We start from the raw sequence: 461,373 nt of genomic DNA on the forward strand, positions 1-461,373 counted from the left end.
CCGCTGTCCGTCTCAGCGAGTACGCGAGCCGGGCATCCTTACGAGCTCGAGAACAACCGCGTCCACTTCCTCCGGCTTGAAGGCGAACACGGTCAGCCGGCCCATGACGGCCTCTCACGAAAGCCGGGCGGCAGCCATCCGAATCTCTCCTTCTGCCTCGGCCAGGAAGCGCCTCACTGCAGCAACCCAGTCGGCGGCCCAGTGTTCCAAGGGCGATTCGGCGATCTGCGCAGGGCCCGTAGCGCCGGGCCCCTCCGCAACCACCGCACCGTCGTCGGTGCAAATATCCGACGACGCTGACCACCCGTCTCCCGTCGCTTGAACATCAACGACGACTGCCAACTCGTCGCCAGTCGGCGACCGCCGTACAGCCAAATATGCACGAACTGGAAACGCGTCGTTTGACGTGCACGCGACCTCGCATGCCAGGGTGGAATCGAACTTTTCAATCTCGGCCGCGACGGCGGCCAAGATGACGTGCAGATCGCGCCACAGCCTGTCGGCGCCGACAGTCAGTTTCACGTCGCCCTCACTTCATGACCGTACCCGCCAACGCATCGGATAACAATTCCGAGGCCCGTTGTCATGCCTGTTTCCCTTGTTGGCCTGTTGACCTTGAGCGGTGAGACGCTCTTCACCTACCAAATCTGCGTCACGTGGCGTCAGTGGCGATCTTCTGTAAGGTGAGGCCGCGTTTGCGGCCAGGCGTACTACGAAGCCCCGGTGGTCACCACGGCCGTGCGGTTGCCCGCTGCGTCGTAGGTGTAGGTGATCAAGGCACCGGTGCTGTACTGAACCGTCTTGACGCGCCCAAGCGCGTCATAGGTGTAGGTGACCGAGCCCGCGACGGAAGGCGCTGCGCTGAAGACGGCGGCGCATGCCAGGACCCATGCAGGTGCTGCAGCCGTGAGGAAACGCCGAGGCCGGCGCTCTCCCTCATACCTTGCGTCACGCAAGGTTCGCGTTGTTCTCATTGTTCTCTCCCCTGTTTGAATGGGCCGCTGTTGCAGGCCCACATATCGCCGGGAAGTTCGCATAGACTGCTCGGCGCGAACCGTCAGGCAATGTGAGTGATTGTCCTGATCACTCATCTCAGCTGTCAACAAGATTTCGGCCGCGCAACACATGCGACTCTTTTGTGACGGCACCCGCCATCGACCATGCGCTTGAGTTCCCTTGCCTCATCAGAACAGCCGCACCGCACCGACCGGGCATCGGCTGACCTGTCGGCGCTGGTCGACGAGGATCCCCAGGCCGCACTCGCGCAAGCGTTGTTGGAGCAGGGGCTGCTGACGGCCGAAGGCATCGAGCGCACCTTGCATGCGTCGCGCGCCAGCGGCACACCGTTGTCTTCCGTGGCCACCCGTTTGGGCCTGGTCACCGAGCGGGAGATGGCGCGCGCGTTCTCCGCACTGCTCGAGATCCCGCTCGTCACGCGTGCGGAGTTCCCAGCCACGTTGCCCCATCTGGGCGGCCTCAACCCGCATTACCTGCGCACCAAACGCATCCTGCCGGTCAACCTGCGCGAGGGCCGCCTGGACCTCGCGATGGCGAACCCGATGGACACCGCCGCGGTGGCCGGGGTCGCCTATGCCGCCGGGTGCCCGGTGCGGCCCCTGGCGGCGCTCGAGTCGGACATCGAGGACTACTTCGAGCGCCAAGACGAGCGCCATGCCGTGCGCCACGATGCATCGGAAGCGGGTTCTGCAACCGCCCGCACCAGCGACGACATCGACCGGCTGTCCGACCTCGCCTCGGACGCGCCGGTGATCCGGCTGGTGCAGCGTCTGTTGGGCGCCGCCATCGACGCCGGCGCCTCCGACGTGCACCTGGAACCCGGCCCCGACGCACTCTCGGTGCGATACCGCATCGACGGCCTGCTGCACGAAACCGAGGTGCTGTCCGGTCGCTTGGCCGAGCCCGTGGTGTCGCGCGTGAAGCTGATGGCGAGGCTCGACATCGCGGACAAGCGCGTGCCCCAGGACGGCCGCATCCGCTTTGCCTCTCGCGGGCGCAGTCTCGACATGCGGGTGGCCACCTTCCCCACCCTGCACGGCGAAGCGGTCGTGCTGCGGCTGCTGGGCCAGCAGACCGTCGCGTTGCAGCTCGAAGCCCTGGGACTGTCTCGGAGCGGGCTGCAAACGCTGCGCGAAGCGCTGCGGCGGCCGCACGGCATCGTGCTGATCACCGGCCCCACGGGCAGCGGCAAGACCACCACCTTGTATGCCGCACTCAACGAGATCCGCCGTCCCGAGTTGAAGATCGTCACGGTCGAAGATCCGATCGAGTACACCTTGCCGGGGGTTTCGCAGCTCCAGGTCAAGGCGGAGATCGGTCTGACCTATGCCTCGGCGTTGCGCTCGGTGCTGCGCAACGATCCCGACGTCATCATGATCGGCGAGATCCGCGATCGCGAAACCGCCGACATCGCGGTGCGCGCAGCGCTGACCGGGCATCTCGTGTTGGCGACCCTGCACACCAACACCGCGGCCGGCGCGGTGACCCGTCTGCTGGACCTGGGCGTCGAAGACTATCTGCTCGCGTCGACGCTGGTGCTGTCGGCGGCCCAGCGCCTGGTGCGCCGTCTGTGCGCCCACTGCAAACTGTGGACCGATGCCGATGACTCGGCGGCGCGGATGCTGGCCTGCGTGGCCCAGGGCGCGGACGCGCCCAGGCTGGCCCAGGCCCGGGGCTGTCCGCACTGCCTCGGCCGCGGCTACTCAGGCCGGCTGCCCCTGTTCGAGGCCTTGCCGCTGGGCGCAGCAGAACGCGACCTGATCCGCACCAGCCGCTCGGAGGAAGCCCTGCGGGCCAGCGCGGCGCGCCACGGTTCGGACAGTTTGTGGCGCCACGGCTTGCAACAGGTCCAGGCCGGCGAGACGACCCTCGACGAGGTCCTGTCGGTCGTAGAGGAGCGCGGGAGATGACACGCTACGCCGTGAAGGCCGTGAGTGCGAGCGGCGAGGCGCGCCACCTCTACAAGGAGGCCGCCTGCGAAAACGAGGCCGCGCTGGCGACGCTGCACGACGGTCTCACGCCCGTCTCGATCTCCCCTGCCGGCCAGGGCTGGATGCAGCGGCTCGGACAACCGGTGGTGCTGCGCGGACGCATGCGGCTGCCGGACATCGCGTTGTTCTGCGAGCAGATGGGCGTGATGGCCGCGTCCGGACTGACGGTCGAGGAGTCGCTCACGGTGTTGTCGCGCCAGAGTCAGGACCGCCCGGCTGCCGGGCTCGCCCGCCGACTGCTGCCGCGCATCCAGGCCGGCATGCCGCTGTCGGATGCCTTGCAACCCGAACCACACCTGCCCGCCTATCTGCCATCCATGGTGCGCGCAGCAGAAACCGGCGGACGTGTGGGCGACGGCTTTGCCGAAGCCGGGAAGTATCTGGCGCGCCAGTCCGCCACGCGCAGCACGCTGGTCAACGCCCTGACCTATCCCGCCGTCGTCATGGGCACCGTGCTGGTCGCCATGGTCTTGGTCCTGACGGTGGTCGTGCCCGGCTTCGAGCCGATCTTCGCCGGCGAAGAGCACCGCCTTCCGGCATTGACGCGGGCCGTCCTGTGGCTGTCGGCCGTCGTGACACAGCATGGCGTCGGTGTCAGCCTGCTGCTGCTGGCCTGGGTCCTGGTCCCGGCCCTGCTGCTGCGCCGCAGTTCCCGATGGCGCAAGCGTATCGTCGGTACTGCCGCCCGCCTTCGCCCAGTGCGCCTGGCCCGACAACTCGACGTCGCGCGCGTGCTGGGCGTCCTCGGACTGCTGCTGCGCGGCGGGGTCGAAGTGTCTGAGGCGGTTGCGTTGTCGGCCCCGGCCGCGGCGTCGGGCGCCCTACGCGACAGTCTCGCCGCCTGCTCACGCCGGCTGCGCGAAGGCGCGTCGATCTCCGCAGCCCTGCGCGCCGTCGTCGCGATTCCGGAGGAGACGCGCGCGCTGATCGAAGTCGGCGAGCACACGGGCGAGCTTGGCGCCACCACCATGCGAGCAGCCCAGTTGCTCGAGGCCGACACCTCACAACAGATCGAGCGGCTGGTGGCACTCGCCAACCCGCTCGCGATCGCCCTGCTCGGGCTGGTCGTCGGCCTGCTGGTCGGCGGCGTCATGCTCGGCATCCTCAGCATCAACCAGCTGGCACTCCGCCCTTGAACACCTCACCCTTTCCGATGCGCCGCCGTCTTGCCCCGAGCCGTGGCTTCACCCTGCTGGAGCTCCTCATCGTCCTCGTGATCATGGGCCTCATCATGGCGGTCGTCACGCCACAGGTAATGAACATGTTTTCGGGTGCGAAGACCGATGCGGCGGCGCTGCAGGTCGAAACGCTGACCACTGCGATCAATTACTATCACATGGACACGCGCAGCTACCCGGACACCGAACAGGGTCTGGCGGCCCTGCTGAAGGCGCCCAGCGGCGTGCAACGCTGGAATGGCCCGTACGTGCGCAAGCGCCAGCATCTGGTCGACCCGTGGGGCAGGCCTTATCGCTACCGATATCCGGGACAACACGGAACGGTCGACGTCTACACCCTCGGTGCGGACGATCGTGAAGGGGGGGAGGGAGAAAATGCCGACGTCGGCAATTGGGATGCGCCGTGAAGCCGGCTTCACGCTGCTCGAGATGTTGGTCGTGGTCGCGGTGATCGCGATCCTCACCTCGATCGGCGCACAAACCTTGTTTCGCTCGGGGAGCGAGCTGGATCGGCAAGTGGCACGTGTCGAACGGCGGCTGCAGGCCGCGCGCCTGCAAGCGCGCACGACCGGCAGCACCGTACTCCTGCCCTGTCAGGCGCTCGCCACGGCGAGCAACTCTCGACTGAGCTGCCGGCGCGACGGCGCGCCCTTGCCCGCGCTCGCGTTCTACCCCGACGGTTCGACGAGCGGCGGCGCGCTCGACATCGACACGGACAGCGACGGCGCCCGGCTCTCGCTGGACTGGCTCTCAGGAGGGGTCGTGCGTGACCACCGCTAGCGCATCCCGCGGCGCCCGCGGCTTCAGTCTCCTGGAAGTGCTGGTGGCACTGGCGATCTGTGCGCTGATGCTCGCCGCCTTGCTGCCGGCTTCGGTGGCAGCCGTCGAGCGGCTGGAGCATGCTTCCGAGCAGGGCCGGTCGCTGCGCCTGGCGCGCTCGATACTCGAGCGGCATGCGGCGGCCGCTCGCATCGCGGAAGGTGCGTCGCAAGGACGTCAGGGCGGCCTGAACTGGAAGGTGCAGGTGGAACGGCTGCAGCCCCAGTCCGAGCAAGCCAACTTGCTGGTGCTCCGGCGCATACGCGTGGACGTCACACCCGAGGGCTCGGCGTCGACGGTGTCGCTGACCGCGTACCGGGTCGGAGAGCCGTCATGAGCCCCCGCACGGCCGCCCGAAGGGGCTCGCACCGCAGTGCGCAGCACGAAGGTTTTCCCATCACCCCCCGCACGGCCGCCCGAAGGGGCTCGCACCGCAGTGCGCAGCACGAAGGTTTTCCCATCACCCCCCGCACGGCCGCCCGAAGGGGCTCGCACCGCAGCGCGCAGCACGCAAGTTATCCAATGAGGGTCGCCGGGCTCGGCCGACGTGCGGCAGGCTTCACCCTCATCGAGATGCTCGCCGCGGTGGCGGTGGGCTCGCTATTGGTGTACCTGCTGTCCCAGACCCTGACACTGACCCAGCAAGGCCTGAGCCGTGCGACCCGGCTGGGCGACCAAAGAATGCAGGAGGAGACTGCCGACCGCGTCTTGCGAGGCCTGCTCGGGCAACTGCTGCCTGCGTCTCCCGGTCGCGCCACCACCGCGTTGCACGGCTCCGCCTCGTTTGTCGAGTTCTCGACCCTGCCACCTCAGTCACGCTGGTCCGACGGGGTGCTCCAGGCCCGCCTCGCGGTCGAGCCCGACGGCCCCTCCCGCCACGCCCTGGTGTTGACGCTGACATCCCCGGCAGCCGCGCCGATGCCGCCAGCGCGTGTCGAGCGGCGCGTCCTGCTCAGCGGCCTCGCCACGGCCCGTCTCACCTACTACTACACCGACTCCGGGCGGGACCGGCTCGCCGCAACGCCCATCGACCCGCACCGCTTGCCCGAGCTGGTGGTCGCCGACTGGACCTACTCGGACGGGGGGGCCCGGCAAGGCGGCGAAATCGCTGTACGTCCACGGGTGCAGGCGCCGGGCGACTGTGATCTCGACATGACCACCGCGACATGCAGACCCTCGTGATGCTCCTGCGCGAGCGCAGCCGTTTCCCCGTGTCGCTCCTCGCCACCGGTCTACGGTGGTGGCGCGACGAGTTGATCGGGCTCGTCGAGCCGGTGCTGGAACGCTTCGGTTGGCGCTCGGTACCCCCTCGTCTGCTCATGACAGCCGACGGCGAACTTCACCTCGCGGCAGCTCCCGAGGCGAAGCTGTCGCACGGGCAGGCGGCCAGCACCGGCAGCAGCGACTGGCAAACTGTCTGCAGGGGGCGGCAGACCTTCGTCTGCCTGGACCCGTCCGCCGTGTTGACGCTGTCGCTGCGCCTGCCGCGCGCCGCCGCCGCTCGCTTGCGTGAGGCGGCGGGGTACCGCCTGATCACCGAGTCGCCGCTGCCGCCGGAGCAGATCTGCTTCGATGTGCGGCCCGCCCCCTCTTTGGCACACAGCTCGCCACGCCGTCACGAGCTCGATGTGGAGGTCGCGCTGTGCACCCGGGAGCGACTGCGAGCGCTCGGCGAGCGGCTGGACGCGGCCGGGGTCCAGGACCACGTCATCGGCTACGGGACGCAACCGGACGGGCGGCCGGCGTTCGTGTTCCAGACCTCCGGCGCCGCCCAACAGGGGTCCGGCAGCGCAAGGCGGCATCGCCTGCTGGTGGCGTCCGCCCTGCTGGTCTCCCTCGCCGCCTTGCCCTTGACCTACCTGGGCGCGCACTGGCTGGCGCAGCGTGCCGAGCAAGACATCCGCGCGCTGCGTGCGGCGCAGGACGGCGTGATGAAGCTCTACGAGCAGGAAGCGGTGGTGCGTGCGGCACGCGACGAACTGCACCGGCAGACGGGCGGCGCCCAGCTGGCGGCGGTGCTCGACGACGTTGCGCGGCACCTGCCGGCATCCGCGTGGTTGCACACCGTGCGTCTGGAACAAGGCAGCCTGAAGCTGGCCGGTTCCAGCAGCGAACCGGCTGCCGTCGCACGGGCCCTCGAAGCGTCACGGCGGGTGCGTCAGGTCAAGCTCGAAGCGGTGACGGCCACCACCACCTCGCCGGACGAGAAGGCGGTGCAATTCGAGCTCTCGGCCCTGCTGGCCGACCCGGAGCAGCCATGACACCGCCGCGCCCCGAGATCCGCCGCCTGGCCGCCGTCGGCCTGTTGCTCCTGCTGATGCTGTCGCTCTGGAACCTCGCGCTCGCGCCGCTACATCGCGCCACCGCCGAGAAGGTCGATCAACTGCACGACCGCCGTTTCGAACTCGAGCGCCTCACTGCGCTGGCGCGCCGCGGCGCCGCGACGACACCCGAGGCACTGCAAGCCGAGCGGGACGAACTGCTGACCCAGCTGTACAGCGGCACCACCGACGCCGACGTCGAGTCCCGATTCATCGCCGGCATCAATGCGCTCTTGCAGACCTCGGAGGTGCGGCTGGTCCACCTGAAGGCCGGCAGCGTGGGACGCACCGGCCCCTTGCTGCGCCTGTCGGTCGACATGCAGTTGGCTGGCACCGAAGCCCAACTGGTTGGGTTGCTGTCCGCCCTGCATCACCATCGCCCGCGTTTGATCGTCGATCGAGCCGCACTGGTCTCGCCGAGCGCAGGGGCCGGGGTCGACACGCCCGCACCCGAGCTGGCGGTCGAACTGCGCGTGGCCGGCTTCGGCCTCGTCGAGGCCAAACCCACGAGGGCGACACCATGAAACGCTGGCCCAAGCTGACCCTGGCGTTGTGCTGCGTGAACCTGGCCGCGGCGCTCGGTGCCGGCGGCTTCGTCTTGTCCTCGCTCTCGACGGTGCCGACCGCGGCCGGCCGCGAGACTCCCCCTGCTGCCGACGCCGCGCCCACACCGCGGCTTGCGGCCCAGCCGCTGTCGACCGATGCTTGGTCCGCCAGTCCCTTGTTCACCGCCAGCCGAAAACCACCGGCACCGGTGGCAGCGCCGACCGAGCCGGTCAGCCTGCCGCCCTCGCCTCGCCTGGTCGGCATCGTCACCGACGGTGCGCGCGGGCGCCGCGCACTGCTGGAAAGCCCCGATGCCACGACCCGCCAGTTGCTCGCCGTCGGACAGGAGAGCGGCGGCTGGCGCGTCATCGCGATCGACCGCCGCTCCATCAGACTCACACCTTCGGATGCCGGCAGCGCCGAGACCGGAGCTGAGACGACCCTTCGTTTGCCGTCCCTGGATACACCGGCGACCGTTCCTCATGACTGATCACACCAACGCCCCCCGGTGGGCTTTTTGTCTGCTGCTGTCCTGCCTGTTGGGCGCCTGCAGCACTCCGCCTCCGCCCGCAAAACGGCCGCCCCCTGCCTGGAAGGCGATTCCTCCGCCGACCACGCCGCCCGTCGGCGCAGCCCAACACGAGGTCGCCATCGACCCGACGGCGCCGCAGCGCCGCACCGACTACCTCGACGCCCTACCTGCCTTGCCTGAAGGCGGCCCCACCGCCGCTGCGCCGGCGTCACGCCGGGGCGAGACCTATGAACTGAACTTCCAGGACGCCGACCTGCGAGGCGTGATCGACGCGGTGCTCGGAGAGATGCTCAAGGTCGATTACGTCATCGCCCCGACGGTGCAGGGGCGCATCACCTTGAAGACGGCCCGCCCGGTCGGGCGAGCCTCGCTGCTGCCGGCGCTGGAAGCGGCCTTGGCGTCGGTGTCGGTGGCCATCGTCAAGACCGATCAGGCGTACCAGGTGCTGCCGCTGGAAGAAGCACCGCGCCGTGTGCGAGGGGCACAACGCATGACGAGCGGCACACCCAGCACGCCGGGTTTCGCGGTCGAGATCGTTCCGCTGCGCTACGTCAATGCCAACGAGATGAAGGGCCTGCTCGAGACCTTCGTTCCCAAGGGCAGCGTCTTGCAGGCCGACGCCAACCTCGGCCATGTCGTGATCGCCGGCAGCAGCCAGGACCGTGCGGCCATCGCACGCACGGTGGAGACCTTCGATGTCGACTGGATGCGGGGGATGACCTTTGCCGTCTACCGGCTCGAACAGGCGCGCCCGGAGACGCTGGTGGCGGAGTTGCGGACCATCTTCCAGGGCCCGCAAGACCTGTTCACCCACCGCATCCGTCTGGTGCCGCTGGAGCGGACACGCTCGGTGCTGGGCATGGCGCGCAACAAGGCCGACCTGGAACTGCTGGAGCAATGGATCGCCCGCCTGGACGTCTCGAACGGCGGCGACCGCAAGATATTTGTCTACAACGTGCAGAACGGCAACGCCAAGGAACTGGTGGCCTCGCTGCGCCAGGTGCTGACGGGTGAGCAAGGCGCGCCGGAGACGACAGGCGCGAGCGCCAAGAGCGGCACCGTCACGACAGCGAGCGGCGCCAACAGCCTCTCCGCACCGCCGGGCTCGCCATTGTCGGCGCAGGCCGGTGGTGGCGATCTCGCCCGCCTGGTCGCGATCGAGGAGAACAACTCCTTGTTGTTCCATGGCACCGACCAGGAGTACCGTGTGATCCGCGAGGCGCTGCGCCAGATCGACGTGCTGCCCCGGCAGGTGATGATCGAAGCCATTCTCGCGGAGGTGACGCTGAACGACAGCCTGCGCTATGGCGTGCAGTGGTTCTTCGATTCCGGCGAGAACACGGTCACGCTCAGCGCCGCGGGCGGCGGCGCCGTGGCCTCGCAGTTTCCCGGCTTCTCTTATGTGTACTCGGGCCGCGCCGATGCGCGGGTGGTGCTCAACGCATTGCAGGCCAAAACCGAGGTGCGCATTCTGTCGGCACCGAAGATCTCGGTGCTCAACAACCAGAAGGCCAGCCTGCAGGTCGGTGACCAGGTGCCGATCATCACGCAAACCTCGCAGAGCACCGGCGCCCCCGGTGCTCCAGTGGTGAGTTCCGTCGAGATGCGCGACACCGGCGTCATCCTCGAGGTGACACCGCGTGTCAACGACAACGGCAACGTCATCCTCGACGTGATGCAAGAGGTCAGCGAGGTGGCGCAAACCACGTCATCCGGCATCGATTCGCCGACCATCCAGCGTCGCAAGATCCACAGCGTCGTGGCCACGCGGGACGGCTTCACCGTCGCGCTCGGCGGCCTCATCCGCGAAAACGGCGCCCGCGGCACCGGTGGGGTGCCAGTGTTGAAGGATCTGCCGGTCCTCGGGCATGCCTTCAAGAACACCACCGTCGATTCACGCCGCACCGAGCTGGTCGTGCTGCTGGTGCCACACGTGATGCGCAACCAGGCCGAAACGCAGGCCGTCGTCGACGCACTGATCGACGGTTTCGATGCCGCAGGACGTCTCGCCGACCATGCCGCACCCTTGCTCCCGCAGCCACCCAAGTAGCGGCTTCGTGCTGCTGCACGCCTTGTGGCTCCTGCTGGCCGCTTGCGCGGCCCTGACCACCATGCTGACCCTTGCGTCACGCGCGGCATTGGAGACCGGTGCCGCCGAGCAGCAAGTGCAGACCGAGTTGGCGCAGGAGTCCGCGGTCGAGCAAGTCATCTACGAGTTGGTGACACAGGGCCAGGTCAGCCCCTGGCTGCAGGGGCCACAGACTGGTCGGCGTCTTGAGATCGGCGCCCAGGCGGTGGACGTCACCGTGCAACACGTCGCCGGTCTGCTCGATGCCGGCATGGCCGACGCCAAGGTCGCCGCCACCCTCCTGGCCGCCCGCCTCGGGCGCGATGCGTCGCCGGTGCTGCAGCGGCTGCTCGACGCCCGGGCTCGTCGCGGCGCGCGCCCGTTCGGCTCGTATGCCGAATTGCAGGCCGTCTTGCAACTCGCGGACGAACAGTTTGCGTGCCTCTATCCGGACCTCACGCTGTTCTCCGGCCGGTCCGAACCCGACCCTGAGCACGCCGCACCGCGCCTGAGACAGCTGCTGCGCCTGGCACCCCGCCAGGCGTCCGGGCCTTCCGCAATGGAGGCGCAGGCGACGCCGGCTGGTTCGACCTTCCGTTTGCTGGCGACCCCGGTAGGGACTGGGGGTCAGGCGCTGGTGGCCGAAGTCGCGATCACCGGCCTTGTCCGGCCCAGCCACCTGGTCCGCAGCTGGACCTTCCGGCCGCAACGCGCTGCAACCGACCCTTGCGGCTGAAGACGGGCGCAGGCGGACAGGACGGGATCGCCCGGGTCAGTCCAGCACGGCCCCCGGGTACAACCGCCACAACAGCGTCCGACTCACCTCCACCAGCCACGCTTGCAAGCGCGCCACCAGTTCGCCCGCATCCTGCGGCCCGGCGCCCGCCTGCCGCAGCGACTGCAGTTCGACCCACATCGCCTGCAAGGCCTCATGGCGCTCCGCCACCACGGCCTGCACGCTGTCCTGCCAGAAGGCCGGTCCTTCCTCTTCGGCCCATGGGCCGCGGCCCCGCCCGTAGTGCGCCACCGCCAAATAGCCCAGCAAGGCCGAGCGCACCTGCTCGTCCAGCACCTCGGGCGCCCAGCCTAACGTCGGCGTCTCGACCCCGCGCAGCAGGTTGAAGCCGCGCGCCAGGCCCGCCGCGCCCAAGGCCCCGAGCAACCCGCCCGCGAGCAAGCCGCCACCCAGCGTCATGCCGCCGCTCAGCACATCCGCCTTCAGCCCCGCGAGCGCACCCGCCACCGCACCGCCCCAGACGGCCGCCCGGCCCTCGTTCACCGGTTCCTGCACCGCGTAGTGCTCGGCCAGACGGGTGAGCACCACGTCGGTCGCATGTCCTTCCAGGCGGTGCAGATCGATCAAACGGTCGGTGCACTGGCGGATGTCCTCGGCGAGCCGGGCCGCCAGCCTTTGCATCGCCAGTTCACGCGGGGTCGATGCCCCCTCGCGGCGCAGCCCGAGCAAAGCGCCGACGTCCCGCAAGCGCCCGCCCAGGCCGCCGTCCTCGATGGCTTCGCGATCCAGCGCAGCCCGCACCAGGCGCTGCGCCAACACCGCCATCGACGCGTGCCAGGTGGCGCTGCTGCGCTGGCGCCAGGCGGCGCGCAGGCGGTCGAAGGCCGCATGGCGGTCGGCCGGCAGCACGCCGGCCACGGCGCCCAGCAGCGCATCTTCCTGTACCCAGCAGCGTGCAAACGCATCCAGCGCCAGCACCTGCCGCACGCAGCGGGCCTCGGCGGTGCGGCGGCGCCAGCGTTCCAACTCCTGCGTTTCGGCCGCCGGCGTCTGCGGGCGGCCCAGCTGGTTGAGCAGCACCACCACCGGCTTCGCCGCCAGGTCGAGCACCTCCAACTCGGCGTCCAGATAGCCCACGTCTTCGGGGGTTTCGGCGGCATTGACGAGGTAGAGCACCACGTCCGCCTGCTCCAGCACGTTGCGCACGGCACGCTGGCCGGACCAGAAGGCACGGTCGCGAAAGCGGTCCCAGACCTCGGTCATGAACCAGCCCAGCGGATTGCCGGCTTGCGCCAGCCGACGCGCCAGCCGCACGCTGTCGCCGAAGCCGGGCGTGTCCCACAGTTGCAAGCGATCGCCGGCTGGTGATTCGATCATCGTGTACGGCTCGGCCTCGCGGGTCACGTGGGCCTCGTCGCGCACCTCGCCGATGTCGGCGCGCAGCAGCGTGCGCGCCAAGGTGGTCTTGCCCACGTTGGTGTGCGAGATGAGGCTGAGCCCCAAGGTCTGGGGATCGAGGTCGTCGCTCACGGCGTGGGCTCCTCCAGGGGTTGCGCCGCCAGGTCGACGAACAAGCCCTCGTGGCCGGTTTCGGCCAACACGCTTTGCCACGCGGCGCGGCGCTGCTCCAGCCGCTTGGTGTCGGTGGGGAAACGTTGCCGGAAGCCCGATTCGTCGACCACCACCACCACTTGCCGGGACCCGCCCCCGCGGCCTGCCAATGCCTGCACAAAGGCCCCGTGGTTCTCGCGCTCGGGCGTCGCCGTCAGCGGGAACAGGGCGATGGTCACGCCGTCGCCCGCCGTGCCCGCTTGCCAGCGCGCGGGCTCGTCTTCGCCCCCCAAGGGCACGCTGGGTGCGAGCGTCAGCACCACCTCGCCGCCAAGCGCCTCCCGCAAGTGCTGCTGCAGCGGCCCCAGCAGCGCCGGGCCCACCTGATAGCTGTAGGGAAACACACGCGCGGCCACGGTCTCCCCACGGCCCACCACGCCGACCAGGCGGCTGAAATACCGATCGTCGAGCGACAACGGAAAGCGCCTTGCGAGCCCGCGCGCGCGCAAGGCGGCCCACCCGGCCAGCAGCAATCGCGGCACCGCCACTGCGCAGGCCAGCGTGATGGCGTACAGATGGATCCAGCGGGCCGCGTTCTCGCCACCGCCGCTCGACGCACGCAGTTCGGCGAGTTCGGCCGCCGCGGGCAGTTCGATGTCACCCAGGCGGGCCGCCGGTGTCAGCACCAGCCGCAGCAGGCCCTCGACGGCCTCGGGTGCCAGAAAGGTGCTGTCCCACGCGGCGCGGTACTCGAAGGCCAGGCCGCGCAAGTACAACCCTGACACCGCCCCGATCGCCACCATCGCCGCCGCCGCATGCAGCACCGCCGCCAGCCGCGCAGCCTGCAAAGGCCGGCTGGCGTGCCACCAGGCCTCGGCGTAACGGCGCAGCGGCGGTGGGACGCCGGCACGATGCAGCCATCGCGCCATCGGCCCCACCCACCCTGCCAACGATGCCACCGCAAGACGCAGCGGCCCGCCCTGCTTTGCGCCCCGGCGCAGCGTGGCCCAGACCAGGCCGACATACACGAGCAGGTTCCACACCAACAGGGCCAGCAGCGGTGGCGCGAGGATGTTGATGCGCTGCGACGGCCCGATCGCGTTGCCGGCCAGCCCGACCAGCAGGGCCAGCCCCAACGCGGCGGCGGTCCACAGCGGCGACGGGCGCACGGCGTGCAGGGCTGCCGGCACTTGCGCGCTGCGCTCGCCCAGCCGCTCGACCGCGAGCGCGCCGCGGCGCACCAGCACACGCTCCGGTGGCGCCGCCTCGCCTTCGAGCCGGCGCGCCTCGCGGCTGGCCCAGAGGGCATCGGCCTCGCTCCAGGGTGGTGTGAGCGGGTCTTCGTGGGCGCGGATCAACAGCAGCTGCGAGGCGTCGGATTCGGTCATGCGGCGCAAGGAGGAACGATCGGCATTGTGCAGGCGAACGGCCCTGTCAGCGGCACGGCCCCGATGGGGCGCCGGCCCACCGCAAGACGCGGTCCCTGGACGCCGCAAGCAAACCAGGAACCCGGCGAGTGCGGCCTCTCAATCGAGCGTCTGGCGATAGCGGGCCATCGCGACGACGGCCACCACCAGCAAAAATGCGGCAATCGCGCCCGCATCGGCGGCGACATCGGCCCACCCAGCGCCCTTGAGCATGACCGCCCTGACGATCCGCACGAAGTGGGTCAGCGGCAGCAACTCGCCCAGCGCCTGAGCCCACCCCGGCATGCCGCGAAACGGAAACATGAACCCGGACAGCAGGATGTTGGGCAGGAAATAGAACAGCGTCAGCTGCATCGACTGCATCTGCGACCGGGCCACGGTCGAGAACGCGAAGCCGACCGCCAGCGTGGCGACGATGAACAGCAGCACCATGGCCGACAGCAGCGCGAAGCTGCCCAGCATGGGCACGTCGAACAACAGCCGGGCCGCCGAGAACACGATGAGCACCTGCAGGTAGCCGATCAGCACATACGGCAGGATCTTGCCCAGCATCATCTCGACCGGGCGCACCGGCGTGGCCAACAGGTTCTCGAGCGTGCCGCGATCGCGTTCGCGTGTCATCGCCATCGCGGTCATCATCACGAGGGTCATCGTCAAGATCACGCCCACCAGGCCGGGCACCACGTTGTACGCCGTCAACCCTTCAGGGTTGTAGCGCCGGTGCACGCGCAGCTCGAAGGGCTCGGGCCCGGGCCGCAGTGTCGCCAGAGGGCCGTGCAGGTCGTGCGCCAGCGCCACCCGCGGCAATGCCTGCAAGGCCGACAACGCCGGCCCGGCCGCAGCCGGGTCGGTGGCATCGGCATAGACGGCCACCGCCGGTCGCTCGCCGCGCAGCAAACGGGTGGAGAAGTCCGACGGGACGACCAGCACGAACTGCACTTGTCCGGCGCGCAGCAGGCGCTCCGCCTCGCCGTCGGACACCGCCCCCAGCACGCGGAAATAGCCGGTGGTCTCGACCGAGCGCACCAGTGAGCGCACCAGCGGCCCACGGTCGCTGCTGACCACGACTGTCGGCAAGTGTCGAGGGTCGGCATTGATCGCGTAGCCGAACAGCACCAGCTGCAGGATGGGCACGCCGATCATCATCGCGAAGGTCAGCCGGTCGCGGCGCAGCTGCACGAACTCCTTGCGCAGCACGGCCAGCACGCGGCCCCATGAAAAAGGCCCGTCGCGACCGGCGCCGTTATTTGAAGTTGTCTTCGGCATGGCGGGTCAGCGCGATGAACACGTCTTCCAGGCCGGTCTCGATCGACCGCACCTCCCAGGCCCCGGGCTGCGGCTGGCGCGCCAGCCACTCGGGCAAATCGCCGTCCCCCGCAGCGCTCACATGCAAGGTGCTGCCGAACGGCGCCACCAGCCAGCGTGCGTCGTGCTGCAGCAAGCCCGTCGCGTGGGCCAGGTCGCTGCCGCGCAGCTCCCAGGTGCGCAGCCCGGCCTGCGCGATCACCTCGTCGGCGCTGCCGGCCGCCATCAATCGGCCATAGGAGATGTAGGCGAGCCGGTGGCAGCGCTCGGCTTCGTCCATGTAGTGTGTGCTGACCAGTACCGTCAGGCCGTCGGCTGCCAGTTGGTGGATCTCGCGCCAGAAGTCGCGTCGCGCTTTGGGATCGACCCCGGCCGTGGGCTCGTCGAGCAGCAACAGGTCGGGCGCGTGCAGCATGCAGGCCGCCAGCGCAAGGCGCTGCTTCCAGCCGCCCGACAATGAGCCGGCCAGCTGCGCCCGGCGTCCCTCCAGGCCCAGGCGCTCGAGGGCGTGGCGCACCACGGCACGCCGGTCGGCCATACCGTAGGCACGCGCGACGAAATCGAGGTTCTCTTCGATCGACAGGTCTTCGTAGAGCCCGAAGCGCTGCGTCATATAGCCCACGCGCCGCTTGATGCGCGCCGCGTCGCGCCGGATGTCGAGCCCCAGGCAGCGGCCCTCGCCCGCGTCCGGCTTGAGCAGGCCGCACAGCATCCGGATGGTGGTGGTCTTGCCGCTGCCGTTCGGACCGAGAAAGCCACAGATCTCGCCGCGCGGCACCCGGATCGCGACATCGTCGACCACCTTGCGGCCACCGAACTGCTTGGTCAGGCCGCGTACGTCGATGGCTGGTTCTGCCGTCATCGCTGGGCCTCGCCAAACCGCACGTCGACCGGCTGACCGGGGTGCAGCGCCGCCGACGCGTCCGGTTGGGCCTCGACCAGGTAGACCAGCTTGCTGCGGCTCTGGTTGCTATAGATCACCGGCGGGGTGAACTCGGCCTGCGGCGAGACCCAACGGATGCGAGCCGTCAAGCCGGCGGCACAGCCGTCGCAAGAGAAGCGCACCTGGCTGCCGACGCGGGCCTGCGGCAAGGCGCGCTGCGGCACGAAAAAGCGCAGCTTGAGCGCGTCGGCCGGCAACAGCGCCACGACCGGTGCCCCGGGCGCCACCCATTCCCCGGGGCGGTACATCACGTCGAAGACCCGGCCCGACACCGGCGCCATGCGCTGCTTCTCGCCTTCGTGCCATCCGGCCAGCGCCGCGTCGGCCCCGGCCGCGCGGGCCTCGGCCGAGGCCGCTGCCACTTCGAGGCGGCGCGCGCCCAAGGTCGCCAGCTCACGCTGCGCTTGCAACTCGCGCAGCCGCGCCGCGTCGCGCTCGCGTGCCGCGGCCAATTCCTCCAGGCGGATCGGCGCGATGTAGCCCTGCTCGACCAGCTGCTGTTGGCGTCGCCATGCCGAGGTGGAGAGCTGCAGGGCCGACCGCGCCTGGGCCAGCTGCTGATCGATCGCGCGCAGCTCGACCGGGCGGCGCCCCTCGCGCAGGTCGTGCGCTTGTGCCTCTGCGCGCTCGCGGCGCGCCTGGGCCGCGTCGCGCTCGAGACGCTCCGGGTCGGCATCGAGCGCGTAAAGCTGCTGCCCGGGCACGACGGCATCCCCCCGCTGCACCGCCATCGTGCGCAAGGTGCCGCCGGACGACGGGGCCAGATACACCAGATCGGCTTCGAGATAGCCGCTCATCGGCGCCTCCTCCCGCTGGGCGCCGCACCCGGCCAGCCCTAGCGTCCACAGCATCACCATGCACCGTCTCATCGCTTCGACTCCCTGTTGTGCCCGGCGGCAAGACCCGTCAAGGCCCAGCCAAGGCGTGTCTCGATCTGCGCCGGGTCGATCGTCAACGGCGTGAGCGCGGCGGCCAGCGTGGGCGGACCGATGCCATGCCGGCCGATCAAGTGGAACAACAGGACCGGTGCCGCACAGCTGCTCATCAAGAACAGCATCTGGTGCACCGGATCGCCGGCTTGCAAGCGTCCGGCCTGCTGCGCCTGCGTGATCAAGCGCAGCAGCAACACCGGATGGCGCCGGTCGAGCGACTCCAGGAAGCTCCGGGCGCCCGCCTCACCGGCGCCGGCGTCGAGCACGAGCTGCGCCAGGAAGGCCCGGTGCTCGACGATCCAGCGCAGCAGCTGCAACAAGGTGAGGCGCAGTGATTCGAGCGGGTCGGCGGCCTCTTCGGCGGTCAGCTGCAGCTGCTCGAACAGCGGTGCATACCAGCGCTCGATCAGCTCCTCGATGAAGGCCTCGCGGGTGCCGAAGTGGTAGACGAAGGTGCCCAGGTTCGCCCCGGCCTGCGCCGCCACCGCGCGCACCGTCGTGCCCTTGAGTCCCCGCTCGCGTGCCACCGCCCAGCCGGCCTGCAGCAGGTGCTCGCGGGTGTCGCTCGGAGGTGCAGGACGCTGGGTGGACATGTCGAGACAGTTTATACACCCGTATAACAAGACGCAAAAAAATTCGCGCGCCAGCGCCCGGGCCACGGCGCCGAGCTGCGGCGTCGGCGCCAGCGGCGGGACGGCCGGGGCGGCTCAGACGCTCGCGCGGGCCATCTTGGGCGACACGCCATAGCGCCGCTTGAACGCGGTGGCGAAGTTGGCGGCGCTGGTGTAGCCCGCCAGACGTGCCGCTTCGGTGACACTGACGCCGTCGCGCTCGAGGGCCTCGCGTGCACGCTGCAGCCGGCGCTCGCGCAGGTAATCGAAGATGGTGGTGCCGAACGCGGCACGGAAATGACGTTGCAGCGTGTTGGCGTTGACGCCGGCGCGGCGCGCCAGTTCGTCCAGGCTCGACACCCAGCTGTCCTCGCTGTCGAGCAGCTCGCGCACGCGCTGCACGCGCAGGTGTTCCTGTGGCCGCAACGGCGCCAGCGGCGTCGGCTCGCAGCGCAGTGAGCCGAGCGCCTCGGCCAACAGTTCGAGCGCCCGGCTCTCCAGGTAAAGGTTTTGCAGCAACGGCTCGAGCGGCGGCGGCCGCAGCATCTGCTCGGCGACCACCACGGCGCGCGGCGACGGGCACCAGCGCTCCACAGCGAGGTGGCGGCCAAGCAAGGCGCGCACGGGCGAGTCGGCCGGCAGCGGGCTGTTGTCGAACCATTCCGGCTCGGCCCCGATGCTCACCTTGCGCTCGTGCGCGCCGCGGCGCCAGTGCCGCACGAACAGTTCAGGCTCGGTCAGGCAGATCAGCGCAGCGTCGGCGCGCTGCACGGGTGCGGCGCCGCCACGCGCCTTCAAGCGGACCAGCCGGGGGCCGAACGACACCTCGGCCTCGCCGTCGAGCAACAGCACGGCGCGCAGGCCGGGCTGCAACAACACCTGGGTCTGCATGCTGTGCAGATCGCTGACGTCGGTGCAATGCACCGTCAGCCCGGGGCGCAAGCGCGTCAAACGGAACTGGCCCGACAGCACCGGCTCGCCGCGCGACAACGCGGTCGACACGAAACGGTAGTCGGACCCGACCGGCTCGACCAGTTGCGCCAGTTCGTTGCCGCTGACGTGGCTCGGCGCCTTCACCGCCCGCTGGGCCGGGGTCGCGGCGGGCGCGATGGCGCCGGGGTGGCGGGGCCGCACGGCATTCCCTCCGACAGATGCCTCAAACGTTTTTGTTGATACCGCAAACACATCGATGCCGCGGACATGGGATGCTAGCGCCGCCCTTGCGCAAATGCAACTCATTCTCAATTGCTGATCGTGTCATGCCCCAGTCCTCTCGACCCGTTGCCCGCCGCGTCGCGCCGGCACTCGCCACGGCCTTGCTGACGCTGCAGGCCGGCGCCTCTGCACAATCCGTCCGCGCCGACGAAGCTGCCACCGCCTCGCTGCCTGCCGTGCGGGTGGGTGGCAAGCGCAGCGACGAAAGCTCCGAGCACACCGACCGCTATGGCAGCACGGCCACCACCGCAGGCAGCAAGACGCCGGTCAAGCCGCGCGAGCTGCCGCAATCGGTCACGGTGATCACGCGCCAGCGCATCGAGGACCAGAACCTGGTGTCGCTCGAAGACGCCATGCGCAAGACGCCCGGCGCCCTGGTGTTGAACAACGACCCGGGCCGCGGCAGCGTGTTCGTGCGCGGCTTCGAGCTCGACACCTATCTGGTCGATGGCCTGCCCGCGCCGCTGTCGAGCATCTACGGTACCCAGCCCGACCTGGCGCTGTTCGATCGCGTCGAAGTGCTGCGCGGCCCGTCCGGCCTCTACGCCGGCACCGGCGAACCCGGCGGGACCGTCAACCTGGCCCGCAAGCGGGCGCTGGCGCGCTTTGGCGGCTCCGCTTCGCTGTCGTATGGCTCCTGGCACAACCGCAGGGTGGAGGCCGACGTGACGGGCGCGCTGGATGCGGCCGGCCGCGTGCGTGGCCGGGTGGTGGTCGCCGAGCAGGCCCGCGACAGCTGGACCGACGTGACCGACAGCCAGCAGCGGGTGGCCTACGGCACGCTCGAGTTCGACCTCGCACCGGCCACCACCTTGTCGCTGGCGCTGACGCGGCAGGAACGCGAGACCACACCGTTCAACGGCCTGCCCACCGAGGCCAACGGCCGGCTGGCCGACGTGCGGCGCTCGACCTTCATCGGCGCCGACTGGAATCGCTTCGACAGCGACGCGACCGAGGCCTATGCGGAACTGGAACATCGCTTCGACGACGGCGGCCACGCCCGTGTGTCGATGCGCCACGCCGACCGCAACGTCGACTTCACGTACGCCTATGCCGGCTCGCCGATCGGCCCGTCGGGCAGCGTGGCGCAGCTCGCGGTGATCGGCCGCCGACTGTGGGAACGGTCGCTCGCAGTCGACGCCCACGTGGCCCGGCCCTTCGACCTGTTCGGTCGTCGTCACGAATGGGTGGCCGGGGTAGATCACCGCCGTTACGACCAGAAGACGCATGCCAACGGCAACACGAACATCGCAGGGCCGTTCCCGTTGGTGGGCTTCGACCCCGACATCGTCGAGCCGGTCGTGCCGCTGACACAACGCACCCGCGTCGAGCCCGAGCAGACCGGCCTCTACGGTCAGCTGCGACTCAAGCCCCGTGCCGACCTGAGCGTGATCATGGGCAGCCGGGTGAGCCGCTACAAGAGCGAGACGACCCAGCTCGCCACCGGTGTCGTGTCGGCCCGCACGCAGGTCGACAGCGAGTGGACGCCCTATGCCGGGTTGGTCTATGACCTCACGCCGCATTGGTCGTTCTACGCCAGCGCCACCGACGTGTTCCAGCCGCAAACGGCGACCGGTCCCAACGGCGAGGTGCTGGACCCGCGCGAAGGCCGCCAGTTCGAGACCGGCCTCAAGGGCGAGTGGTTCGACGGCCGCCTCAACGTGTCGGCAGCGCTGTTCCGTTTGCGCGACGACAAGCGTGCCGTGGCGGTGCAAGGCACCTCGTTTTCGACCGCCTCGGGCGAGGTGCAGGTGCAGGGACTGGAACTGGAAGCCAGCGGCACCGTGCGGCCAGGCTGGGAGGTGGCTGGCGGTTATGCCTATACCGAGACCGAACATCTCGACGGCAGCCCGACCCAGGTGGGCCAGGTCTTCAGCACCTGGACACCTCGCCACACGCTGACGCTCTGGACCCGCTACCGCCCGACCGACGCGCGCCTGCAAGGTCTGCAGGTGGGAGGCGGGGTGCGCGCGGTGAGCGACTACCATTCCCAGTCGGGCGCACTGCGCATCGAGCAAGGCGGCCATGCGGTGTTCGACGCGCAGGTGGGTTACCGCTGGCCCACCGGGCTGGAACTGGCGCTGACCGTGCAGAACCTGTTCGACCGCCGCTACTACGCGCGCGTCGGCGGCACCTCGGTCTTCAACTACTACGGCGAGCCGCGCAGCGCGCTGCTGAAAGCGACCTACCGCTTCTAACCTGGCGTGCTCCCCGATGACCACCGAGACCGCCGCGCGGCCCGCCACACGTCAACACCCAGACCCCCACGAATGTGATGGAGACGTCACGATGAACAGACTGCTACGCCGCCTGGCGGCCACCCTGCTGGGCTGCGCCGCGATCTCCGCTGCTGCGCAGCCCGCCGACCGCATCGAGCTGGTCGACCTGGCCGGCCGCCGTGTCGAACTGCCGGCCAAGGTCGACCGATTGCTGCTCGGCGAAGGCCGCTTCCTGCCGACGCTGGCCATCCTCGAGCGCGACGCGCCGCTGCGGCGTGTGGTTGGCACGATGGGCGAGTTCGAGCGCGTCGACCCGGACGGCTATGCCGTCTGGGCACGCCACCATCCCGACCTCGACCGGCTGCCACGCATCGGTCGCACGGCGGTCGGCAGCTTCAGCGTGGAGCAGGCCATCGCGCTCAGACCTCAGGTGGCGATCTTCGGGCTGGAAGGCCACGGACCCGCCCCCAAGGACCGCGAGACCATCGCCCGGCTGCAGGCCGCGGGCACCGCCATCGTCTTCATCGACCTGCGCCAGGACCCGCTGGTCAACACGCCCCGCAGCGTGACCCTGCTGGGCCGCATCCTCGGCCGCGAACAAGAGGCTGCTGCCTTCACGCGCTACTACGAGTCGCAGGTGCGGCTGGTGACGCAGCGGCTGCGGGCGCGCCGACCGCCGTCGCCGTCGGTGTTCCTCGAAAGCCGGGTCGGGCTGGTCGACGGCTGCTGCGAGACGATGGTGGGCATGCTGGGCAAGCTGCTCGACGCCGCCGGCGGCCTCAACATCGCCCACGGGCTGATCCCTGGCGAGCATGGCAACCTCAACCCGGAATACCTGATCGCGCGCCAGCCCGACGTCTACATCGGCACCGCCATCGGTGCCAACGCGCCGAGCCACAAGTCGTTGCGCATCGTGCTCGGCGCAGCCGCCAGCCGCGAGACCGCACGCGCGTCGCTGCAGCGCGCCGCCAGCCGCCGTGGCATGGCGCAGTTGCACGCGGTGCAGCGCCAGCAGGCCTATGCCGTGTGGCACCACTTCTACAACTCGCCGCTCAACGTGGTGGCGCTGCAGGTGATGGCGAAGTGGCTGCACCCGGACCTGTTCCACGACCTCGACCCCCAGGCCACGCTGGGCGAGATGTACCGCCGCTTCCAGCCCATCCCGCTGACCGGCGAGTATTGGATCGGCTTGCAATGAGCGCGGCTGCCGAGACTCAGACCGTCCCGCCGGCGCTGGCCACCCGTTACCGCCAGGTGGTGCGCAGCCGCGTGATCGCACTCGCGCTGATGGCCGCCGTGCTGCTCGCGTCGCTGGCGGTGGACGTGGCGAGCGGGCCGTCGAGCTTCCCGCTGTCGCAGCTCGCCACCGGCCTGTGGCGGCCCGACACCCTCGACGCCGCACAGCGCGTGATCTTGTGGGACGTGCGCCTGCCCTACGCGGTGATGGCGGTGCTGGTGGGCGCCTCGCTCGGCCTCGCCGGCGCCGAGATGCAGACCGCGCTCGACAACCCGCTGGCCAGCCCGTTCACGCTGGGCATCGCGGCGGCGGCATCGGTGGGCGCCTCGCTCGTCATCGTCAGCGGTTTCGACGCCTACGGGCTCGGCGAGCCGATCGCCGTGCCGGCCGGCGCCTTCCTGTGCGCGGCCGGTGCGACGCTGTTGATCCAGACGCTCACGCGCGTCTGGGGCGCCGGCGTCGACACGGTGGTGCTGTTCGGCATCGCCTTGATGTTCACGTTCGAGGCGCTGCTGTGGCTGCTGCAGTTCATCGCCAGCCCCGATTCACTGCAGCAGATCGTGTTCTGGGTCATGGGCAGCCTGTCGCGCGCCACCTGGGACAAGATCGCCGTGGTAGCCACGACCTTGCTGGTGTGCATGGTGTGGGCGCAGCGCCAGGCCTGGACGATGACGGCGCTGCGGGGCGGCGAGGACCAGGCGCGCAGCCTCGGCATCGCGGTCGAACGGCTGCGGCTGGTCACCTTGCTGCGCGTCAGCCTGCTGTCGGCGGCGGCGCTCGCGTTTGTCGGCACGATCGGCTTCGTCGGCCTGGTCGGCCCGCACATCGCCCGGCTGCTGCTTGGCGAAGACCATCGGTTCCTGCTGCCCGGCAGCGCCCTGGCCGGCGCCGTGATGTTGTCGGTCGCCTCGGTGTTGAGCAAGACGCTGGTCCCGGGCGTGGTGCTGCCGGTCGGCATCATCACGGCACTGGTGGGCGTGCCCGTCTTCATGGGCCTGATCCTCAAACACCGGTCGCGCAGATGACGGCCGGACTGATCGTCGAGCACCTCAGCGTCGGCTACCGTGGCCGAACCGTGCTGCAGTCGGTGGACCTGCCTGCCGTGCCCTCGGGGTCGCTGGTGGCGGTGGTGGGCCCGAACGGCGCCGGCAAGTCGACACTGCTGCGTGCGCTCGCCGGGCTGGTGGCGGCCCAGGGCCAGGTCTGGCTGGATGGCACCGACCTGCAGCAGCTGCGTTTGCCCGAACGGCTGCAACGGGTCGGCTATCTGCCGCAGGCTTTGCCGCAGCCGACGTCGCTGCTCGCCTACGAGGCGCTGCTGTGCGCCGCGCGCGCGGCCTTGCCCGGCAGCGGGCGCCGGCAGATCGAGACGCGCATCGAGACGCGCATCGAGACGCTGGTCGAGCGCCTGGGCCTGGGCGCGCTGGCGCTGCGCCGCATCGACGAACTGTCGGGCGGCCAACGCCAGCTGCTGGGCCTGGCCCAGGTGCTGGTGCGCGAGCCGGCGCTGCTGCTGCTCGACGAGCCGACCAGCGCGCTCGACCTGCGCTGGCAGCTGCGCGTGTTGCAAGGGGTGCGCGACCTGCTCAGCTCGCGCGGCGGCATCTGCCTGGTCGCGCTGCACGACCTCAACCTCGCCCTGCGCCTGTGCGACCGCATGCTGGTGCTGGGCCACGGAGGCGTGCTCGCGCAAGGCCCGCCCGCCGACATCTTCACGCCCGCCCTGCTGCGTCGCGCCTATGGCGTGCAAGGCCGCGTGGAGCGCTGTTCACAAGGCCAGCAGATGGTGGTGGTGGACCACACCCTCGACGACTTCGATGTCGCCGACCTGCGCTGACCGCTGCTCACCCCTGACCCATTCCTCTGTTTGTTGGTAGTCCCCGCATGAAACAACGCAAGGGCCGCGTGGCCACACCCGACGCCAGTCGCTGGCTGACCCGGTTGTGCCTGCACTTCAGCCGCAAGATCGACGTGACACACGACGCGCACCAGGGCCTCGCCCACTTCCCCTGGGGCCGCTGCCGACTGCACGTCGACGGCGCATGCCTGTGCTTCGACTGTGACGCCGATGACGAAGAGGGCCTGACGCAGGTTGTGTATGTGATCGACGCGCACGTCAAGCTGTTCTCGCGCAAACAGCCGCTGCAAGTCGAGTGGGACACAGTGCAGTCGGCCTGAGGCGCCGCTCCTGGCACACCGCGCCGGCACGCACGAATGAAAAAAGCGGGCGTCGCGTCGAGCGACCCCGCCTTGCTTACGGCCCACATCGCCGCCTCGTCGGCGGCGACGCTCCTCAGCTCTCGTCCTTCTGCTTCAGGCGCGGCAAGGCGCTGCCACCGCTGGCGGCGAGCAGGCCGACCTCGGCATAGGTCTGCAGCTTCTGGCGCGTGTCCTCGATGTCGAGGTTGCGCATCGTCAGCTGGCCGATCCGGTCTTGCGGCGAGAACGCCGACTCGCCCTTCTCCATCGTCAGGCGCTCCGGCTTGTAGGTCAGGTTGGGCGACACGGTGTTGAGCAGCGAATAGTCGTTGCCGCGGCGCAGTTCCAGCGTCACCTCGCCGGTGACGGCACGGGCCACCCAGCGCTGCGCCGTCTCGCGCAGCATGATGGCTTGCGGATCGAACCAGCGGCCCTGGTAGAGCAAGCGGCCGAGGCGCCGGCCGTTGTCGCGGTACTGCTCGATGGTGTCTTCGTTGTGGATGCCAGTGAGCAAACGCTCGTAGGCGATGAACAGCAGCGCCAGCCCCGGGGCCTCGTAGATGCCGCGGCTCTTGGCCTCGATGATGCGGTTCTCGATCTGGTCGCTCATGCCCAGCCCGTGGCGGCCGCCGATGCGGTTGGCTTCGAGGATCAGGTCGACGGGGTTGGCGAACTCCGCGCCGTTGAGTGCCACCGGGTGGCCTTCTTCGAAGCGCACCGTGACCTCTTCACGCTTCACCTCGACATCGTCGCGCCAGAAGGCCACGCCCATGATGGGCTGGACGATCTTCATGCCGCTGTTCAGGTGCTCGAGGTCCTTCGCCTCATGGGTGGCGCCCAGCATGTTGGAGTCGGTCGAATAGGCCTTCTCGGCCGACATGCGGTATTCGAAGCCCGATTGCCGCATGAACTCCGACATCTCGGCGCGCCCGCCCAGCTCGTCGATGAAGGTCTGATCGAGCCACGGCTTGTAGATCTTCAGCTGCGGGTTGACCAACAGCCCATAGCGGTAGAAGCGCTCGATGTCGTTGCCCTTGAAGGTGCTGCCGTCACCCCAGATGCTGACGCCGTCTTCCTTCATCGCCGCGACCAGCATGGTGCCGGTGACGGCCCGCCCGAGCGGCGTGGTGTTGAAGTAGGTGATGCCGGCGGTGGAGATGTGGAAGGCACCGCACTGCAACGCGGCGATACCTTCGGCCGCGAGCTGGCTGCGGCAATCGACCAAACGTGCGTTCTCGGCGCCGTATTGCAGTGCGCGGCGCGGGATGTCGTCGTAATCGGGTTCGTCCGGCTGCCCGAGGTTGGCCGTATAGGCGTAAGGGACCGCGCCCTTCTTGCGCATCCAGTGGAGCGCCGCACTCGTGTCGAGGCCGCCGGAAAACGCGATGCCGACCTTCTGGCCGACGGGAAGGTTCTGCAGGATGGTCGTCATTGTCTACTTACTCAAAACCGTTAACAGTAGGATGAACCGAAAGAGCACCGGCCGCTATTGTCAACGCAATTGGGGCTGCCGCCGCGGTGGCGCGCGACCTGGCAACGTGACGGGCCTTGCGGCACCGAGCGCTGCCGATCCGCACCCGACCCGCACCCGGCGTGCCGTGAACCGCCGACCAGCTCTCGCCCTGGTTTAATTTCTCTCTTGACAGAAATTACAGAAGCCGCAACCATCGCGACATGGAACTGAGTGAAACCGGCCGGCGCTTCGTGACCCACTGGGGGGAGATGGGCTCCGCCTGGGGTGTCAACCGTACCGTCGCGCAAATCCACGCGCTGCTGTTTTTCCACGGCAAACCGCTGAACGCGGAGCAGTTGTCGGAAACGCTGGGCGTGGCCCGCTCCAATGTCAGCACCAGCCTGAAAGAGCTGCTGAACTGGAACCTGGTGCGGGTGGCCCATGTGCTGGGCGATCGGCGCGACTACTTCGAAACCTCGCACGACGTCTGGGAGCTGTTCCGCACCATCGTGCGTGAGCGCAAGGAACGCGAGTTCGATCCCACCACCCGGGTCTTGCGTGGGTTGGTCGACGCCAGCGAGTTCAACGCCGAGCCCCCCGACGTGCAAGACCGGCTGCGCGAGACGCTGCACTTCATGGAAGCGCTCGGCGCCTGGTCGGACGAGATGTTGCGGCTGACGCCGGCGACGCTCGAGAAGGTGCTGCGCCTGGGCGCGGCGGTGCAAAAGTTCGTGCGCCCAGGTGACGCCGCCGCGCGCAAAGGGTCGGCGTGATGACGGCCCGCACGCCCCGCATCAACCGTCGACTTGCAGCCTGCGGCGCCCGGCGTCGCAGCGCGACGCACACCTCTGGAGGTGAGCCGATCACCTCCATTTTTTTGCCCACCTATTTCTCTCTCTACAGAAACTTCTGACCAAAAAAGAGGACAACTTGGACGGCACCGTTTACCCCCTGACGCTCTACTACGACGCGGCCTGCCCGCTGTGCAACGCGGAGATGGGCAACCTGATGCTGCGCAACACCGAGGGCCGTTTGCGTTTCGTCGACGTCAGCTCCCCCACGTTCGGGGAGCCGCCGCCCGGCACCACCCGGGACGAGCTGATGTCGGTGATGCATGCGAGCACCGCCGACGGACGGTTGGTGCGCGGGGTGGCGGTGTTCCGCCTGGCCTATCGTGCCGTGGGCCTGGGCTGGGTGGTCGCGCCGACGGCCTGGCCGCTGCTGCGCCCGTTGGCGGACCGGCTCTACCCCTGGATTGCCCGCCACCGCCACCGCCTGCCGCGCCGCCTGGTCGGCTGGCTGTTCGAAACCGGCGCCCGGCGCGCCGCCGAGCATGCAGCCGGCCGCCGTTGCGACCCCGACGGCAGCTGCCGTCTCTGACATCTCTGACATCTCTGACATCTTCACAGGAGCTCTTCATGTCGACCTATTTGTTCGTGTTGTCCCTCGCCGTCGGCGTCGTCGCGCCCATCCTCGCCGTCAGCTATTTGCGGCCCATCCTGCTCAAGGTGCTGCGCTCGCTGTGCGATGCCGACGGCGGCGCCGAGTTCTGGCTGCGCAGCGCCTACCTGCTGGCGGTCTGCGGCACGCTGCTGTTGATCCTGAGCTTCGGCGCCTTCGAGCCCGGGGTGCCAATGGTCGACTCGTTGCGGCGCACGCTGTGGCTGGTCTTCGCAGGCCTGTTCTTCACCGCGACCTTCATCGCCCGCAATGTCTGGCAGCGGGTGAGCGTGGCCGTGGCCGAAGGGCAAGTCGACCGCTCCCCGCGCGAGCCCGGCACTCCCGCCACCCCGTCCGCCTGAGCTGTTACATCCGCGAAGGAGCCTGGTCGTGAACACTTATCTCGTCGTCAAATGGGTCCACGTCGTCTCGAGCGTGTTGATGGTCGGCACCGGGTTCGGCTCGGCCTTCTTCATGTTCGTCGTCAACCGCAGCGGGAGCCTCGCCGCGCAGGCGGTGGTCAGCCGCTGGGTGGTACGCGCCGACTGGTGGTTCACCACGCCGACGGCGCTGATCCAGCCGCTCACCGGCTTCTGGCTGGCACACATGGCCGGCTGGCCTCTCGACACGCCATGGCTCGCCCTGTCGATCACGCTGTTCGTGCTGTCTGGCGCCTGCTGGCTCCCAGTGGTGTGGTTGCAGTTGCGCATGGCCGCCTTGGCACAGACGGCAGGCACCCGGTCGGCGCCGCTGCCCTCGCTGTACTGGCGCTATGCACGCGCCTGGGAGTGGCTCGGCTACCCGGCCTTTATCGCGATGCTCGGGGTGTATTTCCTGATGGTGACCAAGCCGGCCTTGTGGGGCGGCTGAGGTGCGGCCGGAGGGCCCGGCTCACACGAGCCGGGCCACGGCGATGTTGATCAGGAAGAACAGCACCATAGCCCCTCCGAAGTAGGGCTTCAGCGACACCGCTTCCTGGCGCGACACGATGAAACCTTGCAGTCCGACGGCCGCCGGCAACAAGGCGAACCACGGCAGTGGCGACGCGGCGCCCGCACCCGCACTCAAATGGGCCCAGGTGGCCAGTGCGCAAGCCGCTCCGCCGAACAGCATGCAGGCGGCGCTGGCCCCCGGCACACCGAGCGCGAGCGCATAGCCGTTCTCGCCGGCCGCCGCCAGGTGTGGCCACTTCAACTTGCGCCCGAACTCGAGATGCAGAAACACCGCGACGTGGGCCAACAGCACCGGCACTGCCTGCTGCAGAGGGGGCGCCAGGCCGCGCGAGGCCAGAAACAGATAGGCGTAGACGTTGAGCGCCGCGCTCACCGGCAAGGTCACGCACAGGTTGAGCAGGATCCGGCGGCGAAAAGTGGCCGAATGCCGTTCGAGCAGCAGCAGCCCGATGCCATAGGCCATCTGCAGCGCGGCGAACACCGCGAGCCGCGGCGACAGCCAGGCACTGAGCGCCAGCACCACCACCGCGACCGCCGCCGCCAGCCCCCACACCTCCCCCAGGCTGACGGCGCCCCTCACCAGGGGCCGCATCGGGTTGTGCCGCCGGTCGTAATCGAGGTCCTTCACCTCGTCCACCGCGCGCAGGAACAGCAGGATCAGGAAAAAAGCCAACGCGACCGCCGCGCCCTCGATGCCGAGGGCCGCACCGGCCCGCGGCGGCAACAGCATCGACAGCAGCGAGTACGCCCAGCCAGCGCACACGACGGCATAGATCGGCGGCGGATGGGCTTCGCAGACGAAGCCGAACAAGCGGCGCAGGCGCGAGCCCGGGACCCTGGCGACACGACCAGCGGCGGCCTCGCCGAACGGCGGCACGGGCGGCCCCTTCATGCGGCGTCGAGGAACCGAACCACACCCCGCCCCCCATCGATCTCGATCGGGGCGCCGTCGGCGATCCGTCGGCAGGCGTCGTCGACGCCCACCACCGTCGGGATGCCGAACTTGCGGCCGGTGATCGCGGTGTGCGAGAGCATGCTGCCGCGCTCGACCACGATGCCGGTCGACGCGAGCATCAGGAACAGCCAGCCGGGGTCGGTCTCGCGGGTCACGAGGATGGTGTCGGGCGGCAGGTCTTCGACCTGGTGCGGGTCGAGCACCACACGGGCACGGCCTTGCGCCACGCCCATGCTGGAACCCAACCCCTGCAACGCTTGCCCGGCCACGCCCGGTGCGGCCTCTGCCCGCGCCAACGGATTGCTGCGCAAGGCGCCCTGGGTCGCCAGCGTCTCCGGCACCTCTTGCTGCGCATAGGCCTGCAGCTGCCGGCGGCGCCGCTCGACCGTCTCGCGGAATGCCTCGTCGACCCCGGTGCCGTCGGTGTAGCCGGTGATCTCGTCGACGGTGAGGTAGTAGATGTCGTCGGCCCGTTCGATCGCCCCCTGCGCCACCAGATGGGCGGCTTGCGCACGGAAGAGGTCGCGGCAGATGCCGAACAGCTCGCTGCGGCAGTAGCGCGAGTTCTCGCGATGCGCGATCACCTCGCGCAGCAGCTTCAACATCCACCGCAGCAGGCCTTTGCGCAACGACCGGCGGCCGAAGCGCTGGTCGAGTGCCGCCTCGGCCTCGGCGCGCTGCTTCAGTTCGGCCGCGCGCGAGGCATCGGGGTCGAGCCCGGCCTTGACGAAGCGGCGCACGCCGCGTAGCAGCACCGTCGGGTCGTCACGCAAGCTCGGGTTTTCCATTTTCAGCTCCTGCATCGAGCGGTCGCCGTAGGCGGCGATGTGGTCGTCGAGCAGGGTCAGCAGCGTCGCGTGGAGGCGGCGAGCCCGAAAGCGTTGCACCAGCGTGGCGTCGTCGCTGGCAAGGAAGTCGGCACACAGCGTCGGCTGGCTGCGCACCCAGGCCGCGATGCGCAGCACCGACAGAAACACCTCGACGCTCTCGATCTGGTCGTCGCCGCACAGCAGATTGCTCAGCAGCGCCGGGTCTTCATCGAGCCGCCAGCGTTTGAACAGTGCCTGGACGATGGCGTGCAGCGTGAAGATGTAGGCGTCGTTGATCAGCGTCACGCCCCAGTGCCGGCCGACGTCGCGCCACAAGCGGTGGAACTCCTCGGTCAGCGCCAAGGCATCGCGCTCGTCCTGCAGCACCCGGCGTGACTGCAGCGCACGCTCGCGCCACCATTGCTTGTAGGCCCGCATGCGGCGCGGCAGCATCAGGAACTCGCGCGCGAAAATGCTCCAGCCCCGCAGCTGCTGCCACCCGCGGCGCCAGGCCGGCAGCACCGGTGCTGCCTCGCCGGCATCGATGAAATAGGAGGTCTTGAGGCCCACCATGTTCTCCCAGGCCTTGCACAGCCACGGGAAGATCGGCACCAGGCCGTGCAGCAGGTAGAAGGCGTTGAGCGAGTAGTAGATGCGGCCATTGACGTAGCCGATCATCCGGTCGAGACGGTGGTGGTGCTCGGTGAGCTGCCGGTCGGGTGCGCCGGCGCGACGGTAGATGTCGCGAAAGATCACGCGGTAGAACAGCCGTGCCAGGCTGTAGGTCAGCGGGCTCGAAACGCCCGGGTAACTCTCGGCGATGTTGAGCCCGGTCCACAGGCGCTTGCGCACGAAGTCGATCGACACCGGCCGCGCCTGCAGGATGTGCACCCGACCTTGCGCATCCAGCGTGCCTTCGATGTCTTGCGGCCAGCCGAACACCTGTTCGATCTTGCGACCCAAGGCTTGCAGCGTCCGGATCTCGTCGTCGTCGAGGCAGGCCGCCTCGCGCCGCTCGGGCGCGACTTCGAATTCGCGCAGGCCCTGGCCACGCTCCGCGTCGAAGCCGAGCCCGACATGCTTGACCGCGAGCCGGCGCTCGATCGCGCCGCTTTTCGCGTTGACGAAATAGTGGTCGACCGGCACCGCTTCCTGCACCACACCTTCGCCGATACCGTGCCCGGCGATCAGCAAGGTGTCGCGTGCGGTCGTGTTCGGGTCGCAGGTGAACATCACGAACGAACGTTCGCCGAACACCATGCGCTGCACGCCGATGGCGACGCTGACGCCCAGTGCATCCTGCCCCTGCGTCAGGCGGTAGAGCAGCGCCTGTTCGCTGTAGGCGCTGGCCCAACCGTCACGCACCCTCGCGATCACATCTTCGCGCCGCACATAGAGCGCCGTCGCGCTGATCCCGGCATGCGGGTCGTGCACCGAGTCCTCGCTCCACTCGGGCCGGGCGCCGAGCATGCAGGCACGCACCGAGACGTATTCGGCATTGCCGAGGTGACGGTCGAGGGCGTCGTGCACCGCGCGGCAGGTGGCCGCGTCGATGTCCAGCGTGTGCACCAGCGCCTGCAGCCGTCGAGCGGCGTCCGTCACGCTGGCCCGGTCTCGCGGGTCGACGGTCGCCAGCAACGCGGCCGCCTCTGCACGCGCCGGTTGCCACCAACGGTCGTGCAGCCGCCTCGAGAGACAGAAGAAGTCGGGTACCGGGATGCCACGGCCTCGCAGCAGCGCCTGCACGTGGAACTTGCCGCCGACCTCGGCACGCGCCATACGTCGGTAGTCCGAAATGATCTCGTTCATGCTCTCGCCCTCCCCTCGACGTGCAGCCCTTGCAAGGCACGGCGCACCGCCTCGCGCGGGTCGGTCTGCAGCCAGTCGTTGCCGAGTGCCGCACGCAGCTTGGCGACGTCCCCATAGTGGTCGTGGCCGACCAAACGCAATCGCTGCACCATCTGGCGCAATCGTGCCGCCGGCAGTCGGCCGATCAGGCGCAGCAACGGCTCGTACACCGGCAGTCGCCAGCGCGGTGGTGGCAGCGGCTGCCGCTCGTCCAACAGCGCGCGGATCTCGCCGAGCGAGATGGGCCGTTCGTAGCCCACGTTGTAGGCCTCGAAGCGTGCCCGCGGCGCCGTCCCGTTCAAGTGCCGCTCGGCAAACGCGAGCAGGATGCGCGCGAAGTCGTCGACGTCGATCACCGAGTAGCGCTGATCGCCATTGCCGACCGACAGTCCCGCGGCCAGCAAGCGGGCAAGCCCCGGCAGCACATGGCGGTCACCAGGCCCCAGCACGAAACGCGTGCGGAACACCGACACCGCGCAGGCCCCTCGCGCCGCCAACGCGGCGAGCGCCGTCTCACACTGGGCGCGCGACAAGGCCAGCGGCGAGGCCGGCTGCAACGGCGCGTCTTCGCGCACACCGCGCTGCGGCCCCTCGCCGTACACCGAGTGAGAACTGACGAACAAGATGGCCCGCGTCTCGCGGTTGACCGCCCGCGCAAGGTGCTCGACACCCGTCACATTGACGCCAAAGCCGCTGCCGTCGTGGTCGATCTGTTTGCTGGCGCAATGGATCACGACGTGCGGGAAGGCCGGCAACAGGCCGTCGGGCAAGGCGGCGACGGAGCCGGCATGCACGCTGGCACCGTCGGGTAGCAAGGGCAAGCGGCGCCGGTGAACCAGCAATCGGACGTCGCCGAAGCGGCGCCCGCACGACACTTGCGTCGCCAGCTGGCGCACCACCGCCGAGCCGACGAACCCGGTGGCACCGAGCAGCACCACACCCCGGTCGCTGGCCGGCACTGCGGCCCGGCTCACCACACCCCCGGTGCCAGACGCGCCCGCCCGGCGGCGAAGGCCCGATAGGCGGGCATTTGCAGCAGATGCGCTTCCTCGACCCGGATGCGGCACACCAGCGCCGGCACGAACACACCGCACAGCGCGGCCAGCAACCACCCGTTGAAGCACAGCACCAGAACCCCCACGTGGGCCAGCAACATGCCCGCATACGCCGGATGACGCAGCACCCGATACGGTCCGGTGTCGACGATGGCCTCGCCGTCGGGGGTGCGCACCCGATGCGAGTACGCCTGACCCAGCGTTCGGATCGCCCAGGCCCGCAGCCCGATGCCCGCGGCAAAGAGCGACAGCCCGATGGGCAGCCAGGCGCCCGTCGACGACCAGATCGACTCGAAGCCGAAGGCGCAGGCCATCGTGATGAAGCGCGCGGTCGCATAGGCCTCGCAGGTGGCGCCGTCGGTGCGGGTGTCCTGGCTCTTTGCGGAGGCGGTGATGCGGAACTCGGACAGGATCCACACCACATAGACGAAGGCCAGGCCCGCCAGCAGCGCGCGTGTGGGGCCGGTCGCGGTGAGGGCCCGCCAGCCTCCGAGCAGCAGCATCAGCAGGATGCCGATCACCGCGATCAGCAAGGCGGCATGGGACCGATGGGGCCGCGCAGACCCGTCAGGCCCGGGCGATGAGGATGTGGAAGGCATGGGGGGTATGTCTTTCGCGGTGCTGTCAGGCCATCAGGAACCGGCTGCTGGCGACCAGGCGCTCACCCTGGCGGGCTTCGACGTGGAGACGCTCGGGCGGGCCCATCACGTCGGGCTGCCCGGCAGGACGCGCGGTGAGGTAAACGGGGCAGTCCAGTTCCGCGAAGCTCGTGAAATCGACCTCCATCTCGCGCAGCAAGGCCTCGCCGTCGTATCGCCGATAGCGGCTGGCAACGTCGAGGGCCAGCCGTCGCATGCCTTCGAGCACCAACAGACCGGGTACATGGTCGTTCTGGTGGTCGAAGAAAAACCGGTTGTCTCGCTCGACCCGCAGCGTGCCAACGAAGCTGTGGTCGGTGCGGCTCACCCACAGGGTGTCCTCGATCACCGCCCGCGCGGCGCTCGCGTGCGCACGCACCCGGAAGCCACCGGCCAACGGCGGCTCGTCGCCTTGCGGCACGGGCGGCCGACGCACGTGCCGCAGCCGCGCCAGCTCGCGCAGCCGAAGGTAGCGATGCTGGGGCTGCACGGTCCACCCGCTGCTCTGCCGACACACACACTGCTCGCCGACGTAGAACGTGCCCTCGGCCCTGACCGAGACCAGCTCGTGCTCGGCGCCCAGCTTGCAGTCGCGCACGGTCATGTGCACCCACAGCCGCTCGGCGGTGCGCCAGTCGATGCTGTGCCAGGCGGGCATCGGCTCGAAGCGCATGTCGTCGAGGATGAAGGCATGCCCGTGGGGGACGCCGAGAAACTCGTGCGAGACGGCAATGCCGATCTGCCGACCGATCTCGACCAGCGAGAGCGTCACGTCCTGCGGGCCCAGTCGCATGTCGTTGATGTACTGGTTCGACTGCGGCACGAAAGCGCCGATCAGGAACTCGCTGTCCGACAGCTGGTGGAGCGACGTCACGTAGACGCTCTCCAGTTGCCGCTTGTGCGCCAGCTCACGCGCGATGGTGCGTTGGTGGGCCGAGTTCTGGATCCGGCCCCACTCATGATCGAAACTTCGCTCTGCCTGTGTGATGGCATTCATCGACATTTCCCTCTCTGAGTTATGCAAAGGCGCTCGCAGGAGCTAGCGTCCCTCGCCGACCGCGTCGCGTCGCGCCGCCCGGCGACGCCGCCAACGTCCGCGATGCCGGCCTCCACGGCCTCGGCCGTCCAGCGCTCGAAGGTGCGAATCAGCCAGAACGAGAGCGTTCTCGACAGCACCGCCGTGCCCGCGCCGAATGGCATATACCGCAGCGTTTGCTGCCTTTACTCGATAACACGCGGGGCGCCGAATCAAATCCGACACCGCATTTCAGCAGCACGCTCCTGTGGCTGCTCCTGAATAACAACCCCGGGATTTACCCGGGTCGTCACGATGTTAGGAATTCACTGACATTCCACTACCCTCGATCTCCGGGGTAGGCAAGTGATAGAAATTATGCTGAACCATTGTGCGTCGCAGCAAATGGAATGACAAGGGCTCATCTCGCAAAATTGGAGCGGCTCCGGTGCTGCATTGCAGGCCCTCGAACTGCACAGCAGTTAACCCTGCCCGCGGGCGACCTGTCGAATCTGTCCGGTGCAGAAACCCCTTACGAAGTTCGAAACTGCAATCCCACATGAAATATCGGGCCAAACCGCAAATTCCCGGACGCTGTTATTTGATCCGTGGGCCGAAATTAGCCATCTCGGTGCAGACCCAGAACATTTCCTTGCGCCCCAGCAGATACTCCACCGCTCGCCGCACTGAACGGGGTTGATTCACCCTTTCACATTTCTTGTTTCAGCGCCACCGCCTTTTCGGTGCGGCACGCCCGAGGGCGGTGCATATTGAGCTCGGCACGGCACCATTACCTTCACCGCGCCCGCGGCCTCACCCGGGATACGTTCCCGTCCTACATCCCATTGCCGCCGTCACTGACGCCGAAGAGCCATCCCCCCGCTACGATGGCCCCGTCTTCCTAATGGCATCGCGGCCGGTGATGGAGTTGTGCCGGGGCGTGCCGACCACCGAAAGGACACGATGGCCGAGCACTGGTACAAGAACGCGATCATCTACTGCCTGGATGTCAAGACGTTTGCAGACGGCAACGGCGACGGCATCGGCGACTTCGTCGGGCTGCGCGACAAGCTCGACTACCTGGCCGGGCTGAACGTCGATTGCGTCTGGCTGCAGCCCTTCTATCCCTCGCCGATGCGGGACAACGGCTACGACATCGTCGACTACTACAACGTCGACCCGCGCCTCGGCACGCTGGGGGACTTCGTCGAGTTCTCGCGCCGCGCCCGCGACCGCGGCATGCGCGTGATGATCGACCTGGTGGTCAACCACACGTCGATCGACCACCCGTGGTTCCAGTCGGCCCGGCGTGACGCCTCATCGCCGTACCGCGACTACTACGTCTGGTCCGAAGACAAGCCCGCCGACGCCGGCGAAGGTATGGTCTTCGCCGGCGAGCAGACCACCACCTGGACCTGGGACCGCGAGGCCAAGGCCTATTACTTCCACCGCTTCTACGACCACCAGGCCGAGCTCAACATCTCGAGCCCGCTGGTGCGCCGCGAGATCGAGAAGATCACCGGCTTCTGGCTGCAGCTCGGCGTGACCGGCTTTCGCATCGACGCCCTGCCGTTTCTGATCGAACTCAAGGGCCTGCCGTCCGAAGGTCAGCAAGACCCGCATGACTATTTGCGCGAGCTGCGCCAGCATGTGCAGACCTTGTGCGGCGACGCCTGCCTGATGGCCGAGGCCAACCTGCCGCCGGAGGAGGTGCCGAACTACTTCGGCGACGGCGACAAGATCCACATGTCGTTCAACTTCTGGCTCAACCAGCACCTGTTCCTCGCGCTGGCCCGCAAAGACGGCCGGCCCGTGCGGCAGGCCTGGGAGCAGTTGCCACCGTTGCCGCGCAACTGCCAGTGGAACAACTTCTTGCGCAGCCACGACGAGCTGGACCTGGGCCGGCTCACCGACGCCGAACGTCAGGAAGTGTTCGCCGCCTTCGGCCCGGAGCCCGACATGCAGCTCTACGGCCGTGGCATACGCCGTCGCCTGGCCCCCATGCTCGGCAACGACCGCCGTCGGCTCGAGCTGTGCCATAGCCTGATGCTGACCTTGCCCGGCACACCGGTGCTGCGCTACGGCGACGAGATCGGCATGGGCGACGACCTCGGCCTGCCCGACCGCGAATCGGTGCGCACGCCGATGCAATGGAGCGCCGACGACAACGGCGGCTTCTCGCAGGCTCCGCCCGAACGGCTGGCCTTGCCGCCGGTCGGCGAAGGCGAGTTCGGCTATGCCAGCGTGAATGTCGAAGCCCAGCGCCGCGACCCGCAATCGCTGCTGAACTGGCTCGAGCGCATGACACGGCGGCGCAAGGAGACGTCCGAGTTCGGGCTGGGCGAGTTCAGCTGGATCGAGACCGACAAGCCCGAGCTACTGGCCCACCGCTGCGATCTCGACACATCGACCGTGTTCGCGGTGCACAACTTCTCGCCGCGGCGGCAGAAGTTCTCGCTGCCCATCGGCCCCGGCGTGAACTGCGTCCACGACGTGCTGGCCGACCACCGCCACGAGGTGACCGAAGACGGCCACTACCGGTGCGAACTGGAACCCTACGGCTACCGCTGGCTGCGCGCGCGCCGCGCGGGTTGACGGAGCGTCCGCCATGCTCGAGTTCTTCAGCGCGTCGGAGATGTCGGTCCCCCGCGCCCTGCTGCTGTTGCTGATCGTCGCGGTGCTGCTGCTGGTGCTGTGCGTGTGGTCGATCAAGCGGCACCGCAACCCTTATCTGGTGGTCAAGAGCGACGAGCCGCTGGACGCGCTGCTGCCCTCGGTGTGCGGCCTGACGCACGGGACCCTTTGCGAAGGCAACCGGGTGGACGTGTTCGAGAACGGGGCCTTCTTCGAGATGATGTTCGACGAGATTGCCGCCGCGCGCCGCTCGGTGCACTTCGAGACCTTCTTGTGGAAAGAGGGGGCGTTGGGGCAGCGGCTGGTGGAGGCCCTGGTGGCACGCAGCCGCGCCGGCGTGCAGGTGCGGGTGTTGGTCGACGCCCGCGGCGGCCACAAGATGGGCAAGTCAGCGCGGCAGCAACTGGTCGACGGCGGCTGCTCCTTTCAGTACTACCACCCGATGAAGCTGGCCAACATCGGCGTGTTCAACGAACGCGACCACCGCAAGCTGGTGGTGATCGACGGGCGCGTCGCACTGGTGGGCGGCCACTGCATCGTCGACAGCTGGCTCGGCAACGCCGAGGACCGCAACCACTTCCGCGACATCGGGGCGCGTTTGCGCGGCCCGGTGGTGCATGCCATCCAGTCCACCTTCAGCGAAAACTGGGTCGAGGTGACGGGCGAACTGCTGGTGGGCGACGCCGTCTTTCCGCCGCTGCAACCCGAAGGTGAGGTCGGCGTGCACGTCGCGCGTGTCAAACCGGAAGGCTCGGCGCCAGCGGTGAAGATCCTGCACCACTTGATGCTGTGCCTGGCACGCGAGCGCATCTACATCCAGAACCCCTATTTCCTGCCCGAGGCCGAAGCCGTCAAGGCGCTCGGCCAGGCCGTGGCGCGCGGTGTCGATGTGCGCGTGATGGTGCCGTCGGTCGACGCATCGGACATGCCCTTCGTGCAACGCGCCGCACACCGCAATTTCGAAGCTTTGCTCGAGTCGGGCGTGCGCGTCTTCGAGTACACCCGCACCCTGCTGCACCAGAAGGTCATGACCGTCGACGGCGTGTGGTGCGCTATCGGTTCGAGCAACTTCGACGATCGCTCATTCGAGATCAACGACGAAGTCACCATCGGTCTGCGCGACGCCACGCTGGCCCGCCACTTCGAGGCCATTTTCGAACGTGACGCGCAAGACTGCGTCGAGCTGAAGCTCGACCGCTGGCGCCGGCGCCCCTGGCGTCACAAGGTGCTCGACCACGTGCTCTACAGCTTCAACGAATTGCTCTGAGCTGAAGCATCGGCCACCGATGGGCACGCTCTACACCGGCCGCATGGCAAGCCTGCAACAGACTGTTCGCACGCCACACCACGGTTGAGCTGCACCTCTCGCCAGCCGCATTGCGCCCGACCGGCGCAACCTCCGCAGCGGTTCAAGCGCTTCACAAGTGCAAGGACGCACTCACATCTTCAGGTCCACTTGCCGGCCCGTCGGCCGGCGCTGGAACAGCTTCCACCGGCCCCCCTCACCTCGGGGGAACACCGCGCCAAGCCGCTCCACGCCTGGGTTTCGCCGCCTACACTGCCCCCGCTCCAACGCAAGATTGCGTGGGGCGCTCAACAACATAGATGTTTCGGGGAAGTCAACATGAAGATGTCGCGTCTGGGTTCATGGGCTGCTTCTGCATCGGCCTGTGCCGTTGCACTGCTGGCTCCGATCGGCGCTGCGCATGCAGGGATCTACACCTCCACCGGCGAGACGTTCGAGGCGTCGGCGCAGTATCAGGCTGGCCAGCGTCTCGACTGGGTCACCGTGGCCCACCAATCCGAGCTGACCAACCAGGGCGGCGGCTTCGGCTATGCGGGCGCCTACAACGAGTCGCGCTTCGTGCAACACGCCGGTGACATCGACACCTTCGGCGGATACCAACAGAGCGTGTTCGACATGCTCGGCGGCAACGTCGACTCCCTGCAACTGAACGGCAACGCGCAGGCACAACTGCGCGGCGGCTCGATCTCCTCGCTGCTCCGCACCGACGAGGCCCGCATCACGATCTACGGCAGCAGCTTCCAGTTCGAGAACAACCTGTTGTCCGGCACCTGGGCCGACGGCACGGCGTTCAGCTTCTGGCTGTTCGACGGCACGCAAGGCAACACCTTCGCCGCCAACCTCGACTACGTGTCGTTCGTGCAACTGGCACCCGTGCCCGAGCCCACCACCTACGCCCTCACCGGCTTGGGCCTGGCCGCCCTCGGCGTGGCAGCGCGCCGCCGCCGTCGCAACGGCGACGCCGGCTGAGCCTCGCGGGGGCCGCGCGCAAGGCGCTACACGGCGCCTTCCCGTTTGCCTCCCTGCCGGCCCAACCCGCCGGCTGCTGCCGGTCCCACACGACCTGCAGCCCCCACGGCCCCGCTTCGGCGGGGTTTTGCTTTTGGGGCCTGACCGCCGATGGTCGTTTCGCCGCAACGCGTCGGCTTGGCCACACACCGCGTGCCTTCGGCACCGCCGGCCCACCGGGCGAGCAGTAGCGATGTGCCGGCGAGGCGTCTTTCGCATCGCCTCCTTCACGTGCCCGAGTGTCGTCCGACCCTCGCGGCGTCGGCACACCGGTACCGCCTCCCGATACCGCAAGAGCCCCTGACTCGTACCTCGCCGGCCGACGCGCCGTCCGCCCTCGATGCTCCCCAGAATCGCGCCTCGCGACCTGTCGCAAGGCCGCCCCGCACCAGGCCGGAGCCCCACACGCACTCGAGGAGAGACAGCATCTTGACCACCCCCACGCGACCCCAGCCCACGCCGCAGACTGCCCTCGTGGTGTCCCCCTCCGCCACCGTGTCGGTCGGCCCCGTCGTCCGTTCCTGGATGTTGGCCGTCGCCGCCTTCGGACTGTGTGGACTGCTACCACCGATCGCACAGCCGCAGGACTACCACGCCTTTGCCGCGGCGCATGCCTGGGGCGGGCTCGAGGACGCCGGGAACGTGCTGTCCAACCTCGCGTTCCTGGCAGTTGCGCTATGGGGGGCCTTGCGGTTGGCACGGCTGCAGCGGCTCACCCCGCCCTCCGGTAGCGCCGCCGTCCATGCCGCCGCGTGGACGCTGGTCGCGGGCCTCGTGCTGACCGCCGGCGGCAGCGCCTGGTATCACGCCACCCCCAGCGACCAGAGCCTGGTGTGGGACCGGCTCGCGATGGTGCTCAGCTTCGCTGCGGTGCTGGCGCTGTCGCTGCAGCGCGGAGGCCCGTCGCGAGGCACGCCCACCGTGTTGCTGCCGTTGACCGCCTTCGGTTGCGCTGCCGTGGCGCTTTGGGTCGCGACCGGCAACCTCACGCCCTACCTCGTGCTGCAAGTAGGCGGCACCCTCTTCATCGGCGCGCAGGCGCTGTGTGGCCAGCACCGACGCGGCGCCTTCCCGGCGGCCGCCGTGTTCGCCTGGTATGGCACGGCCAAGTTGCTCGAGCATTTCGACGCGCTGGTGGCAGAGGTGACGCACGGGCTCGTCGCCGGCCATCCACTCAAGCACCTCGCAGCCGCGATCGCGGCCGGCGTGATCCTCCACGCCTATCTCAGGGCCGCCCTGCCCGACCGCCCTTGAGGCTGCAACGTGAAGACCCTTCACGACCTTGCGTTCATCTCGACGCACTCATTCACGAGCCGAGACATGCGGTAAAGCGAAGTGCGCCGAATGTGACAAGTGCAGGGTCGAGTCCACGCTGTACGCACATTCAGCGTCAGCACAACCTAGCGAAATGTGAATGGGGTAAGAGATGTCACCCAGCCCGCGTCCATGCTGGACTCACCCCTCGTTCTGGCTTTCAATTCCGCCCATCACACCGGACGCCCAGCGCACGGTCCGACGGCTTCCTCGGCAGCTCGGCGGGCGCGTGCTTTGTGCGTCCACACCCGATTGACCACGTTCCTTTGAACCCTCCCGGGCCTACAACATGAAAGATCGCAAGATGCTTGTCGTCGCGGCCGTCGTGCTGACGCTAGGCGGCCTCGCTGCGTGGCGACTGTGGGGGCCGCCCGCTGCTTCGCCCGAAATCGGAACCGCTTCCATCGGCACCACCGTTTCCCCAGCCGTTGCAGGCGCCACGGCCCTGTCCGCCACCGAGGCGGGGCCCGGCGGTGCACGACCGGCCGGCCTCGCCAGCGCCGGCGCAATGCCGACCGCCACCCCTGTCGGCGGCCGGCGTGGCACCGGCGTCGAACCCGACAAGCTGTTCGTCGGCGACAACCCGGAGTACCCCACGCTGGCCACCCGCATGACCGAGATGACGGCACGCCGCGATGGCGAACCCGTCGACCCGGAGCAGGCCCTCGCCGCGATGCAGCAGGCTGCCGCCTGGACGGCCGATCCGAGCGTGGCCTCGCAGTTGAAGCTGTCGGCCAGCGAAATGACCGACGGCCGCAGCTTCGTGCGATTCAACCCGATGAAGCTCGAAACGCTGATGCCCGGCGACACCCTGGCGATTCCGGTCCAGCACACCAACGCGACCTACAAGATGCAGATCGAGAACGTCACCGCGCACGGTGACGGCAGCATCACCTGGTCGGGCCGGCTCAAGGACTTTTCGTCCGAGAACCAGGCCAGCATCACGCAAAGCAAAGGGGTGACGATCGGCGGCTTCTCGACGCCCGACGGTCCTCATGTGCTGGAGGTGCGTGGCGACAAAGGATGGATCGTGCCGAGCGGCACGCTCTTCAAGCCCACCGGCGACGACCACGACCGCACTGGCGTTCATCCGATGGGACCCGGCCACGACCCCCACACCGACCCGATCGTGCTGCGCTGACCTTGGCGGCCGCGCGCCGCCACCCCCCTCGCCGCCCGCGTCGGGCGGCATCCTCAACAACCATGGAGAGACGACATGAGACGCTCCTCAAAGGAAGGCGCGCGGCCCGCGCTCGTCAAGGCATTGCGCCAACCGCGCATCTGGGCCGCGGCCCTGCTGGCCGCCGGCAGCTGCGCCGCACAGGCGGTGACACTCGACCTGCTGGTGCTGTACGACACCCACACGCAGAACCACTTCGATGGGCAGCCGCAAACGGCGATCCGCAACTGGGTCGACCAGGTCAATGCGATCTATGCGAACAGCCAGGTGGACGTGCAGCTGCGGCTGGTGGGCACGCAGCTGCACAACGCCGACGGCAACGACATGGGCGACGTGCTGGGCCGTTTGCGCCAGAACTCGACCATTGCCCGGCGCCGCGATGAGCTGGGCGCCGACTTCGTCACCCAGCTGCACCGCCACGGCGCCTGCGGCGTGGCCTACATGGCCGTGAGCGCCAGCGCCGCCTACAGCGTGGTCGGCCCGCAATGCGGCCCGTACACGCTTGCCCACGAACTCGGCCACAACATGGGCTTGAGCCACTCGCGCCGGCAAGGCGACACCCGTGGTGCCCGCTACGAGTACGCGCTGGGGCATGGGGTCGAGCGCTTGTTCGGCACCATCATGGCTTATGCGCACGTGTTCAACGCGCCGCGCATCGGCAAGTTCTCGAACCCGCGCCAGACCTGCAGCGGCCAGCCCTGTGGCGTGCCCGAAGGGCAGTCGCAACAGGCCGACGCGGTCAAGGCCATCAACAACGTGAGGGCCGAGCTGGAGAACTTCCGGCCCACCCGCGTCGGCGGCCCGCCGCCCCCGCCGCCGCCGGGCGGCTCGGTGGCCAACGGCACCTACCTCGTCAAATCCAAGAACTCGGGCAAGTGCGTCGACGTGCAAGGCGCCGGCAAGGCCGACTGGGTCAACGTGCTGCAATGGTCCTGCCACAGCGGCAACAACCAACGCTGGACCTTCACCGCGGGCGCTGACGGCTATTACGAGGTGAAGGCGAAACACAGCGGCAAGTGCCTCGACGTGTACCGCAGCGGCACCACCAACGGCACCAACGTGCAGCAGTTCGCCTGCAACGGCAGCACGGCCCAGCAGTGGAAGCCGATCGCCAACGGCGACGGCAGCTACCGGCTGGTGGCGCGCGTGGGCGGCAAGGTGCTCGACGTGGCGGCCCCCACCGGCGGCAACGGCGCCAACATCCGCCAATGGGACTGGGGCAACCAGGCCCATCAGAGCTGGACCTTGCAGAAGCTCGAATAAGCCTCGGGCCGACCGCAGACGAAGGGCAGGCGCGCTCGGTGCGCCTGCCCTTCTTGCTTGGGGCGTCCCGCGGGCCCCCACCCGGCCGCCGTTGCAAGGCTGACCACCGCATGGGCGGCGATAGCGCCGGCAGAAGTGGCTGGCCCGGCGTGCAGACGATCGCCGGCCGCGGGGCCCCCGGGCGGCGGCTAGGCCACGGCTTTCACGTCGCGGACCTGGGGCCGCACGTCCGCCTCGCTGGCGGGCGGCGCCGCAAGCGCCGGCCGGTGCGCCAGGTAGTGACGCAGGATGGCCTGCTCGACCTTGACGCGCTCATGCGGCCGGCACACATAGCGCAGCGCCAGTGTCGCCTGCTTCGAGTCGCCCAGTTCCACCACCACACGCGGCTCGGCCGACGGCAGGTCGACGTTGCGGATCTCCTCCAGCCGGCTCAGGTGCTCGCTCGCCTCGCTGCGCCACGGCTCGCAGATCTCGCGCGCCGCATCGAGCAGCAGGCCTTCGTGCAGCAGCAGATCCTCTTTCGGGTCGAGCCCGACATGCAGCAGGTGCACGACGAACTGGCCGGTGACACTGAGGTTGCGCACCGGTTGCGTCAACAGCATCGAATTGGGCACGGTGACGGTGCGACCGGTGGCCTGGTGCCCCTCCAGCGTCTCGACCAGCGTGGTGCTCATCGCGTCGACGTCGACCACCCGGCCGCTGGCCGAGCCGATGCTGATGTAGTCGCCGATGCGGTAGGGCCGGGACACGGTCATCATCGCGAAACCCAACAGGTTGGAGATCGCCTCCTTGCTGACGATCAGCATCGCACCCGCCACCGCCGCCAGCGAAAGCGCGAACCCCGCGATCTTCGACGCCCACACCGCCGTGACCGCGGTGATGCCGACCAGGATGATGACGTTGCGGCTGAACACGAAACGCTCGCGCTTTTCGGCCATCGAACCGTCGCGCCGCCGTAAATGCTTCTGCGCAAGCCGGAGCATGGCGGTGGTGCCGATGACGGCGGCGATGGTGAAGGCGATACGCCAGGTGTCGCCGAGCGCGTAACGATGCAAGAGATCGACCAGTTGCTGCATGAGATCTTGTGGTGTCATCTGGCCTGCATTGTCCCTCTGCCCGGGCCGGCCGGGCCGCCGCGCCGGTAACACGACTTGTCCCCACGCGACCGGGGGCCAACCTCACGCACCTCGCATGGGCCAACGGAGCATGTGACCATCGCGGGAACCTCCAGGAGGACGCATGAGACTTGAACACCGTGTTGCGCTGGTCAGCGGCGCCGCCCAAGGCATCGGCCAGGCCATCGCGCTGCGTTTCGCACAGGAAGGGGCCGACATCGCCCTCAACGTCCGCAAAGACGACGAGCGCGCCGCCGACACCCGCCGGCAGATCGAAGCCCTGGGGCGCCGTTGCGCCGTGCTGGTGGGCGATGTGTCACGCGTGGCGGACGTACGTGCGGTGGTGGCGGGGGCGGTCGAGCAACTGGGCCGTCTCGACGTGCTGGTCAACAACGCCGGCATCGAGAAGCGCGCCGACTTTCTCGACATCACCGAAGACGACTACGACCGGGTGCTCGACGTCAACCTCAAGGGCGCCTTCTTTCTCACCCAGGCCTTTGCCACCCACCTGCGCGACAGCGGTCGCGGCGGCAAGGTGATCAACATCAGCTCGGTGCACGAAGAGCTGCCCTTCCCGCATTTCACCGCCTATTGCCTCAGCAAGGGCGGCATGAAGATGATGATGCGCAACCTGGCGATCGAGCTGGCACCACTGGGCATCACGGTCAACAACATCGCACCCGGCGCGATCCGCACCCCGATCAACGCGAAGCTGCTCGACCAGCCTGACCTGCTGCAACCACTGCTCGCGCAGATTCCCTTGCGCCGACTCGGCCAGCCGGGCGACGTGGCAGGGGTTGCGGTGTTCCTCGCCAGCGCCGACGCCGACTACGTCACCGGCACCACCAGCGTCGTCGATGGCGGCCTGCTGTGGCACTACCAAGAGCAGTGACACCGCGCGCTTGCGCAGCCTTCGATGCCGGCGCCCGCCCACCAGGCGGAGGAACAACCACGCCTCAGCCCTGCCGGTCGCTGAAGTTGAGCTTCAGCCCCGGCCGCGGCCACCTCAGCTTGTAGAGCTTGCCCGTCCCCGAGGCGGTCACCCACACGTCTCGCAGGTCCGCGCCGCCGAAGCACAGGTTGGTGCACAGCGGGTCCGGCAGCGGCAGGTGTTCGGTGCTGCCATCGGGCGCGAAGGTCGTGATGCCGCCATTGGCGATGGTCGCCACGCAGACCCGGCCGTCCGCCTCGACCGCCAGGCTGTCGAGCAGCTGGAAGCCGGGCAGGTTGGCCACCACGCGCCCCGGCTGCATGCGCGACACCCGAGCCACCGTCCCGGGCCCGCTGATGTCGAAGGCCCACAGCCGGCCCAGCTGGGTGTCGGCCACGTAGACCACGTCTTCGTCGGGTGAGAGCCCCACTCCATTGGGCGACACCAGGGGGCCCGCAGCCTGTCGGATCGACGACCCGTCGGCGCGCGCGTAGTAGAGCCCGCCGTGCCGCCGGCCTTCGGCGTCGCTTGCGCCGTGATCGGTAAACCAGAAGCCGCCGCTGCGGTCGAACACGAGGTCGTTTGGCGCACCGAGCGGCCGGCCGTCGCAGTGGTCGTACAGCGTGTGCACCTCGCCGGTCGCGAGGTCGACCCGTTCGATGCGGCCGCCACGGTGCGGCACCGGGGGCGGGCCCGGGAGGTTGAGGCCGTCGCGCAGGTAGAAGCCGAACGAGCCGCCGTTGTTGGTGACATAGACCGCACCGTCCGGACCCAGGGCGGCTCCGTTCGGCCCACCGTCGAAGCGGGCCACGACGCTGTGGCGCCCGTCCGGGCCGATGCGGCTCAGCGTGCGGGCCTGGATTTCGACCAGCAAGACCGAGCCGTCGGCCAGCGCGATCGGCCCCTCGGGAAACTGCAGGCCTTCGGCGACCATCTCGATGTCCAACATCACTCCTCCGGGTGGGTGCAGCGACGCACTGTAGGCAGCACCGCTGCCGCGCCCTGTCGCGCAGGCGACGGGGCTGGAGGCCGGGCCGGTCCTGCCGCCGGGAAAAGCCCCGGCCCGCGATGTCGTCCACAGTCCCTGTGGACCGCCCTGTGGACAAGCTGTCGACCCGCCGGCCCGGGCGTACATCCCATGCGGCTTGTCATCACATTGCCACATGAACGGGCACCACGGTCATGCCGCCGAGAAGATGCACCCGGGACGTGCGACGGTGCGCAGCGCGCACGCGCGAAACATCAGGGCTCAATTTGGCCGCCGTCGCGGCGCCGCTGCGTGATAGCGTGCCGCGGCTCAAATATCAAGAAGGGTTTCCCCATGCTCCGTGCTGTCTCGCTATGCCTCTCCCTCCTCGGTCTGACCTTCGCCGCGCAGGCGGCGAACGGACCGCTGACCACCGTCGCCGAACGCTCCGGCTTTCAGCGCACCGGGCGCTATGACGAAGTGCTGACCTTGTGCAAGTCTTTCGAGCGCGCCTATCCGAGGTTCGTGCGCTGCACCGAGTTCGGCCGCACGCCTGAAGGGCGCCCGATGGTGGCGCTGGTGGCATCGCGCACCGGCGCCCTTGACGCCGACGCGGCGCGCAAGCGCGGCTGGCCGGTAGTGCTGATGCAAGGCGGCATCCATGCCGGCGAGATCGACGGCAAGGACGCCGGCTTCCTGGCGCTGCGCGAAGTGCTCGAGGGCCGCGCCGCACCGGGCGCGCTCGACCGGCAGGTGTGGGTCTTCGTGCCGGTCTTCAACGTCGACGGGCACGAGCGCTTCGGGCGCTGGATGCGGCCGAACCAGCGCGGCCCCGAGGAAATGGGCTGGCGCACGACGGCACAGAACTACAACCTCAACCGCGACTACGCCAAGGCGGACGCACCCGAGATGCAGGCCATGCTGGCACTGGTCAACCGCTGGGACCCGCTCGCCTATATCGACCTGCACGTGACCGACGGCGCGAAGTTCGAGCACGACATCGCGATCCAGGTGGAGCCGGTCTACGCGGGTGATGCCGAGCTGCGCAAGGCTGGCCTCGCGCTGCGCGACGCGGTGATCGCCGACCTCGCCGCCCAGGGCTCGTTGCCGCTGCCCTTCTACCCGTCGTTCGACGTCGAGGACGACCCGTCCTCGGGCGTCACCGACTCAGTGGTGCCGCCACGCTATTCGACCGGCTACTTCCACTTGCGCAACCGCTTCGCGATGCTGGTCGAAACCCATTCCTGGAAGGACTACCCGACCCGCGTGAAGATCACCTACAACACCATCGTCTCGGTGTTGTCGCAGGTGGCGTCGCATGGCCGCGACTGGGCCCGCATCGCGGCAGAAGCCGACCAGCGCTCGACACGGCTGGCCGGGCAAGGCGTGGCGCTGGACTACAAGGCCACCGACAAGACCCGCACCGTCGACTTCCGCGGTTATGCCTATACCCGCACGCCGTCCGACATCTCGGGTGCCTTGATGACACGCTACGACGAGACCCGGCCGCAGATCTGGAAGCTGCCGCTGCGCGACGACGTGCAGCCGTCGCTCACCGTCAACGCGCCCGGCGCCGGCTACCTGGTGCCGGCGGCGCACGCCCGCGCGATCGGCGAGAAACTGCGCCAGCACGGCGTCAGCTTCCGCGAGCTGTCGCGCCCCGCCGACGCGGTTGCGGTGCAGGCGTTCCGCGCCGACAAGCGCACCTTTGGCGCGGACTCCAGCGAAGGCCACCAGCGCCTGACGGTCGAGGGCCGCTGGGCACCCGAGCAACGCCCGCTCGGCGCCGGCGCGCTGTTCGTACCGATCGCCCAGCCCAAGGCGCGTTTGGTGATGGCCCTGCTCGAACCGCAGGCCCCCGACTCGTTGCTGGCCTGGGGCGAGTTCAACACCGCGTTCGAGATGAAGGAATACATGGAGCCCTACGTCGCCGAAGAAGTCGCCCGCCAACAGCTGGCGGCGGACCCGGCGCTCGCGGCCGAGTTCAAGCGCAAGCTTGAAACCGACGCCGAGTTCGCGAAGAACCCGGCGGCCCGTCTCGAGTTCTTCTACCGGCGCCACCCGTCCTGGGACGAGCGCTTCAACCTGTACCCGGTGCTGCGGATCGAGACGCTGCCGCGCTGAAGCTAGTGGCGCCGGAAGAGCCGCGGGCAACTCAGTTGCCAGTTCGCTCCGGCGTCGCTGCCCGGGCGTGTTCGGCACCGGCCTTCCCCACCGCCATCTGGCGCCACCAGTCCCAGCCCAACCGCGGTGCGTGCAGCGCGAGGCCTTCGCCCATTTGAGGCGTCGCCAGGGCAACACCCTGCGCTTGCGCCAATGCCGTGATGCGCTCGAGCGGGTCGTCCCAGGTGTGCAGCGCGAGGTCGAAGGTGCCGTTGTGCACCGGCAGCAGCACCTTGCCCCGCAGGTCGAGGTGGGCCTGCAGCGTCTGCTCGGGCTGCATGTGCACATCGGGCCATTGCACGTCGTAGGCGCCCGTCTCGAGAAAGGTGACGTCGAAGGGTCCGTAGCGCTCGCCGATGCGGCGGAAGTCGGCGTGGTAGCCGGTGTCGCCGCTGAAGAAGAGCCGCAGGCCGCCGCCGAGGATGACCCACGACGCCCACAAGGTGCGGTTGCGGTCGTTGAGCGCGCGCCCGGAGAAATGCTGTGCGGGTGTCGCGACGAGTTCGACGCCCCCGAGCGACGTCGACTGCCACCAGTCGAGCTGCTGTACCTTCGCCGCGTCCACACCCCAGTCGACCAGCCGGTCGCCGACGCCCAGGGGCGTGACGAAGCGGGCCACCTTGGGCGCCAGTTGCAAGATCGCCGCGTGGTCGAGGTGATCGTAATGGTCGTGCGAGAGGATCACCGCCTCGATCGGTGGCAGCTGGTCGATCTCGATGGGCGGCGCGTGAAAGCGTTTCGGCCCCACCCACTGGAGCGGTGAGGCGCGCTCCGAGAACACCGGGTCGGTCAGCCAGAAGCGGCCGTCGAGCTTCAACAGCAGCGTCGAATGGCCCAGGCGGTACAAGCTGCCGTCCGAGGCGGCCAGCAATTGCGCAGTGGTGAGCGAGCGGACCGGAACCGGCTGTGCCGGCACGGTGCCGGCCGGCTTGTCGAACGCAAAGCGCCACATGATCTCGAGGTTCTTTAGCAAGCCCGTCGGTTCATGGTTCACGACGTTGTGAAAGCGGCCGTCTCGCTGCTGCGGCGAGGCGGCATGGCGAGGCTCGACCGTGCTGCAAGAGCAAAGCGTCAGATAGGCCATGGTGCTGAGGACTCCGATGAGGGCCAGGCGGCGAAGGAAAGTAGGCATGAGGTTGTGCTCCGACCCGCGCACGGTACCGGCGCGTTTTTAGGATGAAATAAGTCGGCCGCGGTTGCGGTCGAGCCACGCCGCCCGTCCGGCCCTGCCCTCGCTCTCGCTTGACATGCCCGACTCGCCCACCCTAAAGTGATATCACTTTGACATCAGACGAGGAGCGATTCATGGACAAGCAAGCGGCTCAGGAGCGCGTGGCGCACACGGCCAGCGGTTTCCTATATCTCCTCATCGGCTTCGCCGCCCTCGTCCTGGCAGGACTGCTCGTCTGGGCGCGCCCGGGCGGAGCCACGTTGGGGCTCGCCTTGCTGTGTGTCGTCGGCACCATCTGGTGCGTCGCGGGTCTCTACGTGCTGCAGCCGAACCAGGCCGCGGTCATGACCTTTTTCGGCAGCTACCGCGGCACCGACCGCCATGACGGCTTGCGCTGGGCCAATCCCTTCTATGCCAAGTCGCGGCTGTCGGTGCGGGCGCGCAACTTCAACAGCGAGAAGCTGAAGGTCAACGACCTGCGCGGCAATCCGATCGAGATCGCTGCGGCGATCGTCTGGAACGTGCAGGACACCGCACGCGCCAGCTTCGATGTCGAGAACTATGAAGCCTACGTCCTCACCCAGGCGGAGGCGGCCGTCCGGCACCTGGCCTCGAGCTATGCCTACGACAACCTCGACGACCACGATCCGGCGGCCGAGCGCGAGATCACGTTGCGCTCCGGTACCGAGGAAGTCGGCGCGGCCCTGCGCCACGAGTTGCAGGCGCGGTTCGAGCAGGCCGGCATCGTCGTGGTGGACGCCAAGCTCACCCACCTCGCCTACGCGCCCGAGATCGCCGGCACGATGCTGCGCCGTCAGCAGGCGGAAGCCGTCGTGGCGGCGCGCAGCAAGATCGTGCAGGGGGCCGTCGGCATGGTCGAGCTCGCGCTGCGCGGCCTCACCGAGCGAGGTGTCATCGAACTCGACGACGAGCGCAAGGCCGCGATGGTGAGCAACTTGCTCGTCGTGCTGTGTTCCGACCACGATGCGACGCCGGTGGTCAACACCGGCACGCTCTACAACTGAGGACTCGGTCCGCACGATGGCCAGCCCCGGCAAGAAGTCATTCCTGTTGCGCATAGATCCCGCCCTGTGGGCCGAGATCGAGCGCCTGGCCGCGGCCGAGTTGCGCAGCGCGAACGCGCAGGTGGAGTACCTGTTGCGCGAGGCCCTGAAGGAGCGGTTGGGCCGCAACAAGCACCGGCCCACGCCGCCGGAGAAGAAGTAGCGACCTCGGCGTCGTAACGGCGTGCGGCCCCGCCGCCGGTGCGCACGCAAGACCTCGCCGGCCGACACTGCTGGCAATCCACCAGAGCCTGTCGACCGCATGCTGCCTCTTCAGCATCGGATGCCTCATCGGTTCGCGTTGAAGCTCGATGCTCGGACGCGCGTCCCGGCACGCCCTCTGCTTTTCGGGGTCGCCCTTCCACCACGAGCGAACCCGATGCCTCCACACCGCCCTTCAGCACCGCAAGCCATGGCTGATGGCCGGGCAGCCCGGACTGGCACTGGTCGGCCGGCGCCGCTGGCAGCGTGAGGCGGCGCCACCACGCAGCGGCCTCGATCAGCGCCTGCTGCGTCCACTCCCACCCAAGTAATTTCAGATGACACGCAATCCACTGACCCCGGATGCGCTCGACCCGGTGTTTGCGCCGCCGCATGACCTTCCCGGCACGCTGATCTCCATCGTGGGATTCGACGGCTCCGGCAAGACGACCCAGATCACCGCGCTGGCCGAGCGCTTCCGCGCCGAAGGCCGCACGGTGGTGGAAACGCGGCAGCCGACCGACTGGTATCGCAACGAGGCCGCCGTCCAGCACTTCCATGAAGAGGGAGGCTCCCGGGAGCGCGCCCGCATCCTGGCCTTGTTTGCCGCCGCCGACCGCCATCGCCATGTGCAGGAAGTCATCCTGCCCGCGCTGCGGCGCGGCGCCGTCGTGATTTGCGACCGCTATGTCTATGCCACCTTCGGCGTCTTCATCCACCGCGGTGTGGACCCGGCGTTTCTGGTCACCCTCAATCAAGGTGTCCCCCGGCCGGACTTCGCCTTCTTCCTCGACCTGCCGACCGCGAGCTTGATCGAGCGGCTGCGCAGCCGGGACGGCGACAAGCTCAAGTTCGAAGAACGGTCGCCGGAGCGCATCGAGGCCATTGTGTCGATCTACCGGGGCATGGCGGGGCAACTTATCCGGGTCGACGGAGCACAGTCGCGAGAGGCGGTGACCGCCGCCCTCTGGTCTCACTGCCACGCGCAGGTGACGGCGGGATGAGCGAGAGCCTGGCCCGCCAGCCCCGGCAGCGACCGGGAATCACCACTTCAGTGCTCTTTCGGAGCGGCTTTCGCACGCCTTGCACCAAAAACAGACGTCATGGCAGCGCTCCCCCGTCTGGCGCCGCAGTCCCGATTGGCACCCTTCTTGCGAACCGGTGCTTCAACGAGAGGAGCGAACGGATCGCTTCTTGAAATGAGCGCTAGGGTTCCGGTCGCGGCTGCCGATGTTTCGGTCGCCGCGGCGCCTGGTCCAAGAGCGGTCGGCCTTCGGCGGCGGTTTACCGTCTGAGGCTCCACGGCGGGACAAAAGCCCGGGAGGTTCACTTCGCGTGAAGAAGTGCCCTCTCGTGTTTTCGCAACCAGCCTGGAGCCCGTCATGTCCCGATCCGCCTTGTCATTGCCCCGCCGCGCCGCCTGCGCCGCGCTGCTCGCCCTCGCCACCGCGACCTCTGCACTGACTTCGCTGCCGGCGGCGGCCGAGGTGAAGGTTGGCGTGTCGGACTGGCCAGGCTGGGTGGCCTGGTACATCGCCGAGCAAAAAGGCTATTTCAAAAAGCACGGCGCCGACGTCAAGCTGGTCTGGTTCGCCAACTACAGCGACTCGATCGCCGCGCTCTCGTCGGGCCAGCTCGACGCCAACTCGCAAACCCTGTCCGACACGCTGGGCCCGCTGGCCAAAGGCCTGCCACTGAAGGCCGTGCTGGTGAACGACAACTCGGCCGGCAACGACGCGCTGATGGTCGGGCCCAAGATCAAGTCCTTCGCCGACCTGAAGGGCAAGCGCATCGCGCTCGAGCAATACAGCGTGTCGCACTTCGTGCTGGCCACCGCACTGTCGAAAAACGGCTTGAAGCCCGGCGACGTGAAGATCGTCAACCTGTCGGCGGGTGATGCGGCGGCCGCCTTCCTGACCGGCCGGGTCGATGCCGCGGTGCTGTGGAACCCCTGGATTCACCAGATCCAGCAAAGCGGCAAGGGCCGGCCGCTGTTCACCTCGAAAGACATGCCGGGCCTGGTGCCTGACCTGCTGGTGGCGCAGGAGAAGTCGATCCAGGGCAAGCGCCGTGAGCTGGTCGGCATGATCAAGGCGTGGTTCGAGACCGAGAAGTTCATCCGCGAGCAGCCCGACGAAGCGGTGAAGATCATGTCCAAGGTGGTGTCGATGCCGCCGGGCGACTACAAGGTGTTCCTGCCCGGCACCCGCTTTTTCGGCGCGGACGCCAACAAGAGCGCCTTCGACGCGAAACACCCGCAATCGCTGGTCGGGGTGGCGCCCAGCATCGCGGCCTTCCTCGGCGAGCACAAGCTGATCCAGGGCAAGCCCGACATGACACGCGGCATCGACGCCTCGTTGCTGGCGGACGCGCTGAAGTGATGTGGGCGATCCGTCATCCGATCCCGCGGCGCCGCTACTGGCTGCTGGCGCTGGCGGGTTTCGTCGTCCCGTTGGGGCTGTGGTGGGGGTTGGCGGCCAGCGGCGGTGTCGATCCGGTGTTCCTGCCCGGGCCACGACAGGTCCTGGCCCGTGTCGGACTGTGGGCCAGCGAAGACGGCCTGCTGGGCGACGTCGGCATCAGCGTCGGCCGCGTGGTGGCCGGCTGGGCCTTGTCCGCACTGGTGGCCTTGCCGCTCGGCCTGTTCATCGGCACCTGGCGCGCGGCGCAAGCCCTGCTCGAACCCTTGACCGACTTCGTCCGCTACATGCCGGCGGTGGCCTTCGTGCCGCTGGTGATGTTGTGGGTGGGCATCGACGAAGGCGCGAAGGTGGCGATCATCTTCATCGGCACCTTCTTCCAGATGGTGTTAATGGTCGCCGAGGACACCCGCCGGGTGCCGATGGCGCAGATCGAGGCGGCCCAGACCATGGGCGCGACGCGCCGCGAGATCGTCGAGAAGGTCATCGTGCCGTCGTCCAAGCCGGCGCTGCTCGACACCTTGCGCATCACGATGGGTTGGGCCTGGACCTATCTGGTGGTGGCCGAACTGGTCGCCGCCAACTCCGGGCTCGGGTTCGCCATCCTGAAGGCGCAACGTTTCCTGCAGACCGACAAGATCTTCGCCGGCATCTTGCTGATCGGCCTGATCGGCCTGGTCATCGACCAGCTGTTCCGGCTGGCCCACCGGCTGGCCTTCCCCTATCTGCACGCGAGGCACTGAACATCATGGCCCACCACAAGATCGAATGCCGCGGCCTCTTCAAGCACTTCGGCGAAGGCCCTCGGCGGGTCACCGCGCTGCAGGACGTCGACCTGGCGATCGCCGACAACGAGTTCGTCACCCTGGTCGGCGCCTCGGGTTGCGGCAAGTCCACGCTGCTGCGCACGCTGGCCGGGCTGGAACAACGCAGCCAGGGCGAGGTGCTAGTCGACGGCCGGCCGGTGTTCGCACCGGGCCCCGAACGCGCGATGGTGTTCCAGCACTACAGCCTCTACCCCTGGCTGAGCGTGATCGGCAACATCAAGTTCAGCCGGCAGCTCGCATGGCAGGCGCGCGACCGCAGCAGTTCGGACGTCGAGGCCGCCGCTGGCCGCGCCGACGCGCTGTTGCGGCTGATGGGCTTGAGCGCGTCGGCACAGGCCTACCCCAGCCAGCTGTCGGGCGGCATGCAGCAGCGCGTCGCGATTGCGCGGGCCCTGATGAGCCGCCCGCAAATCCTGCTGATGGACGAGCCCTTCGGCGCGCTCGACGCCCAGACGCGCGAGGTCATGCACGACCTGATCCTGCACGTGCACCGGCTCGAACGCACCACCGTGGTGTTCGTCACCCATGACGTCGAGGAAGCGCTCTACCTGGGGCACCGTGTGGTGCTGATGGCACCGCGCCCGGGCCGCGTCGACACGATCTACGAAGTGCCGCTGCCGGCGCGGCGCGAACAGCGCATGAAGCTGGCGCCGGAGTTTCTGGCGCTCAAGGGCCGGATTCTCGAGCGCATCCGAGAAACCTCGGGCATGAAGACCGACCTGGAACAACTCGAACGTTTGACGCGCGCCGCAGAGGGCGCCAAGGAGAGCACCACGTGACGACACTGAAGCCCATTGCCGCCGACCGACTGCTGTTGGAAGAACTGGTGCCCGGCGGCCACCACTGGTCGGGCCTGTTGCGCCGCGGCAGCGTGCTGCGCCTGACGGACCTGCAAGGCGGCGCGAACGTCTCGACGCTGTTCTATCACCACGATGAAAAGCTCGAACGCTACAACATGCCCGACACGCTGAAGGCGCAGCACACTGCTTACCTCACCGCCGGCCACACCTGCCATTCGGACATGGGGCGCGTGTTGTGCTCCATCGTCGCCGACAGCGTTGGCTGGCACGACACCTGGTGCGGTGCCGTCGATGCCGAACAGGTGCGCGCGAAATACGGCGACACCAGCTTCCAGCAGCAGCGCAACGACATGTACCGCAATGGCCGCGACGGCCTGTTGGTCGAGCTGGGCAAGTGGGGCCTGGGCAAGCGCGACCTGGTCGCCAACGTCAACTTCTTCAGCAAGGCGGTGTGCGACGAGACCGGTGGCTTGCGTTTTGTCGAAGGCCACAGCCGCGCCGGCGATGCAGTGGAGCTGCGCTTCGAGATGAACACGCTCGTCGTGCTGTCCACCGCGCCCCACCCGCTCGACCCCAAGCCCCGCTACGCCCCGGCCGGCGTGCGGTTGTCGGCCTGGCGCGGCGACCCGGTGACGGCCGACGATGCCTGCCGCACCCGTTGCCCGCAGAACGGCCGAGCCTTCGCCAACACCGAACGTTTTTATGCCGTCTGACGGACGGTGAGAGCGACATGACACCCCACCTCATCGAAAGCCCGCTCGACCCGCGGCAGGCCGTGCTCGACCAGGTCTGCCGTGCCGGCGACCCCTGGATGGCGACCGTCCGGGCCGGCCAGACCCTGCGCATCCTCGACCTCGAAGGCAACCAGGCCGTCGACACCTTGTTCTACAGCGCCGCCGACCCGGAGGAACGCTACAGCGCGGCCGATACCATCGCGCGCAACGCCCGCCTCTACCTGGGCGCCGGCAGCCGCCTGTATTCGAGCGAAGGCCGCGTGATGCTGACCATCACGGCGGACACCTGCGGCCGCCACGACACGCTGGGCGGCGCCTGCTCGGCCGAAAGCAACACCACCCGCTACGCGCTCGAGAAGCGCTCGATGCACAGCTGCCGCGACAGCTTTCTGCACGCGATGTGCCATTGCCACGAAGCCACCTCCCGGCGGCTGGGCAAGCGCGACCTGGCACCCAATATCAATTTCTTCATGAACGTGCCGGTGACACCGCAAGGTGACCTGCAGTTCGCGGACGGCATCTCGGCGCCGGGCAAATACGTCGAGTTGCGCGCCGAGATGGATGTCGTGGTGCTGATCTCCAACTGCCCGCAGCTGAACAACCCCTGCAACGCCTACAACCCGACGCCGATCCGTTTGCTGGTGTGGGACCGACCGGCCGCTGAGTGAACCGCGCGCACCTGCGCCGCCCGCGGGACGACCCGCGGCGCGTTTCGACCTCCGGCGGGACGGCCCGCCACCGAGGGACCCTCTCCTCATGTTCGACACCGTCCTGATCGCCAACCGCGGCGTCATCGCCTGCCGCATCATCCGCACGCTCAAGCAGATGGGGCTGCGCTCGGTGGCCGTGTATTCCGAAGCCGATGCCGATGCGGCCCATGTCGCGCTCGCCGATGTGGCGGTCTGCATCGGCCCGGCCCCGGCCGCCCAGAGCTACCTCGACGCCGACCGCATCATTGCGGCGGCCCGGGAAACCGGCGCCGGGGCGATCCACCCCGGCTATGGTTTTCTGTCCGAGAACGCCGACTTCGCGGAACGCTGCGAAGCTGCCGGCATCGCCTTCGTCGGGCCGACGCCAGGGCAGATGCGCGCCTTCGGCCTCAAGCACACTGCCCGCGAGCTGGCCCGGCGTCACGCCGTGCCGCTGCTGCCCGGCAGCGCCTTGCTGCGCGACGTCGACGAGGCGTGTGGCGAAGCTGCCCGCATCGGCTACCCCGTGATGTTGAAGAGCACCGCCGGCGGCGGCGGCATCGGCATGCGGCTGGTCCGCAGCGAAGCCGAACTGGCCGCCGCCTACGAGGCCGTCGAGCGGCTGGCACGGGCCAACTTCAAGGACGCAGGGCTGTATCTCGAGAAGTTCGTCGAACGCGCGCGTCACATCGAGGTGCAGCTGTTCGGCGACGGGCGCGGCGACGTGATCGCGCTCGGCGAGCGCGACTGCTCGGCGCAGCGTCGCCATCAGAAGGTGATCGAGGAGACCCCGGCGCCGGGTCTCGCCGACGAAACGCGTGCCGCGCTGCTCGACGCCGCGGTGCGGCTCGGCCGTGCGGTCGTGTACCGCTCGGCCGGCACGGTGGAGTTCGTGCTCGACGCCGACACGGGCGACTTCTACTTTCTCGAGGTCAACACCCGGCTGCAGGTCGAGCACGGCGTGACCGAACAAGTCACGGGGCTCGACCTGGTGGCGTGGATGGTGCGGCTGGCCCGCGGCGAGCGCTGGGCCTTGCAGGCGCCGGCGCCGCGTGGCGCGTCGATCCAGGTGCGCCTGTACGCGGAAGACCCGGCCCGCAACTTCCAGCCCTGCGCGGGTGTGTTGACCGAGGTGGTGTTTCCCGACCAGGTGCGCGTCGAAACGGCCGTGGCCACCGGCAGCGAAGTGCCGCCCCACTACGACCCGATGGTCGCCAAGCTGATCGTCACCGGCGAGACGCGCGACGACGCGGTGGCCCGGCTGCAAGCAGCCCTCGCGCAAACGCGCTTGGCCGGCATCGAGACCAATCTGCGCTACCTGCGCGCGGTCGCCGCCGATCCGGTGTTCACGCAAGGCCGTGTCGTCACCCGCACGCTGGCCGACGTGCGCTACGCGCCGAACGCGATCGAGGTGCTCGAGCCGGGTGTGCAGACCAGTGTGCAGGACCATCCCGGGCGCCAGGGCTATTGGGACGTGGGCGTGCCGCCATCGGGGCCGATGGACGATCTCGCCTTTCGCCTCGCCAACCGCGTGGTCGGCAATGCCGCGACGGCCGCCGCGCTCGAATGCACGCTGGCCGGCCCGACGCTGCGCTTTCACCACGACGCCGTGATCGCGCTGTGCGGCGCGGCGATCCCGGCCACGCTGGACGGCCGGCCGCTGGCGTTGTGGCGCTCGCATCCGGTGAAGGCCGGCAGCGTGCTGAAGCTGGGCGCGATCGACACGGCCGGCGCGCGGACCTATCTGGCCCTGCGCGGCGGACTCGACCTGCCCCGCTACCTCGGCAGCCGGTCCACCTTCACGCTGGGGCAGTTCGGCGGCCACGCCGGGCGCACCTTGCGCGCTGGCGACTTGCTGCACCTGGCCGATGAATACGAGGCCGAGCCGGTCGACGCCCTGCCCCCCGAAGCGACCCCGGTCCACGGGCACCATTGGGAGGTCGGGGTGCTCTACGGCCCGCATGGCGCGCCCGATTTCTTCACCGACCGGGACGTTGCCACCTTCTTCGCCACCGACTGGCAGGTGCATTACAACTCCAGCCGCACTGGGCTGCGCCTGATCGGGCCCAAACCCGAATGGGCGCGGCACGACGGCGGCGAGGCCGGGCTGCACCCGTCCAACATCCACGACAACGCCTACGCCATTGGCGCCATCGACTTCACCGGCGACATGCCGGTGATCCTCGGCCCGGACGGCCCCAGCCTGGGCGGCTTTGTCTGCCCGGCCGTGGTGATCGCGGCAGAACGTTGGAAGCTCGGGCAGCTGCGGCCCGGCGACACGGTGCGCTTTTGCTGCGTCGACCTGGCGCAGGCCGCGCAACGGCAACAGGCGCAGGAACGATGGATCGCCAGCCTGCAGGCGCCTGACCTCGCGCCGTTGACCCCCGCGGCGACGCTCGGCTCGCCCATCGTGGCCCGGCGCGCCGGGTCCGACGACCGGCCCGAGCTGGTGGTGCGCCAGGCAGGCGACCGCTACCTGCTGATCGAGATCGGCGAACTGCAGCTCGACATCGCACTGCGGCTGCGGGTGCATGGGCTGATGCAGGCCTTGCAGGCGACCGCCCTGCCCGGCATCGTCGACATGACGCCGGGCATCCGCTCGCTGCAGGTGCATTTCGACCCGGCCCGATTGCCGCAACCCCGGCTGGTCGAGGCTGTGCTCGCGGCCGACGAGGGCCTGGGGGATACCGGCGACCTGGTGGTGCCGTCGCGCACCGTGCACCTGCCGCTGTCGTGGGACGACAGCGCCACCCGGGTCGCGATCGAGAAGTACATGCAGTCGGTGCGTCCCGATGCGCCCTGGTGCCCGAGCAACATCGAGTTCATCCGCCGCATCAACGGGCTGGCGTCGATCGACGAGGTGCAGCGTGTCGTGTTCGACGCCAGCTATTTGGTGCTCGGCCTCGGCGACGTCTACCTCGGCGCGCCGGTGGCGACGCCGGTCGACCCGCGCCACCGGCTGGTGACGACCAAGTACAACCCGGCGCGCACCTGGACGCCCGAGAACGCGGTGGGCATCGGCGGCGCCTACCTGTGTGTCTACGGCATGGAAGGGCCCGGCGGCTACCAGTTCGTCGGCCGCACGCTGCAGATGTGGAACCGCTGGCGCGACGCGAGCAATGGGGCGCCCGCTTTCGAAGCCGGCAAGCCCTGGCTGCTGCGCTTTTTCGACCGCATCCGCTTCTATCCGGTCAGCGAGGCCGAACTGCTGCGCATCCGACAGGACTTTCCCGCCGGGCGCTACCCGTTGCGCATCGAACCGGGTCAGTTCAGCCTGCGCGAATACCAGGCCTTTCTGGCCGAGCATGCGCAGGCCATCGCCGACTTCAAGACACGTCAGCAAGCGGCCTTCGACGACGAGCGGGAACGCTGGCGCGAGGCCGGGCAGGCCGACTACGTGGGCGACGAGGCCGGTGCATCGGCCGTCGCACCGCAGGGTGAATTGCCGGCGGGCGCGCGGGCCGTTGCGACACAAGTGCCGGGCAGCATCTGGAAAGTGCTGGTGAGTGTCGGCGACGAAGTGCGCGAAGGCGACACCCTGGCGGTCGTGGAGTCGATGAAGATGGAGTTCGCCGTCGTCGCCCCTTGCGGTGGACAGGTGCTGCGGGTCGACTGTCGGGAAGGCGCCGGCGTTTCGGCCGGCCAGGACATCGTGGTGTTGCAAACAGCGGAGGGTTCGCGATGAACACATCGGCACTGTCGCCCGTCTCGCTCGACATCGAGACCCTGCAGCAGGCGTATCGCAGCGCCCGGCTGACGCCCAGCCAGGTGGTCGAGCGCGTCTGCGAGGCCATCGGGGACGATGCACACCACGCCTGGGTCCACCGCATCGCGCCCGACCAGCTGCGCCAGCGGGCCCGTGAGCTGGAGCAGCTCGACCCGGCCTCGCTGCCGTTGTGGGGCGTGCCGTTCGCGATCAAGGACAACATCGACCTCGCCGGTGTGCCCACCACCGCCGGCTGCCCCGCGTTTGCCTACACCCCCGAGCGCAGCGCCTTCGTCGTGCAACGTTTGCTCGACGCGGGTGCGATCGCCGTCGGCAAGACCAACCTCGACCAGTTCGCCACCGGCCTGAACGGCACGCGCTCGCCTTACGGCGCCTGCCTCAATGCCTTCGACCGCCGCCATGTCTCGGGCGGTTCCAGCTCGGGCTCGGCGGTCGCGGTGGCCCTCGGCCAGGTCAGCTTTTCACTCGGCACCGACACCGCCGGCTCTGGTCGGGTGCCGGCCGCCTTCAACCACCTGGTGGGCTTGAAGCCGACCTGCGGCCTGCTCTCGACGCGCGGTGTGGTGCCGGCCTGCCGCTCGCTCGACACGGTGTCGATCTTCGCGCTCACGGCCGCGGACGCACAACAGGTGTATGCGCAGGCGCTGGGCCAGGATGCCGAAGACGGCTATTCACGCCCGGCACAGCCGCATGGCTTCGACTTCGGCAGCGGCCGGCCGTGGACCGTGGGCATCCCACGGCCCGGCCAGCTCGAATTCTTCGGCGACACGGCCTATGCGACGCTGTTTGCCGATGCGGTCGAGCGGGCTCGCGCGCTGGGCGCCCACATCGTCGACGTCGACTTCGAGCCCTTCTTCAAGACCGCGCGGCTGCTGTACCAGGGCCCGTGGGTCGCGGAGCGCTACCAGGCCATCCGCGATTTCATCGACCGCCAGCCCGACGCCGTCTTCCCGGTCACCCGCGAGATCACACTGGGCGGTGCCAAGCTCCTGGCCGCGGACGCCTTTGCGGCGCAATACCGGCTGCGCGAACTGCAAGCGCGCTGCGAGCCGGTGTGGCGACAGGTGGACGTGCTGTTGACGCCGACGGCCGGCACGCTGCCAACGCTCGAACAGATGTGGGCCGAGCCGGTCGCCCGCAACAGCGACCTGGGCCTCTACACCAACTTCATGAACTTGCTCGACCTGGCCGCCATCGCGCTGCCTGCCGGATTCCGCCCCGACGGCCTGCCCTTCGGTGTCACCTTCGCGGCCCCCGCACACCAGGACCAGCCGCTGTTGAACCTGGGCCGTCGCTGGCAGGCCTCGGCGGAAGGCGCGCAGACGCGGCTGGGCGCGACTGCGCACAGGCTGCCGGCCAAGGTGCACACGACGCTGCCGGCGGTGCCGTCCGGCCAGGTGCAGGTGGCCGTGTGCGGCGCTCATCTGCAAGGCCAACCCCTGCACCACCAACTGACCACCCGTGGCGCGCGCCTCGTCGAGCGCACCACCACCGCCGCCTGCTACCGCTTCTACGCACTGGCCGGCGGGCCGCCGCAACGGCCCGGGCTGGTGCGGGTCGACCGCGGCGGCGCGGCGATCGAAGTGGAGGTGTGGGAGTTGCCGGCAAGCGCCTTCGGCTCCTTCGTCGCCGGCATCCCGGCACCGCTGGGCATCGGCCGCACGGTGCTGGCGGACGGGCGTAGCGTGGCGGGTTTCATCTGTGAGCCTGCCGGCGTCGTGGGGGCCACCGACATCACGGCATACGGGGGCTGGCGGGCGTGGTTGCAGTCACAGGCTGCATGAGCGGCGGCGCGCTGGCGGGTCGTGTCACCCGCCTGCCGGCAGCGCCGCCGGGATGGGAGCGCCGACCCCGAGATCCCGACCCCGAAGCCGGCCGCGCCGCCCGTAGCGCTCAGGTGCGCTTCTTGTAGCTGTCGCGCAGCGCCTTGACCTGGTCGTGGTTGCGCTGGGCGCCCTGCAGCTGGCGTTCGATCAATGCCCGCAGGTCGACCGGCAGGTCCTTCTGCAGCGCCTTGCGGTAGCTCGCCAGCGCGACGTCCTCGCCGCGTTCGCATTCCTCCAGCATCGCGGTGTCGTCGCGGCCGGTCAGCGCGTCACGCGTCGCGACCCAGCCGCGGTGCAGGGCGCCGGCGACGCTGCCGCCGGTGTCCGGCTTGCCGCCCAAGGCCGCCACCCGCGCCTGCAATTCGTCGGCACCGCGCCGGCAGTCTTGCGCCCGCGACGTGAAGATCGCCTTCAGCTCGGGTGACTTGCAATGTTCGGCGCAGCTGTTGAAGCCGTATTCGCCGTCCTTGCAGGTTTCGATCAGGTTGTTCAGGACATCGATCACATCGTCGTTGCTCATGCTGTGCTCCTTGCATTCGTTGGTCACACGTCAGGCTGGGCCGGGCCGCCGCCGCCGCAAGCGCCGGTCCCGGAGGGTCGAGTCAGACCAGGGTCTGGATAGGGTGAACCGGCCCTAGCCGCGAGCCCGCTGCTGGCGCCAGCGGGTGTAAGCAAAGGCGGCCAGCGGCAGTCCGACCAGGGCCATCGCGAGCAGGGGCATGCCGCCGTTGTTGGGGCCCTTGCGCCACCCCCCTCGCGTGCCCCAGCGGTCCTGCATCGGCTCGAACAGCGCGCCGCTGGTCACGGCACTCGGCTCTCGCGCCAGAAAGCCATAGTTGAAGGCACGCCCGGTGATGCGTGTCATCGGGCCGGGGATCAAGCCCTTGAACAGCGACGCGAGCTTGCCCGCGCCGCCGATGACCACCTCGGCCTGCGGCCGCCGCACCAACCCGACGACGGTCTCGGCCACCTTCTCAGGCGTGTAGACCGGCGGCGCAGCCCGCACCCGCAGGTGGCTGTAGTTGGCCGCATGATGGAAGAACGGTGTGTCGATCACCGAGGGCAAGATGGTGCAGACGTGGATGTTGCGCTGGTCGAGCACCTCCTGTCGCAAGGCTTCGGAGAAGCCGCGTACCGCGAACTTGCTGGTGGCGTAGGCGGTCGAGTCGGGCTTGGCGACACGCCCGACGATGGAGGCGTTCTGGATCAGCACCCCATGACCCTGCGTGCGGAATTGGCGCATGGCCGCCTTGGCGCCGTACATGTAGCCGAACACATTGGTCTCGATGACCCGGCGCCAGGCATCGCTGGGCACATCCTCGAAGCGACCGAACACGCCGACGCCGGCGTTGTTGAACCAGACGTCGATGCGACCGAAACGCGCGAGGGTTTCGGCCGCCACGCGTTCCACATCCTCTTCACGGGTCACGTCGGCCACCACGGTCAACACCGTGCCACCGAGGGCGCGGCATTCCTCGGCGGCCTCCTGCAGCAGGGCTTCACGACGTGCGGCGAGGACCACGTTGGCCCCCTCGCGCGCGAAGGCGTGGGCCGTGGCGCGGCCGATGCCGCTGGACGCGCCGGTGATGACGACGACCTTGCCGGTGAAGTTTTCTGCATGCATGACAAACTCCCTGTTGAGACGCAAGACCCGGGCGGGGCGTCGGGTACACAGCTGCACGAGGGCACAGCCTGGCCGACGCCGCCACGCTGAGGCGGTGACATGGCAAGCACCCAGCAACGCCTGCGCCTGCCCTGCCGATGGCCGGCATGCGTGCGCTCCCGCGGCGCCGGCGCATGCGGCGTGCCAGAGCGCGGGCCCGAGCCGGCGTTTCGACAGCAAGCCTTACCTGCCGGCGGCCCGCGAGCCCGTGTCCCCTGGTGTCGGCCCGGCCTGCGTTGCGCACGGCAGACGAGGACCGGCGCGGTTGATCAAGCGCACGTGTGCCACGGCGCGACCCGGCCCGACCGCCTGACCGCCTGACCGACGTATAGTGGCGTTCCTTGTTTCACTGCTCCGCCTGCCCATGACACATCCGAAGCCGCCTCGCGTGTCCGCACGTGCTGCAGGTCGCCGCGCCCTGCTCTGCTGGCCCTTGCTGGTGCTGCTGGCCGGCTGCAGCGCCACCCCGTCAGCCGCGCCGCCGGATCTGCGCTCGGCCCAGGCCTTGCGGCAAGAGATCGAAACAGCCGTGGGCGATGCCGCCTGCACCAGCGACGCACAATGCCGCACGCTGCCAATGGGCGCCAAGGCCTGCGGCGGCCCCGAGCGTTACCTGCCCTGGTCGACCGCCCGCAGCGACGGCGCGCGACTGACAGCGTTGTCGCGCGAACTCGAAACCGCCCGCCGGGCGCAACAGCGCGAGAGCGGCATGGTCTCGAACTGCTCGATGGTGACCGATCCCGGCGCGCGCTGCGCCGAAGGCCGCTGCGTGTTGCGCAGCGGATCGGGCGCAGCGTCGTCGGCCTACTGAGCTGCGGCCCTTGCGCCACGCACCGCCGTGACCCGGCGGGTCAGCCCGCCGGGCCCGGCGCTGCCGCCGCCCTCAGCGTTTTTTGGACAACGCGTTCGCCTTGCGGGCGCCGCCCGAGCGTGAGCGTGATGTTGTGCTGAGCGTGTCGACCGACAGCACGGTGGTGCCGAGGTCCGTACCACGGCCGTCACGGAACGACACCGCCCCCAGGTAACGCTGCCCGGTCCCGACCGACCAACCCAGGCCGACCGAGGCGTTGCCGCCGAGGTGGACATGGCGCGGACCCGACGCACGCAAGCTGCCGGTGCCGGACTGCGGGCCGACCACCCAACTCGACAATGTGAAGCTGGCACGGCCCCCTTGCGGTGCGTAGCCGACCACACAGGCGCTGTACTGCCCCGGCGCCGGGTCGCTCAAGCGCACTTCCTCGTCGGCGGTGGCACCGGCACTGATGCCGACCAGGGCTTCGTCCAGGTAGACCTCGAGGTCGAGATCGTCGGCGCCGCCACCCGAGCTGTCGCTGTCGAACAGCGCGAAGCGGGCATGCCGGGCGCCGGTGGCCACCGGCACGTCGAAGCAGGTCACTCCCCCGCTGCTCACCACACCGGACTGCCGCGTGGCCGGTACGAGGCCCAGCGGCACGGTTTCGAGCACGCCGCTGTAGCCGGTGGCGACGTTGAACACCTTGGTGCCGGTGGCCCTTGTATCGTCGAACGACGCCGGCGCGTCGAGCGTCAGGGCGCGTGCGACGATGGGGCTGAGCACCTGTTGCCCGGCCCCGTTGCGCCAGACCAAGCTGCCGAAGCGCCACTCGCCGGAGGGTGCCGAGGTGCGCAGCAGTTGCACCTTGAAGCGCGCGCGCTCACCCGGCGCGAGCTGCAGCTGTGCCGGTACGACCGCCACGGCAAAACCCGGCAGCTTGGCATCGGCGACGTAGGTGGCCGGCGAAGTGCCCAGGTGGCGCACCTCGCGCTGCACCTCGAGGCGGCCCACCACCGTGGCCCCGAGCGACGGCAGGTTCAGGTTGTGGGCCGCGATGGGGAGGCTTGTGCTGCACCTCGGGCCGTCGGATGGCAGCAGATCGAGCCCGCACAGAAAGCCGACGTAGTCGGCGAGGCCGGCCTCGTACACCAGCGATGTCGCGGCGGCGGCCCGCGGGTTGAGATGGCCGGCGCCATAACCCCAACGGTCGCCGTCCACGCCCCCCTCGGGTGTGCGCAACGGCCCGGCGGACGTCAGCAAGACGGACTTGATCGCCGCGGGCGACCAGGTCGGGTGGCGTTGCTTCAACAGCGCGGCGACACCGGCGACATGGGGCGAGGCCATCGAGGTGCCGGACAGGAAGTCGGCGGCCGGCGGCGGCGTGAGGGTACCGGCGACGACGGCAGCATGCTGCGCCTGCGTGGCCGGCTGCCAGGCGAAGGCCGCGAGCAGGTTGACGCCGGGTGCGCTCAGGTCGGGTTTGACGATGAGGGGCGTCGCGAGGTTGGGCCCGCGTGACGAGAACTCGGCGACCACCGGCGCGACCACACCTTCCGCCTGTGTCGCGACACCGAGAGCGGCGCTGGCATCGGCGCTGACCGCATAGCCACGGACCGTGGCCGCGTCGGTGTGCGGCAGGTGGACGGTGGGCACGAAATGCGGGTCGTCGAGGAGGTCGCTCGGCTCGACGTTCAGCAAGATCATGCCTGCGGCGCCGACCCGCGCCGCCTCCTCGCTTTTCTCGACGCGCGCATTGGTGCCGCGGTCACAGACGATGATCTTGCCAGCGGCCTTGGCGGGATCGAGGGCATCGAGGAAACACAACCGGGCGTCGAGGTTGCTCTCGTCGAACGGCGGGTACAGCGCCACGGCAGTCGACAACACCAGGGGCTTGCTCGGCACGCCGGAGGAGCGGGATGCCCCCTGCAAACGCGCCCCGTTGCCCAGTTGCACCGGCGCGACCAGCCGCCGGTCGTGCGTGGAGGCGGCGACGGTCGTCAGCCAGGGCGCAGGGTGCGAGACGGTATTGCCCGGCCCCTCGTTCCCCCCGGCCGTTGCGACGAACACGCCAGCCGCGGTGGCGTTGAGGAAGGCCTCTTCGACCGGATCGAGCAGGTCGTCGGTCGACCCGCCGATCGAGAAGTTGATCACGTCCACACCGTCGGCCACCGCCTGCTCGATGGCGGCCACGCTGTCGCCGATCCAGCAGTTGACGACGACCTCGTCGGTCGCAAGGTCGAGCCAGCTCCAGCACGCTTTGTAGATCGCCAGCCGGGCGCGGGGCGCCATGCCGGCAATGCGTCCGGTATCGGTGCCGTTGACGCGGGTGGCGACACCGGCGTTGCCTGCCGCGATCGACGCTGTGTGGCTGCCGTGCCCGTCCTGGTCGCGTGGCGACTCGTACTCGGCCCAGTGCAGCGGCAAGCCGCTGGCCTTGAACGACGCGTCGAAATAGCGCGCGCCGATCACCTTATGGTTGCAGCGCTCGGGGCCGAAGCCCGGGCCGCTCTGGCAGCGGCCGCTCCACCGGGCCGGCGGCGGGCCGTAGACCACCCGGCCAGGCTGGTGCGCGGAAACCGGATCTCCGTTCGCATCGACCTTGTCGGAGAACGAGGGGTCTTCGGGCCAGATGCCCGAGTCGATGACGCCGACCACGACATCCTCGCCTTTCAGGGGGCGTGACGCTGCATCGACCTGAGACCACAGTCCGCCGGGGGTGCTGAGGCCCAGAAAGATCGGCGTGCGGCTGGTGGCCAGGCTGCGCGGCAGGTCGCGGCGGACCGCGAGCACCCCGGGCGTGGCCTTCAGCTTTTGCACGTCGGCGTCGCTGAGCAACGCCGAAAAGCCGTTGAAGGCCACGCCGTAGCGGTGCAACACCTGGGCGCCGGCCACACCGGCCAGCACCTGGTTGCGGCGGGTGTCGAGATGCGACAGGTAGGCCCGCACGCCAGGGGCGCCGAGACGGAAAGTGCCGCCCGGCGCGGCACGCGTGGCGGCCAGGCCGGCCACGCCGCCGCTGTAGGTCGCTGCGGGCGGGCCGCTGAGTTGCACGATATAGGCCTTGCGGCCTGCTGGTTGTGCCGCGGCAGCAGCGCCGGCGAGCACGAGCACCAAGGCGAGGAGATGTCGGTACATGAGGGGCTCCTCGCGGTCAGTGGGCGGCAGGCGCCGGGGCACGGCGGCGGCGGCCGGCGATGAGCATGCTCGCGGCGCAGCCGAGCACCAGCAATGCGGCGCTGCCCGGCTCTGGCACCGCAGCGGCCACCTGCAGGTTGTCGAGGGCAAACTGCGCCAGGTTTTGCGCCGGGCGGAAGCAGCCGCCACCGGGGCCGTAGACGCAGGCAAACACATCGAAGGACGTGATGTTGCCGAAGGCCGCAAAGCGGTCGCCGGCGTGACGCGCAAACGAGAACGCGCCGTCGGCTCCGCTCTTGCCGGCGTCCCAGGCGCCGAACACCCTCCGGCCGTCGGCCGCCAGCGCCTCCACCACGATCTGGCCCACGTTGGAGCCGGGGCTGAACTCGAGCGGCGCCACGAAGGCGGCGTCGAAGCCCAACAGGCTGAAGGTGCCGCCGTCCACGCGCTGCACCGAAAGCGAACTGTCGTTGAGGCCGGCATAGAACTGGGTGTCGTTGCCGCTCGGACAGACGATGTCGGCACAGGCCGCCGCCGTGTCGAGCATCCCGAAGTCGCCCTCGACGCGGAAGCGGAACTCACCTTGTTCGAACCCGCTGCCATCGGCGTACAGGGCAGGCGGGCCGGCTTCGAAATCGAGCACGGCGCCCTGCGCGGGCACCAGCGACGCCACCGCGCACGTCGCCAGCATCGTGGCGCACCACCTGGAAACTGGAAGCTGCTTCGGCATGGATCACCTTTCAGGTTGAGCGTGCGCGCGGACGACGACACCCATTGACGTCGCAGGCGTCACGGCGGGGATGCGAAGGAGAAGAGGACCAAGGGACAAAGCGAGCAAAAGACCGGCGGCATCCGGCACTCGATTCGATCGCCGCATCACCCCGTCGACGTCGTGGAGGGGCAACGGCGGCGGCCATCACGCACCTCCGCCGAGGGAACGCCGCTTGCCGCTTTCTGCCTGCCTCAAGGAGATCGGCAGATGACTTCGCGCACACTCCGCCTTGCCCCCTACGCCCTGACGTCGATGCTCGCGCTGGCCCTGTCGGGCTGCGCAGTGCCGCTGCTGCACGGCATGGTCAACCTCGATCAGAAGCTGGCCGCCGCCGGCGGGCTGCCTGCAGGCTCGAACGGCTGCCGGGACGAACCCGGCTTCCCCATCACGATCTGCCGCCCCGGCAGCTACCGGCTGACCGAGAACCTCGTGGTGCCGGCCGACACCGACGCCGTCGAAATCCTGGCCGACGATGTGACGCTCGACCTCAGTGGTTTCTCGATTGCGGGCCCGAGCACCTGTGAAGGCAGCGGCGCCGACTTCAGCTGCAGCGGCCAATCCGGCACCGGCATCACCACCGGACTGGTGCGCGGATTGGCGGTACGCAACGGCGTGATCCACGGCATGGGTGGCGATGGCATCAACTGCAAAGGCTGTACGGTCGAGGGTGTGAGGGCCCGCCACAACCGGGCCGGTTTTGTCGTGACGAGCGGGCTGGTCAAGGACAGCCTGGCGAGCTCCAACCTCATCGGCGTCGGCCTCAACCGCTCGTCGCTGGTGCACTCCACGGTGCAGATGAACCATACCGGCGTCACCGCGGCCAACGGCGGCGCCGTGATCGGCAACGTCATCGCGACCAACACCGACGTCGGCCTGCGCATCGTCGGCGACGGCGGGTATGCCCAGAACTCGTTCCGGGCCAACCAGCAGGCAGACGTCGACGGCGGCGTGAACATGGGCGGCAATGTCTGCGGCGCCGCCTTGTGCGCGGCGCCCGAGGCCGAGTCGCGCGTGGAGCGTTGACTCGCCCGAACCAGCCTCGAGTGGCGCGGTGGGTGCCGGCGCGAGCGAGGCCCGACGGAAAAGCCGCGGAAGGGCCAGGCGAGCGTCGCCGGCACGCCACTCCCGGCTCGTCACCAGCACCGGCGCTGTGTGGCCAGCGGCCCCGGGGAGACACGCCGGTACCTGCCCGGCCCCGCCCTGCCGGCGGCGGTGCGTCACGCCGGCACGGCGCTGCGCCGCTCGAGAACCTGGGGCATCAGGTCCGACAGGGCCAGCGCCTCGGCCCCGGGGGCCAGCCAGGGTTGAGGGCCGGCGTCCAGCAGCGCGCCGCGCAACCACGGGTGGTCGGCATAGACGGTGTGGTCGCCGCCTCTCTGGCTGCGGCACACCAGCGCGGCGTCGATGGCGGCGCGCGGTCGCACGCCCGCAGGGCTCTGAAGATAGTGGCCCGACTCCCACTCGGCGCCGAACGGCGCCGGCACCCCCTGCAACACCCCGAGCCCGCTGAGGCCGGCCGACGCCACCGCGTCGGCCAGGGCCTCGACCACGCTCGCTGTCGTGAGCCCGGCTTCCTGGAGCCGCTGTCGGTGAAACACCAGCAAGCCGTTCTCGGCGGGGTGGAAAAACACCAGCGAGCGGCGCGCGTCGATGCGCCCTTCGCTGCTGCGTTGCAGCCAGCCACGGTCGCGGAAATACCGGTTGGGATGCAAGTCCCAGTGCACCGGCGCCACGCCGTGGTCCGAATGGATCACGAAGCGCCAGTCGTCGGGCAGGCTGCGCCGCAGCTTGGTGATCCATTCGTCGAGCCAGCCCATCACGCGCAGGAAGGCGGGCGCCAGCGGGCCCGAGAAACTGCCGTCGGGCCGCACCGCGTGGCAGAGGATCTGGTGCGACAGCTGGTTGATCAGCGGGTAGTAGCCGACCGTCAGGTCGGCGTCGTGCCCCTCCACCGCCCAGCGGATGTCGTTCGCGAAGCTGTCGTGCACATGCCGCATCAGCGCGACCAGCAAGGTCTCGGCGGCGCCGGTGCCGCCGTCCCGCAGACTCACGCCGAGGCGGCGCTCCTGGTAGAGCCGCCCCGGGTTGGCGGCCACATAGGGACGCGCGCGGCCATGCATGCGGCGCCGCTCGGCGTCGCGCCCGTGCACCTTGACAGCGTGGTAGCCGAGGAAGACCAGTTGCGGCTGGTCATCGATCACCACGGTTTGCAGGGCAAGCGCCCGGTGTGATTCGCCGGCCTTGGCCCAGGTCGCGTGCGGCAAGGGCAACACGGGGCCATGCAGCCGTGCCGCCCACACCACCCGCCCCTGCGGATCTTCGAGGCGCAAGCCGTCGGCGCCGCCGCGCACGCGCAGGTCGAGTTGCAGGGCGGGCAAAGACAGCCGCTGGCCCGGCGCCAGCAGCGCAGGCGCGGCAAGGGGCGTCGAGAACACTTCAGTGGCTGACAACAGCCGCGGGAACAAGCGCAAGGGTTCGACGAAGGGGACCGCGCAGGTCCGCACCGTCTGGCCCCGGGCGGCATACAGGTCCCAGACCATCGGCACGTCGCGCGGCCAGACGTCGAAGCCGTTGCGGAACGCGGTGGGGTCGCCACCCGCGACCACCGGCACCTCGGCGCCGGTCAGGCCGTGCCGCTCCGGCGGGCACCCGCTCCAGATCGTGAACAGCGACGGCGGCGTCTGGCAATTCGGTGCCAGCGGAAGCAGCGGACGCACGCGCTGTTCGCGCCACAACCGCCCCATCGTGCTGTCAGGTTGCGCGCTGGTATAGGCGCGCAGCAGTTCGAACGACAGGCCGTCGACCAGCAGCCAGAGTGTGCGTGGCAGCATGGCGGGCGTCAGGCGATGGGCCCGTGAAGGCCGGCACGCGCCGGGTGGCCGTGCGACGGCTGCATTCTGCCGCGGCAGGACACCGCGATGCAGCGGGAGCGAATGGGGACAGTGGGTCGCACACAGGGGACTTGGGCGGACGAGGGTTTCCTCGTTGTCTCCATCGGATGCCTCGCAACTTCCGCCGGCCAAATCGAGCGATTTGGCCGTCATGCTTTGGAACTCCGGTTGGTATTGGGCCGACCGGGCTTGGAATCAATGTAGGGAAACAGCCGCCGGATAACGACAACAGCAAATTGGGAAAATAGCGCAGACCCCAATAATGCTGATCGCGGCGGGGGATATTCCGGCGGCTGTTTCTTGGATGGCAATGTCCCACAAGGAAAGATGGCGAGTACCTGACAGCTTTTACGGCCACCCCCTGAACGAGGGATCAGCCGGGCCAGGACCCGCGCCGGCGCTTGAGGACGGCGGCCGACTCAGGGTATAGGCTGCGAACCTGGAATCGACTGTGCAATTCACCAGGTCGAATTCAGATTCAAAATATCTGGTGAGCCTGGTAAACGGCGGACGCGCAGGCGAAGAAGCCTGCGCTGCTTCGCCGCCGTACGGCTTGCACAGATGTAAAACAATTACTTCATGTCAGGCCGAGAAACAGCGTATTTGCAGTTTCCGACGCGTGTCATCGCATTGAATTGCTGAATCTTTTAGGTATCGGTGCTGGCACACGCCGCCGACCGGGCGCGGCAGGCAGCCCGCTCCTGTCGCACGGCGCGGCTACAGCCGCATCAAGCGTTGCGCGACGACGGCGCGCCGCGCGACGGCGCACCGCGCTGAGTGTGACCCTGCGACACGTGGTCGCCGTCGTCCGGGTCCTGGTCTTCACCCGTTTCGGCGGCCGCCTGGCCGCGCCCGGTGATCTGCTGCAACTCGTCGATGCGGCGTGACGCCTGCGCCTTGGTCAGGTGCTCGTCGAACGGTTGTTTGGCCTCCTCGGACAAGGTCTTCAGATAGGAACGTTGCGCCCCGGTCATCGGCTCGTCGCCGGTGACCCAGTCGTCCGGGTCCTTCTGCATGTTGCTCTGGTCCGCGCTGGCTTGCGTACGCTTGTCGGTCATGCTCACTCCTGTGCCCGCCTTGGCAGCGGGCTCTCGCGATGCGGGCCTGCCAGGCCCTGCAAGGTGTCGTCGATCACGCCCGTCGAGGGCACTCGTCTCGGTTCAGCACGCGCTATGCCTGCGCGCCCGACAGCTCAGCGCTGGAAGCCACGCAACGACGACCAGACATTGCTGAACATATAGGCGCTCGCGCCGACCGCGCCAGCCGCCATCACGATCGCCCCTTCTGGGAAAGACCGAAGCCCGCTGGCGCCGAGTTCGCCGACACGCGACCCGAGCAGTTGCAAGCGCCGGCGGGTCATCTCGCTGCCCAGCTCCTGCAGGCGGTCGGCCAGCAGACGTTCGGCAGCGGGAATCAAGGTCGTCTCTTCATCGGCCACGTGGTGCAGCACGTCGCGCATCAGCTCCAGGTAGGTCGCGTCATAGTCGGCGGCCGAAGGAGGCATGGAGCGCAGCCGTGCAATCAGACGCCGCACTTCGGCATGCTCGGGGAAGCTCTTCTCGACCACCACGGCATCCGACGCGAGCTCCTGCAAGGCGGGGTAGAAGATTTCTTCCTCGAGCTGCGTGTGGATCTCGAGCGCAAGGCAGGTGGTGTCGACGAGGGCGGCCTTGCGCTCGGACGGCGTGCCGGGCCTGAACTGATGAAAGGTTTCCAGCACATGGCTGTGATCCATGCGGATCAGGTCGGTGACGCTAGGGGAGAGCTTGTGGATCAGGGCAGCCATCGTGGGTCTCGGCGAAGATGATCCCCGGAGGCTTGCAAGCGCCATTCCCGCGGCGTTGTCTGCCGCGCACGCCCTGCGCGCGGCAGTGGTCACCCGGTGCGATCGGTGCGCACCGCCAGCACGATCGACGTGGTGGTCTTGCGTACCCCCTCGATCTCGCCGATTTCGTCGAGCAGTGCGTCGAGGCGGGCCATCGAATCGGCGCGCAGCTGCGCCATGTAGTCGAACTCGCCGCTCACCGAACAGAGCTGGCGCAGCTCCGGCAAGCGTGACAGCCGCCGTGTCACGTCGCGGCCCGACTTCGGCTCGGTGGTGATGCCCACATAGGCGTGAATCGCACGGTCGGCCACGTCCTGGCCCAGCCGCACGGTGTAGCCCACCACCACGCCGTCGCGCTCCAGCCGGGTCAGCCGCGCCAGCACGGTGGTGCGGGCCACGCCCAGCTTGCGGGCCAAATTGGCCGTGCTTTCGCGCGCGTTGGCCTGCAGCAGCGCCAGCAGGTCGCGGTCGAGTTGGTCTTTGACGGCGGGCAGCCGGACGGGCGGTGGGGGAGCGGTGCGGCGCATGGGTTCACCTGGCGGTGGTTCGACGTTCTGTATCGTACCTGACGACATATCGCCGAAGCTCACCCCGATTTCGACAAACTGCCGCTTTCATTCGTCATGCCGGCTTTCTAGACTGACCGCGGCCCATCGGCCTTCGAATCAAATACGGAGACTCAACATGCGCGTGGCACTACTCGGGGCAGGTCATATCGGGCAGACCATCGCCCGCCTCCTCAACGACAGCGGCGACTACCAGGTCACGGTGGTGGACAAGAGCGAAGCGGCATTGGCCAAGCTCGGCGCGGGCATCACCACGCTCTGCACCGACACCGGCGACCCACGCCAGCTGCTGGCAGCCCTGCGCGGCCACGACGCCGTCATCAACGCCCTGCCCTATCACCTCGCCATCCTCGCCGCCACACAGGCACGCGAAGTCGATTGCCACTATTTCGACTTGACCGAGGATGTCGCTGCGACCCGCGCCATCAAGCAGTTGGCGGACGGTGCCAGCAGCGCCTTCATGCCGCAGTGCGGGCTCGCGCCAGGCTTCGTCGGCATCGTCGCCCACCACCTGACCCAGCAGTTCGAGACACTGCACGACGTCAAGATGCGTGTCGGCGCGCTGCCCGCGTTCCCGACCAACGCGCTGAAGTACAACCTGACGTGGAGCGTGGACGGCCTCATCAACGAGTATTGCCACCCCTGTGAAGCGATACGCGATGGCCGCTGCCTGGAGATGCTGCCGCTCGAAGGGCTGGAGCACTTCTCGCTCGACGGTGTCGAATACGAAGCCTTCAACACCTCCGGCGGGCTCGGCACCTTGTGCGAGACGCTGCAGGGCCGGGTCCGGAGCCTGGACTACAAGTCGGTGCGCTACCCCGGCCACCGCGACTTGATGAAGATGCTGCTGGAGGAACTGCAACTCAAGGACGAACAGGACACGCTGAAGACCCTGTTGCGCAAGGCGGTGCCGTCGACCATGCAGGACGTGGTGCTGGTGTTCGTCACCGTGAGCGGCCTGCGCGGTGGCCATCTGGTGCAGGAGGTGTTCGCCCGCAAAATCTTTGCCGACCGTCGCGAGGATGCACCCTTGTCGGCGATCCAGATCACCACCGCCGCCGGCGTGTGCGCCGTGGTCGACCTGTTCCGCGAGGGTGCCCTGCCCCAGGCCGGCTTCATCCGCCAGGAACAGGTGGCCCTGCCCGATTTCCTGTCCAACCGTTTCGGCCGCGCCTATCAGCAATCGCGGCACGTCGAGTCGATCGCCTGACGCGGACCGCCCTCTCACCGGAGACCTTCACATGCACCACGCACATCAGCTCCTCGACACCCTTGGCGTCAGCGCCGCGCACCTACAGGGCGGCTCGCTCGGCGTACGCTCGCCGATCGACGGCGCCCGGCTGGCCAACCTCAGCCCGACCCCCGTCGCAGCAGTGGCCGACCGGGTCGGCGGCAGTCACGCCGCCTTTCTCGCATGGCGCCAGGTGCCGGCGCCGCGCCGCGGTGAACTGGTGCGCCTGCTCGGCGAGGAGCTGCGACGCCACAAGGCCGAACTGGGCCGGCTGGTGTCCATCGAAGCCGGCAAGATCGCCTCAGAAGGTGAAGGCGAAGTGCAGGAGATGATCGACATCTGCGACTTCGCGGTCGGCCTGTCGCGCCAGCTGCACGGGTTGACCATCGCATCCGAACGCCCCGGCCATCGCATGATGGAGCAGTGGCACCCGCTGGGGGTGGTGGGTGTCATCACCGCCTTCAACTTCCCGGTCGCGGTGTGGGCCTGGAATGCCGCTTTGGCCCTCGTCTGCGGTGACCCGGTGATCTGGAAACCTTCGGAGAAAACACCGCTGACGGCCTTGGCGACGCAAGCCCTGTTCGAACGCGCGCTGCAACGCTACGGTCCGGACGCGCCACCCGCATTGTCGCAAGTGCTGCTGGGGGGGGCCGAGCTGGGTCAGGCGCTGGCCGACGACCGGCGCGTCGCGCTGGTCTCGGCCACCGGCAGCACCGCGATGGGCCGCGCGCTCGGACCGCGCGTGGCCGCCCGTTTCGGGCGCTGCCTGCTGGAGCTGGGCGGCAACAACGCCATCATCGTCGCACCCTCTGCCGACCTCGAACTGGCGGTGCGCGGCATCGTCTTCGGCGCCTACGGCACCGCCGGCCAGCGCTGCACCACCACGCGCCGGCTGCTGGTGCACGACAGCATCTACCCGGAACTGGTGACGCGCCTGGACCGGGTGCGCGCCGGCCTGCAGGTGGGCAACCCGCTCGAATCCACCACCTTGGTCGGCCCCTTGATCGACCAGGCGGCCTTTGATCGTATGCAACAGGCCCTGGCCCGTGCGCGCGACGAAGGCGGCCACGTGACGGGTGGCGAGCGCGTGCTGGCCGAGCAGCATCCCGAGGCCTGGTATGTGCGCCCCGCGCTGGTCGAGATGCCGAGGCAGTCGCCCCTGGTGCGGGAGGAGACCTTCGCCCCCATCTTGTACGTCATGCGGTACCACCGCTTCGAGGAGGCCCTGGCCCTGCAGAACGACGTGCCGCACGGTCTGTCGTCGGCGATCTTCACCAACGACCTGCGCGAGGCCGAGCGCTTTTTGTCGGCCGCCGGTTCGGACTGCGGCATTGCCAATGTCAACATCGGCACCTCGGGCGCAGAGATCGGTGGCGCCTTCGGCGGCGACAAGGACAGCGGCGGCGGCCGCGAGTCGGGCTCCGACGCGTGGCGCGCCTACATGCGGCGCGTCACCAACACGGTCAACTACTCGGGTGCGCTGCCGCTCGCGCAAGGCGTGAAGTTCGACGTGTAGGCGGCGGGGACCGAGGCGCCCCCAACGGCGACCGCGTCCCTGTGGCGCGCGACGCCGCCGCGCGCCTGCGAGCTGGCGGTCGCGCAGATTCAAGGCCGCGACTGCCCCGAGCCCTGACGCGAGCCGGTCGAACCCGTGCAGTTCGGCCGGTGACGACCTGCAGAGGCAAATGCCGAGGCGGCGCCGGCCGGCGTAAGCCTTTTGCCTATCGGCGCGACGACACCCTAAAGCGCGCCCGCGTCTGGCCGAAAACGTGGCTCCTGCTCGCTCTGGCCGCGATGCCAGCGGGCGTTCGCTGCTTGTCAGGCCGGCCAGCGCGCGGCATGACGGCTCAGACCCCTCGCCTCGATGACACACGTTTTCGATTGCCCTCTGCCCGCGCGACAGTGGCTGCTGGGCGTGCTGCTGGTCAGCTCCAGCTTCGCCGCCGCCGCCGCGGCGGACCCCGCCGACCCTGCCGAACCGACGCGTTTGCGCTGGAGCGGCTTCGCCACCGCCGGAGCGGTCTGGACCGACGCCGACGAACCCTGGGGGTTCAGGCGCGACAACCTACAGCGCAGCTCCCACGCGCGCCCGGTGCAGATGGCGGCCGACAGCCGGCTGGGGCTGCAAGGCAATCTGAGACTGGGTGCCGACTGGGAGTTGGTGACCCAGGCCGTGGCGAAGCGACGGGTCGATAGCACGCCGTGGACGGAGAGCGTCGAATGGGCGTTTCTGTCGTACCGCCCTCGCCACGACACCGTGCTGCGCGCCGGACGCACCAGCCCCGACATGTTCCTGCTGGCCGACTACCGCAACGTCGGCTTTGCCTATCCTTGGGTACGCCCCAGCGTCAACGTCTACGGCTGGATGCCCTTGTATTCGATGGACGGCATCGACCTCACGCGCGACTTCGACACCGGCGCCTCGTCCTGGCGGTTCAAAGCCTATGCCGGCACCAGCCGCACCACGGTCCCCGGTGGCGCGGGCGAAGACATTACCCTGCGCGCCCGCGACATGATCGGGGGGACGCTCACGCATGAACGCGGCGGCCTGACGCTGAAGCTGAGCCTGAACCAGATCCGCCTGGAGATGAGCGGACACCAGCAGATCGAGGCGCTCGGCCATGCGCTCGACGGCATCGCGAAGCTGCCGGTGCCCCGGGTGGCGGCCGAAGCACACCAGCTTCGCTCCGCCGTTTTCTCGGGCACGTTCGAAACCCGCTACGCGGCCGCCGGCGCCTCCTATGACATCGGCCCCTGGTCCTTGCAGGGCGAACTCAGCCGTGTCTCGAGCGAACTGCCCAACATGCGAGGGCTGAACGGTTACGGCAGCATCGCCTACCGGCACGCCTCCGTCACGTGGTACGCGATGGTCGGTCGTTCACGCCCCAGCCGCGAGCCCTTGTCCCCCCCGACCGACTGGGCCGCGAGCCTGACACCACTGATCGGCGCCGGCAACGCCGCGACCGCGCAGTGGGCGGGCACGATGGCGGCCTACGTCAACAACCTCGGCCGGCTCGACCAGACCAGCTACTCGCTCGGATTGCGCTGGGACCTCCATGCCCGCAAGGCGCTGAAGTTGCAGGTCGACCAGTTCCGCGTCCGCGAACACGGCGGTGTCTTGTGGGCCGATGCGACGCCGGAAGCGCGACGCGTCAATGCGTTGTCGATCGCGCTGGATTCGGTGTTCTGAGATGAGGCCACGCACCCGGATCTTCGTCGCGTGCCAGCTGTTGTTGGCCGCCGCGGCCGCGCGAGCGGACCTGTATGTCGTGGTCCATGCCGACAACCCGGTACGCCAGATATCGGCGAAAGAAACGGTTGACTTGTTCATGGGCCGCAAGCGCAGCTTCCCCGACGGCGACCATGCGCTGCCCTTCGACCTGCCCCGCGACAGCGCGGCCCGCGCCGGCTTCTACCGCGCGCTGACCGGCATGGACCTGGCCCAGATCAACAGCTACTGGGCACGGCTGATGTTCAGCGGACAGACGATGCCGCCGCAGCCGATGCCGAGCGAAGCGGCGATGCTGGAGGTCGTGAAGCGCAATCCGGGCGCGATCGGCTACTTGAGCCAGGAACCCGCCGACAAGGGCGTGCGCGTCGTGCTCGTGCTGCCCGAGCCGCGCTGAGATCTGCCCACCACTGAGAACGCTGCGATGCGGTTTCGTCGACTCCAATTGCGTTTCCTGCTGGTGGTGCTCGCCAGCGCGGCCCTGTTCGCCGGCGTCGCTGGCACGGCCACCTACCAACTGGCCTACCAGGAATCGATCGAGGACGGCCGGCGCACGCTGGACGCCCTGGCCACCGCGGTGGAGCGCACCGCCGCGATCGGAGCCTACAGCGGCGACCGAGGTGTGATGCAGGAGGTGGTGGACGGCTTGGCCCGCAACCATCTCGTCGCGGCCGCCCATCTGCAGCCGCTCGGCGGTGCACTGGTGCACCAGGCGGGGGTGCGGCTCCAGCCAGCAGCCAGCGCGTCGGCGCGGTTGGTGCTGGAACGGGCCCTGTCGTCGCCCTTCGACGCCAAGGAGACGATCGGCCAGTTGCGCATCGAGGCCGACATGGCGGAGCTTCGCGCGACCGCCGCGTCCCAAGCGTCCACGCTCACCGCCCTGATGGTCTCGCAGGTCGCGCTGATCGCGCTGGTGCTCTACGTGGCCGCGTCGCGCCTGGTCTCCCGCCCCATCGTTCAGCTCGCGACTCGGTTGCGCGCGATGCAGGCCGGCACCGGCGACCGCCTCGCAACGCCCGCTCGGCATGTCGCGGACGAGATCGGCATGCTCATCCGCAGTGCGAACACGCTGCTCGAAACCAACGACGTGACACTGGAACGCGAGCGCCAGTTGCGCGCCGGCGTCGAGGCGCTGGAAGCGCAATACCGGCAGATCTTCGATTCGACCAGCGCGGCCATCTTCGTGCTCGACGGGCACCGCCGGCTGATCAGCGGCAACCCGACCTTGCTCAAGGTCATCGACCTGCCGCTCGCCCAGGCGCAAACGTTGAGTGGCGGCGACTTCCTGCGCCACGTGTTCGCCCATCCGGAGCGCGTCGAGACCATGATCGAGACCGCACTGCAACGCGGTGAGACGGCGTCGGCCGACCTCGCGTTGAGCAGTTCACACTCGACGGCACGCTGGGTGCATTGCCTGATCTCGGCGCGTCGGGCCGAGGGTGTTGCGTCGGCAGGCCCGGCCGGATGGATCGAAGGCGTGATGTACGACGTCACCGAACGCCGACGCGCCGAACATGCGGTGCGTCACCTGGCCGAGCACGATACCTTGACCGGGTTGAAGAACCGGGCGGCCAGCGAGGCCGCGATCGAATCGATGCTGAACGAGGCGATGCGCAACGACGGATGGTTCACGTTGCTGTACATCGACCTCGACGGCTTCAAACAGGTCAACGACAGCTTCGGGCACGCCGCCGGCGATCAAGTGCTGGTTCGCTGTGCGGAACATCTGCGACAGGCGGGGCGCCGCAGTGGCGACTTGGTGGGCCGCCTGGGCGGTGACGAGTTCGTCGTGGCGCTGTACGGCAGCCGCCCGGACGACCCGCATGTCGCGCAACTCGCTGGCGATCTGGTGCGGGCGCTGTGTCAGCCCCTCAGGCTGCCCGGCGGCGAGGCCCGCATCGGTGCGAGCATCGGCATCGCCTGCTACCCGCTGCACGGACGGACAGCGCGGGCCTTGAGCATCAGCGCGGACGACGCGCTGTATGCGGTGAAACGGTCCGGCAAGAACGGCTATGCGTTCGCCGTTCCGCAGGTGCACGCGAAAGCGGCAACGGCAGCGGCAGTGGGCTGACGTCAGCCCGTGGCGACACGGCTGTGGTTGCGATCGAAGGGAACAGCTGGAAGTGACGGCGCCAGGCCGTGACCTCAGGCTCGAAACAGCGCAAGCAGGTGACTGGCCAGGCTGGGAGAGCGATGCTGGGCGACGAAACGCTCGACGATCTGATAACCGACCACCGGATCGATCAGACCCGAATTGATACGGCCCACGAACCGGGCGATGCCGATGTCGTTGATGAGATGTTCGAGCTTGTCTTTGTCCACGGCCTGCGATTCTCCGGATACTTCAAGAGCTACCGACCCGGTTCTGTTGTGAACCATCGCTGTTGGCACGATCGTCTCTCCTATTGAATAAAGCCACCTCATGGGCTCTACCACGGAGTGTATGCGCTACGAACGCAATATAGGGGCTGGCTCGCTCGAATACGACGTTGCCGAAGCCGCCCATCCGTTGCCTGTGATCGCCCCAGCGCCAAAACCGGTAGGGCACCTCGCTGTGCACGCACACCACGCCGATGCACCGGTCGATCGCGGCAGCGGGGTCTGGGGTTTGCCCGCGTGTGGAAGTCCCGGGGTCGGACACCACGATCGGAATGAACAGGATGCTTTTGTAGGGCGCTGGGACACCGGGAACGGTCGCGCGCATCGGTTTGAACGGCGTGCCGCGCCCCCGGCCGAACTCATGCTCGATCATCCAGCGGCCGTCGGTGCCGACGTAATAAGCCTGCAGTTTGTAAGAGTCGACCGGGCGGCGTGTGGGCTGGCTCGTGTCGGTACGCACCAGTACTTCCATTTTCCGCCCCGCGGCATCGCAAAACACCAGCAAACTCGCCTCCGTGACCTTGCCTGAAACGTCCCCGATCAATTCGCACACCTCGTGGCGCAAGGCCTCGAGCACCTCGCGCAGCGATGCCTCCACGGTCATCAGGCCGCCATGCGGCGCACCGATCGGAAGGCGGCGCACCGCGCCGACGAAGTACTTGTAAGCCAGCCGGCGGTCCGATCGGCCGCCGGCCCGCCGCCAAGCGTCAAGCAGCTTGGGAGCGCCGACGACGAGCACCGCCACCGTGATGAAAAAATAGTCGAGCGTGACGAGATCGTGAAACATCTGAAAGATTGCGTCCCACCCGTGCGCCTTCAGCGCGCTCGCGGACGCCTCTTGCGTGTAAGTCTTGCGCATGAAGATGGGCAAGCTGGCCGCGCCGACCAGCAGCAAGGCTCGGAACAACACGATGGCCAGGCTCAGCAGGCTGCCGCTTTTGGCGCTGCCGAGCAGGTCGGGTAGCGTGCGGTGCCACAGGCCCGCCATGCCTTCGCGCCACCCCCCCGCCTGATCCAGCCGTGAACTGACGTAGGCCCGTGCGACCCGCCGGAACTGCTCAGCTGATGTCATGATCACTCCCTGAAGTGCGGCCTCAGCGGCCGGACCCGCGCCGCTGTCGGCCATCTGTGCACGGACGCATTGTGTTGTCGCCAACGTGCCAAACGGGGAACCGGGCATCCATTCCTGGCGACCTAGACAGGGGCCTCTGCCCCACCCCTGGCCTCACAACTACTGTATGGGCATACAGTATACGCACCAGGGTGGGTGGTGGGCGGGAGTCCCTTCGGCACAGTCCGATTGCTGGACACTCTCAGGCTGGGGGCGGCGACGGGGGGTGGCGCCGTGCCCAGCGACCCCTCTGCGGTCGCGCTGAGGACCGGCCGTCTGGGCCGCGGCGGTGGCGCTACAGCCTCTACAACGGTCTCTCCTTGCTTTGTGCCTGCCGCTGCCTCAGAGGTTCTGCAGCGCAGCACAGGGGTTCTCCTGTCAGCGCAAACATGGACTCGCGCGTCACTCAGGGATCGCGAGGCATCGCCGGCAATCGGCGGCGGCGACTCTTGTCTGCACCAGGCGAGTGCATAAAAAAACGGGCGCCCAGTGGGCGCCCGTTTGATGGATCAAGGAAAAGCGGGATCAGCGCACCACGGCGATCTGCTCGCGCTGGCCACCCTTGTAGGTGTAGAGGGTCAGGGCGCCGTTCTTGATGTCGCCCTTTTCGTCGAAGCTGATCGTGCCGGTCACGCCCTTGTAGCCGTCGGTCTTGGCAAGCACCGGCAGGTACTTGGCAGGGTCGGTCGAATTGGCTTTCACCATCGCCGCGACCATGACGTTGACCGAGTCGTAGACGTAGGGAGCGTAGATCTGGACGTCGGCGTTGAACTTCTTCTTGAAGGCCGCGCGGAAGTCGTCCATGGCCTTCTTCTGCTCGCCCTCGACACCGCCGGCTTCCGCACAGATCACCTGGCCGTCCGACACCGTGCCCGCCGCCAGCTTCGGCAGTTCGCCGGTGCAGATGCCGTCGCCGCCCATGAACTTGGCCTTGATGCCCAGCGACTTCATCTGGCGGATCATCGGGCCAGCCACCGCGTCCATGCCGCCGTAGAACACCACATCGGGCTTCTTGGCCTTGATGGAGGTCAAGATGGCCGTGAAGTCGGTTGCCTTGTCGTTGGTGAACTCGCGGGCCACCACGCTGCCGCCCGCGCCCTTCGCGCCCTTTTCAAACTCGTCGGCGACGCCCTGGCCATAGGCGGTGCGGTCGTCGATCACGGCAATCGTCTTGCCCTTCAGCTGGTTGACCGCATAACGGCCGAGCGTGCCGCCCAGGTGCACGTCATCCGCGACGGTGCGGAAGGTGGTCTTGAAACCCTGGCGCGTGTATTTGGGATTGGTGGCCGACGGGGAGATCTGTGGGATGCCCGCGTCGCTGTAGATCCGGGAGGCCGGAATCGTGGTGCCGGAGTTCAGGTGGCCCACCACCCCGTGCACCTTCGAGTCGACCAGTTTCTGAGCGGCGGCGGTGCCCTGCTTCGGATCGCCAGCGTCGTCTTCGGCGATCAATTCGAACTTGACCTTTTTGCCCCCGATGGTCACACCCTTGGCATTCAATTCGTCGATCGCCATGCGGGCGCCGAATTCGTTGTCCTTGCCGAGGTGGGCGATACCGCCACTGGTCGGTGCAACGTGCCCGATGCGGACCACTTCCTGGGCGAAGGCCGCTCCGGCCAGCGTCAGGGCAGCAGCACCGACGATCAGGTTCACTTTGAATTGCATGAAAAGCCTCCTAGCTAGGGAAAGTTGAGATTTAGATTGATTGACTCAACGGGCGAAACAATACTCGAAAAAAAACACTGTCCCCTGCGGGAATCCTCTAGGAAAACCCGCATCCGGGCAGTCAACCCCCCGATGCCACTCTCGTTTGGCCCCGGGACGCGTGGCGCCCAGGAAAGCAAGAGGTGGACCAAGCGCGGAGCCGACCCGCGGCCGGCGGCGCCGCACACGGCGGGACCGCAGACAGACCGGCAGCGGGCGGTCGTGTCATCGAGCCTTTTGCCGCGACAACTCGTGCGCCACCGCGCGTCCGATCACCTCGCGCAGCGTCGACGCCAGTTCGACCCGCGTGTCGCGGATCAACTGGTCCGCCATGCGCCCCAGTGCAGGTGTCAGCGTTTCGCGCAACCGGAATTCAAGCGTCAGCTCGACTTGCTGTTGCAGGTCGGCGAGCACCCGGTTGACCAACCGCTCCTCGTCGACCGCATCGAGCGCCGGAGACGGCACGGCCTCCGCCAACAACTCGACCGGCAAGGGCGCGGGCTCGGGCACCGGCCGCACCACTTCGGTGAGCGTGGGCACCAGTCGGGGCGGTGCCGTCTTGCCGGGCGTCATCGCGGCCTCCGAACAGCTGGACCGCGCCATGGCGCGCGCGCTTCACCGCCGGGCAGCGCCCGCGGAAAGAAACAAGTCATGCCCCCACCTCGTGCTTCTGGATCTCGTAGCCGCGGTCGCTGTAATGCTTCCAGCGCTGGCGGCCAGCCTGGCGGTCTGCGTCGTCGGGCGTCACGATCTCGATCAGACGCTCGAAGCGCTCGAAGCCCTCCGGCACCGAATCGCCCAGGTTGACGAGCACCGCCTGGTGGGGAATCTCGGCCGCCCGCGCCGCCAGCCACAGCCGCGTGTGCGCGGCCAGCGCGGTATGGGCCTGGCGGGCGCTGGCATGGGGCAAAAACTCGAGTGGCTCGAAACTCCACAAGGCCCGATCGAGTTCGCCGAGCAACGCGGCCGGCCCGACCACACCCACTTCGGCCTGGCTGCGGAAGGCCTTGCGCAACAGGCGGCAGGCGTAGCTCAGCTTGTCGGGCACATTGAAATGAAAGGCGATCTCGGTCACGTCCTGCGTTACGTCAACGGGCCTGGCTCAACACGAAGTGGGTCAGCAGCGGGACCGGGCGCCCGGTCGCTCCCTTGGCCGCCCCGCCCTTCCATGCAGTGCCCGCGATGTCGAGGTGGGCCCAGCGGTACTTGGCGGTGAACTTGCGCAGGAACATCGCCGCGGTGATCGCGCCCCCGGCCCGACCGCCGACGTTGCCCATGTCGGCGAAGTTGCTCTTCAAGGCCTCTTCATACTCCTCGTCGAGCGGCATGCGCCAGCACGGGTCCTGCGCCTTCTGCCCGCTGCGCAGCAGCAGGTCGGCCAGTTCGTCGTCGGCGGTGAACAGGCCGGATCGGTGGTGGCCCAACGCGACCACGCAGGCCCCGGTGAGCGTTGCGATGTCAACCACGGCGGCCGGCTTGAAACGCTCGGCATAGCTGAGCGCGTCGCACAGGATCAGCCGCCCTTCGGCATCGGTGTTGAGGATCTCGATGGTCTGACCCGACAGGCTGGTGACGACGTCGCCCGGCTTGACGGCGCGGCCGTCGGGCATGTTTTCGCAGGCGGGGATGAGGCCGACCAAGTTGATCTTGGGCTTCAGGTCGGCCACCGCGCGGAAGGTCCCCAGCACGCTGGCAGCGCCGCCCATGTCGAACTTCATCTCGTCCATCTCGGCCGAAGGCTTGATCGAGATGCCACCGGTGTCGAAGGTGATGCCTTTGCCGACCAGCACCAACGGCGCCTGGTTGCGGGCCGCACCTTCGTAACGCAGCACGATGAACCGCAGCGGCTCGTCGGACCCCTTGGCGACCGCCAGGAAGCTGCCCATGCCCAGCTTCTCGACGGCCTTGCGATCGAGCACCTCGACCTTGAGCCCGTGGTCGCGCGCCAACGCCTGCGCCTGCTCCGCGAGATACGTCGGTGTGCAATGGTTACCGGGGCGATTGGCGCACTCGCGGGCGAGCGTGACGCCCGCCGCAATGGCCTGGCCGCGTGCCAGGCCTTGCTGCACCACCTTGGTGTCGGCCTTTTCGCCCAGCAACGTCACCTTGCTGAGCGCGCCTGGCGGCAGTGCGCTCGGCTTGGTGTGGCGGTAGACATAGGTGGCGTCGGTGACTGCGGCCACCAGGGCTTCGGCATGATCGCCGGACATCTCCAGGCTGCCGGCCAGCGCAATGGCGACATGCTTGGCGCTGCTGTTCTTCAATGCCGTCAGCGCATGGCCCACGGCACTGCGGAACGCCTTCGAGCTGGCGTCGCTCGCCGCCGCGAACACCACGCGAGGCGCGCGCACGCCTTGCGGTTTGTGCAGATAGAAGGTGCGGCCGGCCTTGACCACGAAGTCGCGCTGCGACAGCACGTCCTTCAGATGCTGGGCCAGCGGCCCTTCCAGGCCTTGCTCGGCGCTCTCGCCCGCGACGATGACCACCAGGGCGTCGGCCGTGACGTCGGCCAGACCGGTACGGGATGCGGATAGGAATCTGAAGTCCATAATGTCGTCTTGACCTGAATTCATTGATGTTATTCGATTCCTCTGTTCGTCGAGAGTTGGCACGCAGTTTCGGGGCGACGTTGGTGGTGTTGCTCACCATCGTGCTGACGATGATGCTGATCCGCACGCTGGGCCAGGCCGCAAGTGGCGCTGTCGCGCCGCAGCACGTGGTGCTGCTGATGGGCTACACGGCGCTCGGCTACTTGCCCACGGTGCTCAGCCTGTCGCTGTTCATCGCGACCGTCAGCACCTTGTCGCGCATGTACCGCGAAAGCGAGATGACGATCTGGTTCGCCAGCGGCTTGCCGCTCGGTCGCTTTCTGCGCCCTGTCGCACGGCTGGCGGCGCCGGTGCTGGTCGTGGTCCTGCTGCTGGCACTGCTCGCCTGGCCATGGGCCAACCAGCGCAGTGCGGAGCTGCGGCAGTTGTACGAGCGCCGCTCCGACCTGTCTCGCGTCGCCCCCGGGCAGTTCCAGAGTTCGCGCGACGGCCGCCGGGTGTTCTTCGTCGAGCGCAACACCGACAACGGGCAGACCGGGCGCAACGTCTTCGTGCTGCTGCGCAGCGATCGCAGCGAGTCGGTCACCACCGCGAGCACCGGCCGCATCGAACTGCAGGACGACCAGCGCTTCCTGGTGCTCGAGAGAGGCCAGCGTGTCGACCAGAACCGCACCACCCGCGAGAAGAACGTCGCGCAGTTCGAAACCTATCGCATCCTGGCCGGAGAGAAGGCGGCCGGCCCGGGTGAGGCGCTGCCGCCAAAGGCCCGGAGCACGCTCGACCTGTGGCGCGACCCGACGCCGCGCCATCTCGGGGAGCTGATCTGGCGCCTCGGCCAACCCTTGACCGCAGCCAACCTCGTGTTGCTGGCCGTCGGCCTGTCGGCGTCGAACCCACGCCGGGCCGGCAGCTGGAATTTGCTGTTCGCGCTGATGACCTTCATCGTCTATCTGAACCTGTTGAACCTGAGCCAGGCCTGGGTGGCCGGCGGCAAGCTGCCGCCATGGGCGGCCATGGCACTCGTGCACGGCGGCGCTGCAGCGCTGGCGCTGGTGGTCTTGCGTTGGCGGCAGCAGGGTGTGGCCGGGCTGTGGCGGCGCCAGAGCGCGGCGGCCTGAGGGAGCGACGGCCCGCATGAGAACTGTCAGCCGCTTCATCTACCGCGATGTGCTGTCCGCCGTGGCCTTCGTCACGGTGGCCTTTCTGGCCCTGTTCTTCTTCATCGACTTCATCGATGAGTTGGAGAAGGTGGGCCGCAAGGGCTACCCGGTCGGCGTCGCGGTGCTGTACTGCCTGTTGCAACTGCCGGCCCGGCTGTACGAGCTGATTCCCATCGCCGTGTTGATCGGCACCATCTACTCGATGGCGCGCCTGGCGCAGTCGTCCGAGTTCACCATCTTGCGCACCAGCGGGCTGGGGCCGATTTCGGCGCTGGCGCTGTTGATGAAGCTCGCACTCGGGTTCGCCGTCGCCACCTTTTTGCTGGGTGACTACATTGCGCCGGTGGCCGACCAGCAGGCCGAAGTGGTGCGCGCGCAGGCCCGCGGCAACGAGGGTTACGGGCGCGCCGGCGCCTGGCTCAAGGACCGCCGCCACACGCCGGAGGGCGAGCGCAGCTATTCCATCCAGCTGACCGCCGCCTCGACGGAAGGGGCACTGCGCGACGTGCGCATCTATGAATTCGACGCCGACGGCCGCTTGATCTCGTGGCTCACCGCGCCCACCGGCCGCATCGAGCCCGGCCCGGTGTGGCGGCTCGAGCAGGTGCAGCGCAGCAGCTGGCGAGCGTCGCGGGCGCCCGGCCATGCCGAGGGCGAACTGGAGGTGGTCGAGCAGACCTTGCCTCAGTACGAGTGGGCCAGCTCGCTCACACCCTCCGTCGTGGCGGCGGCGGTGCAGTCGCCCACCACGATGTCGGCCGTCGACCTGTACCGCTATGCCAACCACCTGGAAGGCAACGAGCAGTCGGCGCAGCGCTACGAGATCCAGTTCTGGCGCAAGGCCCTCTACCCGCTGGCCTGTCTGGTCATGGTGGCGCTGGCGCTGCCCTTCGCCTACCTGCACAGCCGCTCGGGCGGGATCAGCTTCAAGGTGTTCGGCGGCATCATGCTCGGCATCAGCTTCGTGCTGCTGAACAACGTCGCGAACCACATCGGCCTGTTGCAGAACTGGACGCCCTGGGTGGCCGCTGCGGCGCCCAGCGCGGTCTATCTGGTGATCTCGCTGCTCGCCTTCAACTGGTTGGTCCGCAACCGATGACACGATGAGCCCCGACACCGACGGCATCCTGCTGTTCGCCCACGGCGCCCGCGACCCCAACTGGGCGCGCCCCTTCGACGAGGTGGCTGCGCGGCTGCGCGCCTTGGCGCCGCAAACGGCCGTCGAACTGGCCTTTCTCGAGTTCATGTCGCCCACCCTCGCAGAGGCCGGCGACCGCCTGGCGGCCTGCGGCTGTCAGCGCGTCAGCGTGGTGCCGCTGTTCCTGGGCGCCGGCGGGCACGTGCGACGAGACCTGCCCGAGCTGCTCGACACGCTCGCCGCCCGCCACCCCGGTGTGACGTGGCAACTGCGCGCTGCGGTCGGCGAAACAGAGGAAGTGGTGGCAGCGATGGCGTGCAGCGCCCTCAGACTCGCCTCGGGCTAGATACAAATGACATAATTTCAGCCACCCTCAGAACAGGCTGAAATAATGAACCTGCATCAGTTCCGCTTCGTTCAGGAAGCGGTACGCCGCAACCTCAACCTGACCGAGACCGCCAAGGCGCTCTACACCTCCCAGCCGGGCATCTCCAAGGCCATCCTCGAGTTGGAAGAGGAGCTGGGCGTCGACATCTTCGCGCGGCACGGCAAGCGGCTGAAACGCGTCACCGAGCCCGGGCAGCAGGTGTTGAAGTCGATCGAGATCATCATGCGGGAGGTGGGCAACCTCAAACGCATCGGCGAGGAGTTCTCCAAGCAGGACGCCGGCACACTGTCGATCGCGACCACCCACACGCAGGCGCGTTATGTCCTGCCCGCGCCGGTCGCGCAGTTGCGCAAGCGTTTCCCGAGGGTCAATGTCAGCCTGCACCAGGGCACGCCGGAGCAGGTGGCCCAGCTGTTGATGGAGGAGGCGGCCGAGATCGGCCTGGCGACCGAATCGCTGGCCAACTTCGAGGAACTCGTCACCCTCCCCTGCTATGAATGGCAACACGTCGCGGTGTTTCCCGCCCAGCACCCGCTGGCCCAGGTCGACCGCCCGACGCTCGAGCAACTGGCCAACGAGCCGCTCATCTCCTACCACCCGTCGTTCACCGGCCGCACCAAGATCGACCAGGCCTTCGCGCTGAAGCGGCTCAAGCCGAACGTGGTGCTCGAAGCGATCGACTCCGACGTCATCAAAACCTATGTGCGGCTCGGGCTGGGCGTGGGCATCGTGGCCGAGATGGCGGTGCGCGACGACCCCGCCTTCACGCCCGGCACCGGCGATCTGGTGTGGCGCCCGATGGGCCACCTGTTCGGCCAGAACGTGGCGCGCATCGCCTTCAAGCGCGGTGCCTATCTGCGCAACTTCGTCTACGCCTTCGCCGAATCGCTGTCCGATCGCCTCAGCCGCAACCTGATCATCCGCGCGATGGGCAGCGACGCTGCCTCGTACGACATGTGACCCGCCCGGAGCCCGACACCATGGCCGACATCCGCACGCCCGTCCTCGACAGCAAGCTGCCGCAAGTCGGCACCACGATCTTCAGCGTCATGTCGGCCCTGGCGCAGCAGCACGGGGCCGTGAACCTCGGCCAGGGTTTCCCCGACTTCGGCTGCGACATGCGGCTGGTCGAGTCGGTGACCGAGGCCATGCAGGCCGGCCACAACCAGTATCCGCCGATGCCGGGCGTGCCGGCCCTGCGGCAGGCCATTTCGGCCAAGATGGCGGCGCTCTACGGCCGACACTACGACCCGGAGCAGGAGATCACCGTCACCGCGGGCGCGACGCAGGGCATCATCACCGCCGTCCTGGCGCTGGTACGCCCGGGCGACGAGGTGATCGTGCTCGAGCCCTGTTACGACAGCTACGAGCCCAGCATCACGCTGGCCGGCGGCAAGGCGGTTTTCGTGCCGCTCGGCGAGACCGGGGTGGCCGGCAGCTTCCGCCCCGACATCGCGCGCATCGCCGCCGCCATCACGCCGCGCACGCGTGCGCTGCTGCTCAACACCCCCCACAACCCCAGCGCCACCGTGTGGAGCGAAGCCGACATGCGGGCGCTGGCCGAGTTGCTGGCCCCGACCGACATCGTCGTCATCAGCGACGAGGTGTACGAGCACATGGTCTACGACGGACGCCGCCACGAGAGCGTGGCGCGCCACCCGGCGCTGGCGGCGCGCAGCTTCATCGTGTCCAGCTTCGGCAAGACCTACCACGTCACCGGCTGGAAAGTGGGCTACGTCGCGGCCCCGGCACCGCTGATGACCGAGTTCCGCAAGGTGCATCAGTTCAACGTGTTCACGGTCAACACGCCGATGCAGCACGGGTTGGCGCGCTACATGGCCGACCCGACGCCGGCGCTGGCGTTGCCCGCCTTCTACCAGCGCAAACGCGACTTCTTCCGGGAGGGCCTCGCGACCACGCGCTTCCGGCTGTTGCCCAGCGAAGGCAGCTACTTCCAGTGTGTCGACTACAGCGCCATCAGCGATCTCGGCGAGGTCGATTTCTGTCGCTGGCTCACCGAAGAGATCGGCGTTGCGGCGATTCCGCTGTCGGTCTTCTATCGGGATGGACACGAGCAGCAGGTGGTGCGCTTCTGCTTCGCGAAGAAGGACGAAACGCTGCGCGACGCCCTCGGCCGCCTGCAGCGGCTCTGAGCGCGACGCCTGGCGCGCGGGTCACGCCGAGGAGCGCCCCTTGTGGCCGGCGCCCTGCGGCGCGGCGGGCGGCGGCAGGTCGAGCTGGATCGGCTCGAATTCGATCAAGTGGCTCGGCCGGCCCTCCGACGCCACCACGGCCTCGTGGTCGTCGTCGTCGATGTCGAGCGACAGGTCCACGTCGTTCGAGGGCATCGGCCCGGTGTACGGCCGCACCGGGGTGGTGGCCGTCAATGGTTCGAGCACGGTGTGCGAAAAACCGCTGTGGTCGTCCAGCGGCAGCAACAGGTCCACGCGGTCCGGCTCTGCCTGAGCCGGCCCGGTGGGGCCGGGTTCGACGCGGTCGCGCGCGACCGAGTACAGCATCAACAGCTCCCGGTAGGCGGGCAGCTCGAACGTCGTCGAGGCCGCGTCGCGGCGCAGCAACGAGGCCTGCAAGACCTCCAGGGCCCGGTTGGGCGTTTCCCAGAGGGCCTGCAAGCGTGAGATCACGGTCGGGTAGTCCTCCAGCGAACGGCCGTCAGACAGCGCTTCCTCCCAGGGCGGGGCGTAGGCATTGAAGCGGTGGTTGAACTGTTCGCGCACCTCCTCGTAGGCCTGGTGGTCGCCGCGCCGCTGGTAGATCTCCATCAGCTTCAGATAGGGCAAGGGACTGGCGTCGGGGCGCTCGGCCACATGCCCGATCAACAGGTCGATGGCCGCGTCCTCCTGGCCTAGCGCCACGAAAAACTCGGCTTGCTGTTCCAGGTCGATCAACTCTTCGACCGACACGGTGGTGCCGACCGCCAGTTCGTCACCGTAGCGTCCGGCCGGCGCGCCGCCCCCCTTCGCCGGAGCCGCAGCCGGCACCAACGTGCCGCTCGGCCGGTCTTCGGGTGGCAGCGCTGGCGCAGCGTCTTGCAGGCTCGGCGGCGCCGAAGGCAGGACCACCGGCGGCGTCGCCTGCGGTGGCGCGGGCGGGGGGCGATCGTCTTCGGCTGCCAGCGGCGCTGGCGCGCTGACGAGCGGCGCAGCCGGCGAGGGACGCGGCACCGTGGTCTGGCGCGCACCTGCATCGTCATCCGGGTCGACAGCCCGAGACCGCCGGCCCGCGTCGTCGGCCAGGCCGGACGGCGCCCACCAGACCCTTGGGCCGGCCCTGCGCCTGGCCCGCAGGGCGGCCACCAGCGCCAGCGCGAGCAACACGCACAGCCCCGCCAAGGCGTAGACCCACCAGGCCGGGCGGCGTGCCGCGGGCGCCTGGCCCAGCTGCGCCTGCAGCGCGGTGAGGCTGCGGCGCGTTTCGGCCGCTTCCTGGCGCAGCTGCGCCAATTCCTGTTCCAGCTGCTGCACCCGCTCGCTCGCGCGTGCCATCTGCTCGGGCGAGCTGTTCAGCGCCTGCCAGGTGGCGGCCGCGGCCTTGCGCTGGGCCTCGCTGCTGGGCGGCGTCGACGACAACTGCTGTGACGGACGCAGCGCCAGGGCGGTGCTGGGCTCGGGCTCCAACGGGTCGAGCTGCAATCGCGGTTGGGTGGCACTGGGGGCGCTGGCCGCCGCCGCGGTATCGGCCGCGCCAGGTGCTTGCGCCACGGCGGCGGCCCCGCTGCGACGGGGCGCACGCTTGCGCGCCGGACGCGCCTCGGCCACCGCACTCGGTTCGGCCGCCTCAATGCCGCCCTCCGCCACGGCGCGAGCGGCAGGGCGCTGCGCCGGCCGGGGCTTCGCAGCCCCCGGTTGGGCCGGGGCGGCCGTCTCGCTCCGCTGCGACGGCGCGCCCGCCATCACGGGCGCCGGCGGCGGCGCCACGGTCGGCGGATCGGCAAAGGCGACGAATTTGCGCGACACGCGCGAGATGCAGCCGGCCGTGACGTCGACGGTGACGATGGGCTCCTGCACCGCCTGGTGCGTGGTCAGGTGCAAGGTCCATTCGCCGGACACGGCTCCCGGGACGGTGCGCAACAGGAATGCCGACGACGGCAGCGGCACATCGCCCACCATCACCTCGGCGTTGACACACTCGGAAGAGAACCCGTCGCTCGCGTCGGAGCGGATCGTCACAGTCAGTTCGAGCGGACGGCCCAGCACCGCGGTGGTCCGGGCGTCGCCCAATCCCAAAGCCGTAGCGTTTGCACAGGCCGCCAGCCAGACAACAGCAGCAGTCAGCCGGGTGCAGACTTTATTCATGCGTGCGTTGGTGACATCTTGAAACCAACTCTAGCACGGCCGCCTGGGAATGCGCTGAAAGCGGTGGGAGGGGTGGTGCACCAGAGCGCACGGCGACGGCAGGGGCACCCGCGTCAGGCGGCGCCGGTACGGCAGGGTCATGCACAATCGTGCAGGCCAGGGCCCCGGGGACCGTCCCGCGCCGGGGCCATGTTGCTTGAATCACCAAATACTGCACGATGCCGAGCGAACTGCAAACTGAACGCCAGGATCGTACCCTGGTCCTCACACTTCACGATCCCGATACCCGCAACGCGTTGTCGGAGGAGATCATGGCGGCCGGCGTCGAGGCGCTGAATGTGGCTGAGTCGTCGGACGAGGTGCGCTGCGTCGTGCTCACCGGCGCCAACGGCACCTTCTGCTCGGGCGGCAATTTGCAGCAGCTGTCGCGCAACAGCCGGCTCGGGCCCGAGGTCCAGACCCAGCGCCTGGACCGGTTCCACCGCTGGATCGAGGCCATCCGCACCTTTCCGAAGCCCGTCATCGCGGCGGTCGAAGGCGCGGCGGCGGGCGGCGGTTTCTCGCTGGCGATGGCCTGCGACATGGTGGTCGCCTCGCGCGACGCGCGCTTTTCGCTCGCCTACCACCGCATCGGCCTGTCGCCCGACGGCGGAGCGACCTGGCAGCTGATGCAGTTGTTGCCCCGCCCGCTCGCCACCGAAATGCTGTGGCTGTCCGAGCCGGTCGAGGCCGAGCGGCTGCACGCCCACGGTGTTGTCAATCGAGTGACAGACAAAGGCCAGGCCCTGGCCGAAGCTGTGGCGATCGCCCAGCGGCTCGCGGGGCTGGCGCCGAACGCGCTGGCCAGCAGCAAAGAGCTGCTGAACCAATGGCCGACCCGCAGCCTGCCCCAACAACTGGACGCCGAGCGAGACTGTTTTGTCGACAACCTCCTGCACCCCAATGCCGCAGAAGGCATCGCCGCCTTCTTCGAGAAACGGCCGGCGCGCTACCGCTGAGTGCGGAGGCCCGCGTTGAACGGGCTGCGTCCGCCCCAGCGGCGCCGCATCTACCTGATGCGGCACGGCTCGGTGGACTACTTCCTCGCCGATGGCACCCCGGTCGCACCGGACACGGTGCCCCTCAACGACACCGGCCGGCGCCAGGCAGACGCCGCCGGCGAGCTGTTCGCCGCGGCGGGCGTGAGCTTCGACCGGGTGGTGGTGAGCGGCCTGCCCCGCACGGTGCAGACGGCGGAGCGCGTGCTGGCGGCTGCCTCCCAGACGGCCTCGATCCAACGCGCCCCCCAGCTCGAGGAGATCCGCGGGGGCCGGCTGGCCGACATTCCCCGTGAGGCGATACGCCAGGCCTTCCTCGGTGCCTTCCAGGGCATGGTGGACGAGTCGGCGCGCTTTTTAGGCGGCGAGTCCATCGGCGAAATGCTCGACCGGGTGTTGCCGGCCTTCCAGTCGCTGCTTGCCGACGACGGCTGGCAGCAGATGCTGCTGGTGCTGCACGGCGGCGTGAACCGGGCGCTGCTGTCGTATGCGCTGTCGGGCCAGCGCTGCTTCCTGGGCCGCATGGAACAGGCGCCGGCCTGCATCAACGTGCTGGACGTCGGCACCGATGACGACATGGTGGTGCGGGCCGTCAACCTGGCGCCGACACAGTGGCTGCACGAACGCGAGCGCCACACCACGATGGAGAAGCTGCTGGCGCAGTACCTGCGCCTGGACGGCAGCTCGCCTCGCAGCTGAAGCCGCTTCCAGGCCCGTGCGCCGTTGCGCGCCAGGCCGCGGGCGGGTCGCGCTTCAGGTGCGGTAGCTCTGGTCCACCCGATCCAGCCGGCGCAACAAGCCGGGCCAGATCAAATTCCCTGCGCCTTGCCCGCGTGTCACCTGCCGAGCCTGCTGCCCGGCCGTCTCGATGATGCGCGGATCGACATGCACCAGTTCGCCACCACCCGCCTGCGCGCGGACTTGGATGGTGCACACGGTCTCGAACAAATACATCGACTGGAAGGCGTCGGCCACCGACGACCCGACGGTCAGCAAGCCGTGGTTGCGCAGCATGAAGAACTTCTTGTCGCCCAGGTCGCGCACCAGGCGCGGCTTCTCGTCGTCGCGCAGCGCGACACCTTCGTAGTCGTGATAGGCCAGGCTCGACAGCACGAAGATCGATTGCTGCGACAAGGGCAAAACGCCCTGCTTCTGTGCCGACACCGCGATGCCGTTCAAGGTGTGCGTGTGCAGCACACATTGCGCGTCGTGGCGCACCGCATGGATGGCGCTGTGGATCGTAAAACCGGCCGGGTTGATCTCGAACGGCGTGTCGTCGATCTTGCGGCCCTGCATGTCGATCTTGACGAGACTGGACGCGGTGATCTCGTCGAACAGTAAACCGTAGGGGTTGATCAGGAACTGGTCATCGGTGCCCGGCACGCGGGCCGTGATGTGGGTAAACACCAGGTCGTCCCAGTGAAACAGGGCCACCAAACGATAGGCCGCCGCGAGATCGACACGTGTTTGCCATTCCGCTTCGCTGACGCTGTTTCGGCGTGACGGGATATGCAATGCAGTGGGGTCGGAAGTCATCAGCTGTCTCCTATGTGATAGTGGGTGGAAAATACGCCGCGCAGCGCCTTTATCCTTGTCACTTCAGCGACAAAACATGAATAGCCCCATTCTTACAATCGCCGAACGCAACACGATCGAATCCGGCCCGTGGTTTTCAAAGTTGTCGCCAGTTCTGCGCTCCGCCATTTTGTCGAGATCGACGGTGCGGCGCGTTCCCGACGGTGCCATGTTGTCTTCGAGGGGACAACCGGCCGACGAATGGATCGGTGTGGCACGCGGTGCCGTGCGGGTCAGCTCGGTGTCATTGTCGGGCAAGCAGATCACGCTGACCTATGTGGAGCCTGGCACGTGGTTCGGCGACATCGCCTTGTTCGACGGGCTGCCGCGCACACACGACGCGAATGCACATGGCGAGACGACCTTGCTGGTGGTGCGCAAGCCCGACTTCAAGGACTTGCTGCAGCAGCACAGCGAGCTGTACGAGGCCTTGTTGCGGCTCAATTGCCGACGATTGCGGCTGATGTTCAATGTGGTCGAGGACCTGAACACCTTGCCGCTGGCCGCACGCCTGGCCAAGCAGTTGCTGCTGCTGGCGCGCAGCTATGGCATCTCCCAGGGCGAGGAGATCCGCATCGGGCTGCAATTGGCACAGGAAGATCTGGCCCAGCTGCTCGGCGCGTCGCGCCAGCGGGTCAACCAGGAATTGAAATCCTTCGAACGCGAAGGTGCAGTACGCATCGAGCCCACCCGACTGGTGGTGCTCTCGAAAGAGAAACTGATGGCGATCGCGGAGGGCTGACCCAGGTCACGGCGTCCCCGCATCGCTTCTGTCACCACGGAAGCCAACACTGATGGACGCCTACACCGGAACCCGCCCCGTCGCCGAGCAACACGCCTTCGACATCGGGGCCCTCACCACCTACCTGCAACAACACCTGCCGGGCTTCGAAGGCCCGCTGACGGTGGAGCAGTTCAAAGGGGGGCAATCCAACCCCACCTACAAACTCGTGACGCCCGGGCGCAGCTACGTGATGCGCGCCAAGCCGGGCCCGGTGGCCAAGCTGCTGCCCTCGGCGCATGCGATCGAGCGCGAGTTCACCGTGATGAAAGCGCTGCACGGCACCGAGGTGCCGGTGGCGCAGATGCATTTGCTGTGTGAAGACGAAGCCATCATCGGCCGCGCCTTCTACGTGATGGAGTTTGTCGAAGGCCGCGTGCTGTGGGAGCAGTCGCTGCCCGGCATGACGCGCGAAGAGCGCGGCCAGATCTACGACGAGATGAACCGCGTGATCGCGGCGCTGCACAACGTCGACGTCGAAGCACGCGGCCTGGCCGGTTACGGCAAGCCAGGCAATTATTTCGAGCGCCAGATCGGCCGCTGGACCAAGCAGTACCTGGCCTCGGTGACCGAGCCGATCGACGCCATGGAGCGGCTGATCGAATGGCTGCCGGCGCACATCCCGGCGAGTGCCCGCGACGACAGCCAGGTGTCGGTGGTGCACGGCGACTACCGGCTCGACAACCTGATCTTCCACCCCGAAGAACCGCGCGTGCTCGCGGTGCTCGACTGGGAGCTGTCGACCATCGGCCATCCGCTGGCCGACTTCAGCTACCACAGCATGGCCTGGCACATCCCGCCCGGCGCCTTCCGCGGCATCGGCGGGCTCGACCATGAAGCGCTCGGCATCCCGAGCGAACGCGAGTACGTGCGCCGCTATTGCGAGCGGACCGGGCGCGCCAACCCCGATGCGGTGATGGCCGACTGGAACTTCTACCTCGCCTACAACCTGTTCCGCATCGCCGGCATCTTGCAAGGCATCGCCAAGCGCGTGGTCGACGGCACCGCCTCGAGCGCACAAGCCAAGCAGGCTGCGGCCGGTGCTCGCCCGATGGCCGAAATGGCCTGGACCTTCGCCCGCAACGCCTGAAGCCGAGGCCGGCCCAAGGCGCCGCTCCAGCCCAGCCGGCGCCAGTTTCGCCCCTTATCGTTTTCCCACCACGGAGATCCCATGGACTTCGACTACTCCCCCAAGACCAAGGCTCTGCAGGGCCGCCTCACGGCCTTCATGGAAGAGCACATCTATCCCAACGAAAGCCGCTACTGGGCCGAGATCGAGGCCAACACCAAGGCTGGCAAGCGGTGGACACCGCTGACGCTGATCGAAGAGTTGAAGCCCAAGGCACGCGACGCCGGCCTGTGGAATCTGTTCCTGCCGGAAAGCGGCCGTGGTGCCGGCCTGACCAACCAGGAGTACGCGCCGCTGGCCGAGATCATGGGCCGCACGCCCTGGGCCAGCGAGGTGTTCAACTGCTCCGCCCCCGACACCGGCAACATGGAGGTGCTCGAGCGCTACGGCACCGAGGAGCACAAGAAGCAGTGGCTTGAGCCCCTGCTCGAAGGCAAGATCCGCAGCGCCTTCGCGATGACTGAGCCGGAAGTGGCCTCGTCCGACGCCACCAACATCTGCGCCCGCATCGAGCGCCAGGGTGACGAGTACGTGATCAACGGCCGCAAGTGGTGGACCTCGGGCGCTGGCGACCCGCGCTGCAAGATCATGATCTTCATGGGCAAGACCGATCCGGACGCGCCCAGGCACCAGCAACAGTCGATGATTCTGGTGCCCACCGACACCCCGGGGGTCAAGGTGCTGCGCCCGCTGCCGGTCTTCGGTTACGACGATGCGCCCCACGGCCACATGGAAGTGCTGTTCGAGAACGTGCGCGTGCCGGCCTCGAACATGCTGCTGGGTGAAGGCCGCGGCTTCGAGATCGCCCAAGGCCGCTTGGGCCCGGGCCGTATCCACCACTGCATGCGTTTGATCGGCCTGGCCGAGCGGTCGCTCGAGCTGATGTGCAAGCGCGCCTCGTCGCGTGTCGCCTTCGGCAAGCCGGTGTCGGCGCAGACGGTGACGCAGGAGCGCATCGCGGAAGCGCGCTGCAAGATCGACCAGGCCCGTTTGCTGACCTTGAAAGCCGCCTGGATGATGGACGTGGCCGGCAACAAGGCGGCCAAGGCCGAGATCGCGATGATCAAGGTGGTGGCGCCCAACATGGCCGCCCAGGTGATCGACTGGGCCATCCAGGCCCACGGTGGTGGTGGTGTGTCAGAGGACTTCCCGCTGGCCTACTTCTACACCGCGGCACGGACGCTGCGCCTGGCCGACGGTCCGGACGAAGTGCACCGCAACGCCATCGCCAAGATGGAACTGGGCCGCCACGCGGCTTGAGGCAGCACCGGGCCGCCGTGGCGGCGGCCTCATAAGGCGCGCCGGGCAGCCACCGGCATGTGGGGCACGGGTCGTCCGGCCCTCCCCGTCATGCGGGCGGCGCACGGTCTGCCTGACATGGTTTGTTCACATCGGAAGCAACCGTGCTCGCGGCGGTCGCCGCTCAGCGACCACCCCCTTGCCTCGCCGGCCAGCGGCGCCTTCTCGGCGCTCCCCGGCCTGGTCAGGTTCACTTCGGCTTGTGCGGCGGCTGCTGCGCCTCGATCGGCAACTCGATGTGCGAGTCGGTATGCCACGCGATCGACGTCGTGCTGAGCCACGAGCCGTCGGTGTCTTCTTCCCACTGCGCCATCGCATCCTTGGCGCGGTCTGCCGCAAGGCGGAACAGCTCCACCACCTCTTCCATCAGCGACAGCGGCAGCGTCGGCAAGCGCATGCGCAGGTAGAGGCGCCCGCGCAGCGTCATCAGCACGAAGGGAATGCCCTCGAGCGACGTGACCGGCAGCACGGCGAGCCGCTCGCCGAAGGCACCCTGCACCCATGCCGATGCGGCATGCGGCGCGTTGGACACCATCCCGTAATGGAGCTTGAGCGCCGGCGTCGACGGCAGCGCGACCTTGGGATACATCGCCAGCCAGCGCATCTCCTCGGGCGACGCCGTGTCGATGTGCGTTTCGACGCGCTTGGTGAAGCGCTCGAACGCCGCGGCTTCGAGTTTGTCTTTCAGCAAACGCGTCACGAGCAGCACGTTGAGCGTGGGCGGCAAATGCAGCTCCATGCGCATGCGCAATTCCAGGCCGTCGATATAGCTGCGCTGCGGCGGCCCGTATTCGAGCCGCCAGCGCTGCCCGTCGAAATCGCCTTCGATCAGCAACTTCAAGGACTCGCGGTCGCGCCGCATTTGATAGCCCCGGTCCTGGGCCCAGGCCTCGGCGGCCGCGATATCCACGACCCGCCCCGGCCCCCCTAACCAGCGTTTCAGTGCATTGAGCATCGATTTTCGTACGATGGGAAGCCGGTATGAACCGCTCCCGACGGGCTTTTCAACACCCTGCTAGATTCCGGCCTTCCAACCATCAAGAATCCTCACGGAGAAGTGCCAGATGATCGAAGTGTATTCCTGGGCGACACCGAACGGGCACAAAGTGCACATCATGCTCGAGGAGTGCGGACTCGCCTACAAGGCGATCCCGGTCGACATCGGCGCGGGCCAACAGTTCGAGCCCGAGTTCCTGAAAATCAGCCCAAACAACAAGATCCCGGCCATCGTCGACCCCGTGGGCCCCGATGGGCAGCCGATCAGCTTGTTCGAGTCGGGGGCCATCCTGCTCTACCTGGCATCGAAGACCGGCCGCTTCCTGCCTGCCAGCGACCGCGGCAAGTTCGAGGTGCTGCAATGGCTGATGTTCCAGATGGGCGGGGTCGGTCCGATGCTCGGGCAAGCCCATCACTTCCGCATCTACGCGCCCGAAAAGCTGCCCTACGCGATCGACCGCTATACCAACGAAGCCAAGCGCCTGTACGGCGTGATGGACACACGTCTTTCACATAGTAAATATATCGCCGGCGACGAGTACAGCATCGCCGACATCGCGATCTTCCCGTGGCTGCGATCGTGGAAGAACCAGGGCATCGATTGGCAGGACTTCCCGCGCTTGAAGGCCTGGTTCAACGAGATTGCCGAACGGCCGGCGGTGCAGCGTGGCGTGGCCGTGCTGGCCAACCAGCGCCAGGCGCTCACCGACGACAAGGCGCGCGAGGTGCTGTTCGGCGCACAGCAGTATCAGCGGCGCTGAGAGCAACGCCATGACACCCCGTGCTACGCTTGCAAGGCAGCAAGCATGGAGTGCAGATGCAGACACACAAGCCGGCGCGCTTTCTGGTCTTGATCGAATCGGGGGGGCCCATGGTGGCGCGTCTCTTCGACGCGCAGAAGGTCCAACTCACGGAGATAGACGCGACCTCGGAAGAAGTCGCCGTGATGACGTCGGGCGTCATGCCGCGCCGCGCCAGTGACGACCCGGGGTGGGCCGCGGCCCTGCAAGGCCACAGCGCACAGGAACGTCAAGCGGCACTGGTCTTCGACCTGAACCCTTAGCGAACGCTGAACCACGCCAACATGCGGACGACCGAGCACTACGTGGAAGGCAAGACCGTTGCGAAGGTCACGCCGGCCCGGTAGTTAGACAACCCGCCGATTGTCAGACATCGGCATTTTGTGCAGTGGCCGCCAAGCCGCATAAACACTGGCCTGCCCGGAGGGACTCGAACCCCCGACCTACTGCTTAGAAGGCAGTTGCTCTATCCAGTTGAGCTACGGGCAGACTGATCCCGCCGCGCGGTCAGCACGACGAGCAGCGGCATTCTAAGCGCGGCCGATGGCGCCCCGCCACCGCACGTGGGCCCAGTTTCGCCACCCCCTGCGCGAGCGTAGCTGCGCATCCGACGCATTGCGGTGACTGTGCGCGAGGCAGGCACGGGCACACCCCTTGCCATGCAGGCGATGTGACACCCCAACCCGCATCGCCCCCCACCCCCACCTCGCCCCCCACCCCGGCCCGGGCCCGCAAACCCCTGTTCCGACGCCCCGCCGGCATCGCGCTGCTGGTGCTCCTGGCGCTGATGCTGGCGTTCGCGGTGTGCGAGTGGGCCGGCTGGCCGTTCCTCCGGGGGCCCTTGCAGCGCGCGTTGCAGGACAAGCTGCAGCGCGAGGTGGTGGTGGGCGAGGATTTCCGGCTGCGGCTGTTGGGCGGCTTGAAACTGCAGACCGACCAGTTTGCGATCGCGGCCCCCGCCTGGGCGGCCGAGAACCGGCGCGAAGAACTCATACGGGCCGAGGGTGTGCGGCTGGTGCTGCCCTACTCGACGGTGCTGAGCCCGCTGCGCCGCAAGCCGGACGAGCCGGCCGAGCCGCTGCGCATCCGCGCGCTGGAAGTGCGGCACCTGAAGGCGTCGTTCTGGCGTACCGAAGACGGGCGCGCCAATTGGCAGTTCACCCCGCCGGACCCGCAAAAGAAGAAGGCCGAGACCGAACTGCCCAGCTTCGACCGGCTGGTGGTCGGCGGTGGCGAGGTGCGCTACGACGACGAGGTGATCGGGCTGCAGATGCGGGCGTTGGCGCGCACCGAGGAAGGCAGCGCCAACGCGAACGGCGCCGGGCTGGTGATCGAGGGCGATGGCCACTACCGGGAAGGCGAGGCGCGCTTCAGTGGCGCCAAGTTCGGCTTCCGTATCGCCTCCGAGGGCCTGCTGCCACTGCTGACGCCGGAAGACGACAACGGCACGCCGGTGCCGTTCAGCCTGCACGCCAGCGCCGGGCGGGCCAAGTTCGAGTTCAAGGGCCAGGCAGTCGACGTGCTGCATTTGCGCGGCTTCTCCGGCGATTTCTCGATCTCCGGGCCTTCGCTGGCGGCGGTCGGCGCGCCGGCCGGCGTGACCCTGCCGAGCACCGGCCCCTTCGACATGAACGGCAAGCTCAGCAAGGACGGCGAGCTGTGGAAGGCGAGCGTCGGGCGCTTGGCCGTCGGCACCAGCCGTCTGGCCGGCGATTTCACCTATGACCGGCGCCACCCGGTGCCGCTACTGACCGGCGAACTGCGCGGCGACAGCCTGACGCTGCGCGACCTCGGCCCGGCCTTCGGCGCCCAGCCGCCCAACGGCAAAGCGCCGAAGGACGACGACCCGCCGGCCCCTGAAAAGAACAAAAAGCAGGACAAGGACGGCCAGGTGCTGCCGGCAAAGGAGTTCAACATCCCGTCGCTGAAAGCGATGAACGCCGATGTCCGCGTGAACCTGAAGAAGCTCGACCTGGGCACCCAGTTCCTCGGCGACCTGACGCCGCTGCAAGGCCGCATCTCGCTGCGCGACGGTGTGCTGAACATCCGCGAGTTGCTGGCCCGTGCCTCTGGTGGCGAGGTGCGCGGCAGCATCGGGCTCGACAGCCGCCCGAGCCAGCCCCGCTGGGCCATCGACCTGCGCTGGGCCGGCGTCGACCTGGACCGCTGGGTGAAGGCGCGCAACAACCGCGCCGAACAGGGTGCGGAAGACAGCTACATCACCGGCATCCTCGGCGGCCAGGCCAAGTTCGACGGCGTGGGCAAATCGACGGCGGCCATGCTCGGCTCGCTCGACGGCGATGCGGCCTTCTGGATCCGCGACGGCCAGATCTCGCACCTGATCGTCGAAGCCCTCGGGATCGACCTCGCGCAAGGCCTCGGCATCTTCCTGAAGGGCGACGCGCCGTTGCCGATGCACTGCGCCGTCGGGCGCTTCACGTCCAAGGGCGGCACGCTCGACACGCAGGTGGGGCTGATCGACACGCCCGATTCGCTGGTGCTGTTCGACGGCACGCTGTCGCTCGCCACCGAGCAACTGGCCCTGGTCCTGCGGGCGCAGCCCAAGGATTTCTCACCGGTGTCCTTGCGCTCGCCGGTGCATCTGAGCGGCACGTTCTCCGAGCCCAAGGTGCGCCTGGAGGGCAAGACGCTTGGATTGAAGCTGCTCGCCTCCGCGGCGCTGGCGGCCGTCAATCCTTTCGCGGCCTTGATCCCGCTCATCGACCCGGGCGAAGGCGAGAAAAACGGCTGCCGCGACGCCCTGCAGCGCTTGCGCGGCACCGGCGGCGGCAAAGTGTCCAACGCGCCGGCGACCGCTGCCGCGGCCGAGGGCGCCGTGCGCTCCGACAAGGCGGCCAGCCGCCCCTGACCCTTCTTCCACGTTCCACCCCCCAGAGAGAGGAAACCCGGCATGGGAACCGAGCTGATCGGCTGGCTCAGCAGCTTCATTCTTTTATCGACGATCTTCCACCAGGTCCGCAAGCAGTACCGCAGTCACGACAGCACCGGCGTGTCCTCGTGGCTGTTCATCGGCCAGTCGGCCGCCTCGCTAGGCTTTTCGATCTACAGCGCCTTGCTGCAAAACTGGGTGTTTCTGTTCGTCAACGTCGCGCTCCTGTGCAGCGCCATCGCCGGCCAGGCGATTTACTGGCGTAACACTCGGCACAAGCGCGCGCCTGTCAGAGCGAACAGTTAACAGGAACGGTGATTGCTGATATGGGATCATGGCTCGCGTAGTATGGAAAGGCGCTATCACCTTCGGCCTGGTGCACATCCCGGTGACACTGCGCGCCGCCGCTCGCAAGAACGACCTCAACTTCGACTGGCTGGACCGCCGTGACATGGCGCCGGTCGGCTACCGGCGCATCAACAAGCGCACCGGCGAGGCGATCGAGAGCGAGAACATCGTCAAGGGCTACGCCTACGAGCCGGGCGAATACGTGCTGATGTCCGACGAGGACTTCCGGCTCGCCAACCCCGAAGCCACGCAGACCGTCGACATCCTCGGCTTCGTCGACGCGAGCCGCATCTCGCCGGCCTATTTCGAAGTGCCCTACTACCTCGAGGTCGGCAAGCGCGGCGAAAAAGGCTACGCCCTGCTGCGCGAGGTGATGCGCAGCAGCGGCCGGGCGGGCCTCGCCAAGGTGGTGATGCACAGCAAGCAGCATCTGGCCGCGGTGCTCGTCGAGGGCGACGTGCTGCTGCTGAACACGATGCGCTTCGCCGACGAGGTGTTGAAGGCGGACGACGTGTACGTGCCCGACAGCGACCTGAAAAAGGTGGGCGTCGGCGAGCGCGAACTCGAAATGGCCCAGCGCCTGGTCGACGAGATGTCGGAGGACTGGCAGCCCGAGCAGTACCACGACAGCTACCGCGACGACTTGTTGAGTCGTATCGAGGCCAAGATCCAGGCCGGCCAGACGCACACGCTGACGCCGGTGGGTGACGAGCCGGCCGGCAAGGGCGAAGGCGCCCAGGTGATCGATTTGATGGCCGCCCTGCGCCAGAGTGTGCAGCGGGTGGAGCGCAAGCCAGCAGCGGGCGATGGGGGTGCCAAGGTCAAGCCGATGCATGTGGGTGGCAAGACCGGGGCAGATCCATCGCCCGCCTCCGCTGGCAAACAACGCGCGGCGGCCGACGGCGCGAGTGCGCGGCGGCCCACACCGGCCCGCAAGACGGCCGCCTCCAAGACCTCCGCGAGCAAAAGCGCCGCGACCAAATCGGCCGCCGCCAAGACGGCCGCCGCACGCAAGACGGCGACGGCCGAGCCGGCGCGGCGCAAACGGGCGTGACCCAGCATGGGCCGCGACCATCCCCTGTCGGCCTACCACGCCAAGCGGGACTTCGCGCACACGCCCGAACCCGCCGGTGAAAAGCGCGTCGCGAAACGGCGCGGCAAGGCCGTTCAGCCCGCCCTGCAGTTCGTCATCCAGCGCCACCATGCACGGCGACTGCACTACGACTTCCGGCTCGAATGGGGTGGCACCCTGAAGAGCTGGGCGGTGCCGCGCGGACCCAGCCTGGACCCCGACATCCAGCGCCTCGCGGTCGAGGTCGAGGACCATCCGCTCGACTACGCCGGCTTCGAGGGCACGATCCCGAAGGGCCACTACGGTGCCGGCGACGTCGCCATCTGGGACCGTGGCGAGTGGATACCCGAAGGCGACGCCGAGGAGGGTCTGCGCCGCGGCAAGCTGCACTTCGAACTGCGCGGCACCCGGTTGCACGGCGCCTGGGTGCTGTTCCGCCTGGCGGGCGAAGGCGATCAATGGATGCTGCGCAAGCGGCGCGACCAGCATGCGCGCATCGGCGACGGCGACGCGGTGTTGCACGACCCGCCCGAGGCCGAGGCCCCGCCTGCGCCGGCCCCTGCCCCGGTGGCCGCCAAATCACCGCGCAGCAGCGCAGCGTCGAGCCGTCGCCGCCGCGTCCCGGTGCCCGAGTTCGTCGAACCGCAACTGGCCACGCTGGTCGACCGGCCGCCGGTCAGCGACGCCTGGGTCTACGAGATCAAATACGACGGCTACCGCATGCTGGTGCGCTGCGACGGCCGCCAGGTGCGCCTGTTCAGCCGCAACGGCATCGAGTGGACCGAGCGGCTGCCGTCGCTGGTGCAGCGGCTGTCGGCCTTGCAAAGCCACAGCGGCTGGCTCGACGGCGAGATCGTCGTGATGGACGAGCACGGCCATACCGACTTCCATGCGCTGCAAGCCACGCTCGACAGTGGCGCGCCTCAAGTGGAGTACGTGGTCTTCGACGTGCCGTGGTGGGACGGCGAAGACCTGCGGGATCGGCCCCTGTCCCACCGTCTGCAGGCACTCGACGAAATCTTCGCGGCGCTGCCCGCCCAGCCAGGTCTGAGCCGCAGCAAACCCTTGGACCCGGGGTACGTCGGCCAGGCCGTGCTCCAAGCGGCCTGCCAGCTGGGCCTGGAGGGTTTGATCGGGAAGCGTCTGGACGCGCCCTACCGCAGCGGTCGTTCGCCCCATTGGATCAAGCTCAAATGCCGCTCCGAGCAGGAAGTCGTGATCGGCGGCTACACGGAGCCGCGCGGCAGCCGCGGGCACCTCGGGGCGCTGTTGGTCGGCGTGTGGGGCAAGGACGGCCAGCTCGACTATGCCGGGCGCGTCGGCAGCGGCTTCGATCAGGCCGGGCTGCAGGCGATGCGCGAGCGGCTGGCACCCGACGAGACAGCGCGCTGCCCCTTCCGCAGCAAGCCGTCACTGCCCGGCGCGCCGACGGTGCATTGGGTCGAGCCGGTCCATGTGGTACAGGTGCGTTACGCCAGCTGGACCCAGGAGGGCCTGCTGCGTCAGGCTTCGTTCGTCGGTGTGCGCGAAGACAAGCCGGTGCGCAAGGTGGTGCGCGAATTGCCGCAGACGGTGGCACAGGAGGACACCCCGATGCGCCCGAGCGCCACCCGCCTTGCCGGCCGCCCCGCCAGCCCTGCCGCCACCGCGGCACGCGCTTCGTTGCGCCGCAGCGGCGCCAGCAGCGATCCGAAGGCCAACAGCGTGGGCGGCGTGCGCGTCACCCACCCCGAGCGTCTGGTGTTCAGCGTGCCGCGCATCACCAAGCTCGAGGTGGTGCGCTACCACGAAGACATCGGCGAGTATCTGCTGCCCCATCTGGCGGCGCGCCCCTTGAGTCTGCTCAGGTGTCCGCAGGGCACCGGGGGCGAATGCTTCTTTCAGAAACACGTCGAGACCACCTTGCCGAGTGGCGTCGAAAGCGTGGAAGTCCCGGCCAGCGACGGCACCGACACGCTGGTGATGGTCAACAGCGTCGAAGGCATCGTCGCGCTGGCGCAGTACGGCAATGTCGAGTTCCATACCTGGGGCGCGCGAGCGCCCCGGCCCGACCGCCCCGACCGCATCACGATGGACCTCGACCCCGACCCGGACCTGCCGTGGGCGCAGGTGGTCGAAGCGGCCCAGCTGACCCGGGTGCTGCTCGAAGAACTGGGACTGGCGGCCTTCCTGAAGACCACCGGCGGCAAGGGCCTGCACATCGTCACGCCGATCAAGGCGACGCGCAGCTGGGACGAGGTCAAGGCCTTCACGAAAGGCCTGGCCTCGCGGCTCGCCAGCGTCGCGCCCCAGCGTTTCACCGCCCGGCTGTCGAAATCGAGTCGCGGCGGCCGCATCTTCATCGACTACCTGCGCAACGGGCGCGGCGCCACCGCGGTCGCGTCCTACTCCTTGCGCGCACGTGAAGGCGCCCCCGTCTCGGTGCCGCTGCACTGGGACGAGCTGTCGGCCAAGAAAGACGTGCGGGCCGAGCATTTCAACCTTCGCAACGCCGTGGCCCGGGCGCCCGAGTCGGAAACCGCGTGGCAGGACTACGCGGCACAGCGGCGCACGCTGACGGTCAAGATGTTCCGTGCGCTCGGCGTCGACCCTGGCAGCGCAGAGTCATAGAGCGGCTTGAATGCCTGGCAACGGGCGACATGCCGCTCACAGGCTGCCGACGCAATTTGGCGCACCGCAGCGGCACGTCAAGCGCCCTTCGTGGTGGGTTTCGCCGTAGTTCGCCGTCAGCTCCTCGCCCGGCACGATCGCGCGCAGGGCATAGAACTCGACCCGGCCTTGCCGGATGCGCAGCACGGTATTCGGCGCGCACGAATGGTTGGTGAACCGCATCGGGTCGCTCGAGCCGGACGCGTCGATGGCACGCTTGTCCGACACCTCGACGATCATGATGCGCTGCTGCCGCTTGGCGCGCCGCCGCGCCTCGGCGACGCTGATGGACTCCCCGCGCAACTCGCCGATCTTCTTGTACGGCGGGATCGCCTCGTCGGCGAAAACGCCGGTGCCGTCGATCAGGCTCGGCTGTACTTTGACCTTGAACTTCTGGGGATTGCTGGCAAGACTGACCATTTCGGGAAGATACCGCAATACGCTGGCGCGAACCGCCGCAGCAAGGTGCCGCCCGCGGCCCCATGCAGAGGGAGGCTATGGCAGCGCGGTGCTCAGCACGACGGTCTGGACAGCCGGCAGCTGCGCCACCGGCACCCAGACGGCGTCAGCGGGCCGGTCGCTCGCCCCGGCGGCCACGAACAGCATGAAGATGGCACCCGCGGCAGCCCAGCGCTGCCCGGCCGATGCTCTGCGGAACCAGCGATAAAGGGAAAACAGCAGCATACGACACCCGTACTGTCCGTAACCTCTGCTGCTGCGACGGCAACATGCATGCCGAGCTGCAGCCTGCCTGCCTGCCGCCGAGGCCCGCAACGGGTCCGCTGAAAAACCTGCAGGGCCGGCGGCAGCTTCGGCCCCACAGCCGGGCCCTCAGGCGCGCACTTGCATACGCTGGTGGATGCGGTCGGCCGCCGCCGCCTCGATCGCCGCATTGACGAGCTGGACCCGATTGCGCACCGAAAAACGGCGCCGCAACTGCCGCAGGTGGTAGTCCACGGTGTGCGACGACAGGCTCAGCCGGTGGGCGATTTGCTTGTCGCTCTGCCCTCCGATCAGGCACTCCAGGATGTCGCGCTGCAGCGCCGAGAGTTCGGCCCGCGGCCCCGACGCAAACACCGAGCGATGCACGTGGCGCGACAAGAATTCGTGCACGCTCAGCCCCAGCGTCAGCGCCTGACCCAGCACGCTGTCGACGATCCACCCACGCTGCGGCGCGCTCGACATCAGGCTGATCACGGTGCGCTCGTGCGGCATGTCAGGCGACGCCACGCTGAAGAACACACCACTGCGGATGCCGCTGTCACCAAAGTCGTTCAAGAACCTGCGCGCCCTCGAGCTGCCCGGTTGCGTCCGGGCGCTGGCGGCGATGTCGTCGAGGTCCCAGACCAGCGGCAGACTGGACGACGGGGCGTCGTAGTGGCGCGGATCCATTTCGTAATAGCGCTCCCGGAAGTAGTGCTCTGTCCACACCGGGTGGCCGTAGGTCGTCAAAAAGCTGCGGGGTATCGCGCGGCCGCGCTGGATGCCTGCCGTGCCATAGGCGAGCCACTCGAAACCCAGCCCGTGCAACAGCCGGCGCACCAGGCGCACCCGGTCGGCGCTGGAGGGCTGCGCGAGCAGCTCGTTGACCAGGCCGGGCAGCGAGCCGGTGCGTTGCGGCGCATCGTGCAACAACAAGTCCGACTCCGAATAGAGCAACACGCCCCCGGCATCGCCCGACGCGGGCTGCCGGCGGGCGAGATAAGGTTCAAGCGTGTCGCTGGCGCCGGACATCCCGCCATCGTGCAGCGGGCTGCGCAGTACCCCTGAGTCCCGGCGCCACGGTGGCGGGCCGTGAGGCTCCTCGCGTGCGGTCAATTCCATAACTCACCTCTCCTGCCATTCGATGTAGTCGGCGAAACGCTGACCCGCCGACCTTACAGCAGCTGGCCCGCGAAGCGAGCCCAATACAACTCTAGCGCGCAGAACTGCCGGCGAGGCCGCAAGCGCCTTCGTCGGCAACCCTGCTTTTTGCGGCGGGAGAACGGTACGTCAAGGCCACCGGCTTCAGGCGTAGCAAGGGCTTTGTTGGGTTACAGAATGTTGATCCGACGAACGGGCCCAGCCGTGGGTTTTCGTGCAGCCGCAGGCCCGTCCGAGCGCTTGGGCCTGTCCAGTCGAATGCAAAAGGGTACAACCTCGCTCGCGCTGCAGCACACCCTTGTCGCGTCTCTGTGCCAGCAGGGAAACAGGCGCATAGAAACTGAAACGCCGGCGGCGCCGGCGTTTCGGGAGCGGGCGCTGCCGTCAGCGGTGGGAAGCACAGCCAGCGTCCGAGTGGCAGGCCAGTTCTGCGTCTGGCACCGCCTCGTCGTCGCTCCCACGATGTGCGAAAACGTCGCGCTCACGCTGCGGTGTCGTGTCGGCCGCTGCGCCGTCTCGCACCAGGGTCAGCAGCTCACGCCGTCGTTGCGCCAGCTCATCCCATCTCTCCGCCAGCAGCGCCTCGGCGGCGGCGACACGGCGTTCGCTGTCGACCCCCGAGCCCCCGGGCGCCATAGGCCGCCACGCGCCGGCACGCCGCAGCTGCTCGATCCGGCAGGCGCCGACAGCCAGGGCCGCCGTGCCCGACAACCACACCGCCGACAAGCCTGGGCTTTGCCCAGACGCCGACCCACCCACCGCCTGCGACCAGCCCTCGACCGTGTCCGCTGAGCGCGCGGCTGAGAAGTCCTGCAACACCGGAATCGGGGGGTTCCCGTTCCATCCATTTGCCATGATCTGTATCCCTCGGAACATACCGATGCCGCTGAAGCAGTGCGCGGGGGCTGCGGCGGGCCAGCGCGCGATCGGAACGCCGATTCGAAACGTCCGTTCCTTGCGGCGCTCGGTCAGTGCGTCCAGGTGCAGCAGCGCCGGCGCGAATAACTCTGCAGCACGGGCAGCGCCGAAGGACTCGGGCAACGGCGCGACCATGCCTCTGGCCACGACCTGTCGATGGGCTCCGCGCAGCCCCGCGGACGCCAGCGGGTGCGGTACGAAACGCTACGGGTACCGGGACTGCGCTTGCTGAATTCTTTCTTCATGAGCTGTCCTCCTGCGTATCGGCCGTGCGTGGGGCGGTCCCTCCGCTCTTGCACGTTTTGCCTAGTTGATGCGCAGGACTCTACGGTTGTATACGCACGCGTCGCAACACCGAGTTCTCGTAGTTGGGCGTGGCGGCCCGCGCTAGGGCGGGCCGGCGGCACCAAAACTCGTCCGGCGGAAGCAAAGCCCGCCGTCCGTTGCCTGGGCCGAAAACGACTTCCGTCAACGGTCCAGATCGAGGAAAGCCGACACGCCAAACGCCACCGCGCCTGCCACCGGCAGGCTCACGAGCACCAGCAAGGCCTCGCCGGCCGCGTCCACACCCAGGGCGGTTCCCATCACGGTGAGCACGACGGCCACCAGCCCCAGCACCTTCGCACCCACTGCCCAGTTCGTCATGGCCGTACTCCTTCATGAAAGCCGGCATTAATGCTCCAACCGCCGCTTGGCAGGTCGCGCCACCGCCACCAATGCGGTCGCGGCGGCAAGCACCCACAAGATCACGGTCGCCAAAGAACTAAAAGCAAACGAAGTGCCTGCCCAGCTGAACAGCACGGCTAGCAAGGCAAATACCACCGACCACTTCCACATCGAAAGCTCCTGAAAGAAATTCTGTGTGATGTGTTGGGATGTTAGAAAAGCGGCCCGCAGAGGCGTGTCGGCAGGCGGCGGCGCGGATTGTCGGCCCGGTCCTACAGGCGTCGCCTCGCGCTTTCCCCACTCGTTCAGGGGGGCGGGCCCGTTCACAATCGAAACAGAACGAGATCGGGGCGGGCCGAAACTGCCACCGATTGCGGGTGTCGGCGGCGACGGCCGGCGCACCGCTCAAAACAACAGGGGCTGAAGCGCCCGGAACGCCGTGGAGACCTTGCAAACATCCCAACCGCGTCTGCTCGTGGTGGACGACGACCGCGACATGGTCGCCGTCCTGGAAGACCTGCTGACACGCGCCGGCTTCATCGTCGACGGTGTCCATTGCGGCGCCGCGATGTTCGCCGCGCTGGCGCAGCGGCCATACGACCTGCTGCTGCTCGACCTGCGCCTGCAGGCCGAAGACGGCCTGGCCTTGGCGCGCCGGCTACGGCAACAGTCGCGCGTGCCGCTGGTGATGATCAGCGGCAGCAGCGACGAAACCGACCGGGTGCTGCTGTTGGAGCTGGCTGCGGACGACTTTTTGGTCAAACCTTTCAGCGAACGCGAACTGGTGGCGCGCATCCGCGCTGTCTTGCGTCGCCACGGCAGCCCCGCCCTGCCCGTGGCGCTGCCCAGCGCCGATGCGACCCCCCCGCCCGCCGGCCGCGGTGAACGGCTGTGTTTCGGCCCCTGGGTGCTCGACCTGCGCGAGCGCGAATTGCGCAAGCGCAGCGGCGAACCCTGCGCGCTGACGCAAGGCGAGTTCCGTCTGCTGGAAGCATTCGTTCGCGCCCCTCGTCGCGTCTGGACCCGAGACCAACTGCTGGAGCAGACGCGCAGCCTCGAGACCGAGGTGTTCGACCGCACCATCGACGTCCTGATCCTGCGCCTGCGCCGCAAGATCGAGGCCAATCCCAAACATCCGCAGTACATCTGCACCGAACGCGGGCTGGGCTATCTGTTCGCGGCCGACGTGGTGCCGGCTTGAGCACCCGCTCGGCCGCCCGAAGGGGCTCGCACCGTAGTGCGCAGCACGAAGGTTTTCCAATCAGCACCCGCCCGGCCGTCCGAAGGGGCTCGTACCGCCGTGCGCAGCACGGACGCTACGCCGCGATCCGGCAGGAAGCCTGTCCGCGATGACCGCCCCCCGCCGCTGGGCACTCGACCGGGTGCGCACCCGCCTGCTGGCCGCCTTCGGCCTGCTGCTGCTCGCCGCCATCAGCCTCGCCGCAGTCGGCTGGCTCGGCATGCGCCACGCGCAGCGTGCGGTCGCCGGCTTCGAGGACGAGCTCATGCCCAACCTGGCCGACGCGCTGGAGCTGGCGGAGCGCACCACCCAGCTCGCCGCGATCGCACCGCGCATCACCGAGTGGCGCGACAGCGACGGTGTGGAGTCCGACCGGTTGCGTGCCGAGCAGTTGCTCGGACAGATCCGCCACCATGCGCTCGACCTGCAGGCCACCGGCGAGTTCGGCGCGCTGTTGGCCCGCCTCGAAGACGAGGTGCGGCGCGACCTGGCGCAACTGGTCGCGCTGACACGTCAGAAGGTGGAGCTGCAGCGTCGCCTGGATGCGCAGATGCGCCGGCTCGAGCAGCTGGGCGATGAGTTGCACCGCCCGCGCGCCGCTGCCGGCCGCGTCGACCCCTCGCTGGCGGCGGTCTGGTCGAGCCTGGTGCTGGCGGTGGCCACCGACAGCGCGGCTGCCTTGGGCAGCCTCGAAGCGGATGTCGAAGCCTCGCTGCTGTCCGTGCAGCGGCGCGACGTGTTGTCGGCCTACCCGCCCCGCACCGCGCAAACGGTCATGGCCCTGGCCAGCGGTGCGGATGCCGTGCTGGCCTTGCGCCGTTCGATGCTCGAACTGGAGCGCAGCAGTGCCTATCTGGTGGTGCTGATGCGCGCCAATGCCACCGAGCTGGGCGATGCGGTGTCGCGCTACGTCGGCGGGTTGCAGGCGACCGCGCGCGAGCGCAGCGAGGCGATCCGACGCTCGGTGCGCGTGGGCGAAACCGGCATGTTGCTGGTGGCACTCGCCTGCCTGGGCATCGCGGCCGGTGCCGCCGGCTACGTGCGCCGGCTGGTCGGACAGATCGAGAACATCACCGCGGTGATGTCGCGGCTGGCACAAGGCGACACGGCCCAGCCGACCCCGGCGACCCGGCGCCGCGACGAACTCGGCGCGCTGGCCCGCACTTTCGAGGTGTTCCGCGACGCCCTGCTCGCCAAACAGCGTCTGGTGCACGACCTGCACGCTCAAAACGAAATGATCGCGGCGGTGCACAGCAGCATGACCGACGCCCTCGCGGTGTTCGACCCCGACCACCGGCTGCTGCTGTGGAACCCGCAGCTGACCCAGCTGCTCGAGCCGCATGGTGTACGCCCGTCCCTCGGCCTGTCGGCGGCGCGCCTGCTGGCCGGCCTGCCGGCCGGCACCACCTGGGCGGCGCCCGGGCAGACCGCGCGGCGGCCGCTGTCGCGCCGCGAGCGGATTGCCTTCGCCGGCTATGACCATGTCGAGCTGCAGCTGCCGGGCGGCCAGGTGCTCGACACCCGCACCCGTCGCGTGCCGGGCACCGGCGCCGTGATGCTGGTCACCGACCTGAGCGCCCGCCGCGCGGTGGAATCGCAGCTGCAGCACGCGCAGAAGATGGAGGTGCTCGGCCAGCTGACCGGCGGTGTCGCGCACGACTTCAACAACTACCTGGGCACCATCCTCGGCACACTGCCGCTGCTCGAGGCCGAGCTGCCGAGCGGCTCGCCCGCGCAGGCGCGCCTTGCGCGCATCCGGCGGGCTGCCACCGGCGCCGCCGCCCAGACCCGCCGGCTGCTCGCCTTCGCGCGGCGGCAACCGTTGCAGGCCGAGGTGGTGCCCGTCGACGAGGCGATCGAGGAGATGCGCGACCTGATCGAGTACAGCGCCGGGCCGCAAGTGCAGGTCGACCTGGCGCTGGGGGCCGGCGATGCCTGCGTCGAGATCGACCGGGGCCAGCTCGAGAACGCCCTCCTCAACCTGGTCCTGAACAGCGGCGCGGCCATGCCCACCGGCGGCCGGCTGACGGTGCAAAGCGAAGCCGACCCGCAGCAGGTTCGCCTGCGCATCGAGGACAGCGGCTGTGGCATCCCCGAAGGTGTGCTCGGCAAGGTGTTCGAGCCGTTCTTCACCACCAAGGCCCCCGGAGAAGGCAGCGGCCTGGGCCTGTCGACCGTCTACGGATTCGTCAAACAGTCGGGCGGTGACATCCGCATCGAAAGCCAGGCGGACGCCGGCACGACGGTCTGGCTGACGTTTCGGCGGCTGCCGCGCCCCGCCGCCGTGCAGCCTGACCCGGTACCCGGCCAGCCCTTGCCCGGCCTGGCGGGGCTCACCGTGCTGGTGGTCGACGACGACGACAGCCTGCGCGAGACGGTGACCGAGATGCTGCAGGCGGCAGGTGCCCGCCCGCTAGCCGCGGCGAGCGGCGAGACGGCGTTGACGGCCTTGCAGCAGCACGAAGGGGTCGGCCTGGTCTTGTCGGACGTCTGCCTGGGCGCCGGCATGGATGGCTGGCGGTTGCGGCAAATCGTGCAAAGCCGCCATCCCGCGCTGCCCATCGGCCTGATGTCCGGCCTCGGCCCCGAGGGCTGGCAATCGCCGCCGCCGGAGCACGCGGCGGTGCCGGTGCTGCACAAGCCGTTTGACCTGCGCACCCTGCTGCACTGGCTGGGCGGCTTGCTGCCCGCCACAGGTCAACCCGCCGCTGTCGGCTATCGACCGGACTGATGCGAGACGTGCGACCGCGCCGGCCTTGCAGGCGTCTTGGCCATGACGGCACTCCTATCATCGATGGCTCGGGACGCCGGCCGCCTTGCCGTGTCCGGCGGTGTCCAACGTTCGCCCTCCTCGAGCCTCCCATGACGCTGTCGCCTTCGCTCTACCAAGTCGCCCTGGCTCCCTACATCCGGGGCCTGCAGACCCTCGCCCGCCTGCTGGACAAGGCCGCCGAACACGCCGGCCGACAAGGCCTGGACGAGGCCACGCTGGTCGCCCGCCGCCTGCACCCCGAGATGTTTCCGCTGTCGCGCCAGGTCGAGATCCTGACCTCGGCCGCCCGCGGCACCGCGGCACGCCTGGCGCGCCGCCTGGCCAGCCACGACACCTCACCCGATCATGCCGTGTTCAACCGGGGCCACGACGACGAGTTCGGCAAGCCGCCCCCCTCGTCCTTCCTCGAACTGCAGGCGCTGATCCAGGAAGCCCTGGCCTACCTCGCCACCGTGTCGGCCAGCGAGGTGGACGATGCGGCACCCGTGTCGGTCACGGTCGCGAAGGCCGGCCACGTGCGTCAGTTCGACACCCAGGACTTCGTGCTCGCCTACGTCCTGCCCAACCTCTATTTCCACCTGACGGTGGTGTACGCGCTGCTGCGCTCGGCCGGCGTGCCCCTCGGCAAAGCCGACTACCAGGGCACGCCACCCTATACGTTGCTAACCGGCATGCCGGCCGACACGCCCCCCGCCTGACCCCCGCCACGCTCACCGCACTGCCTGGAACAGTGCTTGCCCTGGTGCTTGCGCACCAAGGCGGCCGGCCGGTGGCAGTGAGCCGGTTGTTTCATTGCGGGGGCGCGGGGCGTCACAAACGAAATCGTCGATTCACGCTTCGCCTCTCCAATACGGGGCAGGCCTAGTGTTCTAGTGCCGACCGGAGGAGACAAGCGCGCCCGCATCCCGGCACCACGACCGGCGATCGACGCGCCTTCGGTGAAGACCCTAGCCTTCTTCTATCAAGAACGGGATCGCACCCAGGAGGACTCGCAATGAAACATGCCCACCGCCCCACCCTCGCCGCCCTGCTGCTGTTGGCCCTTGGGCTCCACGGCGCCGCCCACGCCGCCTCGATCAAGATTTCGTGCGGCGCCGTCGGCCAGGAACTCGAGATGTGCAAGCAGGCCGCGCAGGCCTGGGCCCAGAAGTCCGGCCACGAGGTGCAGGTGGTGGCCACGCCCAACGACGCGAGCGAACGGCTGGCGCTGTACCAGCAGGTGCTGAGCTCGCGTTCGGACAAGATCGACGTGTTCCAGGTCGACGTGGTGTGGCCCGGCATGCTGGCCAGCCACCTGGTCGACCTGAAGCGCTACACCCAGGGTGCCGAAAAGCAGCACTTCCCCAGCATTGTCGCCAACGCCACGGTGGGGCCGCAGCTGGTCGCGATGCCCTGGTTCACCGATGCCGGCCTGCTCTACTACCGCAAGGACCTGCTCGCCAAGCATGGTCAAAAACCGCCCACCACCTGGGACGAGCTGAGCGCAAGCGCGAAGAAGATCCAGGACGCCGAGCGCGCTGCCGGCAACGACAAGCTGTGGGGCTATGTCTGGCAGGGCCGTGCCTACGAGGGGCTGACCTGCAACGCCCTCGAGTGGGTGGCGAGCCATGGCGGCGGCACCATCGTCGATGCCAATGGCAAGGTCAACGTCAAGAACCCGCAGGCGATCAAGGCGGTACAGACCGCGGCGAGCTGGGTCGGCCGCATTTCGCCGACCGCCGTGCTGAACTACGGCGAGGAAGAAGCGCGCGGCGTGTTCCAGGCCGGCAACGCCGTCTACATGCGCAACTGGCCTTACGCCTGGTCGCTGTCGCAGGCCGAGGGCAGCGCGGTCAAGGGCAAGGTCGGCGTGACCATGCTGCCGACCGGCGGTGCGGGCGGGCGCCATGCCGCGACGCTGGGCGGGCAGCTGCTCTCCGTCTCGAAGTACTCCAAGCATCCCGACGTGGCGGCCGACCTGGTGATGTACATGACCAGCGCGGCCGTGCAGAAGGAGCGGGCCTTGAAAGGGTCGTTCAACCCGACCGTCAGCGGGCTGTACAAGGACGCCGACATCCTCAAGGTCAACCCCTTCATGGGCGAGCTGCACGAGACCTTCACCAACGCGGTGGGCCGGCCGGCCACCGTCACGCGCAGCAAGTACAACCAGCTGAGCAACCAGTTCTGGAACGCAGTGCACGAGGTGCTGTCGGGCAAGGCCAAGGCCGACGCGGCGCTGAGCCGGCTGGACGCCACCGCGAACCGCCTGGGCCGTGGCGGCAAGTGGGAATGAAACCCTGAGCTGCCTCCCGGCCGCGTCGTCTTGCGCTGCGGTGGTGTTGTCGCCCTGCCCGCACCGCGGGACGCCGGCCGGCTTTCCTGGTTCCCCTCTTGAGCGTTGCTGCTGCTGACATGAAGACCCAACCTTCCGCCCTCGACGTCCAGCGGGTGCGACGAGCCTGGCTGATGGTCACCCCGATGCTGGTGGTGCTGCTGCTGGTGGCCGGCTGGCCGCTCGGGCGCACGATCTGGTTCAGCCTCACCGATGCACAGTTGTCGCAGCTCGACAACTGGAGCTTCATCGGCCTGGAAAACTACCTCGGCGAATACGGATTGCTGCGCGACCCCGAATGGTGGGGATCGGTGCGCAACACCGTGGTGTTTGCCGCCTTGTCGGTCCTGATCGAGACGGCGCTGGGCCTCGGTGTCGCGCTGTTGCTCAACCATCCGTCACGGCTGCGCACGCTGTTGCGGGCCTCGATGCTGATCCCCTGGGCCATCCCGACCGTGGTGTCGGCCAAGATGTGGAGCTGGATGCTGCACGACCAGTTCGGCGTCCTCAACCACTACCTGGTGTCGCTCGGGCTGCTGTCGACGCCCATCGCCTGGACCGCCAACCCCGACCTCGCCCTGTTCACCGTCGTGCTGGTCGACGTCTGGAAAACCACCCCCTTCATGGCGCTGCTGATCCTGGCCGCTTTGCAGATGGTCCCGCAGGACTGCTACGAGGCCGCGCGTGTCGACGGTGTGCCGGCCTTCACCGTGTTCCGCCGCATCACGCTGCCGCTGATCCTGCCCGGCATCGCGGTGGCGATGATCTTCCGCATGCTCGACGCGCTGCGCGTGTTCGACCTCATCTACGTGATGACCTCCAACAGCCACTCCACCCGCAGCATGTCGGTGTTCGTGCGCGAGCAGCTGATCGACTTCCAGCAGATCGGCTACGGCTCGGCCGCCGCCACCGTGGTGTTCTTCACCATCGCGCTGATGACCATCCTGTACATGGGCCTGCTGCGCCCCGCCCTGCAGAAGGTGGAAGCATGAAACAACCACAACACAAGCCCAAGACCCGCTGGCTGCCCCGGCTGGGCTATTACGTTGCCAGTGCCGCGCTGGTGCTGTTTTCGGTGTTTCCGTTCCTGTACGCGATCTCCAGCTCGCTGAAGGGCCGCGCCGGCCTGTTCTCGCCGGCGCTGCTGCCGGAGGCGCCGACGCTGGAGAACTACCGCGCCGTGTTCAGCGAACAGCCGTTCGCCCACAACCTGATGAACTCGGTGATCGTCGCCGGCGGCGTGGTGCTGCTGTCGCTCGGGCTCAGCCTGATGGCCGCCTGGGCCCTGGGCCGGGTCTCGTTCAGGGGCCGCGGCGCGCTGCTGCTGACCATTTTGTCGGCCTCGATGTTCCCCCAGGTCGCGGTGCTGTCGGGCATGTTCGAGCTGGTGCGCTGGGCCGGCCTCTATGACCACCTCGGCGCCCTGTTGTTCGCCGATCTGCTGCTGACGCTGCCCTTCACGGTCTGGGTGCTGGTGACCTTCATGCGACAGCTGCCGAAGGAACTCGAAGAAGCCGCCACGATGGACGGCGTGGGCGTGTTCACGCTGGTGTTCAAGATCTTTTTGCCGCTGCTGTGGCCGGCGGTGGTGGCCACCGGCCTGCTGGCCTTCATCGCCGCCTGGAACGAATTCCTGTTCGCGCTGACCTTCACGTTGTCGACCGAGCAACGCACCGTGCCGGTGGCAATCGCGCTGATCAGCGGCCCGAGCGGCTACGAGCTGCCGTGGGGCAGCATCATGGCGGCCTCCGTCATCGTCACGCTGCCGCTGGTCGGGCTGGTGCTGTACTTCCAGCGTTTGATCGTCTCGGGCCTCACCGCCGGCGCGGTGAAAGGCTGAACCACATCCGCCGCGGCGCCCCCGACCATGCCGTCCCCTCGTATGCCGACCCTCTCACCCGCGGCCCTCGCAGTGGCCTGGCACGCCCGCGCGCTGCTGGCCGCCGGGCTGGTCGCCCCTCCCTGCGGGTGATGCCAGGCGGCAGGCCACGCTCGCCTGCCTCGCCCTGCGCCTGCAGGCGCTTTGCCCACACATCACAACAACCGGTAGGAGCGCCGGCCCGCCCGTGGCCGGCCCCACCGCCCCGAGGGAACGCCATGACACTGCCCCAAGACCCGATCGCCCTGCTCTCCACCCCGGCCGACAGCGCCGTCGAGACCGTCCACGAACAAGACACCGACTGGTGGGTGGGCGCCTCGATCTACCAGATCTACCCGCGCAGCTTCCAGGACAGCAACGGCGACGGCCTGGGCGACTTGCCCGGCATCACCCAGCGGCTGCCCTACATTGCCTCGCTGGGCGCCGACGCCGTCTGGATCTCGCCGTTCTACAAGTCGCCGATGCGCGACTTCGGCTATGACATCTCCGACCATTGCGAGGTCGACCCCCGCTTCGGCACGCTGGCCGATTTCGACCAGCTGATCGCCGAGGCCCACCGGCTCGGCCTGCGCGTGCTGATCGACCTCGTGTTGAGCCACACCGCCTCCGACCACCGCTGGTTCGTCGAGAGCCGGTCCAGCCGCACCAACCCCAAGGCCGACTGGTATGTCTGGGCCGACGCCCAGCCCGACGGCTCGCCGCCCAACAACTGGCTGTCCTTGTTCGGCGGCAGCGCGTGGCAATGGGACACGCGGCGGGCGCAGTACTACTTCCACAACTTCCTGACCTCGCAGCCCGACCTCAACTTCCACCACCCGGAGGTGCAGCAGGCGGTGCTCGACATCGTCGAGTTCTGGCTCAAGCGCGGCGTCGACGGCTTCCGCCTCGACGTGGTGAACTTCTATTTCCACGACAAACAGCTGCGCTCCAACCCGACGCAGCCGCCCGGGCGCATGGCCGCCGCCGTGCCGCGCGTCAACCCTTATGCCTTGCAGCGCCACCTCTACGACAAGACGCAGCCGGAGAACCTCGAGTTCCTGCAGCGCCTGCGCGCGCTGCTCGACCACTACCCCGGCACCACCAGCATCGGCGAGATCGGCGACGACGAGCAGTACCAGACGCTGGCGCAGTACACCCGCAACAACCGGCTGCACATGGCCTACACCTTCAACCTGATGGACACGCAGTGCTCGCCGCGTTTCATCCACTCGGTGCTGGAGGAGTTCTTGCGCGAGACGCAGGGCGCCTGGGCCTGCTGGGCATTCAACAACCACGATGTGACCCGGGTGATGACACGCTGGAATTTGCTCGGCGGCGGCTCGGCGCTGGCCCCGGTGCTGCTGGCACTGCTGGGCTCGCTGCGCGGCTCGATGTGCCTCTACCAGGGCGAAGAGCTGGGGTTGACCGAGTCGGTGATTCCCTACGAGTTGATCCAGGACCCCTACGGCAAGGAGATGTGGCCCGAGTTCCCCGGGCGCGACGGCTGCCGCACCCCCATGCCCTGGCATGCCAGCGAGCCCCACGGCGGCTTCAGCGTCGCCTCGCCCTGGCTGCCCATCCCGCCCGAACACCTGGCCATCGCCGCCAACGTTCAGCAGGAGACACCCCGTTCGGTGTTGCAGCGCTACCGCACCTTCATCAACTGGCGCAAGCAACAAGCGGTGCTGCGCAAGGGCGAGATGGAATTGCTGCCGGCGCACGAGCAGGTGGTGGCCTTCATCCGCAGCAACGGCATCGAACAGCTGCTGTGCGCCTTCAACCTGTCGGGGCAGCCGGCACGCTATGCGCTGCCCTTCCAGGCCGCCGTGATGCCGCTGGAGGGCCACGAGTTCACCGGCGCTCTGGAGGGCCAGGAACTGGTGCTGCCGCCGCATGACGCCTTTTTCGGGCGCTTGCAGCCGGTCGCTGCAGCCCCCCACCCCGACCCCGTCTACCCCGCCGTCGAGCCCCTCCCGCTCGACATGCCCGCCACCCTGACCTGAAAGCCTTGCGATGAGCCGCATCCAACTCCGCCAAGTCGACAAGCTGTTCGGCGATGTCAATGTGTTGCAGAACATCGACCTGACGATAGAGCCAGGCGAATTCTGCGTCTTCATCGGCCCCTCGGGCTGCGGCAAGTCCACCTTGCTGCGGCTGATCGCCGGGTTGGAAGACCCCAGCGCCGGCGAGATCGAGATCGACGGCCGTATCGTCAATGCCCTGCCGCCCTCGGCCCGCAACGTGGCGATGGTGTTCCAGAGCTATGCGCTCTATCCGCACATGACGGTCTACGAGAACATGGCCTTCGGGCTACAGCAGCAGAAGGTCGGCAAGGCCGAGATCGAACAGCGTGTGCAGGAGGCCTCGCGCATCCTGCACCTCGACGGCCTGCTCGACCGCAAGCCCAAGGCCTTGTCGGGCGGGCAGCGCCAGCGTGTGGCGATCGGCCGCGCCATCGTGCGCAAGCCCAAGGTGTTCTTGTTCGACGAGCCGCTGTCCAACCTGGATGCGTCGCTGCGGGTGGCCACGCGGGTCGAGATCGCCAAGCTGCACCGCGATCTCGGGTCGGCCAGCATGGTCTATGTCACCCACGACCAGGTCGAAGCGATGACGCTCGCCACCAAGATCGTGTTGTTGCGCCCCGACCCGGCGCGCCATGGCGGTCGCAGCGTGGCGCAGGTGGGCCACCCGCTCGAGCTGTACCACCACCCCGCCAACCAGTTCGTCGCCGGCTTCATCGGCTCGCCGTCGATGAACTTCCTGCCGGCCGAGGTCGAGAGCGCGGAAGACCGCAGTGTCACCGTGTCGTGGCGCGGCACCAGCCTTGCGGCCCGCGTCGAAGGCGCGGCCCGGCGGGGCGACGCGGTGACGCTCGGCATCCGGCCGGAGCACGTGGTGGTGGGCCACGGCCCACACCAGGCGCAGGTGACGCACGTCGAGCGCCTGGGCGAACACAGCTACGTCTACCTCGCGGCCGACCCCGCCCTGCCGCCGCTGCTGGCCAAGACACAGGACGACCACGTGAGCATCGGCAGCCAGCTCGCCTTCGAGCTGCCCGCCGACGCCTTGCACGTGTTCCGCGCCGACGGCACGGCGCTGCGACGTACGGCCGATGTGGGGTGGACAGCGGAGCCGGGCGGCGCCACTGCGACCTGAGAACCCTGGTGCGTCGAGGTGTGTTGCAACGTGCAAAGATAGGCACTCTGGCCTGGCGGACCACAGGTTTACCCTGGGGTGTTGTCCCATCTGGGCCATGCTTCAATATCAGCAGCAAAGCTGAGGCACCTCAACATGTCGGACCACGGCAGCGACTCCGCAACGCAGGGAACCGCCCGCTCTTTGCTGCGCACCGTCGAACGGTTGCTCACCTTCCGAGAGGTGGAGCCCCTGCTCGATGCCCTGGCTCAGGAAGCCGCGGCGCTGGTGCGGGCCGACGGTGGGTTGGCGGGCCTTTATGACGGGCAGGCATTGACCTGCCAACGCTATTGGCGTGGCGCCGTGCCGCATCCGCTGGGGGCACGCTGGCTGCCGCACCAGGGCCTGGCCGGGGCCCTGCTCGTGCAGCGCCGCGCGCTGCTGTGGGACGACACGCTGCTGCCCGCCCCGTCCGCCGACATTGCCCAGTACCGGGCCTGGGGCGTGCGCAGCGTGCTGGCCCTGCCCCTGCTCACGCCCGAAGGCCAGTTGCTCGGCTTCGTCGAAGTGCATCGCGGCAGCGCCGGCCTCGCCTTCGGGCCCGCCGAGCAGGATCTGTTGAGCGAACTGGCGCGCCTGGCGGCGACTGCGCTCGCCAACGTGCTGGAGATGCAACGCCTGCGACATGCCGACGATGCGATGCACGACGTCGACCGGCGCAAGAACGAGTTCCTCGCCACCCTCGCCCACGAACTGCGCAACCCGCTCGCGCCGATCCGCCATGCGCTGCAGATGATGCAGTTGGCCGGCCACAAGCCCCAGATGCTCGACTCGGCCCGCGCTGTGATGGAGCGCCAGGTGCAACAGCTGGTGCGGCTGGTCGACGACCTGCTCGACGTGGCCCGCGTCAGCACCGGGCGCGTCGAGCTGCAACGCGAATGGGTGGACCTGGGTTCGGCCGTGCACCATGCCGTCGAAACCGTGCGGCCCCAAATGGTGCAGCGCGGCCAGCGGTTGCGCGTCAACCTGCCGCCGAACGCCGTCTACCTCGACGCCGACGCGGCCCGGCTGGCACAGGTGTTCATCATCCTGCTCGACAACGCTTCCAAGTTCACTCCGGTGGGCGGACGCATCGCGCTGACGGCCGAGGCCGAGGCCGGCGCTGTCCTGGTGAAGGTGAGCGACACCGGCCGCGGCATCGCCCCAGACGCGCTGCCCCGGCTGTTCGACCCCTTCACCCGCATCGACCGCCTGCTCGACCGCGCCGAAAGCGGGCTCGGCGTCGGGCTCTCGCTGGCGCGCAAGCTGGTCGAGCTGCATGGCGGGCGCATCGAGGCGTCCAGCCCCGGCGTGGGCCAGGGCAGCGAGTTTTGCGTGCGACTGCCGCTCGCGGCCGCGCAAAGCAAGGCGCAACCGGCGCCGACACAACCCGCCTCATTGCCCGGCGCGGTGCAACGCGTGCTGCTGGTGGACGACAACCCGGACACCGTCAGCATGCTGGCATCGCTGCTCGCGATGATGGGCCACGAGGTGAAAACCGCGACCGGCGGTGTCGAAGCACTGGAGGCGGGGCCCGTGTTCCACCCCGACGTGGTGCTGCTGGACATCGGCATGCCGGGCATGGACGGCTACGAAACGGCACGCCGGCTGCGCGGCACCGCATGGGGCAAGGACGCCGCGTTGGTGGCCGCCACCGGATGGGGCCAGCCCGAAGACAAGCAGCGCGCCTTCGAGGCCGGCTTCAACGCTCACATGACCAAACCGATCGACCCTGACGCGCTGAGCCAGCTGCTCGCGGGCCTGGCACCGGCCGCGATGGCGGGCGGCGGCCCCGAACGGCGCCACCGCTGAGCCGCCGCAAGCGCCCCGTCAGGCGGGACGGTGCGGTGCCGGGCGGCGCGCGGCCGCGCTCAGCGGCGACGACTCACGACTCGCTTTCGACCGGCGGTGCGTATTCGCGCACCTGATCGCGCACGTTGCGGCCCACATCGGTCAGCCGCAGCGTGCCGCCATACCATTCGATCCACTCCAAGGCCAGGTATTGGCCGAGGTCACGCAGCGACAGCAGGTCGACGCGACGGCTGCGCAGCAGCCGCTCCACCGTGGGCAGTTGCGCCCGCAGCATCTCGCGTTCGGGAGGTGGACCTTGGATGGTCGGGAGGGGCGGCGTGCGCGCCGACGCGCTGGTACGCACCTTGCGCTGGGGGGTGGCGGTTTCCCCGGAGCACTGTTGGATCATATGGGTCCAGTGGACGTCCCCGGGTGCATCGGGCGCGGTCTTCGACATGACGGGCTCCTTTGAAGGACTGCTCCGACTGTCCACCGGCTGGCATGCAAAGGCAAGGCCCCGCTCACGGGAAAGTGGGCGGTTTGCGACACACGACGCATCTTCGCTGGCCGCCCGCCGCGCGCACCCCGCGCGGTGGTGCGCAGGGGGCTCAGTGCAAGGTACGTGGCAGGGGCGGCGGCCCGTCCTCGTCGTCCCACGCCGCCAGCTCGGTGTCGGCTGCCTCCTCCGGCGTGTTCCATTCCTCGGCGTCGAACCACAGATCGGCCGCCAGCGTGATGGCCTGGTCGGGCCCCAACCAGGGGTTCTGGTCGAGAAAGCGCTGCGCGCAGCGCCGGATCCACTGCAGTTTGGACATTTCCATCTTCAGCTCCTTGGGCGTGCAAAGATGGATCGGCAAGTGGCATGCCTCGGGTGGGTTTCCCCGGCCCTGCAGGCCCGTCGCCGCCCTGTTCAGATCGGAAGTATTTCCGTCGCGTCAGCACCATTTGTCACGCCTGCACAGGCGTGCCCCGCGGACCGGTCGATCGTCTGGCTACAATACGCAGCTTCGGGGTGTAGCGCAGCCTGGTAGCGCAACTGCTTTGGGAGCAGTGGGTCGGATGTTCGAATCATCTCACCCCGACCATCAAATTCCAGTCCTGGCGCGCCTTCTCTTGGGTCAGCCCCGCAGACGCCAAGACACGCGTGCCCAACCGAGCGCGCTTTCGACCAGACTGCCGAACATGTGCAGGAGGCGCCAGAGGCCCAGGAAGTCCGTATGGTGCAGACTCTGAGCCTGGCTTCGGTCTGAAACACCCCCTCCCCGCCGTCCCCTATAGTGGCATCAGTCCCAACGAAGGGCACAGGGAGGAACACATGAGCATCTTTCACCGGCTGTGGGACAACCACCCCACTGGCAAACACCCGTGCTCCAGCGACGGGAAATCCAATTTCGAGAATCAGTGCGCGATCCGCATGGGCGTTGCGTTCATGAACTCGGGGATCGACATTCGGTCGTGGGGCATTCGGCATTGTTGGCACCATGACAAATCCGAAGGCCACGCGCTGGCAGCGGAGGAGATGGCGAACGCCCTGACCCGCGTCATCGTGCCGGGAATGAAGCGCGTCGAGCGCTACACGGGCTCGGACGGCTTCTCGCACATCAAGGGTCGCAAGGGCATCGCCTTCTTCAAGGACTTTTATAACGTCACCGGCGACCACATCGATCTGTGGAACGGCTGGCGCCTGACGTCCACGCTATCGCCCCTGGCGGTTTACTTTCGCTGGGGCAGCGACTACACCAAGGGCAAGGTTTGGTTTTGGGAGGTGATGTGAAGATCTTGCGTTGGCTGCTCCCGGTCGTCGCGGTGCTGCTCGGTGCCTACGCGGCCGCCTGGATCGGGGGCTTGGTCGGGTCCATTACCGGCCCCCATGCCAGCTTCGACGACCTGACCCAGAGCAGCGCATGGGGCTTCCTCATCGCGGCTGCAATCCTCTGCCCTCTCCTCGGTTGGGCCGGGTGGCGGATCGGCAACAGGAAGCGCTAAGCCTACGCAGAGCAAGTCCCGCAAGCCAGCGCCGCGCAGGGACGCCAGCCCGAACCGCGCGCATGGCCGCTTCCTCAGTCCGTATACACCCGCACCCGCAGCCGCGTAAAACTCATCGTGTGCGCGACGTTCTCGCGCGTCACGAACTCCAGCCCCGGCCGGATGCCGTTGGCGTTGACCCATTTCGACGCGTCGCCGAACTCGCCGATGATGTCGTCGCCGCCCAGCAGATAGCCGCGCTTCTCGCGGCACATCACGCGCAAGGCGAGCGATTTGGAACGGTTGCCGTTGAACACACCGCCGCCGGCGACGCTGTAGGGAAAGCTGGCTTCGACGTTGCCGCCGACGTTGTAGATGCGGCTGCGCATGGACCACCCTGAGGTCTGCGCTGGCTGGTACAGCAGCACACCCTGTTTGCCGACGTGGTTGTGGCAGGCCATCAGGAAGTCGAACTTGGACGCATCGTCGGTGTCGAAGCGCAACCCGTCGACCCGCACCTCCACCGCCTCCACCGCCTGCAGATTGATGCCGAAGGCGAGTTTGACGCTCGCGACGTTGCCGGCCACCGCCCCGGTGGCGACCCACGCGCGGCCGACGTCACCCGTCGCGTCCATGCGGTGGATCGACAAGGTGCCGACGACGCTCAGCCAAGACGGCGGCGCGGTGTCGTTCCAGATCGACCAGTCGAGTTCCTTGACGTTGGGCGTCGGTGGCACCGGGTGGCCGAGCAGGTCATAGGCGGGCTTAAAGTTCATGGCTCAAACACCCCACGTTGTAATGACCGGCCGCCTTGACCACGTAGTAGACGTAAAGCACGCCGTCGTCGACCAGGGGCGTGACGCTGCGCAGGTCGCCTGACTCCCACGCCAGCTCAGGCGCCCACACCTGCCGCAGCGGCTGCAAGGGCACGCGCGCGTCGAGCGAAAGCGGCGCGACGCCCAGCCGAGCGTTTTTCGGCGTGCTGCCGCTGCTGTAGTTGGCCAGCAGCGCCACCAGCATCAGGCCCGACGGCGTCTCGACCGCGAACGCGTGGTTCCACGACACATAGCGCGGCACGCCGTCGGCCATCCGGCACCAGGGTGTCCAATGCCCGAGGTAGCGAGGGTCGGTCGCCCAATCGCCCAGGTGGCGGTCGGCATAGTGGATGGCGAAGTGGGGATAGTCGCCCGAGCCGTAGAGGCTGTACGCGACCCAGCGCCGGTTGACGACGAAGGGCATGAAGTAGCCGGTGTGGCCGTTGCCCGCCTGCACCCAGGCGTTGTTCGGATCGATCTTGAAGCTGTCGTCCACGGCCCACGCGATGCCGTCCCGGCTGGTCGCAGCCAAGGTCGTTTGCACGCCCACCGCCGGCCCGCCGCCCGTGACCGCGGAGATCTGCTGGTAGAACATGCGCAAGCCGCCGATCAAGGGGTCCCAGACCACGCTGGGCGTTTCGGTCTGCCCCTTGCCCGGCGAGCGGGTCCGCACGGTGTCGACGAACACTTGGCCGTGCGAGGTCCATGGGCCGGTCGGGCTGTTCGCATAGGCCATCGCGATCCCGCCGTTGCCGCTGTCGTGGTCGGTGGAGTAGTAGGCGTAGTAGCGGCCGCGCGGCTGCGCCAGCAGGCCGTCGACGCGCACGACCCACCACCAGTAGACACTCGGGTAAACACCGGGCACTTCACTGAAGAGCGGCGTGGTCGCCACCCGTGTGAATGGGCCCGGCGCGGTGCCGCCCTGCGGCTGCAGGCCGCGCAGGTTCAGCGTCTTGCCGCTGGGCAGGCGCTGCCCTCGCAATCGGCCGCCGCCGCCCTCCCGCATCCATTCCACCGCGCCGGCACTTTCGAGGGCCGCCGCCGCAGCGGCCTCCAGCCCGACCTGTTCGGCGACCGCTTGAGCATCCGCGTTCGAGACATCGAGCGCCCCGGCCTCGGCCGGCGTGCTCACTCCCGCAGACGGGGCCTTGCTCTGGGGCCCCGCTCGCAATCCGTCCGTCATGACCACCTCCGGCACGCATCGCGCAAAGTGCGGCCCTCGACCGGTCGTGAAGCTCGCTTCGCCCGACGGCGGGCCGCACCGATACTGTGCGCTCCCGGTCAGCGGATGCACATCCTCCAGATGGTGGAGCCGGGCAGGCTCGCCGCCTGCTCTGCGTGAAGTCGAGTCGGCGGACCGCCGGCGCGGCGCGGGGGCCGCCGTTCAGGCGCTGTTCACCGCCGCCTGCACCGCCACGTTCTCATGCTCCTGCAACGTCCGCCACATCACTTTGCCGCTCCCCGACTTGGGCAGGCTGTCGACGAACTGCACCAGCCGGGGCGTCTTGTACGCGGCCATGTTGGCGTGCGCCCAGTCGATGATCTCCTGCGCCGTCACCTGGCCGACCTGGGCAGGCTTCAGCACGATGACCGCCTTCACGGTCTCGCCACGTCGCTCGTCGCGCACAGCGATGACGCAGGCTTCCTGCACTGCCGGGTGCTGGTACAGCAGCGCCTCGACCTCGGCGGGCCAGACCTTGTAGCCGGACACGTTGATCATGCGCTTCAGGCGGTCGACGAAGAAAAAGTAGCCTTCCTCGTCGACCCGCCCGAGGTCGCCGGTGCGCAAGAACCGCTTGCCCTCGATCTCGACGAAGGCCGCGCGTGTGGCGTCGGGCTGCATCCAATAGCCCAGCATCACCTGCGGGCCATGCACGACGATCTCGCCAGTTTCGCCGTCCGCCAGCGGCTCCAGCGTGACAGGGTCGACCACGCGGGCGTCGACGTCGAAGGAAGGCACGCCCAGGCACTGCGCCTTGGGCCGGTCGGGCGGGTTGCTGTGGGTCGCGCCCATGGTTTCGGTCATGCCATACCCTTCGGCGTACTTCAGCCCCATCTTGTGCTCGAGCGTCTCGGCCACCGCACGCGGCATCGCCGCCCCACCGCCGGCGATGCGGCGCAGGCTGCGCAGGTCGTACTCGCCCAGCCGTGGGTTCGAGACGAAGTCGACCACCATCGCCGTGATGAGGCCGAGTGCGGTCACGCGGTAGCGCTGCACGCAGGCGGCGGCGGCATCCCGGTCCCAGCGCGGCAGCAACACCACCGTGCCGGCGTTGTAGAGCGGCGCATTGAGGCCGGCCTGCAGGCCGGTGACGTGGAACATCGGCAAAACCGCCAGCCCGACCCAGCCCTGGCCCAGCTGCCACCAGACGCTACCCGCCACCGCGTTGACCATGGTGCTGCGGTGCGTGTGCATGCAGCCCTTCGGGTGCCCGGTGGTGCCGGAGGTGTAAGGCATCACGGCAAGGTCGTCGGGTCCGCCCGTCAGCGGCCCCGGCGCGAGTTGCCGCTCCAACACGTCAGACCATGACACCACGCGGGGATGCTCCGTCGGCGTCCGGGGTGCGGCGACGAAGTCGGGCACCGACAAGGCGGTAGCGGCGCGCAGATAGTCGCTGTAGGTGGCGACGATCAAGGTCTGCAGGCCGCGCTCGAGCAGCGGCACGAAACGCCCCGACAGTTCCTGCGCGATAAGGGCCACGCGAGCGCCGCTGTCCTCCACGTAGTGGGCCAGCTCCTCGGTCAGGTTCATCGGGTTGACCGGCACCACCACCGCGTCGGCGCGCAAGATGCCGTAGAACGCGATCATGAACTGAGGGCTGTTCTGCATGCACAGCAGCACCCGGTCGCCCTTGCCGACGCCGCATTCACGCTGCAGATAGCCGGCCACGCGTTCGGCCTCTTCGGCAAACTGGCCGAAGCTCACCTCGGTGTCGTAGAACACCAGGAATGGCTTGTGCGGAAAGCGCATCGCCGAGATCTCGGCGTTGCGCCACAGATGGGTCTCGGGGACGTACAGGTGCTGCGGCACATGTTCCGGCCAGAACGCGAAATGCCTGTTCGACATGCTGAAGTCTCCACGGTGGTGAGGGATTCGGCGGCCGGCTCCGGCGGCGCCGAGGGATGACCATGACGAGGCGGATCTGTCGCAAGGGATGTGGGCCTGCCGCTGGCCGGGGTGCGGCAGGGCGCGTCTCGCAGCCCTCCGGCGCAGCCGGAGCCTCCGGTGCGAGGCAAGGCCGCCATGCCGCGGGGGCGCGGCGCGCACACAACCTTCACTGCAGCCCTCCTGCTGAAGCTGGACGCGCGCAGCACCCATGTCGAAGGGCACGGGTGAGCAAACGTCGGGCGAGGCGAAACCGTTCTGCACTGCAGAACAAGGTTTCGAGCGGACCATGCTATCGACGTGTGGAAGGGGTGTAAAGGCAACCGCAGCGCCAGCAGGGCTAGCCGGGCGTCGCCTTGCGATTCATGGCTGGAAAAACACCGGCACGAGCGGTGGGCACGGCGTGAACGCGGCGCGCCGCAGGTGTCGTAGCCCCGCGACCGGACGACGCCCTGCACCCGCCGCGAGCCGTGTTTCAGCCGCCGGCGTTAGCGCGCCTCGGCTTCCACCACCCCGGTAGCAGTGCACGCACTTCCGCGCGCGCATAGCGGTCGTCGATCAGGTAGACCACCCCCTGGTCCGACGGCGTGCGGATGACCCGGCCGGCAGCCTGCACCACCTTCTGCAGCCCGGGGTACAGATAGGTGTACTGCTCGCCCGATCCCAACAGCGCACCGACACAGCGCTTCATCTGCTCGTTGACCGGATTGAACTGGGGCAGGCCCAGTGTCGCGACGAAGGCGCCCACCAGGCGTTGTCCGGGCAGGTCGACACCTTCGCCGAAACTGCCGCCGAGGACGGCGAAGCCGATGCCACGCCCGTCGGCGGTGAAACGTTGCAGAAACGCCTCGCGGGCCGCGTCGGTCATGTGGGGCGATTGCGCCCACTGCGGGATGTCGGGGTGCGCGACGGCCAGCGCGGCCGCCACCTGGCGCAGATAGTCGAAGCTGCTGAAGAAGGCGAGGTAGTTGCCCGGCGCCCCGGCGTACTGGGCGGCCATCAGCTCGACGATCGGTGCCACCGAGCGGTCGCGGTCGCGCCAGCGCGTCGAGATGTGGCTGGCGATGCGCACGTCCAGCTGCTCGGCGTTGAACGGCGATTCGACGTCGATCGAGACGGTGTCCGCGGGCAGGCCCAGCATGTCGCGGTAGTAGTGCGATGGGCTCAGCGTGGCCGAGAACAGTGCCACGCTGCGCGCGGCCGCGAAGCGGGGGCCGAGAAACGGAGCCGGCACGACGTTGCGCAGGCACAGCACCGAGGCGGGCCGCGCCCCCGGGCGGGCGGGGTGGCTGTCCAGCGTGAGGTCGACGAGGGAATGGTCGCCGAACTGCTCGGCCAGCCGCAGGAAGTGCAGCGCGTCGAAATAGAAGTCCTGCAGGCCCCGGTCCACCGCGGCTGGTTGCTCGGCGAAGTGCTCGCCGATCGCAGCGACGCTTTTCTGCAGGGCGGCCAGCAGGCGTTCCGGCACTGCGTCGTAGGCCTGGTAGGCAACACCTTGCGCGCGGTTCAGCGCGTTCCAGCACCGGCCCAGCGCGTCGAGCGCCCGCTTCACCGCCGGCACCGCCGTCCGTTTCACCTGCCTCAAACCGGCCTGGTGCAGCTCGGCGCTGTACATCTTGCGCCCGCGCTCGACCAGGTTGTGCGCTTCGTCGACCAGCACCGCCACGCGCCAGCCTTCGGCCAGCGTAAGGCCATGCAGCAACGCGGCGGTGTCGAAGTAGTAGTTGTAGTCGCCCACCACCACGTCGGCCCAGCGCGCCAGCTCCTGCCCCAGGTAGTAGGGGCAAACGCGGTGCGCCAGCGCGCTCTCGCGCAGCGCAGCGCGGTCGAGCCGCGCGACACCGAGCGCCGCCGCGCGGGCCGCGGGCAGACGGTCGTAAAAGCCTTGCGCGAGCGGGCAGGACTCGCCGTGGCAGGCCTTGTCGGGATGCTCGCAAGCCTTGTCGCGCGCCACCAGCTCGAGCACGCGCAAGCCCAGCGGCACAGGCGCGGCCGATGTGATCAAGTCCAGTGCATCGAGCGCAAGCTGCCGGCCCGACCCCTTGGCCGTCAAAAACACCACCTTGTCCAGCGCCTGCCCCGGGCAGGCCTTGAGCAAGGGGAACAGGGTCCCGACGGTCTTGCCGATCCCGGTCGGCGCCTGCGCGGTCAGGCAGCGCCCGCCACTGGCGGCTTTGTAGACGGCCTCGGCCAGCGGCCGTTGGCCGGGGCGGAACGCCGGGTGGGGGAAGCTCAGTGCCGCCAGCGCAGCATCGCGGCGGGCGCGGTGCGCCAGCTCTTGCTCGGCCCAGGCCAGAAACGCCTCGCACTGCTGGTCGAACGAGCGCCGCAAGGCGTCGGCCGAGTGCCGCTCGGTCAACACCGTTTCATCGCGGGTGCCGATGTCGAAATAGACCAGCGCGAGCTCGACTTCGGGCAGCCCGAGCTGCTGGCACAGCAACCAGCCGTAGACCTTGAGTTGCGCCCAGTGCAGCGCCCGATGGTTCATCGGCATGCGGGCCAGGTCGCCCCGGTAGGTCTTCACCTCTTCGACCACCCGGCGCTCGGGATCGTAGCCGTCGGCGCGCCCGCGCACGGTGAGGTTGCGGTAGTCGCCGCTCAGGCTCACTTCCGACTGGTAGTGGGCGGGCCGACGCGACGCGACCAGCGCGTGACCGGCGATGCCCTCCTGGGCCGACGGCGACGGCGTGAAGCGCAGGTCGAGATCACCCTGTTTCGCAGTGAATTCGCACAAGCTGCGAACGGCGACGAGGTACTTCAAGGGCAAGGTGGGGCGGGCAGCGGCGGGAGCGCCGAGCCCAGCAGGCCGGCGCCCGCATTATCGCCGCCTGGCCCAGCCGCCCGGGTCGTCGCGCCCCATTGCTTCCACCCGGCCCCTTACGATGGGCCACGGTTCAAGCCCCCACCCCGCGGCGCGCCAGGCAGCGCTTGTATCGCTCGTCGACCCGTGTGGCGAACCACTCTGTCGTCAGCTTGCGCTGGATCTTCGGGCTTTGCAGCTTGATGCGCGGCACCACCGCACGCGGCAGCGCTTTGCCTTGCTGGCGTTCGGCCAGTTCAAAGACGCGGCGGTACAGGCGGGTCTCGCCGAACCCGGCGCCACCGCCTTGCGCCAGGGCATCGCGCACCGCGCCAGGGCTGAGGTCGAGCCGCTCTGCCAGCGACAGCGCGGCGCTTTCGGTGGCGCCCGGTTTACCGTCGCCATCGTCGTCATGTCGCACCAGGTCACCGTCCAGCGCGAGAGGGATGCCCGTCACGGTCGAGAGCGCCTGCTGGAAGGCCGCGTTACGGCTGGCGTAGCGCCCGGCGTTGAAGTCGGCGAAGCGATACAGGGGGCGGTCGTAAGCTGCCGGGTAATCAAGCAGATGGGCAATGCCGAAATACAGCCCGCCCCGGCGTGTGAAGACTTCGGCGCGGATGCCGTCGGCGGCAGGATAGGGGTAAGGATTGTCGTCCGCCTGCTGCTCGGCGAAGGCGATGCTGACCTGCATCGGCCCCCCCGTGCGCACCGGGTTGTAGCCGCCGAACAAACGCCGGCCGAGGGGCACCATGCCGATGAAGTCTTCGAACAAGCGGCTCAGGTCCTTTTCGGTACGGGCCGCGTCGATGCGCTCGGCATAGCTGCGCCCGTCGGGCGACGACAGCTGCAGCGCGGCGCGCACCACCAGCCGGGGCACGCCCAGCCGCTCGGCGCGTCGGTCGATCTCCTGCCAGGTGATGTCGGGCAGCCGCGGCACCGGCGGGTCGACCCGGAAGGTCGATTCCTGCTCGATGACGGCCAGCGCCGCGCACACGTGCTCGGGAGTGGTGTCGATCTGCAGCGCGCTGAACGCGGCGTGGATGTCGGTCGCCCAGCCCGTGCGGTCCGGCGTGGCCGGCGGCAGCAAGGACACGATCAGCGCACGCGCGTCGGCGGGCGGGAGCGGGGCCGGCGCAGCGCTGCGGTCGCCGCTGGCGCAGCCGACCAGCACGGCGGCCAAAGCCAATGCGGCGAGTGCCGCCGTTCTCCCTCTGTACCGCGCCTCCGGCGCGCCTGACCTCGGTTGCTCACCGGTACCCCGTGTAAATGCTGACATGCCCCACTGCGATTGAACGGTCACGCCCCTAATGCTAGGGGATCGTCGACGGTCCCCCGTCCGCTAGCATGGCTCGGCGGTATCCAGCGCGCGACGCTCAGCGACGTACCTGCGGTCTGTGGCCGCGACAGCGGTGCGCATTCCATCCATCGAGGTTCTTCAGCCGACCACACTCACCGGGGCGGCTGAGCAGGAGAAAAGACGTGCTCAAGGACGTGATTCAAAAGGGCGTGCTGATCGAGGGACTGTCAACCGTTCTGACCAGCCAGCAGCCCGCAGGGGAAATGGGCTGGCGCCTGCAGCGCAATGTGCTGTCGGGCAACGTGATCACCTTCGCCGCCCCGCCAGCCGCCGGCAGCGAGCGGGTCCGGGTGTTGCCCTACGTGCAATGGGAGACCGCGGAGACCGACACCGGCGGCCAGGAAGTGATCAGCGGCGAGTTCACCGGTTGCATCATGGGGGTCTACCAGCGCGCCGGCGGCAACACGACGGCCGCGCATGTCTGTACCGCCGAACGGTCCGACCGGACCACACCCTGCCTCGATGCGTGGAACGCCCTCAAGGAAGAAGCGGACGTTCAGCTGTTGGCCGAACATGCCACTGGAGGCGAAGTGGGCGACTATGTGTTCGGCGTGATGGATGACAAGCGGCGTGCCAAGAGCGGCCGCACGGCCTCGATGCTCTGCATCGCGTCGCCGTCGGCCGGTGGCGGCTACACGATCACGCGTGCGATGGTCTACAAAAAGGACACCGGCGAGTACCGCGTGCTGGCCGTGCAGCGGGGCTGAGACCGGCGGCGCAGCGACACCACGCCGCGCCCTCCGGTCGACCCCGAACTCAATGCCCGTCGTGGTCGGCGTCACCCGGCATCGCGCGTTCCATCCGGTCGCTCAGGCGGTGCCACGAGTCGCGCGTCGCGTGCTTGGCCTGCTCCCACGACAAACGCGAGCGGCCGCGGGCATCGTCCCAGCCGCGTGCCAGGTGCGGCTCGGCTTCGTCCCAGCTGCGGCCGGCATGCTCGTCGTAGCTGTCGACGCCATAGCGGTAAGCCGGGCCGAAATCATCGTAGCTCGAGCCCTTGGCCACATAGGGGCGGTCGGCGTAGTTGTCGCGCCAGTAATCGTCTTCGATGGTCGGATCGATGCGCTCGGCTACGCCCTTGCCGGCGAGTCCGCCGACGATGGCGCCGGCGGCCGCACCGATGGCCGTGCCGACCGGCCCGGCCACGGTGCCCACCGCTGCGCCCGCCGCCATGCCGCCTGCAGCGGCACCGACGCCGGTGCCCACCGGGTGCGCGCCCGGTGCGCCAGTGATCGGGTCACGGTTGGCGCTGCCCTTCGAATGCCGATCGCCCGTCGATTGATTGCTGTGCATACCGTTCTCCTTTCAAGTCATTGCCCTGGCGGGCAAGCGCGGCAGGAGGCCGCTGAGGTGTATTGCAGCGCGCCGGGACCGGCCGCGGGATCGGACGGCGCACGACGTGGGCGTAGGACGCAGCCTACCGCTGTCGGGCCGGCCGCGGCCCGCCGCGCCCAGGGCCGGGCCAGGCCTGGCCGGCCGCCGGCCATGCCGGCAGCGGCGTCAGCGCAAGGCCGTTCAGGGGGCCGTGCGCCCCGGCGTCGAGGTGGGTGCCGGCGCAGGCGCAGTCAGCGTACCGGAGGGCGGGGTGCCGGAGGGCGAGGTGCCGGAAGGCGACGTACCGGTCGCCGGGGCTTCGTGCTGGATGATCTGCCGGTGTTCGCGGTAAACGCCGCCGGCCTCGACGCTGCCCGAAGTGGTGCCCTCGGACAGGCGTGCACGGCAGTCGGCCCGGTCCTGCTCGGGCAAGGCGTTGCAGCGCATCCGGGCGTTTTCCTCGTAGCGGGCGCTACGGTCGTTCAGGGCACCCCGGCGGGCCTCGCCGCGGGCCGCCGCCGCCTCGCGCAGGCAGGTGGTGCGGTCCTGGTGCGACTTGCCGCTTTCGCAGGCCGCCCGTTCGGCCTGATAACGCTTCTGGGCATCGGTGTCGGCCGCGTGCACGCCGGAGGCGGCGATCAGGACGGCAGACAGCATCAGGCCTGGGGCGCGGAGATGGCGTCGAAGGGTTGAAACGTTCATTGAAGGCTCCTTGTGGTGAGTTCGCCTGGCGAAGCAGTTGCCCCACCGGCATGGTTGTCGCGGCAGTCTAGGCACAGCCGGCGCAGCCCGACTGTCGGCCTCCACGTGCCCGGGCGTCGGCGTGCCGCAACGCCAACCGTCGGCCGATGCCTACACCGGCCCCACCGCCTCTTCCGCAGGCATGCGCAAGGTGCGCCCCGACAAACGCTCATACTCGGTGGGGTCATGGGCGCAGAAGACCTCGACCGTGGACGCGTCCCGGCGCCGCAGCAGTCCTCGCAAGCGCTCCTGGTTGTCGAGCCGGGCACGCCGGTCCTTCTCCATCAGGGTCTGGTAGAAGCGCAGCCCCGGCGTGCAGCGCGGCCCGTCGAGATCCATCTCCTCATAATAAAAATACGCGTCGCCCGCCTGCAGCAGCCAGGTGTGCGCGAGCTGGATGGCAACGCCGGCGTGCCCATGGGTGTGCCCCAGCAGCGGCACCAGCAGAATTTCCGGTGGCAAGCCGTCAAGCTGGCGCACGCAATCGAATCCGAACCAGCGCTCGCCGTGCCGTAACGGGTAGACGCGCCAGCGGTCCCGGCTCGACCACTGCTGGGGCCGAAAGCGCTGCCGATCGAGCCAGGTCTTCTGCATCAGCGCGTGATCGCGCTCCTGTTGCAACAGGTGCACCTGCGCCTGCGGGAAGTCGTCGAGGCCGCCGGCGTGGTCGAAATCGAGATGGGTGAGCACGATGTGGCGGACCTCGCCGGGGTGGAACCCGAGGCGTTCGATCTGGCGCACCGCGGTCATCTCCTCGCGAAAGTCCGGGCTCAGCAGGGCCAGGAAAAACCCGCTCAAGCGGCTGCGCGGTTGTGCCACGTCACGCAGCCCCAGCCCGGTGTCCACCAGCACCAGTCCGGCGCCCGTCTCGAGCAGCAAGCAGTGGCAGCACAGCTGCCCCCGCTGCAGCACCGACGGCGAGCGGCCGTCCATCAGCCGGCCGCCCAGCGGGCAGGTCGAGACGCAGTTGAGGTGGTGGACACGCATGCCGGGCTCCCGATTGCATTGCAGGCCCAGCAGCAATCGTCACGCCGGGCCGTCACGTGGCATTCGGTGCCCGGGCGATCAACTCCCGCAGCAACGCGAGCAAGCGCGGCACGGGTGCCGGCTTGACGAGGTGCTCGTCGAAGTGGGCGGCCAAGGCGCGCTGGCGGTCGGGCTCACGGCCATAACCGGTCAGGGCCACCAGGCGCACGTGGCGGTGACGAGGATCGTCGCGCAGCAAACGGGCCAGCTCATACCCGTCCATGCCGGGCAAGCCGATGTCCAGCACGGCGACGTCGGCATCGAACTGCGCGAGCGTCGCAAGGGCCGCGTCTGCGTCAGCCGCGGTCCTGACCTCGTAGCCCACCTCGGTGAGCGCAACCTCGAGCGCCGCCGCGGCGTCGAGGTTGTCGTCGACCAGCAGCACCCGTCCGCTCGCGCGGGCCGCGTCGCCCGCCGCCGCCGCGGGGTCGGCCAGCGCCGGCAGTTCCACCACGGTCGGCAGGCGAACCACAAAACGGCTGCCCTGCCCCGCCCCGGCGCTCATCGCACTGACGCTGCCGCCGTGCATCTCGACCAACACCTTGACGATGGCGAGCCCCAGCCCGAGGCCACCGGCCCGACGGTCCAACGCCTGTTCGCCCTGCACGAACAGGTCGAACACCCGCTCCAGCAGGTGCGGCGCAATGCCGGCACCGCTATCGTCGACGCTGACCTCGACGGCCCCGCCCAGCGGTGTGACGCGCAGCGCGATCCGCCCGTCGCCGGGCGTGAACTTGATCGCGTTGGTCAGCAGGTTGCACAACACCTGCGTCAGCCGCACCGCGTCGCCGTTGACACACACCGGCTCGCGCGGCACCACCACCTCGATGCCGCGCTGGCGTCCGGCGAGCGCCGGCTGTATCAGCTCGAGCGCACGGTCGACCACGCTGCGCAGGTCGAGCACGGCGCAATCGAGTTGCACCTTGCCGCGCGTGATGCGCGAGACGTCGAGCAGGTCGTCGACCAGCCGCGACAGGTGGGCGACCTGGCGTTCGATGATGCCGCGCTCCATCGCACTGTGGTCGTCGCGCCGCATCCGCATCAAATGCAGCGCGGTGACGATGGGGGCGAGCGGGTTGCGCAGTTCGTGGCCCAGCATGGCGAGGAACTCGTCCTTGGCACGGTTGGCCGATTCGGCCGACTCGCGCGCCGCCTCGGCCTCGGCGTACAGGCGGGCGTTGTCGAGTGCCAGTGCCGCGCGCTGCGCCAGCTCGGCGATCAGTGCGCGGTCTTCGGCGCCCAAGCTGCGCTCAGAATCGGCCTGGATCACCGCGACCACCCCGATGGTGCGGCCACGCGCGACCAATGGGACGACAAAATAGGCCCGCACGCCGACCTCGCGCGCGAACCGCTGCATCACCGGGTCGGGGATGCTCGCGAGCGCCTGTTCGGAATCGAAGTGCGCATCGAAGGACCGGCCGGTGGCGGCCGCCCATGCCATCGAGCCGATGGTTTGCGCGGGCAGCCGCGAGGTGCCCACCGCCGCCTCGAAGCGGCGCCGCAAGGCGTCGTCGCGGTGGTGTGTCAGCGAGCGCAGCACCTCCCCCTTGGCGCCCAGCAGTTCTACCCGGCAGCCGTCGGCGACGGCCGGCACCAGGGTCGCGGCCACCGCGGCCAGTGTGGCCTGCGGCTCGAGCGAGCCGGACAGCGCGGTGCCGGCCGACGCCAGCAGTTCGAGCCGCTCGCGGGCCCGCTCGGCCGCCGCGTGGGCCGCGCGCTCGGCACTCAGCAGGCTTTCCCGCTCCGCTTCGCTGCGGGCCCGCTGGCGCGCCGAGGCTTCCAGCGCATCAGCCACCGCCTGCACCTCGATCAGGTTGGACGCCGGCAGCTGCGGCGTTTCGCCACGCCCCAACCCAACCGCCGCCTTGCGCAGTTCGTCGATCGGGCGGTTGATGCTGCGCGCCAGCGCCAGCGCGGTCAGGCCGCCCAGCAGCAACGACAGCAACAGGCCGCCGCCGTAGGCCTGCAGCGCGCGCGAGGCCTCGCGATCGACTTCGGCGGTCGGCGTGCCGACGGCCACCGTCCAGCCCGTCTCGGGCAACCGCACATAAGCCGTGTAGACCATCTCGCCCTCGAGCGTGCGCGTCGCGCCCATGCCTTCGTCCTCGCGCGAGGCGAGCAAGCCTTGCAGCGTCGGCGACGGGCGTTGGCCCAGCGAGCGCTCGTGCCCGCGGGAGCGAGCGACACACAGGCCGCGCCCGTCGAACACCGCCACCACCCACGCTTGCGGCACACGCTGGCGCTGCACCACGCGCAGCACGGCCTCCGGCTTGAGCACGGCCGACAACACGTACTGCAGCCGCCCGCCGCGCAACATCGGCAGGCGCACCGCGATGCCCCACTCGCTCTGCGGCCCCCTGGCGAGGTAGCCGACCGTCGGCAGCTGTGTGCGCACGGCCGCATCGAAGCTGTCGCGCTCGGCCAGCGTACCGGCCGCGCCCGGCTCGTACGGCGTGCCGGTGCGCAGCAGCACGGTGCCGTCTGGGTCGGACAGAAGCAACCCGCGCCAATCGGGCTGCGTGCTCAGCACCCGTTCCAGCAGCGCGTGGTAGGCGACCAGGTTGTCGGCCTCGATCAGCGGCGACGCGGACAACGCCTCGGCCACCGCCATTGAACGGCGCAATTCGGCGTTCACCGCGGTGGCGAGCGCGCGGCTCAGGTCCAGCCCTGCGCTCTGCGCTTTCAGGCGCTGCTGATCGACCAGCGCCTTCAAACCGACGCCCGACGCCAGTGCCAGCGGCAGGATGGCCGCCACGGCCAGCAACACGAGGCGCCGCCGCAGCGGAACGCTGCGGCCCCTGCGGACGAACCCTCCGCCGGCGACCAGCGCCGTCACGCCACCGTCCCGCCAACCGGCGCCGCCCCTGAGGGCAAGGCCCGGACCTCGGAAACCTGCCCGGCAGGCCCTGCCAAGCCGAACACCTTGCCACCGGACCGCGGGCGCACGCGTAAGCGTCGTCGCGACCAGCGGGTCTGCCGCCGGCCAGCCGCGCCGGCGACGGTGTCGGGGAGAACTGAGCAAGGCGAGGCGATGGAGCGGGCGTGCATGCCCGGATTGTGCGCGAGCGTGCCCAAAACGCGGGAACAGCGTCCGCTTACAAATTACCCCTGCAGCACTGTAAGAATCCCGGGGGCTTGGCCGTGGCAGATCCGCCTCGGCCAGCCCGACCGTCTTCACCATGCAATCTGCCGATACGCAACGTCGTCTGACCTACATCCTGCTGGCGGGGGCCGTGGCCGCCATCTTCGCGATCGACACCTTCACCAAGCTGGGGATCGCCGAATGGCTGCTCTACCTGGTGCCGCTGGCGCTGTGCCTGTTCCAGCCGCGCGCCGACGTGCCCTTGCTGATGGCGGCGGCGGCCACGATCATGACCGGGCTCGGCATTTTCCTGTCGCCGCCCGGCAGCGACGTCTGGATCGCGCTCCTCAACCGCCTGATGGGCCTGGTGGCGATGTGGACCGTCGCACTGCTGGTGGCCCGCACCCTGCGCGACCGCCAGGCCGACCAGGTCGAGTTGTGGGTCAACGGCGGCGAAGCGCAGCTGTCACAGGCGCTGGTCGGCGAACAGAACCGTGCCGAGGTCGCCGAGGCGGCACTGAGCACACTGGCGCGCTACTTGGGCGCGAGTGTCGGGGTGCTGTACCGGCTCGAAGGTCAGGCGCTGCTGCGCACCGCCACCTACTCGTGCGACCCGGCCGCCATGCCGCCGGAGCGGCTGGATCTGGGCCAGGGCCTGTCTGGCCAGGCGGCCCGCGACGGCGAATTGCAGCTGATCGACCCCCTGCCCGAGCACTACCTGAAGGTCAGCTCCGCACTCGGCCAGGGTGCCCCGCGCTCGCTGCTGATCGCGCCGATGAAGGCCGACCGGCGTGTGGTCGCCGTGATCGAACTCGGTTTCGTCTCCGCCACCGCGAATGGCGACGCGATCCGCCAGCTGGCGCTCAAGATCGCCGACCCGATCGGGGCGGCGCTGCGTTCGGCGCTCTATCGCGAGCGTCTGGTCGAGTTGCTGGAGGAAACCCAGCGCCAGAGCGAGGAACTGCAGGCCCAGCAGGAAGAGCTGCGGGTTTCGAACGAGGAACTGGAAGAACAGTCGCGCGCACTGCAGGAGTCGCAGGCCCGGCTGGAAGTGCAGCAGGCCGAGCTGGAGCAGACCAACGTCCAGCTCGAAGAACAGACCCAGCGGCTGGAGCGGCAGAAAGAAGACCTGCTGGTCGTCAAGCGCGCGCTGGAGATGAACGCACAACAGCTGGAAACGGCCAACCGGCACAAGTCGGAGTTTCTGGCCAACATGTCGCACGAGTTGCGCACGCCGCTGAACAGCGCGCTGATCCTGTCGAAACTGCTGGCGGACAACAAGCTGGGCCACCTCGACGCCGAGGAAGTGCGCTACGCCCAGTCCATCCACGCCGCCAACAACGACCTGCTGACCCTGATCAACGACATCCTCGACCTGTCGCGCATCGAGGCGGGTCATGTCGAAGTGCATGCCGAAGCGGTCGGGGTCGACGGCCTGGTGCAGCGTTTGAACGACACCTTCTCGCCGATCGCACAGAACAAGGGGTTGGCGTTCCGCATCGAGACCGCCGACACCGCACCGGCCACCTTGCTGACCGACGCGCAGCGGCTCCAGCAGGTGCTGAAGAACCTGCTCTCCAACGCCCTCAAGTTCACCGAGCGCGGTGAGGTGGTGCTGTCGATCGGGGCGCGCGCGCCCGGCCGGGTGGGTTTTGCCGTGCGCGACACCGGCATCGGCATCGCCCCGCACCAGCGCGACGTGATTTTCGAGGCCTTCCGCCAGGCCGACGGATCGACCAGCCGCAAGTACGGCGGCACCGGCCTGGGCCTGTCGATCTCGAAGGAGCTGGCCCACTTGCTAGGGGGCGAGATCCTGCTCGACAGCACGCCCGGCCAGGGCAGCACCTTCACGCTCGACATCCCGGTCGCCTGGCAGCCGCCCGTCGAAGGCCAGGCGCGCCCCGGCCCCCCGCCCGCCCCGGTGCCCCAGCGACTCGCCCCGGCCCCGGCGCCGGAGCCGGTGCTGCCCCTGCCCGGACCGGTGCCGGCGCCCCGGCCGGTACCGCAGGATGACCGGGGCCGCCGGACCCGGGCGCACCGCTTGATCCTGGTGATCGAGGACGACGTGCGCTTTGCCCAGGTGCTCTACGACATGGCGCACGAGCTGGATTTCGACTGCGTGATGGCACATCACGGCGCCGAGGGGCTGCAGCTGGCGCGGGAACTGCAGCCGAGCGGCATCCTGCTCGACATCGGGCTGCCCGACCAGTCCGGCCTCGGCGTGCTCGAACAGCTCAAGCGCGACTCGCTGACGCGCCACATCCCGGTGCACATGATCTCGCTGCACGACCGCGCCCACACCGCGCTCGAACTCGGCGCGATCGGCTATGCGCTGAAACCGGTCGGACGTGACGACGTGGTCGGCGCGATCCGCAAGATCGAAGACAAGCTGCAGCAGCAGGTGCGGCAGGTGCTGGTGGTCGAGGACGACCCGGGGCTGCGCGACAACCTGAAGCTGCTGCTGAGCACCGGCCAGGCCCACATCACCACGGTCGGCACCGTGAAAGAGGCACTGGAGCAGCTGGCCGGGCAGACCTTCGACTGCATGGTGACCGACCTGGCCCTGCCCGACGGCACCGGCTTCGACCTGCTGAGCCAGATGGCGACGGGCGACAACTACGCCTTCCCGCCGGTCATCGTCTATACCGGGCGCGAGCTGACCGCCGACGAGGAACAACGGCTGCGGCGCTATTCGCGCTCGATCATCATCAAGGGTGCACGCTCGCCCGACCGGCTGCTGGACGAGGTGACGCTGTTCCTGCACAGCGTCGAGTCGGCCCTGCCGCCCGACCAGCAGCGGCTGCTGAAACAGGCGCGCCAGCGCGACGTGGTGCTCGACGGGCGCACCATCCTGCTGGCCGAAGACGACGTGCGCAACGTGTTCGCGCTGTCGAGCGTGCTGGAACCCCTCGGGGCCACCCTGCGCATCGCCCGCAACGGCCGCGAGGCCCTGCAGCGCCTGGGCGATGGCAACGACGTCGACCTGGTGCTGATGGACATCATGATGCCGGAGATGGACGGCCTGAGCGCGATCCGCGAGCTGCGCGCGCGGCCCGAACTCGCCAAGCTCCCGGTCATCGCGCTGACCGCCAAGGCCATGCCGGACGACCGCGTGCGCTGCATCGAAGCCGGCGCCGACGACTACATCGCCAAGCCCATCGACGTCGACCGGCTGGTGTCACTGTGCCGGGTCTGGATCCGCAAGTGAGGCCCTGAATGGACGACGACAGCCGCCTCTTCGACATCGAGATCCAGCTGCTGTTGCAGGGCATCTACCTGACGTACCAGCACGATTTCCGCGACTATGCGGTGGCGTCGCTGCGGCGGCGCATGCAGCAGGCGATGGAGCGCTTCGGCTGCGAGCGGCTGTCACAGTTGCAGGACAAGATCCTGCACCAGCCGGAGGTGTTCGCGCAGTCGCTGCAGTACTTCACCGTCCAGCTCAGCGATTTTTTCCGCGATCCGGCCTACTTCCGGGCCTTGCGCGAAGAGGTGGTGCCGGAGCTGCGGACCTACCCCTCGGTCAAGGTCTGGGTCGCCGGCTGCAGCAGCGGCGAGGAGCTGTGGTCGCTGGCCATCCTGTTCCAAGAGGAAGGGCTGCTGCCGCGCACCGTGTTCTACGCCACCGACATCAACCCAGAGGCCTTGCGCACCGCAGAGGCGGGCGTCTATCCGCTCGACCGGGTGGCGCAGTTCAGCACCAACTACCGGCTCGCCGGCGGCAAGGCGTCGCTTGCGGACTACTATGTGAGCGCGTATGACGCGGCCGTGTTCGACCGGCAGCTGCGTTCGCGTGTGGTGTTCGCCGACCACAGCCTGGCCACCGACCACGTCTTCTCGGAGGTGCATCTCGTGTCCTGCCGCAACGTGCTGATCTATTTCAACCGCAACCTGCAAGACCGGGCCATCGGTCTGTTCAAGGACGCTTTGGTGCGACGCGGCTTCCTGGGCCTGGGGTCCAAGGAGACGCTACGTTTCACTTCGCACCAGGAAGCGTTCGAGGAATGGTTGCCGGACCAGCGCATCTACCGGCGGCGCTGACACATCATGACGAGTGTGCCCCCCGACCTCACGCCGCCGCGGCCTGTCGACGCCGTCGTGATCGGCGCGTCGGCCGGCGGCGTCGAGGCGCTGGGTCTGCTGCTAGCCGCGCTGCCGCCCGGCTTCGGCGCACCCGTGCTGGTGGTGCTGCACGTGCCGCCGCAACGTGCCAACCACCTGGCGCAGCTGTTCGGCGCCCGCTGCGCACTGCCGGTGGTCGAAGCGCAGGACAAGCAGCCGCTGCGCCCCGGCACGGTTTACCTGGCGCCGCCCGATTACCACCTGCTGGTCGAACCCGATTTTTGCGTCGCGCTGTCGGTCGACGCGCCGGTGCACTTCTCGCGCCCTGCGATCGACCCCCTGTTCGAATCGGCGGCGGCGGCCTACGGCAGCCGCTTGCTTGCGATCGTGCTGACCGGTGCCAGCAGCGACGGCAGCCAGGGCCTGCGGGCCGTGCGCAAGGCCGGTGGGCAGGCCTGGGTGCAGAACCCCGCCGATGCGCAAGTCCCGACCATGCCCGCGGCGGCCCTGAAAGCGGCCGGCGCCGACGCCATCCTGAGCCTCACCGCCATCGCCCACACGCTGGCCGGTCTCACGACACAGGCCCCTGTGCCTCCCGACAACGTTTTGCGTAGCATCTCATCATGAACGCCGACACCCGTATCCTCGTCGTGGACGACATTGAGCAGAACCTGGTCGCGATGGAAGCGCTGTTGGGCCGTTCCGGCCTGCAGGTGCTGAAAGCCCGCAGCGGGCCGGAGGCGCTGGAACTGCTGCTGGTGCACGACGTCGCCGTGGCGCTGGTCGACGTGCGCATGCCCGAGATGGACGGTTTCGAGCTGGCCGAGCTGATGCGCGGCTCCCCCCGCACCAGCCATGTGCCGCTGATCTTCGTCACGGCCGAGCCGGAAGACCAGCAACGCTCCTTCCGCGGCTACGAGGCCGGCGCCGTCGATTTTCTGCACAAGCCGATCGACCCCCAGGTGATCCTCAGCAAGGTCAAGGTGTTCGTCGAGCTGCATGCACAAAAGCGCCAACTGGCGGCACAGATGGCCGAATTGCGCCAGGCGCTGCAGATCAACGAGATGTTCACCGCGGTGCTCAGCCACGACCTGCGCACGCCGCTGTCGGCGGTGCGGATGGGCGCAGAGATCCTGCTGCGGGTCGCCAGCGACGACGTCGCGCGGGCGGCCGCCACGCGCATCAAGTCGAGCAGCGCCCGCATGTCCCGCATGATCGAGCAGTTGCTGGACGTGTCGCGGCTGCGCTCCGGCGCGATGTGCCTGAAGCTTCAGGAGGCCGACATGCGCGACGTCTGCGAGCAGATCTGCGCCGAGTTCGAAGACCCGGCACGGCCCACCCGGGTCGAGCTGACGGTGCACGGCGAAACGCGCGGCAGCTTCGACACCGACCGCATGGCCCAGGTGCTGTCCAACCTGATCGGCAATGCCCTGGAGCACGGCGACAGCGCCGGCGCGGTGCAGGTGGTGCTCGACGGGCGTCACGACGACACGCTGCAGGTGCGCGTGCACAACCCCGGGGTGATCCCCGAGGAGGCCATGGACCTGCTGTTCGAGCCCTTCAGGAGCGCGCCGCACGAGAACACCCCGGGCCTCGGGCTCGGCCTGTACATCGTGGATCAGTTCGTCAAGGCCCACCATGGTTCGGTACAGGCCACCTCGAGTGCGCAACGCGGCACGGCCGTGTGGGTCACGATACCCCGCGACGGCCACGCGGCGAGCCAGAAAGAGCGCGAAGCCGGCGCACCGCCGCCGTTGCCCCAGCTGGGGGTGCCGCCCTCCTTGTTCGCCTGAGTCCACGCCCCGGCAGCTTTTACCGCAGCGCCGCAAGTTTTGCCGGGCGGCCGGCTGCTGGCCGGGCCTGGTGCAAACCGCGGCCCTCGCAGGAGCGCGAGTTGCCAGGGTCGCTGGGACGGCCGCCCCGGCCGCGACAGCACAGGAGGATCGCCATGCAACAAGTTCTCGTCGGTGTGTTCGACCGCGCCGAAGCCGCTCATGAGGCGCACGACGACCTGCTCAAGAGCGGCTTTGCCGCCGACCGACTGCGCCTGGCCAGCTCGCGCGGAGAGTTGGCGGAACGCCAGGACAGCGTCGCCGAGTCGGTTGCGCGCAGCAATTCCGTCGCCGACACCATCGGGGATCTGTTCCGCTCGCTGGTGGGCGACTGGTCAGGGCCCAGCGAGCACGCCGAGCTCTACAACGAGGCATTGCGGCGGGGCAGCCTGGTGCTGACGGTGCGAACCGAGGGCGAAGCCCAGGCCGGCACTGCACTCGACATCCTGCACCGCCACGGCGTGGTCGACATCCACGCCCGCAGCGAAGCATGGCGCCAGCGCGGCTGGACCGGCTGGGACCCGTCCGCGCCACCGTTCGGGCCGGAAGAGGTGGCACGCGAACGCGAACTGAACGAGCGCGCGCTGACGGACCTGCCGGTGCTCGGCGAAGCCCCTCCCGGAGGTCTTCCGCAAGACGGCAGCGCCAGGGACTACGGCAGCAGCAGCCGACCCGGCGGTTCGCTCGGAAGGCGCTGAAGCTCGGGACGCGCTGCGCGAGGCGGTCAGCCCGGCTTGCGGAAGAACTCGAAGCGATGGCGGTTGTCGGTCTCCAGCTGCAACACCTGCGTGTGCAGCGGGGCGAAATACAGCGGCTGCAAGGCCTGCAGCGCCAGCACCTCCGAGAAGGGAAAGGGCCGGTAGCGCGGCACGTCGTTCCAGCCCACCACCAGTTCGCCGCCGGCGCGCAGCAAGCGCGCAAAGGCACGCACCGCGGCCTCCACGTCGTCACGCGCGTTCAGCCCCCAGCCGAACACGCCGTTGAAGACGATCAGGTCGAAGCTGTTCGGCTCGAAATGGCGATCGGCCTCACTGGCCGAGGCGGTGACGTGATGCTGCCGGCTGCCGTAGCGGGCGGCTTGCGGGTCGATGTCCAGCGTCGCGTAATAGGCATGGGCGAAGCGCGCCTCGTAGGCCTGGGTGTACCAGCGAGTGCCGACGAACAACACGCGCTGCACGTCGGCCCGGTTGGCATAGTGCGGCAGGATCGTGCCTTCGAGCACCTGCCGGTCTGCCGTGTCGATCACGACCGGCAGGCCCAGCTGGCGACGCATCCACTGTGACGCCACCCGGCGCATCCACGCCAGCCGTCGGCGCCAGCGGCCGTCGACTGGCGTTGCAAGCGGGCTTGGGGTCGGGTCGGCGTCCAGTGGGCGGTGTTCCATGCTCGGGTCAGGTAGAGGATGGGATGGCAGGGCAAGAACGATGCGCGGCGTCCTGGCCTGCCGCCGCTTCGGCCCCGCGTCGCGGCGGCGCAAGAGGTCGCCCTCGCACTGCCACCCAGCGAGACGACTGCACATGAAAAAGGCCGGCAAAGGCCGGCCTCTCGGTCCACCGCGCTGGCCGGGGCCGGCCGCGGTTGCAAGCGCGCCGTTGCCGGCGCCGCCCTCACTTCTTGCCGGACTTGCCGAAGGCCTCGATCCCGCTGCGCACTTCCTCGCGGGCCGACTCCGGGCCTTCCCAGCCCTGCACCTTGACCCACTTGCCGGGCTCGAGGTCCTTGTAGTGCTCGAAGAAGTGCTTGATGCGGTGCAGATGCAGCTCGTTCAGGTCTTCCGGCTTCTGCCAGTGCTTGTAGATCGGCAGGATCTTGTCGATGGGCACCGCCAGCAGCTTCGAGTCGCCACCGGCTTCGTCTTCCATCTTCAGGATGCCGATCGGGCGGCAGGTCACCACCACGCCGGGGATCAGCGGGAACGGTGTGATCACGAGCACGTCCACCGGGTCGCCATCGGCCGCCAGCGTCTGCGGAATGTAGCCGTAGTTGCACGGGTAGTGCATCGCCGTGCCCATGAAACGGTCGACGAACAGCGCACCGCTGTCTTCGTCGACTTCGTACTTGATCGGATCCGCATTCATCGGGATCTCGATGATCACGTTGAACTGCTCAGGCGCCTTGGCGCCGGGGGTGACGTTGTGGAGGCTCATGATGCTCGTGCAATGTTGGCGAGGGAAAACCCGCAGTGTACCGGCTCGCCTGCCCCCGCCCTGTACGGGCTTGCCCGCGGCCGCGGCGGCGAACTGCCCTAGGGCCTGTTAGCACTATGGGAGGGCTCGCGCCGGTGCCTTGCAGGCACCGGCCCTGTGGGTGATATCAGTTATGAGCCCTCCCATAGTGTTAACAGGCCCTAAACACAGGCACACCGCGATTGCGGCTGCTGCGCCCTTCCCGTAGCATCAGCGCGCGACCGGGCAGCAGACCCAGGCGCGTCGCTCATTTCCATGTAGATCATCTCTAGGAAGGAGACCGCCTCATGTCGACCTCTTTGGCGCTTTATTTTGCGCTCGTCTGCGGCCTTGCCGCAGTGCTGTACGGCTTCGTGTCGCGCAGCTGGATCCTCCGCCAAGACGCGGGCAACGCCCGCATGCAAGAGATCGCACAAGCCGTCCAACAGGGTGCGGCTGCCTACCTGGCCCGTCAGTACCGCACCATCGCCATCGTCGGTGTGGTGCTGGCGGTGCTGATCGCCATCTTCATCGACACAACCACCGCGGTGGCCTTCGTCGTGGGCGCCGTGCTGTCGGGCGCTTGCGGCTTCATAGGCATGAACGTGTCGGTGCGCGCCAACGTGCGCACTGCGCAAGCCGCCACGCGCAGCATCAACGATGCGCTCGCTGTCGCCTTCCGCGGCGGCGCCATCACCGGCATGCTGGTGGTGGGCCTGGGCCTGCTCGGCGTGGGTGGCTTCTTCTGGTACCTCACCGCGCGTGCGCCCGACGCGGTGCCCCTGTCCCACGTGCTGAGACCGCTGATGGGCCTGGCCTTCGGCGCGTCGTTGATCTCGATCTTCGCGCGCCTCGGCGGCGGCATCTTCACCAAGGGAGCCGACGTCGGCGCCGATCTGGTCGGCAAGGTCGAGGCCGGCATCCCCGAAGACGACCCGCGCAACCCGGCGGTCATCGCCGACAACGTCGGCGACAACGTGGGCGACTGCGCCGGCATGGCCGCCGACCTGTTCGAGACCTATGCGGTGACGCTGATCGCCACCATGGTGCTGGGCGCCTTGATGGTGACCCGCTTCCCGCTCGAGGCGGCGGTCTACCCGCTGGCCTTGGGCGGGTTCTCGATCATCGCGTCCATCATCGGCTGCGCCTTCGTGAAGGCGACGCCGGCGATGAAAAACGTGATGGCGGCCCTGTACCGCGGCCTGATCGTCTCAGGCGTGATCTCGCTGATCGGCTTCTTCTTCATCACGCGTGCGGCCATACCGGACGACGCGGTATACGCCAGCGGCACCCAGCTGCGATTGTTCGGCGCCGCGGTGGTCGGCCTGCTCCTGACCGCGCTGCTGGTCTGGATCACTGAGTACTACACCGGCACCGACTATTCACCGGTCAAGCATGTGGCGAATGCCTCCACCACGGGGCATGGCACCAACATCATCGCGGGCCTGGGTGTCAGCATGAAGTCGACCGCCTGGCCGGTGCTCTTCGTCTGCGCCGCCATCATCTCGTCGTTCATGCTGGCGGGCCTCTACGGCATCGCGATCGCGGCGACCTCGATGTTGAGCCTGGCCGGCATCGTGGTCGCGCTCGATGCCTACGGCCCGATCACTGACAACGCCGGTGGCATAGCCGAGATGGCCGAGATGCCCGCCAGCGTGCGTGCCATCACCGACCCGCTCGACGCGGTGGGCAACACCACCAAGGCCGTGACCAAGGGCTACGCCATCGGCTCCGCGGGGCTTGCGGCGCTGGTGCTGTTCGCCGACTACACCCATGCGCTGGAGGACCGGGGCATGAGCGTGAGCTTCGACCTGTCCAACCACATGGTGATCGTCGGCCTGTTCATCGGCGGGCTGATCCCTTACCTGTTCGGCGCGATGGCGATGGAGGCGGTGGGCCGTGCGGCGGGCAGCGTGGTCGAGGAGGTGCGGCGCCAGTTCAAGACCATCCCCGGCATCATGGACGGCAGCGCCAAGCCCGAGTACGGCGTCGCGGTCGACATGCTGACCAGCGCCGCGATCAAGGAGATGATCGTGCCGTCGCTGCTGCCGGTGGTGGTGCCCATCCTGGTGGGCATGATCCTCGGGCCGGCGGCGTTGGGTGGGCTGTTGATGGGCACCATCGTCACCGGCTTGTTCGTCGCGATCTCGATGTGCACCGGCGGCGGGGCCTGGGACAACGCCAAGAAGTTCATCGAAGAAGGGCACCACGGTGGCAAGGGCTCGGACGCACACAAGGCGGCCGTCACCGGCGACACCGTGGGCGACCCCTACAAGGACACGGCGGGCCCGGCGGTCAACCCGCTGATCAAGATCATCAACATCGTCGCGCTGCTGATCGTGCCCTTGCTGCCCGCCGGCATCGTCGCGACCCGCGCGGAGGCGCCGACGGCGGCACCGGTGGCTGCTGCGGTCGCCGCTCCCGTGGCCGCCGTCGCGGCCGTCGAGCCGGCGTCGCGTTGAGCTGGACGGGCCGACAGATGGGGGCGACGCGCGTTCTCCCCCTCATCGGCAAGACGCCGACCGGTGCGTTGGAGCGGCCCGGGATGCGGGGTGAAATGGCTTGACGCGGCAACGAAACGACACCCCAGCCCTGCCCCCGCGCGCCGGACGCAGGACGCGCGCGGCCGCGGCCGCCATGCTGGCCACCGTGCCGCTGGGCTGCACTTCGCTGCCCCCTCTCGACGACAGCCGCCCGGTCACGACGGCCTGGGTCGAGACGGCGGACACCGCGTTGGGGCGCGCGGTCCGGCAACTCGACCCCGGCCGTCCCGGACACAGCGGCATCTTTACGTTGGTGGCGCCCCACGACGCCTTCGCTGCGCGCGTCTCGCTGATACGGGCCGCCGAGCGCTCGCTCGACATCCAGTACTACATCTGGCACCCCGACACCACCGGCCAGTTGTTGCTCGACGAGGTGCGCCGCGCAGCCGAACGTGGTGTGCGTGTCCGGCTGCTGCTCGACGACAACGGCATCGCCGGGCTCGACCCCGACCTGGCGGTGCTGGACGCCCATCCGAACATCGAAGTCCGGTTGTTCAACCCGTTCCGGCTGCGCCGGTGGAAGCTGCTGGGCTATCTGACCGACTTCCGGCGGCTCAACCACCGCATGCACAACAAGTCGCTGACGGCCGACACCCAGGCCACCATCGTCGGCGGCCGCAACATCGGCGACGCCTACTTCGGTGCCGACCCGCAGCTCGATTTCGCCGATCTCGACGTGCTCGGCGTCGGCACGGTGGCACGCGACGTGGCACAGGCCTTCGACCTCTATTGGAACAGCCCGTCGTCGTATCCGGCCGACTACATCATCGCCGCGGCGCCTCCCGGAGCAGCACAGGCGCAAGCGCAGCGATGGGCCGCGCTGCAGAGTTCTCCCGACGCACTCGCCTACCTGGCCGCGGTGCAGCGCACCCGGTTCGTCGAACAGATGCTGGCGCGGGAGCTGGCCTTGGAGTGGGTCCCCGTCCGGGTGGTCTACGACCCACCCGCGAAGGTCGAGCGCACGGTGGCCGAGCCGCAGCTGCTGCTGGCGCAGATCACACAGGCGATGGGCACACCCCGCCGTGAACTCGACCTGGTGTCGCCCTATTTCGTGCCCGGCGACGCCGGCACCGAGGCCCTGGCGCGTTATCCGGGCCAGGGCGTGCAGCTGCGCGTGGTCACCAACTCGCTGGCCGCCACCGACGTCGCGGCCGTCCATGCCGGCTACGCCAAGCGTCGCAAGGCCCTGTTGCGCGCCGGCGTGCGCCTCTACGAACTCCGGCCCGACCCCGCTCCGGCACCCAAGGCGACCGGCCAGGGCGTGCGCCGGGCGTTGGGCAGTTCGGCCGCCAGCCTGCACGGGAAGACCTTCGCGGTGGACCGCGAGCGGGTGTTCGTCGGCTCGTTCAATTTGGACCCGCGCTCGATCCACCTCAACACCGAGATGGGCCTCGTGATCGAAAGCCCGGCCTTGGCGTCGACGATCTCGAAAAAGCTCGACTCGGACCTCGGCCAGCGCGCCTACGAAGTGCGTCTGCGCGATGACGGCGGTGGTCTCGAATGGATCGAAGAGACGGACGCGGGTCCCGTTCGGCACGACAGGGAACCGAAAGCGGGCCTGGTACGTCGGCTGACCGTGCGACTGCTGTCATGGTTGCCAATCGAAGGCTTGCTGTGAGGCGGCCGGCTTGGCCTCAAGGCTCACGTGCACCGATGCCGGGGCGCAGGCCTAGCGGGGGCGCCCGGCCCCCGTTCAAAAGGTCGGCCGGTGCGGCGCAGGTTCGCCGCGGCGAAGGCTGATCTCAGCCAAGACCCGCTCCAGTTCACCCGGGTCTGCCGGCTTGACGAGGTGGTAGTCGAAGCCGGCTTCCAATGCACAGATCTTGTCTTGCGCCTGGCCGTAGCCGCTCACCGCGACGAGCGCGGCGCCGGCCGAACGCGGATGCGAGCGCAGCCGGCGCGCCAGTTCAAATCCGTCGATGTCGGGCAGCCCCAGGTCCAGCAGAAACACGTCGACGTCCTCATGCTCCGCCTGCTTCAGCGCCTTGCGGGGCCCACATTCGACCGTCACGCGGTGACCCAGCGCTTCGACCAGCATGCCCAGGGTGCCCGCCGCGTCGACGTTGTCATCGACCACCATGACCTTCAAGCTGCGCGCCGAGGGCACGCCCGGCGCCGGTGCGGGACCGCGGCCACCGCGCTCGTCCAGCGCCTGCACCAGCGGCAGCCGCACCGTGAAGCGGCTGCCCTGGCCCGGGCCGTCGCTGTGCACAGCGACGCTGCCGCCGTGCAGTTCGACCAGACGCTTGACCACCGCCAGCCCGATGCCGAGGCCGCCCTGGGACCGGTCCGCGGTGTGATGTGCCTGTGAAAACAGGTCGAACGCAGACGTGAGGAACTCCCGCTCCATGCCGATGCCGTTGTCCGTCACGTTGATCACCAGCTGCGCGCCGTCGGTCACCATCACGACGCTGATGTCGCCCTCCGGCGGCGTGTACTTCGCGGCATTGGTGAGCAAGTTGGTCAACACCTGAACCACCCGCTTGCGGTCGCCGATCAGTTGCACCGGATCGCTCGGCATTTGCACGGTCAGTCGATGTTGCCTGGCCTCCAGCAGCGGCCGGACCTGCTCGACCGCCTCCTGGAGCACCCGCGTTCCGTCATGCAGGGCCATGTCCAGCGTGATCAGGCCGCGCGTGATGCGCGACACGTCGAGCAGATCGTCGACCAGGCCTGCCAGGTGTCGGGCCTGGCGCTCGACGATCTCGCTCATGCGCCTCACTTGCTCATGGTCCAGCCGCCCCATCGCCAGCAGCGCCGCGGCCGAGCTGATGGGTGCCAAGGGGTTGCGCAGCTCGTGCGCCAGCATGGCCAGGAACTCGTCTTTTCGCCGGTCCGCCTCGCGCAAGGCCTGCTCCGCCCTGACGCGTTCGCTGACATCCATCACAGCCGCCACGGCGCCGACCGCGCGCCCCTGGGTGTCGACGATCGGCGCTGCCGAGGCCAGCACCGTGCGGCGTTCGGGCGCAGCTCCGGCGAGGGTCACCTCGATCATGGCCCGCGCGCGCTCGCCCCGCAGCGCACGCGCCAGCGGCCACTCATCGGCTTGCAGCGGCTCTCCTTGCCGTGGGGAACCGTCCGCCCACTGGCCTTGCGACACCACCTCCGCGAAGACATCGCCGGGCTGAGGCCGTGGGACGCCCCAGATTTCAGCGTTGGCAGGGTTGGTCCGCACGATCCTGCCGTCGCGGTCGGCGACCAGGATGCCGACCGGCGCGGCGTCCAACACCGCATCGAGGCGCTGTCGTTCGGCTTCCGCTTGGCGGGCGATCTCCAACGCCTGCTGCTCGCTATCGCGCAGGCTCTGGTTGGCGGCACGGATCTCGACAGCCTGTGCGGCGATGGTGGCGGCGTCCGCCAGTGCCTGGTTCTCGGCCAGCACGATCTCGGTGACGTCTTCGACGCGGTGGATGACGTGGGTCAGGCGGCCTTGCGCGTCGAACACCGGGGTGTTGACGGGGCTCCAGTAACGCTCCTCGAAAGTCTCGTCGTCGACCACCGGAATGTCGTACTTCTGGATCGCCATCGTGTCGCGAACACCGTCGCGCAGCACCCGCTCCAGCGAACTGCGCAGATTCTTCACGCCGCTGGACGCCGGGTCGTCTGGATTGTCGGGAAACGCGTCGAAGATGTGGCGCCCCAACAATTCAGCGCGCACGCGGCTGGTGGCCGCCAGGTAGGCGTCGGTGACCGCCACGATGTGGAAGTCGGGTGCCACCACGAGGCAGGACGCCGGCGTCGCCTCGAACAAGGCACGAAAGTCAGGCGCGAGCGAACAATCAGAAGGCATGGTGGGGACGAGAACGACGGGCAAACGGCTCCAACTCGCGGCCCAGGACACCGATCGATTCTGCCCGCCGCTGCCCTGTTGACCAGCAACAGCCGTTCCCTCTTCCGCCCCGTGTGCACGCTCGAGCGCCGGCGCCCGGCCAGGTCGCGGGCGCAGGAGTGTTCCGTTGTTCTAGTCGCCGGTGGAGGGCTCGCAGGTGCTGCCCCGCACCGGGTCGCCCGCATATTCCATCTCCAACATCACCCGGTCGCGCCGGGAGGCTCCGTAGCGCTCGGCGATCTCACACAAGCTGCGGTCCAGTTGCGCGGCGGGCGCGAGGTCCGGCGCCAACGGCAGGCGCTGCGTGAGCCGACCCGCCGGACGCGCCGAGAGCCGCAAGCCGCTGCGCAGCGTGACCGCGTTCGCAGCCGAGGCCTCGACGCTGACACGGCCGGTGCGCGACCACGCGTCCACGGCCAGCGCCAGCGCGATGTCATCGACACCGTCTTGTACCTCGACGCTCCATCGCTCGTGGCCCCAGAACCGGGCCTTGTTGAGCAGGTAGCGCCACATGCGGGGGGCATCGAGACCGAAGGACGTGCTGTCGTGCGCCGGGCTCCAGGATGTGACGCCGAGCAGCGCGGCCACGGCCCGGGCCTTCTCCCGGCCGCCGATCGCCTCGACGAGCGCCAGACTGGTGGGCACCGAAGCGGTGATGCCGGTGGTGGTGGCGACGCCGTGGTCGATCACATAGCGCCGATGCGGCACGTAGGTCGCGCCGGGGTGCCGCCGGCGCAGCTTGCCGCGGTCGTACCAGTGCCCGGTGAAGCGGCGCCCGTCGAGCAACCCCGCGCGGCCCACCACCCGGGCCCCGGAACAGATGCCGATCACGCGGGCGCCTTGCTCGGCTTGCCGCCGCAGCCAGGTCGTCACCGTCGGGTCGTCGTCGGTGTGCATGGCCGGAACGATCACGTAGTCGGCGCCTGAGGGGTATGTCCGGTCGAAGCCGGCGAGATCCTGGGTGGCCTCGATTTCCAGCGCAGGATAGAGGCCCACCGGGCCGCGGCGCGGCGCGACGACCTGCACATCGGCCACCCCGGCACGCTGCAGCACGGCATGCGGCAGCAGCAGATCGGTCGTTTCGGTGCCTTCGTTGAGCGCGAGCACCACGACCACCGGCCGGCCGGCACGGCGCGGCTTCAAGGCGTCGACGAAGACCTGCTGTTCATGCTCGAGCAAGGCCGGGTCGTCCTGGCTCGGCGGCAGTTTTGCGCCGGCGCTGCAGCCTGCCAGTGCCAGCGCTGCCATACTCGCCCCGATCAGCGCCCATCCCCAGTGCTTCTTCACTGCCGCCGCCCTTTGAAAACCGCGATGCCCAAAGCCTAAGGATGCCCAGCCCACCCCACAAGGACGAAGAAGCCGCCGTTTCTGCCATCGACGTGGTGCTGGTGGCCTTCGACGGCGTCGAGGGGCTCGACGTGGCCGGCCCGGCCAGCGTGTTCAGCAAGGCCGAGATGCTGCGTCCGGGCAGCTACCGCCTGCACATCGCCTCGCCGTGCGGCGGCACCGTGCGCACGAATGGCGGGCTGGAGCTGGCCAACACGCTCGGGCTGCAGCAACTGCCGGCCGCCATCGACACCTTGATCATCGCGGGCGGCGACGAGCCGGCACTGCGCACCGCCATCGTCGAGCAGAACGTCGCCGGCTGGCTCGCCGCAACCGCCCCTCGCGCACGTCGTATCGCCAGCGTCTGCACCGGCGCCTTTGCGTTGGCGGCGGCCGGGCTGCTCGACGGCCGCGAGGCCACCACCCACTGGCGTGTCTGCGATCTGCTGCAGACCCTGCGGCCGCAGGTGCGCGTGCAGCGCGAGCGCATCTATGTGCGTGACGGCCGGCTGTGGACCTCGGCGGGTGTCACCACCGGCATCGAGCTGGCGCTCGCGCTGGTCGAAGACGACCTCGGCCATGCGGTGTCGATGGAGATTGCGCGCACGCTGGCGTTGCCGATGCTGCGGGGCGGCGCCCAACCGCAGCTCAGTCAGGCGCTGCAGGCGCAGGCCACGGCGAGCAGCCGCTTGCGCGAACTGCTGGCGTGGATCGGCACACATTTACAGGAGGATCTGTCGGTCGAGGCGCTGGCCGCGCGCGTGCAGATGAGCCCGCGGCATTTCGCGCGCGAGTTCGCCGCCCAGACCGGCAGCACGCCGGCGCGCTTCGTCGAGCAGGCCCGCGTGGCGGCCGCCGCGCAGTTGCTGTTGCAGACGCACTGGACCCAGGAGCGGATCGCGAGCCACAGCGGCTTTCGCTCGGTGGACGCCTTGCAGCGGGCGTTTGCCCGGCAGCACGGTCAAACGCCGCAGGCCTACCGCAGCGCCGCCTTCGGCAAGCCCCGGTAGCGCTCCCGCGTCAAAGACGGGGCCGATCACGGCCGGGTGGGGGCCGCAGCCTGGCCACCGCCACGGCGGCGAGGACGGACCCTAGCGCCGCTGCGGCGGCACGTCGGTGCAGGTGCCGTGCGCGATTTCGGCCGCCATGCCGATGCTCTCGCCCAGCGTCGGATGCGGATGGATGGTCTTGCCGATGTCGACTTCGTCGGCCCCCATCTCGATCGCCAGGGCCACCTCGCCGATCATGTCGCCCGCGTGGGTGCCGACGATACCGCCGCCGAGGATGCGGTGCGTGTCCTCGTCGAACAGCAGCTTGGTGTAGCCCTCGTCACGGCCGTTGGCGATGGCGCGGCCCGACGCGCTCCATGGGAACAAGCCCTTCTTGACCTTGCGGCCCTCGGCCTTGGCCTGGTCTTCGGTGAGGCCTACCCACGCCACCTCGGGGTCGGTGTAGGCGACGCTCGGGATCACCCGCGCGTCGAAGGCCGACTTCTCGCCGGCCGCCACTTCGGCCGCCACATGGGCCTCGTGGACCGCCTTGTGCGCCAGCATCGGCTGGCCCACCACATCGCCGATCGCGAAGATGTGCGGGACGTTGGTGCGCATCTGGATGTCCACCGGGATGAAACCGCGCTCGTTGACGATCACGCCGGCCTTGTCGGCGCCGATCTTCTTGCCGTTGGGCGAGCGGCCCACCGCCTGCAGTACCAGGTCGTAGAGCTGCGGCTCTTTCGGGGCGCCCTCGCCTTCGAAGCGCACCAGGATGCCGTCGGCGGTCGCTTCGGCGCCCACGGTCTTGGTCTTCAGCATGATGTTGTCGAAGCGCGGCGCATTCATCTTCTGCCACACCTTGACCAGGTCGCGGTCGGCGCCTTGCATCAGCCCGTCGAGCATTTCGACCACGTCCAGCCGCGCGCCCAGCGTCGAATAGACGGTGCCCATCTCCAGGCCGATGATGCCGCCGCCGACGATCAGCATGCGCTTGGGCGTGGCGCGCAACTGCAGCGCGCCGGTCGAGTCGACGATGCGCTCGTCGGACGGCAGGAAGGGCAGCCGCACCGCCTGCGAGCCGGCGGCGATGATGGCCTGCTTGAACTTGATGGTCTGGGTCTTGCCGGTCTTGTCCTGGCCCTCGCCACCGGTTTCTTCGACCGACACGTGATGCGGGTCGAGGAAGCTGCCGTAGCCGCGCACCACCGTGACCTTGCGCATCTTGGCCATCGCACTCAGGCCGCCCGTCAGCTTGCCCACCACCTTGGCCTTGTGTGCGCGCAGCTTGTCGAGGTCGACGCTGGGGGCGCCGAAGCTGACGCCGATGTCGGCGAAATGCTGCACCTCGTCCATCACCGCGGCCACGTGCAGCATCGCCTTCGACGGGATGCAGCCGACGTTCAAACACACGCCGCCCAGCGTCGCGTAGCGCTCCACCAGCACCACCTTCATGCCCAGGTCGGCGGCGCGGAAGGCGGCCGAATAGCCGCCGGGGCCGGCGCCCAGCACGAGCATGTCGCACTCCAGGTCGACGCCACCGCTGTAATGGCCAGCAGCCGGGGTCGCCGCCGTGTCGGCCCGCGCCGCGCCGGGCGCCGGTGCGTACGACTCTCGCGCCTGCGGCTGCGGCGGCGCCGCTGGGCCGCTTGCAGCAGGCGCAGGCGCCGCGGCGGCAGCCTGCTCGCCCGCCGCCTCCAGCGTCAGGATGGTGCTGCCCTGGTTGACGACATCGCCGACCTTGAGCCTCAGCTCCTTGACCACCCCGGCATGCGACGACGGAATCTCCATCGACGCCTTGTCGGACTCCACCGTGATGAGGCTCTGCTCCGCCTTCACCGTGTCACCCGGCTGCACCAGCACTTCGATCACCGCGACGTCCTTGAAGTCGCCGATGTCGGGGACCTTGATCTCGATCACTGCCACACTCGACTCCTTACAGCATCACGCGGCGGAAGTCCGCCAGCACGGTGGCCAGGTAGGTGTTGAAGCGCGCCGCCGAGGCGCCGTCGATCACCCGGTGGTCCCAGCTCAGGCTGAGCGGCAGGATCAGCCGCGGCTGGAAGGCTTGGCCGTCCCACACCGGCTTCAGCGTCGACTTGCACACGCCGAGGATGGCGACCTCGGGCGCGTTGATGATGGGCGTGAAGTAAGTGCCGCCGATGCCGCCCAACGACGAGATCGAGAAGCAGCCGCCGGTCATCTCCGCCGGGCCGAGCTTGCCTTCGCGCGCCTTGGCCGCCAGCTCGCTCATCTCCTTGGCGATCGCGACGATGCCCTTCTTGTCGGCATCCTTGATCACCGGCACCACCAGCCCGTTGGGCGTGTCGGCCGCGAAGCCGATGTGGAAGTACTGCTTGAGCACCAGCTGCTCGCCGTCGAGCGAGGCGTTGAAGTCGGGGAACTTCTTCAGCGCCGCAACGCAGGCCTTGATCAGGAACGCCAGCATCGTCACCTTGACGCCGGCCTTCTCGTACTCCTTGTTGAGCTGGACGCGGAAGGCCTCCAGCTCGGTGATGTCGGCGTCTTCGTGGTTGGTGACGTGGGGGATCATCACCCAGTTGCGGTGCAGGTTGGCACCCGAGATCTTCTTGATGCGCGAGAGGTCGCGCCGCTCGACCGGGCCGAACTTGGCGAAGTCGACCTGCGGCCACGGCAGCAACCCCGGCAGGCTGCCGCCGGCCCCGCCGGCCGCGGGCGCCTTGGCCTTCTGGGCTTCGGTCTGCACTTGACCGACCATGACGTTCTTGACGAAGTGCTGCACATCTTCCTGGGTGATGCGGCCCTTCGGCCCGCTGCCCGGCACTTCGCCGAGCGGCACGCCGAGTTCACGCGCCAGCTTGCGGATGCTGGGCGAGGCGTGCGGCAGCTTGCCCTGCGGCGCCGTCGGCTCGTGAGCGGGCAAGGCGGCCGTCGGGGCGGTCCGCTCCACCGGCGGACTCGACAACTCGGCCGGCGAAGCGGCGGCAGCCGAGGGCGCCGCCGCCGTCGCGGGGGCCGGCGCCGGTGCGGCCGCACCACCGCTGGCCTCGACCACGGCGATCACACTGCCCTTGCTGACCTTGTCGCCGAGCTGGACCTTGAGTTCCTTGACCACGCCCGCATGCGAGGACGGAATCTCCATCGACGCCTTGTCCGACTCCACCGTGATCAGGCTCTGCTCCGCCTTGATCGTGTCGCCCACCTGCACCAGCACCTCGATCACCGCCACCTGGTCGAAGTCGCCGATGTCGGGCACGCTGACCTCGACCGGGCCGCCGCCGCCCGGCGCGCTCGGAGCCGGAGCCGGAGCCGCCGCTGCGGGCGTGGGCGCTGCAGCGGGCGCCGGAGAAGCCGGCGCGGGTGCCGGAGCCGGCGCAGCCGCCCCGGCCGATTCCGCCTCCAGCATCAGCAGCAAACTGCCCTCGCTGACCTTGTCGCCCAGCTGCACCTTCACGTCCTTGACCAAGCCGGCATGGGTCGACGGAATCTCCATCGATGCCTTGTCGCTCTCGACCGTGACCAGGCTCTGCTCGACCTTGATCGTGTCACCGGGCTTGACCAGCACCTCGATGACCTCGACCTCCTTGAAGTCCCCGATGTCGGGCACCTTCACTTCCACCAATGCCATTTGTTGTTTCTCCTGATGCAAGCCGCCCGCGCCCACACCCCCGGCGGACCGGGCAGCGTGCGTCGCGCGGGCGCTCGGGGCTTATGCGTAGAGGGGGTTCACCTTGTCGGCATTGATGCCGTACTTGCGGATCGCTTCGGCCACCTTCTCAGCAGGTACCGTGCCTTCCTCGGCCAGCGCCTTGAGCGCCGCCACCACGATGTAGTGGCGGTTGATTTCGAAGTGTTCGCGCAGCTTGGAGCGGAAGTCGCTGCGGCCGAAGCCGTCGGTGCCCAGCACCTTGTAGCTGCGGCCCTTCGGGATGAAGGGGCGGATCTGCTCGGCGTAGGCCTTCATGTAGTCGGTCGACGCGACCACCGGGCCGTTGTGCGGCTGCAGTTGCTGTGCCACGAAGGGCACGCGCGGCGTCTCGGTCGGGTGCAGCAGGTTCCAGCGCTCGCAGTCCTGGCCTTCGCGGCCCAGCTCGTTGAAGCTCGGGCAGCTCCAGACGTTGGCGGCCACGCCCCATTCGTCTTCGAGCAGCTGCCGGGCGAAGATCGATTCGCGCAGGATGCTGCCCGAGCCCAGGAGGTTGACGCGCGGTATCTTCTTGGCGCCCTCTTCGAGCAAATACATGCCCTTGATGATCTGCTCTTCGGTACCGGGCTTGAGGCCGGGATGGGTGTAGTTCTCGTTGAGCAGCGTCAGGTAGAAGAACACGTTGTCCTGCCGCTCGACCATGCGCTTCAGGCCGTGGTGCATGATCACCGCCACCTCGTGCGCGAAGGTGGGGTCGTAGCTGATGCAGTTGGGAATGGTGCCGGCCAGGATGTGGCTGTGGCCGTCCTCGTGCTGCAGGCCTTCGCCGTTCAGCGTGGTGCGCCCGGAGGTGCCGCCGAGCAGGAAGCCGCGCGCCTGCATGTCGCCGGCCGCCCAGGCCAGGTCGCCGACACGCTGGAAGCCGAACATCGAGTAGTAGACATAGAACGGGATCATCACCCGGTTGTTGGTCGAGTACGACGTCGCAGCGGCGATCCACGAGGCCATGCCGCCCGCTTCGTTGATGCCTTCCTGCAGGATCTGGCCGTCGTGCGACTCCTTGTAGTACATCACCTGGTCCTTGTCGACCGGGGTGTACTTCTGGCCGTCCTGGCTGTAGATGCCGATCTGGCGGAACAGGCCTTCCATCCCGAAGGTGCGCGCCTCGTCCACCAGGATGGGCACGACGCGCGGGCCGAGCGTCTTGTCGCGCAGCAGCGCGGTCAGGAAACGCACATAGGCCTGGGTGGTCGAGATCTCGCGGCCTTCGGCGGTTGGGTCGAGCACCGCCTTGAAGGCGCTCAGCTCGGGCACCGGCAGTTGCTCGTCGGCCTTCGGGCGGCGCTTGGGCAAATAGCCGCCGAGGGCCTTGCGGCGCTCGTGCAGGTAGCGCATCTCGGGCGTGTCGTCGGCCGGCTTGTAGAACGGCAGTTCGGCGAGCTTGTCGTCCGGGATGGGGATGTTGAAGCGGTCGCGGAAGGCGCGGATGTCGTCGTCGGTCAGCTTCTTGGTCTGGTGTGCGGTGTTCTTGCCTTCGCCGCTCTTGCCCATGCCGAAACCCTTGACGGTCTTCACCAGCAGCACGGTGGGCTGGCCCTTGTGGTTCACCGCACGGTGGTAGGCGGCGTACACCTTCTGCGGGTCGTGGCCGCCGCGCTGCAAGCGCCAGATGTCGTCGTCGCTCAGCTTCGCGACCATCTCCAAGGCCTTCGGGTGGCGGCCGAAGAAGGTCTTGCGCACGAAGGCGCCGTCGTTGGCCTTGCAGGCCTGGTAGTCGCCGTCGACCATGTCCATCATGATCTGGCGCAGGATGCCTTCCTTGTCGCGTGCCAGCAGCGGGTCCCAGTAGCTGCCCCACAGCAGCTTGATGACGTTCCAGCCGGCGCCGCGGAACTCGCCTTCGAGTTCCTGCACGATCTTGCCGTTGCCGCGCACCGGGCCGTCGAGTCGCTGCAGGTTGCAGTTGATGACGAAGATCAGGTTGTCGAGCTTCTCGCGCGCGGCGACACCGATCGCCCCGAGCGACTCGGGCTCGTCCATCTCACCGTCGCCGCAGAACACCCACACCTTGCGGTTGGACGTGTCGGCAATGCCGCGTGCATGCAGGTATTTGAGGAAACGCGCCTGGTAGATGCCCATCAGCGGCCCGAGACCCATCGAGACCGTGGGGAACTGCCAGAACTCCGGCATCAGCTTCGGGTGCGGGTAGCTCGACAGGCCCTTGCCGTCGACTTCCTGGCGGAAGTTCTTCAGCTGCTCCTCGCTGATGCGGCCTTCCATGAAGGCGCGCGCATAGATGCCGGGCGAGGAATGGCCCTGGATGTAGAGCAGGTCGCCGCCATGGCCCTCGTGCTCCCCATGCCAGAAGTGGTTGAAGCCGGCGCCGAACAGCGTCGCCACTGAGGCGAACGACGAAATGTGGCCGCCCAGGTCACCGCCGTCCGCCGGGTCGAGCCGGTTGGCGCGCACCACCATCGCCATGGCGTTCCAGCGCATGTAGGCGCGCAAGCGTTCCTCGATGTCGAGGTTGCCGGGGCAGCGTTCCTCGTCGTTGGGTTCGATCGTGTTGACGTAGCCCGTGGTGGCCGAGAACGGCATGTCGATGCCGGTTTGCCGGGCATGCTCGAGCAACTGCTCGAGGAGGTAGTGGCCGCGCTCGCGGCCCTCGCTCTCGATGACGGCGGACAGGGCGTCCAGCCATTCCCGGGTTTCTTGGGCGTCGGCGTCGTTCGCCGCCGAGCCGAACGAATGCGGCACTGCAGACATGGGGTCTCCTCGCTGGGTCTAAAGCCCGGCTAGTTTGTCACAGAAAAGGGGTGTTTTCAAATAGTGCGAACCGCTTTCACCATATGAAACCAAACTGAACGAGCGTTCGTTTTTCCCCGGTCCGGGGCCGGTGCGGCGGCTCGATAATCCGCGCCTATGCCTGTCGTTCCCAGCGAATTTCGCGCCAGCACCCACGAGTTGCCGCCCCGCTCCCGCCGTCTGTTCGGGAAATGGTGGCGGCGCCAGTCCCCCGCCCGTCAAGACCGTTTTGCCACCCTCGGCCCGCTCGTGTCGGTGCTGATGTTTTTGGCCGCGATCATCTCGGCCTTCTGGTATTTGCGCAGTGAAGAACTGGAACGCGAGCACGAGTCGGTCAAGCGCGACACCGAAGTGACGCAGCAGCAGATCCGTTTGCGGCTGATCGAAAACCAGGAACAACTGGTGCGCATTGCGCGCGAGATCACTACCCGGGCGGTCGACCAGGACGAGTTCCTCGGCCAGGCGACGACGTTCGCGCGTGAGCGCCCGGAGGTGGTCAGCCTCACCTGGCTCGCCGCCGACCGCGCGCCGCGGGTCAGCTATCTGTCGCCCAGCCACACCTTCAACGGCAGCCGCTACAGCGAGGCGCCGGAGGGCGCGTCAGCCCCGCTGCCGGGTCCCGCCGTGACCAAGAGCGAGCCGGAGTGGGCCTTCGAGGCCGCGCGCGACCTGCGCCAGCCGGTCTATTCGCGCACCTACAGCACCAGCAACGGCCAGCCGGTGTTCCAGGTGCAGGTGCCGCTGATCGACCGCAGCGCCTTCGCCGGCACGGTGGTCGCCGAGTATTCGGTGGAAGCCTTGCTGCGCTATTTCGTCCCCACCGAAGTGGCCAACCGGCACGGGATGACGCTGCTCGACGCGAACGACCGGGTGCTGGCCAGCACCACCTCGCGGGCGATGTTGAAGAACAGCGAGCGGCCATCGATCTTCCAGGACATCCCGGTGGCGCCGGTGGGCAATGGCCTGATCCTGCGGGGCCTGGGCTACCGCACCTCGATCGGCCTGATCAGCAACACCTTGTTCTGGATGGTGGCGGCGCTCAGTGCGCTGACGGTCTGGATGCTGCTCGGCACCTGGCGCCACATGCGCCGGCGGCTGCAGGTCCAGAGCGCGCTGGTGGCCGAAACCAACTTCCGGCGGGCGATGGAAAACTCGATGCTGACCGGCATGCGCGCGATGGACCTCGAAGGCCGCATCACCTATGTGAATGCCGCCTACTGCTCGATGACCGGCTTCTCCGAAGCCGAGCTGATCGGCAAGCTGCCGCCCTTCCCCCACTGGCCACCCGACCGGATGGAAGAAAACCGGCGCTTGTTCGAGCAGGAGCTGCAGGGCCGCAGCCCGGCCGGCGGCATCGAGGTCAAGGTGATGCGCAAGGACGGCACGCAGTTCGACGCGCGCATGTACGTCTCGCCGCTGATCGACGCCAAGGGCCACCAGACCGGCTGGATGACCTCGATGACCAACATCACCGAGGCCAAGCGCATCCGCGACCAGCTGTCGGCGTCGCACGAGCGTTTCACCACGGTGCTCGAGGGGCTGGAGGCGGCGGTGTCGGTGCTGTCGGTGCAGCAGAGCGAACTGCTGTTCGCCAACCGCTCCTACCGGTTGTGGTTCGGCGCGGACGCGCGCGGCCACGGGCTGCTGGCCGGCGACCATCCGGACGACGAGATCCCGGTGCACGACGGCGACGACAGTGTCGACAACCTCAGCGGCCTGCCCACCCAGGAGCTGACCGAGGCCGGCTCCGACCCGCGCGAGGTGTATATCGAGTCGCTCGACAAATGGTTCGACGTGCGGGCGCGTTACCTGCAGTGGACCGACGGCCGGCTGGCGCAGATGCTGATCGCGACCGACATCACCGCCCGCCGGCGCGCCGAGGAACAGGCCGCGCAGCAGGCCGAAAAGGCCCAGGTGACCAGCCGGCTGGTGACGATGGGCGAGATGGCGTCGTCGGTGGCCCACGAACTGAACCAGCCGCTGACCGCCATCACCAACTACTGCAACGGCATCATCTCGCGGGTGCAGTCCAACGCGATCCAAACGCCCGACCTGGTGACCGCGCTGGAAAAGACCGCCAAACAGGCCCAACGCGCCGGCCAGATCATCCACCGCATCCGCGCCTTCGTGAAGCGCAGCGAGCCGCAGCGCCAGCCGTCGCAGGCGCACGAGATCGTCGAAGACGCGGTGGAGCTGGCGATGATCGAGCTGCGCCGGCGCAATGTGGCGATCCACACCTACGTGGCACAACGCTTGCCGGTCTTGATGGTCGACCCCATCCTGATCGAGCAGGTGTTGCTGAACCTGTTGAAGAACGCCGCCGAGGCGATCGACAACGCCAAGCTGCCGCCGCCGCGCCGCAATATCGAACTGCGCATCATCCCGCGCCACACGCCCGAGGAAGGCGGAGTGATCGAATTCAGCGTCACCGACAGCGGCCCCGGTCTGAAAGAAGAGGTGCTGGGACGCATGTACGAAGCCTTTTTCTCGACCAAATCGGACGGCCTGGGCATCGGCCTCAGCCTGTGCCGCTCGATCGTGGAGTCGCATCGCGGCAGGATCCGTGCCGAGAACTTATACAATGGTCACAGCGTGGTCGGTTGCCGGTTCTCGTTCACGTTGCCGGTGGACACCACCCATTCTTCCAACCATTGAAGAACCCGCCCATGAGCTTGATCCCCAAGAAAGGCACCGTGTACGTCGTCGACGACGACGAGGCGGTTCGCGACTCGCTGCAATGGTTGCTGGAAGGCAAGGACTACCGGGTCAAGTGTTTCGACTCGTCCGAATCCTTCCTGTCCCGCTTCGACCCGCGTGAAGTCGCCTGCCTGATCGCCGACATCCGGATGGACGGCATGAGCGGCCTCGAACTGCAAGACCGTCTGCTCGAGCGCAAGTCGCCGCTGCCCATTGTCTTCATCACCGGCCACGGCGACGTGCCGATGGCGGTCAGCACGATGAAAAAGGGCGCGATGGACTTCATCGAGAAACCCTTCAAGGAAGACGAACTGGTGTCGCTGGTCGAACGCATGCTCGACCAGGCCCGCTCGCTGTTCTCGCAACAGCAGGAGGCCGCCAGCCGCGACGCGCTGCTGTCGCGCCTGACCACCCGCGAAGCCCAGGTGCTCGACCGTATCGTCGCCGGCCGGCTAAACAAGCAGATCGCCGACGACCTGGGCATCAGCATCAAGACGGTGGAGGCGCACCGCGCCAACATCATGGAAAAGCTCAACGCGAACACCGTCGCCGACCTGCTCAAGATCGCCCTGGGCGCACAGGCCAAGACCTGAGGGCCTGCAAGCCGACCAGGCCGCTGTCTTCAGCGGCCTTTTTCGTTTCTCGCGCTCCGCAGGGGCATTGTTCCGTTCTCGCTCCCGGCCGCCGCCTTTTTCGTTTCTGAAGGAAGACTCATGACCGCGCGACTCCTCGATGGCACCGCCCTTTCCCAACAGATGCGCGGGCAGATCGCCCAGCGCGCCGCCCAACTCGCCGAACGCGGCACCCGCCCCGGCCTGGCCGTGATCCTGGTCGGCGACGATCCGGCCAGCCAGGTGTACGTGCGCAACAAGGTGAAGGCGTGCGGCGAAGCAGGTTTCCATTCGGTGCTCGAGCGGTACGACGCCAGCCTGGGCGAAGCCGAGTTGCTCGCCCGCATCGAGGCGCTCAATGCCGACCCGGCCATCCACGGCATCCTGGTGCAGACGCCGCTGCCGAAGCACATCAACCCGCAGAAGGTGATCGCGACCATCGCCACCCACAAGGATGTGGACGGCTACTCGGTGCTGAGCGGCGGTGAGCTGCTGACCGGCCTGCCGGGCCTGCGCCCGTGCACACCCTATGGCTGCATGAAGCTGATCGAAAGCATCGATTACGACCTGCGCGGCAAACACGCAGTAGTGATCGGCCGCAGCAACACCGTCGGCAAGCCGATGGCCTTGTTGCTGCTGCAGGCCAACGCGACCGTCACGATCTGCCACAGCGCCACCCCGGACCTCGCCCGCCATACCCGGGAGGCCGACGTGATCGTCGCAGCCGTCGGGCGGCGTAACACCGTGACGCGCGAGATGGTGAAACCGGGCGTGGTGGTGGTCGACGTCGGCATGAACCGCAACGACGCCGGCAAGCTGTGCGGTGACGTCGATTTCGAAGGCGTCTCGCAGGTGGCCAGCGCCATCACGCCGGTGCCCGGCGGCGTGGGCCCGATGACGATCACGATGCTGCTGTCCAACACGCTGCAGGCCGCTGAACTGGCGGCGGGCTGACGCAGGCCGACCGGCCGGCGCGGCGCCGCCGGTGGTCGTCCGCGCCGTTCGCAGAATGACCATCTCGATAACGTTGCTCTATCCACCTCGCCTCATCGATTGGCGGCGAAGCGCAATACCATCGGGACATCGCAGCCTCCTCTGCAGGAAGAAACGCACGCCCGTGCGTCTCTGATCGCCGCCCGGCCCGACCCGGCCTTGAAAGCGGCGCCGCCCAACGTCATCTGAGTGCCCATGAACCCTCTTTTGCTCGACGCCGCCGAACTCCCCCGCTTCTCCGACATCCGCCCGGAGCATGTCAGTCCCGCGATCGACCAACTGCTGCAGGCCGCGGAAGCGGCGCTCGAGCAGGTGGTCAGCGATGCCGTGCCGGCCGACTACGACGCGGTCTCGGCCGTGCTCGACGTCGCCACCGAACGGCTGGGGCGGGCCTGGGGCACCGTCGGCCACCTGAACGCGGTGGCGGACACGCCGGAACTGCGGGCCGCCTACAACGAGAACCTGCCCAAGGTGACCGAGTTCTACACGCGCCTGGGTGCCGACGAGCGGCTCTACGCCAAATACAAGGCGCTCACCGCCAGCCCGCAGGCGGCGCAGCTGAGCGCCGCGCGCCGCAAGGCGCTGTCCAACGCGATGCGCGACTTCGTGCTGTCGGGTGCCGAACTGCAGGGCGGTGCAAAAGAGCGCTTCGCGGCCATCCAGGAGCGCCAGGCGGAACTGGCGCAGAAGTTCTCGGAACATGTGCTGGACGCCACCGACGCCTTTGCCTACTACGCGAGCGAGGAAGAACTCGCCGGCGTGCCCGACGACGCCAAGCAAGCCGCCCGGGCTGCCGCCGAGCGCGACGGCCAGGCCGGCTACAAGCTGACGCTGCAGTTCCCCAGCTATCTGCCGGTGATGCAGTACGGCAGCCACCGGCCCCTGCGCGAGAAGCTCTACACCGCCTACGCGACGCGCGCGTCCGAGCTGGGCCAGCCGGAACACGACAACTCGGCGCTGATGGTCGAACTGCTGGCGCTGCGCCAGGAAGAGGCGCAATTGCTGGGCTACCCGAGCTTTGCCCACGTGTCGCTGGTGCCCAAGATGGCGGAGTCGCCGGCCCAGGTGGAGGCGTTCTTGCGCGACCTGGCCCAGCGGGCCCGCCCGCATGCCGAAAAAGACCTGGCCGAGTTGCGCGACTTCGCTCACAGCGAGCTGGGGCTGGACGAGCTGGCCGCCTGGGACGTGGCCTACGCCTCCGAGAAGTTGAAAGAGCAGCGCTACGCCTTCAGCGACCAGGAGGTGAAGCAGTATTTCACCGAGCCCAAGGTGCTGGAAGGCTTGTTCAAGATCGTCGAGACCTTGTTCGAAGTGGCCATCCGCCCCGATTCGGCGCCGGTGTGGCACCCGAGCGTGCGGTTTTTCCGCATCGAACGCCAGGGCCGCCTGGTCGGCCAGTTCTATCTTGACCCCTATGCCCGCCCCGGCAAGCGGTCGGGCGCCTGGATGGACGACGTGCGCGGCCGGTGGGCGCGGCCCGACCGTCAAGGTGAGCAGCGGCTGCAAACGCCGGTCGCGCAGCTGGTCTGCAACTTCGCCGAAGGTGTCAACGGCCAGCCGGCGCTGCTGACGCACGACAACGTGATCACGCTGTTCCATGAGTTCGGCCACGGCCTGCACCACATGCTGACGCAGGTGGAGGACATCGGCGTGGCCGGCATCTCCGGCGTGGAATGGGACGCGGTCGAGCTGCCCAGCCAGTTCATGGAAAACTTCTGCTGGGAATGGGACGTCCTGAAGCACATGACCTCGCATGTCACGACCGGTGAGCCGCTGCCGCGCGAGTTGTTCGACAAGATGATCGCCGCGAAGAACTTCCAGAGCGGCCTGCAGACGCTGCGCCAGATCGAGTTCGCGCTGTTCGACATGCGGCTGCACGCCGAGCCGGGCAGCGAGCAGCGCATCCAGCAGGTGGTCGACGAGGTGCGCCGCGAGGTCGCGGTGTTGATCCCGCCGCCGTTCAACCGCGTGCAACACAGCTTCTCGCACATCTTTGCCGGTGGCTACGCGGCCGGCTATTACAGCTATAAATGGGCCGAGGTGCTGTCGGCCGACGCATACAGCGCCTTCGAAGAAGCCGGTGTGCTCGACGTCGAGACCGGCCGCCGCTACCGGCAAGCCATTCTGGAGGCCGGCGGCAGCCGCCCGGCCGAGGAAAGTTTCAAAGCTTTCCGCGGTCGCGAGCCCAAGATCGACGCCCTGTTACGTCACCAGGGCATGGCCTGATAGCATCGCGGTCGTTTTCACCCGGGGAGTCGGTATGAAATCCATTGCGCGCTGGGCGCTTCTTTTGTGTTGTTGGGCGGCGGCCCTGCCGGCGCACGCGCTCTACAAGGTCGTCGGCCCCGACGGCAAGGTCACCTACACCGACCGGCCGCCCACCGAGGTGAGCCGCGTGCAGCCCTTGACCTCGTCCGGCGCACCGGCTGCCGGCGGTGGGGCCTCGGCGCTGCCGTTCGAGTTGCAGCGGGTGGTGGGCCGCTTCCCGGTCACCCTCTACACCTCCCGCGAGTGCCAGCCCTGCGAGGCAGGCCGTGCCTTGCTGCGGCAGCGCGGCGTGCCCTACACCGAAAAAACCGTCAACACCGCTCAAGACGCGGCGGCACTGAACCGCTTGGCGGGCGGCACCGACCTGCCCTTGTTGCAGATCGGCGGGCAGCAGATCAAGGGTTACGCGGCCGAAGAGTGGCAGTCCTACCTCGACACGGCGGGCTACCCCAAGCAATCGACGCTGCCGACGAGCTTCCAGTTCGCTCCCCCGACCCCTCTCGTGGCCGTCGTTCCGGCGCCCGCGCCGACCCAAACGGCCGCCGGAACGCCGCGTTCGGCGCCGTCGACCAGCAGCCCGCCCCCACCGGCGGGCAATGCGCCCCCCGGTTTCAAGTTCTGAGCAGCAGCGCCCGCCAGCGCTGCGGGCGGCTGTCCGTGTGCCTGATGCAGGCCGCGCCGCCTGCCGGCGGTCCGCTTCGCCACGAGAGGCCACCGCCCCTGTCGCACACGGTGCTCGCGGCCGCCTGATGCACCGGGCGGTGAGCGACCGCCGCGGCGGCAGCGCTTAGAAGTCGAGCCGCCGCACGCCTTCCGGGGTGCCGAGCAAACAGACCTTGGCCCGGTTGCGCGCGAAGATGCCCACCGTCACGACGCCGGGCCAGTTGTTGATGTCCGACTCCATCGCGGCCGGATCGCGGATCTCGAGGCCGGTGACATCGAGAATCACGTTGCCGTTGTCGGTCACCACCCCTTCACGCACACGCGGTTGCCCGCCGAGCGCCCGCAAACGGCGCGACACCAGGCCGCTGGCCATCGGGATCACCTCGACCGGCAGCGGGAAGCGCCCCAGCGTCTGCACCAGCTTGGAGGCATCGGCGATGCAGACGAAACGCTCCGCCATGTCGGCGACGATCTTCTCGCGCGTCAGCGCCGCGCCGCCGCCCTTGATCATGTGGCCGCCGTGGTCGATCTCGTCGGCGCCGTCGATGTAGACCGGCAGGCTGTCGACCTGGTTGGCGTCGAGCACCGCAATGCCGTGCGCCTGCAGCCGCTCGGTGCTCTTCTGGGAACTCGACACGGCGCCGGCGATGCGGTCCTTGATCTTCGCGAGTTCGTCGATGAAGCAATTCACCGTCGAGCCGGTGCCCACCCCGACGACGGCGCCGGGCACCACATGCTCGACGGCCGCGCGGCCGACGAGGGCCTTCAGTTCATCCTGGGTCATGAGAAGAGGCGCCCGCTCGCGCCGGTTTGAGACAATCCGCGGATTATCCAAGAAGACCCGCGCGCGCCGGCAACGGCGTCGCCCCTTGCCTGCCCGCCTCCCCTCCTTGCCATGGCCCTGCTTCCCTACGCCCTTGCCCGCCCCTTCCTGTTCGGCCTCGACCCCGAGCAAGCTCACGAAATCACGCTCGGGGCGCTGGCCCGGGTGCAGCGCAGCCCGCTGGCCTGCCTCTATGGGCAAGCACGCGTGTCCGACCCGGTCAGCCTCGCAGGGTTGCGCTTTCCGAACCGCATCGGGCTGGCCGCCGGGCTCGACAAGAACGGGCGCTGCATCGACGGCCTGGCCGCGATGGGCTTCGGCTTCATCGAGGTGGGCACGGTGACGCCCAAGGCGCAGCCCGGCAACCCCAAACCCCGCATGTTCCGCCTGCCGGAGGCCGATGCGCTGATCAACCGGCTGGGCTTCAACAACGACGGGCTCGACAGTTTCATCGCCAACGTCACGCGCGCGCGCTTTCGCGGCGACGGCGGCATCCTCGGGCTCAACATCGGCAAGAACGCGAGCACGCCGATCGAGCGGGCCGTCGACGACTACCTGATCTGTCTCGCCGGCGTCTATCCGCATGCCGACTACGTGACCGTCAACATCTCGTCGCCCAACACCCAGAACCTGCGCAGCCTGCAGTCCGACGCGGCGCTCGATGCGCTGCTCGGCGCCATCGCCGACCGTCGCGAGGCGCTGGCGGCGCAGCACCAGCGGCGGGTGCCGGTGTTCGTCAAGATCGCGCCCGACCTCGAGGAAGGCCAGGTCGCCGTGATCGCCGCCACCTTGCAGAAGAACGCCATCGACGGCGTCATCGCCACCAACACCACCATCGCCCGCGACGCCGTGCGGCATCTGACGCACGGCGCTGAGACGGGCGGCTTGAGCGGGCGCCCCGTGTTCGAAGCGAGCAACCGGGTGATCCGCGCGCTGCGCGCGGCACTCGGGCCGGCCTATCCCATCATCGGCGTCGGCGGCGTGATGAGCGGCGACGACGCCCGCGTCAAGCTGGAGGCCGGGGCCAACCTGGTGCAGATCTACACCGGCTTGATCTACCGCGGGCCGGCCCTGGTGCGCGACGCCGCGCTGGCCCTCAAGCAAACCTCCGTCTGAGCCCGCGGCGACGCGACGCGGCGCTGCGTGTCAGCGACCGGCCTGCGCGAGGTCGGCGGCCACATCGCCGAGCGCCAGCGCCGCGGTCAGACCGGGCGACTCGATGCCGAACAGGTTGACCAGCCCCGGCAAGCCGTGCTGCGCCGGCCCCGCCAGCAGAAAGTCGCGCGCCGGCTCCCCGGGCGCCTGGATCTTCGGGCGGATGCCGCTGTAGGCCGGCTGCAGCGCGCCGTCGGGCAGGCCCGGCCAATAACGGCGGATGTCAGCGTAGAAGCCGTCGGCCCGGCCGGGGTCGACACGGTAGTCGAGCCGGCCCTGCGAGTCCGGCTCCACCCATTCGACGTCGGGCCCGAAGCGCGCCTGCCCCGCGAGGTCGAGCGTCAGGTGCACGCCGAGGCCGGCCGCCTCGGGCACCGGGTACACCAGGCGCGAGAAGGGTGCGCGCCCGGCCAGCGCGTAGTAATTGCCTTTGGCGAAATAGGCCCGCGGCACCTGCGTCGCCGGCAAGCCCGCGATGCGGGACGCGAGCGCGGGCGCCCACAACCCCGCCGCATTCACCAGCACCCGCGTGTGCAGCGTGGTCGGCACCTCGCCCCCCACCTCCAACACGAACCCGCCGGTCTCGGCGCGCACGGCCTGCACCGGCGACGCCAACGCCACCGCGCCGCCGGCCGCTTCCAGGTCGCCCTGCAGCGCCAGCATCAGGCCATGGCTGTCGACGATGCCGGTGGACGGTGACAAGACCGCGCCGAGACACGACAGCGCCGGCTCCAGCGCCCGCGCCGCCGCGGCGTCGAGCCGCTGCAGATCGTGCACACCGTTGGCCGCCGCCTGCGCCAGCAGCGCCGTCAACGCCGGCTGTTGGGCGGCCGAGGTCGCCACCACCAGCTTGCCGCAGCGGCGGTGCTCGATGCCGCGTTCGGCGCAATAGCGGTACAGGCGCTGCTTGCCCGCGACGCACAAGCGGGCCTTCCAAGAGCCGGCCGGGTAGTACAGGCCGGCGTGGATGACCTCGCTGTTGCGCGAGCTGGTGCCGCTGCCGATGCTGGTCTCGCTTTCCAGCACCACCGTCTCCAGGCCCCGCTGGGCCAGGGCCCGCGCCACCGCCAGCCCCACCACACCTGCGCCCACCACCACCGCCTCGACACGCTCGGTCATCTGCCCTCCCCGCTCAACACCGGGCCGGGTCGAGCGTCGTCAACCGCTCGACCAGGTCGTGCAGGTCACGCTTGAGGCGCCGGTGTCCTTCGTGCAGCGCCAGGCTGGCCTCGTCCATGTAGAGCCTGCGGTTCGCCTCCAGTTGGATCGAATGCCGCCCGGCCTCGGGCCGCCCGTAGCGGCGCACCAGTTCGACACCCTTATAGGGATGGTTGATCGACACGCTGTAGCCGCGCGCCTCGAGAAACTGCGCGATCCACCGCGTCAGCCGCGGCGACGCGGTGCTGCCGTCACGGTCGCCAACCACAAAATCGGCATGCACCAGGCCCGGAAACTCGGTGGCGTGCGAGGCGCTGACCGATGGCATCGAATGGCAGTTGAGGTGGATCACCCGGCCGTGACGGGCATGGGTGGCGTCGAGCAGTTGCGCCAACGCATCGTGATAGGGCTGCCAGCAGTGCTCGATGCGCCCTGCGACTTCGGCCACGCCGAGCTTGCGTGCATAGATGGGCACCCCCTCGTCGGTCAGCCGCCAGATCAGGCCCTTGCCCAGGCGGACCTTGGGGCCCGCCTCCACCGGGTGGGGCCAGGGGCCGTCCAACAGCTCGACGTCCAGTTCGGTGAGATTGCGGTTGGCGTCCAGGTAGGCGCGCGGGAAGTGGGCTTCCAGCCAGCCGACGCCCAAGGCGCCGGCGAAGTCGTACAGCTTCTCGACATGTGTGTCCTCGGCATGCCGCAACAGCGCAAGGTCGCAGGCATGGCCGAAGTCGTCGGGGTACCAGGTGCCGCTATGAGGCGAATCGAGCACCACCGCGGCGGTGCCCGGCGTACAGGTGATGTATCGCATGCACCCGATTGTGGTGCATTGGGCCCGCGGTGTATGAGCCGGCCGCGGGGTGGGCGCGGCAGGCGGACGGCCGGGCCGCGCCTCGGGGTCATTCCGGGTTGCGCGGGCTCGACGAGGCGGCTGCCGCCCCAGGTGGCAGCTCGAGTTCGCGCAGGATCGCCTCGGTATGCTGGCCGACGGCGGGCACCGCCGCGATGCGGTAGTCGAAGCTGTCGTTCACCCCCGGCGGCTTCAGGGCGGGCACCGGCCCGTTGGGCGTGTCCACCTCGGCCCAGCGGTCGCGCGCGGCCAGTTGCGGATGCCGCCACACGTCGTGCAGATCGTTGACATCGGCATACGCGATCTGCGCCCCCTCGAGCCGGTCGCGCACTTCGGCGCTGCTGAGCGCCGCGAAACAGCTTTGGATGAGGGCCCGCAAGGCCTGGCGGTTCGCGCTGCGTCGCTCGTTGTCGGCAAAACGCTCATCGTCGGCCAGCCCGGGCGTCTGCAGCACCGCCGCGCAAAACACGCGCCACTCCCGCTCGTTCTGCAGGCCGACCATCACGGTGTTGCCATCTCCGGCGACGAAAGGGCCGTAGGGGTAGATGGTGGCGTGCGCCGCGCCGCTGCGGGGCGGCGGCGGCGCCCCTTGATAGGCGTAATAGAGCGGGTGGCCCATCCACTCGCACAACGACTCCAGCATCGACACGTCGATGTGCGAGCCGCGCCCGGTGCGCTCGCGCAACAACAGCGCCGACAGGATGCTGGTATAGGCATACATGCCGGCGGCGATGTCGGCAATCGCAGCGCCCGCCTTGGCCGGCTCGTCCTCGCTCCCGGTCACCGAGACGAAACCCGATTCGCTCTGGATCAACAGGTCATAGGCCTTGCGGTCGCGGTAGGGGCCGTCGCTGCCGTAGCCCGAGATGTCGCAGACGATCAGGCGAGGATGGCGTGTTTGCAACTCCGCCGCCCCATAGCCGAGACGGGCCGCGGCGCCGGGCGCGAGGTTCTGGACGAAGACGTCGGCCTTGGCGATGAGGCGGTGCATCACCTCGGCCGCCCCCGGCGCTTTCAAGTCCAACGCCAGGCTCTCCTTGGAGCGGTTGACCCAGACGAAGTGAGACGAGGCCCCGGCCACCCGGCGGTCGAAGTGCCGCGCGAAATCGCCTTCGCCGGGTCGTTCCACCTTGACGACGCGGGCCCCGAGGTCGGCCAGTTGGCGGGTGCAGAACGGCGCCGCCACGGCCTGCTCGACCGACACCACGGTGATGCCGTCCAGAGGCCGAGCAGCGTTCGGCGGGGTCGTCACCATGGCTTGCACCTCCGTCAGACGAGGCGCAGGCGACCCCATGCCGCCCATCCGCCCTCAGGGCCGACATGATGCCGCACGCTGGCGAAGCGGTGAGCCGGCGGTAGTGGCAGTTGCAGTGGCTGAGGCCCGGGGTGCGAAAACGCGACGGCGGATTGCAACAGGCGAAGGTGGTGTCGACCGGTGGATGGCCGGTCACCCGCCACGGTGCGTGGCGCGAGGGTGTCGCTCAGGCCGGCTCGAGCACCCGCTCGACATACCAGCTGACCGACAGCGCCAGGCCTTCGCTCAAGCTGTAAGCCGGTGTATAGCCGAGCAGCCGGCGCGCCTTGCCGATGTCGGCCAGCGTGTGGCGCAGTTCTTCGGGGTCGGCCTCCCGGTAAACCGGCGTGGCGATGCGCAGCCCGGCGTGCTCACGACCCAGCGCCTGTGCGATCAGTGCGTGAAGTTGGTTGAGCGTGGCCCGCTCGCCGCCGGCCAGGTTGTAGACCTGGTTCACCGCTTCGGGGTTGTCGACCAGGGCGGCCGCCAGCGTGCCTTGCACAACGTTGCCGACGTAACAGAAATCGCGCGAGGCATCACCGTCGCCGTGGATCACGCAACGCTTGCCCTGCCACATGTCCTGCGTCCAGCGCGGGATCAGGCGGGCCGGGCCGGCGTCGTCACGGCTGACCTGGCGCGGGCCAAACACTTCGAAGTAGCGCAACCCGACGGTTTCGAGCCCGTAGCAGCGGCTGAACACATCGGCATACAGCTCGTTGACGAACTGGCTGACGGCCGCCGGCGTCTGCAGCCGGCCGGTATGGTCCTCGGTGGCCGGCACGGCGGCCGCATCGCCATAGGCGCTGCTCGAGGCGGCATACACGATCCGCTTGACGTTCGCCGCGCACGCGGCCACCAGCAGGTTGACGAAGGCCGTGCTGGTGGCGCGGTGCACCGCGAGCGGGTCGCGGATCGAGGCGATCGGCGAATCGACCGACGCCTGGTGCACCACCAGGTCCACGCCCTGGCACAAGGCGTGGCACACCTCCGGGTCGGACAGATCGGCCTCGACAAAACGGTGCAATGCCCAGGCGCTTTCGCCGACGGCCTCGCGCACGCTCTCGAGGTTGGCGCGTGAACCGGTGACGAAGTTGTCAACGCTTGTGACCCGCTGGCCGGCTTTCAGCAGGGCCTCGAGCACGTGCGACCCGATGAAGCCCGCACTGCCCGTCACGAGCCAGTGCTCGCGCCGGTCGGCCATCGACGCTTGCAGCAGCGATTGCATCACCCACCCCTCGCCGCGCGCCGCTGCGCAGCGCACGGCACACCACCGCAAAGCTGCGGTGGCAAAGAGGGCGCCAGCGAGACGATCTCGGCAGGGCAGCGCGACGATGAGCAGGCGAAGTGATTCAAAACGATAGAAAGTGAAACGTCGGAGCGAGCCGCGACCCAGCCCGCCGGAGGCGACCGATCGCTGCGGCCGAGACCGGCGTAGCGCAGCAACAGCCACGCCTCGGTGCCGTGGCAACGGTATCGGTGAGGAAGTATCGACAATGTGCACAGGGGCAGCACTCACTCATTTGAGGGGTGCTACCGCAAGGCCTGCGTCAGTTCCGAGGACCGGAGGGCCACCCGGGCGACGCCCCGCGCTGCGCGCCCGTGGCGCACCACGAAGGGCAGCCCCACACACGCCTCTTACCTGGGCACTCACCTATTCAGGGGGCCCCGGCTACGGGGTGCCGCACTGATAATTGGTTAACACTTGGCGACACCCGGCGCCACGCCGGCCACGGCCATCCACAAGGTTGCCGGTGTACCCCCCGGTGAGACACACAGCTGAATGCGGTGAGGCCGCGGTCCTGGCCGCGGCCTCTGCCATGGAGAAACACAAGAAATGCAAGATGACGGAGTAGGGGATGCGCGCTCGAAGCGGGGCGCCGCAGCAGGGACACCACCGGCCTTGGCCGAATGGCTGCACGCGGCCGCCCGCCGCGCGCCCGAGCAGCCGGCACTCGAGTCGCCGCAGGGCGTGCTGAGCTATGCGGAACTGCTCGCCTCCGTCACATCGCTCTCGTCGCGGCTGAAACAAGCCGGCATCGGGCCGGGCGAACGTGTGGCCATCGCCGCCACGCGCGCGCCCGAGACCATCGTCGCCATCCTGGCCACGGTCGACGCGGGCGTGGCCTATGTGCCACTCGATCTCGCCTATCCGGACGACCGGCTGCAGTCGATGCTGGCCGATGCGCAGCCACGCGTGGTGCTCGGCGAGCCCGGCGCGCTGGCCGAACTGCAAGCGCGCGTCGGCGCCCTGCCCGGCCTCGACCAGCCGGCCGCCCCGGCACCGCTGCCGCATGCGGCCGAGCCCGACCTCTGCTACGTGTTGTTCACGTCAGGCTCCACCGGCAAGCCCAAGGGCGTGGCCATGGGCGCGCTGCCGCTGCAGCACCTGATCGCGTGGCATGCGGCCCATCCCCGCCTCGGGCAGCCCGCGCGCACGCTGCAGTTCGCGCCGCTGTCCTTCGACGTGCACTTCCAGGAGATCTTCTCCACGCTGGCCTGCGGCGGCACGCTGGTGCTGCTGCCCGATGCCCAGCGCCGCGACCCGCAGCAGTTGCACCGCGCGCTCATCACGGCACGGGTGCAACGCATGTTTCTGCCCTATGTCGCGTTGCAGATGCTGGCCGAAGCCTCGCGCGAACAGGTGCCGCCCGATCTGCTCGACGTGATCAGCGCCGGCGAACAGCTGCAGGTCACCCCGGCCATCCGCGCCTTGTTCGCGCAGCTGCCGGCCGCCGTGCTGCACAACCACTACGGGCCGACCGAGAGCCACGTCGTGACCGCGCATGAGCTCGAAGGCCCGGCCGAATCGTGGCCCCAGATCCCGCCGATCGGGCGCGCCCTGCCCCATGTCCGGCTGGCCCTGCGCAATGCCAACAGCCAGCGGCCGACCAAGGCCGGCCGTGGCGAGCTGCTGCTCGGCGGCGAAACCCTCGCCCACGGCTACCTCGGCCAAGCCGACCTCAGCGCCGAGCGCTTTCGCGACGATCTGCCCGGCCTGCCCGGCCGCTGGTACGTCAGCGGCGACCTGGTCGAGCGTGGGCCGCATGGCGTCTGGACCTACCTCGGCCGCGCCGACCAGCAACTCAAGGTGGACGGCTTCCGCATCGAGCCGGGCGAGATCGAGCTGGCCCTGATGACCCACCCGGCGGTGCGCGACGCCGTGGTGACCGCGCCCGAGTTGCCGGGCATCGGCCGCCAGCTGGTCGCCCACGTGGTGCCGCGTGAAGCTGGCGCAGCGTCGGACGCCACCGCCTTCGCCGGCGTCTTGCGCGAGCACCTGCGCGGCAGCCTGCCCGAGTACATGCTGCCGGTGCGCTATGTGTGCCTCGAGCGACTGCCGACCACGCCGAGCGGCAAGATCGACCGGCGCAACCTGCCGCTGCCGACGCCCGACGCCCGCCTGCAGGCCGGCACCGACGACGTCCCGGCACTGATGCAGGCCCTGTGGCAAGAACTGCTGGGCCTGCCGCACATCGACGAACACGCCAACCTGTTCGAGCTGGGGGCGAAGTCGCTGCTGGTGCTGCGCTTTGTCACCCGGCTGCGCGAGGCGGGCGTGCGCAACGTGTCGGTCGCCGACGTCTACGACCGTCCCACGCTGGCCGGCCTGTGTGCGGTGGTGCGCGGCGCTGATGCATCGAAGCCAAAGCGGGCGCGGCGCCCCGCATCGGACAGCGACGGCATCGCCATCGTCGGCATGGCGGTGCGCGCCGCCGACGCACCCGACGTCGACGGGTTCTGGCAACACCTGATGGAGCAGCGCGAGGGCATCCGGCGTTTCGCCGACCACGAGCTCGACGCCTCGGTGCCGGCCGAATTGCGCAGCCGCCCCAACTTCGTCGCCGCCCGCGGCGTGTTGGCCGACGCCGACCGCTTCGACGCCGCCTTCTTCGGCATCTCGGCCCGCGAAGCCACGGTGCTCGACCCGCAGCAGCGATTGTTTCTCGAGCTGTGCTGGAGCGCGCTGGAACATGCCGCCATCGACCCCGCCCGCGGCGATCTGCGCGTGGGCGTGTACGCCGGCGTGGCCAACAATAGCTACATCGGCGCGCTGCGCGCCGAGCAGCCCGAACTGGTGCAGCAGTTCGGCGAGTTCGCCACCATGCTGGCGAGCGAGAAAGACTATGTAGCCACCCGCGTGGCCAACCGGCTCAACCTCAACGGCCCGGCCGTCAGCGTGCACACCGCCTGCTCGACGGGCCTGGTCGCGGTGGCCCAGGCGTGGCACGCACTGTCAGCCGGGCTGGCCGACGTGGCACTCGCTGGCGGCGCCACCGTCATCGTGCCGCAGGCCGGTGGCTATCTGCATGTCGAAGGCGGCATGGAATCGGCCGACGGCCGTTGCCGTCCCTTCGATGCCGACGCAAGCGGCACGGTGTTCGCCAGCGCCGGCGGCGTGGTGGTGCTCAAGCGCCTGGAAGACGCGCTGGCCGAGGGCGACACGGTGTATGCCGTGATCCGCGGCGTCGGTCTCAACAACGACGGCGGCGACAAGGCCAGCTTCACCGCCCCCAGCGTGAACGGCCAGGCCGGTGCGGTGCGCATGGCGCTCGACCATGCGGGGCTCAACGCCCGCTCGATCGGCTATGTCGAGGCGCACGGCACCGGCACGCCGCTGGGCGATCCGATCGAGATTGCGGCGCTGACGCGCGCCTGGCGCAGCGACACGGCCGACACCCAGTACTGCGGCATCGGCTCGCTGAAGAGCAACCTCGGCCACACCGTCGCCGCGTCGGGCGTGTTGGGCCTGATCAAGGCCGCGCTGGCCCTGCACCACGAAACCATCCCGGCCACGCTGCACTTCCAGCGCCCCAACCCGGAAATCGACTTCGCCAACAGCCCGTTTCGCGTGGTTGCCGAGACGACCGCCTGGCCGCGCGGCGCCGAGCCTCGTCGTGCCGCCGTCAGCTCCTATGGCGTCGGTGGCACCAATGCCCATCTGGTGATCGAAGAAGCACCGCTGCGGCCGCTGCCCGCCGCCACGGAAGATCCGGCCGACGCCGGCCGTTTGCACCTGCTGCCACTGTCGGCCCGCAGCCCGCAGGCAGTGCTGCAACGCGCCCGCGACCTCGCCGACCATCTACAGCAGCAGCAGCCCGGGCTGCGGCTCGAAGATGTGGCCGCGACGCTGATGCGCGGCCGCCAGCCGATGCCGCACCGCGTCGCCGTGGTCGCAGCCGATGTGAGCAGCGCGGTCAGCGCCTTGCGGGCGCTCAACGGCAGCCGCCAGGCCAGCGGCCGCCCGCGCCTGGTGTATCTGTTCCCCGGCCAGGGGTCGCAACACCCGGGCATGGCGCGCCGTCTCTATGACGAAGCGCCCGCTTTCCGCGTCGCGCTCGACCGCTGCCTGGCCGCCGCGACACCGACGCTGGCCGCCAACCTGCGGGCCTGGCTGCTCGACGCTGACCCGGCGGATGCGAAGGCGAGCGAGTCGCTGGCACGCACGCAACATGCGCAGCCCGCGCTGTTCTGTGTCTCGTATGCGCTCGCCAGCTGGCTCGACAGCCTCGGGCTGCAGCCCGACGCGATGATCGGCCACAGCGTCGGCGAATACGCGGCCGCCTGCATCGCCGGCGTCTTTACGCCCGAACAGGCCATGGCCGCCGTGGTGGCCCGCGGCAAGGCGATGGCCGCGCAGCCGCCGGGGGCCATGCTGGCCGTGCGGGCCGGCGCCGACAAGGTGTCCGCATCGCTGCCGCCCGGGGTTGAGATCGCTGGCTATAACGCGCCCGAGCTGACCGTGGTGGCCGGCGCTTTCGACGCCATCGACGCTTATGCGAGCCAGCTCGAAGCCGACGCCATCGGCGTCACGCGGCTGCATGTCTCGCACGCCTTCCACAGTGCCGCGATGGCCGGCGCTTTGCCGCGCGTGGCCGACGCCTTGCGCGGCCTTGCACCGAGCGCGCCGACGCTGCGGCTTTATTCGTGTGTCACCGGCGAGCCGCTGCGCGCCGAGCAGGCCACTGACCCCGAGTATTGGGCCAGCCAGGTCCGCGCCCCGGTGCAGTTCAGCCGCGCCGTGGCGGCCGAAGCCGCGGCCGGCGACAACCTCGTGTTTGTCGAAGTCGGCCCGAGCCAGGCCCTGACCGCCCTGCTGCGTCAGCACCGCACCCCGGCCGGCCAGGTGCCGCACATCGTGCCGCTGCTCGGCCCCGCCCGCGCGCCCGGCGACCCGGCGGTGGCCGCCCTGTCCGGCGTCGGCGCCCTGTGGTGCGCCGGCGTCGAGGTGGCGTGGCCGGTGGCCGCACACGCCCGCCGGCTGGCCTTGCCGACCTATCCCTTCGCCGGCGAGCGCCATTGGTTCGCCCGCCGTGCCCCGGTCAGCGCTGCAGGCGCACCCGCCGTCGCGGCTCCGGCCGCGCCCGTGACCGTCCCCTCTTCCGCTGCGATCGCCCCCACCATGAGCCGACTTCCCCGCCTTGCCCAGGAACTCACGCGCATCCTCAGCGACGTCTCCGGCCTGAGCGCCGACGAGCTGAACGCGGCCTCGAGTTTCGTCGACCAGGGCCTCGACTCGCTGTCCCTGACGCAGGCCACGCTGGAGCTGGAGCGCGTGTTCGGCCTCAAGCTGCGCTTTCGGCGCCTGCTCGAAGACCTCGACACGCTCGACAAGCTGGTCGAATTCCTCGACGCGCAACTGCCGGCGGGCCAGTTCGCGCCCGAGGCGCCGGCCGCCGCGCCGGCTCCCGCCGCGACGACGGCACTGCCCGGCGTCGGCGGGCCAGGGCCGGCAGCCTTGCCGGTGAATACCGATGCAGCCGGCATGTCCGGCCTGCAGTGGGTGATCCAACAGCAGATGCAGTTGATGGCGCAACAGCTGTCGGTGCTGTCCGGCCAGGCCCTCGCGGCGCCTCAGCTGGCCATGCCCGTCCCCGCCGCGGCCGCTGCCCAGCCGGCGGCCGCACCCGCCAGCGCGGAGCCGGCCCAGCCCTCGATCAAGGCGCTGGTCGAACAGCCCTTCGGCGCCTCGGCCCGCATCACGCTGCAACCGCAGCTCGACTTCACGCCCGCCCAGCGCCACTGGCTCGACGAGTTCACCACCCGCTACAACGCCCGCACCGGCCAGTCGAAGGCCTACAGCCAGCAGCATCGCAAGCTGATGGCTGACCCGCGCGTCGTGACCGGCTTCAACCCGCTCTGGAAAGACCTGGTCTATCCGCTGGTGGTCAACCGCTCCAAAGGCGCGCGGCTGTGGGACCTGGACGGCAATGAATACATCGACCTGCTGTCGTGCTTCGGCGCCAACCTGCTGGGCTACCAACCCGAGGCCGTGGTGCAGGCCATGGCCGAGCAGCTGCAGCAAGGCATCGAGGTGGGACCGCAACATCCGCTGGCCGGCGAGGTCGCGCAGCTGATCTCCGACTTCACCGGCATGGAGCGCGTGGCCTTCTGCAACACCGGCTCGGAAGCGGTGATGGGCGCGATGCGCATCGCGCGTACGGTGACCGGCCGCAAGACCATCGCGATCTTCACCAACTCCTACCACGGCATCTTCGACGAAGTCATCGTGCGTGGCACCAAGCAGCTGCGTTCGCTGTCGGCCGCGCCCGGCATCCTGGCCAGCGCGGTCGAGAACGTGCTGGTGCTCGACTACGCCAGCGACGAGTCGCTGCGGGTGCTGCGCGAGCGTGGCCACGAGCTGGCCGCGATCATGATCGAGCCGATCCAGAACAAGCTGCCCACGCTGCAGCCGCGCGGCTTCGTGCAGTCGCTGCGCGAGATCTGCGATGCCAAGGGCTGCGCGCTGATCTTCGACGAGGTCGTCACCGGCTTCCGCGTCGCGCCCGGCGGCGCGCAGGAGTTCTACGGCGTGCGCGCCGACCTCGCCACCTACGGCAAGGTGATCGGCGGCGGCCTGCCGTTCGCCGCCATCGCCGGCAGCAGCCGCTGGCTCGACGCGCTCGACGGCGGCGATTGGCAATACGGCGACACGTCCTACCCCGAAGCGGGCGTCACCTATTTCGCCGGCACCTTCGTGCGCCATCCGCTCGCGCTGGCCGCCGCGCGCGCCGCGCTGCTGCACCTCAAGCGCGGCGGCAGCGGCTTCTACCGCCAGCTCAACGAACGCACCCAGCACCTGGTCGAGCGTCTCAACACGGCCTTCGCGGTGCGCGGGGCGCCGGTCAAGGCCGTCCATTGCGCGTCGATCTGGCGTTTGCAGTGGGACGACAACCAGAAGCACGTCAGCCTGTTCTACTACCTGGCGCGCCACCGCGGGCTGCATCTGTACGAACAGTTCGGCCACTTCGTCACCGAAGCGATGGGCGAGGCCGAGACCGACCGCATCTTCGAGGTCTTCACCGAAGCACTCGACGAACTGATGGCGCTCGGTTTCATCCTGCCACGCGAAGGCACGCCGCCGTCGCCGCCGTCCGGGGGCGGTGGGCAGCCGGCCACGGGTGCGCCGAATGACGGGCCGCTCTCGCCCGGGCAGACCGAACGCTGGTTGGCCGCCGGTTTCGACACCAACGCACGGCGGGCCCTCAACGAGTCGTTCTGCGTCAGCTTGGCCGGCCCCGTCGACCTGCCGGCACTGAAGGCGGCGCTGCAGGACGTGCTGACCCGCCACCAGGCCTTCCGCATCCGCTTCGACATCGACCAGCCGCGCCAGACGCTGGCCCCGGCCGCAGCGGTGCCGGTGCAGGAGGTCGACCTGCGCAGCGAGGCCGATGCCGACGCCGCGCTCGACGCGTTCTGCACCGAGGCGAGCGGCCGCGATTTCCCGCTCGGCACCGCGCCGCTAGCCGCCTGCAGCCTGCTGTTCCTGTCGGACGGCCGGGTGGTGGTGCACTTGGTGGCCAGCCACCTCGTGTTCGACGGCTGGGCCTCCAGTGTCTTCAATGCCGAACTCGCAACGGCCTACCGTGCCCGCAGCCACGGCATCGCCCCGGTGCTGCCACCGGCCGAATCACCGCTGCTGTTCGCACGCCAGGAACTGGAGCGCATGGAGGGCCCGGCCGGCCAGGCCTGTTTGCGCTATTGGCAAGAGGTGCTGCGCCACCCGCCGGCACGGCTGGAGCTGGGCGACCGCACAGCGCCGAGCCCGCGCCGTTATGCCGCCGACACCGAGCGCTGGCGTATCGAGGGCGAGCTGTACACACGCTTGCGCCAGCAGGCACGCCGCAACGGCACGACGCTGTTCCAACTGCTGCTCGGCGCCGTCACGCTGATGCTGCAGCGCCAGAGCGGGCAGGACGAGTTCCTCGTCAGCATCCCCTACGCCAGCCAGAGCCAGGAACGCCGCGGCCCGCTGATGGCCGACGGCGTGCTCGACCTGCCCTTGCGCCTGGGCGTGCAGGCCGGCGACACGCCGTCGCGCCTGGTCAAGCGGGTGCGCGAACAGTTGCTCGACGCGCTCGAGCAACCGCTGATGACCCAGGGCACCGTCGCCCGCGCACTCGGCCTGCGCAGCGCCGGCGACCGGCCGGCCCTCACCGGCGTGTACTTCAACCTCAACCCCAAGGTCGATCTGTCGGCCTTCGCGCCACTGCGCGCGGCCCTGCACGAAGGCCGCAAGCGCGGCACGCTGGGCGAGCTGTTCTTCAACTTCTACGAACTCGACGACGCGCTGTCGCTCGACCTGCACTACAGCACCGAGTTCTTCAGCCCGCAACGCGCGTCGGCCCTGGTGGCCGCACTGCTGGACGCCTGCGAACGTGTCGTGGCCGACCCCGACCTGCCGCTGCAGGCCGAGGCCGCAGCGCCGGTGGCCGCTGCACCGCAGCCCAAGGCGAGCGTGCAGGCGCCCCAGCCTGTCGTTGTCGCCGCGGTCCCCGCGGCCCCCACGGCCACCGCCAGCACGCCGACCGCCCCTGCCCCGGCCCCCGGCGCACGCCAGATCGATCCCCGTCTGCTGGCCTGGAACGCCACCGAGGCCCCGCTTGCCGAGCGTCCTCGTGTCGAGCAATGGATCGCCGAGCAGGCCGCTCGCACGCCGGACGAGATCGCCGTGGTCGCCCGCGGCCGCCAGCTCAGCTACCGCGAACTCGACCGCCGCGCCAACCGCTATGCCCACCTGCTGCAGGGTGAAGGCATCGGCCCCGGCGACCGTGTCGGCCTGTGCTTGAGCCGCGGGCCCGAGCTGCTGCCGGCCCTGCTGGGCGTGCTCAAGGCGGGTGCCGCCTATGTGCCGCTCGACCCCGGTTTCCCGCGCGAGCGGCTGCACTACATGGCCGAGGACGCCGGGCTGGCGCTGGTGATCACCGAGTCGGCCCACGCCGAACTGGCCGGCGTGCCGCGCGAGCAGCAGCTGCGCATCGACGAAGACGTCGCCCGCATCGACGCGGAGCCCGACCATCAGCTGCCGCTGCCGACCGACCTGCCGGCCGACGCCACCGCCTACGTCATCTACACCTCCGGCTCGACCGGCAAACCGAAGGGCGTGGTGCTGCCGCAGCGCGCCGTGTGCAACTTCCTCGCCAGCATGCAGCGCGAGCCGGGGCTGGCGGCGCGAGACCGACTGCTGGCCGTGACCACGCTGTCGTTCGACATCGCGGTGCTGGAACTGCTGCTGCCGCTCACCGTCGGCGCCCGCGTCGTCATCGCGCAGCGCGACGACGCGATGGACGGCGAGGTGCTGGCCCGCTTGATCGCCGAGCACGGCATCACCGTGATGCAGGCCACCCCCACCACCTGGCACATGCTGCTGGACGCCGGCTGGACACCGCCCACCGGCTTCCGCACCTTGTGTGGCGGCGAACCGCTGCCGCCGTCGCTGGCCGCGCGCCTGCTGGCGCAGAAGGTGGCGCTGTGGAATCTGTATGGGCCGACCGAAACCACCGTGTGGTCGACCTTGTCGCGCATCACCGACCCGCAGCAGCGCATCACCGTCGGCCGGCCGATCGACAACACCCAGGTCTGGATCCTCGACGAGCACATGGCGCCTTGCGCCGTCGGTGCCGAAGGCGAGATCTGCATCGGTGGCGCCGGCGTCGCGAGTGGCTATTTCAAGCGCCCCGAGTTGAGCGCCGAGCGGTTCGTCGCCGACCCGTTCAACCCACACGACCCCGACGCCCGCCTCTACCGCACCGGCGACCTGGGCCGCTGGCGTGAGGACGGCACGATCGAACACCTGGGCCGCCTCGACTTCCAGGTCAAGATCCGCGGCTACCGCATCGAGCTGGGCGAGATCGAAGCCCGTTTGGCCGCCCTGCCCGGCGTGGCCCGCAGTGTCGTCGTGGCGCGCGAGGACAGCCCGGGCGACGTGCGCCTGGTGGCCTACTTCGTGCCCCAGGCCGGCGCCACGCCCGAGCCAGCCGCGCTGCGCGAAGCGCTGCGCGCAGGCCTGCCCGACTACATGCTGCCGCAGTATGTGGTGCCGCTCGACACCTTCCCGCTGCTGCCCAACGGCAAGATCGACCGCAAGTCGCTGCCGGCGCCCAGCGTGCCGGCGCCCGACACCTCGCGGTCCGTCGAGCCCCCGCGCAACGATCTGGAGCGCACCATTGCCGCCGCGATGCAGGCCGTGCTGAAGCTGCCCGCCGTGGGCCTGCACGACGACTTCTTCTCGCTCGGCGGCCACTCGCTGCTGGCGGCGCGCCTGGTGGGTCAGCTCAACCGCGAACTCGGCTTGCAGCTGAACCTGCGGGTGCTGTTCGAATCGCCCAGCGTCGAGAAGCTGTCGCAGGCCATCGAGCAGCAACGCGGCAGCCAGCAGGCCGCACCCCAGCGGGCCCCGCTGGTGAAGCGCGCCGACCAGAGCCGTGCGCCGCTGACGCTGATGCAGGAGCGCATTCGCTTCATCGAGGAAATGCGCCCCGGCCAGGTGATGTACAACGCGCCGTCGTGCCACCGCTTGCGCGGGCCGATGGACCTGCAGGCCTTCGACCGCGCCTTCGGCGAAATGGTCCGGCGACACAGCGCCTTGCGCACGGCCATCGTGCGCACGCCCGAAGGTCATGTGCAGCAGGTGCACGACGACGTGGCCGTCAGCCTGCTGCCGCTGGAAGACCTCACCACACTGCCAGCGGGCGAGCGCGAATGCCAGTTGCTCGACCGTCTCGAAGCACTGACGGCCCACACCTTCGCGCTCGACCAGGCGCCCTTGTTCACCGCCCGGCTGTTCCGGCTGGCGGACGACCACCACGTGCTGTTCTTCATGCCGCACCACATCGTCTGGGACGGCTGGTCGTTCGACATCCTCTACACCGAAATGTCGGCGCTGTACGACGCTTACCGCAACGGCCAAACGCCGACGCTGCCGGAGCCGCCGTTCAGCTACGGCGACTTCGCCGAGTGGCACGGGCAGTGGTTGCGCAGCGACGAGATGCAGCAACAGCTGAACTACTGGAAGCAGCAGTTCGACCGCCTGCCGCCGTCGCACGAGCCGCCCGCCGACAAGCCGCGCCAGCTGGCCCACACCAACCGCGGTGAGACCGCCTGGCTGCAGCTGAACACCGCACAGGCCGAGCGCGTGCGCGAACTCGCCAAGCAGACCGGCTCGACGCTCAGCATCGTCGCGTTGTCGGTCTATGCCGCGATGATGTCGCAATGGCTGGGCGACCCCCACCCCGCCATCGGCATGCCCGTGCGGGGCCGTCCGCTGCCCGAGCTGGAAAGCGTGATGGGCTTCTTCAACAACATGCTGCCGCTGCGGCCGACGGTGCAGACCGGGCTGTCGGCGCTCGACTGGATCAAGGCCACCCGCCACACCGTGGTCGAGGCCTTCGCCCACCAGGACGTGCCCTTCGAGCTGCTCGCGCAGCAACTCGAATCGCGCCAGCAAGGCGCTCGCGGCCGCCTGTACCAGGTGATGTTCTCGTTCCAGGACGCGCGCCAGCGGCAAGACCATTGGGGCCCGTTGGCACACGAGCGCATCAAGGTGATGCAAAAGGGTGCCACCGAAGACATCAACCTGTGGCTGGTCGAAGTGCCCGGCGGCATCGAAGGCGGCGTGCAATACAACGCCGAGCTGTTCCTGCAAAGCACGGCCGAATGGCTGCGCGACCGCTTCCTGGCCCTGCTCGAGCGTTTCGTCGAGCAGCCCGGCCGCCCGGTCGCCGAGCTGCTGGCCGACGTCTCGGCCGACACCCCGACCGAACCGGCCGGCTCGCCCAGCCCCGCGGTCGACACCGTTGCCGCGGTGACCACACTGCAAAGCTGGCTGTCGGCACAGCCCGACGCGCCGGCCTTGCGCAGCGCCGAGCGCTCGTTGCGCTACGCCGAGCTGCAGCAGCTCGTCAGCGCCACGGTGGAACGGCTGCCGCAAGGTGATGCGGCCCCGCGCGCCATCGGCATCTGCATCGCCGACCCGGTGGCCTCGGCCGTCGCCGCACTCGCCGCCCTGAGCAGCGGCGCCCGCTGCCTGGTCGTCGACCCCCACGGCACGGCGCCGACCCTGCGCGCGACGCTGGCCGCCGGCGAGGTGGACTGCGTGATCAGCGACGAGAGCTTCCGCATCCATGTCCCCGCGCCGCTGGCCTGGCTCGACGCGAAGACCCTGCCGGGCCATGTGCCCGCGGCCACGCTGCCCAAGCTGCCGCGCCAGGACTACACCGGCGCGGCCGAGACGCCGCGTCGCGCGGTGTCGGTCGAGCAATACGTGGGCGCAGCGCAGCAACTCGGCGCGGTGCTGACGCTGTCGGCCGGCACCACGGTGCTGGCGCTCGAAGGCGCCCCGCGCTCGCACCAGTTGTTCGACCTGTGTCTGGCGCTGGCGTGCGGCGGCGATTGCCTGATCACCGCCGACAATCCGCAGGCGGTGCCGCCGTCGCTGCTGGCCCGCACGCCCACACTGCTGATGGCCGGTGGCCCCACCTGGTGCCGCTGGCTGGACGCGCGACCGGGCACACCGCTGCCCACCGTGGCCTTGCTCGACGCGGCCGAAGCCTCGCCGCGGCTGGTCGCCGAACTGCGCCAGGCGGGGTGCACCCCCTGGGCCTTCCTGCGGGCCGACGACACCGGTGTGCCGGTCAGCGCCGGCGTGCTGGAGGCCGACGACCCGGGCCACGCCGGGGCGCTGCTGCTGTCGGGCCTGCAGATCGTCGACGCCGACGGCCAGCCGGTGCCTCCTGGCCGCGGTGGGCGACTGAAAACCGCTGCCTCCGGCGCGGCCGGGCAGCGCCAGGCGCGTTGGCGTTCAGACGGACGGCTGCAGGTGGTCGCCGACGACGAGTGTTTGCAGATCGACGGCTGGGCGGTGCAGCGCACCGGCCTCGCCCAGGCGCTCGGCGGGCTGCCCGGGGTCGGCAGCGTCGAGGTGTCGCTGGTCGAGCCGCGGCCGGGCGACCGGCGCTTGCGGGTGCAGGCCACGCCGGCAAGCGGTTCGACGCTCGACGTCGCCGCCCTGACCACCACGCTCAAGCAAGGCCTGCCGCAGCGTCTGGGTGCCGCCGTCGAGATCCAACTCGCCGCGGCACCGGCGGCTGCCAAAGCGGCCGGTGCGAACGGCGCCTCGGCGTCCGGCGGCGACACGCTGACCGACGCCCAGCGCGCGGTGGCGGAGGTTTGGTCCGAGTTGCTGCGTGTGTCGCGCATCGAGCCGAAGGACAACTTCTTCGACCTCGGCGGCACGTCGCTGCTGGCGATGCAGGCCGTGGCCCGGCTGGAGCAGCGCTTCCGGCGTCCTGTCAATGCGCGGCGTTATGTCTTCGAGACCCTGGCTCAACTCGCCACCGCCTACGAGGGTGGTACCGAGCCGGCGGCGGCCGTCGTCGCCGCGCCGGAGGGCAAGGCCGCGCCGGCCACCACCAGCCCCCGCCCGGCGAAAGGTGTGCTGGGTCGGTTGACCGGCTGGTTGCCGCGCCGCACGGCACCCAAGGCGGCCGAGCCGGACGCGGCAGACCGTTCCTCATGAAGCCCGCACGTCGATCGACATCCGTCGCACCGACACCGGTGCGGCGACCGGCTTGCATCGCAGTGCGCAGCACGGAGGTGATCCAATGAGCGTTGAAGTGCTGCGGTTCGCCGGCCCTGCCCGCGAGGTGGTGGGCGTGCTGCAACGCCCCGAAGGCACCGTCGAGGGTCGGCCCGCCTTCTTGTTGTGCAAGCCGTTCGGCCAGGAGGCGGTGCGCACCAATCAGATGTTCCAGGCGCTGGCCCAACGGTTGTGCCGCGAGGGCTGTACCGTGCTGCGCTTCGACTACCACGGCACTGGCGACGCCCCCGGGGACGGCGCCGACCAGACGCTGGCCGGCTGGACCGCCGACACACTGGCCGCGTGGGAACAGCTCGAAGCCTACGCCGGCGCGGCGCCCGTGCACCTGTTCGGGGTCGGCCTCGGGGCCACGCTGGCCGCGCTGGCGGCGGTGCAACGCCCCCATGCCGCCGCCCGCGTGGTGCTGTGGGAACCGGTGCTCGAAGGCCCCGCCTATCTGCAAGCGCTGCTCGAGGCGCACCGGCGTGAGGTGGCACGCGAACTTCAAACCCCGTGGCGGCGGTTGCGGCGCGAGAACCGCGTGCCCGAACCCACCCTGCCCGGCTCTGTGATCGGCTTCGACATGGGGCCGACCCTCACGCGCGAGATCGAGGCGCTGCGCCCCGAGGTGCTGCGCCGGGTCGCGGTCCGGCAACAGCCGCTGCTGATCGCCTTGCGTGACGACCAGCGCCGCGGGCTGGCGGTGGGCGCCCTGCCCGATGCCGAGTTGCTGTCCATCGAGGAGACGATCGACTGGATGTCTGGCGATGCCCGCGGCACCGCCATCGTGCCGCGCCAGATCCAGACCGTGCTGCTCGCCGGCCTGACCGGCGCCGCCGAGGCGGAAGCCGCCGCCATCACGGCCACGGTCGCGGCGGCCGTGGCCGCCGCCGTCACCGCTGCAGAAACGCCATGAAAGAAGAGACCCTCGTCTTCGGCCCCGAACGCAATCTCGTCGGCACCTTCACCCACCCCGCCGCCGACGTGCCGGCACGTGACGACCTGATGGTGCTGCTGAGCAACGCCGGCGTGATCCCGCGTATCGGCCCGCACCGCATCAACGTCAAGCTGGCACGCCAGTTCGCATCGCTCGGCCTGCCGACACTGCGCTTCGACACCAACGGGCTGGGCGACAGTGCCCGATCGAGCTCGACCTTGCCGGTGGCCGAACAGTTCGTCGCCGACACGCGCAGCGCGATGGACGCGGCCGAGGCCCGTTTCGGACGCCGACATTTCCTGATGGTGGGCATGTGCTCGGGGGCGGACATCGCACATCTGACGGCGCTCGAAGACGTGCGCCTGAAGGGCATCGTGATGTTCGATTCCTATGTCTATCCGACCCGCAAGACGGCATGGCTGCGCCGCTGGCATCTGCTGCGCAACGCCGGCGTGCTCGGGGCGGTGGGCAAGGTGCTGGTGCGCGCCTTGCGCCTGCTGTGGCCCAGGCGCGCCGGCAGCAGCGCTGCAGGGGCGCCCCGGCCCTCGGCGGCGGTCGGCATCTTCGGGCGCAGCAGCGTGCCGTCTCGCGACGAGTTCGCCGAGCGCCTGAAACGTTTGGTCGAACGCCAGGTGCAGTTGCATTTCATCTTCTCGGGTGGCGAGCCGGGCGCCTACAACTACCACCGCCAGTTCCACGACACCTTCGGCCGCTACGGCCTGGTGGACCGGGTAGGCTACGAGTTCCTGCGCGAGTGCGACCACGTGCTGACGCTGCCGCAAGCGCAAGACCTGTTCATCCGCACCGTGATGCAATGGTTGCGAAACAAGATCCTGATCGAATCGCAGAACTGGTCGAGCTGAGCGCCGAGCTGGCCTGGCCGCCGCTGCGCCTGTGGCTGGCGAGGCTCGACGCGACACCCGATGCCGCACGGCTGGCCTGTTTGTCCGAGGCCGAGCGACAACGTGCGGCCCGGTTCGTCTTCGAGCGCGACCGGCGCCGCTACCTGGCGGCCCACTGCCTGCTGCGCGAGGTGCTCGCCGAGCAGTGCGACCAGGCGCCACAGGCGCTGCAGTTTCGGCAAGGCATCCACGGCAAGCCCTCGCTCGAGGCCGGCCACCCGCTGGCCTTCAACCTCAGCCACAGCGGCGACCTGGCGGCCATCGTGGTCGGCCCGGACGGCGAACTGGGGGTGGACATCGAAATCGTCCGCCCGATGTCCGACGTGCTGTCGCTGGCGCAGCACAACTTCACGGCCGGTGAGAACCAGGAATTGCGCGACACCGACCCGGCCCGTCGCGAACTCGCCTTCCTGTGGGGCTGGACGCGCAAGGAGGCCTGCTTGAAGGCGCTGGGCAGTGGTTTGAGCCTCTCGCCCGTGACCTTCCATGCCGGCCTGGCCCCGCTGCCGCGGACCGTCGAACTGCCCGGCCCCGAAGGACCGGCCCTCGCCGCGCTGCGGTCGTTGCGGTGCGAGGGCGCCTTGCTGTCGGTGGCCTGGATGGCCGCGTCCGGTACGTCGCCGCCAGAGACCACACCGGCGGCAGCCCCCCCACAATCCGGGCCCCTGCATTGAGGGGGGTCCGGCGTGGAAAGCACGCCCCCACCGCTATAGTGCGCCGCGGGGGGCAGCAGGCCCGGTGACCAGGGCGGGATCACGCCGCAGGACCGGCGGGCCGCTGGCAGCGGCGGGCGCGAGCACGGCGCAAGGCCGCGATGCAGGCTCTCCCGGCGTCGCGGCGGTCCGATCAGGACCGTCGGCGTGCGGCGGTGGCGGGCGTGAACGCCCGCGATGCACATCCTTCAACAAGACGACAAGTTCGAGTCGATGCTCATTTGGACCTTGGCAAGCACGTGGGGCGTACCGGACCTTCTTCCGCTGTCGACTGCCAGCTGCTCGGCGAAGCCGACGGCGGCCCGGCCGACGGCCTGCCTGCCCGCTACGCGCGCGCCCAAGCTCGCACGCCGTCGCGCCACACCGCCTTCGGGGCGGCCACGCGTGGCCGCGGCCCGGCGATCGGCATGAGGGAGATCGTGCGCGCCGCCGCCGCGCGGCTCTACCGCCTCGGCGCTCGCAGCACCTACCCGGGGGGCTGCGGTTCGCGCCTGCCCATCTTGATGTACCACCGTGTGGTGGCCCGCAAAGACCCGCTGCTCAACGACGTGCCCGACGCCGCCACGCTGGCCGACCAGTTGCGGGCACTGTCGCAGGCGTTCACGGTGCTGCCGCTCGAGGAAGCGGTGGAGCGTCTGCAGGCCGGCACCTTGCCGCCCCGGGCGGCGTGCATCACCTTCGACGACGGGTACCGCGACAACTACGAGCTCGCGCTGCCCTTGCTCCAGCAGTTCAAGCTCACCGCCACCTTCTTCGTCTCAACCGGCTTCCTCGACGGCGGGCGCATGTTCAACGACACCGTGCTCGAAAGCGTGCGGCGCCTCGGCGCCCACCAGCGCATCGACCTCGGCGAGATCGGCCTGGGCCAGCGCAGCGTCAGCGACGCCGCATCGCGCATCGCGCTGGCCGACGACATCGTGGCGGCGATCAAATACCTGCCGCTCGAGCGGCGTGAAGAGGTCTGCGCCTCGCTGGCCGGCCAAGTGGACACGCCCTTGCCCGACGACCTGATGATGACGTCCGACCAGGTGCGCGCCATGGCGCGTGCGGGCATGACGATCGGCGGACACACCCGCCACCATCCCATCCTGGCGCGCATGGACCGCGACGCCGCCGCCCTCGAGATCATGGCCAACCGCGATGCCTTGACCTCCTTGCTGGGCGCCGCACCGAACTGTTTTGCCTATCCCAACGGCAAGCCCAACGCCGACTACACTGCCGAGCACATGGAGCTGGTACGCCAGGCCGGCTACCGCTGCGCCGTCTCGACCGCATGGGGGGTCGCCACGCACGAGATGAACCGCTACCAGCTGCCGCGCTTCGGCCCGCCCGACCGTCATCCCGGCGTGTTCGTGGCGCGTTTGATGCGCATGTCGTTCCACCACCGCCCCGAACTCGTGGCCTTCCCGCATGACGAGCCGTCGTCCCCACGGCCGGTCTCGGCACCCTGAGTCTGCCCCGCACTCTTCCTCTGACAACATGGCCGTCCTGGGTATCAGCCTCGAGCCTCCCTTCGATCCCCGCAGCTGGTCGGGCTCCTCCAAGTTCTTCTTCGAATCGCTGCGCGAGCGCGGCGTGCTGCACGACGCGCGCCAGGTGCGCCTGTCGGCCACCCGCGAGCGTCTGCTGCAGCTGGCGGCCATCAGCTGGCCGCGTGAGCGCTGGCGCAGCCGCTACAACGCCAGCCCGGCCCGCTTCCAGGCACTGAGCGAGCAGGCGCAAGCCGAGATCCGCCGCTGCCGCGAGGCCACCGCGGTGGTGCAGATCGGCGCGCGCCTGCGTTGTGCGCAGCCCGACACGACCACGCAACCCCCGGTGTTCGGCTATCACGACGGCAACGCGGCCCTGCGCTACCGCTATTACGACCAGGGCTTGCTGGCCGATCGCTCGCGCGACGACCACCTGCGCTGGGAAGCGGCGGTGTATCAAGGCATGCGCGGCATCTTCGTGATGAGCGCCTGGCTCGCCTCGTCGTTCATGAAAGACTTCGGCATCCCGGCCAGCCAACTGCATGTGGTCGGCGCCGGCATCAACTTCCCCCAGTTGCCGACCCTGCCGCCGAAGCAGGCCGCCGGCCCGCACTTTCTCTTCGTCGGCCGCGAATTCAAGCGCAAGGGCGGCGATCACCTGCTGGCCGCCTTCGCACAAGTGCGCCGGCAACTGCCCGAAGCCCGGTTGACCATCGTCGGGCCCGACGTGCCGGCCCAGGTCGACCCCGGGGTCACCTTCGCCGGTTTCCTGTCCAAGTCGGACCCTGCGCAAGCGGCCCAACTGCGCACGCTGTTCGAGCAGGCCACGGCCCTGGTGCTGCCGTCGGTCTATGAACCGTTCGGCATTTCCTTGCTGGAAGGCATGGCCTATGGCATGCCGTGTATCGCGGTCGACCGCTGCGCGATGCCCGAGATCGTCGCGCATGGGCAGACGGGCTTGATCGCCGCCGCGGAAGATCCGGCCTCGCTGGCCGCCGCGATGCTCGAACTCGGCTCGCAACCGGCGTTGGCCGAACGTATGGGCCAGGCCGGGCGCCAACGGGTGGAACAGCAGTTCACCTGGTCGGCGGTGGCCGGCCGGGTGCACGACGTGTTGCGAGACCAGTACCGGGTCTGCGCATGACACACCTACTGTCGACCTCTCCTGCGCCGGCCGCCGTGAAAGCTGCGATGTGTTTCAGGGCCGGGGCCGGCCCTGCCTCTGCGGGCGGCGCCTCGGCCGCCGCCTCTTCTGTGTCGGCTGCCCAGGAGTCGCGGCGATGAGTGAGCGTTTCGGCGGCAAGGCGGTGTTCCGCTCCGCCCTGCTGATCACCGGCTCGACCTACGTCGCGTACGCGGCCGGGCTGGTCACCAACATGATCATCGCGCGTGGCCTGGGTCCCGCCGACTTCGGGCGCTACTCCTATCTGGTGTGGCTGTCCGGGCTGTTGGTGGTGTTCATGAACAACGGCCTGACCACCTCGGCCATCCGCTTCATCTCGGAATGCATGGGGCGCGAAGACGCCCCTGCGGCGCGCAAGCTGCACCGGTGGTTTGCGGCGCGCCACTGGGCTGCCTGCGCGGTGGTGGGCGGAGTGTTTCTGGCCGCGCTGCCGTGGGTCAAGCCGGCCGGCTGGGACGGCCATCTGCTGACCTTCGCCGCGGTCGCGCTGGCGGCAGCCCTGGCGCGCGCCTGGTATCTGTTCGGGGTCTCGGTCGCCAAGGGGCATGGCCTGTTCGGGCTGGAGGCCGCCAGCGTCAGCCTGCTGGCGGTGGCCAACCTGGTCGCTGCGGGCATCGGCTTGCTGGCCGGCGCCCACCTGCTCGGCTTCCTGCTGATCTTCGTGCTGCACAGCCTCGCGCACCCGCTGGTGATTGCCAGGTGGTCACGCAAGGCCGGCGTGCAGGCCGACCCCGGTGAGAGCGATCCCGCCTTGCTCGCCCGCGTGCGGCCGCACCTGTACTGGACGGTGGTGCTGACTTTTGCCGCAGCCCTCAGCAACAAATCGGTCGAGACCTTCTTGCTGAACTCGCTGGTCGGGCCCGAGGCGGTCGGCTTCTTCACGATTGCCGCGGCTTTGACCCGCGGCGGTGTCGACCTGTTGTCGTCGGGGCTCACCACCATCCTGATGCCCACCATGGCGCATGCCTACGGTGCCGGGGGCGTGGAGCGGGTCAGCCGCATCACCTCGGACGCGGCGCGCTACTTCCAGTACCTCGGCCTGTTGCTGGCCGGCGTCGGCGCGTTCTGGGCCGCGCCGGCGATCCAGATCATGTACGGCCCGAAGTTCGCCGAAGCCGCCTTGCTGCTCGAGGTGATGGTCGTCGTCGGCGGGCTGACGCTGACACAAGGCACCTTCGGTGCGTTGCTGTCGACCACCGACAACCAGCGCGTGCGAGCGGGCGTGGCCGTCTTCTCGGTCGTGTTCTCAGCGGTCACGGCGCTGCTGCTGGTGCCGCGCTTCGGCATCATCGGCGCGGTTGTGGCGCATGCCATCTCCAGTGTCGTGGTGTTGGTCGTCGTCGCGCTGCTGGTGGTGCGCACCCTGAAGATCCAATTGCCCCTGGCCGATGTCGGGCGCATGCTGCTCGCCGCCGCCGGCGGTGCGGCCCTCGCACTGCCGATCGCCCTGTTGGCCCCCGGCCTGCTCGGGCGTTTGGCCGCGGGGGTGGTGTACGCGGTGGCCTACATCGCGTGTTCGCTGTTCCTGCGTGTCTGGTACACGCGCGACATGGCCGTGATCGGTTCGGTCGCGCAACGCATCACCTTCTTGCGCGGCGTCCCGGCGTTGCTCGAGCGCTGGAGCCGCCCGGCCTGACGCCGACGCCGCGGCCGATGCCATGCCGCGCGACGGCATGGCATCGAGGGCGTGAAGGCGGTCATGCGGCTGGGGCTCACATTGCCCACCCGCGCACGGCGTTGCCCTGATCGTCGCCTCGCCCTGCCCGGCGTGGGGCGTCACCGCAGCTGACTGCCCCTTACTTCGATGGGTCGACACGATGGCGCCGCGGGAGGTCCTGCGCCATGCTTGGGAGGCAGTCGCTGCTGCTGCTGCTGCTTCCACCCACAAGGAGATGCCATGGCCGTGATCGAAGGATCGGACGCGGACGACACCCTGTCGGACGACAACGTCGAGCAGTCTTCATGGTTCAACTCGAACTGGTCATCCGGTGAGGACGTGATGTCCGGCGGCCTCGGGAACGACTTGTACTTCGTCAATTCAGCCGGCGACGCGGTGGTCGAAGGCGCCGCTCAAGGCAATGACATGGTGGTCTCGCGCCTGCAAAACTACTGGCTGCCGGATCACGTCGAGCATTTGCAACTCGATGACACACGCATCGAACCGGAGCCCTCGCCCGGGGACAAGCCGACATGGCCCGCGGCCCTCGAGGGCTACGGCAACGTGCTCGACAACGACCTGCAGGGCAATGCCAACGACAACTTCCTGCGCGGCGGCGGCGGCGACGATCGGCTGTACGGTGGCAAGGGCGACGACGTGCTGCTCGGCGATGCCGGGGACGATGAGCTGGTGGCGACGGACAACGACCGTGCTGGCGCCGCCACGCAAGGCAGCCTGGCCTCGGGCGACGACGAGCTGGCGGCCGCACAAGCCACGATCCGCATCGAGCTGCTGTTCGGGGGTGACGGCGACGACACGCTCGACGCCCGCGGCGCCAACGCCTTGCTGGTCGGTGGCCGAGGGCACGACGTCTACCGCATCGTCGGTGACGGGCGCGAGCGGCTCGTCGAAGCGGTCCGAGATGCCGGCATCGACAGCGTCTATTCCCAGTCGAGCTACACCCTGCGGGACGGCTTCGAACACCTGACGCTGGCAGAAGCGCCGGCCGCGCGCGACGGCAGGGGCAACGGGCTCGACAACGTCCTCACCGGCAACAGCGCCGCAAACCGGCTGACCGGCCTGGCCGGCGACGACACGCTGTGGGGCGGCCAAGGGAACGACACCCTCAACGGCGGCGGCGGCGACGACCGGCTCGACGGCGCGGCCGGCAGTGACCGGCTCACGGGCGGTGCTGGGGGTGACCGCTTCGTCTTCGGCAGCCTGCAGGCAGGCGAGGCCGACACGGTCGCCGACTTCTCGCACGACGACGACCGCCTGGTGCTGCTGGACACGCTCGACGCGCAGTTGCCGTTGCCGCGGGTCTCCGGCCTGCAGGGCCTGATCTTCATCGGCGGGAATGTCGAAGGCAACCCGCTGTCCACCGGCTGGTTCTTCAAGGGGGAAGGCTGGACCGGGCAAGAGGGGCTCAAGCTCAGCGGCCTCTACGTCAACACGCTCGACGGTGCGCTTTGGTACAACCCCACCGGCCTGGAGGCGGACGACGCGGCCTTGCTGGGGTACGTGAGCGTCAGTGCGGCCGGCAGCCTGGAGGCGACGGACATCGTCTTCGGGGGCTGAAACGCCGCACCGCGCCATGCGCGGTGCGAAAGCGGATGGCGGCGTTCGATGCGGCGTACCTTGAAAGAAGGCTGCCTGGCATGGGCTGCTCCGCCAGCGAAGGCCGTGTGCCTTGCATGCCGCCGCGCAAGGCGGCGTGCAAGGTCGGACGGCGCCCGCTTCAGCGCTCGAGCGCGCCCAGGTCGCTGCCGCTGCCGTTGACGGAGCGCGGCTTGGGCAGATAGACCCGGTCCAGCTGGAAGCCGACCGGGAAGCCCGTGGCGGCGACGGGCGCCGATTGGCCGACGTCCAACACCGGGCTGCCGGCCTTCGGCAGCATCGTGGCCAGGTCAACCGGCGGGGTGGTGCCGGTGATCAGGTTGGCCACGCCGTTGAGCTTGCCGCCCACGGTGTGCCACGGGCCGGCGTCGCTCCAGCGTGCGTCGATCCAGTTGCGGCCCAGGTTCAGGATGCCACCCGACGGGATGCCGGGGGCGTTGTCCTGCTTCTCGCGCATGCGCGGGTACTTGATCCCCGGATCGAACATGAACACGTTGTTCCAGACCTCGGCCGTCTCTTCGGTGGTCGACAGCTGGAACAGCACCGCATAGTCGTCGCCGGTCACGTGCACCGTGTTGTTGAAGAAATACAGCGTGCCTTTGCGGTAGCTGGCTTCGTTGCCGGCATGGTCGCCACCGTAGTGGATCGTGGTGCCGGTGCGGCCGTCCTTGACGATCTGGTTGCCATAGACCCAGCTGCTGCGGTAGGTCGGGTCGAGCTTGGCGGTCTCGGCATAGTCTTCGGTCTCGACCAGGTCGATCGAGTGGGCACCGCCTTCGATGCGGTTGTAGCGGATCACCGGGCCGACCGACCGGTCCTTCAGCGCGTTGCCAAGTGCGCCTGCGCGCATGGGGCCGTAGCGGTTGAACTCGTAGACGACGTTGGCGCTCTGCACGTAGGTGGTGTGGATCAAATAGTCACCCACCACGCCGTTGCCGTGCATGTAGTTGCCGGCGATGCGCAGGTTGCGCGTCACGCTGAACTCGCCCTTGCCCTGGCCCATCCACTCGTCGCTGGACCGGCTGAAGATGGCCTGGGTGCAGTCGGTGATCTCATTGTTCGCGATCACGATGTTGTGGCCGCGCTCGACCCAAACGCAGGCGCCGAACTCCACATACGGTTGGCGCTCGCCGTTGGAGTTGGTGAAGCTGTAGTACGGATGCGCGCCGCGGATCTTCAGCCCGTCGATCTGGATGTGCTTGGGGTAGGCCTCCCACAGCTGCGGCTGCAGGCGGTGGATGGTCACCACGGAACGCTGTTCGAACAAGGGATGCGCGTACTTCAAGCCACGCCGCGTCACCGCGTCCTTGCCATCGACCACCGGACGTTCCCCGTTCGGACCCGGCACGCCACACACGCGCACCGGTGCATCGGCGCGGCCCTGTGCGTTGATCATGATCTTGCCGCGGTAGGGCACCTCAGCCCAGAAGATGCGCACCGTGTCGCCGGCGGCGAGGCTTTCCCAGGGCACGTCCGCCAGGGTCCGCAACTGCCCGGCACCCGGGCCGACCTGGAAGTCGCGGCCCTTGCCGGAGGGCTCGCAAGCGCTCAGCGACAGCGCGGCGGGTGCCGTGGGTGGTGGCGGAGGAGGCTTGGACGCGGCGGGCGGCGTCGGAGCTGCTGCCGGCGGTTTGCTCGAGCCGGGCGCCGGTGTCTGCGTGGTCGGGCTGGAAGCGCCGGTGCTCGGCACCTGCGCCACCTCCTGCGACGGCGATGGGGCGGCGGTGGCCCCTGGTTCCGGCGCGGCGTCGCCGCTGTTGCCCCCACCGCATCCGGCCAGACCTGCACTCAGGCAGATCCAACCCGCGACGACCCATTCCCAACGCAGCGCAATGCTCATGCCTGTTCTCGCTTATCGTTTCTTGTTTGGCCGCTGTCCAACAGGCAGCGGCGCAACCGGCACGGCGGTCGTACAACCCGCCCCCAACCGGTCGGCATGCGAGACTCGGCGCGGCACACAGCGTCCTAAGACGTGCACCTGCCCGGGCCACCCCCACCGACCGCCCTCTTCTTCAGGTGCGCCAGCGTAAGGGGATTCGCCCCACCCTGTGTAAGGCTTTGTTTCACCTGTCGTCGTGACGTCGACGAGCGTGACGAATTACCGTAGCTCGAAGGCACCGAGGTCGTAACCCTGACCGTGACGCCGGCGTTCCACCAGCCCGACGTCCGGCGCGTATTCATGTCGCACCGCCAGGTTCTCGGCGGCCACGCCGACCCGCAGGCCGGGCGGCAGGGCCGAGGCGCGGTCGAGCACCGGGGAGCCGGGGCGCGGGCGGCCGTCGGGCCCCAGCCCCGCATCCCGGCCGAGCAACAAGGGCCCGCTGCGCCGCAACGAAACGGGCGAGTCGGGCCCGCGCGGCACCCAGCCGCTGCTGATCCAGTTGGTGCCCGCCAGCTCGACGGTGCCGTCGTCGGTGCCGAGCCGCAACTCCGCGGTGCTGCGGTTGACGATGATGTTGCCGCGCACCAGCGCGGTCTGCTTCGGGGTCGGCATGTCGAACAGCGTCACGTACCAGAACTGCTTGCGCTGCTCGACATCGAGGATGACCGTGTTGTTATAGAAGTAGAGCGTGCCCTGCCGAAAGGCATCGGGGCTGTTGTCGCCGCCCCAGTGGATCAGCTTCACCGACGAGGTGCCCGGGTTGTTCCAGTCGTCGACGATCAGGTTGCCGTACACCCACGCGTGGTCGTAGAGCGGGTCCTGGCTGACCTGCTGCACGCCGTCTTCGATCTCCACCAGGTCGAGTGCGCGCGCCGCAGCGACGATGTGGTTGTAGCGCACCACCGTGCCGCTGGCCCGGTCCTTGAGCGAGGAGCCGAGCGCCCCGGGCACCAGCTGGCCGATGAAGTTGCCTTCGTAGAGGGTGCGGGCGGCCTGCACATACAGGTTGTGCTCGAGGTAGCTGCCAGGGTTGCCGTTTTGATGCACGCGGCTGCGCCGCACCGTGATATGGGCACTCGCCTCGTCGCTCGAGCGGCTGTTGACGAAGATGCCGTTGCCGTTGCCCGTCACTTCGCAGTTGTCGATCGTCAGGTGCTCCACCACGATCGCGTAGATGCCGGCCGCCCCGGTGGAGTAGCGCCCGCTGCTGCCGTCTTGCGCGGTATAGCGGTTGGGCGAGCGCGCGCCGGTGATCTTCAGGTTCTGGATCACGATGTGCTGCGGACGATGGCCGTAGCGGTCCTGCGGGCCGCGATAGAGAAAGATGGTGCCGAGGAACTCGCTGTGCTCCTTGCTGAAGAAGCCGGCCCGCGCGACGTCCTTGGCCGTCACCGCCGACTCGCCGCTGATCTCGGGCCGGCGACACTGCGCGTCGGTCACACCGTTCAAGATCACTGGTGCGTCGGCCCGGCCTTGTGCGCGCAACCCGATCTTGGTGCGGTAGGGCTGCGGGCGGTAATGGATGTTGACCACGTCGCCCGGGCCCAGCGACAGCCAGGGCACGTCGGTCAGCTCGGCGTAGGCCTTGCCGGGGCCGACGTCATAGGTGCGACCGCTGCCTTGCAGCGGCCCGGCGCAGGTGCTGGTGCGTAGGGCCGGCACGGGTGGCGGCCAATCGGCGCTCAACACCACACCGCCGGGCCCGCTGGCCGCTGCCGGTTGCGCCAGGCACTGGCCGGCCGTCAGCATCGCCACCCCGGTCGCCACCCCGGTCGCCATGCCCCAGCCCCTCCGCGCCAGAACGTGTCGTGCCCCACCCGCACCTCGCATCATGCCCACCCCTTGTTGTGTCGCCGCATCTGCACGGCAGGGCGCCATTGTGTCGGCTCGATGCCGGGTTGTGCAGTCCATGAATGAGGGCGGCACGCGAGGCGAGACTGTCGCGCAGACGTTGACCCGCCCTGCTGTAGGCGCCGTCCGACAGCCACGCGGCGCGCGCCGGAAGTGAACTGCGGCCCGCGGCGCACTAGCATCGCGAGCACGCCCGATCACAAAAAGGAAGAATGACCCATGGCGACGCCGCTGCGAGGACGCCCCTGCCCGAGCCGTGCTGACAGACCCTGGGCCGCGATGCCGCGGCTCCCGGTCCTGGGCAGCGACGCGCAAGACCAGGCCCGCCGCACGGCCGGCCGCGAGATGTGCCCATGACCCGGCTGCCGCTCGGCACACCCGGCAGCTGGGTGAAGGCCTTTTCGCTGCTGGGCAGCGGCGCCATCGTGCTGGGCCTGCTGTATTGGCTCAAGGGCGTGCTGGTGCCGATCGCCCTGGCCTTGCTGCTCACCTTTCTGATGAGCCCGCCCATCACGATGATGCAGCGGCGTGGTGTGCCGCGCTTCGGCGCGGTGCTGGTGATGCTGGCCGTGGTCGCGGCCTTGTTGGGTGGCATCGGTTGGACCGTGGCACACCAGGCCACCCGCCTGGTCGACGAGTTCCCCCTCTACGAGCGCAACCTGAATGCCAAGATCGCGGGGCTCAAGCGCGACGAACGCGGTTTCGTCGCGCGGCTGGAACGTATCGTCGGCCGCGTCTCGCGGCAGCTGCAAAAGGCCGAAGTGCTGCCGGCGGCCGAGGGCGGACCGGCGCGCACCGTGCGGGTGGTCGAAGACGGCGGCGCCCTCCAGATCACCAAGCTGTGGAACACCTTCGGCCCGGTGATCGAACCGGTGTCGATGGTGGCGTTTGCCTTCGTGCTGGTGGTGTTCATGCTGCTGCGCCGCGAAGACCTGCGCGACCGGCTGATCACGCTCGCCGGACAGGCGCGGCTGGTGCCGACCACCAAGATGCTCGATGAAGCGGCCGGGCGCATCAGCCGTTATCTGCTGATGCAGTTCGCGATCAACAGCTGCCACGGCCTGGCTGTCACCGCGGGTCTGTGGCTGATCGGCGTGCCCTATGCCTTCATGTGGGGCCTGATCGCCGGCGTGTTGCGCTACGTGCCCTACATCGGACCGTGGATCGCCGCCATCTTCCCGCTGCTGCTCAGCCTCGTGATCAGCAACAGCTGGGTGCCGGCGCTGCAGGTGTTGCTGCTGTTCGCGGTGCTCGAGACGGTCAGCAACATGCTGGTGGAGCCGGTGCTGTATGGCCGCGGCATCGGCGTGTCGGAAACCGCCACCTTGGTCATGGTGGCGTTCTGGACCTGGCTGTGGGGGCCCATCGGGCTGCTGCTCGCAACGCCGTTGACCGTGTGCCTGGTGGTGCTGGGCCACTACGTGCCGGCCTTGCGCTTCTTCGACACGCTGCTCGGTGACCGGCCCGCACTGGCCCCCAGCGCGCGCTTTTATCAGCGGCTGCTGGCCCGCGACCGGCACGAGGCCGGCGAGGTGGCAGCCGAGCATGCTGGCACGGCCGGCCTGCTGGGCGTCTACGACGAGCTGATGATGCCGGCGCTGTGCTATGCGCGTCGAGACCTGGAACGCAATGCGCTCGACGAAGCCGACGTCGAGTTTGTCGTCACTGCCGTGGCCGACCTCGCGGCCCGGTTGGCCGCCGATCCGCAGGTGGGCGTCGACCCGGCCGCGCCGGTCGCACCCCCCGACCGCGCCGCGCCGGCCGCCGCCATGCCCTTGCTGGTGGTGCCGGTGCGCGACCCCTGCGCCGCCGCCGCCGCCGGGCTGCTCGAACAGCTGCTCGAACCCGGCGGCTTCTCGCTCGACACCTGCGACCCCGGCGCACTCGCCTCCGAGGTGGCCGCCGAACTGGAGGCCCGGCCGGCGCCGGTGGTCTGCATCGTCACGGCCAGCGCCTCGGCGCTGGCCTATGCGCAGTTGCTCTGCAAGCGTCTGCGGACGCATCCGCTGCAGCCGCAACTGGTGGTGGCCTGCTTCGGCCGGCAGGCCGACGTGGCCACTGCACGCACCGCCTTGACGAGCGCCGGCGCCGACCGCGTGGCCACCAGCCTGGCCGAAGCCCGCGCCGAACTCGCGGCACTGCGTTCACAACTCGTCAACGCCGCCGTGCCCGGTTGCGACACCGCCCACGACGACGAGGCACTGGGACAAGAAGCCTTGCGGGGCGCCTGACCTACCGTCAACGGCCTAAAAGCCGAGGCGTGATCTAGGTCTTCATTTGTATCTGCATTCAGTTGGTGCCCGTCGGGCCCCAGGCCTGATGCGGCGGCCGCAGTACGTCGTGGCACCCACCCGCGCGCTGCCTTTACGGCCGGCGGCCCCTCCCCTATCCTCGCTTGCCGCTCCGGGCCCCCGGGTCGCAGGCCGGCAGGCGGCGTTCGTGTTTGCACATCTCGACATCGAGCCACGGCAGCCGGCGCAGGGGCGTCTGCCTGCCCACAAGGAGGCCACAGCGTGAGACAAGCTGCACCCAGCTGCCTTTTCAACCAGGCGCTGCCCACCGTAACCCTGCTCTTTATTGCGCTGCCCGCCGCAGCGCAAGTCAGCAGCGCCATCGTGCGAGGCACGGTGGCACAAGCGTCGGGCCCGGTGGCGGGCGCGACGATCACGGCGCGCAACACCGCGACCGGCCAGACCCTGCGCACCACCAGCCGCAGCGATGGGGGCTATGTGCTGACCGGGCTGCCCCCCGGCACCTACCGCATCGAGGTCCAGGCAGCGGGGCTTCCGGCCAGCACGCGGGAGGTGACATTGCGGGTCGGGCAGACGCTGGCACTCGACCTGGCGCCGGGGACCCCCACCGTGGCGCTGCAGACCGTGACCGTCACCGGCACACGCGGCGTCGAGAGCAAGAGCAGCGAGGTCGGCGCCTATGTCAGCCCGCGGCAGATGGAGCGGCTGCCGCAGGTGACCCGCAACTTCCTGGCCTTTGCCGACCTGGCGCCCGGCGTCAGCTTCGCGACCGAGGCCGACGGCAGCACGCGGCTGCAAGGTGGTGCCCAGAACATCAACGGCGTCAATGTGTTCATCGACGGCGTCAGCCAGAAGAACTACGTCACGCGGGGCGGCATCAGCGGGCAGGACTCGAGCCGCGGCAACCCGTTTCCGCAGTCGGCCATCAGCGAGTACAAGGTGCTGACGCAGAACTACAAGGCCGAGTTCGACGAGGTGACCAGTGCGGCCATCACCGCGGTCACCAAGTCGGGCACCAACGAGCTGCAGGGCGACGTCTTCTTCGACCACACCCGCGGCAGCTGGCGTGCGTCGACACCCGCCGAAGCCAAGGCCGGCGAGAAGGTCGACAGCCGCCAGAACCAGTACGGCGCCTCGCTGGGCGGCCCGATCGTGAAGGACCGGCTGCACTACTTCATCGCCTACGAAGGCAAGGACAATCGCGACCCGCAAACAGTGGTGCCCGGCGCCGGGCGCAGCGCCGAGGACATCCCGGCCGCCTACCGCCACCTGCTCGGCCCGGTCAGCGTGCCGTTCAAGGAAGACCTGCTGTTCCTCAAGCTCGATGCAGCACTGAACGACGCACAGCAACTCGAGTTCACGCTCAAGTACCGCGATGAACGCGAGACCACCAACCTGAAAGACCAGAGCACCGAGCCGTGGTCGACGCAGAAGGACAACGACGAGACGCGCATCGCGCTCAAGCACCAGTACAACGCCGACACCTGGGTCAACGAGGCGCGCATCACGTACGAGCGCACCGACTGGAACCCGCGGCCGACGACGCTGGGGCCGGGTCTGCGCTTCACCACCGGGCTGACCGATGCGGAGAAGGAGGTGCTCAACGTCGGCGGCGGCCAGGACTACCAGCGCAAAGCCCAGAAGGGCTATGCCGTGCAGGACGACTTCACCTTCACCGACCTGCAATGGCGCGGGCGGCACGTCGTGAAGATGGGCGTGAAGGTCAAGAGTGTCGAGGTCGACGCGGTCGAACGACTGCCCTACAACCCGCAGTACTACATCGACATCACGAGTGGCAACCCCGACCCCTACAAGCTGCGCGTGGGCACGGCGCTCGAGGGCGTGGGGGACGGCAGCGCACACTCGCGCAACACCCAGATCGGCCTGTATGTACAGGACGACTGGGAGGTCAACCGGCACCTGACGCTCAACCTCGGGCTGCGCTACGACTATGAGCGCAGCCCGGCCTACCTCGACCACGAGACGCCGTCCGACGTGATCGCGGCGCTGAACGAGCAGGACCCGAACGCGCCTGCGGGCCAGACCTACGCCCAAACGCTGACCAACGGCGGCATCGACATCAACGACTACATCAGCACCGGCCGCAACCGCAAAGCCTTTGCCAAAGCCTGGCAGCCGCGGCTCGGCTTCGCCTACGACCTCAAGGCCGACCAGCACAGCGTGGTCTACGGCGGCTATGGCCGCTCCTACGACCGCAACATCTTCGACTGGCTGCAGCTGGAGCACACCAAGGGCACCTTCCCGACGCGCGAGTTTCTGTTTCCCGACGGCACCTGGAAGCCGGAGTACTACACGCCCGAAGGCCTGGTCGGCCTGCTCGGCCCGGCCAGCAACACCCAGGGTCGCGAGGTCGTGCTGATCAACAACAAGCTCAAGCTGCCGTTCTCCGACCAGTTCAGCCTGGGGCTGCGGCAGGTGGTCGGCAACTGGAACACCGACGTCGGCCTGTCGCACGTGCGCAGCAAGAACGGCTTCGCCTTCCTGCTCGGCAACCGGCGCCCGGACGGCAGCTTCTTCGCGCCGGGCACCACATGGGGCCCGCCGTTCGGCAACGGGGTGCCCGGCTATGGCTCGTTGATCCTCGGCACCTCCGGTCTGGAGACTCGCACCAACTCCTTGTTCCTGCAGGCGCAAAAGCCGTACACGCCCACCAGCGGCTGGGGCGTCACGCTGGCCTACACCTATGCCAACGCGAAAGAAAACCGGCAGTTCGGCGAGCACTACTCGCTCGACTACCCGAGCCTGGCGGATTACGGCTGGAAGCAATCGTCGGCCGTGCCCAAGCACCGGCTGGTGGTGGCGGCCCTGCAGGACCTGCCCTGGGGGCTGGAGGGGTCGCTGCGGCTCAGCTATGCGTCGGGCCGGCCGCAGTACTACACCGACTGCACCGCGGGGGCCAACCAGTGTTCGATCGAACAGTTCAAGCGCGGCAGCCAGCGGCAGGTGGATGTCGCGCTGGGCAAGGCGTTCAGGGTGGGTGCGGGCGCGCGGGTGCGGGTGCGGGCGGACGTGCTGAACCTGTTCAATCGTCGCAACTACAAGGACTACAAGACCGACGGCGCGGAGTTCGGCAGCCCCACCGGCACACTGGAAGGGCCGCCACGCACCGTCAAGCTGTCGCTCGGCGCGAGCTGGTGAGGCGGGCCGGCGCCGCTTGCCAGGCGCGCCGGCTCCTCCCAGTTGCGGGTCAGGAAGGCTGTTCGCCCTGCGGCGGCCGATGGGCCGCTTGCGGCGCCGCGGGAGGCGTGGCGTCCCACCCGCCCCCCAAGGCCCGGATCAGCCCGACCGTCGACTGCTGCTGCGCCGACCGCACCAGCACGGCCTGGCGTCGGTTGCGCAGCTCGCTGCGCTGCGCGTCCAGCAGCTCCAGCTGGCTGACCAGCCCGTTGCGATAGCGCGAGCCCGACAAGCCGGTTGCCCGTGTGGCCGCTTCCACCGCGCGCTGTTGCGCCTCGAACTGCTGCGCCAGCAAACGCAGGCCGGCCAGTTGGTCCTCGACCTCGCGGAACGCCACCAGCACCTGCTGCCGGTAGACGGCCAGCGCCGCGTCGAGTTCGGCCTCGGCCCGCCGCACGCCGGCGTCGCGCCGGCCGCCGTCGAAGATCGGCAACGACAGCAAGGCGCCCACACCCCAGGCTCGCGCCGACCACTGGAACAGGTCGGACAGCTCGCTCGACGCATAACCGCCACTGGCGGTCAGCGTCAGGTCGGGGAACCAAGCCGCCTTGGCGATGCCCACCCGCTCTTGCGCCGCCATCAGCGTACGCAAGGCGGCGGCCACGTCGGGGCGCCGGGCCAGCACGGTCGACGGCACACCGGCCGGCACCGGCGGCGGCGGCGCATCCGATGCAGCACCACGGTCGGAGACATCGGCCAGCGTGAACGACGATGCCGGCTCGCCGACCAGCGTCGCCAGGGCGTGCTCCAGTTCGGCACGGCGGCGGTCGAGCGCGATGGCTTCGGCCTCGGTCGACGCGACCTCGGTCTTGGCCCGCGCGACGTCGAGCTCGGCCACGTCGCCCGCGTCGTGGCGGCGCTCGGTGAGTCGCTGCGTGTCGCGCAACGCCTGCAAGGTGTCGCGTACCAACCGGCGTTCGGTGTCCAGCGCCCGCAAGCCCAGGTAGGTGCCGACCACGTCGGCCTGCACCACCAGCCGCGTGCTCTGCAGCAAGGCCTCGCGTGCCTGCACGTCGAGCCCCGCCGCGCGGCTCGCACCGGCCAGCCGGCCGAACAGGTCCAGCTCGTAGCTGGCGCCAGCGCCGGCCGTGAGGCTGGTGACGGGCCGCCCGCCCTGCCCTGCATCGGTCTGCCGGCTCGCGCCGGCTTCCAGGCCCAGTTGGAGCGCGCGGTCGGCCTCGGTGTTCTTCAGCAGCGCGCGGGCCTGTGCGAGCCGGGCGGCGGCGAGCTGCAAGTCGGTGTTGCGCTCACCGGCGCGCCGGGCCAGGTCGTCGAGCACCGGGTCGGCGAACACCTGCCACCAGTCGCCCCGAGCCTGCGTGTCGGCGGGCGGGGCGACGGTCCAGCGTGCGGTTTCGGCTTCCTTGAAGGTGGCCGGCATCGGCAGGTCGAGCGGCGGCTGCTCGGCAGGTTGTGTGGCACATCCGGCCAAGGCCAGCGCCAGCACCAGTGCGGGCACTCGCCAGGCGGGCCGGGTGGTCTGTTGTGTGGGCATACTCATCACGCGACTCCTTGCGACGTGGCGGTCAGTCATGGGTGTGGTGCGGTGCGGCCGGCAGCGGGCGTACCGCCGCCCCACCCCCACCGCCGCCGGTCGTCGGCGCATCGATCTCATCGGCGTGCGGCACCTGGCCGTGCAGCTTGAGCGGCCGGTTGCCGGTGAGCCGGCGCAGCAGCACATAGAACACCGGCGTCAAGAACAGCCCGAACAGCGTCACACCCAGCATGCCGGCGAACACCGCCACGCCCATGGCCTGGCGCATCTCGGCGCCGGCGCCGGTCGACAGCACCAGCGGCAGCACCCCCATCACGAAGGCCAGCGAGGTCATCAGGATGGGCCGCAGCCGCAGCCGGCTGGCTTCGATCGCGGCGGCGGTCGGCGTGCGGCCGGCCAGTTCCAGCTCACGGGCGAACTCGACGATCAAGATCGCGTTCTTGGCCGACAGGCCCACCAGCACGATCAGCCCGATCTGGGTGAACACGTTGTTGTCGCCGTTCGACAGCCACACGCCGGTCATCGCCGCCAGCAAGCCCATCGGCACGATCAGGATGATGGACAGCGGCAGGCTCAGGCTTTCGTATTGCGCCGCCAGCACCAGGAACACCAGCAGCACCGCGAGCGGGAACACCCACAGCGCCGAGTTGCCGGCCAGGATCTCCTGGTAGGTCAGCTCGGTCCATTCATAGCTGACGCCCTTGGGTAGCGTCTCTTGCGCGATACGCTCGACGGCCTCGCGTGCCTGGCCGGACGAGTACCCCGGCGCCGCGCCGCCGTTGACATCGGCGGACAGAAAACCGTTGTAGCGCATCGCCCGCTCGGGACCGAAGCTCGGCTGCAGGCGCAGCAGCGCGGACAGCGGGACCATCTCGCCGGTGCGCGAGCGCACCTTCAAGTGACCGACGTCTTCGGCGCGCGCCCGGAAGGCCGCATCGGCTTGCACACGGACCGAATAGGTGCGACCGAACTTGTTGAAGTCGTTCACGTACAGCGAGCCGAGGTAGATCTGCATCGTGTCGAACACGTCGGTCACGGCGACGCCCAACTGCCGCGCCTTGGTGCGGTCGATGTCAGCATACAGCTGCGGCACGTTGACCTGGAAGCTCGAGAACATGCCCGCCAGCTCCGGGGCCTGATAGGCCTTGCCCATGAAGGCCTGCAAGGCCTCGCTGAGCGCGCCGTAGCCGAGCGCGGCCTTGTCTTCGATCTGCAGCTTGAAGCCGCCGATGGTGCCCAGGCCCTGCACCGGGGGCGGCGGGAACATCGCGATGAAGGCGTCTTCGATGGCCCCGAACTTCTGGTTCAGCTGGCCCGCGATGGCGCCGCCGCTGAGCGACTCGTCGCGGCGTTCGTTGAAAGGCTTGAGCGTGACGAACACGATGCCGGCGTTGGAGCTGTTGGTAAAACCGTTGATCGACAGGCCCGGGAAGGCGATCGCGCTCTCGACGCCCGGCTGCTTCAGCGCGATCTCGCCCATGCGGCGGATCACCTCTTCGGTGCGGTCCAGCGTCGCGCCGTCGGGCAGTTGCGCGAAGCCGACCAGGTATTGCTTGTCCTGGCCCGGCACGAAACCACCGGGCACCGCGCGGAACAACACGAAGGTCACGCCCACCAGCGCCAGGTAGACGCCGAACACCAGCGCGCGCCGTGCGATGGCCCGCTTGACGCCGCCGCTGTAGGCCTCGGCCCCGCGCCCGAAGGCCCGGTTGAAGCCGCGGAACAGCCAGCCGAACCAGCGGTCCATCCACACCGTGAGCCGGTCTTTCGGCGCGTCGTGCGACTTCAGCAGCAGCGCCGCGAGCGCCGGTGACAACGTCAGCGAGTTGATGGCCGAGATCACGGTGGAGATGGCGATCGTCAGCGCGAACTGCTTGTAGAACTGCCCGGTCAAACCACTGATGAAGGCCAGCGGCACGAACACCGCGATCAGCACCAGTGCGATCGCGATGATGGGCCCCGACACTTCGCGCATCGCGCGGTAGGTGGCCTCGCGCGGGCTCAGCCCGGCTTCGATGTTGCGCTCGACGTTCTCGACCACCACGATCGCGTCGTCGACCACGATGCCGATCGCCAGCACCAACCCGAACAGGCTCAGCGCGTTGATCGAGAAGCCGAACAGATGCATCACCGCGAAGGTGCCCACGATGGACACCGGCACCGCCAGCAGCGGGATGATGGAGGCGCGCCAGGTCTGCAGGAACAAGATCACCACCAGCACCACCAGCGCCACCGCTTCGAGCAGCGTGTGCACCACCGCGTCGATCGAGGCGCGCACGAACTGCGTCGGGTCATAGACGATCTGGTAGTCCACGCCCTCGGGCATGTCCTGCTTCAGCTCGGCCATGATGGCGCGCACGTCGTCCGAGATCTGGATCGCGTTGCTGCCCGGCGCCTGGAAGATCGGCAGGGCCACGGCGGGCTTGTTGTCGAGCAGCGAGCGCAAGGCGTATTCGGAGGCGCCCAGTTCGATGCGCGCCACGTCGCGCAACCGCGTGACGCCACCGTCCTCGCTGCTGCCGACGATGATGTCGCCGAACTCTTCTTCGCTCTGCAGCCGCCCCTGCGCGTTGATCGACAGCTGCAGATCGACGCCCGGCAGGCTGGGTGAGGCGCCGACGATACCGGCGGCGGCCTGCACGTTCTGCTCGCGGATGGCCTGCACCACGTCGCTGGCCGACAAGCGGCGCTCGGCGACCTTCTGCGGGTCGAGCCAGACGCGCATCGAATAGTCGCCCGCGCCGAAGGCCTGCACCTGCCCCACGCCTTCGACACGCGCCAGACGGTCCTTGACGTTCAGCAGCGCATAGTTGCGCAGATACGTCATGTCGTAGCGCTCGTTGGGCGACAGCAAATGCACCACCATGGTCAGGTCGGGCGCACTCTTGACGGTGGTCACGCCCAGGCGCCGCACCTCTTCGGGCAAGCGTGGCTCGGCCTGCGAGACACGGTTTTGCACCAGCTGCTGGGCCTTGTCGGGGTCAGTGCCGAGGCGGAAGGTGACGGTCAGCGTCAACAGGCCGTCGGTGGTGGCCTGGCTGCTCATGTAGAGCATGTTTTCGACACCGTTGATCGCCTCTTCGATCGGCGTGGCGACGGTTTCGGCGATGACCTTGGGGTTGGCGCCGGGGTACTGGGCGCGCACCACCACCGAGGGCGGCACCACCTCCGGGTACTCCGAGATGGGCAGAGCGCCCAGCGAGATCAGGCCGGCGATCAGCATCAGCAGCGACAGCACGCCGGCGAAGATCGGTCGGTCGATGAAAAACTTGGACAGGTTCACGGTGTGGCTCCAGTCACGGTCGAACGAGGGGGTCGCAAAGACGGCATGGCGCTTCCCCTCAAGAGAGCGAAGCGGCCGCGTCGCGCGTCTGCGGCGTCCGGCTTGCTTCCATCTCGACCGTTTGCGGCACGACCTCCGCGCCGGGCCGCACGCGCTGCAGCCCATTGACGACGATGCGCTCGCCGGGCTTGAGCCCACGGCTCACGACACGCAGGCCGTCCACCTGCGCCCCCAGCGTCACCTCGCGGTAGCTGGCCTTGTGGTCGTCACCGACCACCAGCACGAACTTCTTGCTCTGGTCGGTGCCCACCGCACGCTCGCTGATCAACACGGCCGGCTGTGCGGCCGGCTGGCCCATGCGCAACCGCGCGAACTGGCCGGGCATCAGCACACCCTCCGGGTTGTCGAAGACGGCACGCACGCGGACCGTGCCGCTGCGCGCGTCGACCTGGTTGTCGATCAATTGCAGTTTCCCGCTATAGGGCAGCTCGGCACTGTCGGCGGTGCCCATGCGCACGGGGATACGGCCGATCTGGGCACGCCCGCCGGCGCCGCCGGGCAGTTGCTTCAAGGCACGCAACACCACTTGTTCGTCGGCCTCGAAGCTGGCGTAGATCGGGCTCACCGAAACCAGGGTGGTCAGCACCGGCGCACCGGGGCCGGCCGCCACCAGGTTGCCCACCGTCACTTCGAGCCGGCCGACGCGGCCGGCCACCGGTGCGCGGACTTGCGTGTAGCCCAGGCTGAGCCGAGCGGACTGCAAGGCGGCGCGGGCGCCGCGCAACAGCGCCTCGGCCTCGCGCTGCGCGTTCACACGTTCGTCGAGTTCACGATGGGCGATCGCACGTTCTTCCCACAACCGCTGCGAACGCTCGAGTTCGTTGCGTGCATGCGCCAGGCGCGCTTCGGCGGCGGCCACTTGGGCCTGCTGGCGCTCGACCTCAGCGGCATACGGCGCCGCATCGAGCGACACCAGCAGGTCGCCCGCCTTGACCAGTTCGCCCTCGCGGAAGTGCACCGCTTGTACGGTGCCGGCCACACGTGGGCGCACGTCGACACGTTCGACCGCTTCGAGTCGCCCTGAGAAGTCGTCCCACGACGCGACCTGTCGTTCGACCACCGTGGCCACCGAGACAGGCGTGGCCGCAGGGGCGGCGGGCGGTGCATCGGCCTGCGCCTTGGGCGAGGCCAGGCCCAGCACGATCAACGCCGCGGCCGCCACCGTGGCGAGCGCGACACCGAGGGCCCACAAGGCGCCGCCGCGGCGACCTGCAGGGCCGGCTGTCGCGCCGGTCGACAACAAGGGGGAATGTGCCACGCCGTCACGCGAGGATGGCTTGGTCGGCTCAAAGTCTTGGGACATGCAGAACTCCTGATGTTTGCTGTTGTTCTGTGGCAGCCCGCCCGTGTGGCGGAATGCTGCGGTGCCGCAAACGATATGAGTTCTCGCGTGGCGAATAAATACTGCAGATCTGGCTTCTTTTTTTCTGTGCGTGAATAATCAGCCGACCTTGCGCTGTTCCGCCCTACCCCTTCAGGAGCTTCGATGGATCAACTCGCCGCCATGCGCGCCTTCCTGCGCGTTGCTGACACGGGCAGCTTCACGAAAGCCGCCGAGTCGCTGCAGATGCCCAAGCCCACTTTGACCAAGCTGGTGCAAAACCTCGAGACGCACCTGCACACCAAGCTGCTGCACCGGACCACCCGGCGTGTGCAGGTGACCTCCGACGGCGCTGCGTATTACGACCGCGTGGCCCGCGTGCTGGTGGAGTTGGACGACATCGACGCCAGCATGTCGAACGCCCGCGCCTGCCCCAAGGGCCGGCTGCGTGTGGAGGCGCCGAGCAGCCTCGCGACCCTGGTCATCCTGCCGGCGCTGTCCGAGTTCTTGCAGGAGTACCCGTCGATCCAAGTCGACCTCGGCGTCAGCGATCGGCCGGTGGACATGATCGGCGACAACATCGACTGTGCCGTGCGGGCTGGCGAAGTGACCGATGAGTCGATGGTGGCGCGCCACATCGGCGAGGTGCACGCGGTGGCCTGCGCGACGCCGGCCTACCTGCGCGAACATGGCACGCCGTCGCATCCGTCGGAACTTGAAGACCGCCACACGATGGTCAGCTACTTCCTCGGCGGCGGGCGCCAGAAGGAGTTCGTGTTCGCGAAGGATGCCGAGCGCATCACCGTGCGCGGCCGCTACCGCGCCGCGGTGAACGACAGCAACGCGTACCTCGCCGCCGGCCTGGCCGGCCTCGGCATCATCCAGGTGCCCACTTTCATGGTGCAGCAACATCTGAGCAGCGGCGCCTTGCAGCCGGTGCTGTGCCAGTGGATCTCGGCGCCGAAGCCGATCTATCTGGTCTACCCGCCCAACCGCCACCTCAGCACACGCGTGCGCGTGTTCGCCAACTGGGTCACCGAGTTGTTCGCCAACCACGATTTGATCCAGCGGCGGTCGACCTTGCGAATGGGCGAGAGCGGGTTGACGCCGCTGTGCGAGTTGATGGGGGGCTTGCCGATGCCGCATGGGGCGGCGGCGAGCGAGGCACAGGTGGCCGAGGAGGTGGCGCAGGCATGAGGGGCGGAGCGGCAGCGCGGATCGCAGCGTCTGGACGGCGCGCAGGCTGACGGGCGCCGAAGGTCTGCGCCGTCAGACCTTGTCGCCCACCCCGTCACACGGCCGAGCGCAGCGCGGAGACGGAAGCGCTGCCGGTCGCAGCTGCTGCAGAGCCGGTCTGCTCACGCACGCGCATCACGGTCCGCATCGACAGATGGCACATCGCCGCGCCGAGCAGCACCGGCGCCAGCAGCCCGGCGAACGGAATCAGCGTGAAGCCGGCCACCATCACACCGACCGCCGTGGTGGCGACGCGGTTCTCGGAGATCGCCTTGCGACGTTCGACATCGTTGGCAATGCCATCGAGCGCATCGTTGACCAGGCTGCGGGCGTTCAGGTAGTTGGCCAGCAGGAACAACAAGACGGCGCCGACGAACGGGATCAGCAAGCAGATCGTGCCGCCGACCAGGAACAGGGCCCACGCGCCGAGCACGTTGCGCAGCCCGCCGTGCCAGCTCGCGTCGACCTTCTGCCGCAGCGCCGGATAGCGCTCCAGACACGCTTGCTGGATGCGCGGCATCAGCCACCACTCGACGACGAGCCGCATCGTGACGAGGACCAGCACGGCGAACGCGGCGGCCACCACGACGTACTTCAACACACCCGCCGCCACCGCGACGAGGCCGACCGGCGCCGCCACACTCGCGAAGCTGCCCATCGCTACCACGCTACCGGCCAGCGGCGCGGCGGGCGCGAACACGACCGCCAGCACGACCAGGCCGACCAAGGCGAGCTGTACCAACTCTTCCCACCACGTCACGAACACGGTGAGCCACAGCAACAGCGACACCAGGGCCGCGACGACGGAGACCAGCGCGAGTCGCGGGCGTGCGCATTCGCGCAGGCCGAGGGCGAAGGATTTGGCGGCTTCGCTCAGGCCGAAACGCAATGAAGAAGGGAAGAAGATCATGAACTTGGGTAGGGACACGGATGGAGTCGACACGCCTCTGCTGGGCCAGCCACTCGGGAGCCGCGCGAGCGACAAAGACTGCACAGGTCGAACCGCCGAACGGCAGTTGCGCCGACCAGGCTTTCCATTGTGCTTCGGTGCGTCCGGCCTGCCGCACCCGGCGGCTCCCCCCGTTCGGGGGCTGCCCACCGCGGTTCATCCGGCGACGACCGGCGGGAAATGTGCGTGGACCACGGTGGGCTCGACGGCTTGAAGGCAGAGGCTTACGACCGGCGCTGCGTTCGCCTCTGCGCTCGCCGAGCGGCCAGACGCAATAGAGATCCAGGTGTGGCGGCGCGCGCCGAAGCGACACCGACTCGCCACGCAGAGCACACGCCGCCAGGCCTCGACCGCCCGTCGACCCCCGAAATGAGCGGCCCAGGAACACTCGCTGCTGGAGCCGCTTCCACTACAGTACGGCTCTTCATTTTCTCAGTGCCGGTCGGCTGTTTCCTTCTCATGCGAGTGATGCACATCCTGGAGTCGCTGGATCACGGCGGTTTGGAACGCGTGGTGACCGACCTCGCGATCGCCCAGCGGCGCTATGGTCACGACGTCTCGGTGTTGTGTTTGCATCGCACCGAAGGCTACAAGGCCGAGTTGCTGAAGCACGGCATCGACGTCGTCATCGCCGGCAAGAGCCGCCCCTTCGACGTGCCGGCCTTGCGCTGCATCCGCCGCAGCGTCGCCGAGCGGCGCGCCGAGATCGTGCACGCGCACAGCTTCGTGCCCAACTACTACGCCGCCACGGCCATGTTCGGCATGCCGGGGCGTCCGACGCTGGTGGGCACTTGCCACGACATGGGCACGCGGCTCAGCAGCCGCAAGCTGGGCTTGTTCTACGGCTGGTCGCTGCACCGCACCGCCGGCGTGGCGATGGTGGGCCGCCAGGTGCACGACCGCTTCGTCGGTGACGGCATCGTGCCCGCGGCCAAGGCGAGCACCGTGCTCAACGGCATCCCGGTCGAACGTTTTCGCTGGTCACCCGAGCGCCGTGCGGAAGCGCGCCGCACGTTGGGCATCGGGCCCGACGAGCTGGTGGTGGGCGCCGTCGGCCGCCTGGTGGCGCTGAAGAACCACCGCCTGCTGATCGCGCAACTGCCGGCCCTGCTGCAGGCCCATCCGCAGTTGCGCCTGGTGCTGATCGGCTCGGGCCCGCTGGAAGAAGAGCTGCGCGAAGAGGCCCGTAAGCTGGGCGTGACGCACAAGGTCTTGTTTGCCGGCCAACGCTCCGACGTGGCGCAGCTGACGCCCGCCTTCGACGTGTTCGCGATGCCGTCGCTCACCGAAGGCGTGTCGATCGCGCTGCTCGAAGCATGCGCCACGCGCCTGCCCATCGTGGCGACGCGGGTGGGCGGCAACCCGGAGATCATCAGCGACGGTGAAACCGGCCTGCTGGTCCCGCCAGCCGACGGACCGGCGCTGCAGCAAGCCTTGTCGCGCCTGCTGTCCGACGCCGTGCTGCGCGAGCGGCTGGCCAGCGGTGCCTCGGCGTGGGTGCATGCCAACGCCTCGATCGAAACCTTACGCTCGGCCTACGACCGCTTCTACGCGAAGGCGGTGGGGCCGAACCTGTCGGCGATCCAGCCGGCGTGAGCCGGCCGCACCCGTCGCCATACTGAGCGAGCGAGCGGGCTCCGCGCCCGCTGCGGCTCGCCGCTCCTCGCCCTCTGCTGCTTGCCGCCGGCCCACGGGCTGCCAGCCGACCTGCGACTTGCAGGCCCGCGCCGTCAGCGGGCCGGGCCGATCACCGGCCCTGCGCCTTCCACGCCTCGAACGAGCGGCGCATGCCTTCGGCTGTCGACACCCGGGGCGCCCAGCCGATCTGCTTCAGCGCGGCATTGCTGTACTGCAGCGGCGTGAACATCGAGCGCACCACATAAGGCGTGAACACCGCCGGCAGCTGGCCCTTGGACACCTTGTGATAGTGCTGCAGCCACGCCGCGCCCTTCACCAACGCCCAATGCGGCACCGGCAGCACCCGCATCTTCTGGACCGAGCGGCAATAGGCGCGCAGATAGGCCGAACAGGTGGGCAGTTCGTCGTCGACCACGCTGAAGACAGCGCCCGACGGCGCGTGCAGCGTCGCTCGCGCCACCGCGTCGGCGCAGTTGTCGACATAGGTCAGCGGCAGCAGCGCCTTGCCGCCGAGGCTGAAGAAGAAGCCCATGGCCTTCAGGCCCACGCGCGGCGACAGAGCGCCGCCCCCGGGTCCGTAGATCACGCCCGGGCGCAACACCACCGACTCGAAGCCGAAGCGCTGCTCGAACTCGCGGAACAGCTGCTCCTGCCGGGTCTTGGCGTAGCCGTAGGCGCCCTTCTCGATGCCCACGGTCTCGGTCGGTGTGGTTTCGTCGAGCGTCGCACCCGGCGAGAGCTGCTCGGTGCGAAACACCGCGAACGAGCTGATCAGCACCACCCGGCGCACACCCTGCTCGCCGGCGGCTTCCAGCAGGTTGCGGGTGCCGATCACGGTGTTGGCGAACATGTCGGCCGCACCGCCTTTCATGCCAGCCGCGGCATGCACCACGCAGCCCACGCCTTGCACCAGCGGCGTGAGCGTGCCGCGCGCCAGCAGGTTGCCGGTGCCGATCTCGATCCGCGCCGCGGGGAAGTCGCGCTGCAGCGCTTCGACCAGGCCCTGAGGCGCGGTGTGGCGCACATGCAGACGCAGATCGGTCACGCCTTCGGCGAGCAGGCTGCGGGCGATGCGCTGGCCCAGGAAGCCAGCAGCGCCGGTCACCAGCACGGTGGAAGAAGAACTCTTGTCGTTCATGCTCGTCGTCATCGTCATGCGGAGGCCTCGATGCCGGTGACGATCTGGTCGATCACGCGGCACACGCGCAAGATCTGGTCTTGCGGCACGGGGTCGGCGCCGCGGCCTTCGATGCTGTCGTAGAAGCGGTTCAGCAGCACCCGCATGCACTGGAAGTAATGGAATTCGTGGCGGCGGAACTGCCCGACGTTGCGCCAGCCGTTCTTGAAGAACTGGCGGCCCTGGCTCCACGGCACGAAGGTGCGGCCCAAGGCGCTGGGCTGGCTCTGGCGGGCGCTGTGGACCAGCGTGCGCGCGGCATAGTCGAGCTCGACCGTGTCACGGGTGCCGACCACGCGCAAGGTGTGGGCCACCGGCCGGCCATGCGCGCTGACGAGGCCCGAGACGGTCAGGTGACCGCTGCGCAGCATGAAGCGCAGCTCGTCAGGCATCGCGTCGACCACCGGGTTGCCGGTCGCGTCGCGGCGCCGGAAGGCGCACACCTGGGTCTGCACGTCGTCGCCGAGGTGCGCGACCACCTTGGCCAGCACATGGTCGAGCACGTTGTGGAACAGCTTGCCCGGCAGGCGATGCACCCAGTGGCCGGGGTCGGACATCACCGCCAGGCCGTAGTCGCCCGACAGGTTGTAGCCATAGGCGGTGTCGAGGTGCACCAGCTCGCCGAGGGCCGCGCTGTCGAGCAGCTGCTGCAGCTGCAGCCCCGGGGTTTCGAAGTTGTAGAGGTAGTTGACGCCGACCTTGCGGCCCGCCTCGTTGGCGAGGTCGACGATCACGCGCGCCTGCGCCTCGGTCAACGCGAACGGCTTTTCCATGAAGACATGGCAGCCGGCGGCGAACGCCATCTTGGCCAGTGCCAGGTGCGAATCGGGGGGCGTGGCGATGTGCAGCACGTCCAACCTTTCGTTCTGCAGCATCTGCTGCAGATCGTCATAACGCCCTGGCACACCCAGGCGCACCGCCAGCTGCTCGGCCATCAGCGGCTCGCGGTCGCACACCGCCACCACCTCGGCACGCCCGATCGCCCGCAATTGCTCCACATGTCCGTCGGCAATCTTGCCGCACCCTACGATCCCAACCCGAAACACGCGCGTGTCCTCTCTGTCTTGTCGTCTTGTATGGCGGCCGCACTGTGGTGCGCCGCCGATGAGTGTGCGATGCGCCGCCGTTCAGCGGCTGCTGCGCCGCCAGGTCCCGCTGTAGCGCCCGCTCGCGTAACGCCATGAGGCCACCAGAAAAGCCCAGTTCAACGCGAACAGAAACGCCGGCAGGCTGAGCAGCGTCGGCAGACGCCGCCCACGCGTGCTGAGCCCGAACAGCACCGCCGCGCTGAGATAACCGGCCAGTTGCAGCAGCGCGAAGGCACGCCATGCCGGCGACGCCACCCCCAGCCACGCCGACACGCCCAGCGCCACCAGCAGCAGATGCGGCGCCAGCCAGCGCAGCACCTTGTGCGACAGGTAGGCGAAAGCAGTGCCCTTGGAGGTGCGCAGCAAATATTCGGGGTGACGCCACAGCGCCTGGAAGTTGCCGATGCCGATGCGCACCCGGCGGCGGTACTCTTCACCGATGAAATCGGGCGTCGCCTCTTCGGCGAACGCGGCCGGCTCGTACACCAGCCGGTGGCCGGCCGCCGCGACGTTCATCGCGACGCAGAAGTCGTCGCAGATGGTGTCGGGCCGCAAGGGCTTCCAGGCGGCGCGGCGGATTGCATAGATGGCGCCGTTGGCCCCCAGCAGGCCGCCGATGCGGGCCTCGAAGAACTTCAAGAACTGCTCGATGCGCCAGTACAGGCTGTCGCGGTTGTCGCCGGCGCTGCCGGCCAGCCGCAGTTCGCCGCTGACGCCGCCGACCCGACCATCCTCGAACGGTGCCACCAGCTTGCGCAGCGCTTCACGGTCGAAGAAGGTGTTGGCATCGGAGAACACCAACACCGGCTCGCGGGTGCGCGACACCAGGTCGTTGAGCACGTTGGCCTTGCCACGGTTCTGCTCGAACACGAAGGCCTGGATGCGCGGGTCATCGCACTCGGCGAGGATCTGCCCGGTAGCGTCTCGGCTGCCGTCCGAGCCGATGTAGGCACGCCAGCGGTCGGCCGGGTAGTCGAGTTCGAGCAGGTTGGCGATGCGCTGCCGGATGTGGCCCTCCTCGTTGAAGGCCGAGATGACGATCGCCACCTCGGGCAGCTCACCCTGCTTCAGCGTCGCCCGCCGCTCGGTCTTGCGGAACACCCGGGCCACGTCGCGCTGCCCTTGCACCCACGCGCCGAGCACGAACAGCACCAGCGGATACAGCAGATAGGAGTACAGCACCGCACCGAGGCAGGCAAACACGATGACGGGCAGCCACATGGTGTTCAGGCCTCGGTCATGCCGCGGCGGCGTAAGCGGGCCGCGGGATCACGTGGTCGCGGTACTGATGCGGGTCGCCGCTCAAGCCCGCCTCGGCGGCCTTGACGATGTTGTACATCTCGCGCGCGCTCACGTAGTGCAGCTTCCACTCGCGACCGTCGTTGTAGCGCGTCTCCAGGTGCGTGAAGGCCTGGTGCATCGGATCGCCGAGCAGCGTGTCCATGTCGCGCTCCTGCGTGCCATGGGTGTGCACCTTGACGAAAATCCACTCGGGCCGCCCCTGCACATGGATGCCGGTCTCTACCCAGGCGTCGACGCGCGACGGCGTGGGCGGGTTGCTGGTGCGCACGTCCGAGTTCTCGATGCGCGGCAGCAGGCCGAACTTGCGGTGTTTCCACATGAAGCCGAGCGGGCCCTGGATCAGCATCAGGTCGCCGACCGGCCGACCGCCCACCCGCACGCGCTCGCCGGTGTCGTGCGACTTGGGTGCGTGGGCGTCGTCGGTGGCGTAGTAGATCTTGTTGATGGTGCTGGTCTGGCAGGGATCGGGTGCGGCCGGGAAAGTGAAGTCGGCGTAGCAACCCTCTTCGCGCAGCACCTGCAGCTCGTTGTTGACCCCGCAGCCGGTGCCATGGGGATGCGAGTTGTCGAGCGCCCAGTTGCCGTGGATGAACGACCAGCGCGGTTGGCCGGTGGCCGGGTCGGTGGGCAACGCACCGTGCCGGTCGACCAGCAGCTGGGTGAAGCGCTGCAGCTTCTCGCGCAGCCCGGCCTCGGTGTCCTTGTCGTGGTGCAGATGGATCTCGATTTCGCCCAGCCCCATGCGGCACATCTCGACCAGTGCGTCGAGGTGCTCGGGGCGGTACTCTTCTTCTGGGTAGAAGAAGCTGTGCACCGGGGGCCGGCCATCACCGTCGCGGTGCGATGCACACAGCGCGGGATAGTCGCGCCGCCAACGCGCCACGCGCGCGCACTCGACTTCATACGTCGGCTGCTGCCAGCCCGGCTCGTAATGGTCGACGAAGCAGAACATCACGTGCTTCAGGCCCGGCGCAGGGGCCTCGGGCTTCCAGTCCTGGCGCAGGTAGCTGCGCAACCAGATCGAGATGTTGCGCTGGCGCAGATATGCCAGCACCACCGCCAACACGGCGATCAGCAGAGCCACGGCAAGCAGGGCCACGATTTTCATGAGTTATATCGGCTCGACAGTATCAACAAACACAAACACGAGAGGCGCTCTCCGACCCGCCTCGCCCATCTATCTTCCAGCGCCTATGCGTAGTGCAGGCGCACGAATCCGTACACCAGCGTCAGGCTGCCGAACACGGCGCCCCACGCGCCCCGCCCCCAGCGGCTAGGGCCCAGGCGCAGCGCCTGCAGTTGCCCGGCCTCGCTGCCTTGTTTGGCGCAATGCCAGGCCGCCACGCACAGCCCCAGCAGGAAGTACAGCGTCGGCTGGTAGGTGCGCGACAGAAACCAGGCACACACGAGAAAGCCGACGAAGGCCATGCGCAGCAGTTCGGCCATCTGAAATTCAGCGCTGTCGGGTGTACGGCTGGCCATCACACGGCTCATGCCCTTGTAGGTGACGACCAGCAGGCCCAGCCACGTGAAGTAGCCGAACAGGCCCAGCTCGGAGAAACACAGCACGAAGGAGTTGTGCGCGGTCAGGTAGTGGTGTTCGGTGAAGTTGCCGTAGCCGACACCGAACAGCGGATGCGACTTCAGCATCATCAAGCCGGTGCTCCAGGCTTCGATGCGCTCGCCGGCCGACCCTTCCTTGGACGAGAACTCGCGTTCGCCGCCCATGCTCGACACGATCGCCGCGCCCGCCAGCAAGGCCACCATCATCGCGCTCTTCACCGGCCCGAGGCGCCGGCGCAAACCCACCGCCAGCATGGCGCCCACCCCCAGCATCGCGCCGCGCGAATGGGTCAGATAGATGGCATACAGCAGCGCGAGGCTGGGCAGCACCAGCAGCATCAAGGTGCGCCAGCGACGCCCGGGACGGTAGGTGGCCCACAACAAAGGCATGGCCATCACCATCGCCTGCGCAAAATCGTTCGGGTCGTTCAGGAACCCCAGCCAGCGCACCCGCCACATGTAGAGGCCGGAGGTGTCGTGTGCCGGCACCGGCCGGCTGTCGGGCACGATACCGTCGCCGCGCGCGCCACTGAAGCCGCCTTGCTGCAGCACCAGTTCCTCGGCACGGTAGCCGGTGTGATAGGAATAGACCGACATCGTGGCGCCGAACACCAGCGCCACCACCATCACCGCGCAGGTGGCGCGCAACCGACGGATCGACGTGACGTTCATGCACACCAGCACGAACAGCAAGGCGGACGAGCTGAAGTTGCTCACCGCGTCCAAGCCGCCGCCGAACCAACCGTTGGTGATCTGCGACATCGCGATCGCGAGCGTGAAGCCGCCGAGCAAGACCATGTGCACCCCGCTCGCCGCAAACTGACGCTTCGACAACGCGCGCGCCAGCGCCGCGACAAAGGCGATCAGCCACAGCCACAGCATCGGCCGCAACTCGGTGTCGGGCGCGAGCAGCTCCACAGGCCGCAGGAAGGTGAACAGGACGTACACCAGAAAAAGGGCGAAGCTCATGGGCTGGCGGGCGCACTCCGGTCTCGGGAGGACGCGAACTACCTCTTGCGTGTCTATCGTTGCTGGGGGGTGGGGTGCTGCACACCGTGCTGCACAGAGGGCGGCAGCCACGTCACAAGGTGCCGCGTCCGCCCGCCGATGCAACCGACAGGCGTCGATCAAACGCCCCCTCGAAGCGCTTGTATCAAACGGTGCCAATGCTAAAGGGGCGCGGCCCGTTTCTGCGTGAATCTGCCCCCCTAGCATGCGGGGGGCGGTGCACGGCACACGGGTGCTCGCCCCTATGATAGGCGGCCGTCGCGAGACCGGCCCGGCGTTCGCCATCGGCGCCGCCGTCACGCGGCCCGGCTGCCGCTGCCCTGAACGTGACGCCTCACTACCGTCCGACGCGCGCCGATCATTACAACCGACGACTGACTGAGGGTCATGAACGCCACCACCACCTCTACGCCGCCGCTGCGACGCGTGCTGTACCACCACCGTACCCAGGGCAAGGCCGTCGAGGGCGTGCACATCCGCGGCATCACCGACGCGTTGCGCGCGATGGGCGTGGCGGTCGACGTGGTGTCGGTGCCCGGCGCCGACCCTTATGCCAGCCCGAAGGCGATGTCGCCGACCCAGCAGGCGCGCTGGTGGATGAAGATCGTGACCCGGCTGCCCGAGCCCTTGTTCGAGTTGGCCGAGCTGGCCTACAACGCCGTCGCCGGGCTGCGCATCGTGCGCTACCTGCGCGAGCACGACGACCTGGAACTGATCTACGAGCGTTATTCGCTGTTCCTGTTCATCACCGTGTGGCTGGCCAAACGGCGCGGCCTGCCCATCATCCTCGAGATCAACGACTCGGCCGCGGTGCACCGGGTGCGCCCGTTGCACCTGGGCTGGTTGGCCCGGCGCATCGAACGCTGGACCTTGCGCAACGCGAGCGGCCTGGTGTTCGTCTCGGGGCTGTTCCGTGACCGCGTGACGCAGGCGCATGGCCACATCGCGCCGTCGATCGTGACGCCCAACGCGGCCAACATCGACAAGTTCAGCTTCAGCGAAGCCGAGCGACGCGAGACGCGCGCCAAGTGGGGGCTGGAAGGCCATGTGGTGTGCGGCTACCTGGGCGCCTTCGTGCCGTGGCATGCGATCGACCAGTTCGTCTACCGCATCGCCGACCGGCTGAAGGCGACACCCCATCTGAAGCTGCTGCTGGTCGGCGACGGCGCCACCTTCGACACCGTCGCCAAGTTCGTGCACGACCGCGGGCTCGACCAACAAATCCTGCTGACCGGGCGCGTGCCGCACGACGACGTGCCGGGCCTGCTGGCCGCGATGGACCTCGCGGTGCTGCCGAGCGCCGGCGACTACACCTCGCCGGTCAAGCTGTTCGAGTTCATGGCCTGCGGCATTCCGCCGATCGCACCCGACTTCTCGCCCATCCAGGAAGTGCTGGTCGAGAACCAGACCGGCTGGATGTTCAAGGCCGGCAATCTGGATGCAGCGGTCGACGCCGTGATCGAACGCAGTGCCGATCGCGAGCGCCTGGCCGAAGTGGGACGCAACGCGCGCGCCTACATTGCGGCCGAGCGCCAGTGGCGCCACAACGTGCTGCAACTGATCGAGTTCAAGCAAGCGGTGACGCAGCCGGCCGCCCTGCCCGTTCATGCTGTTGCTGGATGATCTGCGCGCCAAGCAGCGCCTTTATTCGCAGTACGGCGACACCTGCTCGTTGCTGAAGGCCATCATGGCCGACGGCACCTCGGCCAATGTGTTGTACCGGCTGCAGGCGGCGCTGGCGCGCTGGCGTTTGGCGCCGCTCGCGCTGATCCCCCATTGGTTGAACAAGTCGCTCAATGGCTGCGTGATCGGCGTGAAGGCCCAGTTTGGCCCTGGCTTCGTGCTGATCCACCCGGTGGGCGTCGTGATCAACTCGAGCGTGCGCGGTGGTCGGAACGTCTGGCTCGAAAGCAGCGTCGTGATCGGCGACAACCGCGGCGGCTGTCCGACGCTGGGCGACGATGTGTTCATCGGGTCGGGCGCCAAGGTGATCGGCGCGCTGCACATCGGCCACGGTGCCCGGGTGGGCGCCAACGCGGTGTTGCTGCGTGACGTGCCCGACGGGGCGACGGCGGTCGGCATTCCAGCCCGTGTCCGCTGATCGCGGCCGGGCCCGCACGCTGAGTTCGGTTCGAGCAGGCCGCGCCCCTCTCCCTCGCCATCGAAGGTTGCGTCAGCGCCGGCGGCTAGACCGGCGGTTGCGATACACGGCGACGAGCCCCCCGAACAGGGTGAGCAGCCAGGATGCCGGCTCCGGCACGGCCGACACCCCCAGCTCGACGAAGTTCGCGCCATACAGCACGCTCACGCGGTACAGCGCCGGGTCCAGTTCCCAGTCCACGCTGTCGAACCGGCCCGATACCCCGCCACTGGCGCTGAGGAAACGGTAGACGCCGTAGGCCGGCGGCACTTCGCCGAACAGCAGTTGCAGGGCGCCGCCCAGCTGGGCTTGGCCGTCGACCGAGACGGTGTCGAAGTCCGCGCGGTCCCGGATGTCGACCAGCAGGACACCCGAGATGAAGCTCACTTGCTGCACGTCCAGCTCGGCATGGCCCGTTTGGCCTTCCAGCCCAGCGCTGAAAAGCCCGCCTTCGAGGTGCATGCCGGACGCCGCCAGCCAGCCGTCGATCCAGGTGCGCGCGGATGCGCCCGTTTGTATGAAGCTGCCGCTCAGCCGTGCCCCGCTCGCCCCGTCGATCTCCAGCTCTCCGAGCTGCCGCAGTGCGCCGAGCTGCAGCACCGCGCCGTGCAGTGCCGCCAGGCGGCCATCGTTGTCGAGCTGCGGTCCGAACACCGACTGCCGGCTGCCCGCGCCGTCCAGCACCAGCTCCGCACGGTTGTGGTGTAGGCGTTCGGGCCCGTTCCCGTAGGGCGCCAGCTCGCCGTTGCGGATGAGGTAGACGCCCTCGAGCACGCTCAGGTGCTCAAGGTTGATCGCCGCCCGCGAGTCGAGCACTTCCACGCGGCCGTGGTTGCGGAAGCCGTGCAGGTGCAGCTCGCTGCCGCCGACGAGACGAATGGTGCCGCGATTGTTGACGCGTGCGATCCCGGTCACGCCACCACCCGCCATCAGGTAGGTGCCGTCGTTGTTGACGGTCGCGCTGACAAACCGGGCTGACAGTTCCTCAAACCCCGGCCGGTAGACATTGTTGTCGAGGAAGCGTGCGCCCTCGGCGATGTTGACGGTACCGTCGCCGATGATGGGGACCGCGCCGTCCCAGGTCACGTCACCGTGGAAGTTCCAGGTACCCCGCATGAGTTTGTTGAACGCCGGATCGCCCGACGTGGACGCGTTCCACCCCCAGCCATGCAGCTTCGCGTCACCATTGACCGTCACCGGCCCGCCCGCCTCCAGATTGCCGTGGCCCCAGTCGAGCCTGTCCACCGTCAGTCCGCCTGCCAGCGTGATGCTGCCCGGGCCATGTTCGATCGGGTCTTCGGGGCCCGCCAAGCGCACCCAGCCGAGTTGCATCGTCTCGGCATTGTGGGAGATGAAGGCAGCGCGGCCGACCTCCAGGCCGCCGGGGCCCCGCAAAGTGGCGGTGGTGCCAAACGCGACCACGGTGCCCAGTTGGGGTGCGTCGACCTTCAATGTGCCGCGGTTGTCCACGGTGCCCGAGGCAAAGTCATGCCAGGCGGCAACACCGACCACCGACAGCGTCGCCTCCTTGCCGATGTGCCAGTTGCCGGTGCTCAGCATGTTGTCCGCGCCGTTGTGGTCCAACACGAAATGGCCGCTGTCGGCGATGTTCAGCGTCCCCGTCTGCGAAATCGTGCCGCCAGAGGTGCGCAAGCGGCCGTCCTTTAACGTCATCACACCGGTGTTGATCCAGGCGGCGTTGTCGGTGACGTCGAACGCCAGGCTGCCAGAAGCCGTGAGGCTCCCGCGCTGGATGAAGGCGGCGCCCCCGCCGGCAAACTGGAGCGCGGCCTGACCTGCGGTTGAAACCCCCAGCAGTTCCACACGGCTGGCGCCGCCCTGCAGCGCGCCTCGCAAACGGGCATTGCCTGTCACCGTCAGCGCCGGCCCGGCCAGTTCACCTGCTTCCCAGTCGAGAGACCGCGCTGTCAGGGACCCGGGCCCGGTCAGGCGACCGCCCTGCAGGTACAGCTGTCCGAGGGTGGAGCCCGGCGCGTTCAGCTCGATCTCACCACCGACCACCTGCAAGAAGCGGTTGCCGTGCAGGGTGCTCACCGCGAACGAGCCGCTGGCCACCAGACTGAAACTGTTGCCCAGCAGGGCACGCGTCGATGCCGACACCGGGGCCCCCGCCGACCAGTTGGCGTCGAGGTCCCAGCGGTCCCCGCCCGGAGCGCCGCCGATGAACACGGTGTCGGCGGCCAGCGCGGAGGCGGCCGAGGCAGTCGACAGAAGGACCGCCGTGAGGCGGGAACGCCACACTTCGTGCGGCCGCGAAGATAGCTTGCGCCCGTTCATCCGGACCTCCGTGCCAAGTTCCAGCCTTTTGCATGACCTCGCCGCGGCCTGAGCCCGTCCTGTGCGCCGCTTCGATTCAGCGTACGCGTCGACAGCGCGCCACGGCCACACCGAGCAGGCCCACCGTCAGCAGCGCCCAGGTGCCGGGCTCCGGCACGGCCGTCACGCTCAGGTCCACGTAACGATCGCCGTAGACCAGGCTCCAGTGGTAGACACCGGGGTCGAGGTTGGTCCGCAGCGAGGCAAAGCTCCCGTTGACACCCCCTGCCGCTTCGACGATGCGATAACGGCCGGTCACGGAGCCAGCCGAATCGAACTCGGCGAACACATGACCTCCCTCGGCGATCTTCAACGTATGGTCGAGCAGGAAGCGGTCGAAGCTGGAGGTCGAGGCGATGTCGACCTCCAGCACGGACCGGCTCATCAGGAGCACGTCGCCCAAGAAGCGCGCCACCCCGATGTCTTCGTCCAGCCCTGCCCCCAGCGCTCCGTACGAGAAGCTCATCCCGGAGGGATCGGATATCGTGCCGGCGACGAGAGTACGGGTGTCGGGGCGGTCCGCGTTGTAGTCCTGGGAGTAGCCGACCTCCAGGAGACTGCCCGGGCCGACCTCGACCAGGCCGGTGTTGGTCAGGGTCATCGACTGCCGCAACACCGCACCGTCGAGCAGACTCAGTTGTCCGGCGTTGTCCAGATGGCCGTGCAGCAGGTCCACGTCCTCACCCAGCCACAAGGTGCTCAGCCGTGCGTCAGGGCCCTTGAAGACCAGTGCCCCGAGGTTGCGCGAGAGCCGCGGCCGCCACAGGGGGTCGTGCGCCTGCGGCTCGCCGAAGTTGAGCACGATGCTGCCGTGGTCGGCGATCAGTCGGCCGCCCGTCAGCTCGGTGATGACAGTGCCATCGCCCAGTGGTGAGTGGTGCAGTTGCGCCAAGCTCCCCGAAACGACGATACGCGAGCGTATGGCCTCCAGCGTGCCGGGATTGTCGAGCGAGCGCACGAAGTTGAGGGTGCCAGCGTCTTGTACACGTACCGTGCCCGCATTGGAGAACGGCGTGTCCATGAGGGTCACAGCCGGGCCGGACTTGAGCAAGACGCCGTGGTTGTCGAAGCCGCGCAGCGTGATGCGCAGCGGTCTCGCGTGGCCGTATTTGTCACGCCCGTCTTGCGTGTGCAGGTCCTCGAACACCGTGCCGGCTGCCACGCGGATGCGGCCCGTGCCGGTGATGTCGGCATCGCCGTCCCAGCTGCCGCCGCCGTCGAGCCTCAGCTCGGTGTCCAAGCGCTTGTCGTAGACGTCGTTGCCGGAGCCGATGGGACGGTAGGCGCCGGCCGACAGGCGCGCGTGGCCGCTCACCGTGATAGGCCCGCCTGCGAACAGCTCGCCTTCACCCCAGATCAATTCGCCGAGGGTGAGCGCGCCGCCCGTCCGCACACTGCTGGCCGCGGGCGGCCCGCCTTCTCCGTGTAATGCCTCGTCGACGCGCAACGAGCCGAGGTTCATGCCCCCGTCTACCGAAAGCCTGCCCCCGCGCAGCGCTTGTACCGCGCCGCCTTCGATGGTCGCGCCGGCCGAGAACTTGGCGTGGCCTTCCGTGAAGGTCACACGGCCCTGGTTGTGAATGGTGCCGGTGAAGCTGTCTCCCGGGGGCACGGCACCGTGGTAGGGGGTGCGCCAGCCGGTGATGTCCAGCTGGCCTCCGGAGGCGATCGCCCAGGTGCCGGTGCTTTGTAGCGGCGACGCGGGCATCTTGAGTGCGAAGCGCGCGTTCTCGCCGATGCGGACGGCGCCTCGCTGGTACAGGTTGCTGTCGCGATCGGCGAAGATGTCCAGCCGGGTGCCGGCGGCCAGCTCGACCAGGCCGCTGTTGTCCCAGACGCCGCCGGACGTCCCGATCTCGATGTCGAGACCACCTCCGGCCACACGCAGGGTGCCCCGGTTGAGGTACTGAGGCCCGGCGGGGCCCGGGAAGCGCAGCACTCCGCCGCCCCGCTTCAGGTAGAGGCCGTCGTTCTCCAAGTTGCGGAAGGATGCCAGGGCCGATTCACCCGCGGGCACGTCGGCGACGTACTGTTCACCGGGCCCGATGTAGAGGGTGTCCTGCGCCGAGGCGGACGAAGCCGTGGCCGCCGCGAGCACGCAGCAGGGCACCACCACGCTCAACGCCTTGCGTGCGATACGGTTCAACGGCGGCCTATGCCGGGACCGGGTCGCACGGGTGAGGCAGCAGGCGCCGGGCGAGCGTGCTGGCAGGAGCATGGCCATCTCCTCTCTTGAACGATGTCGTGGCGAGCACCACGGTTCTGCTGTCGCACGTGAAGGACGCGCGGGCCGCAGGCGTTCGGAGACGTTTCGATTCCGGCGATGCGCTGTCGGATGTCTGCGGTAGAAGTTGCGCCTGCTTGAAACACTGTATGCAAGCGGTCGCGTGCCCGCCCCCCGCAACCAGGGGACTTTGGCTGCGGCTGCGGGCAGTCAACGCAGAGGCGACGGCAGCGGCTCTCGCAGCGGTGGAAGCGTCATGACGTCGCGGCGTAGCGCCGCCCCCCGGCCGTGCCCGCCGCCATCAGCGCAAGGATCGGTCGATCAAGGTGAGAACGGCTCTGGTCCGGAGCCACCGGACATCAAGCGCAAGCGAGGCGAGTGGCAAGCTGGCGACCGGCCAACCGGGCTTGGCGGGTTTGCGTCACCCCGCATGGCCGCGCGCGCCCTATTGCGTCATTGCGCCAGCCCGGCAATGACCCGGCCTTCCATCACGGACGGCACGGGCAGCCCCATCAGGGACAGCATGGTCGGCGCGACGTCGAGGTTGGTGCAAGGCTGCAACGACGTGGGCTTGATGCTCGGGCCCCAGAAGCCCAGCACGCCGTCGATGTGGTGCATGCCCTGCTTGACGGTCGGCGTGTCGGCGGCAAACAGCGATTCAAGCGTGTGGGACTCGGCCGCCCCCTGTGCGCGCTCGGGGAAGTGATAGCGCACGCCCTGCTCGAGCTGCGTCAAACCCAGCGGTGTGAGCGTCAAACAGTCTTCGGTCTCTTCGACCGCAAAGGCCGGCTCGGTGACACCGCGCACCGTGCGGCGGGCCGCTTCGATACGCTGCTTCAGCTGGGCGCGGCGGCCGGCATCCGGCACGTGCACATTCCATTGCGGCACCATCGTCGGCACCACCTCGGTGACGCCGTCGCGGCCCAGCAGCTTCAGCAGGGCCTCGATGTCCTTCACCCGCACCACCACCTTGCCTTCGCGGTACTTGTCGCTGATGTAGGGCTGCTGGCCCATGCTGGAAGCCACCACCAGCACGGTGTCGCGGTCGATCAAACGCATCGCGCGGCCCAGCAGCTCGTCGCACAGGCGGTAGCCATAGGGCACGGCTTCGCCGTACTTGCGCTTTTCATCCGGCGGCGACTTGACCGGGAAGGCGCTGTCGTCCCACGCGCGCCAGTAGTGGTGCATGTAGTGCGCGGCGTGGTTGCTGTGCCAGGTCGCGAAGTCGGGCCGCTCACGCTGGTAGAGCGAGGCGAAGAAATCGAAGTTCAGGCGCGGCTGCAGGCTCACGCGCTGCCAGCGCAGATGCGGGGTCAGCCGCTCGCGGGCCAGCTGGGTCGCGATGCGAGCGCAGGTGGCGGGCTTGAGTCCCAAGCCGAACAGCTGGGCGCCGGTCCGCACGTTCTCGAACATGCCCGGGGCGCGCGTGGTCTTGTTGTGGACCTGCGTGTAGCGGCGGTTGATGGCCTGCACCGGCTGCAGCCGCGGCGGATGGGTTTCGTCGCCCGGCGCGAACGGCCCCGGCACCATGAAGCCACGCACCGGCTCGGGCGGGTAGGCGCTGATGCTGCCGAACACACCGACCTTGCGGCCGGCCTCGCTGACGTAATGCCAGGTGCGCTTGGCGCGGATGGTCTCGCCCTTCTGCTCGAGCACCGAGGCGCCGTGCACCGCCTGCGAGACGCCGGTGTGCAGCGTCACCCAGGTGATCCACGGGTCGAGCAGCGGCGGACGTTCGACCGCCGACTGCACCCCCCACGCACCTTCGCGCCGCAAGCGCATCAGGTTGGGCAGGAACTGCTCGCCGCGGGTCGCAACCAGGCGGTCGATGACGTTCCAGTTGATCTCGTTGAACTCCAGCAGCAGCACCTTGCGCTTGTCGCTCATGTCTTGTTTTCCCTCAGTTGCTTGCTTGGTGTGCGGCGAGCGGCATCGACACGATGCCTCAGCCGCGCCGGTGGGCCGCGACCGCGGACTCGCACACCGCGAGCGTCTCGCGGGCCACGTCGTCCCAGCTGCGTTTCATCTTGGCGGCGATGTCGTCATGGTCCCAGTGGCGGTCGAGCGCCTCGCGCAAGGCGCGCTGCAACTGGCCGGCGTCGCGTGGCGGCACCAGGATGCCGTTGGACGGGTTGACGATCTCGGCGGTGCCGCCGACGTCGGTCGCCACCACCGGGCGACCGCAGGCGACCGCCTCGACCACCACGTTGGGGTAGCCCTCCGACCAGCTCGGCAGCGTCAGCACATCGCTGGCGCGGATCCAGCGCGCCACTTCGAGCGGCGCCAGGCCGCCGGGCACCAGCACACGTTCCGACAAGCCGGAGGCGGCGACGCGGGCCAGCAGGCCGTCGCGCATCACGCCGTCGCCAATCAGCACCAGCCGCACCGCAGGGTCGTCCTGCGCCAGCTGCGAGAAGGCGTTCACCAGTTCCAGCAGCCCCTTGGCCTCGACGAAACGGCCGACGTAGACGATGTAGCGGCCCTGCTCCGGCAAGCCGAGCTCCGCCCTCGCCTCGCGCTGGCAGCCGGGCCGGAACACCGCCGTGTTGAAGCCGTTGACGATGGTGTGCACCCGCTCCGGACGCGCACCGAAATCGTCGATCGCCGTGTGGCGCATCGCCTCGCTGACCGTCAGCAGCGCATCGGCCTGCCCGATCGTCTTGCGTGTCATGTAGACGTTGAGGCCCGAACGCACATGGATGTCGGAGCCCAGCGCGCCGACCACACAAGGCACGCCGAGCGAGCGTGCGACGCGCACCGCGGCATACCCGTCGGGGTAGACCCAGTAGGCCAGCACCAGGTCGGGCGCATAAGCCTTGACCCGCGGCTGCAGCACCCAGCCGCCGACGTGGCCGTTGAGCATGCGCGAGACGACCGGCACGGCGGGATAGCTGAAGGCTTCCACGTCGACACCGTCGAGCCGGTAGTCGGCCGGCACGTCTGCATATAGAAAGCTGCGCGGGCGCAACAGCGGCAGGTTGGGATACCGCAGCGACTGGAAGAAGACGCGCACGTCGGCCAGCTGGGCCAGCGAGCGTGCGGTTTCATGGATGTAGCGGCCGCGCGTTTGGTCGTACGGCACCGGCAGCATCGGCGTCACCAAGGCGATGCGCAGCCGCCGGCCCCCCGGCGATGTGGCGTCGGCAGCGCGGCTGCCCGGTGTCGTGTTGGTATCGTGTGTGCCCGTGACCGCGACCCGCAAAGAAGCAATGTCGGAGCACTGCATGGTTCTCACCCCAGAGATAGTGCCCGGCATTGTGCCGAAGAAAGGCAGCGCGCCGGCCGGCGCGTGGCCGCCTGGATGGGGGATTGCGTCCCGTGTGGACACCCCCGATAGTCGGGCCCATCGTCGACCGTCTGGTGGCTTCCGATTCCACGGTTCCAGGGTTACAGGCCACCAGTGCCCCGCAGCTGCTGGCGAGGGTCTCGTTGGCGCCCCGCATGGCGGGGTCCACCGGTCCTCGTCGAGGGTGGTGCCAAGTACGCCACCCCGCCTCATGCCCCTTGCAGCGGGGCGCCAGTCACTCGAGCGGTCGGACAGATGCAGCGCCATCGTTTTCATGAAATCGACTTGTTGCGCGGCATCGCCTGCGCCATGGTGGTCGCCTTCCACTATCTCTGGCGCGGCCAGCAAGCCGATTGGCTGCACGGCCACGCCCCCGGCTGGCTGGCCGGCGCGGCCCAGTACGGCTACCTCGGCGTGCACCTGTTCTTCATGATCAGCGGCTTCGTGATCTTCATGAGCGCGCAAGGCGTCAGCGGCCGCCAGTTCGTGGCGTCGCGCGCCGCGCGGCTGTACCCGGCCTTCTGGGTGGCCGCGCCGCTCACCGCGCTGGTCGCCTGGAGCTTCGGCAGCACCCTCTTCGGCGTCACCCTGCCGCAGCTCGCCGCCAACATGACGATGGCGCCCCACTGGCTGGGCGTCGAGTTCGTCGACGGTGCCTATTGGTCGCTCGCCGTGGAGCTGCACTTCTACATCATGGTGTGGGCCGCCCTCGTGCTCGGGTTGTTGCCGCGCGCCACCTGGCTGCTCGCGGGCTGGTTGCTCCTGTCGACCCTGAATGCCGTGCGGCCGATCTATCCGCTTGAGTTCTGGCTCAACGCCAAGTGGGCGCCCTTCTTCGCCGCCGGCGTTTGCTGCTACCTGATCCGCGAGCATGGGCCCAGCCTCGAGCGCTGCGGACTGTGGCTGTGGTCGTTTTGCCTGGCGCTGTTCTACGTCGCCGTGGCCCCCTGGCTGAAGCAAGCGGGTGCCGAGGCGAGCGTGCAAAGTGCGGTGGTGAGCGCCGCACTGGTGTCGATGTTCTTCGGCGTCTTTGCGCTGATCGCCTTCGACCGCTGGCGCATGGCCGCGTCGCGCTGGACCTTCTGGGCCGGTGCGCTGACCTACCCGGTCTACCTGCTGCATCAGAATATCGGCTATCTGCTGATCGAAGCACCCGGCTGGCAGGCCCTGGGTTTCTGGCTGCGGGTGACCCTGACCTGCGCCGTGATCGGCGTGCTGGCCTGGGCATTGCACCGCTATGTCGAACGGCCTCTAGCGCCGCGCTTGCGACGGGCGCTGGCCGGGGCCGGCGGGTTGCGGCTCGCCACCCCCTGATCGCCGCAGCTGGCGCACCCAGGCGGTCTCGGCGCGTTGCGGGCCGTCGATCGGCGGCTTGAATCATTGACGAGCATTTGATGGCGAAGGCCTCGTATCTCCGGCGGCGCAGAACCGCCTTGGTCGTGGGCGCCGCGACGGCGCTGGTCCTGGCCGGCGCCGCGGCGCTGTGGCGCGGCCCCCTGGGCGACGCGGTGCCGCTGCACTGGCGCACCGATCTGCGCGCCCGTCTGTATGGCCTGCAGGTCGACCACACGCTGCGCCTGCGCATGCGCGACGGCGTCGAACTGGCCGCCTCGCTGTACCTGCCGTCGGCCGACCTGCAGCGGCGCGGCACGGTGTACGTGCGACTGCCCTATCACCGCCTGAAATACGGCGAGGCGCTGAACGCCGGCTTGTTCTTCGCCCGACACGGTTATGCCGTGCTGGTCCAGGACTTCCGCGGCACCGGTGACTCCACCGGCGAATTCCTCCCGTGGCGCCATGGCACCCAGGATGGCGTCGACACGCTCGACTGGATCGTCCGGCAACCGTGGTCGAACGGCAAGGTCGGCACCTGGGGTTGCTCGGCGCTGGGGGAACTGCAGTACATGCTGGCGCGCGCGCGCCACCCGGCCCATGCGGCCATGGTGCCGATGGCGGCGGGCGGCGCCTTGGGCGCGCTCGGCAGCGAGCACGCGCACTACGGCTGGTACGAGGGCGGCGTGTTCCAACTGGCCAGCGGCTTCGGCTGGTTCCTCGACAGCGGGGCCGCCCGGCCCGACGTGCCCGCGCCGCCACGACTCGACCGCAGCGCTGCGTTGCGCGAGCTGCCGGTGGCCGGGCTGGTGGGGCGCCACCGCCCCGGGCCCAACGGCTACCCGTGGTTCGTCGGCACGCCCTTGAACGACCCGCGCTGGCGAGGGCTCGACTATGTGTTCGACGACGACCGCTTCGCGACGCCCGCGCTGGTCATCAACACCTGGGGCGACCAGACCATCGAAGAAACGCTGCGCATGGCCGAACTGATGCGGACCACCACGCCGGCAACCGCGCCGCAGCATGTCGTGATCGCCCCCGGCACACATTGCAGCCATGAAGAGAATGCGGCATCGGGGCAGTTCGGCGAGCTGGACATCCCCGGCGCCGAACAGCCGTACCGTGAGTGGTATCTGCAGTGGTTCGATCGCTGGCTGAAGGGCGAAGGCCAGGGCCCTGCCGGGCTTCCGGCCTATCTCTACTACGTGATCGGCGAAGGTGTTTGGCGATCGGCCGATCGGTGGCCACCGCCCGAAGCGCGCATCGAGAAGTGGCATTTGCAGAGCCAGGGTCACGCGAACGGACGTGACGGCGACGGCCGGCTGCAACTGACACCGGCCGAAGGCGCCAGCGGTTTCGACGAGTACCGCTACGACCCGCTCGACCCAGTGCCCACGCTGGGCGGCTCGATCTGCTGCACCGGCGACCCGGCGTTTCGCCCGGGGCCGGCCGATCAACGCACCATCGAAAGCCGCCCCGACCTGCTCGTCTACACCTCCGAGCCGCTGGCGCGGCCGTTGCGCATTGCGGGGCACCTCAAGGCACGCCTGACCGTGTCGTCGAGCGCGCCCGACACCGACTTCGTCGCGCGCCTGGTACACGTGTGGCCCGATGGCCGCGCGACGACCATCCAGGAAGGCGTGCTGCGCGCGCGCTATCGCAAAGGGTACGCGGCGCCGAGGCCGCTGCCACTCGACACGCCGGTGGAACTGACCGTCGACATGCGCTCCATCGCCTACCGCCTGCCGGCCGGCCACCGGCTGCGGCTGCATATCAGCAGCAGCAGCTTTCCGCGCCTGGAGCGCAACCTCAACACGGGCGGCGGCAATCTCGACCAGAGCCTCCCGGTGGTGGCGCGCAACCGCGTCTATCACGGGCCGGCGACCCCCTCCTATCTGGAGCTGCCGGTGATCCCTGACGACGTGGCCGACGGGCGCAAGCCGTAAGGCGCGACGGACCACACATCGGTTCCGGCCTCGCTCAGGCGGTGCTCGCCCCTTGTATTCCGACCACCGCTTCGTTTCCGGCGCACCAATGAAAAAAGAGCGGCAGAAGCCGCTCTTTGAGACCGAGACCCGGGCGGCGGAAGTGCCGCCCGGCGGGAAGGTTCAGCGCTCGATCGCGCCCAGGTCCATGCCGACACCCTTGACCGTGCGGTTCGCGGGCAGGTAGGCACGGTCCAGCTGACCCTTCACCGGGAAGCCGCTGGCGGCGGTCGGCGCAGCTTGCGCAGCGTCCACCACCCGGCTGCCGCTCAGCGGCACCAGCGTCTTGATGTCGACCGGCGGGGTGGTGCCGGTGATCAGGTTGTGCCGGCCGTTGAGCTGACCGCCCACGGTGTGCCACGGGCCGGCGTCGCTCCACTTGGCGTCGATCCAGTTGCGGCCCAGGTTGACGATGCCGCCGGAGGCGATGCCGGGCGCGTTGTCCTGGCCTTCACGCATACGGGGGTACTGGATCGCCGGGTCGAACAAGAACACGTTGTTCCAGACTTCCGCCTTCTCCTGCGTCGTCGACAGCTGGAACAGCACGGCATAACCGTCACCGGTCAGGTGCACGGTGTTGTTGAAGAAGTACAGCGTGCCCTTGCGATAGCTGGCTTCGTTGCCGGCATGGTCACCACCGTAGTGGATCGTCGTGCCCTCGCGGCCGTCCTTCTTGATCTGGTTGCCGTAGACATACGTGGTGCGATAGCGCGGGTCGGCCAGCGCCACCGACGAGTAGTCTTCCGCTTCCACCAGGTCCAGCGCGCGGGCGCCGCCTTCGATGCGGTTGTAGCGGATGACCGGGCCCACCGAGCGGTCCTTCAGCGCGTTGCCCAAGGCACCGGCGCGCAGCGGACCGTAGTGGTTGAACTCGTAGGTCACGCCCACGCTTTGCACGTAGGTGGTGTGGATCAGATAGCTGCCCACGACACCGTTGCCGTGCATGTGGTTGCCAGCGATGCGCAGGTTCTTCGTGACGGCGAAGTCACCGTCTTCCGTCGAGCGGCTGAAGATGGCCTGGGTGCAATCGTTGATCTCGTTGTCGGCGATCGTGATGTTGTGGCCACGCTCGACCCACAGGCAGGCGCCGAACTCGACATAGTTCTTGCGAGCACCGGTGGACGACGTGAACTGGTTCTTCGGATGGGCACCGCGGATCTGCAGGCCGTCGACCTGGATGTATCGCGGGTAGGCCGTCCAGTCCTGGTTCGACAGGCGATTGAAGACGATCACGGAACGCGATTCATGCAGCTCGTGGCCGTAGGCCAGGCCGCGGCGGGTCACCGCGTTGGCGCCGTCGATGATCGGGCGCTGGCCTTGCGGACCGGGGACGCCGCACAGACGCACCGGCGCATCGGCACGGCCTTGCGCTGCCAGCAGCACCTTGCCGCGGTAGGGCGTCGAACGCCAGAAGACGCGCACGGTGTCGCCCGCGGTGAGCTTCTCCCAGGGCACTTGTTCGAGGTTGGCAATCTGGCCGCTGCCCGGACCGACCTGGTAGTCGCGGCCCTTGCCGGAGGGCAGGCAGGCGGTCAGCGACAGTTGCGGCGGGGCGGTGTTCGGAGCGGGCGCCGGCGCCGGAGCGGGCGTCGGGGCAGGTGCAGGTGCCGGCGTCGGGGCGGGTGCCGGCACGGGTGCAGGCGCGGGGGCCGGAGTCGGTGCGGGGGCAGGCGCCGGCGTGGGTGCGGGCGCAGGGGCCGGCACGGGCGGCAGCGGTGCCGGAGCGGGCGCCTGGACGCGGACCCATTGTTCGCCGTCCCAATAGAAGCGGCGGCCCATCGCGTCTTCGCGGTCCTCGCCTGGTTGTCCGTCTGCCTGATGGGTGTCCGATGACGCAAGCGAAGCATCGGTCGAAGCACTGTCGCCTCCGCCACCGCAGGCGGACAAAACGGCACACGTGGCGAAAAGTTGCGCAACCCGGAGGACGCGGGCGCGGTCGATGGTTTTTTGATTCACGGCGAAACCCCAATGACCCCACATTCAGGCCGAGCAGATCCCTGCCGCGTATTGCGCAGCTTTTGCTCGTGTCGGCCTTGTGTTCCAGTGCCGTGACCTCACCGCGTGGGAACGGCGTGTCCTGCTTTTATGTTGGCCCTGGTGCTGAGTGCCGCCGTATGTTGAATTCCGGCGGGTACATCCTCGAATGCGGCGCGATCCTAGGGTTGCCTTAGGGCAGAAATGTAAGTGAACCTGCGCTCACGTAACCCGATGTACGGGTGGTGCAGCTCTTACAGAAAAGAAGTAACGGGTCGGTAGAAACTCGCAGACCCCGTGAGCCGTGGGAAGGCGTTGCAACGCGGACGCCTCTGTACAGACCTGAAACAAAGAAGCGGGTTACAAAGTGGCGCGAGTTCCACGGCCCTCGAAAGGCTCCAGATCGTGATCTACGTCACGAATTTCGAGGCCCAGACACCGCCGAGCGGTCGATTCTTGCGTTCTAGCGGCACAAGCGCGAGGCCGGCCCGCCGGCGACCAAGCGCGAACGAGGGCCCGGGCGCGCAGAATGGGATGATGGCCCCGGCGGGCGTCCCAGAATTCGAAAAAAAGGGCAGGAATCCCTGCCCTCGTCCCGTGTTCGGCGGCGCTCCGACCGGCCCTCCGCCACGCGCTCAGGGTGTATGGGTCGCCAGGCGCTCGGCCTCGCTTGACGCCGCCCGCCAGAGCCAGTGCCCCAGGTGTTCGGCCATTCTGGCGGCCGGGCCGCCGTCCCAGAAACCGGGCTCCTCGGTCGGCGCCCGCCCCCGCGATAGCGCCTCGCGGACCAGCGACAAGGCGCGCTCGACGTCGCGCGCCGTGCTCGCGGCGCTCGTCGGGTCGGTGGGTTCGGCGACCGGCAGCAGCCGCACCGACACCACCGACAAGGCGGCGGCCTCCTCGCACAGCCGGCCTTCCGGGCCGGTGAGCAAACAGGCGGCGCGCTGCAGCAAGCCAAGGCTCTGGAGATAGTCGATCTCGTCGATCGCGTCGATCTTGCTGTTCTTGATCCACCGCCCCAGGCCCACCCGCTCCAGGGCCTCGCGCGTTTCATCGCGCATGGGCCACACCACTTGCAGGTCGGGCGGCATCGCGACAAAACCCGAGACGAGATCACTGAGGATTTCCACCCGGGTGGATTCCGGATCGAATTGCAGCGTCACGAGCACGAAACCGCTGGCCGGCTGCAGCCCGCGCGCCGCTGACACGTCTCGCTTCAGGGTGGATTCCGGCGGCGGCGCGAGCGGCGCCACCTGGTGCAGCACGTTCTGCATCAGGTTGCCGAAGCAGTGCACGCGATCGGAGGCGATGCCTTCGCGGTAGAGGGTGTAGTGGGCGGTCAGTTCGCTGGTGTAGAGCGCGTTGGCCAGCCGGTCGAGCAGCAAGGGGTTGGCATCTTGTGCGACGCCGGCGTCGGCGCTGCGCTTGCCCGCGTCGACCCGCACCAGCGGGACGCCGGCCTTGTGCGCGGCCAGGCTGCAGGTCAACACCGCGTCGTCGGCGCCCAGCGCGAGCACGGCGGTGGGTTGCAGTTCGCGCCGCAAGGCGTCGAAGCCCGCCAACACGGCCGCGGCCCGCTCGGCGTAGCCACCCGGCGGCAGGCCGAGGTGCAGGTCCATCGCCGGCAACGGCAGCAGCCCGGCCATCCCGGGCGGCAGCGCGACGTCGTCCTCGCTGCCGGCATTCAGCACCACGACCGGGGGCAGGCCCGATTGTTGGGCGCAGGCATCGGCCAGTGCGCAAGCCTTCATGTAGCTCGTCGGGCCGTCGACCAGGCACAGCAGCGGTCGCTGCACCTGCATGCCGGCGACATGGGTGCGACGCACGAGGGCGGGCACCGGCGCTGCGTTGTCGTCGCTGCCGCGCGCCGCAAGCCGCGCCGCCGCCGCATCGACCGGCATGGCGGCGAGGTGGGCCGCCGGCGCCGTGGTCAGGGCCGGGTCGCCGACCTCGCCACGCATCTCGCGCGCGGTCTGCACGACCAGGTCCGCGCTGACCTCGTCGGTGCTGCCCAGGTAGGCGCCGAGCAGCAGGCGGTTGCACAGCAGGTTGATGCGTCGCGGAATGCCGCCGGTCCAGCGGTGGATCTCCTGGAAGGCGGCGGCGTCGAACAGCGGCCGGTCTTGCCACCCCACCCGCTTCAAGCGGTGCTCGACATAGGCGCGGGTTTCTTCGAGATCGAGCGGTCCGAGGTGGCAGGAGGCGATCACGCGCTGGCGGAACTGCTCCATCGAACGCGATTCGAGCAGCTTGCGCAGCTCCGGCTGCCCGACCAGAAAGCTCTGCAACAGGGCATGCTCTTCCAACTGGAAGTTGGACAGCATGCGCAACTCTTCGATCGCCTCGAGGCTGAGGTTCTGCGCTTCGTCGACCACCAGCAGCGCGCGCCGCCCGCTGGCCGCCACGGCCGTCAGGAACGCCTCCAGGCCGGCAATCAGCTCGGCCTTGCTCTTGCCGGCCGGCGCGATGCCGAAGGCGGTGCAGATCGCGCGCAGCAGGTCGCCCGACTCCAGCTGCGTGCTGACCACCTGGGCGGCCACCACATGCTGCGGGTCGAGCCCGCCCATCAACGTGCGCACCAGTGTGGTCTTGCCGGCGCCGATGTCGCCGGTCACGACGATGAAACCTTCGCCTTGATAGACGCCGAACTTCAGATAGGCCAAGGCGCTCGCATGGCCGCGACTGTCGTAATAGAACGACGGGTCGGGGTTGAGCTGGAACGGCGCGCCGGTGAGGCCGAAGTGCGATTCGTACATGAGGTGCTGTTCTCAGAAGCGGTGGCCGAGCCCGGCAAACGCCGCGCTTTCCTGCGAGGGGCCGCTGACGTTGGAGTCGAGCAGCTGGCGGCGCACGCCGAACGTGACGAAGGACCGCGGCGAGAGATTGTGATGCAAGGAGACGCGCAGCGCCTTCTCGCGACTGCGCGAGCCCTCGAGCAGACCGAGGCCCTCCACTTGCGTCCAGGACAGGCGGACGTCGCCTTGGGTGGTGGGCGTCAGCCGGCGGTTGACATTCACGAGCAGGCCGCGCTGCTCGCTGTCGGCCGTGCCGACGGCGACCCCTGCAAACGGGTCGTCGTCGCGCCGCAGCCGCTCGAGCTTGCGCATGTAGACACTGGCCGTCAGCGTCGTGCGGCGGCCGAGCAAGGCGATGCTGGCGGTCGTGTCCTGCTCGAGCTGCGCGTAGTTCGAGAACAGCTCCACCGGCCCGATCAGTTGCGTCGGCAGCCCCAGGCGCTGGATCATGTCCTGCACCAGCGCCGCCCGCTGCACCGGGTCGGGATGGCGGGTGGTGAGGATGGCGTCGAGCAGCGAGGCGACGTCGCCGCCGCCCTCCCCCAGCTCTTGCGAGGTGCCCTGCACCACCGGCTGGCGGCTGCTGCTGAGGTGGAACGCGATGAACGGCGAGCGGTGCTGCCAGCGCAGCTGCCAGCCGGTGCCGAGGAAACGGCGCTCGACCACGGCGTCGAGCGCGGTGCGCTCGGTCGGTGCCCACTGCAGCCGCAGGCCATAGAGGCCGTCGCTTTCGGTGGAGCCGAAAAAGCTGCTGCGTTCGTGGCCGGCGATCACGCCCAGCACCAGCTCGGGGTCGAAGGCGTAACTCGCCACCGCGCGCAGCGTTTCGATTTCGAGTGCCGAGACGCTGTCGCCGCCGTAGGATGCATCCTCTTTCGACCATTCGGCGTCGAAGCCGAAGGGCAGCGGCTGCCGCGCCAGACGCACCAGATGGCGCTGCTGATAGACCCGCTCCTGGTCCGGCTGCAGCTCGTCGCCTTCACGGCGCGTCCAGTCGTGTTCGGTGCGGGCCAGCAGTGACAGCGATGACGTCAGCCGCCGCTCGACATAGGGCGCCAGGCGCAGCCGGGTGGTGGTGGCGAGGTCGACCGAGGAGCTGAGCTCGGCACGACCGGAGAACGCCTCGGTGGCGCTCTGTTCGACCAGCGCGTCGGCGTCGACGTGCACCCATTGTTCGACCGGCTCAGACCGCAGCCGCAGCCGGCCTTCCGGTAGCACCCGGCTGGGCCGAGTGCCACCGGTGTAGTGCAAGGCGTTGAGACCCGCCTCGGCCGACAGGTCGAGCCTGGCACCGCGGCGCTCGAGGCGCACGCGCGGCGCCACGTCGAGCACCAGGTCGCTCGGGCGATCGCCGCTGTCGGAGTAGCGGCTGTTGTTGGTGGCGGTCGCGGTTGTCGTGACCTCGGCGTCGGCGCGCAGCGTCTGCGCGGTGACCGGGCTGGCGGCGAGACAGCACAAGGCCAGCCGCAGCCAGCCGGACAGCGGCGCCAAACGCGCACGCTGAGCTTGCGGCGGGCGCTTCATGTCAGTACCCGTAGCGGACGACGGCCGCTGGCACGCGTGTCTTGTTGAGCACCGACATCACGACCGGGCAACTCTCCAGCGCCGCAAAGGCTTCGGCGACCGCAGGCCGGGTGGTGCGGCCCGCTTCGACCACCATCACCACCTGCCCCACTCGGGAGGCCAGCACGCGCGACTCGGTGGTCGGCAGCAGCGGCGGCGCATCGAAGACGATGATGCGATCGGCATAGCGGGTGGCCAGCTCGTCGAGCAAACGCTCCATCGCCGCGCTGGCCAGCAACTCGTTGGCGTGCGGCCCGGGCGCGCCGGTCGGCAACAGGCTGAGCTTGGGCACGTTGGTGCGCAACATCACCTCGGAGAGGTCGAGCTGCGGGTTCTTCAGCACGTCGAGCAGGCCCGATTCCATGCCCAGCCCCAGACGGCCCATCACCGCCGGGCGCACCACGTCGGCGTCGACCAGCAACACCTTCTTGTCGACCTCCATCGCCAGGCTGAGGGCCAGGTTGATGGCGCAGAAGGTCTTGCCCTCGCCCGGCATCGCGCTGGTCACGAGGATCAGGTTGGCGCGTCGTATCGGCGCTGCCGATTCGCCTTGCGCGTTCTTGATCAGCGGCCGCTTGATGACACGGAATTCGTCGGCCAGCGCGGCTTCGACTTCGCCGGGCACGAGGTAGCCGGCGCGCGCCAGGCGGTCGAGGTCGAGCACCACTTCGCGCGAGCGTCGCTCGACCGCGGGTGCCGGCGCGACCCGAGCAAGGCCGGCAGGGGCACCGGCCGGCCCGAGCGGCGCGCGCGCAAACGACATCTCGAGCGCGTCTTCGCTGCCGACGTAGCCGCTGGCGGCAAAGGTCGATTCGGCCCACGGCACCTCGACCCCGGCGCGCCGCAGTTCTTCGAGCCGTCGGGCGGCCTTTTCAATGATGCTCATCTTGCGTCACCGTCCTCAGATCTGGCCATGCAGGGCGACCCAGCCGACCCACGCCATGTTGACCAACAGGAACACGCCGGTGGCGCCGGCGAACTGCAGCCGCTGCCGGCGTTCGAGCATGCTGCGCTCGGGCGTCAGCACGACGGCCACACTGCCCAGTACGGGGCGGCGCGTGAGTTCCCGCAGTGTCTTCTCGTCGCCGAACGACGGGTACAAGCGGGTCAGCGCGAACGCAGCCGCGCAGCCGACGCCGGCCGCCGCCAGCACCACCAGCAGCGCCAGCACCTTGCGGCTCGGGAACACCGGGCTCGGCGACACACGGGCCGGCTCCACCATGCGGAAGTCGGTCAGCTGCGACGACTGGTCGATCTTGACGCCGAGCGACGCCGCCTCGCGGCGCGCCACCAGCTGCTCGTAGTTCTTGCGGATCACGTCGTAGTCGCGGTTGAGCTGCGCCAGCTCTGCCTCGACCTGCGGCACGCGCCCGGCCACCGAGCGGATTTGTTGCAGCCGCGACTCCTGCGCGTTCAGCTGCCCCCTCAGCGCGGCCACCTTGGCCTCCGCCTCGGCCAGCGCGACGCGCAGCCGCTGGAACACCGGGTTGGTCGCCGCCACCGGCTTGCCGGCACCGCGGCTCGCGCGGGCTTCGGCCTCGAGCTTCTTCTGCTGCTCGATGCTGGCGATGGTGCGCCGGGCGCTGATCACGTCCGGGTGGTCTTCGGTATAGCGGCGCAGCAGGTCGTCGAGCTGGCGTCGCTGGGAGTCGAGCCGGGCATCGAGTTCGGACACCACCGGGCCGGTGGCCGGGAGCATTGCCTCGGGCGGCAGTTGCGGCTCTTCGGAGTTGAGCTCGCGCTTCAAGGCATCGCGCGAACGCTCGGCGGCGTCGAGTTCCATGCGCAAACGGCTGACCTCGTCGGCCAGCGCCGACATGCGGGCGAAGTAGTCCTGGTTGGACATGCCCGAGACGCCGAAATTGCGCAGCTTGAAGTCCTTGAGCCGGTTCTCCGCCTCGATCAGCTTGCCTTCGTATTCTTCGATCTGCTCGTCGATGAAACGGCTGGCCTCCTGCGAGTCGCGCTTCTTGCCGCCGATGCTCGCCTCGACGAACAGGTTGACGAGGTTTTCGACCACCCGGTGCGCCCGCTCGCCTTCGGTGTCGCGGTAGCTGATGGTGTAGAGGTTGCCGCCGCCGCTCGGCGTCACGCGGATCTTGGTCATCAAGGAGTTGATGACCCGCTCGCGCTGGCTGCCTTCAGGCGGCATCAGGCCGATGTCGCGGTTGTCCACCAGCTTCTCGACGTTGGGGCGCGAGACGAGCGTGCGTGCCAGCATGCGCACCTGCTGGTCGATGTCGGGCTGGAACGCCAGGCCGGCCATCAGCGGCTTGAGCACCGTCTGCGTGTCGACGTAGATCTGGGCCGTCGCCTCGTAGCGGTCTTTCACGATGAAGACGATGGCCCCGCCCAGCACGGCGGCCAGCCACGCCACACCCAGCGCGATCCAGCGGCGTTGCCAAACGTCGTACAGCACGCCGGCGGCCTGGCGGACAAACTCGTTCATAAAGTCTCGGACCTCGTTCCTGTAGGCCACCCTCTCGCGGGTGCGCCAGCGGCGGCCGGGCGGCAACGCACCCGGCGGGCATCAACGACACGGAGCCCGGCCCGCTTATGCAGCGCCAGGCCGGGCGGCACTCGCAAGGACGGCGTGCTCAGAACCAGCTTTGCGGGACGATGATGATGTCGCCCGGCTTGATGTCGGCATTGGCGGAGATGTCGCCACGTTTGAGCAGGTCCTTGAGGCGCAGGCTGAATTGCTTGCCACCTTCGGAGCCCCGCACCAGCACCGCGCCGTTGCCGTTGGCGAAATCGGTCAGGCCGCCGACCTGGATCATCACGTCGAGCACCGTCATGTTTTCCCGGTAGGGCACGGCTTGCGGCCGCGTCGCTTCACCGACGATGCGGATCTGCTCCGAGAACGTGCCCTGGAAGTTGCTGACGACCACCGTCACCACCGGCTCGCGCACGTATTTGCCGAGCGCTTTCTCGATGTCGCGTGCCAGGTCCTTGGGGTTGCGCCCCGCGGCCTTCACGTCTTCGACCAGCGGCGTCGAGATGTAGCCGTCGGGACGCACCGTGACCGAGGTCGACAGCTCGGGGTTGCGCCACACGACGATGTTGAGCGTGTCGAGCGCGCCGATCAGGTAACGATGGTCGGACGTCTGCGCCTTGGTCGGCGCAGGCGGATACGAGGCGGTGGTGCTGCAGGCGGCCAACACGGCCGCGGCGGCAAGACTGCAACCGGCACGCAACAGGCGCCCGGCGGCGCGCTTGCTCATCAAGGACATCTTGTGCTCCTCACTCCCACTATGTAGCCGGCGCAGCAGGCACCGGCCTTTTGATTGGTTCAGTGCGCGCCTTCGCGGAACAGCACCACGCTCACGGTCTCGATCAGCACCAGCAGGTCGAGGAACAGCGAGTTGTTCTTCACATAGTACAAATCGTACTGGTGCTTTTTGCGCGCGTCATCCACGGAAGCGCCGTAACGGTAGCGGATCTGGGCCCAGCCGGTCACGCCGGGTTTGACGCTGTGGCGCAGGTCATAGAACGGGATCTGCTCTTGCAGTTCCGCGACGAAGCTGGGCCGCTCGGGCCGCGGGCCCACCATGCTCATCTCGCCGCGCAGCACGCTCAGCAGCTGCGGCAGCTCGTCGATGCGGGTCTTGCGGATGAAGGCGCCCACGCGCGTGATGCGCGAGTCGTTCTGCGTGGCCCAACGCGCCACACCATCTTTCTCGGCGTCGGTGCGCATGCTGCGGAACTTCAAGCACATGAACGAACGGCCACCGAGGCCGACACGCTCCTGCCGATAGATGATGGGGCCGGGACTGTCGAGGCGAATCAGCAGCGCCGTCAGCAGCATCACCGGCGCAGTGATGACGAGCAGCAGCGACGACGTGACGACGTCGAACACACGCTTGGCCGCCCGGCGCGCCGGGCCTTGCACGAAGCCCTGGCTGTAGATCAGCCAGCTGGCCTTGAGGCTGTCGATCGGCACCTCGGCCTTGGCACGTTCGTAGAAGCCCGCCAGGTCGAGCACCGGCGTGCCGCGGATGCGGCAGGCCAGCAACTGGTCGACCGGAATGCCGCCGCCGCGCTGCTCACGCACGGCAACGATGATCTCGTCGACATCGTTCTGCCGCACCACCTCTTCGATCGACAGGCTGCGCGAGAACACTTTGTCGCCCGAGACGGCGGCCGGCCCTTCGGTCGACGTCGGGTAGAAGCCGACCACCTTGCGCTCGATCCGCCGCAAGGCACTCAGGTCTTGCGCGACGCTCTGCGCTTCGGCCCCGGTGCCGACGATCAGCACGCGCGGGGCACCGATGGCCCGCTGCATCAGGAACACCGCCACCCGCACCATCACGAGACCCACCAGCAGGTAGAGCATGACGAAGCCGGCCACATAGCCGGCAGACGGGCCGTTGGCGACCTCGCTGATCAGCAGATAGATGATGTAGGCACCGATCAGCAGGGCGAGCAAGGCGCGCCGCAGGATGGTGCCCAGACCCATCGGTGTGGACCCTTGTCGGTAGAGACCGACGAAGGAGTACAGCAGCAGCATCGCCAGTGCGAAGCCGGCGGCCAGCCAAACGATGTTGGACTGCGCCACCACTTGCACATGCTGACCCGGCACCAGGTGAATGGCCGACGCGATGAAAAGCGCGGCCAGAAAACACAACAAGCTGTCCGCAAACAGCTCGAGTAATGTCGACAAAGCGACGTGATGATGAAATACGCGGAACACCCTCATTCTGTCCTCCCCAGTTGCTCCCTCGACCGAACGACAGCGGGCGGTAAGCTCGTGAAACTCTTGAAACTCATTCTCCACATCCGTGAATTCCGCACAATCCTCTAAGTAGGTGCTGCGGCCCCCTTGAGTAAGGGGTGGTCCAGCGCGTGTCGGTGAACACTTCGTCTGGGACACGTGGAGAGCAGGTCATTGAAGGGTGACCTACGGGCCGGGGAGCAGGCCCTCACGATGCGACCGGCGTTGCGTTACCTCGAGGTTACATTGAGGCGCGATGCGGCTTGGGCGTCGTGTGAGCGTGATTATGGCAAAGCTGCCAGCTCTTAGGCCGCTCGTGAACCCTGAGGTAGGTCATGCGACTGCAGGCGCGACGAGCACCCGCTGGTGGTGTCCGTCGCGTCCCTCGCATCAGGCTCGCAACATACCCTCGACGTTGCGCGCTCACCACTCCACCGTCTTCACCCACGTCAGATCACCGATACGCCGCAAGGGCACGACGAAGGTTTCGCGCTTTTCCTGCGGTGTGTTCTCACGCGTGACGACGCTCAACGAGACCGTGATGACCGGCCGCTGCCGCGTCGTCTCGTCGAAGTGGTAGCCGGCTTCTCCGAAGTTGCCCCAGTAGTTGACGTACAGGTGGTAGCGACCCTTGCGTGGCGCCGACAGCGAAAACATCTCGGGACCGGCGCCGTCGACGCTGTCGACGTCCAGCCCGCCGCCGCCTTGCAACACAGGCGCCGCCCAGAACGCATGCTGGCCATCGGGCGTCACCACATGCATGTCGATCTCGGCCTGTGGGTCGTCCCAGCTGGCAATGACGCGCAGCGCCGCCTTGGGGCCGTTGCCGCGCGTTTCGTAGAACTGCAGGCGCTTGGCCACACCGCCGTCCGGCCGGCGCACCTCGATCGAGTTGGAGCCGGGGCCGAAGGCGTAGGGCCGCACGAAGCGGCCGTCATCCCCGGCATACAACGGCATCGGATTGCCGTTGACGACGAGTTGGTGGGGCGAGCGCCGGTCGCGTCCTTGCGCTGTGGCGAGTCGGCCCTGGATCAAGGTCCGGTGCTTCTGGGCGCCACGGTCGATGAGGTTGTGCGGATAAGCCACCGCTGGGCGCTCGTCGTCTTCCAGCAGGCCGGCCGCGTGCCAGCCGCCGCGCGGGCCCTGCAGGTCCACCTCGGCAGCGACGGCACCTGTGACGCTGGCGAGCCAACAGGCGGCGACCAGCGCACCGGCTTTACAGGACGCTGAAGCTCGCCACATGTTGAAGGTCTCCGGTGGAGCGCAGGGGCACGCGGAACACGCGCTGGGTTTCGGACGCGGTGCCTTCGCCGCTGATCACGGCCACCTGGGCCATCGTGGTCGACCGGCCGCCCTCGCCCCCGCCGTAGTAATTGACATAGACGTGCCAGGTGCCGCGCTCGGGACGCGTGGCGGCAAAGATCTCGGGCCCGTAGCCGGTGGTCACGTCGACGTCGAGGGCGCCACCGCCGTCGATGACACGTTGGGCGTAGTAGGCATGGGCACCGCGCGGCGTGATGACGTGCAGGTCGACATCCGTGCCGGGCGTGTCCCAGCTGAGCAGCACGCGCAAGCGCGGCCGGGCGCCGGTGCCGGCGTCGATGAACTGGGTCCGTTTGACACCGTGCGGGCCGCGCACTTCGACACTGTTGGAGCCGCCGCTGAAGGCATAGGGCCGCTGGAAGCCACCGGCCTCATCGGTTTCGAGTGGCATCGCGACACCGTTGACGACCAAGGTGGCCGGGGCGGCCTTCGCGTGGCCGTCGATGTGTCCCTTGATCTGGGCCAGTGCCGAGGTGTCGGCCCGCGTCGCGACACGCGACGCCGGGTAGTGCACCTCTTGCAGAAACGCTGCGGACGGGTCGCCGCCGGTGCGCCAACCGCCGCGGGGCAGCTCGAGTGTGACCGACTGCTGGGCCGGTGCCGCAGCCGGACCGAGTGCCATGGCCAGCGCCATCGCAGGAATGAACATGTACTTCATGAAGCGCCTTCGTCGTCGAGGCCGAGCAGCCGGCGTGCGAGCCGCTCGATGAAAGATTCATCGGCGCTGCGCGGATGGCCGGAGAACGCGAGGTGCAGATATTCGTGCGTCAGCGTCAGGCGTTCCTCCAGCGACTGCACACCGCTCACGTACAGCCGGCCGGCAGCGCGCAGCGCGTGCGGGCGGCCCCCGGCCAGCCGGCACACCCGCACCTGCGCCGGCGGCGCGTAGCCCGGTTCACCGGCCAACATGCGCTGCCACACGGCGCGCCGGGTGGTCAGCCAATGTTCGGCCAGCGGCAATGCTTCGCAGCTGCTGCCCGCCGCACCGGCGCGTGCCGTCAACGCGGCCTGTGGATAGGCATGACGCAGCAGCTCGTCGAAGCGCTCGCCGGCTTCGGCAGCCCGCACACTGTCGGCCCACGACATGACGTTGGGCGCCGCCTGGCTGCTGTGGTAGCGGCCCTCCGCGCCTTTGAGCACCAGGCCGGCGGTGTAGGTCGCGGCCGCACGCGCGCCGCGGCTCGGCGGCCTCGGCGCGACCCGCTGCAAGGCGCTGCTGTCGGCAATCGCCAGGCAGCCCGCGTCCGGCCGCCCGCGCGCCAGCACGTAGGTGCGCGCAGCGACGGCCAGGGCCTGGGCGGCGGCCGCCGGTTCGGCACGGCCCTCGCGCTCGACGACACGCGCGACATAGTCCTCGAGTGTCAGCCGGCCTTCGAGCCGCACCCGCCCGTCGTCGCCGCGCGACCAGCGCAAGTCACGACGGCTTTCGATCGAGAGCCGTTGTCCGTTGGCGAACTGCACCCGGTAGTGCCCCGCCGGCAGCACACCCTGCTGCGACGGCTCGGGATGCAGCCGTGCGATCGGGTAGCGGCTGAAGTAGTCGACCCGGACACAGGTGGCATCGCTTGCGTCAGTGGCGACCTGCCCCAAGGACGGCGCCGCTCGCAGCCCCTCGCCGTCGAGATGCTGCAACACGCGCGCCGCCCAGGTCGGCAGCACTTGGGCACTGGTACCGCGAGCCGCCATCCAGATCGGCGTGCCCTCGCCCGTCCAACCCGACGCGCCGGCCCAGCGCTGGCCTTGGCCGCCGGCCTCCTCGCGGGCCATGGTGAAGGTCTTGACGCGCAAGCGGCTGCCAACCTGCCCCAACACGGCGCGCCCCGGGCCCTGCAGCCAATAGCCCAGCAGGTCGTCTTGCGCCTGCTGTCGCACCGGTGCGGGCCACTGGCCCAACCACGACAACCAGTCGCGCAGCGGGACACGCTGATGCTCATCCAGATGCCGGCCTTGTTGCAGGGCGGCCATCGAGGGGGGCAAGGCGCCCAAAGCACCGCCCGGCGGCAGCCGGTCCCACTGCACCCGCGTGGCGTCGAAGTACAGGCCGCACGAGCGCCAGAGGGCTGTGCCGCGGCCGATCTGCTGGCCAGGGTTGCAGCAATACACCTCGTCGGGTCTGCCGCCCTGGCAGCGGTACTCCGGCTCGCGCGCGGCGCCCTCGGCCAGACGTGCATACGACACCAGCTTCCACAGGCTGCCCAACGCCACGCCCGACGTGGGCCCGAGATCTTCCACACGCGTGGTGCTGGCGCTGCCATCGGCGCGCAGCGTGACCGCCTGCACTTCACCGGCGGCGTCCAGCCACGCGAGCTGCAGTTCGCCCGGCCCGGGTTCGCGGGCGTGAGCGGCGCTCAGCAGCGCGCCGGCCAGCAGCGCTGCCGTGGCCACACGCCACACGCCGGCGAACGGCGCGTGGTCAGTTCGAACATGGTTGCGCCTCATCGCCGCACCCCATCTGCCCTCACCGCACCTGCCAGGCGTAACCACCGCCTTCGGCCGCCTCGACGGCCTGCGCGCGCGGCTGGTACACCCGCCACAGCCGCGCCGCGGGAAGCTGGAACCTGCCCTGCTGTGCAAACCGCACCAGGTGGCGGAACACGCGGCTTTCGCCGGCCGGCAGGCTGTCGACCGGCAAGCTGTAGCCGAGCGAGGTGGCCTCGGCGATCGCGCGGTCCAAGGCGGCCGGTTCGGCGCCGCCGGACTTCAGCCGAATACCCCAGGTGCTGGGCTCGAGGCTTGCGCCGGGTGGCAGCGCGAGCTCGGCCAGCGCGAACGACAGCGTCTGCTTCGAGACCACGGTCACTTCGTCGAGGTACAACTCGCGGCTCGACAGGGCGTCGCCCGGCTTCACCAGCACCGGCTCGAAAGAGGCTCCCTGCGGTTGCAGGCGATAGAGCCGGCGCTGCAGTTGCGCCGGCAGCGTGTTGCGCGGTGAGGTGACGCGGCCCTGCAGTCGTACCGACAGCATCAGCGGTTGCGCCGTCGGCTGGGCCCACTCGACGGCGGTGGGCAGCTCGCGTCCTGCGGGCACCCACTCGCTCTGGCCGCTGGCCGATGCACGCGCCGTCCAGCCCGCCTTGGGCGCGTCGGCCGGTGCTTCGGCGCGCAAGCTCAGCCCGCTGGTGTGGGACAGCACGATCAAGGCCAGGGTTCGGTCGAGGCCGGCATCGGCCTGGCTCGCGCGGGCCAGGGCGGCAGCGAGGGCGTCGCCTTGTGCGGGGCGCCGCCCGGACCACACCAGCAGCGCCTGCGACAGCATCGCCTCGGAGGTCTCGAGCCGCGCATAGGCCGCTTCGAGCCCGGCCGACACCGCGGGGGGCAGTTCCTTGCGGTGCGCTCGGGCCAGTTGCGCTGTGACCACCAAGGCGAGATCGCGCCCGGCCGTGGCGTCGGTGAACCAGTGGCCGCCGGCCACACGGCGAGGCGGTGCGACGGTCGGCGATGAAGCCGCGCTCGCAGCAGTCGGTGCAGCTGACGCCTCGCTCTCGCCCTGCGCCAGTTCGGCCAGCAGGCCTTCGGTCATGGTCGCCGTCGGCAGGCCCATGCGGTGCATCAGCCACAGCGCCCAGGCCCGCTGCGCGAGTGGCTCCTGCCCTCCCTTCTCGCTGTAGATGTCGAGCAGACGCTCCCAGTGCGCCGCCGGCAGCTCCATGCCGAGCGCGCGGGTCGCGAGGTGGTCGGCGTGGTAGGCATAGGCGCTCCAGAACGCGCTGTCGGCGCTACTGCCCTGCCCCCACCAGCCGAACACCGCATTCGGGCCCGCCAGCGCGGCCAGCCGCAGCCGCGCGGCATACAAACGCTGGCGCAGCGGCGAGTGTGGCGGCACGTCGGCCGACAGGCTTTGCAGCGCCAGCGCCAAGGGCACGATGCGGCTGGCGGTGTGTTCGACACCGTCATGCGGCTGCTCGATCAGGCCGTCGGCCACGTGGGTCCACGCCGCCACGCCAGTGGGCAGCACGCGCAGGCGTACGCCGGTGGCGTCGGCCGGCAGGGCCAGCGGGGTCGACGTGCTGCCTGCGGGCACCGGCACCATCAGCTCCTGCTCGCCGCGCCACTCGCGCGGGACCACCGACAGCCGGGTGGTCAGCGTGTCGACTCGCTCGCTGCCGTGGTGCACATCGAGCGTGACCTCGGTCGAGGCCTTGAGGGGCGGCAGGTCGAGTGCGACGAAGGTTGCGCCGGGGGCGGCATCGAGCTCGCGCACCAGCGGTGCCGCGCCGGGCATGCCGAGGCTGAGTTTGAGGGCGCGGCGTTCGCGGGTCTGGTTGAACACGGCCACCGTGGCCTGCGGACGGTCGCCCTCGCGCGCCCAAGTCGGTGCCGTCCACTTCGCGAAGTACGGCTGGTCGGACAGGAAGAAGGCGCGCCGTTCGCCCACCAGGCCGTCGGCGTCACCGAGGCCGTAGCCCTTGGCGGTGATGCGCCAGCGGGTGAGCGCGTCCGGCACCTTGAAGCGCACCTGGGCACGCCCGTTGGCGTCGGTGCGCACGGTCGGCTCGAAGTAGGCGGTGTCGCGTTCGTCACGTCGCGGCCGCTCGAGCAGTTTGACGCCGCGCTCGTGGCGCTGGCCGGCGATCGACGCGGCGGTCCGGGCGTCGTAGGCCTCGTCGAACGAGATGAACGACAGGCTGGACTGCGTGCGCACGTTGTTGCGCCGCAGGTGGTAGAAGAACTCCTGCAGGCTGGGCGCCAGCTCGGGCTGCAGCGCATACACCATCTCGTCGACGGCGCCGATGCTCAGCACCGCCGCCGCGGGCTTGCCGGCGGCGTCGCGCGTGGTGATCTCGAGCACCACCGTCTCGCCCGGTCGGTAGCTCTCGCGGTCGGTGCGCAGCGTCACCTGCAGCGCCGGCTGCTCGACCACCACGCCGGCATTCTGGAAGCCGTATTCATGGCCGTGCACATAGGCCACCGAGAAGCTGATGTTGGGCGCATGGTCGGCCTTCACCTGCAGCGTGGCCTCCCATTGACGCTCGTTGAGCCGGCGCACGTTCGCCACGCCTTGTGGCGCCAGCAAACGGCCATAGTGCTCGACACGGTCCCGCTCGAGCGTCACGAGGGCATCTTCGACCGGCACCGGGAAGGTGATCAGCGCGCGCGCCGTGTCGCCGGGCCGGTAGCGCGGCTTGTCGAGCACGATCTCGATCGCGCCTTGCGGCGGCTTCAGCTCGCCGCCGGACACCCAGAACGGTGCGGCGCCGAGCAGACGCTGTTGCTCGTCACGCAGCTCGACGGTGTAGGAGCCGGGCCGTTCCAGCTTCAACGTCAGTTGCTGCGCGTCGGGCGCCAGCGTGCCTTGCGTGCGGGTCTGGCTTTCCTGGTGGATGGCCAGCCAGGCGGTCGGCTTGCTCGGCTGGGCGGCGCCGTCGTCGTCGGGCTTCAGGCTCCAGGTCACCGTCTCGGCGGGGGCTGCGTAGCGCCGCTGCGGTTGCAGCGTCCAGGCGCTGGCCGCCCGCTCGATCAGGATCTCGCGCGTCGCCTTGACACGCTGCGCGGCGCCGTCGCTCGCGAGCACGCTGAGCACCAAGCGACTGGGCTCCTTGGCGGGCGGCAACTCGAACGCCGCCACGCCGTCGGCATCGGTGTGCAGCTCTTTGTCGTTGGCGATCTGCAGGGGGAACAAGCCACCGTAGAGCAGATCGCATTCGACCATCGTCAACACCTGCGCGCGCGCGCTCAAACGCAAACTGGCCTTGGCGACGGGCTTGCCGTCGGGATAGGCCAGCCGGATGCGGCCGCTGATCTTCTCGCCGGTCTTGAAGCTGGCCTGGGCCGGCTCCACCAGCACCTCGAAGTGCGGCTTGACGTAGGGCGCGACACGGAAGGCGGCGCTGTAGCTGTCCTCGCCGCGGGTCAGCACGATCTCGTAGCCGCCGGCCGGCGCATTGGCGGGCAGCCGCAAGCGGGCGGCGGCACCGTCTTGCGGGTGGTAGGCCAGGCGCTCACGGTGCACCAGGGCACCGGTCGCATCCATCACCTGCAGCTCGACCGGAGCCGCCGGCAAGGCCGTGGAGCGCGTGGCCGAGGTGAACTCGCGGCCGTAGAGGCGGATGTTCACCTCGTCGCCCGGGCGGTAGAGCGGCCGGTCGGTGTAGGCGTAGAGCTTGGCGTTGTAGATCTCGCTGTCGTAGTAGAAGTTTTCGGTGACGAACACACCGCCTTGCGCATCGACGCCGAAGGCGTAGCTGGTCTGCGGCACCGCATGGTCGAGCGCCAGCACGCCGTGCGCGTCGGTACGGCCGGAGCCGAGCACACCTGCCAGGTCGGTCCAGACCACCTCGGCCTGCGCCGGCCGGCCATCGGCCCGCTGTGCGGTCCAGATCAGGAACTGGCGGCCCGAGGTCTTGGTGACGGCCACCGTGTCGGACACGAACAGCAGCGTCACGGCGCGGTGGCGGCCCACCGCGGCTTCGACGACGTACAGCCCGGGCTGCTGACGGCCGAGCGGGATGTAGACGTTGCCTTCCTCGGGCGGGCGGAACTCGCTCGACGAGCCGCTGAGCTTGAGATCGGACGGCGGTGCGATCGGCTTTGCGGCCGCCACCGGGTAGCGCATGCGCTGCACCTCGGCGAGACCTGGCAGGGAGCGGTAGGCGCTGGTGTAGGTGTAGGCCGTGGGCTTGCCGATGTCGGGCGAGGTCTTGAGCTGCGGCGCCTGCTCGGTGACCTTGACGCGCAACTCACCCTTGAAGAGGTTCTGCCAGATCTGCCGGGCGCGCAACCACCAGCGGTCCCACAGATAGCTCAGCGTGTTCGCCAGGCCTTCGGGCCGCGCAGCGGCCTTCAGATCGATGCGGTGCAGGTTGCGCTGCTGGCGCAAAAACTCGAGGGGCCGCTCGACCCGGTAGAGCGCGATGTCGGCGCCGCCGGCGTGTTCGACCTCGGCGAGTTGTTCGCCCGTCACCTCCAGCCGCACGCGGGCTTCGTCGCTGCTCGCGAAGCTGGTGTCGGTCAGCAGGAAAAACGGCACGCCGCGCGGCGGCATGTAGCCCGTGTCTTCGTCGTCGGCGAGGGCGGCGCCCGTCGCCAGCAGGCTGCACAGGGCGGCAAGCAGCAGAGCCAACAGCGCCGTGTCGTAGCGCAGCGCCGGGCGCGTCGAGCGGCGGGAGATAGCGTAGATGGAGATCATGCGAGTCGACACTCAGTGCGACAGAAAACCGAAGCGGAACAATCCCGCGAAATTGCGGTTGTGCTCGAGCGGACGCCAGCGTGTATCGGGCATCGCCAACAACTGCTCCCAGCGCAGCCGGCGCAGGCCGTTGTCGCCGGGCTGCGGTTCGGCGCCGGTGTGGTAGGCGATGTGCCGGCCGGTCCACACCATCAGGTGCTGGTCGTCGCCCTGGTCGAAGAACAACAGGTCGCCCGGGAGCGCGGTGGTGCGCTGGCGACCGACATGGCGGGTGTTGTGCTGCACGATGGCGATCGCCGGGGCATACGCCCCAGCGTCGCCCTCGGGCAGTTGCCAGGCTCGCGCCCAGCCGCGTTGGTCGTCGGCCAGGTTCAACTCGGGCGGTCGGGGACGCTGCCGGTTCCAGCCCATGGCCTGCAGCCAGGTGGACGTGTGCGGGCGCATGGCCTCGGCCACCGCGAAACGGACCAGTCCCGCGCAATCGCGGTGCACCCAGCGCGGCGATGGGCGCGACACCTGGTTGTCGACCAGTGCGACGAACCAGCGCCGGAACGCCATCGACTGCTCGGCATCGAGCGGGCGCAGCGTGGAGCGGCTGGCGGCATAGGCCGGGCGCGTCAGCAGCGCCGTGGCGCAGCTGCCGGCCATCGTGAGCAGCGCACGGCGGCGCGAGCCATCGGCCAGCGTCATGGCGTCGCCTTCGCCGCTGGCTGAGGGCCCGCAGCACGCGCCGCCGCGGCTTCGCGATGGACGGCGAGGGGCACCCACTGGGTTCGGTCGGCGGGTTGCACGGCGATCGGCAGGCCGACCTGCAGCGTGCCGAGCCGCGCCACGGCCTGCAGCCGGGGTGTCAGCAGCTCGCGCGCGACGCGGTTGAAGGTGGGCGCTGCAGCCGCTTTCAGGGTGCGCCAGCTCTCGGTCTCGAGCACACCGGCCAGACGGGCGCCGTCGGCGAACAGCACCGGGACGGCGCCATCGACCGGCGTGTCGGACAGGGCCGGGTAGGTCTTGGCGGCCACCGCGAGCGTGTGCTCGACCGCGCGCAGGTCGGTCGACGCGACCAGCAAGGAGCCCAGGCGCGCGACCGCGACGACGTTGGCCCGTTGCCCACCTTGCGAGACGGCGCCGTGTTCATGCGCCACGCGGCGCGTCCACAGGCGTGCGCCGTTGGGCTGCTTCAAGGTTTGGGTGCGCACGGCGCTGGCGGATTCGCTGTCTGCCGCCGCGCGCTTGTTCTCGTCGTCCTCGTCGGCCGCGGCTTGTTTGGCAGGGTCCGCAGTGGCCTGCTGCAGCACGCGTGCGAGTGTCTCGTCGTGGCGCGTCTCCGCCCCTTCTCGCAAGCGCAGCGCCAGCATCGGCGCGAACAAGCCGCCTTGCGGGCCCCAGCACAAGCCGGCCACCGGCAGCAGGTCGGCCGCCAGTGCGCTGCCCGCCTTGCCGCCGAGCATTTCGAGCATCGGCTCGGCGCGCGACACGTCGATCGGGAGGCTGGCGCACAGCGCACTCGACCTCGGCAGCGTACGCCACAGTTGTGCCGCACCACGACCCCACTGCTCGAGCGCCGCACCCGTGGCCTGCGCGGCGAGCGACCACTGGCCGCGGGCATCGAGGTCGAGGCGCACAGCTTTCAGATCGGGGAAGAAGTGCTGGTAGCCGAAGGACAGGAAGGAAGTCTTCGCCGCGATCTGCTGTGCCACGTCACCGCGCGCGCCGAGATCGAAGTCGCGCGCGAACGGCGAGACGGCGCCCGGCTCGGTGGCGATCGCGTCGGCCAACACCCCGGCGGCGCGCCGCGACAGCCCGCCGTCCGCCTCGAGCAACAACCCGGGATCGGAGGCCACCAGCGTGCGCCCGCCTTGCGAGACGAACAGCCAGGTGGTGCGTGCGTTGAGCTTGACGGCGTAGACCGTGCTCTTGGCCCCGAAGCCGGAGCCGAGTTCGCCGGCCACACTCAACTGCTTGTCGGGCAAGCCGACCTTGGCCAGTTGCAGCACGGCCTCGGCGGCGAGGTTGTGCTCGAGCAGCAACACGAAATGACTCGGCCGGCCTTTGCCGTCCCGCCACAGCGCAAGCTCGGCCGGCGCGTCGAGCACGGCAGCGATCAAACGATCGCTCCAGCTGAGTTGGTGGTCATAGGCCAGCCGTTTGAGGGTGCCGAGCAACGACAGCCGGGTCGGGTGGTCTTCGTAGTAGTGCACGAAGTCCTCGGTGAGGACGTCGCGCAGCAGCGGCGCGGCCACCAGGTCCTTCGACAACGCGCCCAGCCGGGCCGAGCGCACCAGCAGGTCGGGTTGGCCGAGGTCGACGTCGAGCGCGTTGTAGCGGCCGGCGAACCGGCCCCGGGTGAGCGCCGCCGCTGCGAGCGCGACCACCACGACGCCCACGGCCAAGCCCGCGAGCCAACGCGTTTTGCGATTCACGAGATTCCCTCTTCCGACCGTTCTGGCTTGATGTTGTGTGTCGCCCGCTGTGCGCAGGCTGGCGCGCAGCATACCTGCTCGGCGTGGGCAGCGCCCTCCCCTTTGTGGAGGATGCGACCGTTCAAATTAGGGAGTCGGTGGCCGACGCCCGGCACCTGGTCCGGCAGGGCGCGCGGGGTCGGATCGGCGCAAGCCGGAGCAAGAGATAAGAGGTCGCAAGAAACGACGAAACCCTCGCAAGGAGGGTTTCGTCATTCTTCTTTTTTGGTGGGCGGTGCAGGGTTCGAACCTGCGACCCCTGCCGTGTGAAGGCAGTGCTCTACCGCTGAGCTAACCGCCCGAATCGGGTGTCGATCGGGCTTCGGCCACTGCGACCTTCGGTGTGAAGGGCGCTGCAATCGAGAAGCCGCGATTATGACACAAGATTCCGCCAGAGTGTTTTGCCGCTCGAAGATTTGTCGAGCTCGGCCAACACCGATTCATGCGAACCCACCTCCGCTTCAGTGGCGAGCAATACCGGCAACTGGAACTGGCTCAGGTCGACACGCTCGATCACCAGGTCGCCGCTGCCGCCCTCGTCGTCTTCGATGACCAGCGACTCCTGGCCGCGCGTCATCTGGATGTAGACCTCGGCCAACAGCCCCGCGTCGAGCAAGGCGCCGTGCAGCGTGCGGTTGGAGTTGTCGACTTCCAGCCGCTTGCACAACGCGTCCAGCGAGTTGGACTTGCCGGGGAACATCTCGCGCGCCATCAACAGGCTGTCGGTCACCGAGCCGACATGCTCGATGAACTTGGGGCGGCCCAGGCGGCGCAGCTCGGCATCGAGGAAGCCGATGTCGAAACTGGCGTTGTGGATGATGATCTCGGCGCCGGCCAGGTACTCGAGCAGTTCGTCGGCCACCGCGCTGAACAAGGGCTTGTCGGCGAGGAACTCGTCGGTCAGGCCGTGCACCTTGACCGCGTCTTCATGGCTGGACCGCTCAGGGTTCAGGTAGAAGTGCTTGTTCTGGCCGGTCAGGCGCCGGTTGACCATCTCCACACAGCCGATCTCGATGATGCGGTCGCCCGCCTCGGGGCTCAGGCCGGTGGTTTCGGTGTCGAGGAAGATCTGTCGGGTCATGCCACGATTATCGTGAAGCGCTCGGTCCTTGCCGCGCGCTCAGTGGTTCTCTTTGGCGTGGTTGATCGAGTACTTGGGAATCTCGATCGTCACGTTGCGCTGCGCCAGGATGGCTTGGCACGACAAACGCGATTGCGGCTCGAGGCCCCAGGCGCGGTCGAGCATGTCCTCCTCGCCCTCTTCGGGTTCGTTGAGCGAGTCGTAGCCCTCTCGCACCACCACATGGCAGGTGGTGCAGGCGCAGCTCATTTCGCAGGCGTGCTCGATCTTGATGTCGTGGTCGAGCAAGGCCTCGCAGATCGAGGTACCAATGGGCGCCTCGATCTCGGCGCCCTGCGGGGCGTATTCGGGGTGGGGCAGGATCTTGATGATGGGCATGGCGGACTCGGGCCTCTGATACGGGCCGGTTCAGACCTCTTCGACGCTACGGCCGGACAAAGCCTGCCGGATGCTGCGGTTCATGCGTTCGGCCGCAAACGCTTCGGTGCCCTTGGCCAGGCGTTCGATCGCTGCCTCGATCACCGTGTGGTCGTCTTGCTGCATGACCGCGGCGAGTTCTTCGAGCAGTTGGTCGATGCGGTGGTGCTCGGGCGGTGACAGCAGGTCGGCGTCGCGTTCCAGCGCCACCTTGGTGGCGAGCAGCAGGCGCTCGGCTTCCACGCGTGCTTCGCGCAAGGCGCGCAGCTTCATGTCGCTTTCGGCGGTGCTGAAGCCCTCTTGCAGCATGCGGGCAATCTCGTCGTCGCTCAGGCCGTAGCTCGGCTTGACGGTGACCGCCGCTTCGACGCCGGAGCTTTCCTCGCGTGCCGACACGTTCAACAGGCCATCGGCGTCGACCTGGAAGGTGACGCGGATGCGGGCCGCGCCGGCCGCCATCGGCGGGATGCCGCGCAATTCGAAGCGTGCCAGCGAGCGGCAATCGCTGACCAGCTCGCGCTCGCCCTGCACCACGTGCACGGCCATCGCCGTCTGGCCATCCTTGAAGGTGGTGAAGTCTTGCGCACGCGCGGTCGGGATGGTGCTGTTGCGGGGAATGATGCGCTCCACCAGTCCGCCCATGGTCTCGAGACCGAGCGACAGCGGAATCACGTCGAGCAGCAGCAACTCGCCGTTTTCACGGTTGCCGGCGAGGGCGTTGGCCTGCAACGCAGCGCCTAGGGCCACGACCTCGTCGGGGTTCAGGTTGGTCAGCGGCTGTTGTCCGAAGTACTCGCCCACGGCCTGCTGGATGCGCGGCATGCGGGTCGAGCCGCCCACCATCACGACACCCTGCACCTCGGTCTTGTCGACCTTGGCATCGCGCAGCACCTTGCGCACGGCACTCAGTGTGCGGGCCACCAGCGGGGCCGTCAGGGTGTCGAACTGCTCGCGGCTGACCTCCACGTCGAGCGCGCGACCACCGATGCTGCATTGCAGGTGCGCGGTCGCGGCGTCGGTCAGGCTTTCTTTGGCCCGGCGTGCAGCCACCAGCACGGCGCGCTTGTCCTGCGGGCTCGACGCCTGCATGCCGCAGCGCGCCAGCGCCCAGTCGGCCAGCGCGCGGTCGAAATCGTCGCCACCGAGCGCCGAATCGCCGCCGGTGGCCACCACCTCGAACACCCCTTTGGTCAGGCGCAGCAGCGAGATGTCGAAGGTGCCGCCGCCGAGGTCGTAGACGGCGTAAAGGCCTTCGGAGCCGTTCTCGAGCCCGTAGGCGATGGCGGCGGCGGTCGGCTCGTTGATCAACCGCAGCACGTTCAAGCCGGCGAGTTTGGCCGCGTCCTTGGTCGCCTGCCGCTGGCCTTCATCAAAGTACGCGGGCACCGTGATGACGGCGCCGAACAACTCGTCGTCGAACGTGTCTTCCGCGCGAAAGCGCAGCGTGGCGAGGATCTCGGCCGAGACCTCCACCGGCGACTTGACGCCTTCGCGGGTCTCGATCTGCAGCATGCCCGGGGCGTCCACGAACCGATACGGCAGCTTGTCGCGCCCTTCGATGTCGGACAGGGCACGGCCCATGAAGCGCTTCACCGAGACGACGGTGTTCTCGGGATCGTTGGCCTGTTCGGCCAGCGCGTCGAAGCCGATCTGGCGCCGGCCCTCGCCGAGATAGCGCACCGCCGACGGCAGGATGGCCCTGCCCTGGTCGTCCGGCAGGCACTCCGCCAAACCATGGCGCACGGCCGCCACCAGCGAATGTGTGGTGCCAAGGTCGATGCCGACCGCGATGCGGCGCTGGTGGGGGTCGGGCGACTGGCCCGGCTCGGAGATCTGTAGCAATGCCATGGTGTTGGGACAGACGGGGACGGTGTCAGGGCGCGCCGCGCCGCTGGCTCAGGACTCGGCGGCTTCCTGCCGCCGTTCGACTTCTTCGGCAAAACGTTCGACGAACATCAGCGCGCGAACTTCAGCGGCCGCCGCGTGCGGGTCCTGTTGCTCGTCGAGCAGGTGCTGCAGCCGGGCCAGCATGTCGCGTCGACGCGCGGCAACGTCCTGGGCCAGCCGGTCGAGCTCGTCGGTGTCGGACGCGTCCTCGAGCGCCTCGCGCCACGCCATCTGCTGGGCCAAAAAGGCCGGCGGCATCGCCGTGTTGCGCTCGGCGTCGATCGGCACGCCGTTCAGCTCACAGAGGTAGGCGGCACGCTTGAGCGGGTCCTTCAGGCGCTGATAGGCTTCGTTGACACGCACCGCCCATTGCATCGCCACACGCTGTGCCGCCGCACCTTGCGCGGCGAACTTGTCCGGGTGCACCTCGCCCTGCAGCGACTTCCAGCGGCTGTCGAGCGTGTCGCGCGCCAGGCCGAACTGCCGTGGCATGGCAAACAACTCGAAATCATCGACATCCAGCTTCATCGGAATCGCCATCTACGCCGGGGCATGGCGCGCTTCGCACGACCGTTCTAGCGCGGCTCGAACCGGAGCCTGCGCGGCGAGCCGAGACGCCGCGCACCGGAGCACACACTCGACCGCATCAGATACGGAACGACTCGCCGCAGCCGCAGCGGTCTTTTTCGTTCGGGTTGTTGAAACGGAAACCTTCGTTCAAACCTTCACGAACGAAATCCAGCTGGGTACCCTCGAGATAGGGCAGGCTCTTGGGATCGATCAGCACCTTCACGCCATGTCCTTCGAACACATGGTCTTCAGGGGCCACGTCGTCGGCATACTCGAGCTTGTAGGCCATGCCGGAGCAGCCGGTGGTCTTGACCCCCAGGCGCACCCCAACCCCCCGCCCGCGTTTGGCGAGGTAGCGCGTCACGTGCCGCGCTGCGGCTTCGGTCAATGTCACAGCCATCGCTCCACCCATCTCAATGCGTCTTTTTGGCCTTGTAGTCCTCGACGGCGGCCTTGATCGCGTCTTCGGCCAGGATCGAGCAATGGATCTTGACCGGCGGCAGCGCCAGTTCCTCGGCGATGTGCGTGTTCTTGATCGTCACCGCCTCGTCCAGCGTCTTGCCCTTGACCCATTCGGTCACCAGCGAGCTGGAGGCGATGGCCGAGCCACAGCCGTAGGTCTTGAAGCGTGCGTCTTCGATCACCCCGGTTTTCGGGTTGACCTTGATCTGCAGCTTCATCACGTCGCCGCACGCCGGCGCGCCGACCATGCCGGTGCCCACCGTGTCGTCGCCTTTTTCAAATGAACCCACATTGCGGGGGTTCTCGTAGTGGTCGATTACCTTGTCGCTATAAGCCATGTCAATCTCCTACTGCTCGGATCAGTGCGCGGTCCATTGGATCGTGCTCAGATCCACGCCGTCCTTGTACATCTCCCACAGGGGAGACAACTCGCGCAGCTTGGCCACGCGGTCCTTCAAGATCGACACCGCGTAGTCGATTTCCTCGGTGGTCGTGAAACGACCGATGGTCATGCGCAGGGACGAGTGCGCGAGTTCGTCGCTGCGGCCGAGCGCCCGCAGCACATAGCTGGGTTCGAGGCTCGCCGACGTGCAGGCCGAGCCCGACGAGACGGCAATGCCCTTGACGCCCATGATCAAGGACTCGCCCTCGACGAAATTGAACGAGATGTTGAGGTTGTGCGGCACCCGGCGCTCGATGTCGCCATTGATGAACACCTGCTCGATGTCTTTCAGGCCGTTCAACAGACGCTGATGCAGCGCGCGGATGCGCTCACCCTCGCTGGCCATCTCTTCCTTGGCGATGCGAAAGGCCTCGCCCATGCCGACGATCTGATGCGTCGGCAAGGTGCCCGAGCGCATCCCGCGCTCGTGCCCGCCGCCATGCATTTGCGCTTCCAGGCGCACACGGGGCTTGCGGCGCACGTACAGCGCGCCGATGCCCTTGGGCCCGTAGGTCTTGTGTGATGCGAGGCTCATCAGGTCGATCGGCAACTTGCTCATGTCGATCTGCACCTTGCCGGTCGCCTGCGCCGCGTCGACATGGAAGATGATGCCGCGCTCGCGGCACAAGGCGCCCAGGGCCGGGATGTCCTGGATCACGCCGATCTCGTTGTTGACGAACATCACCGACGCGAGAATCGTGTCGGGACGCAGTGCCGCCTTGAACTTGTCCAGATCGAGCAGGCCGTTCTCCTGCACGTCGAGGTAGGTGACCTCGAAACCCTGACGCTCCAGCTCACGGCAGGTGTCGAGCACGGCCTTGTGCTCGGTCTTCACCGTCACCAGGTGCTTGCCCTTGGACTTGTAGAAGTGCGCCGCACCTTTCAGCGCGAGGTTGTTGGACTCGGTGGCCCCGGACGTCCAGACGATCTCGCGCGGGTCAGCGCCGATCAGATCTGCCACCTGGCCGCGCGCCTTCTCGACCGCCTCTTCGGCCTCCCAGCCCCACGCATGGCTGCGCGAGGCCGGGTTGCCAAAGTGCTCGCGCAACCACGGGATCATCGCGTCGACGACGCGCGGATCCACGGGCGTGGTGGCGCCGTAGTCCAGGTAGATCGGGAAATGCGGGGTCATGTCCATGATGCTTGCATCGGGAGCCCTCCGGCTCCGGCTGGCTGGAAAGGAACAAAAAGGAAGAACGTTTACTTCGAGAACGCGTTGCCCAGAGCGAACACGGAATTGGGCGCGTTGACCTTGATCGGCTTGACCACCGGCTGACTGGAAATGGCCCGCTTGACCGGTTGCTCCTCGATCGAAATGCCGCGGGCGATCTGGTCTTCGACCAACTTGCGCAGCGTGATCGAATCGAGGTACTCGATCATCTTGGCGTTCAGGCTGGCCCACAGGTCGTGGGTCATGCAGCGCCCCTGGTCGCTCATGCAGTTCTCTTTGCCGCCGCAGCCGGTCGCATCGATCGGCTCGTCGACCGCGACAATGATGTCGGCCACCGTGATTTCCTCGGCCTTGCGCCCGAGCGAATAACCGCCGCCCGGGCCCCGGGTGCTTTCGACCAGCTCGTGACGACGCAGCTTGCCGAACAGTTGTTCGAGATACGACAGCGAGATCTGCTGACGCTGGCTGATCGCAGCCAGCGCCACCGGACCCTGATGCTCGCGCAACGCGAGATCGATCATGGCAGTGACGGCAAAACGACCTTTGGTGGTGAGACGCATGGCAAGCTCCTTAAGCGTTCAGCTAGCTCTGCTGAAAGTGTTAAACCCAAAACAGCTTGTGGTCCGGGCAAACCCTCGGTTGTTTCCCGACTGATTTACTCGAATTCTACCTTAAGCCTAGTTTTTTAGTCAAGTTTTCCCGGTGGACTTCCTGCTGCTGGAGCCCCTGCTTGACCAGGTGCTCCAACAGGCCGGCGCAGGCGTCCTCGAGGTGATCGAGAACGGCTTCAAAACCTGCCGGCGGGCCGTAATAGGGGTCTGGGACGATCTCCAGGGTGTGATGGCGGGCGAACTCCATCAGACGGCGCAGCTTGTGGCGATACGCCGGCGGACAGAGGGCCTGCAAAGCCGCCAGGTTTTCCCGGTCCATCGCGAGCAGGAGATCGAAACGTGCAAAGTCTTCGGGAACGACTTGCCGGGCACGCAAGTCGCACAACTCGTAGCCCCGGCGCCGGGCGTGATCCTGGGCACGGGGATCGGGCGGTTCTCCGATGTGGTAGTGGTGGGTACCCGCAGAGTCGATCAGCAAGCGCGATGCCAGACCTGCACGCTCCGCAAGCCCCCGAAAAACGCCTTCGGCGCTCGGCGACCTGCAGATGTTGCCCATGCAAATGAACAAAATGCGGGCGAAAGGCTGCAAGGCAAGAGGCGGCATTCCGGGAGTCTAGGGCCTTGTGGGCCGCACCGACACAGGGGAGCGGCAGAAGTTGCCGCCGACTCTCCCTGTTGCTCGCGCCCGCGCCGGGCCAGCGCGGTCTTCGCGGCGCGCATTGCGCACCGTCTGCGTCTCGCCGCCGCCCCAATGCAGGCGCTCCAAGCCCCGCCGCCCGATCACCCGCGTCTCCGAAGTGGCAGTCGGCCATTTGGTGCGCCGGCATAATCCCCGCCTTTCGAGGCCTCACTGCACCATGTCCATCACCGGCGACCATCGGCTCTTGAAGCGGCTCAACCGTATGGCCGTGGTGCGTCGGGTGCGGCAGGCGCCGGGCAGCTCACGCGCAGACCTGGCGAATGCGACAGGTCTGACGAAATCGACCATCAGCTTGCTCACGCAGGAACTGATCGACGAAGGCTGGCTGGTCGAGCTTGAAATCGAGTCGCCCGGCCTGCAGGCGCGCAGCACCGGGCGTCCGCCCACACCGCTGACGCTCGACGAGCACCGGCTGGCCTTCATCGGCGTCGACATCGGCCTCGGTTCGGCGACGGTGGTGGCGACCAACCTGGTCGGCAAGGTCCTGACGGAGCACACCGCGCGGCTCGACACCACGGCCCCCGAGCAGGTCTGTCGCGAGGTAGCGACCTTGATCGAGGCGCGCCTGGCCAGCGAGGCATTGCGCCAACGCACCACGGTGGGGATCGGCATCGGTGTGCCGGGCGCCGTCGACGAACGCACCGGGGTGCTGCGTTTTGCCCCCAACATCGGCTGGAAGGACGTTGCGTTGCGCGACCTGTTGCGCGCGGCGCTCGCGGCGGGCCCTGCGGCCGGCCTGCCCCTCTACCTGCAGAACGACGCCGACGTGGCCGCGCTGGGCGAGTTCGAGTTCGGCGACCCCCAGGTGTTGGAACCGCTGGTGTTCCTCGGCCTCGGGACAGGCGTGGGTGCGGGCATCGTCGTGAACGACCGATTGCTCACCGGCTGGGGTGGCTTCGCCGGCGAAGTGGGCCACACGGTGCTGGACGCCGCGGGCCCGTTGTGCAGTTGCGGCCGGCGCGGCTGCGCCGAGGCCTTCATCGGGCTCGCGGCCGTGACGCAGGCCGTGCTCGGCACCGACCAGCTGCCGCGCACGCGCGATCCTTCGGCGCTGCTACAAAGTCTGCCGCCGGCCGCCTTCGACGCCGATCGGGCCCACCGCGACCCCGCCTTGCGTGCCGCGCTGGACCGCGCCGGCCAGCACCTGGGGCTGTTGATGCAGAACCTGTGGGCCGCCTTCGATCCGGCGGTCATTGTGCTGGGTGGGCCGACCTGCGAACTGGGGGACAGCTTGCTCGGCCCGGCGCGCGAACGGCTCGAGCGTTATGCGCAGGAAGCCGGCCTGCAGCCGCCGACGGTCCGGCAGGCCCGCTTCGGCCGTCTCGCCCACGCCGTGGGCGCCGCCGCTGCCGTGATCCACTACCAGGTGCGCCCGCTCTCGGACGCCGCGATGCGCGGCAGTGCCGTGGCCGAACCGGCCTGAGGCCGGCCGCACCGCCTGAAAGGGCTCGCACCGCACCGCGCAGCACAGGCTGCCCAACCAGCGCTGCCGACCGCCACCAGCGTCAACCGATCGGAACGATCTTGTCGTCGCCGGCGGCGCCGAAGGCCTGCTCCTTCAGCAGAGCCAATTGGTCGCGCACCCGCGCCGCCTTCTCGAACTCCAGGTTGCGGGCGTGTTCGAGCATCTGCTTCTCGAGCTGCTTGATGCGCTTGCCCAGGTCTTTCTCCGACAAGGCCTCGACCTTGGCCGCTTCTTCCGCCGCCTTCAGGCCCTGGCGGGATTCCTGCGCGGAGAACACGCCGTCGATCAATTCCTTGACGTGTTTGGTGACCGTGCGCGGTGTGATGCCCTGCGCCTGGTTGTGCTCGAGCTGCTTGGCACGTCGGCGCTCGGTCTCGCCAATGGCGCGCCGCATCGAGTCGGTCATTTTGTCGGCGTACAGGATGGCTTTGCCGTTGACGTTGCGCGCGGCGCGCCCGATGGTCTGGATCAACGAGCGTTCGGCGCGCAGGAAACCTTCCTTGTCGGCATCGAGGATGGCCACCAGCGACACCTCCGGGATGTCCAGCCCCTCGCGCAGCAGGTTGATGCCCACCAGCACATCGAAGGTGCCCAGGCGCAGGTCGCGCAGGATCTCGACCCGTTCGACGGTGTCGACGTCCGAGTGCAGGTAGCGCACCTTCACGCCGTTGTCGGACAGGTAGTCGGTCAGCTGCTCGGCCATGCGCTTGGTAAGCGTGGTGATCAGCACCCGCTCGTTGACCTCGACCCGCTCGCGGATCTCCTGCAGCACGTCGTCGACCTGGTGCGTCGCGGGCCGCACCTCGACCACCGGGTCAACCAGGCCGGTCGGCCGCACCACCTGCTCCACCACCTGGCCGGCGGTACGCTTTTCATAGTCGGCCGGGGTCGCCGTGACGAACATCACCTGCCGCATCTTGCGTTCGAACTCCTCGAACTTCAGCGGCCGGTTGTCGAGGGCACTCGGCAGCCTGAAGCCATACTCCACCAGCGTCGTCTTGCGGGCCCGGTCGCCGTTGTACATGCCGCCGAGCTGGCCGATCAACACATGGCTCTCGTCGAGGAACATCAGCGCGTCGGGCGGCAGATAGTCCACCAATGTCGACGGCGGCTCGCCCGGCTTCGAGCCCGACACATGCCGGGTGTAGTTCTCGATGCCCTTGCAATGGCCGATTTCCTGCAGCATCTCGAGGTCGAAACGGGTGCGCTGTTCGAGGCGTTGCGCTTCGACCAGCTTGCCGGCCTTGACCAGTTCGTCGAGCCGGGTACGCAACTCCTCCTTGATGCCTTCGATGGCCGACAGCACCCGCTCGCGTGGCGTGACGTAATGGCTGCTCGGATAGACCGTGAAGCGCGGGATCTTCTGCCGCACGCGGCCGGTGAGCGGGTCGAACAGCTGCAGCGACTCGATCTCGTCGTCGAACAGCTCGATGCGGATGGCCAGCTCGGAGTGCTCGGCCGGGAACACGTCGATCGTGTCGCCGCGCACCCGGAACGTGCCGCGCGCGAAATCGATCTCGTTGCGCTTGTATTGCATGCGGATCAGCTGGGCGATCACGTCGCGCTGACCCACCTTGTCGCCCACCCGCATCGTCATCACCATCTGGTGGTAGTCGCTCGGGTTGCCGATGCCGTAGATGGCGGAGACCGTGGCGACGATCACCACGTCGCGGCGCTCCAGCAGGCTCTTGGTGGCCGACAGCCGCATCTGCTCGATGTGTTCGTTGATCGAGCTGTCCTTCTCGATGTAGAGGTCGCGCTGCGGGACGTAGGCTTCCGGCTGGTAGTAGTCGTAGTAGCTGACGAAATACTCGACGGCGTTGCGCGGGAAGAACTCGCGGAACTCGCTGTAGAGCTGCGCAGCCAGGGTCTTGTTGGGCGCGAACACGATCGCCGGGCGGCCCAGCCGCGCGATGACGTTGGCCATCGTGAAGGTCTTGCCGGACCCGGTGACGCCCAGCAGCGTCTGGTAGCTCAGGCCGTCCTGCACACCTTCGACCAGCTTGTCGATGGCGACCGGCTGGTCGCCCGCCGGGGGGTACGGCTGGTAAAGCTGGAAGGGCGAACCGGGGAAGTGCACGAACTTGTTGTCGTCCAGCACGGAAACTTCGGTCGGAGTGTCAGCCATGGGATACGGGCAGCGGCCTAAAATGGAGGTTGTTCCTCGCCGTCGGGCGCAGGGGTGCGGTGATCTTAGGCCAAGCCCCTCGCCTGCTCACTTCACTGATTAGGAAAGACCTCATGGCAACGCTCTTTGCCGCTGTCGAAATGGCCCCCCGTGACCCGATCCTCGGGCTCAACGAGCAGTTCAACGCCGACCCGAACCCCAACAAAGTGAACCTCGGTGTGGGCGTGTACTACGACGACAACGGCAAGCTGCCCCTGTTGAAGTGCGTCGCGGCGGCCGAAAAGCAGATGCTCGAAGCGCCCAAGGCGCGCGGCTACCTCCCGATCGACGGCATCGCCGCCTACGACCGTGCAGTGCAGACGCTGGTGTTCGGCGCCGACAGCGCGGCCGTCAAGGACGGCCGCATCGCGACCGTGCAAGGCATCGGCGGCACTGGCGGCCTCAAGATCGGCGCCGACTTCCTGAAGAAGCTGAACCCGAACGCCCAGGTGTTGATCAGCGACCCGAGCTGGGAAAACCACCGCGCGCTGTTCGAGAGCGCCGGTTTCACGGTCGGCACCTACGCCTACTACGACGCGGCCAAGCGCGGCATCAACTTCGACGGCCTGCTGACGTCGCTCAATGCGGCCGCCGCCGGCACGGTGGTGGTGCTGCACGCGTGCTGCCACAACCCGACCGGCTACGACCTGAGCGCCGAGCAGTGGAAGCAGGTGGTCGAGTTGCTGAAAGCCCGATCGCTGGTGCCCTTCCTCGACATGGCCTACCAGGGCTTCGGCGAGGGCATCGCCGAAGACGGCGCGGTGATCGGCCTGTTCCTTGCCTCCGGGCTCGACTTTTTCGTCTCGACCTCGTTCTCCAAGAGCTTCTCGCTCTATGGCGAGCGGGTCGGCGCGCTGAGTGTGGTGGCGCAAAGCAAGGACGACGCCGACCGCGTGCTGAGCCAGCTCAAGCGCGTGATCCGCACCAACTATTCCAACCCGCCGACCCATGGCGCCCAGGTGGTCGCGACGGTGCTGACGACCCCGGAACTGCGCCAGCTGTGGGAGCAGGAGCTGGCCGAGATGCGCGTGCGCATCAAGCAGATGCGCGGCCAGTTGGTCGAGAAGCTGCGCAGCGCCGGCGTCAAGCAGGACATGAGCTTCGTGACCACGCAGAAGGGCATGTTCAGTTATTCAGGTCTGTCCAAAGAACAGATGCAACGTTTGCGCAGCGAATTCGGCGTTTATGGCGTCGACTCCGGCCGCATCTGCGTGGCAGCACTGAACAGCAAGAACATCGACTACGTCACCGCCTGCATCGCAAAAGTCTGCTGATGTCGTCAGCTGTGTGACAAAAAACAGGGGCTTCGGCCCCTGTTTTTTTGGGCAATATGCCCAGATCTGCAAGGTTTTCCGCCGATCTTAGGGGTTTCCTCCGGGCCCACGCTCCGCACACATCTGATTACCGAACTTAGAATGGTGCAGCGCAGCATGCGGACGTGATCGCGCATGGTACTTGCACCACACGCCGCGTAGCCCCGATTTCCGGTGGCGTTCGAATGAACAGAAAGGGCCCCGATGCTGTACCAACTGTATGAAACCCAACGCGCCTTGCTCAGCCCCTTCGCGGAGTTCGCAAGCGCGTCGTCCAAGCTTTACAGCCATCCCCTGTCGCCGTTCACGCACACCCCGGGTGCTGACCGGGTGGCTGCCGGTTTCGATCTCATGCACCGGTTGTCGAAGGAGTATGAAAAGCCTCAGTTCGGCATCACCACGGTGAAGGTCGGCGACCTCGACATCGCGGTGCAAGAGCAGGTGGCGGTCGACAAGCCGTTCTGCCAGCTGCGCCGTTTCAAGCGCTTCACCGACGACGCCGGGCTGTTGACCCGGATGAAGTCGCAACCCACCGTGCTGGTGGTGGCGCCGCTGTCGGGCCACCACGCCACCCTGCTGCGCGACACCGTGAAGGCACTGCTGCGCGACCACAAGGTCTACGTGACCGACTGGGTCGACGCCCGCATGGTCCCGCTCGACGCCGGCCCCTTCCACCTCGACGACTATGTCGAATACGTGCAGGACTTCATCCGCCACATCGGGCCGCACGTGCATGTCATCTCGGTGTGCCAGCCCACCGTCCCGGTATTTGCGGCGATCTCGCTGATGGCCAGCCGTGGCGAGCAAACGCCGCGGACGATGACGATGATGGGCGGGCCGATCGACGCGCGCAAGAGCCCCACGGCGGTGAACAACCTGGCGATGAACAAGAGCTACGAGTGGTTCGAGAACAACGTCATCTACCGTGTGCCGCCGAACTACCCCGGCGCGGGCCGCCGTGTCTACCCCGGCTTCTTGCAGCACACCGGTTTCGTTGCGATGAACCCGGACCGCCACCTCAGCTCGCACTACGACTACTTCCTCGACCTGGTGCGCGGTGACGACGAGAGCGTGGAGGCGCACCGGCGCTTCTACGACGAGTACAACGCGGTGCTGGACATGCCGGCCGAGTACTACCTCGACACCATCAAGACGGTGTTCCAGGACTTCGCGCTTGTCAACGGCACCTGGAAGGTGCGCGGCGAGCTGGTGCGTCCGCAAGACATCAAGACCACCGCCTTGCTGACCATCGAGGGTGAACTCGACGACATCTCGGGCGCCGGGCAGACCCGGGTCGCGCACGAGCTGTGCACGGGCATCCCAAAGGGCGAGCAGCCGCACTACACTGTCGAAGGCGCCGGTCACTACGGCATCTTCTCGGGCAAGCGCTGGCGCGAGAAGGTCTATCCGATGGTGTCCCGGTTCATCGCCCAGCACGAAACCGCCACCGCCGACGCCCGCGCCCTGGCGACGACCTGAGCCGGTCCCAGCCGAGGTTGCCGGTCGGGTGCCGGCAGCCTTTGCTCACCTGGGGCGGTTTTACCCGCCTGCCCTGCTGTTCCATGCTCCCACCCATCGTCACCGCCGAAGCCCTCGACGCCGTGCTGCCGCAAACGCAGTGCACGCGCTGCGGCTACCCCGATTGCCGCGCCTATGCCGAGGCCATGGCTGCCGGCGACGCGGACATCAACCAGTGCCCGCCGGGCGGCGCGGAAGGCGTGAGCCGACTGGCCGAACTCACCGGGCGGGCCCCGCTGCCGCTCGACCCCGCGCGGGGTGCCGAGGGGGAGCGACAGTTGGCGGTCATCGATGAAGACTGGTGTATCGGCTGCACGCTGTGCATCAAGGCCTGCCCGGTCGACTGCATCGTCGGCGCGCCCAAGCAGATGCACAGCGTGGTGGCGAGCCAGTGCACCGGATGCGAGTTGTGTGTGCCGGCCTGCCCGGTCGATTGCATTTCGCTGGTGTCGGTGACCCCCGGGCGCACTGGCTGGCAGGCCTGGAGCCCGCTTCTCGCTTCTCAAGCGCGGGAGCGCTACGCGTTCCGGGGCGAGCGGATCGCCCGCGAGAAGCTCGAGAACGAGGCCCGGCTGGCCGCCAAGGCGCAACACAAGCTCGAGCATCTCGAAGCCGAGACCCGACTCACCGACCCGCAGCAGATCGACCGCAAGCGCGCGCTGATCGAGGCCGCCTTGCAGCGCGCCCGCGAACGCCGCAGCGGCAGCGGCTGAGCCGGCGGCAGTGCCGCTACACTGCGCCGCCATGCGCGCATCCGACATCGAGCCCTTCTTCGCCACACTGAAAGCGGCCAACCCGGAACCGAACACCGAGCTGGAATACACCAGCGTGTTCGAATTGCTGACCGCTGTGCTGCTGTCGGCGCAGGCCACCGATGTGGGTGTCAACAAGGCGACGCGCCGGTTGTTCCCGGTCGCCAACACGCCGCAGAAGATCCTCGCCTTGGGGCATGACCGGCTGTGCGAGTACATCAAGACCATCGGCCTGTACCGCAGCAAGGCCAAGCACCTGCTCGAAACCTGCCGCATTCTGTTGGAACAACACGGCGGCCAGGTCCCGCGTACGCGCGAGGCGCTCGAGGCGCTGCCCGGGGTCGGCCGCAAGACCGCCAATGTCGTGCTCAACGTTGCTTTTGGCGAGCCGACCATGGCGGTCGACACCCACATCTTCCGGGTCAGCAACCGCACCGGCCTGGCACCGGGCAAGAACCCGCTGCAGGTGGAGCTGGCGCTGCTGCGCCGCGTGCCACCGGCCTACCTGGTGGACGCCCACCATTGGCTGATCCTGCACGGCCGCTACGTCTGCGTGGCCCGCAAGCCCTTGTGCTGGAAGTGCCACGTGGCGCGCTATTGCGACTTCACCCCGAAGACGCTGCCGCCCACCTGAACCGCCGCAAGGCGCCGTAGCCCGGCGGTGCCGGCCAGTCCGACGCGCGCTCGGGCACCGGCCGTCCGGCCGACATGAAGGCGAGCGTGTTGATCCAGCCCGCGTGGCCGACGATCAGTAGCGGCGTCGCGTCGCCGTGCTCGCGCAGAAAGGCCTCGCAACGCCCGAACAACTGCCGCAGCGACTCGCCGCCGCCCGGCGTGTGGTCCGCGAAGCGGTCGCACCAGGCCTGCACCTCGTCAGCACCGATGCCGGACCACGAGCGGCCGTCCCAGGCCGCGAAATCGAGTTCGGCCAGGCGCGCGTCACGGCAGTGCTGCCACCCCCAACGGCGCAACCAGGCGCCCACCGCCGCCGCCCGCTGCAAGCGGGAGGTCCAGATGCGACGCGCCCAACCGTGCCGACGTGCGGCCGCTCGCACCCGGTGCGCCAGCCGCTTCGCCTTGCGCGGGTCGACCGGCAGGTCGGTGGAGCCGATGCACCGTCCCGCCGCGCCCCGCGGGCGGGGATGGCGCCAGATCACGCACTCCATCGCCACGTCGCCGCGCACACCAGGTAGACCGCGAGTTCGCACAGTTGCTGTGCCGCGCCCAGGCAATCGCCCGTGTAGCCGCCGAGGCGGCGCTGCAGCCAGAGGGCCCAGCAGAGCGTGACGAGGCCACCGGCGCCGACGGCGGCCAACACCACCGGCAGCGGCAGCCAGCTGCTGCTCGCGCCGGCGGCCGCGGCCGTCCACGCCAGCGCCACGCCCCAGCCGCGCATCGAGACCTGGCGGGCCAGCGGCTTGGCCTTGGCCTGTGCCAGGTCGCCCGCGTAGGCCATCCAGCGGATCAGGCTGACGGCGGCGGTGCGAGAAGCGCTGTGGGCCAGCAACAAGGCCCCGGCCGCCACGGGCCACGGCAGCGCGGCCAGGGTCGCCCACTTCAAGCCCAGCATCATCACCAGCCCGATCGCGCCATAGGCGCCGATGCGCGAGTCCTTCATGATCTCGAGCGCCCGCTCGCGGCTGACCGCGCCGCCCAGGCCGTCGCATACATCGGCCCAGCCGTCTTCGTGGAAGGCCCCGGTGATGAGCAGGGTCGCCGCCATCGACAAGCCCGCCGCAACTGTCGGCGGCCATAGCAGGGCCGCCACGGCGTAGACCGCCGCGGCGTACAGGCCGACCAGCGCACCCACCAGTGGAAAGTGGCGGGCGCTCGCGTGCAGCCAGGCATCGCGGTAGCCCATCCAGCGCAGCCATCGCCCGGGCAATGGCACCCGGGTCAGGAACTGCCAGGCGATCAGCGCCAGTCGCAGTTCGTGTGCGGCGGCCCTCACTGGAGAACCTCCGCGCGATGCACTGCGGTGCGAGCGCCTCCGGGCGGCCGAGCGACGCTCATTCGATAACCTCCGTGCTGCGCACTGCGGTGCGAGCGCCTCCGGGCGGCCGAGCGGCGCTCATTCGGCAACCTCCGTGCTACGCACTGCGGTGCGAGCGCCTCCGGGCGGCCGAGCGGCGCTCATTCGGCAACCTCCGTGCTACGCACTGCGGTGCGAGCGCCTCCGGGCGGCCGAGCGGCGCTCATACCACCGCCGTCCGCTCCGAAACACCGGCCGACTCGAAGCTCGCCATCTCGTCGAGGAGGCGCAAGCTCGAAACGATCAGCGGCCACGCGAGTGCTCCGCCCGAGCCTTCCCCCAAGCGCATCTGCAAGTCGAGCAGTGGCTCGGCCCGCAGGTGCTGCAGCAGCAGGCCGTGGCCTCGCTCGCCCGAACGGTGGGCGAACACGCAGTAGTCGAGCACCGACGGCGCCAGCACCGATGCGACCAGCATTGCCGCGCTCGTGATGAAGCCGTCGACGACGATCAGGCGGCGCTCGTGGGCGGCCTGCAGCGCAGCGCCGACCATCATCGCGATTTCGAAGCCGCCGAACGCCGCGAGCACCTCGAGCGGCGCCCGCGCCGCCTGGTTCGTTTGCAGCGCGCGCCGCAGCACCGCCTGCTTGTGCGCCAAGCCGGCGTCGTCCAGGCCGGTGCCGCGGCCGACACAGTCTTCGATCGGCAGCCCACACAGTCGCGCCATCAGCAGCGACGCACTGGAGGTGTTGCCGATGCCCATCTCGCCCAGCAACACCGCATTGCCAGGCCGCTCACGCACCGTCTCGCCGCCGGCCGCCAACGCAGCCTCGCATTGCGCGACGCTCATCGCCGGGCCGCTGCTCGCGTCCTGGGTCCCGGCAGCGATCTTGCGCAGCTGCAAACCGGGCCGCGGCTCGAAGGTATGGCGCACGCCGGCATCCACCACCGTCAGGGCCAAATCGTGCTGCCGGGCGAGCACGCTGACGGCGGCGCCGCCGGCGAGAAAGTTCTCGACCATCTGCCACGTGACATCGCTCGGATAGGCCGACACCCCTTGCTCGGCCAGCCCGTGGTCGCCAGCGAACACCAGCAGCTGCGGCTGCACCAGTTGCGGCGCTGCCCGGCCTTGTATCAGCCCGATCTGGACCGCCAGGCGCTCCAGTCGGCCGAGCGAGCCCAAAGGTTTTGTTTTGCAGTCGAGCAGATGCTGCAGGCGCGCCGCCAGTGCGTCGTCGGCGACGGCGGCGATGGCGGGCAAGACAAAACGGGAAGAGGCAAAGTGGTCCGTCATGTTCTCTCGTTGTTCAGTGGCTCGGGCCGGCCGCCCACGGCGCCGGCTTGATCGGCATCGCGAGGCCCGCGACCATCAGGGTCACGTGGCTCGCGATGGCGGCGATGTCCTGGTGCAAACGGCCGAGGCTGTCGACCACCTCGCGTGCTTGCGGCCCCATCGGTGTCACGCCCCAGCCGATTTCGTTGGACACCAGCAGCACCTGGCCCTGCACGCCGCGCAAGGCGTCGAGCAAGGCTTGCACGGCGGGCGCCGCCGCATGCGACGGCAGGCCGGGCGGAGGGCACAGCAGCTGGCTCAGCCACAGCGTCAAACAGTCCACCAGCACGCAGCGCCCTCGACCCGATTGCTCCGCCACCACACGGGCCAGTGCGGCGCTCTCCGGTGGCAACTCTACCGTCTGCCAGCGCGCGGGGCGCGTGCGACGGTGATGGGCGATACGCTCGCGCATCTCGTCGTCGCCGGGCCACGCCGTTGCCACATACACCACCTGCGCGCCGTCGCGCTCGCACTGCGCTGCCAGCAGCTCCGCATGACGGCTCTTGCCCGAGCGCGCACCGCCCAGGATCAGATGTACCGACGAGGTCATCGCACTCCTTGAGGATGGAAGCACCGCCCCCATCTGAGCCGCGAGCGTGTCGTCGTAGCGCTGCGCGTTTGCGTTCTATCTGGGGCACCCCTTCCGGGTGGATGCCGCGTGAATTGTAAGAGCGCGTTCTACAATGGCCCAAGAGGATGCCCGCCCATGTCACAGACCGATGAACTCGCGGACCGCGTGGAACGCTTGCTGATGCGCTACGAGGAACTCAAGCGTACGAACGCGCTGCTCGAGCAGCAGCTGGCCAGCGTGACCGCCGAGCGCGACAGCCTGCGCTCCCGGCTCAGCGCGGCACGCCACCGCATCGACGCGCTGCTCGAACGCCTGCCCGAGACGTCCAGCCCCGCGCCCGGCGGCGAAAAGGAGCGCGGATGAAGCAGCTCGAAGTGACCATCATGGGACAGAGCTACATCCTCGCCTGCACCGAGGGTGGCGAAGTGGCGCTGCTGGAAGCGGTGAACCACGTCGACCGCGAGATGTGCGCGATACGCGATGCCGGCAAAGTGAAGGCGCGTGAGCGCATTGCGGTGCTGGCGGCCTTGAACGTGGCTTACGAACTCGCGCAACGGCCTGCGGCCGCTGCGCCCGCGCCGCGCCGCGAAGAAGCGCCGGCCGGCCCCACAAGCACAGATGTGAGCCAGTTGATACGACGTGTCGACGAAGCCCTAGGACAAGACGGGCGACTGATCTGAGCCCCTGCTACGCGCGTAGAATTGCCCATGTCCGTCGCGTTCGCAGGAGTTTTATATTTCCTTGAACCGATGCTCTTTGAGCAAGGGCTTGGAACATCGTCCTGCTGGTGCGATCGTCTCGCGTCAGATGAACCCGAAGCTTGACTGACCTCGCCCACCTGAATCCCCTGGGTTCAGGAATGCGGCTCCTGGTTCGTGGCGGACACCTTCTACCTTCACCGTGGCATCGGCTCCCCCGTTGTGGCCTCTGCGCCGTGCACACGGTCCCCGCCTACCGTCGCTGGCCCGTCGGCCCGATCCTCCGCGGCGCGCCACGCTTGCGTGCGCTGCGCCGGGCGTGCTTCACTGACGCGATGAACTATTGGTTGATGAAGAGCGAGCCCGACGAGTGCTCGATCGACGACCTGGCCGCAGCACCGTCGCAGCGCGTGCCGTGGACCGGGGTGCGCAATTACCAGGCCCGCAACTTCATGCGCGATGCCATGCAGGTGGGCGACGGCGTGCTGTTTTATCACTCCTCCTGCGCGGTCCCCGGCATTGCCGGCCTGGCGCGGGTGGCGTCGCCCGCCTACCCCGACGCCACGCAGTTCGACCCGCACAGCCCCTATTTCGACCCCAAATCGAAGCGAGAATCACCTCGCTGGCTGCACGTCGACGTCGAGTTCGAGCGCAAGACCCGGCTGCTGCCGCTGCAGACCTTGCGTGCCACGCCGGCCCTGGCCGGGATGCAGTTGCTGCGCCCCGGCAGCCGGCTGTCGATCACGCCGGTCACGCAGGACGAGTGGCATTTGATACTTTCGCTGTTGGAGAGTTCTTGAATATCGAATGGTGGTTGGTCGCCGAGCTGTTGGTGCTCGGCGGGTGCACCGGCTTTCTGGCCGGCCTGCTCGGCATCGGCGGCGGCATGCTGATGGTGCCGTTCATGACGCTGATCCTGTCGCACCGAGGCGTGCCGGCCGACATGTCGGTCAAGATGGCGATCGCGACGTCGATGGCGACGATATTGTTCACGTCGATTTCCAGCGTCCGCGCGCACCACAAGCGCGGCGCCGTGCGCTGGGATCTGGTGCGCGGGCTGGCGCCGGGCATCGTGCTCGGCGGCCTGCTCGCCGGTGCCGGCATGTTCGCCTTGCTGAAAGGCCAATCGCTGGCGTTGATCTTTGCCGTCTTCGTCGGCTTCTCGGCCACCCAGATGCTGCTGGACAAGAAACCCGCCCCGACGCGCCAGATGCCCGGCGCCGTCGGGCGCACCGCGGCGGGCGGTGGCATCGGATTCATCTCGGGACTGGTCGGGGCCGGTGGCGGCTTCATTTCGGTGCCGTTCATGACCTGGTGCAATGTGCCGATCCACAACGCGGTCGCCACCAGCGCAGCGCTCGGGTTCCCGATCGCGCTGGCCAACACCGTCGGCTATGTCGCCGGCGGGTGGGGGTTGCCCAGCCCCTTGCCGGGCGCGGTCGGCTACCTCTATCTGCCGGCCCTGCTCGTCATCGCCTCGTCCAGTGTGCTGTTCGCCCCGCTGGGCGCCCGCACGGCGCATGCGATGAACGTCAAGCAGTTGAAGCGCGCGTTCGCGTGTGTGCTCTACCTGCTCGCCGCCTACATGCTCTACAAGGGGGTGCGCGGCTGAGCCTCACCGCCGGCCCCGCCGGCCGGGCGACCGGCGCCCTCAAGCCTGCTGGGCAGGGCTCGGCGGGGGAGCGGCCGGGGGGCTGAACGGAATCGCGGCGAGCATCACGCTGTTGCCGCCACGCCGGCGCGCTTCTTCCAGCGCGAGGTCGGCACTGCTGAGCAGCAAGGCACGGTCTTGGGCGGTGTGAGGGAAACTCGCCACCCCCATCGACACCGTGAAGTGCAACTCGCTGCCTTCCAGCATCACCAACTGCGCTTCGCATTGTTTGCGCACGCCTTCCATGCGGGCATGGGCGGTCGCCAGGCCGATGCCCGACAGCACCACCGCAAAGCGGTCGTCGCCGAGGCGGCACGGGGCGTCCATTGCGCGCGTGTTGCTGCGCAGCAGCCGGCCCAGCGCTTGCAAGGTGCGCTCGGCTGCTTCGCTGCCGTGGGTCTGCTGGAGCTGCCGGAAATCATCGATCTGCACCGACACCAACGCAAATTCACGATGTTCCCGCATCGACAAGTCCACCTCGCGGTGCACCTGCTCTTCAAAGTGGCGCCGGTTGTAGACGCCCGTGACCGGGTCGCGCACCGATTGGTCACTCAGTTCGCGCCGCAGTTCCTCGTTCTGGCGTTGTTGTTGTTCGAGCTGGTCGAGTGCCTGACGCAGCACCGTCTGATTGCGGCGGGTTTCGGTGACGTCGGTCCAGGTGCCGCACAGCCAGCGCTCGCCGGTGTCGGTGCGCACTGCGATGCGCAGCGCCACCAGATCGAGTGCGCCCGCGTCGTCGCCGGGCAGCCGGTCGTCGCGGTGCTGGGCATGCTGCTGGGCCCAGGCGGCCTGGTCGGCGGCCTTCAGCGCGTTGGCCCAATCAGGCGCCAGCAGGTCGTCATCGCCGCGGCCGAGCACCTCGCCCACCTCATGGCCCAGCATGCGGGCGGCGGCCGGGTTGACGTAAACATAGCGGCCGTCGCCATCCTTGGCGTACACGCCGATCTGGGCATGCTCGGTGGTGGCAAGCAACACCTGGAGCAAGGCGGGAGCCGGCAAGACTGGCCCCTGCGACGGGTCGCGCGCGAGGGACGCAGCATCTGCGACAACGGGGAATTGCGGCTGTTCCATGAGCTGCCTGGCCAGGCGGTCCTCCATGCCCGTGAGGGGCTCGTGCGGGCGTGCGACGACAGGTCGCTGCCACCTGGTCATTGTGTACCGAAGCAGCTGAACACACGCTGGCAAGGCCTTCCCTCCCCCCTTGTTCGAGGCGGGTGGAAATCGCCAACTATTCCCGTTTTTCCGCAGCAGCTCACAACTCACCGCGTCAGCACCTGCAGGCTGCGCTCATAGCGCTCGGTCAGCCGCTCGAACACGTCCAACAGCGATTCGCTGGCAGCCGCCAGTGCACGGCGGCCAGTCGGCGTCTCGGCACGCCGGCTGCCTTGGCGCAGCTCGTGCCAGCTGCGGTCGGCCGCTTCCAGCAGTTGGCGAATGTCTGGCGAGCCGAGCGGCGCACCGTTCAGATAGGACAGCGCCTGCTCGAATTCACCCACGGTGCCCGCCGCACCATCACGCGCGGCATCGCCCGCCGCACCGTCGAGCAGCCCGCCCAGCAGCACCTGCTTGGTGAGGCGCTGCGACAGCATACGCTGGCGCCCACACATATTGACGAGGTGCAGCGTCTGCAGCTGACCTGCCACTTCCAGCGCAGAGGTGAGACGCTCCGCGCTGCCCAGCAAGCGCTCGGCCGCGGCGTCCAGCGCCGACAGCCGCGCCAGTTCGGCAGGCAGTGCCAGCGGCTGGCGCAGCTCGGCCCAGACTGCCTGCACCGCGTCGATCAGGTCGCCGAAGGTGGCTTTCGACAGATCGCGGGCCAGCGTGTCGAGCTGCCGCTCCACCCGCTCGACCGACTGGGTCAGCAAGGCCTGCGCGCTGGCCGGCTCTGTTTGTGTGCACAACAATGCATACAGCTTCACGATCCGCTGCGACAGCATGCGCAGCTGGCCCGCCCGGTTGACGGTCTCGGCATAACGCGCCGCATCGATCAGCTGCCGCGACACCTGGCCGACACGCTGGTTGTCGCGCATCGAGACGGTGCGCAGCAGCCGGAACGCGTCTTCCTCCGACATCTGGGTGGCCCGCATCAAGATGCCTTTGGCCCGGTCGACCAGCTTGCGCTCCTCGAAGCGGTGGGTCACGTCGTCGAGCGCTTCGCGCAGGCGCTGCTCGCGCCCGAAACGCGCCTGCGCCAGGTGCAGCAGCGGCCGCAGTCGTTCGACGCCGTAGCCGTTCACCACGTAGGCATGGGCGCCGGCGTCGACCACCCGGGCCATGCCCTCCGCATCAGGGTCCTGGGTGAACACCACGACCGGCAACGGGGCGGTGCGTGCCAGCGTCGCGAGGATCTCGGCGGCCTCTCCGTTCGGCTCGGTCATCCACCAGACGAGCAGATCCGGTGCATCGCGCACCACCTGCCGCACCACATTGCGGCGGTCGATTGCACCAAGCACGTGAATGCCGACGCTGCCGAAGTCGGCAGTAAGTTCCGTGGCGGCAGCACCATCGTCGCTGACCACAAGGATGGACTTCATCGCAGGCGTTTCCCTCTCTCTTGTTCATGGGGCGTTCGGCTCTGTAAAGCACAGACCAGGCCACGACCGGCGACCGGCCCTCGGTAGTTTTGGCACAGACGTTGCTTACGTTCGCGACGGGTGTGACGCTGCACCCGGGCCGGGCACTGCACCCCCGTCCCTGTGCATGACGACGTGCGCAGCCATGTGCCTCACCGTTGTTCCGGAGAGCATCATGAGCCGCCCCCATCCCCTCCTGGTCCGCACCCGTTCGCTCGCGCCTGGCGCTTGTCTGCCGGCGCTGCGTGCTGCCTCACCTCTTCACATCGAAGACATGTGGTCTCGCTCGACCACACCGCAGGCACGCGCCTGACGCCGCAAGGCGGTGCCGCTGCTCGAGTGCAGGTCACTGCCGTTCCCCCGCTTCTTCGTTTCCTCCGTCGGAGTCTCACGCATGGCAGGCTACAAAAGCTTCCTCAAATCAGGCCATTGGCCCACGCTGCTGGCCGCGTTCCTGTATTTCGATTTCTGCTTCGCGATCTGGGTGCTCAACGGCGCGATGGGTCCCTTCATCGGCGAGAGCTTTCAGCTCACGGCGGCGCAAAAGGGCTTCATGGTGTCGGTGCCCATCCTCGCCGGTGCGCTGATGCGTTTTCCGCTCGGCGTGCTGTCGCAATACATCGGCCGCAAAAACGCGGCGATGGTCGAGATGACGCTGATCGTCCTGGCCCTGGCCTACGGCTATTTCTTCGTCGACAGCTATGACGGCGTGCTGGCGATGGGCGTGTTGCTCGGCATCGCGGGTGCCAGCTTCGGCGTGGCGCTGTCGCTCGGCTCGGGTTGGTTCCCGCCGCGCTACAAGGGCCTGGCGATGGGCCTGGCCGGCGCCGGCAACTCCGGCACGGTGCTGGCCGTGTTGTTCGCGCCGCCGCTGGCCACCCGCTACGGCTGGCAGGCCGTGTACGGCCTCGCCGCCTTCACGATGCTGCTGCCGATGGCGGTGATGTGGTGGGCCGCCAAGGAGCCGCCCGACCGCGAACACCAGACATTTCGTGAGCATGTGTCCTGCTTGTTCGAGAAAGACGGCTGGGCCTTCAGCCTGATCTACGTGGTGACCTTCGGCGGCTTCATCGGCCTGTCGAGCTTCTTGCCCACCTACTTCTACGACCAGTTCGGCGTCACCAAGATCGAGGCCGGGCAACTGACGATGCTGGCCACCCTGATGGGCTCGGCGGTGCGCGTCGTCGGCGGCTACATCTCCGACCGCATCGGCGGCGTCAACACCCTCACCGGCGTGCTGCTGCTGGTCGCCGTCACCTTGCTGTTGTGCGGGCTGAGCGGCACCTCGTTGGCGGTCACCACGCTGCTGTTCATGCTGTGCTTCGCGGCCCTGGGCGCCGGCAACGGCGCGTTGTTCCAGCTGGTGCCGCTGCGCTGGCCACTGGCGACGGCCGTGGCGGGCTCGATGATCGGTGAAGTGGGTGCGCTCGGCGGCGGCTTGGTGCCCAACGCGATGGGCCTGTCGAAGCATTACGGCGACACCTACTTGTGGGGCTTCGTCATCTTCGCGGTGCTGGCGCTGGTGATGCTGTTGATGCTGCGTGTCGTGCAGATCCGCTGGACCCGCACCTGGGCCGAAAAGGGCGGCCGTGCGCGGCCCGCTGCGGCCCCGGCGGCGACCAGCCCCGACGACTACGGGCGCCCGGTCTACACGACGCAGCAGAAGTAAGCCGCCGGCCACGCCATGACGCGCCTCACGTCCACCCCCTGCCCCGACCGCGCCCCCGGCTCAGCGCGGCAGGAACAGCAGCCACACCACCAGCAGCATGTTGAACAGCAGCGAGATGGCCAGGCTGATCTTCCACAAGGCAGCCGGGTCGCGGGCGACCAGTGGTGTCGCACTCGGCGCGGGCAGCGGACGCGAAGCGCCGCGCTCGAGGGCCAGCGCGAACTCCTCGGCGGTCTCGAAGCGCTGGGCGCGGTCGCGTGCGACCGCCTTGAGCACCACGTGGTCGAGCCAGATCGGCACGTCGGGGCGCAGCCGCGACGGTGGGCGCGGGTCGCGACGGAAGGCGCCCAACTGGTAGGGTTCGACCTCACCGTATGGCAGCCGTCCGCTCAGCCACCGGTAGAGCGTGACACCCAGCGCGTACAGGTCGCTGCCGGCGTCGGCCGGCACGTCGGCGCCGTCGTCGCCGCCCGGCCCCCCCAGCCATTGCTCGGGGTTCATGTAGCTGGGCGTGCCCGCATGCAACTGTCGCTGCACATGTGGTTCGCGGCCCGAGACGGCCGCGCCGAGGTCCAGCACCCGCCACTGCCCGTCGTCGCCGAGATGCAGGTTGGCCGGCTTGATGTCTCGGTGGACAACGCCCAGCCGGTGCAGACGCCCGAGGGCTCGCACCACGGCCAAGGCGCCGGCGATCACCTCCTCGATCCGGAAGCTGCGCCCGGCGCCCAGCATCTGCTCCAGCGTGTGCCCGCCGTGCCAGTCGAACACCGTATAGAAAGCGCTGGGCGACGCCACCTCGCGCACCCTCACGAAGCCGCCGGCGTCGTGCTCGCCCAGGCGGCAGCCCAGCCAGGCCTCGTGCGCCAGCATGGCCCGTTCTTCCGGGTCATGGGCGCGCGCCGGGTGCAAGGTCTTGAGCGCCACCAGTTGCTCGGTGGCGGCTTCACGCGCCTGGTACAGCCGGTGCACCCCGTTGTCGGCGACCACCGCGGTGACGACGTAACCGTCGAGCGCGGCACCGATGCGCAGCCGTACCGGCACCGGAAGCTGCCGGCCGCGCATCAGCACGTCTTCGAGGCGCGCCGGCGCCAGGCCATGCACGCGCAGCACCACGGCGGTGGCGTCGTCGCGCGAGCCGCTGGCCACCGCTTCACGCACCAGCGCTTCACTCGCCTCCTGTGCGGTGCCTTGGCTGGCCAACTCGGCAAGGCGGCGCCGGTTCAGCGTGCGGTGCACACCGTCGCTGGTGAGCACGAAGGTGTCACCGGTGTGCAGCTCGCCCTGCAGGTAGTCGATGCGCACCGCGTCGTCGAGGCCCAGCGCGCGCGTCAGCCCGCTGCGCAGGTCGGGGTGGTCGAGCGTGTGGTCCTGCGTCAACTGCAAACACTCGGCGCCGCGCACCAGCCAGGCGCGCGTGTCGCCAACGTGGGCGACGGTGTAGCTTTGCCCCTGCAAGACGAGCACCGTCAAGGTGCACATGGCCGTGCCTTCGCCGCGCCGGCGGTTGTGGTCGGCCAGCCAGGCGTTGTGGGCGCCGATCAGGCGGTCGAGCGCGACCGTGGTGTCCCAGGTGGGCGGCGTGGCGTGGTAGTCGCCCGTCACACTGCGCACCGCGGTCTGCGCCGCCACCGCACCACCGCCCCCCTCCGAGACACCGTCGGCGACGGCCGCAACCCAGCCGCGCGCTTCATCCTGGTGCGTGGGCTGCACCACCGCGGCGAAATCTTCGTTGCGCCGGCCTTCTTCATGGCGCTTGCGCGGCCCCGGCTCGCTGCAGCGACCTGCCTCCACTTCGAAACCCATGCGCTGCCCACCTTGCATGCGGCCCCGGCCGCGACGGCGCGCATTGTGGACTCAAAAGACGTCACGGCCAACCTCGCCCTGCGCCGGCATGTGTTGGCACCCTCTTTGCGTGAACTCACCCCGTCAGCCTTGGAGCAAGACAGATGAGAAAGTTGAAACTGGTGATGGTCGGCAATGGCATGGCCGGCGTTCGTACCCTGGAAGAGCTGCTGAAGATGGCGCCCGATCTTTACGACATCACCGTCTTCGGCGCCGAGCCGCATCCCAACTACAACCGGATCCTGTTGTCGCCGGTGTTGGCCGGCGAGCAGACGCTCGACGAGATCGTGCTGAACCCGATCGAGTGGTACGCCCAGCACGGCATCACGCTGCACCTGGGCAAGAAGGTGGTCGACGTCGACCGCCGCCGCCGCATCGTCAAGGCCGAGGACGGCACCACCGCCGAGTACGACCGGCTGTTGCTCGCGACCGGCTCGAACCCCTTCATCCTGCCGGTGCCGGGCAAGGACCTCGACGGTGTCATCGCCTACCGCGACATCCAGGACACCAACACGATGATCGAGGCCGCGCAGCGCTACAAGCACGCGGTGGTCGTCGGCGGCGGCCTGCTGGGGCTGGAAGCGGCCAACGGTCTGATGTTGCGCGGCATGCAGGTGACGGTGGTGCACATCGCCCCCTGGCTGATGGAGCGCCAGCTCGACGATGTGGCCGGCAAGCTGCTGCAGAAGTCGCTCGAAGACCGTGGCCTGCGCTTCATGATCGGCGCCAGCACCGCTGCGCTGATCGGCGACCGCGACGAGGGCAAGGGCGGCCGTGTGATGGCCGTGCAGTTCAAGGACGGCCGCGAGGTGCCGGCCGATCTGGTGGTGATGGCGGCCGGCATCCGCCCCAACACCGAGCTGGCCGAGAAGATCGGCGTCCATTGCAACCGCGGCATCGTCGTCAGCGACACGATGCAGACCATCACCGACGCGCGCATCTACGCGGTCGGCGAATGTGCTTCACACCGCGGCATCGCCTATGGCCTGGTGGCGCCGCTGTTCGAGCAGGGCAAGGTCTGCGCGACCCATCTGGCGGAGTTCGGCATCGGGCGCTACACCGGCTCGCAAGTCTCGACCAAGCTCAAGGTCACCGGCATCGACTTGTTCTCGGCCGGCAATTTCATGGGCGGCGAAGGCACCGAAGAAATCGTCATGAGCGACCCTTACGGCGGGGTCTACAAGAAGCTGGTGCTGCAGGACGACAAGCTGGTCGGCGCCTGCCTCTACGGCGACACCGTCGACGGCAGCTGGTACTTCCAATTGCTGCGCGAAGGCCGCAAGGTGGCCGAGATCCGCGACCGGCTGATGTTCGGCGAGTCGCATCTCGGCGTGGCCGGCCATGAAGGCCAGAACAAGGCGGCCAGCATGGCCGACGACGCCGAGGTGTGCGGCTGCAACGGCGTCAACAAGGGCACCATCTGCAAGGCCATCAAGGAAAAAGGCCTGTTCACGCTCGACGAGGTGCGCAAGCACACCAAGGCCAGCGCGTCGTGCGGCTCGTGCACCGGGTTGGTGGAGCAGATCCTGATGTTCACCGCCGGCGGCGACTACTCCGCCACGCCCAAGAAGAAGGCGGTGTGTGCGTGCACCGACCACAGCCATGACGAGGTGCGCCGCGCCATCCGCGAGCACCGGCTGGTGACGATGGACAGCGCGTTCCGCTTCCTCGACTGGCGCACGCCCAACGGCTGCTCGACCTGCCGCCCGGCCGTCAACTACTACCTGCTGTCGACCTGGCCCAAGGAAGCGCAGGATGACCCGCAATCGCGCTTCATCAACGAACGCTCGCACGCCAACATCCAGAAGGACGGCACCTACTCGGTGGTGCCGCGCATGTGGGGCGGCGAGACCAACGCGTCGGAGCTGCGCCGCATCGCGGATGTGGTCGAGAAGTACAAGATCCCGACCGTCAAGGTCACCGGCGGCCAGCGTATCGACCTGCTCGGTGTGAAGAAAGAAGACCTGCCGCACGTCTGGCAAGACCTGGGCATGCCGTCTGGCCATGCCTATGCGAAGGCGCTGCGCACGGTGAAGACCTGCGTCGGCAGCGAATGGTGCCGCTTCGGCACGCAAGACAGCACGCAGATGGGCAAAGACCTCGAGCGGGCACTGTGGCGCATGTATGCGCCACACAAGGTCAAGCTCGCCGTGAGCGGCTGCCCACGCAACTGCGCCGAGTCGGGCATCAAGGACGTCGGCATCATCGGCGTCGACTCGGGCTGGGAGCTGTACATCGGCGGCAACGGCGGCATCAAGACCGAGGCGGGCCAGTTCTTCTGCAAGGTCAAGACCGCCGAAGAAGTGCTGGAGTACAGCGGCGCCTTCCTGCAGCTCTACCGCGAGGAGGGCTGGTATCTCGAGCGCACGGTGCACTACCTGCACCGGGTCGGCATGGAGCACGTCAAGCAAAAGGTGCTCGAAGACGCCGAAAACCGCAAGGCGCTGTGGGAACGATTGCAGTTCGCGCTCGACGGCGAACCCGACCCGTGGTTCGAGTTCGACAAGGCGCATGTGGACACGCGGCAGTTCGAGCCGCTGTCGGTCTGACCCAAGGAGACAAGAGAAGATGAGCACATGGAAAGCCGTTTGCCGCGTCGGCGACATTCCCGTCCTCGGGGCCCGTCGTGTCGCGCGGCCGCAGGGCGTCGACGTGGCCGTGTTCCGCACGCAGGACGACCAGGTGTTTGCCCTGCTCGACCGCTGCCCGCACAAGGGCGGCCCGTTGTCGCAAGGCATCGTGTTCGGCACCAGCGTGGCCTGTCCCTTGCACAACTGGACCATCGGCCTGGACGATGGCTGCGCGAAAACGCCTGACGAAGGTTGCACCCAACGCTTCAGCGTCCGGCTGGAGGGCGACCAGGTTCTGCTCGACCTCGACGAACTGCTGACGCTGGCGCTCGACGAACTGCCTCCCGCGGCCGGCGCGGCGATCCGCCTCGTCGCGGCATGAGCGCGGCCGGGACCGACACGGAGCACCAGCAGGGAACCACCATGAAGGAAACGCGCTCGACCTGCCCCTATTGCGGCGTCGGCTGCGGCGTGATCATCGCGTCGCAGGACGGGCAGATCACCGGCGTGCGGGGCGACCCGGACCACCCGGCCAACTTCGGCCGGCTCTGCACCAAGGGCAGCACCTTGCACCTGACGGCAGCGGCACCCGTGACCTGGCAAGCCCGTCTGCTGCAGCCGCAGCGGCGCGACGAGCGCGGCCAGGCGCCCCGGGTCATCGGCTGGGAAGCCGCGCTCGACGAGGCCGCCAACCGCTTCGCCAACATCATCGACCGCAACGGCCCCGACGCGGTCGGCTTCTACATCTCGGGCCAGCTGTTGACCGAGGACTATTACGTTTTCAACAAGCTGGCCAAGGGCTTGATCGGCACCAACAACGTCGACACCAACTCGCGGCTGTGCATGAGCAGCGCGGTGGCCGGCTACAAGCAGACGCTGGGCGCGGACGCGCCGCCCAGCTGTTATGAAGACATCGACCACGCCGACTTGATCTTCATCGTCGGCGCCAACACCGCCTATGCGCACCCGATCCTGTTCCGCCGCATCGAAGACGCCAAACGTGCCAACCCGAACCTCAAGCTGATCGTCGCCGACCCGCGCCGCACCGAAACGGCCGAGATCGCCGATCTGCACCTGCCCCTGCTGCCGGGCACCGACGTGGCGCTGTTCCACGGCCTGCTGCACCTGCTGATGTGGGAAGGCCACATCGACCATGCCTACGTGCAGGCCCACACCACCGGCTTCGATGCGCTGAAGACCGTGGTGCGCGACTACGACCCGCGGCGGGTCGCTGCCGTGTGCGGGCTCGACGAAGCTGCGCTGGCCCAGGCGGCGCAGTGGTTCGGCGAAGCCGGCAGCGTGCTGTCGCTGTACTGCCAGGGGCTGAACCAGAGCAGCAGCGGCACGGCCAAGAACGCCGCCTTGATCAATCTGCACCTGGCCACCGGCCAGATCGGCCGCCCGGGTGCTGGCCCCTTCTCGTTGACGGGCCAGCCCAATGCGATGGGCGGGCGTGAAGTCGGCGGCCTGGCCAACCTGCTGAGCGCGCACCGCGACCTGGCCAACCCCGAGCACCGCGACGAGGTCGCGCGTCTGTGGGGGGTGCGGGACGTGCCCGCCGCGCCGGGCAAAACCGCCGTCGAGATGTTCGAGGCCGCGGCCGACGGCGCCATCAAGGCCTTGTGGATCTCCTGCACCAACCCCGCCCAGTCACTGCCGGACCAGCGCACCGTGCGGCGTGCCCTGGAACGGGCCGAGTACGTGGTGGTGCAGGAGGCGTACGCCACCACCGCCACCTGTGCCTATGCCGACCTGCTGCTGCCGGCGAGCACCTGGGGCGAGAAGGAAGGCACGGTCACCAACAGCGAGCGCCGCATCAGCCGGGTGCGCGCCGCCGTGCCGCCCGCCGGGCAGGCTCGGCCGGATTGGCTCGCGGTGGTCGAGTTTGCGCGACGCCTCGAACAGCGCCTGCCGCAACGCCTCGCCGGTCGGCCGACGCTGTTCCCCTATCAGGGCGTCGAGGACATCTGGAACGAACACCGTGAAACCACCCGTGGGCGCGACCTCGACATCACCGGCCTCAGCTATGCCCTGCTGGACCGTCACGGGCCTCAGCAATGGCCCTGCCCCGCGTCGAGCGAAGGCGAGGCCAGCACGTCGGCCCCACCAGACGAGCGGCGTTCTTTCGGTCGTGCCCGGCTCTACGAAGACGGCGTCTTCCCCACGCCGGACGGCCGCGCGCGCTTCGTGGCGATACGCCACGAAGCGCTGGCCGAACCACGCGATGCGCGCTACCCCTTCAGCCTGACCACCGGGCGGCTGCGCGACCACTGGCACGGCATGAGCCGAACGGGCACCTTGGGGCGCTTGTTCGGGCATGTGCCGGAGCCCGCCGTGCAGTTGAACCCGGGCGACATGACGCGGCGCGGGCTGAAAGACGGCGATCTGGTCTATCTGACGTCGCGACGCGGCAGTGTGGTGGTGCCGGCGCAGGCGAGCGAGCAAGTCGCGCCCGCGCAAGCCTTTCTGGCGATGCACTGGGGCGAGGAATTCCTGTCGGGCTGCAGCAGCACCGGCGAGCCGCTGACCGGCGTCAACGCCCTCACCACGTCGGCCTTCTGCCCCACCTCGAAACAGCCCGAACTGAAACACGCGGCGATCAAGGTGCTGAAGGCCGAGCTGCCGTGGTCCTTGCTCGGCGCCGCCTGGCTGCCGCACGACAAGGCGCTGGCGGCGCGCGACACGCTGCGCTCGATGATGCGCTTGTTCCCGTTTGCCACCTGCGTGCCCTTCGGACGCGAGCCGAGTGAGCGGCAGGTCAGCGGCCTGCTGTTCCGCGCCGCGGCCCACGAGGCGCCGCCGCCGGACGTGCTGACCCAGATCGAGGGGCTGCTGGGGCTGAGCGGCACCGAGGTGCTGCGCTATCACGATGTGCGCCGGGGCCAGCGTCGGGCGGTCCGCCTCGAGCGGCGCGGGCCCAAGGAGGCGACCTTGCAGGCCTTCGTGCTGGCCGGCGACACCAGCGCCGAGGCCTGGATCAAGACGCTGTTGCAGGACGAACTGCCCGCGCAGGCCTACGGCCGGCTGTTGCTGGTGCCCGGCGCCAAGGCGCCGGTCGCGGTGGTGGCCAAGGGGCGCCAGGTCTGCACCTGCTTCAACGTCACTCAGCCGCAGATCGAGACGGCCCTGGGTGCGTGCTCGGGCAACGCCGAGTCGCAACTGGCGCAGCTCCAGGAGCAACTCAAGTGCGGCACCAACTGCGGCTCCTGCGTGCCGGAGTTGAAGCGCTTGGTGCGGGCCCAGCTCAGCGTCGCGTGAAGGGCGCCGGCCGGCGTCAACCGTCGGCCCCCCTGCCATTGCGCACCATCGGCGTGATGGCGTCGCGGGCATGCCGCGCACCGTCGTGCGTCTTACGGTCTGGCCTGAGAATTGCGGACGACGCGCACCGACATGCGCGAGCCCGCCACACGACAAGGAGACCTATGAGCATCGCCCCGTACATCAAGGTGATCGGCCGCGGCAAGGACGGCGCGCGTCCGATTTCCCGGGACCAGGCCTACGACCTGATGTGCCAGGTGCTCGACCGCCGCGTCACCGACCTCGAGATCGGCGCCTTCGCGGTCGCCATGCGCATCAAAGGTGAGTCGCTCGACGAACTGGACGGCTTTCTCGCGGCGACGACCGAGCGCTGCATCCCGGTGGCGTGCAGCCGCCCCACGTTGGTGCTCCCCTCGTACAACGGTGCCCGCCGGCTGCCCAACCTGACGCCGCTGCTGGCCTTGCTGCTGGCCCAGGAAGGTGTCCCCGTCTTGGTGCACGGGGTGCCGGACGACCCGGGTCGGGTCACCACGGCCGAGATTTTCCAGGTGCTGGGGCTGCCGATCGCCCAGGACGAGGCCGGCATCCAGCGCGCGTGGCAGCGCCGCGAGCCGGTGTTCATCCGGACCGAGGTGTTGTGCCCGCCGCTCGCCCACCTGCTCGACGCCCGCTGGCAGATCGGCCTGCGCAACCCGGGCCATACGGTCGCCAAGCTGCTCGATCCGTGCACGCCGGGTGCCGGCCTGCGCGTCGTCAACTACACCCATCCGGAATACGGTGTCACGCTGAACCAGTTCCTGCAGCAGACCCACGCCAATGCCCTGCTGATGCGCGGCACCGAAGGCGAGCCGGTGGCAGACCCGCGGCGCACGCCGCGCATCGAAGTGTTCCTCGGCGGTGTGAGCCAACCCGGCTTGAGCGTGGCCGCCCGCGAAGGTGTGCTGGCGGAGCTGCCGATCCTGCCGCGCGAATGCGACGCGGCGACGACGGCGGTCTACATCCAGGGGGTGGTCAGCGGTGAGAAGCCGGCGCCGCCCGCCTTGCTGCAACAAGTGGAATGCATCTTGCAAGCACTGCGGCGCCTGCCCGTCACGGGCGGCGTTCCTGCAGCCCCACCTGTTCCGCCCGTCCTCGATGAACGTACTGCCTGACACCCCTGCCCCCGTTTCGCACCGTCCCACCGTGACCCTCGTCGGCGCCGGCCCCGGTGACCCCGAACTGCTGACCGTCAAGGCGATCAAGGCGATCCGCCGCGCCACCGTGCTGCTGGTCGACGACTTGGTGGGCGAAGGCGTGCTGCGCTATGCGCGCCGCTCGGCGCGCATCGTTTACGTCGGCAAGCGTGGGGGCTGCGCCAGCACGCCGCAGGCTTTCATCGAACGACTGATGCAAAGCGAAGCGCAAAAGGGCGAACAGGTGGTGCGCCTCAAAGGCGGCGACCCGTTCGTGTTCGGCCGCGGCGGCGAAGAGCGCGAACACCTGCGCGCCGCCGGCTTGGAGGTGGACGTGATCAACGGCATCACCTCAGGCCTGGCCGCCGCCACCAGCCTCGGCGTGCCGCTGACACACCGCGACCATGCACACGGCGTGATCTTCGTCACCGGGCATGCGAAAGGCGCCGACGCGCAGCTCGACTGGGCCCAGCTGTCGGCCACCGCGGCGCAAGGCTTCACGCTGGTGATCTACATGGGGGTGTCGCAGGCCGGGCAGTTGCAGGCCGGCCTGCTGTCGGCGTTGCCGCCGCACACGCCGCTGGCGGTGGTGCAGCACGCCAGCCTGCCCGCCCAGCGCCACGCGGTCGGCACCTTGGGCGGGCTCACCCACCTGATCGAGTCCGAAGGCCTGGGCAGCCCGGCGATCATCGTCGTCGGCGATGTGCTGCGCGGGCTGGCCGCCGCCCAAGGCCAGCAGCCCCAGCCGCTCAATGCGGCTGCCGCCTGACGAAAAACAGCGCCGCGCCGACGGCCATCAGCACGCCGCCGAAGAAGCGGTTCTGCCAGCGCTGCGCCCTTGCGCTGCGCAGCCAGCGCTGCAGGTGCGCCGCCAAGCCGGCGTAGCTGTGCATCACGATCAGGTCGACACAGGTCATCGTCGCGCCCATGATCGCAAGCTGCAGCGCGGGCGGGCGTGCCGGGTCGATGAACTGCGGCAGCACCGCCACCGTGAACAGGATGCCCTTGGGGTTGGTGGCATTGGTCAGCACCCCGGTGAGAAAACGCCGGCGCGCCGACAGAGGCGCGGCGGCCACCGCACCGGTACGCGCCACCGCAGGGGCCCGCCATTGCTGCAGGCCCAGCCATAGCAGGTAGAGCGCGCCGACCACCTTGACGACGGTGAAGGCGGTTTCCGATGCCACCAGCAGCGCGCCCAGCCCGGCCCCGGCGACCCCCAACACGAACAGCAGCCCCACCTGCAGCCCGAGGATCGTGACGCTGGCGCGCGCCAGGCCGTACGAGAGCCCGTGGCTCATCGACAGCACCGCCCCCGCGCCCGGCGACAGCGCGATGACCCACACCGCGAAGAAAAATGCCCACCAGGCATCCCAACTCATCTTTGCTCCTTAGCAGGCTTGCGCCCTCAGCCGGCGCGACCGAGCGCGGCGCGCGCGCCCAACGCCAGCACCGCCGCGAACACCACCACCACGAACAAGGCGGCGGTGAGCGACGACTGCTGCGCCAGCACCCCGATCAAGGGCGGGCCGGCCATGAAGCCGACGTAGCCCACCGACGACACCGCCGCAATGCCGTGCGCCGGCGAGGTGCCCGGCACCCGGGCGGCGGCGCTGAACAGCACCGGGACGATGTTGCCGAACCCGACGCCGACCAGCGCAAAGCCGATCAACGCCACGACGGGGTCGCCCACGACGAGCACCACGGCCATGGCCACCGCCGCGAGCGCCGCGCTGGCGATGGTCAACGGTGCGGCGGCGTAGCGCGCGCGCACCCGGTCACCGCCGAAACGGGCCGCCGCCATCGCGGCCGAGAAGCTCGCATAGGCGAGCGCCGCCTGGTCTTGCGGGCTGCCGAGTTCCTTCTGCATGTAGAGCACGCTCCAGTCGTACATCGCGCCTTCCGCAACCAACCCCAGCGCCGCCAGCAGCCCCAGCAGCAGCAAGGCGCCGCGCGGCAGACGGAACGGTGTCGAGGCCTCGACCGGCGCCTCGGGCGGCAGCATCTGCAAACAGGCCAGCCAGACCGCCACCGCGGTCAACGCCGACAGCCCGACCAGATGCGTTTGCGGCGTCACCTGCCAGCCGAGCAACAGGCTGCCCAAACCCGCGCCCGCCATGCCCCCCAAGCTGAACATCGCATGAAAGCCGCTCATCAGCGGCACGCCTTCGCGGCGCTCCAGCTCCGAGGCTTCGGCATTGATGGCGACGTCGAAGATGCCGCTGGCGACACCGAACACGGCCAGCACCGCGAGCAAGGCGGCGTACCCGGGCAGGCTCAGCAGCGCGGCGATCGCGGCGGTCGAGACCAGGCCGCAGACCCAGGCGACCGCCTTCGGCCCATGGCGTCCGATCAACGCGCCGGCGCGGGACAGCCCCAGCAACGCGCCGACGCCGGCCGCCAGCATCGCCATGCCCAGCGCGGCCTCGCTGATCTCGTAATGGGCCCGCACGGTGGGAATGTGCACGCCCCAGGTGGCGAACAGAAAGCCGGTACAGAAGAACTGGGTGCGGGTGGCCCACCGCGCGGCGCGCAAGGAAGGCGCGCCGCGAGCCGCTCGCTCGCTTGCAGGACTGGACATGGGGGGTACGACGGTTGGCGCGGCGCCCGGGATGAGCGCTGCTGGGCCGCCCGAAGGCGCTCGACCGGAGTGCGTGGCACGGAGGTCATCCGATCAGCGCCGGCAGGCAGATCCCCCATTCTAGGGAGCGATCGGTTTCATACCTGCCACAACTCGCATAATCGCAGCAGATCGAAAACAGATGAACGAGGGACGGCGCCACCCGACCGCGGCACACGCGGGCCCGAGGTGGGCCGTGGGGACGCACAGATGCTGGACAAACTCAATCAACTCAGCGAGTCGCACGGCTCGCTGCGCCGCGGCACCGGCATGGTGTCGGGTGTGGTAGCGCTGACGCTGGCCATCCTGTGCTTCCTCGGCGTGCTCGCCTTTCACTTCCCGCAGTACCTGACCACACCGCAGCTGCGCAAGTCCTACGACGTCGATACGCTGCGCACCGTGATGTATTGGGCGATGGTGGTCTCCGGCTCCACCGCGTTGTTCAACGTGGCGTTCGGCCGGGTGCGCTGGCTGTCGTTCGTCGCCTTCGCGCTGGTGGGCCTGACGCTGGCCCTGGGCGGGCACAAGGTGCCGGTCGGCGACTTCCCCGACCACACGCCCTACATCGGCCTCGACTGGTTCATCCTCGACCTGCTCGGCTCGACGCTGATCTTCGTCTTCATCGAAAAGCTGTTCCCGCTGCGCCGCGAGCAGCCGGTGTTCCGCCCCGAGTGGCAAACCGACTTCCACCACTTCATCGTCAACCACATGGTGGTCGGCTTCGTGCTGCTGGCCACGAACTTGCTGGTCCACCGGCTGTTCGGCTGGGCCGTCAAGGACGGCGTGCAGGGCTATGTGCAGCAACTGCCCTTCCCGGTGGCGTTGTTCCTGATCGTGCTGGTCGCCGACCTCGTGCAGTACTGGACCCACCGCGCCTACCACGAGGTGCCGGCGCTGTGGCGCCTGCACGCGGTGCACCACAGCGTCAAAAGCATGGACTGGATGGCCGGCTCACGCCAGCACATCCTCGAGCTGCTGCTGACCCGCACCCTGGTGCTGGCGCCGATCTTCGTGCTCGGCTTCTCGAAGGAAGTGATCGACACCTACATCGTCATCGTCGGCTTCCAGGCCGTGTTCAACCACGCCAACGTCAGCGTGCGGCTCGGCCCGCTGCGCTACCTGCTGGTGACGCCCAACTTCCACCATTGGCACCACTCGCAAGACGCCGAGGCGCTCGACAAGAACTACGCGGCCCACTACGCCTTCCTCGATTACCTGTTCGGCACCGCCGTCAAGTCCGACCGCGAGTGGCCGGAGCAATACGGCGTACTGGGCGACTACGTGCCCAACGGCTTCTTCAAGCAGCTCAAGTTCCCGTTCACCTGGAAACCGTGAGCGAGACCGGCGGGCGGCCGCGCTCGGAGCGGCCCGATAATGCCGCCCCATGCTGAAGTTCGACGCGGTTTTCATCGGCGCCGGCGCCGCCGGGTTGTTCGCAGCCGGCATCGCCGGCCAGGCGGGCCTGAAGGTGCTGGTGATCGACCATGCCGAGAAGGTCGCCGAGAAGATCCGCATTTCCGGCGGCGGCCGCTGCAACTTCACCAACCGCGACGCCACGCCGGCCAACTTCCTGTCCGAGAACCCGCATTTCTGCCGCTCGGCGCTGGCACGCTACACGCCACAGGACTTCCTCTCGCTCGTGCAGCGCCACCGCATTGGTTGGCACGAAAAGCACAAGGGCCAGTTGTTCTGCGACGAGTCGAGCGACGAGATCATCGCCATGCTGTTGCGCGAATGCGAGCAAGGCGCCGTGACGCGTTGGCAGCCGTGCAGCGTCGCAGCGGTCCGCCACGGGACGCAAGGGTTCGAGCTGGACACCTCGGCCGGCGTTGTCGCCACCCGCCATGTGGTGGTGGCCACAGGGGGTCTGTCGATCCCGAAGATCGGCGCGAGCGATTTCGGCTACCGCCTGGCACGCCAGTTCGGGCACCGCATCGTCGAGACACGTCCGGCGCTGGTCCCGCTGACCTTCGACGCCACCCAATGGGCCCCCTATGCCGCGCTGGCCGGGGTGTCGCTCGAAGTGCGCATCGCGGCCGGCGGCGGCAAGGCGCGCACTGAATTCCTGGAAGACCTGCTGTTCACCCACCGCGGCCTGAGCGGCCCCGCCGTGCTGCAGATCTCGAGCTTCTGGCGCCCCGGACAGGCGCTGGAGATCGACCTGACACCTCAACTCGACCTGGCGCCCCAGCTGCGCGCGGCCAAGACGGGCTCGCGCAAGCAGGTGGGCACCGAACTCGCGGCGCGCCTGCCCGACCGCCTGGCGCAGGCGTGGCTCGCCGAGGCACCGGAGCTGGCCGGCCGGCCGATCGCGGACGTGAAGGACAAGGACCTCGACGCATTGGCGCACCGCCTGCAGCATTGGACGCTGACACCGTCCGGTACCGAGGGCTACCGCAAGGCCGAAGTGACCGCGGGCGGTGTCGACACCCGTGAACTCAGCTCCCAGACACTGGAAAGTCGCCGCGTGCCAGGGCTGCATTTCATCGGGGAGGTGGTGGACGTGACCGGCTGGCTCGGCGGTTACAACTTCCAGTGGGCCTGGGCCAGCGCGGCAGCCTGCGCGCGCGCCCTGGCCGCCCAGCGGGCGGCGTGACGCCTGCCGGCCCCTTTTGCAAATGCAAAAACTGTGGCTATAATCGCGGTCTTTGCTGGCAAACCGCGTCCGCATCATTGCGCTAGCACTCGAGCTCTAGGCACCCGCTGACAGCCCAGCCCGTACACCTGGGCGAGCTTACACGGAAACCGCGCTGCAAGCAGTTGGCAGCCGGCGGCACCGAAAGTGCAGCGCCTTGGCGGCGGACGCAACCGTATACCGAAGGATCCGATCTCTCAATGACTACTATTCGCGTCAAAGAAAACGAGCCGTTCGACGTCGCCCTGCGTCGCTTCAAGCGCACCATCGAAAAGCTGGGCCTGCTGACCGAGCTGCGTGCTCGCGAGTTCTACGAAAAGCCCACCGCCGAGCGCAAGCGCAAGAAGGCAGCCGCGGTGAAGCGTCACTACAAGCGCGTTCGCAGCATGCAGCTGCCGAAGAAGTTGTACTGATCGCCGTTCAGACCTGAACGAGCCGGCCCGCCCTGCGCGGCCGCGCCCAGCGACCAGCCCGCCCGGGGACGCCCGAGCGGGCTTTGTTGTTTCTGGACCGCCACAAAGGCCCCGCGGTACCATCGACCACTCTTCTCCCAGGCAACAACGACATTCTCATGAGCCTCAAGAACCAGATCACCGAAGACATGAAGACGGCCATGCGTGCCAAGGACGCCGACCGCCTGTCGACCATCCGCATGCTGCTCGCCGCGCTGAAACAGAAAGAAGTCGACGAGCGTGTCGAACTAGACGACGCCGCGGTGATCGGGATCGTCGACAAGCTGATCAAGCAGCGCAAGGACTCCTACACGCAATACAGCCAGGCCGGTCGGAGCGATCTGGCCGACAAGGAAGCAGCCGAGATCAAGGTGCTCGAAGGCTATCTGCCACAGCGGCTGAGCCCGGAGGAGATCGCCGCAGAGGTCGCCAAGATCGTCGCCGAAACCGGCGCTGCGGGCCCGGGCGACATGGGCAAGGTGATGGGCGCCGCCAAGACTCGCCTGGCCGGCAAGGCCGACATGGGCCAGGTGTCGAGCGCCGTCAAGCAGGCCTTGAGCCGATAAGCACAACACCCGAGGAGCCACCATGAGTCTGCCGATCCAGCAGCTGTCCCCCGACCTGTGCGTCGCACCCCAACTTGATCCCGCCGCGATGCAGCTGGCGGCAGAAGCGGGGTTCAAAAGCGTGATCAACAACCGCCCCGATCACGAAGGCGGCGCGGAGCAACCGACCAGCGCCCAGATCGAGGCGGCCGCGCGCGCCGCCGGCCTCGAATACGTGCACCTGCCGGTCAACCCCTCGGTGCAGACGCCCGAGGAGATCGCCCGCTTCGGTGAACTGCTGCAGACCCTGCCCAAACCGGTTCTCGCCTTCTGCCGTTCCGGCGGCCGCTGCACGCGCTTGTTCCGCGCGGCCACCGGCGGCTGAGCCGCCTGCGGCGGCCGCCGGCCGCCGCGGCTCCGCGCCCAGCGGCGCTGGGCTCCCGCTCCCCGCTTCCCCGCGCCCTGCCCCTGCCTGCACGGCGCCCCCTCCCGCCGGCCCCCCCCCGGCCGCCCCTCCCCCGCCCCGGGGCATCCCTTGTGATCTCTGGTTTTCGGCGATGCTTCAGGGTTGCCTCACCCTCGCGTGGTTCACGGCGCGCGACCCTCTCGCGCGGACTGGGCCGCCCCAAGCACCAGAGGAGACGACACGATGTCTGCGCTGCTTCGGCTTTCGGGTCTCATCGACGCGCTCAACCGCCGGGTCGGCAAGTCGGTGATCTGGCTGATCTTTGCGTCCACGCTGATCAGTGCGATCAACGCCATCGTGCGCAAGGTGTTCAACATCAGCTCGAACGCCTACCTCGAGGTGCAGTGGTATCTGTTCGCGGCGTCCTTCCTGCTGGCCTCCGCCTACACCCTGCTGGAGCACGAACATGTGCGCATCGACGTGTTGTCGGGGCGGCTGTCCAAACGGGGCCAGGTCTGGATCGACGTGTTCGGCTTTGCGCTGTTCCTGATCCCGATGTGCAGCGTCGTGCTGTGGCTGTCGCTGCCGTTCGTGCAACAGGCTTATGTCTCGGGTGAAGTGTCGTCCAATGCCGGGGGGCTGATCCGCTGGCCGGTCTACGCGATGATGCCGGCCGGCTTCGCGCTGCTGCTGCTGCAGGGCATTTCCGAACTCATCAAGCGCGTCGCCTTTCTGCAGGGCCGCATCGACGATCCGACCGTCAAGCCCCACGACACCTCGGCCGAGGCCGCCCTGGTCGAGGCGCTCCGCGCCGAAGCGGAACAAAAGGCCCGGGCCGGGCAGGCGTGAGGGGCGAGCGCGATGGCATTTCTGGTCGACAACCTGGCCCCCATCATGTTCGCGGGGCTGATCGTGTTCTTGCTGATCGGCTTCCCGGTCGCCTTCAGCCTCGGTGCTTGCGGCCTGTTCTTCGCCTTCATCGGCATCGAGCTGGGCGTGCTGCCGGCGGCGCTGGTGCAGGCCCTGCCGCTGCGCATCTACGGCATCATGCAGAACGACACGCTGCTGGCGATCCCGTTCTTCACCTTCATGGGGCTGATCCTGGAACGCTCCGGCATGGCCGAAGACCTGCTGGACACCATCGGGCAACTGTTCGGCCCGATCCGCGGCGGCCTCGCCTTCGCGGTGATCCTGGTGGGCGCGATGCTGGCCGCCACCACCGGCGTGGTAGCCGCCTCGGTGATCTCGATGGGCCTGATCTCGTTGCCCATCATGCTGCGCTACGGCTACGACCGGCGCATCGCCAGCGGCACGATCGCCGCCTCCGGAACGCTGGCGCAGATCATCCCGCCGTCGCTGGTGTTGATCATCCTGGCCGACCAGCTCGGACGCAGCGTGGGCGACATGTACAAAGGCGCCTTCCTGCCGGGCTTCCTGCTCACCGGCATGTACGCGCTGTTCGTCGTCGTCATCGCGATCGTGCGGCCCGCCTGGGTACCGGCCTTGCCGCCGGAAGCCCGCACCATCCGGGAAGACGACGGCAAGAGCGGCCTGCTGTCACTGCTGCTGCTGACGGTCCTGTCGGTCGGCCTGGCAATCGCCTTCGGCCAGCACTACACCGAGATCGTCGGCTGGTGGAAGGGCGAAGTGCAGGCCCGGCCGGTGGCGACCGACGAGACCATCGTCGTGTCGATGTCGCTCGGCGTGCTGCTCGCGTTCGTGATTGCCCTGCTCAACAAGCTGACCGGGCTGCGCCTGCTGTCGCGCATGGCGGAGCGCGTCACCTTTGTGCTGATCCCCCCCTTGCTGCTGATCTTCCTGGTGCTGGGCACCATCTTTCTGGGCATCGCGACGCCGACCGAAGGCGGTGCGATGGGCGCCGCCGGGGCGCTGGTGATGGCCTGGGTGCGGCGACGGCTGAACTTCCAGCTGCTGGTACAGGCCCTGACCAGCACCACCAAGCTGGCGTCCTTCGTGGTCTTCATCCTGATCGGCGCCACCCTCTTCGGCCTGACCTTCCAGGGCGTCGACGGGCCCAAGTGGGTCGAGCATCTGTTGACGCAGCTGCCGGGTGGCACGTTGGGTTTTCTCATCGCGGTCAACCTGCTGATTTTCCTGCTCGCCTTCTTCCTCGACTTCTTCGAACTGTCCTTCATCGTGGTGCCGCTGCTGGCCCCGGTGGCCGCGAAGCTGGGCATCGACCTGGTCTGGTTCGGCGTGCTGCTCGCGGTCAACATGCAGACCTCGTTCATGCACCCACCGTTCGGCTTCGCGCTGTTCTACCTGCGCAGCGTGGCGCCGGCCGACGACTACGTCGACCGCGTCACCCGCAAGCCGATACCCAAGGTGACCATCCAGCAGATCTACTGGGGCGCCGTGCCTTTCGTCCTGATCCAGCTGGTGATGGTCGTCCTGATCATCGCGTTCCCGGCCATCGTGTCGTCCGGCCTCGACAAGGCCGAGCAGATCGACCTGGACAAGGTGAACATCGAGATGCCGACCAACACCGACGGTGGATACGGCGAGCCGTCGATGGAGGGCCTGGAGGACAGCGGCGCAGCACCGGCCAGCGCGCCCGAAGGTGCTCCCGAGCCGCAATCGCCACCGGCCGTCGAAGAGGACCCGATGAAGGCGTCGCAGGAGGCCGTCGAGGCCGAGAAGAAGCCGTAGCGGCGGCAGCGTCCGCAGTAGCGAAAGGCCCCGCACGGGGCCTTTCTTCGCTTCGGTGCTGCCACCGCAGCAGCACGTCTCTTGTTGCAGGCGGCGCTCAGAGCTTCGACGCCTGCATGTAGCGGTCGAACTGCGCCTCGGTGAAGCGGAACCACAGATTCTGGTCACGCCGGAAGTTTGCGTAGTCGGTGTACACCTTCTTCCAGTTGCTGTTCTTGGCGCTGATCTCCGAATAGAGCGACATCGCCTCCTTGAAGGCCGCGTCCAGCACCGTCCTCGGCAGCGGCAGCACCTTGGCCTTGCCGGCCACCAGCTGCTTCAGCGCGGCCGGGTTGCGGGCGTCGTATTTCGCCTGCATGTCCACATGCGCATACGCCGAGGCGGCTTCGACGATGGCCTTGTATTCGGCGGACAGGCTCTCGTAGGCCTTGCTGTTGATGAACAAGTCGAGCTGCGGCCCGCCTTCCCACCAGCCGGGATAGTGGTAGAACGGCGCCACCTTGTGGAAGCCCAGCTTCTGGTCGTCGTAAGGGCCGACCCATTCGGCTGCGTCGATGGTGCCCTTCTCGAGCGCCTGGTAGATCTCACCGCCCGGAATGTTTTGCGGCACCGAGCCGAGCCGTTCGAGCACGCGGCCGGCAAAACCGCCGATGCGCATCTTCAGGCCCTTCATGTCGGCCAGGCTTTTGATCTCGCGGCGGTACCAGCCACCCATCTGCGCCCCGGTGTTGCCGCCGGGGAAGTTGACGATGTTGTACTGCGCGTAGAACTCGCGCATCAGCTTCAAGCCATTGCCGTCGTACATCCACGCCGTCATCTGCCGCGAGTTCAAACCGAAGGGGATGGCGCAGCCGATCGCAAAGGTCTCGTCCTTGCCGAAAAAGTAGTACGGCGCGGTGTGCGCGATCTCGACCGTGCCGTTCTGCACCCCGTCGACCACACCGAAGGGCGGCATCAGTTCACCGCCGGCGTGCACCGAAATCTGGAACCTGCCGCCGCTCATGTCGCTGACCTTCTTCGCGAACACCTCGGCGGCGCCGAAGATGGTGTCCAAGGCCTTGGGGAAACTCGACGCGCACCGCCACCGTATCGTTGCCTGTGCCTGCACGAGGCCCGGCCCGGCCGCGGCTGCCGCCATCGCACCGGCAACCCCCGCGTTTTTGATGAAGGAACGACGCTGCATGTTGCTCTCCTCTCCGACGTTGGATTCCCGCCGTCGACTGCTACGCTCGGCGCACGTCGGGCGATTCTAGGAGGCGGCATTCAGCTCATTGACAGGGAGTTTCCCGCGTCGCCGTATCGCCCTTTGCGCAAGCACCTCGGACCGGCAACAAAAAAGCCCCGCATCGCGGGGCTTCGGAGAGGGGCGGAGCGGCGCTCGATCAGAGCTTGGCCGACTGCATGTAGCGGTCGAACTGCGCCTCGGTGAAACGGAACCAGAGGTTCTGGTCGCGCCGGAAGTTGGCAAAGTCGGTGTACACCTTCTTCCAGCTCGGATTGCTGGACGACAGCTCCGAGTACACCGCCATCGATTCCTTGAAGGCTGCATCCATCACCGCCTTGGGCAGCGGCAGCAGCTTCACCTTCTGGGCCACCAGCTGCTTCAGCGCGCCCGGGTTGCGCGCGTCGTACTTGGCCTGCATGTCCACGTGCGCATAAGCGGAAGCGGACTCGACGATGGCCTTGTACTCGGCCGACAGGCCTTCATAGGCCTTGGTGTTGATGAAGAAGTCGATCTGCGGACCGCCTTCCCACCAGCCGGGGTAGTAGTAGAACGGTGCCACCTTGTGGAAGCCGAGCTTCTGGTCGTCGTACGGGCCGACCCACTCGGCCGCGTCGATGGTGCCTTTTTCGAGCGCCTGGTACAGCTCGCCGCCGGGGATGTTCTGCGGCACGCCGCCCAGACGCTCGACGATCTTGCCGGCAAAGCCGCCGATGCGGAACTTCAGGCCCTTCATGTCGGCGAGCGTTTTGATCTCCTTGCGGAACCAGCCGGCCATCTGGGCGCCCGAGTTGCCGCCGGGGAAGTTGATGAAGTTGTACTGCGCGTAGAACTCGCGCATCAGCTTGAGGCCGTTGCCTTCGAACATCCACGCGCTCATCTGGCGCGAGTTGAGGCCGAACGGCACGGCCGCTCCCAGCGCGAAGGTCGGGTCCTTGCCGTAGAAGTAGTAAGGCACCGTGTGGCACAGCTCGACGGTGCCGTTCTGCACACCGTCGACGACGCCGAACGGGGGCATCAGCTCACCGCCGGCATGCACCGAGATCTGGAACTTGCCGCCCGTCATCTCGGAGACCTTCTTGGCGAACACCTCGGCCCCGCCATAAATCGTGTCCAGCGACTTCGGGAAGCTGGAGGCGAGGCGCCAGCGCACATTGGCCTGCGCCTGCACGATCGCCGGTGCAGCACCGGCCGCCAAGACACCGGCGATGCCCGTGGTGCGGATGAACGAACGACGTTCCATGAGGTTCTCCTTATTGCGCTCTGAAACTGAAGGGGATGCGACTACTGGCCTGTCAAACCGTTGGCGATTCTAGGAGCCGCGCTTCCCTCCTTCGCCCAGGGGTTTCCCTTCGCTCGCGTTCAGGTGTTTGCAAGGCACGCGGCGTTAGAGACGCGGGAACCTGCGTCGGCGCTCACAGCTTGGCCGCCTGCATGTAGCGATCGAACTGCGCCTCGGTAAAGCGGAACCAGAGGTTCTGGTCGCGCCGGAAGTTGGCATAGTCGGTGTAGACCTTCTTCCAGTTCGGGTTCTTGGCCGACAGCTCGGAATAGAGCGCCATCGACTCTTTGAACGCCGCGTCCATGAGATCCTTCGGGAACGGCGCCAGCTTCACCTTCTGGGCCACCAACTGCTTCAGGGCTGCTGGGTTGCGGGCGTCGTACTTGGCCTGCATGTCGAGGTGGGCATAGGCCGACGCCGCTTCGATGATGGCCTTGTATTCGGCGGACAGCCCCGCATAGGCCTTGGTGTTCAGGTAGAACGCCAACTCCAGACCGCCTTCCCACCACCCGGGGTAGTAATAGTTCGGCGCCACCTTGGCAAAGCCCAGCTTCTGGTCGTCATACGGGCCGATCCATTCGGCGGCGTCGATGGTGCCCTTCTCGAGCGCCTGGTAGATCTCGCCACCAGGGATGTTCTGCGGCACGCCACCCAGCCGCTCGATCACCTTGCCGGCAAAGCCGCCGACCCGGAACTTCAGCCCCTTCATGTCGGCCAGGCTCGCCAGGCTCTTGCGGAACCACCCGCCCATCTGCGCGCCGGTGTTGCCGCCCGAGAAGCTGATGATGTTGTACTGGGCGTAGAACTCGCGCATCAGCTTGGTGCCGTTGCCCTCCATCATCCACGCCGTCATCTGGCGAGAGTTGAGGCCGAACGGAATGGCACCGCCGATCGCGAAGGTGTCGTCCTTGCCGAAGAAGTAATAGGGAGCCGTGTGCGCCATCTCGACGGTGCCGTTCTGCACGCCGTCGACCACGCCGAACGGCGGCATCAATTCGCCGCCGGCATGGACCGAGATGTTGAACTTGCCGCCGCTCAGCTCCGCGACCTTTTTCGCAAACACCTCGGCGCCACCATAGATGGTGTCGAGCGCCTTGGGGAAGCTCGACGCGAGACGCCAGCGCAGCGCGGCTTGCGCCTGCACGACCGCCGGCGCGGCGGCAGCGCTCAGCACACCGGCGATGCCGGCATGGCGAATGAAGGAACGGCGTTCCATGAGAGAAGTCCTCGCAAGAAAAGTCCAGGCACCGCGCCCGCGATGGGCCGCGGCAAACGTAGGACGATTCTAGGAAGCGGGCTGAGGCCGCCGTACCGGGGGCAATCCTGTTCGCAATACTACGTACGGCGTGCCCGGTTCTCAGTCGATGTTCAGCACGACGTGATAGCCGCCCGACTCACGAGCCGGCGATCTTCATCTTCTCGATCAAGACCGAGCCGACCGTCTTGGAGCCCATGTTGTAGGCGTCGGCACCGACCGCGACGATGTTGCGCCACATCTCGCGCAGGTTGCCTGCAATCGTGATCTCGTGGACCGGGTAGGCGATGCGGCCGTTCTCCACCCAGAAGCCCGCGGCGCCGCGCGAATAGTCGCCGGTCACGTAGTTGACGCCCTGCCCCATCAGCTCGATCACGAACAGGCCGCGGTGCAGCTTGCGCAGCATCTCGTCCAGGTCGTCGCCGGGCTGCGTGGCACGGCTGCGCAGTTCCAGGTTCTGAGAGCCGCCGGCGTGCCCGGTGGTGCGCATGCCCAGCTTGCGCGCCGAGTAGCTCGACAGGAAATAGCCTTCCACCCGGCCGTCACGCACCACATGACGCGGGCGTGTCACCGCCCCCTCGTCGTCGAAAGGTGCGCTGCCCTTGCCCTTCGGAATGTGCGGGTCTTCGACGACCTCGATGTGCTCGGGAAACACCTGGGTGCCGAGACTGTCGACCAGAAAGCTCGCCTTGCGGTACAGCGCCCCGCCGCTGGTGGCCTGCACGAAACCGCCCAGCAGGCCCACCGCGAGCGTCGACTCGAACAACACCGGGCATTCGCAGGTCGCGATCTTGCGTGACTTCAGGCGCGACAGCGCGCGCTCCGCCGCATAGCGGCCGACGGCCTCGGCCGCGGCCAGCTCGGCCGGGTCCCGCATCGAGCTGTACCAGGCGTCGCGTTGCATCTCCTGCCCGCGGCCGGCAATCGGCGCGACTGACAGCGAATGCCGTGAGCTGGCATACCCCCCGCGAAAACCGCGGCTGTTGCCCGCGAAAAAGTGCGACTGCTGGGCCGACACGCCGGCGCCTTCGGAGTTGGTGATGCGGCGGTCGGTCTCGAGCGCCGCCGCTTCGCAGCGCACCGCCAGCTCGGCCGCCCGTTCGGCGTCGATGTCCCAGGGATAGAACAGGTCGAGGTCGCGCGTGGCGGCCTCACCGAGCGCCAGATCGGCTTCTTCGGGCAGGCCGGCAGCCGGGTCTTCGGCGGTGAACCGGGCGATGTCGTACGCCGCGCGCACGGTCTGCTCGAGCGCTGCACGCGAAAAGTCCGACGTGCTGGCATTGCCCCGCCGCTGGCCGAGGTAGACGGTTACACCGAGCGACTTGTCGCGGTTGCGCTCGACGTTCTCGAGTTCGCCCTTGCGCACCGAGACCGACAGCCCCACCCCCTCGGACACCTCGACGGCCGCGTCGGTCGCCCCCTGCTCGCGGGCAAAGGCGAGTGCGTCCTCGACCAGTTGCCGGAACTGGTCTTGTGCATAGGCAAAACCGTGCTGGGCTGAAGTGGCGTCGGTGTTGGGCATGGTAGGGGTGTCGCCTTGACGTTTCGGTTGAAGACAGCAGCGGAAGCAAGGTGCCTCACGGGCGGCTTCCGGGGGGCGTTTTATCATAACGACCCCCTTCTCATCTCCGCGCCCAGCCCCGCGCCGCCCGTATGCAGCACCGCGTGCACGAACCCGACCCCCTCGACCCCGACGACAACGGCGAGCAGACCCCGAGCAAGACCCAGCGCAAGAAAGCGTCGCACGAGCTGCAATCGCTGGGCGAGGCGCTCGCCGAGATGCCCGACGACCGGCTGGAACGGCTCGAGATCTCCGAATCGCTGCGTGACGCCGTGCTGCAGTACAAGCGCACCCGCTCCCACGAAGGCCGGCGCCGGCAAATGCAGTACATCGGCAAGCTGATGCGGCAGGCCGAGGTGGAGCCGATCCGCGAAGCGATCGCGGCCCTGCAACTGGGCCACGCCAAGGACACGCTGGCGCTGCACCGCGCCGAACAATGGCGCACCGAGCTGATCGCGGACGACGACGCGGTGACCCGCTGGACCGCCGAGCATCCGGACTGCGACGTGCAGCAGCTGCGCAGCCTGATCCGGGCCGCCCGCAAGGATGCGGCCGCCATACCCGAGCAGCGCAGCGGGCGCGCCTACCGGGAGCTGTTCCAGTTCATCAAGCCCTTCCTGGTGGAGGCCGATGCCGATGCCGATGCCGATGAGTGATTTCGATCCGGTGCGCATCGGCGTCGTCTCGATCAGCGACCGTGCGTCGAGCGGCGTCTACGAAGACAAGGGCGTGCCGGCCCTGCAGCAATGGATCGCCCGCGCGGTGCGCAACCCGGTCAGCTGGGAGGCCCGGCTGATCCCCGACGAACAGGACGTGATCAGCGCCACCTTGCGCGACCTGGTCGACCAGGCGCACTGTCATTTGGTGTTGACCACGGGCGGCACCGGCCCTGCACCGCGCGACGTCACGCCCGAGGCGACGCTGGCCGTAGCCGACAAGGTGATGCCCGGTTTCGGCGAGCAGATGCGCCAGATCAGCCTGCAGTTCGTGCCGACGGCCATCCTGTCGCGCCAGGTCGCGGTGATCCGCGGCCAGGCGCTCATCATCAACCTGCCCGGGCAGCCCAAGTCGATCGCCGAGACGCTCGAAGGCCTGAAAGACGACCAGGGGCGCCCGGTCGTGCACGGCATCTTTGCCGCGGTGCCCTATTGCATCGACCTGATCGGCGGGCCCTACATCGAGACCGACGAGTCGGTGTGCAAGGCTTTTCGGCCGAAATCGGCGGTTCGGGCGCCCAAGCCCTGAGCCGTGAGCCGCGCGGCCCACCCGCAAGGCCGGCCTGCCCGCCTCACTTGACCAACTGGTTCATGCGTTCCGCGTCGAAGTGCTCGGTGGTGTGGGCGTCGGTCGGCAGCCCACCGCTCACGCCGCGAGAGAGCTTTTCCAGTGCCTGCCACAGCAGCGCGATCTGGTGTTCCTGGCTCGCCGCGTTGTCGACCAGGCCGCGCAAGGCCTGCGACACCGGGTCGTCGCTCTGCGTCACGCCATAGGCCGAGAACCCCATGCGGGCAGCCGCCTGCTCGCGGGCCGCGTCGGTCTCCTTGTGCAGCACCCGGGCCGGGTTGCCCACCGCCGTGCCGCCCGGGGGCACCGCCTGCAGCACGACCGCGTTGGACCCCACGCGAGCCCCGTCGCCGACCGTGAAGCCGCCCAAGACCTGCGCATTGGCGCCCACGATGACACCGCGGCCCAGCGTCGGGTGGCGCTTGACGCCCTTGTACAGCGAGGTGCCGCCGAGCGTGACACCTTGGTAGATGGTGCAGCCGTCACCCACCTCGGCGGTCTCGCCGATGACGACACCCATGCCGTGATCGATGAAAACGCGACGGCCGATCTTGGCACCCGGGTGGATCTCGATGCCCGTCAGGAAACGGTTCAGATGCGAAATGAAGCGCCCGAGCCAGTGCCAGCCGCGCTGCCAGCAGGCGTGGGCGCGACGGTGCAGCAGCAGCGCGTGCAGGCCGGGGTAACAGGTGAGCACCTCCCACGACGAGCGCGCGGCGGGGTCGCGCTCCAGGATGCAGGCGATGTCCTCTCGTAGGTGCTCAAACAACATGGCAAGCCGACCGATGTTCGGAAAGATGGGCGGGAATGAAGCTTGCACAGTGTAATGTCCGGCCCCAACGCCCTGCCGGGCGGCAGAAAAGGCCCTCAGTGCTCCGGGGGGCGGCTTTTCTGCTTCTGCATCACCTTGGCGATGCCCCGCAGGATGTGCACCTCTTCCTCGCTCAACTGCGCCCGGTTGAACAGCTGGTTCAGGCGCGGCATCAGCTTCTTGGGCGCCTCGGGGTCGAGGAAGCCGACCTCGACCAGCGCCTGCGCCCAATGCTGCAACACACCCTGCACCGCCGGCACGTCGGCCAGCCGCCGGTCCGGCGTGCGCGGCTCGACGCCGAACCCGCCCAGCGCCTGGCGCCAGTCGTAGGCGATCAGCTGCACCGCCTGCGCCAGGTTGAGCGAGCCGTAAGCCGGGTCGGTGGGGATGCTGAGCACCGCATGGCAGCGGTAGACGTCGTCGTTGCTCATGCCGTAGCGCTCGGAGCCGAACACGAAGCCGACCCGGTGGGCCGATGCCGCCAGCTGCGCGAACAAGGGCCGCGGCGCATGCGTGGGCGGGCCGAAGTCGCGCGGGGTCATCGCGGTGGCACACGCATAGCTGACGCCGTCGAGCGCCTCGGCCAGCGTGTCGACGATGCGGGCGCGCACCAGGATGTCGGCCGCGCCGCTCGCCATCGCGACGGTTTCCTCCTGCACCAGCACGTCGGGGAAACGCGGCGCGACCAGCACCAGGTCGCCGAACCCCATCACCTTCATTGCGCGGGCCGTCGCGCCGACGTTGCCGGGGTGGCTGGTGTTGACCAGCACGAAACGGGTCGTGTCGCGCGCCGTCATGCCGAAGGCGCACCAGATGCCGTGGGGCCACACGGCATGCCGCTCGTCGGCGTGCCGCCCGTCGGCGCGCAGTTCGATACGCAACAGATCACGGCGATTGGTTTCATTCAGGCAGCCCGGTCCGGCAGATGGATAGAATGGCCGATTATCTTTCGCGAGCAGGGCCCCGTGCCCGCTTCGTGCGCGTGCCTGCCGCGCGCCCGTTCTCGCACCGTTCTTAATCTCCCGCCGTCGTCCGCCCGCCCCTGCTGTAGGTATCGCCCCATGTCCCAAGCGCTCCATCCGATGCTCAACACGGCCATCAAGGCCGCCCGCGCCGCCGGCGCCATCATCAACCGGGCATCGCTGGACCTGGACCTGCTGCGCATCAGCACCAAGTCGTCCCCCAACGACTTCGTCACCGAGGTCGACCAGGCGGCCGAACAAATCATCATCGAGACGCTGCTGACGGCCTACCCGGGCCACGGCATCCTGGCCGAAGAATCGGGCCGGGCCCATGGCGCCAAGGACAGCGATTTCGTCTGGATCATCGACCCGCTCGACGGCACCACCAATTTCATCCACGGCTTTCCGGTCTACGCGGTCTCGATCGGCCTCGCGTTTCGCGGCCAGGTACAGCAGGCGGTGGTCTACGACCCGGCGCGCAACGACTTGTTCTACGCGTCCAAGGGCCGCGGCGCCTACCTCAACGACAAGCGCATCCGCGTCTCCAAGCGCACCCGCATGGGCGACGCGCTGATCGGCACCGGGTTTCCCTTCCGCAAGGGCGACAACTTCAAGCGCTACATGAAGATGTTCGAACTCGTGATGCAGTCGTGCGCGGGCCTGCGCCGCCCGGGCGCCGCGGCGCTCGACCTGTGTTACGTCGCCGCCGGCTATTACGACGGCTTCTTCGAGACCGGGCTCAACCCCTGGGACATCGCCGCCGGCTCGCTGATCATCACCGAGGCCGGTGGGCTGATCGGCAACTTCACCGGCGAGTCCGACTTCCTCAACCAGCGCGAAGTGGTGGCCGCCACACCGCGCATCTACGGCCAGCTGGTGCAGATGCTGGCGCCCTTCAGCCGCGTCATCAAGGACGTCGACGACGACACCCACCCCACCGAAGCGCCGAAGACCGAAGGCGGCGAGGCAGCTCCCGCCGCTGCGGCCGTCGACGCGCCGAGGAAGAAGGGCCCCGTGCGCATCCGCAAGGCCGACCTGGCGGGCGCCAAGGACGAGGACAGCAGCCTCTGAGCCGGTCGACGCCTGCCATGACGACGAGCCCGGCCCTGTCTTCCGCTGCTCAGTCGCCCGACACGACGGGTAGCAGTGCACGCATGACCGACTTCAGCCAGCACACGCCGGTGATGGCGCAATACCTGCGCATCAAGGCCGAGTTCCCGGACACGCTCGTCTTCTACCGGATGGGCGATTTCTACGAGCTGTTCTACGACGACGCCGTCAAGGCCAACCGCCTGCTCGACATCACGCTCACGACGCGCGGTCAGTCGGGCGGGCAACCAGTGGTGATGGCCGGCGTGCCGGTGCACTCGGTCGAGTCGCACCTGGCCAAGCTGATCAAGCTCGGCGAAGCCGTCGCGCTGGCCGAGCAGGTCGGCGACGTCGCCACCGCCAAGGGCCGGTCGAGCGCAAGGTGGTGCGCGTGGTCACCCCCGGCACTGTCACCGACACCGAGCTGCTGGCCGACAAACGCGACACGCTGTTGGTGGCGCTGCACCGGCAAGGCGCCACGTACGGCCTGGCCTGGCTCGGCCTGACGCAGGGGCAGCTGGGCCTGACCGAGTGCTCGTCGCGCGAACTCGGCACCTGGCTGACACGCCTGAACGCCGCCGAACTGCTGATCTGCCGCGACGACCTGCCCGACGCCGTGCGGCAGGCCCGCGTGCCGCTGACCAAGCGCCCGAGCTGGCAGTTCGACACTGCTTTAGGGCTGCGCAAGCTGTGCGAGCAACTGCGCGTCGCCGGCCTCGGCGGCTTCAACGCGCAAGACCTGAGCGTCGCCCAAGCGGCAGCCTCGGCCCTGCTCTGTTATGCCGAACACACCCAGGGCCGGGCGCTGGCCCACGTCACCACGCTGAACGTCGAACGTGCGAGCGATCTGCTCGAACTGCCGCCGGCGACCCAGCGCAACCTCGAACTGACCCAGACGCTGCGCGGCGACGACAGCCCGACACTGCTGTCGGTGCTCGACACCTGCCGCACCGGCATGGGCAGCCGCGCGCTGCGCCGCTGGCTGACCTACCCGCAGCGCGACCGCCACACGGCGTTGCGCCGCCACGAGGCCGTCGGCGCTTTCCTCGAACATGGGCACGACCGCCTGCGCGACAGCTTCAAGCACGTGAGCGACGTCGAGCGCATCGCCGCCCGCATCGCGCTGCGCCAGGTGCGCCCGCGCGAGCTGACCGGCCTGCGCGCGACCCTGGCCGTGTTGCCGATGCTGCGCGAAAGCCTGCCGGCGCAGGCCACGCCGCTGCTGGCCGAGTTGCACGAAGCGCTGACGCCGCCCCCCGAGATCGCCCGGCTGCTCACCGCCGCGGTCGCCGAAGAGCCGGCCGTGCTGGTGCGCGACGGCGGCGTGATCGCGCCGGGCTTCGACGCCGAACTCGACGAGTTGCGCGCCATCAGCCAGAACTGCGACGCCTTCCTGATCGACCTCGAGACGCGTGAGCGCGCGCGCACCGGCATCGGCAACCTGCGCGTGCAGTACAACAAGGTGCACGGTTTCTACATCGAGGTGACGCAGGGCCAGGTCGACAAGGTGCCGCTCGACTACCAGCGCCGCCAGACGCTGAAGAACGCCGAGCGCTACATCACGCCCGAGCTGAAGGCCTTCGAGGACAAGGCCTTGTCGGCCCAGGAGCGCGCGCTGGCACGCGAGAAGTTCCTCTATGAACAGCTGATCGACGCCTTGCAGCCCCATCTGCCCGCACTGGGCGCGCTGGCGCGCGCGCTGGCCGGCCTCGATGCGCTGTCGGCACTGGCCGAACGCGCCGCGACGCTGGGGTGGACCCGGCCGCACTTTGCCAAGGAGCCCTGCATCGAGATCGAGCAGGGCCGCCACCCGGTGGTCGAGGCGCGGCTGCAGGAAACCAGCAGCGGGCCCTTCATGCCCAACGACTGCCGGCTCGACGCCAACCGCCGCATGCTGGTCATCACCGGCCCCAACATGGGCGGCAAGTCGACCTTCATGCGCCAGGTGGCGCTGATCGTGCTGCTGGCTGCCATCGGCTCCTATGTGCCGGCGAAGAGCTGCCGGCTCGGCCCGATCGACGCCATCCACACCCGCATCGGTGCGGCCGACGATCTGGCGAATGCGCAATCGACGTTCATGCTGGAGATGACCGAGGCCGCCGCCATCATCCACAGCGCCACCGAACATTCGCTGGTGCTGATGGACGAGATCGGCCGCGGCACCTCGACCTTCGATGGCCTGGCGCTGGCCGGCGCCATCGCCAGCCATCTGCACGACAAGAACCGTTCGTTCACGCTGTTCGCGACCCACTATTTCGAGCTGACCGAATTCCCGGCCCAGCACACACGGGCGCTCAACGTGCATGTGTCGGCCGCCGAGTCGGGCGACGACATCGTGTTTCTGCACGAGATCCAGCCCGGCCCGGCCAGCCGCAGCTATGGCGTGCAGGTGGCGCGGCTGGCCGGCATGCCGGCGCCGCTGGTGCGCCAGGCGCGCGCCACGCTGGAAGCGCTGGAAGCCCAGCAACGCGCCCACAACGCGCAGATCGACCTGTTTGCCGCCCCGGCACCGGCAGCGGCCGCCGAAGACCGCGAGCCCTCGGCCGTCGAGGCCGCGCTGGCGGCCATACAACCCGACGCGCTGTCGCCTCGCGAAGCGCTGGACGCCTTGTACCGACTCAAAGACCTGCAGGGGAAATCCGCATGACGTACTGTGTCGCGATGAGCCTTGATGGCGGTCTGGTGTTCTTGTCTGACTCCCGCACCAACGCCGGGCTGGACCAGATCAGCACCTTCCGCAAGATGACTGTCTACGAGAAGGAAGGCGACCGTGTGATGGTGTTGCTGGCGGCCGGCAACCTGGCGCTGACGCAGGCCGTGCGCCAGCTGCTCAACGGGCACACGCTCGAATGCGACGACGGGCCGGTCTCGATCTGGAACTGCAAGACCATGTTCGACGCCGCCCGCATCGTCGGCAGCGCGATCCGCAAGGTCTTCGAGCGCGACGGCGACTCGCTGCGCAAGTTCGGCATCGAGTTCAACCTCAACCTGATCTTCGGCGGGCAGATCAAGGGCGAGCCGACGCGGCTGTTCAACGTCTATGCGGCCGGCAACTTCGTCGAAGCCGGCGAGGACGGCGTGTGCTACTTCCAGATCGGCGAGTCGAAGTACGGCAAGCCCATCATCGACCGGGTCGTGAACCGCTCCACGCCGCTCGACCAGGCGGCCAAGTGCGCGCTGGTCTCGATGGACTCCACGCTCAAGTCCAACCTGTCGGTCGGGCTGCCGCTCGACCTGCTGATCTACCACGCCGATACGCTGCATGCCCAGCGTATCGTGCACATCGACGAGCACGACCCCTATTTCCGCATGATCCGCAGCAGCTGGGGCCAGCGCCTGCGAGAGGTGTTCGAGTCCATCCCCAACCCGGTGTGGGACGAAACCTCGTCGGAGTCGGGGCTGCGGCCGCCCAGCCAGCACGAGCAGTTGAACCCGATCCGCAAGGTCAACGCGCCCCAGCAAGCCTCCTGAGTCTCCGGCCGATGTCGACCAAACTCCCCCTGGTTTTCTCGCACGCAAACGGTTTCCCCGCCGGCACCTACCGGCTGCTGTTCGATCAGTTCACCGAGGGCGGCTACGACGTCCACGCGATCGACAAGTTCGGGCACGACCCGCGCTACCCGGTCACCAGCAACTGGCCCCACCTGCGCGACCAGCTGGCGCACTTCGTCGAACGCCACGTGCCCGACGGCCCGGCGTTTCTGGTCGGCCATTCGCTGGGGGGCTTCTTGAGCCTGCTGGTGGCGATCCACCGGCCGGAGCTGGTGCGCGGTGTGGTGTTGCTCGACTCGCCGGTGATCTACGGGGTCAAGGCGCGCGGCGTGCAGCTGTTCAAGGCGACCGGCTGGATCGGCAAGGTCGGCCCGGCGCGCATTTCGCGCCAGCGGCGCGCCAGCTGGACCGACGCCAACGAGGCACTGGCCCACTTTCAGAGCAAGCCCAATTTCGCCCGCTGGCACCCCGAGGTGTTGCGCGACTACATCGCCGCGGGCATGCAGCCGGCCCACGGCGACCAGCACACGCTGAGCTTCCGCCGCGAGGTCGAGACCGACATCTACAACACGCTGCCGCACCACATCCACCGGCTGTTGAGACGCCAACCGCTGAAAAGCCCGGTCGCCTTCATCGCCGGCACGCAGTCGAAGGAAGTACAGCAGGTGGGTTTGCGGGCGACGCGCCAGGTGACGCACGACCGCATCACCTGGATCGAGGGCAGCCACCTCTACCCGTTCGAGAAACCGACCGAAACCGTGCAGGCCACGATCGCCTGGCTGAAGGCATTCGAGTGCGCCTGAAATCAGTGCAGGGCGGCGCGGGCCTTATGCCCACGCAAGCCCCCGCGCGCCGCCGCGGCGCCGATATAATGCCTCTTTACCACCACAGCGTTCGCGAAAGCGTGCGCTGCATGCAATGACCAAGTTTGTCTTTGTCACTGGCGGTGTGGTGTCCTCCCTTGGCAAGGGCATCGCTTCGGCCTCGCTGGCTGCGATCCTCGAATCGCGCGGCCTCAAAGTCACCCTCATCAAGCTCGACCCCTACATCAACGTCGACCCCGGCACGATGTCGCCGTTTCAACACGGTGAAGTTTTCGTGACCGACGACGGCGCCGAGACCGACCTCGACCTCGGCCACTACGAGCGGTTCATCACCACCAAGATGAAGCGCTCGAACAATTTCACCACCGGCCAGATCTACAAGAGCGTGCTCGAAAAAGAGCGGCGCGGCGACTATCTCGGCAAGACGGTGCAGGTGATTCCCCACATCACCAACGAGATCCAGGAATACGTGCGCCGTGGCGCCGGTGTCGGCTCGGCCGACACGGTCGACGTGGCCATCGTCGAGATCGGCGGCACGGTCGGCGACATCGAATCGCTGCCCTTCCTCGAGGCGGTGCGGCAGATGAGCCTGAAGCTCGGGCCCAACAACACCGCGTTCGTCCACCTCACCTACGTGCCGTGGATCGCCGCCGCCGGCGAGCTGAAGACCAAGCCGACCCAGCACACGGTGCAGAAGCTGCGCGAGATCGGCATCCAGCCCGATGCGCTGCTGTGCCGGGCCGACCGCCGCATTCCCGACGATGAACGCGAAAAAATTTCGCTGTTCACCAACGTGCCCGAATACGGCGTGATCTCGGTGTGGGACGCCGACACCATCTACAAGGTGCCGCGCATGCTGCACGAGCAGGGTCTCGACCAGCTCATCTGCACCAAGCTGCATCTGTCGACCAAGCCGGCCGATTTGTCGCGCTGGGACAGCCTGGTGCACGAGGTCGAGCACCCCAAGCACGACGTGACGATCGCGATGTGCGGCAAATATGTCGACCTGAGCGACTCCTACAAGTCGCTCAACGAAGCGCTGCGCCACGCCGGCATCCACAACCATGCGCGCATCAAGATCGAATACGTCGACTCGGAAGAGCTGTCGCCGCAGACGGTCGACAAGCTGGCCCGCTTCGACGCCATCCTGGTGCCGGGAGGCTTCGGCAAGCGCGGCGTCGAGGGCAAGATCCTGGCTGCGCAGTACGCCCGCGAGCACCAGGTGCCTTATCTGGGCATCTGCCTCGGCATGCAAGTCGCCACGATCGAATACGCCCGCCACAAGGCCGGACTGACGGGCGCCAACAGCACCGAATTCGACAGCAACGCGCAGCACCCGGTGATCGCACTGATCGATGAATGGCAGGACGCCGACGGCTCGATCCAGCGCCGCGACGAGCACTCCGACCTGGGCGGCACGATGCGCTTGGGCGCGCAAAGCTCCGACGTGAAGCCCGGCACGCTCGCGCACGACATCTACGGGCCGGTCGTCACCGAGCGCCACCGCCACCGTTACGAGGCGAACGAGAAATACCTCCATCAGCTGGAGAACGCCGGCCTGGTGGTCTCGGCCATCACGCAGCGCGAGAAGCTGACCGAGATCGTCGAACTGCCGCGCGAGGTGCACCCGTGGTTCATGGGCGTGCAGTTCCACCCCGAGTTCAAGTCGACGCCCTGGGAAGGCCATCCCTTGTTCAAATCCTTCATCAAGGCGGCGCTGGATCATCAGCAGCGCCGGCTTGGTGCCGAGAAGGCCGGCGCATGAGCGTTCGAGCCACCGAGACGACGACCCCACGCTGAGGAACGCCCCCATGCAACTTTGCGGCTTCAAGGTCGGCCTCGACCAGCCTTTCTTCCTGATCTCCGGCCCGTGCGTGGTGGAGTCCGAGCAACTGCAGATGGACACCGCCGGCGCGCTCAAGGAGATGACGGCCGAGCTCGGCATCCCCTTCATCTTCAAGTCGAGCTACGACAAGGCCAACCGCTCGTCGGGCAGCTCCTTCCGCGGCCCCGGCATGCAGAAGGGCCTGGAGATCCTGGCCAAGGTCAAGCGCGAGCTGGGCGTGCCGGTGCTGACCGACGTGCACAGCGAAGCCGAGGTGGCCGAGGTGGCCGCCGTCGTCGACGTGCTGCAAACGCCTGCCTTTTTGTGCCGCCAGACCGACTTCATCCGCGCGGTGGCGCAAAGCGGCAAGCCGGTCAACATCAAGAAAGGCCAGTTTCTGGCGCCGGGCGACATGAAAAACGTCATCGACAAGGCCCGCGCCGCTGCGCGCGAAAAGGGCCTGAACGACGACAACTTCATGGCCTGTGAACGCGGCGCCAGCTTCGGCTACAACAACCTCGTCAGCGACATGCGCTCGCTGGCCATCATGCGCGACACCGGTGCCCCGGTGGTGTTCGACGCCACGCACTCGGTGCAGCTGCCGGGTGGCCAGGGCACCAGTTCGGGCGGGCAGCGCGAGTTCGTGCCGGTGCTGTCGCGTGCGGCGGTGGCGGTCGGTGTGGCGGGTCTGTTCATGGAGACCCACCCCGACCCGGCACAAGCCCTGAGCGACGGCCCCAACGCGGTGCCGCTCAAGCGTATGCGCGAGCTGCTGGCCACGCTGGTCGAGGTCGACCGTGTGATCAAGCGCAGCGGCACCTTCCTCGAACAGAACTTCGGTTGACCCCCCCGCCGATGAGTGCCTACATCCTCGCGGACGTGACCGTCCACAATCCCGAGCAGTACGCTGAATACCGCAAGTGGTCGACCGAGGCCATGCAGGCCCACGGCGCTGAAGTGCTGGTGCGCGGCGGTAGCGTCGAAGTGCTCGAAGGCCCCTGGCAGCCCGGCCGCCTGGTGGTGCTCAAGTTCCCGTCCATGGAGAAGGCGCGCGCCTTCTACCACTCGCCCGAGTACGGCCGCGCCCGCGAAGCGCGCGAAGGCGCCGCGGTCATGCGCATGGTGCTTGTGGAAGGTTTGTAACCAGACTGGCGGCCGAATCTGGTCCAATGGGCGCCGCACCAACATCCATCATCGATTACAAGCAAGAGGAAACGTCATGAGTGCCATCGTAGACATCGTCGGCCGTGAAATTCTGGACAGCCGCGGCAACCCCACCGTCGAGTGCGACGTGCTGCTCGAGTCCGGCGTGATGGGCCGTGCAGCCGTGCCGTCGGGCGCGTCGACCGGCTCGCGTGAAGCCATCGAACTGCGCGACGGTGACAAAAGCCGCTACCTCGGCAAGGGCGTGCTGAAGGCGGTCGAGCACATCAACACGGAAATTTCCGAAGCGGTGCTGGGCCTCGATGCATCCGAGCAGGCGTTCCTCGACCGCACCCTGATCGACCTCGACGGCAGCGACAACAAGTCGCGCCTTGGCGCCAACGCCACGCTGGCGGTCTCGATGGCGGTGGCGCGTGCCGCCGCCGAGGAGTCGGGCCTGCCGCTGTACCGCTATTTCGGCGGTTCGGGCTCGATGCAGATGCCGGTGCCGATGATGAACGTCATCAACGGTGGTGCCCACGCCAACAACAACCTCGACCTGCAGGAATTCATGATCCTGCCGATCGGCGCCCCCAGCTTCCGTGAAGCGATCCGCTACGGCGCCGAGGTCTTCCACGCGCTGAAGAAGATCATCCACGACAAGAACATGAGCACGGCGGTCGGCGACGAAGGCGGCTTCGCCCCCAGCGTCGCCAGCCACGAGGCGGCCATCCAGCTGATCCTGCAGGCCATCGAGCAGGCCGGCTACACCCCGGGCGAACAGATCGCGCTGGGCCTGGACTGCGCCGCCAGCGAGTTCTACAAGGACGGCAAGTACCACCTCGAAGGTGAAGGCCTGACACTGTCGGCCGAAGAATGGACCAACGTGCTGGCGACCTGGGCCGACAAGTACCCGATCATCAGCATCGAAGACGGCATGCACGAAGGCGATTGGGCCGGCTGGAAGCACCTGACCGAAACGCTGGGCAAGAAGGTGCAGCTGGTCGGCGACGACCTGTTCGTCACCAACACCAAGATCCTGCGTGAAGGCATCGAAAAGCGCATCGGCAATTCGATCCTGATCAAGATCAACCAGATCGGCACGCTGACCGAAACCTTTGCCGCGATCGAGATGGCCAAGCGCGCCGGCTACACCGCGGTGATCTCGCACCGCTCGGGCGAGACCGAAGACTCGACCATCGCCGACATCGCCGTGGGCACCAACGCCGGCCAGATCAAGACCGGCTCGATGAGCCGTTCCGACCGCATCGCCAAGTACAACCAGCTGCTGCGCATCGAGGAAGACCTGGGCGACATCGCCTACTACCCCGGCCGCTCGGCGTTCTACAACCTGCGCTGATAGATCGCCCCCCTGCCTGCCATCATGCGTCTGCCGCTCGTCACCCTGGTGCTGGCCGCGTTGCTGCTGGGCGTTCACGCCCAGCTGTGGTTCGGCAAGAACGGCGTGCACCGCGTGATGGAGCTGCAGCGCAAACTGGCCGAGCACCAGGACCGCAACATGACGGCGCGAGAGCGCAACGCTCAGCTCGCGGCCGAAGTGCGAGACCTGAAAGAAGGTCTCGAAATGGTCGAGGAAAAGGCCCGTTTCGAGTTGGGCATGGTGAAGCCCGACGAGATCTATGTGCAGCTGACGCCGGCGCCCTGAGCCGTCGGCCTTCGACGACACGGAGCCGCGAGGCTCCGTTTTTCATTGACGACCGCCTGTCCCGCTCCTTCCCCCGCCCCATCCGATGGACACCTTGCTCGCCGTTTTCGCCCCCTGGATGGCCCCGGCCTTCACCGCCTGGGGGGTGCCGGTCACCTGGCTGGAGCTGGTGGCCTTCGTGCTCGCCGTGGCGATGGTGGTGTGCAACATCCGCGTCGTGCCCTGGGGTTGGCCGCTGGCCATCGTCAGCTCCTTGCTTTATTTCCTGTTGTTCTGGCAGAGCAAGCTGTACGGCGACGCGTGTCTGCAGCTGTTCTTCGCGGTCGTGGCGGGTTGGGGCTGGTGGCAATGGCTGTATGGCAAGCGACCGGACGGCCAGCGGCTCACCGTGCACGCCCTGCCCCGCGCCGGCCGCTGGGCCACCGCGGCCGGCGTGCTGCTCGCCTGGCCCTTGCTCGGCACCTGGCTGGCGCGCACGACCGACAGCGACGTGCCCTATTGGGACGCCTTCCCCACCGTGGCCAGCGTCGCCGGCCAGTTTTTGCTGGGCCGCAAGCTGATCGAGAACTGGCCCACCTGGGTGGTGGTCAACACCGTCAGCGTCGGGCTGTTCGCCTACAAGGGGCTATGGCTCACGGTGCTGCTGTACGCGCTCTTCGTTGTGATGTCGGTGCTGGGCTGGCGGGCCTGGCAGCGACTGCGGCAGGCGCCGGCGGTGGCTGCATGAGCTAGCACCCCGGAGGGTTTCCGATGAGCAGCAGCAGCAACAGCCCTGGCCGTGTGATCGCCCTGGTCGGCGCGGAAAGCACCGGCAAGACCGAACTCGCCGCGGCCCTTGCGCGGCGTTTGCAATCGGCGGGCCTCGACGCCGTCGCAGTGCCGGAGTACCTGCGCCTCTTCTGCGAAGCCCAGGGGCGCACACCGCGACAGGACGAACAGCGTGGCATCGCCGACGAGCAGAGCCGCCTGATCCGCTACGCAGCCGGGCGACACGCGGTGGTGGTGGCCGACACCACGGCGTTGATGATCGCGGTCTACAGCGACTATGTGTTCGGCGACACCTCGCTCTACGCCGACGCCGAGCGGGCGCACGCCGAGGCGGCGCTGACCCTGCTGACCGGGCTCGACCTGCCCTGGGTCGCCGACGGCTTGCAGCGCGACGGCGCGCACGTGCGCGAAGGGGTCGACGAGCGGGTGCGCGCAGCCTTGCAGCGGGGCGGCTCGCCCTACAGCCTGGTGTACGGTCTGGGGCCCGCCCGGGTCGAGGCAGCGTGGGCGGCGGTGTGTCCGCTGCTGGGCTTGCCCGCCGGCGCAAAGGGCAGCGGTGAGAGCGGTGAGAGCGGTGAGGCAACCACGCACACGTCGCGCAAGCTGTACTGCACCGAGTGCCTGGACCCGCACTACGAGCGCCTGTTCAGCCGCTTGTTGGGCCGCGACCCGTCCTGAATCTCAATGGGACTGCCGTAGCCGGTTGAGCCTCTTGTGCTGTACCCTGTGCACCGCGTCCCAACAAGAACGCTATCTATAAGTACGCGCAGCACCGAGACCTCAGCGAGCCAAGAGATGCGAGCCATTGCTCGATGCTGCCTGCCAGGGTTCTCTCCGCTAGAAACGCGCCTTGGTCGAGTCTGGACGTAGCTGTCGCTGCTAAAGTGCTCGGATTCAGGAGTATTAATGGATTCAACTGTGTTCATTCGCCGCGTCCGAGCGAAGAATTTCAAAAGCATCGCTGCTTGTGACGTTCGACTCGGCCCGCTGACCTATTTGGTCGGCCCGAATGGATCGGGCAAAAGCAACTTTCTCGATGTCCTTCACTTTGTGAAAGACGCGTTAGAGGGCTCGCTCGAGAACGCATTACATCTACGCGGCGGACTTTCAGAGGTGAGGCGCAGGTCAGGCGGGCATCCGACCCATTTCGGGGTCCGACTCGATTTTCGCTTGCCCGACGGACGGCCGGGCCACTACGCCTTCAACGTCGGTGCGCGAGCGGCAGGCGGTTTCGAAGTTCAGAGGGAAGAATGTGTCATCGGCGCTCCGGGCTTGGGGCCGAGCTACTTGGTGGTTCAGGGAAAGCCAGAGAGCACCAGCGAAGACGTCTTTCCTGTCAGCACGCCTGACCGTCTTGCGCTCGTCAATGCCGCCGGACTTCCCGCATTCCGCCCGGTATTCGACGCACTCACGGCGATGGGGTTCTACAACTTAAATCCGAGGGTGATCAGAGATCTGCAGAAGCCTCAAGACGGTACCGCTTTAAAGCCTGTCGGGGAGAACATTGCAAGTGCGATATCCTACCTAGAGCGCTACGCGCCTCAACGCAAGGATCTAATCGAGGAATACCTGAATCTCGTGGTCCCATCCGTTCACGGGGTGGAGCGAATCGGAGTTGGGCACATGGAAACTGTCGAATTTCGTCAGGACACCGCGGGGTCCAAACATCCTTGGCGTTTTGCAGCGAATAGCATGTCCGACGGGACACTAAGGGCCCTGGGGATATTGGTTGCACTCTTTCAGGGTGGCGAAGACAGTCGCCCTAGCCTGGTCGGCATAGAAGAACCCGAAGTTGCATTGCATCCTGCCGCCGCCGCGGTCGTGCGGGACGCACTTGCCCGGGCCTCAGAGCGCAGCCAAGTCCTCATAACCAGCCACAGCCCCGAATTGCTTGATGACCCGAATATTGCCATCGATAGCTTACTGGCGGTCTCGGGCGAGGGCGGCGTGACGCAGATCGCCTCGATCGACTCTGCCTCACGATCAGTGATCCGTGATCAGCTTTACACGCCGGGCGAACTCCTAAAGTTGAACCAACTCGTCCCTGATCCCTCTCTTGTCATCGATCCTGACTCGCCGCAGCTCAAGCTATTTGGCAACGGGGGAGAAGGGAGCACATGACGACAATCGTCAGTATCGTTGAAGGCGACGGAGAAGTGCGAGCGGTTCCCCTTCTGCTCCGGCGAATTGCCGAAGGTCAAGGAATTTTCGATCTCACTGTCCCTCAGCCTATTCGCGTACATCGCGATCAGTTCATCCGCCGCCCGGACGAGCTTAAACGAAAGTTACTGCTCGCGGCTGCAAAGGCGGGCGACAGCGGGGCCATCCTAGTTCTACTCGACGCCGATGACGAATGCCCAGTGGAACTCGCAGCAGATATTTCGAGGCAATCGGCCCGTGTGTTGCCGCACAGGACGGTTTCGGTGGTCATCGCCGTTCGGGAATATGAGGCGTGGTTTCTTGCCGGGGCAAAGTCACTGGCCGGAAAGCGCGGATTGGATACGTGCATTGAGTCTCCTGCGGATCCCGACTCACCTCGCAACGCAAAAGGTTGGTTGAACGACCGGATGAAGGGAAGCCGGTATCACGAGGTCGTGGATCAGCCCGCGTTGACCGCGCTCCTCGACATCGATGACGCTGCCACTCGGAGTCGGTCCTTGCGCAAGCTGGTGGCAGCCGTTAAAGGCATGTTGTAGTCGACGCAGCATCTGGACCTGGCCGGACCAGCGTGCACCGTGCGCCGACACCCCTGTCAGGCGTTGACTGACCGACATCCCTGGGACCCTCTGGCGGAATAAGGCCATGTTCAAACCGTCGTAGTCCTGCAGGCCCGGCACGCTGGGCCTCCGGGGCGGTGAGAGATGAGCCTTCACCCCTCGATTACCACATCGCAGTCGCTCGGCTGCCGTTCCACTCCGGGCGCGCCCACACAGGCCGCGCGTCGTCCGCGGTGGCCCGGCCTCGCAACTGCCGGCGCCGCCGTCGTGCTGATGCTGCTGACCGGCTGCGGTGACCGCCCGCAAAAGTCCGATGTCGGTCCTGCCGACGGTACCGCGGCGACGCAGCCAGAGCAGCCCAGCGGCGCTGCCCGAGAGATCGAGCGGCGCCTGGCCGACGGCGCTGCCGGGGAGCCGGCGCTGCCGAAAACCGAACTCGCGGACCTGCAGCAGCTCTACCAGCCCGGCCATCACACCCCCCTCTGGTTCGACACCTCGCGCAAGCTGACGCCGGCCGCCGATCAGGCCCTGGCGCTGCTCGGCGCCGCCGCAGCCGAGGGCCTGGACCCTGCCGAGTACGGCGCCGAGGCGCTGGCCACGCAGGTGCGCTCGATGAAAGAAGCGCGGCAACCGGTCGACGCCGACGTGGCCTCGCTGGACCTGGCCCTCAGCCGCGCGACGCTGCGCTATCTGCGCCACCTGCACGCCGGCCGTATCGACCCCAAGACGGTCGGCTTCCAGATGCCGGCCAAGGCCGCCGAAACTGACTTTGCCGCCGCACTGCGCCCCGCACTCGAAAAGCAGCGTCTCGAGGACGCGGTGGCGCAACTCAGGCCCCCGCTCGAACAGTACCGCAGCCTGCGTGCCATGCTGGCGCGCTACCGCACGCTCGCCTCACAGCCGGCGCCCGCGCCCTTGCCGGCCGTGCCCCGGGAGCTGAAGCCGGGCGAGGCCTACAGCGGCGCCCCGGCCTTGCGCGAGCGGCTGGTGTTGCTCGGCGACCTGCCGGTCGACACGCCGCCGCTGGCGGACGGCGGGCGCTACGACGGCGCGCTGGTCGACGGCGTCAAGAAGTTCCAGGCCCGCCACGGGTTGCCGGCCGAGGGCGTGCTGGGCAAGGGGACGGTGGCCGCGCTGAACGTCCCGCTGGACCGGCGGGTGCGCCAGATCGAACTCGCCCTGGAGCGGCTGCGCTGGTTCCCGCACCTCGAAAACCGGCCCTTCGTCGGCATCAACATCCCGATGTACCGGCTGTGGGCGGGCGGGCCGCAGGCGCTGGACGGGCGCACGGCGCTCGACATGGACGTGATCGTCGGCGGCGCACTCGACACCGAGACACCGGCGATGGTCGAAGAGATGCGCTACGTCGTCTTCAGCCCCTACTGGAACGTGCCCACCTCAATCGTGCGCAAGGAGATCCTGCCGGCGCTGGCCCGCGACCCGCAGTACCTCGTCAAGCATGAGATGGAGCTGGTGCGCGGCGGCGGGGACGACGCGGCCCCGGTCGAGGCCACCCCCGAGAACCTCGAGCAACTGGCGCAGGGCCAGCTACGCGTGCGGCAGCGGCCGGGTCAGAAGAATTCGCTCGGCCCGGCGAAGTTCATCTTCCCGAACGACGACAGCGTCTACCTGCACGGCACGCCGGCCCAGCAACTGTTCGACCGAAGCCGCCGCGACCTGAGCCACGGCTGTGTGCGGCTCGAGAACCCGCTGGCGCTGGCGCAATGGGTGCTACGCGACCAGCCGGAATGGACGAAGGAGCGGATCGAGGCGGCGATGGGGGGCGGCGAACAGGTCAAGGTCGACCTGAAACAGCCGGTCCAGGTGCTGCTGTTCTACATCACCGCGATGGTGGCGCCCGAAGACGGTGCCCTGCATTTTGCGGACGACATCTACGGACACGACAAAAAGCTCGACCAGGCACTCGCCGAGCGGCGCACCTGATACGGCTTGTCCGTGCGGCGCCGGCTTACCAGGTGCGCACGCGCCCGGTGTCGACGTGCACGAAACGCGAGTCCGGGTAGTAACCGACCCCGCCGGCGGCCATCGACAGCGCCGCCTTGCGCAGATCCGCGAGGGCCACGTCGGCGACGCGGATGTCGACCGCCTGGCCCGTCATGTGCAGGCTACGGGTGGCGACGCCACTGTGTGCGCTCTTGCCGCGCAGCGCCGCGTTGGTCTGTGGCGACCGGTAGCCCGAGATGATCTGGAACGGCTGCCGGCTTCCCGTGCGTTGGCGCAGGCCGTGCAGCAGGTCGAGCAGCTTCGGGTCGATCGTGCTCACCTCACCGGTGCGGAAATCGCGCAGCAGCTGGTTGACCTCGCCCAGGGCGTCCTGCAGATAGGTGCCGCCACTGAAATACTCGACTTCCAGCCGCTCGCCGGTGTGCAAATGGTCGAACATGAGCACACGGGGCTGCTGCTGCGCCGCGGCGGCGAGCGCCAGGCGCGGCATGACGACCATCGGAGCGGCGACGGCCACGGTGGAAGAAAGAAAGCGGCGGCGGGAAAAAGGGCTCACAGGCGAAGTTCCGGCTGAAGACGCGCGGGTTGGCGCGTTTTATAGGGTGACAACCCACGCCACGTCAACGCGTGTAAATTCGACACGGTGACGCCGCGTGACGGCGGAGGTGGCCGCAGCCGGCCTTGTAGAGGCCGCTGCGCGGCGGCCCGTTCGTGGCAGCGAGCGAGCCGGCATGGTTGGATCTGTTCCCGGTTCGGCAGAATAGTTCAGTTCGAGCGGGCAAGTCGCGGCTTCTGTGCGTATTCCTACCGCAATTCCGCCTACCGCAATCCCCCTACCGCAATCCCGCGCCCGGCAGCGCAGCAGGGGTGCCCCCGCCGCTACTGCACGCTGCTGGGCCCGGGCGGGTGGTCGCGGTCCGGCGTGAACAGGCTGCCGACGTCGACCGGGTCGAAATAGTATTTGGCGCCGCAGAATTCGCAGGCGATCTCCACCTGGCCCTGCTCGGCCACGATCTCGTCGACCTCTTCGCGGCCCAGGCTCTTCAGCATCGACCCGACCCGCTCGCGCGAGCAGGTGCAGGCGAACCGCGGCCCCTCCTCGCCCGCCATCGGCTCGAAACGCCGCACCTTCTCTTCCCAGAACAGCCGGTGCAACAAGGTGTTGGCGTCCAGCGTGAGCAGTTCCTCGGCGGTCAGTGTGCTGGCCAGGTGGGCGATGCGGTTGAAGTCTTCGCTGAGGCCGATGTCGTCCTCGCGGGCGCGTTGCTGCTGGCCCGCCAGGTTGCCCTCGCCTTCGATCGGCAGACGCTGGATCAACAGACCGGCCGCGATCTCGTCGTTCGCCGCCAGCACCAGCCGTGTGTCCAGCTGCTCGGACTGCAACATGTAGTGTTCCAGCACCTCGCTGATGCGCTGCAACGGCTCGCGATGGTCACCGTGCAGCGGCACCACCCCTTGGTAGGGCTGCTGCCCGGGGAATTTGTCCTTCGGATCGAGCGTGATCGCGCAGCGTCCGCGGCCGTGCACGTTGACCATCGCCTCCAGCGTCGCATCGTCCGGGACCGATCCGACCACCTTGGCGGTGGCCCGCAGCGCCAGGTCGGGCTGCACCTCCGCGACGGCCAGCTTCAGCGGCCCGTCGCCCGAGATCTGCAGCACCAGCGCGCCGTTGAACTTGATGTTGGACTGCATCAGCACGCCGGCGGCCGCCATTTCGCCCAACAACCGGCGCACCGGCTCGGGAAAGGGCCCGCTCTCCTGGCGGCGCACCAACATGTCTTGCCAGGCGTCGGTCAGCCGCACCAGCATGCCGCGTACGGGCATCCCCTCGAACAGGAATTTGTGCAGTTCGCTGGGCGTGGAAGTGATGTTCAAAACGAGACGTCCTGGTGGTAGCGGGTGGTGGGAGCGGCGGCGGCGCGAGCGATCATCAACCGATCTTCTTGAGGCCAGCCTTGAAGCGGCGCGCGTTCTCGACATAGTGCCGCGCGCCGAGCTGGAACGCGGCGATCTGCTCGGGCGTCAGCTGTTTCACGGCTTTGGCCGGCGAGCCGAGGATCATCGAACCGTCGGGGAATTCCTTGCCTTCGGTGACCAGCGCGCCGGCGCCGACCAGGCAGTTGCGGCCGATCTTGGCGCCGTTGAGCACCACCGCCTGGATGCCGATCAACGCGCCGTCGCCGATGGTGCAGCCGTGCAGCACCACCTGGTGGCCGACGGTGACGTTCTCGCCGATGGTCAGGGGCTGGCCGTGATCCGCGTGCAGCACGGAGTTGTCCTGCACGTTGGAGCCGCGGCCGATGCGGATCTGGGCTGTGTCGCCGCGCACCACCGTGCCGAACCAGACGCTGGCGTCTTCGGCCAACACGACATCGCCGATCACCTCGGCACTGTCGGCCACCCAGGCGCTCTCATGGACGTCGGGCGTGTGGTCGTCGAGCTGGTAAAGGGCCATCGTGTCGGTCTCCGGGTGCTTGGTATTCGTTGGTTGAATGGCTGGAGGAATGTCTGACCGGATGAAGGCCAGCGAGCCCATAATTTTAGAGATGAAGCTTCGTCGCCGTGCCCTCGCCGTTCTTACCCTGACCGATCCCACGGACAAGGCTGCCGCCGCGCGCGGGCTGTTCGAGCAGATGCTGGCCACCGGCGAGCCGCCTGACCCCGACGAAACCCTCGACGAGCCGCCTGGCTTGCCGGGCCGGCCCGCTCGCCCGGCCCTGGTGCCGCCCGACACCGTACCTCGGCGCACGCCGTTCACGGTCGAGGGGCGCGCCGCCCTGCTGCACGCGATTGCGCACATCGAGTTCAACGCGATCAACCTGGCGCTCGACGCCGTGTGGCGCTTCGGCGGGTTGCCCGAGGCCTACTACCGCGACTGGCTGCGCGTTGCGAGCGAAGAAGCGCTGCATTTCACGCTGCTGCGCGAGCATCTGCAGACCCTGGGCCACGACTACGGCGATTTCGCCGGCCACGACGGCCTGTGGGCGATGACCGACAAGACCCGCCACGACCTCGTCGCCCGCATGGCCCTCGTGCCGCGCACCCTCGAGGCGCGCGGGCTCGACGCCACACCCTTGATCCAGGCCAAGCTGCGCAAGGCCGGCGACGGGCGGGCGGTGGAGATTCTCGATGTGATCCTGCGCGACGAAGTGGGCCACGTCGCGATCGGCAACCACTGGTACCGCTGGCTGTGCGAGCGCGACGGCCTCGACCCGGTGGCGCACTATCGGCTGGTCACCGAGCGCTACCAGGCGCCGCGATTGAAGCCGCCCTTCAACCTGGAAGCACGCCGCGCGGCCGGTTTCACCCAGGCCGAGCTCGATTTTCTCGAGCAGCGTGATTGATCGGCAGCCCGAGGGCTGCTCACTCACTCACTCGAAGAAATAGCGCTTCAGCCCGGCCAGGATCATCTCGACCGAAATCGCGGTCAGCACCAGCCCCATCAGCTTCTCGACGGCACTCACCACGGAGTCGCCCAGCAAACGGCGGATGCGGTCGGCCGACAGCAGCACGGCGCCCGACACCACCATCACGGCCGTCAAGGCGGTGACCCATTCGGTCAGCCGATCGGGCTGGCGCGACGCGAGCAACAGCACGGTGGCCATCGCCGACGGCCCGGCCATCAGCGGTACGGCGAGCGGAAAGATGAAGGGCTCGCGGTCGTCGTCCGATGCATAGATGGATTCGCCGCTCGCGAAGATCATGCGGATCGAGATCATCAGCAGGATCACGCCGCCGGCCACCTCGAGTGACCGCTCGGACAAATGCATCAACCGCAAGAAGGCCTGGCCCGTGAACATGAAGACCAGCAGCACGCCAAAAGCCAGCAGCACTTCACGCAAGGCGACCCAGCGACGCCGGTGCGGCGGGACCGTGCGCATCACCGAGATGAAGATGGGCAGGCTGCCGAACGGGTCGAGCACCAGCAGCAGCAGGATGAAGGCGGAAACCAGGGTGTGATCCATGGGGCAGATTTTGGCAGGCGCCGTTGCCCGGCTGGGACGGTCGCCATTCCGGCCCCGGCGGTGTGGAGCCAGGCGCGCCGCCCTCGCCTGCCCGCGTTCAGCCTCGCGGATGGTGCTTGGCGTGCAGCGCCTTCAGGCGTTCGCGTGCCACGTGGGTGTAGATCTGCGTGGTGGAGATGTCGGCATGTCCCAGCAGCATCTGCACGGCCCGCAGGTCGGCGCCGTGGTTGAGCAAATGGGTGGCGAAGGCGTGGCGCAGGGTGTGGGGCGAGATCGGCGCCGTGATGCCGGCTTGGCGGGCGTATTTCTTGATGAGGTTCCAGAACATCTGCCGCGTCATCGCGTCGCCCCGCACGGTGACGAACAGCGCCTGGGTGCTGCGCGCGCCAAGGATGGCGGGCCGGGCCTGTGCCAGGTAGCGGCGCAGCCAGCCATGCGCTTCCTCTCCGAACGGCACCAAACGTTCCTTGCTGCCTTTGCCGGTCACCCGCAGCGCGCCTTCGTCGAGCCCGACATGGACGGTCTTGAGCGTGACCAGTTCGCTGACACGCAGGCCGCTCGCGTACATCAGTTCCAGCATCGTGCGGTCGCGCAGGCCGAGTTCGGTCTCGACGTCGGGTGCGCCCAGCAAGTCTTCCACCTGGCGTTCGCTCATGGTCTTGGGCACCCGCATCGGCTGCTTGGCGGTGACGAGCTTGAGGGTGGGGTCGGCGCTGATCAGGTGCTCGCGCAGGGCCCAGCGGAAGTAGCGGCGGAACACGGCCAGGCGCCGGTTGGCGGAGGTGGCCTTGGTGTCGGCGCGTTGGACGGCGTAGCCGAGCAGGTCGACTTCGGTGGTGGCGTCTAGCGGCTTGTTTTGGTGTTGGGCGAGCCAGGTGGCGTAGAGGGTGAGGTCGCGGCGGTAGGCGGAGAGGGTGTTTTTCGACAGGCCTTCCTCGATCCAGAGGGCGTCGATGAAGCGGGTGATGGAGGTGAGGCTTTGGGTTTGGGGGGGGCTCATCGGGGCCTGGGGGTTGGGGGGGCGGATGAGGTTGAGGGGTGGGTTTGGGTTTGGGTTTGGGTTTGGGTTTGGGTTTGGGTTTGGGCTTCTTACGTTTTGCCGTTGCTTCTGTCGTGGCGGGTATCGCCCCTGCGGGGCGAGCGCCCTTGCGGGCGGTGCCGGGATGTGCGCCCGGCAGCGCACCTACTTTCTTTGCTTCGCCAAAGAAAGTAGGCAAAGAAAGGCGACCCGGGTGCGGCGCCCCTTCGCTGCGCGAAGGGGTCCGCTGCGGTGCTCGCGACGGGAAGGCGGCTGCGGAACTCGCCCTTTTTGAAGAGCGCCTTCGCGCTCTTCAAACGGAGCTCAGACAGTCCTCGCCGACCCCGCGCGTTCCGCGCGGGGCAACCTTCCCGTCACTGCGCTCCTCGCCGCCGCACACGGGAGAGGGAGAGGCTCGGCTCGCTGCGCATCGCCTCGAAGGCCTGCTCTCCCTACGGGAGAGTGACGGAAAGGTTTAAGGCACCGTGTTCAAGGACATGGGTGACATGCGCCCTGGCCTGCTGCGCCCATGGTCCTTGCGAACCCGTCGCCCCTCTCTGGTGTAACCCATGTCCTTGAACATCACTGTTTCCCATGTTCATGACTCACGGGGGCTGCCCCCTTGTCCGCCACCCGCGGAGCAGAGGTCGCGCACGTGCCTCTCGCGAATTCTCCGAAGGAGAAGAGCCCTCCGAGGCGATGCGCAGCGAGCCGAGGCTCTCCCCCTCCCGTGTGTGGCGTCGAGGAGCGGAGGGGCTGGGAGGTTGCCCCGCGCGCAGCGCGGGGTCGGCGAGGACTGTTTGAGCTCCGTTTGAAGAGCGCGTAGGCGCTCTTCAAAAAGGGCGAGTTCCGCAGCCGCCTCCCAGCCCCGAGCACCGCAGAGCACCCCTCGCGCAGCGAGGGGCGCCACACTCGGGTCGCCTTTCTTTGCCTACTTTCTTTGGCGAAGCAAAGAAAGTAGGTGCGCTGCCGGGCGCACATCCCGGCACCGCCCCCAGGGCGCTCGCCCCGCAGGGGCGAATCAACAGCACCCCGCAAAACCAGCATCGAAAACCGAAAACCGAGAACCGACAGCCCGCCCACTCAATCCAACTTCAACCTCTGCTGCTCCACCACCTTCTTGTAAACCTCAAACTCCGCCCTCGTCTGCGCCGCAAACTGCTCCGGCGTATTCGCCACCACCAACGACCCCGTGTCCTCGATCCGCTTGCGCACCTCCGGCAACTCCACCGTCTTGCGCACTGCCGCATACACCTTGTCGGCAATCTCCTTCGGCAGCCCCTTGGGCGCATGGATGCCGTAATACGCCATCCGGTTGACCGGCTCCAGCCCCACCTCCTTGAAGGTCGGCACATTGGGCAGCACCGTCAGACGCTGCGGCGCCGCCACGACGATCGCGATCAAGCGCCCGTCCTTGATGAAAGGCAGCGCTGACGGCAGGTTGTCGAAAATGATCGGCACCTGCCCGGCCACCGTGTCGTTCAGTGCCGGCCCGGCGCCCCGATACGGGATGTGCGTCAGGAAGGTGCCCGACAGCGACTTGTAGAGCTCCATCTGCATGTGCCCGATGCCGCCGGTACCCGAGCTCGAATAGCTGTACTTGCCCGGGTTCTTCTTCAACTCGGCCACGAAACCCGCGTAGTCCTTGGCCGGAAACGACGGGTGCACCGCGATCACGTTGGGCGTCGCGGCGATGTTGGTGACCGAAGTGAAATCCGTCAGAGGGTTGTAAGGCGTCTTGGGATTGATCGCCGGGTTCGACGCGGTGGTCGACACCGTCGCGACGCCCAACGTATAGCCATCGGGCGTCGCCTTGGCGACTTCGTTGGCACCGATGATGCCGCCGCCGCCCGCCTTGTTCTCGACCACCATGGTCTGGCCCAGTGCGGGCTGGATCTTGTCGGCCAGCGTGCGGGCAATGATGTCGGTGGTGCCACCCGGCGCGAACGGCACCACCAAGCGTACCGGCTTGCTCGGATAGGAGGACGACTGCGCCCAGGCGGTGCCGGCCACGGTGACCAGTGCCAGCGGGATCGTCACGACAACAGCCATCAGATGTCTACGCTGCATTGCAAGAATCTCCAGGGTGGGGAAATCAGGAACAACGGGATCAACGGCAAGAAGAGCCCACGCGATGGGCTTGCATCCTAGCGCTGTTTGTTTGTCTGTCGACACCCTGCGCCCGCTGCCACACCGTGCTCATGCTGCGGCCTATGCTGGGACGCCCCGACCACGACGGGGATTGTGGGAACTACGAACGCGGGTCTGCCCCAAGCAGCCTCCCCGGCTGGCAAACTCAACAGGACCGCTGCGGCGGCCCTCGGACTGTTCGCCCTCCCCCACATGCACAACGTCCTCCTCCTGCTGCCCGATTTCCTGCTGATCGTCTGCGGGTGGGTCCTGTGCCGCTACACCGCGCTCGACCGCAGCGTGTGGGACGGGGTCGAACGACTCGTGTACTACCTGCTGTTCCCGGTGCTGCTGTTCAACGCGATCGTGCGCAGCCCCCTCGACTTCAGCACCACCGCACCGCTGGCCGCCGCCGGCCTCGGCATCGTGGCCATCGGCATCGCCGCCAGCTATGCCCTGCGCCACGTGCCCGGCGTCGACCCGCGCCTGCATGCGTCAGGCGCCCAAGTGGCGTTCCGCTTCAACTCGTATGTCGCGCTGGCGCTGGCCGACAAGCTGGCCGGCCCCGCCGGCGTCGCCTGGACCGCGATGCTGGTCGCGCTGTGCGTGCCGTTGTGCAACTTCGGCGCCGTCTACCCCCTGGCACGCCACGGCGGGCACCACTTCTGGCGCGAGATCGCGCGCAACCCGTTGATCCTCGCCACCGTCGCCGGCCTGGTCGCCAACCTGATCGGTGTGCGCTTCATGCCGCCGCTGCAGCCGGCCCTCGAACGTATCGGCCAGGCCGCGTTGCCGCTCGGGCTGATGGCCGTGGGCGCCGGGCTGAAGCTGGGCGGCTTGTGGGATGGCCCGCGCCTGGCCGCCGCGCTGCTGGGCATCCGCCACCTGCTGCTGCCGCTGGCGGCGCTGGGGCTGGTGCGGTGGCTGCAGGTGCCGGCCGAGCAGCATCCCATCGTGGTGGCCTTCGCCGCGATGCCCACCGCGTCGAGCGCCTATGTGCTTGCGATGCGCATGGGCGGCCACGGGCCTTACGTGGCCGGCCTGGTGACGTTGTCGACGCTGCTGGGCATGGCCTCGATCCCGGTCTGGCTCGCGGTGGCGACGGCGCTGGCCTGATCACCCAACGCCCAGACGATGTGCTCCGCGACCAGCGGGGTCGCATGCGGCAGGGCCTCGCGCAAGGCCCGCTCGAGGTCGGCCGAAGGCGCGGCGCGCAGCGCATTGCCCATCGCCACGGCCAGGTTGCGACGCCATCGTTCGTGACCGATGCGCCGGATCGCGCTGCCCTCGGTGTGGCGCAGAAACTCCGCCTCGGTCCAGGCCCACAAGGCCAGCAGCGTGGGCTCGGCCAACACAGGGCGGACGTCGAAATCGGGCAGCTCGGCCCGCTGCGCGTATTTGTTCCAGGGGCAGATCAGCTGGCAGTCGTCACAGCCATAAATGCGGTTGCCCATCAGCGCCCGCAGCTCGACCGGGATGGGCCCGTCGTGCTCGATGGTCAGATACGAGATGCAGCGGCGCGCGTCGAGCCGGTGCGGCGCGACGATGGCGCGCGTCGGGCAGACGTCGAGACACGCCTGGCACGAGCCGCAGTGCCCGCTGGTGGGCTCGCTGGCCGGCAACGGCAGGTCCAGATAGATCTCGCCCAGAAAGAACATCGAGCCGGCGTCCCGGTTCAGCACCAGCGTGTGCTTGCCGCGCCAGCCCTGGCCACTGCGCCCTGCGAGTTCGGCTTCGAGCACGGGCGCCGAATCGGTGAACACGCGGTGGCCGAACGGGCCCAGCCGGTCGGCCATGCGGTCGGCCAGCTTCTGCAGCCGCTGCCGCATCACCTTGTGATAGTCGCGGCCGCGGGCATAGAGCGACACCGTCGCCGCCTCGGGTTGCGCAAGGCGCTCGAACTCCACCGCCTGCCAGCCGGGCTCGGTGCTGCGCGGCAGATAGTCCATCCGCGCGGTGACGACGCTGACGGTGCCGGGCACCAGCTCCGCGGGCCGCGCGCGCTTGAGCCCGTGGGCGGCCATGTAGGCCATCGAACCGTGAAATCCTTCCCCCAGCCAGGCCATCAAGCCCGGCTCCGCGCTGCTCAGGTCGACGCCCGAGACGCCGATCTGTGAAAATCCGAGCTCGCGCGCCCACTGGCGGATGTCCGCCAGCAACGCGGCGTGATCGACGACAAGCTCGGATTGATGCATCCACCGATTTTAGGAACACGCCAGTGCACCTGGCCCGACGAGGCCACATGTGCCGGTTTCGCACAGGGCCTGGCCGCCCGGCCCGAACTGCGCCACGCGCTGATCGAACTGCACGGCCCGCTGGGCGCGGGCAAGACCACCTTCGTGCGCCACCTGTTGCGCGCACTGGGCGCGACCGGCCGCATCAAGAGCCCCACCTATGCGGTGATGGAGCCCTACGAGCTGCCCGGGCTGCAGGCCTGGCATTTCGATTTCTACCGCTTCCATGACCCGCGTGAGTGGGAGGACGCCGGCCTGCGCGACATCCTCACCGGCCCCGGCCTCAAGCTGGTCGAATGGGCCGGCCAGGCGGGCGGGCTGTTACCGCTGGCCGACCTGAAGATGGAACTTGCGCCCGCCGAACACGACCAACGCCACGTGACCCTCGACGCCTACACCCCGACCGGGGCCGCGCTGATCGCATGAAGATGACCCCTCTGTGGACCCGCCGCGCGCTGCTGCAGCGCACCGGCAGCGTCGCCTTGCTGCTCACCGCGCCCCAACTCGCCTTCGGCGCCAACATCGTCGCGGTGCGCGTGTGGCCTGCGCCCGACTACACCCGCGTGACGCTGGAGAGCGACACCGAGCTGGTCGCCAAGCACTTCCTGATCGCCGATCCGGACCGGATGGTGATCGACATCGAAAACCTCGAACTCAGCCCGGCGCTGCGCGAGATCGTCGGCAAGGTACGTGCGGACGACCCCTACATCGCCGGCGTGCGCGTGGGCCAGAACCAGCCCCGCGTGGTGCGGCTGGTCATCGACCTGAAGCAAGGCGCCCAGCCGCAGGTGACCACCTTGCCGCCGGTGGCGGCCTACCAGCACCGGCTGGTGTTCGACCTCTACCCGACCGTCGCACCCGACCCGCTGCTGGCGCTGATCCGCGAAAAAGAGCAGGCCGAGAAGGAAGCCAAGACCGCCATCGACGATGCGCTGGGTGAGTTTCTCGGCAAGGTCGCCAAGGCACCGCCCCCCGACCCCTCGGCCTCCGCGCCGGCCAACGGCGGCGCCCCCACGCCCTCCCCCGACGCACCGGTGACCCGCAAGGCCGAGGTGGACCCGGGCACCAAAAAGAAGATCGACCGCCTGATCATCGTCGCGCTCGACCCCGGCCATGGCGGCGAAGACCCGGGCGCGATCGGCCCGAGCGGCCTGAAGGAAAAGGACGTGGTGCTGCAGATCGCCCACAAGCTGCGCGACCGCATCAACGCGATCCCCAACATGCGCGCGATGCTGACGCGCGACACCGACTTCTTCGTGCCGCTGCAGCAGCGCGTCGAAAAGGCGCGCCGGGTGCAGGCCGACCTGTTCATCTCCATCCACGCCGACGCCTTCATCACGCCACAGGCGCGCGGTGCGTCGGTGTTCGCGCTGTCCGAACGCGGCGCCACCAGCACTGCCGCGCGTTGGCTGGCCAAGAAGGAAAACGCGGCCGACCTGGTCGGCGGTGTGAACGTCAAACACGGCGACGCCCACGTGATGCGCGCGCTGCTCGACATGTCGACCACCGCGCAGATCAACGACAGCCTGCGGGCCGGCAGCGAAGTGCTGGGCCAGATCGGCCGTGTCGGCCGGCTGCACAAGCGCAAGGTCGAACAGGCCAGCTTCGCGGTGTTGAAGGCGCCGGACATCCCGTCCATCCTGGTCGAGACCGCCTTCATCTCGAACCCGGAGGAAGAAGCCAAGCTGCGCAGCGCGGCATACCAGGATGACTTGGTCGCCGCGCTGATGTCGGGCATCAAGCGCTACTTCTCGAAGAACCCGCCGCTCGCCCGCAACCGGCAACTCTGAGGCCGGTCGATCTGCCCGCCGGTGCCGCGCGCGGCACCGGCGGCCGCGTCCTGGCGGGCGCGTGTCAGACGGCCGCCGCGCTGCGGCGAGCCTTCCAGGCGCCGAACAGCGCGATCAGCCCAGGCACCAGGATCAGCGCCCAGATGATCTTCGACAGATGTTGCTGCACCAGCGGGATGTTGCCGAACAGATAACCCGCCAGCGTCAAACCCCCCACCCACAGCACCGCCCCGGTCACGTTGAAGAACGTGAACTTGGCCCGGCTCATTTCGGCGACACCGGCCACGAAGGGCGCGAAGGTGCGGATGAAGGGCATGAAGCGCGCCAGGATGATGGTGACGCCGCCGTAACGCTCGTAGAAGGCATGCGCGGCGTTGAAGGCCTGCTTGTTGAAGAAGCGTGATTGCTCCCAGCGGAACACCTTGGGCCCGAAGTAGCGGCCGATGCTGTAGTTGAGCTGATCGCCTGCGATGGCGGCGACCAGCAGCAAGCCCATCGCCAGCGGCAAGCTCATCGCTCCGGCACCGCACAGCGCGCCGACCACGAACAGCAGCGAATCGCCCGGCAGAAACGGCATCACGACCAAGCCCGTCTCGACGAAGACGATCGCGAACAGCAGGGCATAGACCCAGGGGCCGTAGTTCTGCACGAACTCCGCCAGATGCTGGTCGACGTGGAGGATGAAGTCGATGAGAAAGGTCACAAGTTCCATCGCACGATTATCTCGTGGCGCAGGCGACAGAAGTAAGTCCGTGTTGCATCGCGCGCGCCGCCCGGCCGCCGAGGGGCACGGCGACCCCATCGCACGATGCACCTTCGCGGTGCCGCGACAGCGGGCCGGCCGTCGAGAGGGATCGACCTAGAATCTCGCCCATGAGTGCCGTCCCGACCGCTGTGCCCCGCCGTCCGATCCGCGAGCTGCCCGACGAACTGATCAGCCAGATCGCGGCCGGCGAGGTGGTCGAACGTCCGGCCTCGGTGGTGCGCGAGCTGGTCGACAACGCGCTCGACGCCGGCGCCACTGAAGTGACGCTGAAACTGCTGGCCGGCGGCGTGCGCTCCATCGTCGTCGAAGACAACGGCGCCGGCATCCCGGCCGACGAGTTGCCGTTGGCGTTGCGCCGGCACGCAACGAGCAAGATCGCGTCGCTGCCCGATCTCGAGGCGGTCTCGACGATGGGCTTTCGCGGCGAGGCCTTGGCCGCCATCGCATCGATTGCCGATGTCTCGCTGCTGAGCCGCACCGCCGACGGCCCGCATGCCTTCCGGCTCGATGCGCGCTCGGGCGAGCTGGCGCCGGCGGCCCGTGCAGTGGGCACCAGCGTCGAAGTGCGCGAGTTGTTCTTCAGCACGCCGGCCCGCCGCAAGTTCCTGAAGACCGACGCCACCGAGTTGGCCCATTGCATCGAAGCGGTGCGACGCCACGCGCTGGCGCGGCCTGATGTGGCCTTTGCCGTGTGGCACGAAGGCAAGCTGGTCGAACAATGGCGCAAGGGCACCGCCGAGCAGCGCATCAAGGACGTGCTGGGCGAGGACTTCCTGGCCGCCAGCCGCGCGGTCGAGGCCCACATCGGCCCCTTGTCCGTGCGCGGCCGTGCCGGCGTGCCCGATGCCGCGCGCGCCCGTGCCGACCAGCAGTACTGCTATGTCAATGGCCGCTACGTGCGCGACAAGCTGCTGGCCCACGGCGTGCGATCGGCCTATGAAGACGTGTTGCACGGTTCGCGCCAGCCCACCTATGTGCTGTTCGTCGAGATCTCGCCCGAGCGTGTCGATGTGAACGTACACCCGACCAAGATCGAAGTGCGTTTTCGCGATTCGCGCGAGGTGCACCAGGCGGTGCGGCATGCGGTCGACGACGCCCTCGCCTTGCCACGCGCCGGTCAACCCGAGGCGACCGGGCCCTCGTTGCTGCGTCCGACGACCGGTGCCGATGCCGGAGCCGGCACGCCGGCGGCCGCATGGCCTTCGAGCGGCTGGACCCGCCCGCAGGTGCAAGGCCATCTTGCGCTGCGCGATGCGGCGCTGCTGTATGCACAAGAGCCGGCGCCGAGGTGGTCCCCGGCCCTGCCCGCCGACACCCCGGCCACAGCGCTGCCGCCCTCGCAAGGGATGACGGACACAACCGCGCCCGAGCCGCTGCCCGCGCGGGCCGGCGAAGCCGAAGCCTGGCCGCTGGGACGTGCGGTGGCGCAGATCGGCGGCATCTACATCCTGGCCGAAAACGCACAAGGCCTGGTCATCGTCGACATGCACGCGGCCCACGAGCGCATCGTCTATGAACAGCTCAAGTCCAACCTCGCGGCTCAACGCCTCGAGGCCCAACCGCTGCTGATCCCGGCCACCTTCGCAGCGACCGCCCAGGAAGTGGCCACCGCAGAAGCACAGCGGGAAGCCCTGTCGACCCTGGGCCTCGAGATCACACCGCTGTCGCCTGGCACGCTGGCCATCCGGTCGCGACCGGCCGCCCTGGCGAGCGCCGATGTGGTGGAGCTGGCGCGCAGCGTGTTGGCCGAGCTGTCGCAGTACGACGCCAGCAACGTGATCCAGCGCGCCCAGCACGAGCTGCTCGCGACCATGGCCTGCCATGGGGCGGTGCGGGCCCACCGTCGCCTCACTCTGGATGAGATGAACGCGCTGCTGCGCGACATGGAGCGCACCGAACGCTCCGACCAGTGCAACCACGGCCGGCCCACCTGGCGGCAGCTGTCGCTGCGGGAACTCGACGCCTTGTTCATGCGCGGCCGCTGAGGCGTGGCCCGGCCCCGGCGCTGCGGCGCAGGGAGACCGGCAACATCCGTTACGCGGTTGTCGCCGCTCACGCGCGACTTGCGTGACAAGGTGCGCACGAGCGCGAGATGACGGTGCCCACCCCCTGAACTTTGCGCCGCCAGTGCCGATCACTGGCGCATGAATTTCACTGTCGCCCTGCGGTGGCGTCTCGCCCCGGTCCTCCTGTCGTTCATCGTGCTGATGGCCGGATGCAGCGCACTCGACACGCAGCAACGGCGCTGGATCTTCCAGCCGATGAACTCGGCCGTGCGGGCGGGGGTGGACGGCATCGAGGGCATGCAGGACGTGTGGATCGGCTTCCACTCGCAAGCCACCGGCGAGCAGGTGCGCCTGCACGCGTTGTGGCTGGAACACAGTCGTCGCGACGCCCCGGTGCTGCTGTATCTGCACGGTGCCCGCTGGGGCGTGGCCGGCAACGCCACGGCGGCGCGTATGCGCCGCATGCAGGCGATGGGCTTCAGTGTGCTGGCGGTCGACTACCGCGGCTTCGGCCGCAGCACCGCGAGCCTGCCCTCGCAGCAGAAAGCCCACGAGGACGCCCGCGCCGCGTGGGATTGGATCGCCACGCGCCAGCCCGGCAGCCGGCGCTACATCTTCGGTCATTCGCTGGGCGGCGCCATCGCGGTCGGCCTGGCCGCCGAAGTCGATCAGCAGCTCGACGGGCTGATGGTGGAAGGCACCTTCACGTCGGTGCCCGACGTGTTCGCGACCCTGCGCTGGGGCTGGCTGCCGCTCGGCTGGCTGATCACCCAACGTTTCGACTCGGCCGCGCGCATCGGCGAGGTCCAGGCCCCGGTGCTGGTGGTGCACGGCAGCGACGACAACCTGATCAAGCCCGAGCTGGGGCGCGCCCTGTACGAGCGCGTGCGTGCGCCCAAGAAGCGTTTCGTACTGGTCGAGGGCGGCACCCACCACAGCACGCATGCCGACGGACAGGCGCAGTACCGCGAAGCCGTGCGCGAGCTGTTCGGCCTGCCGGGCTGAGGGCGACAGCGGCCCCGCCGCCGCGCCGAGCGGCACTCGTGGTCCAATCCGGGTTTGCCCTTCGCGCCCGTGCTCCCGGATGACCCAGCGCCCCAAGATCTCCCTCCCCGCTGCCGCCAAAGACCAGGCGCCGCAGCGGCGTGACCGCCCGCCGGTGCGAGGCGCCGGTTCGGCCCCTCGCAAGCGCCCTTCGGCGTCCTCTGCGCCGGTGAAGGCCGAGGCGAACGCCCCCAAGCCGGCGCCGCCGGCCCGGCCGGCCTCGCCCGTTCCCCCGCCCGCCACGCGCAGCGCCCCGCCGCCCCGCCCTTCCACCGGACGCGCGGCCGGCTCGCCCGACCCACGCGAGCGAGCGCCGCAGTCGCGTGCCGCCAGGAGCGACCGCCAGGCCGCGCCGCCCGCCCGCCCTCGTCCTCCGGCCCCTTCGACCCCCCCGGCTCGGCCCGCAGCCCCGCCAGCGGCTCGCACGCCGGCCGACGAAGGCCATCCGCGGCTGTCCAAACGCATGAGCGAACTCGGTCTGGCTTCACGCCGCGAGGCCGATGAATGGATTTCGCGCGGCTGGGTGTGGGTGGACGGCCAGCGCGTCACCGAACTCGGCACACGCGTCACGCCCGACCAGCACATCACGGTCGACCCGGCCGCCACCAGCCGTCAGGCGGAGCAGGTCACGGTGGTGCTGCACAAGCCGATCGGCTACGTGAGCGGCCAGGCCGAAGACGGCTACGAGCCAGCGGTGGTGCTGGTGACCGAGCGCAACCATTGGCGTGGTGACACCTCGGGCCGGCGCTTCCGCCCCGAGCATCTACGGGGCCTGGCACCTGCCGGCCGGCTCGACATCGATTCGGTCGGACTGTTGGTGCTGACGCAGGACGGCCGCATCGCCAAACAATTGATCGGCCAGGACTCCGAGGTCGAGAAAGAATATCTGGTGCGCGTCCAGTACGAAGCGGCCGGCGCTCACCCGGGCCCGCTGCCCGAGGTGTTCCCGGCGGCCGACCTGGAACGTCTCAACCACGGGCTGTCGCTCGACGGCAAACCCTTGTTGCCGGCCAAGGTCTGGTGGCAGAACGAGGACCAGCTGCGTTTCGTGCTGCGCGAAGGCAAGAAGCGCCAGATCCGCCGCATGTGCGAAGCAGTGGGCTTGAAAGTGGTGGGCCTGAAGCGCGTGCGCATCGGCCGTGTGGTGCTGGGCGACCTGCCGCCGGGACAGTGGCGCTACCTGGGGCCCGACGAACGCTTCTGACCGGCCGGCGCGCGGTGGCCTGCTGCTTACTTGCGCAGGGCCAGCAACAGCAACACCGCGCCGCCCGCCAGGGCGATGGCGCCGGCCCAGCCGGGCACCGGCTTTTCGGTCTGCACTTCGGCCTTGAACTGGCCGAGCTGGAACACGGTTTCCTGCGACGGCACCGACAGCCCTTTGAACAGGACAAACCCGCCCAACCCGATCATCGCGGCGCCCACCACCGCCAAAGCGATCTTCTTCATCTCGACTTCCTGTTCCGACCCGTTTCCAGGGATGTGTGATTGCTGGGTGCGCCGAGGTGGACGGCGGCTATTTCGCCTCGCCCGCCACCTGGTTCACCTTGTCCAGCAAGGCCTTGGCCTGCGGCCCCCATTTGCCGCCCAAGGTGAGCGCCTGCTGCGCCGCCTCGCGCGCCTGCTCGGTGTGCCCCAGCTCGAGTTCCACCTCGCCCAGGTTGATCCAGGCGGCCGGATGGCGCAGGCGGCGGGCCGCGGCACCGAACACCTCGGCGGCTTCAGCCTTGCGGCCCGCAGCATACAGCGTGTTGCCCCGGCCCAGCGCCAGCGTCAGGCTGTTGGGCCAACGTTGTGACGCCGCGGCATACGCTTCTGTCGCCTGGGCTGGGCGCGCCACCCGCTCGAAGGCGACCAGCGCCCGGGTCACCTCCGCCTCGCTGGCGGTGGCCGGCAGCCGGCCGGGCGCCACCGCGGCAAAGGCCCAGCTGTGGGCACGCGCCCAAGTGTGTTCGAAGGTGCGCAGCCGCATGGCCTGGCGTGCCTCGCGCCCGGAGCGCAGCAGCACGGTCTCGGCATCGAGGTCGTAGCCAACCACCACCACGTAGTGCCAGGTCGGCGCGAACGCCAGCCCCAGGTTCTGCAGCACCACCACCGGGTTGCCGGCGGCGACTTCTTCGCACAGCGCTCGCAGCTGCGGTGGCAACACCACGGGCAGCGCACCTTGACGGCGGGCCGCCGCCAGCATTTCGAGCTGCAGCGAACCCTGGCGGCCCGGCAGATAGACCTGCGGCACGAGCTGCGCAGGCGTCACCGGGAAGCCGGCCACGTGCAGCACCGCGGCCAGCGATTCGGGGCCGCACAGGAACCGCTGATCTTGCGGAAAAAACGGTGTCTGGCTCAGCTCGACACGACGTGGCAGCCCCTGCGCGCCCTGCCCCCGCAGCAGCGACCGGCTCTGGCTGGCGCAGCCGCCCAACCCCAGACCCAGTCCCGCCATGCCGACGCCGCCGCCAAGCAAGCGGCGGCGCCGTGCATCGGGCAGGCGGCAGGTGGATGACCTCACGACGTCGGCCTCATCGGCACGTCGGTCCGTCGGTACTGCTCGGTCCGAGGTCAGCGGATCGAACGGGTGAACGGGAAGATCTTGGTGAAGCCGAGGATGTCGGTCACCAGCAACAGCACGAAGACGAACAGCGCGACGCCGAGCACGTCGCCGCCTGCCGGCGCCTGTTCGATCTGGGCCACCAGCGTCGCCGCCTCCTCGTCGCTCAGGGCGGCCACCCGTTGACGCGCCTGCTCGGCGGTGACGCCGAACTCCTGCAGGCGGGCCATCAGTTCGGGGCGGTCGAGTTCGCTGGCCAGACGCTGGCGTTGCGCGTCGCCGGCCGCGGTGTGGCTGTCGGCCATGCTCTCCTGCGCCACCTGCTCGGTGGTGACCAGCGTCGCGCTGCCCGGCTGCGCCATCGCGCTCAGGCCCATGCACAGCGCAACGGCACAAGCGGTGGAGCGGAAGTATCGAGTCAGGGGGCGGGACATGAGGGGGACTCCTTCTGGCGTATGTCGTTGTCGCGTGCCGTCGTCACGTCGACGGCGCCCGGCCGGGGGCATGGGCTCCGGCCTGCGCGGCGATTGTGGGAGCAAATCCGGTGCGACGGCAGGTCTCAAGGTGAGCGACTGTTTTCAGATGTCAGCAGTTCCTGTGCCGGCAGCAGCGCGGCGGCGGTTGCGGCTCTGCTACGCTGGCGCCCATGCATCCCCTGTCGTTCGCCGAGGCGCGCCGTCGTCGCGCCACCGGGCCGCGCCGCGCCGCAGCCCCCCGTATTCCCCGATGAGCCACCGTTGCGATTTTGTCTGTCTGGCCGGCCCGACCGCGTCAGGCAAGACCGCTGCGGCGCTGGCCGTGGCCGACCGGCTGCCGGTGGAGATCGTCAGCGTGGACTCGGCGCTGGTCTACCGCGGCATGGACATCGGCACCGCCAAGCCCAGCCGGGCCGAGCGCGAGCAGGTGCCGCACCATCTGATCGACATCATCGAGCCGACCGAGGCGTATTCGGCCGCGCAGTTCGTCGCCGACGCGCGCGCCCTGATCGCGCAGATCCGAAGCCGCGGCCGGCTGCCGCTGCTGGTGGGCGGCACGATGCTCTACTTCAAGGCGCTGCTCGAAGGCATCGACCCGCTGCCGGCGGCCGACGCACAGCTGCGAGCCGAGCTCGATGCCGAAGCCGCCCGGGTCGGTTGGCCTGCGCTGCACGCCGAACTGGCCCGCGTCGACCCGCCCACGGCCGCACGGCTGGCGCCCAACGACAGCCAGCGCATCCAGCGTGCGCTCGAAGTGTTCCGGCTGTCGGGGCAACCGTTGTCGTCGTTCCACACGCGGCATCTCGCGCCGTCGGCACCCTCCGAGGCCGCTACGCTGATCTCGCTCGAACCGCGCGACCGGGCCTGGCTGCACCGGCGCATCGCCGAGCGGTTCCAGCAGATGCTGGACGGCGGGCTGGTCGACGAGGTGCGGCATCTGCGTGCGCGCGGTGACCTGCACGACGGCCTGCCGTCGATGCGCTGCGTCGGCTACCGGCAAGCGTGGAAGGTGCTCGAGGGGAGCGCGGCACCCGACAGCCTGCCCGAACGCGGCATCGCGGCCACTCGCCAGTTGGCCAAGCGCCAGCTGACCTGGCTGCGCTCGATGCCGCAGCGCCAGGTGGTCGAGTGCGATGCGCCCGATGCGATCGAACAGGTGGTGCGGCGGGTGATGGAGGTGGCCCGATGAGCCGTGGTGGGGCCGAGGCGCCGACCCAGCCCGTGCTGCGCGTCTCGGGGCTGGGCAAGCGCTACGGCGACGCCTGGGTGTTTCGAGGCATCGAGCTGCAGGTCGAGCCCGGCGAGTTCGTCGCCATCGTGGGCGAATCGGGGGTCGGCAAATCGACCTTGCTGAACTGCATCGCGGGGCTGGACCGCGCCGACGCCGGCGAGGTCACACTGCTCGGCCAGTCCATTGCACAGCTGCCCGAGACCGCGCAAGCGCACTTCCGCCGGCGCCACCTCGGTTTCGTGTTCCAGGCCTTCCATGTCTTGCCGCATTTGTCGGTGGCCCAGAACGTCGGCCTGCCGCTGCTGCTGCTCGGCACGCCGGACGACGCGCGGGTGACCCAAGCGCTGGCAGCGGTGGGTTTGGAGGGCCTGGGCGAGCGGCTGCCGCAGCAACTCTCGGGCGGCCAGTTGCAGCGGGTGGCGATAGCCCGCGCGCTGATCCACCGGCCGCAGCTGATCCTGGCCGACGAGCCGTCGGGCAACCTCGATCCGGGGACTGCCGCGCGCGTGATGGAGGCCTTGGCCTTGCAGGTCGAGCAGCAGGGTGCCGCGTGCATCCTGGTGACCCATTCGCACACCGCGGCACAACGGGCGCACCGGGTGTTGCGACTGACGGCCGATGCACTGCTCGGCGAATAGCGCAGGAGCAACTGGCTCAGCCCGCCACGCCCGCCGCGGCCGTCTGCCAGCGGGCACCGCAGACGCGGTTGCGTCCGCTGCGCTTGGCGTCGTACAGCGCGACATCGGCCTCGTGCAGCAGCGCGTCGAGCGATGTCATCTCGGGCCGCAAGGCCGCCACGCCGAGGCTGATGGTGGCCTCGACCGTCTCGTCACGCCAAGCCAGCGCCAGGCGAGCCACCTCCTGGCGGATGCGTTCGGCCATCGCCAGCGCACCGGCGAGGTCGGTCTGCGGCAGCAGCACGGCCAGTTCTTCGCCGCCCAGCCGGGCCAGCAGGTCGGTGCTGCGCAGCGTCGCGCGGCAGGCCAGCGAGATCTCACGCAGCAGCACGTCGCCACACTGGTGGCCGTGGGTGTCGTTGACGCGTTTGAAGTGATCGGCGTCGATCAGGATCAGCGCCAGCGGTGTGCCATAACGCCGCGCCCGCAGCAGCTCGACCTCGCCCACCTCGCGGAAGTGGCGGCGGTTGAAGCTGCCCGTCAGCTCGTCGGTGATGGCCAGCTGGCGGATGGTCTGGCGCGAGCGTTCCAGTTCGTAGAGCAGCTTCAGCACCACATAGCCAGTGAGCGGCGCGACCGACAGCACGCACACCGCCGTCGCCGCCAGCGCCGTGGCGACGGAGCGGCCGGCCAGCCAGGTGATGGCCCCGCTGATGGACATCGACGCGGCCAGCACCCCGCAGGTGTAGAACAGGTTGGCCCGCGCCAAGCCAGCTTCGAGCACCCAGGCACGCAGCGCCTCCCAGCGCAAGGCGTTGGGATCGCGGCGGCTGGGGGAGGCGTCGGCGTCCAAGGTCGGTCTCGAAAACACGAGATGTTGACACGAGGACAGGGCGTTTGCGTGAAAATTTCACGCGTCCCGTCCCTAAGTCCCTAGAACAAGGGGGCCCGCCCGGGTGCGCCGGCCTGTGCCGCCCGCTCCATGCCGCCAGCCCGTACCCGATGCCACCCTCTACCGCCCTCGCCCCCACGCCGCCGTCCCCGCCGCAGCGCACCCCTGCAGCGCCGCTGTACCAACTGCTGAGCCTGTACTCCTGGCGCGAACTGCGCCATCACCCGTGGCGCCATGCGTCCGCGGTGCTGGCGGTGCTGCTGGGCGTCGCGCTGGCGTTTGCGGTGCACCTGATCAACCAGTCGGCCCTGAGCGAGTTCAGCGCCGCGCTGCGCTCGGTGAACGGCCAACCCGACCTCAGCCTGCGCGGGCCGCAAGCCGGCTTCGACGAAACCCTCTACGGGCGCGTGGCCGCGCATCCGGAGGTGCGCCAGGCCAGCCCCGTGGTGGAGGTCGACACCTACGCCCGTGCGGCCGACGGCACCCGCCAGCCGCTGCAAGTGGTCGGGCTCGACACCCTGGTGGCCGCCGGCCTGTCCCCGGCGCTGCTGCCCCGGATCGCCGAGGACCAGCAAGGCTTCGACTTGTTCGCCCCCGACACGATCGCCCTCAACCCGCAGGCCCGGCAGGCACTCGGCGTGGCGCCGGGCGACCGGCTGCAGGTGCAGACCGGGCTGCGATGGGCAACGCTGCGTGTCATCGGCGACGTGGCCGCGTCCGGGGCGCCCCTCGGCGTGATGGACATCGCCGGCGCCCAATTGGCCTTCGATCGGCTGGGCCGGCTGTCGCGCATCGACCTTCAGCTCGCCCCGGGTGCGTCGGTCGACCAGGTGGTGACCTCGATCGGCCTGCCGCCCGGGGTGGTGGCCCAGGCACCGCAGCAGGCGGCCGAGCGCATCTCGAACGTCTCGCGCGCCTACCGCGTCAACCTCACGGTGTTGGCGCTGGTGGCCCTGTTCACCGGCGGATTTCTGGTGTTTTCGGTGTTGTCGCTGTCGGTCGCCAAGCGCCAGCAGCAGTTCGCGCTGCTCGGCGTGCTCGGGCTGAGCGCCGCAGAACGGCTGCGACTGGTGTTGGCCGAGTCGGCCCTGCTCGGCCTGCTGGGCAGCGTGCTCGGGCTGGCGCTGGGCACCGGGTTGGCGGCGCTGGCGCTGCGGCTGCTGGCCGGCGACCTGGGCGGCGGCTACTTTCCGGGGGTTGCGCCGCGGCTGCTGTTCTCGCCTGGCGCGGCACTGCTGTACGCAGGCCTGGGTCTGGCCGCCGCCCTGCTCGGCGGCTGGCTGCCGGCGCGCAAGGCGCAACGCCTGCTGCCCGCCCAGGCCCTGAAGGGCCTGGGCGACGTACAAACAGGCCGGGCGCGGCACGGTCTGGGCCTGGCCTTGCTGGCGGCGGGCGGTGGCCTGGCCACGTTGCCGCCGGTCGCCGGGCTGCCGGTGTTCGCCTACCTGTCGGTGGCGGCACTGCTGGTCGGCGGTATCGTCTGCGTGCCGGACGTGGTCGGCCTGCTGCTGGCGGCCCTGGGGCCCGGACGCCGGCCCGAGAGCCTGTTGGCATACGAGCGCGCCCGCCGCATGCGGCTGTCGGCCACCGTCTCGGTCGCGGGGGTGGTGGCCAGCCTGAGCCTCGCGGTGGCCCTCACCGTGATGGTGGCGAGTTTTCGCGACTCGGTGACACGTTGGCTCGACGTCGTGTTGCCAGCCGACCTGTACGTGCGCACGGCCACCCGCAGCGCCGCGGCCGACGCGGTGTTCCTGCCACAACCGCTGGTCGACACGGTCGCGACCCTGCCAGGAGTCGCCCGCGTCGAAAGCCTGCGGGTCACCAGCCTGACGCTCGACCCGGCGCGGCCCGCCGTGGCGCTGATCGCCCGCGGGCTCGGCGACGTCACGCAGACCCTGCCGCTGGTCGGCGAACTGGTGCCGGCCGAGCCGGGTCGCGTCAGCGTTTATGTCAGCGAGGCGATGGTCGACCTTTACGGCGCCCGCCCCGGCACCCGGTTGCGCCTGCCGCTGCCGGGCGCCGCGACGCCGCTCGAGGCGCACGTGCGAGGCGTCTGGCGCGACTACGCGCGGCAGCACGGGTCGGTGGTGATCGAACGGGCGGACTTCACGCGCCTCACGGGCGACGCACGCGTCAACGACCTGGCCCTGTGGCTCCGCGACGAAGCGGCGCTGGGCGCCGTGCAGCAGGCGGTGCGCGGCCTCAGCCCCGATCCGCAGCTGATCGAATTCGCCTCGGCCGGTGAGATCCGCGCCACCTCGTTGCGCATCTTCGACCGCAGCTTCGCGGTCACCTACTGGTTGCAGGCCGTGGCCGTGGCGATCGGCCTGTTCGGAATCGCGGCGAGCTTTTCAGCGCAGGTGCTGGCCCGGCGCAAGGAGTTCGGCCTGCTGCAGCACCTGGGCTTCACGCGCGGCCAGGTGCTGGCAGTGGTGGCCGGCGAAGGCGCAGCGTGGACGGCGGCGGGCGCCGTGCTGGGCCTGGCGCTGGGCCTGCTGGTCAGCGTGGTGCTGGTGCATGTCGTCAACCCGCAAAGCTTCCACTGGAGCATGGACCTGCTGCTGCCCTGGGGCCGCTTGCTGGGCCTGTGCCTGGCGGTGGTCGTCGCCGGCAGCCTGACGGCCTACGGGGCCGGGCGCGCCGCGGTGACCCGCGACGCGGTGCTGGCGGTCAAGGAGGACTGGTGATACGACGACGCGACGGCCTTCGGGCCTTGGCCGGATGGGTGGGCCTGCAGTGGCTGCCGACGGCTGGAGCGACCCGCCGCCCGGTGGTGCTGCCGAACACGCCGCTGCGCTTCCCGCACGACTACGGCTCGCACCCGGAGTACCGCACCGAATGGTGGTACGTGACGGGCGCGCTGAAAACGGCGAGCGCGGCCCGCTTCGGCTTTCAGGTCACCTTTTTCCGCTCACGCGTCGATGCGGCCGCGCCGGCCCGGGCCAGCCGCTTCGCGGCCACGCAGCTGATCCTCGGCCATGCCGCTTTGACCGACCTGGGCGCCGGCCGGTTGCTGCACGAGCAGCGCAGCGCACGCGCCGGCTTCGGCCTGGCGGAGGCGGCCGTCGGCGACACCGACGTGCGGCTGCGCGACTGGGTGTTGCGGCGCCGCGGACCTCCGGGCGGCAGTGTCTACGAGGCACGGCTCGACAGCCCGCGTTTCGCGCTCGACCTGCAGATCCGCGAACGCCAGCCGCTGCTGCTGCAAGGCGAGGCCGGCTACTCGCGCAAGGGCCCGCTGCCGGAGCAATCGAGCTACTACTACTCGCAACCGCAGCTCGCCGTGCAGGGCCGGCTGCGACTGGCGCGGCAAACCCACGAGGTGCAGGGGCAGGCGTGGCTCGACCACGAATGGAGCGAAGAGGTGATGCACCCGGACGCGGACGGCTGGGACTGGATCGGCATGAACCTCGACGACGGCAGCGCCTTGAGCGCGGCGCGCATGCGTCGGCGCGACGGGTCGACCTTGTGGGCCGCCGGCGTCTGGCGCGACCCGACGGGCGAGCGCCGCAGCTTCGCCCCCGACGAGGTGCGCTTCAGCCCGGGGCGCCGCTGGGTGAGCCCCGCCACGCAGGCGAGCTACCCGGTGGAATGGCAGGTGGAGACGCCTGTGGGGCGCTACACCGTGCGCGCCTTGCTCGACGCGCAAGAGCTGGACAGCCGGGCCACCACCGGCGCGATCTACTGGGAGGGCTTGAGCGAACTGCTCGATGCTCGCGGGCAGCGGGTGGGCCAGGGCTACCTGGAGATGACCGGCTACGCCGACCGGCTGAGACTCTGAGAAGCATCGAACCGCTCTGAGTCTCAGCAGGATTCAGTGCGCCCCGCCCGCGTCTACTGCCGCCGCCCCGCCCTGGCGCCGCCGGGTCAGCCACAACATCGAGATCAGCGAGACGAACAGCACCGCCGACGCCAGGAAGATGTCGTCGGCCGCGCGCGTGTAGGCCTGCTGGTCGATCATCCGGGTGATCTGCGCCATCGCCTGCTCCGGGCTCAGCCCCGCGGCGGTCAGGCGGCCCAGCGCGTCCTGCCACGCCGGGTCGCCAGCGCCCAGGCGCTCGACCAGATGGGCGTGATGCAGCGTGGCCCGGTTCTCCCACAGCGTGGTCGACAGCGAGGTGCCCATCGCGCCCGCGGTGATGCGCACGAAGTTGCTCAAGCCCGAGGCGGCCGGGATGCGGTCCGGCGTCAGGCCCGACAGCACGATGCTGTTGAGCGGGATGAAGAAGAACGCCATCGCCGCGCCCTGCAGCAACGTGGGCACCATGATGTGCTGCAGATCGGTCTGAACCGTGAAGTGCGAGCGCATCCACAACACCAGCCCGAAGCCCAGGAAGGCGACGGTGGCGAGGCCGCGCGGGTCGATCCGGTGCACGTTACGGCCGACCAGCGGCGACAGCAGGATGGCCAGCAGCCCCACCGGCGCGAGCGCCATGCCGGCCGCGGTGGCGGTGTAGCCCATGAACTGCTGCAGCCACAGCGGCAGCAGCACCACGTTGCCGAAGAACAGCCCGTAGGCGACGGCCAGCGTCAGCGAGCCGAGCGTGAAGTTGAGGCGGCCGAACAGGCGCAGGTCGACGATCGGGTGTTCCTCGGTCAGCTCCCAGGCCAGGAAGAAGGCGAAGCCGACCACGGCGACCACCGCATAGGCGACGATCTCGTGCGAGCTGAACCAGTCGAGTTCCTTGCCCTTGTCGAGCAACATCTGCAGCGCGCCGACCCACAGCACCAGCAAGGCGATGCCGACCGCGTCGACCGGGAGCTTGCGCGTCGGCGTCTCGCGCTTGGCGTAGATGCTCCAGGTGATGCCTGCGGCCAGCAGGCCGACCGGCACGTTGATGTAGAAGATCCAGGGCCACGAGATGTTGTCGGTGATCCAGCCGCCCAGCAGCGGCCCCATCACCGGCGCCACCAGCGTCGTCATCGCCCACATCGCCATCGCCATACCGGCCTTTTGCGGCGGGTAGCTCGACAGCAGCAAGGTCTGCGACAGCGGGATCATCGGCCCGGCCACCAGCCCCTGCAGCACGCGGAACAGGATCAGCAGCTCCAGGGTCGGCGCAAAGCCGCACAGCCACGAGGTCAGCACGAACAGCAGCACGCTGGCGGTGAACAGCCGCACGGCGCCGAAGCGCTGCGTGAGCCAGCCGGTCAACGGCACCGAGATGGCGTTGGCCACCCCGAAGCTGGTGATGACCCAGGTGCCCTGCGTCGGGCTCACGCCCAGATCGCCCGCGATGGCCGGCAGCGAGACGTTGGCGATCGACGAATCGAGCACGTTCATGAAGGTCGCCAGCGACAGCGCCAGCGTGCCGAGCACGAGCGAGCCGCCCTGCAGCGGCCCGGGTCGCGCCGGCAAGGCCGGTGGCGGTGCAGCGGCGGCGGGGGAAGAAGCGGTGGCACTCATCGGGTCGCTCCGATGGTCACAGATGGGCCGACGATGTTTGCGCCGACCGTGCCGCATGCGCGGAGGAGGTGTCGGCCGCCGGCGCCGCCACCGTGGCGGCGTGGCGGGCCGACCGACCCGGCGTGCCCAGGTTGGCGGCGATGATCTTGCGCACCGCCGCTTCGGCGCCTCGGTCCAGCCCGTCCCCCCCGCTGGCCTGCGCGGTGGGCTGACGGCGCGGGGCGTCGGCCAGGGTCTTGCCACCCTGGTCGGCGACGTCGACCCGGGCCTCCATCGACAGGCCCACCCGCAGCGGGTGCGCTTCGAGTTCACGCGCGTCGAGCGCGACCCGCACGGGCACCCGTTGCACCACCTTGATCCAGTTGCCGGTGGCGTTTTGTGCCGGCAGCAGCGAGAAGGCCGCGCCGGTGCCGGCGCCCAGGCCTTCGACCTTGCCGTGGTACTCGACCTTGCTGCCGTAGACGTCGGCGATCAGCGTCACCGGCTGGCCGATGCGCAGACGCTGCAGCTGGCTTTCCTTGAAGTTGGCGTCGACCCACACCTGCTTGAGCGGCACCACCGACATCAACGGCGCGCCGGCCTGCACCCGCTGGCCGATCTGCACGCTGCGGCGTGCGACATGACCTTCCACCGGCGCGGCCAGCTCGGTGCGCCGCAGCGCCAGATAGGCCTCGCGCACCCGCGCGGCGGCGCGCTGCACGTTGGGATGGGCGTCGACGCTGGTGCCGTCGGTCAGCGACTGATTGGAGGTCAGCTGCTGCCGGGCCGCGGCCACCGCGGACTCGGCCGCGGCGACGGCACTGCGCGCCGCATTCAACTGGGCGTTGGCATGGTTGAACTCTTCCTTGCCGACCGCGCCGGTGGCCACGAGCGGGGTCCGGCGTGTCACGTCGTCCTGCGCGCGCGCCAGCTCGCTGCGGGCCCGTGCAAGGTCGGCCTCGCGCAGCGACACCTGCGACTGCAAGGCACCGTTGTTGGCGAACAGCACGCGCACTTCGCGCACCGTCTGCGCCAGCTGCGCCTCGGCCTGTTCAAGCGCCACGCGCGCGTCGCTCGCATCGAGCGTGACCAGCGTCTGGCCGGCGCGCACGTAGTCGGTGTCGTCGGCGGCGATCGACAGCACCGTGCCGCTCACCTGCGGCGTGATCTGCACCACGTTGCCCTGGACATAGGCGTTGTCGGTCGTTTCGTACTGGCCGCCGAACAGCAGCCCGTAGGCGCCATAGGCGGCGCCCACCAGCAGCACACCAAGGGTGACGGCGAGCAGCGCCTTCTTGCGTTGGGCACGGCGGGGGGAAGTGGCGGCGACGGGGGTCTCGGAGGGGTTCATGGCAGGGGCCTCGGTCGGTGTTCAGCGTTCGATTTGTGGGTGGTGGGCGGCGTGCTGTTGCGACGGCGCCGTGTCGGCCGGCGTGTAGCCGCCGCCCAGCGCGCGGATCAGCGCCACCTGGGTGTCCAGCGCACGCGCCTTCAGTTCGGTGGTCTCGCGGCGCTGCGCCAGCAAGCGCGTCTCGGCGCTCAGCACCGTCAGGTAGTTGCCGAGGCCGGCCCGGTAGCGCTGCAAGGCGAGGTCGTATGCGCTCTCGGCGGCGGCCGCGGCGGCTTGCTGCTCGCGTTGCTGACGCGCCACCGACTGCACCGACGCAAGCTGGTCGGCGACATCGCGCACGGCGTCGAGCACGGTCGCGTTGTAGCTGTGGACGGCGGCGTCGAGGTCGGCCGTGCGGCCGCTCAGGTTGGCGCGCAGGCGCCCGCTGTCGAAGATCGGCAAGCGCAACGCCGGGCCGATGCCGTATTGCTCGCTACCGCTGTCGAACAGACGGTCGAGCCCGATGGCGGACAGGCCGGCGAAGGCGACCAGGTTGACGTTGGGATAGAACTGCGCCTTGGCCGATGCGACATCCTGGCTCGCCGCCTCGACCCGCCAGCGCGCCGCCTCGACGTCGGCACGGCGGCCCAACAGGTCGACCGGCACCGCCCGCGGCAGCGGCAGCAGCGCCACCGCCGCCAGCCGGGGCTGCAAGGTGGCGAGCGCCTTCGGCCCCTGGCCGGTGAGCGCGGCCAAGGCATGCCGCGCCAGCGCGATCTGTTCGTCCAGGGCCTCGATCTGCTGGCGCGTTTCGGGCACGGCCCCTTCGCCCTGGCGCAGTTCCACCAGTGTGTCGAGCCCGGCGCTGACCCGTTGGCGCGTCAGGCCCAGCAGTTCTTCGCGCTGCGCCAGCGTGCGGGCGGCCACCTCGCGCTGCTCGACCAGCCGGGCCAGCTGCACATAGGCCCGCGTGACATTGGCCGCCAGCAGCACGCGGGCGGCGTGCAGGTCGGCTTCGGCCGCGCGCTGTGCGCCCAACGCGGCTTGCAAGGCCGCCGCGTGGCGGCCGAAGAAGTCGAACTCCCAGCCGGCGCTCAGCTGCAAGCTGCCGCTGGTGCGCATCGAGCCGGCCAGCGGGGGCGGCACCGCGCCGTTCTCGGTGTAGTGCTGGCGTGTCACGTCGGCCGCGCCGTTGACCTGCAGGCCCGCGGCCGCTTCGGCGCCCGCGGCGCCGGCGGTGGCGCGCAGCAAACGCGCGCGGGCCACCTGCAGGTTGGGGCTGCCGTCGAGCGCTTGCACGACCAGCCGGTCGAGCGTGGTATCGCCGAAACCTTGCCACCAGGTTCCACTCACAGCGGCCGGGGCGGCGGCCGCCTCTTGGGGCGACGGCGCGAGCCCCAGCGCTTCGGGGCGCAGCGGCTTCGCCGCCGGCTCGATGCCCGAGTAGTTGGCGCAGCCGGCCAGCGTCAGGGCCAGTAGCAAGGTTGTCGCGAGGCGCGGGGCGGCGACACGGCGTGCAGCAGTCTTCATGAAACTTGCTCCGACTGTATTTGCCTAGGCAATTATTTGAGTCAAAAAAATCCGCGCGCGAACGCGGCACTCTCCTGGTGCAGGCGCCGACCTCACCCGTCGCCCGCACCGTCCTTGGCCAGCGCGGCGTTGGCCAGCATGCGGCGCAAGTAGCCCTTCAGGGTCTCGAACTCGTCGGGTGTGAAGCCCGCGAGATGGGCGTTCATCACCTCCGACAACACGCCCGGCACCTGGTCGGCAATGCGCGCGCCTTCCGGCGTCAGCTCGACATGCACCATGCGACGGTCTTCGGTCGACCGCACACGCTTGCACAAGCCCTTGGCCTCGAGCCGGTCGAGCAGCCGTGTCATGGCGCCGGTGTCGGTCTGCGTCTGGCGCGCCAGCTCGGCCACCGACGTGGCCTGGCAAGAACGGATCTTGTAGAGCGGTGCCCACTGGGCGTTGGTCAGGCCGTGCGGCTCGAGCCGCTTGTCGACCGCCTGCGCCAACTGGACCAGCACCCGCCGCATCAGATAACCGACGCTCTCCTCGGCCGTGTAGGCCTCGGCGCGGTAGAACTCGGCGGGAGGGGGTGTTTTGGACATGGCGACAGATTAGTTGCCTAGGCAGTGTTTGTCAAGGCAGGATCGCCGCAACGCGTATGCTGCTGTCCCCATGGCTTCCACCCTCCCCGCTGCCGCCGCGGCCTCGCCCGCATCGTCTTCCACCACCGCCCGGCCGCGCTCGCGGTCGGTGCGTTCGCTGTCCGGCTTGGCGCCCTTCTTGCGCCCTTACCGCGGCCGGATCGCGCTCGCCGCGGTGTTTCTGCTGCTCGCGGCGCTCAGCACGCTGGTGTTTCCGATCGCCCTGAAGGCCTTGATCGACCAGGGCCTGGTGAGCGCCGACCCCGGGCAGCGCTTGTTGGCCTTGCGTGAGCACTTCCTGATGCTGTTCGGCGTCGGCATCGCGTTGGGGCTGTTCTCGGCCGCACGCTTTTATATGGTGAGCTGGCTGGGCGAGCGCATCACGTCGGATTTGCGCAACGCGGTCTACCGGCACGTCGTCGGTCAGAGCCCCGAGTTCTTCGAGACCACGCAGACCGGTGAGGTGCTGTCGCGCCTCACGACCGACACCACCTTGGTGCAAACCGTGGTCGGCTCCAGCCTGTCGATGGGCTTGCGCAACACCGTGATGGGGCTGGGCGCGCTGGCCATGCTCGTCGTCACCAACCCTTATGTGATGACGCAGGTGCTGGGCATTCTGGTGCTGGTGGTGCTGCCGTCGCTATGGTTCGGGCGGCGCGTGCGCAGCCTGTCGCGCGCCAGCCAGGACCGGGTGGCCGATTCGAGCGCGATCGCCGCCGAGGTGCTGAACGCGGTGCCGGTGGTGCAGAGCTACACCCAGGAGGCGCACGAGGCGGCTCGTTTCGACACGTCGACGGAACGCGCCTTCGCCACGGCCGTGCGGCGCACCCGCGCGCGTTCGGTGCTGGTGGCCTTCATCATCATCGCCACCTTCGGCGCGCTGCTGTGGGGCTTGTACCAGGGCACCGAGGCGGTACTGCGCGGCCACATCAGCGCCGGGCACCTGGGGCAGACGGTGGTCTATGTGATCCTGCTGGTCAGCTCGGTGGCGGTGCTGGCCGAGGTCTACGGCGACCTGCTGCGTGCGGCCGGCGCCACCGAGCGGCTGATGGAGTTGCTGGCGACACGTTCGGGCATTGCGGAGCCCGCCCAGCCCAGGGCGCTGCCGGCGGTGTCGGCCGGCTCGGCCGTGCGTTTGCACGACGTCAGCTTCTGCTATCCATCGCGTCCGGCCTCGCCCGCCCTGCAGCACTTCAGCCTCGACGTGCGGCCGGGCGAGACGGTGGCGCTGGTGGGGCCCAGCGGCGCCGGCAAGAGCACCGTGTTCCAGTTGCTGCTGCGTTTCTACGACGCGCAGCGCGGTCAGGTGGAAGTCGACGGCGTGCCGGTGCGCGAAACCTCGCTGCAGGCGTTGCGCCAGCGCATCGGCATCGTGCCGCAGGACAGCGTGATCTTTTCGGCCAACGCGCTCGAGAACATCCGCTACGGCCGCCCCGACGCCAGCGACGCCGAGGTGGAGGCCGCCGCCCGCGCCGCCTTCGCTGACGACTTCATCCGCGCCCTGCCGGAGGGCTACCGCACCTTCCTCGGTGAGCGCGGCGTGCGGCTGTCGGGCGGGCAGCGCCAACGCATCGCCATCGCCCGGGCGATGCTCAAGAACCCGCCGCTGCTGCTGCTCGACGAGGCGACCAGCGCGCTCGACGCCGAGAGCGAGCGGATGGTGCAGGCAGCGCTGGAGGCGGCGATGCGTGACCGCACCACGCTGGTGATCGCGCACCGTTTGGCGACGGTGCAGCGGGCCGACCGTATCGTGGTGATGGAGCATGGGCACATCGTCGAGGTCGGCTCGCACGCCGAGTTGATGGCGCGCGATGGGCTGTACGCCCGGCTGGCGGCGTTGCAGTTCGAGGTGCCGGAGGCCGACGGCGCGGACGCCGAATCGCCGCTGGCGTAGCGCTGGCGGACACGGTGGTTCCCGTCGGTCCCGTACCGGCTGCCGGCGCGCGCCGGAACGTCGGATAATCCCATTTCCCCAACGTTGCCCGCAGGACTCCCGTGACCCTCCGCCCGGTACGCAGCCAGTACGAAGACTTCATGCGCCTGGTCTACACCCAGGGCGTTGCGAAGACCGACCGCACCGGCACCGGCACGCGCAGCGTGTTCGGCCATCAGATGCGCTTCGACCTGAACGAAGGCTTTCCGATGGTCACGACCAAGAAGCTGCACCTCAAGTCCATCGTGTACGAGCTGCTGTGGTTTCTGCGCGGCGACAGCAACGTGCGCTGGCTCCAGGAGCACGGCGTGTCGATCTGGGACGAATGGGCGCGCGAAGACGGTGATCTGGGCCCGGTCTACGGTGTGCAGTGGCGCTCCTGGCCGACGCCCGACGGCGGCCACATCGACCAGATCGCCGAGGTGATCCAGACGCTCAAGAGCAACCCGGACTCGCGCCGCATCATCGTCAGCGCCTGGAACGTGGCCGAGCTGTCCAAGATGGCGCTGATGCCCTGCCATGCCTTGTTCCAGTTCTATGTCGCGGAAGGCCGGCTGAGCTGCCAGCTCTACCAGCGCAGTGCCGACATTTTTCTGGGCGTGCCGTTCAACATCGCCAGCTATGCGCTGCTGACCCACATGGTGGCGCAGCAGTGCGACCTGGGGGTGGGCGATTTCGTCTGGACGGGCGGCGACTGCCACATCTACAACAACCACTTCGAGCAAGTCGAGTTGCAGCTGTCGCGCGAGCCCTATCCCTACCCTCAACTGCAGATCAAGCGCCGGCCGGCGTCGATCTTCGACTATCAATACGAAGACTTCGAGATCGTCGACTACCGGCACCATCCGCACATCAAGGCGCCGGTGGCGGTCTGAGCGACGACGCGCGCCGGCCGCCGGGCCCGCCGGCCGCGGCGTAGCAGCGCGACAGGCGGCCGGCTGTGCGGCCGCCGCGCGGTTCTGGCGCCGGCGCACGCCATTGGCACGCCGGATGCCAGTTGATCGGCGCGGCGCCTCCCGGCGGCGCCGTTCTCCGCACCTCCAACCGGCGGCAACGCCACAATAGCGCCATGAGCACGCCCGACTTGCCTGAACTGAGCATCATTGCCGCTGTGGCGCGCAATGGTGTGATCGGCCGCGACAACACCCTGATCTGGCACCTGCCGGAGGATTTGCAGCATTTCAAGCGGGTGACCCTGGGCTGCCCGGTGCTGATGGGCCGCAAGACCTTCGAATCGATCGGCAGGCCGCTGCCCGGGCGCCGCAATGTGGTGCTGACGCGCGACATCCATTGGACTGCGCCGGGCATCGAGGAGGCGCCCTCGTTGCAGGCGGCGCTCGAGTTGCTGAAGCACGCCACCAAGGTGTTCGTGATCGGCGGTGCCCACGTGTATGCCGAGGCGCTGCCGCTGGTCGACGAGTTGATCCTGACGGAGATCGACGCCGACTTCGAGGGCGACACGTATTTTCCGGCGTGGGACCGCCATGCCTTCGACGAGGTGTCGCGGGAATCGCACCGGTCGTCCGAGGGCTGGAAATACGACTTCGTGACCTACCGGCGGAAAGCCGGCGGGGCGTAAAACTCACCAGCAGGTGTCGAGGTCTGGGCCCGGCCCAGCTTCACCCCCTGGCGCTACGCCGGCCGATGTCCTGCCGCCTTCGGGCATGCTCGGTTCAAAATCAACAACTTGTCCTCCGCATGAAACTCGCCACCTGGAACGTCAATTCCCTGGCCGTGCGCCTGCCCCAACTGCTGGCCTGGCTCGCCGAGCACCACCCCGACACCGTGGTGCTGCAGGAAACCAAGCTGACCGACGACAAATTCCCGGTCGCCGAGTTGGCCGAGGCCGGTTATCTCGCGCAGGTGTTCGGGCAAAAGACCTACAACGGCGTCGCGCTGCTCAGCCGCGAGCCGGCGGCGGACGTGGTCAAAAACATCCCGGGCTTCGAGGACCCGCAGGCCCGGGTGATCGCCGGCACCGTCGGCAGCTTGCGGGTGGTGGGTGCGTATTTCCCCAACGGCCAGGCGCCGGGCAGCGAGAAGTTCGCCTACAAGATGCGCTGGCTGGAAGCGCTGCACGAGTGGCTCAAGGCCGAGCTGCAGCGGTACCCGCGCTTGCTGCTGATGGGCGACTACAACGTGGCGCCGGAAGACGCCGACGTGCACGACCCGGTGGCCTGGGCCGGCCAGATCCATTGCACGCCGGAAGAGCGCGAGCACTTTCGCCAGCTGCTCGCGCTGGGGCTGCACGACGCCTTCCGGTTGTTCGAGCAGCCGCCCAAGAGCTGGTCCTGGTGGGATTACCGCAACCTGGCGTTTCGCCGTAACCAAGGCCTGCGCATCGACCACATCCTGGTCAGCGACGTGCTCAAGCCCCAGGTCGCCTCCTGTGTGATCGACAAGCTGCCGCGCAAGAACGAGCGGCCCAGCGACCATGCGCCGGTGGTGATCGAGCTGATCGGCTGACCCCTCCCCCGGCGCGCGCAAGGTCAGTCGTCCAGTCCCAGTTCCTGGATCTTGCGGGTGATGGTGTTGCGGCCGATGCCGAGCTTGTGGGCGGCTTCGATACGACGGCCACGGGTGAGTTCGAGCGCCGCGTGGATCAAACAGGCCTCGAACTGCCGCGTCAGCGCGTCCCAGACGTCGGGGCGGCCGCCTTCGAGCAGATGGCGCGCCTCGCGCTCCAGGTCCAGCAACCAGGTGCCCCCGGCGCCGTTGCCGAGCGGCGCGGGCTGGGGTGCCGGCACTGCGACGGCCAGTTCGTCGGTCGGCGGCAGCGTCCAGCTGGTGGCCACGGGCACCGCGGCGCTGATGGCCGCCGGCGCATCGACACTGACCGGCGGCTTGGGTGACATCGTGGCCTCACCCAGCAGTTCGGGCGGCAGGTCCTTGTCTTCGATCACCTGCGCCGGCGCCATCACCGTCAACCAGTGGCAGACGTTCTCCAGCTGCCGCACGTTGCCGGGGTAGTCGAAGCCGGTCAGGCGCGCCAGCGCCGATTCCGAGATGCGCTTGGCCTCGACGCCGAGTTCCTTGGCACTCTTTTGAAGGAAGAAGCGCGCCAGCGAGGGTATGTCCTCGCGGCGCTCGCGCAGCGGCGGCAACCGCAGCCGGATCACGTTCAAGCGATGGAACAAGTCCTCGCGGAACGCGCCCAGCTTGACGCGCTCTTCGAGGTTTTGGTGCGTCGCGGCAATGACCCGCACATTGCTGCGCAGCGGGTTGTGGCCCCCCACGCGGTAGAACTGGCCGTCGCTCAACACCCGCAGCAGCCGGGTCTGCAGGTCGAACGGCATGTCGCCGATTTCATCGAGGAACAGGGTGCCGCCGTCGGCCTGCTCGAAACGGCCGCGGCGCATGGTCTGCGCGCCGGTGAAGGCGCCGCGTTCGTGGCCGAACAACTCGCTTTCGAGCAGGTCTTTGGGAATGGCGGCGGTGTTGATCGCGACGAACGGCCCGGCGGCGCGCGGGCTGTGCTTGTGCAGCGCCCGGGCCACCAGCTCCTTGCCCGACCCCGACTCGCCGGTGATCAGCACCGTCACGTTGCTCTGGCTGAGGCGGCCGATGGCACGGAACACGTCCTGCATCGCCGGGGCCTGCCCCAGCATCTCGGGCACCTGCGCATAGCGCTCGTCGCCCACCTCTTCGCGCACGCTCTCGTCCACGGCGCGGCGGATCAATTCGACGGCCTTGGGCAGGTCGAACGGCTTGGGCAGGTATTCGAAGGCGCCGCCCTGGAAGGCCGAGACCGCGCTGTCGAGATCGGAGTAGGCGGTCATGATGATGACCGGCAGCCCCGGATGGCGCTCCTTCACATGCGCCAGCAGGTCGATGCCCGACCCGCCCGGCATGCGGATGTCCGACACGAGCACCTGGGGCTCGTCGTGGTCGTCGAGTGCGGCCAGCACGTCCTTGGGGTTGGTGAAGCTGCGCACCGGCAGGTCTTCGCGCGCCAGTGCCTTCTCGAGCACGAAGCGGATGGATTGGTCGTCGTCAACGATCCAGATGGGTTTCATGCGGCGCCTGTAGTCCTTGTCATCGCCCGAGCCCCTCCCCTGGGCTCGGAAGTGCCGCGCACCTCGCGAGGCAGGCCGCGGGGGTTCGACAACTTCGACTCAGGGCAAGGGAATCAGGATCTTGAAGGCCGTGTTTCCGGGTTCGCTCTCGCATTCGATCGTGCCATGGTGCTGCTGCACGAAGGTCTGCGCCAGCGTGAGCCCCAGGCCAGAGCCGCCATCGCGTCCTGATACCAGAGGGTAGAAGATGCGATCGCGGATGGCCTCGGGCACGCCCGGTCCGTTGTCCTCGATATGCAATTCCAATGCCAGACGATAGCGTTGCTTGCCCAAGGTCACTTGGCGGGCGATGCGGGTCTTCAACCGCAGGCAGGCGTCGCCGTTGGACATGCGCTCGCGCAGGGCCTCGGCGGCATTACGAGCGATGTTGAGCACCGCCTGGATCAGCTGCTCGCGGTCGCCGCGAAACTCGGGGATCGAGGTGTCGTAGTCGCGCACCACCTTCAGGCCGCGCGGGAACTCGGCCAGGATCAGCGAACGCACCCGTTCGCACACCTCGTGGATGTTGACGTCGCTCACCACATGCGGCTTGCGGTGCGGCGCCAGCAGGCGGTCGACCAGCGCCTGCAGGCGGTCGGCCTCGTGGATGATGACCTGCGTGTATTCGGTCAGCGCCTTGGACTCGACTTCCATCTGCAGCAGCTGGGCTGCGCCCCGGATGCCGCCGAGCGGGTTCTTGATCTCGTGCGCCAGGTTGCGGATCAGCTCTTTGGTCGCTTGCGCCTGGTCGAGCGCCCGCTCTTCGCGGTCCTTGCGCGTCTGCTGCTCGATTTCCACCAGCTCCACCAGCGCGAGGTCGGCCTGGTCGGTCTGGGTGACGATCACATGCACCGGCAGCGCGTCGGTGCCATTGGCGCCGCCGGGCGAGGCGGGCCGGCGCAGCTGGCCTTCGAAGCGGCTGATCGAAAAGTCGTTGCGGGCGACCGCCGCGACCGTATCGCGCACCACCTCCGGCTCGACGAACCACTCGAACAGCGAGCCGCGCAGCATGCTGCGCCGCGACAGGCCGAGCACCGTCTCGAACGCGGAGTTGACGAACAAACAGGCGCCGTCGGTGTGCACCAGGGCCACCATCGTGGCCAGGTGGTCGAAGGCCGCGTAGGGCGAGGCCCCGATGAAACGTTCGAACAGGGACTTCGGCGTCGGCACGGCAACCGCGGCGGCGTGGGTTACTGCGCCGCGGGCAGCTTGCCGAGTTCGCGCCGGATGGAGGCGATGTCGCTCTCTTTGCGGGCGATGGTGGCTTTCATCTCCGCCACCCGGTCGAGGTATTTCTGGTAGTTGCGCTCATCGCCGCGCCGCTCGGGCTCGCCGTTGTTGTAGTCCTTCTGGAGCGCCGCCAACTGCTCTTCTTCCTTGCGCAGCTCGGCTTCCAGAATGCGGCGGGCGTCGCTGTCGCGGGCGCGTTGCTCGCTCGGGTCGACCTTGGAATCGGCCGGACGCGCGGCCGAGGCGGGCACCGACGCGGTCTTGGTGTCACCACCCTTGCCGTCGGGCCGGCCTGGCGGACGGGTCTGCACGATGGTGACGTTGCCGCCATCGACGACCTTGCAGCCGCGGGCATCGGCGTCTTTCGGGGAGATCGAGTTGGTGAAGTTGTTGCCCGGGCAACGATAGACCTGCCCCTGCGCTTGCACCGCAGCGGCGGTCAGCACACAGAAGACGAGCGTCAGGGAAACGGGTAGGCAACGCATGGTGGATGGGTCTCGATGTCCTGCGGCCCTATTGGACAGCAGGACCGGGGGTCGGTTCGCCGCGAGGAGGGCCGAGTATCGGCCAAAACGCCGCCGGCCGCCAAATCTGCACGATGTGCGGCACTGAAACGACGAAGGGACGGCGCGAGGCCGTCCCTTAGGGGTAGGCCGCAGGGCGGCCTGCCAGTCCGCCCCGGAGGGCGGCCGCCTCGATCAGAGGCTGTAGTACATGTCGAACTCGACCGGGTGGGTCGTCATGCGGAAGCGCGTCACTTCCTGCATCTTGAGTTCGATGTAGGCGTCGATGTAGGCATCGGTGAACACGCCGCCCTTGGTCAGGAAGGCACGGTCCTTGTCGAGGTACTCGAGCGCCTGGTCCAGGCTGTGGCAGACGGTCGGGATCTTCGCGTCTTCTTCCGGCGGCAGGTGGTACAGGTCCTTCGAGGCGGCTTCGCCCGGGTGGATCTTGTTCTCGACGCCGTCCAGGCCGGCCATCAGCAGCGCGGCGAAGGCCAGGTAGGGGTTGGCCAGGGGGTCCGGGAAGCGCGCTTCGATGCGGCGGCCCTTCGGGTTCGCGACGTACGGAATGCGGATCGACGCCGAGCGGTTGCGGGCGCTGTAGGCCAGCTTCACCGGGGCTTCGAAGCCCGGCACCAGACGCTTGTAGCTGTTGGTGGTCGGGTTGGTGATCGCGTTCAGTGCGCGGGCGTGCTTGATGATGCCGCCGATGTAGTACAGCGCGAAGTCGCTCAGGCCACCGTAGCCGTCGCCGGCGAACAGGTTCTTGCCGTCCTTCCAGACCGACTGGTGCACGTGCATGCCGGAGCCGTTGTCGCCGACGATGGGCTTGGGCATGAAGGTCGCGGTCTTGCCGTAGGCGTGCGCGACGTTGACGATGATGTACTTCTGCAGCTGCAGCCAGTCAGCGCGCTGCACCAGCGTGCTGAACTTGGTGCCGATTTCCATCTGGCCGGCGTTCGCCACTTCGTGGTGGTGCACTTCGACCGGGATGCCCATCGACTCGAGGATCAAGCACATTTCCGAGCGCAGGTCCTGGCCGGAGTCGACCGGGGGCACCGGGAAGTAGCCGCCCTTGACGGCAGGACGGTAGCCGGAGTTGCCGTGCTCGTATTCCTTGCCCGTGTTCCAGGCGGCCGCTTCGGACTCGATCTTCACGAAGCAGCCCGACATGTCCACGTTCCAGCGGATGTTGTCGAAGATGAAGAATTCGGGCTCGGGGCCGAAGAAGGCGGCGTCGCCGATGCCGGACGACTTCAGGTAGGCCTCGGCACGCTTGGCCAGCGAACGCGGGTCGCGCTCGTAGGGCTTGCCGTCGCCCGGCTCGATGACGTCGCAGGTCAGGATCAGCGTCGGCTCTTCGAAGAAGGGGTCGATGTTGGCCGTATTGGGGTCCGGCATCAGCAGCATGTCAGATGCTTCGATACCCTTCCAGCCGGCAATCGAGGAACCGTCGAACGCGTGACCCGACGTGAATTTGTCTTCATCGAAAGCGGAAACGGGAACGGAGACGTGCTGCTCCTTGCCCCGGGTGTCGGTAAAACGGAAGTCGACGAACTTGACTTCGTTTTCCTTCACCAGCTTCATCACGTCGGCGACGGTCTTGTTGGCCATCAGGTGCTCCTAGTGGGCGGTTATGTGAGTGGTAGACGAAACTTGGCGGCCCTGAGGCCGCCAAGCTAAGTTGTTCGTGCCGGCCGGTGGCCGTCGAGCGCAGCGGAATTTAGCAGGAACTGTGCCCGTTTGTGGCGCTGCGTGACCCAAAGCGGCACCCGGAAGGGCCCCAAAAAAGGCGGCGCCGGCCGGCGGAAACGCGGACTTTGGCAGAAAAACATCACATTCGCGCTATTCCGCTGCACCCCGAGGGAGAAGGCACCTGCTTGGTGCCACTAAACGCACCTTTTTGGTTCCCACTTGGTGCCCTCAGCGCACCAATTCGGGGCCCAACTCGAGATCGTGTTCGCGCAGGCCGGCGAGCAGGGCCGCGTAGGCCTGCTCGACCTGCGCCGCGGGCCCCTTCACGCCCAATTCGATGTGACGTCCGTGCTCGGGATGGTCCACGCTCGGCAGGCTGAACACCTTGACCGGCGCGTGGGCGGCCTCCAGCCGCTCCATCAACGGCGTGAGGGTCGATTCCATCGAGCCGAACACCACCACTGATTTCTCGACGTGATCGCGTCGGTGGCACCACTCGGCATATTGGTGGTCGAGCACCCATTCGATCATCGGCCAGGCCATGACCGGGAAGCCCGGCACGAAGTGCACCCGCCGCACCGAGAAGCCGGGAATCTTGTTGTAGGGATTGGGAATCAACTCGCTGCCGAGCGGGAACACGCCCATGTTGAGCCGGTGCACGTTGTCGGCGCGGTCGGGCTCGAACGGCAGACCTTGCTCGCGCGCCACGTCGGCCATGCGCTCGAGGATCAGCGCCTTGGCCTGCGGATGCAGCGCCAGCTCGACGCCGAGCGCGCGCGCGGCGCACTGGCGCGTGTGGTCGTCAGGGGTGGCGCCGATGCCGCCGCAGGAGAACACCGGCTCGGGGCCGGCGAAGGCCTCCTGGAGGGCCGCCTCGAGACGCGCCGGATCATCGCCGACGTAGCGCGCCCAGGCGAGCGACAGGCCGCGCGCCGACAACAGCTCGATCACCTTGGGCAGGTGCTTGTCCTGGCGTTTGCCGGAGAGGATTTCGTCGCCGACGATGATGAGTCCGAACTGCATGGCGGGTGTGTTGAGGCGGGGTCAGGAGGTGGAGGATGGCAGCTGCGCGGTCTTCTCGAGCTGGGGTCGTGGCGGCGCTGCGGGCCCTTGCTGGCGCTGCGCGTGCAGCGCCGCCAGGCCGTAATGCGCGAACCACAGCGACGAGAACGCGAACACCAGGGTGTAGAGCCAGATCGACACGATGATCAGCAGGGGTGCCAGGATCAGAGCCGCGGCGCCGACTGCCCACACCAGTGACGGCGCAGCGCCGGCGTAGCCGGTGAGGATGCCGATGCCCATCATCGGCCAGCGGTGCCGGCGCATCAGCTGGCGCCGCTCTTCGGGTGTGGCGTGTTCGGCCAGCGCGTCGAATCCCATCACGCGGTAGGCCAGCCAGCCCCAGATCAACGGCGGCAACACCAGCGCGACAGGCGGGATCAGCCACAGCGGCATCGTCAACACCAGCGCCAGCAGCGCCAGCACCGTGGAGCCGACGTTCCACCCCAGCGAACGCCAGAAGGGTTCGCCATGCCGGCGTTCCAGCGCCGGAAAGCGTCGCAACGTCACGAGCCGCACGATGGCCGGCGTCATCAGCACACCGACCGCCAGCAGCGACGCGACGACGATGAAGGGCACGGCGAGCGCGACCACGATCAGCGGTGCGATCACGGCGCGCAGATTCCCGACGCCCATGGTCTCGAGCCAGCGTGAGGCGGCATCGAGCAGCTTCCACTGGTGCAGTTGCGCGACCACCCCGGACAGTGCGTCTTCCCAGAAAAACCAGCCGAGGGCGAACGCCATGCCGGCGATCAGCAGCAGCGGCAGCAGCGACAGCAGGACGACGCGAGGGTGCAGGCAATAGGCCAGGGCGCGCCAGAAGGAGTCGATCAGCAAGTTCACAGCAGCAACAAGTTCAGGTGAACAAAAGTGTCGGCGGCGGGAGAAGTGCGGGAGAGGTCCAGTAGCTTACGCGACCCGGCACACCCGCCGGGCCCACCCGACCACCCGCCCGGCCCGCTCAGTCGGGCTGCGACATCAACCGGACCCAGCCCTCATGCCCGAGGCGTCGCAAGGTGCGCATGTTGGCCTCGTAGATGGCCTCCGCCTCTGGAAAGGCCTCCACCGCGCGGTCGATGCTGCTTTCGCGCAGCAGGTGCAACGTCGGATAGGGGGAGCGGTTGGTGCAGTTCTCGACGTCGTCCGGTCCGCTGTCGGCGAAGCGGTACTGGGGATGGAAGTCGGCGATCTGCAGCACGCCTTCCAACCCCAGTTGTTGCAGCGCCACCTCGGCGATGCCGAGAAAATCGTTGAACTCCAGGAAGTCGTGCAACACGCCGGGGTGGATCAGCAAGGTGGTGTCGGTCTGCTGCGGGTCGACCTCGGCGAGATGCTGCAACTCGGCGCACAGGTCGTCCAGCAACGCGTCGGTGGCGGTCGCGGCGCTCACCACATAGCGGATCTGCTGTTTGACCTGGACCGCCTTGGCGAACGGGCACAGGTTGAGCCCGATCACCGCGCGCTCGACCCAGCGGCGCGTCGCGGCGACCACGGCATCGGCATCGACGGGTGAGGCACTCATCGTGCCAGTGTAGAGGAAGAGCCGCCCGCGGCGCTGCCGCATGCTGCGGCCCAGCACCCCGCGACACTCTTGATAGACTGCCCCCACCTTATCGAACAGAGACATTCCGACCGTGATCGCCTCCTCGTCCACACGCCCCCGTGTTGTCATCGTCGGCTGCGGCTTTGGCGGGCTCGAAGCCACGCGGCGCCTGGCGCGCGCGGATGTCGAAATCACACTGATCGACCGCACCAACCACCATCTGTTCCAACCGCTGCTGTACCAGGTAGCGACCGCAGGGCTGGCCGCGCCCGCCATCTCGGCGCCGATCCGCCACATCCTGCGCGAACAAATCCGGAAAGGCCGGCTGACCGTGCTGAAGGGCGAGGTCACAGGGCTGGACGCCACGACGCGCGAGGTGCTGTTGAGCGACGGCGCCCGCATTCCCTACGACCATCTGATCGTCGCCACCGGCGCGACCCACAGCTATTTCGGCCGCGACGACTGGGCCCCGGTCGCGCCCGGCCTCAAGACCCTGGCCGACGCCTTCGAACTGCGCAACCGGGTGTTGAACGCTTTCGAGCAAGCTGAACGATATCCTGAAGATCGTCACGACTGGCTGACCTTCGCGGTGATCGGCGGCGGCCCCACCGGCGTCGAAATGGCCGGCACGATGGCCGAGATCGCCCATCACACGCTGCACGACGAATACCGCCGCATCGACTCGCGCCAGGCGCGGGTGGTGCTCATCGAAGGCTCCGACCGTGTGCTGGGCGCCTACCCGGCCGACCTGTCGGCCAAGGCGCAACGTCAGCTCGAACGCCTGGGCGTCGAGGTGCACACCGGCTGCCGGGTGACCGAGATCGACCCGCAAGGCGTGACGGCGCAGTGCCGCAGCGGCGCGCCCGACAGCCCGCCGCAGCCCTACCGCCTGAACACGCGCACGGTGGTGTGGGCCGCCGGTGTGGCGGCCTCGCCGCTCGGGAAAGTGCTGCAGGCGGCCGTCGGCGCGACGCTCGACCGCGCTGGCCGGGTGGTCGTCGAGCCCGACCTGAGCCTCGCCGGCCATCCCGAGATCTACGTCGTCGGCGACCTGGCGGCCGCCAAGAGCTACCCCAAAGGGGAAGGCGAGCCGACACCGGTGCCCGGGGTCAGCCCGTCGGCCAAACAAATGGGCCGTCGCGCCGCCGCCAACATCCTGCGCCGGTTGCGCGGTGAGCCCACCCTGCCCTTCCATTACATCGACTACGGGTCGCTCGCGACGATCGGGCGCAAGGCCGCGGTCGCACAGGTGGAGCTGCCGCTGATCGGCGAGGTGCGCTTCAGCGGCTTTTTCGCCTGGCTGTTCTGGCTGTTCGTGCACGTCTACTTCCTGATCGGCTTCCGCAACCGGCTGATGGTGATGACCGATTGGGCCTGGGCCTATTTCACCTTCCAGCGCAACGCCCGGGTTGTCGTCGAGACCCGTCCCAAACCGCCCGCCGCCGAGCCGGGCCTGGAGCCGCGCCATGACTGATCCGCAACAGACCCTCGACGCCTTGCGCGACAGCCTGGCCGGCGCCCGGCGCGGCGAAGTGCCGGTGGCACAGCTGGTGTCCACCTGGCGCAGCCTGGGCTCCACCCTCACCGCCCTGCCCCCGCGCTATGGCGAGGTGTTGGCGTCGCTGCTGATGCAGCTGGAATCCGGCAGCCTGTTCACCGAGGAAAGCTGCTCGTTCAGCCAGCAGGACCTGCTCGACAGCCTGGGGGTGTGGCTCGACAAGGCCCGGGCGGCCTCGGGGCGGGCCTGAGCGGCGCCGGGCCATCCGAGGCGGCCCCTGCGCCTAGGTGACGGCCATGAACGCCGGCGTCACGCCGCCACCGGCTGCCGGATGAAGTCGATCACCGCCTTGAGCGTGGCCGGGTCGGTGTCGAAGGCGCCGTGGTGGATGGCTGCGCTCACCGGGCCCGGTGCCACGTGGACCGTGACGTTGGGCAGGCCCGCGAGATAAGGCTCAGCGTACTTCTGCATGCCCAGCAAAGGTGTCGTCCGACCACCCTCGAACGATTCCGACACCAGGTACAGGATGGACCGCCGGTAGGGCCCGCAGGTGTCGTCCTCCTGCTCGGCCCTATCGTGCAGGTGAAACTGCTGGTAGCGGCGCACCTGCCCATCTTCGAGCCGCGGCCGCACCAGCTGGTCGAAATCCTGCAGCCGCACGCCCGGCGCGAGGAAGCTGACCGACTCGAACTGCAGGCCCTCGCGCACCAACCGGTCGACGAGGTGGCTGTGCACCACGCTGCCGGCCGAATGGCCCACCAGGTGCATGCGCACACCGCCGTTTTGCACCGACTGCTTGAAGTGCTGGTACAGCAGCACCGCGCCGGAGCGTTCTTCGCTGCTGATGGCGACAGCGTTCTGCTTCACCTCGTCCCACATCAAGGTGCCGGGGCGCGACAGCAGCCGCTCGAGCCGCTCGTTCCACCAGCGCTTGGCGCTGTCCATCAGGCCGCCGCTGTGGCGCGGCACGCCTTTCACGGCGTCTTCAAGGCGGTTCAGCAGCGTGGTCCAGAAATCGGTCTCCCACATCAGAAAGATCGGGAAGATGCGCTGCTCATAGAGCTGTGGCACCCAGCGTGCGGCCACCGCTGCCGCCTCGCCTTCGCTGACGATGCCGCCGTGCGCGTAGATGCAGACGTCGATGGGCTGCTCCTGCAGGCCCCAGCGCTCTCGGGCCGCTGCAAGGTGCACATCCACCAGCGCGCGGATGTCGTCAGGCTGGGTCCGGAACACGCCGGCGTTGCTCAACTCGCCGTTGTTGCCGACGTTGACCACGAAGGGCGACAACTCCCGGTCGCGCAGCACCTCGCTCGACGACAACAGCACCCGCCCGTCCTCCCTGGTGCGCAAGGTGGTGGCACGCGACACCTCGCGGTGCTCGTGCGTCACCACGCCCAGCTGTGCGACCCAGCAGTCCATCGCGTTGGCGAGCCAGTCTTCATACCGCAGCAGGGCATAACCGTGCGTGCCCCAGGCGGTGCCCCACGAGTTGTGGACCAGAAAGCCGACGTCGTTGTAGCCGACGATCGCGAACGCGTGACCCGGTGCATACGACCGGGCGTCGGGCGCCGGGATGATCCACATGTCGCGGAACGAGGTGGGCCGCGCGGCGGCGCGCGGCGCCTGAAAACCGGCGCCCCAGCCGGTGTGGCAGCTGGTGCTCGCATAGACGATGCCGACCTCGTTGAGCGCCGAGTGCATGTCGCTGATGCTGTCGACCGCCACGCGGTAATAGGAGCCGAGCGGCCGTGTCACCGCGTCGAGCCACCAGTCCTGCTCGGGGTCGCTGGGGGCCGGTGGCATCTCGGGTGTGGCGGGCCACAGCGGTTCAGCACACACGCCGTGCTTGAACCAGCCTTTGAGCGCTCCGCGCAGGCTCGAGCCCTCGTCTTCGACCGAGCCGGGAAACTCGTCGTAGCGGCGCGCCATCGAATAGAGCATGAAGGGCGAGATGCGCGGCGAGCGCTCGCGCCCGTACTTCTTCAGCAAATGCTCGACCACCGTCGACAGCGCAAAGCCGGTGCAGGCGTTGGTCGTGCCCTGGTGTTTGATGGGCAGCGCGAGCTTGGGAAACCAGGACGTGGCCGGCGCCACTGCGATGCTGGGCATGAAGGCGCGGTCGCGCAGATCGAAAGTGTCGGGACGCGCCGCATGCACCAGGCCTTCGGCGCTCCTCGGCATGCGGGGGCGCCGGGGCGGTTTGACGATGGCACGCGCCTGCGGCGCCAGCGTTTCGAGCGATGCGGTGTTGCGGCGAATGTGCGCCATGCCAGCCTCCTAGTGGATGCACGGCATGGTCGGCAGCGGCGCAAGGCGGGTCAATCCCACCTACTCGGGAGGCCACCCGAGGGCTAGCGAGCTTGACGTTCGGCGCGCGCTCGACAGGTCATTCAGGACGGCGGCGGGCGGCGACCCAGAGCACCACGCCCAGGCCGGTGAGCAGCAACACATGGGGCTCCGGTTCGGCCTGCTGCCATTCACCCGCGACACCTTGTGCGGTGGCGTAAGCCTCGCGAGCCCAGTCGGTGGCGAGGCTCCACACCGCCGGCGCGCTGGCGTCGCGCGGGGTGTCATCCGGCCCCGTGCCTTGCCAGTAAGCGCCGGCCGCGCCGCATCCCAGCACCGCGAAGACGAGTGCGGCGATGGTCTTGCGCTGCATAAGGGTTCTCCCTGAGAGTCGTCAGTGGTGCGAGTACACGCGACGTGCGTGACGTGGGCGTGACAACCGCGGGAGTGGCCGGTTTTGGTGCCCCGCAGGCGCGGGTTCGGGTACAACGCGATGCCCGCTCACCGACGGGTAGGGACGGCGCGCAAGACCCAGCAGCGGGCCGAAAACAAACAGGGCGGCCGAAGCCGCCCTGTTGCCGCAGGTGCCGGATCAGCGCCCGATCGGCTTGTAGCGCATGCGCTTCGGCCGTGCGCCCTCTTCGCCGAGGCGGCGCTTCTTGTCGGCCTCGTATTCCTGGTAGTTGCCGTCGAAGAACACCCACTTCGAATCGCCTTCGGCGGCCAGGATGTGGGTGGCGATGCGGTCGAGGAACCAGCGGTCGTGCGAGATCACCATCACGCTGCCGGCAAACTCCAGCAAGGCGTCTTCGAGCGCGCGCAGGGTTTCGACGTCGAGGTCGTTGGACGGCTCGTCGAGCATCAGCACGTTACCGCCGGTGGCCAGCGTCTTGGCCAGGTGCAAGCGGCCCCGCTCACCGCCCGACAGGTTCTTGACCAGCTTCTGCTGATCGTTGCCCTTGAAGTTGAAGCGGCCGATGTAAGCGCGCGACGGCACCACGAACTTGCCGACCACAAAGTTGTCGAGCCCGCCCGACACGTCTTCCCAGACGGTTTTGTCGCCCTGCAGTTCGTCGCGGCTCTGGTCGACGAAGGCCATCTTGACCGTCGGGCCGATCTTCACTTCGCCGCTGTCGGGCTGCTCCTTGCCGGCAATCATCCGGAACAGCGTCGACTTGCCGGCGCCATTGGGGCCGATGATGCCGACGATGGCGCCTGCCGGCACCTTGAAGCTGAGGTCGTCGATCAGGACCCGGTCGCCGAAGCTCTTGGTCACGTTGACGAACTCGATCACTTCATGGCCCAGGCGGTCGGCCACCGGGATGAAGATTTCCTGCGTCTCGTTGCGCTTTTGGTATTCGAAGTCGCTCAGTTCCTCGAATCGGGCCAGACGCGCCTTGCTCTTGGCCTGACGGCCCTTGGGGTTCTGGCGCACCCACTCCAGCTCCTTCTTCATCGCCTTCATGCGGGCGTCTTCCGAGCGCTGCTCCTGCTCGAGGCGGGTTTCCTTCTGCTCCAGCCAGGTGCTGTAGTTGCCCTTGTACGGAATGCCGTAGCCGCGGTCGAGTTCGAGGATCCACTCGGCCGCGTTGTCGAGGAAGTAGCGGTCGTGGGTGATGCCCACCACGGTGCCCGGGAAGCGGGCCAGGAACTGCTCGAGCCACTCGACCGACTCGGCGTCCAGGTGGTTGGTCGGCTCGTCGAGCAGCAGCATGTCGGGCTTGCTCAGCAGCAGCCGGCACAGCGCGATGCGGCGCTTCTCGCCGCCCGACAGGTGCTGGATGGTGGCTTCCCAGGGCGGCAGGCGCAGCGCATCCGCGGCCAGTTCGAGCTGCAGGTCGGTGTTTTCGCTGCCGGAGGTGGCGATGATCGCCTCCAGTTCGGCCTGTTCGGCGGCCAGCTTGTCGAAATCGGCATCGGGCTCGGCATAGGCCGCGTACACCTCGTCGAGACGCTTCTTGGCGGCCAGCACGCCGCCGATGCCCTCTTCGACCGCCTGGCGCACGGTCTGCTCGGGATTCAGCTGGGGTTCCTGCGGCAGGTAGCCGATCTTGATGCCGGGCATCGGGATGGCTTCCCCCTCGATATCAGTGTCGAGGCCGGCCATGATCTTGAGCAGCGTCGATTTGCCGGAACCGTTCAGGCCCAGCACGCCGATCTTGGCGCCGGGGAAAAAGCTGAGCGAGATGTCCTTGAGAATTTGCCGCTTGGGCGGGACGATCTTGCTCACGCGGTTCATCGTGTAGACGTATTGAGCCATGGATGTCCTGGAGAGTCTTGAAGAATAAAAGCGAAAGCGCGGGCCTGGCCCGCAAAGCAAAAGCGCGGCAGGCCCGCGCAACAGCGCTATTGTCGCCGCAACGCGGGGCGGCTGTCGAAGGGCGCCGGCAAACGTCCGGGCGAGCGGCCGAGCGCGGCGCCGAGCGTGCCGTATGCACGGCCCCGACCGGCCTTTCGACCGGGCCGTGCCGGGCGCGAGCGCAAGTAAGGCTACAATAGCGGTTGCGGCGCCACTTCCAGTCACGGCGCCGCTGTCGTTTCAGACCCCTTCCGAAACATCTGCCTACGACTGGTGCCCTTAAATGCGGCAACAGGCCGATTCTCGACGCTCCCTGGCAGGAGCGAAATCCAACCGATGACTTTTGCTGAACTCGGCCTTGCCGAGCCCATCGTCCGTGCCGTGCGCGAGCAAGGCTACGAACAACCCACCCCGATTCAACTGCAGGCCATTCCGGCCGTCATTTCCGGCGGCGACCTGCTCGCCGGTGCCCAGACCGGCACCGGCAAGACCGCCGGCTTCACACTGCCGCTGCTGCACAAGCTGGCCGCCGGGCAGCCCACCCGTGATGCCAAGGGCCGTGCGGCGATCCGCGCCCTGATCCTGACCCCCACCCGCGAACTCGCCGCACAGGTCGAGGAAAGCGTGCGTGTGTATGGCAAATACCTGCCGCTGAAGTCGATGGTGATGTTCGGCGGCGTCGGCATGGGCCCGCAGATCGACGCGCTGCGCCGTGGCGTCGACATCCTGGTGGCCACGCCGGGCCGTTTGCTCGACCATCACCAGCAAGGCACGCTCGATCTGAGCAAGATCGAGTATTTCGTGCTGGACGAGGCCGATCGCATGCTGGACATGGGCTTCATCCACGACATCAAGAAGGTGCTGGCCATCGTGCCGGCTCAGAAGCAGAGCCTGCTGTTCTCGGCCACCTTCTCGGACGAGATCAAGACGCTGGCCGAGCGGCTGCTGAACAAGCCGCAGGTGATCGAGGTGGCGCGCCGCAACACCACCGCCGAGACCATCGCGCAAAAGATCCACCCGGTGGACCGCGACCAGAAGAAGGAACTGCTGGCGCACCTGATCAAGAGCAACGACTGGCACCAGGTGCTGGTGTTCACGCGCATGAAGCACGGTGCCAACCGTCTGGTCGAGTTCCTGCAGAAGGAAGAGATCACGGCGATGGCGATCCACGGCAACAAGAGCCAGGGTGCGCGCACCCGGGCGCTGGCCGAGTTCAAGACCGGCGAACTGCAGGTGCTGGTGGCCACCGACATCGCGGCCCGCGGCATCGACATCGACCAGTTGCCGCACGTCGTGAACTACGAACTGCCCAACGTGCCGGAAGACTATGTGCACCGGATCGGCCGCACCGGCCGCGCCGGCGCGCAAGGTGAGGCGATCTCGCTGGTGTGCGTCGACGAAGAAGGGTTCCTGCGCGACATCGAGAAGCTGATCAAGCGCCAGATCCCGCGTGAGGTGGTGGCAGGCTTCGAGCCGGACCCCAACGCCAAGCCCGAGCCGATCAAGCTCGGCCGCATGACGCTGCACGGTGGCGTCGGCGGCGGCGGCCAGGGCCGCGGCGGCGACCGCTCGCATGGCGGCGGCGGGCGTGGTGGCCAGCAGGGCAACCGGCGCCCGCAGGGTGGCGGTCAAGGTCAAGGACGCCCGGCGGCCCAGGGCGCCGGCGGCGGCCAAGGCGGCCGTGCACCGGCACCTGCGCGCGCTCCGGCGCATGCGCCTCATGCCACACACGCTCCGCGTGCGACAACGAATGGCGCCAGCCATGGCCAACCGCGTGCCCAACACGCGGCGCCGCGCGCCAATGTCGGCACCGGTGCCGGCCAGCCGCAGCAGCAGCAACAGCGCAAGCCTGCACCGCAAGGTGCCGCGCTGCTCGGCGGCAAGCCCCCGCGGCGCTGACGCGACCGCGCCCGGCCTCCCCTGACGGGGAAGCCGGCCGGGCCGCCGCGTCCTGCTGCGGCCCATCTCCCATACTCCCCCACGGCGCCCCGGCCCCGCTCTGCGCGGCGGCTGGCGCGCGCTTGAGATGCGCAGCATCTGCAGATCCTCGAGCCCGGTTGCAACGGTCGGCCGGGTCGCACGCTTTTGTCGCTCGCGGACGCACAGCGCGTCCTTGCCGTCGCCAACGCCCCGTTAGCCGCGGCGTGAAATCTTGCCGCATCACGCCACTCAAGGTCGGCGCGTTTCGGCCGATATGCCCGGTTGCGGCGCAGCCGCTCGGCGTCGCCTCTGTGCGACATGTCACGCATCAGAACCGACCACTCTGCCGGCCACGGTCCACCTACAAGCCCGACACCATGAACCTGAACCACGTGCGCGTCTCGCGCAAGCTATGGGGCGCCATCCTGCTGTTGCTGATGGCGATGTTGCTGATCGCCGGCTTCATGTTCCACCGCGGCCGGGCCTTGCACACCGACGCGACGGCCGCACTCCTCGACGCGCAGGATCTGGTCGCCCGCTCGATCGAGCTCAAGGGAATGACCGAGGCGGCGGTGGCGCGCAGCATGGCCAGCGCAATCAGTGCCGACCCCGCGGTCGGCGATCTGTTCACTGACCACATCAAACAGGACACGCCGCGTATCACCATGCTGCGCGAGCAACTGAGCGCACGCGCCAACACCGAGGAAGACCGTGCACAGCTGAAGGACATCGCGGCCAAAGGCGCGACGCTGGTCGCGGCGAGCAAGAAGCTGCGCGAGATGGGCGACGCGGGCGAACAGGCCGTGGTGGCGGGGCTGGTCGAGAGCGAGTACAAGCCGGCGGCAGCGGCCTATCTGGCGTCAATCGACGCCTTCGCGGCCCTGCAGCAGCGCAAGAGCGAGGCGGTACAGGAGCAGGCCGAGCACACCGCAAACCAGCTGATGCTGCTCACGGCGGCAGGCGCGGCTGCCGTGATCGCGATCGGCATGGCGGTCGCGTCGGTGCTGGTGCGCAGCATCCGCGAGCCTCTCCAAGAAGCCATCGACGTGGCCCAGGCCATCGCCGACGGCGACCTGAGCCGCCGGGTGCGCAGCGACGACCGAGGCGACGAATTCGGCGCGCTGATGCGCGCCCTGCAGCACATGAATGCCGCGCTGGGCCAGGTGGTCGGGCGCGTGCGCTTGTCGACCGACGGCATCATGACGGCCTCCAACGAGATCGCCGCCGGCAACCACGACCTGTCGTCACGCACCGAGCAGGCCGCGTCCAGCCTGCAACAGACGGCCGCCTCGATGCAGCAATTGACCGAGACGGTGCGCCTGAACGCCGATGCCGCGCGGCAGGCCAATCAACTGGCCGGCTCGGCATCGGGCGCCGCAACGCGCGGCGGCGAGGTGGTCGGCCAGGTGGTCGAGACCATGGACGCCATCACTGCCGCCTCTCGCAAGATCGCCGACATCATCGGCGTGATCGACGGCATCGCCTTCCAGACCAACATCCTGGCGCTCAATGCGGCCGTCGAAGCGGCCCGGGCGGGTGAGCAAGGGCGCGGCTTTGCCGTCGTCGCCGGTGAAGTGCGCACGCTGGCACAGCGCAGCGCGCAGGCCGCCCGTGAAATCAAGACGCTGATCTCGACATCGAGCGAGAAGGTCGAAACCGGCGCCGCGCTGGTGCAAAACGCCGGCAGCACCATGCAAGAGATCGTCAGCGCCGTGGGCCGCGTCACCGACATCATGAACGAGATCATGACGTCCACCCAGGAGCAGTCGAGCGGCATCGTCCAGGTCAACCAGGCGGTGGCGCAGCTCGACCAGATGACGCAGCAGAACGCGGCCCTGGTCGAGCAGGCCGCCGCAGCCGCCTCGTCGATGAAGGAGCAGGCGGCGCAGATGACGCAGACGATCGAGGTGTTTCGGCTGGCGCAGGTGGTTTGATCTTCCTGCGCCCCCGAAGGCCACTGCTGGCCGTCCGGCCAGCAGGTGGGCCGCGCGACTCCGGAACCCTCAAAACGCCGATGCAGCGGACCGAGAAGTTCAGACCTCGGCGATGCCTTTGAGCAGTTGTTCGGCGGCATCCGCCAAACCTTGCTCGCCGAGCGATGTCAGGTGGAGCGCCTGCTGTTCCTCTTGCTCGCCGTAGTTGCGGCGCGTCGATCTCTGGTAGCAGGGGTCGTAGTGCCGGGCCATGACGCTTTCGAACAGCTCATCGACGCGGCGAGCGGCGGCCAACTCGTGCCACAAGCCAAGCGTCTCTTTGCCCACCAATGGCTTCAAGGGCTCCAGCCTGCGCACCATCCCGACCGGGTCGGTGGCGAAGTGGGCATAGTCCTCACGCCACAACAAGACCCGCTCTGCCATGGGGGCGTCGACATGGATGACGGGAGAACGGTGCATGGCCTCGAACAAGGCCAGCGGCAACTGCACGTTGCCGATCTTTTTGCTCTCGGCCTCGAGCCAGACGGGGCGAGCCGGGTCCAGCGTACGCATCCGCTCCAGTAGCAGCGAGTCGAACATTTTCTGCGTCGGCTGGGGTTCGCCGGGAAGCGCTCCGATCAAGGAGCCGCGGTGGCTTGCGAGGCTTTCGAGATCGAGGACCTGCGCGCCTTGGCGCTCGAGGGCATGCAGCAAGCGGGTCTTGCCGCACCCAGTCGGGCCGCACAGCACCCGGTACGAGAAGCGAGACGGCAGCGTCTCGAGACCCGCTCTCACCCAGCTGCGATAGTTCTTCCAGCCCCCCGAGATGACGTCGACCTCGAAACCGATGGTTCGAAGGTTGTCGGCCCACAACCGGCTCCGCTTGCCGCCCCGGAAGCAGTACACGAGGAAGCGGTCCTGCGGCGTATATCGCGAGATCAAGGGCTTGATGTGCCGGGCGATGTTCTGCAGGGAATATTCGACGCCGATCAGGTAAGCCCCATGCTTGTCCGTCTTGTGTCGGATGCCGACTTCGGCGTACTGCTCGTCGTCGACCACCGGGAGATTCACGGCCCCCGGCACGTGGTCCTCGTTGTATTCGTGCGGCGACCGGGCGTCGATGACGAGGGCGTAGCGGTCCCACTCGTGCACACCGAGTTGGCGGGGGTGGACGGGGCTGCCCTGAGGCTCGAGTCCGGAGGTCGCGGGAGCCTGCTGATCTGCGTGTGAAGGGGGTGCCATACACCGGCATTATCCCCGCCCCCACACGCCGCCTTCTGCGCAGACATCGCGCCCTGCCGCCGCGTGTGACTTCATGCGCGGGCCAGCGCGCCGCACCGCAAACGGCCGCGTAGATGCACCCGGCCGCGGCAAGTGCGCGCGGTCTGAGATGATGTCGGCCCAGGCCGCCCAGGTTCATCGCCTATCGAGCAGCCGCTGCCGACGGAGCACGCTGATGCTAGCCACTTCTCAGGATCGTCCCGCCCTGCCCCCCGTGAACTGGGGCACGCTGACAGTTGCAACCTGCAACGCGCTCAATCTGGCCCTGCCCGGGCGCGTCTTCTATGAGAACCAGGAGCCCTACGGCGCCGACGAATACCGACGCAAAGTCGCCTGGCTCGGTCAACAACTGCGCCGCCTCAACGCTGACGCCGTGGCGCTGCAGGAGATCTGGGATCTGGCCGCGCTCCGGGACGCGGTGGCCGAGAGCGGACTGAGCTACCACCAGGTCCTCGCGCCCGGGACGGAATCAGGTGCGACCGGCACCCCGCGCGTCGCGCTCGTCACACGCCTCTCGCTCGAGACCGTCACGTCGCACGCGGCCTTCACCCCGGCGGCGGTGATCGACGTGCCCGAGGTCGGCCGACACGACCACTTCGAGCGGCCCGTGCTGCACGCCGTGTTGCGCACGAAACAAGAGCAGAAGGTGCACGTGTTGGTCGCACACCTCAAGTCGAAGCGGCCCAAGTTTTTACTGAACGCCGCCGGCGAATCGCTCGAGGACCGTGACGATCCACGTGTCGCCGCCCGGGCCACCTTGCGCTCCCTGATCATGCGCGGCAGCGAAGCCGTGGCGCTGCGCGAACTGGTCGTGTCCCTGCTGCACAACACCCGCGACCCGGTGATCCTGATGGGGGATCTGAACGACGCTCCCCATGCCGTGACCTCGCAAATCGTGGCCGCGACGTCCGCCGTCGCCTTTGACCGGGAGGCGCGTGACACCGCCTTGTTCCATGCATACGACGTGCAGAGCGAACCCGCCTTGCGGCGCGACGTCGCGTACTCCCATGTGCACCAGGGCTCGCCCGAAACGCTTGACCAGATCTGGGTTTCGGAGGAGTTCGTCACCAGTTCGCGCTTCGCCTTGGGGGACGTGCGCCGGGTCGAGTACTTCAACGACCACCTGCACGAGGGACGCGACCGGACCCGCTCGGACCACGGCTTCGTGCGGGCCCTGCTCAGGCTTCGTCTACCGTGAGACGTGCATGACCGAGCGCGGGTGGGCGTCGAGTCCCTGGCGGACACCCGGCAAGAAGTCTTGCCTGCCAAGGCGCAGCGCTGCACGGTGACGATGCACACGGCCCGGAATTTCCCGGACTAGCACAAGGACAAACTTTCAGGCACAATACGCCCCGCGCGCCGCAGCCATGCGGCGTTTTCGTTCATCCCCTCTGACCCTTTCAAGCCGGGCACCGCACAGCAGGTGCACACCTCCGCGTCTTGAGTCCTGGTTGGCGGCGATGCCGTCGCACCACCGACTCGGCCCGTTCGGGCCTCGATCGACCCGCGACCCCACCTGTACGCCGACGGCATGTCGCCCCGGCGTGTTGCAGCGCTTTGCCGTGGCTCACGATGAGCCGCCGGCGCTGTCGCCTATCGCCTGTGAAACAGGCTTGAAAGTAACAGACAGATGACGTTCGAATCTCTTGGCCTGAACCCCGCCATCCTGAAGGCCGTGCAATCGGCCGGCTACACCACCCCCACCGATGTGCAGGCGCAGGCCATCCCGCAAGCCCTGGCTGGCCATGACCTGATGGTCTCGTCCAGCACCGGCAGCGGCAAGACTGCCTCGTTCGTGCTGCCGGCGCTGGAGGGCATCCTCGCCGCCCGCGGCGACAACACCAAGCGCCGTGAAAAGGGCGTGGTGCAGGGCCCGCGCGTGTTGGTGCTGGCGCCGACCCGCGAACTCGCGATGCAAGTGTCCAAGGCCTTCGTCACCTATGGCCGTGACGTGCAAGGCCTGCGTGTCGCGACCATCGTCGGTGGCGTGCCCTATGCCGCCCAGCTGAAGGCCCTGCGCGGCCCGCTGGACGTGCTGATCGCCACCCCCGGGCGTTTGCTCGACCACCTCGGCTCCGGCCAGGCGGTGCTGGCCAATGTGCAGATGCTGGTGCTCGACGAGGCCGATCGCATGCTGGACATGGGCTTCATCGACGACATCACGACCATCGCCGAAGCCTTGCCTGAAGCGCGCCAGACCGTGATGTTCAGCGCCACCTTCGCCGGCCACGTCGGCGGCCTGGCACAGCGCCTGACGCGTGACCCGCAGCGCATCGACGTGGCGTCGCACACCGACACGCACGCCAACATCGAGCAGCGCCTGCACTGGGCCGACAGCATCTCGCACAAGAACTCGCTGCTGGAAAGCATCCTGGCCGAGCGCGAACTCGACCAGGCCGTGGTGTTCACCAGCACCCAGCGCGACGCCGACTGGCTGGCCGACCGGCTGGCCGAGATGGGCCACGCCGTCGCGGCCCTGCACGGCGGCATGCCGCAAGGCCGTCGCAACCGCGTGCTGCAAGGCCTGCGGATGCGCCAGCTGCGCGTGCTGGTGGCCACCGACGTGGCGGCCCGCGGCATCGACGTGCCGACGATCACCCACGTGATCAACTACGGCCTGCCGATGAAGGCGGAAGACTATGTGCACCGCATCGGCCGCACCGGTCGTGCCGGGCGCGACGGCCTGGCCATCACGCTGGCCGAGCGCCGCGACACGCCGATGATCCGCCGCATCGAGCGCTTCACGACGCAGCGCATCCCGGCCGCGGTGATCGCTGGCCTGGAGCCGAAGGCGCCGGCGCCGGTCGAGCGCAAGAAGCCCGAGGGCTGGAAGCCGGGCATGGGCAAGCCGAACTTCAAGCCGCGCGGCGAGTTTGCGCCGCGTGAGCGGCCGGCCGGCTTCGGCGCCCGCGACGACCGTCGCGCGCCTGCTGCCGGTGCGCCGCGCGATCGCACCCCGTTCGACCGCAGCAGCGCCCAGCCGGCGCGCCGCCAGCACGACGAGAACTGGTTCGAGCCGGCGCGCTCCTTCGACGCAGCGCCCCACGCCCGCGACGCGGCACGGGGTCATGGGCACCAGAAGCCCAGCGGTGGCTTCGGCTACGGCGACCGCCCTGCTCGCGGCCCCGGCGGCCCGAAGTTCGGCGGCGGCAAGCCCGCAGGCCAGAAGTTCGGCGGCAGCAAGCCGTTCGGCCCCAAGCGCCGCGAAGGCTGATCGATCGCTCGTGCAGCGCTGAATGAAGCGCTGCGACGCAACGGCCAAGGCCCGGTTCATTGAACCGGGCTTTTTTCATGGCGTGTCGAGGTCGTCGGGCGCAGACCGGTCGGGCGCGAACAGCGGGTGGCGCACCGCCTCTTCCATCGTCAAGACCGGCGTGACACAGCAGTCGGCCGGGTCGAACAACGCGACCCAGTCGGACTGGGTGCGGCTGGCAAACCGTTCGGCCACGTCCGCCCGCAAGGCCATCGCGTCGGCGCCGCCGACCTCCTGGCCCAACGCCCAGTGCCGCTGCGCCCAGTCGGGGCGCTGCAGCACCTCGCAAACGCGGCGCCAGAACTTCAACTCGAGCGCGCCCACCGCCATCCAGCGCTGGTCCAGCGTGCGGTAGACGTTGTAGCAAGGCACGCCGCCGTCGAGCAGATCGCGGCCGGGCCCGGCAGGGCCGCCCGGGCGAGCGGCGCCGACACGCGCGGCGATGTTGTGCTCGAACACGGTGTGGGTCATCGAAACGTCGAGATGTCGGCCACGCCCACTGCGTGCCACGGCCAGCAAGGCCGCCAGGATGGCGCTGACCGCCGCCTGCGTGCCGCCCAGCAGGTCGCCGATCTGGAAGTTGGGCATCGCCACCGAGCCGTCAGCCGCGGTGATCTGGCCCAGCACGCCGGCACAGCCGATGTAGTTGAGGTCGTGACCGGCCCGGTTGGCCCACGGGCCTTGCTGCCCGTAACCACTGATCGAGCACATCACGAGCCGGGGGTTCACGGCCGACAAACACTCCCAGCCGAGCCCCAGCGCCGCCATCACGCCCGGCCGGTAACCTTCGACCAGCACGTCGGCCTCACCGACGAGCGCAAGCAGTTGATGCCGGCCTTCGGGGTGCCGCACATCGAGCGACCGCTCGCGCTTGCCCTCATTGAGCAGGCGATAGAACAGGCTGGGTTGGCCGGCGACACGCTCGGCGTCCGTGGCCAGCAAGGTGCGGGCGCCGTCACCGCCCGTGCCCGGGCCTTCGATCTTGAGCACGTCGGCACCGAGCCGACGCAGATGCCAACAGGCGAACGGGCCCGGCAGCAACCGGGTGAGGTCCAGCACACGTGTGCCGGCCAGGGGCAGGTCGTCGTCGTTCATCGCCACCCTCAGGTTCGGCCTGCAAACCACCCTCCGGCACTTCCGGTCGGCGCCGCGGCTGACCGGTCTAAAACGCCCCTGCCGCGCGCGCCCACCCGCCGACTGACCGTTTGCCGCCCGCCCTCATCGGCGGGGCAATGCCTCGTGCGACACCCGCAGCGTGCCTCACTCGAAGCGGCCTTCGCGCAACCATTTCGTCGCCACCCACTTCTCGCCTTCGATGACCGGCGCGCCGCCGTGCAGCGTGCGGGTGGCGGGGTGCGCGCGGTCGTAGCTGAAGAACACCGCATTGCCCTTGATCGGCGCGACGTCGAGCTTCACGTCGGGGAAGGTGGTGGCACCGCCCTTGACCGGCGTGTTGAGGTAGACCACCAGGGTGCCCACTCGCTGGCCGCCGCGGCGCAGCACGGTGGCGGTGCCCGGCTGGGCGGGATCGAAATAGTCGTAGTGCGGCTTGTACTCGGCGCCCGGGCGGTAGCGCAGCACCTGCAGGCCTTCGCCGTGGTCGAGCGGCCAGCGCAACAGCGCGGCAATGCGCTCCTCGATGCGGGCGCACAACGGGTTTTCCCCACGCTGGAAGAACATGCCCTCGCTGGTGCGTGCAGCGTTGATTTCACTCGTGCCGGTATCGGTTTTCACCGTTTCCGAACGAGCCAGTCGACCGCCGGCGAGCGACATCAACTCATCACATTCGTCGTCCGACAGCAAGCCGCCGAACACCACCACCCGCGGGTCACGCATCGTCAACAGCACCCGCACCTCGCGGTCGCCGGCCTGCACAACGCTGGGCGACGTCTCGAGGTCGGGCTCGGGCAAGGCCTTCGCCACCTGCGCCTCGGCCGCCGGTTGCTCTGCCGGCTGCTGCTGCTGGGCGCGGGCGCGTTCGCGCAGGTGGGCCTCCAGGGTTTGCTCCATCGCCTGCACGGCAACCTCTTCTTGCCAGCCGCTGTCGAGCATGGCCTGCAGCACGGCATCGGGCGTGTGACCTGCGGTCGCCTGCTCGATGATCCATTGCCGCAACTGTGGGGTGATTTGCTGAGCGCTCATGGCCGCGATTTTGCAGGAAGCCCGCCAGGACGCCAGCGCCGCGCAAGCAAATCGCTACGAGAGTTTGCGGCGGAAGACGTAGCGATCGGGGCCCGAGGCGGCCGCGTCATAGCGATAACCCTCGCTGTCGAAGCCCTGTAGCTGCGCGACCCGGCTGACCCGGAGTTGCACCGCGTAGCGGGCCATCAGCCCGCGCGCCCGCTTGGCGTGGAAGCTGATGATCTTGTACGCACCGCCCTTCCAGTCCTCGAACACGCAGTGCAACACCTGCGCCCGCAGCGCCTTGCGGTCGACCGCCTTGAAGTACTCCTCCGACGCCAGGTTGACCACCACCGGCGCGGCCTCGGCGGCCTGCCGTTGGTTCAGATATGGAGCAATCGTGTCGCGCCAATAGGCATACAAGTCGCGGCCTGCGGGTGTCTCGAGGCGGGTGCCCATCTCGAGCCGGTAAGGCTGCATGCGGTCGAGGGGACGCAGTGCGCCGTACAGCCCACTGAGGATCACGAGGTGGTCCTGGGCCCAGTCGAGCTGCGTGGCGTTCAGGCTTTTGGCGTCCAGGCCGTCGTAGACATCGCCGTTGAAGGCGAGCACAGCCTGCTTCGAGTTTTTCGCCGTGAAACGTGTGCGCCAGGCAGCGTAACGGGCGACATTGAGGCTCGCGAGGGCATCGCTGATCGACATCAGCTCCGCGAGCTCGCCGGGCGTCTTGTCGCGTAACACCTCGATCAGGGCGGCCGCCTGTTTCACGAACAATGGCACCGTGTGCCGCTCCACATGGGGCGGTGTGTCGTAGTCGAGCGACTTGGCGGGGGACAGCAGGAACAGCATGACGAGATCGGAATGCGTGGGGGGATGGACGAAAGCAAGGCCGCGAGGTTACCAGCGCTGACACGGCTACGATGGCGGTTTGCACCGATCGGCGGCCACCCTGCGCCGCCTGCCGCGATGAGTTCTTCTTTGCTGCCGCCCGACGCGCCCTGCCCTTGCGGCCAGCCGCTGGCCTACGCCCGCTGCTGTCGGCGTTGGCATGCCGGCGACACCCAGCTGCAGGCGCCCGATGCGGAGCACCTGATGCGCTCGCGCTACAGCGCCTTTGTGCTGGGGCTGCACGACTACCTGCTGGCGACCTGGCATGCCAGCACCCGGCCAGCCGCGCTCGAGCCGGACCCGCCGGGGCTGAAGTGGCTGGGCCTGGAGGTCAAGCGCCACCAGCGCCAGGACGAGCACCACGCGACGGTGGAGTTCGTGGCGCGCAGCAAGCTGCAGGGGCGAGCCCAACGGCTGCATGAGCTGAGCCGCTTCGTGCGTGAGGAGGGCCGCTGGTACTACGTCGATGGCGACCATCGTTGACGCGCCGGCCGACGCCGGCCCGCCGACGCTGCCGGTGCTACATCTCGACGACCGCCTGGTGGCGGTGCACAAGCCGGCCGGCTTGCTGGTGCACCGCACACCGCTGGCCCGCCGTGACGAGCATTTCGCGCTGCAGTGCGTGCGCGACCAGCTCGGCGGCGCACATGTCTATCCTGTGCACCGGCTCGACCGCGGCACGTCGGGTGTGCTGCTGTTTGCGCGCGATCCGGCCACGGCCCGGCAGCTGACCCAGCAATTCGAGTCACAAGCCGTGCACAAGCGCTACCTTGCGTTCGTGCGCGGCTGGCCGGCGCCGCAGGGCGAGATCGACCATGCGCTGTCACGCCTTGAAGAGGACCGGCCGGACACCTCGCGCGGCGTCAGCACTGAAGCGCAGCCGGCCTTGACCCGGTTTCGGCGCCTGGCCACGCTGGAGGTCGACGCCGCATTGGGCCCGCACCCGACCAGCCGTTATGCGGCGCTGCAGGTGGAGCCGGAAACGGGCCGGCAGCATCAGATCCGGCGCCACCTGAAGCACATCAGCCACCCGATCGTGGGCGATGCCACCTACGGCAAGGGTGTGCACAACCGGTGGTGGGCACAGCGCCTGGGCCTGCAGCGGCTGTGGCTGCACGCCTGGTCGATCGAGTTCGCACACCCCGACAGCGGCAGCACGTTACGCGTGCAGGCGCCGCCCGGGCCGGAGTGGGAACGGCTGTGGGCCGAGCCCCGCTGGCGCTGGGAGGCGCCGCTGGCGACGGCGTGAGCGCCGTGGGCAGCAGGTCCGCCACGCGGTGCACTGCCGGTGCCGGGCCGCCTTACCGTACCGTCAGCACCTGGGCTGCCGCATTGACGACCGCCGCGATTCGGCCCACATCACGCAGCTGCTGCGTGCTGTAGCCCTCCTTCTTCAGCAGCTCGTAGTGCGACTTCACGCAGAAGTGGCATTTGCCGACGATGGAGGCCGCCAGCGCGTAGGCCTCGAACTTCTTTTTCTCGACGCCGCCGCTGGTCGCATACGCATTCATCCGCAACTCGGGCCGCACGGTTCTCAGTTCAGCGTCGTCGGCCATCTCCAGATACGGGTACCACGCATTGTTCATCCCCATCAGCGCGGCCGCCGTGAGCGCGGCGTTGCGCTCGGCTTCCGGCGTGTTGGCGGTCAGCACTGCGAGCAAAGGCTGGCTCTTGGCAGCAAAGGCGGCGGCGATGGCGCAGCCTAGCGCGTCCTCGGGCGGCAGGCTGGAGCGGGCGATGACACCGTCCAGGTTGAGGCGGATGTCCTTGGCGTAGTCGGGGATCTGATCTTTGATTGAAGAAAGGAAGTCCATCGTTTTCTCCTAACTATTCGGGCCGAAAAAACCCGCCGAGGCGGGTTGTCAGGCGCGCGAGGTTCAAAGCGTGGAGCCACCGACACCGCGGTTGCAGGGGCACAGCTCGTCGGTTTGCAGGCCGTCGAGCAGCCGCAGGATTTCTTCGGGCGACCGGCCCACGTTCAGGTTGTTCACCGACACATGCTGGATGGTGTTGTCGGGGTCGACGATGAAGGTGGCGCGCAGCGCGACACCGGCTTCCTTGTCGCGGACGCCGAGCTGGTCGACCAGCGAGCCCGTGACGTCGGAGAACTGATAGTGGTTCAGACCGCTCAAGTCCTTGTGCTCGCGGCGCCAGCCGAGCTTGCAGAACTCGTTGTCGGTCGAGCCGCCGAGCAACACGGCATCGCGGTCGGCGAAATCCCTTTGCAGCTTCGCGAAGCCGACGATCTCGGTCGGGCAGACGAAAGTGAAGTCCTTGGGATAGAAGTAAATGATCTTCCATTTGCCCGGAAACGACTGGGCTGTGATGGTCTCGAACGCCGACTGGCCATTTTCCTCATGATGGTTGAAGCCCGGCTTCACGCCGACGACCGAAAAAGATTCGACCTTGTCGCCTATCGTTTTCATCAATAGCTCCTTTTTAAACAGTAGAAGGAAGTGATCGGAGATCACCGACAAAGGGCGCGTTCGTTGACATCGGCTGGCTCTGCCTGATGGCCTGATGGCTGCGGACCGCCTGTGCGCCTTGGCGCACGGCTGCGCCCTGGTGGCCAAGGCGATGATGCGCCGGTGGCCCCCGCCGGCCGCACGAAGGCGGCTAGGCCCTGCTGCTGTGATGCTCATCGTCTTGGCCCGTCACGCGGGGGTGACCTCCGGGCAAGGTGGGCGGCGAGGCCCCGCAGGTTCCAGGCCGGGCGGCCGCGCCTCTGCGCTTCCTATACTTCGGCGAAGACTGGATCACCTGCAAGGATGCGCGAGATGAACATCACTGTCCTGGGCACTGGACTGATGGGCCTGCCGATGGGCAAGCGGTTGCAAGAAGCGGGCTTCACCGTGACCGCCTGGAACCGCACGCGGGAAAAAGCACTGCGTCTGGCCTCGCACGGCGCCCGCGTCGCGCACACCGCCACCCAGGCGGCGCGTGAAGCCGACGTGGTGATCACGATGCTGGAGCATGGCGACGCGGTCGACGCGGTGCTGTTCGGCCAGGATGTGGCGTCGGTGCTCAAGCCAGGCGCGCTGGTGATCGACATGAGTTCCATCAAGCCCGCCGAGGCACGCCGGCACGCCCAGCGCCTGGCCGAGTCGGGCGTGGGCCATTTGGACGCGCCGGTCTCCGGCGGCACGGTGGGCGCCGAGGCTGGCACCTTGGCCATCATGGTGGGTGGCGAGTTGGCCGACTTCGAACGCGCCCTGCCCGTCTTCGCCCCCTTGGGCCGCGCCACCCATGTCGGCCCGCACGGCGCCGGCCAGCTGGCCAAGCTGGCCAACCAGATGATCGTCGGCATCACCATCGGCGCGGTGAGCGAAGCGCTGCTGTTGTGCGCCAAGGGCGGTGCCGACATCGCCAAGGTGCGCGATGCGATCCGCGGCGGTTTCGCCGAGAGCCGGGTGCTCGAACTGCATGGCCAGCGTATGGTCGAAAACGACTTCGCGAAACGGGCGGCGTTGACGGTGCAGCTGAAGGACTTGCGCAACGCGCTCGAGACGGCAACCGACCTGCAGTTCAACGCGCCGGTGACGCAATTGTTCGAAGCCTTGTATACGAGCGCCGCCGAGCACGGGTTGGCGGAGATGGATCACAGCGCCTTGTTTCGGGAGTTGGCGCGGCAGAATGGGATGGGGTTGTGAGGCGGCCAGCGGCGTCGCGGGCTGTTGAGCGCGGCTGAGATTGGGCTACAATGCGCAGGTTTTGGGGACGTAGCTCAGCTGGGAGAGCGTCGCGTTCGCAATGCGAAGGTCGGGAGTTCGATCCTCCTCGTCTCCACCAAAATTCAACGCCCAACCGGTCTCGGTTGGGCGTTTTGCTTTCTGGGTTTCCCGCGGCGGCGCGGGGTTCCGGGCCATTCCTGAATAGGCCACGCCTGCGCCCTGCCCCGCCGTTTTCGCCTCAGTTCGACCCTCTTTTCCTCTCCTTGCGCCCGGTCCGTGCCCCCGCTGCCGGCCGCCGCCGCGCTTTTGCGGCAAGGGCGGGCCGAGACTCTGCGGCCGCAGCGATGCCACGGTGAAGCGCACGCGGGGCGCCACCCTAGAACAACAGGCCAAACAACTGCTTCAGCAACTCCTCCAGGGGCATCATCGTCAACGCCAGCGGTGCAATTGGCGCCAGTGCCGCAGCGGCGAGTTGCAGGAGGGTGTCGCGCGTGATGGGCACGATACGCATGCTTCGGATCACGTCGTAACTATTGTTCAGATCGGCCAGCGATTGAATGTCGCTGCTGCCCAGCAATTGTTCGTCCACGGGCGCCACGCCGCGTTGCCACTTGGCTTCGAAACCGCGCACATAACGTCCGGCCAGCGCGCCGTACTCCATCAGTCCGCGGCGCTTTGCTTGCGCCAACTGAGGCGCAAATACCAGCAGCGGTCCGAACACGAGACACAGCAGGAATACGACCATCACCGCGATCTGTACCTTGAAGTCCGCCAGCGTGTCGCCGGCAAAGAGAATGCTGCTGGCAAACTGGCCAGCAGCCAGCGCCCCATGCGCGACGAGGAGTAGCGTGAACGCGTAGACCGCTTGCGAAAGAAAGCCCAACCCGCCGAAGCGGTCCGGATGGGTCGCCACCAGGACAGGCCGTAGGCGCGACACCTGCCACAGAAATCGCGCCCAGATGAACAACCGAAAATACCACCGCACCAACAGGAACTGGAAGATCGGCAGGCTCACGTAGGCATACCAGACCCCGGCGAGCGTCAACTGCGAGTCCTCGCCTGACCTCGCCGCATACCACGTGGACTCAGGCAGCGCGACATACCGGCGCCAGAAGACGAAAGCACCGACGGAGTAAACCGCGACGAGCAGCCCGACCTCGGCGAGCACCGAGTTGCGGGTGCGATAGGCCTTCTCGATGGCCTCGGCGAAGCCCGGCAGTGCGGGCTCTCGAATCAAGTCGCGTTCCAGGAATGCCCGCACGATCGGGCCTATGCGCTGGTGCACGACCCGTTCGGACAGGATCAAGAGCGGCAGCGCAACCAGGAACCGGACGTGCACTTCGACGTCGAGTAAAAAGGGCACGGGCAAGCTGCCGCCCGTCAGGTGTCCTTCGAGTGCCGATATCGACAGCAGCGGCAACCACGCCAGGAGCGCGATGACCACAACGCGCTGGCGCACCAGCAGCAGCGCGTCGTCTGACAGATGTGCCTGGCGCAGCAACTGAAACAGAGGGCCGCCCAACACCAGTGAAAAGCCCTGCGCCCCCCGCAGCGTCACTTCGGCGGACATCGACGAGGGCTCTGAATCATCAGCAGCCATGGCGCCCTTCTCTGACGGATGGCCTCTGCACACCGCGCTCCGGTCAGGGGGACCGGGCGTCGCCGATTTCACTGGGACTGATCGCCCTCCACCGCCCTTCCACCCGGCACAGGCTGATCGGCGTCCTGCCCTTGTGGCCGCCTAGTTCATAGTCCAGTTGTAGGCTGCGGCAGGGGTGGTCTTGCCAGCGAAACGACTTTGTCGCCGTGACCTGGCCCCGGTTCTGGGTCGTGGAATTGATCCAATTTTCCGAAGCACCGGCCTGCGGGTCGTCCAGCACCTTGCGAGCAGCTTCCCTCAGGAGACGTACATCGTCTTCATTCAAGTGCTCTGCCGGCGTGTTTTTCAGCATCGAAGTCCAGTTCTGAGCCGCTACCGGTTCCAAGAATCCGAGTACAAGCGCCGACAGTGCTGTCGGAACAGCCAAGGCGATCGCCCTTGCTGGCTTTTGCATGGCAACTCCTCGTCCAGCGACTGCTGCTGCCGCGTTGAACACAGAGAAATGGCGAAGACGCGGCCCTCGTCGCGACGGCGAAATGTTGCGAGTGCTGGCCACGGCGTGACCGTACGGCGCAAAGGAGTCGACGAGCATTCGGAGTGGGTGCAGCATCGCGGTCCCCTTTTACTGATTTGTTCAGGGCCCATCAGCCTTCCTGGGCACGAGGACGCGTGCCGCCCCTGCTTTCGCGGCCCGGCATGCGTGCACCGCGCGGTGCACGCATTCAGCAATGGCCCAGGCGGCTCGATTGTTCCGTGTGCGGGCAAAGGCCGACGGGAAAGGCTACTGGATTGAATCAGTGCATGTCTTGTGGGGGGCACGCTCCCGTCTTTCGCAAGCGGGCCAGCAGGGTCAGAGCTGTCGCATCCCTTTCGACTTCAAAACGGATACCGTCCCTCATTCCCTCGGGTATCAGCTCCTCGAGGTCCTTTTCCTGCCTTTCGATCAACCGCCAGTCCCCCAGGTATTCAATCCACGCGCGATAGGGGTTTCCGATGCGGATGTTCGTGAAAAGCATTACCCCATCTTCACGCAGCAAGTGCCTAAAGGTTCTGTCGATCAACCTCGTGGCGTGCCGGTCCTTCAGGTAGTCGAAGAGACCTCCTGCAACCACCAAGTCATAGGGTGAGAACGCCTGGAGCCTTGCCACCGACCGGACGACGTCCCCATGGATCGGCTTTACGTTCGTGCGCACCAACTTTGAAAGCGAAGCGTCAAGCGCGGCCGCATCTGCGTCGTTGATCACAACGTTGCACCTGACCTCGGCATCGAACTCTTCTAGCAGTTGCAGATCATGAGACCCCCCGGCCGCCATCATCAGGATGTTCGCCGCTCTGCTGCCGCAGCGCTTCTCAGTGATCAGGATCTCCTTGGCCTGCGCCCTGATCTTGTTGCGATGCTGCTGACAAATCGGCGAATCGAGGATGTAGCGTTCTAGATGGTATTCCAGCGTGTCACTGGCCACCCGCACTTGCTGGCTCATCAAGTAGTCAATGGTCTCGAAGTCCCCGGCGTAGCCTCTCGGCCAAGTCTGCATCCGCTTGAAGAATGGGGACCGTGCGTGAATGGCGCGGACTGGAGCGAGACGATCGACAATGGTTTGCCTGTCGACGCCGGCCAGTTCCAGTGACTCGATGGCTGCGCACAAGTGATGCACCGCCGCCACGACTTGATGCCGTGAAATCGGCCAAGGGCCGTGGCTTGTTTGGTCAAGCAACAGGAAGCCATCGATCGCCGACTGGGTTTCGACCCAATGAATCTCGGTGCATGGGTTCATGGTGTCACCTCAGCGTCTCGTCGGCGCCCAAGCTCGATGTCGGTTTGTAAACTGGCCGTCCTCTGGCCCTTGAGGTCGCGTGAATCACTGATCTTACGGCGCCGCGCATCTCGCGCTGCCGACTGTCGACTCGTTCCTTCTCTGCTCTCGAAGTGCCCAGGCGGCGTTAGCAGGCGTAAGCTTCCCGGTCTAGTAGACATTCCAGAGCTGGAATTTGCCGCCGTTGTGATCCTGGGCAGGAACTGCGGCGGAAGCAGCCCTCCGCCGGCGCTCGTTGTATTCGAGCAGCCATTCCTCGGTAATCTGCTGCTCCTGCTTGATGGACCTGAACGGGTATGCGTCGAGACCTCGGTGCGGTAGGTACGGTTGAAGCGCTTGAGGTGGGCATCGTGATTGGGCTCGCCGGGCTCGATGACCGGACGTCAGCAATCGATGGACGCACCGTTGACTTCTTCTACCCCCTCTTACTCCCGGCGATCGTGGCATCCCACGGCGAGGCCGACGCGAACACCTCCTCAAGGAACGAGATGAAAGCCTTGACGTTCGGGCTTCCGCGTCGGCTCTCGGGCCAAACAGCAGTGATCGTCGACGTGTCGACCGAGAACTCGGTGAGGACGGGCACCAGCAGTCCCCGCTGGAGGTAGGGCGCTGCGATCCACGACGCCGCCATACCGATGCCGCCACCGGCGACGAGCACCTCCGCGACCGCGTCGCTGACGTCCACCACGATGGCCGCGTCCGGCGTGAACTCGATGGTGCGGCTTCCGACCTTGAACATCCACCGCAGCGTCTGCCCCGACGTTTGGTACCGGAAGTTGACGCAGTCGTGTTCCCTGAGATCTTCTGGCCGGCGCGGCGTCCCCCGCGCCGCAAGGTATGCCGGTGAAGCGAATGCGCTGAGTCGGATCGGCGCCAAGCCGCGCGAGATCAGATTGGAGTCGGCGAGATCGCCTATGCGTAGCGCCACGTCGATCCCTTCCTCGACGAGGTTGACGAACCGGTCATTCAGCCGGAGGTCGATGTTGAGCTTGGGATAGCGACGACGAAACTCCGGCAGCGCCGGCGCGAGCAAACGCGTTCCGATGGGCAGCGGCGCTGCGATTTTCAGCGTCCCAGAAGGCTCCGACCGCACCGCTGCCGCTGACTGCACGAGATCCTCGGCAGATCGCAGGAGGTGCAACGCCCGCTCATGCAACGCACGTCCTTCAGGCGTGAGGACAAGCGAGCGGGTCGTTCGGGTGAAAAGGCGCAGACCCAGTTGCTGTTCGAGGCGTTGGATGGTCTTGCTGACGGCCGAGGGCGAAACAGACAGCGATTGCGCCGCCGCCGTGAAGCTGCCGTACGACGCTGCGCGCGCAAACGCGACGATGCCGGTGAGGCGCTCCAGGCTGATTTGTTCCGTCATGGCACTTAACAAGTGAGCTTTGAACGGATTATCAAACGAACGGCGAATGTCCACACTTCTATCCGAGGACAGCACGGGGTGCTGCACCACTTGTGATGAAGGAACTGCGATGACGACTGAAACGATGAAGGCAATTCGGGTCCATGAGTTTGGGGGTCCGGAGGTGCTGCGCTACGAGGACACGCCGGTACCTGGACCGAGGCCGGGCGAAGTTCTCATTCGCGTGCATGCCGTGGGCGTCAATCCGCCCGACTGGTATCTGCGCGACGGCTACCGCTCGCTTCCGCCCGACTGGAGGCCGCCTGTGCAATTGCCTGTCATTCCCGGGTCAGACGTATCGGGCGTCGTCGAGGCGGTCGCCGCAGACGTCGAAGGCTTTGCAGTCGGAGATGATGTTTTTGGCATGGTTCGGTTTCCGAGCTTTGGGGGGAGCGCCGCCTATGCCGAGTACGTTGCAGCCCCTGCCTCGGAGTTGTCACGCAAGCCCGCCGGCATCGATCACGTGCATGCCGCAGCGGCGCCGATGGCGGGACTCACCGCGTGGCAATACTTGATCGATCTTGGCCATAGCGAGCCGAACCCGTTCCAGGCCGAGAAGCATCGCCCCGTGCCGCTCGACGGCAAATCGGTGCTCGTCAATGGCGCCGCTGGCGGCGTGGGGCACCTGGCGGTGCAGTTGGCCAAATGGAAGGGAGCGCACGTCATCGCCGTCGCATCGAGCAAGCATGAGCGGTTCCTGCGCGACCTCGGCGTCGACGAATTCATCGACTACACGAAGAGTGCTCCCGAGGACGTGGTACGTGGTGTGGATCTCGTCCTCGATACCTTCGGCGGTCCCACGACGGGTCGATTCCTGCGCACACTGAAGCGCGGCGGCGCCTTGTTCCCGGTGTACCCCTTGGGCTTTTCCGGTGCCGACGAAGCCGCAAAGCTGGGCGTCACGGTCTCGGCAACCCAGGTGCGTTCCAATGGTTCGCAACTTGCCGAACTCGGGCGCTTGTTCGAACACGACAAGGTGCGTGTGGCCATCGACAGCACATTTGCGCTTGCCGATGCTCAAAAGGCTCACGAACGAGCTGCCCGCGGGCGGCTCCAAGGGAAGATCGTGCTCACGATCGCGTGATGACGAGGTGGCGGGAGACGCGTCGCTTTGTAGGACGCGATCTCGCGCCCATAGAAAAACAGGAGCACCAGGAATGATCGTACTAATGGGCCACGCTCACCTCGATCCCTCAGACGTGAATGAGTTCGTTGCCGATGTCCAAGCCATCATCCCCAGCACACGAGCTGCAGAGGGGTGCCTTTTCTACGCAGTTGCATTGGATGACGCGAGTGCCGGTCGCACACTGATCGTTGAGCGTTGGCAAGATCAAGAATCGCTGACAGCTCATCTCGACTCACCAAGGGTGTCGAACCTCCTGCAGAAATGGATGAACAGGGTAAGAGTCGATGTTTCGAAATTCGATGCTTCGAACGAGCGAACACTTCTCGATTTGTGAGCGGTCTGCACCAAGCCAAGAGCCCCGTTCGAGCGTGGCCAGTTAGGTCCCGGCACGAAGGCTGCCCGGCCTCGATGCGGTCCGCGGCAAGCGGCTTGTCGGGTTGGCCTCCCCCGACACTGCGAGGCCGGCTTCATCACGCGCCTGGCGGTGCGTGTCATCGACCAGACCAAACCCCAAGGGAGTTGACGATGAGCGACACGGTCAGCGATTTCCTTCTCCGGCGGCTGCATGCCTGGGGCATACGGCGCATCTTCGGCTACCCGGGCGACGGCATCAACGGCATCATGGGCGCGCTGGACCGAGCCGAGCGCTCGGGCCTCGGCCTCGAGTTCGTCCAAACGCGCCACGAGGAACTGGCGGCCTTCATGGCCTGCGGGCATGCCAAGTTCACCGGCGAAGTCGGGGTCTGTCTCGCCACCTCCGGCCCCGGCGCCATCCACTTGCTCAACGGCTTGTACGACGCCAAGCTGGACCACCAGCCGGTGGTGGCCATCGTCGGGCAACAGGCGCGTGCCGCTCTGGGCGGCGACTATCAGCAGGAGGTCGACCTGCTCAGCCTCTTCAAGGACGTGGCGCACGAGTTCGTGCAGATGGCGACAACGCCGGCCCAGGTCCGGCACCTGGTCGACCGTGCGGTCCGCATCGCCCGCGACCAGCGCACCGTCACCTGCATCGTGCTGCCACACGACCTGCAGGAGCAGAAAGCGGTCGAGGTCCCGCCGCGCAAGCACGGCACGGTGCACAGCGGCATCGACACCTCCGTGCTGCACGTGGTCCCGGCCGAGAGCGAATTGCGGCGCGCTGCCGACGTGCTGAATGCGGGTCGCAAGGTCGCCATCCTGGTGGGGGCCGGCGCACTGCACGCCACCGACGAGGTGATCGAGGTGGCCGAGCGGCTCGGGGCTGGCGTCGCCAAGGCGCTGCTCGGCAAGGCGGTGGTGCCCGACGACCTGCCCTTCGTGACCGGCGCGATCGGCCTGCTGGGCACCCAGCCGAGCTGGGACCTGATGGCGGAGTGCGACACCCTGCTCATGATCGGCTCCTCCTTCCCCTACTCCGAGTTCCTGCCCGAGGAAGGGCAGGCGCGCGGCGTGCAGATCGACGTCGACGGGCGCAAGCTGAACCTGCGGTATCCGATGGAGGTGGGCCTGATCGGCGACAGCCGGCAGACGCTGCGAGCCCTGCTGCCGCTGCTGCAGCCGCGAGCCGACACCGGATGGCGGCAACGCGTCGAGCGCAACGTGGCGCGCTGGTGGCAGGTGCTGGAGGCCCGCGCGATGACCGAGGGCGAACGGATCAATCCGCAGCGCGCATTCTGGGAACTGTCGGCCCGCCTCCCCGGCCAGTGCATCCTCACCTGCGACTCCGGCTCCGCCGCCAACTGGTACGCGCGCGACGTGAAGATCCGCCGGGGCATGATGGCTTCGTTGTCCGGCGGCCTCGCCACGATGGGGCCGGCCGTCCCCTACGCCATCGCCGCCAAGTTCGCGCACCCGGACCGCCACGTCATCGCGCTTGTCGGCGACGGCGCGATGCAGATGAACGGCATGAACGGGCTGATCTCGATCGCCAATGACTGGCGCCAGTGGGGCAACCCGCGGCTCACGGTGATGGTCTTGAACAACGGCGACTTGAACCAGGTGACCTGGGAGCAGCGCGCCATGTCAGGCGACCCCAAATACGAGGCCTCGCAGGTGGTGCCGGACTTCAAGTACGCCGAGTACGCCCGGCTGCTCGGGCTCGGCGGCATCCGCGTGACCGCCAGCAAGGATCTCGGGCCGGCCTGGGACGCGGCCCTGCAGGCCGACGTGCCGACGCTGATCGAGGTCGTCGCCGATCCCAACGTTCCGCCGCTGCCGCCTCACATCACCGCTACTCAGGCCAAAGCCTACCTGTCGGCGCTGTGGCACCGCGACCCGGACGCCATCGACATGATCAAGAACTCGGCCCGGCAATGGTGGGCCACGATCTTCCCGTGAACGTGGCCGCCTGCTGGCATCGGCCGGCTCAATGCTCCAGCAGGTAGGCCGCCATCTGGCGCGCATGTTCCTCCGTCACGCCGAGATCCGGCATGGCGGTGAGCGGATCGACCCCGCGGGGGTGGCGTATCCACCGGACCAGGTTGTCTTCTGAGTTCGCCAATCCGCCCGGCAACAAGGAACGCCGCGCGAGCCCGGCCAGGGGCGGACCCAACTGGGTGTCAGATCCCGTCACGCCCGGGATGACGTGGCACGTGACGCAGGCGTACTGCCTCAACAACAAGCGGGCCTGCGCTGGAGAGCCCGGGTTCCCGCCGGCGGTTTCAGTGGCGTCGTTGGCAGGAGCCGGGCATTGTGGTCGCGGTGCGGCGGCGGCCACGGTGTTGTCATAGTCTCTTGGCGACATCTCCGGCAGAGCTTGGAGAAACGCCACCACCGACCACAGGTCCGCCTCGCTCAGCCGCACTTCCCAAGCAGGCATCCCGCTCATCTTGACGCCATGCTTGGTGATCCAGTACAGCTCCTCGGCCCGCCAGCGCCGCGCCGCGTCGATCAGCGGGCCGGGCAGCGGCTGCAGGCTCATCCCGATCGCACTGGGCGCGACACCCGGCCCGCCGTGGCACTGGACGCACAACTCGCGATAGCAAAAGGCGCCGCGCGAGATCTTGGCCGCGTCCCCGAGCGGAGGCGCCTTGATGTCACGCGAGCGCAGCACGACGGAGCGGCGCATGGCCGTCTCCAGCAGGCTGTAGACCGGCTGCGTGTGGCTGCTGGTGGCCGAGATGTCATAGAAGCCGCCCCAGACGACCCCTGCGGCCGCGAGGCAGGCGAGCACGAAGGCGACGATCAGGGTGACAAAGATGTTCTGCTTCATGTGCACGGTGCTTGCTCAGCCGATCGCAACAGGCAAGCAGCGGACCGGCCCCGCCCCTTGTGCCGGTCTCGCCGCCACCGAGGTGGGAACACACGTTGCACGTCGCGGCTGGACATGGACAACAAGCAAGGTCAGCAACAGCTCGATCAGGCGTTCGACACGTTGCAGGCAGAGAGCCCGGAGCGCGTCGCCCGCCTGATCCGTTGGCTGCGCAGCCCCGGATCCCGGTGGGTGCGGCTTCCGCTCGGCCTGCTGTTCATCCTGTCCAGCTTTGCCTGGTTCCTCCCCGTCGTCGGCATCGAGTTCCTGCCCGTCGGCCTCTTGCTGCTGGCCCAGGACATTCCTTTCTTGCGCAAGCCGGCCGCCCGCTTCCTGCTGTGGCTGGAGCACAAGTGGTTGTCTTTCAGGCACAGGCGACGCGAACGCAAGCGGCACCGGAATTCGTAACGCGCGTCCTCGCTCCCGTTCAGCCGCCTCGCTTTTCCGGGCCGCTGGGCAGGCGGGTACGACTTTTGATACGCGTCGGCCATGCGCTTTCATTCCTTGCCCTCACTGCGCGCCGCCTCCGGCTACGGCTTGCGCCGCCGCCTCTGGGCTGCGAGCGTGCTCGCGGTGATGGCCGCTTGCGCCGACGGGGAAGCGGAGGCCCCGGGGCAGCGCTACACCCGGGTCGAGGGCGGTGATGCTCAGCGGGGGCAGCGCCTGCTCGCCCAATACCAGTGTGGCAGCTGCCACGCCATCCCCAGAGTGCCGGGTGCGGTCGGCACGATGGGCCCGTCGCTGGAAGCGTTCGGCCGCCGCAGCTACATCGCGGGCCACGTTCCCAATGTGCCCGGCCCCTTGCAGCAATGGTTGCAAAACCCGCAGGCGCTGGTCCCGGGGACGCCGATGCCAGCCCTCGGTGTGTCCGCGGACGACGCACGCGACATGGCAGCCTACCTGATGTCGCAGCCATGACGCCGGGCGCCGCGGCTCGCGCCTCCGTGTTCCGCCCGGCGAGCGAGCAGGCGGCTGTGCTGGCCGAGGTGAGCTGGGTGCTCATCGTCCTGGTCGGCGTGGTCTTCATCCTGACCATGGCCGTGCTGGCCTATGGCTTGCGCTCGCGCAAACCTGCTGTGGCGACGGGCTGGTGGGTGTTGGGGGGCGGCATCGCGGTGCCCGTCGCCGTCCTGTCGGTGCTGCTGGTCTACAGCACCTGGCGGACCGAGCGGCTGGACCGGCCGGCCAGCGTCAGCCCGCTGGTGGTCTCCGTGATCGGCCGCATGTGGTGGTGGGAGGTGCGCTACCGCGACCCGCAGACGGGCCAGGAGCTGACGTTGGCCAACGAACTGCACCTGCCGGTCGGCCAGCCGGTGCAACTCGGCCTGAGCGCCGTCGATGTCATCCACAGCTTCTGGGTGCCCGAACTGGGGGGCAAGATGGACATGGTGCCGGGTCGGGTGAATCGCCTGATGATCACCGCGCGCCGGGCCGGCGTCTACCGCGGCCAGTGCGCCGAGTACTGCGGCGAACAACACGCTCGCATGGCGCTGCTGGTGGTGGTCGAGCCACGTGAGGACTACGAGCGCTGGCTGGCGCGGCAAAGGGCGCCGGCCGCTCCCGCTTCCAGCGAGCGGCTGCAGCGTGGCCTGCAGGCCTTCCGGGACAGCGGCTGCGCGGCCTGCCACACGGTGCGCGGCGTTTCGGACGGCGGCGGTCGCGGGCCGGACTTGACACACGTGGGCAGCCGCCTGACCCTCGGCGCCGGCGTGATCGGCAACGCCCCGGGCGCGATGGCGGCCTGGATCACCGGCGTGCAGGCGCTCAAGCCGGGGGCGCACATGGCCTCTTTCCAGCATCTGGACGCGCCCGAGCTGGATGCACTCGCCGCCTACCTGGACCACCTGCGATGAACGCCCCGCCTTCGCAGCTTCCGGCCGGCCCCGACCTGCCCAACCGCCTGCCCCGTCCTCCCGGCGAACTCGATCGGCTGCGGCAGGTGTGGGAGCTGCCGCGCGGCTGGCGCTCCATCACCGCGGTCAACAACACCTACATCGGCAAGCTGTACATCGCCACCGCGCTGCTCTTCCTCGTGCTGGCCGGCGTGCTGGCGCTGCTGATGCGCGCCCAGCTCGCCGTTCCGGACAACACCTTGCTGTCGCCCGGCACCTACAACCAGGTCTTCACGATGCACGGCACCGTGATGATGTTTTTGTTCGCGGTGCCGGTGGTCGAGGCGGTCGCGGTCTACCTGCTGCCCAACATGCTGGGCGCGCGCGACCTGCCGTTTCCTCGCCTGTCCGCCTACGCCTACTGGGCCTATGCCTTCGGCGGCCTCGCCTTCTTCTGCACGCTGTTCGTCGGCCTGGCACCGGACGGTGGGTGGTTCATGTATCCGCCGCTCACCAGCCGGGTCTACTCGCCCGGGCTGAACGCCGACTTCTGGCTGCTCGGCATCGGCTTCATCGAGATCTCGGCCATTGCGGGCGCGATCGAGCTGATCATCGGCATCCTGATGACCCGGGCGCCCGGCATGAGCCTCGGCCGCATGCCGGTGTATGCCTGGGCGATGCTGGTCGTGGGCCTGATGATCGTGTTCGCCTTCCCCGCGGTGATCGCCGGCACCGCCCTGCTCGAAATGGAGCGCGCGTTCGATTGGCCGTTTTTCGTCGCCGAGCGCGGCGGGGACCCGCTGCTGTGGCAGCACCTGTTCTGGTTTTTCGGGCACCCCGAGGTCTACATCATCTTCCTGCCCGCCGCCGGTATGGTGTCGGCGATGCTGCCGGCGCTGGTGCGGGCGCCTTTGGTCGGCCACCGCGCCGTCGTCGCCGCCCTGCTCGCGACCGGCTTCTTCAGCTTCGCGCTGTGGTCTCACCACATGTTCACCGCCGGGCTGGGCACGCTGTCGATGAGTTTCGTCTCGGCAGCCAGCCTGGCCGTGGCGGTACCGACCAGCATGCAGGTGTTCGCCTGGATCGCCACACTGTGGCGGGGCCGCCCCGTTTTCAACACCCCGACGCTGTTCCTGCTGGGCTTTCTGTTCACCTTCGTGCTGGGCGGGCTCACCGGGGTGATGGTGGCGATCCTGCCTTTCGACTGGCAGGTGCACGACACCTATTTTGTCGTCGCCCACCTGCACTATGTGCTGATCGGCGGCGTGCTGTTCCCGGTGTTCGCCGCGCTGTACTACTGGCTGCCGCTGGGCAACGGCCACAGCTTGAGCGAACGCTGGGGACGCTGGATCTTCTGGCTGGTCTTCGGCGGCTTCCATCTGGCCTTCTTCCCGATGCACATCGCCGGCCTGCTCGGCATGCCGCGGCGTGTCTACACCTACCCGTCAGGCCTCGGCTGGGACGGGCTCAACCTGCTGTCCTCCCTCGGCGCCGCAGCACTCGGCCTCGGCGTCGCACTGTTGATGATCGATGTCGTGCGAACCTCCCGGCGCGCGCACAAGCCGCACGGCGACCCCTGGCGCGCGCCCACCCTGGAATGGCTGCCGTCCGACAACTACAACACGCGCAGCATTCCCCAGGTCCACGAGCGTGATCCCCTCTGGCACCGCCCCTCGCTGGCCGAGGAAGTCGAGCGAGGGCAGCACTGGCTGCCGGGCACCGCCACCGGGCTGCGCGAAACGCTCGTGACGAGCCCGCTGCGCGCCGAGCCGCAACACCTCATCGTGCTGCCGATCTTCAGCTGGCTGCCGGTGGTCGGCGCCTTCGGGACGGCGGCCTTTTTTCTGCTGCTGACCGTGAAGTGGGTGGCCGCGGCCTTCGCCTTCGGGCTGCTGGCTGTGGCCTGCGTGCTGCGCTGGCTGTGGCAGACCGATCGCCTGCCCGCTCCCACCGATGTCACCGTCGCCGAAGGCGTGCGGCTGCCGGTCGGCGCCAGCGGCGTCAAGTCGCATTCCTGGTGGGCCACGGTCATCCTGCTGATCGTGGACGCCACGGTGTTCGCCTCCATGGCCTTCGCACACCTCCACGTCTCGATGCTCGCGGACGTCTGCCCGCCGCCGGGAGCCCGGCTGCCCTCGCTGTCCGGCACGCTGCTGCCCGTCGGCGCCTACCTGCTCAGTGCGGCGCTGCTCGTCCTCGCGGGACGGGGCCGTGGCGAGGCGCCGCTCGGGCGAGCCCGTGCAGCGTCGGTCCTCGCCGCCGGTATCGCCGGCCTGGCCGGCTTTCTCGCGCAGCTCCAGGCATATAGCGACGCCGGCCTGGCGCCGACCGAGCACGCCTGGGGGGCCACCGTCGCGGCCTTGCTGAGCTACCAGGGCTTCCACATCGCGCTGCTGCTCGTGATCGCACCGTACCTCTGCGCCCGCATCTGGGCCCGCCTCTCCACACCACGGCAGCGCGCCAGCTACGACAACTGCTCCCTGCTGTGGCTGGGGGCGTGTGCGCAAGGCACTGTGGTGGCAGTACTTCCGCATCTTGTCGCCGGGGTGATGACATGAAGGCGGCCGGCCTGCGTTCTCCGTTCTTTGCCCTGCTGGCGTCGGCGTCGCTGCCCCTGTGGGTCTGGGCGCTGTACTTCTTCGGCAGCTATGCCTTCCTGGCGCTCGCCTGCGACCAGCAGTGGCTGGAGGGTGTCTGGCTGGGCATGCGTACGCTGCGATGGGTACTGCTGCTCGCCGGCGGCCTCACCGTCGCACTCCTGCTCGTCCTGCTGGCGCGAGCCTGCTCCCGCACGCGGCAGGACACCGGGCGCCTGGCGCCCAAGGTGCGTCTCGCCAGCGCCCTGCTGGCCCTGGTCGCGACGGTGTGGACCGCACTGCCGCTGCTGTGGCTTCCGTCATGCCACTTCACTGCCTGAGGTCATCATGCATACCGCCACTTCAACGAAAGAGATGACCGCCCGACAGATCGTGGTGGTGACCGGCGCTTCGGCCGGTATCGGGCGCGCGACGGCCAAGGCCTTCGCGCAGCGCGGCGCACGCGTCGCGCTGTTGGCGCGCGGCCTGGATGGGCTCGAAGGCGCCCGCCGTGACGTCGAGGCGGCCGGCGGACAGGCGCTGGTGATCCCGACCGACGTGGCGGATGTGCAGCAGGTGGAGGCCGCGGCGCAGCGGGTCGAGCACGAGTGGGGGCCGATCGACGTCTGGGTCAACAACGCGATGGCCACGATCTACGCGCCCTGCGACCAGATCACGCCGGAGGACTTTCGGCGGGCCACCGAGGTCACCTACCTCGGCGCGGTCTGGGGCACCCTCGCCGCCTTGCGCTACATGAAGCCGCGCAACCGAGGCGTGATCGTGCAGGTCGGCTCCGCGCTCGCCTACCGCTCGATACCGCTGCAGGCGCCGTACTGCGGCGCCAAGGCGGCCTTGCGCGGGTTCACCGACTCGCTGCGGTCGGAGCTGATGCACGACCGCAGCGCGGTGGCGCTGACGATGGTGCACCTGTCGGCCTTCAACACACCTCAGTTCGACTGGGGCCGCACGACACTCGACAAGCAGCCACAACCGGTGCCGCCGATCTTCCAGCCGGAACTCGCCGCGGAAGCCATCGTCTGGGCCAGCGCGCATCCCCGGCGGGAGTTCGCGGTCGGCTTCCCGGCCGTCAAGGCCATGCTGGGCCAGAAGCTGGTGCCCGGCTATATCGACCGCATGCTGGCCGGCCAGGGCTATTCGGGCCAACACACCGACCGTCCGCTGCCGCCGGGACGCCAGGACAACCTTTACACCCCGGTGCCCGGCGACCATGGCGCGCACGGGCGGTTCGACGATCGCGCCAGGCTGAAGAGCTGGCAGTGGTGGTTCAACACCCATCGCTGGTTGATGTTGCTCGCATTCGTCGCGTTGGGGGTCGCCCTGGCTGCCCTGTTGGCCCGGTGGCTGTAGCCGCTACGCGCTAGGCAGTTTGCAGTTCGAAATCGAGCAGGCCGCAGCAACGGAATCCTCGTTGCCGCCGTGAAGCACGTCGCTGACCTTTCACCCAGAGATTGACCGCCAACAGTCAGCGGCCATCCTGCTGGGACTCAAACTTTCCCGCATTACTCTTTTGGAGAAGAGAGCGCATCCTGCATTGTCAAAGGGCGCGAATATTTTGAAATGAATGCGTTGTGAACAAGCTGGCCGACATTTCCTTTATTGTCAGCCGAGGTATATCCGTCGTAATTCGTAGGAATCCAGCCCGGCACTTCTTGCACCAACACCCCCTCCACGTCAAACTCGCCAGCGCTCAGCGCAATGCCGTGATCTCTGAGGTAATTTAGCAAATCGACGGCAGGCCGGTAGCTGGGCAAAGTATCAAGGCCGAGCTTCGACCCCGCGCCCGCACTCCACTCATTTGCGTAGACGGGCAGCCTTGCACTGATGTTGCCAAACCTCCGGTCCCAGTCACTTTTCCCTCCCGCTCGTCCATGCAGATACGGATGCACCGCGTACACGACTTTTTCCAGCGGATCAGCCAACGGTAGAACTCCCTCCAGGGTGTTTGCCCAATCGAGGCCGTCGACAATTATCACATTCTTGCTTCCCCGCTCACGCAGGCGGTCTAGCAACGTTTGCATCCCCACCGGCGCATCAGGACCTGATTCGTCAGCGGAACCGTCCCGCCAAATTTTCCAATTTGCCGCAGTCGCTCTGGCCTGCGGCTCGTTGTAAAGCTCAAATATCGCCCCTTTGTCCTGGCCAAACACCTCGTTGAGCATGTCCCAGTTCCTGACGGTATGCGCAGTGGCGAAGGGCTTTATATTTGGCTCGCCGCTTCTCCACCCGTCTTGCATCGAGATATTCACCACAAATCCATTCCTTCTCGCAAGAAGGATTGCATCGATGACATCTCGCACGTAAGTCGCGTCATATAAAGGCGACTTGACATCGAGCGACGGTTGACCGATCTGGAACCGCAAAGTGTCGGCGCCGAACCTCTTTGCCGCATCAAGCTCGGCCTGACCGTAGTGCAATCTTCCGTTGTATGTTTTCGGAATTGTCGTACGCAGGAATTCGGGGGGTGCAACGAACCCTCGTATCATGACCCCGCGCGGCAGCCAGCTTTTTCCGTTCAACGTGAATCCGTTTCCAGCGACGCCAACCACCAGATCGGACGCGCTGGGTTCCTTATCGTCGGCACCATTATCACCGGCACTGCCATCATCGCCGCCACCCCCACCGCAAGCCGTCAAGTGCGCAACGCCCGACAAAACAGCTGTTTTTAGAACCATGCGCCTGTTGAGAAAAAACTTAGCGTTCATCGATCTCATTCCTCAGGAGTAAATAATGCGCAAATTGTCGATAAAGCAGGAAATGCTTGTGCCAGCCGACGCGTGCTGAGCACGCCTTTTCACTGCCTGCTGTTGGCGACCTGAAGCGCGAGTTGAAGGCTTCTGCGAGCGCAGATTAAAAGCGCGTTGGCGCGGCAATTGGCAGCCGCCCAACCTCGTGGGTAGCCAAAGCGTACCCTGTGATTGCCGTCATGTGAGTAGAGTCTAGTTGAGCTTGGATGATGGAGGGATAGCCGCTTCGCCCTCTTACGGGTTTAGCATTTCATTTCAATGACGCCCGAGCGCTACGACGTTGTCGCGCACCCGTTGGCCTGAAGCGCCAAGAAATCGATGGAGCTGGCCCTCATACACATGCAGGTCGATCAAAACGCCCGCGTTCGAGAGCCTCACGGCGAAGGCCATGCCTTTATCCCCAAACGGACCAGGCCTGCTGCAAGGCCGATCGCTAACATTTAGACATATATCCAGGTCAACCCATTGACGGCCTTGCCGTTATTACCTGGCCAGTGTCATTCATGGTGGCGGCCGCTCAACCTGTAGCACAAGCTGCAAGGTCTGACTTCGATGTCCATGTTGCCTGGCTTAGACAAAGGCAGTTCTGATTCGGAATATGGGCGTGCTTCGTCCGACCTACTTTTCGGGAGCAATGATGAGTCTCAAGACCAAAACCCCGTGGATGACGGGAGCTGTGGTGGCCGTCGCCGCGGTGACGGTGGCCTGTGCGCAGCCGACGCAACAGCGCGTCAGCCCTAAGCTGCACCCCAATCTGGCCGCCGCTCAAGACCATGTGCAACAAGCCTATGATCGTTTGAACGATGCGCAATTTGCCAACCACCATGATCTTGGCGGCCACGCAAAGCGTGCCAAGCAATTGCTGGCGGAAGCGAATGCAGAGATCAAGGCAGCAGCCATCGCCGCCAACAACCGATGACATATTGATGCGCAAGCACCCCGACATCGTTCGGAGCGCCTATTAGGGCCTGTTCCACACGAATAGTCTGCGTGCGGCGGCGCGTTTAGGGCACAGGACTAGGCGCGAACAAGGCGTGTGGCGGGGCCACACTACGAGCTCGCAACGACGGTTGCACCTCGCCCAGGGAGCACGCACGTGGGCTATTCGTGTGAACAGACCCTACTCGAAGTCGTCCGGTGAGGCACCTCCTCATGCCTTGCGTCAGGCCACAGTACCCCGTCGGCCCAGCCTGCCTTCAATGATCAAGATGTTGGGCAAGGCGTTCTAGTTCTAATAACCGCGGCTGATCGACACGGGCGAGTGGCTGCATCAACGACCGGGGCGATATTGCGGGCTGGAAGCATGTCGAACAGGAGCATGTAGGCCAAGCAAAAAGAAGCCGGCAGCGGCCGCCGGGGCGGCACTGCCGTCCAATCCCAAAGAACTGATCGATCAGTTCGTCAAGGGTCCGATGCTTGAGACCGAGCGCGACATCCTGGCTGTCAAGGGCATTTCAACTTTCCCCAGCCGCGGCAACCTAAATTTCCCCACCCGGTTGTGAACCCTCGTTGTCTTGGGTCCTGATCAGTCCGGCCTTCAGCTTGTCCTTGAGTCGGTAGGAGTTGCCTCGGATGTTCAGCGTGACGGCGTGGTGCAGGAGCCGGTCAAGGATGGCCGTGGCGATGATCCGGTCACCGAAGACGTCACCCCACGCCGAGAAGCTCTGGTTGCTGGTCAGGATCATGGGCCCCCGCTCGTAACGGCGGCTGATCAGCTGGAAGAACAGGTTTGCACCCAGCCGGTCAATGGGCAGGTAGCCGATCTCATCGATGATCAGCAACCGAGGCGTGGCGTAGACCTTGAGCTTCTCCTCAAGGCGGCCTTCGGCATGCGCCTTGGTCAGCACGGAGATCAAGTTGGCCGCCGTCGTGAACAGCACCCTGTAGCCGTTGGCGATGGCCTTGAGCCCAAGTGAGACCGCCAGATGCGTCTTGCCCACGCCCGGTGGGCCGAGCACGATGACGTTGTCGCCGTGCTCGATGAAGTGGCAACTTGCCAGGGTATGGACCTGCTTGCGGTCGATCGAGGGCTGGTAGTCGAACTCGAAGGTCTCGAGCGGTTTGACGAAGGGCAGTCGGGCCATCGCCGTGCGCATGGCGATGTTCTTGCTCGTCTTGGCCGCAACCTCCTCGCCGAGCACCTGCTCGAGGAACTCGGCATACGGCAGTTCCTGGGCCGCAGCGTGCTGCAGCAGTGCCTCCAGCCGCTCGCCGCTTTTGAGCAGTCGCAGCTTGCGCAGGTGCTCACCAAGCCGCTCCAGCTGCGCGGGGGTTGTCATCGCTGACGGCGGCATCATCGCCTCAGCGATCTTGGGGGTACGGGTGGTCGTGCTCATCACGCAGCCTCCCGAACGGCGTGCAGCAACTGGTCGTAGACCCCGAGGTCTCGGACCTCGACGTCGCGCTCGCTCTGGGATGGCGCAGTGGGCCGCTCGCCTATCGAGCCGAATCGCTGACGCTGGTTACGGGGTACCGCTCCAGGCCCGTGTTCGGGCAGGACGCTCAGCTGCGCACGCCCGCTCAGCACCGCGTGCTCGGCCACGACCTTGCCCTTGTGCCGGATGATCCAGCTGCCGCCCTCGCGGGCGACCTGCACCGTCTTGCCAATCAGTCGGAACGGCACCGAGTAGCGGTTCGCGTCGATCGCCACGAGCCAGTCCTCGGCGACCACCCGCTCCCGCACCATGGCTTGCAGGAAGCTGCGATGGCCGGCCGCCGGCATCAGCGCCTTGGCCTCCTCGGCGAAGCGCTCCATCGGCCGCTGATGCGTCGTGCCGTGCACGCGCACATCCGCGACCTCGGCCTGCCAGGCAGCCAGCTGGGCATTGAAGTCCTCCAGGTCCCGGAACTGGCGGCCCGGCACGAAGTTGCCCTTGATGTACTTCACGCCGGACTCGACCTTGCCCTTGGTCTTGGCCCGGTACGGCCGGCACAGCCGGATCGTGAAGCCCCAGTGCCCGGCAAATGATTGGAACGTCGCGTTCAGCTTCGCCCGTCGCACACCGGCGTCGTCCTCGGTCGTGCCGATCGTCACCGTGCGCATCCGGTCGTACAGCAGCGACTGACAGACGCCACCGAAGTGATCGAAGGCCCGCTCGTGCGCCGACAGCAGGCTGTCCATCCGCTCGCTGAGGTAGCCCTCGGCGTAGGCCCGGCGGCTGTAGCCCAGCGTCATCACGAACACGTGCACCCGGGTCGCCTCGCCGCCCAGCCACACCTTGACCTGGCCCCAGTCCACTTGCGCCTGTTCACCTGGTGCCGTCTCGAAGCGCATCTGCGTGATCGCCGCCACCGACGCACTCGAGCGCAGCGGACGCACCGCCACCTTGACCACCTCGTAGCAGCCCGTGAAGCCCCGCTGCGCACGCAGCTCCTGGAACAGCACCCGCGCCGAGAATCCCACCTGCGGCGCCCGCCGGTTCAGCCACTCAATGTGCTCGTCCAGCAGTGTCGGGCGCCTCACCTCCCGGCTGTACGGCTTCCACTCATCACGTGCCAGGCAGCCTCTGACCGTCTTGCGGTCCAGCCCCAGCTCCCGCGCGATCGCCGAGATGCTCTGACCGGCGGCGCGGCGCTCGCGAATCGCTTCCCACTGCTCTTGCCCAACCACCGCCACCTCCATGCTCCGTCTCCAGACGGGCACGGTACCGGCCTCTGCAGCCATCCTTTGAACTTCCTCTTCCATCTCTCGCTCCTTCGCGATTTCGATGGGTGGGGAAAATTTAGATGCCATGACTGGGGATTATTGGAGTGCCACTGACACTGGCAAAGGACATGGCGGCGCGGCTCCCTCGCCGGCCCCTTCCGGGAACCTGCAGGAGCCTGAGAGGAAGTTTTGCAGCAGCCCTCGTCTCCTCCACCGGAACCTCACGCCCAGCCGCTCTCGGTCGGACGTTTTGCAATGGGCGCCCCACCTCTCATCTGATCGTGACCCAAGGCGCGGTGTCTCTCGACATCCGGGAAGAAGGCTGAGATGCACCGGCTTCGCTTCAAGGTGCAGGTCAGTCCGTCGCTACCCGGCGCCGCTCGCGCTGCGCGCCACCGCAATTGCCGCAGGTCTCACGGCCTTGGCGACCTTGGCCGCCTGCGGCGCGTCGTGCATCGCGCGTGCGATGGTCACGGCACCGCTCAGCATGGAGATCAAGGCCCAGGCGCTGTTGCGCCGCTCGGCCGCATTCGGCTGCGGCAGCCCCTTTGCAATCACATCAATGACCTTCGCCAATTCAGACTGGTAGAGGTCCCGCACCGTCGCCTCGGCGCGCACGACCTCGGGCGTGAGTGACTGCAACGCGCAGGCCTCTGAGAGGTCGCATGTGCGCTTGTCGCTCAAATAGAAATCAACGAACGCCTCGATCCAGCCGGGACCGTGCTCGGCCTGAAAGCGCTCGACCCCGGCTTGCAGATCGCGCAGGCCGGCCAGCACCGCTTCCTTGAAGGCCTCCGCCTTCGAACCGAAGTGCACATAGAAGGCTCCGGAGGTCACCCCGGCCTCCTTGGCCAAGCCGTCGACGCCTATGCCCTCGTAGCCGCGCTTACGAAACCCCCGCCCGGCGGCAAGCAGGATGCGCAAGCGGGACTCCTCTCGATGGCCAGGCTTGTAACGCACCTTGGACCCCTGTTGTCGTAACGGTCGCAATTTTACGGTTGACAAAGATAACGCTCGTTATCTAAAGTGATTGCATCACGATCGTTATCTTTATCGGCGGTCGTGGTGCATCCGCCTAACCCGCCTCTGGCAGGCGCCCCTTGATCGTCATACAGCTCACTCTCACCACTCGGAGCCACCGTCATGCTTTCAACAGTTTCTCGACGTACCGTGCTGCAGCACGCCCGACCGCTCGCGCTGACCCTGCTCGTCGCCATGGGCGGCACGATCCAACTTGGCCTGCCCATCCCGGCAGCCGCAGCCGAGGCCGCGGCCGCAGTGGGTTCGCCCGTCAGCTACCGACACGCCGAGGTTGACGGTATGCGCATCTTCTATCGTGAAGCGGGCCCTACGAACGCCCCGCACGTCCTGTTGCTGCATGGCTTCGGAGCCTCGTCGGCGATGTTTCGCGACCTGATTCCACAGCTCGCGACGCGGTACCACGTGATCGCGCCCGACCTGCCCGGCTTTGGCCTCACCGAAGTGCCTGCAGCCCGGCGCTATCGCTACTCCTTCGCGTCGATCGCGCAGACGATGGCCGCGTTCACCGAAGTCGTCGGCCTGAAGCGGTACAGCGTCTATGTCTTCGACTACGGCGCGCCCACCGGATTTCGAATGGCGCTGAAGAACCCGGAACGCATCACGGCGATCATTTCGCAGAACGGCAATGCATATGAAGAGGGCCTCAGCAAGGCGTGGGCGCCGATCCAGGCCTATTGGAAAGAGCCGTCCGCGGCCAACCGCAACGCCTTGCGGCCGTTGATGACGTTCGAGATGACGAAGTGGCAGTACTTGGAAGGGGTCAAGGACAAGAGCAAGGTGTCACCGGACGGCTACACCTTGGCGCAGGTGGCGCTAGACCGGCCCGGAAACATCGAGGTCCAGTTGGACCTGTTCGGCGACTACCAGAGCAATGTCGACCTCTATCCCCGCTTCCAAGCCTATTTCCGCGATCGGAAGCCGCCCCTGCTGGCGGTGTGGGGCAGGAACGATCCGTTCTTCCTTGCGGCCGGCGCCGAAGCGTACAAGCGCGACAACGCGAACGCAGAGGTCCACTTCTATGACACCGGTCACTTTGCGTTGGAGACGCACGCCCAGGAGATCGGCGCGGAGGTGCTCCGGTTTCTCGACCGGGTCACTGACAAGCGCTGAGCGCCACGCAGGTCGTCGCAGCCACCCTTGACATCCTCCCCGCCGTTCTGACCGGCAAGGATGTCATCCCGCCAGCGCCTCGATCAACGCCCGAGACGCTGCCGACAATCTCCGATGCGGTGCATAGATCAACGAGAACGGCCGGCTCCTGCCGCGCAGCTCGGGCAACACCTCCACCAGCTGCCCCCGACGTATACGCTCCTGCGCGATGAAATCGTAGGTCTGGCACACCCCCACACCCTGCTCCGCCAGCGACACCATCCCCAACACGTCATCCGACACCTGGATGCCCGCGGGCGCTGTCCAATCGACGTCCCCTGACTGGGTGCTGAATAGCCAGGGCGCGATCCGCCCGGTGCTCGGCAGCACGAAGGGCACACACACGTGCTGAGCCAGCTCCTCGAGCGTGCGCGGGGTTCCCCTGCGCTTGAGATACGTCGGTGACGCCACCAGACACAGCGTCGCATCTTCCAGCTTGCGGGCCACCAACCCACTGTCGGGCAACTGGCCCAGGCGTATCGCCATGTCGAACCCCTCGGCCACCAGGTCGACATTGCGGTTGGTGATGTTCAGCTCCAGCTGCACCTGCGGGTGCTGCGCGAGAAAACCTTGCAAGCGGCTCGGCAGCCGGTAGTGCCCGTACGTCGTCGGCACCGTCAGGCGCACGCGGCCCGACAGCTGTTCCCCCTCTTGGCCCTGAATCTCGCGCTCCACCGAGTCGAACAAGGAGAACGCGGTGCGCGCTTGTTCCAGATACAAGCGCCCGGCGTCGGTCAGGCTCAGCCGGCGGGTCGTACGCCGCAGCAGCTGCGTGCCGAGCCGGCCCTCCAGCCGGGCAATGGCACGGCTCAAGACCGACGCCGTGGTCGACAAAGCGACCGCACCCGCTGTCAACGACCCGTGGTCCACCACCGCGACAAACGCTTCCACGTCGGCCAGGTGATCAAAACGTCGCGCCATCTTTGCCTCTCAAGAACAGATCAATTCCTGGAGAGCCAGTTTATCGCCGCGAGAAGACTGAATACAGTGACGCTCATCGGTTCAACCCACCCCCACAGGAGTTCACGATGGAAACAGCAGCAGCCCGGCAAGGGCTGACGGCAAAACCGGTTCTGGTCGTTCTCACGAGCCACGGCACCAAAGGCAGCACCGGCGAAAAGACCGGCTATTACCTGGCCGAGGTCACGCACCCTGTGGCCGTGCTCGAAGCGGCCGGCATCCCGGTGGAGTACGCGTCCATCCAAGGCGGCGAGCCGCCGGTGGACGGCTTGGACCTCACCGACGCCACCAACGCGCGCTACTGGCAGAACCCGGCGTTCCGAAACGCCGTGAGCCACACGCCGCGCCTGGCCGATGTCGATCCGTCCCGCTACGCCGCGATCTTCTTCGCCGGCGGTCACGGGGCCATCTGGGACTTCCCCGACAGTGCCGCCGTGCAAGACGCCACGCGCCAGATCTATGAGGCCGGCGGTGTGGTGGGCGCGGTGTGCCACGGCCCTGCCGCCTTCGTCAACGTGAAGCTCAGCGACGGCACCTACCTGGTCGCCGGCAAGCGCTTGAGCGCCTTCACCGATGACGAAGAGCGGGCCGTGCAGCTGGCGCATGTCGTGCCCTTCCTGCTCGCCAGCACGCTGGCGGCGCGCGGCGCCCTCCTCGAGCCCGCCCCCGACTGGACCGCCAAGGTGGTGGTCGACGGTCGCCTGGTCACGGGCCAGAACCCGCAATCGGCCACCGGCGTGGGCGAAGCGCTACGCAACCTCCTGCTGGCTCAGGCCGGCGTCGACCTCACTGCAATGGAGAAACAAGCATGAAATATTTCGCCCGCATCGCGGCCCTCGCCGCCGTGTCGCTTGCCGCCATGAGCGCTCAAGCCGGCAACGTGCTGGTGGTGCTCTCTGACGCGCACCATCTCGAGCTGAAGGACGGCAAGCGCTACGTCACCGGCTTCTTTCTGAATGAGCTGTTGCAACCGGTCAAGCTGCTGCTGGATGCCGGTCATCAGGTGACCTTCGCCACCCCGCAAGGCAAGGCGCCCAGCGTCGACCCCAGCTCGATCGACCCGATGCACTTCGGCGGCAGCGCCGCGTCCTTGAAGGAATACCAAACACTGCTGGAGAACCTCAAGCTCACGTCGCCCCTGTCTTCTCCGGTGGTGAGCCTGGAGCGTGTCGAGCAGATCGGCTACGGGCACTTCGATGCCGTCTACGTGCCGGGAGGCCACGCGCCGATGCAAGACCTGCTCGCCAGCCCCCAGTTGGGCCGACTGCTGACGAACTTTCATCGTGCAGGCAAGACGACCGCACTGGTCTGCCACGGGCCGGTCGCGCTGCTGTCGGCCTTGCCCGACGCGGTGGCCTTCAAGCGTCAGATGGAGCAGCGCAACCAGGCGGCTCGGCAGAGAAACTGGATCTATGCCGGCTACCGGTTCACCGTGATCAGCAACGACGAAGAAGCGCAAGCGAAAGCGGTGCTCAACGGCGGTGTGATGAAGTTCTATCCGCAGACGGCGCTGGAACAGGCGGGCGGGCAATACAGCAGCAACCGGGCCCCCTGGACACCGCATGTGGTCATCGATCGCGAGCTGATCACCGGCCAGAACCCGGCGTCTGCGCTGCAAGTCGGCCAAGCGCTGCTGGAGCGGTTGAAGGCTACGAGCCCGGCTGCCGACAACGTCGGGCGGAAGACGGAGAGCCGCTGACAAGGTTGGCCGACGGCATCGCCCGCCACTCGGTGAACAAGCCCCTGGGCTGCCAGCGAAGAGAGACGGTGAATGCACCCAAGGGGGCGATTCCGGTTTCAAGGTAGGCGGGCCTTGCCCGCCTACACGGGCTAGCAGCGGCCCCTATTGCGCCGCCTTCAAAGGGAGGGTGAACAGATTCACCGATCCCGGCTCCAAGCGCTGGGCGATGCCGTCCACCGTCGATTGGTTGCCATACATCGGGCCTTGCCACTTCACGGCGTCCGACTGCATGTTGCCGTCGGTGATGTTGGCGGCGCTCAAGCGCCTCAACGCATACTGCCCATTAACCAACTTGCGCCCGGCTGGCAGCACGTTGAGGCGCACCGTTGCGGCGTTGGACAGATCACGGTTGATGACCACGACCTTCATCGCCGCGCCGGCCTCGTCGATCGACGAGTACACCCCCACCTGCGGATAACGCTTGCCGTTGGGCGCGGTGATGACCGGGTTGTTGGCCACCGTGTTGCGCAGCATCGTCTTCCCGAACTCCTGGCTGTAGATGCCGAAGGCGTAGCCGGGAACGGTCACACGGGGGTTGGCGAGGGTGGTGCCATCGTGTGTGTACTGCACCATTGCGAAGCTGGGGTTGTCGTCGAGCGACAGCATGAAAAGCCGGTCGATCTTCTGCTCGAGCAGGTTGCCGGTCCAGTCGGCGATCACGAGCGCATGCCCCATGTCCTGTAGTTTGGCAATGCTGCCGTCCGCCCTCCCGGTCGGCTGCTGGATGTTGTACTCGGTCATCCAGATCTGCCAGTCGCGCGTGGACGCGTTGGCAGTGTCCTTGCCCAGCAGCCGGCGGATGGTCTTCACCGGTTCGCCCTCGGCGATCTTGCCGAACAGGTCACGCGTCTGCTTGCTTCGCCTGACGGACGGATCGGTGTCGGCAAGGTAGGGGTCGGTGCTCAAGTACTGGTGTATCGAGTAGGCATGTACCGAGCCGATCTTGTTCACCGACTGGAGCCTGTCTTTCAGCGTGCCCAGCCAAGCTTCCGGTGTGTTGCCGTTGAACGTGGACACCGTCCCCTGCGCCAGCAACCTGATGTCCGGGCGAGCGCGCTTCATCTCGTCTTCGAAGGCGAGGAAGATGTCGGCGTACTGCGCCGCAGACCATCGGGCCCAGTCTTCGTTCCCCACTTCCCAATACAGCGTCTGCTGCTGATCGCGACGCACCCAGTCGGCGGCGCGGCTGGCCGCGATGCCGAGCTTCTGCGCATCAATAATGGGCTGGCCGGCACCGTCGAGGATGGGACGATTGGCCGCATCGGTCTTCTTGACGTACCGCATCGCACCGTAGTCAAGGAAGGCATCGGTGTTCACCTCGAACACGCGCTCCATGTTCCAGCGCTCCGGGCCGGTATAGCGCACGATTTCTTCCGGCGTCCGGTACGCCGTCGTGGGGTTGGTGCCCTTGGCCGCATCCTCCGGATAGCTCTTGTACGGGTACTCCGAGAAATAGTGGAGCCCGGGTGTGCCGTTGGGGAAGCGGAACGATCCGAGCCGCAGCGCACCGATCGTGTTGCCCAAGGCAGGCGAATATCCGAGCTGTGGCTCCATCGTCATGCGCATCTGCGCTTGCTGAAACTCGACCCCGCTGCCGAAGGTCGCATGGCCGATGTCGTCGCGGATGACACCCTCGGCATCGGTCGGCATGATGTCGATCACCATCGACTCCTGCTGACCCACCTGCGTGATGGACACGGCATCGACAAAGGTGACAAAGTCGCCGACAGCCGCGTTGGTGGAAGCCAGCTCGATGGTGACGTCGCCGCCTTTCTCGAGGTAGAAGGCCGGCGTGGCGTACTGCTGGAATTCGGTGCTGCTCGGCGCGATGGCCTCGCCTCGCGGCACACCCCCAACGCTCACCCGTATCGGATTGGGGACGTTGGGTTGTAACGGCCGGCGCGCAGCATAGAACGACACCTTGTAGTGGCCTCCGGCGGCAAGGCGAACCGTGCTCGAGATCTTGGCGTTGCCGCCCTGCAGGAACGCGGTCTGGCGGCCTTGCGGCGCGTTCTGCGCCCGCCAGTCACTGCCGTTGCGCTGAATGCCTCGTCCGGTGGTGCCGCCGAACACCCATTGCGCGCCTGTGGGCGAGTATGTGAGCCGCTGGTCGGCCGGCAGCGTTGGGGTCTCAAACCCCTCGAGCATCACGGCACGCGCATTGTGCGACGCGAGCATGACGAGCAGGCAGCCTGCCACTGTGGAGGCCCGGGCCGCAGGCAGGGGTCGAACGAGCTTCATGATCAGTTTCCTCGTGGGTTCCATCTCGCCGTCGGACGACGGAGCGCCGATTAGACGCGAGATCTCGAGTGCCACGTCGCATTCTTTGAAGGCACGAGGAAAGGAAAGTGCTCCCTTTACGCCGTCGTCACGTTCCGACGTATGGGCATCGGGCAGCCTCGTTTCAGATCCGGAACGCCACCGAGGCACACCGCGTCAGCCCGCCTCACGCGCCAGCTTCGCGCGCCTTTCGAGTTCCTTCGCGCTCGGCTCGAACTGCGCAAACGATCCGAGCGGGACATCGCCGGCAGGCACGTAGGTGCTCATCACGACACCGGTGGCCGAGGCTTGCGAAGCGACGAGCCGCAGCCCGCCCGCCTTCGCGCCCGCCTCGAACAGCCGCTTGCCGCGCCCGAGCACGACCGGGAAGGTCCACACGTTGTACTCGTCGATCAGCGATGCGGCCCGCAGCGTCTGGATCAGGTTGCCGCTGCCGATGATTTGAAGGTCCAGTCCCGCCTCTGCCTTGAGCGCCGCGACCGCCGCAACCACGTCGCCTTGCAGCAGCGTCGAGTGCTTCCAATGCAGCTGCTTCAGCGTGCGCGAGGCCACATGCTTCTTGGCCGCGTTGAGCGTCTGCGCAATCGGGCTGTCGGCCGGCTGGTACGGCCAATAGGCTTCGAAGATTTCGTAGGTCCTGCGGCCAAGCAAGAGCTCGCGGTCCTTGCCGTCGAAGCCGTTCATCGAGCGGCCCATGTCCTCGTCCCAGTGGTTGAACGTCCAGCCGCCGAAGGCGAACCCGCCGGTGCGATCTTCCTCAGGGCCGCCAGGCGCCTGCATGACGCCGTCGAGGGAGACGAAGGTGGATGCGATGAGCTTTCTCATGGGACGACTCCGTGGGTTGGGATGTTGGGCATGGACCATGGCAGCTCATCGTACGCGTTCCGGCATCTGCTGGGCACCAGCCTGAAGCCACACCTCGGCTCGATCGAGGAGAGACGCCCAACCCCTTACGCTGATGGCTATTGCCTGTGACCCGCCCAAGCTTGCACACGTCGAGCCCGCGCGGCGGGCGTGGCGCGGGAGCCACCGGGCATCGCCCTCTCGGACACTTTGCCTGTCATGCGGTCCCTGTGCGTTGCATCGCCGGACGCTGGACCGAGGAGAGGTTGCGCGCACTGTCGGCCAGTGCAAGGTGGCTGAACGCCTGCGGAAAGTTGCCGAGCTGCCGCCCCTGCTGGAAGTCGTACTCCTCCGCGAGCAAGCCGACGTCGTTGCGCAAACGGAGCAGGCGCTCGAACACCGCACGCGCTTCGGTGTGCCGGCCTTGCAGCACCAGGTTGTCCACCCACCAGAAACTGCAGGCCAGAAAGGCGCCCTCGCCCGGCGGCAGTCCATCCGCCGCGGTATCGGTGTCGTAGCGCAGCACCAGCCCGTCGATCACGAGCCGTTGCTCGATCGCACGCAGGGTGCCTTGCACCCTGGCATCGGACGGGGGCAGGAAGCCGACCAGCGGGATCAGCAGCAAGCTCGCATCGAGCTGTCGAGAGCCGTATGACTGCACGAAGCTGCCCAGCCCGGAGTCGAAGCCCTTGCGGCACACGTCCTCGTGGATCAAGCTCCGCAGGACGCGCCAGCGGTCGAGCGGCCCGTGCAGGCCAAACGCCTCCGCGCTCTTGAGCGCGCGATCGAGCGCCACCCAGGCCATCACCTTTGAATGGGTGAAATGACGCGGCCCCCCGCGTGTCTCCCAGATGCCCTCGTCCGGCTGATCCCAGACCTGCGCCACATGCTCGACCAGCGAGCGCTCCAGGGCCCAGCCGACCTCGGTGGCCGCCAGCCCTGCCCGGCGTGCATGGTGGAACGCGTCGGCCACCTCTCCGAACACATCGAGCTGGAGCTGTCCGTAGGCTGCGTTTCCCACCCGCACCGGGCGGGCGCCTTCATAGCCAGGCAGCCAGGGCAGTTCCGACTCGGTCAGCCGGCGCTCGCCCGCAACGCCGTACATGATCTGTATCTGATCGGGGCTGCCGGCCACCGCGCGCAGCAGCCAGTCTCGCCACGCCTCGGCCTCTTCACGGTAGCCCGCGTTCAGGAGCGACAGCAGCGCAAAAGTCGCGTCGCGCAGCCAACAGAACCGGTAGTCCCAGTTGCGACTGCCCCCCAACTGCTCGGGCAAGGACGTCGTAGGAGCGGCCACCATGGCACCGGTGGGCGCGTAGGTCAGCGCTTTCAGGGTGATGTGCGAGCGCACCACGGCCTCGTTCCAGTCCCCGACGTGCTGGCAGCGACCCGACCAGCCTTGCCAGAATGCTTCGGTGTCCGCCAGTGCTTCGTACGGATCGATGGCAGCAGGTGTGGATTGATGAGAGGCGGTGTAGGTCAACACAAAGCTTGCCTGGTCGCCGGCGCCGATGCTGAACTCCGCCACCGTTTTCAGGTTCTCGCCCCGCATCGGGACCGAGGCACGCAACACCACCATGTCAGGGCCCGCGACCGCGCGTATACCGTGGCCGTCTTCCAAGCGGGTGACCCAGGGCACAGCGCTTCCGTAGTCGAAGCGTATCGCCAGCTCGCTGCGCAGTGTGACCCTGCCACGCCGCCCAACGACGAGCCGCACCAGATCCGACGCGGTACCCCGTAGGGGCATGAAGTCGATCAGGGTCACGGCGCCTTCATCCGTCACGAAATCGGTCTCGAGGATGAGGGTTCCCTCCCGGTAGCGACGGGTGACCCGCGGCGCGGGATCGCAGGGGGCGACGCGCCAGCGTCCGTGCTCCGGCGCGCCGAGTAGGGCCGCGAAACATGCGGCCGAGTCGAAGCGCGGCCAGCACAGCCAGTCGATCGAGCCGTCGCGGCCCACCAGGGCACCCGTCTCGCAGTCGCCGATCAGCGCATAGTCTTCGATACGTGCAGGCACGGGTCACTCTCCCACAAAGGTCGTCAACGCCGCTCGCCCCACCGCCTCGCGCACCTTGGTGGCGTTTCATGCCGAGTTCCGATGCGACGTGCTCCTCAAACGAGGGAGCGACCGCTTGGCTTGCAAGGTACAGGCCAGCTGCGATCGCGGACACGCCCTGCCCCGCGGCCGGCCTTGCGCCCAGGGCAGGCAGCACGGAGTGGTAAGAACGCGCAGGCGCTGCCGCCAGATCTACAGGTCGGACGGCTGCCGGAACCTTGGCACACTTTCATTCAGCCTGTGACCACCCGGACAGTCCGGCATCACCCTACCCTGCGCTTGCCCCGAACGTCCCGCAACGTGGCCCCGGCTGGTGTCATCCAATCAGCTGCCCTTCCACGTACGAGACAAGCACCGCACGCAAGCGCTGCACCGAGCGCTCGCGGCCGAGGATGGCCATCACCGGGACCACAGGCAATGGCGATAGCCCGCGCAGCATCACGATGCGCAACAGCAACTCGACGGCCGTTTCACCCCGCGCACCCACACCTTGCGCCAACGTCTGCAGGGCCGCACGGAGATGTTCCTCGCTCCATGGGGCTGGCTCCGACAACAGTTCCAGTGTCTGTTCCAGCAAAGCCCGGGTGCGGTTGGGGGACAAGCCCACGATCTCCAGCAGATGCAACTTCATCCATGCACCTTTGTCGACCAACACAGGCAAGACCATGTCCAAGGCCTCTTGCCCCGGGCGAGCCAGCCCATGGGTCAGCCGCAGCATCGCCGCCAGGCCGAGCTGCTCGGTGGCATATCGCATGGTCAGCTCTGCGTGGCGCTGTTCGTCGTTCGCATCCATTTGAATCCTTCGTGTCGAGCTTCCTGTGTTTCAACAACTCCGAGCAGCCCGGCATGCGGACACACGGAGGTGCCCAGGGCGGTGGGTCAGGCCTCCAGCAGGGCCTCCTCCTTGGACTTCAGAAACTCGCGCTCCACCAGGCGTGCGTAGGCGGGATGGGTGGCGACGAGCTCGTCGTGGCGGCCAGCGCCCGAGATGCGCCCGCCGTCGAGGAAGTAGATGCAATCGGCCTGCATGATGGTGGCGAGGCGGTGTGCGACGATGATGTTGGTGCGGCCTTGCATCAGCGAGGTGAGCGCCGCCGTCACCTGGTGCTCGGTTTCGCTGTCGAGGTTGGAGGTCGCCTCGTCCAGGATCAGGATCTCCGGGTCGCGCAGGAACATGCGGGCGATGGCGATACGTTGCCGCTGGCCCCCCGACAGGTTGTAGCCCTGCTCGATCAGCAGCGTGTCGAAGCCCTCGGGCATCCGTTCGATGAACGACAGCGCACCGGCCTTCTGTGCCGCCGCACGCACCATCTCGTCGGAGCAATCGCTTCTCATGCCGTAGGTGATGTTGTCACGCACGCTCGCCGGCATGATCGACGCCCCCTGGGCGACATAGCCGATCTTGCTTCGCCACGCCGCCAGCGGGAAGGAGGCGATCGGCTGCCCGTCATAAAGAATCGCACCGCCGCTCGGCTCGTAGAAGCGTTCGATCAGCGACAGCACGGTGGTCTTGCCGTTACCACTGGCGCCGACCAGTGCCGTGGTCGTGCCCGGCCTGAACACGAGGTCGATCTCGTGCAGGACCTTCGTCGGTCGCCCCGGGTATGCGAAGGACACGTTGCGGAACTGCAGTATCCCGTGGATGCGCCTCGGTACCTTGCCTCGGGTCGGTGCCTCCGAACGTTCCCGCAAGATGTCGATGATGCGGCCCGAGGCGCCCTTGGCTTTCTGGAGCTCAGCGGCGAAGGTGGTCAACTGGACCAGAGGCGCCGCGACGTTGAAGATGTAGAGAATGAACGCGGTGAGCGTGCCGATGCTGATGGCGCCGCTGCTGACGCGCGACGTCCCGTAGACCAGGATGACCACGATGGCCGCGGTCATGGCCAGGCTCATCAGCGGCGCGATGGCCATGTTGAGCAGCGCCATCCGCAGCCCGAGCCCCTTGATGTGTTCGATCTCCCTGCGGCTGCGATCGCGTTCGTGCGCCTCTGCGGTGAAAGCCTTGACCAGGCGGATTTCCGAGAACACATGGGTGAGGATGCCCCCGAGCTTCGCAGTACGGTCCTGGGTCCCGCGGGACAGGCCTTCCATCATTCCCGTCAGCGGGATCACCACCGCGCCGGCGCCCGCAATACATCCGATCAGCGCCAACGCCAGCCGCACGTCCAGGTACAACAGCACCGCGACGGACCCGGCGAGCAGCAGCGCCCCGGTGAGCAGATTCACCGTCTGATGGGTGGCCAGGTCCGAGATCGATTCGCAATCGCTCAGCACGCGGCTGACCCGCTCGCCCGTGCTGTCCCGATCGAACGACGCCACCGGCAGCCTGAGCAGCTTGCCGACCAGCGCGCCGCGTAACGACGCCACCGCTGTGTGGCCGGCGCGCGCCAGCAGATAGGATGACAAGGCCGAAGCGACGGCCGAGACCACCAGCACCGCCACCAGCATCGCGATGCTGGTGGGGTCTGGCGCGCCTGCGGCGAGCTGGTTGACGACACGCTGGGTCAAGATCGGAAAGCCCAGCGTGCCGCCCACGGAGACGAGGGCCATGGCAGCCGCTGCGCCTAGCAGCAGCCCCGACGGCCGGACCATGCGCAACAGCCGCCACAGCCCGCGATAGGAGGAAACCGTTTCGCTCACAAGCACAACTCCATCTTGCCCAACAGAACCTCGGCATGTCGGCTCTGCAAACCCACCTCGGATGCGATGCCTCCGGCTTCCTTGAACTGGCTCTCGTATAAGGTTCTCATCTTCATCTCTCAGTCCAACGCAGGCTGCGCCGCAGCGTGAAGCGACCAGATCTCGGCCAGCGCAGCGGCCAGGCGGTGGGCATGTGGCGGCTTGAGCATCGTCATGTGATTGCTCCCGTGCAGCACCTGCACGGCCAGCTGCGCCGCATGCCGTCGCCAGCCGCCGACCGGGTCGCGGTCCGAGGCGACCGCCGTCCTGCGTGCAGAAGCAACCGCGTCGGTTGCTTCTGCATTGAGCAACAGCACTCGGCCGCCATAGGGTGTGGCGGGCTGGTAGCTCGTGTTCAGGTGGGTTCCGAACACCCGCAGCAGCGCCTGCAGTCGCTGCGGCGGGGTGGCCGCAGGCAGCACACCGGCACGTGTCAGGCATTGCAGCACGCGTTGCACCTGCTGCGCATCGTCCAGATGCCGCAGATCGTTGGACGTCAACGGCAGGGGCTCACCCCGATCCATCTCCAGCAACTCGATGAACTGCATCGTCGTGCTCAGCCGGTCCGACGGTGGGACCCTGCGCGGTGCTTCACTGTCGACCAGGACCACCGGGGCCACGGTTTCCCCTGCCCGTTCGAGCGCGCGCGCGACCTCGAACGCCACCCACCCGCCAAAGGAATGGCCCAACAGGTGATACGGCCCCCGTGGCGCAATCGCCCGAATCTCGTCGAGATACGCGCTTGCCGCGGCCTCGACCGACGTGTGCGGCACCGATGCACCGTCGTGTCCACGGCACTGCAGCCCCACCACCCACATGCGGGGTCCGAGCGCCTGGACCAGCGGAAGAAAGCAGGTCACGTTGGCACCCGCCCCGGGAATGCAGAAGATGGGCGCGGTGCCGTGCTGCCCGGACTGCAGCGTGATGGCCGCCTTGGCGTGGCAGGCGGTGGACGAGGCCCGGCCACGTTCTGCCTCGGCCAGCCGGCGGGTGATGACGTCCGCCAGCTTCCGAACATGTGGCTCTTCCATGACGAGTCGCGAGTCGCTGGCGACGGCCAGGGCTTCCAGACGGCTGCCCGCCATCGCCGCCCAAGCCCGCGAGCGCTCGGCATCGGCCTGCGTCTCGCCGGTGAACAGGCCCACGGCGATGGGCAGCGGCTGCACCCGGTAGGTGGTGTAGGCGGCGCCGAGTGGCGCGAACAACGCCTCTCGCCACGACGATGCCTCGCCACCACAACACTCTGGGTTCGGCGCGTCGGCGTTTCCGGCTGGCATGTGACCGGGTGCCGGGCTGTCGATCAAGCCGAGGAACTCGACCGTCTCATCCTCGCCCAACAGTTGTTGCGCCATTTCGTAGGCGACCAGCCCGCCTGCCGAACAGCCGATGAGCCGATATGGACCGCGAGGCTGCAGATGGCGGACGATGCCGAGATAGCGAGCGGCCAGCAGCTCGACCGTGACCGGCACGGGAGCGTCCCTGCCATCGACCCGCAAACCATGGAGGGGCAGGTCGCCGTCGAGATGACGCAACAGGGGCTCGTAGCACCCGAGGTCGCCGTTCGCGCCGTGGATCAGGAACAGCGGCCGGCGTGAAGCGCCAGCACGCAGCGGCACCCAATGTCTGGACAGTGCTGTCCGGTCGGGCGGCGCGGGCATGCCCTGGCGGTCCGGGCTCACCACCTGCGCCGCCAGCTCGGCCAGCGTGGCCGTGGTGAACACCGATTGCAGGTCGACGCGCCATCCTTGACGACGCATGCGCTCGACCAGGCTCACCGCCAACAGGGAGTGCCCACCGAGATCGAAGAAGTTGTCGTGGCGGCCGACCCGCTCGAGGTCGAGCAACTCCTGCCAATGGCCCGCCAGCGTCTCTTCGAGCACGCCTTGAGGCGTTTGATCCGGCTGCGCCTGCAGCGGCTCCGGCGCCAGGCACCGCAGGGCCTCGCGGTCGAGGCTGCCGTCAGGCCGGCGCGGCAGTTCGTCGAGCACCCTCACGACACCGGGCACCATGTAGTCCCGCAGCCTGGACGCGAGATAGGCGCGCAAGTCATGCTCGTCCAGCCGATGCCCCGGTCGGGCGTTTGCGCAAGCGATCAACTGCCCCTCGTTCTGCACGCCGTGGTGGGTGACCACGGCGGCCGCGGCAACCTGCGGATGGCACAGCAGCTCGGCCTCGATGTCCTCGAGCTGGACCCGCCGGCCTCGAACCACGACGCGGTGCTCGATGCGTCCCAATCGCTCGAGACTACCGTCCGGACGCCAGCGCGCCAGCTCGCCTGTCGTGTTCGTCCGCGCGGCCACCACGTCGGCGCCGCCGATGCAGACCTCACCCGGCACACCGATGGGCACCGGCCGCCGCTGCTGGTCCAGGATGTACACCCGCTGTTCCGCCACTGCCGGCATGGCTCCGCTGGACGCCAACCGATCCTGGCCTGCGCCAAGGGGGAACTCCTGCAGCACCTGCCGACGTTCCTCGGCACTGAGCAGATCCAGCGTGTCGATGTCCCGCTCCGGGTCCTGCGCCATCTCGCTCAGCACCGCCTTGAACTGGTCCAACCAGCGGGCGACCGTGGAAGGGTCGAACAAGTCGGTCGCATATTCCAGTGCGCCGCGGATCTCGTCGCCTTGCTCTTCCAGGCTCAAGACCAGCTCGGGGTCCGCGCTGTCGCGCGGCACTTCCTGCGGCAGGATCTGCAGATCGGGCAGTTCCAGTCGCGCCTCGGGCAGGTTTTGCAACAGCAGCATCACCTGGAACACCGGGTGGTGGCTCATCGAGCGCGGCGGGTTGAGCGCTTCCACCACCTGCTCGAACGGCACGTCCTGACGAGCGAAAGCCCCGAGCGTCGTGTCCTTCACGCGCCGCAGCACTTCGGCCACGCTCGGCTTGCCGCCCAGATGGGTCCGCAGCGCCAAGGTGTTGACGAAGAAGCCGATCAGCCCCTCGACCTCGACTCGCGAGCGATTGGCCATCAGCGTCGAGATGACCACGTCGGTTTGCCCGCTCAGTCTCGACAGCTGGATGGCCCAGGCGGCGTGCAGCACCATGTACAGCGTGGCGCCGCAGCGCTTGGCCAGCCCCTTGATGTGTGCCGTCAAGGTCGCGTCGAGGACGATGGGCAGATGGGCGCCGGCATAGCTTTGCGTTGGTGGCCGCGGTCGGTCGGTCGGCAGCTCGAGCAACGGCGGAGCGCCGCTCAGGTGCTCGACCCAGTAGGCCAGCTGCTGCCGCCGCATCGCGTCGGCCGAGGCGCGGCGCTGCCAGACGGCATAGTCGGCATACTGGATCGGCAGCGGCGGGAGCGGGTCCGGCCTGCCTTCTCGGAAGGCGTCGTACAGAGCTGCAAGCTCTCGCGTCAGCACACTGGCCGACCAGCCGTCGGCGACGATGTGGTGCACCGTCAGCAGCAGCACGTGCTCGTCGTCGGCCAGCCGCAGCAGCTGGCCTCGCATCATCGGGCTGCGAGCGAAGTCGAAGGGCGCGTGCGCCTCCTCTGCCGTCAGACGCCGCACCGCCTCTTCCCGCTCGTCGGGTGCGTAGGCGCTCAGATCGATCGCCGGCAAGGCAAACGCAACCTCCTCCAGGACCAGCTGCGTCGGTTGCTCGTTCACGAGCGGGAACACCGTGCGCAAGGTTTCATGGCGGGCCACGATGGCGCGCAGCGCCGCTTCGAGGGCCGCCCGGTGCAGCCGACCTTTCAAGCGCATCGCGATCGGGATGTGGTAAGCCCTGCCGGCCCCATCCAGCCGGTCGAGGAACCACAGCCGCTGCTGCGCCCACGACAGCGGCAAGGGCTGGCGGCGCTCGGCCGACTCGATCGGCTGCACATCGGCCTGCTCGGCGCGGCCGAGTGCCTGGGCCAGGCCCTGTAGCGTGGGAGCCTCGAACAAGTCCTTCAGGGCTACTTCACGCCCGAGTGCCTGCCGCACGCGGACCAGCAACTGCACCGCCAGCAGCGAGTGCCCCCCCAGGTCGAAGAAGTTGTCGTGCCGTCCGACCCGCTCGACCTGCAGGATGTCCTGCCAGATCGCTGCCAGCGTCTGCTCGACCTCGCCGTGCGGCGCTTCGTACTGCCGCGCCTGCAGGGCACCGAGGTCCGGTGCCGGCAGCGCCCGCCGGTCGACCTTGCCGTTGGGCGTCAGCGGCAAGCGCTCCAGCACCACGAAGGCGCTGGGCACCATGTAGTCCGGCAGTGTCGCCTTCACGTGCTCGCGCAGCGCCTCCGCTTGTGGTGCTGGCGCGCCGGTGTAGTACGCCACCAACCGCTTGTCGCCCGGCACGTCCTCGCGGGCCAGTACCACCACGTCCTGGACCTGCGGGTGTGCGCTCAACCGGACCTCGATCTCGCCCAGCTCGATGCGGAAGCCCCGGATCTTCACCTGATGGTCGTTGCGCCCCAGGTACTCGATCTGGCCATCGGCCCGCCAGCGTCCCAGGTCACCGGTGCGGTACATGCGTGCGTTCGGCGCCTCGCTGAACGGGTCGTCGATGAACCGCTCGGCCGTCAGCTCGGGCCGCCTCAGATAACCCCGCGCCACCCCGGCACCGCCGATGTAGATCTCCCCCACCACGCCGATCGGCACCGGCTGCCGGTGTTCGTCCAGGATGTAGACCTGCGTGTTGGCGATCGGCCGCCCGATGTGCGGTGCAAACGGCTGTGACCGCTCCATGCGCACTTGGGTGGAGTACGTGGTCGTCTCCGTCGGCCCGTACAGGTTCGTGACGCACCGCACCTTCGGGTTGGCGGCAAAGATCTTTTCCACCAGCTCCCGCTTGAGCGCCTCGCCCGCCACGTTCACCGCCTGGATCGCCTCGGGCAGGCGGCCGGCATCGATCAAGGCGTTCACCGCCGACGGCACCGTGTTCAGCAGGCTCACCGCCTCGCGGCCGGTCAAGTCGAGGGCGTTCTTCACCAGGTGCACGGTGGCCCCGATCGCCAGCGGCACAAACAGCTCGAAGATCGACAGATCGAAGTTGACCGAGGTCGAGAACACCGTGTGTGCCAGGTCCTCCTCACGGAACGCCGAGCGCGCCCAGTGGATGAAGTTGCCAGCGTTGCGGTGCTCCAGCATCACCCCCTTGGGCGTGCCGGTCGAGCCCGAGGTGTAGATCACGTAGGCCAGGTGGTCGGCCATGAGGCCAATCTCAGCCGCCGGCAAGTTCGTCTTCGGCTGCTCAGCCAGTTGGGCATCCACGGCGATCACCTCGGCCGCCTGGTCGGCCAGCCCTGGCACCAGCGCGGTTTGCGTCAGGATCACGCTCGGCGCCGCATCCTGCAGCATCGCCTGCAGCCGCTCGCCTGGGTAGGCCGGGTCCAGCGGCACATAGGCGCCGCCCGCCTTGAGGGTGCCCAGCAAGGCCACCACCAGCTCGGCCTGGCGCTCCATGTACACGGCCACCAGGCGGTCGGGGCCCACCCCGCGCTGCCGCAGGTGATGGGCCAGCTGGTTCGCCTTCTCGTTCAGCTCGGCATAGCTCAGCTGCTGGCCCTCGCACACCAACGCCAGCGCCTGCGGGCTGCGCTGTACTTGCGCTTCGAACAGCTCATGCACCAGCATCTCCTGCGGGTACGGCTGTGCCGTCGCGTTGAACGTCTGCAGCACCTGCTGCCGCTCCGCCGTCCCCAACAGGTCCAGTTCGCTGATCGGGCGCTCGAGGTCGTGCACCATCGCACTCAACGCTGTCTTGAAGTACCCTGCCCAGCGTTCGACAGTCGACCGATCGAATAGCGCCGTGGCGTATTCCACGGTACCCGAGATCTCGTCACCCGCCTCTTGCAGCGAGAGTGTCAAGTCAACTTGGGCGCTCGTGCGCGGCACCTCCTGTGGCGCCAAGGTCAGCCCGGGCAGCACCAGCTCACCCTGTGGTGTGTTCTGCAGCACCAGCATCGCCTGGAAGATCGGGCTGTGGCTGCGGCTGCGCGGCGGCTTCACCGCCTCCACCACCTGCTCGAACGGCACGTCCTGGTGGGCGTAGGCCTGCAGCGTCATGTCCTTGACCCGCTGCAGCAGCTCGCCCACGCTGGGCTGGCCGCTCAGGTCGGCCCGCAGCGCCAGGGTGTTCACGAAGAACCCGATCAGCCCTTCGACCTCGGTGCGCTGGCGGTTCGCCACTGGCGCGCCGATCACCACGTCTTGCTGCCCGCTCAGCTTGGACAGCACTGTCGCCCAGCCGGCATACAGCACCATGTACAGCGTCGCGTCGCAGCGCTTGGCCAGCGCCTTGAGTTGGGCGGTCAGCGGGGCACCCAAGGTCAGCTCCACACTCGCGCCGGCATGGCTTTGCACGGCCGGTCGCGGACGGTCGAGGGGCAGTTCCAGCAGCGCTGGGGCATCGCTCAGCTGCCGCTGCCAGTACCCGAGCTGCGCTTGCAGCGTCTCGCCCTGCAGCCAGCGCCGCTGCCACACCGCATAGTCGGCGTACTGAATCGGCAATGGCGCCAGCGGATCGGGCCGGCCTTCCCGGTAGGCCGCATACAGCGCGGCCAGCTCCCGCACCAGCACCCCCATCGACCAGCCGTCCGAGACAATGTGGTGCATCGTCACCAGCAACACATGTTCGTCCTGCTTCGTTCGGATCAGCCGACCCCGGATCAGCGGGCCACGGCTCAAGTCGAACGGCGCTTGCGCCTCTTCGGCCGCCAGGCACCTCAGGTCCTCCTCGTCCGCACCCGCCAGCTCGACCACCTGCAGCGCGAACCCGGCCGGCTCGACGATCACCTGCACCGCCTCGCCGTCCACCGTGGCGAACACGGTGCGCAAGGCCTCATGCCGTGCCACCACCGTGTCCAGCGCCGCCTGCAGTGCCGTTCGGCTCAGCTCACCGTGCAGGCGTAGTGCGGCCGGCATGTGATACGCCGCGCCCGCACCTTCCAGCCGGTCGAGGAACCACAGCCGCTGCTGCGCCCACGACAGCGGCAGCGCCGCGTTGCGGTCGGCCCGCTCGATGGCCTGCACCTCGGTGTCCTGCGCCTGGCCCAGCGTCTGCGCCAGGCCTTGCAACGTGGGCGTCTCGAACACGGCCTTCAGCGCCACCTCTCGTCCCAACGCCTGGCGCACGCGCGCCAGCAGTTGCACCGCCAGCAGCGAATGGCCGCCGAGGTCGAAGAAGTTGTCGTGCCGTCCAACCTGTTCGACCCGCAGGAGGTCCTGCCAGATCGTCGCCAACGCCTGCTCGGTGTCGCCCACCGGCGCCTCGTACTGCTGCGCCTGCAGCGCGCCGAGGTCCGGCGCCGGCAAGGCGCGCCGGTCCAGCTTGCCGTTGGGCGTCAGCGGCAAACGCGCCAGCGTCACAAAGGCGCTGGGCACCATGTACTCCGGCAAGGTCGCCTTCACGTGCTCGCGCAGCACCTCGACCGCGGGCACATCCTGTGCGGCGGGCGTCACATACGCCACCAGGCGCTTGTCGCCCGGCACGTCTTCGCGGGCCAGCACCACCGCCTCTTGCACCTGCGGGTGTGCGCTCAAGCGTGCCTCGATCTCGCCCAACTCGATGCGGAAACCACGGATCTTCACCTGATGGTCGTTGCGCCCCAGGTACTCGATATTGCCGTCCGAGCGCCACCGCCCCAGGTCGCCGGTCTTGTACATCCGCGCGTTCGGCTCCGCGCTGAACGGGTCGTCGATGAACCGCTCGGCCGTCAGCTCCGGCAGATTCAGATAGCCCCGTGCGACCTGCACACCACCGATGTACAGCTCGCCGGCCACGCCGACGGGCACGGGCTGTAGGTGTTCATCCAGGATGTAGAGGCGCGTGTTGGCGATCGGCCTGCCGATCGGGATGACCGTGCTGTCGTCGCCCGCCTGGCAGGCCCAGGCCGTGACGTCCACCGCCGCTTCGGTGGGACCGTACAGGTTGTGCAATTCGGCCCGGGGCAGCCGCTCGTGGAAGGTGTGCACCAGCGATGCCGGCAGCGCCTCGCCGCTGCACATGACCCGCACGACGCTGCGGCAATTCGCCGCCTGCTCGTGCGCCAGGAAAACCTGCAGCATCGAGGGCACGAAGTGCAATGTCGTCACCCCCGTGCGGCGGATGACCTCGCTCAGGTAAGCCGGGTCCTTGTGCCCTTCCGGCCTGGCCATCACCAGGCGGGCGCCGGCCATCAGCGGCCAGAAGAACTCCCACACCGAGACGTCGAAGCTGAAAGGTGTCTTCTGCAGCACCACGTCGCGCTCGTCCAGCGGGTAGGCGTCCTGCATCCACAGGATGCGGTTGACCACACCTCGGTGCTCGTTCATCACGCCCTTGGGCCGACCGGTGGAGCCCGAGGTGTAGATCACATAGGCGAGGTGCGTCGGCTTCAGACCCAGCGTTGCCGCATCGATGTTGTGGGCCGGTGCCTCGGCCCACTGCCCGGCATCGGCCTGCAGGTGCAGCCGCGGCACCCGCTCGAGGTTCCGGTCGTCAGCCTGCTCGAGCGCCTCGCGGCCTGCCGTGTCGACAAGCACCACGATCGGACCGCTGTCCTGCAGCATGTGGCGCAAGCGTTCCACCGGGTACTCGGGGTCGAGCGGCACATAGCCGCCCCCCGCCTTCAGCACCGCCAGCAGGCCCACCACCATCTCGACGCTGCGCTCGACGCACAGCGCCACACGGCTGTCGGGCCGAACGCCCAGCCTCCGCAGATGGTGCGCCAGCCGGTTGGCCCGCGCATTCAGTTCGGCGTAGCTGACGCCTTGCTCGCCATGGATCAGCGCCGTGGCGTGCGGCGTTCGCGCCACCTGGGCTTCGAACAGCTCATGCACCCGCAGATCCTCGGGATATGGCCGCGCCGTGTCGTTCCATGTCACCAGCACTTGCTCGCGCTCGAACCGTGGCAGCACGTCGATGCTGCGTGTCGACGCTTGCGGTGCCTCCTCCAGCGCCTGCACCAGCGCCTGGAGGGCGGTCGACATGAAATCACAGATACGTTGCGGCCCGATCGCCACGCTGACTTGCGCTGTGAGGGCGAAGTCCTCCCCCAGGTCGTCGACCGACAGCGTCAGCGGGTAGTTGGTGCGCTCATGCCCGCCCAGGTAGTCGATCTCGCCCAGTCCTGCCGCTTCAGGCGCTTGCGGCTGCTCCTGCACCGACGGCACGCTGTATCGATAGTTCAGCAGCGCCGTGAAGAGCGGCGCCTGGGCCGGCACGCGACTGCAGCGCTGCGCGAGCGCGAGCGGTGCATGTTCGTGGCGCAGCAGGTCCACGAGCAAGGCGTGGGCTTGTTTCAGGCGTTGCACCACGCCCTGCTCGTCCACGCTGATGCGCACCGGCAGGGTGTTGATGAACAGGCCCAGCACCCGGTCGGCCTGAGCGCCGCCTTGCATCCGGCCGAACAGGACGGTGCCGAACACCACGTCCTGGCGGCCGGTCGCCCTGGCCAGCACCAGCGCCCAGGCAACGTGCATCAGGCTGGCCGCGCTCACGCCCAGCCGGCGTGCGTGACGGCGTATGGCTTGCGCGAGTTCGGGGGCGAGCTGCTGCCGGGCCTCGGCGATGCCGCTGCCGTCGCCCTGCACGTTCAGCAAGCCGAACGGGGCGGTCGGTGTGTCGATGTCGCCCAGCATGTCCTTGAAGAAGGCTTCGTGCTCCTCCTGGCTCACGCCGCCTCTTGCTTGTGCCACGAAGCCGCGGAAGGGCGCCGGCCGCGGCAGCCGGTGCGCTTGTCCTTGCGCAATGGCGTGCACTTCCTCCAACACCCGTTCCAGCGTCGTGTGGTCAAACGCCATGTGGTGGAACAACAGGCGCACCCACCAGTCTCCCTTGGCGGTGTCGTGGGCGACATGGCAACTGAGCATCGGCGCTTGCCTGACGTCCAGACGGTGCCGCCGCGGGTCGTAGCGAGTTTCGAGCTGTTGTGCGATATCGCGCTGGCCAGCGTCGAGTTCCACAAGCTCCACCGGCAGCCTGGCGTGCCGGCGCACCACCTGCACCGGCTGGCTCAAGCCCTCCCAGGCCACGCCCGTGCGCAGGATGTCGTGGCGGTCGACCACCTGCTGCAGTGCCGCCAGAAAACGATCCAGTTGCGCCTTGCTCTTGACGCGCAACAGCGTCGGCAGCACGTAGGGGTCGCCTTCCTGCTGCATCAGGTGGTGGAACAGTATGCCTTCCTGCAGAGGCGCCAGGGGATAGATGTCCTGCACATTGGCCGCGCCCCCTTCCACCTGGTCGACGATCGTGTCGATCGCTTCCTGGCTCAGGCTCACCAGGGTCAGCATCTCGGGTGTGATGCGCGTGGCGTCCCGGGGGATCAGGTTGGGCGGCACCTGCACCTCCCGGCTGTCCGTGCTGGCCAGGGCCGCCAGCTCGGCCAGCGTGGGCGCCGTGAACACCGCTCTCACATCGGCATGCAGTCCGTCGCCGCGCATCCGCTCGATCAAGCTCACGGCCAGCAGCGAGTGCCCGCCGAGCTCGAAGAAGTTGTCGTCGCGGCCCACGCGTTCCAGACCGAGCAGGTCGGCCCAGATGCGGGCCAGGGATGCTTCAGTGCGGCCCCGGGGCGCGTCGTATCCCCGGCTGACCACCGCGTCGCCTTGCGGCGCTGGCAAGGCCTTGCGATCGAGCTTGCCGTTGGGGGTCAGCGGCAGGGTGTCCAGATGCACGTAAGCGGCTGGCACCATGTACGGCGGCAAGCTGAGCGCCGCATGCTGTCTCAACGCTTCGACTTGCGGCGCTTGTGCGCCGGTGTAGTACGCCACCAACCGCTTGTCGCCCGGAACGTCCTCGCGGGCCAGCACCACCACGTCCTGGACCTGCGGGTGTGCGCTCAACCGGACCTCGATCTCGCCCAGCTCGATGCGGAAACCCCGGATCTTCACCTGATGGTCGTTGCGCCCCAGGTACTCGATCTGGCCATCGGCCCGCCAGCGCCCCAGGTCGCCCGTCTTGTACATCCGCGCGTTCGGTACCTCGCTGAACGGGTCGTCGATGAACCGCTCGGCCGTCAACTCCGGCCGCCTCAGGTAACCCCGCGCCACCCCGGCCCCGCCGATGTAGATCTCCCCCACCACGCCGATCGGCACCGGCTGCCGTTGCTCGTCCAGGATGTAGACCTGCGTGTTGGCGATCGGCCGCCCGATGTGGGGTGCAAACGGCTGCGACCGCTCCATGCGCACTTGCGTGGAGTACGTGGTTGTCTCCGTCGGTCCGTACAGGTTCGTGACGCAGCGCACCTTCGGGTGGGCGGCAAAGATCTTTTCCACCAGCTCCCGCTTGAGCGCCTCGCCCGCCACGTTCACCGCCTGGATCGCCTCGGGCAGGCGGCCGGCATCGATCAAGGCGTTCACCGCCGACGGCACCGTGTTCAGCAGGCTCACCGCCTCGCGGCCGGTCAAGTCGAGGGCGTTCTTCACCAGGTGCACAGTGGCCCCGACCGCCAGCGGCACAAACAGCTCGAAGATCGACAGATCGAAGTTGACCGAGGTCGAGAACACCGTGTGTGCCAGGTCCTCCTCACTGAACGCCGAGCGCGCCCAGTGGATGAAGTTGCCGGCATTGCGGTGCTCCAGCATCACCCCCTTGGGCGTGCCGGTCGAGCCCGAGGTGTAGATCACGTAGGCCAGGTGCTCCGCCGTCAGCCCCAACTCGGCCGCCGCCAGGTTCGTCTTCGGCTGCTCGGCCAACTCAGCATCTACGGCGATCACCTCGGCTGCCTGGTCGATCAGCCCCGGCAACAGCCCGGTCTGCGTGAGGATCACGCTCGGCGCCGCATCCTGCAGCATCGCCTGCAAGCGCTCGCCCGGGTAGGCCGGGTCCAGCGGCACATAGGCGCCGCCCGCCTTCAGCGTGCCCAGCAAGGCCACCACCAGCTCGGCCTGGCGCTCCATGTACACAGCCACCAGGCGGTCGGGGCCCACCCCGCGCTGCCGCAAGTGATGGGCCAGCTGGTTCGCTCTCGCGTTCAGCTCGGCATAGCTCAGCTGCTGGCCCTCGCACACCAACGCCAGCGCCTGTGGGCTGCGCTGCACTTGCGCTTCGAACAGCTCATGCACCAGCATCTCCTGCGGGTACGGCTGTGCCGTCGCGTTGAACGTCTGCAGCACCTGCTGTCGTTCCACCGCCCCCAACAGGTCCAGCTCGCTGATCGGGCGCTCGAGGTCTTGCACCATCGCGCCGAGCACCATTTCGAAATAGCCCGCCCAGCGTTCGACGGTGGCCGGTTCAAACAAGGTGCTGGCGTAGTCGATGGCCCCGACCATCTCGTCGCCCTGCTCCTGCAAGGACAGGGTGAGGTCGAACTGTGCCGTCTGGCGTGGCACGTCCTGCGGTGCCAGTGTCAGCCCGGGCAGCGCCAGCTCGCCCTGCGGTGTGTTCTGCAACACCAGCATCGCCTGGAAGATCGGGCTGTGGCTCAGGCTGCGCGGCGGCTTCACCGCCTCCACCACCTGCTCGAACGGCACGTCCTGGTGGGCATAGGCCTCGAGCGTCATCGCCCGGACCCGCTGCAGCAACTCACCCACGCTTGGCTGGCCGCTCAGGTCAGCCCGCAGCGCCAGCGTGTTGACGAAGAAGCCGATCAGCCCTTCGACCTCGGTGCGCTGGCGGTTCGCCACCGGTGCGCCGATCACCACGTCCTGCTGCCCGCTCAGCTTGGACAGCACCGTGGCCCAGCCGGCATACAGCACCATGTACAACGTTGCATCGCAGCGCTTGGCCAAGGCCTTCAGCTGGGCCGTCAGCGGTGCTTGCAAGACGATGGGCACACTGGCGCCGGCATGGCTTTGCACCGCCGGCCTCGGGCGGTCGGTCGGCAGTTCCAGCAATGCTGGTGCCTCGTTCAGCTGCCGCTGCCAGTACCCAAGCTGCGCTTGCAGCGTCTCGCCCTGCAGCCAGCGCCGCTGCCACACGGCATAGTCGGCGTACTGAATCGGCAATGGCGCCAGCGGATCGGGCCGGCCTTCCCGGTAGGCCGCATACAGCGCAGCCAGCTCGCGTACCAGCACCCCCATCGACCAACCGTCGGAGACGATGTGGTGCATCGTCACCAGCAACACGTGTTCGTCCTGCTTCGTTCGGATCAGCCGACCCCGGATTAGCGGGCCACGGTTCAAGTCGAACGGCGCTTGCGCCTCTTCGGCCGCCAGGCGCCGCAGGTCCTCCTCGTCCGCACCTGCCAGCTCGACCACCTGCAGCGAGAAGCCTGCCGGCTCGATGATCACCTGCACCGCCTCACCGTCCACCGTCGCGAACACCGTGCGCAAGGCTTCATGCCGTGCCACCACGGTGTCGAGCGCCGCCTGTAGTGCCGCCCGGTCCAGCTCACCGTGCAGGCGCAGCGCGGCCGGCAAGTGATACGCCCTGCCCGCCTCCTCGAACCGGTCGAGGAACCACAGCCGCTGCTGGGCCCACGACAGCGGCAGCGGCTGGCTGCGGTCGGCTGTTTCGATGGCGCTCCCATCGCTGAGCTGTGCGCCGTCCAGCCGCTGGGCCAGGCCCTCCAGCGTCGGGGCTTCGAACAACACCTTCAGCGCCACCTCCCGGCCGGTGACCTGGCGCAAACGGGCGATCAGCTGCACCGCCAGCAGCGAGTGTCCCCCCAGGTCGAAGAAATTGTCGTGCCGTCCGACCCGCTCGACCTGCAGGATGTCCTGCCAGATCGCTGCCAGCGTCTGCTCGGCCTCGCCGAGCGGCGCTTCGTACTGCCGCGCCTGCAGGGCCCCCAGGTCCGGTGCCGGCAGCGCCCGCCGGTCGACCTTGCCGTTGGGCGTCAGCGGCAAGCGCTCCAGCACCACGAAGGCGCTGGGCACCATGTAGTCCGGCAGTGTCGCCTTCACGTGCTCGCGCAGCGCCTCCGCTTGCGGCGCTGGCGCGCCGGTGTAGTACGCCACCAACCGCTTGTCGCCCGGCACGTCCTCGCGGGCCAGTACCACCACGTCCTGGACCTGCGGGTGCGCGCTCAACCGGACCTCGATCTCGCCCAGCTCGATGCGGAAACCCCGGATCTTCACCTGATGGTCGTTGCGCCCCAGGTACTCGATCTGGCCATCGGCGCGCCAGCGCCCCAGGTCACCGGTGCGGTACATGCGTGCGTTCGGCGCCTCGCTGAACGGGTCGTCGATGAACCGCTCGGCCGTCAGCTCGGGCCGCCTCAGGTAACCTCGCGCCACCCCGGCACCGCCGATGTAGATCTCCCCCACCACGCCGATCGGCACCGGCTGCCGGTGTTCGTCCAGGATGTAGACCTGCGTGTTGGAGATCGGCCGCCCGATGTGCGGTGCAAACGGCTGTGACCGCGCCATGCGCACTTGGGTGGAGTACGTGGTTGTCTCCGTCGGTCCGTACAGGTTCGTGACGCACCGCACCTTCGGGTTGGCGGCAAAGATCTTTTCCACCAGCTCCCGCTTGAGCGCCTCGCCCGCCACGTTCACCGCCTGGATCGCCTCGGGCAGGCGGCCGGCATCGATCAAGGCGTTCACCGCCGACGGCACCGTGTTCAGCAGGCTCACCGCCTCGCGGCCGCTCAAGTCGAGCGCGTTCTTCACCAGGTGCACAGTGGCCCCGACCGCCAGCGGCACAAACAGCTCGAAGATCGACAGATCGAAGTTGACCGAGGTCGAGAACACCGTGTGTGCCAGGTGCTCCTCACTGAACGCCGAGCGCGCCCAGTGGATGAAATTGCCGGCATTGCGGTGCTCCAGCATCACCCCCTTGGGCGTGCCGGTCGAGCCCGAGGTGTAGATCACGTAGGCCAGGTGGTCGGCCGTGAGGCCCAGCTCAGCCGCCGGCAAGTTCGTCTTCGGCAGCTCGGCCAGCTGGGCATCTACGGCGATCACCTCGGCTGCCTGGTCGGCCAGCCCCGGCAACAGCGCGGTCTGCGTGAGGATCACGCTCGGCGCCGCATCCTGCAGCATCGCCTGCAAGCGCTCGCCCGGGTAAGCCGGGTCCAGCGGCACATAGGCACCGCCCGCCTTGAGGGTGCCCAGCAAGGCCACCACCAGCTCGGCCTGGCGCTCCATGCACACGGCCACCAGGCGGTCGGGGCCCACCCCGCGCTGCCGCAGGTGATGGGCCAGCTGGTTCGCTCTCGCGTTCAGCTCGGCATAGCTCAGCTGCTGGCCCTCGCACACCAACGCCAGCGCCTGTGGGCTGCGCTGCACTTGCGCTTCGAACAGCTCATGCACCAGCATCTCCTGCGGGTACGGCTGTGCCGTCGCGTTGAATGTCTGCAGCACCTGCTGCCGCTCTTCGGGCGGCAGGATGGGCAGGTCCCACAAGGTCTTCTGTGGTGCGGCCTCCAGGGCTTGCACCAGTCCCTCCAGCGCGGTGTGCAGATAAGACGTCACGCGATCCGCCCGCACCCCGCCGTTCACCTGCGCGGTGAGCAAGAAGCGCTCGCCAAGGTCGTCGACCATCATCGAGAACGGATAGTTCGTCCGTTCCTGGGTCGTGAGCACCTCGACCCCCAGATCGGGCCCGGCCGGGTCAGCTGCGCCGCTGTGGCGATAGTTCAACATTGCCGTGAACAGCGGCGCAGCGCCGTCGATCGCGCTGCAACGCTGTGCCAGGGCCAACGAGGCATGTTCATGTTCGAGCAGTTCCATCAGTTCACGATGGGCGTGCCGGACCGCCTCGCGCATCGGCAGCCCCTTCAGCTGCAGCCGCAACGGCAAGGTGTTGATGAACATGCCCATGGTGCGGCTGGCGCCGCCTTGCAGGCGCCCGAGCAACACGGTGCCGAAGACCACGTCGTCACGCCCGCTGCAGCGCCCCACCACCATGGCCCAGGCCACGTGAAACAGCGTTGCCGTGCTCACGCCGAGCACGGGTGCCAGCGCTCGCAGGCGCTGCCCCAGCGTCGAGTCCACCTCGCGCCGGGCTTCCTCGAAGCGCTGCCCACCTCCCCGCACGTCCAGCAAGCCGAACGGCGCCGTGGGTTCCTGGACGCCGCCCAGCTTGGCGCGGAAGAAGGCCTCTGCGTCGTGCCGCTGCGCCTGCATCAAGGCCCGCGCCACGAAGCCCCGGTAGGCCACCGGCTCGGGCAAGCTTGCGCCCTGGCCTTGCAGATGGGCCGCCACTTCCTCCATCACGATGTCCAGCGACACGTGGTCGCTGACGATATGGTGCAACTGCAGCAGCAACAGCCATCGGCCGCGGCACTCGTCTGCCGCCACTTCCAACCGCACCAGTGGCGCCTGCTGCAGGTCGAGCGACAGCTCGCGTCGCTGCAGGCGCGCCTGCAGCACTTCGAGCGCATCCTGCCCCGGCGCCAGTTCGATGCGCTGCAGCTGCAGCTCGGCTCGCCGGTAGACAACCTGCACCGGGGGGGTCTGCCCCTTCCACACCACGGCCGTGCGCATGACGTCGTGACGGTCGATCACCCATTGCAGCGCCCGCACAAACTCGTCCAGCGCGGCGCGCGTCTCGAATGCCAGCAGCATCGGCAGGACGTACAAATCGTCTTGCTCGTTGAGCATGTGGTGGAACAGGATGCCTTCTTGCAGCGGCGCGAGCGGGTAAATGTCCTGCACGTTGCGCGCGCCGCCCGGCACACTCGCCACGATGGTGTCGATCTGCGTTTGGTTCAGCTCGACCAGCGTCAGCATGTCCGGCGTGATCCGTTCGCAGTCCGGCTCGATCCGGCACGGCGGCACTTCCGGCGTGACCGCCGCTTCGCGCGTCAAGACGGCGCCCAGCTCCGCCAGCACCGGGCGGGTGAAAAGGCTGCCGACGTCGGCGTGCCATCCCGCCGCGCGCAGGCGCTCGATCAACTTCACGGCCAGCAAGGAATGCCCACCGAGCTCGAAGAAGTTGTCGTGCCGTCCGACCCGCTCGACCTGCAGCACGTCCTGCCAGATCGCCGCCAGCGTTTGCTCGGTGTCGCCCACCGGCGCCTCGTACTGCTGCGCCTGCAGTAAGCTCGCATCGGGCGCCGGCAGCGCACGCCGGTCCACCTTGCCGTTGGGCGTCAGCGGCAGGCGCTCGAGCACCACGAAGGCGCTGGGCACCATGTAGTCCGGCAGTGTTGCCTTCACGTGCTCACGCAGCGCCTCTGCTTGCGTTGCCTGCGCGCCGGTGTAGTACGCCACCAACCGCTTGTCGCCCGGCACGTCCTCGCGGGCCAGCACCACCACGTCCTGGACCTGCGGGTGTACGCTCAAGCGCGCCTCGATCTCGCCCAGCTCGATGCGGAAGCCCCGGATCTTCACCTGCTGGTCGTTGCGCCCCAGGTACTCGAGGTTGCCGTCCGAGCGCCAGCGCCCCAGATCGCCGGTCTTGTACAGCCGCGCGTGCGGCTCGCCGCTGAACGGGTCGTCGATGAACCGCTCGGCTGTCAGCTCGGGCCGGTTCAGGTAGCCGCACGCCACCCCGGCGCCGCCGATGTAGATCTCCCCCGGCGCCCCGATCGGCACCGGCTGACGCTGCTCGTCGAGCAGGTAGACCTGCGTGTCGGCGATCGGCCGTCCGATCGGGATGCCGGTCGCGTCTGCCGCCACCGCCTCGATGGGGTAGGTCGTCGCAAAGGTGGTCGTCTCGGTCGGCCCGTAGCCGTTGAGCAATCGCTGCGGTGCACTCTCGCCCAGCACCCGCGCGATCGTGCGGGCGTCCAATGCGTCCCCGCCCACCAGCAAGTACTTGAGCTGGCGGAACACGCTGCCCAGCGCCTGCGCATACTGGTTGAACAGGCCCACCGTCAGCCACAGCACGTTCACCCGCTGGCGCAGCAGCTCCTGGGCCAAGCGCTGCGGGTCGAGCACGTCCTCTTGGACCACGATCACCACCCGGGCGCCGTTGGCCAAGGCGCCCCAGATCTCGAAGGTCGAGGCGTCGAAGGCCGGGTTGCTGCAGTGGCCCACGGTGTCGTCGGGGCCGATCTCGGCATAACCGTTGGCCACCACCAGGCGGTGGATCGCACGGTGCGGCACCACCACCCCTTTGGGTTGGCCGGTCGAGCCGGACGTGTACATCACATAGGCCGGGCTGCCGGCGGCCTGCACCACGGCCGGGTTGTCCGCTCGGCCAAGGTTGAGTAGTTCCTCGTCGAGCACGGTCCAGTGCACCGTCGCTCGGCAGACCGTCTGGGTAGTGGCGATCGCGCGTTCGGCGCGGCAGTCGTCGATCATGAACTGCTGCCGCTCCAGCGGGAACTGCGGGTCCACGGGTACGTAGGCGGCGCCGCACTTGAGCACCGCCAGCTGCGCGATCACCATCTCGGCGCTGCGTGGCATCACGATGGGGATCAGCTCGCCGGGCCGGGTGCCTTGGCGGATCAGGTGATGTGCCAGCCGGTTGGCCCGTTCGTTCACGTCGGCGTAGCTGAACGTCCGCTCGCCGCAGACCAGTGCCACCGCCTCGGGGCGCTGGCGGGCCTGGGCCTCGAACAGCTGGTGGATCAGCTGGTCGCGCGCGCAGTCGCTGTGGGTGGCGTTGAAGCTGTGCAGCACCTGCTGCCGCTCCTCGGCACTCAGCAGGTCCAGCGCAGCGACCGGCCGCTCGAGGTCTTGCACCAGGGTCGCCAGCGCGGTCTTGAAGTAGCCGGCCCAGCGTTCGATGGTCGAGGTGTCGAACAAGGCGGTGGCGTATTCCAGCGAGCCGGTGATCTCGTCGCCGACTTCCTGGAGCGACAGTGTCAGGTCCACCTTGGCGGTGGTGTGTGCCAGCGTCTGCGGTGTCAAGGTCAGCCCGGGCAGCACCAGCTCACCCTGCGGTGTGTTCTGCAGCACCAGCAGGGTTTGGAAGATCGGGCTGTGGCTGCGGCTACGCGGCGGCTTCACCGCCTCCACCACCTGCTCGAACGGCACGTCCTGGTGGGCGTAGGCCTGCAGCGTCATGTCCTTGACCCGCTGCAACAGTTCGCCAACGCTGGGCCGACCGCTCAAGTCGGCCCGCAGCGCCAGCGTGTTGACGAAGAAGCCGATCAGCCCTTCGACCTCGGTGCGCTGACGATTCGCCACCGGCGCGCCGATCACCACGTCTTGCTGCCCGCTCAGCTTCGACAGCACCGTCGCCCAGCCGGCGTACAGCACCATGTACAGCGTTGCGTCGCAGCGCTTGGCCAGCGCCTTCAGCTGTGCCGTCAGCGGTGCTCCCAACGTCAGCTCCACACTCGCGCCGGCATGGCTCTGCACCGCGGGCCGCGGGCGGTCCGTCGGCAACTCGAGCAGGGCTGGCGCCTCACTCAGCTGCCGCTGCCAGTACCCGAGCTGCGCTTGCAGCGTCTCGCCCTGCAGCCAGCGCCGCTGCCACACCGCATAGTCGGCGTACTGAATCGGCAATGGCGCCAGTGGATCGGGCCGGCCTTCCCGGTAGGCCGCATACAGCGCAGCCAGCTCCCGCACCAGCACCCCCATCGACCAGCCGTCCGAGACAATGTGGTGCATCGTCACCAGCAACACATGTTCGTCCTGCTTCGTTCGGATCAGCCGACCCCGGATCAGCGGGCCACGGCTCAAGTCGAACGGCGCTTGCGCCTCTTCGGCCGCCAGGCACCTCAGGTCCTCCTCGTCCGCACCCGCCAGCTCGACCACCTGCAGCGCGAAGCCTGCCGGCTCGACGATCACCTGCACCGCCTCGCCGTCCACCGTCGCGAACACCGTGCGCAAGGCCTCATGCCGTGCCACCACCGTGTCGAGCGCCGCCTGCAGTGCCGTTCGGCTCAGCTCACCGTGCAGGCGCAGCGCGGCCGGCATGTGATACGCCGCGCCCGCACCTTCCAGCCGGTCGAGGAACCACAGCCGTTGCTGCGCCCACGACAGCGGCAGCGCCGCGTTGCGATCGGCCCGCTCGATGGCCTGCACCTCGGTGTCCTGCGCCTGGCCCAGCGTCTGCGCCAGGCCTTGCAGCGTGGGCGTCTCGAACAGGGCCTTCAGCGCCACCTCTCGTCCCAACGCCTGGCGCACGCGCGCCAGCAGTTGCACCGCCAGCAGCGAATGGCCACCGAGGTCGAAGAAGTTGTCGTGCCGTCCAACCTGTTCGACCCTCAAGAGGTCCTGCCAGATCGCCGCCAGCGCCTGCTCGGTGTCGCCCACCGGCGCCTCGTACCGTTGCGCCTGCAGCGCGCCGAGGTCCGGCGCCGGCAAGGCGCGCCGGTCCAGCTTGCCGTTGGGCGTCAGCGGCAGACGCTCCAGCGTCACAAAGGCGCTGGGCACCATGTACTCCGGCAAGGCCGCCTTCACGTGCTCGCGCAGCACTTCGACCTCGGGCACATCTTGTGCCGCCAGCGGCGTCACATACGCCACCAGGCGCTTGTCGCCCGGCACGTCTTCGCGGGCCAGCACCACCGCCTCCTGCACCTGCGGGTGTGCGCTCAAGCGTGCCTCGATCTCGCCCAACTCGATGCGGAAACCACGGATCTTCACCTGATGGTCGTTGCGCCCCAGGTACTCGATATTGCCGTCGGCCCGCCACCGCCCCAGGTCGCCGGTCTTGTACATCCGCGCGTTCGGCTCCGCGCTGAACGGGTCATTCGAGAACCGCTCGGCCGTCCGCTCCGGCCGCCCGAGGTAGCCCCGCGCCACACCAGCACCGCCGATGTAGATCTCCCCCACCACACCGACCGGCACTGGCTGCCGCTGTTCGTCCAGGAGGTAGACCTGCGTGTTGGCGATCGGACGGCCGATGCAGGCCCCCTCCTCGGCCCGCGTCACCGTATGGAAGGTGGCACTGACCGTCGTTTCGGTGGGCCCGTACTGGTTGATCAGGGTGGGCCTGTGCCCCGACCGGGCGAACCACGCGCTCAAGGCAGACGCGCTCATGCGCTCTCCGCCGACCACCACCAGCCGAAGTGCATCAGGCAGGCGCGGCGGCGCGCCCAGCACCACCTGCTGCCAGTAGGCCGCCGGCAAGTGCAGCACGGTGATCCGGTGGCTGGCGCACAGGGACCAGAAAACGTCGGCGTCGCCGATCCATTGCTCGGTCCGCAACACCAGCGTGGCGCCACGGTGCAGAGATCCGAAGATCTCTTGTGCGGCCACGTCGAACGAGGTCGCGACGAACTGCAGCACCCGGTCCTCCTCATCCAAGCCATAGCTCGGCTGAAGGGCGTGTAGCAGGTTGACCAGATTGGCGTGCGTCACCATCACCCCCTTCGGGGTGCCGGTCGAGCCAGAGGTGTAGATCACATAGGCTCGATGGTGGGCCTTGAAGCCGATCGCACCTGGGTCGAGGTTGCTGTCGTCTTGCCGGGCGATGAGCGGTGCATCGTCGTCCAACACGACCACCTGCGCCGTGGTCGCCAGCCCGGCACGCAGCCGCGCCTGCGTCAGCACCACCCGGGGCGCCGCGTCCTGCAGCATGTGCTGCAGGCGCTCGTCGGGATACGCCGGGTCCAGCGGCACATAGGCGCCGCCGGCCTTCAAGATGCCCAGCAGGCCCACGACCATGTCCAGCGATCGCTCGACGCAGATCGCCACCAGCGCGTCCGGCCCGATGCCCCGCTCGCGTAGGTGCCGCGCCAGCTGGTTCGCCCGGGCGTTCAGCTCGGCATAGGTCAGCTGCCGGCCCTCGAACACCACGGCCACCGCGTCCGGGCAGCGCCGCACCTGCGCTTCGAACAGCTCGTGCACCAGCAGCTGCTGCGGGTAGGGCTGCGCGGTCTCGTTGAACACCTGCAGCACCTGCCGGCGTTCCTCGGCGCCCAGCATCTCCAGGCCGTCGACCGGGCACTCGAGGTCTTGCACCATCGCGCCGAGCACTGCCTTGAAGTAGCCCGCCCAGCGTTCGATGGTCGAGGCATCGAACAGCGCGCTGGCGTATTCGATCGCTCCCACGATCTCCTCGCCCTGCTCCTGCAGCGACATCGTCACATCGAACTGCGCCGTGGGGCGCGACACCTCCTGCGCTGCCAAGCTCAGCCCGGGCAGCACCAGCTCGCCCTGCGGTGTGTTCTGCAGCACCAGCATCGCCTGGAAGATCGGGCTGTGGCTGCGGCTGCGCGGCGGCTTCACCACCTCCACCACCTGTTCGAACGGCACGTCCTGGTGGGCATACGCCTCCAGCGTCATCGCCCGCACCCGCTGCAGCAGCTCGCCGACGGTGGGCTGGCCGCTCAGGTCGGCCCGCAGCGCCAGCGTGTTGACGAAGAAGCCGATCAGCCCTTCCACCTCGGTGCGCGGACGGTTGGCCACGGGAGCACCGATCACCAGGTCCTGCTGACCGCTCAATCGCGACAGCAGCGTCGCCCAGCCAGCGTACAGCACCATGTACAGCGTGGCGTCGCAGCGCTTGGCCAACACCTTCAGCTGGGCTGTCAGCTCTCGCCCGAGCGTCAGCGCCACACTGGCGCCGGCAAAACTTTGCAGCGCCGGCCGCGGGCGGTCGGTCGGCAACTCGAGCAGCGCTGGCGCCTGGCTCAACTGCCGCTGCCAATAGGCCAGCTGGCTTTGCAGCCTCTCGCCCTGCAGCCAGCGCCGCTGCCACACGGCATAGTCGGCGTACTGGATCGGCAAAGGCGCCAGCGGCTGGGCGCGGCCCTCACGGAATGCCGCATACAGCGCTCCCAGCTCGCGCACCAACACCCCCATCGACCAGCCGTCCGAGACGATGTGGTGCATCGTGACGAGCAAGACGTGTTCGTCCGCGCTCACCCGGACCAGGCGGCCCCGGATCAGCGGACCCTGGCTCAGGTCGAACGGCGCTTGCGCCTCTTCGGCGGCAATGCGCCGCAGGTCCTCTTCGGAGCCACCCGCCAGATCGATCAGTTGCAGGTCGAAGCCGGCCGGCTCGACGATCACCTGCACCGCCTCGCCGTCCACCGTCGCGAACACCGTGCGCAGCGCCTCATGCCGCGCCACCAGCGTGTCCAGCGCCGCACGCAGCGCCGCCCGGTCCAGCTCACCGCGCAGGCGCAGGGCGGCCGGCAGGTTGTACACCCCGACGGCACCGTCCAGCCGGTCCAAGAACCACAAACGTTGTTGTGCCCACGACAGCGGCAAGGGCCGGCTGCGATCGGCTCGCCCGATCGCCCCATCCTCGCTGAGCGCCGTCGCCTCCAGGCGTTGCGCCAGGCCCTGGACCGTCGGCGCATCGAACAGCGCCTTCAGCGCCACCTCCCGGCCCAGCACTTGGCGGATGCGCGCCATCAGTTGCACCGCCAGCAGCGAATGCCCGCCGAGGTCGAAGAAATGGTCATGGCGTCCGACCCGCTCGACCCGCAGGATGTCCTGCCAGACCGCCGCCAGCGCCTGCTCGGTGCCGCCCACCGGGGCCTCGTACTGCTGCGCCTGCAGCGCGCCGAAGTCCGGCGCCGGCAGCGCGCGCCGGTCGAGCTTGCCGTTGGGGGTCAGCGGCAGACGCTCCAGCACCACAAAGGCGCTCGGCACCATGTAGTCCGGCAGCCCCGCCTTCAGGTGCGCACGCAGGTCCTCGAGCGCGAGCGTCTCTTGTGCCGTCGCCGCCGTCACATAGGCCACCAGCCGCGTGTCGCCCGGCACGTCCTTGCGCGCCAACACCGCCGCGTCCTTGACCTGAGGATGGCTGCCCAGGCGCGCTTCGATCTCGCCCAGCTCGACGCGGAAGCCCCGGATCTTCACCTGATGGTCGTTGCGCCCCAGGTACTCGATCTGGCCGTCGGCCCGCCAGCGCCCCAAGTCGCCGGTCTTGTACATCCGTGCATTGGGCTCGTCGCTGAACGGATCGGCGCTGAATCGCTCGGCCGTCAGTTCCGGTCGATGGAGATAACCACGGGCCACGGCGAGACCGCCGATGTAGATCTCGCCCGGCACCCCGATCGGCACCGGTTGGCGCCGACCATCCAGGAGGTAGATGCGCGCGTTGCCGATCGGCCGGCCGATGTCAGGCAGCTCCGGCCAGGTGTGGGCCGCGCCGTCCAAGGTCAAGGCCGTGACCACGTGGCTTTCCGTCGGGCCATAGTGGTTGTGCAGGCGGCACCCCGGCAAGTGCTTGAACAGGCTGGCAATGGCAGGCGTGATGCGCAACTGCTCGCCGGCGGTGACCACGTCTTCCAAACACGGCAACGCCGGCAGCTCCACCGCCACGGCTTCAGCCAGGTGATGCAGTGCGACGAAGGGCAGGAACACCCGTTGGACACCTTCTTCACGCAGCAGCCGCACCAGGGCTGGCGGATCTCGTCGCGTCGCCTCGTCGGTCAGGATCAAGGTGCCGCCGGTCGACCAGGTGGCGAAGGTCTCCTGGAATGCGACGTCGAAGCCCAGGGCCGCGAACTGCAGCGTCCGCTGCGGCCGACGGAAACGAGCATCCCCGCGGTGCCATTCGAGCAGGTTCACCAGCGCCCGATGGGGCATGGCCACGCCCTTGGGCACGCCCGTCGAGCCGGAGGTGTAGATCACGTAGGCCAGATGGTGGGGCGCGAGGCCGATGGCTTGCGGATTTGGGTTGCCCGGGTCCCGCTGTGCAATGACTTCCCAGTCGGCGTCGAGCGAGACGACCCGGGCCGTCGTGGCCAAGCGGGCCCGCAACCGTTCCTGCGTGAGCACCACCGGCGGCGCCGCGTCCTGCAACATCTGCTGCAAACGCTCGCCCGGGTACGCCGGGTCCAGCGGCACGTAGGCGCCGCCGGCTTTCAGGATGCCCAGCAGGCCCACCGCCATTTCGAGCGAACGCTCGACGCAGATCGCCACCGGCTGGTCGGGGCCGACGCCGAGCGTACGCAAATGGGCGGCCAGCTGGTTGGCGCGCGCGTTCAGCTCGGCATAGCGCAGGCGCCGCCCCTCGTACACCACCGCCACCGCGTCCGGAGTGCGGCGCACCTGTGCCTCGAACAGCTCATGCACCGTCAGGTGCTGCGGATATGGCTGTGTCGTGGCGTTGAACGCCTGCAGCACTTGCTGCCGCTCCGTGGCCGGCAGGATCGGCAGCGCCAGCACCTGCGTTTGCGGCGCTGCCTCGAGGGCTTGCGCCAGGCTTTCGAGCGCCCTATGCATGAGGCCCGTGACGCGAGCGGCCTGAACCCGGTCGTCCACCTGCGCGCCGATCAGGAAACCGTCGCCCACGTCGTCGACCATCAGCGAGAACGGGTAGTTGGTGCGCTCCTGCGTCGCCAGCAGCTCGACGCCCAGATCGAGCGCCGCCTGGCGGCCCCCGCTGCTGTGGCGGTAGTTGAGCATCGTGGTGAACAAGGGTGCGCCGCCGCCGAGCGCGCTGCAGTTCTGTGCCAGCGCCAGCGAGGCTTGCTCGTGTCCGAGCAGCTGCCTCAGTTCGCGCTGTGCCTGCTGCACGACCTCACCGACGGCCACATCGTTGAGCTGCAGCCGCAACGGCAGGGTGTTGATGAACATGCCGAGGGCGCGGTCGGAGCCGGCCACCCCCTGCAAGCGCCCGAGCAGCACGGTGCCGAAGACCACGTCGTCGCGCCCGCTGCAGTGCGCCACCACCATCGCCCAGGCCACGTGGAACAGCGTCGCCGCGCTCACGCCCAGGCGTTGTGCGAGGCCGCGCAGCCGCTGGCCCAGCTCGGCCTCCACCTCGCGGCGGGCTTCGTCGATGTGCTGCCCGCCGCCCCGCACGTCGAGCAGCCCGAACGGTGCCGTGGGTTCCCCCACGTCACCCAGCTTGGCGCGGAAGAAGGTTTCGGCATCGCTCTTTTGCGCCTGCATCAAGGCCTGCGCCACGAAGCCTCGGTAAGGCACCGGCTCGGGCAGAGATTGGGTTTCGCCGCGCAGATGGGCCGCCACTTCCTGCAGCACGATGTCCAGCGACACGTGGTCGTGAACGATGTGATGCAGCTGCAGCAGCATCAGCCACCGGCCGCGGCTTTCGTCGGCGGCCACGTCCAGGCGCACCAGCGGAGCCTGCTGCAAGTCGATCGCCAGCTCGGCGTTCTGCAATCGGGCCTGGAGCCGGGCGTAGGCATCCTCGCCTGGCGCCAGCTCCAGCGGCTGCAGCGTCAGTTCGGCGTGCCGCCATACCACCTGCACGGGCCGGGGCTGCCCCTTCCACACCACCGCGGTGCGCAGCACGTCGTGCCGGTCGATCACCTGCTGCAATGCCTGTGCAAACCGCTCCAAACGCTCGCGCGTTTCGAACGCCAGCAGCGCGGGCAGCACGTAGACGTCGCGCTGCTCGTTGAGCATGTGGTGGAACAGTATGCCTTCCTGCAATGGCGCCAACGGGTAGATGTCTTGCACATTGCAGGCGCCGCCGGGCACGTGGGCCACGATGGCGTCGATCTGCGCCGGGTCCAGCTCGACCAGCGTCAACATCTCCGGGGTGATGCGGTCGCACTCCGGGGGGATCAGACAAGGTGCCACGCCCGGGCTGGGCGCGGCGGTCCGGCTCAGGCCGGCGGCCAGCTCTGCCAGTGTGGGGTGGGCGAAGATGCTCGCCACATCGGCCTGCCATCCCGCCTCTCGCAGCCGTTCGATCAACTGCACCGCCAGCAGCGAGTGCCCGCCCAGCTCGAAGAAGTTGTCGTGCCGCCCGGCACGATCGATGTGCAAGATGTCCTGCCAGATCCGCGCCAGTGCCTGCTCGGCGTCACCCAGGGGGGCTTCGTACGCGCGCGCTGTCAGCGCGCTCAGCTGCGGCGCCGGCAAGGCGCTCCGGTCGACTTTGCCGTTGGGGGTCAGCGGCAAGCGCTCCAGCACCACGAACGCGCTCGGCACCATGTACTCGGGCAGCGCCGCCTTGACCTGCGCACGCAGGTCGTCGACCTCGGGTGCACCCTGCGCTGCTGCCGTCACGTAGGCGACCAAGCGCTTGTCGCCGGGCATGTCTTCACGCGCCATCACCATCGCCTCGTCGACTTGGGGATGGGCACGCAGCAGTGTTTCGATCTCGCCGGGCTCGATGCGGTAGCCGCGGATCTTCACCTGGCGGTCGTTGCGACCCAGGTAGTCGATCCGGCCGTCCGCCCGCCAACGCCCCAAATCGCCGGTCTTGTACAGCCGCGCGTTCGGGCCGTCGCCGAACGGGTCCGCGATGAACCGCTCGGCCGTCAGCTCCGGCCGGTTCAGGTAGCCGCGCGCCACGCCGGCCCCGCCGATGTAGATTTCCCCGGCGACGCCGATCGGCACCGGCCGTCTCGAGGTGTCGAGGATGTAGATCTGCGTGTTCGCGATGGGGCGCCCGATGGGCGGCAGGCCCTCGCCTCGCGGATCGCACAGATGGAGTGTCGCGCACACCGTCGTTTCGGTCGGCCCGTAGGCGTTGAAGAAACGCCGCCCCTGGCTCCAATGCCGCGCCAAGGCGCCCGGGCAGGCTTCGCCGGCGACCACCAGCGTGCTCAGGTCGTCGAGTGCCGCGTCGTGCGGCAATGCGCCCACGGCGACCGGCGGCAAGGTGGCATGGGTGATCTGCTCGCCGCGCAGCGTGCGCAGCAGGGGTTCCCCCGGCAGGAGTTGTTCGGGCGATGCCAGATGCAAACTGGCGCCGCTGGCCCACGCCATCGTGCACTCCCAGGCGCAGGCGTCGAAGCTCGCCGACGCGAACTGCAGCACCCGGCTGCCCTCGCCGACACCGAAGGCCTGGATCTGCAGGGTCGCCAGGTTGCACAGTCCGCGGTGTTCGACCATCACACCCTTGGGCGCGCCGGTCGAGCCCGAGGTGTAGATCACGTAAGCGAGATGGTGGGGTTCGAGGCCGATGGCCGTTGCCGCAAGGTTGCCGTCGTCGTGCCCGGCGATGAGGGGAGCGTCCTGATCCAGCAGGACCACCTGCGCGGTGGTTGTTGCCACTGTGGCGCGCAGCCGCGCCTGCGTGAGCACCACGCGCGGGGATGCGTCCTGCAGCATGTACTGCAGGCGCTCCCTTGGATAAGTCGGGTCCAGCGGCACATAGGCGCCGCCGGCCTTCAAAATGCCCAGCAGACCCACGGCCAGGTCCAGTGATCGTTCGACGCAAATCGCCACCAGCGTGTCGGGGCCGATGCCCCGCTCGCGCAGGTGCCGCGCCAGCTGGTTCGATCGGGCGTTCAGCTCGGCATACGTCAGGCGCTGGCCCTCGAACACCGCGGCCGTTGCCTCCGGGCAGCGCCGCACCTGCGCTTCGAACAGCTCGTGGAACAGACTGTCATGGGGGTAAGGCTGCGCGGTCGTGTTGAACATCTGCAGCACCTGCCGGCGTTCCTCGCTGCCCAGCAGGTCCAGCTCGCGGATCGGGCGCTCGAGGTCTTGCACCATCGCGCCTAGCACCGCCTTGAAATAGCCCGCCCAACGCTCGACCGTCGAGGGATCGAACAAGGCCGTGGCGTATTCGAGCGTGCCCGAGAGTTCGTCGCCCACCTCCCGCAGCGAGAGCGTCAGGTCGACCTGTGCGCTCGTGCGCGGCACTTCCTGGGGCGTGAGGGTCAGCCCGGGCAGCACCAGCTCGCCCTGCGGCGTGTTCTGCAGCACCAGCATCACCTGAAAGAGCGGGCTGTGGCTCAGGCTGCGCGGGGGCTTCACCGCCTCCACCACCTGCTCGAACGGCACGTCCTGGTGGGCGTAGGCCTGCAGCGTCGTCGTCCTGACGCGCCGCAGCAGCTCGCCGACGCTGGGCTTGCCACTCAAATCGGCTCGCAGCGCCAGCGTGTTGACGAAGAAGCCGATCAGCCCTTCGACCTCGGTGCGCTGGCGGTTCGCCACCGGGGCGCCGATCACCACGTCTTGCTGCCCGCTCAGCTTCGACAGCACCGTCGCCCAGCCGGCGTACAGCACCATGTACAGCGTTGCGTCGCAACGTTTGGCCAGCGCCTTCAGCTGTGCCGTCAGCGGTGCTCCCAAGGTCAGCTCCACGCTGGCGCCAGCATGGCTTTGCACGGCCGGTCGCGGACGGTCGGTGGGCAGCTCGAGCAGCGCCGGCGCCTCGCTCAGCTGCTGCTGCCAGTAGCCGAGCTGCGCTTGCAGCGTCTCGCCCTGCAGCCAGCGCCGCTGCCACACCGCATAGTCGGCGTACTGGATCGGCAAAGGTGCCAGCGGCTGGGCGCGGCCCTCGCGGAAGGCTGCATACAGCGCTCCCAGCTCGCGCACCAGCACCCCGATCGACCAGCCGTCCGAGACGATGTGGTGCATCGTCACCAGCAGCACATGTTCGTCAGGGTTGACGCAGAGCAGCCGCCCGCGGATCAAGGGACCCTGGCCGAGATCGAACGGTGCCTGAGCCTCCTCCGCCACAATGGCGGCGAGTTCGTGTTCGGACTTGCCCCCGAGGTCGAGCACCTGCAGCGGGAAGCCGGCTGGCTCGGTGACCACCTGCACGGCCTCGCCGTCCACGGTTGCGAACACGGTGCGCAAGGCTTCATGCCGCGCCACCACGGTGTCGAGCGCGGCCTGCAGTGCCGCCCGGTCCAGCTGGCCGTGCAGGCGCAGCGCGGCCGGCATGTGATAGGCCGCCCCGATGCCCTCCAGTCGGTTCAGGAACCACAGCCGCTGCTGAGCCCATGACAAAGGCAAAGTGCCACTGCGGTCCGCGGGCTCGATGTCCTGGCCCTGTGCCACCGGCGCGCCGCCCAGCTTCCGAGCCAGTCCGCGTACCGTGGGTGCTTCGAACAGATCGTGCAGCGCCACCTCGCGGTCGAGCGCCTGCCGCATGCGAGAGATCAGCTGCACGGCCAGCAAGGAATGCCCACCGAGCTCGAAGAAGTTGTCGTGCCGTCCGACCCGCTCGACCTGCAGGATGTCCTGCCAGATCGCCGCCAGCGTTTGCTCGGTGTCGCCCACCGGCGCCTCGTACTGCTGCGCCTGCAGTAAGCTCGCATCGGGCGCCGGCAGCGCACGCCGGTCCACCTTGCCGTTGAGTGTCAGCGGCAGGCGCTCCAGCACCACGAAGGCGCTGGGCACCATGTAGTCCGGCAGTGTTGCCTTCACGTGCTCACGCAGCGCCTCCGCTTGCGTTGCCTGCGCGCCGGTGTAGTACGCCACCAGCCGCTTGTCACCCGGCACGTCCTCGCGCGCCAGCACCACCACGTCCTGGACCTGCGGGTGTACGCTCAAGCGCGCCTCGATCTCGCCCAGCTCGATGCGGAAGCCCCGGATCTTCACCTGCTGGTCGTTGCGCCCCAGGTACTCGATGTTGCCGTCCGAGCGCCAGCGCCCCAGGTCACCGGTCTTGTACAGCCGCGCGTGCGGCTCGCCGCTGAACGGGTCGTCGATGAACCGCTCGGCTGTCAGCTCAGGCCGGTTCAGGTAGCCGCACGCCACCCCGGCGCCGCCGATGTAGATTTCCCCCGGCGCCCCGATCGGCACCGGCTGACGCTGCTCGTCGAGCAGGTAGACCTGCGTGTCGGCGATCGGCCGTCCGATCGGGATGCCGGTCGCGTCTGCCGCCACCGCCTCGATGGGGTAGGTCGTCGCAAAGGTGGTCGTCTCGGTCGGCCCGTAGCCGTTGAGCAATCGCTGCGGTGCACTCTCGCCCAGCACCCGCGCGATCGTGCGGGCGTCCAATGCGTCCCCGCCCACCAGCAAGCACTTGAGCTGCCGGAACACGCTGCCGAGTGCCTGCGCGTACTGGTTGAACAGGCCCACCGTCAGCCACAGCACGTTCACCCGCTGGCGCAGCAGCTCCTGGGCCAAGCGCTGCGGGTCGAGCACGTCCTCCTGGGCCACGATCACCACCCGGGCTCCGTTGGCCAGGGCACCCCAGATCTCGAAGGTCGAGGCGTCGAAGGCGGGGTTGCTGCAGTGGCCCAGGGTGTCGTCGGGCCCGATCTCGGCATAGCCGTTGGCCACCACCAGGCGGTGGATCGCACGGTGGGGCACCACCACCCCCTTGGGTTGGCCGGTCGAGCCGGACGTGTACATCACATAGGCCGGGCTGCCGGCGGCCTGCACCACCGTCGGGTTGTCGGCCGGGCCGTGGCTGAGCAGGTCCTCGTCCAGCACGGTCCAGCGCACCGGCGCTCGGCAGACCGCCTGGGTAGTGGCGATCGCCCGTTCGGCGCGGCAGTCGTCGATCATGAACTGCTGCCGCTCGAGCGGGAACTGCGGGTCCACGGGGACGTAGGCGGCGCCGCACTTGAGCACCGCCAGCTGCGCGATCACCATCTCGGTGCTGCGCGCCATCACGATGGGGATCAGCTCGCCGGGCCGGGTGCCTTGCCGGATCAGGTGATGTGCCAGCCGGTTGGCCCGTTCGTTCACGTCGGCATAACTGAGCGTTCGCACGCCGCAGACCAGTGCCACCGCCTCGGGGCGCTGGCGGGCCTGGGCCTCGAACAGCTGGTGGATCAGCTGGTCGCGTGCACAGCCGCTGTGGGTGGCGTTGAAGCTGTGCAGCACCTGCTGCCGTTCCTCGGCACTCAGCAGGTCCAGCGCAGCGACCGGCCGCTCGAGGTCTTGCACCAGGGTCGCCAGCGCGGTCTTGAAGTAGCCGGCCCAGCGTTCGATGGTCGAGGTGTCGAACAAGGCGGTGGCGTATTCCAGCGAGCCGGTGATCTCGTCGCCGACTTCCTGCAGCGACAGTGTCAGGTCCACCTTGGCGGTGGTGTGCGCGAGCGTCTGCGGTGTCAAGGTCAGCCCGGGCAGCACCAGCTCACCCTGTGGTGTGTTCTGCAGCACCAGCAGGGTTTGGAAGATCGGGCTGTGGCTGCGGCTGCGCGGCGGCTTCACCGCCTCCACCACCTGCTCGAACGGCACGTCCTGGTGGGCGTAGGCCTGCAGCGTCATGTCCTTGACCCGCTGCAGTAGCTCACCCACGCTAGGCTGGCCGCTCAAGTCGGCTCGCAGCGCCAGGGTGTTCACGAAGAACCCGATCAGCCCTTCGACCTCGGTGCGCTGGCGGTTCGCCACCGGGGCGCCGATCACCACGTCTTGCTGCCCGCTCAGCTTCGACAGCACCGTTGCCCAGCCGGCGTACAACACCATGTACAGCGTCGCGTCGCAGCGCTTGGCCAGCGCCTTGAGTTGGGCGGTCAGCGGGGCACCCAAGGTCAGCTCCACACTCGCGCCGGCATGGCTTTGCACGGCCGGTCGCGGACGGTCGAGGGGCAGTTCCAGCAGCGCTGGGGCATCGCTCAGCTGCTGCTGCCAGTAGCCGAGCTGACCTTGCAGTGTCTCGCCCTGCAGCCAGCGCCGCTGCCACACGGCATAGTCGGCGTACTGAATCGGCAACGGCGCCAGCGGACTGGGCCGGCCTTCCCGGTAGGCCGCATACAGCGCGGCGAGTTCCCGCACCAGCACGCCGATGGACCAGCCGTCCGAGACGATATGGTGCATCGTCACCAGCAGCAGGTGTTCGTCCTGGCTCAGCTGGATCAACCGGCCTCGAATTAAGGGGCCTCGGCTCAAATCGAATGACGTCCCCTCTTCTGCTTCGATCTGAGCTTGCACCGCATGCGCGCGCTCGGCCGGAGAACGCTGGCTCAGGTCGACAACCTGCAGCGCAAAGGAAGCGCCAGGCGCGACGACTTGGAACAGCTCGCCTTCCTCGGTGGCTGCGAACGCCGTGCGCAGGGCCTCGTGCCGCGAGACGATGGTGTCGAGCGCCGCCACGAGCGCATCCCGGTCCAGGGTGCCCTGCAAGCGCAGCAGGCCGCGCATGTGATAGGCGGCATCGGCCCCTTGCAACTGGGTGACGAACCACAAGCGCTGTTGCGCCCAGGAAGCCGGCAGTGGATGCCCACGGTCGGCCGGCTCGATCGGCATCAGCGCGGGCTGCTCGGGCCGTGCCGCGGCACTGCTCTTGAGCGTGCGCAGCAACAGCTCGCGCTTCAGCGCTTCCAGATCCCTGGGTGCATTCTTGCTCATGGTGTCCCCTGATTTTTCGTATTGCGGACTTGCGTCCTGGATTCGTCGGTCGCGGCGGCTCCTGGCACAAGCGCAGGCCGCCGCTGCGGCGGCCCGTGTCGGGGCCGCCGGCTCATACACACTTGGATGGGCGTTTGCAGACGCCGCGCTGACGGCGCGCTGTCGCCGTGCCCTATGCGGTGCTGCCGGCCATCTCTTGCAACTGCGCCTCGGACAGGTCGTCCAGTGCGGCCAGCACCCGTGCGATGTCCGAGGCGTCGAACTGGCTCAATTGCGCGTCGATCACCCGCGCTGTCAGCGCGGCGACGGTCGCATGGTTGAAGACGTCGAGAAGGGCCAGCTCCACGGCGAACACCTCCCGTATGCGTGTCACCAAACGGGTGGCGACGAGGGAATGGCCGCCGAGATCGAAGAAGTTGTCATGCCGGCCGACACGCTCGAACCCGAGCAGTTCCTGCCAGATCGAGACCATCGTCGTTTCGTGCTCGCCCTGCGGCGCCTGGTACTGCCGCGCCTGCAGCAGACCGGCGTCGGGTGGCGGCAGCGCGCGCCGGTCCACCTTGCCGTTGGGGGTCAGCGGCAGCCGCTCGAGCACCACGAAGACGGCGGGCACCATGTGCTCCGGCAGCGCCGTCGACAGGTGCTCGCGCAGGCCTTCCATCGTGACAAGGCCTGGCTCGTGCACGGTGAGGTAGGCCACCAGCCGCTTTTCGCCCGGCACCTCCTCGCGCGCCACCACCACCGCGTCCTTCACCTGCGCGTGGCGCGCCAGCTGCGCCTCGATCTCGCCCAGCTCGATGCGGAAGCCGCGCACCTTCACCTGGTCGTCATTGCGTCCCAGGTAGTCGATCTGGCCATCCGCGCGCCACCGGCCCAGGTCGCCGGTGCGGTACATCTGCGCCTGAGGTTCCGCGCTGAACGGGTCGGCGACAAACCGCTCGGCCGTCAGCTCGGGCCGGTTCAAGTAACCCCGCGCCACCGCGACACCGCCTATGTAGATCTCTCCCGTCACGCCGATCGGCACCGGCTGCCGGCGCTCGTCGAGGATGTAGAGACGCGCATTGGCGATGGGCGTGCCGATGGTGGGAAGTTCCGGCCACCGCTCGACCTCCTCGGGCAGCGACAAGGCCGTGACCACATGGCTTTCGGTGGGGCCATAGTGGTTGTGTAGGCGACAGCCCGGCTGTGACTTGAACAGCGCGGCGATGGCCGGCGTGATGCGCAGTTGCTCACCGGCGGTGATCACGTCTTCCAGGCACGGCAGCGCCTGCGACGAGGCCACCATGGCCTCGGCCAGGTGATGCAGCGCGACGAAGGGCAGGAACACCCGCTGCACGGCCTGCTCGTGCAGCAAGCGGACCAAGGCCACCGGGTCGCCCCGGACGGCCTCGGGGATCATGACCAGGGTGCCGCCTGTCGCCAAGGTGGTGAAGGTCTCCTGGAACGCCACGTCGAAGCCGAGGGCGGCGAACTGCAGGGTCCGCTGGGGCTTGCCCGAGCGTAGCGCGGCGCGCTGCCATTTCAGCAGGTTCACCAACGCGCTGTGCGGCATCGCGACGCCCTTGGGGGTGCCGGTCGAGCCCGAGGTGTAGATGACATAGGCCAGATGGTGCGGCGCCAACCCGATCGAGGCCGCCTCGACATCGCCCGCCTCCTGCGCCTCGACCGGTGGCCCGCCAGCCTCCAGCGCCAGGACGCGCGCTGCGGTCGCGACCCGGCCGCGCAGCCGCGCCTGTGTGATCACGACCGTCGGCGCAGCATCGGCCAACATGTACTCCAGGCGCTCGGTCGGATAGGCAGGGTCGAGCGGCACATAGGCGCCGCCGGCCTTCAGGATGCCCAGCAGGGCGACCACCATCTCGAGCGAGCGCTCCATGCAGACCGCCACCGGCGTGTCGGGCCCCACGCCCTGCGCCCGCAACTCGCGGGCGAGCCGATTGGCACGCGCGTTGAGGTCGGCATAGCTCAGGCGGTCGCCACCGTACACCACCGCCGCCGCGTCCGGGCAGCGTCGAGCCTGCGCCTCGAACAGCTGGTGGACCAGCCGCTCGTCCGGACCGGTGCTGTCGTTGCCATTGAAGCCCTGCAGCACTTGCTGCAACTCGTCCCCGGGCAGGATCGGCAGCGCCAGCAGGCGCGCTTGCGGCTGCGCCTCCAGGGCGCGCGCCAGGCTTTCCAGCGCCGTGTGCATGTACCCCGCCACGCGTTCGGCGTCGACGCTGCGGTCGACCTGCACGCCGAGCTCGAAGCGCTCGCCCAGATCGTCCACCATCAGCGAGAGCGGATAGTTGGTGCGCTCCTGGGTCGCCAGCAGCTCGATGCCGGTGGCCGGCATCGGACCGGCCGCATTTGCACTGTGGCGGTAGTTCAGCATCGCCGTGAACAAGGGCGCCGCGCCGCTGCAGCGCTGCGCCAGGGCCAACGAGGCTTGTTCGTGCGCGAGCAGCTCGACCAGCTCGCGCTGCGCCTGCTGCACCGCCTCGTGCACCGTCACCTCCTGGAGCCGCAGCCGCAAGGGCAAGGTGTTGATGAACATGCCCAGCGCACGGTCGGCGCCGGCCACCCCGCCTTGCAGGCGCCCCAGCAGCACGGTGCCGAACACCACGTCGTCGCGCCCGCTGCAGTGCGCCACCACCATCGCCCAGGCGACGTGGAACAGCGTCGCCGCACTCACCCCCAGGCCTTGCGCCAGGCCGCGCAGCCGCTGGCCCAGCTCGGCATGCACCTCGCGCCGCGTTTCCTCCAGGCGCTGCCCGCCACCGCGCACGTCCAGCAGCCCGAACGGTGCCGTCGGCTCCTGCACATCGCCCAGCTTGGCACGGAAGAACTCCTCGGCGTCGTGCTGCTGCGCCTGCAGCAACGCCTGCGCGACGAAGCTCCGGTACGCCACCGGCTCCGGCAAGCGCTCGGCACGCCCTTGCAGATGGGCCGCCACTTCCTCGAGCACGATGTCCAGCGACACGTGGTCGTTGACGATGTGGTGCAGTTGCAGCAGCACCAGCCAGCGCCCGCGCGCCGGGTCGGCCGCCGCTTCCAGCCGCACCAGTGGCGCCTGCTGCAGGTCGAGGTACAGCTCGCCTCGCTCCAAGCGCCCTTGCAGCACCTGCTGCGCATCCTCGCCTGCCTGCAGCTGCAGCGTCTGCACGCTCACGTCGGCCTGCCGCCACACCACTTGCACCGGCTGGCTCAGCCCGCGCCACACCACCGCGGTGCGCATCACGTCATGCCGATCGATCACCGACTGGAGCGCTCGCGCGAAGGCGTCCAGCCGCTCCCGGCTGTCGAACGACAGCAACGCGGGCAGCACATACACATCCTGCTGCTCGTTGAGCATGTGATGGAACCAGATGCCTTCCTGCAGCGGCGCCAGCGGATAGATGTCCTGCACATTGCGGGCCCCGCCCAGCACGCTCGCCACGACGGTGTCGATCTCCGACTGCTCCAGCGCCACCAGCGTCAACAGCTCCGGTGTGATGTGTTCGCACCCCGCCTCGATCAGGCACGGTGCCACACAGGGCACCGACACCAACGGCGTCAGGCCGGCCGCCAGCTCCGCGAGTGTGGGACGCATGAAGATGCTGGCGACCTCCGCCTTCCACCCCGCCTGACGCAGCCGCTCTATCAACTGCACTGCCAGCAGCGAGTGCCCCCCCAGCTCGAAGAAGTTGTCGTGCCGACCGACCTGCCCGACCTGCAGGATGTCTTGCCAGATCGCCGCCAGCACGGCTTCGACCCGACCCACCGGCGCTTCGTACTGCCGCGCCTGCAAGGCGCTCAGGTCCGGCGCCGGCAAGGCCTGCCGGTCCACTTTGCCGTTGGGCGTCAGCGGCAAGCATGGCAGCATCACGATGGCGGCGGGCACCATGTACTCGGGCAACACCGCCTTCAAGGTCGAGCGCAGTTGCGCCACGCCGGGAGCAGCTTCGCCTTGCACGGTGACGTAAGCCACCAGCCGCTTGTGCCCTGGCACGTCCTCGCGCGCGATCACGACGGCTTCTTTCACCTGCTCATGGCGCGCCAGCTGCGCTTCGATCTCGCCGAGCTCGACGCGGAAGCCTCGGATCTTGACCTGATGGTCGTTGCGGCCGAGGTATTCGAGATGGCCGTCGGCCCGCCAGCGGCCCAGGTCGCCGGTCTTGTAGAGCTTCGCGTTCGGCACCTCGCTGAACGGGTCCGGCACGAAACGCTCGGCGGTCAATTCCGGCCGGTTCAGGTATCCGCGAGCGACACCGGCGCCGCCGATGTAGATCTCCCCCGGCACCCCGATCGGCACCGGCTGCCGGCGCTCGTCGAGGAGGTAGATCTGCGTGTTGGCGATCGGGCGGCCGATCGGCACGGTGACGAGGTCGCTCGTGTCGGCAGGCAACTCGTAGACGCTGCAGCCGACCACGGTTTCGGTGGGCCCGTATTCATTGATCAAGCGGGCTTGAGGACAGATGCCGCGCCACAGCGCCACCGTGGCAGGCGCAAGCGCCTCGCCGCCGATGACAAAGGCCCGCACGGCGCACGGCGCCGGATTCGCCTGCAGACGCCGGCCCAGCGCGTCCAGATGCGCCGGTGTGATCTTGATGAGCGACCACGCCTTGCCTTGGCGCAGCAAGGCTTCCAGGCCCGCCAGTTCGTCGCCGTCGCGCACCAGCACCACGGTGCGGCCGCACAGCAGCGGCGTATAGAGGCTGGTGATGGTGGCGTCGAATGCGATCGAGGAGCTCACCACGGCCCCCTCACCTGCATGGCATTCATAGGCTCGTACCGCCCACTGGAGGTAGTTGAGCCACGCCGCGTGCTCGATCATCACGCCCTTGGGGCGGCCCGTGGAGCCGGAGGTATAGATGACGTAGGCCAGATGCCGCGGCAGCAGCCCCACCTCGTGCTGCTCCAGATCGGCCTCCCGATGCAGCAGGATCTCCGGCCACTGGGCGTCGAGCGCCACCACGTGCGCTGCCTTGCCGGCCAGCGCGGCTTGCAGGCGGGCTTCGGTCAGGATGACCGTGGGCTCGGCATCCTCGAGCATGTCGTTGATCCGCTCGGCCGGATAACCGGGGTCCAGCGGCACATACGCACCCCCGGCCTTCAAGACGCCCAGCAGCGCGACGATCAAGCCCGCGCTGCGCTCCGTGCAGATGGCGACCCGCCGATCGGGGCCGACGCCGTGTGCTCGCAGGTAACGCGCCAACTGGTTGGCTCTCGCGTTCAGCTCGCGGTAGCTGAGCTGGCACACGTCATCCCTCACCGCCACGGCATCGGGTGTCTGGGCGGCCTGCGCCTCGAACCACTGGTGCACCAGCCGCTCCTCCGGGAAGTCGCAACGGGTGGCGTTGAAATGCTGCAGCACCTGTCGGCGCTCTTCGAGAGGCAGGATGGGCAGCGTGAGCAGGCCCGCCTGCGGCTGCGCTGCCAAGGCGTGCGCCAGGCCTTCCAGCGCGGTGTGGATGTACGCGGTCACGCGGGCGGCACCGACGCTGCAATCCACCTGCGCGTTGAGCACGAAGCCATCGCCCAGGTCGTCCACCATCAGCGAAAACGGATAGTTGCTGCGCTCCTGCGCGACGAGCACCTCGACGCCCGGCCCCAGCCGGGCATGCGACTGCTCGCGGCTGTGGCGGTAGTTCAGCATGGCCGTGAACAAGGGCGACGCGCCGCTGCAGCGCTGCGCCAGGGCCAACGAGGCTTGTTCGTGCGCGAGCAGTTCGACCAGCTCGCGCTGCGCCTGCTGCACCGCCTCGTGCACCGTCACCTCCTTGAGCCGCAGCCGCAAGGGCAAGGTGTTGATGAACATGCCCAACGCACGGTCGGCGCCGGCCACCCCGCCTTGCAGGCGCCCCAGCAGCACGGTGCCGAACACCACGTCGTCGCGCCCGCTGCAGTGCGCCACCACCATCGCCCAGGCGACGTGGAACAGCGTCGCCGCACTCACCCCCAGGCCTTGCGCCAGGCCGCGCAGCCGCTGGCCCAGCTCGGCCTCCACCTCGCGCCGCGCTTCCTCCAGGCGCTGCCCGCCACCGCGCACGTCCAGCAGCCCGAACGGTGCCGTCGGCTCCTGCACATCGCCCAGCTTGGCACGGAAGAACTCCTCGGCGTCGTGCTGCTGCGCCTGCAGCAACGCCTGCGCCACGAAGCTCCGGTACGCCACCGGCTCCG

At 68.3% G+C, this 461,373-nt stretch carries 343 protein-coding genes, 4 tRNA genes, 1 other RNA gene, 1 pseudogene and 1 riboswitch (1 of these 350 cut by a window edge); of the genes and pseudogenes, 181 read left to right on the plus strand and 168 right to left on the minus strand.

Annotated features, from left to right (window positions below):
* Positions 1-114 precede the first annotated feature (114 nt).
* Together AAW51_RS15120 and AAW51_RS15125 are read right to left on the minus strand one after the other, a co-directional pair.
* Positions 115-522, minus strand: coding sequence for a hypothetical protein (locus AAW51_RS15120; RefSeq protein ID WP_047195267.1), 408 nt, complete (start codon positions 520-522; stop codon positions 115-117).
* A gap of 188 nt (positions 523-710) precedes the next feature.
* Positions 711-974: an RHS repeat domain-containing protein gene (locus AAW51_RS15125; protein WP_157359907.1), complete on the minus strand. Its 264-nt coding sequence runs from the start codon at positions 972-974 to the stop codon at positions 711-713.
* Between the two features lie 192 nt (positions 975-1,166).
* On the opposite strand from AAW51_RS15125, the gene AAW51_RS15130 reads away from it, so the two are divergent.
* From AAW51_RS15130 to AAW51_RS15180, 11 genes are all read left to right on the plus strand, one after another.
* Positions 1,167-2,927: a GspE/PulE family protein gene (locus AAW51_RS15130; RefSeq protein WP_169788035.1), complete on the plus strand. Its 1,761-nt coding sequence runs from the start codon at positions 1,167-1,169 to the stop codon at positions 2,925-2,927.
* Positions 2,924-4,144 (plus strand): type II secretion system F family protein, encoded by a 1,221-nt coding sequence (locus tag AAW51_RS15135; protein WP_047195269.1) that lies wholly within the window; start codon positions 2,924-2,926, stop codon positions 4,142-4,144. Before AAW51_RS15130 ends, AAW51_RS15135 begins: the two co-directional genes overlap by 4 nt.
* Positions 4,141-4,593 carry a type II secretion system major pseudopilin GspG gene (gene gspG / locus AAW51_RS15140; protein WP_238947604.1) on the plus strand — a complete coding sequence of 151 codons (453 nt, stop codon included), beginning with the start codon at positions 4,141-4,143 and terminating at the stop codon, positions 4,591-4,593. Before AAW51_RS15135 ends, gspG begins: the two co-directional genes overlap by 4 nt.
* Entirely contained in the window at positions 4,583-4,966 is a 384-nt protein-coding gene (locus AAW51_RS28205; RefSeq protein ID WP_053013598.1) for a pilus assembly FimT family protein, read from the plus strand. Before gspG ends, AAW51_RS28205 begins: the two co-directional genes overlap by 11 nt.
* Positions 4,953-5,342, plus strand: coding sequence for a prepilin-type N-terminal cleavage/methylation domain-containing protein (locus AAW51_RS15150; protein WP_047195271.1), 390 nt, complete (start codon positions 4,953-4,955; stop codon positions 5,340-5,342). The genes AAW51_RS28205 and AAW51_RS15150 overlap by 14 nt, the downstream gene beginning before the upstream one ends.
* A gap of 185 nt (positions 5,343-5,527) precedes the next feature.
* Entirely contained in the window at positions 5,528-6,187 is a 660-nt protein-coding gene (locus AAW51_RS15155; protein ID WP_047195272.1) for a PulJ/GspJ family protein, read from the plus strand.
* Positions 6,172-7,266, plus strand: coding sequence for a PilN domain-containing protein (locus tag AAW51_RS15160; RefSeq protein ID WP_047195273.1), 1,095 nt, complete (start codon positions 6,172-6,174; stop codon positions 7,264-7,266). The genes AAW51_RS15155 and AAW51_RS15160 overlap by 16 nt, the downstream gene beginning before the upstream one ends.
* A complete protein-coding gene (gene gspM / locus AAW51_RS15165; RefSeq protein ID WP_047195274.1) occupies positions 7,263-7,850 on the plus strand; it encodes a type II secretion system protein GspM in 588 nt (195 codons plus the stop codon). Before AAW51_RS15160 ends, gspM begins: the two co-directional genes overlap by 4 nt.
* Positions 7,847-8,362 carry a hypothetical protein gene (locus tag AAW51_RS30465; RefSeq protein ID WP_047195275.1) on the plus strand — a complete coding sequence of 172 codons (516 nt, stop codon included), beginning with the start codon at positions 7,847-7,849 and terminating at the stop codon, positions 8,360-8,362. Before gspM ends, AAW51_RS30465 begins: the two co-directional genes overlap by 4 nt.
* Positions 8,355-10,454 carry a type II secretion system secretin GspD gene (gene gspD, locus AAW51_RS15175; RefSeq protein ID WP_053013599.1) on the plus strand — a complete coding sequence of 700 codons (2,100 nt, stop codon included), beginning with the start codon at positions 8,355-8,357 and terminating at the stop codon, positions 10,452-10,454. Before AAW51_RS30465 ends, gspD begins: the two co-directional genes overlap by 8 nt.
* Before the next feature lie 7 nt (positions 10,455-10,461).
* On the plus strand, positions 10,462-11,208 hold the full coding sequence (locus AAW51_RS15180) for a hypothetical protein (RefSeq protein ID WP_047195276.1): 747 nt from the start codon (positions 10,462-10,464) through the stop codon (positions 11,206-11,208).
* Between the two features lie 36 nt (positions 11,209-11,244).
* Here the strand turns inward: AAW51_RS15180 and AAW51_RS15185 are convergent, their stop codons facing one another.
* From AAW51_RS15185 to AAW51_RS15215, 7 genes are all read right to left on the minus strand, one after another.
* Positions 11,245-12,738: a DUF3482 domain-containing protein gene (locus tag AAW51_RS15185; protein WP_047195277.1), complete on the minus strand. Its 1,494-nt coding sequence runs from the start codon at positions 12,736-12,738 to the stop codon at positions 11,245-11,247.
* On the minus strand, positions 12,735-14,147 hold the full coding sequence (locus tag AAW51_RS15190) for a DUF2868 domain-containing protein (protein ID WP_047195278.1): 1,413 nt from the start codon (positions 14,145-14,147) through the stop codon (positions 12,735-12,737). The genes AAW51_RS15185 and AAW51_RS15190 overlap by 4 nt, the downstream gene beginning before the upstream one ends.
* A 138-nt stretch (positions 14,148-14,285) precedes the next feature.
* A complete protein-coding gene (locus tag AAW51_RS15195; RefSeq protein ID WP_047195279.1) occupies positions 14,286-15,452 on the minus strand; it encodes an ABC transporter permease in 1,167 nt (388 codons plus the stop codon).
* The gene (locus AAW51_RS15200) at positions 15,430-16,353 is read right to left on the minus strand and encodes an ABC transporter ATP-binding protein (RefSeq protein WP_047195280.1); all 924 of its coding nucleotides are present in this window, start codon (positions 16,351-16,353) and stop codon (positions 15,430-15,432) included. Before AAW51_RS15200 ends, AAW51_RS15195 begins: the two co-directional genes overlap by 23 nt.
* Positions 16,350-17,285: an HlyD family secretion protein gene (locus AAW51_RS15205; RefSeq protein WP_047197865.1), complete on the minus strand. Its 936-nt coding sequence runs from the start codon at positions 17,283-17,285 to the stop codon at positions 16,350-16,352. Before AAW51_RS15205 ends, AAW51_RS15200 begins: the two co-directional genes overlap by 4 nt.
* Positions 17,286-17,299: 14 nt before the next feature.
* Complete coding sequence (locus AAW51_RS15210) at positions 17,300-17,959, minus strand: TetR/AcrR family transcriptional regulator (protein WP_047195281.1); 660 nt, start codon at positions 17,957-17,959, stop codon at positions 17,300-17,302.
* 114 nt (positions 17,960-18,073) lie between these two features.
* Complete coding sequence (locus tag AAW51_RS15215; RefSeq protein ID WP_053013601.1) at positions 18,074-19,111, minus strand: helix-turn-helix transcriptional regulator; 1,038 nt, start codon at positions 19,109-19,111, stop codon at positions 18,074-18,076.
* Between the two features lie 125 nt (positions 19,112-19,236).
* Here AAW51_RS15215 and AAW51_RS15220 point away from each other — a divergent pair, with 125 nt between their 5' ends.
* The 5 genes from AAW51_RS15220 (at position 19,237) to AAW51_RS15240 (ending at position 24,826) form a co-directional block, all read left to right on the plus strand.
* Positions 19,237-21,390, plus strand: coding sequence for a TonB-dependent siderophore receptor (locus AAW51_RS15220; protein ID WP_047195282.1), 2,154 nt, complete (start codon positions 19,237-19,239; stop codon positions 21,388-21,390).
* Positions 21,391-21,481: 91 nt separating this feature from the next.
* Positions 21,482-22,609: an ABC transporter substrate-binding protein gene (locus tag AAW51_RS15225; protein ID WP_047195283.1), complete on the plus strand. Its 1,128-nt coding sequence runs from the start codon at positions 21,482-21,484 to the stop codon at positions 22,607-22,609.
* Positions 22,606-23,673: a FecCD family ABC transporter permease gene (locus tag AAW51_RS15230; RefSeq protein ID WP_047195284.1), complete on the plus strand. Its 1,068-nt coding sequence runs from the start codon at positions 22,606-22,608 to the stop codon at positions 23,671-23,673. Before AAW51_RS15225 ends, AAW51_RS15230 begins: the two co-directional genes overlap by 4 nt.
* Positions 23,670-24,485: an ABC transporter ATP-binding protein gene (locus AAW51_RS15235; RefSeq protein WP_047195285.1), complete on the plus strand. Its 816-nt coding sequence runs from the start codon at positions 23,670-23,672 to the stop codon at positions 24,483-24,485. Before AAW51_RS15230 ends, AAW51_RS15235 begins: the two co-directional genes overlap by 4 nt.
* Before the next feature lie 47 nt (positions 24,486-24,532).
* The gene (locus AAW51_RS15240) at positions 24,533-24,826 is read left to right on the plus strand and encodes a DUF2218 domain-containing protein (RefSeq protein ID WP_047195286.1); all 294 of its coding nucleotides are present in this window, start codon (positions 24,533-24,535) and stop codon (positions 24,824-24,826) included.
* A 115-nt stretch (positions 24,827-24,941) separates the two neighbouring features.
* On the opposite strand, the gene argG is transcribed toward AAW51_RS15240, so the two are convergent.
* Positions 24,942-26,279 (minus strand): argininosuccinate synthase, encoded by a 1,338-nt coding sequence (gene argG / locus AAW51_RS15245; RefSeq protein ID WP_047195287.1) that lies wholly within the window; start codon positions 26,277-26,279, stop codon positions 24,942-24,944.
* A gap of 242 nt (positions 26,280-26,521) precedes the next feature.
* Between argG and AAW51_RS15250 the strand changes: the two genes are divergently transcribed.
* The 4 genes from AAW51_RS15250 to AAW51_RS15265 all read left to right on the plus strand — a co-directional run bounded on the left by AAW51_RS15250 (position 26,522) and on the right by AAW51_RS15265 (position 28,610).
* On the plus strand, positions 26,522-27,073 hold the full coding sequence (locus tag AAW51_RS15250; protein ID WP_047195288.1) for a GbsR/MarR family transcriptional regulator: 552 nt from the start codon (positions 26,522-26,524) through the stop codon (positions 27,071-27,073).
* Between the two features lie 157 nt (positions 27,074-27,230).
* On the plus strand, positions 27,231-27,680 hold the full coding sequence (locus tag AAW51_RS15255; RefSeq protein ID WP_047195289.1) for a thiol-disulfide oxidoreductase DCC family protein: 450 nt from the start codon (positions 27,231-27,233) through the stop codon (positions 27,678-27,680).
* 38 nt (positions 27,681-27,718) lie between these two features.
* Positions 27,719-28,102 carry a hypothetical protein gene (locus AAW51_RS15260; RefSeq protein ID WP_047195290.1) on the plus strand — a complete coding sequence of 128 codons (384 nt, stop codon included), beginning with the start codon at positions 27,719-27,721 and terminating at the stop codon, positions 28,100-28,102.
* Positions 28,103-28,130: 28 nt separating this feature from the next.
* Positions 28,131-28,610, plus strand: a complete 480-nt coding sequence (locus AAW51_RS15265) for a DUF2269 family protein (protein WP_047195291.1) — start codon at positions 28,131-28,133, stop codon at positions 28,608-28,610.
* A 21-nt stretch (positions 28,611-28,631) separates the two neighbouring features.
* Here AAW51_RS15265 and AAW51_RS28210 read toward each other — a convergent pair whose 3' ends face one another.
* The 5 genes from AAW51_RS28210 to AAW51_RS15290 are packed head-to-tail and all read right to left on the minus strand — an operon-like array spanning position 28,632 to position 34,995.
* Entirely contained in the window at positions 28,632-29,585 is a 954-nt protein-coding gene (locus tag AAW51_RS28210) for a hypothetical protein (RefSeq protein ID WP_157359908.1), read from the minus strand.
* Positions 29,582-32,266 (minus strand): PEP/pyruvate-binding domain-containing protein, encoded by a 2,685-nt coding sequence (locus AAW51_RS15275; protein WP_047195292.1) that lies wholly within the window; start codon positions 32,264-32,266, stop codon positions 29,582-29,584. Before AAW51_RS15275 ends, AAW51_RS28210 begins: the two co-directional genes overlap by 4 nt.
* Positions 32,263-33,279: an NAD-dependent epimerase/dehydratase family protein gene (locus tag AAW51_RS15280; RefSeq protein WP_169788036.1), complete on the minus strand. Its 1,017-nt coding sequence runs from the start codon at positions 33,277-33,279 to the stop codon at positions 32,263-32,265. The genes AAW51_RS15275 and AAW51_RS15280 overlap by 4 nt, the downstream gene beginning before the upstream one ends.
* Positions 33,276-33,959 (minus strand): methyltransferase family protein, encoded by a 684-nt coding sequence (locus AAW51_RS15285; RefSeq protein ID WP_083438319.1) that lies wholly within the window; start codon positions 33,957-33,959, stop codon positions 33,276-33,278. Before AAW51_RS15285 ends, AAW51_RS15280 begins: the two co-directional genes overlap by 4 nt.
* A 25-nt stretch (positions 33,960-33,984) precedes the next feature.
* Entirely contained in the window at positions 33,985-34,995 is a 1,011-nt protein-coding gene (locus AAW51_RS15290; protein WP_169788037.1) for an AfsA-related hotdog domain-containing protein, read from the minus strand.
* A 981-nt stretch (positions 34,996-35,976) separates the two neighbouring features.
* Here AAW51_RS15290 and AAW51_RS15300 point away from each other — a divergent pair.
* The 6 genes from AAW51_RS15300 (at position 35,977) to AAW51_RS28215 (ending at position 43,718) form a co-directional block, all read left to right on the plus strand.
* Positions 35,977-37,608, plus strand: coding sequence for an alpha-amylase family protein (locus tag AAW51_RS15300; RefSeq protein WP_047195295.1), 1,632 nt, complete (start codon positions 35,977-35,979; stop codon positions 37,606-37,608).
* A gap of 13 nt (positions 37,609-37,621) precedes the next feature.
* Positions 37,622-38,914, plus strand: coding sequence for a phospholipase D-like domain-containing protein (locus AAW51_RS15305; protein WP_053013605.1), 1,293 nt, complete (start codon positions 37,622-37,624; stop codon positions 38,912-38,914).
* A gap of 357 nt (positions 38,915-39,271) precedes the next feature.
* On the plus strand, positions 39,272-39,922 hold the full coding sequence (locus AAW51_RS15310) for a PEP-CTERM sorting domain-containing protein (protein ID WP_047195296.1): 651 nt from the start codon (positions 39,272-39,274) through the stop codon (positions 39,920-39,922).
* Positions 39,923-40,390: 468 nt separating this feature from the next.
* On the plus strand, positions 40,391-41,215 hold the full coding sequence (locus AAW51_RS15315) for a hypothetical protein (RefSeq protein ID WP_053013606.1): 825 nt from the start codon (positions 40,391-40,393) through the stop codon (positions 41,213-41,215).
* A gap of 364 nt (positions 41,216-41,579) precedes the next feature.
* A complete protein-coding gene (locus tag AAW51_RS15320; protein WP_157359910.1) occupies positions 41,580-42,416 on the plus strand; it encodes a hypothetical protein in 837 nt (278 codons plus the stop codon).
* 75 nt (positions 42,417-42,491) lie between these two features.
* Positions 42,492-43,718 (plus strand): RICIN domain-containing protein, encoded by a 1,227-nt coding sequence (locus tag AAW51_RS28215; RefSeq protein WP_053013607.1) that lies wholly within the window; start codon positions 42,492-42,494, stop codon positions 43,716-43,718.
* A 188-nt stretch (positions 43,719-43,906) separates the two neighbouring features.
* Here the strand turns inward: AAW51_RS28215 and AAW51_RS15330 are convergent, their stop codons facing one another.
* Positions 43,907-44,812 carry a mechanosensitive ion channel family protein gene (locus AAW51_RS15330; RefSeq protein WP_083438320.1) on the minus strand — a complete coding sequence of 302 codons (906 nt, stop codon included), beginning with the start codon at positions 44,810-44,812 and terminating at the stop codon, positions 43,907-43,909.
* A gap of 145 nt (positions 44,813-44,957) precedes the next feature.
* Here AAW51_RS15330 and AAW51_RS15335 point away from each other — a divergent pair, with 145 nt between their 5' ends.
* Complete coding sequence (locus AAW51_RS15335; RefSeq protein WP_047195299.1) at positions 44,958-45,725, plus strand: SDR family NAD(P)-dependent oxidoreductase; 768 nt, start codon at positions 44,958-44,960, stop codon at positions 45,723-45,725.
* A gap of 64 nt (positions 45,726-45,789) precedes the next feature.
* Here AAW51_RS15335 and AAW51_RS15340 read toward each other — a convergent pair whose 3' ends face one another.
* On the minus strand, positions 45,790-46,713 hold the full coding sequence (locus AAW51_RS15340) for an SMP-30/gluconolactonase/LRE family protein (RefSeq protein WP_417903575.1): 924 nt from the start codon (positions 46,711-46,713) through the stop codon (positions 45,790-45,792).
* Between the two features lie 372 nt (positions 46,714-47,085).
* Between AAW51_RS15340 and AAW51_RS15345 the strand changes: the two genes are divergently transcribed.
* A complete protein-coding gene (locus AAW51_RS15345; protein ID WP_047195300.1) occupies positions 47,086-48,855 on the plus strand; it encodes a M14 family metallopeptidase in 1,770 nt (589 codons plus the stop codon).
* A gap of 31 nt (positions 48,856-48,886) precedes the next feature.
* Here the strand turns inward: AAW51_RS15345 and AAW51_RS15350 are convergent, their stop codons facing one another.
* Positions 48,887-50,026: an MBL fold metallo-hydrolase gene (locus AAW51_RS15350; protein WP_083438321.1), complete on the minus strand. Its 1,140-nt coding sequence runs from the start codon at positions 50,024-50,026 to the stop codon at positions 48,887-48,889.
* Between the two features lie 173 nt (positions 50,027-50,199).
* Between AAW51_RS15350 and AAW51_RS15355 the strand changes: the two genes are divergently transcribed.
* From AAW51_RS15355 to atzF, 10 genes are all read left to right on the plus strand, one after another.
* Positions 50,200-51,090 carry an SPFH domain-containing protein gene (locus AAW51_RS15355; RefSeq protein ID WP_047195302.1) on the plus strand — a complete coding sequence of 297 codons (891 nt, stop codon included), beginning with the start codon at positions 50,200-50,202 and terminating at the stop codon, positions 51,088-51,090.
* Positions 51,091-51,106: 16 nt separating this feature from the next.
* Positions 51,107-51,292, plus strand: coding sequence for a type II toxin-antitoxin system antitoxin (locus AAW51_RS15360; RefSeq protein WP_047195303.1), 186 nt, complete (start codon positions 51,107-51,109; stop codon positions 51,290-51,292).
* A 376-nt stretch (positions 51,293-51,668) separates the two neighbouring features.
* On the plus strand, positions 51,669-52,334 hold the full coding sequence (gene tmk, locus AAW51_RS15365; RefSeq protein WP_053013608.1) for a dTMP kinase: 666 nt from the start codon (positions 51,669-51,671) through the stop codon (positions 52,332-52,334).
* Positions 52,335-52,525: 191 nt separating this feature from the next.
* A riboswitch (guanidine-I (ykkC/yxkD leader) is annotated at positions 52,526-52,656 on the plus strand.
* Positions 52,657-52,712: 56 nt separating this feature from the next.
* Positions 52,713-53,711, plus strand: coding sequence for an ABC transporter substrate-binding protein (locus AAW51_RS15370; RefSeq protein WP_053013609.1), 999 nt, complete (start codon positions 52,713-52,715; stop codon positions 53,709-53,711).
* Complete coding sequence (locus tag AAW51_RS15375; RefSeq protein ID WP_047195304.1) at positions 53,711-54,493, plus strand: ABC transporter permease; 783 nt, start codon at positions 53,711-53,713, stop codon at positions 54,491-54,493. Before AAW51_RS15370 ends, AAW51_RS15375 begins: the two co-directional genes overlap by 1 nt.
* 5 nt (positions 54,494-54,498) lie before the next feature.
* On the plus strand, positions 54,499-55,356 hold the full coding sequence (locus AAW51_RS15380; RefSeq protein WP_047195305.1) for an ABC transporter ATP-binding protein: 858 nt from the start codon (positions 54,499-54,501) through the stop codon (positions 55,354-55,356).
* A gap of 5 nt (positions 55,357-55,361) precedes the next feature.
* Positions 55,362-56,090 carry an urea amidolyase associated protein UAAP1 gene (locus AAW51_RS15385; RefSeq protein WP_047197876.1) on the plus strand — a complete coding sequence of 243 codons (729 nt, stop codon included), beginning with the start codon at positions 55,362-55,364 and terminating at the stop codon, positions 56,088-56,090.
* A 17-nt stretch (positions 56,091-56,107) separates the two neighbouring features.
* Positions 56,108-56,779: an urea amidolyase associated protein UAAP2 gene (locus tag AAW51_RS15390; RefSeq protein ID WP_047195306.1), complete on the plus strand. Its 672-nt coding sequence runs from the start codon at positions 56,108-56,110 to the stop codon at positions 56,777-56,779.
* Between the two features lie 88 nt (positions 56,780-56,867).
* Complete coding sequence (uca, locus tag AAW51_RS15395; RefSeq protein WP_047195307.1) at positions 56,868-60,485, plus strand: urea carboxylase; 3,618 nt, start codon at positions 56,868-56,870, stop codon at positions 60,483-60,485.
* Positions 60,482-62,311 carry an allophanate hydrolase gene (gene atzF / locus AAW51_RS15400; protein ID WP_047195308.1) on the plus strand — a complete coding sequence of 610 codons (1,830 nt, stop codon included), beginning with the start codon at positions 60,482-60,484 and terminating at the stop codon, positions 62,309-62,311. The genes uca and atzF overlap by 4 nt, the downstream gene beginning before the upstream one ends.
* A 109-nt stretch (positions 62,312-62,420) precedes the next feature.
* Here the strand turns inward: atzF and AAW51_RS15405 are convergent, their stop codons facing one another.
* Both AAW51_RS15405 and AAW51_RS15410 read right to left on the minus strand, forming a co-directional pair.
* Entirely contained in the window at positions 62,421-62,873 is a 453-nt protein-coding gene (locus AAW51_RS15405; RefSeq protein WP_047195309.1) for a ferritin-like domain-containing protein, read from the minus strand.
* A gap of 114 nt (positions 62,874-62,987) precedes the next feature.
* Positions 62,988-63,977 carry an SDR family oxidoreductase gene (locus AAW51_RS15410; RefSeq protein WP_047195310.1) on the minus strand — a complete coding sequence of 330 codons (990 nt, stop codon included), beginning with the start codon at positions 63,975-63,977 and terminating at the stop codon, positions 62,988-62,990.
* Between the two features lie 427 nt (positions 63,978-64,404).
* Here AAW51_RS15410 and AAW51_RS15415 point away from each other — a divergent pair, with 427 nt between their 5' ends.
* The gene (locus AAW51_RS15415) at positions 64,405-64,827 is read left to right on the plus strand and encodes a hypothetical protein (RefSeq protein ID WP_047195311.1); all 423 of its coding nucleotides are present in this window, start codon (positions 64,405-64,407) and stop codon (positions 64,825-64,827) included.
* 72 nt (positions 64,828-64,899) lie between these two features.
* Here the strand turns inward: AAW51_RS15415 and AAW51_RS31190 are convergent, their stop codons facing one another.
* Together AAW51_RS31190 and AAW51_RS15425 are read right to left on the minus strand one after the other, a co-directional pair.
* Positions 64,900-67,944, minus strand: coding sequence for a S8 family peptidase (locus AAW51_RS31190; RefSeq protein WP_047195312.1), 3,045 nt, complete (start codon positions 67,942-67,944; stop codon positions 64,900-64,902).
* A gap of 16 nt (positions 67,945-67,960) precedes the next feature.
* A complete protein-coding gene (locus tag AAW51_RS15425) occupies positions 67,961-68,635 on the minus strand; it encodes an NF038120 family PEP-CTERM protein (protein ID WP_047195313.1) in 675 nt (224 codons plus the stop codon).
* A gap of 288 nt (positions 68,636-68,923) precedes the next feature.
* On the opposite strand from AAW51_RS15425, the gene AAW51_RS15430 reads away from it, so the two are divergent.
* On the plus strand, positions 68,924-69,739 hold the full coding sequence (locus AAW51_RS15430) for a right-handed parallel beta-helix repeat-containing protein (protein ID WP_047195314.1): 816 nt from the start codon (positions 68,924-68,926) through the stop codon (positions 69,737-69,739).
* 194 nt (positions 69,740-69,933) lie between these two features.
* On the opposite strand, the gene AAW51_RS15435 is transcribed toward AAW51_RS15430, so the two are convergent.
* The 4 genes from AAW51_RS15435 to AAW51_RS15450 form a co-directional block, all read right to left on the minus strand.
* Positions 69,934-71,547 (minus strand): alkaline phosphatase family protein, encoded by a 1,614-nt coding sequence (locus AAW51_RS15435; RefSeq protein ID WP_047195315.1) that lies wholly within the window; start codon positions 71,545-71,547, stop codon positions 69,934-69,936.
* Between the two features lie 788 nt (positions 71,548-72,335).
* Positions 72,336-72,665 carry a DUF3072 domain-containing protein gene (locus AAW51_RS15440; protein WP_083438324.1) on the minus strand — a complete coding sequence of 110 codons (330 nt, stop codon included), beginning with the start codon at positions 72,663-72,665 and terminating at the stop codon, positions 72,336-72,338.
* Between the two features lie 134 nt (positions 72,666-72,799).
* The gene (locus tag AAW51_RS15445) at positions 72,800-73,393 is read right to left on the minus strand and encodes a hemerythrin domain-containing protein (protein WP_047195316.1); all 594 of its coding nucleotides are present in this window, start codon (positions 73,391-73,393) and stop codon (positions 72,800-72,802) included.
* Positions 73,394-73,482: 89 nt separating this feature from the next.
* Positions 73,483-73,959 (minus strand): Lrp/AsnC family transcriptional regulator, encoded by a 477-nt coding sequence (locus AAW51_RS15450; protein ID WP_047195317.1) that lies wholly within the window; start codon positions 73,957-73,959, stop codon positions 73,483-73,485.
* 157 nt (positions 73,960-74,116) lie between these two features.
* Between AAW51_RS15450 and AAW51_RS15455 the strand changes: the two genes are divergently transcribed.
* The 5 genes from AAW51_RS15455 to AAW51_RS15475 all read left to right on the plus strand — a co-directional run bounded on the left by AAW51_RS15455 (position 74,117) and on the right by AAW51_RS15475 (position 80,529).
* Complete coding sequence (locus tag AAW51_RS15455; RefSeq protein ID WP_047195318.1) at positions 74,117-75,208, plus strand: saccharopine dehydrogenase family protein; 1,092 nt, start codon at positions 74,117-74,119, stop codon at positions 75,206-75,208.
* Between the two features lie 31 nt (positions 75,209-75,239).
* Positions 75,240-76,745 carry an L-piperidine-6-carboxylate dehydrogenase gene (gene amaB / locus AAW51_RS15460; protein ID WP_047195319.1) on the plus strand — a complete coding sequence of 502 codons (1,506 nt, stop codon included), beginning with the start codon at positions 75,240-75,242 and terminating at the stop codon, positions 76,743-76,745.
* Positions 76,746-77,093: 348 nt separating this feature from the next.
* Entirely contained in the window at positions 77,094-78,419 is a 1,326-nt protein-coding gene (locus tag AAW51_RS15465) for a porin (protein WP_047195320.1), read from the plus strand.
* Position 78,420: 1 nt separating this feature from the next.
* The gene (locus tag AAW51_RS15470) at positions 78,421-78,855 is read left to right on the plus strand and encodes a type 2 periplasmic-binding domain-containing protein (protein WP_047195321.1); all 435 of its coding nucleotides are present in this window, start codon (positions 78,421-78,423) and stop codon (positions 78,853-78,855) included.
* 27 nt (positions 78,856-78,882) lie between these two features.
* Positions 78,883-80,529 (plus strand): diguanylate cyclase domain-containing protein, encoded by a 1,647-nt coding sequence (locus AAW51_RS15475; RefSeq protein ID WP_083438325.1) that lies wholly within the window; start codon positions 78,883-78,885, stop codon positions 80,527-80,529.
* A 74-nt stretch (positions 80,530-80,603) separates the two neighbouring features.
* Here AAW51_RS15475 and AAW51_RS29975 read toward each other — a convergent pair whose 3' ends face one another.
* From AAW51_RS29975 to AAW51_RS15500, 6 genes are all read right to left on the minus strand, one after another.
* On the minus strand, positions 80,604-80,780 hold the full coding sequence (locus tag AAW51_RS29975; protein ID WP_157359912.1) for a hypothetical protein: 177 nt from the start codon (positions 80,778-80,780) through the stop codon (positions 80,604-80,606).
* A 22-nt stretch (positions 80,781-80,802) separates the two neighbouring features.
* The gene (locus AAW51_RS15480; protein WP_157359913.1) at positions 80,803-81,909 is read right to left on the minus strand and encodes a hypothetical protein; all 1,107 of its coding nucleotides are present in this window, start codon (positions 81,907-81,909) and stop codon (positions 80,803-80,805) included.
* 564 nt (positions 81,910-82,473) lie between these two features.
* Positions 82,474-83,613, minus strand: coding sequence for a branched-chain amino acid ABC transporter substrate-binding protein (locus tag AAW51_RS15485; RefSeq protein WP_047195324.1), 1,140 nt, complete (start codon positions 83,611-83,613; stop codon positions 82,474-82,476).
* Between the two features lie 264 nt (positions 83,614-83,877).
* Positions 83,878-84,225: a hypothetical protein gene (locus tag AAW51_RS28220; RefSeq protein WP_053013611.1), complete on the minus strand. Its 348-nt coding sequence runs from the start codon at positions 84,223-84,225 to the stop codon at positions 83,878-83,880.
* 76 nt (positions 84,226-84,301) lie between these two features.
* Positions 84,302-84,727 carry a DNA polymerase III subunit chi gene (locus AAW51_RS15495; RefSeq protein ID WP_047195325.1) on the minus strand — a complete coding sequence of 142 codons (426 nt, stop codon included), beginning with the start codon at positions 84,725-84,727 and terminating at the stop codon, positions 84,302-84,304.
* A gap of 13 nt (positions 84,728-84,740) precedes the next feature.
* Positions 84,741-86,201 (minus strand): leucyl aminopeptidase, encoded by a 1,461-nt coding sequence (locus tag AAW51_RS15500; RefSeq protein WP_047195326.1) that lies wholly within the window; start codon positions 86,199-86,201, stop codon positions 84,741-84,743.
* Between the two features lie 26 nt (positions 86,202-86,227).
* Between AAW51_RS15500 and lptF the strand changes: the two genes are divergently transcribed.
* From lptF to AAW51_RS15525, 5 genes are read left to right on the plus strand one after another with little or no spacing between them, the layout of a single operon-like run.
* Entirely contained in the window at positions 86,228-87,319 is a 1,092-nt protein-coding gene (gene lptF, locus AAW51_RS15505) for an LPS export ABC transporter permease LptF (protein ID WP_047195327.1), read from the plus strand.
* Positions 87,320-87,335: 16 nt separating this feature from the next.
* The gene (gene lptG / locus AAW51_RS15510; RefSeq protein ID WP_047195328.1) at positions 87,336-88,460 is read left to right on the plus strand and encodes an LPS export ABC transporter permease LptG; all 1,125 of its coding nucleotides are present in this window, start codon (positions 87,336-87,338) and stop codon (positions 88,458-88,460) included.
* Between the two features lie 4 nt (positions 88,461-88,464).
* Positions 88,465-88,845 carry a sirohydrochlorin chelatase gene (locus AAW51_RS15515; protein WP_047195329.1) on the plus strand — a complete coding sequence of 127 codons (381 nt, stop codon included), beginning with the start codon at positions 88,465-88,467 and terminating at the stop codon, positions 88,843-88,845.
* A 45-nt stretch (positions 88,846-88,890) separates the two neighbouring features.
* Positions 88,891-89,847: a CysB family HTH-type transcriptional regulator gene (locus tag AAW51_RS15520; RefSeq protein WP_047195330.1), complete on the plus strand. Its 957-nt coding sequence runs from the start codon at positions 88,891-88,893 to the stop codon at positions 89,845-89,847.
* 20 nt (positions 89,848-89,867) lie between these two features.
* Positions 89,868-91,040, plus strand: coding sequence for a pyridoxal phosphate-dependent aminotransferase (locus tag AAW51_RS15525; protein WP_047195331.1), 1,173 nt, complete (start codon positions 89,868-89,870; stop codon positions 91,038-91,040).
* Positions 91,041-91,061: 21 nt separating this feature from the next.
* On the opposite strand, the gene AAW51_RS15530 is transcribed toward AAW51_RS15525, so the two are convergent.
* Positions 91,062-93,203, minus strand: coding sequence for a type IV pilus assembly protein FimV (locus AAW51_RS15530; protein WP_157359914.1), 2,142 nt, complete (start codon positions 93,201-93,203; stop codon positions 91,062-91,064).
* A gap of 218 nt (positions 93,204-93,421) precedes the next feature.
* Between AAW51_RS15530 and AAW51_RS15535 the strand changes: the two genes are divergently transcribed.
* Complete coding sequence (locus AAW51_RS15535; RefSeq protein WP_047195333.1) at positions 93,422-94,201, plus strand: oxepin-CoA hydrolase, alternative type; 780 nt, start codon at positions 93,422-93,424, stop codon at positions 94,199-94,201.
* A gap of 57 nt (positions 94,202-94,258) precedes the next feature.
* Positions 94,259-94,939: a histidine phosphatase family protein gene (locus AAW51_RS15540; RefSeq protein WP_047197879.1), complete on the plus strand. Its 681-nt coding sequence runs from the start codon at positions 94,259-94,261 to the stop codon at positions 94,937-94,939.
* A gap of 54 nt (positions 94,940-94,993) precedes the next feature.
* Here AAW51_RS15540 and AAW51_RS15545 read toward each other — a convergent pair whose 3' ends face one another.
* Complete coding sequence (locus AAW51_RS15545; protein ID WP_047195334.1) at positions 94,994-95,776, minus strand: class II aldolase/adducin family protein; 783 nt, start codon at positions 95,774-95,776, stop codon at positions 94,994-94,996.
* 76 nt (positions 95,777-95,852) lie between these two features.
* Between AAW51_RS15545 and AAW51_RS15550 the strand changes: the two genes are divergently transcribed.
* The 3 genes from AAW51_RS15550 to AAW51_RS15560 all read left to right on the plus strand — a co-directional run bounded on the left by AAW51_RS15550 (position 95,853) and on the right by AAW51_RS15560 (position 98,985).
* On the plus strand, positions 95,853-96,557 hold the full coding sequence (locus AAW51_RS15550; protein WP_047195335.1) for a Crp/Fnr family transcriptional regulator: 705 nt from the start codon (positions 95,853-95,855) through the stop codon (positions 96,555-96,557).
* A 52-nt stretch (positions 96,558-96,609) separates the two neighbouring features.
* Positions 96,610-97,686: a phosphotransferase gene (locus AAW51_RS15555; protein WP_047195336.1), complete on the plus strand. Its 1,077-nt coding sequence runs from the start codon at positions 96,610-96,612 to the stop codon at positions 97,684-97,686.
* 81 nt (positions 97,687-97,767) lie between these two features.
* Entirely contained in the window at positions 97,768-98,985 is a 1,218-nt protein-coding gene (locus AAW51_RS15560) for an acyl-CoA dehydrogenase family protein (protein WP_047195337.1), read from the plus strand.
* 229 nt (positions 98,986-99,214) lie between these two features.
* Here AAW51_RS15560 and AAW51_RS15565 read toward each other — a convergent pair whose 3' ends face one another.
* Positions 99,215-99,979, minus strand: a complete 765-nt coding sequence (locus AAW51_RS15565; RefSeq protein ID WP_157359915.1) for a hypothetical protein — start codon at positions 99,977-99,979, stop codon at positions 99,215-99,217.
* A 109-nt stretch (positions 99,980-100,088) separates the two neighbouring features.
* Between AAW51_RS15565 and AAW51_RS15570 the strand changes: the two genes are divergently transcribed.
* Positions 100,089-100,781: a glutathione binding-like protein gene (locus AAW51_RS15570; RefSeq protein WP_047195338.1), complete on the plus strand. Its 693-nt coding sequence runs from the start codon at positions 100,089-100,091 to the stop codon at positions 100,779-100,781.
* 56 nt (positions 100,782-100,837) lie between these two features.
* Positions 100,838-101,083, plus strand: a complete 246-nt coding sequence (locus tag AAW51_RS15575) for a hypothetical protein (protein WP_047197881.1) — start codon at positions 100,838-100,840, stop codon at positions 101,081-101,083.
* A gap of 149 nt (positions 101,084-101,232) precedes the next feature.
* On the opposite strand, the gene AAW51_RS15580 is transcribed toward AAW51_RS15575, so the two are convergent.
* Positions 101,233-101,309: transfer RNA gene (locus AAW51_RS15580), tRNA-Arg, on the minus strand.
* 181 nt (positions 101,310-101,490) lie between these two features.
* Between AAW51_RS15580 and AAW51_RS15585 the strand changes: the two genes are divergently transcribed.
* The 4 genes from AAW51_RS15585 to ligD are packed head-to-tail and all read left to right on the plus strand — an operon-like array spanning position 101,491 to position 107,740.
* Positions 101,491-103,689, plus strand: coding sequence for an AsmA family protein (locus tag AAW51_RS15585; RefSeq protein WP_047195339.1), 2,199 nt, complete (start codon positions 101,491-101,493; stop codon positions 103,687-103,689).
* Positions 103,690-103,731: 42 nt separating this feature from the next.
* On the plus strand, positions 103,732-104,016 hold the full coding sequence (locus tag AAW51_RS15590) for a hypothetical protein (RefSeq protein ID WP_047195340.1): 285 nt from the start codon (positions 103,732-103,734) through the stop codon (positions 104,014-104,016).
* A 28-nt stretch (positions 104,017-104,044) separates the two neighbouring features.
* Positions 104,045-105,112: a non-homologous end joining protein Ku gene (ku, locus tag AAW51_RS15595; RefSeq protein ID WP_047195341.1), complete on the plus strand. Its 1,068-nt coding sequence runs from the start codon at positions 104,045-104,047 to the stop codon at positions 105,110-105,112.
* A gap of 6 nt (positions 105,113-105,118) precedes the next feature.
* Complete coding sequence (gene ligD / locus AAW51_RS15600; protein ID WP_047195342.1) at positions 105,119-107,740, plus strand: DNA ligase D; 2,622 nt, start codon at positions 105,119-105,121, stop codon at positions 107,738-107,740.
* Between the two features lie 36 nt (positions 107,741-107,776).
* Here the strand turns inward: ligD and AAW51_RS15605 are convergent, their stop codons facing one another.
* From AAW51_RS15605 to AAW51_RS29985, 6 genes are all read right to left on the minus strand, one after another.
* Positions 107,777-108,199, minus strand: a complete 423-nt coding sequence (locus tag AAW51_RS15605) for an SET domain-containing protein (RefSeq protein WP_047195343.1) — start codon at positions 108,197-108,199, stop codon at positions 107,777-107,779.
* A 75-nt stretch (positions 108,200-108,274) separates the two neighbouring features.
* Positions 108,275-108,463 carry a hypothetical protein gene (locus tag AAW51_RS15610; protein ID WP_047195344.1) on the minus strand — a complete coding sequence of 63 codons (189 nt, stop codon included), beginning with the start codon at positions 108,461-108,463 and terminating at the stop codon, positions 108,275-108,277.
* Positions 108,464-108,610: 147 nt separating this feature from the next.
* Positions 108,611-109,603, minus strand: a complete 993-nt coding sequence (locus AAW51_RS15615) for a LuxR family transcriptional regulator (protein ID WP_047195345.1) — start codon at positions 109,601-109,603, stop codon at positions 108,611-108,613.
* A 423-nt stretch (positions 109,604-110,026) separates the two neighbouring features.
* Entirely contained in the window at positions 110,027-110,497 is a 471-nt protein-coding gene (locus AAW51_RS15620; protein WP_169788038.1) for a hypothetical protein, read from the minus strand.
* Between the two features lie 531 nt (positions 110,498-111,028).
* Positions 111,029-111,205 (minus strand): hypothetical protein, encoded by a 177-nt coding sequence (locus tag AAW51_RS29980; protein ID WP_157359916.1) that lies wholly within the window; start codon positions 111,203-111,205, stop codon positions 111,029-111,031.
* A 27-nt stretch (positions 111,206-111,232) separates the two neighbouring features.
* A complete protein-coding gene (locus tag AAW51_RS29985; RefSeq protein ID WP_157359917.1) occupies positions 111,233-111,397 on the minus strand; it encodes a hypothetical protein in 165 nt (54 codons plus the stop codon).
* A 277-nt stretch (positions 111,398-111,674) separates the two neighbouring features.
* Between AAW51_RS29985 and AAW51_RS15625 the strand changes: the two genes are divergently transcribed.
* The 9 genes from AAW51_RS15625 (at position 111,675) to AAW51_RS15665 (ending at position 124,394) form a co-directional block, all read left to right on the plus strand.
* The gene (locus AAW51_RS15625; protein ID WP_083438705.1) at positions 111,675-112,427 is read left to right on the plus strand and encodes a response regulator; all 753 of its coding nucleotides are present in this window, start codon (positions 111,675-111,677) and stop codon (positions 112,425-112,427) included.
* Between the two features lie 148 nt (positions 112,428-112,575).
* A complete protein-coding gene (locus AAW51_RS15630) occupies positions 112,576-115,197 on the plus strand; it encodes an ATP-binding protein (RefSeq protein ID WP_047195347.1) in 2,622 nt (873 codons plus the stop codon).
* A gap of 131 nt (positions 115,198-115,328) precedes the next feature.
* Complete coding sequence (locus AAW51_RS15635) at positions 115,329-115,937, plus strand: DUF1993 domain-containing protein (protein WP_083438326.1); 609 nt, start codon at positions 115,329-115,331, stop codon at positions 115,935-115,937.
* A 296-nt stretch (positions 115,938-116,233) separates the two neighbouring features.
* Positions 116,234-117,511, plus strand: coding sequence for an ABC transporter substrate-binding protein (locus tag AAW51_RS15640; protein ID WP_047195348.1), 1,278 nt, complete (start codon positions 116,234-116,236; stop codon positions 117,509-117,511).
* A 119-nt stretch (positions 117,512-117,630) separates the two neighbouring features.
* Positions 117,631-118,542: a carbohydrate ABC transporter permease gene (locus AAW51_RS15645; RefSeq protein ID WP_047195349.1), complete on the plus strand. Its 912-nt coding sequence runs from the start codon at positions 117,631-117,633 to the stop codon at positions 118,540-118,542.
* Positions 118,539-119,390 carry a carbohydrate ABC transporter permease gene (locus tag AAW51_RS15650; protein WP_047195350.1) on the plus strand — a complete coding sequence of 284 codons (852 nt, stop codon included), beginning with the start codon at positions 118,539-118,541 and terminating at the stop codon, positions 119,388-119,390. The genes AAW51_RS15645 and AAW51_RS15650 overlap by 4 nt, the downstream gene beginning before the upstream one ends.
* A gap of 257 nt (positions 119,391-119,647) precedes the next feature.
* Positions 119,648-121,411, plus strand: a complete 1,764-nt coding sequence (locus tag AAW51_RS15655; RefSeq protein WP_083438327.1) for an alpha-glucosidase family protein — start codon at positions 119,648-119,650, stop codon at positions 121,409-121,411.
* A 10-nt stretch (positions 121,412-121,421) separates the two neighbouring features.
* Positions 121,422-122,564 (plus strand): ABC transporter ATP-binding protein, encoded by a 1,143-nt coding sequence (locus AAW51_RS15660; RefSeq protein ID WP_047195351.1) that lies wholly within the window; start codon positions 121,422-121,424, stop codon positions 122,562-122,564.
* 135 nt (positions 122,565-122,699) lie between these two features.
* A complete protein-coding gene (locus AAW51_RS15665; protein WP_053013613.1) occupies positions 122,700-124,394 on the plus strand; it encodes a hybrid sensor histidine kinase/response regulator in 1,695 nt (564 codons plus the stop codon).
* A 73-nt stretch (positions 124,395-124,467) separates the two neighbouring features.
* On the opposite strand, the gene AAW51_RS15670 is transcribed toward AAW51_RS15665, so the two are convergent.
* Positions 124,468-124,830 (minus strand): hypothetical protein, encoded by a 363-nt coding sequence (locus AAW51_RS15670; RefSeq protein ID WP_053013614.1) that lies wholly within the window; start codon positions 124,828-124,830, stop codon positions 124,468-124,470.
* 151 nt (positions 124,831-124,981) lie between these two features.
* A complete protein-coding gene (locus AAW51_RS15675; RefSeq protein WP_047195352.1) occupies positions 124,982-125,194 on the minus strand; it encodes a hypothetical protein in 213 nt (70 codons plus the stop codon).
* A gap of 187 nt (positions 125,195-125,381) precedes the next feature.
* Here AAW51_RS15675 and AAW51_RS15680 point away from each other — a divergent pair.
* The 3 genes from AAW51_RS15680 (at position 125,382) to AAW51_RS15690 (ending at position 126,359) form a co-directional block, all read left to right on the plus strand.
* Positions 125,382-125,458, plus strand: a tRNA-Pro gene (locus AAW51_RS15680).
* Positions 125,459-125,688: 230 nt separating this feature from the next.
* A complete protein-coding gene (locus tag AAW51_RS15685) occupies positions 125,689-126,147 on the plus strand; it encodes a T6SS effector amidase Tae4 family protein (RefSeq protein ID WP_047195353.1) in 459 nt (152 codons plus the stop codon).
* A complete protein-coding gene (locus tag AAW51_RS15690; protein WP_047195354.1) occupies positions 126,144-126,359 on the plus strand; it encodes a hypothetical protein in 216 nt (71 codons plus the stop codon). The genes AAW51_RS15685 and AAW51_RS15690 overlap by 4 nt, the downstream gene beginning before the upstream one ends.
* 74 nt (positions 126,360-126,433) lie before the next feature.
* On the opposite strand, the gene AAW51_RS15695 is transcribed toward AAW51_RS15690, so the two are convergent.
* The 5 genes from AAW51_RS15695 to AAW51_RS15715 all read right to left on the minus strand — a co-directional run bounded on the left by AAW51_RS15695 (position 126,434) and on the right by AAW51_RS15715 (position 134,245).
* Positions 126,434-127,114 (minus strand): hypothetical protein, encoded by a 681-nt coding sequence (locus AAW51_RS15695; protein WP_047195355.1) that lies wholly within the window; start codon positions 127,112-127,114, stop codon positions 126,434-126,436.
* Positions 127,104-128,336, minus strand: a complete 1,233-nt coding sequence (locus AAW51_RS15700) for a hypothetical protein (protein ID WP_157359918.1) — start codon at positions 128,334-128,336, stop codon at positions 127,104-127,106. Before AAW51_RS15700 ends, AAW51_RS15695 begins: the two co-directional genes overlap by 11 nt.
* A gap of 201 nt (positions 128,337-128,537) precedes the next feature.
* Positions 128,538-130,220 carry a long-chain fatty acid--CoA ligase gene (locus tag AAW51_RS15705; protein WP_047195357.1) on the minus strand — a complete coding sequence of 561 codons (1,683 nt, stop codon included), beginning with the start codon at positions 130,218-130,220 and terminating at the stop codon, positions 128,538-128,540.
* Between the two features lie 514 nt (positions 130,221-130,734).
* The gene (locus tag AAW51_RS15710; protein WP_047195358.1) at positions 130,735-133,020 is read right to left on the minus strand and encodes an ATP-dependent DNA helicase; all 2,286 of its coding nucleotides are present in this window, start codon (positions 133,018-133,020) and stop codon (positions 130,735-130,737) included.
* 133 nt (positions 133,021-133,153) lie between these two features.
* Positions 133,154-134,245, minus strand: coding sequence for a DUF1615 domain-containing protein (locus AAW51_RS15715; protein WP_047195359.1), 1,092 nt, complete (start codon positions 134,243-134,245; stop codon positions 133,154-133,156).
* Positions 134,246-134,538: 293 nt separating this feature from the next.
* Between AAW51_RS15715 and AAW51_RS15720 the strand changes: the two genes are divergently transcribed.
* Positions 134,539-135,123 (plus strand): hypothetical protein, encoded by a 585-nt coding sequence (locus AAW51_RS15720; protein ID WP_047195360.1) that lies wholly within the window; start codon positions 134,539-134,541, stop codon positions 135,121-135,123.
* Between the two features lie 49 nt (positions 135,124-135,172).
* Here the strand turns inward: AAW51_RS15720 and AAW51_RS15725 are convergent, their stop codons facing one another.
* From AAW51_RS15725 to AAW51_RS28225, 4 genes are all read right to left on the minus strand, one after another.
* The gene (locus AAW51_RS15725; RefSeq protein ID WP_047195361.1) at positions 135,173-135,709 is read right to left on the minus strand and encodes a hypothetical protein; all 537 of its coding nucleotides are present in this window, start codon (positions 135,707-135,709) and stop codon (positions 135,173-135,175) included.
* Between the two features lie 222 nt (positions 135,710-135,931).
* Complete coding sequence (locus tag AAW51_RS15730; RefSeq protein WP_047195362.1) at positions 135,932-136,432, minus strand: hypothetical protein; 501 nt, start codon at positions 136,430-136,432, stop codon at positions 135,932-135,934.
* A gap of 150 nt (positions 136,433-136,582) precedes the next feature.
* Complete coding sequence (locus tag AAW51_RS15735) at positions 136,583-137,458, minus strand: MBL fold metallo-hydrolase (protein ID WP_047195363.1); 876 nt, start codon at positions 137,456-137,458, stop codon at positions 136,583-136,585.
* Between the two features lie 52 nt (positions 137,459-137,510).
* Complete coding sequence (locus AAW51_RS28225) at positions 137,511-140,333, minus strand: hybrid sensor histidine kinase/response regulator (protein WP_053013617.1); 2,823 nt, start codon at positions 140,331-140,333, stop codon at positions 137,511-137,513.
* Positions 140,334-140,676: 343 nt separating this feature from the next.
* Between AAW51_RS28225 and AAW51_RS15745 the strand changes: the two genes are divergently transcribed.
* The 5 genes from AAW51_RS15745 to AAW51_RS28230 all read left to right on the plus strand — a co-directional run bounded on the left by AAW51_RS15745 (position 140,677) and on the right by AAW51_RS28230 (position 147,171).
* Entirely contained in the window at positions 140,677-143,787 is a 3,111-nt protein-coding gene (locus tag AAW51_RS15745; RefSeq protein WP_047195364.1) for a response regulator, read from the plus strand.
* Between the two features lie 8 nt (positions 143,788-143,795).
* On the plus strand, positions 143,796-144,620 hold the full coding sequence (locus AAW51_RS15750; RefSeq protein WP_047195365.1) for a CheR family methyltransferase: 825 nt from the start codon (positions 143,796-143,798) through the stop codon (positions 144,618-144,620).
* A gap of 6 nt (positions 144,621-144,626) precedes the next feature.
* Complete coding sequence (locus AAW51_RS15755) at positions 144,627-145,268, plus strand: chemotaxis protein CheB (protein WP_083438329.1); 642 nt, start codon at positions 144,627-144,629, stop codon at positions 145,266-145,268.
* Positions 145,265-146,434: a hybrid sensor histidine kinase/response regulator gene (locus AAW51_RS15760; RefSeq protein ID WP_047195366.1), complete on the plus strand. Its 1,170-nt coding sequence runs from the start codon at positions 145,265-145,267 to the stop codon at positions 146,432-146,434. The genes AAW51_RS15755 and AAW51_RS15760 overlap by 4 nt, the downstream gene beginning before the upstream one ends.
* A 155-nt stretch (positions 146,435-146,589) precedes the next feature.
* On the plus strand, positions 146,590-147,171 hold the full coding sequence (locus AAW51_RS28230) for a hypothetical protein (protein WP_053013619.1): 582 nt from the start codon (positions 146,590-146,592) through the stop codon (positions 147,169-147,171).
* Between the two features lie 26 nt (positions 147,172-147,197).
* Here the strand turns inward: AAW51_RS28230 and AAW51_RS15770 are convergent, their stop codons facing one another.
* Complete coding sequence (locus tag AAW51_RS15770) at positions 147,198-147,857, minus strand: methyltransferase domain-containing protein (RefSeq protein ID WP_169788039.1); 660 nt, start codon at positions 147,855-147,857, stop codon at positions 147,198-147,200.
* A gap of 223 nt (positions 147,858-148,080) precedes the next feature.
* Entirely contained in the window at positions 148,081-148,620 is a 540-nt protein-coding gene (gene ppa / locus AAW51_RS15775) for an inorganic diphosphatase (RefSeq protein ID WP_047195367.1), read from the minus strand.
* A 326-nt stretch (positions 148,621-148,946) separates the two neighbouring features.
* On the opposite strand from ppa, the gene AAW51_RS15780 reads away from it, so the two are divergent.
* Entirely contained in the window at positions 148,947-151,100 is a 2,154-nt protein-coding gene (locus AAW51_RS15780; RefSeq protein ID WP_047195368.1) for a sodium-translocating pyrophosphatase, read from the plus strand.
* A gap of 175 nt (positions 151,101-151,275) precedes the next feature.
* Positions 151,276-152,799 (plus strand): phospholipase D family protein, encoded by a 1,524-nt coding sequence (locus AAW51_RS15785; RefSeq protein WP_083438331.1) that lies wholly within the window; start codon positions 151,276-151,278, stop codon positions 152,797-152,799.
* 75 nt (positions 152,800-152,874) lie between these two features.
* Here AAW51_RS15785 and AAW51_RS28235 read toward each other — a convergent pair whose 3' ends face one another.
* Together AAW51_RS28235 and AAW51_RS15795 are read right to left on the minus strand one after the other, a co-directional pair.
* Entirely contained in the window at positions 152,875-154,971 is a 2,097-nt protein-coding gene (locus AAW51_RS28235; protein ID WP_053013623.1) for a hybrid sensor histidine kinase/response regulator, read from the minus strand.
* A 171-nt stretch (positions 154,972-155,142) separates the two neighbouring features.
* Positions 155,143-156,258 carry a DJ-1/PfpI family protein gene (locus AAW51_RS15795; RefSeq protein ID WP_047197893.1) on the minus strand — a complete coding sequence of 372 codons (1,116 nt, stop codon included), beginning with the start codon at positions 156,256-156,258 and terminating at the stop codon, positions 155,143-155,145.
* 80 nt (positions 156,259-156,338) lie between these two features.
* Between AAW51_RS15795 and AAW51_RS15800 the strand changes: the two genes are divergently transcribed.
* Positions 156,339-157,346: a GlxA family transcriptional regulator gene (locus tag AAW51_RS15800; protein WP_047195369.1), complete on the plus strand. Its 1,008-nt coding sequence runs from the start codon at positions 156,339-156,341 to the stop codon at positions 157,344-157,346.
* Positions 157,347-157,427: 81 nt separating this feature from the next.
* Here the strand turns inward: AAW51_RS15800 and lpdA are convergent, their stop codons facing one another.
* The 3 genes from lpdA to aceE all read right to left on the minus strand — a co-directional run bounded on the left by lpdA (position 157,428) and on the right by aceE (position 163,719).
* Entirely contained in the window at positions 157,428-159,251 is a 1,824-nt protein-coding gene (gene lpdA / locus AAW51_RS15805; RefSeq protein WP_047195370.1) for a dihydrolipoyl dehydrogenase, read from the minus strand.
* A 10-nt stretch (positions 159,252-159,261) separates the two neighbouring features.
* Entirely contained in the window at positions 159,262-160,935 is a 1,674-nt protein-coding gene (gene aceF / locus AAW51_RS15810) for a dihydrolipoyllysine-residue acetyltransferase (RefSeq protein WP_047195371.1), read from the minus strand.
* Between the two features lie 81 nt (positions 160,936-161,016).
* Positions 161,017-163,719 (minus strand): pyruvate dehydrogenase (acetyl-transferring), homodimeric type, encoded by a 2,703-nt coding sequence (gene aceE / locus AAW51_RS15815; RefSeq protein ID WP_047195372.1) that lies wholly within the window; start codon positions 163,717-163,719, stop codon positions 161,017-161,019.
* 156 nt (positions 163,720-163,875) lie between these two features.
* Between aceE and AAW51_RS15820 the strand changes: the two genes are divergently transcribed.
* From AAW51_RS15820 to AAW51_RS15840, 5 genes are all read left to right on the plus strand, one after another.
* Positions 163,876-166,413: a PAS domain S-box protein gene (locus tag AAW51_RS15820; RefSeq protein ID WP_047195373.1), complete on the plus strand. Its 2,538-nt coding sequence runs from the start codon at positions 163,876-163,878 to the stop codon at positions 166,411-166,413.
* Positions 166,414-166,424: 11 nt separating this feature from the next.
* Positions 166,425-167,048 (plus strand): response regulator transcription factor, encoded by a 624-nt coding sequence (locus AAW51_RS15825; RefSeq protein WP_047195374.1) that lies wholly within the window; start codon positions 166,425-166,427, stop codon positions 167,046-167,048.
* A 120-nt stretch (positions 167,049-167,168) separates the two neighbouring features.
* A complete protein-coding gene (gene folD, locus AAW51_RS15830; RefSeq protein WP_047195375.1) occupies positions 167,169-168,020 on the plus strand; it encodes a bifunctional methylenetetrahydrofolate dehydrogenase/methenyltetrahydrofolate cyclohydrolase FolD in 852 nt (283 codons plus the stop codon).
* Between the two features lie 234 nt (positions 168,021-168,254).
* Complete coding sequence (locus tag AAW51_RS15835; protein ID WP_047195376.1) at positions 168,255-170,285, plus strand: M3 family metallopeptidase; 2,031 nt, start codon at positions 168,255-168,257, stop codon at positions 170,283-170,285.
* Positions 170,286-170,319: 34 nt separating this feature from the next.
* Positions 170,320-170,949 carry a DUF4124 domain-containing protein gene (locus AAW51_RS15840; RefSeq protein ID WP_047195377.1) on the plus strand — a complete coding sequence of 210 codons (630 nt, stop codon included), beginning with the start codon at positions 170,320-170,322 and terminating at the stop codon, positions 170,947-170,949.
* Between the two features lie 165 nt (positions 170,950-171,114).
* Here AAW51_RS15840 and rpiA read toward each other — a convergent pair whose 3' ends face one another.
* Complete coding sequence (gene rpiA / locus AAW51_RS15845; RefSeq protein ID WP_047195378.1) at positions 171,115-171,774, minus strand: ribose-5-phosphate isomerase RpiA; 660 nt, start codon at positions 171,772-171,774, stop codon at positions 171,115-171,117.
* Between the two features lie 111 nt (positions 171,775-171,885).
* Here rpiA and AAW51_RS15850 point away from each other — a divergent pair, with 111 nt between their 5' ends.
* On the plus strand, positions 171,886-172,929 hold the full coding sequence (locus tag AAW51_RS15850; RefSeq protein ID WP_047195379.1) for a quinone-dependent dihydroorotate dehydrogenase: 1,044 nt from the start codon (positions 171,886-171,888) through the stop codon (positions 172,927-172,929).
* Between the two features lie 30 nt (positions 172,930-172,959).
* On the opposite strand, the gene AAW51_RS15855 is transcribed toward AAW51_RS15850, so the two are convergent.
* The 4 genes from AAW51_RS15855 to AAW51_RS15870 form a co-directional block, all read right to left on the minus strand.
* Entirely contained in the window at positions 172,960-174,087 is a 1,128-nt protein-coding gene (locus tag AAW51_RS15855; RefSeq protein ID WP_047195380.1) for an NAD(P)/FAD-dependent oxidoreductase, read from the minus strand.
* A 13-nt stretch (positions 174,088-174,100) separates the two neighbouring features.
* Positions 174,101-174,934: an N-formylglutamate amidohydrolase gene (locus AAW51_RS15860; protein WP_047195381.1), complete on the minus strand. Its 834-nt coding sequence runs from the start codon at positions 174,932-174,934 to the stop codon at positions 174,101-174,103.
* A gap of 88 nt (positions 174,935-175,022) precedes the next feature.
* Positions 175,023-176,228 carry a CaiB/BaiF CoA transferase family protein gene (locus AAW51_RS15865; protein ID WP_047197894.1) on the minus strand — a complete coding sequence of 402 codons (1,206 nt, stop codon included), beginning with the start codon at positions 176,226-176,228 and terminating at the stop codon, positions 175,023-175,025.
* 226 nt (positions 176,229-176,454) lie between these two features.
* Entirely contained in the window at positions 176,455-177,492 is a 1,038-nt protein-coding gene (locus AAW51_RS15870; RefSeq protein WP_047195382.1) for an NAD-dependent epimerase/dehydratase family protein, read from the minus strand.
* A gap of 609 nt (positions 177,493-178,101) precedes the next feature.
* On the opposite strand from AAW51_RS15870, the gene AAW51_RS31160 reads away from it, so the two are divergent.
* The 8 genes from AAW51_RS31160 to AAW51_RS15910 all read left to right on the plus strand — a co-directional run bounded on the left by AAW51_RS31160 (position 178,102) and on the right by AAW51_RS15910 (position 199,560).
* Complete coding sequence (locus tag AAW51_RS31160) at positions 178,102-191,061, plus strand: hybrid non-ribosomal peptide synthetase/type I polyketide synthase (RefSeq protein ID WP_083438332.1); 12,960 nt, start codon at positions 178,102-178,104, stop codon at positions 191,059-191,061.
* An 85-nt stretch (positions 191,062-191,146) separates the two neighbouring features.
* Complete coding sequence (locus tag AAW51_RS15880) at positions 191,147-192,037, plus strand: serine aminopeptidase domain-containing protein (RefSeq protein WP_053013627.1); 891 nt, start codon at positions 191,147-191,149, stop codon at positions 192,035-192,037.
* Positions 192,034-192,921: a serine aminopeptidase domain-containing protein gene (locus AAW51_RS29990; RefSeq protein ID WP_047195383.1), complete on the plus strand. Its 888-nt coding sequence runs from the start codon at positions 192,034-192,036 to the stop codon at positions 192,919-192,921. The genes AAW51_RS15880 and AAW51_RS29990 overlap by 4 nt, the downstream gene beginning before the upstream one ends.
* Positions 192,873-193,634 (plus strand): 4'-phosphopantetheinyl transferase family protein, encoded by a 762-nt coding sequence (locus AAW51_RS15890; RefSeq protein WP_053013629.1) that lies wholly within the window; start codon positions 192,873-192,875, stop codon positions 193,632-193,634. Before AAW51_RS29990 ends, AAW51_RS15890 begins: the two co-directional genes overlap by 49 nt.
* Before the next feature lie 260 nt (positions 193,635-193,894).
* A complete protein-coding gene (locus AAW51_RS15895) occupies positions 193,895-195,124 on the plus strand; it encodes a polysaccharide deacetylase family protein (RefSeq protein ID WP_238947608.1) in 1,230 nt (409 codons plus the stop codon).
* A gap of 28 nt (positions 195,125-195,152) precedes the next feature.
* Positions 195,153-196,286, plus strand: coding sequence for a glycosyltransferase family 4 protein (locus tag AAW51_RS15900; protein ID WP_053013631.1), 1,134 nt, complete (start codon positions 195,153-195,155; stop codon positions 196,284-196,286).
* Positions 196,287-196,422: 136 nt separating this feature from the next.
* Positions 196,423-197,961, plus strand: a complete 1,539-nt coding sequence (locus tag AAW51_RS15905) for an oligosaccharide flippase family protein (protein WP_047195384.1) — start codon at positions 196,423-196,425, stop codon at positions 197,959-197,961.
* Between the two features lie 261 nt (positions 197,962-198,222).
* Positions 198,223-199,560 carry a calcium-binding protein gene (locus AAW51_RS15910; RefSeq protein WP_053013632.1) on the plus strand — a complete coding sequence of 446 codons (1,338 nt, stop codon included), beginning with the start codon at positions 198,223-198,225 and terminating at the stop codon, positions 199,558-199,560.
* Between the two features lie 160 nt (positions 199,561-199,720).
* Here the strand turns inward: AAW51_RS15910 and AAW51_RS28245 are convergent, their stop codons facing one another.
* Both AAW51_RS28245 and AAW51_RS15920 read right to left on the minus strand, forming a co-directional pair.
* Entirely contained in the window at positions 199,721-201,439 is a 1,719-nt protein-coding gene (locus AAW51_RS28245) for a right-handed parallel beta-helix repeat-containing protein (RefSeq protein ID WP_053013633.1), read from the minus strand.
* A gap of 258 nt (positions 201,440-201,697) precedes the next feature.
* Positions 201,698-203,260 carry a right-handed parallel beta-helix repeat-containing protein gene (locus AAW51_RS15920; RefSeq protein WP_047195385.1) on the minus strand — a complete coding sequence of 521 codons (1,563 nt, stop codon included), beginning with the start codon at positions 203,258-203,260 and terminating at the stop codon, positions 201,698-201,700.
* Positions 203,261-203,685: 425 nt separating this feature from the next.
* On the opposite strand from AAW51_RS15920, the gene AAW51_RS15925 reads away from it, so the two are divergent.
* Together AAW51_RS15925 and AAW51_RS15930 are read left to right on the plus strand one after the other, a co-directional pair.
* Complete coding sequence (locus AAW51_RS15925) at positions 203,686-205,563, plus strand: AI-2E family transporter (protein WP_053013634.1); 1,878 nt, start codon at positions 203,686-203,688, stop codon at positions 205,561-205,563.
* 282 nt (positions 205,564-205,845) lie between these two features.
* Positions 205,846-208,743, plus strand: a complete 2,898-nt coding sequence (locus tag AAW51_RS15930; RefSeq protein WP_047195386.1) for a TonB-dependent receptor — start codon at positions 205,846-205,848, stop codon at positions 208,741-208,743.
* Between the two features lie 49 nt (positions 208,744-208,792).
* Here AAW51_RS15930 and AAW51_RS15935 read toward each other — a convergent pair whose 3' ends face one another.
* The 3 genes from AAW51_RS15935 to AAW51_RS15945 are packed head-to-tail and all read right to left on the minus strand — an operon-like array spanning position 208,793 to position 214,923.
* Positions 208,793-210,277 (minus strand): efflux transporter outer membrane subunit, encoded by a 1,485-nt coding sequence (locus AAW51_RS15935; protein ID WP_047195387.1) that lies wholly within the window; start codon positions 210,275-210,277, stop codon positions 208,793-208,795.
* Positions 210,278-210,308: 31 nt separating this feature from the next.
* Positions 210,309-213,560 carry an efflux RND transporter permease subunit gene (locus AAW51_RS15940; protein WP_047195388.1) on the minus strand — a complete coding sequence of 1,084 codons (3,252 nt, stop codon included), beginning with the start codon at positions 213,558-213,560 and terminating at the stop codon, positions 210,309-210,311.
* Between the two features lie 58 nt (positions 213,561-213,618).
* The gene (locus AAW51_RS15945; RefSeq protein WP_083438337.1) at positions 213,619-214,923 is read right to left on the minus strand and encodes an efflux RND transporter periplasmic adaptor subunit; all 1,305 of its coding nucleotides are present in this window, start codon (positions 214,921-214,923) and stop codon (positions 213,619-213,621) included.
* Between the two features lie 183 nt (positions 214,924-215,106).
* Between AAW51_RS15945 and AAW51_RS15950 the strand changes: the two genes are divergently transcribed.
* Entirely contained in the window at positions 215,107-216,138 is a 1,032-nt protein-coding gene (locus AAW51_RS15950; RefSeq protein WP_083438338.1) for a LysR family transcriptional regulator, read from the plus strand.
* Between the two features lie 94 nt (positions 216,139-216,232).
* Here the strand turns inward: AAW51_RS15950 and AAW51_RS15955 are convergent, their stop codons facing one another.
* Entirely contained in the window at positions 216,233-217,105 is an 873-nt protein-coding gene (locus AAW51_RS15955) for an EI24 domain-containing protein (protein ID WP_157359921.1), read from the minus strand.
* A gap of 480 nt (positions 217,106-217,585) precedes the next feature.
* Here AAW51_RS15955 and AAW51_RS15960 point away from each other — a divergent pair, with 480 nt between their 5' ends.
* Complete coding sequence (locus AAW51_RS15960; RefSeq protein ID WP_047195390.1) at positions 217,586-218,722, plus strand: glycosyltransferase; 1,137 nt, start codon at positions 217,586-217,588, stop codon at positions 218,720-218,722.
* A 151-nt stretch (positions 218,723-218,873) separates the two neighbouring features.
* Here AAW51_RS15960 and AAW51_RS15965 read toward each other — a convergent pair whose 3' ends face one another.
* From AAW51_RS15965 to AAW51_RS15985, 5 genes are all read right to left on the minus strand, one after another.
* Positions 218,874-219,920 carry an NAD-dependent epimerase/dehydratase family protein gene (locus AAW51_RS15965; protein WP_053013636.1) on the minus strand — a complete coding sequence of 349 codons (1,047 nt, stop codon included), beginning with the start codon at positions 219,918-219,920 and terminating at the stop codon, positions 218,874-218,876.
* Entirely contained in the window at positions 219,917-220,987 is a 1,071-nt protein-coding gene (locus AAW51_RS15970; RefSeq protein ID WP_047195391.1) for a Gfo/Idh/MocA family protein, read from the minus strand. Before AAW51_RS15970 ends, AAW51_RS15965 begins: the two co-directional genes overlap by 4 nt.
* A gap of 81 nt (positions 220,988-221,068) precedes the next feature.
* On the minus strand, positions 221,069-222,250 hold the full coding sequence (locus AAW51_RS15975) for a glycosyltransferase family 2 protein (RefSeq protein WP_047195392.1): 1,182 nt from the start codon (positions 222,248-222,250) through the stop codon (positions 221,069-221,071).
* 16 nt (positions 222,251-222,266) lie between these two features.
* Complete coding sequence (locus AAW51_RS15980; RefSeq protein WP_047195393.1) at positions 222,267-223,439, minus strand: hypothetical protein; 1,173 nt, start codon at positions 223,437-223,439, stop codon at positions 222,267-222,269.
* An 83-nt stretch (positions 223,440-223,522) separates the two neighbouring features.
* Complete coding sequence (locus AAW51_RS15985; protein WP_047195394.1) at positions 223,523-224,863, minus strand: O-antigen ligase family protein; 1,341 nt, start codon at positions 224,861-224,863, stop codon at positions 223,523-223,525.
* Positions 224,864-225,289: 426 nt separating this feature from the next.
* Here AAW51_RS15985 and AAW51_RS15990 point away from each other — a divergent pair, with 426 nt between their 5' ends.
* Positions 225,290-226,525: a glycosyltransferase family 4 protein gene (locus AAW51_RS15990; RefSeq protein WP_047195395.1), complete on the plus strand. Its 1,236-nt coding sequence runs from the start codon at positions 225,290-225,292 to the stop codon at positions 226,523-226,525.
* Positions 226,509-227,003, plus strand: coding sequence for a serine O-acetyltransferase (locus AAW51_RS15995; RefSeq protein WP_047195396.1), 495 nt, complete (start codon positions 226,509-226,511; stop codon positions 227,001-227,003). The genes AAW51_RS15990 and AAW51_RS15995 overlap by 17 nt, the downstream gene beginning before the upstream one ends.
* A 72-nt stretch (positions 227,004-227,075) precedes the next feature.
* Here AAW51_RS15995 and AAW51_RS16000 read toward each other — a convergent pair whose 3' ends face one another.
* From AAW51_RS16000 to AAW51_RS30000, 4 genes are all read right to left on the minus strand, one after another.
* Positions 227,076-229,451 (minus strand): PEP-CTERM sorting domain-containing protein, encoded by a 2,376-nt coding sequence (locus AAW51_RS16000; protein ID WP_157359922.1) that lies wholly within the window; start codon positions 229,449-229,451, stop codon positions 227,076-227,078.
* On the minus strand, positions 229,417-231,597 hold the full coding sequence (locus AAW51_RS30845; RefSeq protein ID WP_238947609.1) for a PEP-CTERM sorting domain-containing protein: 2,181 nt from the start codon (positions 231,595-231,597) through the stop codon (positions 229,417-229,419). Before AAW51_RS30845 ends, AAW51_RS16000 begins: the two co-directional genes overlap by 35 nt.
* A gap of 459 nt (positions 231,598-232,056) precedes the next feature.
* Positions 232,057-233,490, minus strand: a complete 1,434-nt coding sequence (locus tag AAW51_RS16010) for a hypothetical protein (protein WP_047195399.1) — start codon at positions 233,488-233,490, stop codon at positions 232,057-232,059.
* Positions 233,491-233,548: 58 nt separating this feature from the next.
* Positions 233,549-234,829: a glycosyltransferase gene (locus tag AAW51_RS30000; protein WP_169788040.1), complete on the minus strand. Its 1,281-nt coding sequence runs from the start codon at positions 234,827-234,829 to the stop codon at positions 233,549-233,551.
* A gap of 315 nt (positions 234,830-235,144) precedes the next feature.
* Here AAW51_RS30000 and AAW51_RS28250 point away from each other — a divergent pair, with 315 nt between their 5' ends.
* The gene (locus tag AAW51_RS28250) at positions 235,145-236,203 is read left to right on the plus strand and encodes an acyltransferase family protein (RefSeq protein ID WP_053013639.1); all 1,059 of its coding nucleotides are present in this window, start codon (positions 235,145-235,147) and stop codon (positions 236,201-236,203) included.
* Positions 236,204-236,283: 80 nt separating this feature from the next.
* Positions 236,284-238,167 (plus strand): CocE/NonD family hydrolase, encoded by a 1,884-nt coding sequence (locus AAW51_RS16025; RefSeq protein ID WP_047195400.1) that lies wholly within the window; start codon positions 236,284-236,286, stop codon positions 238,165-238,167.
* A 162-nt stretch (positions 238,168-238,329) separates the two neighbouring features.
* Here AAW51_RS16025 and AAW51_RS30005 read toward each other — a convergent pair whose 3' ends face one another.
* The 23 genes from AAW51_RS30005 to AAW51_RS16140 form a co-directional block, all read right to left on the minus strand.
* Positions 238,330-239,985, minus strand: a complete 1,656-nt coding sequence (locus AAW51_RS30005; RefSeq protein WP_053013640.1) for a hypothetical protein — start codon at positions 239,983-239,985, stop codon at positions 238,330-238,332.
* An 830-nt stretch (positions 239,986-240,815) separates the two neighbouring features.
* Complete coding sequence (locus tag AAW51_RS28260; RefSeq protein ID WP_053013641.1) at positions 240,816-242,936, minus strand: XrtA/PEP-CTERM system-associated ATPase; 2,121 nt, start codon at positions 242,934-242,936, stop codon at positions 240,816-240,818.
* A 12-nt stretch (positions 242,937-242,948) separates the two neighbouring features.
* Positions 242,949-244,499, minus strand: a complete 1,551-nt coding sequence (locus AAW51_RS16040; RefSeq protein WP_047195401.1) for a TIGR03016 family PEP-CTERM system-associated outer membrane protein — start codon at positions 244,497-244,499, stop codon at positions 242,949-242,951.
* Between the two features lies 1 nt (position 244,500).
* Positions 244,501-245,424 carry an XrtA-associated tyrosine autokinase gene (locus tag AAW51_RS16045; protein ID WP_047195402.1) on the minus strand — a complete coding sequence of 308 codons (924 nt, stop codon included), beginning with the start codon at positions 245,422-245,424 and terminating at the stop codon, positions 244,501-244,503.
* 15 nt (positions 245,425-245,439) lie between these two features.
* A complete protein-coding gene (locus AAW51_RS16050) occupies positions 245,440-246,987 on the minus strand; it encodes an XrtA system polysaccharide chain length determinant (protein ID WP_047195403.1) in 1,548 nt (515 codons plus the stop codon).
* A 148-nt stretch (positions 246,988-247,135) separates the two neighbouring features.
* The gene (locus AAW51_RS16055) at positions 247,136-247,771 is read right to left on the minus strand and encodes an XrtA/PEP-CTERM system exopolysaccharide export protein (protein WP_083438343.1); all 636 of its coding nucleotides are present in this window, start codon (positions 247,769-247,771) and stop codon (positions 247,136-247,138) included.
* Between the two features lie 59 nt (positions 247,772-247,830).
* Positions 247,831-249,201, minus strand: a complete 1,371-nt coding sequence (locus AAW51_RS16060) for a TIGR03013 family XrtA/PEP-CTERM system glycosyltransferase (RefSeq protein WP_238947610.1) — start codon at positions 249,199-249,201, stop codon at positions 247,831-247,833.
* Between the two features lie 474 nt (positions 249,202-249,675).
* Positions 249,676-250,494, minus strand: coding sequence for a YfaP family protein (locus tag AAW51_RS16065; protein ID WP_083438344.1), 819 nt, complete (start codon positions 250,492-250,494; stop codon positions 249,676-249,678).
* Positions 250,469-251,233 (minus strand): YfaP family protein, encoded by a 765-nt coding sequence (locus AAW51_RS16070; protein ID WP_053013642.1) that lies wholly within the window; start codon positions 251,231-251,233, stop codon positions 250,469-250,471. The genes AAW51_RS16065 and AAW51_RS16070 overlap by 26 nt, the downstream gene beginning before the upstream one ends.
* Positions 251,230-253,014 carry a YfaQ family protein gene (locus AAW51_RS16075; RefSeq protein ID WP_053013643.1) on the minus strand — a complete coding sequence of 595 codons (1,785 nt, stop codon included), beginning with the start codon at positions 253,012-253,014 and terminating at the stop codon, positions 251,230-251,232. The genes AAW51_RS16070 and AAW51_RS16075 overlap by 4 nt, the downstream gene beginning before the upstream one ends.
* Positions 253,015-253,033: 19 nt before the next feature.
* Positions 253,034-257,701 carry an MG2 domain-containing protein gene (locus tag AAW51_RS16080; RefSeq protein ID WP_047195404.1) on the minus strand — a complete coding sequence of 1,556 codons (4,668 nt, stop codon included), beginning with the start codon at positions 257,699-257,701 and terminating at the stop codon, positions 253,034-253,036.
* Between the two features lie 12 nt (positions 257,702-257,713).
* The gene (locus tag AAW51_RS16085) at positions 257,714-258,391 is read right to left on the minus strand and encodes a DUF1175 family protein (protein WP_047195405.1); all 678 of its coding nucleotides are present in this window, start codon (positions 258,389-258,391) and stop codon (positions 257,714-257,716) included.
* Complete coding sequence (locus tag AAW51_RS16090; RefSeq protein ID WP_047195406.1) at positions 258,388-260,121, minus strand: DUF2138 family protein; 1,734 nt, start codon at positions 260,119-260,121, stop codon at positions 258,388-258,390. Before AAW51_RS16090 ends, AAW51_RS16085 begins: the two co-directional genes overlap by 4 nt.
* 265 nt (positions 260,122-260,386) lie before the next feature.
* Positions 260,387-260,461, minus strand: a tRNA-Val gene (locus AAW51_RS16095).
* 72 nt (positions 260,462-260,533) lie between these two features.
* Positions 260,534-261,241 carry a DNA polymerase III subunit epsilon gene (dnaQ, locus tag AAW51_RS16100; protein WP_047195407.1) on the minus strand — a complete coding sequence of 236 codons (708 nt, stop codon included), beginning with the start codon at positions 261,239-261,241 and terminating at the stop codon, positions 260,534-260,536.
* Between the two features lie 39 nt (positions 261,242-261,280).
* Positions 261,281-261,619 carry an ISC system 2Fe-2S type ferredoxin gene (gene fdx, locus AAW51_RS16105; protein WP_047195408.1) on the minus strand — a complete coding sequence of 113 codons (339 nt, stop codon included), beginning with the start codon at positions 261,617-261,619 and terminating at the stop codon, positions 261,281-261,283.
* A 30-nt stretch (positions 261,620-261,649) separates the two neighbouring features.
* Positions 261,650-263,506 (minus strand): Fe-S protein assembly chaperone HscA, encoded by a 1,857-nt coding sequence (hscA, locus tag AAW51_RS16110; protein WP_047195409.1) that lies wholly within the window; start codon positions 263,504-263,506, stop codon positions 261,650-261,652.
* A gap of 48 nt (positions 263,507-263,554) precedes the next feature.
* Positions 263,555-264,073, minus strand: coding sequence for a Fe-S protein assembly co-chaperone HscB (gene hscB / locus AAW51_RS16115; RefSeq protein WP_047195410.1), 519 nt, complete (start codon positions 264,071-264,073; stop codon positions 263,555-263,557).
* A 118-nt stretch (positions 264,074-264,191) separates the two neighbouring features.
* The gene (gene iscA / locus AAW51_RS16120; RefSeq protein WP_047195411.1) at positions 264,192-264,515 is read right to left on the minus strand and encodes an iron-sulfur cluster assembly protein IscA; all 324 of its coding nucleotides are present in this window, start codon (positions 264,513-264,515) and stop codon (positions 264,192-264,194) included.
* A 13-nt stretch (positions 264,516-264,528) separates the two neighbouring features.
* On the minus strand, positions 264,529-264,915 hold the full coding sequence (gene iscU, locus AAW51_RS16125) for a Fe-S cluster assembly scaffold IscU (RefSeq protein ID WP_047195412.1): 387 nt from the start codon (positions 264,913-264,915) through the stop codon (positions 264,529-264,531).
* 21 nt (positions 264,916-264,936) lie between these two features.
* Entirely contained in the window at positions 264,937-266,157 is a 1,221-nt protein-coding gene (locus AAW51_RS16130) for an IscS subfamily cysteine desulfurase (RefSeq protein WP_047195413.1), read from the minus strand.
* Positions 266,158-266,219: 62 nt separating this feature from the next.
* Positions 266,220-266,750 (minus strand): Fe-S cluster assembly transcriptional regulator IscR, encoded by a 531-nt coding sequence (gene iscR, locus AAW51_RS16135; protein WP_047195414.1) that lies wholly within the window; start codon positions 266,748-266,750, stop codon positions 266,220-266,222.
* A gap of 106 nt (positions 266,751-266,856) precedes the next feature.
* A complete protein-coding gene (locus AAW51_RS16140) occupies positions 266,857-267,405 on the minus strand; it encodes a low molecular weight protein-tyrosine-phosphatase (RefSeq protein ID WP_047195415.1) in 549 nt (182 codons plus the stop codon).
* Positions 267,406-267,658: 253 nt separating this feature from the next.
* On the opposite strand from AAW51_RS16140, the gene AAW51_RS16145 reads away from it, so the two are divergent.
* On the plus strand, positions 267,659-268,924 hold the full coding sequence (locus tag AAW51_RS16145) for an ROK family protein (RefSeq protein WP_047195416.1): 1,266 nt from the start codon (positions 267,659-267,661) through the stop codon (positions 268,922-268,924).
* Positions 268,925-269,006: 82 nt separating this feature from the next.
* On the opposite strand, the gene uvrB is transcribed toward AAW51_RS16145, so the two are convergent.
* Positions 269,007-271,094 carry an excinuclease ABC subunit UvrB gene (uvrB, locus tag AAW51_RS16150; protein WP_047195417.1) on the minus strand — a complete coding sequence of 696 codons (2,088 nt, stop codon included), beginning with the start codon at positions 271,092-271,094 and terminating at the stop codon, positions 269,007-269,009.
* Positions 271,095-271,207: 113 nt separating this feature from the next.
* Here uvrB and AAW51_RS16155 point away from each other — a divergent pair, with 113 nt between their 5' ends.
* The 4 genes from AAW51_RS16155 to nth all read left to right on the plus strand — a co-directional run bounded on the left by AAW51_RS16155 (position 271,208) and on the right by nth (position 275,350).
* On the plus strand, positions 271,208-272,407 hold the full coding sequence (locus AAW51_RS16155; RefSeq protein WP_047195418.1) for an amino acid aminotransferase: 1,200 nt from the start codon (positions 271,208-271,210) through the stop codon (positions 272,405-272,407).
* 243 nt (positions 272,408-272,650) lie between these two features.
* On the plus strand, positions 272,651-273,925 hold the full coding sequence (locus AAW51_RS16160; protein ID WP_047195419.1) for a polyhydroxyalkanoate depolymerase: 1,275 nt from the start codon (positions 272,651-272,653) through the stop codon (positions 273,923-273,925).
* An 83-nt stretch (positions 273,926-274,008) separates the two neighbouring features.
* The gene (gene rsxB / locus AAW51_RS16165; RefSeq protein ID WP_047195420.1) at positions 274,009-274,677 is read left to right on the plus strand and encodes an electron transport complex subunit RsxB; all 669 of its coding nucleotides are present in this window, start codon (positions 274,009-274,011) and stop codon (positions 274,675-274,677) included.
* Between the two features lie 31 nt (positions 274,678-274,708).
* Complete coding sequence (gene nth / locus AAW51_RS16170) at positions 274,709-275,350, plus strand: endonuclease III (protein ID WP_047195421.1); 642 nt, start codon at positions 274,709-274,711, stop codon at positions 275,348-275,350.
* Here the strand turns inward: nth and AAW51_RS16175 are convergent.
* From AAW51_RS16175 to cobU, 4 genes are all read right to left on the minus strand, one after another.
* Positions 275,322-275,882: a histidine phosphatase family protein gene (locus AAW51_RS16175; protein ID WP_047197915.1), complete on the minus strand. Its 561-nt coding sequence runs from the start codon at positions 275,880-275,882 to the stop codon at positions 275,322-275,324. The two genes, nth and AAW51_RS16175, sit on opposite strands and share 29 nt — an antisense overlap.
* Positions 275,870-276,667, minus strand: coding sequence for an adenosylcobinamide-GDP ribazoletransferase (locus tag AAW51_RS16180; protein ID WP_047195422.1), 798 nt, complete (start codon positions 276,665-276,667; stop codon positions 275,870-275,872). The genes AAW51_RS16175 and AAW51_RS16180 overlap by 13 nt, the downstream gene beginning before the upstream one ends.
* A 244-nt stretch (positions 276,668-276,911) precedes the next feature.
* Positions 276,912-277,979: a nicotinate-nucleotide--dimethylbenzimidazole phosphoribosyltransferase gene (gene cobT / locus AAW51_RS16185; RefSeq protein ID WP_047195423.1), complete on the minus strand. Its 1,068-nt coding sequence runs from the start codon at positions 277,977-277,979 to the stop codon at positions 276,912-276,914.
* 13 nt (positions 277,980-277,992) lie between these two features.
* Positions 277,993-278,568, minus strand: a complete 576-nt coding sequence (cobU, locus tag AAW51_RS16190; RefSeq protein WP_053013644.1) for a bifunctional adenosylcobinamide kinase/adenosylcobinamide-phosphate guanylyltransferase — start codon at positions 278,566-278,568, stop codon at positions 277,993-277,995.
* Positions 278,569-278,724: 156 nt separating this feature from the next.
* On the opposite strand from cobU, the gene zapB reads away from it, so the two are divergent.
* From zapB to AAW51_RS16210, 5 genes are all read left to right on the plus strand, one after another.
* Complete coding sequence (gene zapB / locus AAW51_RS16195; protein WP_047195425.1) at positions 278,725-278,952, plus strand: cell division protein ZapB; 228 nt, start codon at positions 278,725-278,727, stop codon at positions 278,950-278,952.
* On the plus strand, positions 278,949-279,269 hold the full coding sequence (locus tag AAW51_RS16200; protein WP_047195426.1) for a cell division protein ZapA: 321 nt from the start codon (positions 278,949-278,951) through the stop codon (positions 279,267-279,269). Before zapB ends, AAW51_RS16200 begins: the two co-directional genes overlap by 4 nt.
* A gap of 27 nt (positions 279,270-279,296) precedes the next feature.
* Positions 279,297-279,476: non-coding RNA, 6S RNA (ssrS, locus tag AAW51_RS31485), on the plus strand.
* Between the two features lie 146 nt (positions 279,477-279,622).
* Positions 279,623-280,087, plus strand: coding sequence for an EVE domain-containing protein (locus AAW51_RS16205; protein ID WP_047197916.1), 465 nt, complete (start codon positions 279,623-279,625; stop codon positions 280,085-280,087).
* A complete protein-coding gene (locus AAW51_RS16210) occupies positions 280,084-280,899 on the plus strand; it encodes a sulfite exporter TauE/SafE family protein (protein ID WP_047195427.1) in 816 nt (271 codons plus the stop codon). The genes AAW51_RS16205 and AAW51_RS16210 overlap by 4 nt, the downstream gene beginning before the upstream one ends.
* A gap of 39 nt (positions 280,900-280,938) precedes the next feature.
* Here AAW51_RS16210 and AAW51_RS16215 read toward each other — a convergent pair whose 3' ends face one another.
* Together AAW51_RS16215 and AAW51_RS16220 are read right to left on the minus strand one after the other, a co-directional pair.
* Entirely contained in the window at positions 280,939-281,937 is a 999-nt protein-coding gene (locus AAW51_RS16215; protein ID WP_169788041.1) for a sensor domain-containing diguanylate cyclase, read from the minus strand.
* 260 nt (positions 281,938-282,197) lie between these two features.
* Positions 282,198-283,472, minus strand: coding sequence for a type IV pili methyl-accepting chemotaxis transducer N-terminal domain-containing protein (locus tag AAW51_RS16220; protein WP_047195428.1), 1,275 nt, complete (start codon positions 283,470-283,472; stop codon positions 282,198-282,200).
* Positions 283,473-283,905: 433 nt separating this feature from the next.
* Here AAW51_RS16220 and AAW51_RS16225 point away from each other — a divergent pair, with 433 nt between their 5' ends.
* Positions 283,906-285,180 carry an MFS transporter gene (locus AAW51_RS16225; RefSeq protein ID WP_047195429.1) on the plus strand — a complete coding sequence of 425 codons (1,275 nt, stop codon included), beginning with the start codon at positions 283,906-283,908 and terminating at the stop codon, positions 285,178-285,180.
* A gap of 60 nt (positions 285,181-285,240) precedes the next feature.
* Here the strand turns inward: AAW51_RS16225 and AAW51_RS16230 are convergent, their stop codons facing one another.
* The gene (locus tag AAW51_RS16230) at positions 285,241-286,983 is read right to left on the minus strand and encodes a bifunctional protein-serine/threonine kinase/phosphatase (RefSeq protein ID WP_047195430.1); all 1,743 of its coding nucleotides are present in this window, start codon (positions 286,981-286,983) and stop codon (positions 285,241-285,243) included.
* Positions 286,984-287,126: 143 nt separating this feature from the next.
* Between AAW51_RS16230 and nirB the strand changes: the two genes are divergently transcribed.
* The 5 genes from nirB (at position 287,127) to cobA (ending at position 294,791) form a co-directional block, all read left to right on the plus strand.
* The gene (gene nirB / locus AAW51_RS16235) at positions 287,127-289,571 is read left to right on the plus strand and encodes a nitrite reductase large subunit NirB (RefSeq protein WP_047195431.1); all 2,445 of its coding nucleotides are present in this window, start codon (positions 287,127-287,129) and stop codon (positions 289,569-289,571) included.
* A 19-nt stretch (positions 289,572-289,590) separates the two neighbouring features.
* A complete protein-coding gene (gene nirD, locus AAW51_RS16240; RefSeq protein ID WP_047195432.1) occupies positions 289,591-289,974 on the plus strand; it encodes a nitrite reductase small subunit NirD in 384 nt (127 codons plus the stop codon).
* 41 nt (positions 289,975-290,015) lie between these two features.
* Positions 290,016-292,850: a nitrate reductase gene (locus AAW51_RS16245; protein WP_047197918.1), complete on the plus strand. Its 2,835-nt coding sequence runs from the start codon at positions 290,016-290,018 to the stop codon at positions 292,848-292,850.
* A gap of 164 nt (positions 292,851-293,014) precedes the next feature.
* On the plus strand, positions 293,015-294,001 hold the full coding sequence (gene ybiB, locus AAW51_RS16250) for a DNA-binding protein YbiB (RefSeq protein ID WP_047195433.1): 987 nt from the start codon (positions 293,015-293,017) through the stop codon (positions 293,999-294,001).
* Complete coding sequence (gene cobA, locus AAW51_RS16255) at positions 293,985-294,791, plus strand: uroporphyrinogen-III C-methyltransferase (RefSeq protein WP_047195434.1); 807 nt, start codon at positions 293,985-293,987, stop codon at positions 294,789-294,791. The genes ybiB and cobA overlap by 17 nt, the downstream gene beginning before the upstream one ends.
* On the opposite strand, the gene AAW51_RS16260 is transcribed toward cobA, so the two are convergent.
* On the minus strand, positions 294,772-295,401 hold the full coding sequence (locus AAW51_RS16260; RefSeq protein ID WP_047195435.1) for a LysE family transporter: 630 nt from the start codon (positions 295,399-295,401) through the stop codon (positions 294,772-294,774). The two genes, cobA and AAW51_RS16260, sit on opposite strands and share 20 nt — an antisense overlap.
* Positions 295,402-295,427: 26 nt before the next feature.
* Positions 295,428-296,600, minus strand: a complete 1,173-nt coding sequence (locus AAW51_RS16265) for an MFS transporter (RefSeq protein ID WP_047195436.1) — start codon at positions 296,598-296,600, stop codon at positions 295,428-295,430.
* 249 nt (positions 296,601-296,849) lie between these two features.
* Between AAW51_RS16265 and AAW51_RS16270 the strand changes: the two genes are divergently transcribed.
* The 7 genes from AAW51_RS16270 (at position 296,850) to AAW51_RS16300 (ending at position 303,347) form a co-directional block, all read left to right on the plus strand.
* Positions 296,850-297,974: a sterol desaturase family protein gene (locus AAW51_RS16270; protein WP_047195437.1), complete on the plus strand. Its 1,125-nt coding sequence runs from the start codon at positions 296,850-296,852 to the stop codon at positions 297,972-297,974.
* A gap of 49 nt (positions 297,975-298,023) precedes the next feature.
* Positions 298,024-299,235 (plus strand): BaiN/RdsA family NAD(P)/FAD-dependent oxidoreductase, encoded by a 1,212-nt coding sequence (locus AAW51_RS16275; RefSeq protein ID WP_047195438.1) that lies wholly within the window; start codon positions 298,024-298,026, stop codon positions 299,233-299,235.
* Positions 299,236-299,474: 239 nt separating this feature from the next.
* On the plus strand, positions 299,475-299,687 hold the full coding sequence (rpsU, locus tag AAW51_RS16280; RefSeq protein ID WP_012346814.1) for a 30S ribosomal protein S21: 213 nt from the start codon (positions 299,475-299,477) through the stop codon (positions 299,685-299,687).
* 158 nt (positions 299,688-299,845) lie between these two features.
* Complete coding sequence (locus AAW51_RS16285) at positions 299,846-300,292, plus strand: GatB/YqeY domain-containing protein (RefSeq protein WP_047195439.1); 447 nt, start codon at positions 299,846-299,848, stop codon at positions 300,290-300,292.
* A 22-nt stretch (positions 300,293-300,314) separates the two neighbouring features.
* Positions 300,315-300,656: a protein tyrosine phosphatase family protein gene (locus AAW51_RS16290; RefSeq protein ID WP_047195440.1), complete on the plus strand. Its 342-nt coding sequence runs from the start codon at positions 300,315-300,317 to the stop codon at positions 300,654-300,656.
* 264 nt (positions 300,657-300,920) lie between these two features.
* On the plus strand, positions 300,921-301,526 hold the full coding sequence (locus AAW51_RS16295; RefSeq protein WP_047195441.1) for a TRAP transporter small permease subunit: 606 nt from the start codon (positions 300,921-300,923) through the stop codon (positions 301,524-301,526).
* 12 nt (positions 301,527-301,538) lie between these two features.
* Positions 301,539-303,347, plus strand: a complete 1,809-nt coding sequence (locus AAW51_RS16300) for a TRAP transporter large permease (protein WP_047195442.1) — start codon at positions 301,539-301,541, stop codon at positions 303,345-303,347.
* Positions 303,348-303,444: 97 nt separating this feature from the next.
* Here AAW51_RS16300 and AAW51_RS16305 read toward each other — a convergent pair whose 3' ends face one another.
* The 4 genes from AAW51_RS16305 to pmbA all read right to left on the minus strand — a co-directional run bounded on the left by AAW51_RS16305 (position 303,445) and on the right by pmbA (position 308,628).
* Entirely contained in the window at positions 303,445-304,530 is a 1,086-nt protein-coding gene (locus tag AAW51_RS16305; protein WP_047195443.1) for a TRAP transporter substrate-binding protein, read from the minus strand.
* Positions 304,531-304,729: 199 nt separating this feature from the next.
* Positions 304,730-305,812, minus strand: coding sequence for a TRAP transporter substrate-binding protein (locus AAW51_RS16310; RefSeq protein WP_047195444.1), 1,083 nt, complete (start codon positions 305,810-305,812; stop codon positions 304,730-304,732).
* A gap of 172 nt (positions 305,813-305,984) precedes the next feature.
* Positions 305,985-307,067 carry a TRAP transporter substrate-binding protein gene (locus AAW51_RS16315; protein ID WP_047195445.1) on the minus strand — a complete coding sequence of 361 codons (1,083 nt, stop codon included), beginning with the start codon at positions 307,065-307,067 and terminating at the stop codon, positions 305,985-305,987.
* A 178-nt stretch (positions 307,068-307,245) separates the two neighbouring features.
* Entirely contained in the window at positions 307,246-308,628 is a 1,383-nt protein-coding gene (gene pmbA, locus AAW51_RS16320; protein ID WP_047195446.1) for a metalloprotease PmbA, read from the minus strand.
* Positions 308,629-308,771: 143 nt separating this feature from the next.
* Between pmbA and yjgA the strand changes: the two genes are divergently transcribed.
* Both yjgA and mog read left to right on the plus strand, forming a co-directional pair.
* On the plus strand, positions 308,772-309,323 hold the full coding sequence (gene yjgA / locus AAW51_RS16325; protein WP_238947611.1) for a ribosome biogenesis factor YjgA: 552 nt from the start codon (positions 308,772-308,774) through the stop codon (positions 309,321-309,323).
* Positions 309,310-309,912 (plus strand): molybdopterin adenylyltransferase, encoded by a 603-nt coding sequence (gene mog, locus AAW51_RS16330; RefSeq protein ID WP_417903623.1) that lies wholly within the window; start codon positions 309,310-309,312, stop codon positions 309,910-309,912. Before yjgA ends, mog begins: the two co-directional genes overlap by 14 nt.
* A gap of 43 nt (positions 309,913-309,955) precedes the next feature.
* On the opposite strand, the gene cysE is transcribed toward mog, so the two are convergent.
* Together cysE and AAW51_RS16340 are read right to left on the minus strand one after the other, a co-directional pair.
* Positions 309,956-310,720 carry a serine O-acetyltransferase gene (gene cysE, locus AAW51_RS16335; protein WP_047197919.1) on the minus strand — a complete coding sequence of 255 codons (765 nt, stop codon included), beginning with the start codon at positions 310,718-310,720 and terminating at the stop codon, positions 309,956-309,958.
* A gap of 98 nt (positions 310,721-310,818) precedes the next feature.
* Positions 310,819-311,559 carry an RNA methyltransferase gene (locus AAW51_RS16340; protein WP_047197920.1) on the minus strand — a complete coding sequence of 247 codons (741 nt, stop codon included), beginning with the start codon at positions 311,557-311,559 and terminating at the stop codon, positions 310,819-310,821.
* Positions 311,560-311,823: 264 nt separating this feature from the next.
* Between AAW51_RS16340 and AAW51_RS16345 the strand changes: the two genes are divergently transcribed.
* The 14 genes and pseudogenes from AAW51_RS16345 (at position 311,824) to AAW51_RS16405 (ending at position 327,192) form a co-directional block, all read left to right on the plus strand.
* Positions 311,824-312,795: an inositol monophosphatase family protein gene (locus AAW51_RS16345; RefSeq protein ID WP_047195449.1), complete on the plus strand. Its 972-nt coding sequence runs from the start codon at positions 311,824-311,826 to the stop codon at positions 312,793-312,795.
* 83 nt (positions 312,796-312,878) lie between these two features.
* Positions 312,879-315,460 (plus strand): annotated as a pseudogene (mutS, locus tag AAW51_RS16350) (DNA mismatch repair protein MutS).
* Positions 315,457-316,284, plus strand: coding sequence for a proteasome-type protease (locus AAW51_RS16355; RefSeq protein ID WP_047195450.1), 828 nt, complete (start codon positions 315,457-315,459; stop codon positions 316,282-316,284). The pseudogene mutS and the gene AAW51_RS16355 overlap by 4 nt, the downstream one beginning before the upstream one ends.
* 11 nt (positions 316,285-316,295) lie before the next feature.
* Complete coding sequence (locus AAW51_RS16360; RefSeq protein WP_047195451.1) at positions 316,296-317,108, plus strand: alpha/beta fold hydrolase; 813 nt, start codon at positions 316,296-316,298, stop codon at positions 317,106-317,108.
* Positions 317,109-317,223: 115 nt separating this feature from the next.
* Complete coding sequence (locus tag AAW51_RS16365) at positions 317,224-318,894, plus strand: CTP synthase (RefSeq protein WP_047195452.1); 1,671 nt, start codon at positions 317,224-317,226, stop codon at positions 318,892-318,894.
* A gap of 46 nt (positions 318,895-318,940) precedes the next feature.
* Positions 318,941-319,798 (plus strand): 3-deoxy-8-phosphooctulonate synthase, encoded by an 858-nt coding sequence (gene kdsA, locus AAW51_RS16370; RefSeq protein WP_047195453.1) that lies wholly within the window; start codon positions 318,941-318,943, stop codon positions 319,796-319,798.
* Between the two features lie 11 nt (positions 319,799-319,809).
* The gene (locus AAW51_RS16375; protein ID WP_047195454.1) at positions 319,810-320,097 is read left to right on the plus strand and encodes a DUF1330 domain-containing protein; all 288 of its coding nucleotides are present in this window, start codon (positions 319,810-319,812) and stop codon (positions 320,095-320,097) included.
* Positions 320,098-320,173: 76 nt separating this feature from the next.
* Positions 320,174-321,457 (plus strand): phosphopyruvate hydratase, encoded by a 1,284-nt coding sequence (gene eno, locus AAW51_RS16380; protein ID WP_047195455.1) that lies wholly within the window; start codon positions 320,174-320,176, stop codon positions 321,455-321,457.
* Between the two features lie 24 nt (positions 321,458-321,481).
* Complete coding sequence (gene ftsB / locus AAW51_RS16385; protein ID WP_047195456.1) at positions 321,482-321,763, plus strand: cell division protein FtsB; 282 nt, start codon at positions 321,482-321,484, stop codon at positions 321,761-321,763.
* Between the two features lie 85 nt (positions 321,764-321,848).
* The gene (gene pnuC / locus AAW51_RS16390) at positions 321,849-322,490 is read left to right on the plus strand and encodes a nicotinamide riboside transporter PnuC (protein WP_083438348.1); all 642 of its coding nucleotides are present in this window, start codon (positions 321,849-321,851) and stop codon (positions 322,488-322,490) included.
* 23 nt (positions 322,491-322,513) lie between these two features.
* A complete protein-coding gene (locus tag AAW51_RS16395; protein ID WP_047195457.1) occupies positions 322,514-323,209 on the plus strand; it encodes an AAA family ATPase in 696 nt (231 codons plus the stop codon).
* Between the two features lie 228 nt (positions 323,210-323,437).
* Positions 323,438-324,652, plus strand: coding sequence for an AAA family ATPase (locus AAW51_RS16400; RefSeq protein ID WP_047195458.1), 1,215 nt, complete (start codon positions 323,438-323,440; stop codon positions 324,650-324,652).
* Positions 324,649-325,227 (plus strand): DUF4276 family protein, encoded by a 579-nt coding sequence (locus tag AAW51_RS29305; protein WP_083438349.1) that lies wholly within the window; start codon positions 324,649-324,651, stop codon positions 325,225-325,227. The genes AAW51_RS16400 and AAW51_RS29305 overlap by 4 nt, the downstream gene beginning before the upstream one ends.
* Before the next feature lie 294 nt (positions 325,228-325,521).
* On the plus strand, positions 325,522-327,192 hold the full coding sequence (locus AAW51_RS16405; RefSeq protein ID WP_083438709.1) for a L,D-transpeptidase family protein: 1,671 nt from the start codon (positions 325,522-325,524) through the stop codon (positions 327,190-327,192).
* Positions 327,193-327,217: 25 nt separating this feature from the next.
* Here AAW51_RS16405 and mepK read toward each other — a convergent pair whose 3' ends face one another.
* The 3 genes from mepK to AAW51_RS16420 all read right to left on the minus strand — a co-directional run bounded on the left by mepK (position 327,218) and on the right by AAW51_RS16420 (position 329,668).
* Positions 327,218-327,712: a peptidoglycan L,D-endopeptidase MepK gene (mepK, locus tag AAW51_RS16410; RefSeq protein ID WP_083438350.1), complete on the minus strand. Its 495-nt coding sequence runs from the start codon at positions 327,710-327,712 to the stop codon at positions 327,218-327,220.
* Between the two features lie 380 nt (positions 327,713-328,092).
* The gene (gene hslO / locus AAW51_RS16415; RefSeq protein WP_047197923.1) at positions 328,093-329,037 is read right to left on the minus strand and encodes an Hsp33 family molecular chaperone HslO; all 945 of its coding nucleotides are present in this window, start codon (positions 329,035-329,037) and stop codon (positions 328,093-328,095) included.
* A gap of 106 nt (positions 329,038-329,143) precedes the next feature.
* Positions 329,144-329,668, minus strand: coding sequence for a gamma carbonic anhydrase family protein (locus tag AAW51_RS16420; protein WP_047195460.1), 525 nt, complete (start codon positions 329,666-329,668; stop codon positions 329,144-329,146).
* 91 nt (positions 329,669-329,759) lie between these two features.
* Between AAW51_RS16420 and AAW51_RS16425 the strand changes: the two genes are divergently transcribed.
* Positions 329,760-330,557 (plus strand): ferritin-like domain-containing protein, encoded by a 798-nt coding sequence (locus AAW51_RS16425; RefSeq protein ID WP_047195461.1) that lies wholly within the window; start codon positions 329,760-329,762, stop codon positions 330,555-330,557.
* A 27-nt stretch (positions 330,558-330,584) separates the two neighbouring features.
* On the opposite strand, the gene AAW51_RS16430 is transcribed toward AAW51_RS16425, so the two are convergent.
* The 3 genes from AAW51_RS16430 to AAW51_RS16440 form a co-directional block, all read right to left on the minus strand.
* Positions 330,585-331,178, minus strand: a complete 594-nt coding sequence (locus AAW51_RS16430; protein ID WP_047195462.1) for a MarC family protein — start codon at positions 331,176-331,178, stop codon at positions 330,585-330,587.
* Between the two features lie 97 nt (positions 331,179-331,275).
* The gene (gene xerD, locus AAW51_RS16435; protein WP_047195463.1) at positions 331,276-332,178 is read right to left on the minus strand and encodes a site-specific tyrosine recombinase XerD; all 903 of its coding nucleotides are present in this window, start codon (positions 332,176-332,178) and stop codon (positions 331,276-331,278) included.
* Between the two features lie 1,101 nt (positions 332,179-333,279).
* The gene (locus AAW51_RS16440; protein ID WP_047195464.1) at positions 333,280-334,266 is read right to left on the minus strand and encodes a tripartite tricarboxylate transporter substrate binding protein BugE; all 987 of its coding nucleotides are present in this window, start codon (positions 334,264-334,266) and stop codon (positions 333,280-333,282) included.
* Positions 334,267-334,539: 273 nt separating this feature from the next.
* Between AAW51_RS16440 and AAW51_RS16445 the strand changes: the two genes are divergently transcribed.
* Positions 334,540-335,442 (plus strand): AEC family transporter, encoded by a 903-nt coding sequence (locus AAW51_RS16445; RefSeq protein ID WP_047195465.1) that lies wholly within the window; start codon positions 334,540-334,542, stop codon positions 335,440-335,442.
* Here AAW51_RS16445 and queG read toward each other — a convergent pair.
* Complete coding sequence (gene queG, locus AAW51_RS16450; protein ID WP_047195466.1) at positions 335,355-336,521, minus strand: tRNA epoxyqueuosine(34) reductase QueG; 1,167 nt, start codon at positions 336,519-336,521, stop codon at positions 335,355-335,357. The genes AAW51_RS16445 and queG overlap by 88 nt on opposite strands.
* Here queG and tsaE point away from each other — a divergent pair.
* Both tsaE and AAW51_RS16460 read left to right on the plus strand, forming a co-directional pair.
* On the plus strand, positions 336,516-336,986 hold the full coding sequence (tsaE, locus tag AAW51_RS16455; protein WP_047195467.1) for a tRNA (adenosine(37)-N6)-threonylcarbamoyltransferase complex ATPase subunit type 1 TsaE: 471 nt from the start codon (positions 336,516-336,518) through the stop codon (positions 336,984-336,986). The two genes, queG and tsaE, sit on opposite strands and share 6 nt — an antisense overlap.
* 2 nt (positions 336,987-336,988) lie before the next feature.
* A complete protein-coding gene (locus AAW51_RS16460) occupies positions 336,989-338,350 on the plus strand; it encodes an N-acetylmuramoyl-L-alanine amidase (protein WP_047195468.1) in 1,362 nt (453 codons plus the stop codon).
* Between the two features lie 64 nt (positions 338,351-338,414).
* Here the strand turns inward: AAW51_RS16460 and AAW51_RS16465 are convergent, their stop codons facing one another.
* Positions 338,415-339,062, minus strand: coding sequence for a DedA family protein (locus tag AAW51_RS16465; protein ID WP_047195469.1), 648 nt, complete (start codon positions 339,060-339,062; stop codon positions 338,415-338,417).
* Positions 339,063-339,223: 161 nt separating this feature from the next.
* On the opposite strand from AAW51_RS16465, the gene mutL reads away from it, so the two are divergent.
* The 3 genes from mutL (at position 339,224) to AAW51_RS31360 (ending at position 343,370) form a co-directional block, all read left to right on the plus strand.
* A complete protein-coding gene (mutL, locus tag AAW51_RS16470) occupies positions 339,224-341,101 on the plus strand; it encodes a DNA mismatch repair endonuclease MutL (RefSeq protein WP_047195470.1) in 1,878 nt (625 codons plus the stop codon).
* A gap of 159 nt (positions 341,102-341,260) precedes the next feature.
* Positions 341,261-342,127 carry an alpha/beta hydrolase gene (locus tag AAW51_RS16475; protein ID WP_047195471.1) on the plus strand — a complete coding sequence of 289 codons (867 nt, stop codon included), beginning with the start codon at positions 341,261-341,263 and terminating at the stop codon, positions 342,125-342,127.
* A 502-nt stretch (positions 342,128-342,629) separates the two neighbouring features.
* Complete coding sequence (locus AAW51_RS31360) at positions 342,630-343,370, plus strand: pseudouridine synthase (protein ID WP_047195472.1); 741 nt, start codon at positions 342,630-342,632, stop codon at positions 343,368-343,370.
* 26 nt (positions 343,371-343,396) lie between these two features.
* Here the strand turns inward: AAW51_RS31360 and AAW51_RS16485 are convergent, their stop codons facing one another.
* The 3 genes from AAW51_RS16485 to AAW51_RS16495 all read right to left on the minus strand — a co-directional run bounded on the left by AAW51_RS16485 (position 343,397) and on the right by AAW51_RS16495 (position 345,142).
* The gene (locus AAW51_RS16485) at positions 343,397-343,612 is read right to left on the minus strand and encodes a hypothetical protein (RefSeq protein ID WP_047195473.1); all 216 of its coding nucleotides are present in this window, start codon (positions 343,610-343,612) and stop codon (positions 343,397-343,399) included.
* A 67-nt stretch (positions 343,613-343,679) separates the two neighbouring features.
* The gene (locus tag AAW51_RS16490; protein ID WP_238947613.1) at positions 343,680-344,669 is read right to left on the minus strand and encodes a PA2778 family cysteine peptidase; all 990 of its coding nucleotides are present in this window, start codon (positions 344,667-344,669) and stop codon (positions 343,680-343,682) included.
* A 50-nt stretch (positions 344,670-344,719) separates the two neighbouring features.
* A complete protein-coding gene (locus tag AAW51_RS16495) occupies positions 344,720-345,142 on the minus strand; it encodes a PA2779 family protein (RefSeq protein WP_083438353.1) in 423 nt (140 codons plus the stop codon).
* 292 nt (positions 345,143-345,434) lie between these two features.
* Between AAW51_RS16495 and miaA the strand changes: the two genes are divergently transcribed.
* A complete protein-coding gene (miaA, locus tag AAW51_RS16500) occupies positions 345,435-346,373 on the plus strand; it encodes a tRNA (adenosine(37)-N6)-dimethylallyltransferase MiaA (protein WP_047195476.1) in 939 nt (312 codons plus the stop codon).
* Positions 346,370-347,053 (plus strand): ABC transporter ATP-binding protein, encoded by a 684-nt coding sequence (locus AAW51_RS16505; protein WP_047195477.1) that lies wholly within the window; start codon positions 346,370-346,372, stop codon positions 347,051-347,053. Before miaA ends, AAW51_RS16505 begins: the two co-directional genes overlap by 4 nt.
* A gap of 16 nt (positions 347,054-347,069) precedes the next feature.
* Here the strand turns inward: AAW51_RS16505 and AAW51_RS16510 are convergent, their stop codons facing one another.
* Complete coding sequence (locus tag AAW51_RS16510) at positions 347,070-347,885, minus strand: GGDEF domain-containing protein (protein WP_053013647.1); 816 nt, start codon at positions 347,883-347,885, stop codon at positions 347,070-347,072.
* Between the two features lie 149 nt (positions 347,886-348,034).
* On the opposite strand from AAW51_RS16510, the gene AAW51_RS16515 reads away from it, so the two are divergent.
* Both AAW51_RS16515 and AAW51_RS16520 read left to right on the plus strand, forming a co-directional pair.
* Complete coding sequence (locus tag AAW51_RS16515; RefSeq protein WP_083438354.1) at positions 348,035-350,611, plus strand: FtsX-like permease family protein; 2,577 nt, start codon at positions 348,035-348,037, stop codon at positions 350,609-350,611.
* A complete protein-coding gene (locus AAW51_RS16520) occupies positions 350,611-351,705 on the plus strand; it encodes a lipocalin-like domain-containing protein (RefSeq protein ID WP_417903624.1) in 1,095 nt (364 codons plus the stop codon). The genes AAW51_RS16515 and AAW51_RS16520 overlap by 1 nt, the downstream gene beginning before the upstream one ends.
* A gap of 33 nt (positions 351,706-351,738) precedes the next feature.
* Here AAW51_RS16520 and AAW51_RS16525 read toward each other — a convergent pair whose 3' ends face one another.
* The 4 genes from AAW51_RS16525 to AAW51_RS16540 form a co-directional block, all read right to left on the minus strand.
* On the minus strand, positions 351,739-353,331 hold the full coding sequence (locus AAW51_RS16525) for a DHA2 family efflux MFS transporter permease subunit (protein ID WP_047195478.1): 1,593 nt from the start codon (positions 353,329-353,331) through the stop codon (positions 351,739-351,741).
* Between the two features lie 16 nt (positions 353,332-353,347).
* Positions 353,348-354,661, minus strand: a complete 1,314-nt coding sequence (locus AAW51_RS16530; RefSeq protein ID WP_047195479.1) for an HlyD/EmrA/EmrK family protein — start codon at positions 354,659-354,661, stop codon at positions 353,348-353,350.
* A gap of 21 nt (positions 354,662-354,682) precedes the next feature.
* On the minus strand, positions 354,683-356,170 hold the full coding sequence (locus AAW51_RS16535) for an efflux transporter outer membrane subunit (protein WP_047195480.1): 1,488 nt from the start codon (positions 356,168-356,170) through the stop codon (positions 354,683-354,685).
* Between the two features lie 92 nt (positions 356,171-356,262).
* Positions 356,263-356,754 (minus strand): MarR family winged helix-turn-helix transcriptional regulator, encoded by a 492-nt coding sequence (locus AAW51_RS16540; protein ID WP_047195481.1) that lies wholly within the window; start codon positions 356,752-356,754, stop codon positions 356,263-356,265.
* Between the two features lie 70 nt (positions 356,755-356,824).
* Between AAW51_RS16540 and AAW51_RS16545 the strand changes: the two genes are divergently transcribed.
* From AAW51_RS16545 to xth, 4 genes are all read left to right on the plus strand, one after another.
* Positions 356,825-358,687, plus strand: a complete 1,863-nt coding sequence (locus AAW51_RS16545) for an ABC transporter transmembrane domain-containing protein (protein ID WP_047195482.1) — start codon at positions 356,825-356,827, stop codon at positions 358,685-358,687.
* A 101-nt stretch (positions 358,688-358,788) separates the two neighbouring features.
* Entirely contained in the window at positions 358,789-359,601 is an 813-nt protein-coding gene (locus AAW51_RS16550) for a thymidylate synthase (protein WP_083438355.1), read from the plus strand.
* Between the two features lie 194 nt (positions 359,602-359,795).
* On the plus strand, positions 359,796-360,305 hold the full coding sequence (locus tag AAW51_RS16555) for a dihydrofolate reductase (protein ID WP_047195483.1): 510 nt from the start codon (positions 359,796-359,798) through the stop codon (positions 360,303-360,305).
* A 119-nt stretch (positions 360,306-360,424) separates the two neighbouring features.
* Positions 360,425-361,192 (plus strand): exodeoxyribonuclease III, encoded by a 768-nt coding sequence (gene xth / locus AAW51_RS16560; RefSeq protein WP_047195484.1) that lies wholly within the window; start codon positions 360,425-360,427, stop codon positions 361,190-361,192.
* A 23-nt stretch (positions 361,193-361,215) separates the two neighbouring features.
* On the opposite strand, the gene ntrC is transcribed toward xth, so the two are convergent.
* From ntrC to AAW51_RS16595, 7 genes are all read right to left on the minus strand, one after another.
* Positions 361,216-362,742 carry a nitrogen regulation protein NR(I) gene (gene ntrC / locus AAW51_RS16565; protein WP_047195485.1) on the minus strand — a complete coding sequence of 509 codons (1,527 nt, stop codon included), beginning with the start codon at positions 362,740-362,742 and terminating at the stop codon, positions 361,216-361,218.
* A gap of 99 nt (positions 362,743-362,841) precedes the next feature.
* On the minus strand, positions 362,842-363,876 hold the full coding sequence (glnL, locus tag AAW51_RS16570) for a nitrogen regulation protein NR(II) (protein ID WP_083438710.1): 1,035 nt from the start codon (positions 363,874-363,876) through the stop codon (positions 362,842-362,844).
* 95 nt (positions 363,877-363,971) lie between these two features.
* Positions 363,972-364,496 (minus strand): hypothetical protein, encoded by a 525-nt coding sequence (locus AAW51_RS16575; RefSeq protein WP_047195486.1) that lies wholly within the window; start codon positions 364,494-364,496, stop codon positions 363,972-363,974.
* Positions 364,497-364,709: 213 nt separating this feature from the next.
* Positions 364,710-366,128, minus strand: a complete 1,419-nt coding sequence (gene glnA, locus AAW51_RS16580) for a type I glutamate--ammonia ligase (protein WP_047195487.1) — start codon at positions 366,126-366,128, stop codon at positions 364,710-364,712.
* A 309-nt stretch (positions 366,129-366,437) separates the two neighbouring features.
* A complete protein-coding gene (locus tag AAW51_RS16585) occupies positions 366,438-367,232 on the minus strand; it encodes a competence/damage-inducible protein A (protein WP_047195488.1) in 795 nt (264 codons plus the stop codon).
* 21 nt (positions 367,233-367,253) lie between these two features.
* Positions 367,254-368,111 (minus strand): EI24 domain-containing protein, encoded by an 858-nt coding sequence (locus AAW51_RS16590; protein ID WP_047195489.1) that lies wholly within the window; start codon positions 368,109-368,111, stop codon positions 367,254-367,256.
* A gap of 118 nt (positions 368,112-368,229) precedes the next feature.
* Positions 368,230-368,790: a DUF1415 domain-containing protein gene (locus AAW51_RS16595; RefSeq protein WP_047197929.1), complete on the minus strand. Its 561-nt coding sequence runs from the start codon at positions 368,788-368,790 to the stop codon at positions 368,230-368,232.
* A gap of 112 nt (positions 368,791-368,902) precedes the next feature.
* Between AAW51_RS16595 and AAW51_RS16600 the strand changes: the two genes are divergently transcribed.
* Together AAW51_RS16600 and AAW51_RS16605 are read left to right on the plus strand one after the other, a co-directional pair.
* Complete coding sequence (locus AAW51_RS16600; RefSeq protein WP_047195490.1) at positions 368,903-370,285, plus strand: NAD(P)/FAD-dependent oxidoreductase; 1,383 nt, start codon at positions 368,903-368,905, stop codon at positions 370,283-370,285.
* Complete coding sequence (locus AAW51_RS16605) at positions 370,278-370,559, plus strand: hypothetical protein (RefSeq protein ID WP_047195491.1); 282 nt, start codon at positions 370,278-370,280, stop codon at positions 370,557-370,559. The genes AAW51_RS16600 and AAW51_RS16605 overlap by 8 nt, the downstream gene beginning before the upstream one ends.
* A gap of 59 nt (positions 370,560-370,618) precedes the next feature.
* Here the strand turns inward: AAW51_RS16605 and AAW51_RS16610 are convergent, their stop codons facing one another.
* From AAW51_RS16610 to ettA, 3 genes are all read right to left on the minus strand, one after another.
* The gene (locus AAW51_RS16610; RefSeq protein WP_053013649.1) at positions 370,619-372,577 is read right to left on the minus strand and encodes a C1 family peptidase; all 1,959 of its coding nucleotides are present in this window, start codon (positions 372,575-372,577) and stop codon (positions 370,619-370,621) included.
* Positions 372,578-372,695: 118 nt separating this feature from the next.
* Positions 372,696-372,968: a hypothetical protein gene (locus AAW51_RS16615; RefSeq protein WP_047195492.1), complete on the minus strand. Its 273-nt coding sequence runs from the start codon at positions 372,966-372,968 to the stop codon at positions 372,696-372,698.
* Positions 372,969-373,187: 219 nt separating this feature from the next.
* A complete protein-coding gene (gene ettA, locus AAW51_RS16620; RefSeq protein WP_047195493.1) occupies positions 373,188-374,855 on the minus strand; it encodes an energy-dependent translational throttle protein EttA in 1,668 nt (555 codons plus the stop codon).
* 375 nt (positions 374,856-375,230) lie between these two features.
* On the opposite strand from ettA, the gene AAW51_RS16625 reads away from it, so the two are divergent.
* Both AAW51_RS16625 and AAW51_RS16630 read left to right on the plus strand, forming a co-directional pair.
* Positions 375,231-376,793 carry a DEAD/DEAH box helicase gene (locus AAW51_RS16625; RefSeq protein WP_047195494.1) on the plus strand — a complete coding sequence of 521 codons (1,563 nt, stop codon included), beginning with the start codon at positions 375,231-375,233 and terminating at the stop codon, positions 376,791-376,793.
* Positions 376,794-377,191: 398 nt separating this feature from the next.
* Entirely contained in the window at positions 377,192-378,748 is a 1,557-nt protein-coding gene (locus AAW51_RS16630) for a methyl-accepting chemotaxis protein (RefSeq protein ID WP_053013650.1), read from the plus strand.
* A gap of 99 nt (positions 378,749-378,847) precedes the next feature.
* Here the strand turns inward: AAW51_RS16630 and mnmH are convergent, their stop codons facing one another.
* On the minus strand, positions 378,848-379,969 hold the full coding sequence (mnmH, locus tag AAW51_RS16635; RefSeq protein WP_238947614.1) for a tRNA 2-selenouridine(34) synthase MnmH: 1,122 nt from the start codon (positions 379,967-379,969) through the stop codon (positions 378,848-378,850).
* A 214-nt stretch (positions 379,970-380,183) separates the two neighbouring features.
* On the opposite strand from mnmH, the gene AAW51_RS16640 reads away from it, so the two are divergent.
* Together AAW51_RS16640 and AAW51_RS16645 are read left to right on the plus strand one after the other, a co-directional pair.
* The gene (locus AAW51_RS16640) at positions 380,184-381,206 is read left to right on the plus strand and encodes an endonuclease/exonuclease/phosphatase family protein (protein ID WP_047195496.1); all 1,023 of its coding nucleotides are present in this window, start codon (positions 380,184-380,186) and stop codon (positions 381,204-381,206) included.
* Between the two features lie 432 nt (positions 381,207-381,638).
* Positions 381,639-383,222 (plus strand): DEAD/DEAH box helicase, encoded by a 1,584-nt coding sequence (locus AAW51_RS16645; RefSeq protein WP_047195497.1) that lies wholly within the window; start codon positions 381,639-381,641, stop codon positions 383,220-383,222.
* A gap of 75 nt (positions 383,223-383,297) precedes the next feature.
* Here the strand turns inward: AAW51_RS16645 and AAW51_RS16650 are convergent, their stop codons facing one another.
* From AAW51_RS16650 to yaaA, 3 genes are all read right to left on the minus strand, one after another.
* On the minus strand, positions 383,298-384,356 hold the full coding sequence (locus AAW51_RS16650) for a CaiB/BaiF CoA transferase family protein (RefSeq protein ID WP_047195498.1): 1,059 nt from the start codon (positions 384,354-384,356) through the stop codon (positions 383,298-383,300).
* Between the two features lie 165 nt (positions 384,357-384,521).
* Complete coding sequence (locus AAW51_RS16655) at positions 384,522-385,403, minus strand: 2OG-Fe(II) oxygenase (protein ID WP_047195499.1); 882 nt, start codon at positions 385,401-385,403, stop codon at positions 384,522-384,524.
* Positions 385,404-385,457: 54 nt separating this feature from the next.
* Positions 385,458-386,231, minus strand: coding sequence for a peroxide stress protein YaaA (yaaA, locus tag AAW51_RS16660; RefSeq protein ID WP_047195500.1), 774 nt, complete (start codon positions 386,229-386,231; stop codon positions 385,458-385,460).
* A 117-nt stretch (positions 386,232-386,348) separates the two neighbouring features.
* Here yaaA and AAW51_RS16665 point away from each other — a divergent pair, with 117 nt between their 5' ends.
* Positions 386,349-386,753, plus strand: a complete 405-nt coding sequence (locus AAW51_RS16665; RefSeq protein ID WP_047195501.1) for a YchJ family protein — start codon at positions 386,349-386,351, stop codon at positions 386,751-386,753.
* Positions 386,737-387,519 carry a pseudouridine synthase gene (locus tag AAW51_RS16670; RefSeq protein ID WP_047195502.1) on the plus strand — a complete coding sequence of 261 codons (783 nt, stop codon included), beginning with the start codon at positions 386,737-386,739 and terminating at the stop codon, positions 387,517-387,519. The genes AAW51_RS16665 and AAW51_RS16670 overlap by 17 nt, the downstream gene beginning before the upstream one ends.
* Positions 387,520-387,571: 52 nt before the next feature.
* Here the strand turns inward: AAW51_RS16670 and AAW51_RS16675 are convergent, their stop codons facing one another.
* Entirely contained in the window at positions 387,572-388,084 is a 513-nt protein-coding gene (locus AAW51_RS16675) for a carboxymuconolactone decarboxylase family protein (RefSeq protein ID WP_047195503.1), read from the minus strand.
* A gap of 63 nt (positions 388,085-388,147) precedes the next feature.
* Positions 388,148-388,696, minus strand: coding sequence for a peroxiredoxin (locus AAW51_RS16680; RefSeq protein ID WP_047195504.1), 549 nt, complete (start codon positions 388,694-388,696; stop codon positions 388,148-388,150).
* A gap of 342 nt (positions 388,697-389,038) precedes the next feature.
* On the opposite strand from AAW51_RS16680, the gene AAW51_RS16685 reads away from it, so the two are divergent.
* Both AAW51_RS16685 and AAW51_RS16690 read left to right on the plus strand, forming a co-directional pair.
* Positions 389,039-389,920 carry an NAD(P)-dependent oxidoreductase gene (locus tag AAW51_RS16685; protein WP_083438357.1) on the plus strand — a complete coding sequence of 294 codons (882 nt, stop codon included), beginning with the start codon at positions 389,039-389,041 and terminating at the stop codon, positions 389,918-389,920.
* Between the two features lie 63 nt (positions 389,921-389,983).
* A tRNA-Ala gene (locus AAW51_RS16690) sits at positions 389,984-390,059 on the plus strand.
* 258 nt (positions 390,060-390,317) lie between these two features.
* On the opposite strand, the gene AAW51_RS16695 is transcribed toward AAW51_RS16690, so the two are convergent.
* The 4 genes from AAW51_RS16695 to AAW51_RS16705 all read right to left on the minus strand — a co-directional run bounded on the left by AAW51_RS16695 (position 390,318) and on the right by AAW51_RS16705 (position 394,775).
* A complete protein-coding gene (locus AAW51_RS16695; RefSeq protein WP_053013651.1) occupies positions 390,318-391,541 on the minus strand; it encodes a hypothetical protein in 1,224 nt (407 codons plus the stop codon).
* Positions 391,542-391,584: 43 nt separating this feature from the next.
* Positions 391,585-391,995 carry a hypothetical protein gene (locus AAW51_RS30010; protein WP_157359925.1) on the minus strand — a complete coding sequence of 137 codons (411 nt, stop codon included), beginning with the start codon at positions 391,993-391,995 and terminating at the stop codon, positions 391,585-391,587.
* Positions 391,996-392,335: 340 nt separating this feature from the next.
* Positions 392,336-393,316 carry a hypothetical protein gene (locus AAW51_RS16700; RefSeq protein WP_047195506.1) on the minus strand — a complete coding sequence of 327 codons (981 nt, stop codon included), beginning with the start codon at positions 393,314-393,316 and terminating at the stop codon, positions 392,336-392,338.
* Between the two features lie 454 nt (positions 393,317-393,770).
* On the minus strand, positions 393,771-394,775 hold the full coding sequence (locus tag AAW51_RS16705) for a LysR family transcriptional regulator (RefSeq protein ID WP_238947615.1): 1,005 nt from the start codon (positions 394,773-394,775) through the stop codon (positions 393,771-393,773).
* 55 nt (positions 394,776-394,830) lie between these two features.
* Here AAW51_RS16705 and AAW51_RS16710 point away from each other — a divergent pair, with 55 nt between their 5' ends.
* The 3 genes from AAW51_RS16710 (at position 394,831) to AAW51_RS16715 (ending at position 398,202) form a co-directional block, all read left to right on the plus strand.
* The gene (locus AAW51_RS16710) at positions 394,831-395,844 is read left to right on the plus strand and encodes an NADP-dependent oxidoreductase (protein ID WP_047195508.1); all 1,014 of its coding nucleotides are present in this window, start codon (positions 394,831-394,833) and stop codon (positions 395,842-395,844) included.
* Between the two features lie 73 nt (positions 395,845-395,917).
* Positions 395,918-396,220: a putative quinol monooxygenase gene (locus tag AAW51_RS29315; protein ID WP_083438358.1), complete on the plus strand. Its 303-nt coding sequence runs from the start codon at positions 395,918-395,920 to the stop codon at positions 396,218-396,220.
* Positions 396,221-396,411: 191 nt separating this feature from the next.
* A complete protein-coding gene (locus tag AAW51_RS16715; protein WP_047195509.1) occupies positions 396,412-398,202 on the plus strand; it encodes a thiamine pyrophosphate-requiring protein in 1,791 nt (596 codons plus the stop codon).
* A gap of 28 nt (positions 398,203-398,230) precedes the next feature.
* On the opposite strand, the gene AAW51_RS16720 is transcribed toward AAW51_RS16715, so the two are convergent.
* Positions 398,231-399,076 carry a c-type cytochrome gene (locus tag AAW51_RS16720; RefSeq protein WP_047195510.1) on the minus strand — a complete coding sequence of 282 codons (846 nt, stop codon included), beginning with the start codon at positions 399,074-399,076 and terminating at the stop codon, positions 398,231-398,233.
* Positions 399,077-399,190: 114 nt separating this feature from the next.
* Between AAW51_RS16720 and AAW51_RS16725 the strand changes: the two genes are divergently transcribed.
* The 6 genes from AAW51_RS16725 to AAW51_RS16750 all read left to right on the plus strand — a co-directional run bounded on the left by AAW51_RS16725 (position 399,191) and on the right by AAW51_RS16750 (position 404,891).
* Positions 399,191-399,523, plus strand: a complete 333-nt coding sequence (locus AAW51_RS16725) for a hypothetical protein (protein ID WP_047195511.1) — start codon at positions 399,191-399,193, stop codon at positions 399,521-399,523.
* A gap of 81 nt (positions 399,524-399,604) precedes the next feature.
* Complete coding sequence (locus tag AAW51_RS16730; protein WP_238947616.1) at positions 399,605-400,033, plus strand: c-type cytochrome; 429 nt, start codon at positions 399,605-399,607, stop codon at positions 400,031-400,033.
* Positions 400,030-400,968: a cytochrome c oxidase subunit II gene (gene coxB, locus AAW51_RS16735; protein WP_053013652.1), complete on the plus strand. Its 939-nt coding sequence runs from the start codon at positions 400,030-400,032 to the stop codon at positions 400,966-400,968. Before AAW51_RS16730 ends, coxB begins: the two co-directional genes overlap by 4 nt.
* Entirely contained in the window at positions 400,965-403,505 is a 2,541-nt protein-coding gene (locus AAW51_RS16740; RefSeq protein WP_047195512.1) for a cbb3-type cytochrome c oxidase subunit I, read from the plus strand. Before coxB ends, AAW51_RS16740 begins: the two co-directional genes overlap by 4 nt.
* Complete coding sequence (locus AAW51_RS28265; RefSeq protein ID WP_053013653.1) at positions 403,502-403,864, plus strand: hypothetical protein; 363 nt, start codon at positions 403,502-403,504, stop codon at positions 403,862-403,864. Before AAW51_RS16740 ends, AAW51_RS28265 begins: the two co-directional genes overlap by 4 nt.
* 34 nt (positions 403,865-403,898) lie before the next feature.
* Entirely contained in the window at positions 403,899-404,891 is a 993-nt protein-coding gene (locus tag AAW51_RS16750) for an SDR family oxidoreductase (protein WP_053013654.1), read from the plus strand.
* Positions 404,892-405,043: 152 nt separating this feature from the next.
* On the opposite strand, the gene AAW51_RS29320 is transcribed toward AAW51_RS16750, so the two are convergent.
* The gene (locus tag AAW51_RS29320; protein ID WP_169788042.1) at positions 405,044-406,246 is read right to left on the minus strand and encodes a glycoside hydrolase family 5 protein; all 1,203 of its coding nucleotides are present in this window, start codon (positions 406,244-406,246) and stop codon (positions 405,044-405,046) included.
* Between the two features lie 646 nt (positions 406,247-406,892).
* On the opposite strand from AAW51_RS29320, the gene AAW51_RS16755 reads away from it, so the two are divergent.
* The gene (locus AAW51_RS16755; protein ID WP_238947617.1) at positions 406,893-407,207 is read left to right on the plus strand and encodes a hypothetical protein; all 315 of its coding nucleotides are present in this window, start codon (positions 406,893-406,895) and stop codon (positions 407,205-407,207) included.
* A 559-nt stretch (positions 407,208-407,766) separates the two neighbouring features.
* Here AAW51_RS16755 and istB read toward each other — a convergent pair.
* From istB to AAW51_RS16770, 3 genes are all read right to left on the minus strand, one after another.
* Positions 407,767-408,549, minus strand: coding sequence for an IS21-like element helper ATPase IstB (gene istB / locus AAW51_RS16760; protein WP_417903612.1), 783 nt, complete (start codon positions 408,547-408,549; stop codon positions 407,767-407,769).
* A gap of 74 nt (positions 408,550-408,623) precedes the next feature.
* Positions 408,624-409,973 (minus strand): IS21 family transposase, encoded by a 1,350-nt coding sequence (gene istA / locus AAW51_RS16765; RefSeq protein ID WP_157359564.1) that lies wholly within the window; start codon positions 409,971-409,973, stop codon positions 408,624-408,626.
* 327 nt (positions 409,974-410,300) lie between these two features.
* The gene (locus AAW51_RS16770; protein ID WP_238947618.1) at positions 410,301-410,858 is read right to left on the minus strand and encodes a TetR/AcrR family transcriptional regulator; all 558 of its coding nucleotides are present in this window, start codon (positions 410,856-410,858) and stop codon (positions 410,301-410,303) included.
* A 396-nt stretch (positions 410,859-411,254) separates the two neighbouring features.
* Here AAW51_RS16770 and AAW51_RS16775 point away from each other — a divergent pair, with 396 nt between their 5' ends.
* Positions 411,255-412,085 (plus strand): alpha/beta fold hydrolase, encoded by an 831-nt coding sequence (locus AAW51_RS16775; protein ID WP_047197936.1) that lies wholly within the window; start codon positions 411,255-411,257, stop codon positions 412,083-412,085.
* Positions 412,086-412,148: 63 nt separating this feature from the next.
* On the opposite strand, the gene AAW51_RS16780 is transcribed toward AAW51_RS16775, so the two are convergent.
* On the minus strand, positions 412,149-413,045 hold the full coding sequence (locus tag AAW51_RS16780; RefSeq protein ID WP_047195516.1) for a LysR family transcriptional regulator: 897 nt from the start codon (positions 413,043-413,045) through the stop codon (positions 412,149-412,151).
* A gap of 107 nt (positions 413,046-413,152) precedes the next feature.
* On the opposite strand from AAW51_RS16780, the gene AAW51_RS16785 reads away from it, so the two are divergent.
* Positions 413,153-413,896 carry a type 1 glutamine amidotransferase domain-containing protein gene (locus tag AAW51_RS16785; protein WP_047195517.1) on the plus strand — a complete coding sequence of 248 codons (744 nt, stop codon included), beginning with the start codon at positions 413,153-413,155 and terminating at the stop codon, positions 413,894-413,896.
* Positions 413,893-414,783, plus strand: a complete 891-nt coding sequence (locus AAW51_RS16790; protein WP_047195518.1) for a type 1 glutamine amidotransferase domain-containing protein — start codon at positions 413,893-413,895, stop codon at positions 414,781-414,783. Before AAW51_RS16785 ends, AAW51_RS16790 begins: the two co-directional genes overlap by 4 nt.
* Positions 414,784-414,927: 144 nt before the next feature.
* Here AAW51_RS16790 and AAW51_RS16795 read toward each other — a convergent pair whose 3' ends face one another.
* The 7 genes from AAW51_RS16795 to AAW51_RS16830 form a co-directional block, all read right to left on the minus strand.
* A complete protein-coding gene (locus AAW51_RS16795; RefSeq protein WP_157359926.1) occupies positions 414,928-417,255 on the minus strand; it encodes a carbohydrate binding domain-containing protein in 2,328 nt (775 codons plus the stop codon).
* Between the two features lie 6 nt (positions 417,256-417,261).
* Positions 417,262-417,930 (minus strand): dihydrofolate reductase family protein, encoded by a 669-nt coding sequence (locus AAW51_RS16800; protein ID WP_047195520.1) that lies wholly within the window; start codon positions 417,928-417,930, stop codon positions 417,262-417,264.
* 235 nt (positions 417,931-418,165) lie between these two features.
* Positions 418,166-419,965 carry a glycoside hydrolase family 15 protein gene (locus AAW51_RS16805; protein WP_047195521.1) on the minus strand — a complete coding sequence of 600 codons (1,800 nt, stop codon included), beginning with the start codon at positions 419,963-419,965 and terminating at the stop codon, positions 418,166-418,168.
* A gap of 355 nt (positions 419,966-420,320) precedes the next feature.
* Positions 420,321-420,797 (minus strand): hypothetical protein, encoded by a 477-nt coding sequence (locus tag AAW51_RS16810; protein WP_047195522.1) that lies wholly within the window; start codon positions 420,795-420,797, stop codon positions 420,321-420,323.
* 86 nt (positions 420,798-420,883) lie between these two features.
* Positions 420,884-422,554, minus strand: coding sequence for an ABC transporter ATP-binding protein (locus tag AAW51_RS16815; RefSeq protein WP_169788043.1), 1,671 nt, complete (start codon positions 422,552-422,554; stop codon positions 420,884-420,886).
* Between the two features lie 209 nt (positions 422,555-422,763).
* On the minus strand, positions 422,764-455,232 hold the full coding sequence (locus AAW51_RS28270) for a non-ribosomal peptide synthetase (RefSeq protein ID WP_053013656.1): 32,469 nt from the start codon (positions 455,230-455,232) through the stop codon (positions 422,764-422,766).
* A 172-nt stretch (positions 455,233-455,404) separates the two neighbouring features.
* On the minus strand, positions 455,405-461,373 hold the 3' portion of the coding sequence (locus tag AAW51_RS16830; protein ID WP_053013657.1) for a non-ribosomal peptide synthetase. The gene runs 3,787 nt beyond the window's last position; only the last 5,969 of its 9,756 coding nucleotides appear in the window; its start codon lies beyond the right edge, outside the window — the gene reads right to left on this strand; its stop codon occupies positions 455,405-455,407.

Origin of the sequence: Caldimonas brevitalea, assembly GCF_001017435.1 — a bacterium.
Classification (GTDB): domain Bacteria; phylum Pseudomonadota; class Gammaproteobacteria; order Burkholderiales; family Burkholderiaceae_C; genus Caldimonas; species Caldimonas brevitalea.

Excerpts from the sequence above, each read along its gene's own strand:
- mog (WP_417903623.1), top strand. The coding sequence starts at position 309,310 with ATGCCGATGAGTGATTTCGATCCGGTGCGCATCGGCGTCGTCTCGATC.
- tmk (WP_053013608.1), top strand. The coding sequence starts at position 51,669 with ATGACACGCAATCCACTGACCCCGGATGCGCTCGACCCGGTGTTTGCG.
- AAW51_RS16710 (WP_047195508.1), top strand. The coding sequence starts at position 394,831 with ATGACGACTGAAACGATGAAGGCAATTCGGGTCCATGAGTTTGGGGGT.
- AAW51_RS16640 (WP_047195496.1), top strand. The coding sequence starts at position 380,184 with ATGCTAGCCACTTCTCAGGATCGTCCCGCCCTGCCCCCCGTGAACTGG.
- AAW51_RS15730 (WP_047195362.1), bottom strand. The coding sequence starts at position 136,432 with ATGAACGTTTCAACCCTTCGACGCCATCTCCGCGCCCCAGGCCTGATG.
- AAW51_RS15835 (WP_047195376.1), top strand. The coding sequence starts at position 168,255 with ATGAACCCTCTTTTGCTCGACGCCGCCGAACTCCCCCGCTTCTCCGAC.
- AAW51_RS15455 (WP_047195318.1), top strand. The coding sequence starts at position 74,117 with ATGCGCGTGGCACTACTCGGGGCAGGTCATATCGGGCAGACCATCGCC.
- aceE (WP_047195372.1), bottom strand. The coding sequence starts at position 163,719 with ATGTCTGCAGTGCCGCATTCGTTCGGCTCGGCGGCGAACGACGCCGAC.
- AAW51_RS16445 (WP_047195465.1), top strand. The coding sequence starts at position 334,540 with ATGCACAACGTCCTCCTCCTGCTGCCCGATTTCCTGCTGATCGTCTGC.
- AAW51_RS16675 (WP_047195503.1), bottom strand. The coding sequence starts at position 388,084 with ATGGACTTCCTTTCTTCAATCAAAGATCAGATCCCCGACTACGCCAAG.
- AAW51_RS16010 (WP_047195399.1), bottom strand. The coding sequence starts at position 233,490 with ATGAGCGACAAGCGCAAGGTGCTGCTGCTGGAGTTCAACGAGATCAAC.
- AAW51_RS28215 (WP_053013607.1), top strand. The coding sequence starts at position 42,492 with ATGAGACGCTCCTCAAAGGAAGGCGCGCGGCCCGCGCTCGTCAAGGCA.
- AAW51_RS31190 (WP_047195312.1), bottom strand. The coding sequence starts at position 67,944 with ATGTACCGACATCTCCTCGCCTTGGTGCTCGTGCTCGCCGGCGCTGCT.
- rsxB (WP_047195420.1), top strand. The coding sequence starts at position 274,009 with ATGCTCCCACCCATCGTCACCGCCGAAGCCCTCGACGCCGTGCTGCCG.
- AAW51_RS16630 (WP_053013650.1), top strand. The coding sequence starts at position 377,192 with ATGAACCTGAACCACGTGCGCGTCTCGCGCAAGCTATGGGGCGCCATC.
- AAW51_RS16475 (WP_047195471.1), top strand. The coding sequence starts at position 341,261 with ATGAATTTCACTGTCGCCCTGCGGTGGCGTCTCGCCCCGGTCCTCCTG.
- AAW51_RS15905 (WP_047195384.1), top strand. The coding sequence starts at position 196,423 with ATGAGTGAGCGTTTCGGCGGCAAGGCGGTGTTCCGCTCCGCCCTGCTG.
- AAW51_RS16505 (WP_047195477.1), top strand. The coding sequence starts at position 346,370 with ATGAGCCGTGGTGGGGCCGAGGCGCCGACCCAGCCCGTGCTGCGCGTC.
- mepK (WP_083438350.1), bottom strand. The coding sequence starts at position 327,712 with ATGGTCGTCATGCCGCGCCTGGCGCTCGCCGCCGCGGCGCAGCAGCAG.
- AAW51_RS15630 (WP_047195347.1), top strand. The coding sequence starts at position 112,576 with ATGACCGCCCCCCGCCGCTGGGCACTCGACCGGGTGCGCACCCGCCTG.
- AAW51_RS15685 (WP_047195353.1), top strand. The coding sequence starts at position 125,689 with ATGAGCATCTTTCACCGGCTGTGGGACAACCACCCCACTGGCAAACAC.
- AAW51_RS15135 (WP_047195269.1), top strand. The coding sequence starts at position 2,924 with ATGACACGCTACGCCGTGAAGGCCGTGAGTGCGAGCGGCGAGGCGCGC.
- AAW51_RS28250 (WP_053013639.1), top strand. The coding sequence starts at position 235,145 with ATGCAGCGCCATCGTTTTCATGAAATCGACTTGTTGCGCGGCATCGCC.
- AAW51_RS16375 (WP_047195454.1), top strand. The coding sequence starts at position 319,810 with ATGAGTGCCTACATCCTCGCGGACGTGACCGTCCACAATCCCGAGCAG.
- AAW51_RS15800 (WP_047195369.1), top strand. The coding sequence starts at position 156,339 with ATGCCCAGCCCACCCCACAAGGACGAAGAAGCCGCCGTTTCTGCCATC.
- AAW51_RS15860 (WP_047195381.1), bottom strand. The coding sequence starts at position 174,934 with ATGCGATACATCACCTGTACGCCGGGCACCGCCGCGGTGGTGCTCGAT.
- AAW51_RS15375 (WP_047195304.1), top strand. The coding sequence starts at position 53,711 with ATGTGGGCGATCCGTCATCCGATCCCGCGGCGCCGCTACTGGCTGCTG.
- ku (WP_047195341.1), top strand. The coding sequence starts at position 104,045 with ATGGCTCGCGTAGTATGGAAAGGCGCTATCACCTTCGGCCTGGTGCAC.
- AAW51_RS15250 (WP_047195288.1), top strand. The coding sequence starts at position 26,522 with ATGGAACTGAGTGAAACCGGCCGGCGCTTCGTGACCCACTGGGGGGAG.
- AAW51_RS16360 (WP_047195451.1), top strand. The coding sequence starts at position 316,296 with ATGTCGACCAAACTCCCCCTGGTTTTCTCGCACGCAAACGGTTTCCCC.
- AAW51_RS15825 (WP_047195374.1), top strand. The coding sequence starts at position 166,425 with ATGAGCTTGATCCCCAAGAAAGGCACCGTGTACGTCGTCGACGACGAC.
- nth (WP_047195421.1), top strand. The coding sequence starts at position 274,709 with ATGCGCGCATCCGACATCGAGCCCTTCTTCGCCACACTGAAAGCGGCC.
- AAW51_RS16800 (WP_047195520.1), bottom strand. The coding sequence starts at position 417,930 with ATGAGAAAGCTCATCGCATCCACCTTCGTCTCCCTCGACGGCGTCATG.
- AAW51_RS15565 (WP_157359915.1), bottom strand. The coding sequence starts at position 99,979 with ATGCTCAATGCACTGAAACGCTGGTTAGGGGGGCCGGGGCGGGTCGTG.
- pnuC (WP_083438348.1), top strand. The coding sequence starts at position 321,849 with ATGGACACCTTGCTCGCCGTTTTCGCCCCCTGGATGGCCCCGGCCTTC.
- AAW51_RS15975 (WP_047195392.1), bottom strand. The coding sequence starts at position 222,250 with ATGTGGCTGCCCGTCATCGTGTTTGCCTGCCTCGGTGCGGTGCTGTAC.
- AAW51_RS16815 (WP_169788043.1), bottom strand. The coding sequence starts at position 422,554 with ATGGCCCTCGTCTCCGTGGGCGGCACGCTGGGCTTTCCGATCTTGACC.
- AAW51_RS16685 (WP_083438357.1), top strand. The coding sequence starts at position 389,039 with ATGCGCGAGATGAACATCACTGTCCTGGGCACTGGACTGATGGGCCTG.
- AAW51_RS15880 (WP_053013627.1), top strand. The coding sequence starts at position 191,147 with ATGAGCGTTGAAGTGCTGCGGTTCGCCGGCCCTGCCCGCGAGGTGGTG.
- AAW51_RS15300 (WP_047195295.1), top strand. The coding sequence starts at position 35,977 with ATGGCCGAGCACTGGTACAAGAACGCGATCATCTACTGCCTGGATGTC.
- iscU (WP_047195412.1), bottom strand. The coding sequence starts at position 264,915 with ATGGCTTATAGCGACAAGGTAATCGACCACTACGAGAACCCCCGCAAT.
- AAW51_RS16205 (WP_047197916.1), top strand. The coding sequence starts at position 279,623 with ATGAACTATTGGTTGATGAAGAGCGAGCCCGACGAGTGCTCGATCGAC.
- AAW51_RS15935 (WP_047195387.1), bottom strand. The coding sequence starts at position 210,277 with ATGCCCACACAACAGACCACCCGGCCCGCCTGGCGAGTGCCCGCACTG.
- AAW51_RS28245 (WP_053013633.1), bottom strand. The coding sequence starts at position 201,439 with ATGAGCATTGCGCTGCGTTGGGAATGGGTCGTCGCGGGTTGGATCTGC.
- AAW51_RS16405 (WP_083438709.1), top strand. The coding sequence starts at position 325,522 with ATGCTGCTGACCGGCTGCGGTGACCGCCCGCAAAAGTCCGATGTCGGT.
- AAW51_RS16725 (WP_047195511.1), top strand. The coding sequence starts at position 399,191 with ATGGACAACAAGCAAGGTCAGCAACAGCTCGATCAGGCGTTCGACACG.
- AAW51_RS16775 (WP_047197936.1), top strand. The coding sequence starts at position 411,255 with ATGCGCATCTTCTATCGTGAAGCGGGCCCTACGAACGCCCCGCACGTC.
- AAW51_RS15665 (WP_053013613.1), top strand. The coding sequence starts at position 122,700 with ATGTCGGACCACGGCAGCGACTCCGCAACGCAGGGAACCGCCCGCTCT.
- tsaE (WP_047195467.1), top strand. The coding sequence starts at position 336,516 with ATGCATCCACCGATTTTAGGAACACGCCAGTGCACCTGGCCCGACGAG.
- AAW51_RS15430 (WP_047195314.1), top strand. The coding sequence starts at position 68,924 with ATGACTTCGCGCACACTCCGCCTTGCCCCCTACGCCCTGACGTCGATG.
- AAW51_RS15195 (WP_047195279.1), bottom strand. The coding sequence starts at position 15,452 with ATGCCGAAGACAACTTCAAATAACGGCGCCGGTCGCGACGGGCCTTTT.
- AAW51_RS16650 (WP_047195498.1), bottom strand. The coding sequence starts at position 384,356 with ATGAACGACGACGACCTGCCCCTGGCCGGCACACGTGTGCTGGACCTC.
- AAW51_RS15275 (WP_047195292.1), bottom strand. The coding sequence starts at position 32,266 with ATGAACGAGATCATTTCGGACTACCGACGTATGGCGCGTGCCGAGGTC.
- AAW51_RS16485 (WP_047195473.1), bottom strand. The coding sequence starts at position 343,612 with ATGAAGAAGATCGCTTTGGCGGTGGTGGGCGCCGCGATGATCGGGTTG.
- AAW51_RS28210 (WP_157359908.1), bottom strand. The coding sequence starts at position 29,585 with ATGAAGGGGCCGCCCGTGCCGCCGTTCGGCGAGGCCGCCGCTGGTCGT.
- AAW51_RS15335 (WP_047195299.1), top strand. The coding sequence starts at position 44,958 with ATGAGACTTGAACACCGTGTTGCGCTGGTCAGCGGCGCCGCCCAAGGC.
- AAW51_RS16045 (WP_047195402.1), bottom strand. The coding sequence starts at position 245,424 with ATGAGCATCATTGAAAAGGCCGCCCGACGGCTCGAAGAACTGCGGCGC.
- AAW51_RS15160 (WP_047195273.1), top strand. The coding sequence starts at position 6,172 with ATGCAGACCCTCGTGATGCTCCTGCGCGAGCGCAGCCGTTTCCCCGTG.
- AAW51_RS30465 (WP_047195275.1), top strand. The coding sequence starts at position 7,847 with ATGAAACGCTGGCCCAAGCTGACCCTGGCGTTGTGCTGCGTGAACCTG.
- AAW51_RS15475 (WP_083438325.1), top strand. The coding sequence starts at position 78,883 with ATGCGGTTTCGTCGACTCCAATTGCGTTTCCTGCTGGTGGTGCTCGCC.
- AAW51_RS16140 (WP_047195415.1), bottom strand. The coding sequence starts at position 267,405 with ATGCCGCCTCTTGCCTTGCAGCCTTTCGCCCGCATTTTGTTCATTTGC.
- AAW51_RS31160 (WP_083438332.1), top strand. The coding sequence starts at position 178,102 with ATGCAAGATGACGGAGTAGGGGATGCGCGCTCGAAGCGGGGCGCCGCA.
- AAW51_RS15310 (WP_047195296.1), top strand. The coding sequence starts at position 39,272 with ATGAAGATGTCGCGTCTGGGTTCATGGGCTGCTTCTGCATCGGCCTGT.
- AAW51_RS16575 (WP_047195486.1), bottom strand. The coding sequence starts at position 364,496 with ATGCGTTGCCTACCCGTTTCCCTGACGCTCGTCTTCTGTGTGCTGACC.
- AAW51_RS16245 (WP_047197918.1), top strand. The coding sequence starts at position 290,016 with ATGAAGGAAACGCGCTCGACCTGCCCCTATTGCGGCGTCGGCTGCGGC.
- AAW51_RS16160 (WP_047195419.1), top strand. The coding sequence starts at position 272,651 with ATGCTGTACCAACTGTATGAAACCCAACGCGCCTTGCTCAGCCCCTTC.
- AAW51_RS15290 (WP_169788037.1), bottom strand. The coding sequence starts at position 34,995 with ATGAATGCCATCACACAGGCAGAGCGAAGTTTCGATCATGAGTGGGGC.
- gspM (WP_047195274.1), top strand. The coding sequence starts at position 7,263 with ATGACACCGCCGCGCCCCGAGATCCGCCGCCTGGCCGCCGTCGGCCTG.
- AAW51_RS15995 (WP_047195396.1), top strand. The coding sequence starts at position 226,509 with ATGCTGTTGCTGGATGATCTGCGCGCCAAGCAGCGCCTTTATTCGCAG.
- AAW51_RS15670 (WP_053013614.1), bottom strand. The coding sequence starts at position 124,830 with ATGTCGAAGACCGCGCCCGATGCACCCGGGGACGTCCACTGGACCCAT.
- AAW51_RS16740 (WP_047195512.1), top strand. The coding sequence starts at position 400,965 with ATGAACGCCCCGCCTTCGCAGCTTCCGGCCGGCCCCGACCTGCCCAAC.
- AAW51_RS16400 (WP_047195458.1), top strand. The coding sequence starts at position 323,438 with ATGGATTCAACTGTGTTCATTCGCCGCGTCCGAGCGAAGAATTTCAAA.
- AAW51_RS15950 (WP_083438338.1), top strand. The coding sequence starts at position 215,107 with ATGGATCAACTCGCCGCCATGCGCGCCTTCCTGCGCGTTGCTGACACG.
- AAW51_RS15645 (WP_047195349.1), top strand. The coding sequence starts at position 117,631 with ATGAAGACCCAACCTTCCGCCCTCGACGTCCAGCGGGTGCGACGAGCC.
- ybiB (WP_047195433.1), top strand. The coding sequence starts at position 293,015 with ATGAGCATCGCCCCGTACATCAAGGTGATCGGCCGCGGCAAGGACGGC.
- AAW51_RS28260 (WP_053013641.1), bottom strand. The coding sequence starts at position 242,936 with ATGTACGAATCGCACTTCGGCCTCACCGGCGCGCCGTTCCAGCTCAAC.
- yaaA (WP_047195500.1), bottom strand. The coding sequence starts at position 386,231 with ATGCTGTTCCTGCTGTCCCCCGCCAAGTCGCTCGACTACGACACACCG.
- AAW51_RS15745 (WP_047195364.1), top strand. The coding sequence starts at position 140,677 with ATGCAATCTGCCGATACGCAACGTCGTCTGACCTACATCCTGCTGGCG.
- AAW51_RS15575 (WP_047197881.1), top strand. The coding sequence starts at position 100,838 with ATGCAGACACACAAGCCGGCGCGCTTTCTGGTCTTGATCGAATCGGGG.
- AAW51_RS15440 (WP_083438324.1), bottom strand. The coding sequence starts at position 72,665 with ATGACCGACAAGCGTACGCAAGCCAGCGCGGACCAGAGCAACATGCAG.
- uca (WP_047195307.1), top strand. The coding sequence starts at position 56,868 with ATGTTCGACACCGTCCTGATCGCCAACCGCGGCGTCATCGCCTGCCGC.
- AAW51_RS15615 (WP_047195345.1), bottom strand. The coding sequence starts at position 109,603 with ATGGAATTGACCGCACGCGAGGAGCCTCACGGCCCGCCACCGTGGCGC.
- AAW51_RS15610 (WP_047195344.1), bottom strand. The coding sequence starts at position 108,463 with ATGCTGCTGTTTTCCCTTTATCGCTGGTTCCGCAGAGCATCGGCCGGG.
- AAW51_RS16495 (WP_083438353.1), bottom strand. The coding sequence starts at position 345,142 with ATGTCCCGCCCCCTGACTCGATACTTCCGCTCCACCGCTTGTGCCGTT.
- AAW51_RS16810 (WP_047195522.1), bottom strand. The coding sequence starts at position 420,797 with ATGGATGCGAACGACGAACAGCGCCACGCAGAGCTGACCATGCGATAT.
- cobU (WP_053013644.1), bottom strand. The coding sequence starts at position 278,568 with ATGACCTCGTCGGTACATCTGATCCTGGGCGGTGCGCGCTCGGGCAAG.
- AAW51_RS15535 (WP_047195333.1), top strand. The coding sequence starts at position 93,422 with ATGCCGAGCGAACTGCAAACTGAACGCCAGGATCGTACCCTGGTCCTC.
- AAW51_RS15465 (WP_047195320.1), top strand. The coding sequence starts at position 77,094 with ATGACACACGTTTTCGATTGCCCTCTGCCCGCGCGACAGTGGCTGCTG.
- AAW51_RS16525 (WP_047195478.1), bottom strand. The coding sequence starts at position 353,331 with ATGAGTGCCACCGCTTCTTCCCCCGCCGCCGCTGCACCGCCACCGGCC.
- AAW51_RS16515 (WP_083438354.1), top strand. The coding sequence starts at position 348,035 with ATGCCACCCTCTACCGCCCTCGCCCCCACGCCGCCGTCCCCGCCGCAG.
- AAW51_RS28230 (WP_053013619.1), top strand. The coding sequence starts at position 146,590 with ATGCAACAAGTTCTCGTCGGTGTGTTCGACCGCGCCGAAGCCGCTCAT.
- fdx (WP_047195408.1), bottom strand. The coding sequence starts at position 261,619 with ATGCCCATCATCAAGATCCTGCCCCACCCCGAATACGCCCCGCAGGGC.
- AAW51_RS16750 (WP_053013654.1), top strand. The coding sequence starts at position 403,899 with ATGACCGCCCGACAGATCGTGGTGGTGACCGGCGCTTCGGCCGGTATC.
- AAW51_RS15945 (WP_083438337.1), bottom strand. The coding sequence starts at position 214,923 with ATGTCCCAAGACTTTGAGCCGACCAAGCCATCCTCGCGTGACGGCGTG.
- AAW51_RS16440 (WP_047195464.1), bottom strand. The coding sequence starts at position 334,266 with ATGCAGCGTAGACATCTGATGGCTGTTGTCGTGACGATCCCGCTGGCA.
- AAW51_RS16395 (WP_047195457.1), top strand. The coding sequence starts at position 322,514 with ATGAGCAGCAGCAGCAACAGCCCTGGCCGTGTGATCGCCCTGGTCGGC.
- AAW51_RS16290 (WP_047195440.1), top strand. The coding sequence starts at position 300,315 with ATGAGTCTGCCGATCCAGCAGCTGTCCCCCGACCTGTGCGTCGCACCC.
- AAW51_RS15655 (WP_083438327.1), top strand. The coding sequence starts at position 119,648 with ATGACACTGCCCCAAGACCCGATCGCCCTGCTCTCCACCCCGGCCGAC.
- AAW51_RS15480 (WP_157359913.1), bottom strand. The coding sequence starts at position 81,909 with ATGACATCAGCTGAGCAGTTCCGGCGGGTCGCACGGGCCTACGTCAGT.
- AAW51_RS16420 (WP_047195460.1), bottom strand. The coding sequence starts at position 329,668 with ATGGCCCTTTACCAGCTCGACGACCACACGCCCGACGTCCATGAGAGC.
- mutL (WP_047195470.1), top strand. The coding sequence starts at position 339,224 with ATGAGTGCCGTCCCGACCGCTGTGCCCCGCCGTCCGATCCGCGAGCTG.
- AAW51_RS16430 (WP_047195462.1), bottom strand. The coding sequence starts at position 331,178 with ATGGATCACACCCTGGTTTCCGCCTTCATCCTGCTGCTGCTGGTGCTC.
- AAW51_RS15405 (WP_047195309.1), bottom strand. The coding sequence starts at position 62,873 with ATGAGCAACGACGATGTGATCGATGTCCTGAACAACCTGATCGAAACC.
- AAW51_RS15220 (WP_047195282.1), top strand. The coding sequence starts at position 19,237 with ATGCCCCAGTCCTCTCGACCCGTTGCCCGCCGCGTCGCGCCGGCACTC.
- AAW51_RS15205 (WP_047197865.1), bottom strand. The coding sequence starts at position 17,285 with ATGCTGTGGACGCTAGGGCTGGCCGGGTGCGGCGCCCAGCGGGAGGAG.
- AAW51_RS15425 (WP_047195313.1), bottom strand. The coding sequence starts at position 68,635 with ATGCTGGCGACGTGCGCGGTGGCGTCGCTGGTGCCCGCGCAGGGCGCC.
- AAW51_RS15470 (WP_047195321.1), top strand. The coding sequence starts at position 78,421 with ATGAGGCCACGCACCCGGATCTTCGTCGCGTGCCAGCTGTTGTTGGCC.
- ppa (WP_047195367.1), bottom strand. The coding sequence starts at position 148,620 with ATGAGCCTCCACAACGTCACCCCCGGCGCCAAGGCGCCTGAGCAGTTC.
- iscA (WP_047195411.1), bottom strand. The coding sequence starts at position 264,515 with ATGGCTGTGACATTGACCGAAGCCGCAGCGCGGCACGTGACGCGCTAC.
- hslO (WP_047197923.1), bottom strand. The coding sequence starts at position 329,037 with ATGCCCGTACGCGGCATGCTGGTGCGGCTGACCGACGCCTGGCAAGAC.
- AAW51_RS15840 (WP_047195377.1), top strand. The coding sequence starts at position 170,320 with ATGAAATCCATTGCGCGCTGGGCGCTTCTTTTGTGTTGTTGGGCGGCG.
- AAW51_RS16655 (WP_047195499.1), bottom strand. The coding sequence starts at position 385,403 with ATGAGCGCTCAGCAAATCACCCCACAGTTGCGGCAATGGATCATCGAG.
- AAW51_RS16680 (WP_047195504.1), bottom strand. The coding sequence starts at position 388,696 with ATGAAAACGATAGGCGACAAGGTCGAATCTTTTTCGGTCGTCGGCGTG.
- AAW51_RS16145 (WP_047195416.1), top strand. The coding sequence starts at position 267,659 with ATGTCCATCACCGGCGACCATCGGCTCTTGAAGCGGCTCAACCGTATG.
- AAW51_RS16295 (WP_047195441.1), top strand. The coding sequence starts at position 300,921 with ATGTCTGCGCTGCTTCGGCTTTCGGGTCTCATCGACGCGCTCAACCGC.
- AAW51_RS15345 (WP_047195300.1), top strand. The coding sequence starts at position 47,086 with ATGCTCCGTGCTGTCTCGCTATGCCTCTCCCTCCTCGGTCTGACCTTC.
- AAW51_RS15380 (WP_047195305.1), top strand. The coding sequence starts at position 54,499 with ATGGCCCACCACAAGATCGAATGCCGCGGCCTCTTCAAGCACTTCGGC.
- uvrB (WP_047195417.1), bottom strand. The coding sequence starts at position 271,094 with ATGGCTGACACTCCGACCGAAGTTTCCGTGCTGGACGACAACAAGTTC.
- AAW51_RS16670 (WP_047195502.1), top strand. The coding sequence starts at position 386,737 with ATGGCGACCATCGTTGACGCGCCGGCCGACGCCGGCCCGCCGACGCTG.
- AAW51_RS15920 (WP_047195385.1), bottom strand. The coding sequence starts at position 203,260 with ATGGCGACCGGGGTGGCGACCGGGGTGGCGATGCTGACGGCCGGCCAG.
- AAW51_RS15540 (WP_047197879.1), top strand. The coding sequence starts at position 94,259 with ATGCGGCACGGCTCGGTGGACTACTTCCTCGCCGATGGCACCCCGGTC.
- AAW51_RS15700 (WP_157359918.1), bottom strand. The coding sequence starts at position 128,336 with ATGACGGACGGATTGCGAGCGGGGCCCCAGAGCAAGGCCCCGTCTGCG.
- lptF (WP_047195327.1), top strand. The coding sequence starts at position 86,228 with ATGTTATTCGATTCCTCTGTTCGTCGAGAGTTGGCACGCAGTTTCGGG.
- AAW51_RS29320 (WP_169788042.1), bottom strand. The coding sequence starts at position 406,246 with ATGAACGCTAAGTTTTTTCTCAACAGGCGCATGGTTCTAAAAACAGCT.
- AAW51_RS16790 (WP_047195518.1), top strand. The coding sequence starts at position 413,893 with ATGAAATATTTCGCCCGCATCGCGGCCCTCGCCGCCGTGTCGCTTGCC.
- AAW51_RS28220 (WP_053013611.1), bottom strand. The coding sequence starts at position 84,225 with ATGACGCCCGGCAAGACGGCACCGCCCCGACTGGTGCCCACGCTCACC.
- AAW51_RS15990 (WP_047195395.1), top strand. The coding sequence starts at position 225,290 with ATGAACGCCACCACCACCTCTACGCCGCCGCTGCGACGCGTGCTGTAC.
- AAW51_RS15230 (WP_047195284.1), top strand. The coding sequence starts at position 22,606 with ATGAGCGCGGCTGCCGAGACTCAGACCGTCCCGCCGGCGCTGGCCACC.
- AAW51_RS16720 (WP_047195510.1), bottom strand. The coding sequence starts at position 399,076 with ATGAAGCAGAACATCTTTGTCACCCTGATCGTCGCCTTCGTGCTCGCC.
- eno (WP_047195455.1), top strand. The coding sequence starts at position 320,174 with ATGAGTGCCATCGTAGACATCGTCGGCCGTGAAATTCTGGACAGCCGC.
- AAW51_RS15285 (WP_083438319.1), bottom strand. The coding sequence starts at position 33,959 with ATGCCTTCCACATCCTCATCGCCCGGGCCTGACGGGTCTGCGCGGCCC.
- AAW51_RS16700 (WP_047195506.1), bottom strand. The coding sequence starts at position 393,316 with ATGAACCCATGCACCGAGATTCATTGGGTCGAAACCCAGTCGGCGATC.
- AAW51_RS15650 (WP_047195350.1), top strand. The coding sequence starts at position 118,539 with ATGAAACAACCACAACACAAGCCCAAGACCCGCTGGCTGCCCCGGCTG.
- AAW51_RS15590 (WP_047195340.1), top strand. The coding sequence starts at position 103,732 with ATGGGAACCGAGCTGATCGGCTGGCTCAGCAGCTTCATTCTTTTATCG.
- AAW51_RS28265 (WP_053013653.1), top strand. The coding sequence starts at position 403,502 with ATGAAGGCGGCCGGCCTGCGTTCTCCGTTCTTTGCCCTGCTGGCGTCG.
- hscB (WP_047195410.1), bottom strand. The coding sequence starts at position 264,073 with ATGAAGCTGGATGTCGATGATTTCGAGTTGTTTGCCATGCCACGGCAG.
- AAW51_RS15330 (WP_083438320.1), bottom strand. The coding sequence starts at position 44,812 with ATGACACCACAAGATCTCATGCAGCAACTGGTCGATCTCTTGCATCGT.
- AAW51_RS15530 (WP_157359914.1), bottom strand. The coding sequence starts at position 93,203 with ATGAATAAAGTCTGCACCCGGCTGACTGCTGCTGTTGTCTGGCTGGCG.
- AAW51_RS15435 (WP_047195315.1), bottom strand. The coding sequence starts at position 71,547 with ATGCTGCCACGCACACTCTGGCTGCTGGTCGACGGCCTGTCGTTCGAA.
- AAW51_RS15560 (WP_047195337.1), top strand. The coding sequence starts at position 97,768 with ATGGACTTCGACTACTCCCCCAAGACCAAGGCTCTGCAGGGCCGCCTC.
- AAW51_RS16225 (WP_047195429.1), top strand. The coding sequence starts at position 283,906 with ATGGCAGGCTACAAAAGCTTCCTCAAATCAGGCCATTGGCCCACGCTG.
- AAW51_RS16605 (WP_047195491.1), top strand. The coding sequence starts at position 370,278 with ATGACTGATCCGCAACAGACCCTCGACGCCTTGCGCGACAGCCTGGCC.
- AAW51_RS29315 (WP_083438358.1), top strand. The coding sequence starts at position 395,918 with ATGATCGTACTAATGGGCCACGCTCACCTCGATCCCTCAGACGTGAAT.
- AAW51_RS16275 (WP_047195438.1), top strand. The coding sequence starts at position 298,024 with ATGCTGAAGTTCGACGCGGTTTTCATCGGCGCCGGCGCCGCCGGGTTG.
- AAW51_RS15785 (WP_083438331.1), top strand. The coding sequence starts at position 151,276 with ATGCTGGCCACCGTGCCGCTGGGCTGCACTTCGCTGCCCCCTCTCGAC.
- AAW51_RS15660 (WP_047195351.1), top strand. The coding sequence starts at position 121,422 with ATGAGCCGCATCCAACTCCGCCAAGTCGACAAGCTGTTCGGCGATGTC.
- AAW51_RS15925 (WP_053013634.1), top strand. The coding sequence starts at position 203,686 with ATGACCCGGCTGCCGCTCGGCACACCCGGCAGCTGGGTGAAGGCCTTT.
- miaA (WP_047195476.1), top strand. The coding sequence starts at position 345,435 with ATGAGCCACCGTTGCGATTTTGTCTGTCTGGCCGGCCCGACCGCGTCA.
- AAW51_RS15240 (WP_047195286.1), top strand. The coding sequence starts at position 24,533 with ATGAAACAACGCAAGGGCCGCGTGGCCACACCCGACGCCAGTCGCTGG.
- xerD (WP_047195463.1), bottom strand. The coding sequence starts at position 332,178 with ATGAGCCCCCCCCAAACCCAAAGCCTCACCTCCATCACCCGCTTCATC.
- AAW51_RS15705 (WP_047195357.1), bottom strand. The coding sequence starts at position 130,220 with ATGTCGAACAGGCATTTCGCGTTCTGGCCGGAACATGTGCCGCAGCAC.
- AAW51_RS16040 (WP_047195401.1), bottom strand. The coding sequence starts at position 244,499 with ATGAAGCGCCCGCCGCAAGCTCAGCGTGCGCGTTTGGCGCCGCTGTCC.
- AAW51_RS15850 (WP_047195379.1), top strand. The coding sequence starts at position 171,886 with ATGGCCCTGCTTCCCTACGCCCTTGCCCGCCCCTTCCTGTTCGGCCTC.
- AAW51_RS16220 (WP_047195428.1), bottom strand. The coding sequence starts at position 283,472 with ATGAAGTCCATCCTTGTGGTCAGCGACGATGGTGCTGCCGCCACGGAA.
- AAW51_RS16085 (WP_047195405.1), bottom strand. The coding sequence starts at position 258,391 with ATGACGCTGGCCGATGGCTCGCGCCGCCGTGCGCTGCTCACGATGGCC.
- kdsA (WP_047195453.1), top strand. The coding sequence starts at position 318,941 with ATGCAACTTTGCGGCTTCAAGGTCGGCCTCGACCAGCCTTTCTTCCTG.
- AAW51_RS15360 (WP_047195303.1), top strand. The coding sequence starts at position 51,107 with ATGGCCAGCCCCGGCAAGAAGTCATTCCTGTTGCGCATAGATCCCGCC.
- AAW51_RS15485 (WP_047195324.1), bottom strand. The coding sequence starts at position 83,613 with ATGCAATTCAAAGTGAACCTGATCGTCGGTGCTGCTGCCCTGACGCTG.
- AAW51_RS15355 (WP_047195302.1), top strand. The coding sequence starts at position 50,200 with ATGGACAAGCAAGCGGCTCAGGAGCGCGTGGCGCACACGGCCAGCGGT.
- AAW51_RS16310 (WP_047195444.1), bottom strand. The coding sequence starts at position 305,812 with ATGGAACGTCGTTCGTTCATCCGCACCACGGGCATCGCCGGTGTCTTG.
- AAW51_RS15795 (WP_047197893.1), bottom strand. The coding sequence starts at position 156,258 with ATGGCAGCGCTGGCACTGGCAGGCTGCAGCGCCGGCGCAAAACTGCCG.
- aceF (WP_047195371.1), bottom strand. The coding sequence starts at position 160,935 with ATGGCATTGGTGGAAGTGAAGGTGCCCGACATCGGGGACTTCAAGGAG.
- rpiA (WP_047195378.1), bottom strand. The coding sequence starts at position 171,774 with ATGACCCAGGATGAACTGAAGGCCCTCGTCGGCCGCGCGGCCGTCGAG.
- AAW51_RS15635 (WP_083438326.1), top strand. The coding sequence starts at position 115,329 with ATGACGCTGTCGCCTTCGCTCTACCAAGTCGCCCTGGCTCCCTACATC.
- AAW51_RS15760 (WP_047195366.1), top strand. The coding sequence starts at position 145,265 with ATGAACGCCGACACCCGTATCCTCGTCGTGGACGACATTGAGCAGAAC.
- iscR (WP_047195414.1), bottom strand. The coding sequence starts at position 266,750 with ATGCGTCTCACCACCAAAGGTCGTTTTGCCGTCACTGCCATGATCGAT.
- ftsB (WP_047195456.1), top strand. The coding sequence starts at position 321,482 with ATGCGTCTGCCGCTCGTCACCCTGGTGCTGGCCGCGTTGCTGCTGGGC.
- AAW51_RS16730 (WP_238947616.1), top strand. The coding sequence starts at position 399,605 with ATGCGCTTTCATTCCTTGCCCTCACTGCGCGCCGCCTCCGGCTACGGC.
- AAW51_RS15235 (WP_047195285.1), top strand. The coding sequence starts at position 23,670 with ATGACGGCCGGACTGATCGTCGAGCACCTCAGCGTCGGCTACCGTGGC.
- AAW51_RS15445 (WP_047195316.1), bottom strand. The coding sequence starts at position 73,393 with ATGGCTGCCCTGATCCACAAGCTCTCCCCTAGCGTCACCGACCTGATC.
- AAW51_RS16645 (WP_047195497.1), top strand. The coding sequence starts at position 381,639 with ATGACGTTCGAATCTCTTGGCCTGAACCCCGCCATCCTGAAGGCCGTG.
- AAW51_RS15370 (WP_053013609.1), top strand. The coding sequence starts at position 52,713 with ATGTCCCGATCCGCCTTGTCATTGCCCCGCCGCGCCGCCTGCGCCGCG.
- AAW51_RS16265 (WP_047195436.1), bottom strand. The coding sequence starts at position 296,600 with ATGTCCAGTCCTGCAAGCGAGCGAGCGGCTCGCGGCGCGCCTTCCTTG.
- AAW51_RS15965 (WP_053013636.1), bottom strand. The coding sequence starts at position 219,920 with ATGACGATGACGACGAGCATGAACGACAAGAGTTCTTCTTCCACCGTG.
- atzF (WP_047195308.1), top strand. The coding sequence starts at position 60,482 with ATGAACACATCGGCACTGTCGCCCGTCTCGCTCGACATCGAGACCCTG.
- AAW51_RS15900 (WP_053013631.1), top strand. The coding sequence starts at position 195,153 with ATGGCCGTCCTGGGTATCAGCCTCGAGCCTCCCTTCGATCCCCGCAGC.
- AAW51_RS16615 (WP_047195492.1), bottom strand. The coding sequence starts at position 372,968 with ATGCAGCGCAAGACCATCGCCGCACTCGTCTTCGCGGTGCTGGGATGC.
- AAW51_RS28205 (WP_053013598.1), top strand. The coding sequence starts at position 4,583 with ATGCGCCGTGAAGCCGGCTTCACGCTGCTCGAGATGTTGGTCGTGGTC.
- AAW51_RS16715 (WP_047195509.1), top strand. The coding sequence starts at position 396,412 with ATGAGCGACACGGTCAGCGATTTCCTTCTCCGGCGGCTGCATGCCTGG.
- AAW51_RS15770 (WP_169788039.1), bottom strand. The coding sequence starts at position 147,857 with ATGGAACACCGCCCACTGGACGCCGACCCGACCCCAAGCCCGCTTGCA.
- AAW51_RS15210 (WP_047195281.1), bottom strand. The coding sequence starts at position 17,959 with ATGTCCACCCAGCGTCCTGCACCTCCGAGCGACACCCGCGAGCACCTG.
- xth (WP_047195484.1), top strand. The coding sequence starts at position 360,425 with ATGAAACTCGCCACCTGGAACGTCAATTCCCTGGCCGTGCGCCTGCCC.
- AAW51_RS15910 (WP_053013632.1), top strand. The coding sequence starts at position 198,223 with ATGGCCGTGATCGAAGGATCGGACGCGGACGACACCCTGTCGGACGAC.
- AAW51_RS16340 (WP_047197920.1), bottom strand. The coding sequence starts at position 311,559 with ATGACGGCGCGCGACACGACCCGTTTCGTGCTGGTCAACACCAGCCAC.
- AAW51_RS16365 (WP_047195452.1), top strand. The coding sequence starts at position 317,224 with ATGACCAAGTTTGTCTTTGTCACTGGCGGTGTGGTGTCCTCCCTTGGC.
- ligD (WP_047195342.1), top strand. The coding sequence starts at position 105,119 with ATGGGCCGCGACCATCCCCTGTCGGCCTACCACGCCAAGCGGGACTTC.
- AAW51_RS15725 (WP_047195361.1), bottom strand. The coding sequence starts at position 135,709 with ATGCACAGCAATCAATCGACGGGCGATCGGCATTCGAAGGGCAGCGCC.
- AAW51_RS15870 (WP_047195382.1), bottom strand. The coding sequence starts at position 177,492 with ATGCAATCGCTGCTGCAAGCGTCGATGGCCGACCGGCGCGAGCACTGG.
- AAW51_RS16200 (WP_047195426.1), top strand. The coding sequence starts at position 278,949 with ATGAAGCAGCTCGAAGTGACCATCATGGGACAGAGCTACATCCTCGCC.
- AAW51_RS29305 (WP_083438349.1), top strand. The coding sequence starts at position 324,649 with ATGACGACAATCGTCAGTATCGTTGAAGGCGACGGAGAAGTGCGAGCG.
- AAW51_RS15155 (WP_047195272.1), top strand. The coding sequence starts at position 5,528 with ATGAGGGTCGCCGGGCTCGGCCGACGTGCGGCAGGCTTCACCCTCATC.
- AAW51_RS15620 (WP_169788038.1), bottom strand. The coding sequence starts at position 110,497 with ATGGCAAATGGATGGAACGGGAACCCCCCGATTCCGGTGTTGCAGGAC.
- AAW51_RS15780 (WP_047195368.1), top strand. The coding sequence starts at position 148,947 with ATGTCGACCTCTTTGGCGCTTTATTTTGCGCTCGTCTGCGGCCTTGCC.
- AAW51_RS16055 (WP_083438343.1), bottom strand. The coding sequence starts at position 247,771 with ATGTCCTTGATGAGCAAGCGCGCCGCCGGGCGCCTGTTGCGTGCCGGT.
- ntrC (WP_047195485.1), bottom strand. The coding sequence starts at position 362,742 with ATGAAACCCATCTGGATCGTTGACGACGACCAATCCATCCGCTTCGTG.
- AAW51_RS15225 (WP_047195283.1), top strand. The coding sequence starts at position 21,482 with ATGAACAGACTGCTACGCCGCCTGGCGGCCACCCTGCTGGGCTGCGCC.
- AAW51_RS16075 (WP_053013643.1), bottom strand. The coding sequence starts at position 253,014 with ATGAGGCGCAACCATGTTCGAACTGACCACGCGCCGTTCGCCGGCGTG.
- dnaQ (WP_047195407.1), bottom strand. The coding sequence starts at position 261,241 with ATGACCCGACAGATCTTCCTCGACACCGAAACCACCGGCCTGAGCCCC.
- AAW51_RS16625 (WP_047195494.1), top strand. The coding sequence starts at position 375,231 with ATGACTTTTGCTGAACTCGGCCTTGCCGAGCCCATCGTCCGTGCCGTG.
- AAW51_RS15750 (WP_047195365.1), top strand. The coding sequence starts at position 143,796 with ATGGACGACGACAGCCGCCTCTTCGACATCGAGATCCAGCTGCTGTTG.
- AAW51_RS30000 (WP_169788040.1), bottom strand. The coding sequence starts at position 234,829 with ATGCAGTGCTCCGACATTGCTTCTTTGCGGGTCGCGGTCACGGGCACA.
- AAW51_RS15555 (WP_047195336.1), top strand. The coding sequence starts at position 96,610 with ATGGACGCCTACACCGGAACCCGCCCCGTCGCCGAGCAACACGCCTTC.
- AAW51_RS15320 (WP_157359910.1), top strand. The coding sequence starts at position 41,580 with ATGCTTGTCGTCGCGGCCGTCGTGCTGACGCTAGGCGGCCTCGCTGCG.
- AAW51_RS16300 (WP_047195442.1), top strand. The coding sequence starts at position 301,539 with ATGGCATTTCTGGTCGACAACCTGGCCCCCATCATGTTCGCGGGGCTG.
- folD (WP_047195375.1), top strand. The coding sequence starts at position 167,169 with ATGACCGCGCGACTCCTCGATGGCACCGCCCTTTCCCAACAGATGCGC.
- AAW51_RS16695 (WP_053013651.1), bottom strand. The coding sequence starts at position 391,541 with ATGGCTGCTGATGATTCAGAGCCCTCGTCGATGTCCGCCGAAGTGACG.
- AAW51_RS16130 (WP_047195413.1), bottom strand. The coding sequence starts at position 266,157 with ATGGACATGACCCCGCATTTCCCGATCTACCTGGACTACGGCGCCACC.
- AAW51_RS30845 (WP_238947609.1), bottom strand. The coding sequence starts at position 231,597 with ATGCTCCTGCCAGCACGCTCGCCCGGCGCCTGCTGCCTCACCCGTGCG.
- nirB (WP_047195431.1), top strand. The coding sequence starts at position 287,127 with ATGAGAAAGTTGAAACTGGTGATGGTCGGCAATGGCATGGCCGGCGTT.
- AAW51_RS15980 (WP_047195393.1), bottom strand. The coding sequence starts at position 223,439 with ATGAAAATCGTGGCCCTGCTTGCCGTGGCTCTGCTGATCGCCGTGTTG.
- AAW51_RS29980 (WP_157359916.1), bottom strand. The coding sequence starts at position 111,205 with ATGACGAACTGGGCAGTGGGTGCGAAGGTGCTGGGGCTGGTGGCCGTC.
- coxB (WP_053013652.1), top strand. The coding sequence starts at position 400,030 with ATGACGCCGGGCGCCGCGGCTCGCGCCTCCGTGTTCCGCCCGGCGAGC.
- AAW51_RS15200 (WP_047195280.1), bottom strand. The coding sequence starts at position 16,353 with ATGACGGCAGAACCAGCCATCGACGTACGCGGCCTGACCAAGCAGTTC.
- AAW51_RS16305 (WP_047195443.1), bottom strand. The coding sequence starts at position 304,530 with ATGCAGCGTCGTTCCTTCATCAAAAACGCGGGGGTTGCCGGTGCGATG.
- AAW51_RS15550 (WP_047195335.1), top strand. The coding sequence starts at position 95,853 with ATGAATAGCCCCATTCTTACAATCGCCGAACGCAACACGATCGAATCC.
- AAW51_RS16665 (WP_047195501.1), top strand. The coding sequence starts at position 386,349 with ATGAGTTCTTCTTTGCTGCCGCCCGACGCGCCCTGCCCTTGCGGCCAG.
- AAW51_RS16595 (WP_047197929.1), bottom strand. The coding sequence starts at position 368,790 with ATGAGTGCCTCACCCGTCGATGCCGATGCCGTGGTCGCCGCGACGCGC.
- AAW51_RS28270 (WP_053013656.1), bottom strand. The coding sequence starts at position 455,232 with ATGAGCAAGAATGCACCCAGGGATCTGGAAGCGCTGAAGCGCGAGCTG.
- AAW51_RS16070 (WP_053013642.1), bottom strand. The coding sequence starts at position 251,233 with ATGAAGTACATGTTCATTCCTGCGATGGCGCTGGCCATGGCACTCGGT.
- glnL (WP_083438710.1), bottom strand. The coding sequence starts at position 363,876 with ATGGTGGCCCTGGTGCACACCGACGGCGCCTGTTTGTTCGTCAACTCC.
- AAW51_RS16545 (WP_047195482.1), top strand. The coding sequence starts at position 356,825 with ATGGCTTCCACCCTCCCCGCTGCCGCCGCGGCCTCGCCCGCATCGTCT.
- AAW51_RS15735 (WP_047195363.1), bottom strand. The coding sequence starts at position 137,458 with ATGCGTGTCCACCACCTCAACTGCGTCTCGACCTGCCCGCTGGGCGGC.
- AAW51_RS16555 (WP_047195483.1), top strand. The coding sequence starts at position 359,796 with ATGAGCACGCCCGACTTGCCTGAACTGAGCATCATTGCCGCTGTGGCG.
- AAW51_RS16155 (WP_047195418.1), top strand. The coding sequence starts at position 271,208 with ATGGCAACGCTCTTTGCCGCTGTCGAAATGGCCCCCCGTGACCCGATC.
- AAW51_RS15525 (WP_047195331.1), top strand. The coding sequence starts at position 89,868 with ATGGCCGACATCCGCACGCCCGTCCTCGACAGCAAGCTGCCGCAAGTC.
- AAW51_RS16080 (WP_047195404.1), bottom strand. The coding sequence starts at position 257,701 with ATGATCTCCATCTACGCTATCTCCCGCCGCTCGACGCGCCCGGCGCTG.
- AAW51_RS15675 (WP_047195352.1), bottom strand. The coding sequence starts at position 125,194 with ATGGAAATGTCCAAACTGCAGTGGATCCGGCGCTGCGCGCAGCGCTTT.
- AAW51_RS15695 (WP_047195355.1), bottom strand. The coding sequence starts at position 127,114 with ATGAACTTTAAGCCCGCCTATGACCTGCTCGGCCACCCGGTGCCACCG.
- AAW51_RS16175 (WP_047197915.1), bottom strand. The coding sequence starts at position 275,882 with ATGGAGTGCGTGATCTGGCGCCATCCCCGCCCGCGGGGCGCGGCGGGA.
- AAW51_RS15570 (WP_047195338.1), top strand. The coding sequence starts at position 100,089 with ATGATCGAAGTGTATTCCTGGGCGACACCGAACGGGCACAAAGTGCAC.
- nirD (WP_047195432.1), top strand. The coding sequence starts at position 289,591 with ATGAGCACATGGAAAGCCGTTTGCCGCGTCGGCGACATTCCCGTCCTC.
- AAW51_RS15410 (WP_047195310.1), bottom strand. The coding sequence starts at position 63,977 with ATGCATGCAGAAAACTTCACCGGCAAGGTCGTCGTCATCACCGGCGCG.
- mnmH (WP_238947614.1), bottom strand. The coding sequence starts at position 379,969 with ATGGCACCCCCTTCACACGCAGATCAGCAGGCTCCCGCGACCTCCGGA.
- argG (WP_047195287.1), bottom strand. The coding sequence starts at position 26,279 with ATGACGACCATCCTGCAGAACCTTCCCGTCGGCCAGAAGGTCGGCATC.
- AAW51_RS28235 (WP_053013623.1), bottom strand. The coding sequence starts at position 154,971 with ATGCCTTCTGATTGTTCGCTCGCGCCTGACTTTCGTGCCTTGTTCGAG.
- AAW51_RS16530 (WP_047195479.1), bottom strand. The coding sequence starts at position 354,661 with ATGAACCCCTCCGAGACCCCCGTCGCCGCCACTTCCCCCCGCCGTGCC.
- AAW51_RS15520 (WP_047195330.1), top strand. The coding sequence starts at position 88,891 with ATGAACCTGCATCAGTTCCGCTTCGTTCAGGAAGCGGTACGCCGCAAC.
- AAW51_RS15855 (WP_047195380.1), bottom strand. The coding sequence starts at position 174,087 with ATGACCGAGCGTGTCGAGGCGGTGGTGGTGGGCGCAGGTGTGGTGGGG.
- AAW51_RS15515 (WP_047195329.1), top strand. The coding sequence starts at position 88,465 with ATGAGCCCCGACACCGACGGCATCCTGCTGTTCGCCCACGGCGCCCGC.
- AAW51_RS16025 (WP_047195400.1), top strand. The coding sequence starts at position 236,284 with ATGGCGAAGGCCTCGTATCTCCGGCGGCGCAGAACCGCCTTGGTCGTG.
- AAW51_RS30010 (WP_157359925.1), bottom strand. The coding sequence starts at position 391,995 with ATGCAAAAGCCAGCAAGGGCGATCGCCTTGGCTGTTCCGACAGCACTG.
- AAW51_RS15305 (WP_053013605.1), top strand. The coding sequence starts at position 37,622 with ATGCTCGAGTTCTTCAGCGCGTCGGAGATGTCGGTCCCCCGCGCCCTG.
- AAW51_RS15755 (WP_083438329.1), top strand. The coding sequence starts at position 144,627 with ATGACGAGTGTGCCCCCCGACCTCACGCCGCCGCGGCCTGTCGACGCC.
- pmbA (WP_047195446.1), bottom strand. The coding sequence starts at position 308,628 with ATGCCCAACACCGACGCCACTTCAGCCCAGCACGGTTTTGCCTATGCA.
- AAW51_RS15545 (WP_047195334.1), bottom strand. The coding sequence starts at position 95,776 with ATGACTTCCGACCCCACTGCATTGCATATCCCGTCACGCCGAAACAGC.
- AAW51_RS16355 (WP_047195450.1), top strand. The coding sequence starts at position 315,457 with ATGACGTACTGTGTCGCGATGAGCCTTGATGGCGGTCTGGTGTTCTTG.
- AAW51_RS16610 (WP_053013649.1), bottom strand. The coding sequence starts at position 372,577 with ATGGCGCACATTCGCCGCAACACCGCATCGCTCGAAACGCTGGCGCCG.
- AAW51_RS16785 (WP_047195517.1), top strand. The coding sequence starts at position 413,153 with ATGGAAACAGCAGCAGCCCGGCAAGGGCTGACGGCAAAACCGGTTCTG.
- lptG (WP_047195328.1), top strand. The coding sequence starts at position 87,336 with ATGAGAACTGTCAGCCGCTTCATCTACCGCGATGTGCTGTCCGCCGTG.
- AAW51_RS16050 (WP_047195403.1), bottom strand. The coding sequence starts at position 246,987 with ATGAACGAGTTTGTCCGCCAGGCCGCCGGCGTGCTGTACGACGTTTGG.
- glnA (WP_047195487.1), bottom strand. The coding sequence starts at position 366,128 with ATGGCCAACAAGACCGTCGCCGACGTGATGAAGCTGGTGAAGGAAAAC.
- AAW51_RS15605 (WP_047195343.1), bottom strand. The coding sequence starts at position 108,199 with ATGGTCAGTCTTGCCAGCAATCCCCAGAAGTTCAAGGTCAAAGTACAG.
- zapB (WP_047195425.1), top strand. The coding sequence starts at position 278,725 with ATGTCACAGACCGATGAACTCGCGGACCGCGTGGAACGCTTGCTGATG.
- AAW51_RS30005 (WP_053013640.1), bottom strand. The coding sequence starts at position 239,985 with ATGGGCCGCCGCTTCTATTGGGACGGCGAACAATGGGTCCGCGTCCAG.
- AAW51_RS16270 (WP_047195437.1), top strand. The coding sequence starts at position 296,850 with ATGCTGGACAAACTCAATCAACTCAGCGAGTCGCACGGCTCGCTGCGC.
- AAW51_RS15985 (WP_047195394.1), bottom strand. The coding sequence starts at position 224,863 with ATGAGCTTCGCCCTTTTTCTGGTGTACGTCCTGTTCACCTTCCTGCGG.
- AAW51_RS16460 (WP_047195468.1), top strand. The coding sequence starts at position 336,989 with ATGACCCCTCTGTGGACCCGCCGCGCGCTGCTGCAGCGCACCGGCAGC.
- AAW51_RS15340 (WP_417903575.1), bottom strand. The coding sequence starts at position 46,713 with ATGTTGGACATCGAGATGGTCGCCGAAGGCCTGCAGTTTCCCGAGGGG.
- cobA (WP_047195434.1), top strand. The coding sequence starts at position 293,985 with ATGAACGTACTGCCTGACACCCCTGCCCCCGTTTCGCACCGTCCCACC.
- amaB (WP_047195319.1), top strand. The coding sequence starts at position 75,240 with ATGCACCACGCACATCAGCTCCTCGACACCCTTGGCGTCAGCGCCGCG.
- istA (WP_157359564.1), bottom strand. The coding sequence starts at position 409,973 with ATGGAAGAGGAAGTTCAAAGGATGGCTGCAGAGGCCGGTACCGTGCCC.
- AAW51_RS16230 (WP_047195430.1), bottom strand. The coding sequence starts at position 286,983 with ATGGGTTTCGAAGTGGAGGCAGGTCGCTGCAGCGAGCCGGGGCCGCGC.
- AAW51_RS16780 (WP_047195516.1), bottom strand. The coding sequence starts at position 413,045 with ATGGCGCGACGTTTTGATCACCTGGCCGACGTGGAAGCGTTTGTCGCG.
- AAW51_RS29985 (WP_157359917.1), bottom strand. The coding sequence starts at position 111,397 with ATGTGGAAGTGGTCGGTGGTATTTGCCTTGCTAGCCGTGCTGTTCAGC.
- hscA (WP_047195409.1), bottom strand. The coding sequence starts at position 263,506 with ATGGCATTGCTACAGATCTCCGAGCCGGGCCAGTCGCCCGACCCCCAC.
- AAW51_RS15260 (WP_047195290.1), top strand. The coding sequence starts at position 27,719 with ATGTCGACCTATTTGTTCGTGTTGTCCCTCGCCGTCGGCGTCGTCGCG.
- queG (WP_047195466.1), bottom strand. The coding sequence starts at position 336,521 with ATGCATCAATCCGAGCTTGTCGTCGATCACGCCGCGTTGCTGGCGGAC.
- AAW51_RS16345 (WP_047195449.1), top strand. The coding sequence starts at position 311,824 with ATGTCCCAAGCGCTCCATCCGATGCTCAACACGGCCATCAAGGCCGCC.
- gspD (WP_053013599.1), top strand. The coding sequence starts at position 8,355 with ATGACTGATCACACCAACGCCCCCCGGTGGGCTTTTTGTCTGCTGCTG.
- AAW51_RS15640 (WP_047195348.1), top strand. The coding sequence starts at position 116,234 with ATGAAACATGCCCACCGCCCCACCCTCGCCGCCCTGCTGCTGTTGGCC.
- AAW51_RS15865 (WP_047197894.1), bottom strand. The coding sequence starts at position 176,228 with ATGGTGACGACCCCGCCGAACGCTGCTCGGCCTCTGGACGGCATCACC.
- AAW51_RS16535 (WP_047195480.1), bottom strand. The coding sequence starts at position 356,170 with ATGAAGACTGCTGCACGCCGTGTCGCCGCCCCGCGCCTCGCGACAACC.
- AAW51_RS16260 (WP_047195435.1), bottom strand. The coding sequence starts at position 295,401 with ATGAGTTGGGATGCCTGGTGGGCATTTTTCTTCGCGGTGTGGGTCATC.
- AAW51_RS16585 (WP_047195488.1), bottom strand. The coding sequence starts at position 367,232 with ATGCAGTTCGGACTCATCATCGTCGGCGACGAAATCCTCTCCGGCAAA.
- ettA (WP_047195493.1), bottom strand. The coding sequence starts at position 374,855 with ATGGCTCAATACGTCTACACGATGAACCGCGTGAGCAAGATCGTCCCG.
- AAW51_RS16425 (WP_047195461.1), top strand. The coding sequence starts at position 329,760 with ATGAAGCTTCGTCGCCGTGCCCTCGCCGTTCTTACCCTGACCGATCCC.
- AAW51_RS15450 (WP_047195317.1), bottom strand. The coding sequence starts at position 73,959 with ATGCGCCGCACCGCTCCCCCACCGCCCGTCCGGCTGCCCGCCGTCAAA.
- AAW51_RS15890 (WP_053013629.1), top strand. The coding sequence starts at position 192,873 with ATGGTTGCGAAACAAGATCCTGATCGAATCGCAGAACTGGTCGAGCTG.
- AAW51_RS15350 (WP_083438321.1), bottom strand. The coding sequence starts at position 50,026 with ATGCCTACTTTCCTTCGCCGCCTGGCCCTCATCGGAGTCCTCAGCACC.
- AAW51_RS16285 (WP_047195439.1), top strand. The coding sequence starts at position 299,846 with ATGAGCCTCAAGAACCAGATCACCGAAGACATGAAGACGGCCATGCGT.
- AAW51_RS15125 (WP_157359907.1), bottom strand. The coding sequence starts at position 974 with ATGAGAACAACGCGAACCTTGCGTGACGCAAGGTATGAGGGAGAGCGC.
- AAW51_RS16315 (WP_047195445.1), bottom strand. The coding sequence starts at position 307,067 with ATGGAACGCCGTTCCTTCATTCGCCATGCCGGCATCGCCGGTGTGCTG.
- rpsU (WP_012346814.1), top strand. The coding sequence starts at position 299,475 with ATGACTACTATTCGCGTCAAAGAAAACGAGCCGTTCGACGTCGCCCTG.
- AAW51_RS15390 (WP_047195306.1), top strand. The coding sequence starts at position 56,108 with ATGACACCCCACCTCATCGAAAGCCCGCTCGACCCGCGGCAGGCCGTG.
- AAW51_RS15190 (WP_047195278.1), bottom strand. The coding sequence starts at position 14,147 with ATGACCGAATCCGACGCCTCGCAGCTGCTGTTGATCCGCGCCCACGAA.
- AAW51_RS15960 (WP_047195390.1), top strand. The coding sequence starts at position 217,586 with ATGCGAGTGATGCACATCCTGGAGTCGCTGGATCACGGCGGTTTGGAA.
- AAW51_RS16465 (WP_047195469.1), bottom strand. The coding sequence starts at position 339,062 with ATGGAACTTGTGACCTTTCTCATCGACTTCATCCTCCACGTCGACCAG.
- cobT (WP_047195423.1), bottom strand. The coding sequence starts at position 277,979 with ATGACGGACCACTTTGCCTCTTCCCGTTTTGTCTTGCCCGCCATCGCC.
- AAW51_RS15500 (WP_047195326.1), bottom strand. The coding sequence starts at position 86,201 with ATGGACTTCAGATTCCTATCCGCATCCCGTACCGGTCTGGCCGACGTC.
- AAW51_RS31360 (WP_047195472.1), top strand. The coding sequence starts at position 342,630 with ATGAGCGAACTCGGTCTGGCTTCACGCCGCGAGGCCGATGAATGGATT.
- AAW51_RS15820 (WP_047195373.1), top strand. The coding sequence starts at position 163,876 with ATGCCTGTCGTTCCCAGCGAATTTCGCGCCAGCACCCACGAGTTGCCG.
- AAW51_RS16065 (WP_083438344.1), bottom strand. The coding sequence starts at position 250,494 with ATGTGGCGAGCTTCAGCGTCCTGTAAAGCCGGTGCGCTGGTCGCCGCC.
- AAW51_RS29990 (WP_047195383.1), top strand. The coding sequence starts at position 192,034 with ATGAAAGAAGAGACCCTCGTCTTCGGCCCCGAACGCAATCTCGTCGGC.
- AAW51_RS16540 (WP_047195481.1), bottom strand. The coding sequence starts at position 356,754 with ATGTCCAAAACACCCCCTCCCGCCGAGTTCTACCGCGCCGAGGCCTAC.